This window comes from Corynebacterium kutscheri (assembly GCF_000980835.1).
GTDB lineage: Bacteria > Actinomycetota > Actinomycetes > Mycobacteriales > Mycobacteriaceae > Corynebacterium > Corynebacterium kutscheri.
In genome coordinates this window covers 1,384,120-1,845,492 of sequence record NZ_CP011312.1, presented here as the reverse complement: position 1 = coordinate 1,845,492, position 461,373 = coordinate 1,384,120, and the positions used below count along the sequence as shown (strand labels likewise).

The 461,373-nt window shown below is 45.9% G+C and carries 411 protein-coding genes, 3 tRNA genes, 4 pseudogenes and 1 riboswitch (1 of these 419 only partly in view); of the genes and pseudogenes, 257 read left to right on the top strand and 161 right to left on the bottom strand.

All coding sequences use genetic code 11. From position 1 onward, the window contains the following. Positions 1-981 precede the first annotated feature (981 nt). Positions 982-3,231: an HtaA domain-containing protein gene (locus tag UL82_RS08395; RefSeq protein WP_046440359.1), complete on the top strand. Its 2,250-nt coding sequence runs from the start codon at positions 982-984 to the stop codon at positions 3,229-3,231. Between the two features lie 248 nt (positions 3,232-3,479). On the opposite strand, the gene UL82_RS08390 is transcribed toward UL82_RS08395, so the two are convergent. After that, positions 3,480-4,439, bottom strand: a complete 960-nt coding sequence (locus UL82_RS08390; protein ID WP_046440357.1) for a DUF418 domain-containing protein — start codon at positions 4,437-4,439, stop codon at positions 3,480-3,482. A 1,159-nt stretch (positions 4,440-5,598) separates the two neighbouring features. Continuing rightward, a complete protein-coding gene (locus UL82_RS11075; RefSeq protein ID WP_052735924.1) occupies positions 5,599-7,749 on the bottom strand; it encodes a DUF5979 domain-containing protein in 2,151 nt (716 codons plus the stop codon). Positions 7,750-8,861: 1,112 nt separating this feature from the next. Here UL82_RS11075 and UL82_RS08380 point away from each other — a divergent pair. Beyond that, entirely contained in the window at positions 8,862-9,149 is a 288-nt protein-coding gene (locus UL82_RS08380; protein ID WP_046440355.1) for a hypothetical protein, read from the top strand. A gap of 94 nt (positions 9,150-9,243) precedes the next feature. Here the strand turns inward: UL82_RS08380 and UL82_RS08375 are convergent, their stop codons facing one another. Next, complete coding sequence (locus UL82_RS08375; protein ID WP_046440353.1) at positions 9,244-9,621, bottom strand: DUF1902 domain-containing protein; 378 nt, start codon at positions 9,619-9,621, stop codon at positions 9,244-9,246. Between UL82_RS08375 and UL82_RS08370 the strand changes: the two genes are divergently transcribed. Further along, the gene (locus UL82_RS08370) at positions 9,621-9,965 is read left to right on the top strand and encodes a hypothetical protein (protein WP_232009466.1); all 345 of its coding nucleotides are present in this window, start codon (positions 9,621-9,623) and stop codon (positions 9,963-9,965) included. The two genes, UL82_RS08375 and UL82_RS08370, sit on opposite strands and share 1 nt — an antisense overlap. Before the next feature lie 350 nt (positions 9,966-10,315). On the opposite strand, the gene UL82_RS08365 is transcribed toward UL82_RS08370, so the two are convergent. Then, positions 10,316-10,388: transfer RNA gene (locus tag UL82_RS08365), tRNA-Arg, on the bottom strand. Between the two features lie 268 nt (positions 10,389-10,656). On the opposite strand from UL82_RS08365, the gene UL82_RS08360 reads away from it, so the two are divergent. Both UL82_RS08360 and cobF read left to right on the top strand, forming a co-directional pair. Further along, the gene (locus UL82_RS08360) at positions 10,657-10,929 is read left to right on the top strand and encodes a hypothetical protein (protein WP_046440351.1); all 273 of its coding nucleotides are present in this window, start codon (positions 10,657-10,659) and stop codon (positions 10,927-10,929) included. Between the two features lie 4 nt (positions 10,930-10,933). After that, the gene (gene cobF / locus UL82_RS08355) at positions 10,934-11,725 is read left to right on the top strand and encodes a precorrin-6A synthase (deacetylating) (protein ID WP_052735923.1); all 792 of its coding nucleotides are present in this window, start codon (positions 10,934-10,936) and stop codon (positions 11,723-11,725) included. A 41-nt stretch (positions 11,726-11,766) separates the two neighbouring features. On the opposite strand, the gene UL82_RS08350 is transcribed toward cobF, so the two are convergent. The 5 genes from UL82_RS08350 to UL82_RS08330 all read right to left on the bottom strand — a co-directional run bounded on the left by UL82_RS08350 (position 11,767) and on the right by UL82_RS08330 (position 15,710). Continuing rightward, the gene (locus tag UL82_RS08350; RefSeq protein WP_046440346.1) at positions 11,767-13,008 is read right to left on the bottom strand and encodes a hypothetical protein; all 1,242 of its coding nucleotides are present in this window, start codon (positions 13,006-13,008) and stop codon (positions 11,767-11,769) included. A gap of 129 nt (positions 13,009-13,137) precedes the next feature. Next, positions 13,138-13,395 (bottom strand): mycoredoxin, encoded by a 258-nt coding sequence (locus tag UL82_RS08345; RefSeq protein WP_046441411.1) that lies wholly within the window; start codon positions 13,393-13,395, stop codon positions 13,138-13,140. Positions 13,396-13,413: 18 nt separating this feature from the next. Further along, positions 13,414-13,935 carry a dihydrofolate reductase gene (locus UL82_RS08340; protein ID WP_232009465.1) on the bottom strand — a complete coding sequence of 174 codons (522 nt, stop codon included), beginning with the start codon at positions 13,933-13,935 and terminating at the stop codon, positions 13,414-13,416. After that, positions 13,936-14,739, bottom strand: a complete 804-nt coding sequence (locus UL82_RS08335; RefSeq protein ID WP_046440344.1) for a thymidylate synthase — start codon at positions 14,737-14,739, stop codon at positions 13,936-13,938. It lies immediately after the preceding gene. A gap of 212 nt (positions 14,740-14,951) precedes the next feature. Then, on the bottom strand, positions 14,952-15,710 hold the full coding sequence (locus UL82_RS08330; RefSeq protein ID WP_046440342.1) for a 3'(2'),5'-bisphosphate nucleotidase CysQ: 759 nt from the start codon (positions 15,708-15,710) through the stop codon (positions 14,952-14,954). Positions 15,711-15,745: 35 nt separating this feature from the next. Here UL82_RS08330 and UL82_RS08325 point away from each other — a divergent pair, with 35 nt between their 5' ends. Further along, a complete protein-coding gene (locus UL82_RS08325; RefSeq protein ID WP_046441407.1) occupies positions 15,746-20,512 on the top strand; it encodes an ATP-dependent helicase in 4,767 nt (1,588 codons plus the stop codon). 255 nt (positions 20,513-20,767) lie between these two features. Further along, complete coding sequence (locus UL82_RS08320; protein ID WP_046440341.1) at positions 20,768-21,181, top strand: YccF domain-containing protein; 414 nt, start codon at positions 20,768-20,770, stop codon at positions 21,179-21,181. A gap of 110 nt (positions 21,182-21,291) precedes the next feature. On the opposite strand, the gene pgi is transcribed toward UL82_RS08320, so the two are convergent. Then, complete coding sequence (gene pgi, locus UL82_RS08315) at positions 21,292-22,932, bottom strand: glucose-6-phosphate isomerase (protein ID WP_046440340.1); 1,641 nt, start codon at positions 22,930-22,932, stop codon at positions 21,292-21,294. Between the two features lie 190 nt (positions 22,933-23,122). Next, the gene (locus UL82_RS08310) at positions 23,123-23,434 is read right to left on the bottom strand and encodes a chorismate mutase (RefSeq protein ID WP_395921902.1); all 312 of its coding nucleotides are present in this window, start codon (positions 23,432-23,434) and stop codon (positions 23,123-23,125) included. Positions 23,435-23,743: 309 nt separating this feature from the next. Here UL82_RS08310 and pcrA point away from each other — a divergent pair, with 309 nt between their 5' ends. Beyond that, a complete protein-coding gene (gene pcrA / locus UL82_RS08305; RefSeq protein ID WP_232009557.1) occupies positions 23,744-26,140 on the top strand; it encodes a DNA helicase PcrA in 2,397 nt (798 codons plus the stop codon). Between the two features lie 76 nt (positions 26,141-26,216). On the opposite strand, the gene UL82_RS08300 is transcribed toward pcrA, so the two are convergent. Beyond that, entirely contained in the window at positions 26,217-26,498 is a 282-nt protein-coding gene (locus UL82_RS08300) for a hypothetical protein (protein WP_046440339.1), read from the bottom strand. A 657-nt stretch (positions 26,499-27,155) separates the two neighbouring features. After that, positions 27,156-27,866 (bottom strand): M23 family metallopeptidase, encoded by a 711-nt coding sequence (locus UL82_RS08295; protein WP_046440338.1) that lies wholly within the window; start codon positions 27,864-27,866, stop codon positions 27,156-27,158. A 312-nt stretch (positions 27,867-28,178) separates the two neighbouring features. Here UL82_RS08295 and UL82_RS08290 point away from each other — a divergent pair, with 312 nt between their 5' ends. The 4 genes from UL82_RS08290 (at position 28,179) to UL82_RS08275 (ending at position 33,086) form a co-directional block, all read left to right on the top strand. After that, a complete protein-coding gene (locus UL82_RS08290; protein WP_046440337.1) occupies positions 28,179-29,891 on the top strand; it encodes a cell division protein PerM in 1,713 nt (570 codons plus the stop codon). After that, positions 29,860-30,510, top strand: a complete 651-nt coding sequence (purN, locus tag UL82_RS08285; protein WP_046440334.1) for a phosphoribosylglycinamide formyltransferase — start codon at positions 29,860-29,862, stop codon at positions 30,508-30,510. Before UL82_RS08290 ends, purN begins: the two co-directional genes overlap by 32 nt. After that, positions 30,507-32,072, top strand: coding sequence for a bifunctional phosphoribosylaminoimidazolecarboxamide formyltransferase/IMP cyclohydrolase (gene purH / locus UL82_RS08280; protein ID WP_046440332.1), 1,566 nt, complete (start codon positions 30,507-30,509; stop codon positions 32,070-32,072). Before purN ends, purH begins: the two co-directional genes overlap by 4 nt. Before the next feature lie 198 nt (positions 32,073-32,270). Beyond that, positions 32,271-33,086, top strand: coding sequence for an HpcH/HpaI aldolase/citrate lyase family protein (locus tag UL82_RS08275; protein ID WP_046440331.1), 816 nt, complete (start codon positions 32,271-32,273; stop codon positions 33,084-33,086). Here UL82_RS08275 and UL82_RS08270 read toward each other — a convergent pair. The 6 genes from UL82_RS08270 to rpmB all read right to left on the bottom strand — a co-directional run bounded on the left by UL82_RS08270 (position 33,083) and on the right by rpmB (position 36,139). Then, entirely contained in the window at positions 33,083-33,748 is a 666-nt protein-coding gene (locus tag UL82_RS08270) for a TetR/AcrR family transcriptional regulator (protein ID WP_046440330.1), read from the bottom strand. The genes UL82_RS08275 and UL82_RS08270 overlap by 4 nt on opposite strands. A gap of 172 nt (positions 33,749-33,920) precedes the next feature. After that, a complete protein-coding gene (locus UL82_RS08265) occupies positions 33,921-34,853 on the bottom strand; it encodes a putative nucleotidyltransferase substrate binding domain-containing protein (protein WP_083966524.1) in 933 nt (310 codons plus the stop codon). Positions 34,854-35,158: 305 nt separating this feature from the next. Continuing rightward, positions 35,159-35,407, bottom strand: coding sequence for a 30S ribosomal protein S18 (gene rpsR / locus UL82_RS10925; protein WP_083966452.1), 249 nt, complete (start codon positions 35,405-35,407; stop codon positions 35,159-35,161). An 18-nt stretch (positions 35,408-35,425) separates the two neighbouring features. After that, entirely contained in the window at positions 35,426-35,731 is a 306-nt protein-coding gene (gene rpsN / locus UL82_RS10920) for a 30S ribosomal protein S14 (RefSeq protein WP_083966451.1), read from the bottom strand. Between the two features lie 3 nt (positions 35,732-35,734). After that, positions 35,735-35,899, bottom strand: coding sequence for a 50S ribosomal protein L33 (rpmG, locus tag UL82_RS10915; RefSeq protein ID WP_083966450.1), 165 nt, complete (start codon positions 35,897-35,899; stop codon positions 35,735-35,737). A 3-nt stretch (positions 35,900-35,902) separates the two neighbouring features. Next, a complete protein-coding gene (gene rpmB / locus UL82_RS10910; protein WP_083966449.1) occupies positions 35,903-36,139 on the bottom strand; it encodes a 50S ribosomal protein L28 in 237 nt (78 codons plus the stop codon). Positions 36,140-36,883: 744 nt separating this feature from the next. Here rpmB and UL82_RS08255 point away from each other — a divergent pair. From UL82_RS08255 to UL82_RS08230, 6 genes are all read left to right on the top strand, one after another. After that, positions 36,884-38,158: an MFS transporter gene (locus UL82_RS08255; RefSeq protein ID WP_046440324.1), complete on the top strand. Its 1,275-nt coding sequence runs from the start codon at positions 36,884-36,886 to the stop codon at positions 38,156-38,158. Positions 38,159-38,497: 339 nt separating this feature from the next. Further along, positions 38,498-38,764: a type B 50S ribosomal protein L31 gene (locus UL82_RS08250; protein ID WP_046440322.1), complete on the top strand. Its 267-nt coding sequence runs from the start codon at positions 38,498-38,500 to the stop codon at positions 38,762-38,764. 15 nt (positions 38,765-38,779) lie between these two features. After that, on the top strand, positions 38,780-38,953 hold the full coding sequence (rpmF, locus tag UL82_RS08245) for a 50S ribosomal protein L32 (protein ID WP_046440321.1): 174 nt from the start codon (positions 38,780-38,782) through the stop codon (positions 38,951-38,953). Between the two features lie 217 nt (positions 38,954-39,170). Next, entirely contained in the window at positions 39,171-39,866 is a 696-nt protein-coding gene (locus UL82_RS08240; RefSeq protein ID WP_046440319.1) for a response regulator transcription factor, read from the top strand. Positions 39,867-39,976: 110 nt separating this feature from the next. Further along, complete coding sequence (locus UL82_RS08235; RefSeq protein WP_126316242.1) at positions 39,977-41,449, top strand: HAMP domain-containing sensor histidine kinase; 1,473 nt, start codon at positions 39,977-39,979, stop codon at positions 41,447-41,449. An 84-nt stretch (positions 41,450-41,533) separates the two neighbouring features. Further along, complete coding sequence (locus UL82_RS08230; protein ID WP_083966448.1) at positions 41,534-43,138, top strand: S1C family serine protease; 1,605 nt, start codon at positions 41,534-41,536, stop codon at positions 43,136-43,138. A 131-nt stretch (positions 43,139-43,269) separates the two neighbouring features. On the opposite strand, the gene UL82_RS08225 is transcribed toward UL82_RS08230, so the two are convergent. Next, entirely contained in the window at positions 43,270-44,082 is an 813-nt protein-coding gene (locus tag UL82_RS08225; RefSeq protein ID WP_046440317.1) for a GntR family transcriptional regulator, read from the bottom strand. Between the two features lie 194 nt (positions 44,083-44,276). Between UL82_RS08225 and UL82_RS08220 the strand changes: the two genes are divergently transcribed. The 3 genes from UL82_RS08220 (at position 44,277) to UL82_RS08210 (ending at position 50,406) form a co-directional block, all read left to right on the top strand. Then, positions 44,277-46,034: an alpha/beta hydrolase gene (locus UL82_RS08220; RefSeq protein ID WP_046440315.1), complete on the top strand. Its 1,758-nt coding sequence runs from the start codon at positions 44,277-44,279 to the stop codon at positions 46,032-46,034. Beyond that, entirely contained in the window at positions 46,024-47,430 is a 1,407-nt protein-coding gene (locus UL82_RS08215; RefSeq protein WP_046440313.1) for a sugar porter family MFS transporter, read from the top strand. Before UL82_RS08220 ends, UL82_RS08215 begins: the two co-directional genes overlap by 11 nt. Positions 47,431-47,589: 159 nt before the next feature. Further along, positions 47,590-50,406, top strand: a complete 2,817-nt coding sequence (locus tag UL82_RS08210) for a DNA methyltransferase (protein WP_046440311.1) — start codon at positions 47,590-47,592, stop codon at positions 50,404-50,406. Here UL82_RS08210 and UL82_RS11550 read toward each other — a convergent pair. Continuing rightward, a complete protein-coding gene (locus UL82_RS11550) occupies positions 50,393-50,518 on the bottom strand; it encodes a hypothetical protein (RefSeq protein ID WP_269078399.1) in 126 nt (41 codons plus the stop codon). The two genes, UL82_RS08210 and UL82_RS11550, sit on opposite strands and share 14 nt — an antisense overlap. Positions 50,519-50,535: 17 nt before the next feature. On the opposite strand from UL82_RS11550, the gene UL82_RS08205 reads away from it, so the two are divergent. Both UL82_RS08205 and UL82_RS08200 read left to right on the top strand, forming a co-directional pair. Continuing rightward, positions 50,536-51,123 (top strand): MogA/MoaB family molybdenum cofactor biosynthesis protein, encoded by a 588-nt coding sequence (locus UL82_RS08205; protein ID WP_046440309.1) that lies wholly within the window; start codon positions 50,536-50,538, stop codon positions 51,121-51,123. Next, the gene (locus UL82_RS08200; protein WP_046440308.1) at positions 51,120-51,314 is read left to right on the top strand and encodes a hypothetical protein; all 195 of its coding nucleotides are present in this window, start codon (positions 51,120-51,122) and stop codon (positions 51,312-51,314) included. The genes UL82_RS08205 and UL82_RS08200 overlap by 4 nt, the downstream gene beginning before the upstream one ends. Positions 51,315-51,380: 66 nt before the next feature. Here the strand turns inward: UL82_RS08200 and mscL are convergent, their stop codons facing one another. From mscL to UL82_RS08185, 3 genes are all read right to left on the bottom strand, one after another. Further along, the gene (gene mscL, locus UL82_RS08195) at positions 51,381-51,785 is read right to left on the bottom strand and encodes a large conductance mechanosensitive channel protein MscL (protein WP_046440306.1); all 405 of its coding nucleotides are present in this window, start codon (positions 51,783-51,785) and stop codon (positions 51,381-51,383) included. 82 nt (positions 51,786-51,867) lie between these two features. Then, complete coding sequence (locus UL82_RS08190) at positions 51,868-52,533, bottom strand: SAF domain-containing protein (RefSeq protein WP_046440305.1); 666 nt, start codon at positions 52,531-52,533, stop codon at positions 51,868-51,870. An 18-nt stretch (positions 52,534-52,551) separates the two neighbouring features. Further along, positions 52,552-53,124, bottom strand: a complete 573-nt coding sequence (locus UL82_RS08185) for a 5-formyltetrahydrofolate cyclo-ligase (RefSeq protein WP_046440303.1) — start codon at positions 53,122-53,124, stop codon at positions 52,552-52,554. Positions 53,125-53,205: 81 nt separating this feature from the next. Here UL82_RS08185 and UL82_RS08180 point away from each other — a divergent pair, with 81 nt between their 5' ends. The 6 genes from UL82_RS08180 (at position 53,206) to UL82_RS08155 (ending at position 58,513) form a co-directional block, all read left to right on the top strand. Continuing rightward, positions 53,206-54,120 (top strand): UTP--glucose-1-phosphate uridylyltransferase, encoded by a 915-nt coding sequence (locus UL82_RS08180; protein WP_046440301.1) that lies wholly within the window; start codon positions 53,206-53,208, stop codon positions 54,118-54,120. A gap of 128 nt (positions 54,121-54,248) precedes the next feature. Continuing rightward, positions 54,249-55,514, top strand: coding sequence for a molybdotransferase-like divisome protein Glp (glp, locus tag UL82_RS08175; protein ID WP_046440299.1), 1,266 nt, complete (start codon positions 54,249-54,251; stop codon positions 55,512-55,514). Positions 55,515-55,531: 17 nt separating this feature from the next. Next, positions 55,532-56,224 (top strand): GNAT family N-acetyltransferase, encoded by a 693-nt coding sequence (locus tag UL82_RS08170; protein ID WP_232009464.1) that lies wholly within the window; start codon positions 55,532-55,534, stop codon positions 56,222-56,224. A 91-nt stretch (positions 56,225-56,315) separates the two neighbouring features. Continuing rightward, positions 56,316-57,407, top strand: coding sequence for a divisome protein SepX/GlpR (gene sepX / locus UL82_RS08165; protein WP_046440297.1), 1,092 nt, complete (start codon positions 56,316-56,318; stop codon positions 57,405-57,407). A gap of 31 nt (positions 57,408-57,438) precedes the next feature. Beyond that, complete coding sequence (locus UL82_RS08160) at positions 57,439-57,852, top strand: DoxX family protein (protein WP_046441397.1); 414 nt, start codon at positions 57,439-57,441, stop codon at positions 57,850-57,852. Continuing rightward, positions 57,839-58,513 carry a zf-HC2 domain-containing protein gene (locus tag UL82_RS08155; protein ID WP_046440295.1) on the top strand — a complete coding sequence of 225 codons (675 nt, stop codon included), beginning with the start codon at positions 57,839-57,841 and terminating at the stop codon, positions 58,511-58,513. Before UL82_RS08160 ends, UL82_RS08155 begins: the two co-directional genes overlap by 14 nt. Before the next feature lie 64 nt (positions 58,514-58,577). Here UL82_RS08155 and UL82_RS08150 read toward each other — a convergent pair whose 3' ends face one another. Beyond that, positions 58,578-60,131 (bottom strand): dolichyl-phosphate-mannose--protein mannosyltransferase, encoded by a 1,554-nt coding sequence (locus UL82_RS08150; RefSeq protein WP_046440293.1) that lies wholly within the window; start codon positions 60,129-60,131, stop codon positions 58,578-58,580. 361 nt (positions 60,132-60,492) lie between these two features. Here UL82_RS08150 and UL82_RS08145 point away from each other — a divergent pair, with 361 nt between their 5' ends. From UL82_RS08145 to ppk2, 11 genes are all read left to right on the top strand, one after another. Then, positions 60,493-62,286: a BCCT family transporter gene (locus tag UL82_RS08145; RefSeq protein ID WP_232009463.1), complete on the top strand. Its 1,794-nt coding sequence runs from the start codon at positions 60,493-60,495 to the stop codon at positions 62,284-62,286. A 115-nt stretch (positions 62,287-62,401) separates the two neighbouring features. After that, complete coding sequence (gene rsmI, locus UL82_RS08140) at positions 62,402-63,262, top strand: 16S rRNA (cytidine(1402)-2'-O)-methyltransferase (protein ID WP_046440292.1); 861 nt, start codon at positions 62,402-62,404, stop codon at positions 63,260-63,262. A 14-nt stretch (positions 63,263-63,276) separates the two neighbouring features. Further along, positions 63,277-65,103 (top strand): methionine--tRNA ligase, encoded by a 1,827-nt coding sequence (gene metG / locus UL82_RS08135; RefSeq protein WP_046440290.1) that lies wholly within the window; start codon positions 63,277-63,279, stop codon positions 65,101-65,103. A gap of 7 nt (positions 65,104-65,110) precedes the next feature. Next, positions 65,111-65,938, top strand: a complete 828-nt coding sequence (locus UL82_RS08130; protein ID WP_046440289.1) for a TatD family hydrolase — start codon at positions 65,111-65,113, stop codon at positions 65,936-65,938. A gap of 68 nt (positions 65,939-66,006) precedes the next feature. Continuing rightward, positions 66,007-67,014 (top strand): iron-siderophore ABC transporter substrate-binding protein, encoded by a 1,008-nt coding sequence (locus tag UL82_RS08125; protein ID WP_046440287.1) that lies wholly within the window; start codon positions 66,007-66,009, stop codon positions 67,012-67,014. A gap of 283 nt (positions 67,015-67,297) precedes the next feature. Then, positions 67,298-68,449, top strand: a complete 1,152-nt coding sequence (locus tag UL82_RS08120; RefSeq protein WP_046440285.1) for a resuscitation-promoting factor — start codon at positions 67,298-67,300, stop codon at positions 68,447-68,449. A 149-nt stretch (positions 68,450-68,598) separates the two neighbouring features. Continuing rightward, a complete protein-coding gene (rsmA, locus tag UL82_RS08115) occupies positions 68,599-69,444 on the top strand; it encodes a 16S rRNA (adenine(1518)-N(6)/adenine(1519)-N(6))-dimethyltransferase RsmA (protein ID WP_046440283.1) in 846 nt (281 codons plus the stop codon). Continuing rightward, positions 69,445-70,338, top strand: coding sequence for a 4-(cytidine 5'-diphospho)-2-C-methyl-D-erythritol kinase (locus UL82_RS08110; RefSeq protein ID WP_046440281.1), 894 nt, complete (start codon positions 69,445-69,447; stop codon positions 70,336-70,338). 4 nt (positions 70,339-70,342) lie between these two features. Beyond that, the gene (locus UL82_RS08105; protein ID WP_046440279.1) at positions 70,343-72,145 is read left to right on the top strand and encodes an ABC-F family ATP-binding cassette domain-containing protein; all 1,803 of its coding nucleotides are present in this window, start codon (positions 70,343-70,345) and stop codon (positions 72,143-72,145) included. Between the two features lie 68 nt (positions 72,146-72,213). After that, positions 72,214-72,537 carry a putative quinol monooxygenase gene (locus UL82_RS08100; protein WP_046440277.1) on the top strand — a complete coding sequence of 108 codons (324 nt, stop codon included), beginning with the start codon at positions 72,214-72,216 and terminating at the stop codon, positions 72,535-72,537. A 46-nt stretch (positions 72,538-72,583) separates the two neighbouring features. Next, entirely contained in the window at positions 72,584-73,465 is an 882-nt protein-coding gene (ppk2, locus tag UL82_RS08095; protein WP_046440275.1) for a polyphosphate kinase 2, read from the top strand. A gap of 49 nt (positions 73,466-73,514) precedes the next feature. Here ppk2 and UL82_RS08090 read toward each other — a convergent pair whose 3' ends face one another. The 3 genes from UL82_RS08090 to UL82_RS08080 all read right to left on the bottom strand — a co-directional run bounded on the left by UL82_RS08090 (position 73,515) and on the right by UL82_RS08080 (position 77,373). Continuing rightward, entirely contained in the window at positions 73,515-74,312 is a 798-nt protein-coding gene (locus UL82_RS08090; protein WP_046440272.1) for an HAD family hydrolase, read from the bottom strand. A 297-nt stretch (positions 74,313-74,609) separates the two neighbouring features. After that, positions 74,610-75,782 carry a DUF6882 domain-containing protein gene (locus tag UL82_RS08085; protein WP_046440270.1) on the bottom strand — a complete coding sequence of 391 codons (1,173 nt, stop codon included), beginning with the start codon at positions 75,780-75,782 and terminating at the stop codon, positions 74,610-74,612. A 166-nt stretch (positions 75,783-75,948) separates the two neighbouring features. Then, positions 75,949-77,373, bottom strand: coding sequence for a glyceraldehyde-3-phosphate dehydrogenase (locus UL82_RS08080; RefSeq protein WP_046440268.1), 1,425 nt, complete (start codon positions 77,371-77,373; stop codon positions 75,949-75,951). 391 nt (positions 77,374-77,764) lie between these two features. On the opposite strand from UL82_RS08080, the gene UL82_RS08075 reads away from it, so the two are divergent. Next, the gene (locus tag UL82_RS08075; RefSeq protein WP_046440265.1) at positions 77,765-78,418 is read left to right on the top strand and encodes a membrane protein; all 654 of its coding nucleotides are present in this window, start codon (positions 77,765-77,767) and stop codon (positions 78,416-78,418) included. Between the two features lie 25 nt (positions 78,419-78,443). Here the strand turns inward: UL82_RS08075 and UL82_RS08070 are convergent, their stop codons facing one another. The 5 genes from UL82_RS08070 to UL82_RS11435 form a co-directional block, all read right to left on the bottom strand. Further along, entirely contained in the window at positions 78,444-80,078 is a 1,635-nt protein-coding gene (locus UL82_RS08070) for a peptide chain release factor 3 (RefSeq protein ID WP_046440263.1), read from the bottom strand. Positions 80,079-80,195: 117 nt separating this feature from the next. Continuing rightward, positions 80,196-80,819 (bottom strand): aminoacyl-tRNA hydrolase, encoded by a 624-nt coding sequence (pth, locus tag UL82_RS08065; protein ID WP_046440262.1) that lies wholly within the window; start codon positions 80,817-80,819, stop codon positions 80,196-80,198. A gap of 53 nt (positions 80,820-80,872) precedes the next feature. After that, positions 80,873-82,798, bottom strand: coding sequence for a solute carrier family 23 protein (locus UL82_RS08060; protein WP_046440261.1), 1,926 nt, complete (start codon positions 82,796-82,798; stop codon positions 80,873-80,875). Between the two features lie 431 nt (positions 82,799-83,229). Continuing rightward, the gene (locus tag UL82_RS11440) at positions 83,230-83,517 is read right to left on the bottom strand and encodes an NYN domain-containing protein (protein ID WP_232009545.1); all 288 of its coding nucleotides are present in this window, start codon (positions 83,515-83,517) and stop codon (positions 83,230-83,232) included. Between the two features lie 181 nt (positions 83,518-83,698). Further along, positions 83,699-83,989, bottom strand: a complete 291-nt coding sequence (locus tag UL82_RS11435; protein WP_232009544.1) for a PIN domain-containing protein — start codon at positions 83,987-83,989, stop codon at positions 83,699-83,701. A 381-nt stretch (positions 83,990-84,370) separates the two neighbouring features. On the opposite strand from UL82_RS11435, the gene UL82_RS11605 reads away from it, so the two are divergent. Next, positions 84,371-84,550: a hypothetical protein gene (locus tag UL82_RS11605; protein WP_046440259.1), complete on the top strand. Its 180-nt coding sequence runs from the start codon at positions 84,371-84,373 to the stop codon at positions 84,548-84,550. On the opposite strand, the gene pth (UL82_RS08040) is transcribed toward UL82_RS11605, so the two are convergent. The 6 genes from pth (UL82_RS08040) to glmU form a co-directional block, all read right to left on the bottom strand. Next, the gene (pth, locus tag UL82_RS08040) at positions 84,537-85,085 is read right to left on the bottom strand and encodes an aminoacyl-tRNA hydrolase (RefSeq protein ID WP_083966446.1); all 549 of its coding nucleotides are present in this window, start codon (positions 85,083-85,085) and stop codon (positions 84,537-84,539) included. The genes UL82_RS11605 and pth (UL82_RS08040) overlap by 14 nt on opposite strands. Before the next feature lie 195 nt (positions 85,086-85,280). After that, entirely contained in the window at positions 85,281-85,895 is a 615-nt protein-coding gene (locus tag UL82_RS08035) for a 50S ribosomal protein L25/general stress protein Ctc (protein WP_046440255.1), read from the bottom strand. A 158-nt stretch (positions 85,896-86,053) separates the two neighbouring features. After that, positions 86,054-86,500 carry a VOC family protein gene (locus tag UL82_RS08030; protein WP_046440253.1) on the bottom strand — a complete coding sequence of 149 codons (447 nt, stop codon included), beginning with the start codon at positions 86,498-86,500 and terminating at the stop codon, positions 86,054-86,056. 19 nt (positions 86,501-86,519) lie between these two features. Next, positions 86,520-86,951, bottom strand: coding sequence for a VOC family protein (locus tag UL82_RS08025; RefSeq protein WP_046440251.1), 432 nt, complete (start codon positions 86,949-86,951; stop codon positions 86,520-86,522). Positions 86,952-87,061: 110 nt separating this feature from the next. Further along, a complete protein-coding gene (locus UL82_RS08020; protein ID WP_046440250.1) occupies positions 87,062-88,045 on the bottom strand; it encodes a ribose-phosphate diphosphokinase in 984 nt (327 codons plus the stop codon). Between the two features lie 48 nt (positions 88,046-88,093). Continuing rightward, positions 88,094-89,548 carry a bifunctional UDP-N-acetylglucosamine diphosphorylase/glucosamine-1-phosphate N-acetyltransferase GlmU gene (glmU, locus tag UL82_RS08015; protein WP_046440248.1) on the bottom strand — a complete coding sequence of 485 codons (1,455 nt, stop codon included), beginning with the start codon at positions 89,546-89,548 and terminating at the stop codon, positions 88,094-88,096. Positions 89,549-90,009: 461 nt separating this feature from the next. Here glmU and UL82_RS08010 point away from each other — a divergent pair, with 461 nt between their 5' ends. Next, positions 90,010-91,554, top strand: coding sequence for a multicopper oxidase domain-containing protein (locus UL82_RS08010; protein ID WP_046440246.1), 1,545 nt, complete (start codon positions 90,010-90,012; stop codon positions 91,552-91,554). A gap of 224 nt (positions 91,555-91,778) precedes the next feature. Here UL82_RS08010 and UL82_RS11070 read toward each other — a convergent pair whose 3' ends face one another. After that, positions 91,779-93,269 (bottom strand): DUF5979 domain-containing protein, encoded by a 1,491-nt coding sequence (locus UL82_RS11070; protein ID WP_052735922.1) that lies wholly within the window; start codon positions 93,267-93,269, stop codon positions 91,779-91,781. A 469-nt stretch (positions 93,270-93,738) separates the two neighbouring features. Here UL82_RS11070 and UL82_RS07995 point away from each other — a divergent pair, with 469 nt between their 5' ends. The 9 genes from UL82_RS07995 to UL82_RS07955 all read left to right on the top strand — a co-directional run bounded on the left by UL82_RS07995 (position 93,739) and on the right by UL82_RS07955 (position 103,776). Then, entirely contained in the window at positions 93,739-94,401 is a 663-nt protein-coding gene (locus UL82_RS07995) for a TetR/AcrR family transcriptional regulator (protein ID WP_046440245.1), read from the top strand. A 34-nt stretch (positions 94,402-94,435) separates the two neighbouring features. Next, positions 94,436-98,209 (top strand): transcription-repair coupling factor, encoded by a 3,774-nt coding sequence (mfd, locus tag UL82_RS07990; protein ID WP_046440242.1) that lies wholly within the window; start codon positions 94,436-94,438, stop codon positions 98,207-98,209. Between the two features lie 94 nt (positions 98,210-98,303). After that, positions 98,304-98,918, top strand: coding sequence for a MazG nucleotide pyrophosphohydrolase domain-containing protein (locus UL82_RS07985; RefSeq protein ID WP_046441392.1), 615 nt, complete (start codon positions 98,304-98,306; stop codon positions 98,916-98,918). A gap of 117 nt (positions 98,919-99,035) precedes the next feature. Then, a complete protein-coding gene (locus tag UL82_RS07980; protein ID WP_046440240.1) occupies positions 99,036-99,821 on the top strand; it encodes a lytic transglycosylase domain-containing protein in 786 nt (261 codons plus the stop codon). A 297-nt stretch (positions 99,822-100,118) separates the two neighbouring features. Beyond that, positions 100,119-101,396, top strand: coding sequence for a phosphopyruvate hydratase (eno, locus tag UL82_RS07975; protein WP_046440238.1), 1,278 nt, complete (start codon positions 100,119-100,121; stop codon positions 101,394-101,396). A gap of 175 nt (positions 101,397-101,571) precedes the next feature. Then, entirely contained in the window at positions 101,572-102,081 is a 510-nt protein-coding gene (locus tag UL82_RS07970) for an FtsB family cell division protein (protein WP_046440236.1), read from the top strand. 35 nt (positions 102,082-102,116) lie between these two features. Beyond that, on the top strand, positions 102,117-102,680 hold the full coding sequence (locus UL82_RS07965) for a DUF501 domain-containing protein (RefSeq protein ID WP_046440235.1): 564 nt from the start codon (positions 102,117-102,119) through the stop codon (positions 102,678-102,680). Next, positions 102,681-103,646: a Ppx/GppA phosphatase family protein gene (locus UL82_RS07960; RefSeq protein ID WP_046440233.1), complete on the top strand. Its 966-nt coding sequence runs from the start codon at positions 102,681-102,683 to the stop codon at positions 103,644-103,646. It abuts the gene before it with no gap. Between the two features lie 53 nt (positions 103,647-103,699). Then, positions 103,700-103,776, top strand: a tRNA-Leu gene (locus tag UL82_RS07955). A gap of 425 nt (positions 103,777-104,201) precedes the next feature. Here UL82_RS07955 and UL82_RS07950 read toward each other — a convergent pair. The 4 genes from UL82_RS07950 to UL82_RS07935 all read right to left on the bottom strand — a co-directional run bounded on the left by UL82_RS07950 (position 104,202) and on the right by UL82_RS07935 (position 107,916). Next, a complete protein-coding gene (locus UL82_RS07950; protein WP_046440231.1) occupies positions 104,202-104,759 on the bottom strand; it encodes a DUF5979 domain-containing protein in 558 nt (185 codons plus the stop codon). 241 nt (positions 104,760-105,000) lie between these two features. Then, the gene (locus UL82_RS07945) at positions 105,001-105,852 is read right to left on the bottom strand and encodes an ABC transporter ATP-binding protein (protein WP_046440230.1); all 852 of its coding nucleotides are present in this window, start codon (positions 105,850-105,852) and stop codon (positions 105,001-105,003) included. Between the two features lie 10 nt (positions 105,853-105,862). Then, a complete protein-coding gene (locus UL82_RS07940; RefSeq protein ID WP_046440228.1) occupies positions 105,863-106,849 on the bottom strand; it encodes a FecCD family ABC transporter permease in 987 nt (328 codons plus the stop codon). Next, positions 106,846-107,916, bottom strand: a complete 1,071-nt coding sequence (locus UL82_RS07935; RefSeq protein ID WP_046440226.1) for a FecCD family ABC transporter permease — start codon at positions 107,914-107,916, stop codon at positions 106,846-106,848. The genes UL82_RS07940 and UL82_RS07935 overlap by 4 nt, the downstream gene beginning before the upstream one ends. A 46-nt stretch (positions 107,917-107,962) precedes the next feature. On the opposite strand from UL82_RS07935, the gene UL82_RS07930 reads away from it, so the two are divergent. The 3 genes from UL82_RS07930 (at position 107,963) to UL82_RS07920 (ending at position 111,330) form a co-directional block, all read left to right on the top strand. Beyond that, positions 107,963-109,015: an ABC transporter substrate-binding protein gene (locus UL82_RS07930; RefSeq protein ID WP_046440224.1), complete on the top strand. Its 1,053-nt coding sequence runs from the start codon at positions 107,963-107,965 to the stop codon at positions 109,013-109,015. A gap of 259 nt (positions 109,016-109,274) precedes the next feature. Next, entirely contained in the window at positions 109,275-110,273 is a 999-nt protein-coding gene (locus UL82_RS07925) for an AraC family transcriptional regulator (protein ID WP_046440222.1), read from the top strand. Positions 110,274-110,514: 241 nt separating this feature from the next. Beyond that, positions 110,515-111,330, top strand: a complete 816-nt coding sequence (locus UL82_RS07920) for a Bax inhibitor-1/YccA family protein (protein WP_046440220.1) — start codon at positions 110,515-110,517, stop codon at positions 111,328-111,330. 130 nt (positions 111,331-111,460) lie between these two features. Here UL82_RS07920 and UL82_RS07915 read toward each other — a convergent pair whose 3' ends face one another. The 4 genes from UL82_RS07915 to UL82_RS07895 all read right to left on the bottom strand — a co-directional run bounded on the left by UL82_RS07915 (position 111,461) and on the right by UL82_RS07895 (position 114,627). Next, positions 111,461-111,856 (bottom strand): hypothetical protein, encoded by a 396-nt coding sequence (locus tag UL82_RS07915; protein WP_052735920.1) that lies wholly within the window; start codon positions 111,854-111,856, stop codon positions 111,461-111,463. Between the two features lie 627 nt (positions 111,857-112,483). Then, a complete protein-coding gene (locus tag UL82_RS07910) occupies positions 112,484-113,005 on the bottom strand; it encodes a DUF5979 domain-containing protein (RefSeq protein ID WP_046440218.1) in 522 nt (173 codons plus the stop codon). A gap of 515 nt (positions 113,006-113,520) precedes the next feature. Beyond that, positions 113,521-114,039 (bottom strand): transcription elongation factor GreA, encoded by a 519-nt coding sequence (gene greA / locus UL82_RS07900; protein ID WP_046440214.1) that lies wholly within the window; start codon positions 114,037-114,039, stop codon positions 113,521-113,523. A 144-nt stretch (positions 114,040-114,183) separates the two neighbouring features. Then, the gene (locus UL82_RS07895) at positions 114,184-114,627 is read right to left on the bottom strand and encodes a DUF4307 domain-containing protein (protein ID WP_046440212.1); all 444 of its coding nucleotides are present in this window, start codon (positions 114,625-114,627) and stop codon (positions 114,184-114,186) included. Between the two features lie 188 nt (positions 114,628-114,815). Here UL82_RS07895 and mca point away from each other — a divergent pair, with 188 nt between their 5' ends. From mca to UL82_RS07875, 4 genes are all read left to right on the top strand, one after another. Next, a complete protein-coding gene (gene mca, locus UL82_RS07890) occupies positions 114,816-115,679 on the top strand; it encodes a mycothiol conjugate amidase Mca (RefSeq protein WP_046440210.1) in 864 nt (287 codons plus the stop codon). A gap of 100 nt (positions 115,680-115,779) precedes the next feature. Continuing rightward, entirely contained in the window at positions 115,780-116,058 is a 279-nt protein-coding gene (locus tag UL82_RS07885; protein ID WP_046440209.1) for a hypothetical protein, read from the top strand. A 113-nt stretch (positions 116,059-116,171) separates the two neighbouring features. Further along, a complete protein-coding gene (locus UL82_RS07880) occupies positions 116,172-116,939 on the top strand; it encodes an isoprenyl transferase (protein ID WP_046440207.1) in 768 nt (255 codons plus the stop codon). Next, positions 116,939-117,445 carry a flavodoxin domain-containing protein gene (locus UL82_RS07875; protein WP_046440205.1) on the top strand — a complete coding sequence of 169 codons (507 nt, stop codon included), beginning with the start codon at positions 116,939-116,941 and terminating at the stop codon, positions 117,443-117,445. Before UL82_RS07880 ends, UL82_RS07875 begins: the two co-directional genes overlap by 1 nt. A gap of 3 nt (positions 117,446-117,448) precedes the next feature. On the opposite strand, the gene coaA is transcribed toward UL82_RS07875, so the two are convergent. Next, positions 117,449-118,375, bottom strand: a complete 927-nt coding sequence (gene coaA / locus UL82_RS07870; protein ID WP_046440204.1) for a type I pantothenate kinase — start codon at positions 118,373-118,375, stop codon at positions 117,449-117,451. Between the two features lie 163 nt (positions 118,376-118,538). On the opposite strand from coaA, the gene glyA reads away from it, so the two are divergent. Then, positions 118,539-119,828, top strand: a complete 1,290-nt coding sequence (gene glyA / locus UL82_RS07865; protein ID WP_046440202.1) for a serine hydroxymethyltransferase — start codon at positions 118,539-118,541, stop codon at positions 119,826-119,828. Between the two features lie 124 nt (positions 119,829-119,952). On the opposite strand, the gene UL82_RS07860 is transcribed toward glyA, so the two are convergent. Both UL82_RS07860 and UL82_RS07855 read right to left on the bottom strand, forming a co-directional pair. After that, the gene (locus tag UL82_RS07860) at positions 119,953-121,623 is read right to left on the bottom strand and encodes an MDR family MFS transporter (RefSeq protein ID WP_046440200.1); all 1,671 of its coding nucleotides are present in this window, start codon (positions 121,621-121,623) and stop codon (positions 119,953-119,955) included. A 71-nt stretch (positions 121,624-121,694) separates the two neighbouring features. Continuing rightward, a complete protein-coding gene (locus tag UL82_RS07855; protein ID WP_046440198.1) occupies positions 121,695-122,318 on the bottom strand; it encodes a TetR/AcrR family transcriptional regulator in 624 nt (207 codons plus the stop codon). A gap of 229 nt (positions 122,319-122,547) precedes the next feature. On the opposite strand from UL82_RS07855, the gene UL82_RS07850 reads away from it, so the two are divergent. Then, positions 122,548-123,039: a hypothetical protein gene (locus tag UL82_RS07850; protein ID WP_046440197.1), complete on the top strand. Its 492-nt coding sequence runs from the start codon at positions 122,548-122,550 to the stop codon at positions 123,037-123,039. Positions 123,040-123,059: 20 nt separating this feature from the next. Here UL82_RS07850 and UL82_RS07845 read toward each other — a convergent pair whose 3' ends face one another. After that, positions 123,060-123,452 carry a DUF5997 family protein gene (locus UL82_RS07845; RefSeq protein ID WP_046440196.1) on the bottom strand — a complete coding sequence of 131 codons (393 nt, stop codon included), beginning with the start codon at positions 123,450-123,452 and terminating at the stop codon, positions 123,060-123,062. A gap of 18 nt (positions 123,453-123,470) precedes the next feature. Between UL82_RS07845 and UL82_RS07840 the strand changes: the two genes are divergently transcribed. Then, positions 123,471-124,142: a LysR family transcriptional regulator substrate-binding protein gene (locus UL82_RS07840; protein WP_046440195.1), complete on the top strand. Its 672-nt coding sequence runs from the start codon at positions 123,471-123,473 to the stop codon at positions 124,140-124,142. 51 nt (positions 124,143-124,193) lie between these two features. Beyond that, entirely contained in the window at positions 124,194-124,748 is a 555-nt protein-coding gene (locus tag UL82_RS07835) for a GNAT family N-acetyltransferase (RefSeq protein WP_046440194.1), read from the top strand. Between the two features lie 6 nt (positions 124,749-124,754). Here UL82_RS07835 and UL82_RS07830 read toward each other — a convergent pair whose 3' ends face one another. From UL82_RS07830 to glpX, 6 genes are all read right to left on the bottom strand, one after another. Next, on the bottom strand, positions 124,755-125,642 hold the full coding sequence (locus UL82_RS07830) for a 5-oxoprolinase subunit C family protein (protein ID WP_046440192.1): 888 nt from the start codon (positions 125,640-125,642) through the stop codon (positions 124,755-124,757). Positions 125,643-125,647: 5 nt separating this feature from the next. Further along, positions 125,648-126,274 (bottom strand): 5-oxoprolinase subunit B family protein, encoded by a 627-nt coding sequence (locus UL82_RS07825; RefSeq protein ID WP_046440190.1) that lies wholly within the window; start codon positions 126,272-126,274, stop codon positions 125,648-125,650. Then, a complete protein-coding gene (locus UL82_RS07820; RefSeq protein ID WP_046440189.1) occupies positions 126,271-127,026 on the bottom strand; it encodes a LamB/YcsF family protein in 756 nt (251 codons plus the stop codon). The genes UL82_RS07825 and UL82_RS07820 overlap by 4 nt, the downstream gene beginning before the upstream one ends. Before the next feature lie 134 nt (positions 127,027-127,160). Continuing rightward, positions 127,161-128,423, bottom strand: a complete 1,263-nt coding sequence (locus UL82_RS07815; protein WP_046440187.1) for an NRAMP family divalent metal transporter — start codon at positions 128,421-128,423, stop codon at positions 127,161-127,163. A gap of 763 nt (positions 128,424-129,186) precedes the next feature. Continuing rightward, entirely contained in the window at positions 129,187-130,584 is a 1,398-nt protein-coding gene (locus UL82_RS07810) for a class II fumarate hydratase (RefSeq protein ID WP_046440185.1), read from the bottom strand. A gap of 295 nt (positions 130,585-130,879) precedes the next feature. Continuing rightward, on the bottom strand, positions 130,880-131,893 hold the full coding sequence (glpX, locus tag UL82_RS07805) for a class II fructose-bisphosphatase (protein WP_046440184.1): 1,014 nt from the start codon (positions 131,891-131,893) through the stop codon (positions 130,880-130,882). A gap of 350 nt (positions 131,894-132,243) precedes the next feature. Between glpX and UL82_RS07800 the strand changes: the two genes are divergently transcribed. Further along, positions 132,244-132,816 (top strand): DUF4245 domain-containing protein, encoded by a 573-nt coding sequence (locus UL82_RS07800; protein WP_046440182.1) that lies wholly within the window; start codon positions 132,244-132,246, stop codon positions 132,814-132,816. 15 nt (positions 132,817-132,831) lie between these two features. Here UL82_RS07800 and UL82_RS07795 read toward each other — a convergent pair whose 3' ends face one another. Both UL82_RS07795 and xseA read right to left on the bottom strand, forming a co-directional pair. After that, a complete protein-coding gene (locus UL82_RS07795; protein WP_046440180.1) occupies positions 132,832-133,095 on the bottom strand; it encodes an exodeoxyribonuclease VII small subunit in 264 nt (87 codons plus the stop codon). Positions 133,096-133,191: 96 nt separating this feature from the next. Then, positions 133,192-134,433 (bottom strand): exodeoxyribonuclease VII large subunit, encoded by a 1,242-nt coding sequence (xseA, locus tag UL82_RS07790; RefSeq protein WP_046440178.1) that lies wholly within the window; start codon positions 134,431-134,433, stop codon positions 133,192-133,194. Positions 134,434-134,557: 124 nt separating this feature from the next. Here xseA and UL82_RS07785 point away from each other — a divergent pair, with 124 nt between their 5' ends. Next, on the top strand, positions 134,558-135,553 hold the full coding sequence (locus UL82_RS07785) for a 4-hydroxy-3-methylbut-2-enyl diphosphate reductase (protein ID WP_046440176.1): 996 nt from the start codon (positions 134,558-134,560) through the stop codon (positions 135,551-135,553). A gap of 83 nt (positions 135,554-135,636) precedes the next feature. Here the strand turns inward: UL82_RS07785 and UL82_RS07780 are convergent, their stop codons facing one another. The 4 genes from UL82_RS07780 to UL82_RS07765 all read right to left on the bottom strand — a co-directional run bounded on the left by UL82_RS07780 (position 135,637) and on the right by UL82_RS07765 (position 140,024). Continuing rightward, positions 135,637-136,533 carry a DUF6542 domain-containing protein gene (locus UL82_RS07780; RefSeq protein ID WP_046440175.1) on the bottom strand — a complete coding sequence of 299 codons (897 nt, stop codon included), beginning with the start codon at positions 136,531-136,533 and terminating at the stop codon, positions 135,637-135,639. A 63-nt stretch (positions 136,534-136,596) separates the two neighbouring features. Further along, positions 136,597-138,036 (bottom strand): AI-2E family transporter, encoded by a 1,440-nt coding sequence (locus UL82_RS07775; protein WP_052735919.1) that lies wholly within the window; start codon positions 138,034-138,036, stop codon positions 136,597-136,599. Positions 138,037-138,219: 183 nt separating this feature from the next. Then, on the bottom strand, positions 138,220-138,390 hold the full coding sequence (gene metS / locus UL82_RS07770) for a methionine/alanine import NSS transporter subunit MetS (protein WP_046440173.1): 171 nt from the start codon (positions 138,388-138,390) through the stop codon (positions 138,220-138,222). Beyond that, positions 138,387-140,024 (bottom strand): sodium-dependent transporter, encoded by a 1,638-nt coding sequence (locus UL82_RS07765; RefSeq protein WP_046440171.1) that lies wholly within the window; start codon positions 140,022-140,024, stop codon positions 138,387-138,389. Before UL82_RS07765 ends, metS begins: the two co-directional genes overlap by 4 nt. Before the next feature lie 323 nt (positions 140,025-140,347). Here UL82_RS07765 and ychF point away from each other — a divergent pair, with 323 nt between their 5' ends. Together ychF and UL82_RS07755 are read left to right on the top strand one after the other, a co-directional pair. Beyond that, positions 140,348-141,433 (top strand): redox-regulated ATPase YchF, encoded by a 1,086-nt coding sequence (gene ychF / locus UL82_RS07760; protein WP_046440169.1) that lies wholly within the window; start codon positions 140,348-140,350, stop codon positions 141,431-141,433. Then, entirely contained in the window at positions 141,405-141,791 is a 387-nt protein-coding gene (locus tag UL82_RS07755; protein ID WP_046440167.1) for a zinc ribbon domain-containing protein YjdM, read from the top strand. Before ychF ends, UL82_RS07755 begins: the two co-directional genes overlap by 29 nt. 78 nt (positions 141,792-141,869) lie before the next feature. Here UL82_RS07755 and UL82_RS07750 read toward each other — a convergent pair whose 3' ends face one another. After that, complete coding sequence (locus tag UL82_RS07750) at positions 141,870-143,510, bottom strand: amino acid ABC transporter ATP-binding/permease protein (RefSeq protein ID WP_046441386.1); 1,641 nt, start codon at positions 143,508-143,510, stop codon at positions 141,870-141,872. 14 nt (positions 143,511-143,524) lie between these two features. Continuing rightward, positions 143,525-145,201, bottom strand: a complete 1,677-nt coding sequence (locus UL82_RS07745; protein WP_046441385.1) for an ABC transporter ATP-binding protein/permease — start codon at positions 145,199-145,201, stop codon at positions 143,525-143,527. 367 nt (positions 145,202-145,568) lie between these two features. On the opposite strand from UL82_RS07745, the gene UL82_RS07740 reads away from it, so the two are divergent. Further along, positions 145,569-146,090 (top strand): hypothetical protein, encoded by a 522-nt coding sequence (locus UL82_RS07740; protein WP_046440165.1) that lies wholly within the window; start codon positions 145,569-145,571, stop codon positions 146,088-146,090. Positions 146,091-146,105: 15 nt separating this feature from the next. Here UL82_RS07740 and UL82_RS07735 read toward each other — a convergent pair whose 3' ends face one another. The 4 genes from UL82_RS07735 to UL82_RS11065 form a co-directional block, all read right to left on the bottom strand. Further along, positions 146,106-147,029, bottom strand: a complete 924-nt coding sequence (locus UL82_RS07735; RefSeq protein ID WP_046440164.1) for a DUF808 domain-containing protein — start codon at positions 147,027-147,029, stop codon at positions 146,106-146,108. 162 nt (positions 147,030-147,191) lie between these two features. After that, entirely contained in the window at positions 147,192-148,346 is a 1,155-nt protein-coding gene (locus tag UL82_RS07730; protein WP_046440162.1) for a hypothetical protein, read from the bottom strand. Continuing rightward, positions 148,347-148,667 carry a hypothetical protein gene (locus UL82_RS07725; RefSeq protein ID WP_046440160.1) on the bottom strand — a complete coding sequence of 107 codons (321 nt, stop codon included), beginning with the start codon at positions 148,665-148,667 and terminating at the stop codon, positions 148,347-148,349. Positions 148,668-149,237: 570 nt separating this feature from the next. After that, positions 149,238-149,459, bottom strand: a complete 222-nt coding sequence (locus UL82_RS11065; RefSeq protein WP_126317074.1) for a hypothetical protein — start codon at positions 149,457-149,459, stop codon at positions 149,238-149,240. Positions 149,460-149,635: 176 nt separating this feature from the next. Between UL82_RS11065 and UL82_RS07720 the strand changes: the two genes are divergently transcribed. The 10 genes from UL82_RS07720 (at position 149,636) to UL82_RS07675 (ending at position 160,057) form a co-directional block, all read left to right on the top strand. Continuing rightward, positions 149,636-150,580 (top strand): 2-dehydropantoate 2-reductase, encoded by a 945-nt coding sequence (locus UL82_RS07720; protein WP_046440158.1) that lies wholly within the window; start codon positions 149,636-149,638, stop codon positions 150,578-150,580. Between the two features lie 13 nt (positions 150,581-150,593). After that, positions 150,594-150,690, top strand: a riboswitch (TPP riboswitch). Next, positions 150,681-151,301, top strand: coding sequence for an ECF transporter S component (locus UL82_RS07715; protein WP_046440156.1), 621 nt, complete (start codon positions 150,681-150,683; stop codon positions 151,299-151,301). Its footprint overlaps the riboswitch before it by 10 nt. Positions 151,302-151,380: 79 nt before the next feature. Further along, positions 151,381-152,793: an ABC transporter ATP-binding protein gene (locus tag UL82_RS07710; protein ID WP_046440154.1), complete on the top strand. Its 1,413-nt coding sequence runs from the start codon at positions 151,381-151,383 to the stop codon at positions 152,791-152,793. Next, positions 152,790-153,545, top strand: coding sequence for an energy-coupling factor transporter transmembrane component T family protein (locus tag UL82_RS07705; RefSeq protein WP_046440152.1), 756 nt, complete (start codon positions 152,790-152,792; stop codon positions 153,543-153,545). Before UL82_RS07710 ends, UL82_RS07705 begins: the two co-directional genes overlap by 4 nt. Then, on the top strand, positions 153,542-154,060 hold the full coding sequence (locus UL82_RS07700; protein WP_046440151.1) for a nucleoside/nucleotide kinase family protein: 519 nt from the start codon (positions 153,542-153,544) through the stop codon (positions 154,058-154,060). Before UL82_RS07705 ends, UL82_RS07700 begins: the two co-directional genes overlap by 4 nt. Further along, on the top strand, positions 154,023-154,484 hold the full coding sequence (locus UL82_RS07695) for an NUDIX hydrolase (protein WP_046440149.1): 462 nt from the start codon (positions 154,023-154,025) through the stop codon (positions 154,482-154,484). Before UL82_RS07700 ends, UL82_RS07695 begins: the two co-directional genes overlap by 38 nt. A 261-nt stretch (positions 154,485-154,745) precedes the next feature. Beyond that, complete coding sequence (locus UL82_RS07690; RefSeq protein ID WP_046440147.1) at positions 154,746-156,323, top strand: peptide ABC transporter substrate-binding protein; 1,578 nt, start codon at positions 154,746-154,748, stop codon at positions 156,321-156,323. Positions 156,324-156,410: 87 nt separating this feature from the next. Next, complete coding sequence (locus UL82_RS07685) at positions 156,411-157,337, top strand: ABC transporter permease (RefSeq protein ID WP_046440145.1); 927 nt, start codon at positions 156,411-156,413, stop codon at positions 157,335-157,337. Between the two features lie 73 nt (positions 157,338-157,410). After that, the gene (locus UL82_RS07680; RefSeq protein WP_046441383.1) at positions 157,411-158,355 is read left to right on the top strand and encodes an ABC transporter permease; all 945 of its coding nucleotides are present in this window, start codon (positions 157,411-157,413) and stop codon (positions 158,353-158,355) included. A 10-nt stretch (positions 158,356-158,365) separates the two neighbouring features. Next, positions 158,366-160,057: a dipeptide ABC transporter ATP-binding protein gene (locus UL82_RS07675; RefSeq protein ID WP_046440143.1), complete on the top strand. Its 1,692-nt coding sequence runs from the start codon at positions 158,366-158,368 to the stop codon at positions 160,055-160,057. 64 nt (positions 160,058-160,121) lie between these two features. Here the strand turns inward: UL82_RS07675 and UL82_RS07670 are convergent, their stop codons facing one another. From UL82_RS07670 to UL82_RS07655, 4 genes are read right to left on the bottom strand one after another with little or no spacing between them, the layout of a single operon-like run. Beyond that, a complete protein-coding gene (locus UL82_RS07670; RefSeq protein WP_046440141.1) occupies positions 160,122-160,922 on the bottom strand; it encodes a S1 family peptidase in 801 nt (266 codons plus the stop codon). Beyond that, a complete protein-coding gene (arsC, locus tag UL82_RS07665; RefSeq protein WP_046440139.1) occupies positions 160,919-161,263 on the bottom strand; it encodes an arsenate reductase (glutaredoxin) in 345 nt (114 codons plus the stop codon). Before arsC ends, UL82_RS07670 begins: the two co-directional genes overlap by 4 nt. A 20-nt stretch (positions 161,264-161,283) precedes the next feature. Then, complete coding sequence (locus UL82_RS07660; RefSeq protein ID WP_046440137.1) at positions 161,284-161,826, bottom strand: DUF402 domain-containing protein; 543 nt, start codon at positions 161,824-161,826, stop codon at positions 161,284-161,286. 3 nt (positions 161,827-161,829) lie between these two features. Beyond that, positions 161,830-162,510: an Rv1157c family protein gene (locus UL82_RS07655; RefSeq protein ID WP_046440135.1), complete on the bottom strand. Its 681-nt coding sequence runs from the start codon at positions 162,508-162,510 to the stop codon at positions 161,830-161,832. A gap of 734 nt (positions 162,511-163,244) precedes the next feature. Between UL82_RS07655 and typA the strand changes: the two genes are divergently transcribed. The 7 genes from typA (at position 163,245) to UL82_RS07620 (ending at position 170,454) form a co-directional block, all read left to right on the top strand. Next, positions 163,245-165,155: a translational GTPase TypA gene (typA, locus tag UL82_RS07650; protein WP_046440133.1), complete on the top strand. Its 1,911-nt coding sequence runs from the start codon at positions 163,245-163,247 to the stop codon at positions 165,153-165,155. 101 nt (positions 165,156-165,256) lie between these two features. Next, positions 165,257-166,918 (top strand): ABC transporter family substrate-binding protein, encoded by a 1,662-nt coding sequence (locus UL82_RS07645; protein WP_158407831.1) that lies wholly within the window; start codon positions 165,257-165,259, stop codon positions 166,916-166,918. Beyond that, positions 166,905-167,795 (top strand): N-acetyl-1-D-myo-inositol-2-amino-2-deoxy-alpha-D-glucopyranoside deacetylase, encoded by an 891-nt coding sequence (gene mshB, locus UL82_RS07640; protein WP_046440132.1) that lies wholly within the window; start codon positions 166,905-166,907, stop codon positions 167,793-167,795. The genes UL82_RS07645 and mshB overlap by 14 nt, the downstream gene beginning before the upstream one ends. After that, positions 167,792-168,178, top strand: a complete 387-nt coding sequence (locus tag UL82_RS07635) for a hypothetical protein (RefSeq protein ID WP_046440129.1) — start codon at positions 167,792-167,794, stop codon at positions 168,176-168,178. Before mshB ends, UL82_RS07635 begins: the two co-directional genes overlap by 4 nt. 67 nt (positions 168,179-168,245) lie before the next feature. Next, positions 168,246-168,563 carry a ferredoxin gene (fdxA, locus tag UL82_RS07630; protein WP_046440128.1) on the top strand — a complete coding sequence of 106 codons (318 nt, stop codon included), beginning with the start codon at positions 168,246-168,248 and terminating at the stop codon, positions 168,561-168,563. A 103-nt stretch (positions 168,564-168,666) separates the two neighbouring features. After that, on the top strand, positions 168,667-169,743 hold the full coding sequence (gene dapC / locus UL82_RS07625) for a succinyldiaminopimelate transaminase (protein ID WP_046440126.1): 1,077 nt from the start codon (positions 168,667-168,669) through the stop codon (positions 169,741-169,743). 171 nt (positions 169,744-169,914) lie between these two features. Next, the gene (locus UL82_RS07620; protein ID WP_046441379.1) at positions 169,915-170,454 is read left to right on the top strand and encodes a GtrA family protein; all 540 of its coding nucleotides are present in this window, start codon (positions 169,915-169,917) and stop codon (positions 170,452-170,454) included. Between the two features lie 56 nt (positions 170,455-170,510). Here UL82_RS07620 and UL82_RS07615 read toward each other — a convergent pair whose 3' ends face one another. The 3 genes from UL82_RS07615 to UL82_RS07605 all read right to left on the bottom strand — a co-directional run bounded on the left by UL82_RS07615 (position 170,511) and on the right by UL82_RS07605 (position 174,344). Further along, positions 170,511-171,893: an amino acid permease gene (locus UL82_RS07615; protein WP_046440124.1), complete on the bottom strand. Its 1,383-nt coding sequence runs from the start codon at positions 171,891-171,893 to the stop codon at positions 170,511-170,513. Positions 171,894-172,005: 112 nt separating this feature from the next. Further along, a complete protein-coding gene (gene dapD / locus UL82_RS07610) occupies positions 172,006-172,983 on the bottom strand; it encodes a 2,3,4,5-tetrahydropyridine-2,6-dicarboxylate N-succinyltransferase (RefSeq protein WP_046440122.1) in 978 nt (325 codons plus the stop codon). Between the two features lie 5 nt (positions 172,984-172,988). After that, positions 172,989-174,344 (bottom strand): amino acid permease, encoded by a 1,356-nt coding sequence (locus tag UL82_RS07605; protein WP_046440121.1) that lies wholly within the window; start codon positions 174,342-174,344, stop codon positions 172,989-172,991. 133 nt (positions 174,345-174,477) lie between these two features. On the opposite strand from UL82_RS07605, the gene acpS reads away from it, so the two are divergent. After that, positions 174,478-174,870, top strand: a complete 393-nt coding sequence (gene acpS / locus UL82_RS07600) for a holo-ACP synthase AcpS (RefSeq protein ID WP_046440120.1) — start codon at positions 174,478-174,480, stop codon at positions 174,868-174,870. Between the two features lie 158 nt (positions 174,871-175,028). On the opposite strand, the gene UL82_RS07595 is transcribed toward acpS, so the two are convergent. Further along, positions 175,029-175,940 (bottom strand): DapH/DapD/GlmU-related protein, encoded by a 912-nt coding sequence (locus UL82_RS07595; protein ID WP_046440118.1) that lies wholly within the window; start codon positions 175,938-175,940, stop codon positions 175,029-175,031. A gap of 87 nt (positions 175,941-176,027) precedes the next feature. Here UL82_RS07595 and dapE point away from each other — a divergent pair, with 87 nt between their 5' ends. From dapE to UL82_RS07565, 7 genes are all read left to right on the top strand, one after another. Then, a complete protein-coding gene (gene dapE, locus UL82_RS07590; protein WP_046441377.1) occupies positions 176,028-177,119 on the top strand; it encodes a succinyl-diaminopimelate desuccinylase in 1,092 nt (363 codons plus the stop codon). Positions 177,120-177,175: 56 nt separating this feature from the next. Beyond that, entirely contained in the window at positions 177,176-177,985 is an 810-nt protein-coding gene (locus UL82_RS07585) for an LOG family protein (RefSeq protein ID WP_046440116.1), read from the top strand. Positions 177,986-178,035: 50 nt separating this feature from the next. Next, a complete protein-coding gene (gene folP / locus UL82_RS07580) occupies positions 178,036-178,848 on the top strand; it encodes a dihydropteroate synthase (protein WP_046441375.1) in 813 nt (270 codons plus the stop codon). Between the two features lie 71 nt (positions 178,849-178,919). Next, positions 178,920-179,651 (top strand): glucosyl-3-phosphoglycerate synthase, encoded by a 732-nt coding sequence (locus UL82_RS07575; RefSeq protein ID WP_046441373.1) that lies wholly within the window; start codon positions 178,920-178,922, stop codon positions 179,649-179,651. 25 nt (positions 179,652-179,676) lie between these two features. Then, positions 179,677-179,976 carry a DivIVA domain-containing protein gene (locus UL82_RS07570; protein WP_046440114.1) on the top strand — a complete coding sequence of 100 codons (300 nt, stop codon included), beginning with the start codon at positions 179,677-179,679 and terminating at the stop codon, positions 179,974-179,976. 118 nt (positions 179,977-180,094) lie between these two features. Then, positions 180,095-180,262 (top strand): DUF3117 domain-containing protein, encoded by a 168-nt coding sequence (locus UL82_RS10900; RefSeq protein ID WP_083966520.1) that lies wholly within the window; start codon positions 180,095-180,097, stop codon positions 180,260-180,262. Positions 180,263-180,288: 26 nt separating this feature from the next. Further along, positions 180,289-181,158 carry a methyltransferase domain-containing protein gene (locus tag UL82_RS07565; protein WP_046440112.1) on the top strand — a complete coding sequence of 290 codons (870 nt, stop codon included), beginning with the start codon at positions 180,289-180,291 and terminating at the stop codon, positions 181,156-181,158. Positions 181,159-181,223: 65 nt separating this feature from the next. Here the strand turns inward: UL82_RS07565 and UL82_RS07560 are convergent, their stop codons facing one another. From UL82_RS07560 to glgA, 3 genes are all read right to left on the bottom strand, one after another. Beyond that, entirely contained in the window at positions 181,224-182,681 is a 1,458-nt protein-coding gene (locus UL82_RS07560; RefSeq protein WP_046441370.1) for a glycoside hydrolase family 32 protein, read from the bottom strand. Between the two features lie 5 nt (positions 182,682-182,686). Then, on the bottom strand, positions 182,687-183,442 hold the full coding sequence (gene budA / locus UL82_RS07555) for an acetolactate decarboxylase (protein WP_046440110.1): 756 nt from the start codon (positions 183,440-183,442) through the stop codon (positions 182,687-182,689). Between the two features lie 339 nt (positions 183,443-183,781). Continuing rightward, on the bottom strand, positions 183,782-184,975 hold the full coding sequence (glgA, locus tag UL82_RS07550) for a glycogen synthase (protein ID WP_046440109.1): 1,194 nt from the start codon (positions 184,973-184,975) through the stop codon (positions 183,782-183,784). Positions 184,976-185,059: 84 nt separating this feature from the next. On the opposite strand from glgA, the gene glgC reads away from it, so the two are divergent. Further along, positions 185,060-186,301 carry a glucose-1-phosphate adenylyltransferase gene (gene glgC / locus UL82_RS07545; protein ID WP_046440108.1) on the top strand — a complete coding sequence of 414 codons (1,242 nt, stop codon included), beginning with the start codon at positions 185,060-185,062 and terminating at the stop codon, positions 186,299-186,301. 69 nt (positions 186,302-186,370) lie between these two features. On the opposite strand, the gene UL82_RS07540 is transcribed toward glgC, so the two are convergent. Then, positions 186,371-186,982: an O-methyltransferase gene (locus UL82_RS07540; protein ID WP_046441369.1), complete on the bottom strand. Its 612-nt coding sequence runs from the start codon at positions 186,980-186,982 to the stop codon at positions 186,371-186,373. Between the two features lie 303 nt (positions 186,983-187,285). On the opposite strand from UL82_RS07540, the gene sigE reads away from it, so the two are divergent. The 3 genes from sigE to tatB all read left to right on the top strand — a co-directional run bounded on the left by sigE (position 187,286) and on the right by tatB (position 189,095). Then, entirely contained in the window at positions 187,286-187,918 is a 633-nt protein-coding gene (gene sigE, locus UL82_RS07535) for an RNA polymerase sigma factor SigE (protein ID WP_046440106.1), read from the top strand. A gap of 294 nt (positions 187,919-188,212) precedes the next feature. Further along, on the top strand, positions 188,213-188,560 hold the full coding sequence (locus UL82_RS07530) for an anti-sigma factor family protein (protein ID WP_046440104.1): 348 nt from the start codon (positions 188,213-188,215) through the stop codon (positions 188,558-188,560). 37 nt (positions 188,561-188,597) lie between these two features. Next, positions 188,598-189,095 carry a Sec-independent protein translocase protein TatB gene (tatB, locus tag UL82_RS07525; protein WP_126363875.1) on the top strand — a complete coding sequence of 166 codons (498 nt, stop codon included), beginning with the start codon at positions 188,598-188,600 and terminating at the stop codon, positions 189,093-189,095. A gap of 41 nt (positions 189,096-189,136) precedes the next feature. Here the strand turns inward: tatB and UL82_RS07520 are convergent, their stop codons facing one another. Genes UL82_RS07520 through UL82_RS07510 form a run of 3 tightly spaced genes read right to left on the bottom strand, consistent with a single transcriptional unit; the run spans position 189,137 to position 192,192 of the window. Beyond that, positions 189,137-190,267 (bottom strand): Mrp/NBP35 family ATP-binding protein, encoded by a 1,131-nt coding sequence (locus UL82_RS07520; RefSeq protein WP_046440102.1) that lies wholly within the window; start codon positions 190,265-190,267, stop codon positions 189,137-189,139. A 41-nt stretch (positions 190,268-190,308) separates the two neighbouring features. Beyond that, on the bottom strand, positions 190,309-190,893 hold the full coding sequence (locus UL82_RS07515) for a DUF1003 domain-containing protein (RefSeq protein ID WP_046440100.1): 585 nt from the start codon (positions 190,891-190,893) through the stop codon (positions 190,309-190,311). Positions 190,894-190,905: 12 nt separating this feature from the next. Further along, positions 190,906-192,192, bottom strand: coding sequence for a magnesium transporter MgtE N-terminal domain-containing protein (locus UL82_RS07510; RefSeq protein WP_046441367.1), 1,287 nt, complete (start codon positions 192,190-192,192; stop codon positions 190,906-190,908). A 223-nt stretch (positions 192,193-192,415) separates the two neighbouring features. On the opposite strand from UL82_RS07510, the gene UL82_RS07505 reads away from it, so the two are divergent. The 6 genes from UL82_RS07505 to UL82_RS07480 all read left to right on the top strand — a co-directional run bounded on the left by UL82_RS07505 (position 192,416) and on the right by UL82_RS07480 (position 197,766). Beyond that, a complete protein-coding gene (locus tag UL82_RS07505; RefSeq protein ID WP_046440098.1) occupies positions 192,416-192,910 on the top strand; it encodes a general stress protein in 495 nt (164 codons plus the stop codon). Continuing rightward, positions 192,903-193,559 carry a type 2 periplasmic-binding domain-containing protein gene (locus UL82_RS07500; RefSeq protein WP_046440097.1) on the top strand — a complete coding sequence of 219 codons (657 nt, stop codon included), beginning with the start codon at positions 192,903-192,905 and terminating at the stop codon, positions 193,557-193,559. Before UL82_RS07505 ends, UL82_RS07500 begins: the two co-directional genes overlap by 8 nt. 444 nt (positions 193,560-194,003) lie before the next feature. Beyond that, a complete protein-coding gene (locus UL82_RS07495; RefSeq protein ID WP_046440094.1) occupies positions 194,004-194,543 on the top strand; it encodes a hypothetical protein in 540 nt (179 codons plus the stop codon). A gap of 211 nt (positions 194,544-194,754) precedes the next feature. Further along, positions 194,755-195,438, top strand: a complete 684-nt coding sequence (locus tag UL82_RS07490) for a hypothetical protein (RefSeq protein ID WP_046440092.1) — start codon at positions 194,755-194,757, stop codon at positions 195,436-195,438. After that, a complete protein-coding gene (locus UL82_RS07485; RefSeq protein WP_126363872.1) occupies positions 195,410-197,107 on the top strand; it encodes a coiled-coil domain-containing protein in 1,698 nt (565 codons plus the stop codon). Before UL82_RS07490 ends, UL82_RS07485 begins: the two co-directional genes overlap by 29 nt. A gap of 5 nt (positions 197,108-197,112) precedes the next feature. Further along, positions 197,113-197,766: a hypothetical protein gene (locus UL82_RS07480; protein WP_046440088.1), complete on the top strand. Its 654-nt coding sequence runs from the start codon at positions 197,113-197,115 to the stop codon at positions 197,764-197,766. Between the two features lie 68 nt (positions 197,767-197,834). Here the strand turns inward: UL82_RS07480 and UL82_RS07475 are convergent, their stop codons facing one another. The 4 genes from UL82_RS07475 to UL82_RS07460 all read right to left on the bottom strand — a co-directional run bounded on the left by UL82_RS07475 (position 197,835) and on the right by UL82_RS07460 (position 207,671). Continuing rightward, positions 197,835-201,491 carry a multifunctional oxoglutarate decarboxylase/oxoglutarate dehydrogenase thiamine pyrophosphate-binding subunit/dihydrolipoyllysine-residue succinyltransferase subunit gene (locus tag UL82_RS07475; RefSeq protein WP_046440087.1) on the bottom strand — a complete coding sequence of 1,219 codons (3,657 nt, stop codon included), beginning with the start codon at positions 201,489-201,491 and terminating at the stop codon, positions 197,835-197,837. 168 nt (positions 201,492-201,659) lie between these two features. Further along, positions 201,660-205,496 (bottom strand): ABC transporter ATP-binding protein, encoded by a 3,837-nt coding sequence (locus UL82_RS07470; RefSeq protein ID WP_046440085.1) that lies wholly within the window; start codon positions 205,494-205,496, stop codon positions 201,660-201,662. 223 nt (positions 205,497-205,719) lie between these two features. Continuing rightward, the gene (locus UL82_RS07465; RefSeq protein WP_046440084.1) at positions 205,720-206,472 is read right to left on the bottom strand and encodes a hypothetical protein; all 753 of its coding nucleotides are present in this window, start codon (positions 206,470-206,472) and stop codon (positions 205,720-205,722) included. Positions 206,473-206,861: 389 nt separating this feature from the next. Beyond that, entirely contained in the window at positions 206,862-207,671 is an 810-nt protein-coding gene (locus tag UL82_RS07460) for a shikimate 5-dehydrogenase (protein WP_046440083.1), read from the bottom strand. Positions 207,672-207,690: 19 nt separating this feature from the next. Between UL82_RS07460 and UL82_RS07455 the strand changes: the two genes are divergently transcribed. The 3 genes from UL82_RS07455 to UL82_RS07445 all read left to right on the top strand — a co-directional run bounded on the left by UL82_RS07455 (position 207,691) and on the right by UL82_RS07445 (position 211,312). After that, the gene (locus UL82_RS07455) at positions 207,691-209,610 is read left to right on the top strand and encodes a carboxylesterase/lipase family protein (RefSeq protein ID WP_083966443.1); all 1,920 of its coding nucleotides are present in this window, start codon (positions 207,691-207,693) and stop codon (positions 209,608-209,610) included. Between the two features lie 35 nt (positions 209,611-209,645). Beyond that, complete coding sequence (locus UL82_RS07450; protein WP_046440082.1) at positions 209,646-210,404, top strand: (2Fe-2S)-binding protein; 759 nt, start codon at positions 209,646-209,648, stop codon at positions 210,402-210,404. Between the two features lie 122 nt (positions 210,405-210,526). After that, positions 210,527-211,312, top strand: coding sequence for a hypothetical protein (locus tag UL82_RS07445; protein ID WP_046440080.1), 786 nt, complete (start codon positions 210,527-210,529; stop codon positions 211,310-211,312). A 48-nt stretch (positions 211,313-211,360) separates the two neighbouring features. On the opposite strand, the gene UL82_RS07440 is transcribed toward UL82_RS07445, so the two are convergent. Beyond that, on the bottom strand, positions 211,361-211,861 hold the full coding sequence (locus tag UL82_RS07440) for a hypothetical protein (protein WP_052735916.1): 501 nt from the start codon (positions 211,859-211,861) through the stop codon (positions 211,361-211,363). 163 nt (positions 211,862-212,024) lie between these two features. On the opposite strand from UL82_RS07440, the gene UL82_RS07435 reads away from it, so the two are divergent. Continuing rightward, positions 212,025-213,185: an MFS transporter gene (locus tag UL82_RS07435; protein ID WP_046441362.1), complete on the top strand. Its 1,161-nt coding sequence runs from the start codon at positions 212,025-212,027 to the stop codon at positions 213,183-213,185. 137 nt (positions 213,186-213,322) lie between these two features. Next, complete coding sequence (locus UL82_RS07430) at positions 213,323-215,521, top strand: DEAD/DEAH box helicase (RefSeq protein WP_046440077.1); 2,199 nt, start codon at positions 213,323-213,325, stop codon at positions 215,519-215,521. A gap of 90 nt (positions 215,522-215,611) precedes the next feature. Here UL82_RS07430 and UL82_RS07425 read toward each other — a convergent pair whose 3' ends face one another. The 9 genes from UL82_RS07425 to UL82_RS07390 form a co-directional block, all read right to left on the bottom strand. Next, positions 215,612-216,679 carry a lipoate--protein ligase family protein gene (locus UL82_RS07425; RefSeq protein WP_046440075.1) on the bottom strand — a complete coding sequence of 356 codons (1,068 nt, stop codon included), beginning with the start codon at positions 216,677-216,679 and terminating at the stop codon, positions 215,612-215,614. A 77-nt stretch (positions 216,680-216,756) separates the two neighbouring features. Further along, the gene (locus UL82_RS07420; RefSeq protein ID WP_046440073.1) at positions 216,757-217,950 is read right to left on the bottom strand and encodes an MFS transporter; all 1,194 of its coding nucleotides are present in this window, start codon (positions 217,948-217,950) and stop codon (positions 216,757-216,759) included. After that, on the bottom strand, positions 217,910-218,113 hold the full coding sequence (locus UL82_RS11060; RefSeq protein ID WP_126317044.1) for a hypothetical protein: 204 nt from the start codon (positions 218,111-218,113) through the stop codon (positions 217,910-217,912). Before UL82_RS11060 ends, UL82_RS07420 begins: the two co-directional genes overlap by 41 nt. 25 nt (positions 218,114-218,138) lie before the next feature. Beyond that, complete coding sequence (locus UL82_RS07415) at positions 218,139-219,131, bottom strand: ABC transporter substrate-binding protein (RefSeq protein ID WP_046440071.1); 993 nt, start codon at positions 219,129-219,131, stop codon at positions 218,139-218,141. 36 nt (positions 219,132-219,167) lie between these two features. Then, positions 219,168-219,923 carry an ABC transporter ATP-binding protein gene (locus UL82_RS07410; protein WP_046440069.1) on the bottom strand — a complete coding sequence of 252 codons (756 nt, stop codon included), beginning with the start codon at positions 219,921-219,923 and terminating at the stop codon, positions 219,168-219,170. After that, positions 219,920-220,966 (bottom strand): FecCD family ABC transporter permease, encoded by a 1,047-nt coding sequence (locus UL82_RS07405; RefSeq protein WP_046440067.1) that lies wholly within the window; start codon positions 220,964-220,966, stop codon positions 219,920-219,922. Before UL82_RS07405 ends, UL82_RS07410 begins: the two co-directional genes overlap by 4 nt. Before the next feature lie 471 nt (positions 220,967-221,437). After that, positions 221,438-223,798 (bottom strand): ATP-binding cassette domain-containing protein, encoded by a 2,361-nt coding sequence (locus UL82_RS07400; RefSeq protein WP_046440065.1) that lies wholly within the window; start codon positions 223,796-223,798, stop codon positions 221,438-221,440. 775 nt (positions 223,799-224,573) lie between these two features. Then, on the bottom strand, positions 224,574-225,044 hold the full coding sequence (locus tag UL82_RS07395; protein ID WP_046440064.1) for a membrane protein: 471 nt from the start codon (positions 225,042-225,044) through the stop codon (positions 224,574-224,576). A 70-nt stretch (positions 225,045-225,114) separates the two neighbouring features. Further along, the gene (locus UL82_RS07390) at positions 225,115-225,726 is read right to left on the bottom strand and encodes an HNH endonuclease family protein (protein WP_046441360.1); all 612 of its coding nucleotides are present in this window, start codon (positions 225,724-225,726) and stop codon (positions 225,115-225,117) included. Between the two features lie 76 nt (positions 225,727-225,802). Here UL82_RS07390 and UL82_RS07385 point away from each other — a divergent pair, with 76 nt between their 5' ends. The 4 genes from UL82_RS07385 to UL82_RS07370 are packed head-to-tail and all read left to right on the top strand — an operon-like array spanning position 225,803 to position 233,651. Continuing rightward, on the top strand, positions 225,803-228,964 hold the full coding sequence (locus tag UL82_RS07385; RefSeq protein ID WP_046440062.1) for a DEAD/DEAH box helicase: 3,162 nt from the start codon (positions 225,803-225,805) through the stop codon (positions 228,962-228,964). Continuing rightward, a complete protein-coding gene (locus UL82_RS07380; protein WP_046440060.1) occupies positions 228,957-229,838 on the top strand; it encodes a hypothetical protein in 882 nt (293 codons plus the stop codon). Before UL82_RS07385 ends, UL82_RS07380 begins: the two co-directional genes overlap by 8 nt. A gap of 39 nt (positions 229,839-229,877) precedes the next feature. Continuing rightward, positions 229,878-231,059: a metallophosphoesterase family protein gene (locus UL82_RS07375; RefSeq protein ID WP_046440058.1), complete on the top strand. Its 1,182-nt coding sequence runs from the start codon at positions 229,878-229,880 to the stop codon at positions 231,057-231,059. Positions 231,060-231,065: 6 nt separating this feature from the next. Then, on the top strand, positions 231,066-233,651 hold the full coding sequence (locus UL82_RS07370; protein ID WP_046440056.1) for an AAA family ATPase: 2,586 nt from the start codon (positions 231,066-231,068) through the stop codon (positions 233,649-233,651). Between the two features lie 58 nt (positions 233,652-233,709). Here the strand turns inward: UL82_RS07370 and UL82_RS07365 are convergent, their stop codons facing one another. Then, positions 233,710-234,243, bottom strand: a complete 534-nt coding sequence (locus UL82_RS07365; protein ID WP_046440054.1) for a YceI family protein — start codon at positions 234,241-234,243, stop codon at positions 233,710-233,712. A 165-nt stretch (positions 234,244-234,408) separates the two neighbouring features. Between UL82_RS07365 and UL82_RS07360 the strand changes: the two genes are divergently transcribed. Then, complete coding sequence (locus UL82_RS07360) at positions 234,409-234,876, top strand: MarR family winged helix-turn-helix transcriptional regulator (protein WP_046440052.1); 468 nt, start codon at positions 234,409-234,411, stop codon at positions 234,874-234,876. Positions 234,877-235,235: 359 nt separating this feature from the next. Here the strand turns inward: UL82_RS07360 and UL82_RS11430 are convergent, their stop codons facing one another. The 10 genes from UL82_RS11430 to UL82_RS07305 form a co-directional block, all read right to left on the bottom strand. Beyond that, on the bottom strand, positions 235,236-236,066 hold the full coding sequence (locus UL82_RS11430) for a DUF5979 domain-containing protein (protein WP_232009542.1): 831 nt from the start codon (positions 236,064-236,066) through the stop codon (positions 235,236-235,238). A gap of 79 nt (positions 236,067-236,145) precedes the next feature. Continuing rightward, complete coding sequence (locus tag UL82_RS07345; protein WP_046440048.1) at positions 236,146-236,481, bottom strand: DUF5979 domain-containing protein; 336 nt, start codon at positions 236,479-236,481, stop codon at positions 236,146-236,148. 56 nt (positions 236,482-236,537) lie between these two features. Next, complete coding sequence (locus UL82_RS07340) at positions 236,538-237,173, bottom strand: DUF5979 domain-containing protein (protein WP_126363869.1); 636 nt, start codon at positions 237,171-237,173, stop codon at positions 236,538-236,540. Between the two features lie 879 nt (positions 237,174-238,052). After that, on the bottom strand, positions 238,053-240,935 hold the full coding sequence (locus tag UL82_RS11425; protein ID WP_046440045.1) for a DUF5979 domain-containing protein: 2,883 nt from the start codon (positions 240,933-240,935) through the stop codon (positions 238,053-238,055). Positions 240,936-242,341: 1,406 nt separating this feature from the next. Then, the gene (locus UL82_RS07330) at positions 242,342-244,843 is read right to left on the bottom strand and encodes a DUF5979 domain-containing protein (RefSeq protein ID WP_052735914.1); all 2,502 of its coding nucleotides are present in this window, start codon (positions 244,841-244,843) and stop codon (positions 242,342-242,344) included. A gap of 414 nt (positions 244,844-245,257) precedes the next feature. Beyond that, positions 245,258-245,330, bottom strand: a tRNA-Arg gene (locus UL82_RS07325). 55 nt (positions 245,331-245,385) lie between these two features. Further along, positions 245,386-246,891: an alpha/beta hydrolase gene (locus tag UL82_RS07320; protein ID WP_052735913.1), complete on the bottom strand. Its 1,506-nt coding sequence runs from the start codon at positions 246,889-246,891 to the stop codon at positions 245,386-245,388. A 142-nt stretch (positions 246,892-247,033) separates the two neighbouring features. Next, positions 247,034-247,663, bottom strand: coding sequence for a LutC/YkgG family protein (locus UL82_RS07315; RefSeq protein ID WP_046440044.1), 630 nt, complete (start codon positions 247,661-247,663; stop codon positions 247,034-247,036). A 2-nt stretch (positions 247,664-247,665) separates the two neighbouring features. Then, positions 247,666-249,171 (bottom strand): LutB/LldF family L-lactate oxidation iron-sulfur protein, encoded by a 1,506-nt coding sequence (locus UL82_RS07310; RefSeq protein ID WP_046441354.1) that lies wholly within the window; start codon positions 249,169-249,171, stop codon positions 247,666-247,668. A 23-nt stretch (positions 249,172-249,194) separates the two neighbouring features. Then, positions 249,195-249,980: a (Fe-S)-binding protein gene (locus UL82_RS07305; protein WP_046440042.1), complete on the bottom strand. Its 786-nt coding sequence runs from the start codon at positions 249,978-249,980 to the stop codon at positions 249,195-249,197. A 486-nt stretch (positions 249,981-250,466) separates the two neighbouring features. On the opposite strand from UL82_RS07305, the gene UL82_RS07300 reads away from it, so the two are divergent. The 5 genes from UL82_RS07300 (at position 250,467) to thrB (ending at position 257,663) form a co-directional block, all read left to right on the top strand. Then, entirely contained in the window at positions 250,467-252,140 is a 1,674-nt protein-coding gene (locus tag UL82_RS07300) for an L-lactate permease (RefSeq protein WP_046440039.1), read from the top strand. 18 nt (positions 252,141-252,158) lie between these two features. Further along, the gene (gene argS / locus UL82_RS07295) at positions 252,159-253,805 is read left to right on the top strand and encodes an arginine--tRNA ligase (protein WP_046440037.1); all 1,647 of its coding nucleotides are present in this window, start codon (positions 252,159-252,161) and stop codon (positions 253,803-253,805) included. Positions 253,806-253,807: 2 nt separating this feature from the next. Beyond that, positions 253,808-255,133 (top strand): diaminopimelate decarboxylase, encoded by a 1,326-nt coding sequence (gene lysA, locus UL82_RS07290; RefSeq protein ID WP_046440035.1) that lies wholly within the window; start codon positions 253,808-253,810, stop codon positions 255,131-255,133. A 256-nt stretch (positions 255,134-255,389) separates the two neighbouring features. Further along, entirely contained in the window at positions 255,390-256,733 is a 1,344-nt protein-coding gene (locus UL82_RS07285; protein WP_046440033.1) for a homoserine dehydrogenase, read from the top strand. Positions 256,734-256,736: 3 nt separating this feature from the next. After that, complete coding sequence (gene thrB / locus UL82_RS07280) at positions 256,737-257,663, top strand: homoserine kinase (protein WP_046440031.1); 927 nt, start codon at positions 256,737-256,739, stop codon at positions 257,661-257,663. 103 nt (positions 257,664-257,766) lie between these two features. Here the strand turns inward: thrB and UL82_RS10640 are convergent, their stop codons facing one another. Both UL82_RS10640 and UL82_RS07270 read right to left on the bottom strand, forming a co-directional pair. Beyond that, complete coding sequence (locus tag UL82_RS10640) at positions 257,767-258,477, bottom strand: helix-turn-helix domain-containing protein (RefSeq protein WP_052735912.1); 711 nt, start codon at positions 258,475-258,477, stop codon at positions 257,767-257,769. A gap of 600 nt (positions 258,478-259,077) precedes the next feature. Next, positions 259,078-260,814 (bottom strand): long-chain fatty-acid--CoA ligase, encoded by a 1,737-nt coding sequence (locus UL82_RS07270; protein ID WP_046440029.1) that lies wholly within the window; start codon positions 260,812-260,814, stop codon positions 259,078-259,080. 469 nt (positions 260,815-261,283) lie between these two features. Here UL82_RS07270 and rho point away from each other — a divergent pair, with 469 nt between their 5' ends. The 21 genes from rho to UL82_RS10880 all read left to right on the top strand — a co-directional run bounded on the left by rho (position 261,284) and on the right by UL82_RS10880 (position 281,127). Continuing rightward, the gene (rho, locus tag UL82_RS07265) at positions 261,284-263,347 is read left to right on the top strand and encodes a transcription termination factor Rho (protein WP_046440028.1); all 2,064 of its coding nucleotides are present in this window, start codon (positions 261,284-261,286) and stop codon (positions 263,345-263,347) included. After that, on the top strand, positions 263,347-264,417 hold the full coding sequence (gene prfA / locus UL82_RS07260; RefSeq protein ID WP_046440026.1) for a peptide chain release factor 1: 1,071 nt from the start codon (positions 263,347-263,349) through the stop codon (positions 264,415-264,417). The genes rho and prfA overlap by 1 nt, the downstream gene beginning before the upstream one ends. After that, a complete protein-coding gene (gene prmC, locus UL82_RS07255) occupies positions 264,417-265,271 on the top strand; it encodes a peptide chain release factor N(5)-glutamine methyltransferase (protein ID WP_046440025.1) in 855 nt (284 codons plus the stop codon). The genes prfA and prmC overlap by 1 nt, the downstream gene beginning before the upstream one ends. A 72-nt stretch (positions 265,272-265,343) precedes the next feature. Beyond that, positions 265,344-265,994: an L-threonylcarbamoyladenylate synthase gene (locus UL82_RS07250; protein ID WP_046440023.1), complete on the top strand. Its 651-nt coding sequence runs from the start codon at positions 265,344-265,346 to the stop codon at positions 265,992-265,994. Continuing rightward, positions 265,995-267,179 (top strand): MraY family glycosyltransferase, encoded by a 1,185-nt coding sequence (locus UL82_RS07245; RefSeq protein ID WP_046440021.1) that lies wholly within the window; start codon positions 265,995-265,997, stop codon positions 267,177-267,179. A 36-nt stretch (positions 267,180-267,215) separates the two neighbouring features. After that, positions 267,216-267,674 (top strand): hypothetical protein, encoded by a 459-nt coding sequence (locus tag UL82_RS07240; protein WP_046440019.1) that lies wholly within the window; start codon positions 267,216-267,218, stop codon positions 267,672-267,674. A 681-nt stretch (positions 267,675-268,355) separates the two neighbouring features. Continuing rightward, positions 268,356-269,141 carry a F0F1 ATP synthase subunit A gene (gene atpB / locus UL82_RS07235; RefSeq protein WP_046440017.1) on the top strand — a complete coding sequence of 262 codons (786 nt, stop codon included), beginning with the start codon at positions 268,356-268,358 and terminating at the stop codon, positions 269,139-269,141. 106 nt (positions 269,142-269,247) lie between these two features. Beyond that, a complete protein-coding gene (locus UL82_RS07230; RefSeq protein ID WP_046440015.1) occupies positions 269,248-269,487 on the top strand; it encodes an ATP synthase F0 subunit C in 240 nt (79 codons plus the stop codon). Positions 269,488-269,517: 30 nt separating this feature from the next. Then, positions 269,518-270,087 carry a F0F1 ATP synthase subunit B gene (locus UL82_RS07225; protein WP_046440013.1) on the top strand — a complete coding sequence of 190 codons (570 nt, stop codon included), beginning with the start codon at positions 269,518-269,520 and terminating at the stop codon, positions 270,085-270,087. Between the two features lie 5 nt (positions 270,088-270,092). After that, the gene (locus tag UL82_RS07220) at positions 270,093-270,911 is read left to right on the top strand and encodes a F0F1 ATP synthase subunit delta (RefSeq protein WP_046440012.1); all 819 of its coding nucleotides are present in this window, start codon (positions 270,093-270,095) and stop codon (positions 270,909-270,911) included. 59 nt (positions 270,912-270,970) lie between these two features. After that, positions 270,971-272,599: a F0F1 ATP synthase subunit alpha gene (atpA, locus tag UL82_RS07215; RefSeq protein WP_046440010.1), complete on the top strand. Its 1,629-nt coding sequence runs from the start codon at positions 270,971-270,973 to the stop codon at positions 272,597-272,599. Between the two features lie 54 nt (positions 272,600-272,653). Then, positions 272,654-273,634, top strand: coding sequence for a F0F1 ATP synthase subunit gamma (locus UL82_RS07210; protein WP_046440008.1), 981 nt, complete (start codon positions 272,654-272,656; stop codon positions 273,632-273,634). Positions 273,635-273,637: 3 nt separating this feature from the next. Further along, positions 273,638-275,083 carry a F0F1 ATP synthase subunit beta gene (gene atpD / locus UL82_RS07205; RefSeq protein ID WP_046440006.1) on the top strand — a complete coding sequence of 482 codons (1,446 nt, stop codon included), beginning with the start codon at positions 273,638-273,640 and terminating at the stop codon, positions 275,081-275,083. A 15-nt stretch (positions 275,084-275,098) separates the two neighbouring features. Continuing rightward, complete coding sequence (locus UL82_RS07200) at positions 275,099-275,470, top strand: F0F1 ATP synthase subunit epsilon (protein ID WP_046440004.1); 372 nt, start codon at positions 275,099-275,101, stop codon at positions 275,468-275,470. A gap of 232 nt (positions 275,471-275,702) precedes the next feature. Then, on the top strand, positions 275,703-276,635 hold the full coding sequence (locus UL82_RS07195) for an ABC transporter substrate-binding protein (RefSeq protein ID WP_046440002.1): 933 nt from the start codon (positions 275,703-275,705) through the stop codon (positions 276,633-276,635). A gap of 7 nt (positions 276,636-276,642) precedes the next feature. Further along, positions 276,643-277,635 (top strand): FecCD family ABC transporter permease, encoded by a 993-nt coding sequence (locus UL82_RS07190; protein ID WP_046440000.1) that lies wholly within the window; start codon positions 276,643-276,645, stop codon positions 277,633-277,635. Beyond that, on the top strand, positions 277,636-278,673 hold the full coding sequence (locus UL82_RS07185) for a FecCD family ABC transporter permease (protein WP_197719654.1): 1,038 nt from the start codon (positions 277,636-277,638) through the stop codon (positions 278,671-278,673). Continuing rightward, a complete protein-coding gene (locus tag UL82_RS07180) occupies positions 278,663-279,454 on the top strand; it encodes an ABC transporter ATP-binding protein (protein WP_269471348.1) in 792 nt (263 codons plus the stop codon). The genes UL82_RS07185 and UL82_RS07180 overlap by 11 nt, the downstream gene beginning before the upstream one ends. Before the next feature lie 203 nt (positions 279,455-279,657). Further along, positions 279,658-280,113 carry a DUF2550 domain-containing protein gene (locus UL82_RS07175; protein WP_046439998.1) on the top strand — a complete coding sequence of 152 codons (456 nt, stop codon included), beginning with the start codon at positions 279,658-279,660 and terminating at the stop codon, positions 280,111-280,113. Positions 280,114-280,159: 46 nt separating this feature from the next. Continuing rightward, on the top strand, positions 280,160-280,843 hold the full coding sequence (gene nucS, locus UL82_RS07170; RefSeq protein ID WP_046439997.1) for an endonuclease NucS: 684 nt from the start codon (positions 280,160-280,162) through the stop codon (positions 280,841-280,843). Continuing rightward, entirely contained in the window at positions 280,843-281,127 is a 285-nt protein-coding gene (locus tag UL82_RS10880) for a hypothetical protein (protein ID WP_083966440.1), read from the top strand. The genes nucS and UL82_RS10880 overlap by 1 nt, the downstream gene beginning before the upstream one ends. Before the next feature lie 918 nt (positions 281,128-282,045). Here the strand turns inward: UL82_RS10880 and UL82_RS11055 are convergent. After that, entirely contained in the window at positions 282,046-282,495 is a 450-nt protein-coding gene (locus UL82_RS11055) for a hypothetical protein (RefSeq protein ID WP_126363865.1), read from the bottom strand. 318 nt (positions 282,496-282,813) lie between these two features. Between UL82_RS11055 and UL82_RS11655 the strand changes: the two genes are divergently transcribed. Further along, positions 282,814-282,936, top strand: coding sequence for a hypothetical protein (locus UL82_RS11655; protein ID WP_126317174.1), 123 nt, complete (start codon positions 282,814-282,816; stop codon positions 282,934-282,936). 450 nt (positions 282,937-283,386) lie between these two features. Here the strand turns inward: UL82_RS11655 and UL82_RS07155 are convergent, their stop codons facing one another. Beyond that, positions 283,387-284,310 carry a trypsin-like serine protease gene (locus UL82_RS07155; protein ID WP_052735911.1) on the bottom strand — a complete coding sequence of 308 codons (924 nt, stop codon included), beginning with the start codon at positions 284,308-284,310 and terminating at the stop codon, positions 283,387-283,389. 117 nt (positions 284,311-284,427) lie between these two features. On the opposite strand from UL82_RS07155, the gene UL82_RS07150 reads away from it, so the two are divergent. Both UL82_RS07150 and UL82_RS07145 read left to right on the top strand, forming a co-directional pair. Further along, a complete protein-coding gene (locus UL82_RS07150) occupies positions 284,428-285,705 on the top strand; it encodes an LGFP repeat-containing protein (protein WP_052735910.1) in 1,278 nt (425 codons plus the stop codon). A gap of 623 nt (positions 285,706-286,328) precedes the next feature. Next, a complete protein-coding gene (locus UL82_RS07145; protein WP_046439995.1) occupies positions 286,329-287,441 on the top strand; it encodes a hypothetical protein in 1,113 nt (370 codons plus the stop codon). Positions 287,442-287,552: 111 nt separating this feature from the next. Here UL82_RS07145 and mce read toward each other — a convergent pair whose 3' ends face one another. Further along, complete coding sequence (mce, locus tag UL82_RS07140) at positions 287,553-288,011, bottom strand: methylmalonyl-CoA epimerase (RefSeq protein WP_046439993.1); 459 nt, start codon at positions 288,009-288,011, stop codon at positions 287,553-287,555. 193 nt (positions 288,012-288,204) lie between these two features. On the opposite strand from mce, the gene UL82_RS07135 reads away from it, so the two are divergent. Together UL82_RS07135 and UL82_RS07130 are read left to right on the top strand one after the other, a co-directional pair. Then, positions 288,205-288,528 (top strand): thiamine-binding protein, encoded by a 324-nt coding sequence (locus UL82_RS07135; protein ID WP_046439991.1) that lies wholly within the window; start codon positions 288,205-288,207, stop codon positions 288,526-288,528. Continuing rightward, complete coding sequence (locus tag UL82_RS07130) at positions 288,528-289,424, top strand: tetratricopeptide repeat protein (protein WP_046439989.1); 897 nt, start codon at positions 288,528-288,530, stop codon at positions 289,422-289,424. The genes UL82_RS07135 and UL82_RS07130 overlap by 1 nt, the downstream gene beginning before the upstream one ends. A 358-nt stretch (positions 289,425-289,782) precedes the next feature. Here UL82_RS07130 and UL82_RS11420 read toward each other — a convergent pair whose 3' ends face one another. Then, positions 289,783-289,992: a hypothetical protein gene (locus UL82_RS11420; RefSeq protein ID WP_232009540.1), complete on the bottom strand. Its 210-nt coding sequence runs from the start codon at positions 289,990-289,992 to the stop codon at positions 289,783-289,785. A gap of 185 nt (positions 289,993-290,177) precedes the next feature. Between UL82_RS11420 and UL82_RS11180 the strand changes: the two genes are divergently transcribed. The 6 genes from UL82_RS11180 (at position 290,178) to UL82_RS07110 (ending at position 294,040) form a co-directional block, all read left to right on the top strand. Beyond that, positions 290,178-290,327 carry a hypothetical protein gene (locus UL82_RS11180; protein WP_158407830.1) on the top strand — a complete coding sequence of 50 codons (150 nt, stop codon included), beginning with the start codon at positions 290,178-290,180 and terminating at the stop codon, positions 290,325-290,327. 681 nt (positions 290,328-291,008) lie between these two features. Next, a complete protein-coding gene (locus UL82_RS11650; RefSeq protein ID WP_407921676.1) occupies positions 291,009-291,443 on the top strand; it encodes an IS110 family transposase in 435 nt (144 codons plus the stop codon). Positions 291,444-291,624: 181 nt separating this feature from the next. After that, positions 291,625-292,029 (top strand): transposase, encoded by a 405-nt coding sequence (locus UL82_RS11645; RefSeq protein ID WP_407921675.1) that lies wholly within the window; start codon positions 291,625-291,627, stop codon positions 292,027-292,029. A 452-nt stretch (positions 292,030-292,481) separates the two neighbouring features. Then, positions 292,482-292,883 (top strand): hypothetical protein, encoded by a 402-nt coding sequence (locus UL82_RS07115; protein ID WP_046439987.1) that lies wholly within the window; start codon positions 292,482-292,484, stop codon positions 292,881-292,883. A 489-nt stretch (positions 292,884-293,372) separates the two neighbouring features. Continuing rightward, complete coding sequence (locus tag UL82_RS11175; protein ID WP_170166113.1) at positions 293,373-293,531, top strand: hypothetical protein; 159 nt, start codon at positions 293,373-293,375, stop codon at positions 293,529-293,531. Between the two features lie 26 nt (positions 293,532-293,557). Continuing rightward, positions 293,558-294,040 carry a hypothetical protein gene (locus tag UL82_RS07110; RefSeq protein ID WP_232009539.1) on the top strand — a complete coding sequence of 161 codons (483 nt, stop codon included), beginning with the start codon at positions 293,558-293,560 and terminating at the stop codon, positions 294,038-294,040. Here the strand turns inward: UL82_RS07110 and UL82_RS07105 are convergent. Continuing rightward, positions 294,037-294,268: pseudogene (locus UL82_RS07105) on the bottom strand (hypothetical protein). The gene UL82_RS07110 and the pseudogene UL82_RS07105 sit on opposite strands and share 4 nt — an antisense overlap. Before the next feature lie 713 nt (positions 294,269-294,981). Next, complete coding sequence (glnA, locus tag UL82_RS07095; RefSeq protein WP_046439984.1) at positions 294,982-296,418, bottom strand: type I glutamate--ammonia ligase; 1,437 nt, start codon at positions 296,416-296,418, stop codon at positions 294,982-294,984. 282 nt (positions 296,419-296,700) lie between these two features. Between glnA and UL82_RS07090 the strand changes: the two genes are divergently transcribed. Continuing rightward, entirely contained in the window at positions 296,701-297,174 is a 474-nt protein-coding gene (locus UL82_RS07090; RefSeq protein ID WP_046439982.1) for an RDD family protein, read from the top strand. 85 nt (positions 297,175-297,259) lie between these two features. On the opposite strand, the gene UL82_RS07085 is transcribed toward UL82_RS07090, so the two are convergent. The 7 genes from UL82_RS07085 to sucB form a co-directional block, all read right to left on the bottom strand. After that, complete coding sequence (locus UL82_RS07085; protein WP_046439980.1) at positions 297,260-298,039, bottom strand: DUF4191 domain-containing protein; 780 nt, start codon at positions 298,037-298,039, stop codon at positions 297,260-297,262. Positions 298,040-298,237: 198 nt separating this feature from the next. After that, complete coding sequence (gene lipA / locus UL82_RS07080; RefSeq protein ID WP_046439979.1) at positions 298,238-299,290, bottom strand: lipoyl synthase; 1,053 nt, start codon at positions 299,288-299,290, stop codon at positions 298,238-298,240. Positions 299,291-299,325: 35 nt separating this feature from the next. Beyond that, positions 299,326-300,075 (bottom strand): lipoyl(octanoyl) transferase LipB, encoded by a 750-nt coding sequence (lipB, locus tag UL82_RS07075; RefSeq protein ID WP_046439977.1) that lies wholly within the window; start codon positions 300,073-300,075, stop codon positions 299,326-299,328. Between the two features lie 103 nt (positions 300,076-300,178). Next, complete coding sequence (gene gcvH / locus UL82_RS07070; RefSeq protein WP_046439976.1) at positions 300,179-300,565, bottom strand: glycine cleavage system protein GcvH; 387 nt, start codon at positions 300,563-300,565, stop codon at positions 300,179-300,181. Between the two features lie 100 nt (positions 300,566-300,665). Then, a complete protein-coding gene (gcvT, locus tag UL82_RS07065) occupies positions 300,666-301,775 on the bottom strand; it encodes a glycine cleavage system aminomethyltransferase GcvT (protein ID WP_046439973.1) in 1,110 nt (369 codons plus the stop codon). Between the two features lie 40 nt (positions 301,776-301,815). Then, entirely contained in the window at positions 301,816-304,665 is a 2,850-nt protein-coding gene (gene gcvP, locus UL82_RS07060) for an aminomethyl-transferring glycine dehydrogenase (RefSeq protein ID WP_046439971.1), read from the bottom strand. A 324-nt stretch (positions 304,666-304,989) separates the two neighbouring features. After that, on the bottom strand, positions 304,990-306,678 hold the full coding sequence (gene sucB / locus UL82_RS07050) for a 2-oxoglutarate dehydrogenase, E2 component, dihydrolipoamide succinyltransferase (protein WP_046439969.1): 1,689 nt from the start codon (positions 306,676-306,678) through the stop codon (positions 304,990-304,992). 127 nt (positions 306,679-306,805) lie between these two features. On the opposite strand from sucB, the gene UL82_RS07045 reads away from it, so the two are divergent. Further along, positions 306,806-307,198, top strand: coding sequence for a hypothetical protein (locus UL82_RS07045; protein ID WP_046439967.1), 393 nt, complete (start codon positions 306,806-306,808; stop codon positions 307,196-307,198). Positions 307,199-307,355: 157 nt separating this feature from the next. Here the strand turns inward: UL82_RS07045 and UL82_RS07040 are convergent, their stop codons facing one another. After that, positions 307,356-308,855: a leucyl aminopeptidase gene (locus UL82_RS07040; RefSeq protein WP_046441339.1), complete on the bottom strand. Its 1,500-nt coding sequence runs from the start codon at positions 308,853-308,855 to the stop codon at positions 307,356-307,358. Between the two features lie 106 nt (positions 308,856-308,961). Between UL82_RS07040 and UL82_RS07035 the strand changes: the two genes are divergently transcribed. Further along, positions 308,962-310,062 carry a branched-chain amino acid aminotransferase gene (locus UL82_RS07035; protein WP_046441337.1) on the top strand — a complete coding sequence of 367 codons (1,101 nt, stop codon included), beginning with the start codon at positions 308,962-308,964 and terminating at the stop codon, positions 310,060-310,062. 238 nt (positions 310,063-310,300) lie between these two features. Here UL82_RS07035 and UL82_RS07030 read toward each other — a convergent pair whose 3' ends face one another. The 4 genes from UL82_RS07030 to UL82_RS07015 are packed head-to-tail and all read right to left on the bottom strand — an operon-like array spanning position 310,301 to position 313,423. Continuing rightward, positions 310,301-311,119, bottom strand: coding sequence for an adenosylcobinamide-GDP ribazoletransferase (locus UL82_RS07030; RefSeq protein WP_046439965.1), 819 nt, complete (start codon positions 311,117-311,119; stop codon positions 310,301-310,303). Continuing rightward, positions 311,116-312,189, bottom strand: a complete 1,074-nt coding sequence (gene cobT / locus UL82_RS07025) for a nicotinate-nucleotide--dimethylbenzimidazole phosphoribosyltransferase (protein ID WP_046439963.1) — start codon at positions 312,187-312,189, stop codon at positions 311,116-311,118. Before cobT ends, UL82_RS07030 begins: the two co-directional genes overlap by 4 nt. Positions 312,190-312,234: 45 nt before the next feature. Beyond that, entirely contained in the window at positions 312,235-312,765 is a 531-nt protein-coding gene (gene cobU / locus UL82_RS07020; RefSeq protein ID WP_046439961.1) for a bifunctional adenosylcobinamide kinase/adenosylcobinamide-phosphate guanylyltransferase, read from the bottom strand. 1 nt (position 312,766) lies between these two features. Next, on the bottom strand, positions 312,767-313,423 hold the full coding sequence (locus UL82_RS07015; RefSeq protein WP_046439959.1) for a DUF3043 domain-containing protein: 657 nt from the start codon (positions 313,421-313,423) through the stop codon (positions 312,767-312,769). A 403-nt stretch (positions 313,424-313,826) separates the two neighbouring features. On the opposite strand from UL82_RS07015, the gene UL82_RS07010 reads away from it, so the two are divergent. Further along, positions 313,827-314,171, top strand: a complete 345-nt coding sequence (locus tag UL82_RS07010) for a HesB/IscA family protein (RefSeq protein ID WP_046439957.1) — start codon at positions 313,827-313,829, stop codon at positions 314,169-314,171. Between the two features lie 101 nt (positions 314,172-314,272). On the opposite strand, the gene asnB is transcribed toward UL82_RS07010, so the two are convergent. Next, positions 314,273-316,195 (bottom strand): asparagine synthase (glutamine-hydrolyzing), encoded by a 1,923-nt coding sequence (asnB, locus tag UL82_RS07005; RefSeq protein ID WP_046439955.1) that lies wholly within the window; start codon positions 316,193-316,195, stop codon positions 314,273-314,275. Positions 316,196-316,715: 520 nt separating this feature from the next. Between asnB and ctaC the strand changes: the two genes are divergently transcribed. The 6 genes from ctaC to qcrB all read left to right on the top strand — a co-directional run bounded on the left by ctaC (position 316,716) and on the right by qcrB (position 323,358). Next, positions 316,716-317,798, top strand: a complete 1,083-nt coding sequence (ctaC, locus tag UL82_RS07000) for an aa3-type cytochrome oxidase subunit II (protein ID WP_046439953.1) — start codon at positions 316,716-316,718, stop codon at positions 317,796-317,798. Positions 317,799-317,821: 23 nt separating this feature from the next. Then, positions 317,822-318,274, top strand: coding sequence for an aa3-type cytochrome oxidase subunit IV (ctaF, locus tag UL82_RS06995; RefSeq protein WP_046439951.1), 453 nt, complete (start codon positions 317,822-317,824; stop codon positions 318,272-318,274). 637 nt (positions 318,275-318,911) lie between these two features. Further along, positions 318,912-319,529: an aa3-type cytochrome oxidase subunit III gene (gene ctaE / locus UL82_RS06985; protein WP_046439947.1), complete on the top strand. Its 618-nt coding sequence runs from the start codon at positions 318,912-318,914 to the stop codon at positions 319,527-319,529. Between the two features lie 87 nt (positions 319,530-319,616). Beyond that, the gene (gene qcrC, locus UL82_RS06980) at positions 319,617-320,516 is read left to right on the top strand and encodes a cytochrome bc1 complex diheme cytochrome c subunit (RefSeq protein WP_172595894.1); all 900 of its coding nucleotides are present in this window, start codon (positions 319,617-319,619) and stop codon (positions 320,514-320,516) included. Beyond that, positions 320,513-321,733, top strand: a complete 1,221-nt coding sequence (qcrA, locus tag UL82_RS06975; RefSeq protein WP_046439944.1) for a cytochrome bc1 complex Rieske iron-sulfur subunit — start codon at positions 320,513-320,515, stop codon at positions 321,731-321,733. The genes qcrC and qcrA overlap by 4 nt, the downstream gene beginning before the upstream one ends. After that, complete coding sequence (gene qcrB, locus UL82_RS06970; protein WP_046439943.1) at positions 321,733-323,358, top strand: cytochrome bc1 complex cytochrome b subunit; 1,626 nt, start codon at positions 321,733-321,735, stop codon at positions 323,356-323,358. Before qcrA ends, qcrB begins: the two co-directional genes overlap by 1 nt. A 112-nt stretch (positions 323,359-323,470) precedes the next feature. On the opposite strand, the gene UL82_RS06965 is transcribed toward qcrB, so the two are convergent. Then, complete coding sequence (locus UL82_RS06965) at positions 323,471-324,703, bottom strand: alpha/beta hydrolase (RefSeq protein ID WP_046439942.1); 1,233 nt, start codon at positions 324,701-324,703, stop codon at positions 323,471-323,473. Positions 324,704-324,942: 239 nt separating this feature from the next. Here UL82_RS06965 and UL82_RS06960 point away from each other — a divergent pair, with 239 nt between their 5' ends. From UL82_RS06960 to UL82_RS06905, 13 genes are all read left to right on the top strand, one after another. After that, on the top strand, positions 324,943-325,899 hold the full coding sequence (locus UL82_RS06960) for a FecCD family ABC transporter permease (RefSeq protein ID WP_197719653.1): 957 nt from the start codon (positions 324,943-324,945) through the stop codon (positions 325,897-325,899). Further along, positions 325,896-327,014: a FecCD family ABC transporter permease gene (locus UL82_RS06955; protein ID WP_052735908.1), complete on the top strand. Its 1,119-nt coding sequence runs from the start codon at positions 325,896-325,898 to the stop codon at positions 327,012-327,014. The genes UL82_RS06960 and UL82_RS06955 overlap by 4 nt, the downstream gene beginning before the upstream one ends. Continuing rightward, positions 327,011-327,820 (top strand): ABC transporter ATP-binding protein, encoded by an 810-nt coding sequence (locus tag UL82_RS06950; protein ID WP_052735907.1) that lies wholly within the window; start codon positions 327,011-327,013, stop codon positions 327,818-327,820. The genes UL82_RS06955 and UL82_RS06950 overlap by 4 nt, the downstream gene beginning before the upstream one ends. 10 nt (positions 327,821-327,830) lie before the next feature. Further along, on the top strand, positions 327,831-328,238 hold the full coding sequence (locus UL82_RS11045) for a hypothetical protein (RefSeq protein ID WP_126316999.1): 408 nt from the start codon (positions 327,831-327,833) through the stop codon (positions 328,236-328,238). A gap of 49 nt (positions 328,239-328,287) precedes the next feature. Beyond that, positions 328,288-328,866: an ABC transporter substrate-binding protein gene (locus UL82_RS11040; RefSeq protein WP_232009538.1), complete on the top strand. Its 579-nt coding sequence runs from the start codon at positions 328,288-328,290 to the stop codon at positions 328,864-328,866. A 792-nt stretch (positions 328,867-329,658) separates the two neighbouring features. After that, positions 329,659-330,294, top strand: a complete 636-nt coding sequence (locus UL82_RS06940; protein ID WP_046439938.1) for a C40 family peptidase — start codon at positions 329,659-329,661, stop codon at positions 330,292-330,294. Positions 330,295-330,469: 175 nt separating this feature from the next. Next, positions 330,470-331,528, top strand: a complete 1,059-nt coding sequence (locus UL82_RS06935) for a C40 family peptidase (protein ID WP_052735906.1) — start codon at positions 330,470-330,472, stop codon at positions 331,526-331,528. A 27-nt stretch (positions 331,529-331,555) separates the two neighbouring features. Further along, a complete protein-coding gene (locus tag UL82_RS06930) occupies positions 331,556-332,674 on the top strand; it encodes a glycosyltransferase family 4 protein (protein ID WP_046439936.1) in 1,119 nt (372 codons plus the stop codon). Between the two features lie 55 nt (positions 332,675-332,729). After that, positions 332,730-333,701 carry an ROK family glucokinase gene (locus tag UL82_RS06925; RefSeq protein ID WP_046439934.1) on the top strand — a complete coding sequence of 324 codons (972 nt, stop codon included), beginning with the start codon at positions 332,730-332,732 and terminating at the stop codon, positions 333,699-333,701. Then, complete coding sequence (locus UL82_RS06920) at positions 333,698-334,432, top strand: lysophospholipid acyltransferase family protein (RefSeq protein ID WP_046439932.1); 735 nt, start codon at positions 333,698-333,700, stop codon at positions 334,430-334,432. Before UL82_RS06925 ends, UL82_RS06920 begins: the two co-directional genes overlap by 4 nt. A gap of 77 nt (positions 334,433-334,509) precedes the next feature. Next, the gene (locus UL82_RS06915; protein WP_052735905.1) at positions 334,510-335,613 is read left to right on the top strand and encodes an acyltransferase family protein; all 1,104 of its coding nucleotides are present in this window, start codon (positions 334,510-334,512) and stop codon (positions 335,611-335,613) included. A 71-nt stretch (positions 335,614-335,684) separates the two neighbouring features. Beyond that, positions 335,685-336,215: a polyadenylate-specific 3'-exoribonuclease AS gene (locus tag UL82_RS06910; protein WP_046439929.1), complete on the top strand. Its 531-nt coding sequence runs from the start codon at positions 335,685-335,687 to the stop codon at positions 336,213-336,215. Positions 336,216-336,248: 33 nt separating this feature from the next. Beyond that, the gene (locus UL82_RS06905; protein ID WP_046441329.1) at positions 336,249-337,637 is read left to right on the top strand and encodes a class II 3-deoxy-7-phosphoheptulonate synthase; all 1,389 of its coding nucleotides are present in this window, start codon (positions 336,249-336,251) and stop codon (positions 337,635-337,637) included. Positions 337,638-337,718: 81 nt separating this feature from the next. Here the strand turns inward: UL82_RS06905 and UL82_RS06900 are convergent, their stop codons facing one another. Together UL82_RS06900 and pknB are read right to left on the bottom strand one after the other, a co-directional pair. Continuing rightward, entirely contained in the window at positions 337,719-339,035 is a 1,317-nt protein-coding gene (locus UL82_RS06900) for an MFS transporter (RefSeq protein ID WP_046439927.1), read from the bottom strand. 68 nt (positions 339,036-339,103) lie between these two features. Next, a complete protein-coding gene (gene pknB / locus UL82_RS06895) occupies positions 339,104-341,290 on the bottom strand; it encodes a Stk1 family PASTA domain-containing Ser/Thr kinase (RefSeq protein WP_046439925.1) in 2,187 nt (728 codons plus the stop codon). A gap of 122 nt (positions 341,291-341,412) precedes the next feature. Here pknB and UL82_RS06890 point away from each other — a divergent pair, with 122 nt between their 5' ends. Next, positions 341,413-341,781 (top strand): Rv2175c family DNA-binding protein, encoded by a 369-nt coding sequence (locus tag UL82_RS06890; protein WP_046439924.1) that lies wholly within the window; start codon positions 341,413-341,415, stop codon positions 341,779-341,781. A gap of 99 nt (positions 341,782-341,880) precedes the next feature. Here UL82_RS06890 and UL82_RS06885 read toward each other — a convergent pair whose 3' ends face one another. The 3 genes from UL82_RS06885 to UL82_RS06875 form a co-directional block, all read right to left on the bottom strand. Further along, positions 341,881-343,344, bottom strand: coding sequence for an alpha-(1->6)-mannopyranosyltransferase A (locus tag UL82_RS06885; protein WP_046439922.1), 1,464 nt, complete (start codon positions 343,342-343,344; stop codon positions 341,881-341,883). Next, on the bottom strand, positions 343,341-344,459 hold the full coding sequence (locus UL82_RS06880; protein ID WP_407921674.1) for a polyprenyl synthetase family protein: 1,119 nt from the start codon (positions 344,457-344,459) through the stop codon (positions 343,341-343,343). The genes UL82_RS06885 and UL82_RS06880 overlap by 4 nt, the downstream gene beginning before the upstream one ends. Before the next feature lie 166 nt (positions 344,460-344,625). Continuing rightward, positions 344,626-345,183: a GNAT family N-acetyltransferase gene (locus UL82_RS06875; RefSeq protein ID WP_046441325.1), complete on the bottom strand. Its 558-nt coding sequence runs from the start codon at positions 345,181-345,183 to the stop codon at positions 344,626-344,628. A gap of 207 nt (positions 345,184-345,390) precedes the next feature. On the opposite strand from UL82_RS06875, the gene UL82_RS06870 reads away from it, so the two are divergent. The 22 genes from UL82_RS06870 to UL82_RS06760 all read left to right on the top strand — a co-directional run bounded on the left by UL82_RS06870 (position 345,391) and on the right by UL82_RS06760 (position 372,047). Continuing rightward, a complete protein-coding gene (locus tag UL82_RS06870) occupies positions 345,391-345,822 on the top strand; it encodes an SAV_6107 family HEPN domain-containing protein (RefSeq protein ID WP_083966439.1) in 432 nt (143 codons plus the stop codon). A 139-nt stretch (positions 345,823-345,961) separates the two neighbouring features. Further along, on the top strand, positions 345,962-346,339 hold the full coding sequence (locus tag UL82_RS06865; RefSeq protein ID WP_046439921.1) for a DUF3040 domain-containing protein: 378 nt from the start codon (positions 345,962-345,964) through the stop codon (positions 346,337-346,339). A 613-nt stretch (positions 346,340-346,952) separates the two neighbouring features. After that, on the top strand, positions 346,953-347,384 hold the full coding sequence (gene mraZ / locus UL82_RS06860; RefSeq protein ID WP_046439919.1) for a division/cell wall cluster transcriptional repressor MraZ: 432 nt from the start codon (positions 346,953-346,955) through the stop codon (positions 347,382-347,384). A 166-nt stretch (positions 347,385-347,550) separates the two neighbouring features. Beyond that, positions 347,551-348,582, top strand: coding sequence for a 16S rRNA (cytosine(1402)-N(4))-methyltransferase RsmH (gene rsmH, locus UL82_RS06855; protein WP_046439917.1), 1,032 nt, complete (start codon positions 347,551-347,553; stop codon positions 348,580-348,582). A gap of 30 nt (positions 348,583-348,612) precedes the next feature. After that, positions 348,613-349,302 (top strand): hypothetical protein, encoded by a 690-nt coding sequence (locus tag UL82_RS06850; RefSeq protein WP_046439916.1) that lies wholly within the window; start codon positions 348,613-348,615, stop codon positions 349,300-349,302. Positions 349,303-349,498: 196 nt separating this feature from the next. Next, a complete protein-coding gene (locus UL82_RS06845; protein ID WP_407921690.1) occupies positions 349,499-351,346 on the top strand; it encodes a peptidoglycan D,D-transpeptidase FtsI family protein in 1,848 nt (615 codons plus the stop codon). A gap of 92 nt (positions 351,347-351,438) precedes the next feature. Further along, the gene (locus UL82_RS06840) at positions 351,439-352,944 is read left to right on the top strand and encodes a UDP-N-acetylmuramoyl-L-alanyl-D-glutamate--2,6-diaminopimelate ligase (protein WP_046439912.1); all 1,506 of its coding nucleotides are present in this window, start codon (positions 351,439-351,441) and stop codon (positions 352,942-352,944) included. Continuing rightward, a complete protein-coding gene (locus tag UL82_RS06835) occupies positions 352,941-354,449 on the top strand; it encodes a UDP-N-acetylmuramoyl-tripeptide--D-alanyl-D-alanine ligase (RefSeq protein ID WP_046439910.1) in 1,509 nt (502 codons plus the stop codon). The genes UL82_RS06840 and UL82_RS06835 overlap by 4 nt, the downstream gene beginning before the upstream one ends. Then, entirely contained in the window at positions 354,446-355,546 is a 1,101-nt protein-coding gene (gene mraY / locus UL82_RS06830; protein ID WP_046439908.1) for a phospho-N-acetylmuramoyl-pentapeptide-transferase, read from the top strand. Before UL82_RS06835 ends, mraY begins: the two co-directional genes overlap by 4 nt. Before the next feature lie 12 nt (positions 355,547-355,558). After that, a complete protein-coding gene (gene murD / locus UL82_RS06825; RefSeq protein ID WP_046439907.1) occupies positions 355,559-356,965 on the top strand; it encodes a UDP-N-acetylmuramoyl-L-alanine--D-glutamate ligase in 1,407 nt (468 codons plus the stop codon). Positions 356,966-356,974: 9 nt separating this feature from the next. Beyond that, complete coding sequence (locus UL82_RS06820; protein ID WP_232009536.1) at positions 356,975-358,483, top strand: peptidoglycan glycosyltransferase FtsW; 1,509 nt, start codon at positions 356,975-356,977, stop codon at positions 358,481-358,483. A 3-nt stretch (positions 358,484-358,486) separates the two neighbouring features. Further along, a complete protein-coding gene (gene murG, locus UL82_RS06815) occupies positions 358,487-359,554 on the top strand; it encodes an undecaprenyldiphospho-muramoylpentapeptide beta-N-acetylglucosaminyltransferase (protein WP_046439905.1) in 1,068 nt (355 codons plus the stop codon). Between the two features lies 1 nt (position 359,555). Next, complete coding sequence (murC, locus tag UL82_RS06810) at positions 359,556-360,986, top strand: UDP-N-acetylmuramate--L-alanine ligase (protein WP_046439903.1); 1,431 nt, start codon at positions 359,556-359,558, stop codon at positions 360,984-360,986. Continuing rightward, on the top strand, positions 360,983-361,639 hold the full coding sequence (locus UL82_RS06805) for a cell division protein FtsQ/DivIB (protein WP_046439901.1): 657 nt from the start codon (positions 360,983-360,985) through the stop codon (positions 361,637-361,639). Before murC ends, UL82_RS06805 begins: the two co-directional genes overlap by 4 nt. Before the next feature lie 401 nt (positions 361,640-362,040). Beyond that, a complete protein-coding gene (gene ftsZ, locus UL82_RS06800; RefSeq protein ID WP_046439899.1) occupies positions 362,041-363,249 on the top strand; it encodes a cell division protein FtsZ in 1,209 nt (402 codons plus the stop codon). Further along, positions 363,240-363,956 carry a peptidoglycan editing factor PgeF gene (pgeF, locus tag UL82_RS06795; RefSeq protein WP_046439897.1) on the top strand — a complete coding sequence of 239 codons (717 nt, stop codon included), beginning with the start codon at positions 363,240-363,242 and terminating at the stop codon, positions 363,954-363,956. Before ftsZ ends, pgeF begins: the two co-directional genes overlap by 10 nt. Before the next feature lie 112 nt (positions 363,957-364,068). Beyond that, complete coding sequence (locus UL82_RS06790; protein WP_052735904.1) at positions 364,069-364,500, top strand: cell division protein SepF; 432 nt, start codon at positions 364,069-364,071, stop codon at positions 364,498-364,500. A gap of 227 nt (positions 364,501-364,727) precedes the next feature. Next, positions 364,728-365,024, top strand: a complete 297-nt coding sequence (locus UL82_RS06785) for a YggT family protein (RefSeq protein WP_046439896.1) — start codon at positions 364,728-364,730, stop codon at positions 365,022-365,024. Between the two features lie 350 nt (positions 365,025-365,374). Then, the gene (locus UL82_RS06775) at positions 365,375-366,361 is read left to right on the top strand and encodes a DivIVA domain-containing protein (RefSeq protein WP_046439892.1); all 987 of its coding nucleotides are present in this window, start codon (positions 365,375-365,377) and stop codon (positions 366,359-366,361) included. 90 nt (positions 366,362-366,451) lie between these two features. Then, complete coding sequence (locus UL82_RS06770) at positions 366,452-366,700, top strand: hypothetical protein (protein WP_046439891.1); 249 nt, start codon at positions 366,452-366,454, stop codon at positions 366,698-366,700. 306 nt (positions 366,701-367,006) lie between these two features. Beyond that, positions 367,007-370,147, top strand: a complete 3,141-nt coding sequence (ileS, locus tag UL82_RS06765; RefSeq protein WP_046439889.1) for an isoleucine--tRNA ligase — start codon at positions 367,007-367,009, stop codon at positions 370,145-370,147. Positions 370,148-370,625: 478 nt separating this feature from the next. Then, on the top strand, positions 370,626-372,047 hold the full coding sequence (locus tag UL82_RS06760) for a DNA polymerase IV (RefSeq protein WP_046439887.1): 1,422 nt from the start codon (positions 370,626-370,628) through the stop codon (positions 372,045-372,047). Positions 372,048-372,104: 57 nt separating this feature from the next. Here the strand turns inward: UL82_RS06760 and UL82_RS06755 are convergent, their stop codons facing one another. Then, positions 372,105-373,046 carry an asparaginase gene (locus UL82_RS06755; RefSeq protein WP_046439886.1) on the bottom strand — a complete coding sequence of 314 codons (942 nt, stop codon included), beginning with the start codon at positions 373,044-373,046 and terminating at the stop codon, positions 372,105-372,107. Positions 373,047-373,309: 263 nt separating this feature from the next. Between UL82_RS06755 and UL82_RS06750 the strand changes: the two are divergent. Further along, positions 373,310-373,804 (top strand): annotated as a pseudogene (locus tag UL82_RS06750) (hypothetical protein); the annotation flags it as partial. 91 nt (positions 373,805-373,895) lie between these two features. On the opposite strand, the gene UL82_RS06745 reads toward UL82_RS06750, so the two are convergent. Next, positions 373,896-374,801: a hypothetical protein gene (locus tag UL82_RS06745; protein ID WP_046439884.1), complete on the bottom strand. Its 906-nt coding sequence runs from the start codon at positions 374,799-374,801 to the stop codon at positions 373,896-373,898. Between the two features lie 69 nt (positions 374,802-374,870). Between UL82_RS06745 and lspA the strand changes: the two genes are divergently transcribed. From lspA to UL82_RS06730, 3 genes are read left to right on the top strand one after another with little or no spacing between them, the layout of a single operon-like run. Further along, the gene (lspA, locus tag UL82_RS06740) at positions 374,871-375,368 is read left to right on the top strand and encodes a signal peptidase II (RefSeq protein WP_395921664.1); all 498 of its coding nucleotides are present in this window, start codon (positions 374,871-374,873) and stop codon (positions 375,366-375,368) included. Between the two features lie 28 nt (positions 375,369-375,396). Next, positions 375,397-376,284, top strand: coding sequence for an RluA family pseudouridine synthase (locus UL82_RS06735; RefSeq protein WP_046441318.1), 888 nt, complete (start codon positions 375,397-375,399; stop codon positions 376,282-376,284). Continuing rightward, a complete protein-coding gene (locus tag UL82_RS06730) occupies positions 376,284-376,853 on the top strand; it encodes a hypothetical protein (protein ID WP_046439881.1) in 570 nt (189 codons plus the stop codon). Before UL82_RS06735 ends, UL82_RS06730 begins: the two co-directional genes overlap by 1 nt. Positions 376,854-376,972: 119 nt before the next feature. On the opposite strand, the gene UL82_RS06725 is transcribed toward UL82_RS06730, so the two are convergent. After that, a complete protein-coding gene (locus tag UL82_RS06725; RefSeq protein WP_046441316.1) occupies positions 376,973-377,404 on the bottom strand; it encodes a MepB family protein in 432 nt (143 codons plus the stop codon). Positions 377,405-377,640: 236 nt separating this feature from the next. Then, complete coding sequence (gene rarD, locus UL82_RS06720) at positions 377,641-378,507, bottom strand: EamA family transporter RarD (protein WP_046439879.1); 867 nt, start codon at positions 378,505-378,507, stop codon at positions 377,641-377,643. Positions 378,508-378,603: 96 nt separating this feature from the next. Here rarD and dnaE point away from each other — a divergent pair, with 96 nt between their 5' ends. Further along, positions 378,604-382,164, top strand: a complete 3,561-nt coding sequence (gene dnaE / locus UL82_RS06715; protein ID WP_046439877.1) for a DNA polymerase III subunit alpha — start codon at positions 378,604-378,606, stop codon at positions 382,162-382,164. A gap of 67 nt (positions 382,165-382,231) precedes the next feature. Here dnaE and UL82_RS06710 read toward each other — a convergent pair whose 3' ends face one another. The 4 genes and pseudogenes from UL82_RS06710 to UL82_RS11640 all read right to left on the bottom strand — a co-directional run. Beyond that, positions 382,232-382,522, bottom strand: a complete 291-nt coding sequence (locus tag UL82_RS06710; RefSeq protein ID WP_046439875.1) for a hypothetical protein — start codon at positions 382,520-382,522, stop codon at positions 382,232-382,234. 1,011 nt (positions 382,523-383,533) lie between these two features. Continuing rightward, entirely contained in the window at positions 383,534-384,106 is a 573-nt protein-coding gene (locus tag UL82_RS06705; RefSeq protein WP_046439873.1) for a hypothetical protein, read from the bottom strand. Between the two features lie 228 nt (positions 384,107-384,334). Continuing rightward, positions 384,335-384,472: a hypothetical protein gene (locus tag UL82_RS11170; RefSeq protein WP_158407828.1), complete on the bottom strand. Its 138-nt coding sequence runs from the start codon at positions 384,470-384,472 to the stop codon at positions 384,335-384,337. A 45-nt stretch (positions 384,473-384,517) separates the two neighbouring features. Then, positions 384,518-384,613, bottom strand: a pseudogene (locus tag UL82_RS11640) (ATP-binding cassette domain-containing protein); the annotation flags it as partial. Between the two features lie 242 nt (positions 384,614-384,855). Between UL82_RS11640 and ilvA the strand changes: the two are divergent. Genes ilvA through UL82_RS06685 form a run of 4 tightly spaced genes read left to right on the top strand, consistent with a single transcriptional unit; the run spans position 384,856 to position 387,455 of the window. Next, positions 384,856-386,151, top strand: a complete 1,296-nt coding sequence (gene ilvA / locus UL82_RS06700; protein ID WP_046439872.1) for a threonine ammonia-lyase IlvA — start codon at positions 384,856-384,858, stop codon at positions 386,149-386,151. Positions 386,152-386,173: 22 nt separating this feature from the next. After that, a complete protein-coding gene (locus UL82_RS06695; RefSeq protein WP_046439870.1) occupies positions 386,174-386,815 on the top strand; it encodes a YigZ family protein in 642 nt (213 codons plus the stop codon). Between the two features lie 20 nt (positions 386,816-386,835). Continuing rightward, positions 386,836-387,069, top strand: a complete 234-nt coding sequence (locus tag UL82_RS06690) for a hypothetical protein (RefSeq protein ID WP_046439867.1) — start codon at positions 386,836-386,838, stop codon at positions 387,067-387,069. Further along, positions 387,069-387,455, top strand: coding sequence for an RNA-binding S4 domain-containing protein (locus UL82_RS06685; protein ID WP_046439865.1), 387 nt, complete (start codon positions 387,069-387,071; stop codon positions 387,453-387,455). Before UL82_RS06690 ends, UL82_RS06685 begins: the two co-directional genes overlap by 1 nt. A gap of 62 nt (positions 387,456-387,517) precedes the next feature. Here UL82_RS06685 and UL82_RS11545 read toward each other — a convergent pair whose 3' ends face one another. The 6 genes from UL82_RS11545 to UL82_RS06660 form a co-directional block, all read right to left on the bottom strand. After that, entirely contained in the window at positions 387,518-387,643 is a 126-nt protein-coding gene (locus tag UL82_RS11545; RefSeq protein ID WP_269078383.1) for a hypothetical protein, read from the bottom strand. A 104-nt stretch (positions 387,644-387,747) separates the two neighbouring features. Next, complete coding sequence (locus tag UL82_RS06680; protein WP_046439864.1) at positions 387,748-388,761, bottom strand: GTP pyrophosphokinase; 1,014 nt, start codon at positions 388,759-388,761, stop codon at positions 387,748-387,750. A gap of 28 nt (positions 388,762-388,789) precedes the next feature. Next, a complete protein-coding gene (locus UL82_RS10635; RefSeq protein ID WP_052735902.1) occupies positions 388,790-389,413 on the bottom strand; it encodes a hypothetical protein in 624 nt (207 codons plus the stop codon). Between the two features lie 144 nt (positions 389,414-389,557). Further along, a complete protein-coding gene (locus UL82_RS11415; protein ID WP_046439862.1) occupies positions 389,558-390,904 on the bottom strand; it encodes an exonuclease domain-containing protein in 1,347 nt (448 codons plus the stop codon). A 99-nt stretch (positions 390,905-391,003) separates the two neighbouring features. Beyond that, entirely contained in the window at positions 391,004-393,202 is a 2,199-nt protein-coding gene (gene glgX, locus UL82_RS06665) for a glycogen debranching protein GlgX (RefSeq protein WP_046439860.1), read from the bottom strand. A 113-nt stretch (positions 393,203-393,315) separates the two neighbouring features. Then, positions 393,316-393,822 carry a TetR family transcriptional regulator gene (locus UL82_RS06660; RefSeq protein WP_046439859.1) on the bottom strand — a complete coding sequence of 169 codons (507 nt, stop codon included), beginning with the start codon at positions 393,820-393,822 and terminating at the stop codon, positions 393,316-393,318. A gap of 350 nt (positions 393,823-394,172) precedes the next feature. On the opposite strand from UL82_RS06660, the gene UL82_RS06655 reads away from it, so the two are divergent. Together UL82_RS06655 and UL82_RS06650 are read left to right on the top strand one after the other, a co-directional pair. Then, positions 394,173-394,808, top strand: coding sequence for a hypothetical protein (locus tag UL82_RS06655; protein ID WP_046439857.1), 636 nt, complete (start codon positions 394,173-394,175; stop codon positions 394,806-394,808). A gap of 65 nt (positions 394,809-394,873) precedes the next feature. Continuing rightward, complete coding sequence (locus UL82_RS06650) at positions 394,874-395,518, top strand: hypothetical protein (protein WP_126363856.1); 645 nt, start codon at positions 394,874-394,876, stop codon at positions 395,516-395,518. Between the two features lie 36 nt (positions 395,519-395,554). Here UL82_RS06650 and UL82_RS06645 read toward each other — a convergent pair whose 3' ends face one another. Next, complete coding sequence (locus UL82_RS06645; RefSeq protein WP_046439854.1) at positions 395,555-396,508, bottom strand: YbjN domain-containing protein; 954 nt, start codon at positions 396,506-396,508, stop codon at positions 395,555-395,557. 505 nt (positions 396,509-397,013) lie between these two features. On the opposite strand from UL82_RS06645, the gene hisD reads away from it, so the two are divergent. The 14 genes and pseudogenes from hisD (at position 397,014) to pyk (ending at position 408,961) form a co-directional block, all read left to right on the top strand. After that, positions 397,014-398,333: a histidinol dehydrogenase gene (gene hisD, locus UL82_RS06640; protein ID WP_046439852.1), complete on the top strand. Its 1,320-nt coding sequence runs from the start codon at positions 397,014-397,016 to the stop codon at positions 398,331-398,333. Positions 398,334-398,369: 36 nt separating this feature from the next. Further along, on the top strand, positions 398,370-399,461 hold the full coding sequence (locus tag UL82_RS06635) for a histidinol-phosphate transaminase (RefSeq protein WP_046439850.1): 1,092 nt from the start codon (positions 398,370-398,372) through the stop codon (positions 399,459-399,461). A gap of 10 nt (positions 399,462-399,471) precedes the next feature. Continuing rightward, a complete protein-coding gene (gene hisB, locus UL82_RS06630) occupies positions 399,472-400,071 on the top strand; it encodes an imidazoleglycerol-phosphate dehydratase HisB (protein ID WP_046439848.1) in 600 nt (199 codons plus the stop codon). 2 nt (positions 400,072-400,073) lie between these two features. Next, positions 400,074-400,241: a hypothetical protein gene (locus UL82_RS11160; RefSeq protein ID WP_046439846.1), complete on the top strand. Its 168-nt coding sequence runs from the start codon at positions 400,074-400,076 to the stop codon at positions 400,239-400,241. Between the two features lie 107 nt (positions 400,242-400,348). Continuing rightward, positions 400,349-401,527, top strand: coding sequence for an MFS transporter (locus tag UL82_RS06620; protein WP_046439844.1), 1,179 nt, complete (start codon positions 400,349-400,351; stop codon positions 401,525-401,527). 21 nt (positions 401,528-401,548) lie between these two features. Continuing rightward, positions 401,549-402,184, top strand: coding sequence for an imidazole glycerol phosphate synthase subunit HisH (gene hisH, locus UL82_RS06615; RefSeq protein ID WP_046441312.1), 636 nt, complete (start codon positions 401,549-401,551; stop codon positions 402,182-402,184). Between the two features lie 30 nt (positions 402,185-402,214). Then, positions 402,215-402,943: a bifunctional 1-(5-phosphoribosyl)-5-((5-phosphoribosylamino)methylideneamino)imidazole-4-carboxamide isomerase/phosphoribosylanthranilate isomerase PriA gene (gene priA, locus UL82_RS06610; protein WP_046439843.1), complete on the top strand. Its 729-nt coding sequence runs from the start codon at positions 402,215-402,217 to the stop codon at positions 402,941-402,943. Continuing rightward, positions 402,940-403,728 carry an inositol monophosphatase family protein gene (locus tag UL82_RS06605; RefSeq protein ID WP_046439841.1) on the top strand — a complete coding sequence of 263 codons (789 nt, stop codon included), beginning with the start codon at positions 402,940-402,942 and terminating at the stop codon, positions 403,726-403,728. The genes priA and UL82_RS06605 overlap by 4 nt, the downstream gene beginning before the upstream one ends. Before the next feature lie 2 nt (positions 403,729-403,730). After that, positions 403,731-404,503 (top strand): annotated as a pseudogene (gene hisF / locus UL82_RS06600) (imidazole glycerol phosphate synthase subunit HisF). Continuing rightward, positions 404,503-404,862: a phosphoribosyl-AMP cyclohydrolase gene (gene hisI / locus UL82_RS06595; protein ID WP_046439840.1), complete on the top strand. Its 360-nt coding sequence runs from the start codon at positions 404,503-404,505 to the stop codon at positions 404,860-404,862. Before hisF ends, hisI begins: the two are co-directional and overlap by 1 nt. Continuing rightward, complete coding sequence (locus tag UL82_RS06590) at positions 404,859-405,491, top strand: TIGR02234 family membrane protein (protein WP_046439838.1); 633 nt, start codon at positions 404,859-404,861, stop codon at positions 405,489-405,491. The genes hisI and UL82_RS06590 overlap by 4 nt, the downstream gene beginning before the upstream one ends. Positions 405,492-405,647: 156 nt before the next feature. After that, the gene (gene trpC, locus UL82_RS06585) at positions 405,648-406,460 is read left to right on the top strand and encodes an indole-3-glycerol phosphate synthase TrpC (protein ID WP_046439837.1); all 813 of its coding nucleotides are present in this window, start codon (positions 405,648-405,650) and stop codon (positions 406,458-406,460) included. 43 nt (positions 406,461-406,503) lie between these two features. Further along, entirely contained in the window at positions 406,504-407,361 is an 858-nt protein-coding gene (gene lgt / locus UL82_RS06580) for a prolipoprotein diacylglyceryl transferase (protein ID WP_126316979.1), read from the top strand. 181 nt (positions 407,362-407,542) lie between these two features. Beyond that, on the top strand, positions 407,543-408,961 hold the full coding sequence (pyk, locus tag UL82_RS06575; RefSeq protein ID WP_046439835.1) for a pyruvate kinase: 1,419 nt from the start codon (positions 407,543-407,545) through the stop codon (positions 408,959-408,961). Positions 408,962-409,143: 182 nt separating this feature from the next. Here the strand turns inward: pyk and UL82_RS06570 are convergent, their stop codons facing one another. From UL82_RS06570 to UL82_RS06560, 3 genes are all read right to left on the bottom strand, one after another. Beyond that, a complete protein-coding gene (locus UL82_RS06570; protein WP_046439833.1) occupies positions 409,144-411,522 on the bottom strand; it encodes a glycogen/starch/alpha-glucan phosphorylase in 2,379 nt (792 codons plus the stop codon). 290 nt (positions 411,523-411,812) lie between these two features. Beyond that, complete coding sequence (locus UL82_RS06565; RefSeq protein WP_046439832.1) at positions 411,813-413,060, bottom strand: amidohydrolase; 1,248 nt, start codon at positions 413,058-413,060, stop codon at positions 411,813-411,815. Between the two features lie 12 nt (positions 413,061-413,072). Further along, positions 413,073-414,374 (bottom strand): DUF4921 family protein, encoded by a 1,302-nt coding sequence (locus UL82_RS06560; RefSeq protein WP_172595912.1) that lies wholly within the window; start codon positions 414,372-414,374, stop codon positions 413,073-413,075. 37 nt (positions 414,375-414,411) lie between these two features. On the opposite strand from UL82_RS06560, the gene UL82_RS06555 reads away from it, so the two are divergent. Next, a complete protein-coding gene (locus tag UL82_RS06555) occupies positions 414,412-414,810 on the top strand; it encodes a hypothetical protein (RefSeq protein ID WP_046439831.1) in 399 nt (132 codons plus the stop codon). On the opposite strand, the gene UL82_RS06550 is transcribed toward UL82_RS06555, so the two are convergent. Further along, positions 414,780-415,895, bottom strand: coding sequence for a glycerate kinase (locus tag UL82_RS06550; protein WP_052735900.1), 1,116 nt, complete (start codon positions 415,893-415,895; stop codon positions 414,780-414,782). The two genes, UL82_RS06555 and UL82_RS06550, sit on opposite strands and share 31 nt — an antisense overlap. 303 nt (positions 415,896-416,198) lie before the next feature. On the opposite strand from UL82_RS06550, the gene gdhA reads away from it, so the two are divergent. The 13 genes from gdhA (at position 416,199) to ffh (ending at position 435,953) form a co-directional block, all read left to right on the top strand. Beyond that, positions 416,199-417,542 carry an NADP-specific glutamate dehydrogenase gene (gdhA, locus tag UL82_RS06545; RefSeq protein ID WP_046439829.1) on the top strand — a complete coding sequence of 448 codons (1,344 nt, stop codon included), beginning with the start codon at positions 416,199-416,201 and terminating at the stop codon, positions 417,540-417,542. Between the two features lie 141 nt (positions 417,543-417,683). Beyond that, positions 417,684-418,397 (top strand): DivIVA domain-containing protein, encoded by a 714-nt coding sequence (locus UL82_RS06540; RefSeq protein WP_046439827.1) that lies wholly within the window; start codon positions 417,684-417,686, stop codon positions 418,395-418,397. A 188-nt stretch (positions 418,398-418,585) separates the two neighbouring features. Then, positions 418,586-419,122 (top strand): YceD family protein, encoded by a 537-nt coding sequence (locus tag UL82_RS06535; protein WP_046441308.1) that lies wholly within the window; start codon positions 418,586-418,588, stop codon positions 419,120-419,122. Then, a complete protein-coding gene (gene rnc, locus UL82_RS06530; protein WP_046439826.1) occupies positions 419,119-419,868 on the top strand; it encodes a ribonuclease III in 750 nt (249 codons plus the stop codon). Before UL82_RS06535 ends, rnc begins: the two co-directional genes overlap by 4 nt. Before the next feature lie 2 nt (positions 419,869-419,870). Further along, the gene (mutM, locus tag UL82_RS06525; RefSeq protein ID WP_046439823.1) at positions 419,871-420,722 is read left to right on the top strand and encodes a bifunctional DNA-formamidopyrimidine glycosylase/DNA-(apurinic or apyrimidinic site) lyase; all 852 of its coding nucleotides are present in this window, start codon (positions 419,871-419,873) and stop codon (positions 420,720-420,722) included. Positions 420,723-420,810: 88 nt separating this feature from the next. Further along, positions 420,811-422,289: an alanine/glycine:cation symporter family protein gene (locus UL82_RS06520; protein WP_046439821.1), complete on the top strand. Its 1,479-nt coding sequence runs from the start codon at positions 420,811-420,813 to the stop codon at positions 422,287-422,289. A gap of 117 nt (positions 422,290-422,406) precedes the next feature. Further along, positions 422,407-422,682, top strand: coding sequence for an acylphosphatase (locus tag UL82_RS06515; protein WP_046439820.1), 276 nt, complete (start codon positions 422,407-422,409; stop codon positions 422,680-422,682). Positions 422,683-422,699: 17 nt separating this feature from the next. Continuing rightward, positions 422,700-426,245: a chromosome segregation protein SMC gene (gene smc, locus UL82_RS06510; protein WP_046439818.1), complete on the top strand. Its 3,546-nt coding sequence runs from the start codon at positions 422,700-422,702 to the stop codon at positions 426,243-426,245. A gap of 280 nt (positions 426,246-426,525) precedes the next feature. Then, positions 426,526-429,969, top strand: a complete 3,444-nt coding sequence (locus tag UL82_RS06505; RefSeq protein WP_046439816.1) for a hypothetical protein — start codon at positions 426,526-426,528, stop codon at positions 429,967-429,969. A 197-nt stretch (positions 429,970-430,166) separates the two neighbouring features. After that, the gene (gene ftsY, locus UL82_RS06500; protein WP_046439814.1) at positions 430,167-431,618 is read left to right on the top strand and encodes a signal recognition particle-docking protein FtsY; all 1,452 of its coding nucleotides are present in this window, start codon (positions 430,167-430,169) and stop codon (positions 431,616-431,618) included. A 224-nt stretch (positions 431,619-431,842) separates the two neighbouring features. Further along, positions 431,843-432,181, top strand: coding sequence for a P-II family nitrogen regulator (locus tag UL82_RS06495; protein ID WP_046439813.1), 339 nt, complete (start codon positions 431,843-431,845; stop codon positions 432,179-432,181). Between the two features lie 24 nt (positions 432,182-432,205). Then, a complete protein-coding gene (locus tag UL82_RS06490; protein ID WP_046439811.1) occupies positions 432,206-434,314 on the top strand; it encodes a [protein-PII] uridylyltransferase in 2,109 nt (702 codons plus the stop codon). 43 nt (positions 434,315-434,357) lie between these two features. Next, positions 434,358-435,953 carry a signal recognition particle protein gene (gene ffh / locus UL82_RS06485; protein WP_046439809.1) on the top strand — a complete coding sequence of 532 codons (1,596 nt, stop codon included), beginning with the start codon at positions 434,358-434,360 and terminating at the stop codon, positions 435,951-435,953. Between the two features lie 68 nt (positions 435,954-436,021). Here ffh and UL82_RS06480 read toward each other — a convergent pair whose 3' ends face one another. After that, on the bottom strand, positions 436,022-438,181 hold the full coding sequence (locus UL82_RS06480) for an acyltransferase family protein (protein ID WP_046439807.1): 2,160 nt from the start codon (positions 438,179-438,181) through the stop codon (positions 436,022-436,024). A 517-nt stretch (positions 438,182-438,698) separates the two neighbouring features. Between UL82_RS06480 and rpsP the strand changes: the two genes are divergently transcribed. Continuing rightward, a complete protein-coding gene (rpsP, locus tag UL82_RS06475; protein ID WP_046439805.1) occupies positions 438,699-439,166 on the top strand; it encodes a 30S ribosomal protein S16 in 468 nt (155 codons plus the stop codon). 146 nt (positions 439,167-439,312) lie between these two features. Here the strand turns inward: rpsP and UL82_RS06470 are convergent, their stop codons facing one another. Next, positions 439,313-439,642, bottom strand: coding sequence for a cupin domain-containing protein (locus tag UL82_RS06470; RefSeq protein ID WP_083966514.1), 330 nt, complete (start codon positions 439,640-439,642; stop codon positions 439,313-439,315). 188 nt (positions 439,643-439,830) lie between these two features. On the opposite strand from UL82_RS06470, the gene rimM reads away from it, so the two are divergent. The 14 genes from rimM to UL82_RS06400 all read left to right on the top strand — a co-directional run bounded on the left by rimM (position 439,831) and on the right by UL82_RS06400 (position 453,024). Further along, positions 439,831-440,355: a ribosome maturation factor RimM gene (rimM, locus tag UL82_RS11295; protein WP_046441306.1), complete on the top strand. Its 525-nt coding sequence runs from the start codon at positions 439,831-439,833 to the stop codon at positions 440,353-440,355. Positions 440,356-440,358: 3 nt separating this feature from the next. Continuing rightward, positions 440,359-441,213, top strand: a complete 855-nt coding sequence (gene trmD, locus UL82_RS11290) for a tRNA (guanosine(37)-N1)-methyltransferase TrmD (RefSeq protein ID WP_046439801.1) — start codon at positions 440,359-440,361, stop codon at positions 441,211-441,213. Further along, a complete protein-coding gene (locus UL82_RS06455; protein ID WP_046439799.1) occupies positions 441,210-441,575 on the top strand; it encodes a hypothetical protein in 366 nt (121 codons plus the stop codon). Before trmD ends, UL82_RS06455 begins: the two co-directional genes overlap by 4 nt. A gap of 40 nt (positions 441,576-441,615) precedes the next feature. Then, positions 441,616-442,746: an LLM class flavin-dependent oxidoreductase gene (locus tag UL82_RS06450; RefSeq protein ID WP_046439797.1), complete on the top strand. Its 1,131-nt coding sequence runs from the start codon at positions 441,616-441,618 to the stop codon at positions 442,744-442,746. Next, positions 442,746-443,405 carry an FMN reductase gene (locus tag UL82_RS06445; RefSeq protein ID WP_046439795.1) on the top strand — a complete coding sequence of 220 codons (660 nt, stop codon included), beginning with the start codon at positions 442,746-442,748 and terminating at the stop codon, positions 443,403-443,405. The genes UL82_RS06450 and UL82_RS06445 overlap by 1 nt, the downstream gene beginning before the upstream one ends. A 105-nt stretch (positions 443,406-443,510) precedes the next feature. Beyond that, the gene (locus UL82_RS06440) at positions 443,511-445,874 is read left to right on the top strand and encodes a Tex family protein (protein ID WP_046439793.1); all 2,364 of its coding nucleotides are present in this window, start codon (positions 443,511-443,513) and stop codon (positions 445,872-445,874) included. A 261-nt stretch (positions 445,875-446,135) separates the two neighbouring features. After that, positions 446,136-446,477, top strand: coding sequence for a 50S ribosomal protein L19 (rplS, locus tag UL82_RS06435; RefSeq protein ID WP_046439791.1), 342 nt, complete (start codon positions 446,136-446,138; stop codon positions 446,475-446,477). A gap of 218 nt (positions 446,478-446,695) precedes the next feature. Next, on the top strand, positions 446,696-447,439 hold the full coding sequence (gene lepB / locus UL82_RS06430) for a signal peptidase I (RefSeq protein ID WP_236685497.1): 744 nt from the start codon (positions 446,696-446,698) through the stop codon (positions 447,437-447,439). A gap of 18 nt (positions 447,440-447,457) precedes the next feature. Beyond that, positions 447,458-448,132 carry a ribonuclease HII gene (locus UL82_RS06425; protein ID WP_046439787.1) on the top strand — a complete coding sequence of 225 codons (675 nt, stop codon included), beginning with the start codon at positions 447,458-447,460 and terminating at the stop codon, positions 448,130-448,132. Continuing rightward, on the top strand, positions 448,129-448,434 hold the full coding sequence (locus UL82_RS06420; protein WP_046439786.1) for a DUF2469 domain-containing protein: 306 nt from the start codon (positions 448,129-448,131) through the stop codon (positions 448,432-448,434). Before UL82_RS06425 ends, UL82_RS06420 begins: the two co-directional genes overlap by 4 nt. A 357-nt stretch (positions 448,435-448,791) precedes the next feature. Next, complete coding sequence (locus tag UL82_RS06415; RefSeq protein WP_232009534.1) at positions 448,792-449,229, top strand: YraN family protein; 438 nt, start codon at positions 448,792-448,794, stop codon at positions 449,227-449,229. After that, complete coding sequence (locus UL82_RS06410) at positions 449,216-450,745, top strand: YifB family Mg chelatase-like AAA ATPase (RefSeq protein ID WP_046439784.1); 1,530 nt, start codon at positions 449,216-449,218, stop codon at positions 450,743-450,745. Before UL82_RS06415 ends, UL82_RS06410 begins: the two co-directional genes overlap by 14 nt. After that, a complete protein-coding gene (gene dprA / locus UL82_RS06405; RefSeq protein ID WP_046439782.1) occupies positions 450,742-451,911 on the top strand; it encodes a DNA-processing protein DprA in 1,170 nt (389 codons plus the stop codon). The genes UL82_RS06410 and dprA overlap by 4 nt, the downstream gene beginning before the upstream one ends. 237 nt (positions 451,912-452,148) lie before the next feature. Beyond that, on the top strand, positions 452,149-453,024 hold the full coding sequence (locus UL82_RS06400) for a tyrosine recombinase XerC (protein ID WP_046439780.1): 876 nt from the start codon (positions 452,149-452,151) through the stop codon (positions 453,022-453,024). A 31-nt stretch (positions 453,025-453,055) separates the two neighbouring features. On the opposite strand, the gene UL82_RS06395 is transcribed toward UL82_RS06400, so the two are convergent. After that, entirely contained in the window at positions 453,056-453,544 is a 489-nt protein-coding gene (locus UL82_RS06395; protein WP_046439778.1) for a M23 family metallopeptidase, read from the bottom strand. Between the two features lie 243 nt (positions 453,545-453,787). On the opposite strand from UL82_RS06395, the gene rpsB reads away from it, so the two are divergent. From rpsB to UL82_RS06370, 5 genes are all read left to right on the top strand, one after another. Beyond that, positions 453,788-454,627, top strand: coding sequence for a 30S ribosomal protein S2 (rpsB, locus tag UL82_RS06390; RefSeq protein WP_046439776.1), 840 nt, complete (start codon positions 453,788-453,790; stop codon positions 454,625-454,627). A gap of 154 nt (positions 454,628-454,781) precedes the next feature. Beyond that, positions 454,782-455,609, top strand: coding sequence for a translation elongation factor Ts (gene tsf, locus UL82_RS06385; RefSeq protein ID WP_046439774.1), 828 nt, complete (start codon positions 454,782-454,784; stop codon positions 455,607-455,609). 117 nt (positions 455,610-455,726) lie between these two features. Further along, entirely contained in the window at positions 455,727-456,452 is a 726-nt protein-coding gene (gene pyrH / locus UL82_RS06380; protein WP_046439772.1) for a UMP kinase, read from the top strand. Positions 456,453-456,498: 46 nt separating this feature from the next. Continuing rightward, entirely contained in the window at positions 456,499-457,056 is a 558-nt protein-coding gene (frr, locus tag UL82_RS06375) for a ribosome recycling factor (protein WP_046439770.1), read from the top strand. Positions 457,057-457,135: 79 nt separating this feature from the next. Next, complete coding sequence (locus UL82_RS06370) at positions 457,136-458,002, top strand: phosphatidate cytidylyltransferase (protein WP_046439769.1); 867 nt, start codon at positions 457,136-457,138, stop codon at positions 458,000-458,002. Between the two features lie 139 nt (positions 458,003-458,141). Here UL82_RS06370 and UL82_RS06365 read toward each other — a convergent pair whose 3' ends face one another. Beyond that, on the bottom strand, positions 458,142-458,519 hold the full coding sequence (locus UL82_RS06365; protein ID WP_046439767.1) for a LapA family protein: 378 nt from the start codon (positions 458,517-458,519) through the stop codon (positions 458,142-458,144). Between the two features lie 83 nt (positions 458,520-458,602). Between UL82_RS06365 and rlmN the strand changes: the two genes are divergently transcribed. Beyond that, positions 458,603-459,700: a 23S rRNA (adenine(2503)-C(2))-methyltransferase RlmN gene (gene rlmN, locus UL82_RS06360; RefSeq protein ID WP_083966438.1), complete on the top strand. Its 1,098-nt coding sequence runs from the start codon at positions 458,603-458,605 to the stop codon at positions 459,698-459,700. A gap of 167 nt (positions 459,701-459,867) precedes the next feature. Here the strand turns inward: rlmN and UL82_RS06355 are convergent, their stop codons facing one another. Further along, positions 459,868-460,299 carry a DUF2631 domain-containing protein gene (locus tag UL82_RS06355; protein WP_046439765.1) on the bottom strand — a complete coding sequence of 144 codons (432 nt, stop codon included), beginning with the start codon at positions 460,297-460,299 and terminating at the stop codon, positions 459,868-459,870. Positions 460,300-460,658: 359 nt separating this feature from the next. Between UL82_RS06355 and dxr the strand changes: the two genes are divergently transcribed. After that, positions 460,659-461,373, top strand: partial view of a 1-deoxy-D-xylulose-5-phosphate reductoisomerase gene (dxr, locus tag UL82_RS06350; RefSeq protein WP_046441302.1) — the 5' portion only. The gene runs 461 nt beyond the window's last position; the window shows 715 of its 1,176 coding nt (coding positions 1-715); the start codon lies at positions 460,659-460,661; its stop codon lies off the right edge, out of view.

Below are 461,373 nucleotides of genomic sequence, written 5' to 3'. Positions count from 1 at the left end.
TATCGTGCTCGCTAGCGAGCAGTACTTCGGTGGTCAGTTCCGGGGAAAGCGGGGAAGCGGAAACGTGCATGGAAGAAAATGCTAATGGTAGGTTTATGGGATTGACGAATAAGTAAAAATGAAAATGATTTTAAAACCCCTGGATAAAGCGTTATTTTCCGTGTGAAATAAATATTTCTTTTTATATGATTTTCAAAGTGTATTTTTCCTATTAGTGCTGGTAGTAAACATTTAATAAGTTCACAGTGAGAAATAAGAATTATTTATTGCCTTTTTTCTTAAAGGAAAAATAGCAGGTCAGAGCATATATCAATAAGGTGTTTAGTCTCACAGTTTGCACACAGCTATATTAAAAGTGCAGGTCACAGCATTTATTTAAATCATTGCTGGTTGAGATGGTGGCAGATATAGTCGTTTGTGTTGGCAGGTTAAACAACCGGCTACAGGCAAAGGCAATAATAATGAGACTCGGGAGGCCATTTGATAGGTAGTAAGAGTCGCGCAGGTAAAAGGACTGCCGCATAGAGTTGAGGGGCTTGATGATTGCGAAGTTACAGCTTGTGTGATGTATGAGAGATTCTTCTTGAGATTCATTCTTTCTTTTAAGGCAAAATAAGGGTAACGGGCGCGTTTTCCAAGTTTGATTCACTTGGGAAACGCGCCCTTCCTTTGTGATGTGCTTTCTATGTTTTTGCGTTGCCCCAGAAAATATTTGTCGACGATTGTTTCATTGATGATTGATGCAGTTTATGCACGACAATGTTGCTTACTAGGGATTGTGCGTAGCGGTGATAAGCGCATTAGGCATGTTTGGTGGCTAATGGGGGACGCTTGGTTACTGGTGCTATTTGGGTTTCAGGTAGATCATGAGGGGTATGTGGGGTTAACCAAAATATAAATAGGTTAGGTTAACCTATTTGAAGGTATATATGATATGCCATCGTCCCCTCATTAGATTCATTGTTGAAATGGAGCCATTCGGTGAAGAATCAACGTTTCCGTCACCTGCTGACCACAACGATAGCGTGCGCAACACTTATATCTTTGACTGCCCCTCATGCCTTCGCAGAGTCAGTATCTACAGACATAAGCAATGTTGACCCTATTGCTACTTCTGATATTGCGCCAAATACTGTGGTAAAAGAAGAAGAAACTGTTAATGATCTTAAAGATACCGTCGAAACGGTAACAGAGACTGATAAAACCACCAAGGATATAAACGATAACTCTGTTACTACTGGTGAAAACAATGTAACGGTTAAAGATGCTGAGCCAGGGAAAAAACCTGTTGGTACCCAAGACCGAAAAGGCCAAGAAAATACCCTTACCTGGGGTGTACGTTCCTCATTTAATAATTATTCTGGTGGGCCTACTGAAATGCTTGATGGGGCAACACAAAACGAACGTAAAAATCAATTTACTTTTGACCTAGAGTCTGTCACCTATGACAAGGAGACCGAAAAACTCGAGGCGAAGTTTAAAGGTGGTGTTCGCTACCAAAAATACTGTGACGATAATACTAAATACACCAATTGTAAGTTGGATTTAAAAATTGAGAACCCGCGTATTGTGATAAGCAAAGCTGGTTCGTATGTTTTCGCCAAAATTTCTTCAAAACAATATCCTGACGGAAACGTATATACCAACGACGGTATTACTGAAACCAAGCCAATAGCACAGCTATATACGGCTAATGCCGACTTTAAAGACGAAAACAATAAAATTACGTGGTCTGAAATACCTGCAACATTGACCACAGATGGCAATAAAACATTCTCAGATTTTTATACCGTTGGTGGTGGATTAGACCCAATTACTTTTAATTTTGATAAGTCGAAGCTAACCGGTGATCAATCAGAATATAAACGGTTATCTACCGACAATGCGAAGTATCTTGTATCACCGCAGAGCTTTAATAATGAGGTGCTCTACGAAAACCACCGTGAGCTCTTCAAATTTAAAGGCCACGTCATTGTTGCCACAGCGGATTCCACTGGATCGAAGGTCGATAAAACTGGTTTTTCCCTCTTAGACCGAGATTTAAACGAAAAGCACTTCAAAGATGTTGATTTGAACTGGTATGGTGCAGTCACTTTTGACGAAAAAAATGGCGACCTTTACTACGTTAAAAACATTGAAGGTAACTATAAGAATGTCTATAAAATACACGTACATACAAAAACTGGATTCAGTGAACCAAAACTTGTTTATACGTTCAACGATGATGTAACTACTCTTGGGTACAATCCTCACACTGGCGACGTCGTTGCGGTCTCCAAAAAGCAAACCGCTATTATCAATAGCAAGTCGATTGTTCCTCTTTCGCTTCCTAGTGATCAAGAACTAGTCAAAGAATATGGCTTTACTGATGCAGAGCATGTTTATGGAAACTCATATAGCTTCTCACCAGCAGCAACCGAACTTCTTCCCATGGAAGACGGAACGTTTATTCTTAATGCTAATGGCAGTAGTGCTAAGAAAAACAGCACAAATTTCTATGGGTTGATGGTATCTATTAACCCTCGTAATAAGGAAAAACCAGCCAGATTTTTACCTGAATCTGCTATGGCTTGGCCAAACCTTAAGTCTAATTCCGCCCGTGTTAAAGGCAACCTAATCATTCGTTTCAACGATAACTCCAGTGAAGCTCATGTTGTTGCCCAGTCTTTTAGATACGAGAACGAGAAACTAATCGATCTACAAGGCAAAAATCCAGTTCGTGGTACAGCATCAGATATAAAATCATGGGGCAATGCTTTCATCACCAATGAAGGTACTGTTATAGCTTTGGACAGCAAAGACGGCATTCTTAAACATGTTGACATAAAAACTTTCAAAAAAATTCAGGATAATACACCAGATAAATATGGCCGAGTGCTTGAAGATATAGCTATTCCTTCAGGTGCGAAAACAGCGTCACACCATCATGGTCCGTTACTTCAACTCGATGAAGGAACCTTTTATGTTTCCGCCTACGATGCTTCAAAAGGCGAGGCTGAAGAAACGTATGTGTTAAGGAAAGTCTATGATCCAAAATTTGTTCCTGAATCATTCGAAGAAAAGCCAGATATTCCTGATACCGACGAACAAAATAATTCTTCGCTTTCTAATACCTGGAAGATTATTCTTGGCGTCTTGGGTGGTCTTGCCAGCATCGTAGGGATTTTTGGAGTGGTTAATCACTTCTTTGGCGAGCAGATTCGTAACTTTCTCCAGCAGTTCCAGCGCTAAGAGTTTCAGATTTTAGCTAACTTGCTTGATATATAATCAAAATCGCCTTCTACCAGCTAGGTTTACAAAAATACCTGGCAGGTAGAAGGCGATTTTATGTCCTAATAGATTCTATTTTTGAGTGAAAAGCTAGGAAAATAATTACCGAGAGCACGCTTCGGGGTATGACGAAGATGCTAAAAAACGAACAAAACGAACAAAGAAGGTAAGAAGAATTTTTGTTGTCGTATCTTCTCAACGGAAAACTACTACTGAGCAGTAGTTTGAGCTGCGTTATGACTATTTGAACGCTTAGGTGTGAAATTCCACCAGGTTACCATTCGCCAGAGCCGCTCTAGTGGCCCTTGACCGAAAGTGCGATCCCATATCCAGCTAAATACCATTTGGAAAATAAGCATTCCAGCAACAAATAGGAACGCGATGTCCCATGCTTGAGAGGAATTAGGAAGACTAACAAATGGGGCTGTAGCCAGCATAATAAGCGTCGCACCAATGTAGTTAGTAAGTGCGAGACGACCCATAGGTGCAAAAACTGTTTGCAGCACTGACCGAGCTGGGGTATGCATTGCAAGAAGCACGAAACAAACCCACATAACAGCCATGGCAAGCCCAGCGATAGCAGATTCAGTGCTAAAACCGGCATTGATTTTGTTTTGCCATTGTATCCAGCCAGCGATAAGCGCAATAGGCGTTGAAATAATTAGCCCATATGTTGGGATACGGCGATTTTCGGCTAATACCGCAGGAATTCCAGCCTGTGCAAGGCTGCTACCTAAGAGGAATAAACCAGGGATCAGCAGCATTCCACCGAATGGAACGGCAAGAACTGTTGCTATGATCCCGAGTATTAGAACCCACGTACGGGATAAATAAGTAGAGGGAAGAAGAATAACCAAAGCGGTTATGGCATAGGGCAAAAGCGCTTCACCCGGTTGTAGCAACTGATGAAGCCCACCTAAGACACCAAGGAATAAGAATCGGCGAAGCAAGGGAAGACGATCGTAGTTCTTTGACCACATTAAGCCGAATCCGATGCCAAATAAGAAGGAAAAGACTGGGAAAAAGCGCTGCTGGACCAATAATTGCATAAGATCATGGGAAAAGCCGTACGGAGCAGTGAAATTCCATACGGATCGAATATTGGCAAATGCAATTCCGCACAGTGCGATTCCTCGAACAACGTCGAGCCATTCAATACGATTTTTCATAAATCCTGCTATTTTCTTTCTGAAGAGGGGTAAAGCTATTCATCTAGGAGATGAAGAACGTGGCTTGTACGTAGCCAGGTATATTATGGGATATTTTTTCGCAACACCAATAAAATAAGTGTAATAATAATTTTTCTTCAGCAGCCAGTAAATGACTAAAAAGCTATGGTGCAGGCATCCTACTGATTGTGATGCAACAATAAAAGAGGTTTCAAAAATCTTCTTGTTGGTTATAGAGTGAGTGAGATTTTGCGCGCTTATAGTGCTGTTACTGCGTACTTATAACTATGATCCATTACGGATAGTGCTTGAGGGTTAAGAGGTAATAGCTTGCGGGGTGCGTGGGCCGGGAAAGCAATAGAATCATTAGGTTTAATTCATATATAAGATGTTGTACGTATCTTGGGTTGTACCGCTGAGAATTCTTTAGCTATAAAACAGGTTGCTTGTTTTGCCTTAGCTTTTACTAGCGACGGATGTTAGTGAACTGAAAACGGTATGTGATAAATAGTTTTGCCCCTGGTTGAGGTTTTATAACTCAACCAGGGGAGTTCTGTGTTTTAGGTGCGAACTACCTTATGCAGAGAAAAACACTGGAACGATTGAGAACGTAACATCTGATAGATGGCTTCGCAGGACGGATACAATGAGGTCGACGAAGTTATGAGAGGTAGAGCTGAGTTGGGTGATGTTCTCCCACAGTTGCTTGGTCATTTTTATATACCTTTCTTTCTTCTATAGGGGGGCAGATTTTTTGTTTTTCTCTGCGTTTCACACAATAGGGTGATAGGACAAGGTTGCCAAATTTGAGCTGGTATGGATGCGGCGTTGCTTAGCTTGTTTGCGTTGAAACTGGAAAAGTTATTGATTCATCCTGATTTTCGCGTTCTGATTTGTGGTGTTGGAAGCAAGGTAATGAGTGTGCTTTTAACCTGATTGTGGCCTTATTGCTTAGGGTACGCGCGATGGGTACTGGGGCAGAGAACATGAGAACTAAAAGCATCTTTTTTAACGCCTAAGAACACTTTTAGATGAGTATTGAGAGGGATACAGCGAAAAATAATCCCCTTTTTCTTAATGGGTTGTAAACAACCACTAAGAAAAAGGGGATCGTATTGATGAGGTTACTTTTAAGCTCTACCTCATATTTTTGTGTAGGTTAGTTGTTCTTATTCAACCGACCACGATAGGTAATAAACCCACCGACTACAGCAAGCAGTAATGCTACAAGTGCTAACCAGATGACAGAAGCACCAGTATTAGCTAACCCTTTACCCTTATTTGTTTGGTTAGGGGTAGCAGCAGTGGTGTTCTTGCCATTGTTTTGCTGTGTTTGAGCAGTGTTGTTGCCACCGTGGTGTGGTGTGGCAGGAGTATTACTTACACCATTCGGTGCAGGAGCTGGTGCTGGGTGTGGTGCTGGTGCTGGGTGTGGTGCTGGTGCTGGGTGTGGTGCTGGTGGGAATGGTGCCGGAGGAACCGGAATAGGAATCGGGATTGGAATAATCGGCGGGAACTTACTGGTTGTTGTCGGAACAATCGGCTCAGTAGACGAAGTTGTTGTAGTTGGCTTTGCCGACGAAGTAACCGAGGTCGATGTAGCAGACGAAGTTGTTGTTGCCGACGAGGTGCTCGAAGCAGACGTTGTTGGTGTCATGCTTGACGTTGCTGAGGTTGTCGGTGCTGGACGTGTTGTCGACGACGAGGTGGTTGTTGTTGGCGCAGCAGAAGACGAGGTCGTTGTTGGTGCTGGCTTAGTATCCTTGGTGTAGGTGTTGACCGCAGTAACAACCAATTCAGCCTCAGTCGTGGAACGAGGATCAATTGCAACAATATTGTCTTTCGACTTTGGTTCACCATTAGTCAACCACTGTAGTGAATGCTTGAAACCTGCAACTGCTGCATTCTTCTCAGAGATCATACAGGTGGAATCAAGAGGAAGATCCTTAACTTTAAAGGTTGCACCATTTTTCAGCTTAATGCCACCTCGTACTGGCTGCGTTCCCTGTTCACCACGGCAAATCCAACTGAACTCGAATTCTTTGTCCTCGGTAAGTCCTTTGACTTCTTTCTTTAGGGTGAAAGTACCTTTACCTGGAACCGGAGGCTTTGGTGGAACTGGATTATCTTCTTTGACATAGGTGTTTACCGCTGTGACAACAGGTGGTTGTTTTTCTGCTTTGCGTGGGTCAACAAAAACCGTATCGGTAGGAGTAACTCTTTCTTCACCGTTAATCTCCCAGTTAAGAAGGTGGGTATACCCATCAATTTCTGGAGCTTTCTCGGATATTTGGCACGTGGAGTTAAGCGGTAAGCGAGTAACGGTAACTCGTGCACCATTTTTTAGTTTTGTTTCACCCTTGGTGGCTGTGTTTTCGTCTTCACGGCATACCCAGGTGAACTCAAATTCTTTGTCTTTATCCTTTTCTTCAAGGCCTACAACTTTTTTCTCTAAGGTGAATTGACCCGTTTCTTGTTCCACAACGGTGTACTCGTTCTGAGCAGTGAACTTGAATGGGTCGTTGGATGTAAGCGTAAAGTCAATCGAGTTGAGACCAGTTTTTTGGATATCGTTTTCATCCGGTACAGCCAGATTGTGGTAGTACCCTTCAATATATGCTGAATTTAGTTCTTCAGTAACAGTGCACTTGGAACCCACAGGAACCTCAAGCGCACTGTCTCCTTCTTCGTCAACTTTAACAAGTAAAGAGCTACTAGACACGGTCTTATCTGGCTGTTCACATTGCCAGGTGAATTTAAAAGTCTTGTTTTCTTTTTTCAGTTTTTCGACGAGTTCTTTAGTTTGTGTATCGTTTGTTTGACCCTGGCTGTTTTTAACTACAACCTTTTTATTTATTATGAACCTAGTTTGACCTTCAACTATTGGGGTAATAGTGTCCTCGTTCTCATCACTTGTGGGATCAGTTGTATCTTTATCGGTGTTGTCTTTAGAGAAACCGAAAAGGTCTTTGAAGTTTTGCCAAAGCCTTCCCCAAAAAGAAGGTTCTTGCCCAGCAGGTGTTTCCTGTGAATCTTGTGTAGACACTGCATCATCTACAGGGATCTGATCAGAAGGCTGGGTTTCAGCGTCATCAGACTGCAGATCACTAACAGCAGTAGCGTCTTCTACAACGGCAGTAGCGTCTTCTGCCGTCTCAGAAAGTGCAGTTTCTTGTGCTGCTGCAGCATGAGAGAAGTTGATAGCAAGTGGTACAAGGCTTGCTATGAGAAGAAGCGTAAATAGTATGGCAAGCCATGGGCTGCGTAGTAGCCCTGTGCTTGTTTTTCTTTTTGTAGGGGAATGATTCATGTTTTTTCCGTATCGTTTCTTTCTGAGAGTGCTCTTTTATATATAGAGCGCAAGACATTTGTTTCCTGCCTTTTATCTTTTTGAAAGATTAAAAAGAAGGAGAAGAGGGGTGACAGGCTTTGGGGTGACCTGGTGTGGTTCCACAAAAGGTTTTGTCAATGTCTTATTGATTTAAATTATCGTCAGTAGCGGACTAGATACAAGTTCTAGTGGATGCCATTACTATTTCTGAACTTAGCTGAGATTGTGATTTTTGTTTCTGTGAAGTTTTAAGTCTTACTGAAGAGATGAAAAATCCTTCTCATCTGTTTTCTTTTGATGAGAGAGGGAAGAAAAATGCTCTAGAGAGAAATTGAATCTTCTGGCACAGGTGCTCTACCAGCATAAATGTGGTTATTTTGCATCTTTGATGGAGTGAGAAGAAAGTAGCCCATCTAGAGTAGCGTTGAACAAATGCGAATTTTATCCAAGGTTATCTTCGCTGGTGCATATTTGAATTGATGCTGAATTATCAGAAATCACCAGCGCATTTGCACCTATATTGATTAGCGTCGATGTCGCAGTGCGTCGTAAAGCATAAGGCTTTATTATCGGGAAAACCTTATGATTGCTTTGATGAATTCATCCAGATAAGCGTAGCCGGTAACTTGCTCCCGTAATTCGGGAGCAAGAAGCTTTATCGTAGGCTTTGGTATATCAATGGTTTGGGTCTGTGAGGTTTTGTCTTATTTATAACAACCGACTAGATACGGTAGATGCGGATTTGTTAATAAGTGCTCTGGGTGTGTCGACATCAATATTGTCAACAGTTAAATGCAACTGCCTTGCCTAACCTAGCATCTGTGTATATAAGAAACATAACCAAATGATCTATAGTGTCTACATTTACTGATAAGTAATTCCACTTGTGTGGAGGCAAACGTGGTGTCTTTTATGACTTCGTGAAGGCAGTCGTAATAAGTTGCAAGGATTTTCGAATATCTTTCGGTCTTGCACTACAGCATGGAGAATCCTGCGGAGGATTTCCAGGAGTTCTGTTTACGACTGTGGCGCTACGTTTTGGCGAGGCATAAGAGTGAAACATTTACAAGTATTTAATTAAGGAGGAAAGTATGGAACTTCAAGAATTACCGCCCCGTGAGGCTCATGGTGCTTTTGTAGGAGTTTTTGGTGTTTGGTTCTGCTCAATAGTGGCGTTTACTTTCTCCGCATTAAAGTTCGAAGATGGAATAATCGGTGCGTTAGTGCTGCTTTCCTTATCTACTGGGATTTTATCCTCATTTCTTCTGCAGTATCTCTCAAAAAATAGAAGAGGTCGGAAGATTCCACTTCTGCTACTGATTTTCAACGCAGGGGCTACATGTGTTCTTGTTTATGTACTCATTGGACTAATGATCTAGTGGCTTGAAATAGGAAAATCTCTACATGCTTTAGCAGGTGTGTGGAGACTTTTAGTTTTTAGGGGCTATTTTCTGGGCTTTATTTTTGTATGGGCTAGGTTGTAGCTAGTACTTGTGCGCGTTGGTAGCTGACCCCTAGTATGAATCCGATATCTCTGTAGATGAGGCCTTGCCTGGCGAGTCCGCGGGCGGTTTTACGCATAAGCCGGGAGGCTTTTTCTTGGGCTTGTTTAGCTTGTTGATTAGCTTCTAGTGCTTGGTGCGCGGCTTCGGAGTAGGTGTCTGCTTCGATGTGGTATTTCAGAGTTTCGAGTTCATCGTCGGTGAATTTTTCTGATAGCTGTGCGATGTCGCGGGCGTAGTCTTCGATTTGGTCGAGGCGGCGTGCCTGGGTTACAAAACCAGGGATGTCGTCGCTGATGGCTGTCCACCACCCGTTGTTGCGGGTGGCAGTGATGTTGATGGTGGTCATTGGATTCCTATCTGTTTGTAGATTGCGTTGGACGTGTGGGTGCTTTTATTACTGCGTTAGGTGGGTTGTGGATTGGTTTGGTGAAGGCTAGGTCTGATGCACAAGCTGCCAAGGGTTCACGCATGGATGCGTTGGAGGCGCGTGTTGATAAGATGCAGGCGGATTTAGGCGATGAGCGTGAGAAGCGTCGTAGTGTGGAGGTGGATAACCACCGACTGCGTATGGCACTTGTAACCGCTGTGAAGCATTTGGAGCAGTTAATGCGCTGGGCTGATGGTGGAGCGAAACCACCTAGACCGGATGATATTGATTTGGATGAGATTAAAAGCTTGCTGAAAGCCTAAAGATAGCTCCTGGTGTAGGTTCTATAACTTGCATTAGGGGCTTTTTACGTTTGTAAAGGGTGTTTCACCCTAAGTCTTGACACGGGCCTTACTGTACCACCGAATGTTCCTAATTTTGTAAATAATTAAATAAGCCTTTATTCATTGCTGAATGGTTCACGCAGGGTTAAAAAATATTAACTTTTCAAATCTTAGGGCTGAATTTTCCGTGTAGCGACCAGGGGTTTCACGACAATTTCACGACATGTGCCACCATATTAGGCCTTATTTAGCCTTGCTTTACCCCTATGGGAAAAGGTAAAACCCCCGCTAACCTGCAAAAATACTGGTTAACGAGGGAAAAGGAAAAGTGCCCCAGAGAGGAATCGAACCTCCGACACCGGCTTTAGGAGAGCCGTGCTCTATCCACTGAGCTACTAGGGCGCTAGTGCATTAAGAATGCTGTCGTAGGCTATCAACCTATAACGCATATCTCGTATGACACGGGACTAGCGTACCGGAAACTGGTGAAGAAAATTAAAACGTGGGTAGAAGACGTATTTTTTTAAAAGTTAAGGAAGATTTTTACTGTTTTTCTTCCTAGTACACCTTGGCGGCCTATGCTGGGATAAGAGCCTTATGCCAGGGTGAAGGCGAGTTAACGACGGCGGCACCCATAACAAAAAATATTTTTTATGGAAGGATAATAAGCATGTCTGAGATTCATCCAATTTTTCATGATGTTGAGCGCCGCCCGGTGGTTGCGGTTGTTGTAGAAGAAAAAGGCAATAGTGTCTTGGTTCTTGAGCAACTGCAGGAAGATGGTACAACTACTCGTATTTTGACGTTGAATAAGTTTGATGCCAAACAATTGTCTGCGGTGTGTGATCGTTATCTGCATCAGCAAAATTCAATTGATTATTCTCGGATGAATGCGGTGTTATCAGAAAATGACGTCGCTAATCTCTACGGCGACGAAGATTAAACCCGTGCGTACCCTTTACGTTATTGGAATTGGCGCTGGTAGTCCGGACTATCTTAGTCAGCAAGCAATTTCAGCGCTTTCACGGTCAGAAGTAGTTATTTCCCTTGATAAGGGTGATGCAAAAGCTGATCTATTAGCGCTGCGGCAACAGATTGTCGATACGCACGCACCTGAAGTTCCTATTGTGGCGGTAACTGATCCACCACGTGATCGTAAGCCACAAGACTATCGGGCAGAGGTTTTGCGCTGGCATCAAGCACGGGCAACGTTGCTTGCCCAGACGATTCGGGCAAATAGTAGCGAACAGGGACAGGTAGCGTTTCTAGTTTGGGGCGATCCGAGCTTATATGATTCCACCCTGCGCATTATCGAGCATATGCGTAATCTAGAAGACCTTGATTGCGAGGTAAAGGTCATCCCTGGAATTACTGCTGTGCAGGTGCTTACTGCTGAACATGCGATTTTGATTAACCGTATCGGTGAGGCCATCCATATCACCACTGGGCGTAATTTTGCTGATACACCAGCACAACAACGTCGTAATTGCGTTGTTATGTTAGATGGCAAGGCTTCCTGGCTAGATGTCTACACTGAACATACATATATTTATTGGGGCGCATTTTTGGGTACTCCACAGCAAGTATTGCGTAAAGGATACGTTGCTGAAATCGGTGAGGAATTAGCACAGCTTAAGGCCAGGCTACGCGCTGAACACGGCTGGATTATGGATACCTATCTTATTCGAGAATTTGATGAAGAAAACCCAGCAGACCAAGTAGGCGAAGGCATTCATTAAGAGCATTCACCCGACTAAGAACTAGCATGGTGTAATGGCACTTAGTTTTGTTCACGCATAAGTTTACTGAGCTCGATATCAAAATCGAGCCCAGTTAAGGCCTGGTGAAGGGTTAAATCTAGATTATGCTCCTTTTTCATAAACCTTCGGGTATAGCCAAATGGTAAGGAGTCTAGGCTGCTGAGCTCGGTAGCGCCGGTATCGTCGTAAAGCTTTTGGCACTCGGGAAGATAGACTGAATCAAGCGAACAATCATGCTGGAAATGAAAATGCTCCAGTGTGGCATGCGGCTGTGGGCAAATATAGCGCACTGGTCGGGGCGTAATATCAAAAGCTTGTTTGGGCAGTACCATCTTGTGCACTGGGATACTGCTGTATAGCTGAGCAATCATTGTTGTAGAGGCATGATGATGCGAAGTAAGTTCGCCAGCTATGTGGGCAGATAAACATAAGTTATTGTGCTCATCTGTTCCCACATAATTGTTGATAATTAACAACTTGCGTGCGAAGCCCATAATTTCATCGGTACTACTCGCGCTGATCGGGGAATCGGTGAGGTCAGGGCAGCTAAGCTGATGCAGAATAGCATTAACCGCTGAGATAATAGGACTTTTGCTAAAAGCTGCAAAAAAGTGAATCCACGGTTGCACTTTTCCATGTTTATCTAAGGCATGATAGGCAGCCAACATAGCGTGCGCATCACTTTGGCACGGATCAATATCAAGCTGGGCATCTACCCGGTTCACGAGTGCATCCATACCTATATGGGGTGCTACTGAGTAACCAAGCGCGGCGGCGTCGGCAAGTGCTGCAATACGTGGATCAATATCTGGGTTAAAACTGCCGATAGCTTCCAATAATGCGATGGATTGGTTTTCTTGTTGCAAATAATCTTCTAATAAACCCAGCGGATCGGTATATGAGCTGATTTGAACCTCAAAATGCCAGAGCGCTTGGCCGGTAATTTCTAGGGTGAAGGTTGCCTCTTCTTCGCTGTTAAAACTATTAAATGTGTGACTAAGCTGAACTAGGTCATGCAGATTGAGCGGTTGGGCGTCGATAAGCATGGGGTGGGCGAGATGAAATTGGCGACGCCCCACGTAGTAACCTTTGCCAACACCAATACACCAATAAGGTTTAGGGGCTAATCCTAAGGAGCAAGATAAAATATCAATAAAAGTATCAGCCGGCATATTCCCTTCGGCAATAAGGCTGCGCGAAATGGGCCGGTATAGTTGATCTGCAGTATTGATATGAATAAGAAAAGCTCCATGGTGTTCCATGGAGCCTAATTAAAGCAAGGATATCCTTAATTATCTAGAGTTTGGGTGAAGTTGTCACTTCCTGCGTGAGTCTTAGTACTACGGGTGCTTATCGACGAAAGAGAAAAGCACCGTTGAGGTTAAATAAACCTATGAAGAGCTGAGCTGGGCTAATTTTTTGCGTACCTCAGACGCCGAAGGATTAGTTGCTGTTGTGCCATCGGAGTATTTCACAGTAGGCACAATGCGATTGCCCTCATTGACGGATTTTACCCACTCGGATGCTTGCTCATCTGCCTCAACATCTACTAGCGCATAAGGTGTCTCGGTGCGATCCAAAGCTTTTAACAACCGTTGGCAAAAAGGGCACCAGTCGGCTGCATAAATAGTTACATGCTGGTTGGTCATGTAGACATCTTGACGCACTTACTGCTTCCGACGCAAACTTTGAAATTTATAGCGCAGACCGGTTTGTGATACTAACCAATCAGAATCGCTGACTACCTCAAAATCAGCTATGTCAGGGGCATAAACAGCCTGTTCGCCAAGTTTATGGGCAAGCGGAAGATCAATAAGAGTGAGCTCAATATGCTGCACCAAAGCTAAAGTGGCAGCATAAACACTTCCACCGCCGATAACCCAACCGTCAAAATTACTATAATCAGTGACTACCTCAGCACCCTGAGACCATTGACCAGCTGGAGAAGAAGAAAGCACAATATTGCGTCTGCCCGGAAGTGGGCGAAAACGTGGGGGAATAGACTCCCAGGTTTTTCTGCCCATGAGCACATCATGACCACTCGTGGTTTCTTTAAAATGCTGTAAATCTTCCGGTAAATGCCAGGGCATATCTGTACCAGTACCAATAATTCCATCAATTGATTGCGCCCAGATTGCTTTTAAACCAGGGCGCTTTATCGGTGTATCGGTCATGTCCAGATGCTGCATTTACACGCTCACTTTGCCTTTGATCACTGGATGCGGATTATAACCATTGAGCGCAATATCGTCGAAAGTGTAAGAGAATATTGAATCGGCTTTTTTCAGCTCTAATTGCGGATAAGGACGTGGCTCACGTGAAAGTTGTAGCTTAACCTGTTCAATGTGGTTGTCATAGATATGGCAATCGCCGCCAGTCCAAATAAATTCGCCTACTTCAAGATCTGCTTGTTGGGCAAGCATATGGGTTAACAAAGAGTAAGAGGCAATATTAAAAGGTACGCCGAGAAACATATCGGCGCTGCGCTGATAAAGCTGGCAACTTAATTTCCCATTGGCGACATAAAGTTGGAATAACAGGTGGCAAGGAGGAAGCGCCATATTATGTAGCTCTGAGACATTCCAAGCGCTTACAATATTGCGACGCGAATCAGGATTAGTACGCAATGTGGTTAATGCGTTATGGATCTGGTCGATATGATCCCCGTCAGGGGTTGGCCAACTGCGCCATTGAACACCATAAACCGGGCCGAGATCGCCATTTTCATCCGCCCACTCATTCCAAATGCGCACTCCATTGTCTTGGAGCCACTTCACATTGGAGTCGCCGCGCAAGAACCACAGTAACTCACCTACTACCGAATGAAAGTGAACTTTTTTGGTCGTAATAAGTGGGAAAGAATCTGCTAGGTTATAGCGTATTTGGGCACCAAAAAGGCTTGTGGTTCCGGTGCCGGTGCGATCATCCTTGTGTGTGCCCTCGGCCAAAATTTTGGCGAGTAGCGCTTCATAAGGGGTATCAATGACAGACATGATCCAAGCATAAAGGTAAACGCTAAAGAACGCATGTCTGTTGTTTTTAAACTGACCTATAGTGTGGTCTTTTTAGTGCGTATAAGGCAGCTGATATGCGTTTATTTATCGGCGCTATACAAAGAAGTCGTCGCATAAAGCAAAGCTATGCGACGAACTAAAATCTTTGTTATTGCGGCGCTGACTACCGCATACGGCTTTAAATAGGAGTTCTAATAAGAGCCGTTTTCCTCCCGGAAAGCAGTAGCAAGGGCAATGATTTCCTCAGCAAGTTCTTTTCGACAAATAAGAATATCTGGCAAATAGGTGTCTTTGTTGTTGTAACGAAGTTCTGAGCCATCAAGTCGTGAACAATGCAAGCCGGCCGCTTGGCAAACTCCTACTGGCGCAGCCGAGTCCCATTCATATTGGCCACCAGCATGAATATAAGCATCATAATCACCAAGCAAGACATGCATCGCCTTTGCGCCAGCAGAACCGAGCGATTCGGTTGAAAAATTAAGCTTTTCAGCAATATGAGTAGCCACTGCTGGGGGACGGTTATGCGATAGCGCAATGCGATGTGAGAGTGGGCCAGTTACCGCGCGAGCCTCAGAGGAATTAAACACCACACCTAAGTCTGGTAACCCAACAGCAGCATGGGTAGGAATTCCATGTTCCACCAAAGCGATATGCACAGCCCAATCCTGGCGGCCGGTAGCAAATTCCTTGGTGCCATCAAGCGGGTCAATAATCCATACCCGGTCTTTGCCGAGTCGCTCAGGATTATCAGCTGCTTCTTCAGACAGGAAACCATCATGTGGTCGGTGTTGCTCTAGAACTCGTGCAATCCAGTTTTGGGCGAGGTCATCGCCGGCTTCACCGAGTTCGCGGCCGCGAAGAACGCCAACGTTTCGCACGCCTTTGAGAATTTCGCCCGTTCCCTGGGCAAGCCGATAGGTTAGTGTAGCGTCGTCAAACTGTGCAGTCATAGTTTCCTACTCTAGTTGTTTGGTTGAATAAGAACATGTCTACTAACTCTGACGAGAGTATTCTCACCCGCTTTAACCCGGTGGCACGGCAGTGGTTTGAGGAAACTTTTGGCGCCCCAACTGCGGTACAAGAAGCTACATGGAATGCTATTTCAGCAGGTAAAAACGTTTTAGTTGGTGCACCTACTGGGTCGGGTAAAACCCTTGCCGCTTTCTTCTGGGCACTGCAAGGACTTATTCAACCTGTCAGACATCCCACATTGTTTCATTCGGATTTAGCTAGTGGGATAGCTAAGAAGACCGTCGAAAAACAAACTAGCCAAGCAAAAGTGAAGGTGCTTTATATCTCACCTCTGAAAGCACTGGGGGTAGATGTAGAGAAAAATTTAAATATTCCACTTGCTGCTATGCGCGAAGTTGCTCAGCGAACCGGAGCGGGAATCGAAGAAATTAGTATCGGGGTTCGTTCTGGGGATACCACGGCAGCCCAACGAGCCCAACAGCGTCGGAATCCACCGGAAATTTTAATCACCACCCCAGAGTCAATCTATCTTTTACTCACCTCCCAAGCACGAGAAATTCTTAGTGAAGTTGAGTGTGTCATTATTGATGAAATTCATGCGGTTGCTGATTCCAAGCGCGGTGTACACCTTGCGTTAAGTCTGGAGCGTCTAGAGCATTTAGTAGGTAAACCGATACAGCGAATAGGACTTTCGGCTACAGTACGTCCACTTTCCTTAGTAGCGCAGTTTCTCGCTGGTAATCGACCAGTAGAAATTATTAATCCACCGCTAGAAAAGACGTGGCAATTAGACGTTCATGTGCCCGTCTCGGATATGAAAAATCCTGCATTACCAGTAACGGATATAGATCCAGCCTTAACCGCGACACACAAACCATTAGCGAGCGATTCCGCCTTAGCCGTAGACGCTTCGCTGTGGTCTTTTGTTGAAAAAGAGCTATTCGACGAAATTATGGCACACCGCTCTAGTCTAATTTTTGTTAACTCCCGGCGCGCTGCAGAGCGGCTTAGCTCGCGTCTTAATGAACTATATGCGCAAAAATTTTCCCCGGAAGAACTCGCCCCACCTACTCGTCGAAACCCAGCACAAGTTATGGTGAGCACCGCAGTGGCAGGAAGCGCACCAACTTTTATTGCCCGCGCCCACCATGGGTCGGTATCGAAACAAGAGCGCGAGATTACCGAACAGATGCTTAAAAATGGTGAGATCAAAGCTGTGGTGGCTACCAGTTCGCTAGAACTAGGTATTGATATGGGAGCCATAGAACTAGTTGTTCAGGTGGAATCGCCGCCGAGTGTAGCTAGTGCGATACAACGTGTTGGTCGTGCCGGCCATGCTGTAGCAGCAGTATCACAGGGCTCTTTTTACCCAATGCACCAGGCAGATTTGGTGCAAACAGCGGTCATTATGCACCAAATGGGTAAGGGCTTAATTGAAGAAATCTCGGTACCACAGAATGCATTAGATGTGCTAAGTCAACAAACCGTAGCCGCAGTTGCAGTTGATGATTGGCATAGTGACCACTGGTATGAACTGGTGCGACGAGCCTATCCCTACCGCAACCTGGCGCGTTCTGTTTTTGATTCAGTCATTGATCTAATTAGTGGAGCATATCCAGCTACTGATTTTGCTGAACTTAAACCGCGCGTGGTTTTCGACCACGAAACCTCTGTACTAAGTGCTCGTCCAGGTGCACAGCGAGTAGCTGTTACCTCAGGCGGAACCATCCCTGATCGTGGTTTATATGGGGTGTATTTACTCAGTGGTGAAAAAGGTTCGCGCCGGGTTGGGGAACTCGATGAGGAGATGGTGTACGAATCGCGCGTTGGCGATGTTTTCACCTTGGGTGCTTCTAGTTGGCGAATTGAAGCAATAACCAATGATCAAGTCCACGTTTCACCAGCTCCAGGGCACACCGGACGGCTGCCTTTTTGGCTCGGTGATGATATGAACCGTCCTGCGGAATTAGGTAAAGCAATAGGGGCTTTTCGACGTGCGATTGCTACTAATCCTACCCAGCTAGAGCAATTTTTAGATGGGGTAGAAACCAATGTACGCACCAATATTCTGCATTTTTTAAGTGAACAACAAAAAGCAACTGGTCAGATACCAGATGAAGAAACTCTTCTTCTAGAGCGGTTTACTGATGAAGTGGGTGATTGGCAGGTTGTCTTTCATTCTCCTTTTGGCCAGGCTGTGAACGCTGCTTGGGCGCTAGCTGTCAGTGCCCGGTTTGAACAGCGTACTGGTATTGATGTGCAACCGGTCAGTAATAACGACAGTATTGTTTTGCGCATACCCTATGGACAAGAATTGCCTACTGCGGAGCTTTTTATTATTCATCCGGAAGAGATTGAAGATATTGTGCGCTCACAGGTTGCTGGTTCAGCACTTTTTGCAGCACGCTTTCGTGAATGTGCGGCGCGGGCACTTCTTTTACCCAAGCGAGACCCAGGCAAACGTGCTCCTTTATGGCAACAACGCCTGCGCGCTAGCCAGCTACTTTCTGTAGCAAAGAAATATCCTCGATTTCCGATCATCTTGGAAACTGTGCGGGAATGCATACATGATGTCTATGATCTGGCGTCGTTACGCGAGGTTTTAGGCGATATTGCCCAGAAGCGGATAACTATTGTCGAAGTTACCACTGAAACTCCTTCGCCTTTTGCTGCCTCTTCGTTGTTTCATTATCGCGGTGGGTTTATTTATCAGGAAGATTCACCATTAGCAGAAAAGCGTGCGGCTGCGTTAAATCTGGATACTGAGTTGCTGACCCAGCTTCTAGGTACCGTAGAGCTACGAGAGCTACTCGACATATCGGTCATAGAAACGATTGATGCTCAACTACGACGAGTTGCTATTGGCTACCGAGCACGCACTGAGGAAGAGCTCGCTGATCTTTTGCGTATTCTTGGCCCGATCCCAGTAAAACAGTTGGCGGAAAAGTTAGATTTCGATTATCACGATGAGCTGGCAACTAGGACAATGCAGGTGGCCATTAATGGGGTTATGCATATAGCGCAGATTCAGGATGCAGTAGTACTCAGAGACGCCCTGGGTGTTGTGCTTCCTGCCCAGATAGCCTCGACAGCGCCTTCAGAAATTATGGTAGATGCGCTCAGTCAGCTGGTTGCCAGATGGTCACGACATCGGGGTCCCTTTGTGCTGACACAGTTACAAGAAGCATTTGGTTTATCTAGTTCTATTGCTCATGCTGTTGTAGAAAGCCTCTGCCAGCCTGAGCATATGAGAACGGGAAATAAACTTATCGCAGGTCATTTTAGAACTGGGGTAGAAGAAACCGAATATATTAATGCACAGGTGCTTGATCGTATTCGTCGGATAAGTCTAGCTCAAGCACGAGCACATACCCGTGCAGTAAGCCAAAGTAGCTATGCGCGTTTTCTTCCCCCATGGCAACATGTGGCCGCTGTTGGATGCACCCCTAAGCTCAGCGGTGCCGATGGGGTATATGAAGTAATCGAACAGCTTGCGGGTATACGGTTACCGGCAAGTACTTGGGAAACACTGGTATTTCCTGCCCGAATTAAAAATTATCAACCGAGCTATCTTGATGAACTTACTACCACCGGTGAAGTACTTATTATTGGTGCTGGTGTAGCTACTAGCAATGACCCATGGATTATGCTTTTACCCCGCGATGATGCTAGTGAACTACTAAGCCCACAGGAAGTAGAACTTAATCCGATCCAGCAAAAAATAGTGGAACTGCTGGCTACCGGTGGTGGATTTTATTATGCAGATATTCGTAGCCATATCAGTACCACTGTGGCATCTGATGAACAATTGCGGGAAGCATTATGGGATAGTGTTGCCAAGTCGGTGATTATGCCAGACAGTTTTGCTGCTCTTCGCGCACATTTATATAGCGGCAGCGGAGCTAAAACCACTAGCCGGGGTGGGCGTTTTAATACCGGGTCTCGGTTAACAAGACGAAGTGGCCGTTCTGGTTTACGGCGTGGTCGATTAACAACCGGGTTTGTCCGCCAGGCTAGTGCACCGGATTTAATGGGTAGATGGTCGCTTGCTCCACAAGCAAACAACCAGGTTACAAAGAATGCTCTTCTTCGGAGCGAAATCTGGCTCGATAGATATGGAGTAGTAACCAGAGGCTCAGTTGTTGCTGAAGAAGTAAGCGGTGGTTTTCAATTAGCTTATAAAACATTGAGCCAATTTGAGCATGCTGGTAAAGCTGTGCGTGGATTATTTATCGACGGATTAGGGGCGGCACAGTTTTCCACTGCCGCAGTTGTTGATCGCTTGCGAAATTATTCTGATAGTCCAACGAAGCCTTCAACTGGTCATTGGCCATCAGGAACAACTTCCCCAGAGGTATATATATTGGCTGCCTGCGATCCAGCAAATCCCTATGGTGCGGCACTCGCCTGGCCGAAGTCAGGCTGTACGCGAAAAGCTGGTGCACTGGTAGTGCTTATCGACGGTTTATTAGCAGCTTATCTCAGCCGTGGTGGGCGTAAGTTGCAGCTTTTTGAGGAAGTACTCGATTACTCGGCTGATGTGTTAACGCTTATTGTTGCCGCATTGAGCGAATATGTGCAGCGCACACAGCGGGCGTTAACAATAGAAACCATTAATGGGGATGCTGCGTTATCATCACAGTACTTACCACAGTTTCAGCAATTAGCGGCCCCGATTTCGATAACCCCACGAGGTTTACGCATAGCTGTGTTAAGAACTGAACAAACGATCAGTGTACGCAGCAGTGAATCTACAACGAGAGGGCGTACGTTAACTTAGGCACTTGAACAAACCCCAACAGATAATACTGCCCCTGAGGTAGGTGGGTTTCTCTCCGGCCGGGATCGGTGATAACAAAACCTAGGGTATGCATCGAGGTGGGGGTTTGAGCTTAGATTCTTAAAGAAAAACCAAGTAGCTACTATTAATCCTTATTGAGTCGGTTTTTAATGAGGTATCACCAGCTAGAAAGCTGGTTGCTTGTGCTTAGCGTAGAATGCGGGAAACAATTTTATTTTTATGCAAGGAGCTACAATGCGTTTGATACTGAACATGATATGGCTGATTACTGGTGGACTATGGCTAGCTCTTGGCTACCTGCTTGCCGGCATCGTAGCTTGTATTTTTATTGTGACTATCCCCATGGGGGTGGCTAGTTTTAGAATGGCCAGTTATGCGCTGTGGCCATTTGGTCGCACGGTAGTTGCTGAGATTGGCAGAACTAAACCACTTACCAGCGTTGCAAACGCTATTTGGTTTGTTATTGCTGGATTATGGTTAGCACTTGGACATGTCACTACTGCACTCGCTCAGTTTGTGACCATTATTGGTATCCCATTGGCAATCGCCAACGTGAAGATGATCCCAGTAACGTGTTTCCCCTTTGGTAAGCAGATTGTTGATTCAAACCACATTCCTTTTGGTTATGCGCCAATGCTGAAAATCTAATCCTGTAGGTATTAAGAAAAACCCTGATATAACAGCCATCTTCTGGTGTTATATCAGGGTTTTAGTGGTGTTTAAGGCCGCGATGATAATCGTCGCAAAGCCTCAAACTGTTAGCTACGGTGAGCGCGGTACCAGGTAATGAGTTCGTCAGTAGAGCTATCACCGGAATCAACGGATACTTCACCAGCGACTGCGGCAGCGAGATCATTTGCCTGTTGCTTGCCTAGCTCTACTCCCCATTGGTCGAAGGAGTTAATGTCCCAGATAATGCCCTGAACGAAAACAATGTGCTCATACAAAGCAATCAATGCACCTAGGGTTGCTGGGTCAAGTTCTTCCGCCAAAATAGTGGTAGTAGGACGATTACCAGGCATAACCTTATGTGGCACTACCGCAGGATCAACACCTTCAGCAGCAATTTCTTCAGTAGTTTTACCAAAGGCCAACACCTTGGTTTGGGCGAAGAAATTGCTCATCAGCAGATCGTGCATGCTGCCGGTACCGGCAGCGGTAGGTAAATCTTGCTTGGGGCGAGCGAAACCAATGAAATCAGCAGGAATAAGCTTAGTGCCCTGGTGTATAAGCTGATAGAAAGCGTGCTGGCCATTAGTGCCAGGCTCACCCCAGTAAATTTCGCCAGTAGAAGTAGTCACCGCAGATCCATCACGGTGTACCGACTTACCATTAGATTCCATTGTAAGCTGCTGCAAATAAGCTGGGAAGCGACCTAGATCTTGCGAATATGGCAATACAGCATGGGTCTCAGCACCGAAGAAATCGTTGTACCACACACCAAGAAGTGCCATAAGTACTGGCACATTGCGGGAGAACTCGGTGGAGCGGAAGTGCTCATCCATGGCGTGGAAGCCACTCAGGAAACGCATAAAGTCCATAGGGCCAATAACTGCCATCAGTGATAGACCAATGGAAGAATCAACGGAATAGCGTCCGCCTACCCAGTCCCAGAAACCAAACATATTCTTGGTATCAATCCCGAACTCAGCGACTTTCTCATGGTTGGTTGATACCGCCACGAAGTGCTTAGACACTGCCTCGGGAGAACCGAGCTTTTCAATGAGCCAACGCTTTGCAGCATGCGCGTTGGCTAGGGTTTCTTGGGTGGTAAAAGTCTTGGATGCAACAACGAATAAAGTGGATTCAGGATCTACTTCATCTAATACAGCTGCCATATCTGCAGGATCGACATTGGAAACAAACTTGGCATGAATACCAGCAGTGGCGTAGGTACGCAAGGCTTTTACTGCCATAGCTGGACCGAGATCAGAGCCGCCAATGCCGATATTAACAACCGTTTTAATGGTATGGCCGGTATAACCTAACCATTTACCGGAGCGCAGATCGGTGGCAAAATCACGCATCCGACCTAGTACTTCATGTACATCAGCTGCTACGTCTTGGCCGTCGATAGAAAAATCTTTATCAACCGGCAAGCGTAAAGCAGTATGCAATACAGCACGATCTTCAGTGTTGTTAATATGCACGCCGTTAAACATTTCTTCGATGTGCGTGCTAAGTTGTGCCTGCTCAGCCAGCTGAATGAGGGCAGAAAGAGCATCTTTGTCTATGAGGTTTTTCGAAAGGTCGACATGTAGGCCAGCCGCGTCGAAGCTGAAATCAGCAGCACGGTTGTTATCAGCGGCAAAAAGTTCGCGTAAGTTGGTGCGAGAAATTTTTGCGTGCTGCTCTTTGATCGCTTGCCACTGTGGGGTCGTGGTGATGTCTGTAGCCATGCGTACTCCATTTCATGTGATTTTCGTTTGGTTTATTACCGAACGGATGTTTTTTGCTTGTCCTACACAACCGTAGCCAAAAGATGCCGTTGGTGCCTGATTGGATCAGGCTACGGTGAAAAAATTCACTTCCTTTTGTTTGCCTATCTTTAGCTGATGGAGGAAAACAAGTAGTGGTAATGCTGCAGTGTTAACCAAGTTTGCCGCGTCCCATACGCAACAATAGATTGGCTAGGGCAGGACCTTCCTCGCCGATGGCTTCGCGGAATTGGTTGATAATAGCTACCTCACGGGTATGTACTAGCCGGGTGCCGCCAGAGCCCATACGAGTTTTACCAATTGCTTGAGAAATCTGTGTCCGACGTTTGATCGCGGTGAGAATTTCTTTATCTAAGCGATCAATCTCTTTACGGTAACGCTGAATTTCGGCGTCAGAAAGAGGATCGTCAGTGCCGGTGGGCATTCGAATCTCGAAGTCATCTGCGGTGGAATGCATGGACATTATTGTGCCATGAATACCAGAGTGGAAAAAGAGCGAAAAGAAGTAACAAGTATAACGAGCCATAAAAGGTACAAAAGCGGCGCATGTCCAGGCAAGGCTGTAGGTTGGTAAGCGATGAATACCAATCCTTTCTCCCAAACTCAGGCTAATTCTCAGACACCAACTGAGGGTAGCAATAATCAAGTCCAACCAAGCTTGTTTAGCCAGCATTCGCCTTTTGGCGTAACACCAGCAACACGCACAATGAATACCCATGCAGCTGCGTCGTTAAACACGCCGGTTAATGTGTCGTCGAAAAGCAATGAACAAATGAGTGCGGTTGATCTTATTGATGGACTTAACCCGCAGCAGCGGTTGGCAGTAGAACATTATGGTTCGCCGTTACTTATTGTTGCTGGTGCTGGTTCGGGGAAAACCGCAGTGCTGACTCGACGCATTGCTTATTTAATGCGGGTACATGGCGTGCATCCAGGACAGATTTTAGCGATTACCTTTACTAATAAAGCTGCTGCCGAAATGCGTGAGCGGGTTACTGGCTTAGTCGGCCCAGTAGCTCAGCGGATGTGGGTATCAACTTTTCACTCCACCTGTGTGCGTATTTTGCGGGAGCAAGCGCAGTTAGTGTCGGGGTTGAATACCAATTTCACTATTTATGATTCTGACGATTCTAAGCGCTTGATCAGTATGATCATTAAGGAATTAGGTATTGATCCTAAGAAGTATTCTGCGCGAAGTGTGTTAGCAGGTATTTCACAGTTAAAAAATGAACTCATTGATCCACTCCGCGCTGAGTCTGATGCCGAGAAAACCCATAATCCTTATCAGCGCACTATTGCACAGGTCTACGGGTTATATCAGCAGCGGTTACGCCAGGGAAATGCGGTAGATTTTGATGATCTCATTGGCGAGACGGTACGTATTTTTAAGCAATATCCTCACGTAACTGAGCATTATCGACGTCGTTTCCGTCATGTGCTTATCGACGAATATCAGGACACTAACCATGCTCAGTATGTATTAATCCATGAACTAGTGGGAGCAGGCGAGCATGCTAGCCAATTGTGCGTAGTTGGTGATTCGGATCAGTCTATTTATGCCTTCCGGGGGGCAACGATTCGTAACATTGAAGAGTTTGAGCGGGATTATCCAACTGCCACCACAATTTTATTGGAGCAGAATTATCGTTCTACACAGACTATTTTGAATGCGGCAAACGCAGTTATTGCGCGGAATGAAAAACGTCGGGAGAAAAAATTATGGACTGCGCAAGGCGATGGTGCTCCTATTGTTGGTTATGTAGCAGATAATGAACACGATGAGGCTCGATTTGTCGGTGCTGAAATTGATCAGTTAGTTGATGACGGAATTGACTATTCTGACATTGCGATTATGTATCGAACCAATAATTCTTCTCGTGCTTTAGAAGATATTTTTATTCGCTCTGGTATCCCGTATAAGGTCGTCGGTGGAACCCGTTTTTATGAGCGTAAAGAAATCCGAGACATCATCGCCTACTTACGGGTGCTTGATAATCCAGAGGATGAAGTTTCTCTGCGCCGTATTATTAATACCCCGCGTCGTGGTATTGGCGATAAAGCACTGGCAATGTTGGCCTTGCATAGCGAAAATAATCAGATCAGTTTTTATCAAGCACTTCTTGATGCAGATGCTGGGAAAGTACCTATGCTTGCTGCGCGTACCAAAAATTCTATAAGTGGATTTGTAAAGCTTATGTTTGAGTTACGCGATCTTAGCGCAACCTTTGTCAATGAGGTGACGGGTATGCCAGATATTGGTGGAGTAATTTCTGCCATTTTGGATATGACGAACTACAAAGCAGAGCTAGAAAATAGTAATGATCCACAAGATGGTGCTCGCTTAGATAACCTCAATGAACTTGTTTCAGTGGCACGGGAATTTTCTTCTGAAGCAGCTAACCAAGTGGCATATATGAACATGGATGGTGGCGAGATTGAACTTGATGAAGGCGAGCCACTTCCTGGTAGCGTACAGGCCTTTTTAGAGAAAGTTTCTTTGGTTGCCGATGCCGATCAGCTACCAGATAGCGAACAAGGTGTGGTTACCTTGATGACCTTGCATACCGCTAAGGGACTAGAATTTCCGGTTGTTTTCCTCATTGGTTGGGAAGACGGGCAATTCCCGCATTTGCGTGCGCTTGGTGATGCTAAAGAACTCAGCGAAGAACGTCGCTTAGCTTATGTAGGTATTACCCGTGCTCGAAAGAGCTTATATATTAGTCGGGCAATGGTTCGTTCTTCATGGGGAAACCCGCAGACTAATCCGCCAAGTCGTTTTCTGGGTGAGATACCGGAAGAATTGCTTGATTGGCGTAGACAAGAACCAGAATCTCACTATTCATCTTGGTCGAATTCTGACTTTGACTCTGGTTATTTTTCTGAGTCTTATGGTTCTACTTATTCAGGGCAATCAGCAAGTTCTGTTAGCTCGCATCGTAGTGGATTGGGAAGTACTGGGATGAGGCGGGCTAAACAGCCAACGACACGGTTGCGTAACTCTGATCTTCAATTAGCTGTTGGCGATCGAGTTAATCACGCAAAATATGGTTTGGGTGTTGTGCAAAGTGTAGATGGTGTTGGTGTGAGAGCAAGTGTCATGATTGATTTTGGCTCTGCCGGTATTGTGCGATTAATGCTTATTGGCGGGGTACCTATGGAAAAACTCTAATAAATAATTCAGTATGAAAGCCACCTGCTTGAAAATAGTGTTCAGCAGGTGGCTTTATGATTACTAAGAAAGTGTTTTAGTGTGGTGTATTTGGGTGGGCAGAGGAATTTTTTTCCTGTAGTTTTGCTGGGCGCGGTGCATTATCTACCGGCGATCCAGGTCGGTTGGCTTTCCAGGCAATAATATCGTCGGCGAACCAAAGCGGTGTTTTATTAAGAACAATAACCGCTGCCGGTGGTGTTCTTTTACGCGCATGATAATTTGACCAGGTGTTATATGTGATATCGCAGTAGTCGGCGCATTGTTGAGTACTCCAGAGTTCTTTTTCCGTATCTCGATCAATGAAGATGGGATTCATATATTTCTTTCTGAGGGTAAGGCGTTTAGATTTCAGACAAGCTGAGGGGCAACTTGTTGAAACTAGAGACCTGAGGGGGAGGGTCTTAATAAAGCGCTATGCAAAGAAGAGGTTTTTGTGTTAAGGGGTAACCAAAAACTTTGAGCGCACAAAACGAGGGAATCGGAAAATAAGAGGGTGCTATAACAAGAAAGTGACGTCCTTAAAAAATTGGTGTACCTGGTTTTATTACGGCGAATCCAGTTGCCATGTAATACCGTGATTGTGATTCTATGGGTTAATTTTTATTTTTTGAAGACAAGTAAAAAGCTGAGTTGTTTATAGCTTTGCCTTGTGTAAATAGGGAGCAGATACGCAAGAGTTGATACTGTTAAGGTGTGGCGATGTGGGTAAGAAATGAATAAAATCCGTCTTTTTAAGTAGCCAGCTTGTCTGGCCTTTTGCTAGCTGCTTTTCGACGGAGTCTTCTAGTGTCTCTGGGGAATTATTTTTAAACTTATAAAAATATAAGCTTAAAAATATTATTAAATATAGACTAGCTCACTCTTTTTAAAATATATGAATTATCTTGCATCTATATTGCGAGGAGCATTATTTGATTGGGATAAAAAGAAAACCGAGGCCAAATAAAAGCCTCGGTAAAAGAAAAAGAAATTTTTATAGCACAATCCCACGCTCTGCAAGCCATACTGCTGGATCGGTAGCAGTGGTGCCATCTGGGTGAATCTCAAAGTGTAGGTGAGTGCCAGTAGAAAAACCACGACTACCCATACCTGCAATGTGCTGGCCAGCAGTTACTTGTTGCCCTACAGACACATTAAGGGTCTCCATATGCCCATAAACGGATACTGATCCATCCTCATGGCGGATACGAATCCAATTGCCATAACCAGATGCTGGGCCGGAATCAATAACCACACCATCCATAACCGCCAAAATTGGAGTATTGGTGACATTGGCAATATCTACACCAGCGTGGAAAGTGCCCCAACGAGGACCAAACCCAGAGGTGAAAGCACCTTCTGCTGGCCGAGAAACAGTTACCTTTGGCTTGCGGGCGAGCTCATCGGCAAGAGCGCGCACCTCAGAATAATTAACGGCCTTAACCAACTGTTCACCCAGGTTAATATTGGGTTTGAACTCGCTAATTGCTAATACCTGTGGTGCATCTTCCGAAGAAAGCGCAGCGGTTTCATTGGAGGTAAGGTGAATTTGGGTCGAATCATCGGAAGAGGTGTATGCCAAGGCGGCACCGGTAGCGCCTGCTGTTGAAACCGCACCCGTGGCAACAGCTACGAATGCAACGCGACCTTTAACTGGGGAGGCTTTGCGGTGCTTTCCACCAGCAACTCGGTGCGCTTGCTCCATGAGTCCTTCTTCCCTTAGCGATTCTTTTCGTTATTACGACCTAAAACGTTACTGCCGTAATAAAGTTGTTATCTACCGTTAGGTAACGATACTGGTTTGTTATCTTTAGGGCAAGCTGTTTTAACAGTATTTTTCTTAAAATTCGATACACATCACACAAACCTGCTTCATGACCGTGGCATATTGTGTGATCTAGGGCAAAAATATTTTATTGCTAACCAACGACAATGTTGCTGTTGTGACAGTATTAAAGCATCAATTTTTCGTCGCGCCGTTAATAGTGAGATGAGAAAACATGGCACAGTTATATAAATGAGCAAGAACACGAGCCCCAAGCCCGGTCCTTCGCGAAGCACACGAGGACGCGCTGCGGGAGCACCCTCACCAACACGTAATACTCGCGGAACTAGTTCTGCTCGTCGAATAGGCGCAAAAAAACGTATTGACGCACCACCAACCGCACCACCAAGCGCGCGGGCACGTTTTCAGCGATTACTACCGGTTGCTCTTATTCCTAATGGAATTATGCTGGTGGTAGCGATTATTTTCGCGCTTGTGGCTTTAGTTTCCACCTCAACATCTATGGATGCCTTGCCCGCAACTATTGCGAACGCGTGGCTCATTATTAATGTAGTGCCGGTTACTGGACGAGGCGTTAGCTTTGCTACCTTGCCACTATTGCCTGCTATGTTGCTGGTGTGGTTGGTAGCTAAGCGAGTCTACGCGGCGGTAAAAGATCGTGTCAGCCTTGCTGATTTAGGGATGGTTATCGCTGTTGTTTTAGGCATTCCACTACTGCTGACCCTAACAAGTTGGGCGATGCTGTTGGACGCTGCTGAGGTCTTTGATCTTCAAGCACCTCATTTGGGTACCGCGTTTCTACGCACTGCAGGAGTGCACATAACTGGTCTCGTTATTGGCATGGGTCGTAGATTATGGGATGCTTTGGCTCGTCGATACCTGGTTCCTACCGTGCTTATCGACGCTGCCCGTACCGCAGCAACCATAATGGTTTCACTTGCTGCGTGTTCACTGAGTGTGTACTTAATTAGTCTGTTTGGACACTATCGCCAGGTTAATGAAGTACTTAGCTTATACAATCCGTTAGGCGCAGTTGGCGCAATTCTATTAAGTATTGCCTATGTACCTAATATGGTGATTTACACCGCGGCAGTACTCATGGGCTCGGAGTTTATCTTTGGAAATGGTATTTTTTCGCTCTTTAGTGTTAACGCTGTTGCCCTACCGCCATTGCCCGCGCTAGCAGCTGTTCCAATTACTGCTCCACCGTGGGCAGCACTACTTATGGCGTTAGTGCCGATTTCAGTGATTGTGGTTATTTGGCGCAAACCACCACGGATTGTGGAGGCGGTTGCCATAACCGGCTACGTGGTGGCGATGTATTTATTTGTGGTACTGATGTCTTCTGGAACTGTCGGTATCTATGGTTATGTTGGCCCACACATCTGGTTAAGTCTGGGATTACTTGCGCTATGGGTTTTTGCAGTAACCGGTATCGCTGCTGGGGTAGTCGCCTTTATCCAGCGTGGAGTAACTGAGCAGCTGAGCGAAGATTCAGCAGAGCTTAACCACGATATGGTTGAGGAAGCTGAGCAACCAGAAGCTGAAGATGCAGATCAGCAACCACACCTTGATAGTGAAGAATCGGAAACTACTGATATTGCTGAAGTAGATGCACAACCAGTAGCAGAAGCAGAAGAACCGGATATAAGTACTGCCACAGAAGATCACGATCAGGAAGATATGGCGGTTAATGAACCAGAAATAGAAGTATCTGATACAGAAACAAACGTTGATCCGGAAACTATTAATGATGTGGAAGAAACTGAACTAATAACCCAGCAAACCAATGGTGTAAATACAGAAATAGACACCGCAGCAGACTCAGAAACCCCTACCGATACAGCAGAGACAAACCCAGAAGGTACACCGAGTAGCCCCGAGATAGTAACTGATAGCAGCAATGATCCTTATGAAAGTGAGGATACGCACACATCACGCTAACATAGCTGAGGTGAGCGAAAAGAAAACTGTAAAAATAGTGGTACTTGCCTCTGGGGCAGGTACCCTTTTGCAATCTATCATTGACCAGCAAGGTGCTTACCAGGTGGTTGGTGTGGTCAGCGACATTGATTGTGCTGCCCTAGAACGGGCCCAGGTAGCTGGTATTCCCACCGAGATTATTTCTTTGGCTGAAAGCCGAGATCGCGATGATTGGAATACCCGCCTAGTGGCAGCCGTCGAAAAGCATAACCCACAACTTGTTGTTTCAGCTGGTTTTATGAAGATTGTGGGCAAAGAATTTTTAGCTCGCTACGGGGGGCGAACCATTAATACGCACCCCGCTTTGCTTCCCGCTTTTCCCGGCGCTCATGCGGTGCGCGATGCCTTGGCCTACGGGGTAAAGGTAACTGGTTCGACGGTGCACTTTATTGATGAAGGAGTAGACACCGGCGAAATTATTGCACAACAAGCCGTTGATGTGCGCAGGGGAGAGTCAGAAGCAGATCTGCATGAGCGGATCAAGCAAGTAGAGCGTAAGCTCATCGTGTCCGTATTAAACTCTGCGGTCGTGGTCATGAACGCAGAGACGAACTGTGAAGAGGTGTTTTTTCACGTATGAGTGCTGACCAAAAGAATATCAAGCGCGCGCTAATTAGCGTCTATGATAAGACCGGCCTAGCAGAGCTTGCCCGGGGCTTACATGAAGCAGGGGTAGAAATTGTTTCTACTGGCTCTACCGCAGCAAAAATCGTCGAGCTTGGCATTCCTGTTACCGCAGTTGATCAGCTCACTGGCTTCCCGGAATGCCTTGAAGGACGAGTAAAAACCTTACACCCAAAGGTACACGCCGGAATTCTGGCCGATACTCGTAAACCTGAGCACCTATCACAGCTTACTGAATTAGGCGTAGCAGCTTTCCAATTGGTGGTAGTAAACCTCTACCCATTTAGTGAAACAGTCGCTTCCGGCGCAGATTTCGATGCCTGCGTAGAACAAATCGACATCGGTGGACCATCCATGGTGCGCGCCGCAGCAAAAAACCATCCATCAGTTGCAGTCGTGGTAGATCCAACCCGCTACACCGAGGTTATTGAAGCAGTAACCAAGGGTGGTTTTACCCGTGCACAGCGCACTGAGTTAGCTCTCGACGCTTTCCGCCACACCGCTGCCTACGACATCGCGGTAGCTACCTGGATGGGACAGCAGGTTCACAAACAAGAAGCATTCCCAGAATGGATGGGCAACTCTTATCAACGCGCCGGGGTACTGCGCTATGGCGAGAACCCACACCAAAAAGCAGCTCTTTATTCCGATGGAACCGGTTTAGCTAGTGCTCAACAGCTCCACGGAAAAGAAATGAGCTATAACAACTACACTGATTCCGATGCGGCATGGCGCGCCGCATGGGATCATCAACGTCCTTGTGTAGCCATTATTAAGCATGCTAATCCCTGCGGTATCGCAGTTTCTGAGGAGTCAATTGCCAAGGCACATCAGCTAGCTCATGCATGTGACCCAATTTCTGCCTTTGGTGGCGTTATCGCCGCTAACCGCGAGGTCACAGTAGAAATGGCCAAGCAAGTAGCAGAAATCTTTACCGAAGTTATTATTGCCCCCAGCTATGAAGCAGGCGCAGTCGAGATACTTGCGCAAAAGAAGAATATCCGCATTCTGCTCGCTGATGTTCCAGAAGATAACCCACTAGAAAAACGAGAAATTTCTGGTGGTCTGTTGGTTCAACAACGTGACGCTATCGACGCAGAAGGCGATAACCCAGCGACCTGGACACTCGCTGCCGGTGAGCCTGCTTCACAGCAAACGCTAGCAGAACTCGAGTTTGCCTGGCGTGCTGTGCGGGCAGTGAAATCCAATGCTATTTTGCTAGCCAAAGATGGTGGCACTGTCGGTGTTGGCATGGGACAAGTCAACCGGGTAGACGCGGCGAAACTTGCCGTTGAACGTGCGAACACCCTCGCCGGCGAGACTCAGCGCGCTGTCGGGGCAGTGGCAGCATCAGATGCTTTCTTCCCCTTTGCTGACGGTTTCCAGGTTCTTGCCGATGCTGGAGTTACCGCTGTTGTGCAACCGGGTGGTTCAATCCGCGATGCAGAAGTAATCGAAGCCGCTAATAAAGCTGGTATTACTATGTATCTCACGGGTGCTCGACATTTCGCCCACTAATTTTTAACCAGCATAATTTTAATAATTACAGGCCTATAGAGTTTTGCTCTATAGGCCTGTTGCATTTCCATGGGTTTTATTCCGATAGGAGTTTCACCAGAAAGAGATAGTCGTCGAAAAGCACAATATAACAATATAAGGGGATAAAAACTTTAATACTCATGGATGAACAAAGAAATGAATCTAAGATAAAAAGTTATGAGCTTCGAATTATCTGGACCCGCTATTTTGTTTGCCCCTGCCGGACGCGCAGAAATTATCCCGAAAGCAGCTGCCCGTGCTGATCACGTTATTTTAGATTTAGAAGATGGCGCAGGCGATGTTGATCGCGAGGTAGCATACCGCAATATCCAACAAGCCGGCTTGGATCCTGCACGCACCTTTGTTCGCATCGTTGGCCCTACTGATCCCCATCATGCGCAAGACCTTGCTTTTGTGCGCAGCACTGAATACACCAATGTCATTGTGCCTAAAGTATTTGCAGATCTACCAGATGGCCTGGATGGATTAAATATTGTGCCAATCATCGAAACCCCACAAGCAATACTCAATATTGAGAAAATTGTTCAGCATAAAAATGTAATCGGACTTTATTGGGGCGCAGATGATTTGGTGATGTACCTAGGTGGTACGCATTCTCGATTTAAAGAGGATGAACTCAACCCCGGACACTATCGTGGTGCAATGGCCTATGCACGCTGGCAAACACTCATTTATGCAGCTGCCTACCAAAAATTTGCTATGGATGCGGTATATCAAGATTTTTCTGATGATAAAGGCCTTTACCTCGAAGCACTTGATTCTGCACGCAGTGGTTTTACGCTTTTTCCCTGTATTCATCCACGGCAGGTAGAAATTGTTCGTAAAGCTTTTACCCCTAGCGAAGAAACCTTGGCCTGGGCGCAGCGAGTTGTTGCAGAGTCGAAAAAATTCCCCGGAGCATTTAAACTCGACGGGGAAATGGTAGATGCGCCGCTTATCGCACAGGCACATCGAATACTTGAACGCGCTTAAACATCTTCTTTTAGCATCGCTAGTGTTTGCTCTACGCGGTTTTCTGGTAGTTCGGCATGAACCACGCGAAGAGCCGCGTCGGCAAGCATAATAGCAAGCTCGGGAAGACGATCCTCGGTGAGTGGTTCTGGGATAACACCGTTATTTGGACGCATCTCAATAACTGACATAGCAATATGGAAGGGGAGATCGGTACGTGGATCATCATCACCGACGATCTCGCGGGCAATATTGGCAAAAGTATGGCACAATTGATCGCGTTGCTCATGGTATTCGGAAAACTCCGGTGAACTGGCAATAGGCAATTGATAAAGCCGGCCGACATTCCACCGGGTCGATAATAACAATCGCGCCTCGGCGGCAGTCAACGCCCATAACCGCAGTGGCGGCGCAGCATCGCTCTTGCTGAGTTTTTCTGCTAATTCCATTGCTGGTTGCACAGTCGAAGTGAGCAGGGTTAAAAAGATTTCTGTTTTTGAGGGAAAGTGGTAGTACAAACTTGCTTGGCGGATGCCTACTGCATCAGCAATTTGGTGCGTGGAGGTGGTAGCAAAGCCCTGTACAGTAAAGAGTTCAGATGAAGCATCCAAAATCTCTTCCCGGGCAGTGCTGCCTCGGCGGCGGGGAGAATTCTTGCGTGGTCGTCCGACGGCTCCTGCCATAGTGCATGCACCCCTTTCAAAAGATAAGTGCGCAATAAAAGCGCACATTAACTGATAAGTATATCTAACGCATAGGCAGATAAGATACTGCCACACAAAGCCACATTGAATTTTTAACCAGGCCTACACTCTCGTCATCGACGACTGTACTCAAACTTGGTAATTACATGTGTTAATCGCCCGGTACGGTAGTAGGGATTTCCTTCGGCAATGCTACGTTATAACTGGCAGCTATACTGCGCAAAACTAAAGACACATTGCGACTTGAGGCTCCAAAAACACTACGCTGAATCGCAGGTAGATCTTCTGCTTGGGCATTTTGGGTATGTACTTTGTCTGCCCAACGACGAAATTGCAAAGTTATCCCAGCATGCCAGGCCTCGCGAAGAAGATCGGCTTGATCGCTGCTTAAAATAGCGGCTTGCTCACCAGCGTTAATACGCGCAAGAGTAGATACCGCTGTGGATTGAGCGGCAGCACCTGCCCATCGGGCAAGTGCAATGATGGGATAGAGTAAGTCGCGTCGCACATCAATGCTTACCTCTCGATCAGGTAGACCATCGAGAGTTTGTAAGGCAGGTGGTCGGTGGGTGAGTGCGTCGATAAGCAAAGGTGTATATGAATCTAAAGCAAGCACTTCCTCCAGATACCAGGTACCAGCATCGGCAAAAAGTGTGAGCTCCCATTTACTTGCCTGCTGGATCATTGAGCGCCATTGATCTTGTGTGCGTGCGCGCACTCCAAAAGCAGTTTTATCGGGAGTAAGACCCACCCTGGCAATTAACTCACTTAGCCGGGAAGTATCCGTATTTTCTCCTACCGTTAACCAGCGAATAGGTGAGGTCGGGAGTGCATCACCACGACCGACTGCCCCGGTAACAATAAGTTGAGCACCACCGGTTAATTCCTGAACACCTGGACTATGTAAAACATCCGATACTAGGGCAGAAAACCAACTGAGAAGCTCATGGGCATCAGCATTATGGTTGGTGGCATTGCGTAGCAACTCCTGACTTTCGGCAAGCACACCGCGCACAGTTGGAATATCTGCGCACAAGGGTGCTTGTTCGGCTAATTCGACAAGTGAAGAATGGAGCACGTTTATTACCGCCATCTGGGAAGTATCGCTTCGATGAACGATTTAAAATGTACCGCAGATACTCTTAGCGCAATAATTTTGCCCCTAGGTGGGCAAGTCCCTGGTGATTTTTAGTGTTCCAGAGTATTAGTAAGTATTTATAAACTGCAGTGATATGCGCGAGATATGCGAAAACACCCGCTGTCTACATAAAACCGTAGACAGCGGGTGTAATAACGCTGTTATCGCAGTCATTCTTGTTTCAGTACCACAATCTGGTGGCTATGAATCAAGCGGCCGATGAGGCCAGAGTGCGTTTTCTCCCAGTCGATTTAACGGCTGGTGAACGGAAGGAGAGCCATCTCACGAGCATTCTTCACAGCGGTAGCAACCTGACGCTGCTGCTGTGGGGTAAGACCAGTTACGCGACGGGAACGGATCTTGTGGCGATCGGAGATAAACTGACGAAGGGTCTCAATATCCTTGTAGTCGACCTTCTCGATACCTTTTGCCTTGAGAGGGTTCTTCTTGGGGCGGCGGGACTGCTCCATCCGCGCCTTCTTCATGTTAGTGCGCTTCATTATGAAAACTCCCTAGAATTACCAGCTGGACTTACGAACGCCTGGCAGCTCACCGCGGTGAGCCATCTGACGCATACGAACACGGGACAGACCGAACTTACGCAGGTAGCCGCGTGGGCGACCATCGTGGGAGTCACGGTTACGTACACGCACTGGGGAAGCGTCACGTGGCTGACGGTTCAGCTCGAACTGTGCGTCGAGACGATCCTCGTCAGAGGTTTTTGGGTTCTTGATGATTGCCTTGAGCTCGTTACGGCGCTCCGCATAGCGGGCGACGATTTCCTTGCGCTGCTCGTTCTTGGCGATCTTGGACTTCTTAGCCATAGATTATCGCTCCTCGCGGAATTCGACGTGCTTGCGTGCTACCGGATCATACTTCTTCAAGGTAATACGATCTGGGTTGTTACGGCGGTTCTTACGGGTTACATAGGTGTAACCGGTGCCGGCCGTAGACTTTAGCTTGATGATTGGACGGATATCGTTACGTGCCATTTCTTAGATCTTCTCCCCACGGGCGCGGATCTTAGCAACAACGGACTCAATGCCGTCGCGGTCGATGACCTTTAGACCCTTGGTGGATACATTCAAAGTAATGGTGCGACCCAAAGAGGGCACGTAGAACTTACGACGCTGCACGTTGGGGTTCCAACGGCGAGACGTGCGTCGGTGCGAGTGCGAGACAGACTTGCCATAAGATGGCTGGCGTCCCGTGACCTGGCAAATAGCCGACATGGGTTTCTTTCTCCTAGCCGCCCACATTCAACTACTAAAGCACCACGTTAAAGTAACTATTGGTGATGCATTACGCCAGCTGGCGGGGCGATAAACGAACAATTTCGACAACAGCAAGGGACAACTGTACCGAAAGAAGCTTAAAAATCCTAATCGTGATACAGCTGCCTACCTACAGACTTAGGGAGGACTTCGATAGAAGTTTTTCAAAAGACGCTTGCGCATGCTAACTACTGCACTAGGGAGGCAGATGTTGAATGAAGAATAGTTACCCAATCATGTTCTACTGCGATCTTAGGTCACAGTAGAAAACCTTTGAAAAGACCTTAAAAGATAAGCATTAAAAGGAAAATTTGTGTGATTCTAGTAATGCAATGTGGATATACGTATTAGCAAGGATGAGAGACTTATGCATTATTGAGTAATTTTTCTCGGCACCTGTTTAATATGGCTACCTGTTTAATATGCGATCAATATTTCAGCAATAAATGGCTGGCGGAGCTGATAGGATGAAAAACGTATTTTAAGCAGTTCATGTACTCACCAACACTCATTGGAATAGATTATGTTTTCCCTACTGCATCAGTAGTTTTCCACTCTGCAACACGAGAATGCTTTAAGGCATATCTCGTGTGATTTGTATGCACCGAAATTTTGTTTGACTGTCGTTTTGCTAATAAGCGATAAGTTGGGCTTTAACTGTGTGCAAAAACTAATCAATGTTGATACGTTGTGGAGAAAAACATGCAGGAAAACAAATATAATGAGCAACATTTTTGGAGCGAAATTCGAAAGAATCACCCTGATTATCTGCGATGGTTTATTGCTGATACGGCTAGCGCATTAGGGGCTTCATTTATTGCGATACCAATTTCACTTGCAAGCCTTTATATTACGGGCGATCTGAGTCAAGCAGGAATTGTTGGAGCTGCTAGTGCAGCTGGTTCCATGATGATGACTATTCCTGCGGGAATGATCATAGATAGATTTGATAAGAAAAAGCTTCTTTGTCTGTATGGGCTTACCCAGTTTCTGGTCTGGGGTTTATTTACTGTGCTGCTATATCAAGACAAATTTACTTTTTTCTTATTGCTGATTTTTAGTAGTTGTTCAGGAATGATAATCGGAGTTTTCGGTGGTCTTACCAATGCGATTCTAAGATTCATTATTCCGGAAAATCTGTTGGTGGCAGCACAGGGAAGAAATCAAACTCGTGATAATGCTATCTGGTTGACTGGACTTCCTTTGGGAGGATTTCTTTTTGGTCTGGCACCTGTAATCCCTTTTATGGTGCAAGCACTTTCTGGACTTGGGCCGCTGTGGGCGGCAAAAACTCTTACCACTAATCTTAAACCTACTAGTACTGGACAAAGTTATTCGGTTAAAAATTTTGTAGCGGATGCGAAATATTCTCTGAGTTGGATTTGGCGGTACCCAATTCTGCGCTTAATTTTTAGTATCGATATTTTTACTAATTTTGCTAATTTTTACCTCATTGTGGCCATTGATTTATGGTTGGCGTATTTGGGCATTGCTGGTTGGATCATTGGTTTCGTATCGGCCATGTTTACCCTGGGGATGCTGGTTGGTGGATTGCTCCAAGACAACCTGATTCAACACTTACCAGGTAAAAATATTGTTCAGGCGAGGTTGGCGTGGGAACTTTTTTGGTATCTTTTCCTGATTATTTTTTCCGGTTATTGGCCACTGATTGCAGTTGCCGCCTTCTTCATTGTTATCCCTTCAGTTGCTGGTAATTCATATTCTGGTAGTTATTTGGCTTTATCTGCGCCACCGGAAAAAATTGGTAAATGTGCTGCCGGAGCACGTTTGATAATGGGGCTGCTTCCGGTTGCTGCTTCGATTAGCGCGGGAATTCTCTTGCGTTATATCGGTTTTCAAATGAGCATGTTTTTGTGCGTACTATGCCTTACGGTTGCTTGTTTTCTTGCAGCGAGTACCACCTTGAAATCCTTACCTGAGAGCGCACAGTTTGACCAGATACCAGTGTGTGAATAAACAGTATGTGAATGAGTAACCAGATTGACCTAGCTATAACTGTTTTCTCTGTTGTCTAAATAAAAAGATTTTTAGAAGATGAGGTTGAAACTCAGATTATTGTGTAGGTAAGCCTATTGGGGGTGGGTAAAAGTGGGAAGTTAAAAAATAGAATTTCCGTTTCTGATTTTTTATCGCTAGTATTACTTGGGTTGCAATGAATCTATCGGGCATTTCTATGTTTGAAGTGAGAAATTGCATGATGTAAAGATCGTAATCACGAGCCCAACTCAGGCACGATCGTTAGCAATAGTGCTAAAGAAGCGACCTGAAGTTCAATCCTGAGGGAATCGAGAATATATGAAGAAGGATATTCACCCGGATTACCACCCGGTTGTATTCCGCGACGCAGGTACTGGCTACCAGTTCCTTACTCGCTCCACTGCTACTTCCGACCGCACCGTTGAGTGGGAAGACGGCAATGAATACCCGCTGATCGTCGTTGACGTTACCAGTGAGTCACACCCATTCTGGACCGGCGCACAGCGTGTTATGGACACCGCTGGCCGTGTTGAGAAGTTCCAGCGTCGTTTCGGTGGCATGGCCCGCCGCAAGAAGAATTCTTAAGAAGGAGGGAAAACCATGGCAGTACCAAAGCGTCGTATGTCTCGTGCTAACACGCACGCACGTCGTTCCCAGTGGAAGGCAGACAATGTTGCCCTTCAAGAGGTCAAGGTTAATGGTCAGACCGTGCGTATTCCACGCCGTCTGGTTAAAGCAGCTCAGCTGGGTCTCGTAGAAGTTGAGCAGTTCTAATTTAAATTAAGAACAACTTAAACTTAATCAAGAAGCGATCCCTCGCCTTGTCTCAAAGTATTGGGAAGGTGGGGAATCGCTTTTTATTTTATGTTAAAAAAGCATCGGCTAAGAAAAAATAAAAATGGCGCTTTATGTGAATAAAAGTACATTCTTCACAGAGCTATCACACTCTGATTTAAGTAGCGCCCTAAGTAGACAAGGCACAATGTAACTCATGAAGATTGTTGTTGTCGATGACGAGCAAGCAGTACGCGAGTCCCTTCGACGTTCCCTGACTTTTAATGGATTCGATGTACTTCTTGCCGAAAACGGTCGTGAGGCAATTGAAGTTATCAGTAGTGAGCAACCAGATTTGGTTATCCTCGATGTGATGATGCCACATGTAGACGGCTTGGAGGTTTGCCGCACACTGCGCTCTCGTGGCGATGATCGACCAATCTTGGTTCTTACTGCACGTGATGGTGTTGCAGATCGTGTGGCTGGGCTTGATGCTGGCGCTGATGATTATCTTCCTAAACCTTTTGCTCTTGAAGAACTTTTGGCACGGGTACGTTCACTACTACGTCGGGCAGCAGCAGACTCGATTAGCAGCGGTGAGCATCAGGATGAACTTGTTTTTGAGGATTTGCGGCTTAATCCAGAAACTCGTGATGTCAGCAGACGTGGCCGTCAAATTAGCTTGACTCGTACCGAATTTGCTCTTTTGCAACTGTTGATGAGTAATGCTCGTCGGGTGTTAACACGTTCAGCAATTCTAGAAGAAGTATGGGGCTATGATTTCCCAACCTCTGGCAACGCTTTGGAAGTCTATATCGGTTATCTGCGTCGTAAAACCGAACAAGAAGGGGAACCGCGTTTGATCCATACCGTCCGTGGAGTGGGCTATGTATTGCGAGATGTTGCTCCCTAGAAACAGGATGTCTGGGATATCTCTTACCTTTTAGTGAATTATCTGCCGGCGGTAGCTAATTATGTGGGTACGAGTTGAGCAAATAGAGACAAGACTGACAGTAGGGTGCAGTGATACTTGGTAAGACTTCAAGGGTTCATGAATCTTCTCATGAACCTGATACATATAGCGAAGATAATCGGTTCTGGGGACGACAAGTTTCCCTGCGTTGGCGTATTTCCATGCTTACCGCAGGGATGGTTGCTGTCGCTGTCGGCATGATGGTGATTACTGCTTATTGGACGGTTTCATCAGCATTAAAAAACTCGGTAGACCGAGAACTAGAAGTTAAAGCAGATGCGGTTCTTTCACGTACCCTAGACCCGAATTTTTTCCAACGTGCTGATAGCGAATTGCAATATTTCCGTCAGTACAACATCGGTATTCGTATTTCATTACAACTTCCTGGAACAACTTACGCGATTGGCGATACCATCCCGTTTATTTCTGCTTCCGACCAATCTGGCAAAGATTATGCCGTGAGCACTGTAGATGGGGAGCGAATTTTTACTAAAGCTAATGACAGTGGCACTGTGGTCACTTTGGCTCGGGACATGATGTATACCAATCAGCTCAACACTGCATTAGGTGCAGCCTTGTTGGTAATTGGTCTTATGGGAGCCGCATTAGCAGTCATTACTGGGCTTATGGTGCCAGCATCTGGTTTGCGTCCACTGGCTCGGTTGCAAAATGCTGTAGATCGAGTCTCGCGTACCGACGAGCTGCGCCCGATTGAAATCGTTGGCAATGATGAGTTAGCCAGCCTTACCCGTAGTTTTAATGAGATGCTTGAAGCTTTAAGTTCTTCTAGGCAGCGGCAAGCCGAGTTTGTTGCTGATGCTGGACATGAACTGAAAACTCCGTTGACTTCGATGCGGACAAACATTGAGCTGTTGATAATGATGCAGCGCAGTGGTACGGGATCAATTCCAGAAGAAGATCGTGCAGCAATTGAACACGATGTTATGGCACAGATTGAAGAACTAACCACCCTGATTGGTGATCTTGTCGATCTTGCCCGCGAAGATGCTGATGGACAGGCTTTTGAAGAAGTAGACCTGGTTGCAGTGACCGCGGAAGCAGTTGATCGAGTTCAGCGTCGTCGCCCGGATGTGCAATTCCAATTCGAGAGCACTCCATGGTGTCTAGATGGTGATACTCACGGGCTAAGCCGTGCGGTTATTAATCTTTTAGACAATGCAGCAAAATGGTCGCCTGCTGATGGGGTGGTACGAATTACCATGGTGCCTAAATACAATGGAACCGTCGAACTAACGGTATGTGATTCTGGTCCAGGTATCCCAGAAGAGGATCGAGAAAAAGTTTTTGAACGTTTCTTCCGAGGGGTCGCTACGCGTTCAACTCCTGGATCAGGTTTAGGGCTAGCTATTGTAAAGCAAACTATTTTGCGCCATGGTGGCACCATTGTCGCTGGTGAATCGAGCGATGGTGGCTGCCGGATGCGTGTGATCTTGCCTGGTTTTTCTACTTTAGAAGATCTACATCGCTCTTATATTGGTCGCAATGGGGTAACCGATGAGTAGCTATCAGCTTTTATTCAGAAAATTTTAGGCAACTTACAGTTTCAGTGCAGACGAGTACCAGAGTTTTAGTGCACACTATTTTTCATGAACGAGAACTTTGGCTCCGAGCACAACCCCGTAGAGGAGACTCCGAAGAATTATCCAGCGGAGTCTCATGATGGCGATCAGCATTATGTTGATTCCACTGATTCTTTTACTGCCGGTGCCGTTGACTACACCGAAGATAAACCATTAGAGCACGTCCCGCCGGCAGCGCCTGAGGAAACAATTCAGTTTGAGCGGGCGAATAATCCTTATAGCGTTTCGACGACTAACAATCCAGCGCCTACTGGTGAGGCTTCGTACCAGCCTTCATCTCCTGAGCACACCGCAGAAATACCGGAAGCTGCAATTACAGCTGCTGCTAGTGCTACTGAGGGTTATTCCCCGGTGTCGACACCTCAGTCCAATGTGGATACTGTTAGCACACCTCCTGCCAATTCCTACCAGGGGTACCAGCAGTCCGAACAACCTGTGCCACCAACTCAGGAATACCCATATGCTGCTGCAGCTGAAAACCTGCCTTCTGGTGGTGCACCAGCTCCAGCAAAGCGCAGTATCGGTCTTTTACCGGCGACAGCAATTGCATTAGTGTCAGCTCTTACCGCCTCTGGTATTACTGTGGCAGCGGTTCAAGGTAGCTCTATGCTTTCTCAGAGCCAATCACAATCTAATGTGGTGGAATCGCTGAATAGTCCGGTTTCTGATTCTTCATCACGAGAAGCTCCAGCAGGTTCGGTAGAAGCAGTAGCAGCCAAAGTTTTGCCGTCGGTAGTTTCGATTAAAGTGGCTACGCGAACAAGTGGAAGTGAAGGCTCAGGCTCTATTATTTCCGAAGACGGCTACATTATGACGAATAATCACGTTGTCGCCGGCGCAGCCAGTGGTGATGCACGAATTACCGCCACACTCAATGATGGAACCACCTATGAAGCAGATTTTATTGCTGGTGATGCCAATACAGATGTTGCAGTGATTAAGCTTCGCGACGCAAGTGGATTGCCAGCAATGAGTTTCGGTGATTCCGATAACCTTGCTGTGGGGCAAGAAGTTGTTGCTGTTGGCTCGCCACTGGGACTATCCGCCACGGTGACCTCCGGTATTGTTTCTGCGCTGAATCGTCCAGTGCGTGCTTCCGGTACTGATACCGGTCAGTCCTCGCTTATCGACGCTATTCAAACCGATGCTGCGATTAATCCTGGTAATTCTGGTGGTCCATTAGTGGATATGGAAGGTAACCAGATTGGTATCAATTCCGTGATTGCTTCTACTTCTACCTCTAGTGGGGAAGCAGGTTCGATTGGATTAGGTTTTGCTATTCCGGCTAATTTCGCGCGTCGTGTTGCCTCACAGTTGATTGAGACTGGACAAGCAACTCAGCCGTTGATTGGGATCCAGCTTGTTTCGAATTCTCGAGTGGTTGGTGCCGAGATTGCGCAGGTTAATGAAGGTGGACCTGGTGAGCAAGCAGGTTTAGTACCCGGTGAGGTCATCACGCGAATGAATGGTCGGCGTATTGATAGTGCAGATGCTTTGATTGCCGCGGTACGCAGTAGTGATTTTGGCGAAGTTATTACGTTGACAGTGGTTAATCCAGAAACCCAAGAAACCAGGAATGCTGAGGTTACACTTACTGGCGCTGAGCAGTAGGTAACAGTTATTGGATTAGTTTATCGGCGCTGAAGAATATGGACGTTCTTCAGCGCCGTCGGGTATTGAGGGCTTAGTATGGACTCTCGATATTTGTGAACCTAGTTTTGTTATAGCTAAGGGAGATATTTTTAAAGCTGCACTTTAGTAAAATTGCTGTCAATTATTAAAGAAACAACCGCAACCGCATGTCCGTTATCTGGACACATAATTGATTCCATAGTCAGACAAGCATAAGGCTTTTCGACGTCTAAAATTTCCGCTTCTTTATCAGATAGAAGAACAGCACCAAACTGGGTAGCTACGGTGAGCTGGTTGTTTCCTGTAGTGTCTCCGGAATACTCTGCTAACAGTAGTGTGATGAGATCACCGGAAAGATCTTTTCCTAATAAGCCAGGAAACTGTGCCGCATCGACACATGTTGTTTCTATCCCTAATATTTTGTCGCCAAACTCCGTAGCGGATTCTTCGGCATCGGTTACGTTTATTTCTTGGTGGAAACGCACTATGCGGATAACAAAGTCGCCTTCGTTCATTCCTAGTAATTCACGTTCTTTTTTATTAGCAGCTTCAATAGTTGCTGAGATAAGTCGTGCTTTGCTGGTAACAGAACTAAGCAATTTTAGCTTGTGATGCGTTAATGCATGGGTGTGTATCGGAGAAATAGAAGAATTTTGATTAGTCAAAGAGGAAGAATCTGTATCTTCTAAATTTGTAGAAAGTTCTGCTGCGGTATTAGGTTGAGCAATATACGTCCCACGACCTGGCATTCCAATGGTGCGCCCTTCTTGGCTTAACAGCATAAGTGCTCGCCGTATTGTCATAGGCGAGACATTAAAAGACGAGGCAAGCTGGACTTCGCTTTCTAAACGATCTCCTGGATTCATCTGCTCAATGCGCGCTACAAGTGCTTCATAGACTTCTGCATATTTTGCTTTCACCATTTTTCCTCCTTGTAGAAACACATTTTATTGTTTCTATAGATCGCTCACCCTAACGAAGTTGTGGTCTGCTTCTTGACGTACTTAGCGATGTATTGAGTATCACTTATTTTTCATTGACAAACACCCTTCTATAACCCTAGGGTGTTTAGAAACACACTGGGGTGATTGATGTTAAATATATCGCAAGGATAATTATGAATCGATATGACATATCCTATTCATTAAGCGGTAGAGAAGAAAAAGGCACTATCGTTGCACTTCACGGCATTACCGACAATGGGGCTTCTCTGTCAGATATAGCTGCGCAGTGGAAAAATGAATGGAAAGTAGTCCTATTAGACACCCTAGGGCACGGACTTTCTCGTTCTTTTACCAAAGAAGAACTAACCAATCCTTTCGACGCAATCGTGTATGCCATGTCGCAAGCAATCGTAGAAATTGCTCGCACAACCACTTCGCGCAAAGTAGTTCTTATAGGACACTCACTTGGTGGAGCTGTAGCAGCACATATTGCTCGTGCATACCCTGAGCTCATTGAAGCCTTGATCTTGGAGGATCCTGCTCTTCTTACTTTAGAACTCCAACAGCTTTATTACGATGATGCAGCTACCCTTGTGAAACGCCAAGAACTTGTTACTGCTCATGTCGGTGAGGCGATAGCCGAGCTGATGAAGGTATACCGTCATTGGCCTGCCTCAGAATATGGCGCGTGGGCACAAGGAAAAACTCAAGTCGATCGTCAATTTGTTGCTACTGGTGTCGTCGGCAGCTTAGGACGCAGCATTCTTAGCGAACTAAGTATTCCTACTTTGCTTATTACCGGAGATGGGGCTGATGTTCTTTTTGGCGTCGATGGTTTAACCGAGGTAGAAAACCTGGCTAATCCTTTTTTACGCTCGAGTTTGATTCCACAGGCCACCCATACTGTGCGCCGCGATCAACCGGAAGCATTCTATGACCTGGTTGAGTCATTTCTTCATCAGCACTGTAAAGGACATCGACGTGCGCCTTTATATATTGCTGAGGAACTGCGCGAGATCGTCGAAAAAACTCCGGAACAAATCACAGACAACATACCGGCCATGCGGGAACGCGCCGAAAAGCTTCTTGGACACGTTAAACCCGAACCTGGGATTGAACTGAAAATAGTCACTTTAGAAAATAACTCAGCAAAAAAACCGCGGAATTTTGAGTTACGTTGCCTTAAAGCACAAGGAAGCGAGCCAGAGGCAATTGTTTTATCCATCCATGGTGGTGGCTATGTTGCCGGAGCTGCGCGTTACGACGACGAACGAAACAGCACACTGGTACATACTTTTGGCAATGCTCTTGTTGCTTCACCCGATTATGGCTTGGCGCCAGAAAATCCTTGGCCAGCAGGTGCTTATGATTGCGTACAAGCACTCGTGTACCTGCATTTACACTATCCGGACAAACCTTTATACATCTACGGTGATTCAGCAGGAGCAGGATTAGCTCGCCAAGCAATAGAAATTCTTCACCGAGAAGGCATCGAACTTCGCATTGAACGTCTCATCCTGTTGGAACCGTGCTTGGAACCTCAGATGACCACTTCATCTTTTACAACTTATTCCCAAGGACCTATCTGGACTCGGGAGGCTTCGCAGTCTGCTTGGCACCATTACATTGGATCTACTCCACAGCGTCTTCCCTATATTCCCTCACGCGAGGTAATGAGTTGTATGCCGCCCACAATGATTGTGGTCAATCCAATTGATCCACTACGTGATGAAGGAATTCGTCTCGCCCAAGATATTGCCGATGCAGGAGTTCCCATTGCCCTACACATGTTTCCTGGCACTTTCCACGGCGCTCTCTCCGTGAAAGGAACAGCTACCTGGGAGCGAGTACGCAGAGCAATAAAAGAATTTATTAATACTTCTTTCCCCGCCACATTCACGCATAGTGCAAGGAAAACTCATGACTCATAACAAACTCTTACAAGTAGCTGGAGCCGCTGCACTAGGAGGATTTCTCTTTGGCTTCGATGTTGCAGTTATCAACGGAACGGTAGGGTCTTTTTCTCAAGCAGCAACCGGTTTCGACCTTAGCTCGGCAATGACCGGCTGGGTAGTAGCTATTGTGAGCTTAGGTGCCGCTATTGGCGCAGCCTTGGCCGGAAGTGCTGCCAATCGCTTTGGTCGGGTCAAAGTGATGGTAACTGCCGCAGTTCTTTTTGCTATCTCCGCACTGATGAGCGGGTTATCGTTTTCGGTTGGTGCCTTGCTTTTCTGGCGTTTTATAGGTGGATTGGGCGTAGGAATTTCTGCGGTGATCGCTCCTGCTTATATCGCAGAAATCGCTCCTGCAGATAAGCGAGGAAGACTGGGGACATTACAACAGTTAGCTATTGCTTTTGGTATTTTTGGAGCATTTATTAGCAACTTCCTTTTAGTAAAGATTACTGGATCAGCTGATGCTGAAGCCTGGTTTGATTTATACACCTGGCGTTGGATGTTTATCACCGAACTCTTCCCAGCTGTTTTATACGGTTTCTTTGTTCTCTTCTTACCGGAATCACCTCGTTATCTCGTACAAATTGGCAAAGAAGAAGAAGCTGAAAAAATCCTTGCTGCTGTGGGAGCTGATGCGGATCCACAGGGACGTATCACAGAGATTCATTCCTCACTTTCTGGACATAAGCCGCGTTTTTCTGATCTTTTAGGCGGCTCCTTTATCTTGCATCCCGTGGTGTGGGTGGCCTTAGCTTTTGCTTTTCTTATTCAAATGGCCGGGATTAACAATGTTCTTCTTTATGCCACCGTTTTATGGGAAAGCGTCGGATTTACTGGAAACACAGCAGTCTTTATTCCTGTTCTCACCTCAGTAATCGGCATTGTGATGACCATTATCGGCATGCTAGTTATTGACCGAGTAGGACGCAGACCGCTATTGCTCTGGGGTGCTATCGGCATGTTTATTTCTATGCTGATTGCGGCACTTACTTTTATGCAAGGTGAAGTAACCCCTGATGGCACACTTAACCTCAGTGGTATTTGGGTACCACTTGCTCTTACTAGTGTGCACATGGTGTACATCATTTTCTGCGGAACCTGGGGCGTGGTGCTGTGGGTATTTCTTGGCGAAATTTTTCCCAACCAAATCCGTACAGCTGGCCTTGGATTGGCAATTGCCGGAAACTGGATTGGCGGTACTTTGGTTACTCAACTTTTCCCAGTGCTCAAGGAACACCTAGGATTATCCGGCACCTATTTTTCCTATGCGGTAGTTGCCGCCCTACTTATTTGGCTGGTTGTGCGTTATATCCCAGAGACAAAAGGTGTAGAACTAGAAGATATGTCTTACACACTTAACAGGGATGCTTAAAGCAGTAACGTGAGGTGCACCCAAGGGTTTTGGGTGCATTTTTTATTCGTAGCAGTGATTTCGTAAACAAAAACCTAGGGCAAGAATATCTTGGTTTAGCCCTGGTTATGTAGCGTAGTGGCCTAGACTAGGCATGATATTTTGCTGAAAGGATTGTCTATGTCTGCCGTTAGCCATATTTCGCGTAGCGATATTATCCGAAACCTGAACGAATTTATTATTAACTGGTCTGACCGAATTCAAACATGGAAAGACACTAATCAAGGACACACGGAAAAATCAGCTGCACAACAGTTCTGGGGGCATTTACTGCGGTGTTTTGGTGTTATCCCAGAACGTATTGATCTTTTTGAGCGTGATGCGGTACGTGCTAGTACCAACAACACGGGATATATCGATTTGTTCTGGTCATCGGTTGTTATTGGTGAAGCTAAATCCCTTGGTAAAGACCTAGAAAAAGCAGAGAAGCAAGCACTGGACTATCTTGCTGGTGGTTCTATTGCAAGCCATGAGTGGCCTAAATTTATTATTGTCACCAACTTTGAAACAATCCAACTAACCAAACTAGGCAATGGTGGCTGGACAAAACAATTCCCACTAGAAGAACTCGCTGATCATGTTGATCAATTGATGTTTCTTGCTGGTCGAGAAGAAATCACCAAAGAAGAACAAACAGAAGCCTCTATTATTGCATCTCGGCTTATGGCTGATCTGTTTACTGCAATGACAAGTACGGAAATAGATGAAGCTGTTGGTGATCAAGCACCCACCAACCCGGAAGATGAAGACTGGCATGTGCAAAAAAGTTCGGTGTTTCTAACCCGGATATTATTTCTTCTTTACGGGGATGACTCCGGCTTGTGGGAAAACGATTTGTTTTATCGATTTATCCTGCATGATACCAATGATGAGAATCTAGGCAGCCAGTTATCTGCGCTCTTTCAAGTATTGAATACTCCAGAGAATCGTCGTCACCGGGTTCCTGATTCGATGATGAAGTTTCCCTATGTGAATGGCAGTTTGTTTGCTGAACACTGGCCACAGGAATTCTTCGATCATGATATGCGCCAGGCATTGCTTAACGCATGCCGTTTTAATTGGACACGTATTAGTCCTGCGATTTTTGGCTCCATGTTTCAACTGGTCAAATCTAAAGAAGCTAGGCGCGCTGATGGGGAGCACTATACGAGTGAAACCAATATCTTAAAAGTGATTGAACCGTTGTTTTTAGATGGGTTAAGAAAACAAGCTAGTCGTCTTATTGATAATAGGTCTACTACGGTAAAGGCGTTGCGTGAGTTTCGTGATTCTTTAGCTGAGATGGCGTTTTGTGATCCTGCGTGTGGGTGCGGCAATTTTTTGGTTGTTGCTTACCGGGAACTCCGCAAGATTGAAACTGACATCATTGTCGCCATCCGTGAACGAGAGGGGCAGTTGACTGCTGCTTTTGATGTGTCGTGGGAGCAGAAGCTTTCTATTGGTCAGTTTTATGGTTTTGAGTTGAATTGGTGGCCGGCCAAGATTGCCGAGACTGCAATGTTTTTAGTTGACCACCAGGCTAACCGTGAACTAGCACTACGTATCGGTAATGCTCCAGAGCGTTTGCCTATTTCTATTACCGCTCATATTCGCCATGGTAACGCTTTAAGGATTGCGTGGGATGTGGAGATTCCACGGGTTAAAGGACAGACGTTTATTTTTGGTAACCCACCGTTTGTAGGACACAAAGAGCGAACAAAAGAACAAGGCGTTGATCTTAGAGAAGCGTGGGGAACCAAAAACATTGGTCATGCAGATTATGTTACAGCTTGGTTTGCAAAATCTGCTGAATTCTTCAAGAAGCGTAAAGGTGATTTTGCCTTCGTCTCTACAAACTCAATCGTGCAGGGTGAAAGTGTTGATTTTGTTTTTGGTGGGTTATTCAAACTCGGATGGAAAATTAAGTTTGCTCACCAAACTTTTACTTGGGATTCTGAAGCACCAGGAAAAGCAGCTGTTCATTGTGTAATTGTGGGGCTCTGCAAGTCAATGGGACAGCAGACAACTCTCTATTCTGGTCAAGGGGAAGTTTTGGAGATTGGAAATCACATAAGCCCTTATCTATATTCAAATCTTCCTCCAATTACGATTAAGCCAACAAGAAAGATACTTAGCCCCTCATTGACAGCACTAAAAGCAGGTTCAACTCCAATCGATTGGGATGGATTCGTAGTAGAAGAACATGAACTACAAGAGGTGAAGGCTGATCCAATAGCAAGTAAGTATCTGAGACCCTACTGGGGTGGTCATGAATTGATCAACCAAACAGGCAGATGGTGTCTTTGGCTTGCTGACGACCAATTCATCCCTAGCGATCTCAATCGATCAAAGCTACTAAATGAAAGAGTTTCTCGTGTCCAAATAGCGAGAGAGAAGAGTTCACGAAAGGCAACAAAAGTTCTCGCAAATTCTCCGCACCTTTTTGGAGAAATTAGGCAGCCTGAGACTGAGTATCTAGGTATACCCCAATCGTTTACTGAACGTAGAAAGTTCGCAACGGTGCAATTGCTTCCCCCTAATGTCATTGCATCTGTGAAGTTATTCACGGTGCCAGATCCAGATGGGTTTTATTTTGGGCTAATTTCTTCTTCAATGTTTATTACGTGGCAAAAAACAGTTGGTGGAAGAATCAAGTCTGACCCAAGTTTGTCATCTTCATTAGTTTGGAACACCTTCCCAGTTCCTGAGCTGTCAGAGAAAGATCGAACAGCCATCATTAACGGCGGTAAAGCTGTCCTTGAGGCACGTGCAAAGTTTCCTCATCGCTCACTCGCAGACCACTATCAACCTTTGGCTATGGATCCAGACTTACTCAAGGCGCATGACAAGTTAGACAAGGCTGTGGATAAAGCATTCGGTGCGCCAAGGAAATTGACCAGTGAGAAGCAACGGCAAGAACTGCTTTTTAAAAATTATGCACAACTTACCCAAGAATAAGCGGTGGTACCGGTTGCGTGCGGTAAGCGTCGATAAGCTTTGGTAAATAAAGGGTGGAGTTGGAGGCAGTAGTGCGAGTAGATTGATCTTTAAAGGTATTGATATTCGACAAAGCTATAAGGACTGGCTATGACTACTTCCACCATTTCGACGACGGGCTTTGACGATGTGGCAGAACCCGATGCCGATTTCTTCCGGGCTACCGAGGCAGAACAAAGTAAAGATCCAGCTCCTCGCAGAGCGCTTAGTGTGCTGATTACTGATCATGTGATTAGCTCCGGTAAAGATACGGGGCAGCTATGCACCGAATTGCTAGTAGAAGGTGGTTTTGCTGTTGACGCGGTGGTGGAGGTAAAAAAGAGTCATTCGCAGATTCGTAAAGCGATTGAAACTGGTGTAATTGGCGGGGTAGATCTGGTACTTACTGTCGGTGCTACCGGGGTGGGACCACGCGATAAAGTTGCGGAAGCTACCCGCGAAATTCTGGATCAAAATGTTCCAGGTATTGCGCAAGCATTGCGTTCTTCTGGTCTTGCTTGTGGGGCAGTAGATGCGTGTACCTCACGAGGTATTTCGGGTGTTTCTGGCTCTACGGTGATTGTTAATCTTGCTTCTTCGCGGGCAGCAATACGTGATGGTATGGCTACGTTAACCCCGCTGGTGCATCACTTAATTGATCAGTTGCGTCGCTCTGTTATTGCGGATGCAACATCATGAGTACAGAGCATAAGCGCAGTAATCGCCGGCGAGTTATTCGCCGTGCGGAAGTAGATTATGATCGCAAAGCGGATACTCCGATCACGGAAGTATCTGCAGATGAACAGCGCGTTGTTTTACTCGATGAAGATACTGAGCAGCTGGTAGGCAAAGAGTTTTATCTTCATGAGCGACCACCGCATCATGGCTAATGTGTGCATGAAAAAACCTGCCCTGGATAAATATCAGGGCAGGTAATTTATACGCTAAGCAGGTAATTAGATCTGCTTGTTCTGCTTGAGCAAGTCGCGGATCTCGGTAAGCAGTTCTGCCTCAATGGAAGCAGGAGCTTCGTCTTCTTCAACACCCTTGCGAGCAGCTTGCATTTCGGAAAGTTTGTTCATTGGTGCAACCAGAATGAAGTACACAACAGCTGCAACAATAAGGAAGTTGATAGCAGCAGTGATCACAGCGCCAAAGTCCATGAAGGTAGCGTTGTTGCCGCTGATGATGTGGAAGCCAAGACCACTGACATCGGTGCCGCCAATGGAAGCGATTAGTGGGTTGATGAGGTTATCGGAGAATGCGGTAACAATTGCGGTGAATGCAGATCCAATAACAACGGCGACGGCCAATTCAATGACATTGCCGCGGAGAATGAAATCTCTAAATCCTTTAAGCATGAAGTTTCCTTTCGGTGAAAATCTTTGGAAAGATTAGCGAATTTTTTGCCTAATGACTAGCTTCTAGCTAGAAAACTTAGTTTTATTGATCCGGATGAGTGCGATCGCCGCTGAGAACAACGGCTAGTGGTGTAGAAAGAGAGGCAGCAGCAACTTTTTGTGCCTCTAGTTCCGGTAGGGCAATAAGCACTGTTCCTGGTTCTGCGCTAGCGAGTTGGGAATCCTGTGTGGCTGCAAAAATGATTCGTCCACCTGCGGCAATGATCTGTGGAGTTGCATTTTCTTGTAGGGAAGTAACAACTGTGACTGTGTCTCCATGGGAAAGTAGGCCGGCTAAGGTTGGATCGGCAAGGCGTAATGGAACCATGTTGATTGTCTCACCATTTGCGTTTTGTGTGAAATTTTTCACTAACGAGTTGGTGAGTTCACTTCCAATGAGATCCATTTCGGTTGCAATATGTCCTGGTGTGCGTGCGGCGACAACGATTCGACCAATAACCGCAGAACTATCGCTGAGAGCATCAATTGGAACAAGGTCGGCAGGAATTCTACGTAATTCAATATCTTCTGCAGTAATGCGTTTTCCTGCTGCAATTTTTTGTCGGTAGGTAATTACTTCTTGTCGGTTGTCGATACGTGAGCTCAGTCCAAGAATAAAGGCGGTAATAAGAAGGCAGATAGCAATGATTCGTTTTATTAAAACGGTGCGTTGCCAGCCAGGTTGTTTGAGTACATGAAAAATGTTCATGTTGATATTAGACGGATTTTAGACCCGAATAGTGCCGTACTCATCCAAGAAAAAAGTCATTGTCACATCATGGGCTTCGGTGGGTACGTCGGCGCGAATTTCGTCGTGATAAATCAATAGGGTTGTAGCAGTGCTTACTCCAGCCAGCGCGCGATCATAATAACCGGCACCTTTGCCCATGTGCTGCCCATTAGGATGAGCTGCTAATCCCGGCACAATAATCATGTCCAGAGTATGTAAAATGCTGCTATCGCTATGTGGTGGAACAGGCTCTGGGATTCCATATCGGCCGATGGTTAATGATTCGGTATTCTTGTAGTGCCCCCAATGTAATACTCCGTCATTTTTGCTCACCGGTAGCCACAGCGTATCGACGATAGCTGCTAATTCAGGTACTAGGTTTATTCCACCCGGTTCGGTTTCATCGGCAACATATGCTGCAATACGTTGAGCGTTATGCAGTCTGAGATGGTCACGTAGATGAGTGATGATCTGTTCGTCGAGACGCTTTTTTGTGTGCGTATTTCGGTTTCGACGATGGGCTAATAGCTGAGTGCGGAAAGATTTTTTATCTGGGGTAGGGGTAGCCACATTTTTACTCTAGCGATTTTTCCGATGTTTTTGCCCTGATGGTTTCCTCTAATACTGAAATAAACCGTTACTCTTATACATATGACCTTGTCCAAGAAAGAGTCCACAGCTGTAAAAACGGTAATTGTGCCAGCTGCTGGTTTAGGAACCCGTTTTCTACCGGCAACTAAAACGGTTCCTAAAGAGTTATTACCAGTTGTTGATACGCCAGGTATAGAGCTTATTGCTGAGGAAGCAGCCCAGTTAGGTGCACAGCGTCTTGCAATCATTACTGCACCGCAAAAGCAAGAAGTTCTCGACCACTTCAAAACTTTCTCCGAGTTGGAAGAAACCTTGGAAACTAGGGGCAAGGAACGTGAGCTAGAAAAAGTTCGTCGTGCAGCCACACTTATCCAGTCAGTCAGCGTGGTTCAAGAACACCCGCTGGGGTTAGGGCATGCCGTGAGTTTGGCTGAGTGGGTACTTGACGACGATGAAGATGTGGTGGCAGTTATGCTGCCGGATGATTTGGTGCTGCCAGTAGGCGTGCTTGAAAAGATGGTTGAAGTGCGTGAACAACTAGGTGGAAGCGTGTTATGCGCTTTCGATGTTCCGCGTGAGGAAGTTTATAATTACGGCGTTTTTGATATTGAGGAATCAACCTATCAGGGCGAGCATATAGTTAAAAAAGTGCGTGCAATGGTGGAAAAACCTTCTATTGAAGAAGCACCCTCAACGTTTGTAGCTACTGGTCGCTATTTGCTTGATCGGGCTATTTTTGATGCACTTGGTCGCATTACCCCAGGTAAAGGTGGTGAGCTACAGCTTACCGATGCCATTGCTTTGCTTATTGATGAAGGCCATCCAGTCCATATTGTGGTGCACGATGGTAAACGTCATGATCTAGGTAATCCCGGTGGATATATAGCAGCGGTAGTAGATTTTGGTTTGGCTAGTGACTATGGGCCATATCTGAAGAAGGCTCTTCGCGAAATTCTTGCTGAGCACGAGCAATAAAAAACTCGACGTACACCAGATTATCGTGAACACGGGTATCTGGCTTCAATAAGCCTTTTAGCTAAAGTAAGCCAACAAATAAGCATTTTTATCCTAGAAGTGCTCACCAGAGGTTAAGGAGTGCCGATATGCGACCGGTTGAGGAACAACTCGCACTCGTAATGCAAACAGCGATTGCCCCAGAGCCAGTGCGGATCGCAATAGCTGAGGCGCTGGGGTTAATGTGTGCGGAAGAAGTACAAGCCACCCGAGCATTACCGGGGTTCGACCAAGCAGCTATCGACGGTTATGCCATTCGCGCTGTCGATGTAGGTGGTGAGCGTGGTTTGGCACGAGGTGGTCAATTGCCACCTACCCCAGTGGAGGTTTCTTTGCCGGTAGTCGGTGAAGTAGCCGCTGGATCACAGCGCCCGTTGCGTTTACAACCCAAACAAGCTGTACGCGTGCATACTGGTGCGCCGCTTCCTTCCTTAGCGGATGCAGTTATTCCTTTAGAATGGACCGACCGTGGGCGTAAGCGAATGCAAGCTTTACGCCCGGTGCGCTCGGGTGAATTTGTTCGTCGCACTGGTGATGATATTCGTCCCGGTGATGTGGCGGTTAGTGAAGGCGCTATTTTAGGCCCGGCACATATTGGATTGTTAGCAGCTGTTGGCCGTGAGAAGGTTTTGGTGTATCCACAACCTCGGATGTCGGTTATTTCTGTTGGCCACGAATTAGTCGATGTTGATCGAGAGCCGGGTTTAGGTCAAGTCCTTGATGTGAATTCTTATGCGCTAGCCGCAGCTGGTAGGGAAGCTGGTGCAGATGTACACCGAGTAGGTATTGCAGCTGGTGAGCCTCGTCGATTGCGCGAAATTGTTGAGTCGCAAATGATCCGCAGTGAGATCATTGTTATTTCTGGTGCGGTGGGCGGATCAGGCAGTGAGTCAATGCGAAAAGTTCTCGAAGAACTCGGTGAGATCGATACCACTCGCGTTGCTATGCATCCTGGTTCGGTACAGGGTTTTGGTTTGATTGGCGACAAACAAATTCCGGTGTTTCTATTGCCTAGTAATCCGGTTTCCGCATTGGTTATTTTTGAAACTTTTATCCGCCCGATGGTTCGGGTCAGTGCTGGAAAGCGCAATGCGAAGCGTCGTTTGGTACGAGCCCGAGCATTAAATCACGTTCGTTCCAAGAAAGGACGGCAGGGTTTTATTCGTGCCCGGCTTATGCGTGATGCTGAAACCCAAGATTATCTGGTAGAAGGACTCGGTGGCGCAAATGGTGCCCCGGCACATTTGCTGGCTGGTTTAAGTGAAGCAAATGCTATGATTCGCATCCCAGAACAAATAACTGAGGTTCGTCCAGGCGATATTGTCGAAGTTGTCTTTTTATCCCAGAGCCGTTAAGTATTAGTTTTAATAGTGTGTTTCGTTTTTTAGAGCAGCTGCTGAAACCGCAGGCTCATTCCGCTTCTGGTGTGGTAGATCGTGTGCATCCAGGATGGCCAGAGTATACCCCGACGGTGGTTTTGCCTAACGACGAAAAACTGCGCCTTTATCCTATTCGATACACCGATGGTAAGCGCTGGTCTGCGCTAAGAATCGCTGATCAAGAAATATTGGAACCAGTTGAACCAACAGTACCGGTTAATTGGCCTAACGCTCATTCTGGTGGGGCTTGGCGTAATTATTTTTCTGGCATTCAACAAGCAGCTACCGCAGGATTAGCAATTCCATTTGTCATCGAACTAGAAGGACAGTTTGTCGGGCAAATTACCTTAGGAAATATTCAGCATGGAATTGTTTCTGATTGCTGGATCGGTTACTGGGTTACTAGCGAACACACTGGTAAAGGCGTTGCTACTGCTGCTTGCGCGCTAGGAGTCGATCATGCTTTTTCTCGCATCGGGGTGCACCGGGTTACTGCAACCTATTTGCCGGATAATCTCGCGTCGAAACGCGTTCTTGAGGCTAATGGTTTTCGTGAGGAAGGATATTTACAGCGTAATTTGCACATTAATGGCCAATGGCAGGATCATTTTTTAGTCGCTCAAACTGTGGAAGATTATCAAATAAGCTGTGTGGAGCGCCTGCGTAGACAGTCGAGGCTGCGTTAGGCTGGTTTACGGCGTGGCACGAAGAAAACGCTTATTGGCAAGATTAGTATTTCCCTGACATGGCAAAATTGTCGGCGGAAGGTAAAAATTCGTGACCAGCGCTCTGATTATCGGACTGATCATTGTGGTGTGGCTTTTTGTGCTTGCACCATGGCTGCTACGTAGCCAACGTCCAATCCGTAAAGCTGGTGATGGTTTTGATGAAACCCACGTTGTTTTTGCCGGTGGTTCAAAAACACCAGTTCATGCTCCTCGTCCGCGCTTGCGCCCCCGGTTGGAGAGACAAAATAGCGACGAAGAATTAGCTTTCGAAGATCAAGCTGACCAAGCTGAGGAAGAAATCCTGGTTGATGATGCCCCAGAGCATGACTTTGAATCAGTAATTAATGCCGCAAAAGAAAAAATTTCTCTTCGCCGTGACGAATCTGATCGTAACCAACAATTAGTCGAAGAGATTATCGACGGCGATATTGTCGAAGAATTACCGGTGGCTCACTATGATGAAGAAACCACTGAGGTAGAAAACGACTATGCGCTCGACTATGACGACTACGACGAAGTTGCTGGCTACTACCACTATGATGATGCATATGCTTCACCAGAAGATCTTATGTATTCCGATACTGAAGATACTGTAGACGAAGAACAGACCACCGCAGTTGCGGTGGATCCCGCAGTAGCAGAAGAAGCGGTAGAACTTAACGATGAACTCACCGATGAAGAGTTTGATTTTGCTCAGTCGCGCCGGGGTGCCTGGAAACCTGAAATTGAACGTGCAGCACGATTAGAGCGAAATCGTCGTAGAATGCGTACCCTCATCGGGTTAGGCGTTACCGTAGTAGCCACTATTATTACTGCTGTATTTGTTGGCGGTTGGAGCTGGTTCGCAGCTGCATTAGCACTGCTATTGACTGGTATGTATATGTATGCGCTACGTAAACAGGTAGTTGCCGAAGAGAAGTTGCATCGCCGTCGAGTGCAGATGCTTCGTCGTGCAGCTCTTGGTGTGCGTACTGCTTATGATGACGATTTGGGGATTCCTCAGCGTTTGCGCCATCCGGGCGCAGTAGTGCTAGAAGTCGATGATGAAAGCCCTGATTTTGAAGAGCTTGATATGGTGAGCTACACCGATGATGGCATAGATGATGACTATGATGAGATTGGTACTCGCCGCGTAGGCTAAAGATGCATTAATGCAAGGTGAGGCAGGACAAATGAACAAACCGATTACTCGAGACGGCGCACTACTATTTTTGCGCGCTGTATTGGGCATCGTTTTTGTTGCCCACGGTTATGATAAATTTTTTCGCACCGGGCTAACCCATACTACCGAGCAATTTATTGAAATCGGCGTGCCACAGCCAAAACTGAGCGCCTATGTAGCGGCTACTTCTGAACTAGTAGGCGGTAGTCTGCTTATCTTTGGTCTTCTTACCACTTTTGTTGCTGGTGCACTCGCTATATATATGATCGCGGCTATTTATTTTGTGCATTTAGATACCGGATTTTTTATTACAAATGATGGTTTTGAATACCCCTTGGTGCTTATTACCGCACTATTAATGATTGTTGTTTTTGGCTCGGGTCGAGCTAGTCTCGATGAGGTGTTGCTTCGTGTTGACCTGTGAGCAGGTTCAAGCCGCACTATCAGCACAACTCGACGGCGAACCGAGCCCACTTGATAGCGATCTTATTGATGTCCATGTAGCTGGATGCGCTCAGTGTCGCGCCTTTTATGATCGTGCCGCCGATGTGAATCGCCTTTTTGCATTTAACGATGTAGAAATAAACGTTCCGGATCTTTCTGATGAGATTCTCGCCGGGGTGGAATCAACGTGGCGTCGCCAAGTGACAACTCGAACCCTTAATGCTTTTTTATCCCGAATTGCCATGGTTATTGTTGGTGTGGGTTGGGTTTTATGGGCAATAGCTTTGCTTATGACAAACGCCACTGATACCAGTAGTGCGGTAGTAGTTGATCCTTACTATATGCGGGTGGCAATGGAGACGGTAAGTTTGCGTTGTGCTATTGGTTTTGGTCTTTTGTTTACTAGCTGGCAACCACGCGTAGCTGGGGGATTATTGCCAATGATGGGGGCATTATGGATGTTTAGTTTTGGTTTTGCGGTGCGTGATTTTGCTCTTGGTCAGCTTAATCAAGAAACGCTTACTTATCTTCTTCTCGTGTTATTTTCGTTGCTGGTTTTATTGTGGAACTGGTCGGTATCACATGGGTGGGTGTATGTCAGTTCATTGATTCGTTCCCTTGGGGCGGCACCACATTCTTAACTACTGATATTAAAAAAGCCTATCGACGTTGAGCTAGTGTCGATAGGCTTCTTTTGTGTAGTGATTAGCGCCAGCTAGGCAACCACATCATGTCCTCATAGAAAGAGTTCGGGATGGGATAGCCATAAAAAAGCGCAGAAAAATACACAAACATTGCTGCTACTAAGGCCAAATACCCAATGACTATCATTGAGCCAGTGGTCAGCTCTAATTTTTTGAAGCGTATTTTCTTTCCATAGGCCACTAAATTCCCTAAGGCTAGCGAGATCATCACGATGGTAAAAGGTACTAATGCAGTGGCGTAGAAGAAATACATTTGGCGATCATAAGCAGCTAACCAAGGCAAAAACCCAGCTAAGAATGTGACAACTGGTACGAGGTAGCGTAGATCTTTACGGATAATCAAAGACCACAGTGCCCAGCACATAATTGGAACCGTCAGCCACCAAATTGCTGGGGTACCAAAAAGATAAATCATGCGTCGACATTCGCCTTCGCAATCTACATCGGTAACCGAGTAGTACAAAATTGGTCGTACTGCAGCCAACCAGGCCCATGGCTTGGAATCCCACGGGTGTGAATGCCCGGAAGAACTAGTCAGCGAGGCATGGAATTCTAATACTGATGAGTGATAATACAACCAGCCAGCGATTGGTTCCGGCAACTTAGCTAAAAAACCATCCGAACTAATTGTGCCATTGCTTAAGGCATGCCGATACACTGAGGTTTCTTCAGCAAACCATGCCCGCCAGCTCCAAATATAAAGAGCAACAGGAAGCAGTACTAGGGAAGCGAAAGCAGCGAATGCATCGCGGACAAGCGTACCGATAAAAGCCTGTGGTACACCATATTTACGACGCAGTAGATAATCCATGCCTACCGCTAGGAGACCAAAAAATGTCATGTAGTATAGCCCCGACCACTTCACGGAAAGAGAGAGACCAAGAAAAACGCCGCAAGTAAATCGCCACCAACGGAACCCAAGCCGAGGGCCAAAGTGAGTGCTTATTTTTTGCTCCACCCATGCGGTATAAAGACGTTTATCCATTTGCTGATGGTCACGAATAAGCGCCCACGCGGCAGCAACAATAAAAGTGACCTGGAAGATATCGAGCATGCCGAATCGTGAGGTAACCAAGAGTACGCCGTCGAAAAGCGCTAGGATGCCAGCAAAACTAGCAACCACGGTGGAATGGCTCAGCCTGCGGGCAATAGCCATAATAAGAAGTACCGTAACCACCCCGAAGCACGCGGACATGACTCGCCAACCTAACGGGGTATAGCCGAAGATCATTTCGCCAAAAGCTTCGATTTGTTTAGCCAGGGGAGGGTGTACCACTAACCCATAACCGGGATTAGACTCAATGCCACCAGTAAGCGGATTAAGCCAAGATTCCACTATGTCCCAGGCTTGAGGAACATAGTGTTTCTCATCAAAAACCGGGGTATTGGAGGCCGTAGCTGAACTAAGACCAATAAACCGGGTAATTAGCGCGAGAATCGCGATAAGCAATGTGGATTGGGTGTCCTGCCGGGTCCAGATAAACGGCACGGGCGCGTTTGGCGCCCGGAGATGTTCAAAACGTCCGCGGGGTAGAGAGGGGGCTTGAGTACTCACGGAAGATATTCTATGTGTTGGCGTAGCAATAGTCAGTTTTGCCCGAGAGTTTGTACTTTCCAGTCCGAAGAAAACTGGTGACATGTACATCATCATTATGCTCTAGTAGAAGCCTTACTAATGAGTATGCTGGCTAGGACATGCTGTTATGCCAAAAGAATCGAATATATACAGAAATTGCTATAAAACGATCGACAATAAGGAAATGTTGTAATTTTGTTATATTGTGTCTTGGGTTACAGGTATAGCCAGCGGCTTTAGTGAAATTTAAGGCAAGAAAATGCCTGCGAAAAGCATTAATAAGTTATGTATTAGCTGCTAGCAATTTCCAATGTTCAAGCTTATAGGAACAATGGAAGGCATGACTGATCAAGAGAAACCACAAGAAGCTAACTCTGATACGAGTTTCTCGGAGACTACAGCAACCGAACAATTGGCCACTATGTTGGCAGGCCGTGAGGTGATTGAAGAACACGCGGCACAACCAGAAGAAGAAATTATCTACGAGGGAGAAGACGAAGACGCCAAAATTGATTTTAAGGTAGCGATTCCTGCGGTAGCAATTGTATTAGGAGTTGTTATTTGGGGATTGTTAGCCGGGGATAGCTTTTCGACGTTCGCCTCAACCGGATTAAGTTGGGTAGTGACTAACCTTGGCTGGGCGTTTATCCTATTTAGTAGCGTTTTCCTTTTCTTTGCTATAGCCCTTGCCGTGAGTAATTTTGGCACCATTAAACTTGGTCGCACCGATGAAGCCCCAGAATTTTCTACGGTGAGCTGGATCGCCATGATGTTTGCCGCCGGTATGGGCATTGGTTTGATGTTCTATGGTGTTGCCGAGCCACTGAATCATTATCTCAACGGTGTGCCAGGACATGACGCCAATAATGTTGGCCAGGCTATGAGCGCAACCTTGCTGCACTGGACATTGCACCCGTGGGCAATTTATGGCATTTTTGGCCTCGCAATTGCTTATTCCACTTTCCGTTTGGGGCGTCGTCAGTTACTGAGTTCTGCCTTTACTCCGCTTCTTGGTGAACGTGGGGCAAAAGGCTGGCCGGGCAGAATTATTGATATTTTGGCAATTGTGGCCACTATCTTTGGTACCGCATGTTCTTTAGGTGTTGGTGCAACCCAGATTAGTGCTGGTCTTACCGCTGCTGGCATTGTTGAAAATCCAGCTATGGGCACCATTATTGCCATCGTTGCCGTGCTTACCTTAGCCTTTTTACTTTCTGCCATGTCGGGTGTGGGCAAAGGTATTCAATACGTATCCAATGCAAATATGATCCTGGCAGCGATCCTTGCCATTTTCGTTTTCATTGTCGGACCAACTGTATCTATTCTCAATTTCATCCCTGGATCTATTGGTGCATATCTATCAAATTTCTTTGAGATGATTGGACGTACTGCTGAGTCTGCTAACGGTAGCGCAGGCGACTTCTTAAGTTCCTGGACTATTTTCTACTGGGCATGGTGGATTTCCTGGAGCCCATTTGTTGGCATGTTTCTCGCTCGTATTTCGCGCGGGCGCACCATTAGAGAATTCTTATTTGGTGTTATTTTAGTGCCCTCAGTGGTATCAGTGGTGTGGTTCGCTATTTTCGGTGGTACAGCAATCCACCTTGAACAAAAGGGACGTTCCATCTATGGTGACGGCTCTGCGGCAAACCAACTTTTTGCCTTATTGCATGAATTCCCGGGTGGCCAGGTCATGGGAGTTGTTGCGGTGATCTTATTAGGTACTTTCTTTGTTACTTCTGCAGACTCTGCATCCACTGTGATGGGTTCGATGAGTCAAGGCGGGCAAACCGATGCTAATAAATATGTTTCCGCTATGTGGGGCGCATTGGTAGCAGTTATTGGTGTGGTTATGTTGGTTTCTGGTGGCGATAATGTATTAAGTAATTTGCAAAATATTACTATTGTGGCCGCTACGCCTTTCCTCTTAGTAATTTTCTTGCTGATGTTTGCTATTTTGCAGGATTTGCGTAACGACGAAATCTACCTCGACTATCGCGAGCAACAACGCTTTGCTTCTCGTCTTGCTAGGGAACGTCGGATTCATATTGAGCACGAAAAACGAGAGCGGGCTAAAAAGCGTCGCCAACAACAACGCACTCAGAAACACCAGAAAAATAAACTTAAGGCATAACAGCTTGGCTGTGAAGTATGCGGATAGCCCTCAGTAGGAATACTGGGGGCTATTTATCTGTATAGCTAGGTGGCAAGTTGGTTTTGCTAGCAGCCTTCATGTCAGACTAGAGGCTATGACTAATTCGGCTGCCCAAGCAGTAGCACCTTTGCCGCGCGGTATTATCCTAGCGGCCACCCCACTAGGCAATATTGGTGATGCCTCGCCTAGATTAAAACAAGCATTAGCCGAAGCCGACTACATTGCAGCAGAAGATACTCGGCGCACCCGTCAGTTAGCCCTAGCACTGGGGGTTGACATTCGTGGACAGGTGCTTAGCAATTTTGACCATAATGAAGACGGTCGGGCGCAACAGTTAATTGACTATGCTCGACATGCAACAGTTGTGGTTGTTACCGATGCTGGAATGCCCTTGGTTTCTGATCCTGGATTTGCATTAGTGGAAAAAGCACACGATGCTGGTATCCCTATTACTTGTTTTCCAGGTCCTTCAGCGGTAACTACCGCGTTGGCATTATCGGGTTTGCAGGTGGGTAAATTTGCTTTCGATGGTTTTGCGCCACGTAAAAGCGGGCAAAGACGTAGCTGGTTGGAATCTTTACGCACTGAAACTCGCACGGTATGTTTTTTCGAGTCTCCGCACCGCATTGCCGATACTTTGGCACAAGCTGTTGAAGTTTTAGGTCCAGATCGCAGGGCAGCAGTTGTGCGTGAATTGACCAAAACCTTTGAAGAGGTCAAACGTGCTAGTTTGGCAGAACTAGCCCAGTGGGCAAGCGGGGGCTTGCGCGGAGAAATCACTGTTGTTATTGAAGGGGTTCGTACCGCAGTACTACGTGATGTTAGCGAGCTTGTTGACGAGGTAGAACAATTAGTAACAACAGGACAGCGGCTTAAAGATGCCTGTAGTCAAGTGGCAAAAGAATATGGCGTACGTAAGAAAGAGCTGTATGACGCAGTTTTAAAGGCTCGCTGATAAGGTAGGTAGCTATGAATAATGTGCTCGTCTCCGTCGCTTGGCCATATGCCAACGGCCCTCGCCACATTGGACACGTGGCAGGTTTTGGTGTTCCCTCAGATGTTTTTGCTCGTTATCAGCGAATGCGCGGTGCAAATGTTCTTATGGTTTCGGGCACCGATGAGCACGGTACGCCGTTGTTGGTGCAAGCCGATAAAGAAGGCGTCACAGTTAAAGAACTTGCCGATCGCTATAATCGTCAAATTGTCGAAGATCTCACTGGTTTGGGCTTAAGCTACGACCTTTTCACACGCACAACTACTCGTAACCACTATGCGATTGTGCAGCAGTTGTTTAAAGGTTTGTACCAAAACGGGTACATGATCAAAGAAACCACTATGGGAGCGATCTCACCCTCGACGGGACGCACTCTTCCTGATCGTTATATTGAAGGTACCTGTCCGATTTGTGGCACTGAAGGTGCCCGGGGAGATCAGTGTGATACCTGCGGTAATCAGCTAGATCCGGCTGACCTTATTAACCCAGTTTCTAAGATCAATGGTGAAACGCCAGAGTTTATTGAAACTGAGCATTTTTTGCTTGATCTTCCCGCACTAGCTGAAGCCTTAGGCCAGTGGTTAGCAGGTCGACAAGACTGGCGACCTAATGTACTGAAGTTCTCCTTGAATCTGCTAGAAGATCTACGTCCGCGTGCCATGAGCCGCGATATTGATTGGGGTATTCCAATTCCTGTGGAAGGTTGGGAGAATAATCCATCGAAGAAGCTTTATGTGTGGTTTGATGCGGTTGTTGGTTATCTCTCTGCTTCTATTGAATGGGCATATCGCAGTGGCCAACCAGATGCTTGGCAGCAGTGGTGGCTGAATCCTGAAGCGCGCTCATATTATTTTATGGGCAAAGATAATATTACTTTTCACTCTCAGATTTGGCCAGCAGAACTATTGGGCTATCAGGGTAAAGGTGCTAAAGGCGGCCAGGCAGGAGAACTAGGCGAGCTTAATCTTCCCACCGAGGTTGTGTCTTCAGAGTTTCTTACGATGAGTGGCTCGAAGTTTTCTTCGTCGAAAGGCGTAGTTATCTATGTGAAGGATTTCTTAAAGGAGTTCGGCCCTGATCCATTGCGCTATTTCATTGCGGTTGCTGGCCCAGAAAATAATGACACCGATTTCACCTGGGATGAATTTGTCCGTCGGATTAATAATGAGCTAGCTAATGGCTGGGGCAATCTAGTTAACCGTACTGTGTCTATGGCGCATAAGAATTTCGGTGAAGTGCCTACCCCAGGCGAGCTAACAGATAGTGATAAGCGCATTTTAGAACTCGCTGAATCTACCATGGCTGAGGTAGGTGCTGCATTAGAACAGTCTAAGTTTAAGCAGGGAATTACTGCGATTATGCATGTAGTCGGTGAGGCGAATGCGTATATTGCTGAACACGAGCCATGGAAATTAGCTAAAGATGATGCTCAGCGCGAACGTTTAGCCACTGTTTTGTGGACAGCATTACAAGTGGTAAGCGATTGTAATGTCATGCTTACCCCATATCTGCCTCACATCGCCCAACAAGTACATGAGACTTTAGGTCGAAGTGGGGTATGGGCAGCGCGTCCAGAGATTCGAGAAGTCAGTGATGATCAAGACGTAGAGCTAGTAGGGGTGAATCTGCCTGAAAAAGGACAGACCTATCCGATAATTACCGGCGACTACACCACTCAGCAAGCTCGCTGGGAGCGAATTGATATGGTGCCAGCAACGCCATTGGCTAAGCCTAAGCCACTGATTGCCAAGCTTGATCCTGAGCTTGGCCAGACTGGTCCAGAGTGGGCAGCAATCAAGTAGGGTAACTATGGCTAAGAAAAAACCTCGCCCACTACCAGTTCCGGCCGAGTTCATTCCAGAGCTTGTCGACGCTCATACACATTTGGCTTCCTGTGTGGATCCAGCAGCTGAGCTTATCGCGCGTGCTCAAGCAGCAGGTGTGGCTAAGTTATGCACAGTTGGCGATGGTTTAGCAGAGGCAGAACAGGCATTGGCTACCGCTCGGGATTTCGCCAATGTCTATGCTGCCTGTGCGATTCACCCTACCCGTGCACAAGAGCTTGATGATGCGGCCCGTCAACGCCTTACGCATATGGCTGCTGATCCCAAGTGTGTGGCTATTGGTGAAACCGGGTTAGATACTTATTGGTTGCGCCATGCCCCTGAGCAAACTGCTGATCTAGATACTCAGATCGAGGCCTTGCACTGGCATGTGCAGTTAGCACTGTCAGTAAATAAGGCGCTGATGATTCATAATCGGGAAGCTGACACAGAACTGCTGGATGTGCTTGCCGGTCTTGAAAACCCTGTGGCAACTATTTTGCATTGTTTTTCTTCGCCATTAGATATCGCTAAAAAAGCACTTGATCGTGGTTATGTGCTTAGTTTTGCTGGAAATATTACGTTTAAGCGCAATGAGGAGCTACGAGAAATTGCACGTATGGCGCCATTAGCGCAAATTCTTATCGAAACCGATGCACCATATATGACCCCCGAGCCTTTCCGCGGAGCGCGTAATGAACCTAGCCTTATTGGTCACACTGCATTATGTGTAGCTGAGATGCGAGGTATGCCAGTAGCAGATTTTGCTCATGCGGTATCAGATAATTTTGATCGCGTATATGGCTTAGGATAGACACTTCTAAGTCGCTTAAGGTAAGGTCAAAACCTGTTTGTAACTCCAAATAGGAAAGAAGACTATACGTGAAAACGTCAAAGATTGTCGCCTGCGCGATAGCAGTTACTGCCGCCTTGGGGTTGGCAAGCTGCTCCGGCGGCGAATCTACCACCACATCTGATGCTACTGCTGCAACCACCACCGTTAAGGCAGCAGAGGGCGCATTCCCAGTATCTATTGAGACCAAGTTTGGTGAAGTTACCATCACCGAACAACCACAACGCGTTGTTGCGTTAGGCTGGGGCGATGCGGAAACCGCATTATCTTTGGGTATCCAACCAGTTGGTGTATCTGATTGGTTAGGTTTCGGCGGTAATGGTGTTGGGCCATGGGTGAGTGAAGAATTTGAGCAGTCTCCAGAGATTTTGGGAACCACTGAGCTTAAGTACGAGGCTATTGCCGCATTGCAGCCAGATTTGATTTTGGATGTGCGTAGTTCAGGCGATCAGGATCGCTACAACACTTTGTCTGCTATTGCGCCAGTTGTAGGTGTACCAGCTGATGGTGATAATTGGTTGACCACTCGTGAACAGCAAGTAACCATGATTGCTGCCGCCTTGGGTAAACAAGCAGAAGGAACCCAGCAATTAGCCGATCTGGATGCACGGATTGAAAGTATTGCTAGTGCACACCCACAATGGTCGCAGCGTAGCGTATCGGTATTGGCAAAGACCTCTGAAGCATGGGGTGCGTATAAATCTGGCGATGCTCGTATGGATCTGCTGCTTGATCTTGGTTTCCAAGAGAACCCATGGGTTGCGGCTGAAGGCGAGAAAAACGATAGCTTCTATGTCACGGTTTCTGCGGAAAATCTTTCGCAAACAAATTCCGATATTGTTTTTGCCTTGCCAATTGGTGTGAGTGCGCAAGAACTTGAAGCTGATGCTGCATGGCGCGCATTGCCTGCAGTTACTGATGGTAAATATGTTGTTGTAGATGGTGAGCTTGCACAGGCATTCTCTATTGGTACGGTTGAGGCTACCAATTACGCTTTGGATATTCTAGAACCACAGTTAGCTGAGTTGGCAGGTTAAATTAATCGGTAGTTGTGGGGCGTTGCGACGCCTTTAATAAGAACTACACAGTAGGGCACATGTGACATGTGCCCTATTTTTTTGTTCTTTTTAGTTATTTTTGTGACCAATGATAAGCAAGAGGAAAAAGGGAATTGTTCTAGTGGGATGTCTTTTTAGATTGGGAAATTATTGTCTTAAAATATATCGACGAGGTGGTATTGTTACCGTATCGTTATAGGGATGGGATAGCTGCGCTGTTTATCCTTAAGGTCATGTCGTCGAGAAGAAAAGTGAACTAAAAGTGGGATTCCACCAGAAATCACGACTCAATCGAGTAAGCTCCACCCGGTCTATTCCGCTGCGCCTTGCCACTGGTGGCATGTTGGCTGTGCTAGCAGTTGGTGGGACAAGCGTAGTAGTAGCTAAAAAAGATGTCACCATTGATGTCAATGGTGAGCGTATTCAGCTAGCTACCTTAAGCTCAGACGTTAGTGGTGCTTTAAAGCAGGCCGGAATTAGTGTTAGCGACAAGGATATTGTTTCTCCAGCACTATCGACTACTTTGGCACACGGCAATCACATTATGGTGAAAACCGCCAAGCAAGTTTCAGTAGTTGTTGACGGTAAACCACGAACTATTGATACCAACGCTACTACGGTTGAGGAACTTATCACTCAGCTAGAAGATGTCTCGATAAACATTGATGCCCTGGCACTGAGTAAGTCCGCCGATACCAAAATTGGTTCCGAGGGCTTAAAAATTGATGTGGTTACTCCGAAAGTTATTACGCTTAACGACGGCGGTAAGACCGTGTACACCGCTATTGCTGCGGCTACTGTTGCCGATGTGTTAACTGCTCGCGGAATCCGCGTTGACCAGGATGATATTGTTACCCCAGCTTTAACCACGCCGGTGGTAAAGAATATGAATATCACGGTCGAGCACGTTGAGGTCACCGAGTTAAACGGTAGGGAAACCTACGAGGTAGAACCGACCTATATTGACGACCCCACGGTATACCAAGGCGAAGAAACTGTTATCACTGAGCCAGTCAGCGGTGAGCGTGATGTTACTCGAAAAATTACCACTACCAATGGTGCTGAATCCGCAAATGAAATCGTGCGGGAAAATATTCTCACTCCAGCAATAGCTGCCACTATCAAGCGTGGTACTAAAGAACCTAGCACTGCTCCAGCTGTTGCTAGCGGTTCGGTGTGGGATGAATTAGCTCAATGTGAGGCTACTGGTAACTGGGCAATTAATACTGGCAATGGTTTTTATGGTGGCCTGCAATTTACCGCCCAAACCTGGCTTGGCTTTGGTGGTGGGGAATACGCCCCTTATGCACATATGGCTACTAGAGAAGAACAAATCGCAATTGCGCAAAAAGTACAAGCAGCCCAAGGTTGGGGTGCTTGGCCAGCATGTACCTCGAAAATGGGACTTCGCTAGGTAAAAAATATCGTCGACAAGGAAAAATTAAAGAAACACACTGTATTTTTAGCTAAGTGGAGTAAATAATCAGCTAGAAAACAGTGTGTTTTCTTTTTCTTTGTAGTGAAGTCGTAGCAAACGGTGGCTTTCAGGTAAATTTTTATCTCATGAGCAAGGCACAGTTGTTAGGCCCAGTAGAGATTCGTCAGTTGGCAGAGACCTTAGATATTCAGCCGACCAAAAAACTTGGCCAAAATTTCGTTCACGACCCCAACACTGTGCGCATGATTGTATCTGCCGCAGAGCTATTACCGCAGGATCACGTTATTGAGGTCGGCCCTGGCTTGGGCTCATTGACCCTTGCCCTATTGGAAACCGTAGAAAAAGTTACTGCCGTTGAGATTGATCCGCGTCTGGCCGCCCAATTACCGATTACGGTTTCTCAGCGTGCAGCAGAACTAAGCAATCGGCTGGAGCTTATCCACCAAGATGCACTAAAAATTACCGCCACCGATATTCACCATCCCACCGCGTTAGTAGCCAATTTGCCCTATAACGTTAGTGTGCCGGTGTTACTGCATCTATTAGAGATTTTTCCGAGCATCAACCGAGTGCTAGTTATGGTGCAAGCAGAGGTTGCAGATCGGCTATCGGCACAACCTGGCTCGAAAATTTATGGGGTACCTAGTGTTAAAGCTAGCTACTATGGCAAAGTATCTAGAGCAGGTGCAATTGGAAAAAATGTCTTTTGGCCAGCACCAAAAATTGAATCCGGTTTGGTACGCATTGACCGCTACCAACCAAGCCCGTGGACACTAAGCACTAAGCAGCTCTTCCCGCTTATCGACGCCGCTTTCGCACAGCGTCGCAAAACTTTACGTGCTGCACTAAGCGGCTATTTTGGTAGTGCTCAACTCGCTGGTCAAGCTTTAGAAAAAGCAGGTATTGATCCTAGTTTGCGGGGCGAAAAATTAAGTATCAACGATTATGTGCGCTTAGCCGAGGTAGCGTAAATGACTACGGTACAAGCACGTGGCTATGCCAAGGTAAATTTGCACCTAGGAGTTGGCGCACTACGCGAAGATGGCTATCACGAGCTGTCTACTATTTTCCAAGCGCTTGATCTCTACGATGAGATTACATTGACTACTTGCGTTGGCGATGGGGTACTTAGCCTAGATTGCTCTGGCGCGCCGGGAGTACCCACTGATGCGACAAATTTGTTGTGGCAAGCAGTAGAAAAACTTTATGCTCTGCATCAAGGAGAACCCTTTGGAGTACAGATCACCTTAAAAAAAGGGATTCCAACTGCGGGAGGTATGGCCGGAGGCAGTGCTGATGCAGCTGCTGGTCTGCGCGCAATGAATAAGCTTATTAGCCCGGCAGTAAGTGAGGAAACTTTATTGGCTCTGGCTGCTGAGCTAGGCAGCGATGTGCCTTTTACTTTGGTTGGCGGCACTCAACAAGCTACTGGACGAGGAGAAATTTTAACGCCAGTACTTAGCCGAGGTAGCTATTACTGGGCACTAGCTTTTTCCCACGAGGGATTATCAACCCCGACGGTATTTAAAAAATTAGATACTTTAGAGCGAACCCCAGTATTAGCGGTAGAAGAATTGAAGGCTGCGTTGCGCAGCGGTGATCCACATGAACTAGCCGCTTATTTACATAATGATATGCAAGCAGCAGCAATTTCTTTACAACCACGGCTGCGTCGAGTGTTAGCAGCAGGTAAAAACGCAGGTGCGTTAGCCGCAATCGTTTCCGGTTCCGGGCCAACGTGTGCCTTTTTATGCGAAGATGCCCACATAGCTGAGGAGGTAGCTGCAGAATTGCGGCTGCTCGGTAAAGCAATAACAGCGTGTTCACCTGCCCCAGGAGCACGGGTAGAAGAGGTAATAGAGTAAAAACGTGGCTAATTTAATCAATTTAGAAAACGTAACCAAGTCTTTTGGCCTGATTACCCCGCTCGATTCGGTTAGTTTAGGGGTTCAAACTGGCGATCGCATTGGGGTAGTTGGCCTTAATGGTGGTGGTAAAACCACTTTGTTAGAAGTCCTCGCTGGAATTGAAGCACCTGATAGTGGTCGAGTAAGTCATAATTCGCAGTTGCGTATGGCCGTAGTTACCCAGCGCGCAGAACTTGACCCAACAGCAACCGTTGCTGAGGTAGTTATTGGTTCGCTGGATCTAGAAATATTTGAGTGGGCATCAAATGCCAAAGTCCGTGAAGTTTTAGCTGGCCTGGGCATTATAAATTTTGGCTTAGACACATTAGTTGGTGATCTTTCTGGTGGCGAACGTCGTCGAGTTAATCTTGCTGCAGCCTTAGTACACGATCTAGATTTAATTGTGCTCGACGAGCCTACCAACCATTTAGATGTGGAAGGTGTGCAGTGGTTAGCTGATCACCTATTAGCGCGCAAGATAGCAGTTGTGGTTGTTACCCACGATAGGTGGTTTTTAGATACCGTGGCCACCAAAACCTGGGAAGTCCACGATGGCCAGGTAGATGCCTATGAAGGTGGTTATAACGATTGGATTTTCGCCCGAGCAGAACGTGCCCGTCAAGCAGATGCTATGGAACAACGGCGCCAAAACCTTGCCCGTAAAGAGTTAGCCTGGCTACGACGAGGAGCCCCCGCACGAACCTCAAAACCTCGGTATCGTATTGAGGCCGCTGAAGCATTAATTGCTGATGTGCCAGAGCATCGAAACAAGATTGAACTGATGGCTTTTTCCCAACAACGCCAAGGAAAAGTTGTTGTTGAACTAGAAGATGCACGCATAGAAGCCCCGGATAAAAAGGTACTTGTTGATCGACTGACCTGGCGGCTTGCTCCTGGAGAACGTATCGGCCTAGTAGGGGTTAATGGTTCCGGAAAAACTACTTTATTGCGTACCTTAGCTGGTGAATACCCACTTGCCGCTGGCAAACGTATCGAGGGACGTACTGTACGCATGGGGTGGTTACGCCAGGAACTCGATGATCTTGATCCCACAATGCGATTGTTGGATGCAGTAGAAGATGTAGCATCGTATGTCCGGCTAGGTAAAAAAGAGCTTTCGGCTTCCCAACTTGCTGAACGCTTGGGTTTTTCACCGAAACGACAGCGCACTCCGGTAGGTGATCTTTCTGGTGGTGAACGTCGCCGTTTGCAACTAACTAGAGTGCTTATGAGCGAGCCAAACCTTTTGCTTCTCGACGAGCCAACCAACGATCTTGATATTGATACTCTCCAAGAGTTAGAAGCTTTATTAGATAGCTGGGCGGGAACACTTGTTGTGATCTCGCACGATCGTTATCTTATTGAACGTATTGCCGATAGTACCTGGGCATTATTTGGCGACGGTAGGTTAAGCAATCTACCTGGTGGAATTGATGAGTATATGCAGCGTCGAAAAGCATTAACCGCTCAAACAGCAGTCATTGATTTAGGAATACATACAAAAGAAACCCCGGTCGCAGAAACAACGCCTAAGATTAGCGCGCGTGAAGAACGTGAGTTGAATAAGCAAATGAATGCGTTAGAGCGAAAAATGGCAAAACTTGCCGAACGCATTGAGCAATTAACCGCAGATATGACTAGTGCCGCCGAAAAGCTAGAAACAGAACGCCTCCAAGAACTTAATGATCAATTAATAGCTGTAACCGGTGAACATGAAGAGTTAGAAATGCAGTGGCTGGAATTGGGAGAAAAATTAGAGCATTAGCCTAAAAGAAAGTAGGTTCTTAAAAAGAACTCGGCGTAGACAAGAGCGTCGTTGCTAAACTGGGCGCCATGATTTTGATTAATGTGCGCTATAAAGTGCGACCAGAATATGCAGAGTCTTTCCTTTCTGAGGTGGAATGGTTTACCGAAGCTACTCGTAATGAGGAAGGAAATATTTTCTTCGAGTGGTATCGCGATCCGCAGAAAACTAATGAATTCTTGCTTATCGAGGCCTTCCACGACGATGCCGATGTTGCACACGTAACAAGTCAACATTTTCAGCGTGCCCAAGAAGAGCTTCCACAGTATTTCCTAGAAACTCCCGACATTATTAACACCAAGATTCCAGGAAAGCTGACGTGGGATAAGCTCACTGAATTTGAGGTGAAATAACCAGTTTTCATACTGTGAGTCAGAAAAACTGATAAGGATACCGACCATGGTGAAAAAGGACCTTAGCGCAGCTGGGAGTAATCAAGAAAAGATTTACTCCCCAAAGCTTTCCAAGAAGGCCTACGAAAAAGAGCTCAAACGCTTGCAAGCCGAATTGGTTGATATGCAACAGTGGGTAGTAGAAACTGGTGCTCGTCTCGTAGTTATCATGGAAGGCAGAGATGCTGCTGGTAAAGGCTCCGCCATTAAGCGCATAACCCAGTATCTTAATCCGCGTACCTGCCGTATCGAAGCCCTACCAGCGCCCAATTCCAGGGAGCGGGGGCAGTGGTATTTTCAGCGTTATGTAGAAAAACTACCTACTGCCGGTGAGATAGTTATCTTTGATCGTTCATGGTACAACCGTGCTGGGGTGGAGCGGGTCATGGGTTTTGCTAGCCCATGGGAATATCGTCGCTTTTTGCAGCAAGCCCCTATCTTCGAACAATTATTAGTTGAAGATGGAATTATGCTGCGCAAATACTGGTTTTCAGTATCGGATGAAGAACAAATTGCGCGTTTTCAATCTCGTCGTAATGATCCTTTACGACGCTGGAAACTATCGCCTATGGATCTACAATCAATTACTCGCTGGGAAGAATATTCGCGTGCAAAAGATGAGATGTTTATCCATACCGATATTCCAGCAGCTCCTTGGTACACCGTGGAATCGGAAGATAAAAAACGCAGCCGAATTAATGTGATTAGCCATCTTCTATCTACTATTCCTTATGAGAAAATTGAGGTAGATATTCCAGAGATCCCTCAGCGTCCGGTATCTTATTCTTCCTATCAGCGCCCACCGCGTTCACATTTTCGCTATGTTCCCGATGTGGCGGCTGAATTGGAATCGAGAAATAAGAAGAAAAAATCTTCTGAAAACCACTAGCCAATAAGCTCTGTGGCTGAAAAATTCCAGCCACAGAGCTTAGCTTTAATTATTTTTCCTGGATAAGCGAATGCAAGGTGGTGATAACGCCTTCTTCGGCATTACTGGGGGCAATAAAATCCGCTATCTCTTTAATATGCGGGTGAGCGTTATCCATAGCGTAGCTGGTTCCCGCAGTCTGGATTAGTTCCAGATCATTAAGGAAATCACCAAAGGCTAAGGTTTGAGTTATCGGGATATCCATAGCTTGGGCAAGCTGTTGGAGAGCAATTCCTTTATTTGCTTTTGGATTCATTACATCAATCCAATGCGCACCAGAAACTGAGATATTAACCTGCTGTGCCGCCTGTGTAAACAGAGGGTACGCTGCTGTTTCGGCATCGGGAACAGAATAAATAGCAATCTTTATTACCTCGTCATTAACCATGGCGTAGAGATCTTCCACAGCAGTGAGCTTGGCATAGTAACGCGTGTATTCCGTTAAGAAATCAGAATCATTGTGTTGGATATATGCGCCATCGGCACGGCACAAAATTAATCCCCACTCCATATCTGGATACGCATAGAACGTATCTAAGAGTTTGATAACACATTCTTTATCAAGGGCAGTCAGCGAAATAATTTCGCCTTGGTGGTACACCACCGTTCCATTTTCGGCAATAAAACTTATATTTTTAGCACGGGAAAATTGCTCTTGAAGTGTGAAAAGTTGACGTCCAGAAGCCGGGGCAAAGGTGATACCGCGTAGATGAAGTTCGTCGAGAAGCGGCCAAAAGCTATCGGGGATAGCGTGGTCGTTATTGAGTAATGTGCCGTCCATATCTGAGACAACCAGGCGGTAATCCATGTGTTTTCCTCACATTGGTATAGGTGGGATTCTTATTCATGGTAGTAAGCAGAAGCGAGGAGAAAAAATTCGGTGGTATGCAACACCGATCAATACAACTGAGTCTCATTACTCGGAGGTTACTGTGTAGTGTGAATCGGTGGTGTTACAAAAACAAGTTAAAACACGTGGGTGTGCAATCAGTATTGTGATTTTAAAAAGATCCAAGCCACAGCACAGAGAGATTACACCGCACGTATTTTATTACTTTGTCTTGATCGAAACTACTACAGTATGAGTGTTATCGCCGGGGAGAAATTACCCTAAAGAAACTTCAATCGTGCCGTCGCTAAGCGAGAGCGTTGCAGTGGTATGAAATTCATCTGTTTCTAGTGGAATACCCCGGAAAAGCGCATAACTATTAATAGCAGTAGCACGATCGGTAGTGTCATTGAGAGTATTCAGAGTTGCTTGGGTGGCATAGACCGTTGGCTGTGGCAGGCGCAGCGCTGGCCCATCGAGGAGAACAAGCGCACTAGTATCGTCATCGAAATGCACAAAAGCATGTGCCCAATGCTTGATAATTGGTTTGGCTACCTCATCAAAGTGTAACAGCTGTGCTTGTGCGGAAGAGGTTTCTGTGCGTAGTAGTTCAGGGATTGCGTAATCGGTGGCAAAACGTTTGATTTCTAGGGCACCTTGAGAAATTGGCAGTTTGCTTGTACGCGGATCATCATAAGACCACCACCACACATTATCGCGTAGTGTTGCCACTAATACTGCATGGTAAATCTGATTATTTATCGTACAGGTAGATTCTTTTGCGTTTAGTGCGCACAGTGGTTGTGGGTGGCGGGCATGGAAAAGAAATTGCGATTCTTGAGACATTAATGCTGTGCGAGCATAGAGTTCATCAATATTCATCGCACCAATGAGGCTACGAGTAGTTAGATCAATGCTATGAATATGGCCATTTTCAGCAATATCAACCTGATTGTGAAGAATACGAATATCAAGGTCACGCCTACCGGCATAGGCAGTAAGAGCACGTATTACCTCAGTAGTTGAGTTTTGGGCATTAAAATGAGCCAACCCGAGCGCAAGGGTTTGTCGAATCGGGATAAGAATAGTGCAGTCGATAATAATGACATCATAACCAGTATCGGTGGGCACAAGAAAAGCCGGTCCGGGCCCAAAAATAGTACGGGCAGCATCGATAAGCTCATTGGTGGCGGGTAGCTGACCATGAAGCTCTGCTACGGCAAAAGGAGCTTCACGCTGCCACTGCCATTGATCATCTTGAACACAAGCTACTCGCTGTGCGGCAAAGCTATGATCACCTGCGTCTACTTGGTAACCATCATCGGTGCGGCGAAAGTGGTGTTCGGTGGGGATTGGAATAAGTTGTCGATAGCTTTCATCTGCTTCAATGCGAGCAAAGTGTCCATCAAGTACAACCTCGGTAAGGGTTGTGGGATCAGTAAGGTGCATAAAGGTTCCTCAAAATTAAATCCTGGCACAAAAGTTTCTTCTTATCTTATTCTTTCTTGTCTTTGTGGTGTGAAAGTCAACCTGGTGGTATACCAGCTAAGAATAAAAAATGCCTTGCATCGCAGCTAGCGATAGCAAGGCACAATAGTGGTAACCAGTAGGTTTATTAAATCTCTTGTGAAGGAATGCGCTGAGGCAGTACTTTTCGGCTTGTTTTAGCAATGTGCTCAACAACGCGAATAACTTGGTTGGAATAACCATATTCGTTGTCGTACCACACATACAGAATCAGGTGATTGCCGGTGGCGATAGTAGCAAGACCATCGACGATTCCGGCATGTGTAGAGCCAACAAAATCGCTGGAAACAACCTCTGGGGAATGAGTGTAGGCAATCTGTTGGCGTAAATCGGAGTACAAGGAGACCTTATCCATAAGGGTATTTACCTCGTCACGGGTTACCTCTTTATCTAAGGTGAGGTGAAGCACTGCCATGGATACATCTGGGGTGGGAACCCGGATAGCGTTTCCGGTAAGTTTTCCGGTTAGCTCTGGTAATGCCTTAGCAACAGCTTTGGCTGCGCCGGTTTCGGTGAGCACCATATTCAAACCAGCTGCGCGTCCGCGTCGCTCGCCCTTATGGAAGTTATCAATGAGGTTTTGGTCATTGGTAAAAGAGTGCACTGTTTCTACATGCCCGTATTGCACCCCATAGTGATCGTTGATCACTTTTAGGACTGGGGTAATGCCATTAGTAGTACATGATGCAGCGGTAATAATTTGATCGCCATTATCAATATCGAGGTGGTTGATACCGTAGACGATATTGGGCAGATCCCCCTTACCCGGTGCGGTCAGCACTACTTTCTTTACTCCGGTAGATTGTAAATGTCGGCTTAAACCCTCCCGGTCACGCCAGCGGCCAGTATTGTCGATAACGATAGCGTCATTAATGCCATAGGCAGTGTAATCAATGGTGGCTGGATCCTGAGAGTAGATGACTTGGATCTTGGTGCCATTTGCCCAAATGATGTCATTGTCTTCATCAACAGTGATGGTGCCGGTAAAAGGACCATGTACGGAATCTCGACGAAGTAACGAAGCACGCTTGATAAGATCTTGCTCGCCATTTTTGCGAACGACGATAGCTCGTAGATGTGCTCCATTGGTGGCTTCGCGATGAATAAGGATACGTGCGAGCAGTCGACCAATCCGGCCGAAACCATAAAGAACAATGTCCTGATTGGGAAGAGTATTGTTGCAGCCAATAACTTCGGCTAGTTCAGTGCGTAGAAACTCGATGAGGTTTCCGCCAACTTCGCGGTATTTTATTGCTAACCGGCCAAGATCAATGGAACTAGCTGTGAGATCAAGAGTGGTTAATGCTTGCACAATAGGCAAAGTATCTGCTGGGCTGAGCTCAGAAGTAGAGCTAAGTCGCGAGTAACGGTGTGCCTTAATAATCTCAATATCGGTGCTATTGATAAGTAATCGACCGCATATAGAAACGGTCACATTATTGTGGTGCAACTGTTTGATAAGTGGCAGCATCGCATAAGCAGTAGTGATTTTTTCATTCCAGTCTTGAGCCATAGTGCGTTCATACGTCCTTGTGGTCTTAAGGGGAGTCAAATATGTGCCATAGTCCTGGCAACGCAAGCCATGCTAACGCATAAATCCAGTTAATAAGGTGGATAAGGGGTAGATAATGCCACAAAAAGGGGGAGTGCTATTTTTGTTTTATTTGTTTTTATTACATCATTGTGGGTACTTAGCTAAAAACTCACATGAAGGAAGAAGAAACCAAATGAGCCATTATGTGTTGCGCGGTAGATGAGGCTTATCGACGAATGTCGAAACCAGCTAAGACAACTGGGAGCAAAGACTAAGAACTAGGTAGACTTTGGTACCTAGCACAATCGCTTTTATTGGTACGTACGCGGTGTACGTACCGGCCTACCTATGGTGAAGGATTCTTGTTTTTATGTTTCACGCCGTTATCTACGCCCTATTGGACTCATTAAATGTCTTACTCATCGGGCTGATCGTAGTAGTCGGTGTGATGCAACCTAAAAATGGTAAATACGGCAAAATCGTTAGTTTACTTATTGCTGGTGATTGGCTGGGAGTATTCCTGCTGGCACTAGTGACGATGTTTATTTTTGATGGCCTAGGAGAGATTGTAAAAACCCTAGTAGAATCTCCTACCTTTGGCATTATCTTGATTGTGGTGGGAGTTATTAGTTTCTTCCTAGCACTAAAAGGTGGGGATTCCACTGAGCTGATGGCCAAACTGCTACCACCACTACAGCGGCCATCAATAAAAACTTTTTTTGGTGGAATGGCACTAGGAATGATCCAATCAGTAACCTCAGCGCCCTTTTTTGCCGGCATTGCGGTACTAAGCGCAGGAGATTTTTCAGTTATGGTGCGCTATGTAGGCATGTTTTTTTATGCCAGCTTGGCATTAAGCTTGCCTTTTCTTACCGCACTGTTAGTGGCCATGGTTCGTCACTACCCAGAAAGCCCTGCCGGACGCTTTTTTATGTGGATGCGAGGACACAAAGATCAAGCTAGCCAATATTCGGGCTATTTTATCGCCATCGTCTTAATCGCGATGGGTGTCCTGCATCTATAAAAACAGTTCTTTATTGGTGTGAGAATTAATCAGCAACCATCGGGAATAGCTCGAATTCGGGATGCTCTTTTTCGATAAAAGCAAGCTTCCACTTATCACCAAAAAGTGCCACTAATTCACCATCGGTACGAGTAAAAATTTCCACACCGCGTTGTTTAGCAAGTTCAGGAGCAGTTTTATTAGTGGTGCGTCGGGCAACCGAATAAGGGATAGGATCGGCAACAGTTTCGACGTTGTATTCATTATCCATACGTGCCATCATCACTTCGAACTGCATTGGACCCACCGCAGCCATAACTGGTGCAGCATCACCTCGGGCGTCGTTACGCAAAATCTGTACCACACCTTCGGCTGCTAATTGATCCAGTGCCTTACGGAACTGCTTATACTTGCCCAAGCTTTTAGCTCGTAGGGTACGGAAGTGCTCTGGCGCGAATTGCGGCATTGGTGGATATTGAACCTTACGGCCAGCATAAATGGTATCGCCAGGAGCAAGCGAACCCGCATTGACCAAACCAACAATATCGCCAGGGAAAGCTGTTTCTACTGTCGAGCGAGTCCGACCAAAGACAGTGAGTGCGTATTTAGTAGAAAAACTACGCCCAGATTGCGCATGTGTTACCTGCATACCACGATCAAACTCACCAGAAACAATACGCATAAAAGCTAAAGAATCGCGGTGGTTTTTATCCATACCCGCCTGAACCTTGAAAATAACACCAGAGAAATCATCGGTGACTTCTCGTTGAGCATCGATAGCTGAAGTAGCTGTAGCAACGACTGACTCATCAGAGTTACGGCCAGCAGGTGCTGGAGCCAGAGCACACAAGGTATCAAGGATTTGATGCACCCCAAAATTAAGCATTGCCGAGGCAAAAATCAGTGGTGAGGTTTCGCCTTCTAAAAATAGTTCCTGATTATGCAAAGCACCATCGGCAGCAAGAAGCTCTACTTCCTCAGCAGCAGTTTCCCAAGCCTCTTCTTCTTTTTCTAAGGCAGCCTCTGGGGCGAAAAGTTCTTCAGGAGCAATAGTCGAACCACCCGCAGTACGCAGGAAGTGAATGTATTGCTCAGCTTCACCATCATCGTTAATACGCGCCAGGCCGCGGAAATCGCCCGCTTCGCCTACCGGCCAAAAAAGGGGAGTAGGTTGCAGATCAATCTCGGTAACGATCTCATCGACTAATTCTAGGGGAGTACGACCTGGACGGTCCCATTTGTTAATGACCGTGATAATAGGCAAGCCACGTGCTTTACACACTTTAAAAAGTTTTAAGGTCTGTGGCTCTAAACCTTTTGCTGCGTCGATAAGCATAACGGCGGCATCAACAGCGGTCAGCACGCGGTAGGTATCTTCGGAGAAATCTGCGTGACCTGGGGTATCGACCAAGTTAATCATATAAGGTTTGCCAGTATGGCCTTCTGGAGCATACTCAAATTGCAATGCTGAGGAAGCGATGGAAATACCGCGATCTTTTTCCATCTCCATCCAGTCCGACACAGTGGCTTTACGCCCAGCCTTGCCGTGGACAGCACCAGCCTCCGAGATCATATGCGCGTGCAATGCCAGTGCCTCGGTGAGTGTGGATTTACCAGCATCAGGGTGGGCAATAACAGCGAATGTACGACGGCGTGAAGCCTCGGCAGTGGTTGAGCTCATAAACTAACAGAATAATGCCCCCGACAAGTTGTGCCCAACTCAGTGAGCTATATGTGGCTACGATTGTTTTTACCGTAGCCACATGCACCCTAACCAGTACCGGCTAGAGCAAGCTAGTTAACTACGAGAATGAATCTTATTTTGGGCTGCGACCAAACCTTCGCTAATGATAATTTTTACGGCCTCGGCAGCAGTATGAGACATACTCATGACAGCAGCATCCTCGACGGGGCTAAGTACATAATCTGCTACCTTTACCCCTTGCGGTGGGCGAGAAATTCCCATGCGCACGCGCAAATAATCCCGGGTGCCTAAAAGCGCGGTGGCAGATTTTAAACCATTATGGCCATTTTCATTGCCGCCCTTTTTTAAACGAATTTTTCCTTGGGGCAGGTCCAGCTCATCGTGAAGAATAATCACGTTTTCTGGGCTCAACCCATTTTCAGCCATAATTGGGACGATAGCTTCCCCGGAGTTATTCATATACGTTGTGGAACGTAGTACGGATACTTCCTGATCCCCAATGCGAATCCGTGCTTCTTGTACCGGCAAACCTTTTCGTTGCACAAGGGCAGTCCCATTAAGTAGGGCATCGACACCAAGATAACCCACATTGTGCCGAGTCGATTGGTAGCGCGGACCAGGATTGCCCAAGCCAATCACAATCCAATCAGCAGCAGGTTGTTCTGTTGTGGAAGAACTAGCAGAAAAAAGAGAGCGTAAGAAATCAAAGAAACTCATAGGATTTTCACCAGGGATAGCAAGCGGATGTGACTAAGACAGTAAATGAGAGCTTACTCAACTTCAGTGAATTTACGATCCCATGCACTACGTACTGGGTTGGCATCAGCAAGGACAATATCGAAGCGATCATTAGCAATCTCCACGATTTCGCTTAATGCAACTCGATGTTCTTGTTCTGGAGAATTAGCTAAACGACGTACCCCGGAATCAATAATGCTGTGCACCGTGTCATTGGTATCAAGACAGGCAACAAAAGGCATATTGAATCGCTCGCGGTACGCATCGGCAATCTCTTTGATTTGTTCTTGTTCTACGTTATCAAGTTCATCAATACCTAGTGATCCCCGAGCTAGACTTAGCTGGGCTGCTTCAGAATCAGTTGCTAAGAGAAGTTCAGCCATATCTGGGTAGTCATGAATTAATGCTTCTCGACGGTGTTCATCGGCAGTAAGAACCGCTACTTGAATAGCCTCGCGTAAATCAGAAATATCTGTAAAAGGACGCGCTTGCCAAGCCTGTTCTAATGGCCATACTTGGTCGTTGAAAAGCGGCCGCAAGGTAGAAACAAATTCTTCAGTGTTCATGGCATTAATCTCAGCCAAGCTCACTCCTTCGCCTGCAGCGTTACGTGCTACAGAAGCGCCAGATTGTTGACCAATATGGAAGAACAAAATATTAAGAATAATTGCGGTTACTGCGCCAATAGACATACCAGAAGAAACAAAAATTTGTGCCCATTGTGGCATAGCTTGGGCGATCTCTGGCTTAAAAGTTACCAGCATAGCCAGCCCCAAAGCAGTGGTGACGATAACTGCATTACGGTTATCGTTCATATCTGTTTTAGCGATAGTTTGTAAACCTACCCAGGCGACATTGGCGAACATCGCTAGTGAGGCAGCACCAAGTACTGGAGCTGGGATGGAAGCAACAATCGCACCAGCTTTAGGCAGCAGGCCGAGTACAATCATAAACCCAGCAGCAGAAACCGCTACCCACCGTGATTTCACACCAGTGATGCGCACCAAACCAACATTTTGGGCAAAGCAAGTGTAGGGGAACGAGTTCATAATTCCGCCTAAGAAAGTAGACAATCCATCTGCCCGAATAGCACGTTTAATATCGTCTGTGCGGATACGCTTTTTTACGATCTCACCGGTGGCAAACACATCACCAGTAGTTTCCACCATGGTAATGATCATGACGATAATCATGGAGAAAATAGCAGAGAGGTTAAAAACTGGGGTACCAAAATAAAAGGGCGTGGTAATACCTAAAACGGAAGCTTCAGAAACCGCAGACATAGAAGCGTCGCCAAGCAAAATAGCTATGAGCGTGCCTAAAACCAAACCAATAAGAATAGCTAAAGTGCCTAAGAAGCCCCGGAAGAAACGCTGCACCAAAATAATGACGGTTAAGGTGCCAAAAGCATAGCCAAGATCATGCCCAGAAGGAATTCCTTCGGCATAGTTGACAAAGTCATTTGCAGAAACTGCGAGCAACGACGTGCCCATGACCAGCAAAACAGTGCCAGTAACTACTGGTGGGAAAAAACGTAGGAATTTAGCAAAAATTGGGGTTACAAAGAAAGTAAATAACCCCGCGACAATAACTGCACCATAAATGGTGGGCAAGGATTCCACTCCACCAGAACCATTAGTAACACTTAAGCCAATGGCAATAATTGGCGCAACGGCAGTAGTAGTGACACCTTGGATAATGGGTAGACGCACACCAATGTGCTTGCCAATGCCAACTGTTTGAATCAAGGTAGCAATGCCACAGGTGAGCAAGTCAGCATTGATGAGGTGGATAGTGGTTTCGGTATCGAGATTAAGGGAGCCCGCAATAAGTAATGGCACGATTACCGCGCCAGCATAAAAAGCAAGCACATGCTGTAGTCCAAGAGCAGCTAGTTTTGGTGGGGGTGGAACATGATCGACGGGATGAGAAAGCGAGGTAGTCGCTACGGTGGTCAAGAAGCTCTCCTAAAAAGACAAATAAATGCCAGAGGGATAAAATAAGCATGCAAAAGTGCAGCTCCGATTACTTTAAACCACCTTTTGTTATAGAAAGAAGTTAGCGAGGGTTTAGCATAGCTAGGAAAGAATAAAATAGCGGTATTCGAGGTTTGATCTAACACATTGATTGTGTAGTAGATACTTTGCCCATTGTTCATGAAAGCGCCTTAGAAAAATAAATCGTAAGCTACGTTTGGGCAAAGATATTCATAGATCAGATAAAGCAGATATATGAGTTGGAAAGAGACACGCAATCCGTCTATCAATTACGTATTGATTTATCATTATGATGGAAGCTTGTGTTTCAGATTTTTAGCTAGAAATAGACAGCGATGACTGTTGTGGGTTTTGGAGTGACAACATCTGACTCCATCTAAATAGCTTATTTATTAGAGTTCTTCTTCGTTTTCGTCTTCGGGGTTATGAACCCCAAGGTAAGGCACATGAAGAGGATCTTTTTCATTGTCGGGTATCTTTTTGACGCATTGTCGTATTCCGTCGATATGCTCGCTAAGGCTGTCGGTAATCGGTGCCCACATAGGATCAAGAATGAAATCAATCCCAGACCTACGGGCATGTTTTGCTGCTGGAACAAAGTCACTATCACCTGAAATCATAATGATTTGGTTGACCTGTTGTTTATCGGCGAGAGCTGCAATATCAAGATCGATTCTCATATCAACACCTTTTTGCGTGATATTAAGTGTGAAGTCTTGTTCTGTAAGGTCGTCGATAGTTATTGCACCTCTACACAGTTTTTTGAGTGGGTCTGTTTTTAAGATGTAACCACCTTGAGTTTCTAAAGGTTCTCCTCTTCTTATCGCTACTTTTCGCTTTTTTGTTAAAGAGTTGAAGAAATCATTTGTCCAGGTGAAAAGTTCGTTTTTTTCCTAGGTCTACTGATTTTTGAAGCAATGGATGGTATACAACGCGTTGTGATGGAGGACAATCATAGTAGTAGATGCGATACAAGCCGGCTCGGGATTTTTTGATATGGCGCCGACAGTAACCTACCAGTTCATCAGCTCTATCTTCAGGTGTTTTGTGACCAAAGAGCTTGGCGGCTCGTTTTTGATAGAATCCACCATCTACAAGGATGGCAGTAGTTATTTGCCGAAATGGTGTTACATTGAGTTTATTCTTACTCATTAGTTCTCCTGATACGGCATTAACCCCAGTCATCGGCGCTCTCCGTATCAGTGGAGGGTCAACGGCTGGGGTTGATAAAACGGATGTTATCTTTCTTTTTAAGGATGTCAATTTATGTTTGTCGTCAAATATAAATTGTGGGGCATCTTCCAGGAAAGAAGAGATTTTGGTACCTACTACTTTGCATTCTAGTGCATGATGATTTGAGTTTCGGGACAATATATTTGTTTCTGATGTCCTCATAGCATAGTAATTTTCCTCAGGTAGGCATACTTTGGTGGCGTAGTTCCGCTTCCACCAATGCCTGTTGATCATGCAGCTTTTATTGCTTCGGTTAAGTATTGCAAACCTTATCGTAAAAAATCTTATAGAGTTCGATATATGGGCGTGGAAAAAGTACGCAAAGCCGCAAAGAAGGGTAAATATAAAAAGAAATGTTGTCGGGATAATCCGCGTTGCAAAACCTGTCAGGTAGTTATTAAGCGTCTAGAAAAACAAGGTGCGTTTCAACTAGACGATGCTGGGCTAAAACGCGCACTAGCTAAAGCTAGGAAATGGTAGACAAATAATTCTCGATCTCATCTGCCGCATCAGTACACATAATGGGTAGTTCTGCTAGCTCTGCTTTTGCAAAAGGCTTAAGTACAAAACTAGCTACATCCTGGCGACCTGGCGGACGGCCAATACCAACCCCGGCGCGAACATAGTTTTTCCCCAATGCTTTAGTAATAGAACGCAACCCATTATGCCCATGATCGCCGCCACCAGGAGTAATTTTTATTTGCCCCAAGGCGAGTTCCAGGTCGTCGAAAAGCACAATGGTCTGGGTAGGAGAGACCTTGAAAAAATCTGCTAGTGCTTTTACTGGGCCACCGGAAAGATTCATAAACGATCGTGGTTGCGCCAGAATGACCTTATGCCCACCCAGCCTGGATTCAGCAATAGCGGCATTGGATCGTTTATGCACACTAAAAGTTGCCGGCATAGGTGTGGTGCGGGTAGCTAGTTCTTCTAAAACCATAGCGCCGAGATTATGGCGGGTAGTTGCATACGCAGAACCAGGATTACCAAGACCGACAATGAGAAAAGTGCTCATGAATAGAAATTCTTTCATGATTGTTAAGAAATGGGGATATTGATGTTAAAAGTATTCGTGTTGTGAATAACAGGTTTTTTAGGGAATAAGAATTATAAAAGCGCTGGTAGTGAAGGTTTTCACTCGCCAGCGCTGTTATTGTTTGGTTACTTTTAGCAAAAATTTTAGCTAAAGAGCATCCCAATAAAAATCTGATTACTCAGCTTCGGTAGCCTCAGCTTCGCCTTCGGTAGCTTCTGCATCATCATCAGGGGTCTCGGCAACCTCTTCATGGGTGATAGAAGCCAAAACGGTTTCTGGGTCTGCAACCAGGGTGGTGTTAGCAGGCATGGTGAGATCGCTAGCTAGAACCTTGGTATCAACCTCAGCTCCCTCGATGGAGTGGGTGATTTGTTCAGGGATGGAAAGAACGTCAGCCTCAACAAGGATAACGTCGAGATCCTGGACAAGCTGTGCACCTGGGGCAACATCGCCTTCAAGAACAACCGGAACTTCAACCTCAACCTTTTCGCCGCGCTTGATAGCAAGCAGATCGACGTGATCAGCATTAAGGGTCAAAACATTCTGGTCAACGTGCTTGACCATGGTGAGGTACTTCTCACCCTCGATATCGAGCTCAACAACAGCGTTGGAGCCATGGTTACGCAGCAAAGCGTGTAGCTCAAGACGGTCGATGGAGAAATGGACTGGGTTTTCCAACTCGATGCCGTAGATAACGCCTGGAACCTGGCCAGCAACACGAAGACGACGTGCGAAGCCCTTGCCAAAATCGCTACGTGGGGCAGCAGAAAGAGTCTCATAAGAAGCCATGATGGTTACTCCTTGATAGTGGTTATTTATATAAACATACGGGTGAATCATGACTGCAGAAATAAAAAAACTGCGATCAAACCCGAATATGTCTTGGTCGAGTCTTCGCAGGCGCATAATGCATGTGAAAAATACTATCGCGTCGATAACGGTGAGCTTCATAAAATATGAATACTTAACCCTCGCCGAGACGTACTACATCGTAATGGCTTCAACCGGATTATACCAAATTTTCTAGCCGAAAAAATCCATGTCACACCAAATTTATCGCGCACCGTGCCAAGAAAAATATTATTAGCGTGGGTGTGTAGTGGGAACAGAATGTTCCCGCCAGTTGCTAATAGTTCAAACCATGCGGTAGCAGTCGGAGTTAATTGTCCGCTGATACAAATACTAGCTGGACTGTGCTCAACCACAGTGGAATTGCTAGCAGTTATTCGCCAACCATCAGTTGTGGTTAAGGTTGCGATAAAATCTAGATCGGTTCGGTGAGCATTTTCGATTGTAATCTCGCCGCCAAAGATGCAGCGGTAGTAATGAAGTGCTTCTTGTGCATAGCTAGTAAAGCGCACATGTGGAACGGCAATAGTTTTATGCTTAGACATGGGAGAAAAAAGTAAAATACTAATTTTCGTTTTCGGTTTCTAGTTGAAAAATCCACGTAATAGTAAATTGATCGCGAACAATTCCGACATAGGCACCAGATTCTTGCATTTCTAAAGGCTGATCGATGGTTCCATTATTGGCTAATTGTTTAAACCAACGCAGTGTTGTGTCAGAGACATTGCCGGAAATACAGATATTTACTTCCGGAATGGATTGCACCAAAGGATCCCCTTCAGCAATGTCGCTAGCCAAAAACGACCAACCATCTGCGCTGATAAGTTCGGCATAGAGGATAAATTCGGGATCTTCGGCAAAAGTACCGTCGTCAAGGTAGATATGAGCTGGATTGAGGGTAAGTGTGCCGCCAAAAATTGAATGATAATATTCCATGGCAACGCGAGTTTCTCCAGCGAAATGGATATAAGGCTGAACTCGAGTAGGCGGCGGCATACCCTTATTGTACGTGCAAAAAGCACTTGTGCAGTATCGGGGTTAAAAAAGAACCAGCGAGTAGTGCATTGTATACAGAACCCGCTGGTATATCCTAACGTAACATTCCGTTATGCTAGCCCCTCAAAGAGGTCAGTCACTGAACCGTTTTCGAAAATTTCATGGATTGTTTTTGCCAGTAGTGGTGCCATCGACAAGACGGTGAGATTATCCCAACCTTCAGTAGATTGTGGCAAAGTATCCGTGGTGATTACTTCTTTGGCACCACATTGAGAAAGCCGCTCGCGTGCCGGGCCAGAGAAAACACCGTGAGTACAGGCAATAATCACATCGGTAGCACCAGCATCGCGTAGTACTCCCACCGCACCGGAGATAGTGCCACCGGTATCAATCATATCGTCGAGAAGAATAGCGGTTTTACCTGCAACATTACCCACAACTCGGTTAGCAACCACCTGGTTAGCCACATCGACGCTGCGTGTTTTGTGCACAAACGCCAATGGTGCATCGCCTAGCGTATTAGCCCATTTTTCTGCGACTTTAACCCGGCCAGCATCTGGAGAAACGACCACAATATTTTCGAGCTCGTATTTGCTCTTAATGTAGTCGGTAAGAATTGGCATGGCATGCATGTGATCAACTGGGCCATCAAAGAAGCCTTGAATCTGATCTGTATGTAGGTCAACGCTAACAATACGATCAGCACCAGCAGTAGCCAACAAATCTGCAACTAGGCGAGCAGAAATAGGCTCGCGACCACGGTGTTTTTTATCCTGACGAGCGTAAGGATAAAACGGCAAGATAGCAGTGATATGTTTGGCGGAACCACGCTTGAGAGCATCAATCATGATGAGCTGTTCCATCAACCATTTATTTAGTGGTTGAGTGTGGCTTTGAATAACGAAGGCATCGCAACCGCGCACAGATTTTTCGAAGCGAACAAAGATTTCACCATTGGCAAAATCACGGGCAGTCATAGGAGTTAAGTCAACGCCAAGCTCCTTTGCGACGGCTTCGCCGAGTTCAGGATGAGCTCGACCGGAAAAGAGCATGAGATTTTTTGGAGAGTCCGTACTATGTGGTTCGGAGGTCATGAGGTTAAAGGATACCTTCCTGGAAACATAAATGGGAGAAACGCATGATTAAGGCTGTTTCGGGGTGGCCTTTTTCGCCGCAAGTGCTGCCTGGGCTGCTGGGGTACCTGGACGTTTTTTAATCACCCAATCTTCTATATTACGTTGTTGCCCGCCAGAAACTGCGAGTGCTCCTGGTGGAACATCATCACGGATAACAGTTCCAGCACCTGAGTAAGCACCGTCGCCAACATTAACGGGGGCGATAAACATTGTGTCAGAACCCGTGCGGACATGACTGCCAATAACAGTGTGATGTTTATTGACTCCGTCATAATTAACAAACACACTAGAGGCACCAATATTGGATTCTTCGCCAACAGTTGCATCACCGATATAGGTTAAATGTGGCACCTTGGAACCCCGACCGATGTGTGCATTTTTTGCTTCGACAAAGCCACCAAGTTTTGCTTGCTCGCCAAGAACCGTACCTGGGCGGATAAAAGTAAATGGACCAACGGTTGCTTGCGCTTCAATAATGGAGTCACTGCCATGGGTGCGTACGACGGATGCGCCCTTGCCAATGATCATATTTTCTAGGGTGCTATCGGGACCAAGCTCGACATTATCGGCAATGGTGGTGGTGCCTAGAAGCTGTACCCCAGGGCGGATAATAACGTCTTGTCCTATTTCTACTGTGACATCAATCCAGGTACTTGCCGGATCAATAACCGTGGCACCATTGCACATGACCTGTTCAACAGTACGACGGTTAAGCTCTGCACCGGCTTCGGCAAGCTGGACTCGATCATTAACACCAGCAAGTTCGCGAGCATCATCAGCGCGGTGTGCCCGCACTGGGTGTCCAGCATTGCGCGCAATGCTTAGTACATCAGTTAAATACAGTTCACCCTGGGCATTATCATCAGTAAGTTGGCTGAGCGCGGTGCGTAAAATACCAGCATCAAAGGCGAATACACCGGAATTTACCTCGGTAATACGCAAAGTGTCGCTATCGCCATCTTTTTGTTCGACAATTGCTTGTACTTCGCCATCTTGGTCGCGAACAATACGCCCATAACCAGTGGGATCATCAAGATACATGCTCAGTACGGTCACTGCGGTAGGTTGCGCTTGGTGAGCGTCGATAAGCTTGGTTAAAGTTTCTGGACGAAGTAGCGGTACATCACCATTAGTAACAACGACGGTTCCAACAAACCCATCAAGTTGTTCAAGGGCACATTGCACAGCATGCCCAGTGCCTTTTTGTTCTTCTTGAACAGCTACTTTAACCGGTACTTCCAATTCAGACGCAATGTGCTCAACAGCTGGAGCAACTTGCTCTCGGCAATGGCCAATGACAGTGACAACAAAAGCAGGATGCACACCTGCGGCGGCATGAAGCGAATGGGCAAGCAAACTACGCCCGCCAATGGAATGCAAAGTTTTTTGTTTCTGCGATTTCATGCGGGTGCCAGCGCCGGCGGCTAGCACCACGACGGCGCAGGGGTCAGGGGTGCTCACGACGGAGATACTCCTTTAAATGAATGTCTAGGGATACAGCTAGCGGATCAATTCCACCACATAGTCTAAACCCTAGAAATATTTTTCGTAGCTTAAGGCCACAACAATAACTTTCAGCGGCAGTGCAGATAACAACGCAAGGCGAACAACGCAAGGCGAAAAGCAATCGTAGTGTGGTGCTGCTGAGTTGGATTTTGAATAAAAATAAGTGGTGCTGTGGGGAAGGTAAGTGGGTAAACAGTGTTGCTCATCATAGTAGGACTGGTTGAGTGCTGGTTAGGGCGAACATAGTGTCCTTCATGGAGTGCACACTATTTGCCCAGGTAAAAACGCTTGATAGTGCGGTGCTGGACAATCATTGCATCCATAATGGTTAACTGTGGCTGGTCGGGCTAAAAATAATTGTCTTGGAATTTTCGTAGACTTGTGGGTGCTTCAACTTTTTTGACTGAAGGATCATTATGTCAATTCTTTCTCGACGCCAGTTCTTAGGTGCTATGGGAGCTTCGTGTGCAGTAGGGTTAACAGCTGCATGTTCAAAAAGCGATGGTGAGATCTCGGCACCAGAAACCACACCACCAGGCTGGGATTCTGAGACGCGCGCCTTACCTATACCACCTCTTGCCGAAGCTAAGCGAGTAGGTGATCGCACTACATTTACTTTGATTGCTCAAACTGGTAAATCAGAGATTCAACCTGGGCTATCTACTCCCACCTGGGGTTTTAATGGTCCACATCTTGGTCCTACTTTGCGTGCATCACGCGGAGAAAAAGTTGATATACATGTCATTTCTAATTTGATGGAAACGACAGCAGTGCATTGGCATGGTCTTTTAGTACCAGCAATAAGTGATGGTGGGCCGCATTCTCCGATCCAGCCAGCAAGCAATTGGACGGCTTTTTTTACTGTTGAACAGCCGGCTGCAACCTTGTGGTATCACCCGCATCCACATGGGGTTACCGGGCTGCAAGCATATCGTGGACTTGCTGGCATGTTCATTATTGATGATGACGTAGAAGAAGCCCTAGATTTACCGCGTGAATATGGTGTCGATGACATTCCGGTAGTGCTTATGGATGCCAACTTCCATGCCGATGGCAGTTTGGACGAAACATTTGATGATGAAGTTGGTTTGCTTGGCGAAGTGCCCTATGTCAATGGAATTACTAATCCATATTTCCAGGCAACAACTCGCAGAGTCCGATTACGGCTACTCGACGGTTCCAATATGCGTTTCCACAATATTGGTTTCTCTGATGGGCGTACGTTCCATGTGATTGCCACCGATTCTGGTTTGCTGGCAGAACCATATGAAACACAGTCACTTATGATTGGTCCTGGCGAACGCGCTGAAATCCTAGTCGATCTAGAACCCGGTGAAGAAGTACGGCTGCGATCGCTTGGTTTTGCAGATAATCTCAGCGTTCCAGACGACGAATACACACCAAACTTTGGACTAAAAGATATTTTCGATCTGCTGCTTTTACGCGGTCCTGCTGCTAATGAGAATGTGCCAGAAACATCAGCTGTGCCGGCGGTTTTGGATCCTAGCGCGAATAATGATGTCGGAGATATCGCTACAACGCGTGAATTTGAGCTTAATACCTTCCAAATCAACGGCGAATATATGGATATGGATCGGGTAGATATAGCGATTGATCATTCTGATGCTGAGGAATGGATAGTTACTAATGGCAACTCCGATTGGATGCATAATTTCCATATTCACAATGCAGCCTTCAGAGTGCTAGAAATCAGCGGCACAGAGGTGGAAGTTCCGATTAAAGGTTGGAAAGATACTGTTTCTTTGCCACCTCATGCCACAGTTCGCCTTGGGGTTACTTTTGGTCAGTTTAGAGATAAGAGCTACCCGTATATGTATCACTGCCATATGTTATTCCACGAAGATCAAGGCATGATGGGGCAGTATGTGATGCTTAATAAAGGCGAGACCCCAGAGCTAGATACGGAATACACTCGCGGTCCAGATCCACACGGACACTAGTTTTTACTTAACGACGATCAACGCTTATTGATATTAAGGTGCACTTCTTTTCTCATAGGAGTGCACCTTGTTGATATGAGATATGAGTACTAGGAATCTCTATTATTCGCGTTCTTGGTTGGCATAAAATAATCCCCTCTTTTAGCGGTTTTCAATAACCGATAGAAAAGAGGGGATTAGCGTAGGCAGGCTATTTTTTACGCCTTATACACATGTTTTATGTGTTAGTTGTTTTTATTCAACCGGCCGCGATAAGTGATGAAACCACCGACTAGAGCAAGAAGTAGCGCTACAAGTGCTATCCAGATTACAGAAGCACCAGTATTTGCTAGCTTGCCTTGGCCCTTATTGCTTTGGCTAGGGGCAGTAGCGGTGTTCTTGTTGTTGTTCTGCTGTGGTTGAGCTGCGTTGTTGCCACCATGGTGTGGTGCAGCTGGGTTGCTGTTGTTACCAGGTGCCGGTGCTGGGGCAGGTGCCGGATGTGGCGCCGGAGCTGGGTGTGGTGCTGGTGGGAACGGTGCCGGAGGAACCGGGATAGGAATCGGGATTGGAATAATTGGTGGGAAGTTACGGGTCGTTGTTGACTCGGTTGGTTCTGTGGTTGGTTTAGAAGTAGAAGACGCGGTTGAAGTTGCTGTCGATGACGCGGAAGTGGTTGGCTTTGTTGTCGACGAAGCGGTAGGTGTTGTTGTCTTAGACGATGAAGTTGGTGGAACTGGGGCGTTTCCTAGGGTGTACTCATTGCGAACATCAATGGTGGAGACAGTTTCGGAATCAATGGTGAAGGTGAACTTATTTCCATCTTGTTTAGCATGCTTGCTATCTACAGCGAGTTTGTGGGTGTATCCATCAAACTTGGCAGATGCTGCGTCTTCGGCAACAGTACAGGTGGTTCCTAGCGGGAATTTTTTACTTGGGATAGCAGCCGTAGCTTTAACTGTAAGCTCGCCAGTTTCTTTTTTGCCCTTTGGTGGGGTGCATTCCCAGGTGAACTTGAAGTCACGCTGAGCGAATTTTGCATCGTCGTATTGGAAGCTTCCATCAGACTTGACGATTACTGCGGACTTAGAGATTCGGAAGCTGCCTTGCTTATCTTCAGGCTTAGGCTGGGGTTGTGGATCAGGCTTAGGCGCAGGATCTGGGTTGGGCTTTGGCTCTGGTTTAGCCTCTTCTCCGGGAGTGTAGCGATTGTTTGCGGTAATGCTTACCATTCGCTCTGATTCAATAGTAAAGCTGAGCGTGTTACCGTCTTGGGTTACTCCCTGATCCTCGACAACAAGTTTGTGGGTGTATCCATCAATTTTGGCAGCTGTTGCGTCCTCGGTGACGGAGCATTTGGTTCCTAGCGGGAAGTATTCGCTTATGAAAGCACCTCCTGCGGAGTTAACCGTGAAATTGCCTTTAAGGTCACTGGCCTTTTTGTTGCCTTTACCTTCAGGTGGGGTGCATTCCCAGGTGAACTTGGATTCACGATTGGTGAATTTTTGATCAAAGTCAAGAGATTTGTCGGCTTTAACACCGGCAGAGTATTTAACGATCCTGAATCGACCTTCTTTGGTCTCGGACACCGCGTTCTCCTGTGCATGTGCACTAGTTGAGAATTGCACTGCAAGTGGAATGAGGCTTGCGATAAGGACGAGGGTGAATAGCGCAGCAATCCATGGGCTATGAGGGAAACCCTTGGTTATTGCACCTTTCTTATATGAATGATTCATTATTGTTTTCCATACTTTCTTTCTGGGAAAGGGGAACTCTACATAGAGCGCAAGAAATCATTCCTGTCTTTTGGGGCAAGGTCAAGAAAGGGGGTAATACTTAATTAGGTAAGCCTCCCCTATATGTGTTTAATTTCTCTGATAGAAGGTTATTTTGGCGGGGAGAGCCGTGGTTTTATTCGTTGTGGTCTTTTGGTGCGCATTTCATAGTGACCCCAGATATATGACAACGGATAACCTGTATGTCGTCATATACAAAAAATAAAAAATCCCTACTAACCGACGAAACGCCGGTTTGTAAGGATTGAAAAAGCTTCCCCACCAGGACTCGAACCTAGAATGACGGTACCAAAAACCGTAGTGTTGCCAATTACACCATGGGGAAAAGGCTGTAATGAAGTAGCCGAAAAGAATCATAGCCTAAAAAGCGATCAATAAGAAAAGACGTGGACACGATAGTCTTATGTGCATGGCTGCAAAGAGAATGACGGGAAAACAGCGTCGGGAACAATTGATTGAGATTAGCCGTGGTGTATTCGCTGAACGCGGGTTTGATGGTGCGAGTATTGAAGAGATTGCGGCCCGCGCTGGGGTATCGAAACCAGTGATTTATGAACATTTCGGGGGTAAAGAGGGGTTATATGCGGTTGTCATTGATCGAGAGATGCTCCGATTAGAGAAAACCATTAAAGATTCTTTGGGTACTGGACGATCACGGGCTCGTATTGAGCAAGCGGTGATTGCATTGTTGAGCTATGTGGAGGAAGAAACAGATGGTTTTCAAATTTTGGTTCGCGATATGCAGCCAACTCAGGATCGCACGTATTCAACTTTGCTTGGCGACGCAACCGTTCAGGTGTCTCATATCTTAGGCAAGGCCTTTGAACGTTCCGGATTAAATCCTGATTATGCGACATTATATGGTCAGGCATTAGTCGGTATGGTAAGTATGACTGCGCAATGGTGGTTGGATGAGCGTCGTGAGGCGTCTTCTGAGGTTGTTGAATTAAGCAAAGAAAATGTTGCTGCCCACATTGTGAATCTATGCTGGAATGGTTTAGCCGGCATGGAAGCTGAACCGCACTTATCGGCGACTAATAATCTCCCATCAGTATTGGGAAATCAGAATTAGTCATCCTAAACTTTAAAAATTTTTGAGGAGAACAATGCTTGCTGGCCTGCTCAAGGTGGCTGCTACCGACCCTAAAATAAAGGGAATGCTTTCGCATAGTGGCGAATCACGACTACACCTTACGGGTATTAACCAGGTGCATCCCTGGGCAATTGGTGCGCTGGCTCATCAAGCCCCCGTATTAGTAGTAACTGCTACCGGACGTGATGCCGAAGATCTCACTGCAGAACTAAAGGCAATGTTGGGTGAGAAAGTTGCCTGGTTTCCTGCCTGGGAAACTTTGCCGCATGAACGTTTAAGCCCCGCAGCAGATATTGTTGGTCGTCGTGCGCAGATTTTAAGTAGGCTAGATAGTTTGCAGGTGGTAGTTACTGCCGCGCGAGGTGCGTGTCAGCCAATTTTAGAAACCACTCCAGGGCGTGCTCCTTTGGTTATTGAACCAGAGCAAGAATACAATTTTAATGAGCTCACTCAGCAATTAGTGTTACGTGCCTACACTCATGTCGATTTGGTGGCTAAACGAGGAGAATTTGCTACCCGGGGCGGTATTCTTGATATTTTTCCCACTACGGCTGAGCAACCCGTTCGGATAGAATTCTGGGGCGATGAGGTCACGGAACTTCGAGCGTTTTCAGTAGCAGATCAACGAGCATTTAAAGATATTGAAATTCCTCGGTTAGAAATATTTCCTGCCCGTGAATTACTTATTACCCCAGAGGTTGCTACACGTGCTGAAGAATTAGCTAAAAAACATAGTTCACATGCAACTTTACAAGAATTATTAACCAAAATTGCCGATGGTATTCCCACAGACGGCATGGAAGCACTTATTCCAGCGCTTGTAGATACCCCCATGGTTACCTTATCTCAGCTCATGCCGACTAACACGCATGTGTTGGTTCTTGACCCAGAAAAAGTACGTACTCGTGTCGCTGATTTACAAGCTACCGATGAAGAGTTTCTTCGTGCGGGTTGGGAAGCTGCTGCTATGGGTGCTGATGGGCCGATTGCTACTGAGGGACTTGATCTTGATCGTTCGAATTATCGTAGCTATGAAGCATTAGAAGCTGCAGCGCATAGTGCCGGACAACCCTGGTGGACTTTCGCGCCTCCTGGAATGATGGAAACAGCAGAAGAAGATACTTTGCCGCTAGATTTTGATCCTGCACCACGTCCTCGAGGCGATAATGAGGCGATCAATGAAATGATGTCGATGCTGCTGGCACATACACTTGCTGGTGGGCGAGCAGCTTTCATTGCTCCCGCTGAAGGTGCAATAAAGCGCATGGTAGAGCGGTTTAAAGAAAAAGGTATTGCCACCAAAGTAGCTACTGCAAAGTGGGAGCCAAGCCCTGGTGAGGTAACGCTTTATCAGGCGTTAAGTCATGCTGGTTTGATTTTTCCTAAAGTGCGTAAGCATCGTGATGCTGAGGCGTTGCCGTTGGTAGTCATTACTGAGACTGACCTAACCGGTAACCGAGTAGGCGATATTGTTGGTGCTAAACGACGCCCTGCAAAACGTCGACATAGGGTTGATCCTTTAGCCTTGAAAAAAGGCGATTATGTGGTTCATGAAACCCACGGCATAGGTCGCTTCTTGGAGATGACCGAGCGCACCCTTACCAGCGGTGATGAAACCTCACGACGTGAATACATTGTGTTGGAATATGCGCCAAGCAAACGTGGACAGCCTGCTGATCAGCTTTATGTGCCGATGGATTCGCTGGATATGCTGAGCAAATACATTGGTGGAGAAACTCCGAGTCTTTCTAAAATGGGTGGCTCGGATTGGAAGAAAACTACAACTAAAGCTCGCGCTGCGGTGCGTGAAATTGCTGGGGAATTAGTAGAACTTTATGCTAAGCGACAATCTGCACCAGGTCATGCCTTTGCCCCGGATTCTCCGTGGCAAAAAGAAATGGAAGATAATTTTCCATATGTAGAAACTGAAGACCAGATGCTTGCCATTGATGCGGTGAAATCCGATATGGAAAAGCCTTCCCCTATGGATCGAGTGGTTGTGGGGGACGTGGGATATGGCAAAACCGAAGTCGCAGTACGCGCAGCTTTTAAAGCAGTTCAAGATGGTAAACAAGTAGCTGTATTGGTACCTACTACCTTGCTTGCTCAGCAGCACCTTAGTACCTTCACAGAGCGCATGGCAGGATTCCCAGTCGAAGTTCGTGGCTTGTCACGGTTTACTGATACCAAAGAAGCTAAAGAGATTCTTCGCGGTCTTGCAGATGGAAGCGTTGATATTGTTATTGGTACTCATCGCTTATTACAAACCGGTGTTCAGTGGAAAAACCTTGGTCTGGTCGTCATTGACGAGGAACAGCGGTTTGGTGTGGAACATAAAGAACACATCAAAGCGATGCGAACCCACGTTGATGTGCTCACTATGTCTGCAACACCTATTCCGCGCACTTTGGAAATGTCGATGGCTGGCATTCGGGAAATGTCTACTATCTTGACGCCACCAGAAGATCGCCATCCGATTCTGACTTATGTGGGCGCTCAGGAAGAAAAACAGGTAGCAGCAGCAATCAGGCGAGAACTATTGCGCGATGGTCAAGTATTTTTTGTCCATAACAAGGTTGCTGATATTGAGAAGAAAGCGCGAGAATTACGTGATTTAGTTCCCGAAGCCCGCATTGTGGTTGCCCATGGTCAGATGAATGAGGAATTACTTGAGCGTACGGTACAAGGCTTTTGGAATCGAGAATATGATGTGCTTGTGTGCACAACCATTGTTGAAACAGGCCTAGATATTGCCAATGCCAACACATTAATTGTTGAAAATGCACACCACATGGGCTTGTCTCAATTGCACCAGCTGCGCGGTAGGGTAGGACGCTCGAGAGAGCGCGGTTATGCTTATTTCTTGTATCCCAAGGCAGTAATATTAAGCGAGCATTCTTATGATCGCTTGGCTACTATTGCTCAGAATAATGATCTTGGTGCGGGCATGGCTGTGGCCATGAAAGACCTGGAAATGCGTGGTGCCGGCAATGTTCTTGGGGTACAACAGTCTGGTTATATAGCTGGGGTAGGCTTTGATCTGTATATGCGCCTAGTTGGTGAAGCCGTGGAAACGTATCGTGCGCTTGCCGATGGCAAACCCATTGATGCCAGCGATAATGGGCCAAAAGAAATTCGTATTGATCTTCCGGTAGATGCGCATATTCCGGAAGAATATATTGGTTCAGAGCGACTGCGGTTAGAGGTTTATCGGAAGCTGTCAGCGTCGACAAGCGAAGAAGATTTGATAGCTGTGCGCGAAGAAATGATTGACCGTTATGGTGCGCTTCCGGAAGCGGTGTATCGATTGCTTGCAGTAGCTAGATTGCGCCATTGTGCTCGCGAAGTAAAGCTATCTGATATTGGTATGCAAGGTACTCGGATTAAAGTGCATCCAATGGAATTGAGCGATTCCGGGCAGGTACGCTTGAAACGACTATTTCCGGGAGCGACCTACCGGGCAGCAGCAAAAGCGGTACAACTTCCCATGCCTACGGCCGGGCGAAATGTCACTGATGCGCGACTACGCGATGTGGAATTATTGCAATGGGTTGCTGATTTTATTTCTGCCATGTGGTCTAAGCCTCGGGTTTCAGTTACCGGAGAAAAGCTTGACGACGCAGTGGTTTCGGTTAGTACCGCTGATATTCATTTGGCTGGTGCTAAAGGTGGATCGTCGAAAATAATTTCTGCGCGCACCGTAACGAGGAAAAGCAATAATGCGGATCACGATAGTGATTGGGAGGAAAGGCGTGAGTCGCGGCGACATAAATATCGTTTGCGTTAGTGATTAAAACTGTAGAAAAAGCATGTTAGAAAAAACCGATGAGTTACGTTGCTAATGCCAAAGCTAAGGTAGCTCTTCGGATACTATGGCAGTCATGATTGTGCTGCTTTTGGATTCTCGCTGGCCAACACTGATTCCCTTCGATGTTTTACCAACATTGAAAGGCAATGTTGAGTTCAGTGATGAAGTTCCTATTAAAGTACGCTGGCATTTCGGTGATGTGATTACCAAGGATGAAAACAGCACTATATTAGTGAGCACTAATGTAGAGGATCCGCGGGTACTTTCCGCTATTGCTGACGGGGCACAGGTGATAGAGGTGCCCAGCCGTAAAGACCCGGTATATCAATCGGTACAGGTGATGCGTCAGGCACTAAGTATTGGTGAATGGGAGCAAAGTCAAACGCATGAGTCTTTGTTGTCGTATCTGCATGAGGAAGTGCAAGAATTTGTTGAGGCAGTGCAGCTAGAAAATAGTGAGGAAGCGCTGAAAAAAGAACTTTCGGATATCTTCTTGCAGGTGCTTTTCCACTCAGAGATTGCTGATCGTCGGGGCAGTTTTGATTTTGAAGCAGTAGCGCAAAGTTTTGTCTCAAAAATGCAAACGCGTTCCCCGTATCTTTTCGACGGTACTACTGCGCTAGTTGCTATTGAAGAACAAGAACGACTGTGGGAATTAGGCAAACAAAGTGAAACAGCTTCAGAATAATTTTTAATATTGAGCTTCAATTATGTTGATTTAACTGGGATTATTATAAGTTGGCACAGGTCATATTATGACTACTTTTGTGATGCAAGATACCTATTTTAGTTACAATGCTACGTTATGGGTTTTTTGGGAAGACGTATCATAGGATGTGGGCTAGGAATAGTTTTGGCGATGATTCTCGTCATTTCTTTCGTTGGCTGGGCACTGTCTTTTATGGATGGAGCTGCACCTATTCGAACGTTGCAACCAATTCCCGATGATGTCCCACCAGCACGAGGTGAGGAAGTTTCGCTTATTGATATCAACGCAGCTGGGCGCACTTCTGATGCACTGAGCGCTTGGGCAGCTCCTATCGCTGGAGATACTAATATTCCAGAAGCAGCGCTACGTGCTTATGGCAATGCAGAGTTAATTGCTGCGCAGGCCTGGCCTCATTGCCACCTTTCTTGGACAACATTAGCTGGTATTGGGTACGTGGAAACTCGTCATGGTAGCTATTCCGGTGAACTCATTAATTCCCGCTCTATTAATGAGGACGGGTATGTGTTACCTCCGATTATTGGGGTTCCGCTAGATGGATCACCAGGTTTTGCTCATGTGTCAGATACTGATGGCGGGAATTTGGACGGTGATACTGTTTATGATCGCGCAGTCGGGCCGATGCAATTTATTCCAGAATCGTGGCGTCGTTTTGGTCGAGATGGCAATGGCGACGGGGTAGCTGACCCTAATCAGATTGATGATGCAGCATTGTCTGCGGCGCACTTATTGTGCAATGGACGTGATCTTGCCACTGCTGAGGGGTGGGCAACGGCTGTTTACTCCTATAACATGTCCAATGAGTACCTTTATAATGTGCGCGATGCAGCAGCGAATTATGCGTTGCGGCAACCCGCAGTATGAGGGGGAACTCTTTGAAAAAAGAAAATTGTGTAATACTTCACCCTTCTCGAAGCGGAAAAAGTTTGAATTTGTTGGCATAATTGACTTTGGTCGCGCTAACCGGACAAATCATTTTTGTTTAGTTGATTTTCTTGTGGCAGAGATCGTAGAACGATCCTTTAAACCATTGGTTATGCTGGTGGTTTATTCGTCGCAAAGAATAATGACTGGGCAAGGTGGATGGCTCGGACACAGCGCGTGAGGTATTGCATAAGCAAGATCATTAATTTGCACCACAATGTCATTAGGAGACCTACAGTGGCTGATATTCTGCACGTTTTTGCACGCGAGATTCTTGACTCTCGTGGTAACCCCACCGTTGAGGCGGAGGTTTTTCTTGACGACGGCGCTCATGGCGTAGCAGGCGTCCCTTCCGGTGCCTCCACCGGCGTACACGAGGCTCACGAATTGCGTGACGGCGGCGACCGTTACCTCGGAAAGGGCGTTCTTAATGCAGTAAAGAACGTTAACGAAGAAATTGTTGATGCTATTGCTGGTTTCGAAGCTGATGATCAGCGTCTGATTGATCAGACCATGATCGAACTTGATGGCACTGAGAATAAGTCTCGTCTAGGTGCAAACGCAATCTTGGGTGTATCCATGGCTGTAGCTAAGGCTGCCGCAGAATCTGCTGGCCTGCCACTATACCGCTATATTGGTGGCCCAAATGCTCACGTTCTTCCTGTTCCTATGATGAACATTGTCAATGGTGGCGCACACGCTGACTCTGGTGTGGATGTTCAGGAGTTCATGATTGCTCCTATCGGTGCTGAGTCTTTCGCTGAGGCATTGCGTATGGGTGCAGAGGTCTATCACTCATTGAAGTCTGTTATTAAGAAGCAGGGTCTATCTACTGGTCTTGGCGACGAGGGTGGCTTTGCTCCTTCGGTAGCATCCACCAAGGCTGCTTTGGACTTGATTGTTGAGGCTATTGAGAAGGCTGGTTTCAAGCCAGGTACCGATATTGCTTTGGCACTAGATGTTGCTTCCTCTGAGTTCTACAAGGACGGCAAGTACCACTTCGAAGGCGGCGAGCACACCGCTGAGGAGATGGCTAAGGTTTATGCCGGTTTGATCGAGGAATACCCAATCGTCTCCATCGAAGACCCACTGCAAGAGGACGACTGGGAGGGCTACACCGCTTTGACCGCCGCTATCGGCGATAAGGTGCAAATTGTTGGCGACGATTTCTTCGTGACTAACCCAGCTCGCCTAAAGGAAGGCATTGAGAAGAAGGCCGCTAACGCACTGCTGGTTAAGGTTAACCAGATTGGTACTCTTACCGAGACCTTCGATGCGGTAGATTTGGCTCACCGCAATGGTTACCGCACCATGATGTCTCACCGTTCTGGCGAGACCGAGGACACCACTATTGCTGATCTCGCGGTAGCTTTGGGCTGTGGTCAGATCAAGACCGGTGCACCAGCTCGTTCTGAGCGGGTAGCAAAGTACAACCAGTTGCTACGCATTGAGCAAGAGCTTGGCGACGCTGCTGTTTACGCTGGTCGTAGCGCATTCCCACGTTTTAATGGCTAATCTTTTATAGATAGTAGGTGGCTTAATAGCCTCCGCGTGAATGTTTTAAGGCTTGTTTTCTGTCTGTGATAGGAAACAAGCCTTTTATTATTTGGAAGATAGCAGTAAAAGATATTTCCTCAGGTAGTTGAGTCGCAAGTGAAAGTTGTAGCCTAAAGCGCTAAACTGCTTGGTTATGGTGATGAGGAAAAAGCGTGTGGTTCCGGTGGCAAATCGACCGGATAAAACACCAGTTAAAGTAAGTGTTCCTCATATTTCGCTCAACATTAAAGAGCTTTTTGGCTTAGTCGTTATTATTTTATTTATTGTGCTGCTGGTTCAAGCACCACTGCGTAACTATATTGACCAGCGTGCCCAGATTGCGCACACACAGTCCTCAATCGTTGAATTACAAAACCGCAAAGATACTTTGTTGGAAGAACTTGATCGTTATCAATCGGAATCCTATATCAAAGAGCAAGCACGTGCTCGCCTAGGGGTGATCGAGCGAGGAGAGTTTGCTTACCGGGTGGTTGATCCGGGAATCGAAAATAAACAGCAAACAAAACAAGGCGAACAAGACGTCGAAACGCATAACCTTTCGTGGTATGAAGTGCTGTGGGATTCAGTTACCGTTATTGAACAAGAAGAAGAAAGTGAAACGGTTATTCCAGATAACCACATACCTATCGCACCTGCGCAGTAAGGTACCTAGGGATGATTCATGGAAGAATATCATCCATGAGTGTGAACCAAGCAGATCTTGATATTATTGCTAGTCAATTGGGCCGGGAACCGCGTGGGGTAGTGGAAGTGTCCTATTATTGCCCCGATGGCACACCAGCAGTGGTCATGACAGCTCCTCGTCTTGACGACGGTACACCATTTCCTACCTTGTATTATCTCACTGAGCCACGATTAACCGCTGAGGCTTCTCGGCTAGAGGTTGCTCAGGTAATGAAATGGATGACTCAGCGCTTGGAAGAAGATGCGCAATTGCGTGCAGATTACCAGCGCGCCCATGAGCATTTCTTAGCTAAGCGCAATGCATTAGAAGATTTAGGAACTGATTTCTCCGGCGGCGGTATGCCAGATCGGGTGAAGTGTCTTCATGTGCTTATTGCTTATGCATTAGCCGAAGGACCGCAACATTTCCGCCTGGGTACTGAGGCAGTTGCTTTAGCAGCTGAGCATGCAGGTTTACGCGGTAGCGCTATTCCAGCTGATTGGCCAACGTGTGCTGAGCTAGGCATTGAACTTAGTGATTTCGATTTTTCTCGGGCTGAAGCACCAGGAGGGAAATAAATGCCTCGTTTTGCCGCGATTGATTGTGGAACTAATTCTATTCGCTTACTAATTAGCGATGTCGATATTACTCATCTGGATAGTTTTACGGATGTCATCCGTATTATGGAGATCATCCGCCTTGGGCAAGGCGTTGATGCCACTGGTGAATTAAATCCAGCAGCTATTGAGCGTGCCCGGCAGGCCTTAGAAAAGTTCGTTTCTTTGATGAAACGTGAAAATGTGGTTGACGTGCGCATGGTGGCTACCTCTGCAACTCGTGATGCCCGCAATAAAGATGAGTTCTTTGAGATGACTAAGTGCCTGCTTGGCCAGATTAAACCTGGTGCTCAAGCAGAAGTCATCAGTGGTGAACAAGAAGCGCGCTTATCTTTCCAAGGTGCGGTTGCAGATTTGCCAGTGGATAAAGCGCCGTTGTGTGTGATTGATTTGGGTGGTGGCTCGACGGAATTTATCGTCGGTAAGCAAGCATCAATTGTAGGCAGTCACTCGGCACAGATGGGGTGTGTACGCCTTAGCGAACGCATTATGCATAGCGATCCAGCAACCCCTACTGAGATAGCAAGTGCGCGCAGTTATATCGATGAGCGCCTGGCAGAAGTACTAGGAACGGTTCCCATCAATCAAGCGCAGACATTTGTTGGCTGCGCAGGAACTTTCACTACCTTGGCGGCACTTGCTTTGGGTTTGGAAGAATATGATCCACAACAGATTCATAATTCCATTTTGCATTTCGATGCTCTTCGAGTACTGACCCAGCAACTGATTGCCGAAACTGCGCAACAGCGCGCTGGGCATCCAGTTGTCCATCCTGGACGTGCTGACGTTCTTGCCAGCGGATGTCTTGTGGTGGAACAAATCATGGATCTGATCGAGACTGAGACAGGGGTCAACCAGATCCGTGTATCGGAAAAAGATATTTTAGATGGGATCATTATTGACTTAGTGAGTACCCACATAAGCTAGGGTTTTGGTATCACAGCCACCTTGCTTTAAACTGGTATCCGCGCGAAAGCGTTGCCCCCATAGCCCAATCGGCAGAGGCAATTGACTTAAAATCAATTCAGTCTGGGTTCGAGTCCCAGTGGGGGCACCACTAAAATTACTTGATCAGGCACGTATGACGTTTGAGACCTGATTTCATAAAAATATCGCAGCATGAGAACAATCTCTGTGTCGCATTGTTGGCTGCTAGTCATTACATTCTCTGCTGTTTGCAGCTAAAAATTCCTCGCTAGCGTAGTGCTGCTTCCATTGTTGTTGGAATTGCTTAGCTAAGTTACTTTTCCTGCTCAAAAGCTATTCAGGGGTGGATTAGTTGTGGGGGTATAAGTATTTATGACGTGTTAATGCTGTGAGTGCAGTGATCTTATTATCCCGGTGAGGCGTTGAGCTAGGAGATCACGGTAAAAGCGTGGTTTAAAAGAAAAACTGGAGTGCATTTGTGACAATGCATTCCAGTTAGGATGTGATTAGCCTTGAAACTATTTAAAAAGATAGCTTGGCAAAGCTGTAACTTTTTTAGTTAGTTTCATTTTTGGTGTATTCGTTATAGGCAACAAAAGAGTAGGTTCCTACTTGCTTTAATGAGAAAGCAACCTGACGATCAGTGACCTTAGTCAGATCATCGTTGCCACCAAAAGAGTAGGCAGAGAAAGTGCTGTGGGTAAAGCCATCTACCGTAGAGTTATTGAGGTCTTCGGTAACCGTGCAGCGAGTTCCTACGGGGAAAAGTGGGCTTTCAAAAGTGCCATCAACTTTTAGCGTGAAGGTGCCGGATTGTTTTCCTTTGTGTGGTGGGGCGCATTCCCAGGTAAGTGAGTATTCTTTATTATTTTGCGAGAGCTTTTGGTTGAGCTCAGTAACTGAATCAGAGGCGGTATAAGCTCGTTTGGTGAGCATAAAACGTGCGCTGTGGGCTGGGTCAAGTGGGTTATCCGCTATGGTTTTTGCCGCTGCGGTAGGGGCGTAATGAGCTGAGAAAATAAAACTTGCCGTGAGCAAGAGGGTAAAAAGCGCAGATAGTGCGGCGATAAGTAGGTTCTTGGTAATAAAAAATTGGGTATAGAAACGACTCATACTTCCCTCCATAGTGCTATTGCTGGAAAATGAAAAAATGGTTGCATTAATGCATCCTCCAAGAAAAATGCTTAGAAATACTTAACTTTCTCTTAGGATAAATTAAGTATACCGGAAGAAGTAAATATTTACTCTTTTGGGTTATCTAACAACCTCTGCACTTATTTTTATCTAGGTACTTAAGGTGTGAGGGTCATGCTGAGATAGCAATCAGTAAGTTGATATCTCAGCAAAAGAAGTTCTAACCCTGCATCATCGCAACATTAGGTACCGGCAATTCGGTGGGAATAACGATGAGTTGGTCGTCGACAAGCGTAGTACGAACTGTGATGTTAAAAACCTCTGCTATAAGTTCTGCACTGATTACGTCTTTAGGCGATCCAGTAGCTACAACTTTTCCGGCCTTCATAACAATAAGATGATCGGCGTATCGAACTGCTTGTTGGAGATCATGTAGTACTGCAACGACGGTGCGATGAAGTTGTGTTGTCAGTGATCGCGCCAATTCAAGAAGCTGGTATTGGTGGGCGATATCAAGGAAGGTTGTTGGTTCGTCGAGAAGTACCGTAGGGGTGTTCTGGGCAAGAACCATTGCTAGCCATACGCGTTGACGCTGACCGCCAGATAAATCAGTAACGCGCTTGTTGGTAAGTTCTTTAACGTTGGCAGCACTTAGTGCGGCATCGACGGCTCGGGTGTCTTCTTTGGTCCATTGATGCAACCAATTGTGATGGGGGAACCGTCCACGGCGGACGAGTTCTTCTACCGTGATATCGGCTGGGGTAATAGTACTTTGGGGCAGCAGTGCGAGCTGCTTAGCGATCTCTTTGGTATGTAATTCGGTCAGATTCTGTCCATGGAGATAAATTGAGCCAGTGTCTGGGGTGAGAATACGGGCACAGCTTTTCAGTAATGTGGATTTTCCACATCCATTAGGGCCGATAATTGCGGTGAATTTTCCTGCAGGTATATCAACGCTGAGATCAGTGCTTACTACGTGTTTATCCCAGCTAAGAGTGATATTTTCTGTGTGTAGCGCAGAGGTTTTGGAAGAAGAAGATAAACCTGTGATAGCAGTATGAGCGGTGTTCATGGCAGTCCTTCTAGGTGCGTCGAGAAGCTGAGGCGATGAGTGTGAGTAGATAAATACCACCGATAACAACGGTGACTAGTCCTACCGGAAGTTGAACCGGAGCGAAGGCTCGTTGAGCAATGATGTCTGCAATAAGGAGCAGTATTGAACCGGTGAGTGCAGCTATTAATAACGGCGTGCGAGGACTCGCGGTGATACGTTGGGCGATATGTGGGGCAGCGAGCGCGATAAAAGAAATAGGGCCGGCAACAGCAGTAGTGATCGCAACTAAGACAACCCCGACAAACAATAAAACAAACTTGCTGCGGTTTACCGCAAGACCAAGTGCGGTCGCGGTATCATCGCCGAGATTGAGGATGTCAATGCGCGAGCCTAAAAATAAGGCAAGGGTCACGATAATAGCCAGGGCTACTATTGCGGGAGTAGCTGCTGACCAACGGATACCATTAAGCGATCCAGCACCCCAACTAGCAGCAGACATAGCAGTGTTGAGATCGCTTCGGGTGATAAGCCACCGGTTAAAAGCTGAAAGCATTGCAGAAACACCGAGGCCGACCAAGATGATGCGCAGGCCATCAATACGCAAGCGCACAGAGAATGCCATCACTATAAAAGCGGTGGCTAGTCCGCCAATGAGAGCACCGAAAGCAACGGAAGTAAAACTTGTCATCCCGGATGTCATAGTGAGAATAACTCCAGTGTAAGCACCAGTATTAAAACCGATAATGTCGGGAGAACCCAGTGGATTTCGGGTTAAAGCTTGGAACAGTGAGCCGGCAATACCTAAGGCAGCACCAACAAGTAATGCGGTAGCGATTCGGGGAGCTCGCCAAGAAAAGACGATGGTGCGAGCCAGGCCAGATTCAGTGCCTTGGAAAGCAGACCACACTTTGGCGGTGGTAATGCCTGCCCCTGGTATGGATACGGCCACTACTGTGGAAATAATCAGCAACAGAGTCAGGATAAAGAAGATGTATAAGGAACGGCGGTGGATCATGATAGTTCGCCTTTCCGGCTTTGGGCATAGGCAATAAGAAAAGGTGCCCCGATAAAAGCCACGACTACTCCGGCAGGAAATTCACCAGGCACAATTAAACGACCCACAATATCTGCCATTAGTAAAATCAGTGGCCCAAGAAGAAAAGAAGTGCTCAGCACTCGCAGAAGATCTGGACCTACAATCCACCGTGCGATGTGGGGCACCATAAGGCCAAGGAAAACAATGACCCCAGCCGCAGCAGTAGCACTAGCAGCAAGGATTACTATAGCGACAAAAGAAAAGAAACGAATGCGAGTAGTGGAAGCACCAATAGAAGTAGCCATAGCATCGCCTAGCGCAAGCGCATTAAGGCCATGAGCACAAGCGATTGCAAGCACAATGCCGCACGCAAGACCACTACTTGCGATACCTAACGGAGTAAGCGTGCCGACGTCTACGCTTCCTACCATCCAGCTTTTTAATCGGTCGAAGGCCTGGGGGTTAACTAAGGAAAGTCCCTCACCGATTCCAGAAAGAATTGCGCTAAGAGCCACTCCGGATAAAACTAAGCGGACTGGGTCAGCCATGGTTGCGCGATGAGTTCCTATGGAATACACCACCGCTGCCGCAGCGCATGCGCCGATAAGTGCTAGTGCTAAGAAGGCCCAGGAAGACGATGCATTAAAGAAGGCTATGCCTATGACGATTGCAAAAGCGGCACCCGAATTAATTCCTAGCGCGCCGGTGTCTGCTAATGGGTTACGGGTCAGGGCTTGGGAAAGAGTTCCGGCAAGCCCGAGCGACATGCCAGCGATAAGGGCAAGAAGAGTACGAGGAACTCGTCTATCCCACACGATTGTGGAAGTTATATTCGTAGAATCGGGATGCACTAGGACATCAGCGATATGCGATAAGGGAATGGCTCTGGCTCCAATTGCAATACTTGCAACACTTAATATGAGAAGTAGTGTCGTTAAAAGCAATATTATGGCGACTAACGAGCGGCGCGTTTGTGGTTTATTGCGCGCGTATTTTAAAAAGAATTTTCGCTGTTCAATGGGGTCGGATGAGGTCGTTGAAACCATTGTTTTATGTTAACTAAATCAATTAGTTTAGGCTAAACTGTGCATTGTGAATGACATTCGATCTTTGAACACATGGAGCCATCGCATTGCTGTGGTGCTGGCTCTTTTTGTTTCTTTTTCCCTCGTTTTCGTACTAACAGCATGTGTATCTGAGAACAATTCCACTAATGATGCCGGACAAGGAAATACGGATGTAGCCACCGGTGGCGCACATTTTTCTACGGCAGATGAGGAAACGGCGCAGCTTGGCAGCGATGCAGCTCCCGGCGAATTTCCTCGCACCGTCAAGCATGCGCTGGGTGAAACTGAGCTTAAAGAACAACCTAAGCGCGTGGTTGTTCTAGACACCGGTGAGCTAGACAGTGTGCTTTCCCTAGGGATCACCCCGGTAGGAATGGTGACCACTAAAGGTGCCAACCCTGTTCCAAGCTATCTGGCAGATCAGGTAAAAGATGTGCAAAGTGTAGGCACAATCAATGAAATTAACGTAGAAGAAATTGCGGCTTTGCAGCCTGATCTGATTTTGGGTAGCAAGCTGCGGGCAGATAAAATTTATGCTCAGCTTTCTGAGATAGCGCCAACTGTTTTTTCCATTCGTCCTGGCTTTCCATGGAAAGAAAACTTCCTGCTTACTGGTGAAGCACTAGGTAAAGAAAAAGAAGCAGAAGCAAAGCTTAACGAGTACGCTGCAAAAGTTGACAGCATTAAAGATACTGTGCCGGAAGATATCACAGTTTCGTTGGTTCGTTTTATGCCTGAGCGTATCCGTCTTTATGCAAATAAGTCTCTTATTGGCGTAATTCTTAAGGATGCAGGAATCGCCCGTCCCGCGAACCAGGACATTGATGAGTTGGCTGCCGAGATTTCTCCTGAGACTATTGATGAAGCAGAAGGTAGTGTCATTTTCTACAGTAGCTATGGTAAACCGGATGCAACTGGTCAAGACGCTATTGTTAATGGTGCTGCCTGGAAGAACCTTAGTGCGGTAAAAAATGGTCAAGCGTATGAAGTCAATGATGACGTATGGTTCTTAGGACTTGGTCCTACTGGTGCTATGCAGATTGTGGATGATCTCGAAGAGATGTTGCCCAAGAAGTAACATTTCTTAGGAGATAACTACCTAATAAACAAGGTCACAGAGTTTTTCTCTGTGGCCTTTTATTCTAGTCCAGGAAGTGCTGTGCTTTGGGCTGAGCTGGGGGTGAAAGTATTGTCGTCGAAAAGCGAAAAAATACCAGCATGTAGTGACACAAACTTCTTTTGTGTAAGGTAACCCTATGTTATATTAAGTAACATTAACGTTATTAAATAGTGATGTTGCGCGGAGGATGCGCGAAACTTAAGAAAGGTCGAGCTGAATGAAAAACTCTTCTGCGGTTCTTTTGTGGTGTCATTCCGGAACAGCCACAATTAACGCCCCAGAGCGCGTGATACCTGTTCTTGCTGGTGACCTTGTTTTAGCACCAAAAGGTGCATTCATTACCGGTTTCGGAATGGTCATCCCGATTTCCTTCCCAGAGATGCAATTGGGGGGTCATTTACGTCGGATTCATCTAGGAAAACAATGGAATGACCGTATGATTTTTGAGTTTTCCCGCAGCATTTTAGGTGAACAACGACTTTCGCCAGAGATCGCTAAGCTTTTCGACGATAAAGCCCCCGTGCCCGGATTGCCTCGGGCTCTTAAAGCGCGAGAGGTCGCTAGGCGGTTGATTGCTAATCCGGCAGATAACACCTCGTTAAAAGAGTGGGCGGATTTTTGCCATGTGAGTACACGCACTTTGCAGCGCCAATTTGTAGCTGGCACTGGATACACTTTCAGTGAATGGCGGTCTTGTTATCGGGTTCATATTGCTTCCGGGTTGATGTCGCAAGATTTCTCTACCGCAGATGTTGCTGCTTTAGTTGGTTTTAAAGCAACGAGTTCGTTAGTGCGTGCCTTCCAACGCCATACTGGACTTAATCCTTCGGCATTTAGCTCTGGCGATAATAGTGGTACCCGGATCGGCCAGCCACCTGCTATTCCGGCAACGACTACTTTTGCGCGAGTCGATGTTGATCAGGCGTTGTGGATTTTTAAGGGCACCGCCACCGTTACTACCGCTGGGTACTGTCGTTTTGTTGCTGCTGGTGACACGGTTACTATTCCAAGCAATACTGCTACTCGGCTTGATGTTTCTGCCGGCTCGATTGCGCTTCCGATTCCTATTGTGCATGCACATGCACAGCTAAGCGTTGATGATGTACTTCGCCATGCTATTAATATGCGCGGTAATATTTTCCGAAAAATTGAGCGCGAAGAACTAATTACTCTTGAACCAGAAATTGATGCTTCACGTTTACATTTTGTCTCTTAGCTAGGGTTTAGCTATCTAACTTCTTATTTCAAACTGGCTGCGTGGTGTATAACAAAGGCTACCGTGCAGCCAGTTTTATTATGACTTGATCCGGCAAGGCAAGAATAATTTTTCAAAGAAAGTTAGCAAACTAGGGAACTATCTCGCTACTCTTACCGTTGCACCTTTTAAGAACGAAGTTTTTATAAACACCTCTAATAAGTTACCCATCGGAGGTGCGGAAAGGATAGGGGATTAGATCATGCGTAGCAGCAACCCAGTTTTAACTTCTCTTGTCAATGATCGTGGAAATGCTTATGGCGCTTACACCAATAATGTGAACAGCCCATTTGGGGCAGCCTATAGTTCACAGGTTTCTGATGATAATCGCCCTATGACAGTTGATGATGTGGTATCAAAAACTGCCATTACTGTTGGTGTGATTATTGTATTCGCTGTATTAAATTTTGGTATTGCACTATGGGTAAGCACCAGTATGGCTATGCTATTGACCATAGTTGGCGGCATTGGCGGCTTTATTACCGTTTTGGTGAGTGCTTTTTCCAAGAGCTATGGGTCTAAAGCTATTACCTTGACATATGCGGTTTTGGAAGGTTTATTCCTTGGCGGTTTCTCGTTACTTCTTACCGGTGTAACTGTCGGCGGCGCTAACGCAGGTGTAATGATTTCTCAGGCAATTCTGGGTACCATCGGCGTGTTCTTAGGCATGCTTTATGTATATAAGACCGGTGCGGTCAAAGTTACTCCTAAATTCAACCGCGTCGTTACCGCAAGTATTATCGGTGTTGCTGTGTTAGCTCTTGGTAACCTTTTGCTAGCAGTTTTTACTGGTGCAAACCCATTGCGTGATGGTGGCACGTTAGCAATCATCTTCTCGCTAGTCTGCATTGGTTTGGCTGCCATGAGCTTCCTACAGGATTTTGACCTAGCTGACCGTATGGTTCGCCAAGGGGCACCAGCGAAAAGTGCATGGGGTATTGCTCTAGGTCTTTCCGTTACCTTGGTATGGCTTTACACAGAGATTCTTCGTCTTCTTAGCTACTTCCAGCAGCGTTAGTACCCGGTACACAGTGATTCAGTAATTACTGAGACTAGTGATTACTAGAAAAACCCAAAATAAGCCCGGCTTCAGATAATCAAGGAAGCCGGGTTTTTCATGTGTGCATCGAATGCAGGTGCATGGTGTGCTATTGGATTATTTTTGTGCCGTCGATAAGTATTTGGTTAAACACCGGGGTGCCATCGACACCAATAATTGGCTCAGATAGCTCCACTGTTAACTCACGTCCAGTTATGGAACCAGTTCCAGTTCCTGTTGCATGGTGGCTGGTCCAGGATTCCCAGTGAATATGTGTCAGCGTTATTTCTGGCATTGTGCAGTTAAAAGTGATTGTGCTTGGTCGAATAGTAGGGGTACTCACACAGTCGATGAATTGCGTATCGGGGATAGCAGCGGTGTGATGCGTGCTAGTTGTTGTGCTTGGTTCTGCCATGGTGATAGGAGCTGTGGTGGCAGAATCTGTTTGGTTATTGGCACACCCACTAGTGATCATAGTGATGGAAAGTAACATGATAGCGCGCATGAACCCACTATTCGGTCGGCTGATTATCATAAGAGAACTTTCTCATACGGTTAATATTGATCGGTTTTATTATTCGGTGTGTTTGAGTCAAATATTTTTTAGGTTATGTTGGCGTCGGCTCAGTGACATTGGATCATAAGTAAAAGGAAAGCTCGACAACTAGGTGTTGTATTTATGTGTGTATGAGGCTTTTCTCGTGCATATGCTTATGCCCCCGCTATTATGGAAAGGCGAGGGCATAAGCGTATGTGCAACTGGTTTAGTACACAGTTGTGTTTATCGGTAGCGATGTTTGTTTTTCTAAGACAAGTACACCTCTATCTATAAGCAGCAGTACTGCGATGAGACCTTAAGTTTCTACAGCAGTACCAGAGAAGTTTTATCTTTGATGGGGTAAAGAAACATAGTCACATGCTATGGCTGCGATTGCGTTGGTGGTAACTATTGTGCGGTAGTTGCCACCAACGCAGAATTTTTTTACCGGTGTACTCTTAAATAGATCTGCAGAATTGGGCTAGTGGGAAAGCGTAACGACGACCCTATAATTTATGGCAGTGCTAGGGTAAGTCGCTGAGCTAGCCAGGAGTACCGGTTGAAAATCTGGGATCTTCCTAATTTAGCTCGGTGCTAGCTGGAGCTACTGGTATACGGTATTGCTTCCTCAAAACGATTCTTCTCAAAAGAACCGGCAGATAATACCTTTGTATCGCTGTTGAGAGTGAAAGAGATTTGGTTTGGTTGATCTGGCGTTTGCAGTTTAGCCTCGCCGCCAGGATTGACCCACCAACGAATAGTTTGGGTGTAGCCGTTTACGGCAGTGGCATCGGTATCTTCGGTAACTGTGCAGGAAGCGCCTTTAGGGATGGATTTAAAGCGGATCCCTTTACGAGGTGAAAGCCGTACGGTTCCGTAATCGTTATACTCTTCTCCCTTATGGCAGTGCCAGGTAAGAGGATACCTTTGATATTTAGCTGCTTCTGGAACCTGGTCGAGATCTTTGTATAGGACAAGGTCCGCAGTTTCTTCTTGTGCGAAGGCTTCTGGTTGATTAGAAACAATAGGTGCTACCACTAGGGTGGTGGCACAAGCTAGAGCGGAGAGACGCTTCCCTAAACGTCGGGTAGTTAAGGGAATCATAACTTTTCTCATGGTTTCCTTATGTTTTTCTCATTATTTCGAACAAGGTGGGCACCTTTCAAGTAGTAAAAACATGATCATAGTGAAGGTGTGGGCATGTGTATGCGAGTATTTACTACTAATAAATATTGGCAGTTATTGCGTATATTTTTTCCTGTTGAAATTAAAATTTCTACAGATGAAAGGTGCTGAGCAAGAATTTAACACGATGGGTGTTGGTTGCCGCAATGGGTTGCGGGCTGTTTTTGTGCCTGTGGAAAATAATTGCCGCATAAGAGCAGTCTGAGAAAAATATAAGAACCCCCATGTTGGTGTAATTATTAAGGGAATAACTGTTTTTAGACTCGGGAGCTTTTTATGAGGGGTTGTTAATGAGCCGGGTAGTGCTATCAAGTGTTATCACCTTCAACAGCCGTGGAAATAGATTAGGTAGGCAAAAACTGCTACGCATAAAAATATTCCCCATGCGTTGGATGCATGGGGAATAAAAGGCATGATTACTAGAAGCTAGTATCGGCCAGGTAGGTTTATGCGCGTGGTGTTGCAGCCTTAGCAGAGTCATAGGGTTCGGCGGTGATAATGGTGACCTTGATAGTACGGCCATTAGGTGCCGTGTACTCGCGTGTTTCACCTTCTTGGGCACCTAAGATAGCAGCACCTAGTGGGGATTGTTCGGAGTAGGTCTCTAGATCTTTGTTGTCGGAAGCAGCTGCCCGGGTACCAATCAGGAAAGTTTCTTTGTCGTCTTTATCGTCGTTGTAATAAACATGTACTACCGAGCCAACGTGAGCAACACCTTCGATGATGGCCTGGCGTTCAGTAGTGGAGTTGGCCAAGATTTCGGAAATCTGCTTAATACGAGCTTCTTCTTGGTCTTGCATTTCGCGAGCAGCATCATAACCGGCGTTTTCTTTAAGGTCGCCTTCTTCACGGCGTTCATTAATTTCAGCGGCAATAACCGGCCGGTTAGCAATAAGAGCATTGAGCTCTTCTTCGAGCTTCTTCTTGGTTTCTGGGGTGATGTACTGCTTTTGGGGCTCAGCCATGGGACTAAACTCTCCTTCTTCGAATTGTGGCGCGTTATGTGCAAGACACAACACGATAAGGTGACATAGATTCTGCCCCGCGGCCCTTAACTGGGCTCAGGGCGGGGCAGCGCTGTTATGGTGGCACATTCTACCACGTAAGAACTAGTTAAGCTCGACAGCCTCAGTGAGATAGAAAGGAATTATATTTGAGCAGCCATAAACATCGCCGGAAACGGCTTGCTCGGTGGTTGCAATCCTAGTAAAAACTCGCTCTAATTTATTTCCACCAGCAGGAATAAGAACTTCACGACGACCTACCTCGGCTTTATCGTAGTTTAAGGCAGTAACAATGCAATAAGTGGGTTCTGCGGTGGTTGTACGGGTGACATCGATGCCTAAAAGGAAGGTCTGGTCGTCGATAATCTCGACAGTGGCAGTTTCGGCTTGTACGGTTGCTTTACCCTGTGCCTGCATATAGCGAACAAAAGCTAGCGCAAATGCAGCAACAATAACCACCATAAAAATAGCAATTAATTTGCTCGACCAGCTGCCCTTGTCGGAGGTATTGACGTTATAACGCTGGCGAGTCGGTTGCTGCGAAGACATGTCTTATCCTTGGCATAAGTAGGGAGCCGTTATAGAGAGCTTTCACTATAGTAGCCGATTTCTTTCGCGCTAAGATGCCTAAAAGATCAACGATATAAGACAGCACTGAGATGGTTCGTACTCAACGGGGTACCATCGTGGCGTTATTGTTTAGACAAAGAGCAAATAATCGGAAGGTAAATAATACTGTGAGTGATTTACGTCTATTAGCAATTCATGCGCACCCTGATGATGAATCAAGCAAAGGTGCTGCAACCATGGCACGCTACGCTGACGAAGGTGCACGCGTTAAGGTGCTGACCTGCACTGGTGGTGAACGCGGCGATATTCTTAACCCAGCTATGGACCAGCCCGGTGTGAAAGACAATATAGCGGCTGTTCGCAAAGATGAAATGGCTGCTGCTGTAGCTGCATTAGGTGTGGAGCATGAATGGTTAGGGTATGTTGATTCCGGATTGCCCGAGGGTGATCCGCTACCACCATTACCGCCAGAAAGTTTTGCTTTAGTTGATAACGATGAAGTAGTTCGCAAGCTAGTAGCGGTGATTCGAGACTTTCGCCCGCAGGTCATTATTACCTATGACGAAAATGGCGGTTATCCACACCCAGACCATTTAAAAGTCCATGAGGTATCTATTCTGGCGTGGGAGCGTGCTGGTGATCCTAATTATCATCCAGAAGTTGGTGAAGCTTTTGAACCTCAAAAGCTGTATTACACGCATGGTTTTATCCGCCAGCGGATGCTGATGTTTCATAATCTTTTACTTGAACAAGGAAAACCAAGCCCATACGAAGAAATTCTAGAGCGCTGGTTAACTCATGACGCAGATATGATGGCGCGCGTTACTACTCAGATTTCCTGTGCAGAATATTTTTCTGCGCGTGATGAAGCACTGCGTGCACATGCTACCCAGATTGATCCAGCCGGAACATTTTTTGCTACTCCAGTAGAAGTACAACGCCAATTGTGGCCTACCGAAGAATTTGAGCTGGCTAAGACCAGGGTGTCTACATCTTTGCCAGAAGATGATCTTTTTGCCGGTCTCCGATAATTCCGTTAGTAAAAATATGCAGTTAGAAAAAATGCATACCAGTGAGTACCTTTAATTAATTACAGCAGTGGTGCGATAATGAATCGAGAAGGAGAAGTAGATGGATTCTGTTAATTCTGTTTTGATTCTTGCTCAACAAGGAGCCGGCCCTGCAGGTAGTGAATTTGGTAAAGCATCACCAGTAGGTTGGCTGGTGATTGTGGCACTTTTAATCACAGTGCTGTTCATTGGCTGGGCTTTTAGCCGACGTTATAACCGGTTGAATCGGCGTCGTCTTTTTGCTGAAGCTCATGGTCTGGATCTTTTCGACGAAGAAGCTGTGGATAAAGCTATGGCTGAAGCTGGAGTGCTAGATCAGCGTAAAAAGAGCTGGTTTTAATAAAATTTATGCAGTAACACATGCGTATCTGTCAGCACGAACAATGAGCTAGCACGTGTAATTGCCGAAAAGATGCTAGGCCAAGTAGGAGGAAGGTCATTGTGGGGTGCACAATGTGGATCCGGGATCTGATTTACCCGTTCTATGAGCGTCGTTTGCTCAAAGAAATTGAGGGAGCGAAACAACCTAGCCATGTTGCGATTATGTGTGATGGAAATCGTCGTTGGGCTAGGGAAGCAGGTTTTACGGATGTCAGCCATGGTCACCGGGTAGGAGCTAAAAAAATTGGCGAGATGGTGCGCTGGTGTGAATCTACTGATGTGGAATTAGTAACCATCTATTTGCTTTCCACCGAAAACCTTGGTCGCGCTAATGATGAGTTGCAATTACTTTTCGATATTATTGCCGATGTTGTTGATGAACTTTCTGTCCCAGAGACGAACTGTCAGATTCGTTTGGTAGGACACCTTGACCTGCTTCCGGAAGAGTTCGCCGAACGTATGCGCAAAGCAGCAGCATTAACCGCACAGAATTCTGGGATTGCAGTCAACGTTGCGGTTGGCTATGGCGGGCGTCAAGAAATTGTTGATGCAGTACGCGATGTTATTGCCGTGGCTGTTGACGAAGGCAAGCAAGGACATGATTTGGTTAATGCCATTAGCGTGGAGTCTATTTCTTCTCATCTTTATACCTCTGGTCAACCTGATCCAGATTTAGTTATTCGTACTAGTGGTGAACAGCGTCTTTCTGGTTTCTTATTATGGCAAGCTGCTTATTCGGAAATCTGGTTCACTGATACTTATTGGCCGGCGTTTCGACGCCTTGATTTTTTGCGAGCCCTGCGTGAGTATTCTCAGCGTAGTCGCCGATTTGGAAAATAATGAATATTGCAATTCGTTATCAGTCTTTTTATGGTTCTACCGAAAAATATGCTCATGAATTGGGAAGACTTTTAGACTGCGAACCACAGCCTATTGGGGTAGATGTTGCTCAGACAGATACTGTTATCGTGCTCTCACCGGTACATGGGCCAAGTATTCCAGCAGCTGCATATGCTAAAAAGTTAAGTAATCAACGGATAGCTGTAGTCGCTGTAGGTATGACCTTGCTAGAGGTAGCTAAAAAGAAAGATCAGCTCGCCAATATGGTGGATTCGCGCTGCGCTAGGTTTTATCTTCCTGGTGAGCTGAGCTATTCCACAATGAACGCAGCACACCGGGCAACAATGGCTGGTGTGTGTGCTGCACTGAAACTTAAACCTCATAAAACTGATAATGATCGCAGCATGATCGCCATGTACGATCAGGACACCTCGCGCATGGACTTTTCGCTGCTAGACGAAATAGTTTCTTGGGCGCGCACGGATTCTACTTTTACGCATCCATAAAATTTAAATTTTGCGCATCCGTACTCGCTGAACTGCGTGGTCGGATCCTTTGCGCAAAACAAGCGAGGCTTTAATTCGAGTAGGCAAGATATTTTCTACCAGGTTAGGTAGGTTAATAGATTGCCAAATATTACGCGCCGCATGGGTAGCCTCGGAATCAGACATAGTCGCGTAATGGGAAAAATGCGCGCCGGGTACCCGGAATGCAGAAGAACGCAATTTTAGAAAACGGTTAATATACCAGCGTTCGATATCCTTGGTGCAGGCATCAACGTAGACGGAAAAATCGAAAAGATCGCTGATCGCTAGTGTGGGACCAGTTTGTAAAACGTTGAGTCCTTCGAGAATAAGAATATCGGGACGGTTAACCGTAATGAATTTATCGGGCACGCGATCATATGCGGTGTGTGAATAAACAGGTGCCTGTACATTGGCTTTACCTGATTTCACGTCGGTAACAAAACGTAACAGCGCTCGTTGATCGTAGCTTTCCGGATAACCTTTTCGTTCCATGATTCCACGTTGATTAAGTTCAGCTGCGGGGTAAAGGAAACCATCGGTGGTGACAAGATCGACTCGGGGGTGTGATTCCCACCGTTGAAGCAAAACCTGTAATAGACGCGCAGTAGTAGATTTACCTACTGCCACTGATCCAGCAACCCCGATAACAAAAGGGACATGGGGTGTTTTTTCACCTAAGAAGGCTTCCGTAGCTGCCGTTAATTCCTGGCGGGCTTGTACTTGAAAATGAATCAGACGCGATAATGGCAGGTAGACATCGGTGACCTCATCGAGATCAATATTTTCACCGATGCCTCGTAATGCGATCACTTCTTCTTCGCTAAGTACCTGCGGCATAGACTGACGTAGGTGGCGCCATTGTTGACGATCGAAATCAAGGTATGGGCTGGAATCCTTGGTGCGAGCCATGAGCACCATTGTGCAACTGTCTAAGGCAGAAAAGGAAATTATGTGTACTTCCTCTCGTTGATACGTACACCTGATATAGACTAAGCGGCGAATGCTTTTAGGGTTTTACTCGTTTGGGCATTCCTCCTGTTTCGCATACTGAAAGGTTCTCAGGCTTATTGCCATGACCAACGATATTCGTAACCAATCTTTGTCCGATTTTGACCCCGAAGTTGCCGGAGCCATTGCAAATGAGTTGGCTCGTCAGCGCAATACACTAGAAATGATCGCTTCGGAAAACTTTGTTCCTCGCTCGGTATTGCAGGCGCAGGGCTCTGTTTTCACGAACAAATACGCTGAGGGTTACCCAGGGCGCCGCTATTATGGTGGCTGTGAAAATGCCGATGTTGTTGAGGACCTTGCCCGTAACCGTGCCAAGGAACTATTCGGTGCTGAGTTTGCCAATGTTCAACCCCATGCAGGTGCCCAAGCTAATGCTGCGGTATTGATGTCACTTGCTAACCCAGGGGAGAAGATCATGGGTCTTTCCTTAGCTCATGGCGGACATCTCACCCACGGTATGCATTTGAATTTCTCCGGCAAGCTTTATGAGGTTGCCGCCTATGAGGTTGAGCCTGACAATTATCGCATTGATATGGATAAGCTGCGTGAACAGGCGATCAAAGAAAAGCCTCAGGTGCTTATTGCTGGTTGGTCGGCTTATCCGCGTCATCTTGATTTTGCGGCCTTTAGGTCAATCGCTGATGAGGTTGGCGCAAAACTATGGGTAGATATGGCGCATTTCGCCGGTCTTGTCGCTGCTGATTTACACCCCAGCCCAGTTCCTTATGCAGATGTGGTTTCTACCACCGTACATAAGACCCTAGGTGGTCCACGCTCGGGCATGATTTTAGCCAAGCAGGATTATGCGAAGAAGCTTAATTCTTCTGTTTTCCCAGGCCAACAGGGTGGACCATTGATGCACGCTATTGCTGCTAAAGCCGTAGCAATGAAGATGGCTGGCACTGCAGAGTTTAAGGAACGCCAGGAACGTACCTTAGAAGGTGCCCGAATCATCGCTGAGCGGCTAACCAGTGAGGATGCTCGTAATGCAGGGGTGTCGGTGCTTACCGGGGGAACTGATGTGCATCTAGTATTGGTAGATTTGCGCAACTCTGCTCTTGATGGCCAGCAAGCAGAGGATCTTTTGCACCAAGTTGGTATCACCGTTAACCGTAACGCGGTTCCTTTCGATCCTCGTCCACCAATGGTTACCTCTGGTCTTCGTATTGGCACCCCGGCACTAGCAACACGCGGTTTTGATGCAGCCGGCTTTAGCGAGGTTGCCGATATTATTGGCATCGCATTAACCGACGGACATAATGCTGATGTTGCAACTTTGCGCGCTAGGGTAGAAGCACTTGCTGGGCAGTATCCACTTTATGAAGGCCTAGAGGAGTGGAAGCTACTTTAAGCTAGAACGGTTAGTTTTGTTTTTTCGATAAGCACTGCAGTGCTATTCACGTCGAAAAGCAAAGCTAATAATAAAAATCCGGTGTGCATTATGAGAATAGATAATGCACACCGGATTTTGGTTATCAACCATTGGTGCTACGAGCTGCTTCGCGCTGTTTATCTAACTCCATTTCTAGGGAAGTTTCACGTAGTTTTTCGTGCTTAACTAGGCTAACCAGAATCAGTGCGAGAACCACCGCTGGGATAAGGATAAGAAAGATTGGTACCAGTGCATCGTTATAGGAAATTTGGAATGCTTGCCGGATAGCATCAGGCATCTGGAGTACGAGGGTTGGCGTAATCGAGTTAGTATCAATCCCACCTTGGGCAGTAAATGCTTGTTGTTGTTCTACAGAAAGCTGAGCCATAGCAGCGGGAAGATTGACTGAGAGTTCCTCTTTGAGGTTGCCAACAAACATGCCACCAACAAGTGCTGAACCAAGAGAGGCACCGATTTGGCGGAAGAAATTATTTACTGCAGTGGCAGTTCCTACTACTTCCATTGGCATGGTGTTTTGCACAATAAGTATCAGAACCTGCATGGATAAGCCAAGACCTATACCAAAGACAAAGAGATACATCCCGATTGACCACAGGCTAGCTTCTACACTAAGAGTGTGGAAAAGAATGAGTGCGCCTAAAGTGATGATTAAACCAATAACTGGAAAGTGACGATAATGGCCAGTTGCGGAAATTCGGTTACCAGACCAGATCGAAAAGCCCATCATGCCTACCATCATTGGAATCATCATATAGCCGGCTTCAGTGGCAGAAATTTCTTGCACCATTTGAAGATAGGTTGGCAGATATCCCAAGATGCCGAACATGACGATACCGATTACTAAACCTGCGCTAGTGGTTAATGCGAAGTTACGGTTGGCAAAGAACTGCATCGGGATGAGGGGATTGTTGCTGCGCAATTCAATAATGACCAAAAGTGCACTAGAGATAATGGTGGTAATGATCAAGCCAATGATAAGCGGGTCATTCCAGCTATAGGTCGAGCCACCCCAAGTAGTAAAGAGGATAAGCGACACAGTGGCGATGAGCATAAAGATAGTGCCCAAATAATCCCAAGTAAATTGTGCGTATTCACGAGCAGGGATACGTAAAAAGGTAATAGCAATGACGATAGCAATAACCCCTAGTGGGAGGTTCATCCAGAATGCCCAGCGCCAGTCAACATGCTCAGCGAAGAAGCCACCTAGCAGTGGGCCAAGTACTGCCGATAGCCCAAAAACTCCGCCCATTACACCCATAAAACGACCACGATCGCGGGCAGGGATAATGTCGGCAACAATTGCCTGGGAAAGAATCATCATTCCGCCAGCGCCGATACCTTGAATAGCTCGGGCGGTAATTAACATCAGCATGCTAGCGGATAAGCCACCGATGATGGAACCTACTAAAAAGATCCCTAGGGCAATAAGGAAGAGCCGTTTTCGATTCATCTGGTCACCCAGCTTGCCGTAAATGGGCAAAGTGACAGTTTCGCCAACCATATAAGCGGTAATAACCCAGGTCATATGGTCAACACCGCCAAGGTCGCCAACAATTGTTGGTAGGGCGGTGGAGAAGATCATTTGATCTAAGGAAGCAAGCATCATGGCAGTCATTAAGGCGGCCATGACCCACCAGGTGCGTTTCACCTGTTCTGGGGTCATACTGCTGGTTTTTTTATTGCTGGTCTGCTGTATGTTTGCCGCTTGCGCATCCGGTTGTTCTGGATGCTTGTGTAAAACAATACGTGGCATGGTGAGTCCTTAGTTTCAGTTTTATTGGTGGTGTAAAAGGTTGTTTGGTAGCGCTGAATGAATAATGTGAATTAATGATTCAAAATAGCGCGATAGGTTTTCAGTGTATGAAAAGCAGCATCGCGAAAAGTTTGTGGTGTGGACATATCAGTATTGCTGGTATGTATGCTGGCAAATATTACGCTTAATGCTAGATTTGCAATGGTATGTGCCTCATAATGCGGATCCAAAGAAGTTGCTGATTTTTCTGGATTGGCTACCAAATATGTTTCGATAAGGGCAGTAGCCTCACATAACCAGTTCAGAGCATAGGCACGTTGGAAGCCATGTAGCTCGGGATGCTTTTCGACGATCGTATGCCGTCGTTTATATAGTTCCCACTCCCTAGTGGTATCAGTGCCTAATACATAGGTGAGCATGAGAGTTAGTACTGCTTCTGGGAGCTCTAATTCTGTGCTGAGGAAAAGATTTTTCTCTTGTTCGCCTAGTTTTTCGGGCGGTATGCCTAAGATGGCTTCTTCTTTTTCCGCAAAATAGTTAAAAAAAGTGCGTTTAGAAACCCCGACTGGTGCGCAAATGTCTTCCACGGTGACTTGGTTGAGTCCGCGCTCGAGAACAAGCTTGGTTGCAGTGTCTTCAAGAGCATACCGAGTTTGTTGTTTTTTACGTTCGCGTAGCGAAACTGTAGTAGACATGGGCGTTACCTTACTCCCATAATTTCACTAAGTGCAAGATTTCACTGAGTGAAAGGTAATTTTTTATACTTCAGTCTTAAGAGTGATTTAAGCCATTTGAGGTGTTGGGGAATGGGGCAGATAGTTAAGAAGTGATACCTAAAACCTTAGGCGAGAAAAATCTGGGATTAAGATTAGGGAAAAATCAGTTGTGCTACCCTTACATGCCGGTATCGAAAGGATGGTAGCTATGCGAGCAGTCAGTATTGTAGGTCTCGTCCTATCGGTGAGCCTAGGTGGCGGACTTATAGCGTGTACGTCAGATTCCCATGACTTTCCAGCAGCTGAAACTACCGAAGCACAGGGTATAACGAGTCTTGATGATAAACCTGATGAATACCAAGCAATAAGTCAGAGCACAGTAGGAGATTGTTTTATTTATAATATTGCTGGTCTTTTGCCTACTGAATCCACGATGGTAGAAAAAGTGCAAAAAATTGATTGCGCACAGCCACATGATGCAGTCATTATCGGCGTGCAACCAGTTGAGTTTTCCGAGTATCCCGGTGAGGAAGTGCTTTTTACTCAAGCAGAGAGAATATGTGCTGAGAGACTAGGTGAGTACCAAACCGAACCAAACCAGCAGTTTGTTCAAATGATTTATTTTGTTCCTCCCAAAGAAGCCTGGACGGATAAGACGATGCAACGTCTTATCCAATGTGCGGCGGTTTCACCTAACTAGAAATATAAAACGCTAGGCTTTTAGTTGGAACTATCTTCTTTGGTAGCAGCGTATTCAGTACGTTGTTCGGCCAGAGCAGTACGCGCTTGCCGCAACCAATCAGGCTGATTTTCTAGGAGTACTTTAATTTCGTCTGTGGTTAGTGGCTTATCCATATCATTGCGCTTGAGCGCGGCAATGGTGATGCCTAATTTTTGAGCGACTACTGGGCGAGGATGCGGGCCGGTACGGCGTAATTCTTGCAGCCACTGAGGTGGATCAGTTTGTAAAGCTACGAATTCCTCATGACTGAGTGCACTATTTTGGAACTCCTCTGGAGCGGCCGGCAGATAGATACCCAATTTCTTAGCAGCAGTCTGCGGCTTCATAGCGGTGCCAGATGGCATGCGGACAGATTCTTCATTCACGCCCATAACGGTACCATTGGATTCATGTTGCGCCTAAGTTTCATCACCGGCACCGAACCAGATAAATGGTTTGATCGCTTTAATACCCGAACCTCTTATGGTCTACAGACCCAACGCAGCGATGATCCTTTAGCCGACATCCTTAACGATTCAGCAGATCTTGTGTTAACCAGGCTTCCCGACCATCGGCTTAATGACGAACTACACAAGGTGGTTCTATACGAAGAAGCTTTAGGAGTAGCACTTCCTAAAGAACATACGCTTACACTCGTTCCCACATTAAGTGAAGAAGACATTAGTGAAGAAATCATTCATTATCGCAGTGGTGTCGAAGTAGATATTCCTGCAGTACGTAATGGACTACAACTAGTAGCCGCCAATGTCGGCATAGTAATTGCACCACGTCCTTTGTTGAAAGTACTTAGCGGAAAACTTATTGAGCATCGCGGTTTTTCTGGCCAACAGCCTAGTACTCAGATTGCATTGGTATGGAAAAAAGAAAAAGATAGCGAAGCTATTCAAGATTTTGTCGGTATTGCTAAAGGGCGGACCCCAAATTCTTCCCGGCAGACGGTAAAGAAAACTGCGAAACAAAAAACACAGGAAAAAGCGAAGCGTCGACAAGCAACAATAAGAAAAGGTGGTGTTAGTAAACGTAGTGCTACGCGTGGGAAAACCGGGCGGAAACGACGCTAGTTTGGGCAAAAATAGTTGCCGCGATCACCTATCGAAGGAACAATTGTGTCCATGTCCGATAAAGATTTTGTGATTCGTCCACTACAACGTTCTGATTTTGGCCAGGTACAACAGATCTATTTACTTGGTTTAGAAACCGGCCATGCTACCTATGAGGTAGAGGCACCCAGCTGGGAAAAATTTAGTGCCACTAAGATTCTAGAAACCTTATATGTGGCAGTAGAAACACATGACAATAATAAGGTGATCGGATGGGTAGCAGCGGCACCGATTTCTACTCGTAGTGTTTTTCATGGAGTAGTCGAAGACTCGATTTATATTCACCCCGATGCCCGCGGACGCGGAGTTGCCGGAGCGCTTTTAGACAAACTCATTGAAGTATGCCAAGGTTTAGAAAAATGGGCGATCCATTCCTGGATTTTCCCAGAAAATGACGGTTCTGCGAAGCTGCATATTTCTCGTGGCTTTGAAAAAGTTGGAACCTTTAGCCATTTAGCCAAAATGACATATGGTGAGCTTGCCGGACAGTGGCGCTCGACAGAGGTTTATGAGAAATTACTTCCCAAACCAGAAATTGACGATGAAACAGCCGCAGCTCTTGTCTAAGCGTAGTTAGGCTAATTGAAATTGAACGATATGCCCCGGTGGAAGTTGGCCAAGACGATCACAAGCCGCTGAGGTTAGTACTGCAATCACCGGATAACCACCAGTAACTGGGTGGTCTGGGCCAAAAACAACCGGGTGGCCATTTGGTGGTACTTGGATGCAACCACGCACCATACCTTCGCTAGCTAGTTCACCTGAACGTAAGTGCTCTAAAGGCGTGGTGGGGATCATACGCACACCAATTCGGTTGGAATCGGGGCTTACGCTAAATTTTTGGCTAAGGAAACTCGCTACAGTTTCTGTAGTAAACCAATCATCACGTGGTCCTAAAACAACCTCGAGAGTTTCCACCGGCAGTGGTGGTTGGGGTTGGGGAAGTTCTCGTTCTGGTGACCAATGATCTTCGACGAGGAATTGGTTACTACCACATAACATATCGCCACTACTAAGCGGAGCTGGACCAATACCGCTGAGCGCGTCATAAGATGCCGAGCCAAGTATTGGTTCAACATCAAAACCACCGCGTACCGCACAATAAGCACGCATACCGTATTGCGGCTTGTGCAGAGTAATAATATCGCCGGCTTCTACACAGAGTACGTGATTGGTGTAATACTTTTCGACGATACCCGCGAGTTTTATAACACTGATTTCTGCATGAGTTCCGCTAAAAACAACCGCACATTGCGTATGGGCTTGAATACTGAAACCACCAAATAAAATCTCTATGACTGGAGAACTAGTCCGGTTGCCAACTGCCTGATTTGCGCGACTTGCTGAAAGACGATCAAAACTACCAGCAGAACCGACACCGGTACTAGCAAAACCGTAGCGACCTTGATCTTGGAAAATCGCCTGCATACCAGGGGTTAGGACATGAAAAAGTGTGTTCATTGTGCTTATACCTCTATAAATCGAACGGTATCGCCAGGCATAATTAAACTCGGGCGAGCACGGTGAGTTTCCCACATAATCTCTTCGGTGATGCCAAGAAGCTGCCAGCCACCAGGAGATACTGCTGGATAAACAGCAGAAAAACCGCCGGCTAATGCTACTGAACCAGCAGGTATGTGGGTGCGCGGGCTAGCCAAACGCGGAATTTCAAACCATGGGGCATCGGTGACTAAATACATAAAACCTGGTGCAAAACCACCAAAAGCTGCTGTCCAGGTGATTGAGGTATGAGCGTCGATAAGCTCACGGACATTCAATCCGGTAATGCTAGCTGCCTCAGAAAGATCTGCGCCGTTATAAGCAACCGGAATACTAATTGGTTCGGTCTGCGAAGCAGCAGTGCTATCGGTAAGTACTTCTATTCGACGAGTCTTTTCGATGAATTCAGATTGAGATAATACGGTGGTATCAAGTTTGGCTAATAAAGTAGTAGCTGCCGGAACAAACTCAATAACACCTGCGAAATCTCCCTCGCGCTGGGCATGAGCAAGCGCACTAAAAAGTGCTAACACATGTGTTAGTGATTCTAGGTCAATGAGTACGGCGGTATCGCCTAAAAAGTGAAATTTCATGGACGAATAGCGATATCGTGGTGATCAAGGGTAGTAATTATATGTTGTACCAGCGTAAGTGCTGCTTCATTATCACCATGGACACAAATTGAATCAGCCTCAATGGTAATTTTCTTCCCAGTGATCGTGGTGATTTCTTCGTTACGTGCAAAAGCAAGCGCTTGGGCAGCAGCAATATTAGGATCATGGTGTACGCTGCCCGGTTGGGAACGCGGTACTAAAGTTGCTTGATCGGTATAAGCACGATCGGCAAATGCTTCTTGGATAACCGATAATCCGGCTGTGCGAGCCCAGTGAACAATGGGCGATCCGGCAAGCGCCATAAGTTTTAGCGTGGGATCTACTGCAAGTATTGCTTCGATAACTGCGTGCGCTTGGTATTCATCATGTGCAATTGTGTTGTACAACGCCCCATGGGGTTTAACATATTCTACCCGTGCATGTGCAGCTTGAGCTGCTGCTTGCAGTGCTCCTATTTGGTAGATAATTTCTGCACGTAAGGTTTCTTGATCGTAGTTCATTGCTCGACGGCCAAAACCTGCCAGATCGCGATAACCGGGGTGTGCACCAATACGAACATTATATTTGGCGGCCTGGGCAGTAGTGTGTAGCGCTACTAGCGGATCACCGGCATGAAAGCCACAGGCAATGTTTGCGCTGGAGACAAGTTCTAGCATGCGCTTATCGGAACCGATGGTGTAATGACCAAAGCTTTCGCCAAGATCTGCGTTGAGGTCAATATGTAAAGACATAACAATCCTAGAAATAACCGGAGGTAGGTTGGAAAGAATAACTGACAGGACCTAATAAAATGATTCAGACGGCTGAGCTGTTTTTGAGGGAAAAGTAAAAGAAGACAGCTTTCACATGTTATGAACTGGTACTTTTAGTTACCAAGTAACGCAAAGACCCCTTCAAAACTGCGCCAGGCTAACAACCAAGCCATAATCATTGCTAGTACACCAATAGCAATAAGCCACTTGGGATAGCGATAGCCTTTGAGCAAATCTTGACAACAGAATGCGGCAATGTAGATCATTAGGCTAAAACCAATAGGAAGCACCAGCCCATTAAATGCGCCAGCAAAGACTAATAGTTTGGTTGGTGCTGTACCTAACCATACAAAAGCAGTGCAAGAAATAAGGATAAAAGCAATGGTTATCCAGTTTTGTAGGCTAGTTTTTTCTTCTTTATTTGGAATTAAGAAGGTTGCTGAAGTATAGCTAGCGCCAATAACCGAGCTTAATGATGCTGCCCACAATACGACACCAAAAAAGCGTAGACCTAATTCGCCTGCTGCAGCGTGAAAAGCTTGTGCGGCAGGATTACCGTTAGTATCAAGCACAACACCGCCAGTAACCACACCAAGGACGGCTAAAAATAGTGCTATGCGCATAATGCCAGTAAGTAGAATGCCGGTAACTGAAGATTGGCTCACTGTTTTTATCTTGTCTACACCAGTTTGGCCAGAATCAAGCATACGGTGTGCACCGGCATAAGTGATATAGCCACCGACAGTGCCACCAACCAGCGTGGTGATAGTAACCCAATTAATGGTATCGGGGAAAACAGTTTGCCTTAGAGCCTGGCCAACTGGCGGTTTAGAAACTATTGCGACGTACACAGTAAGTAGCATCATGGCGAGACCAAGAACAACCAGGATTTTGTCTAAGCCAGTACCAAGGCGTTTAAACAAGAAGATAGTGATGGCAATTCCTGCCGTAATAACACCGCCAAGGGTCGTGTTTAACCCCATAAGTGCATCCAGTCCGAGCCCGCCGCCGGCAATATTTCCGATATTAAAAACCAATCCACCGATTGCAATGAATACGGAAAGTAGCCACCCTAATCCGGGAAGAACCGCATTGCCAAGCTCTTGTGCTCGCATTCCAGAGATACCGATAACGCGCCAAACATTAAGTTGCACAGCAATATCAATAATGATCGAGATCATAATGGCAAAGGCAAAGGCTGCACCTAGTTGGCTGGTAAAGGTTGCCGTTTGGGTAAGAAAGCCGGGTCCAATTGCCGAGGTAGCCATAAGAAAAATGGCTCCCATAAGGGCACTACGTCCGGTAGCGGTTGCAGTAGCTTGAGCAAGTGTAGGGGCGGGGGTTCTATTGGTTTGCGGCGGTTGAGAATCAGACATGCAGATCAACCTCTTTATGTATATGGGTGTGTAAAACGGATGAGCTTTAACTGGGATTAAAATTGTTGAACAATTATGTGACCCAACACCAAGATTATACATATAGTGTTGTAGTGCACAATAGATGGTAAATGTGTTGAGACATACTTATTTGAGTGAGGTAAATCATTGCTTGCGTGAGGTTAAGGTGTTCGACGGAGGTCATTTCCACTGCTTCTGTTGCTGTTGCGAAGATAAAAATCGCATTATGTGCGGTCAAATACCTACCCTCACAACAATTAAAGGAAGCCTTATCAGGGAAAAGTTAGAGATTTTGTGCAATACTTTGTGCGAGTGTTTTTCACATACCGGATCAAGCTGGGCTAGTGGTACACATTTACATCCAGAGGCTTATATACGTCATGAGGGATTAGCGTACATGCTCACATTATTATGGTGCAGACCCGGTTAGCGCTTTTAAGCGCTCCTAGTTCACGAGTAATTTATAAGCTTTATAGAACAAGCCAGGAAATACTGACTAGCTTATTTACCGGTGATATTAAAATATATTCGATTAAGCGAAGAGTATTGTGATGCTGCACAAAAGTCGCAAAAGTATTGAGAGTTAGCTTTGAGCAATTCTTTTAGTGCTTTGAATTAGGTAACACGAGGCGAAATAAAAACGTCGAAAAGCTTTTTTAGAAAATAAAACACACAACCGGGCACCTTAACAAAGGCACCCGGAAGTGGGCGAAAAATTAATCAATCGTGGTTACAGCGATGTTTATTTATCGCGGTCGGTATTAGCCATGGCAAGGACGTCAAGGCGCTTATCGAGTTCTTCTTCGGTAAGGGTTTCGCCATCAACAAAACCTAGATCGATAACAGTTTGGCGGATAGTCTTGCCTTCTTTGAGCGCTGTTTTAGCTACCTTAGCGGCATTCTCATAACCAATTGCCGAGTTAAGTGGGGTAACAATAGAAGGTGAAGATTCAGCTAAAGTGCGCATGCGCTGCTCATTTGGCTCAATTCCATCAACGAGGCGCTCAGCGAAAACGCGAGCAGTATTTGCTAGCAACCGGGAAGACTCAAGCACATTGCGTGCCATCATAGGAATGAAAACATTCAGTTCAAAGGCACCTTGCGCGCCACCAAAAGCAACGGCAGCATCATTGCCTACCACCTGAGCCGCAACCTGGGTGGCAGTTTCGCAAAGAACTGGGTTGACCTTACCTGGCATAATCGAGGAACCTGGCTGGAGATCTGGCAAGTGAATCTCACCGAGGCCAGTTAGCGGGCCAGAGCCCATCCACCGGATATCGTTAGCGATCTTGGTCAGCGATACTGCAATGGTGCGCATTGCCCCAGAGAATTCCACCAAGCCATCGCGGTTAGCCTGCGCTTCAAAATGGTTTACACATTCGCGTAGTTCGGAAACACCGGTAAGCTTGACCAGCTCAGCGGTGACTTTTTCGCCAAAGTCAGCTGGTGTGTTCAAACCGGTTCCTACCGCAGTGCCACCAATAGGTAGCTCACCAAGTCGTGGCAAGGTGGCTTCGATGCGCTCGATGCCAGCTTCGATCTGGCGGGCGTAGCCAGAAAATTCCTGGCCGAGGGTTACTGGAACAGCATCCATGAGGTGTGTTCGACCGGACTTAACCACATGCTCCCATTCTTGAGCTTTTTTGGCTAAAGCAGCCTGCAGTACTTTAAGGCCTGGGATAAGGTCTTTTACTGCGGCTTCGGTAGCAGCTACATGGGTTGCGGTAGGGAAAGTGTCGTTAGAAGACTGACCCATATTGACATGATCATTAGGGTGAACATCAACACCGTTGTTTTTAGCAATAGAGGCAATAACCTCGTTGGTGTTCATATTCGAAGAAGTTCCGGAACCAGTCTGGAAAACGTCGATAGGGAATTCAGCATCATGTTTGCCCTCGGCGACTTCCTTTGCCGCAGCAATAATCGCGTCAGCTTGCTCAGTGGTAAGCAGACCGCGATCCTTATTTACCTGTGCACATGCAGCCTTAAGGAGACCCATGGCTCGGATTTGGGCGGACTCAAGACCACGGCCAGAAATTGGGAAATTCTCGATAGCGCGTTGGGTTTGTGCACGCCATAGTGCATTTACAGGAACCTTCACTTCACCCATGGTGTCGTGTTCGATACGGTACTCAGTCATTTAAGGAATCCACCTTTTTAGTCTGTGGTGCGTAAGAAAAACTTACACGTGAATTCAAATTTAGAAGTGCTGATGCATCCGGTTAGAAAAACATAGACGCACACACTCCACCGACAACCAGTATGTACCAAAAAGTCACTTGATGTGGCCTAGGTGGAATAGCATCACAGTAGGTGGTGTGAATCACCCCCATCTGGAAGGGTGCTTTTCGACGTAAAAATTACGTGTTTGCCCAGCTAGCATCGGAAAATAGAAAGACCGCCACGGAAAATGGCGGTTAGTAAAAGTACTATATCTAGTATGTGGCGGCCTCTGAGTAATCTACAACGGAGTACTCCTGAAGCTTACTTAGTTTGTGTAGTGATTCAATATAACGCACGGTGCCTGATTTGGAACGCATAACTAATGAACGCGTGGTCGCACCATTTTTACGATACGACACTCCACGCAACATATCGCCATTGGTAACACCGGTAGCCACAAAGAAGCAGTTATCACTAGCTACTAGATCATTGGTCAACAGAACGCGGTCAAGATCATGGCCGGCAGCGCGTGCTTTTTCTGCCTCCGCCGCATCCGTAGGAGCAAGTAGTCCTTGGATTTCACCACCCATACAGCGCATGGCACAGGCTGCAATAATTCCTTCCGGGGTGCCACCAATACCCATCATCATATCCACAGAGTTGGAGTCCTGAGCAGCAGCTACTGCGCCAGCGACATCACCATCGCGGATAAAACGTACCTTTGCCCCAGCCTCTCGAATTTCTTTAATGAGATCATTATGACGCGGGCGATCAAGTACCACCACGGTTACATCATGTGTCGCGATACCTTTAGCTTTGGCTACGGCTTTAATATTATGTGCCACCGGTGCGGTGATATCTACTTTTCCGGCAGCTTCTGGGCCTACAGCAATTTTCTTCATATAGAAAACCGCAGAAGGATCATACATAGAACCACGCTCGGCGGCGGCAAGGACCGAGATGGCATTGGGGCGTCCTTCTGCCATAAGAGTGGTTCCGTCGATAGGATCAACGGCGATATCGACTTCTGCACCTTGTCCGGTTCCTACCTTTTCGCCATTAAAGAGCATAGGGGCTTCGTCTTTTTCGCCTTCACCAATAACGACCACACCGTTCATCTCTACAGAATTAATAAGCTTGCGCATTGCATTAACCGCTGCACCATCGCCCGCATTTTTTTGGCCGCGACCAACCCAACGTCCACTAGCGAGTGCGGCAGCTTCGGTCACGCGAACTAATTCAAGGGCGAGGTTACGATCGGGAGTCTCTGGATGTAGTGCGGACATAAGTGCAAGCCTCCTAGGTGGCAATAGGTAAGACACTGTAGTGATGTTTTAAGTTGCACTCCGCGTTAAAAACAATGTCAACGACAAAAAGAAACACAGTGACGGCGTATAGCTCAATGATAAGTAACCGCCACCCCGGAGCGATGACATACATTCTTGCAAAAAAATGTTTATTTCATGGGAAAACATCCACCTAAACAGGGGTAATGTGTGATCGGTGTTACGAACATGGGGTCTTTGTGGTCTATTTGGAATGAAGGCGAATGGGGGGAGGCATTTTTATCTATGGCATAAGGCCATACACTGTGGGAATACATTTGATCATTCAAGAACATGACATACTAGGTTGCGTGGCTGAAGCGAAACCAAAAATCTTCGAGGATGGTCGGGACATGATTTATTCTGTCCTGGTTATTGTGGCTGTCATGGCTGTTTCTGTGGCATTTACTGGTGTGTGTAGTTTTGATCGGGGAACACCAGAAAACGCCCAGGTACAAGAAGTTGAGGCTCAGACTTTTTTGACGTTAGAAGCGCGCACTCAGCCTTTTCCAGTTCGCTATCCACAGATGCCTACGCAGTGGTTGACCAATTCTGCGCGTCGGGCGGTAGTTGCTGGGCAGAGTGCATCAGTTGTTGGTTGGGTTATCGGTAACGATAGCTATTTACAGTTGGTGCAAACAGCTGCGCCCAGTGATGAACTTGCCGAGCGTTATGACACACATGTACGTAGCTTTGTACGCGATTACCAGCTAGCTGGAAAAACTGTTTCGGTATATGGTTCCACCGAGCGTGGGGTGCGCAGTCTTCGAATTATTGATCTTGTCGATGTGCGCCTGGTAGTTACTGGTGCAGCCACAGATGAACAATTCGATGAACTTATCCAAACGACATTAGCTACCGACGCTATTCCCAGCCGAGGTTAATGAACCGACAGAAGACTAATCAAGACTAACCTCATCATTGCTGTTATCTTGGGTCTTTAATACAGTTTCAATGCGTGTGGTTGCTCCGGCAAGATAATTCTCGCAGTGCTTAGCTAGCTCTTCACCACGTTCCCAATAGTGCAAAGATTCATCAAGACTCATTTGGCCAAGCTCTAAAATGCGCACAATCTCAACCAGTTCTGCACGGGCTTGTTCATAGCTGAGTTCCTCTAGTGGAGTGAAAACAGTAAGGGTGGGTTTATTAGCAGGAGTAGTCATTGCTGTTGTCCTTGTCTTTGGAATTTATTTATTAGCTAAATAGCGATCAAATATGCGTGGCTCTATCAGTGATTGGCAGAAACCGATACTTCAATATCAATCTGTGGCTATGGTTTGCATACCAGCAGCAACAATAGAACCATCGGCTACTCGAATACGTAACTGACTTCCAGGTGGAGCCTGATTAATACTGGTTACTATTTCGGCCGGACTATGATCACGCGGAAGTACTTGTACCACGGCATAACCTCGTGCCAAGGTTGCTGCTGGACCAAGCGCTGAGATTTGTTTACGTAAACTTTCGACCAAAGAGATTTCCGCGCTTATTGTCGTATGCATTGCCCGACGGAATTGATTACGTAAATTAGTCAGATTTTCTTGTTGGGTAGTTACTATTGAAAGCGGGGAGTGAAGAACTGGCCTAGAGCGTAATGCTGAAAGATTCATATGCTCTCGAGCTACCCAACCACGCAATGCTTGGGCGGCGCGGAGTCGTTGTTCAACAAGAAACTCTCGTTCTGCGGCCACATTGGGCACAACTCGTTTTGCTGCATCGGTGGGAGTTGCGGCTCGAAGATCGGCAACATTATCTAAAATTGGCGTATCTGGTTCATGGCCAATAGCAGAGACAACGGGCGTGTGAGCTGCCGCAACTGCACGTTGGAGAGCTTCTTCAGAAAAAGGTAAGAGATCTTCAACTGAACCACCACCACGGGCAATAATGATGACATCAACATTAGGGTGAGCATCGAGCTTTTCTAACGCAGTTATTATTTCTGGAACAGCAGTTGCGCCTTGTACTGCGGTATTTTCAACCACAAATTGTACTTCTGGCCAGCGATCTTTCGCCACACTGAGTACGTCACGTTCAGCTGCTGAGCCTCGGCCAGTAATAAGACCAATAGCGCGAGGCAAAAAGGGGAGTGGTTTTTTACGGGAGACGTCGAAAAGCCCTTCGGAAGCTAAGCTATGACGTAATTGTTCGATGCGGGCAAGTAACTCACCGATGCCAACCGGACGGATATCGGTCACCCACAAAGAAAAGGAACCACGGTTGGCATAAAAAGCTGGCTTACCGCAGACAACAACGCGATCACCATCTTTAGGGATGTGGGGCAAAGAATTAATCAGCGAGGTAGAACAGGTGATATTAACACTAGCCTCCACCTCAGGATCACGTAGTGTGAGGTAGCTCAGTTTCCAGGTGGGCTTGATATTGACTTGGGTAATTTGGCCTTCTACCCAAATAAAACCCATTCGTTCAATCCAAGATTTAATTTGCGCATTGACCTCGTGCACCGGTTGGGCGGTCTCGGGAGTATTAATTGCTTTAGTCATGCGAGTTCACCTCTTTGTTCGTATCGCTTCATAGCGTACAGGTAAGCCAGGACATGTTTGCCGTGGCACCCAGGAAGCACCTAGTATTGCCTCTTTGAAAGTGATCTAGATTAGGATTGTGAACATGACTGCACCTTCTGAAATGTCGAAAGACACTGATACCGGCGCTTCTGCCGATAGCAAAAAAGTCCTGCTCGCAGCCCCACGCGGCTATTGTGCAGGCGTAGACCGTGCAGTAGAGACGGTGGAAAAAGCTTTGGAAAAATATGGGGCACCGGTTTATGTGCGCAAAGAGATTGTGCACAATCGCTATGTTGTCGATACCTTAGCCAAAAAAGGTGCAATTTTCGTTGATGAGACATTTGAAGCTCCAGAAAATGCACATTTGGTATTTTCGGCGCATGGGGTCAGCCCCGCTGTGCATGCAGAAGCACAGCAATTGAGTTTAAAAACTTTAGATGCCACCTGTCCGCTGGTGACTAAGGTACATAATGAGGTTAAGCGTTTTGCTCGCGATGGCTATCATATTCTTCTGGTTGGTCATGAAGGCCATGAAGAAGTGGAAGGCACCGCTGGTGAAGCCCCTGAGGTTACCCATTTGGTCGATGGCGTGCACGGGGTAGATGCGTTGCCAGAATTTTTAGCTAACGAGAAACTCATTTGGTTATCTCAGACTACTTTGAGCGTCGATGAGACCATGGATATCGTAACTAAGCTGCACGAAAAGTATCCGCATCTTCAAGATCCACCTAGCGACGATATTTGTTATGCCACTCAAAATCGCCAAGTAGCCGTTAAAGCTATTGCTACCCAAGCACAGTTAGTTATTGTGGTGGGTTCGCAGAATTCCTCAAATTCTAAGCGTTTGGTAGAAGTTGCTTTACAAAGTGGTGCCGAGGCTTCTTATTTGGTGGATTATGCACACCAAATTGATCCAGCATGGTTTGATGGTGTGACTACTGTTGGTGTTACCTCTGGTGCTTCCGTCCCAGAGATTCTTGTGCGCGAAGTAGTAGCGTTGCTTGCCGAATACGGCTACACCGATGTATCTGAGGTGCTTACCGCCGCCGAAAAAATTACCTTTGCGCTTCCTCGTGATCTACGTCCCGCGCGAACCTAAATTTTTATAATGAACAACCCCAGGTAGTATGCACAAAAATGGTGTGATAATTACCTGGGGTTTTGTAATAAAACGAGTATCGATTAAGAATATAGGTCGTCGTTAAACCTATTTTTTCGGGCAGCTTTGTCTTCGGCTGCCTTTTTCGAAGCCGCATACTTTGCTGCTAGCGAAGCAGCTGGGGAAGAATTAACCGTTGCAGAGGAAGCTTCTTCTGGACTATTTTGCGCTACATCGATAGTAGTTTTTGTTGGTGCTTTTTGGGTAGGAACGCTAGTGGCTTCACTGTTGGCGATTTTTGCGGCAGCTTCTTGCGCCTTGGTGTTTGAAGAAACTGGAGCATAGGTACGTGGTCCGCGTTCGGCGCGACTTAGCGAGGTAGTGCGTGGGACATGTGGTTTTTCGGTATTTCGCCGCATGAGCTCCTGCACAGTAATGCGCCCTTGTTGAGTTTGGGCTCGCGCTTTGGATACTGCACGCCGGTTAGAAATATCGCGTGCTCGATCACGCTGGCGGCGCTGCTCATTATTTTGCAAGGCACGATATTTGTGTCGGCGCAGTAAAAAGATTCGCAAAGAAGCGATAATCGCGCAACCAATGGTCACTGATAACAACAGTGGGAAATACTGCGTCAATGGGAATAATGAGGTAATAATTTGGGTGCGACTGAGCTGTGTTGGAGCACCTTCGGGCACGGTGGACCGCACTAAAACATAGCCGGCAGCAACAATAGAAATACCATAGAACAACGGAATACTAGCAACAGAAATAAATAATCCGCGTGGTTCAGTAATAATTGCGATTACTAATGATGCAACGATAAAACAGGTAAAGAAAGGCCAACCCAGCAGCCCTGTTTGTAAGGTTAAAAGCACCCCAGTAACTAAGGCTGCGATCAGAATAGATAAAGAAGACCACGCCGGGATGCCGTAAAATTGGGAATCGGCTGTTCGTCGGTGAGGTTCAGGCTTTATGGACACAAAAGGTAATGCTACTAAAGCTGTCCGGTCTCTGCGAATATTCCAGGGGTATGTTCTTGTTTTTCATCGTTTAAAGCGCTGCACTAGCTTTGTTTGGACTCTTTTGGTTCCCGTTTTAAGCTTTGCGACGACTTTTTTAGACACAACAACGGCATTATTGTGACGCGGTAGCGTCGTTTCGGATTGTTCTGCGGTGGTGGATTTTTCTCGGTGTAGCGGTGAGGTCATCGTCCGGAATGCAGCGCGCATTTTTAACCCAGTTAATTCACCGTCGAGTCCACCTAGGGAGCCTGCTTGGGTAACAAAGACAATTTCGCTGGCTTTCTTTTCTCCGGCTCGAATAGCGATCATCTCTTGGGTGTACCTGGCGATAACTGCCACGATGGCAGAAACTGGAACTGCTAAGAAAGCTCCCATAATGCCAAAGAGACTAGATCCGACAGTGACTGCGAATAAAATAATTCCAGGGTGTAGGTTGATTGCTCGTGATTGCAGTACTGGATGTAAGACATTGCCTTCGAACTGTTGTACTGCGAGCACAATAACTAGGGTAATAATTGCTTTGGTAAGCCCTAAAGAGACCAAAGTAACTAGTACCGCGAGGCTACCAGCAACAAAGGCACCCACAATGGGGATAAAACCGGCAATAAAGGTGAGTACGGTTAGCGCAAGCGCCATTGGTACACCTAAAAGAACAAGGCCCGCTCCAATAAGAAGTGCATCAAGGAAACTCACAATAGCTTGGGCGCGAATATAGCCAGAAAGCGCAATCCAGCTCCGGGTGAGTACTTCAGTGAGGTGCCAACCGACGCGTTGACCGGTAATGCTGCGCAACCAGGGTAAAAAGCGGTCGCCATCTTTTAGGAAAAAGAACGTTAAGACAAGGACGATACCGATGGTTACCAGGATGGAAGTGGCAATGCCTAGTCCAGAGAAGATTTCTCCAGCGATGTTTCCTGATTGATTTTGTACCCACCGAGCTGCTTCATTAATGCGTTGGTTAATTTGTTCGTCGGCAAGATTAAACGGCGGACCTTGCAACCATAATTGGAGACGTTGCACACCTTCAAAAGTTTGGTAGTACAAGGTTTGAGATTGTCGACCAACGTTGGGGGCAATGAGCCAAATAAGCCCGCCAAAGCAACCAAAGGTGATAAGAATTGCAATCAGGCTAGCAAGTCCAGCTGGTACTCGTTGGGCGCGCAGCCAGGACACTATTGGCCACAATACGGTGCAGACGATAAGCGCTAAGGCAACGGGAAGTACACCGCGGGACATTTGTTTGATAATTAACCAACCGACGTAGATTGCGGCAGAAATAATAAGTAGTCGTAAGCACCAGGCAGCCAGGCTTTTAATTCCGGCGGCAATAATATGCGAACGATCAATGGGGCGATCAATTGGCTCCATCTCGCTATAAATTTCCGCAGGTGACATAGCAGTAGTTAGCTGCTTTGCCGTTGGCGAAGTTGAATTATTTGGCTCTGGGGTAGCGCTTATCACAGTTGTTTATTGTGCCCTAAAACTATTAGCTGTGTGGGCAGCAACAAGGAGAAGCTGAATAAAAAAGAGTGAGATAAAAAATCGTGGTGAGTAAAAAAGTGGTGCATATAGCTACACCCCAAAGCTGGCACAGAAAAACTAGTCCAGCGTCGGGGTGTTGACGAAAAATAATAAGAAGTCGATTTAAGAATGGATTTCTTGTTGGATCAAAACTTCATCAGTGGCGTACTCGGCGGTTCCAAGGTCACCAGATTGCTCATCCGGATGGCGTTGAAGATGAATGATGGTGACTACCAGACCACCCCAAATAACTACTATGAACAGGATCATCATAAATATTGCTGCGGTACTCATTTTTTCCATTCCTTGTTCTTGTACTGCTCGACCGCAAACCCTGCAATACGACGCTCGGGGTTATATTGTTTAGGCACTTGTGGGGTGCGGCTAAAGTCGGGATCAACACCAAAGTCGGAACCTGGCGGACCTTCTAAAGGAAGATTATCTGGCCAGGACACCAAGCTAAGCAAAAATGCTACTACCAGGATAATTGCTAACACACCCCAGCCGAACCAGCCAACTTGCGCGGTGCTATAGCCACCATAAGGTTCATTGATTAATGAAATAAGTTCTTGTACCAAGGTGACCCCAAGTACCACAGTGGTTATGTTAACTACGCAGATACGCCAGAGCGTGCCAACTCGGAAAGAGGAAACCATATTGAGGTGGTGTTGGACTTCGTCGATACGCCGAAGAATCCAATCAAGAACCACAATAACTAGTAGCGCGATGCTGACAATACCCACGTTATTAGTGAACTTATCCATGATATCGAGGGTGGCTAAACCAGAGGTGGTGGTAAATAAAGTCAGGGAAACAATCGCCATAATAATGCCGGTAGTTACTGCAGCAGCGCGGCGTTTGAGATTAAATTTATCCTTGACTGCCGAAACCACGACTTCAAAAAGTGAAAAGAGTGAGGTAAAGCCGGCAATAGTAAGGGTGCCAAAGAATAACACACCAAAAATTGGGCCAAGTGGCATATTGTTAATGACCGCTGGAAAAGCTACGAAAGCTAGGCCAATACCGGAGGTTGCTACCTCGTCAACAGCTACATTTTGCGATACTGCCATAAAACCTAGGGTGGCAAAAACACCAATTCCGGCGAGTACCTCAAAAGAGGAATTAGCAAATGCAGTAACCAGGCCGGTGCCAGTTAAATTGGTGCGTGGTTTGAGGTAGGAGGCATAGGTCATCATAATGCCAAAGCTCACTGATAAAGAGAAGAAGATCTGCCCATAAGCAGCAACCCAGACGCTAGCATCAGAAAGTGCTGACCAATCAGGGGTAAAGAAGGCATTTAAGCCTACCGAGGCACCTTCTAGGAAGAGTGCACGGATAACTACGATAAGAAAGAGCACGGTAAGAACTGGCATAAAGATCTTTGACACTCGGCCAATACCTTCATCGACACCGGTAGCAAGCACGATAATTGCTGCAATCCAGACAATTGCTAACATGATGGCGATTTGCCAGACGACGGAAGTTGAAAATTGTGTACTTGCGTCGAATTGTAGGAAGTCATTGAAGAAATAGGCGTTAGGATCTTCGCCCCAGCCTAGGTTAAAACTCTTGATTGTATACAGTGCTGCCCAAGCAATAATTACTGCATAGTAGACAGTAATAAAGAAGCAAATTCCAACCTGAATCCAACCTAGCGGTTCGGTGGCGCGTTTAAAGCGGCGGAAAATCAGTGGATCTGAGCCACGGTAACGATGCCCTAATGCATAGTCGAGAAAAAGCAGCGGAATGCCTGCGGTAAGCAGCGCAATAAGATACGGCACGAGGAAGGCGCCACCGCCATTTTCGTAGGCAACATAAGGAAAACGCCAAATATTACCAAGACCAACTGCGGAACCAATAGCTGCCAGGAGAAACACCCAGCGTGAGGAAAAAGTCTCACGGCGTTCCTGTGCAGGTGCTGAAGACATGAACACACCTTTCTTCAGGCGAAATGGTATTGGAGAAGCCCAATACGATAAAAAACAAATATTCCCGTGCTCTGTTGTGTGAGTGGGATTAGCCAGAAGATAGTGGTGGTCTTCGGCATATGTAGTTTGTGAGTTTAAACTACTACGGGCAAATTTGGGAACTCCATCCCACCATGTAGACGGTTCTTGCTTTTTGATGCCGTACTACGATAGTCAAATTGCTCGAATCTTCTAGGGCAAGTGGGTAGCTTTTTAAGATGCGGGCGCTGCGGATAATAGGAGTCAATTTAGCTTAGTGAACCTTATTGATAGTATGTTGTATCGTGAGCCTTACTCTTGGAATCGTAGGTCTGCCCAACGTTGGCAAGTCCACTTTGTTTAATGCCCTAACCCGTAACGATGTTCTGGCGGCGAATTATCCTTTTGCCACTATTGAGCCAAATATCGGCCTTGTCGAGCTTCCTGACGAACGTTTATTACGGTTAGCGGAAATTTTTGGTTCAGAACGTATTTTGCCTGCAACCGTTTCTTTCGTTGATATTGCCGGCATCGTGAAAGGTGCTTCTGAGGGTGAGGGAATGGGTAATGCCTTTTTGGCAAACATCCGGGAGGCTGACGCAATTTGTCAGGTAGTGCGTGTTTTTGCTGACGATAATGTGATTCACGTGGACGGCAAAGTTGATCCACATTCTGATATTGAGGTTATTAACACTGAGCTCATCCTGGCTGATTTGCAGACTATGGAAAAAGCTCTGCCACGCTTAGAAAAAGATGCGCGCAAAAACAAAGACCTTGCTGAGCAGGTTGCTGAGGTAAAGAAAGCGCAAACCATTTTAGAAGATGGTCGTACTCTATTTAGTGCGGCAAAAAATGGCGAAATTGATTTGATGCTTATTCGCGAGCTGCATTTGATGACAGCTAAGCCATTTCTTTATGTTTTTAACTCTGATGAGCAGGTGCTTACCGACGAAGACCGCAAGCAGAAATTGCGTGAGCTCGTTGCTCCGGCTGATTGCGTTTTCTTAGATGCTAAGACTGAAACCGAATTGCTTGAACTCGATGAAGATGAGGCTTTGGAGCTACTAGAATCTGTTGGACAAACCGAACCAGGCCTGCATTCTTTAGCTAAGGCTGGCTTTGCCACCCTAGGGTTGCAGACTTATCTCACTGCTGGGCCAAAGGAAGCTCGGGCGTGGACGATTCATCAAGGCGATACCGCGCCACAGGCGGCGGGTGTCATTCACTCTGATTTTGAGCGCGGTTTTATTAAAGCCGAGATTGTTTCTTTTACTGATCTTGATTCTGCTGGTTCTATGGCAGAAGCGAAAGCACAAGGTAAAGTACGCCAAGAAGGTAAAGAATACGTTATGTCCGATGGCGATGTCGTGGAGTTTAAGTTCAATGTTTGATCAACTTCCTCCGTGCCCTGAATGTTCAGAGCCATATACCTACGAACAGGGCACGCTTCTGGTGTGCCCAATGTGCGCTTATGAATGGACCCTTGCCTCGGACACAGATGATGAATCGTTGTCTGAAGCAAGCGAAGCTATCCGTGATGCCGTGGGCAATCCGCTTGCTGATGGCGATGCAGTCACTGTGGTTAAAGGCTTAAAAATCGCTGGCAGTGGCGGTGGAACTATCAAGGTTGGAACTAAGGTTAAAAGTATTCGATTACTCGATCAGCCAGTCAATGGTCACGATATCGAGGCCGCTGTGCCCGGCCTGGGACGAATCTATCTGAAATCTTCGGTGGTCAAAAAGGCTTAAGTTGGGTTTTGTGGAGGGATCAGAACAATCTGATCCCTCTTTTGTAGTTCTATAACATTCCAGAGCTAGGAGAATAAGCTAGGAGAATAAAGGAATAATTCTCTGTTTCTCGTTATATTCGTGCGCGCGGTGTGAAATTTCGATAATTGTGAGCTGTGGATAATACTTGGCGAGTGAACGTCTAATTGCCTGATCTAACTCAGCGTTAACGTTGGCGGTGAATTCATCGAGAACCAGCACCAATGGTTGAGTAAGTAAAGCTCGTGCCAAGCATAGTCGTTGCATCTGTCCACCTGATAGTCCGGCAACTTCGGTGCCGGTGAGTGAATCTAGGCCTTGCGGTAGGCGACGAATCTCTTGGTCTAAGTGCACCACACTGAGTACCTGCCACATGGCTTCTTCGGTGGCATCGGGACACGCGAGAAGAAGATTGGATCTAATACTTGCGGTTAATAGTTCACTACGCTGTGGTACAAGTGCAATGGCTTGGCGTAATTCGGCTAATTGATACTGAGATATGGCAATGCCGTTGAGGAAAATCTCACCGCTACTGGGGTTATCAAACCTAAGAAGGAGCTGGGCTGCCGTGGATTTTCCACTTCCTGATGGCGCAACAAAAATGACGTGCTCACCATGAGTGATGGTGTGGGTAAATCCTTCCAATACTGGTTTTTCCGGAGCATCGGGATACACGTAGCTAACGTTATCCCAGCTGATTGTGACAGGGTGTGTGCGATCAACGCGTAGCGTGCCGTCGCTTACCGTAGTTGGAAGATGACAAATATGGTGAAGTCTGCGTGCGGCAGCAAGTGAGTGATCGAGCGCGCCAGCAGCATCTTCTAACCCACGTGGAGCGTCGAAAAGCAAAAGGCAACCACCCATAATAAAAGCGATGTTGGTGGGATGTGTATTGCTAGCAATTCCTACAATGAGTACGCCGAGCACACATGTGTAGGTGAGTCCGAGGTTGATTCCGCGTCGAAGTGCCCGATAATGTGCAGCAGGTATAGCTAGCTTTGCGACGTCGCCCGCAATATCCCAATTTTGTTCGAGTCTTTCTTGCTGGCGTCCGTAGGAGACGACTTCTTCGGCACCAAAGACAGAATCCGTGACGTGCTGTGCCAGTTCACGCCGTTTTCTTAATACGTTTTGTGTGGCAGTGAAGGACTTTTTTGCTCCGATGAGCGGAACCACAAGTGCCGAGAACAAACCAAAAACCAGAGGAATCGCAGAAAGCTGCCAGCCGTAGAGTTTCCCCCACGCAATACCGAATCCTAACGGGACGGTAATCCCAGCAATCGCGGGGGCGATAGTGTGAGCATAAAGAACCTCAATCCGATCGATGTCACGGGTCAGCGAGGTGACCAGCTCCCCAGATTTAGTGGAACGCAGCACCCCAGGAGCTTTTGGCCAGAGTTGAGAAAAAGCCGCACCGCGCAGCAATTCAAGAGCCTTAAATGCAACATAATGCCCGGAAAACTGCTCTAAATAATAAACGAGTGCTTTGATAGCAGCCAGCACTGTTAACGTGATAAGGGTAGAAGTTATCTGGTTGGCTCCCATAATGACTGTTACTACGGCTTGTACCGCCAGCCCAAAGATCATAATTCCTAAGCTGAGCTGGATAATACGCATGACGATGGAAAAATAGAGTGGAGTATGAACGGGTCGGGTCAGTGAGAGTACCCAACGTACAACTTCTTTGAGCGACGGTGTCATGGTAGTTGGCATGGTCATCGCAGGTCACCTGCTTCCATTGTGTAGACGGTATCTGCTGCAGCGAGCAAAGCGGGGCGGTGAGTAACCATAATGGCGGTGATGTGGGCAGGAAGGTCTTGGATTGCCGAGACGATAAGTGCCTCGGATTCAAGATCAATGTGGCTGGTAGGTTCGTCAAAAAGCACAATGTCGCGACCAGATAATAGGGCACGGGCAAGCGATAGTCGTTGTGCTTGACCTCCAGAGAGAAAAGCTCCACGCTCGCCGACATCAGTGGCTAGACCATTAGGCATAGTGCGTACCTCAGCGGCTAAGTTGGCACGTGAAAGTGCCTCCCACATGTCGGATTCAGTAACATCGATGCGTGCGATGCGTAGGTTGTCAGCGATTGAACCGCTAAAGAGCCAGGTCTGTTGTGCTACGGTCGCGGTAGCAGTACGAATATCGTTGAGCGGTGTTGTTGCTGTGTCCTGACCTTGGATCAAAACTGTGCCGGGGGTTGCGGGCAGAAGTCCACGAATAAGATGCAGCAGTGTTGATTTGCCCGATCCGGAACGTCCGACGATAGCTATTTTTGTTCCTTGTGCAACTGTGAGACTGATGTTGTTGAGCACTGGAGTGTCTCCGTAGGAAAAACTCAGCGTATCGACGACAATCGCAGGCGAGGTTGGGTCATATTTTGTTGAAGTGGTCTCCCCGTTGGTGGTCGATTCTGCAGGCTTATGTTCGTGAAGATATTTTTTGATGGCTCGCTGTGCAGCAATTCCACCCATACCTACGTAGAAAAAACCAGCGACCTGGGACAGAGGTGCAAGTAGGAGAACCAAGAGGAAAACAGATGCTAAACCGTGACTAGGAGAAAGAGAACCATGAGTAACCCGGATAGCAATAATTGCAATGGTGGTGCAGATAAGGATAAGTGAAACTGCAAGATCCATAATAATGATCACCATTTGGTTACCTGCCAGCAATTTCATAGTAGCGCTACGGTTGCGTTCGCCTTCTGCACGCAGTTGGTGTTCTATTCGACTTCCGGCATTAATAAGGCTAATCGTGGTGAGATTCCTAATGGCATCGAGATACTTTTCGGAAAGCCCAGCTCGCTTGCGTCGTGAATGACTAGAACGGTTTCGGAATAATCTCATAAAGCCGTGTAGTAGAAGGGGGACAAGGATAAATTGACCGAGCATGCTAAGCCCCAAAACCCAGTCATAAGCGAGCGCGATGTAGCTAACCACGGCGATGGGAAATGCCACGGATGCTAAAGCTGATCCTAGGTAGGCATGTTGAAATTCTGCAGACCGTTCAACATTGTCGGTTAAGAGTGCGACAAGCTTTCCAGGATGAAATTCTTTTCGATCCCGATTAGACATGGTTGGCGCATCGTAGAGTGCGGCTAAAAGTTGGTGTCGCGTGTGGCGTTCTTGGTTGCGTGCATTGTGAGCTCCGGTGCGAATATCGAGGGCAGTGAATATGCCTGCGGTTAGGATAGCCGCTCCGATTGCCACATAGGAGCCTAGATAAGGCTCTTCGTTATGGATGTATTGGGCAAGCACAGAAGCCATAGTTGCCAGTGCAATACCTGCGGCAAGGTAGCTGAGCACCGCATATAACGGTACCAGCCAGAAAGAAAGCGAATTCATCCCCCGGCAATTGGTGGGCAATGAGTCGATATGAGGGTCAGACGACATAGTTAGCAATATTAGCATTACCTAATATTGACGTCTGTTTGTTATCTCTTTCACGCATATGGTGACAAGAGGAGATACTTCATATAGGTCGGTACATACTATGGTGATTGTGGAATAAGACTGTTTTTATACTGGCTAGCTATCCAGGACATTAATGAATAGGTGATTTCTTATCCACTACTGCATGGAAGTGGCTAGTCAAACAGCTTTTACTGGGATGAGTGTGTATAGCCTCCAAGCTGAATTATGTCGCCGGAAATTTTAAATAAACTTAATATTTCCGTGTTTTTAATTTTTCCTTGTAGCGTTAACTGCAGTGAAATTTTATTGGCTCTAAGAACATGGGAAGACAAGGTGTGATGGAATCATGATCGAATTTGGTTCGTTGGCTGATTGGATAGCCGCAATTGGTGGTGTTTTAGCGGTTATTGCAGCGGTGGTTTCGTGGCGAACAAGCGAAAAGGCACTTGAGATTGAACATAATCGGGATAAACAAATACGCTTAGCCGTAGAGCGTGAACAAGCAGAACTCGTTGTCGTTCTCGGTGTAAAACTTACTAGTCGTGGGGATGAAGAGTGCTGGGGGATTTATTTACAGAATGGCTCTACAAAGCCCATTTTTGATATTGAGATAGAAAGTCAAAAAGCTAATGGTCACACTAAGCTGCCTTTGCTTTCAATAAGTTCACTACCGCCTGGTTTTTTCGTAGTGCCGAGTCACCCTCAATATCACTGGGGATCTATTGTCAGTTTGGACCTTTCCCCCGAACCAATGGAGTTTTTGTTAAGGGGAAAAGCCGCAAAAACGATTACCAAAGTATCGTTTTCTGATGCACATCGAGTTCGATGGGAGCTTGTCGACGGCAGCAAGCTTAACCGAGTTTCTTAAAACTTTTAGCGCCAGTTAATGTTGAACACTCTTTTTCCGCGGAATAAAGTGCATTATTAGGGCAATAATGCCACCAACAATGAGACCAAAGACCATGGAAAAGAAGGTTTCAACGAGCCAGGTGATTGCCTTGCCAAGGTGCTCCACATGATGAGTCATATCATGAATAAAGTGATGTGGCCACTGCCATAAGTTGAGGTCATAAAGACCCTGAACCAGAATATGTCCACCTACCCAGAGCATGGCGAACATGCCGACAAGCGAAATAGCATGCAAGATTTTTGGCATAGCGGTTACTAATGTACGACCAAATTTCTTTGCGCCTGTGGAGTCCTTAGTTGCTAAGGACATGCCCAGATCATCCATCTTTACTAGTAGTGCTACTGCACCATAAACACCAATGGTTACCGCTAGACCCACGGCAAGAAGCACTCCGGCTTCAAACCAAATGGGTTGATCGGCAACCTCATTGAGCGAGATCACCATGATCTCAGCGCTAAGAATAAGATCAGTGGTAATTGCGCCGCGGACAATAGTTTTTTCGTCTTGTTGGCCAACTGCTTCTTCTTTTTCTTCCTGGTGGCCAGAGACTAGTTCCCATACTTTTTCTGTTCCTTCGAAACAAAGGTAAGCACCACCAAGCATAAGTATGGGGGTTAGCAGCCAGGGGGCTAGGGTATTGAGCAGTAAAATAATGGGCAAGATAATAATGAATTTATTAAAAAGCGAGCCTTTAGTGATTTTCCAAATAATAGGAAGCTCGCGAGCTGGGGTAACACCTTCAACAAAACGTGGTGTTACCGCAGCATCATCAATAACTACGCCAGCTGCCTTGGCAGTGGTTTTTGCGGTAGCTGCGGCGACATCATCTACACTTGCTGCCGCAGTACGGGCAATAAGTGCAACGTCATCAAGCAAAGCGGCAAGGCCTCCGGCCATAAGTAATTTTCCTTTCGGTGGTGCGTGAAAAACAGTGTAGTGCGAATTAACTCACGTGGTTAATAATTGTGTGAGTGTGAGAAAAAGGAAATTTTTGCTTAATACGTAGTCAAGCGTGCCAGGTTATCTAGCACGCTTGACGGAAGTGTTCTATGGGAGTTTCTAATCTAAGGCAATTATTCCGGCCATCGCTGAGCGGCCATTGATTATATTCGATACTTTCGATTTATTGTTATACGCAGAGTCTGGAATATGCGTAGTAGATATCGGAACCTTGAAATTATCTAGGGTAAAAGAAGAAATGTATGTGTCAGCGTTACGACCAGACGCAAGATGGGAAACGTTTAAAAAGCGACCATCAAAATAAACTTTTTGTACAGTATGCCCGTCTATGCCGAAAGTATCATATTCATTTTCTTCGTCTGATGTATGCGGGATTTTGGTGAAACTTCCATCGCGATTTACCACCATAAATCCGTTAGGTAACAAAACATCTCCACCCGGCATTTCAGTATAAAACGAGCGCTCTACCTCTCGCTCTGCTACTAGATCTACTGAATCTTCTGTAATAACGAATTGTGCAAGTAAATATTTTTTATTTGTATAGTGAAGCACAAAAATTGTATTGGTCGTACAGTTGAAACTTGCATCAGAAATAAACCCATAGTGGAGCGATAATTCTGCAGTGAATTTTTCTTCTGGTTTGTTCAATACCACCATAGTTTTTGCTCCGAGAGGTATCTCGGCGGTTGGACTCGCTGGTGGTTCAGCCACGTCTAACCAAAAGCTAGAACCATCGTTACATACGCTTACCCCATATGGATAAGATAAAGTTGGTTCAGTAACAAAACCTGAGGGGGAGATTATTCGTATCTCATGGCTATCACCGTAACCATAAGAGAATCCTTCATTAAAAGTAAAAATTGCATGACTACCATCAGGTGAACTGTAGGCTTCAGAGAGAACTCCCGAATTAGTTAAATTATCTACGGGAGTAATATTTCCAGATCTATCTGCTTTTAAAATCCCCTCAGGGGTAGCAAAAGCATATCCGCCATCGAAAGCCACTAGTTTGTTGTTATATACGCTGGTAAAACTTTGGATATTGGAAAGTGCGCCAGTTTTACTTATTACAAAGCTGTGACCATCGTATTCGTTATGCTGAATTGACTCAGATATAGCTATATAGCTCTTGCCTATACTTTCGACATTAAGTGAAGTTGGTTTTTGGGTAGTGGGGGATTCTTTTCCACAAGATATTATCCAGAATAGACACACAAAGGTGAGGCTAAGAGTTTTAAAATATTGAGCAGACATTTATTCAAATTCTCTGGTAGCGGTTGAATTAGCAATATCAATTGGGAAGACAGAAGATCTATAGCCGACTGCAGCAAGAAGATATTTGTTATGACCAATGTCTACTGGCTTGTCACCACCATACATATAGGCTGCCCATACTAGGGAAGCACAGTCTGTAGGGTGCCAGGCTGCGCCAGCTTGATTATTAAGCGTATTGTCATTGAATCCAGGCTCAGCAGGTTCTAAACCTTCTCTACCTGGGGCAGCAATAGTTGCATCTGGAGTTTGCTGATCGGTAATAGCTGAGAAGTCTTGTGGATCTTCTTGGCTAGTAGCCAATAGGGGGTTAAGGTAAGCGTAAGCAGAAAAGTTGTGAGTACTGCGACACTGTGGTGAAGCTGACGCATAGAATGAGCACCTTTTAAAGTAATAATGAAGTTTTCTTTATTACAGTATCAGGTTTAAATTATTTCTTTACTAGTTTTTATTTAAGCTATAACGAAGTTTCGAATAATCTTATTTGTCGATTATGTCTAGTTATGCCATGATTTTTGGTTGTTTTATTTGTTCGGCGGAGTTTTAATTATTTGTTAGTGCTGGAAATGTGAACGTATAGCAGGCCACTGCTTTGCTCTATTGCTTTTGTAAACCGGTCGGTACGCAGCAACTATGCTGTACTAAAAGACCGTGATGATGGTGTAGTAGTTTGTGGGTTTTAAGTAGTGGCTTAGGCTGGGGTGTTGACATTTTTATATAGGGCAAGTCTTTTTAATCGAGTTGGCTACTGGAGAGATTATTAAGATTTACGGTCAGGAATATCACAGAATTTTTAGTATTAAATAACATTTAAATTCCGTAGATTAAGCATATTTGCTTGGATGGGAAGTTGTTTTTAGCAAAGGGAAAAAATCAACGACGAAGCAGTAAAATCCCTATCCACACTACGCTAATTATTACTGCTACCAGGAGATACTCTAATCCGATATGGATGAAGGTACTGCTTGCTACTTCTTGATATGTGCTTTCTTTAATGAGCGGCGCAACAATAAAGCAATATGCCAAGACGCCTAATGTGATGGAGCTAAAAGCTTTAAGCACCGTGTGAATATTGCTAAAGCTGTTCTTGCTCATTTTCATCTCCGAAGTGTGCTAGTCCCAGGTGATAATTAGTAAAAATACACGCCATTATTTTAGGAATAATAAATATGCACGCAACAGAAATTTGGGGTAGAAAAGCCTTTCTGTTTTTAAGGGATGTGATTATTTACCGGTTCTAGCTGCTTTAAGTCGATAAGTAGACTAAAAATATGCATGTTGTAATTATTGGAACCGGCGCCGTTGGCGGTTACATTGGCGCAGCGCTGCAAGAACAATTAACCGCTAGTGGAATAGACGAAAAAGTTGCTAGTGTGCGCATGGTAGCACGTCCAGATACTGCTGCTCGATTGCGTAAAGAGGGGATAAGCATTAGTGATGAGCGGGGAACTCGTCAGGTGTATTTATCGGTGGTAACAAGTCTTTTTGAAATAAAAACAGCTGATGTGGTGGTATTGGCTACTAAAACTATTAATTCCACTAATTTACCGGACCAACTTCCAGCTGGTGCTGTGCTGGTAACCACGCAAAATTCAGTTGAAATGCCCACCTTGGCAGTTGAGAAGTATGGTAAAGAAAAGGTACTTCCTGGCGTGGTACGAGGATTTTTTATCCGCACCGGGATTACCTCGGTACGTTTAGCAGGCACGCTAAAACGCCTTGATATTGGTTCTTTAGCTACTGGTACTGAGAGTACGGCAGAACGTTTTGCTTCTTTACTGAATGCGGCCGGTATTGACTCGCGTGTTGATGAAAAAATTATGAGCGATATTTGGGCAAAGGCTATGTTTGTTACCACCTTTGGCGCTCTTGGTGCATTAGTTAACCAACCGCTAGGTGTCGTTCGTACTGTGTACCGAGATAATTTGCGTGATTTAATCTTAGAAATATATGCAGTAGCACAAGCCAGCGGCGTACAGCTTCCCGATGACATTGTTGAGCAAACCATCGAGCTACTTGATAAGCAGGCGGAGTCGTCGACAAGCTCTTTGCAGCGTGATCTTAGTGCTGGTTTGCCTAGCGAACTGGATGCACAAGTAGGTGCAGTTATTCGAATGGCGCAACGTGCGCAAGTATCTGTTCCATTGCACCTTTTACTAAGAAATGTGTTGGAGCCCACAAATAGGGGTAGTGGTTCTGCAAATATGCAGCAGTAGGGTAGAAAGGCAAGTGTCCACTCACGGGTGCGCTTCATTAAGCGCTGAGAATAAACCGTTTGAACCTGATCCGGGTTATGCCGGCGATAGGAAGAGAATTATGCATAATGTTTACTCGTCTGCATCTACTTCAGTAAAAAATACTCGATGGCGAGTGATTGACATCGTCATCGCCTCGGTTATTGGCGTGGCTATGGGATTGATTTTTTGGATCTGGAATTCCATTGGTTACGCTTGGTATTCCGCAGCCGATGCACTTACCCCTGGCTTGGGTGGAATGGCTAATGGAGTGTGGTTAATGGCTGGGGTTGTGGGCGGCCTTATTATTCGCAAGCCCGGTGCAGCCATCTATGTGGAACTTCTTGCCGCATGTATTTCTGCCGGTATTGGCAATCAATGGGGAATTGAAACCGTTTATTATGGTCTCATTCAAGGTTTAGGTGCCGAAGCTATTTTCGCGATATTTCTTTATCGGCGTTTCGACGCCCTAGTAGCAGGTATTGCCGGCCTTGGTGCCGGGGTAGCAGGTTTTTTACTCGAGCTTGTTACTAGTGGAAATATGGCAAAAAGCTTGGCTTTTAATCTTATCTATTTAGCTGCTTCTGCGTTGTCCGGAATTGTTATTGCCGGAATAGTCTCATTTTTACTGGTTAAAGTACTCGCTAAAACTGGTGCACTTGATCGTTTTGCCGCAGGACGTGAGCGCACCGAATTGATATAAACACTGTAGCTATACTGCGAGTTATAGTGCGCTGACGTAAAAATAACCGCAAAACAAGTGCAAGGTATAAGGGGTCTGTGTGCAGATTACTGCTAAAAACTTTGGGTATCGCCATGCGAGTAGAAAAAACCCAGCGTTAACCCAGATAAGTTTTAGCGTGGAAAAAGGCGAGCGGATCTTATTGCTCGGTGCCTCAGGTTCGGGAAAATCTACGCTTATGGCGGCTCTTGCTGGTGTTCTTGGTGCAGAAGACGGTCAAAGTAGCGGAGAATTAATAATAAACACGCGCTGTGGAATGGTGCTTCAAGATCCAGATTCGCAAGTTATTGCTTCGCGAGTAGGCGATGATGTGGCTTTTGGTTGTGAAAATTTTGCGATTGAGCCCGCAGAAATTTGGCGTCGGGTACCGCAAGCACTAGCGCTAGTGGGCTTGGATTTACCATTAGATCATCCCACGGCGGCACTATCTGGCGGACAAAAACAACGTCTTGCCCTCGCCGGGGTGATTGCTATGGGCGCTGAACTGATTTTATTGGATGAGCCCACCGCCAATATTGATAGTGAAAGCGTGCCAGAAATTGTTCATGCAGTAACTACGAGCATTAAAGAAACTGGTGCCAGCATGATTATTGTGGAGCACCGAGTAGATATTTGGCGTGATTATATCGACCGAGTGATTGTGCTCAAGCAAGGACGCATTATTGCTGATGGCACCCCAGATAATGTCTTAGCGGAGCATGGTAATCAGTTAGTTGAAGAGGGAATCTGGGTACCTGGCATAACACCAGAGCTGCCAGCGGCTAAAAATGCTTCGGATATATCGCATTCAGATAGTGCACTAACTACCCGGAAACTAGTAGTTGGTTGGGATCAACCGCATTATGGACCGGTAGAGATAGCTATTCCGCGCGGGGTATCAACAGTAATTACCGGTGTTAATGGTGTGGGTAAATCAACTTTGGCTTTAACCTTGGCTGGATTAAAAAAGCCTTATTCGGGAAGTGTTCATATATCTCAAGATATTGCTGGTTTATTAAGTAGCGATCCTTATACTTGGCGGTCAAAAGATCTAGTTGAGCGAATTGGCTATGTATTTCAAGACCCAGAACATCAATTTATGACGCGCAGTGTACGAGAAGAACTTTTAGTATCAAAAACTCGTCGACGGTGGTGGCGCAGTGAACTGCCTAGCCCAGAAGATATTGCTTATGCAGATGAAGTACTTAACCGGTTAGGACTTATAGAACTAGCTAAGGCGAATCCTTTTACATTATCGGGCGGGCAAAAACGTCGGTTATCGGTGGCTACTTGTTTGGTAGCTGCGCCGGATATTGTTTTTTTAGATGAACCCACTTTTGGCCAAGACCGCAAAACTTTTGTTGAGTTGATTAACCTGATTAGGCAGCTAAGCGATAATGGAACAACAGTGGTCTCTATTAGCCATGATCCGCTATATCTAACTGCCCTAGGTGATCTGGAGATTCGGCTATGAACCTTATTTATGATATCAACCCGGTAACCAGAATTATTGCGCTAGCCTTATACACCACCCCATTGCTTATTAGTGTTGATATTGTCTCTGCATTGGTGTCTTTGATAAGCACTCTTTTCTTTGCACCACTGTTAGGGGTAAAGTGGCCGCTGCTTTTTCGTCGTGGCGCACCTATTCTTATTGCCGCACCTATTTCTGGTTTGTCTATGGCACTTTATGGTCGTCCAGAGGGAAAGGAGTATTTTTCTTTTCTTTTTGCCCACGTCACCGATAACTCTTTAGCATTAGCTGCAGCGATTATGGTGCGAGTTTTAGCTATTGGTTTGCCAGTAATTATTTTATTAGCTGATATTGATCCCACAGAGCTTGGCGACGGACTCGCCCAAAAACTTAAACTTCCTAGCCGGTTCGTTATTGGGGCAGTAGCTGGTGCGCGATTGGTGAGTTTGTTTCGTCGCGATTGGGATTTTTTAACCCGTGCACGCAGAGCTCGTGGGTTAGCTGATGATGGACTTATCCGTAATACTATGACCATGACTTTTAGCCTTTTAGTGCTAGCGCTTCGACGTGGGACAAAATTAGCTACTGCAATGGAAGCACGTGGCTTTGGCCGTGATCAACCACGTACCTGGGCGCGAGAATCGGTATGGGGAATAAAAGATATTCTGGTACTGATTGTCTGTATAACCTGTTCAACCGTGGCGCTTATTGTGGCATTAAAAACCGGTTACTTGCGGGTGCTCGGTGCATGATTGTTCTTATTGACGGAGCTAGTGGATCAGGTAAAAGCACCTTGGCTAAACAATTGGCTAGGTATCTTCAGTGGCCAATAATTCACCTAGATGATTTCTATCCAGGCTGGTCTGGGTTGCGTGCTGGCTCAGAGATCCTTGCGCACTCAGTATTGGCAGAAAAAAATCCAGGTTATTATCAGTGGGATTGGGAAAAAGATTACCGGGGTAGATGGATTGATACTGACTATGAGGATGTCATTATTGAAGGTGTTGGTTGTTTAACTGAGGAATCGCTATTAGCCGCCCGGCGTAAGGGCACGGTGTTGTCAGTAGTGTTGCGGTTAAGCGTCGAAAAGCGAAAACAACGCGCATTGCAACGCGATCCTAGTTATGCTCCGTTTTGGCACATGTGGGCAGCTCAAGAAGAAAAGCATTGGTCGGTTATGCCCATACCGGATTTTTGCATTGAGGTAGAAACAGGAACAATAACGCGTTATGACGAAAGAAATTTCGATTGCCGCAGTAGTTTTTAACGTAGGAACTCAGGTATTAAGCGTGCGAAAACGTGGGACCACGTCGTTTATGTTGCCTGGTGGAAAACGCGAGCCAGGCGAGCGTGCAGTTGATACTGCTATCCGTGAGATTGCTGAGGAATTGCATATTGAGCTGCGCGAAGAAGATCTATGCCATCTAGGGCAATTTCGGGCACCAGCAGCTAATGAACCTGGTTATGAAGTGAGCTGCGATGTTTTTATTTTTCAGCCACTCACAGCAGGTATATCGCCAGTAAATAAAACTTCTGAACAGGTGTTTAATATGGGTAAACTGCCAGAATTTTCAGGTGTTTTTGCTGAACTGGCTGAGCTTCGTTGGGATGAATTAGATAGCACAGCTTCGGATTTAGCTCCGTTGAGCAGAGATGTTATATTTCCGTTTCTTTTGACCTTACAGAAGTAGCAATATTTTTCTTAGTGTTGCATAATATGGAATTAGTTTTGTTCTGTGTATTAATTGAATGCTAAACGTAGAGTAAAAGCGACAGTGGTTTTTATATGAATGAAGCTGACAGAACTATCGAGCTATTAAATTAAATAGCTTGTAGCTAATTGTTGTTGCGTGTTAGTACACAAGCATTATTCCGGGATGAATAATGCTTAGCACTATAAAAATGGTACGTTGTTCGCTGTATAAATTTCCGTCATCTCTTGGGAGGCTAACATGACGTTTAAGAAGACCGTCGCTCTGGGCTGTTCCGCAGTGCTTGTGTTAGGCCTAGTAGCCTGCTCTTCTGATTCTTCTAGCGGTGGTGATAATTATGTCATCGCAAATGGTTTTGAACCATCAAATCCACTTCTTCCTGCTGACACGAGTTCCGGTGGCGGCGGTCGTATTGTTGACCTTATTAACTCTGGCTTAGTGTACTACGACAATGAGGGGGTTCTTCATAATGAGCTCGCCGAGTCCATTGAATTAGAAGGCGATAAAACGTATCGCATTACTCTTAAAGATGACATTAAATTTGAAGATGGCAGCGATATCACCTCGGCCAACTTCGTAGATGCGTGGAATTATGCGGTAGCGCATGACCAATTTTCGGCGTATTTTTTTGCTCCCATTTTAGGTTACGCCGAGAGCGTGGAGTCTATGGAAGGTCTTAAAATCGTCGATGATAAGACCTTTACTATTGAGCTGACCCAACCCGAGGCAGATTTTCCACTGCGCTTGGGGTACTCTGCCTTCTTCCCACTACACGAATCAGCCTTTGACGATATTGCTGCTTTTGGCGAATCTCCCATTGCCTCTGGCCCATACAAGTTAGCTGAGTGGAACCATCAAGAGTCTGCTGTTGTCATTCCTAACGAACACTATGCAGGAGATCGTAAGGCAAATAATGATGGAGTGAAATTCGTTTTTTATCCCTCCCGCGATGCCGCCTATGCAGATCTTTTAGCTGGTAACCTCGATGTACTTGATGCCATCCCTGATTCGGCATTGGCTACCTTTGAAACAGAACTTGGCGATCGTTTTGTCAACCAACCAGCAGCGGCATTTCAATCTTTTACTATTCCACAGCGATTAGAACATTTTGGCATGGATGAAGAAGGCGCTTTGCGTCGTCAAGCTATTTCCATGGCAATTAATCGCGAAGAAATTACCAAGACTATTTTTGATAATACGCGTATCCCAGCTACTGATTTCACCTCGCCAGTTATCGACGGACACGTTGATAACTTGGCCGGAAAAGAAGTTGTGGAGTTTAACCCCACCAAGGCCAAAGAGCTATGGGAACAAGCTGATGCTATTACGCCGTATACCGGTGAATTCGTTATTTCCTATAACGCTGATGGTGGACATCAAGCATGGGTTGATGCCGTAGCTAACCAGCTGAAGAACAATCTTGGTATTCAAGCAACCGGTAATCCATATCCAGACTTTAAATCTTTGCGCGGAGACATTACCAAACGCACTATTTCCGGAGCTTTTCGCACTAGCTGGCAGGCTGTTTATCCAGGGTTATCAAGCTTTCTTGGTCCACTGTATGCTACCGGTGGTGGTTCCAACGATGGTGATTATTCCTCCGCAGAGTTTGATGCTTTGCTTGAACAAGGTGCTGCAGCTAAGTCTGTAGCTGAGAGCATTACCTACTATAACCAGGCGCAAGAGATCCTTCTGCAAGATCTACCAGCTATTCCATTATGGTATGCCAATGCTACTGGTGGTTTTTCCCAAAACGTTGATAATGTCGTTTTCTCATGGCGAGCAGTACCAGCGTATTATCAGATCACTAAAAACTAAAGCGATGGTCATTGTAGAGTTTATAACCCCGTGCTTTTATTAGGCGCGGGGTTATGCGCATGAATAATAAGTAAAAGGAATACGCATATGCTGCGCTATATTGGACGCCGCGTGCTTCACATGGTTCCGGTATTTTTCGGTGCCACGCTATTGCTCTATGCTCTTGTATTCCTCATGCCTGGCGATCCAGTCGAAGCTCTCGGTGGCGATAGCGGGATTACTGAGGCCACTCGAGCACGTATTATTGCGGAATACAATTTGGATAAACCTTTTATCATCCAATACCTGCTTTATATTAAAGGGATTCTTACCCTGGATTTTGGCACCACTTTTTCGGGACGACCGGTTGCTGAGGTGATGGCTAGTGCTTTCCCAGTAACGAGCAAATTAGCCGTGATGGCATTGGCATTTGAAACTATTTTTGGCATTCTTTTTGGTGTTATTGCCGGTAGACGTCGTGGCGGTGTTTTTGATTCTACGGTGTTAGTGCTTTCTCTTGTTGTTATCGCAGTTCCTTCTTTTGTGGTTGGTTTTGTCCTTCAATTTTTTGTTGGTGTGAAGTGGGGATTATTACCGGTGACTGTTGGCGCACAAGAGTCTTTTACTTCGTTGCTTATGCCGTCGATAGTTTTAGGTATGTTTTCTTTTGCTTATGTAGTGCGACTTACTAGGCAGTCGGTAAGTGAAAGTCTGCGTGCTGATTATGTACGCACCGCACGAGCCAAAGGACTCAAAGATATTCACGTAACGACGCGCCACGTATTGCGTAACTCTTTGATTCCGGTAGTGACTTTTCTTGGCGCAGATCTAGGATCACTGATGGCTGGTGCTATTGTTACCGAGGGAATCTTTGCGGTTAATGGGGTTGGTGGTGCGATCTACCAAGCAATTGTGAAGGGCGAGCCAACTACCGTGGTGTCTTTTACCACAGTACTAGTTATGGTCTATATTGTTGCCAATCTGCTAGTCGATTTACTTTATGCTTTGCTCGATCCGAGGATTCGCTATGACTAACAAAAAACATAATGCGCAGTTTGACACAAAAACCAACGCATCGGCTTCTGAACTTTCGGCAAGCCAAATACGAATGATAAAACCTCGACCAGGGCAAGAACACTTTATTGCGGACATTGATGTAAGTGATGCACACACAGTTGATGCCGTCATTGCTGAGATAGCTCCTCGTTCAGTATGGGGTGAAGCCTGGTGTTATTTAAGGCGGCGTCCACTATTTTGGGTATCAGCAACGTTTATTCTTTTAGCAGTTATTGTGGCTATTGCACCAGGACTATTTACTCATACTGACCCGCGATTTTGCGAATTATCCCACTCTCTTGAAGGCCCTCGTGCCGGGCACCCTTTCGGCTTTAATCGTCAAGGTTGTGATATTTATGCGCGCACGCTTTATGGCGCTCGTACCTCAGTCTTAGTAGGTGTGCTGACTACCCTATTAGTGGTTTTTATTGGTGTCACGATAGGAGCATTAGCCGGTTACTTCGGTGGGATTATTGATACTTTGCTTTCTCGTATTGTGGATATTTTTTATGCTGTGCCCTTGGTTTTGGCCGCAATTGTAGTGATGCAGGTGTTTAAAGAACACCGCACCATTATCACCGTGGTGATTGCATTGTCGATTTTTGGTTGGACACATATTGCTCGCATTACCCGTGGCGTCGTGCTTGCTACAAAGAATGAAGAATTTGTTACTGCAGCTCGTGCTGTGGGAGCTACGCATAGCAAAATTCTTCTTAGCCACATTGTGCCGAATGCGGCAGCGCCAATTATTGTTTATGCCACTGTTGTTTTGGGTACTGTGATTGTTGCTGAAGCAACACTGTCCTTTTTAGGTATCGGTTTGCCGTCGAGTGCTATTAGCTGGGGAGCGGATATTTCTGCTGCTCAGAGTTCTTTACGTAGTCAACCTATGATCCTATTTTATCCGGCAGCTTTTTTGGGATTGACTGTATTGAGCTTCATTATGATGGGAGATGTTGTCCAGGATGCATTTGATCCTCAATCTCGTCAGAAATAAGAGGTAGCTAATGACGGATAACTCTACTGCTGCTTTGCTGGAGCTGAAAAACCTTACTATTTCTTTTGAAACCACCATGGGCACCGTTGAAGCAGTACGCGGGGTCAATTTGAGCATATATCCTGGTCAATCGGTGGCAATTGTTGGTGAGTCCGGTTCCGGGAAATCAACGCTGGCGATGGCTATTATTGGTTTGTTACCGGCAACTGGCACAGTCACCTCAGGTCAGATTCTTTTCGAAGGTGAAGATCTTGCCCAGAAAAGCGCTCAAGAAATGGTCAAATACCGCGGGGTAAAAATTGGGCTTGTGCCACAAGATCCAATGAGTAATTTTAACCCAGTATGGCGTATTGGTACTCAGATTAAAGAGGCTTTGGTAGCTAACCAGGTAGTACCAATTGCTCAGTTGGATAGCCGGGTTATTGAGCTACTTGAACAGGCTGGCTTAACTGATGCTCAACGACGGGCACAGCAGTATCCGCATGAGCTTTCTGGTGGTATGCGTCAGCGCGCATTGATTGCGATGGGACTTGCTGCTCAACCAAAGTTGCTGATTGCTGATGAGCCAACCTCAGCACTCGATGTGACGGTACAAAAACGTATTCTCGATCATTTAGCAACGTTGACCAATGAGTCTGGTAGTGCGGTTTTGTTTATTACTCATGACCTTGGACTTGCTGCAGAACGTGCCGAACATGTGGTGGTTATGCATCAAGGTCGAGTGGTTGAATCCGGGCCAAGTCTAGAGATTTTGCGTCATCCACAACACCCATATACCCAGTGTTTGGTGAAAGCTGCACCGTCGTTAAAATCGACACGTATTCACGCTGCACCGGCACAACAAAGTGAGATGAAGAAGCCAAGTGATACTGCAATAGGAAATAGTGCGCCAGTAGCTCAACAAGTACCAGATATTATTAGGGTGGAAAATCTTACCAAGTCTTTTCGGGTGCGAGGACACCGTGGTAAAAATGCTGAGCTTAAGGCCGTCGATAATGTGAGCTTTTCACTAAAGCAGGGTACTACGCTTGCTGTTGTGGGTGAGTCTGGTTCTGGAAAATCAACTCTGGCCACACTGATCTTAAATTTAATAGCTTCTACCAGCGGTAAGGTGTACTACAAAGGAATAGATGTATCGACTTTAGATAAAAAAGCTCTTTTTGCTTTAAGACGTAAGATACAGGTTGTTTTCCAAAATCCTTATGGCTCACTTGATCCGCAGTATTCTATTTATCGTTGTATTGAAGAGCCGCTTGTGGTGCATAAAGTAGGATCGAAAAAACAACGCCAGCAGCGAGTTGCTGAGTTACTCGATATGGTGGCTCTGCCGCGGCCAATAATGCATCGTTTCCCGCATGAACTTTCTGGGGGACAGCGTCAGCGCGTTGCTCTTGCGCGTGCACTTGCGCTTAATCCTGAGGTAGTTGTTTTAGATGAAGCGGTTTCTTCGCTTGATGTACTAGTGCAAAACCAGATTGTGCATTTGCTGGTTACGCTACAGGCTCAATTAAATTTAAGCTATCTATTTATTACCCATGATCTTGCAGTGGTTCGCCAAGTTGCCGATCACATTGTGGTGATGGAAAAAGGAAAACTGATCGAGCAGGCACCTGCGGATGAAATCTTTGCTCATGCCCAGCAGGAATATACCCGTCAACTCATTCATTCAGTACCGGGTGCAGGACTTGACCTAGGTGGTTAGTACAACAAACCTTAAAAAACCTGCCCTACATTATATTAGGGCAGGTTTTTATGCTTATCGACGGCTAACTTGATAGTACGCGTACATCAAAACCGTAATTTAATAGCGATTCAATTTCAGAAATACCAATAGCAGGTACCTGTGGAGCAGGTAAGACGGTAGGAAATACTTCCGCGTCAACAAGTGGGGAGGGTGAGCCAATTACTGCTGGACGCGCTGTGCCAGTGTGCCGGCTGATCCAATCTAGATGCTCAGCTACTGGAACAAAGAAGGCGCCAGTACCGGTTTCACTAGCCATACTGGTTACTCCAGCAACGCTGGCTCCAACAAAAAGCGGTCCGCCACTATCACCATGTTGAGCACGTCCACCAGTAACATGTCCTTCAAGCAAGGTGGCACTGGGATCATCACTAGGTAAATGGGTTACCCGGCGGGCAATGGTGGCGTCTGCCGCATATGCCTGGCCACTGCCGATAAAGCGAGCATTAAAACCACCAAAACCACTGATAACTCCGCGAGCACCTGGCTGTAAATTTTCACCAGATAATGGAGCTGGAGTAGCAGAAGCCGAACCATTAAGACGAATGACCGCCAGGTCAGCTTCTGGGTGCAGAATTGCCTCGGTAGCGGCAAATGCTTGACCGGCGACGTCGATACGCGAACCACCTTCAGTGATGCAGTGTTTAGCAGTAAGTACCCACTCAGGAGTAATTAATGTTCCAGCGCATAAACTATTGCCGAGAATAATACGAGCAACCGAGTCGGCGGTGTTAGCGCGACCACCAATAACTGCTTCAGCTGGGCTCACATTGGTTAGGGCAATAATGCTGCTTAGTACAACAGCTATAGCTGAGCGCAGTTTCATAATATTTCCTCGATTTTTTCAGTAGGTCGGGCAATGACTACCCCGCGGGCAGTCACAACGATAGGACGTTCAATAAGCTGCGGGTGAGCAACCATGGCATGCAAGATCTCACTATCGGAGGAGGTCTCATCAAGGTTTAACTCTTTAGCTTTGGTCTCATTACTACGCAAAGCCTGGAAGGGGGTAATACCCATGCGCTGAAAAAGATCAGCAAGGGTCGCTACATCTGGAGTATCAGTGAGATAAGAAACAACCAGGGGAGTTATGTCGTGGTCTTTTAAATAATCTAGCGCTGCCCGAGATTTCGAGCAGCGCGGGTTATGAAAAATCGTTACGTCCATGAAGATAGTCTAGGCTAAGTCTAAGATTCGGCAGGTACTAGTTCGACCTCATTGGCATTTGCCCAGTCTAGGTCGATACCTATGCTACGTAACCATTCGAGTGCATTGTCGTTGTTTCGAGTAATGCCCTCAACAGCACTTAGTGTTGTTTCAATGGCGCGTTCTGCGTCCTCAGCGGTAATAAAGCCTTCGGAGGTAGCAGCCGCGAGTTCATCAATATCGAGAACTTCAATTGGCTGACCATCATTCCAAATGAGATCGACGTAGAGATCACGAGTGGTCCAGATTCCATCGGTGTGAGAAATTTCGGCAACATCGAAATAGATGTCTTGTTTAATTTCTACTCCATCGCGGAAATGGAAGATATTAGCGCGCAGACCCACCTCAGGTAGCAACCATGATTCTAGGTAGCCAAAGCGCGGGTGATTTGCCCCGCGTGCCATGTATAGGCCAAAGTCGGTTTCTTTAAAAGAATCAACACTACGAGTAAAACCTTTGGGGTCTATATTGGTTAACTCTTGGGTATCAAAGGTTTCTTGTTTGATGGGGTGTAGATCAGTCACGGGCTATTTCACCTCGAAAGAAGCTACAGTGGGGAGGAATCTACAGTGTGCATCTTGGGTATGCACAGTGCCTTCTAGCAAAGCAATGATGCGACCTTTGCCGGTTGGTGCTGTGCCCGAGATGGTTGCTGGGCCATCAGTATTAATACCGTTATGTCCGAGAGCAGTAGATCCCCACTTTAGGGTATACAGGTTAAACCAGTGCACATTCATGTTTTGTTCTTTGGCTGCAGCTGAGGTTCCTAAAGCGGTAAAAAGAAAAGCTGTTTCGCCTTCTTGGGCACCTGGTAGTGGAATTTTGGTGGGGCCTGGAACTGCGATGCCGCTACCAAGGGAATCATGGGTTCCGCCAATGCAAGAACCGGATACCGTTGGCCAGAGGAATTGCGCAAACATGGGGGCAGTTTCTGGGAGGGCAACGCCACCGCCAGTGCCTTCGAAAAATGCAACAGCACTTAGTACCGCAGTGCGGGCTTCAGCAGGCAGTGTGTCAGCAAATAAACGTGCTTGGTGAAGAATTTCTGGAGAAGGGCGACCAAGTTCGTCGACAGGCAATGCCGGTGAGCTTAAGTAGGGTAGCTCGACATCTGAGCTCAGTGGTAGGGCAGTAGCCGCAACGGTTGCTTGGGCAGCAAGCGCGGTACTGAACACTACCGATAGCACAGTGGCAATGAAGCGACGCACAAAGAAAGCCTTTCACTAAAAAATTCGGACACAACGTGCGTTGAGTCCCATAAGTAACAGAAGCATCTTTAAGTAACAGTAATTAAAGATATTCACTTCTGTCACATTATAGACGGCTACACCGGGGTAAAAAGGGAATTGTTGCGAAGGGCTTTTCGCACTTTTGCCCTTGATGTACTGCGTCCATCTGTATAGTCGGAGTCTGATAACGTTTTGTTACACATGGGTAAGAATTTTTCACCCCTGCCAGGTGAGGCAAAAGAAAATATGGGAAAGTAACTGCGATCCCAAGTGTGATATCGCGGAATAGAGAGAACTTATCTGGGAAGAGTTATTCCGGTGTGAATAAAGATGACAATGTCGCACATAGGTCTATGTGCATATAAATATTGTGCAATATTTAAGGTCATGGATTAGTGCGGATTAGCCAAAGTGGATAGCAATCGTCGCAAAGCAAGAAGATAACGCTTGGTGGTGGCAGATTTGAGAAATGCTGCTAGCTAGCTGACAATACTGGATTTTTGTGATGTAGGAAATGCTTTGTGGCTCTCAAGATGCGCGGGGGTGCCTTGGTGGAGTAACGTAAACACGCTTAAAAAATTAGTCCCCAAAATGTGAAAGTTTCTTTAAAATTCACATGGTATTCGCCCAGGGTAATAGGTGCCAGGGTGAAGGCAATAAACACCGCATGTGTTAAACCCTTGCCGGGGACGGCCAACCCACAGGAGTAACTTTTGACCCGTCCAGAATTTCGTAATGTCGCCATTGTTGCACACGTTGACCACGGTAAAACCACATTGGTTAATGGCATGTTGGAGCAATCCGGCGCCTTTGGTGATCACGGTGAGCACACAGATCGGGTCATGGACTCAAACGATCAAGAGCGTGAGCGCGGCATCACCATTTTGGCTAAAAACACCGCAATTCATCGCAAAGGCGCTGGAAAAGATGGCAATGACCTCATCATTAACGTGATTGACACCCCAGGTCACGCCGACTTCGGTGGCGAGGTTGAGCGCGGCATTTCCATGGTTGACGGGGTAGTTCTGCTTGTTGACGCTTCGGAAGGGCCATTGCCACAAACTCGTTTCGTGCTCACCAAGGCACTTGAAGCTAAACTTCCGGTGATTATTGCGGTGAACAAAACCGATCGCCCAGATGCGCGTATCGAGGAAGTCGTTGCCGAATCCCAGGATCTCTTGTTGGAGATCGCTGCAGGCCTCGATGATGAAGAAGCTGCAGCTGCTGCCGAAGAGCTACTTGATCTACCAGTGCTTTACGCCTCTGGTCGTGCTGGTGTTGCTTCGACTGAGAACCCTGGCGATGGAAATGTTCCAGCTGGTGAGGATCTACAGCCACTATTTGATGTTATCTACGATGTGTTGCCAGAACCATCAGCAAATGTGGATGCTCCTTTGCAGGCACATGTTACCAACTTAGATTCCTCGGACTTCTTAGGTCGTATTGCTTTATTGCGCATTTATGCTGGCACTATCCGTAAGGGCCAGCAGGTTGCTTGGATTCACTATGACGATGAAGGCAATCAGCACACTAAGACGGTAAAGGTCGCTGAGCTTTTGCGCACAGTTGGTTTTGAGCGTCAGCCAGCACAAGAAGCTATCGCTGGCGATATTGTCGCTATTTCTGGTATTTCTGACATTATGATCGGCGATACTATTGCCGATGTAGAAAACCCAGTTGCTTTGCCACGAATTACCGTTGATGAGCCAGCCATTTCTATGACTATTGGGGTAAACACATCTCCTATGGCTGGACAAGGTGGCGGTGACAAACTTACTGCGCGTGTGGTTAAAGCTCGACTAGAACAAGAACTTATCGGTAACGTTTCTATCCGCGTTTTGCCTACTGAACGTCCCGATGCCTGGGAAGTTCAAGGCCGTGGTGAAATGGCACTTTCGGTGCTGATCGAATCCATGCGTCGCGAAGGCTTTGAACTTACCGTTGGTAAGCCACAGGTTGTTACCCAAGAAATCGACGGCAAGATCCACGAGCCTTATGAAATGCTTACCGTAGATTCACCTTCGGAATATCAAGGCGCTATTACTCAGCTACTGGCTACCCGTAAGGGACAAATGCAGGCGATGGATGTGCGTGAAGGCGATTGGGTTCGCATGGTCTTCCGGGTTCCTGCACGTGGTCTTATTGGTTTCCGTACCCAGTTTATGACCGAAACACGCGGTGCAGGTATTGCAAACTCAATTTCTGATGGTTTGGATGTATGGGCAGGCGATATTAAGTCGCGTGCGGCTGGCTCTTTGGTTGCTGATCGTTCCGGTCAGGTTACGGCCTATGCACTAACTCAGCTAGCTGATCGCGGTAGCTTCTTCGTTGAACCAGGTGCGGAGGCCTATGAAGGCATGGTTGTGGGCTCAAACAACCGTGATGAAGATATGGATATCAACATCACTAAAGAAAAGAAGCTCACCAATATGCGCTCTGCCACTGCAGATGCCACCGTAACTTTGGCTAAGGCACGCACACTTTCCTTAGAAGAAGCATTAGAATTCTGTGGCAACGACGAATGCGTCGAAGTTGCACCAAACGCGCTACGGGTGCGAAAGGTAATCCTGAATGCCACCGAGCGTGCCCGTGCACGTAGCCGTCAGAAGAACCTTAACAAGTAAAAATAGTTTTTTACTTAACTCAACGCCGTTTTAGGAAAGCTCTTTCCTAAAACGGCGTTAGTCTTTCTTGTCTACTAAACTGTCTTTCTATGATGTGTCGTGTGCTTATACCTTTAGTGAGTTGCTCGCTGTTGGTAGCATGTTCTGCGAATCCAGGGCCAGCTCCTATAGAAGAGGCATCGACTGAGACCACGACAAGTACGCCTAAAGCAGTCGAAGAAAAAAAGCTGTCGCACATTTCCGTAGGAATTGATCCCATCGAGGCGGGCTATAACCCACATTTGCTTATCGACGATTCTCGTTTTACCCGCACCTTATCTGAACTAGTACTTCCTAGTGCCTTTATTGGTGGTGAACTTAATCGTGACCTTCTTAGCATTGCTGCCATAGAACCAGAAACAAGTAACCAGGCTAGCTCACTTATGGGCGCTCAGACGATTCGTTATGAAATAACTAATGAAGCGCAATGGAGTGATGGCACACCCATTACCGTGAGTGACTTTGAATATTTATGGCAACAAATTACTACTAATCCAGGAACACTGAATCACGCTTTATACCGCAAAATTGACGCCATCCGTTCTACCAATGGTGGTAAAACTGTTTTTGTTGATCTCACAGAACCAATTGCCAATTGGCAACAGCTGTTCACTCACCTTATACCATCACATCTAGTGCGTGGACAAAGCTTTACTCTTGCTCTTTCCGAAGGAATCCCAGCATCCGGCGCACGCTATTCAATAGGAAATATTGATCGACAACGAGGAGTTATGACCCTCAATCGAAATGACCGATTTTGGGGAAAACAACCCGCTAAAACGGAACAATTAATCTTTAGAGAACTACGCTCTACCACACAGGCAGTCGCCATGATCGAAAATGGTCAGCTTGGTTTTATTGACATAACTCCCACCCAAACCGCACAGCTTGCCTTTGAACTTATCCCCGGGGCACAGATCCGCCAAGAAACCACAGATAGGGTACTTAGCATGCATTTTAATGCTGCTTTGGATGCGGAAATACGCGAACAATTAATAAAAATGATTGATCGAGTACGAGTCGCACATATTGCTAGTGGACGAACCGAAAACCTTGGCATCCAGTACCCGGATACCGCACAGGAAGCTGAGATTTCGGTACCAACTACTTCTATTACCTTAGGCGTTGATCCAAGCAATGCTACCGCTGCGGTAGCAGCACGAACCATCCGAGATATGCTGGTTCAGAAAAATATTTTGGTTCGATTAATAGAAATGCCGATAAGCCAGTTATTTCAGCGAAAAGACTTAGCTGCTGTTATCGCCTGGATGCCGCATAATGAGCTCGGGCAATTCCAATGTCGCGAATCAGTAAACCACACAGCTACTACAAGCATCTCTACTAGCAGCCGCTATCTAGAAAACATCCTTGAAGAAGATCAGCCAAGCCACGCATCATCGGTAGTTACTGAATCAGTGCTGCCAAGTAGTTCTACAGCTGTTCCAGAAGAAGAACAATTACTTACCACCTATGGCGGAACAAACCTGACTGGTTTCTGTTCTGCCCATGTTGATCAGGCAATTAATAACTATCTTCTTGGTGAACTTGATGCAGAACAATTAGCTGTCGAACTTTCTACGCCGCGTTCATTAATCTTGCCGCTTCTAGGTGATGTACACCTAGAAGTATTAGGAGAGTCTATTATTGGCCCGACAGAAGAATTATCCTCATGGCCTTATGGCTTAACCTCAATACAAACGTGGAGTACTCGTGAACAATCGTGATTTAGTTGGCCTAAGCGTGGTCGCTGTCCATGCACACCCAGACGATGAAGCAATTTGGACCGGCGGAGCACTTGCTCAGTTGGCGCGCCGGGGTGCCGATATAACTGTGGTGACCTGTACTTTGGGTGAACAAGGCGAGGTTATTGGCAAGCCTTTTTCGCATTTAGTTGCGGATCAGGCTGACCAGCTTGGTGGTTTTCGGATTGCTGAGTTAGAAAAATCTTTAGCGACTCTTGGCGTACGGGGAGAATTTTTAGGTGGGGCTGGCTATTGGCGTGATTCTGGAATGAAGGGGGATCCAGCCAATGAACATCCACGTGCTTTTATCCATTCTGGGGGAAAAGCAGTAGCACAACTTATTGAAATTTTTCAGCGATTAAGCCCACAGTTAGTTATTACCTATGGTCCTGATGGTGGTTATGGGCATCCAGATCATATTCGTGCTCATCATATTGTTCATGAAGCAGCCCAGGTCGTTACAATCCCGCGGATATTATGGGCAGTAACCTCGCGTGAGCATCTCCAGCACGGACTACAACAATTTACTACTCCGGTTGGTTGGAAGACCGCTCGTGAGGCAGAAATAGCATGTGTTGATGAAGTAGATATAAAAGTTGAATTATCAGAGTTAGACGTTGCAGCAAAAGTAGCAGCTATGCGGGCACATCCTACCCAGTTATGGATTGCAGATGGATCAATCAGTAAGGTAAACCCGCATTCAGTAGTAGCATCGATAAGCAATCCTAGTGAAGTGCCCTATGTTTTTGCGCTCTCGAACCTTATTGCCCAACCACTATTGCGCCAAGAGTTTTATCAATACGGCGGTGGCGAAGATCCAACCGCGCAGCCAAGAGAGATCGCGGCGGGGCTTTTATGAGTCATGTAACTGAACGCCATATCAACACAGATTTTTCTCGTTTCGAGATGGTTATGGGATTGTTCTGGTTGAGCATAGGTGCCGCGGCATCGTTACTTATGGAAGTGGTTTATCTAGGCACCTGGATCGGTGGGGTAGCGGTTCCCTATACAATCGTGATTGCCCTTTTATTTAATATTGTGCTTACTAACACAGCAAAATTATGGAGTGATAACGGCTTCATTCAAGCTATTCCACTTTTAGTGTGGAGCGCAGGCTATTTGCTTCTTATAATCTTTCCTGGAGCGCTTGGTTCGCAGTTTCTTGGCTCAAATATCCGTAGTATTTTATTGTTGATCTTTGGTGTTCTCGGCGGCATGTGGCCAATAATTAAACAAAAGTGACATAATAGGACGATCGCCTAACACCCTATTTAAAGATCCTTGAAATACTTGGAGTGACTGTTTAATAATGACGTACACAATCGCACAGCCCTGCGTTGATGTCATGGATAGAGCTTGCGTCGAAGAATGCCCCGTCGATTGCATTTATGAGGGTAAACGTTCCTTATATATTCACCCTGATGAATGTGTGGATTGCGGTGCCTGCGAACCAGCTTGCCCAGTTGAAGCTATTTTTTATGAAGATGACGTTCCTGATGAATGGCTCGACTATAACGATGCTAATGCGGCTTTCTTTGATGATCTAGGATCCCCAGGTGGGGCAGCCAAACTTGGTCCACAAGATTTTGATGCCCCATTAGTTGAAGCACTTCCACCACAAGCCTAATTTTATCTAGGCGCAACTAAGCTAGGTGCCACCTGGTATATAAAGATGTATCACGCCGGTGAGGTTAAAACATCTAGGAAAAGAGCTAAAGGTAAGGTTTCTTATGCGACATAGCCTTCGTCTACCCGATTTCCCATGGGATACTTTAGAACCTGCCAAAAATAAGGCAGCTAAACATCCAAACGGTATAGTGAACCTTTCTGTTGGCTCACCAGTTGATGATGTGGCTCCTGGTATTCAGCTGGCATTAGCAGAAAATGCAGCCGCATCAGGATACCCACAAACCATTGGTACTCCGGCGCTGCGTCAGGCGATTATTGCTGCTATGCAGCGTCGATATGCGTGCACGGTAGAAAATGTCTTGCCGGTGATCGGCACTAAAGAAGCAATTGCTTTACTGCCTAGTTTGCTGGGGTGTAACGCTACAATACTTATTCCTGAGGTTGCTTATCCTACCTATGAAGTTGCTGCCTTACTTGCTGGTGCTACCCCTCAGCGTCTTGATGATCCGCGCAGCAGTAATGGTAATGAAATAGATTTAATCTTTATCAATTCACCGGCTAACCCTACTGGCAAAGTGCTCGATGTAGAGTTTTTAAAAGAGCTAATTAGCTGGGCACGCAGCAATGATGTGATTATTGCTTCTGACGAATGCTATCTCGGCCTTACCTGGGATAAAAAAGCCTATTCTATTCTTTCTGATGAAGTATCTGGCGGAGATCATCGCAATCTTATTGCTATCCACTCCTTGTCAAAAACCTCGAATCTAGCTAGTTATCGGGCAGGATTTTTAGCTGGAGATAAAGACCTCATCAACGAGCTTACTCAGTTGCGTAAGCACTCCGGATTAATGGTGCCCGGACCAGTCCAAGCTGCTATGGCTTATGCGCTTGATGATGATGAACAAGAGCTATTCCAAAAACAACGCTATCAATTACGGCGTCGGGCACTCTATGATGCTGTGCTAGGTGCTGGCTTTACAGTGCATGATTCTGAAGCAGGACTATATTTGTGGCTTACCCGGGATGAAGACTGCTGGGATACCGTGGATTGGTTTGCCGAGCGCGGCATTCTAGTAGCCCCTGGTTCTTTTTATGGCACTGCATCGCAGAAATTTGTCCGCATTGCGCTGACCGAAACTGATGAACGCATTGCAGAATTTGTTCGTCGAATAGCCTAAAAATAACCACCGAATACTTTAGATTTATTGCAGGATTGCTTATTCTTGTTGCTTTTTAGTGCGCGCACAGTAAACAACCTAATAGGAGATACCTAGAAATTCACTCAGACAGAGTATGATTTACCGGGTTGCACACCATAAGAGAGGTTCCGAGTGAGCGAAACACCTGCGATGCGGTTAAGCAGAAACTTACGACAATTCATTAAATTCGGGATTGTCGGCGGTTCTGGCGTAGTAGTTAATCTCGCGGTTATCTATGTACTGCGTAAAACTATGCTCATTGTTACGGATATGACCGAACATGATGCAGTTTTTAATCTTTTAGATACTCCTTTCCATGTGCGTTGGTTTAATGTTTTTATGACCATTGCCTTTTTAGCAGCTAATACGTGGAATTATCAGCTCAACCGCATGTGGACATTTAAATCCAAATATGCGCGCAGTTGGTGGCGAGGTTTCTTTCCCTTTTTAATTACTGGTTTGGGAGCTTTTGTAGTGAGCCAGGTTCTAGCAACTTTATTAATGAATCCGACATCGCCGATTGCACTCTCTACGACGCTTTTCGACGATTCCACTGGTTTTCGTACCAAAGTTTATTGGGCGTCGGCAATCTCAATTATTGTGGCTATGCCCATTAATTTCCTTATTAATAAAACATGGGCATTTAGGAAACCTAAAACACAAGTGATACTAGAAGCTGTACCCAGTTAAAGCAGCATAAAAATAAAAAATGCTTGTAGGGTTTTCCTACAAGCATTTTTTATTTCTTATTCTCCTGGAAGCGCTATTTTTTCTAGGGGATTTAATGAACGTAGTCGTGCGTTGATAAAGCTGGCGATAACCAAAGCTACAAACATAATTGCAGCACTATATAGTTGCACGCGTGCACCGGCATCCGAAAGCATGAGTAATGCTAACCCGGCTAGAGCAATAAGAGTTGCCCAGGTGAGATAAGGATAAGCCCACATGCGGGTCTCAAGGCGATAAATTTTTTCTAACCGTGGACGCAGATTTAATTCGGCAATGGCCACAAAAGTCCATACGATAAGCAGTGACGCTCCGGCAGAATTAAGCATAAAACCAAGCAACCAACCGGTATCCAGATAATTGAGCACAACCATAATGGTGCTTAAGAATACGCTCAAACAAATAGCTGCTACTGGTACATTGCGCTGATTAGTACGGGTAAATATTGCGGGTGCTTCACCGCGTTGCGCAAGCGAGAACATCATGCGCGAGGAAGCAAAGATCTGTGCATTAAACGCAGAAAGTAACGCTAACACAATAACTACTTCCATAAAGCCGACTACCCCAGGGATATTTGCTAGTGAAAGTACTTGCGTAAAAGGACTTTCTGCAGCAGACTGGGCAGCGCCTAAGGAAGAATAGGGTAAAAGGAAAGTAATAACTAGTACCGAACCCAGGTAAAAAATACTGATTCGAGTAATAGTTGATTTGACTGCGTTAATCAGCGATCGTTGTGGATCTTCCGATTCTGCGGCGGCGATAGCAACTACTTCAATGCCACCAAAGGCAAAGGCAACTGCAAGTAGCGCGGTGGCTACACCCCCTATGCCATGAGGCATAAACCCATTGGCAGTAAAAATATTAGTGCCAATAAAGCTATGGCCAGGAAGCAAACCAAAAATAAGTAATACACCAATAATAAGAAACCCAATAAGCACGGCTACTTTAATAAAAGCGAACCAAAACTCAAATTCTCCAAAGGCAGAAACACGCAATAAATTAATAATGCCAAAAACGACAACACAAATAGCTGCTGGAATCCATGCCGCAATATTAAACCAGGAGCCAATAAAACTTGCTGCACCGGTAATTTCTGCGCCTAAAACAGCAACGGTGGCTAGCCAATAAATCCAGCCTTGGGTAAAACCTGCCCAACGGCCAATACCATGTTCGGCGTATTCGGAAAAAGAACCTGAGGCGGGAACTACAGAACCCATTTCGCCAAGCATACGCATTACCAATACTGCAATAGTGCCTGCGATAAGATAAGCCAGCACTACTGCTGGGCCGGCGGCTTGAATGCCCACACCGGTGCCAAGAAAAAGACCGGCACCGATTGTCGAACCTAAGCCCATCATTGTTAAGTGCCGAACTTTTAGTCCGGAGCCTAAAGAATTGCTCATAACGTTTAACTTTAGGTGCTAGACCCTTAAGAAAAGAAAACTCGCCCGCCTTTTATCCAAAAGACAAGCGAGAAAAAGATTCTTTTTCGAGTTTAGGTAAGTAATATGCTGGCTAGTTTGCATGTAGCGCTGCGTTGAGGGTGATAGTAGCCGACTTCCATGCCGTTGCCTCAACAGCGCCACTAACTGAATTGCGACGGAATAAAATATTAGAGGCACCAGACAGCTCTAGGGCTTTCAGTGTATCGCCGTCATTGCACTGTTTTGCCTCAGCAACTGCGCCGCGGACGGTAACTTTGGTGCCGGCAGTAATGTACAGACCGGCTTCGACAACACAGTCATCACCGAGGGAAATTCCGCAGCCAGAATTAGCCCCTAGTAAGCAGCGCTTACCTAAGGAAATAACTTCTTTACCACCGCCAGATAGGGTGCCCATAATCGAGGCGCCACCGCCAATATCGGTGCCATCGTCAACGACAACACCAGCTGAAATTCGTCCTTCAACCATTGAGTTGCCTAGGGTACCGGCATTGAAATTGACGAAACCTTCGTGCATGACAGTAGTGCCTTCAGCTAGGTGTGCACCTAGACGTACCCGGTCGGCATCGCCAATGCGTACGCCGGTCGGCATAACATAATCAATCATGCGAGGAAACTTATCGACGGAGAATACCGTCACTGCGCCACGTGCTTGAAGTTTGGCACGGGTAAGTTCAAAACCGGCTGGTAGACAAGGACCAAAGTTTGTCCAGACCACATTGGTTAATAATCCAAAAATGCCATCTAGGTTGAGCCCATGAGGTTGTACAAGGCGATGACTGAGTAGATGCAGACGAAGGTAAGCATCGTAGGCATCAAGAGGTGCCTCAGCTAAGTTAGCGATAGTAGTGCGAATAGCAATGCGTTCTACACCACGGTCTAGATCTGGTCCAACGAGCATGGCAAGCTCGGCTGGTGCCGCAATGGTTTCGGTACCGGGGGTTAGATCGTGAGCTGAGCCGTCGAAAAGCTCTGGGTTGGGAAACCAAGCATCAAGAATAGTTCCGTCCTGGGAAACAGTGGCAAGTCCAGTTGCAAATGCGTACGTCATAATGATTAGCCTACTTGAGGTTTTTTAACAAAGAATGAAACAACGATTAAACCGACAAACATAGCGCTAACCGCAAAAATTTGCTGTCGGCTAGAAGGATCAAAGAGCATCAAAATAGTGAGCGCAACAAGACCGAGGAATGTGAGCCAGGATAACCAGGGATAACCCCACATACGAATAGTTGCTAATTCATTATTTTGCTTTAATTCAGGGCGAAGCTTGATATGCGCCAAGGTCACAATAAGCCACAATACAATTAAGCAGCCACCTACAGCATTAAGTAAGAAGGTCAATAATCCTGGTGGATTCCAATATTGGAGACCCACTGAGGCAAAAGCAAAGACCATAGATAGTAGAACCGCAAAAATTGGTACGCCAGAAACATTGGTCATGGAGAAAATCTTTGGGGCATCGCCACGCTGAGCAAAATTATGCACCATACGACTGGTCGCGTAGATCTGGGCATTAAATGCCGAGAGCAGGCTTAAGACAATAACTAATTCCATGAAACCAACTACCCCAGGAATATTTGCTTGGGATAACACCATGGTAAAAGGCGATTCAGCAGCGCTCTCGGCACCAGAAATCTGAGAGTAGGGAAGTAGGAAGCAGATAATTAAAACGCTACCAATATAGAAGAAAGAAATACGCCAAATAACTGAGCGGACAGCAGTTGCGATTGCTGTTTTAGGGTCGCGTGATTCCGCAGCAGCAATGGTAACAATTTCGATACCACCAAAAGCGAAGGCTACTGCTAAAAGTCCAGCAGCCACCCCAGCAATACCATTGGGCATAAAATCGCTGCTGGCGAAAATATCAGTGCCGATATAACTATGGCCGGGAAGTAGGCCAAAGATAAGCAGCACACCGATAATAAGGAAGCCGATAATGACCGCAACTTTGATAAAAGCAAACCAAAACTCAAATTCACCAAAACCTTCCACCTGTGCCAGATTAATAACGGCGAAAATAATGACACAGATGAGTGCGGGAATCCAGGGAGCAACATTAAACCAAGCGCCGATAATAGCAGCTGCGCCAGTCATTTCTGCACCGAGTACCATCGTGAGCATGAACCAATAAAGCCAGCCAAGAGAAAAACCAGCCCAGTGGCCAAAGGCTTGTCGAGCATATTCTGCAAAGGAACCTGAACTTGGTCTAGCGGCGGCTAGCTCACCAAGCATTTGCATCACGCAGACGATCAAGGCTCCGGCAATGATATATGCAATTAAAACGGCAGGGCCTGCTACTTGGATACCCACACCGGTGCCAAGAAATAGTCCAGCACCGATTGCCGAGCCCAAACCCATCATTGTTAGGTGACGCGTTTTGAGCCCATGGCTTAAATTGTTCTCGCTCATAGGCAATAACCTTAACCCGGCGCGCCTAAAAAACCCGCATGGAGTTTCTTTCGGTGTGGTGAGCAGAAAAATTATTAAAAATACCTAACGCATCAAGTGGGAGTCGAGAATAAAACTCTGCCAGAATAAAGACGTGATTTTTCATGGAATAGATATTGTGTATATTCCCAGCTTTGAGACACAGCTGGTGGTGCCTGGTAGCCATTTTGACAATGTTTTTAGTGCCCTGGAATTACGCCTAGCTACTACTAAAACATATCGGGCAGCCCATTTAGCAGGGCGGTGGGCAGCCAAGGAAGCTTTTATCAAAGCCTGGTCGCAGTCGTTATTTGGTATGCCACCGGTTATGTCTGAACAGGATGTGGTGTGGGCCGAGATAGAGGTCATTGCAGATCGTTGGGGTCGACCACAACTACAGATTAAAGGAAGCATGCAGGCTAAAAGCGGGATCAGTCAAGCACAGTTAAGTATTAGCCACGACGGTGATTATGCGATAGCTTCATGCTTGCTGCATACCGACGAATAAAACTTCGACTTGGATTATACGCGCAGTCATACTGAGCTAAGCGTTCTTGGTAAAAGTTTTAGCTTCAACGCTTAGTACTTGTACTGGGGCAAATAAACTGACCCAGTACGGTGTGGGGCGAGATGAAAACTGAAAATGCAAAAAGATGCACGATTTCCCTAGAGTTTACGAATCACTGGCTCTGGATGCCCGGCTTCCATACGAATTGTAATATTCGATTCAAACTCGATCTGTGCTGCTGGGATAACATCACCAGTAGCAGCTGAATATAACGGGGTTTCTCGGTCGAGAACAATATTGTGTCCGATATGGACGTTATCGCCTAAGTTAATGCATAACACCGATGTACCCACGCCGAAAGTGCAGTCTTTACCGACTTTAAGCTGACGTGATTCTTTGGGCGAAATAAGCGAAGAAGAAATTCCTAGATCAGTATTTTCCCCGATAACCACACCGGAAGAAAGACGACCCTCAATACGGCACGGGCCAAGAGAACCCGCATTATAAGAGACAAAACCTTCGCGTAATACTCGGGTACCAGGAGAAAGATATGCCCCTAGGCGAACTCGTTCAGCTTCGGTGATATTGACCCCGCTGGGTACTACATAGTCAACCATGCGTGGCAGACGATCAATACCATATACGTGGATGAGACCACGGGAGCGTAACGAAGTACGTACCTGCTCAAAATTATCGGTGAGACATGGACCTTTATTTGTCCATACCACCGTAGCGAGCAGCTCAAGACATTTATCCATATTGAGTTCATGTGGCTTCACCAAGCGGTGACTGAGTAAATGCAGCCGTAGGTATACATCGTGTGCATCAACTGGTGGCGCATTAAGATCAGTAATTGTGGTACGAACTGCAACTTGTTCGACCATGCGGTCTTCGTCGAGACGCACAAGGTTAAGCAGCTTGGGGCTGAGATCATGGGCACCAAGGCGCACAGAACCAGTGGGATGGGTGATATGAGTAGTTAACTCGGGACTAGGGTACCAAGTATCTAGTACCGTTGCGTCCATAGCGATATTAGCAATTCCGATGGCATGGGCTCCGAGCAAACTCATAATGCTGCTAGTTTACTTCTTTCAAAACTAATTGCCGAAGTGGACATAAAAACCAAGAGTGTTTTAATAACGACTATTGTGGTGAACATGCTGAATTTGTCCCAGGATCCCATTGAACTGACTCGTGCATTAGTTGATATTCCTAGTCCATCGCATGAAGAAAAGCGTATTGCTGATGAGCTTGAACAGGCGCTGCGAATTTTTGCTCAGAACACCAATCATGTGGAAGTACTCCGCCATGGAAATACTGTTATGGCGCGTACCCAACGTGGATTAGGAAGCCGGATTATTTTAGCTGGGCATATTGATACCGTTCCTATTGCCGATAATATTCCGGCACAGCGTATCGACGACATTTTGTATGGTTGCGGCACTGTGGATATGAAATCTGGTTTGGCTTGTTATATTAGCGCTTTTGTGGAGCTAGCTAATAGCGACCAACTCAGCCATGAACTTACCCTTATTTGTTATGAGGGGGAAGAAGTCGCTAGTGAATTTAATGGTTTAGGGCATATACAAACTGTTTATCCACAGTGGTTAGCAGGTGATTTAGCCTTGTTAGGCGAACCAAGTGGGGCGATTGTTGAAGCAGGGTGTCAAGGCTCAATCAGATTACGAATTACTGCAAGAGGCGTTCGAGCGCATTCGGCACGCAGCTGGTTAGGCGTGAATGCTATGCATCAACTAGCACCAGTTATTAGCCGTATTGCACAGTATCAGCCTCGGGAAGCAGTAGAAGTAGATGGGTGCACTTATCGGGAAGGATTAAATATTGTGCATATTGAATCTGGGGTTGCTACTAACACTATTCCTGATGAAGCTTGGTTATTTGTTAACTTCCGTTTCGCACCCGATCGAAGCCTAGCTGAGGCGATGCAGTACTTATTAGAAGTTCTCAATCTACCTGAGACAATAAGTTACGAAGTTGATGATGCGGTTGCCGCAGCACGACCTGGGCTTGATCAACCAGCGGCACAAGCATTAGTGAAATCAGTTGGTCAAGTACGAGCAAAATATGGCTGGACAGATGTGGCCCGTTTTAGTGAATTAGGCATACCAGCGGTTAACTTCGGTCCCGGTGATCCATCATTCGCGCATAAAAAAGAGGAACAATTACCGGTTGCGATGATTACGGAAGTAAAAAATGCTCTTATAAACTTTTTAAGCAGTCAGTTTTAGCTAAAGCTTCCTTATGTTAATGCCACAAAAATAAAAAAGTTAAAGGAATACCTTATATGTCCTCAAAAGTTAACCCTTCTGATAATAAAAAACGTATGCTGCGTGGCCCGATGCTTATCCGTACTCGGGATCAGGAACAAAGTTCTACCTATGATCAGCGACTATTAGAGCTTGGCAGTGACCATGATTGGTTACATGCTGATCCATGGCGAGTATTGCGCATTCAAGGAGAATTCGTTACCGGTTTTGATGCCCTAGCTGGTTTACCCAAGGCAGTAACGGTATTTGGTTCAGCACGTATTTCTGAAGGTCATCCTTATTATCAGCTAGGTTGTGAAGTCGGTAAGAAACTTGCTGAAGCTCATTATGCAGTTATTACCGGTGGCGGACCAGGCTTAATGGAGGCAGCTAATCGTGGTGCTTTTGAAGCCGGTGGGTTATCGGTAGGACTAGGCATTGAGTTGCCTTTTGAACAAGGTCTTAATGAATACGTTGATCTTGGGTTAAACTTCCGCTATTTCTTTGCCCGCAAGACTATGTTTTTGAAATATTCACAGGCTTTTGTTTGTATTCCTGGTGGAATGGGCACTCTCGATGAACTTTTTGAAGTGCTGTGTATGGTACAAACCAAGAAGGTAACAAATTTCCCCATTGTATTAATGGGTGTAGATTTCTGGTCTGGTCTGGTGGATTGGTTACGTGATCGTTTAGTTAGCGAGGGCGTTATTAATACTGGCGATACGGATCTTTTCTTAGTTACCGATAGTGTTGATGAAGCAGTGGAATATATCAAGAGTGAACATGCTCGAATGGTAGATAGCACACCAATTGTTCCAGAAACCCCAATTCAGCAGGTTCGCCAGTGATCTCACGCTTTATTGAGACTACTGGCGATAACGCCGGACTAGCCGTGGTGATGGCGATTATTAATCGCACTCCTGATTCTTTTTATGATCAGGGGAAAACCAATAATTTTGAGGTGGCTCTAGAACGTGCACAATTAGTAATTGACCAAGGTGCAAAGATTGTCGATATTGGCGGAGTTAAAGCAGGCCCAGGAGATTTTGTTAGTCCGGAAGAAGAAATAGATCGGGTAGTCCCACTTATTGCAGCTGTTCATGAAAAGTACCCAGACATTGTTATTTCGGTAGACACCTGGCGCAGTGAAGTAGCAGCTCTAGCTATTGAAGCCGGTGCCAGTCTTGTTAACGATACCTGGGCTGGTCATGATCCAGAGTTATCTGCGGTAGCCGGACAGTATCGAGTTGGCTATGTATGTTCGCATACCGGTGGCGTTATTCCCCGAACTCGCCCCTACCGGGTACATTTTGATGATGTGGTGCGTAGCGTTATTGAAGAGACCACCGCTCAGGCAGAACTAGCCGTGGCTCGTGGGGTACCAGAGGATATGATTTTGATTGATCCCACTCACGATTTCGGTAAAAATACTTTTCACGGACTAGAACTTTTGCGTCGTATTGACGAAATTGTTGCAACTGGTTGGCCTGTACTTATGGCCTTATCTAATAAGGACTTTGTCGGTGAAACCTTAAATCGTGAGCTTAATCAGCGAGTTGCTGGAACTTTAGCCGCAACAAGCTGGTCGGTAGCTAGAGGTGTGGCAGCGATTAGAGCACATGAAGTACAAGAAACCGTAGACACGATTCGAATGATTGCCGCTATTGAAGCAACCGTGCGACCACTGTATACAACTCGGGGACTAGCATGAAGGCTCAGACTGGGCATCTATTAGTTACTCCGGAAACACTGAAACAAAACGTGACAGATATGACAGTAGATATGTCTATGGTGTCGGTGGTTATTCCCGCATTGAATGAACAAGATACGGTAGCTGATGTCGTGGCTTCGGTAATAGCTGATCGTCCCAAAGAGGTTTTGGTTATTGATGCCGATTCCACCGACCAGACGGCGCGGAATGCTGATGCGGCTGGAGCACGAGTAATTAATTGGCGCGAAATTATTGCTCAGTCTCCTATTCCTGGTAAAGGAGAATCTTTATGGCGTGGTGTGGCTGCTGCACGTGGTGAGATAATAGTTTTTATTGACGCAGATATTCATCCTATACCTCACGCCGTCGTCCAGCTTGCACAACCTTTTGCTGATCCTAATATTTGTTTAGTCAAAGCCGATTACACTCGTGGTTATAACGGACAGCCATATGGTGGCGGTCGAGTAACAGAGTTGACTGCGAAGCCGTTATTACGCACATTTTTCCCCGAACTTGCCGCTATTGCTCAACCGCTAGGTGGCGAGTATGCGCTGCGCCGCGAAAACGCACGTAGCCTGGAATTTGTGAGTGGATATGGGGTTGAAATTGGTTTGCTTATCGACGTCTATCGTCGCTATGGCTTGGATGCAATCTGTGAAGTAGAACTAGGACATCGAGTGCATCGCAATCGTGATCTAACTGAATTATCTGCGATGGCAGATGTGGTGGCACAAACGATTCTTAGTCGCGCCGGGTTTGGGGAAGTTTCTGTTGCTTCTCGGCCTCCATTAAAGTCGTTGTAATAGCGTTAGAGAGAAAGAAACGGATATGTTTTCCTGGATTTTATTGATCATGCTGTTGATCGTTTTTGTCGGTGTGATGACATTTGTGTTTGCCGGTGTTTTTGGTCGTGGTGAGATAACACCGCCGACTACTGATTTAGCAGAAACCCAAAAAGCTAATTATCAGGCGATAGCAGTAGGCGATATTGATCAATTGCGTTTTGATGTTGTGCATAGAGGCTATCGACAAGATCAAGTTGATGCAGTAATTACGCAGCTAGTAGAACAACTTGCTGAGGTACAAGCAAAGAATACAATCGCAGATGAGGAAAATCTGCCCGCATAGTAATTTCCGTCCAAAGTGAACTTTTCTATGATGCAAATCATGTTTTACGCGTAATTGCAGCAAGAAACAGGTAGACTGGGAAGAGTTCTTGGCCAACACTAGAAAGTAAGTGATCCTCTTGGCAGCAATGAAACCACGTACCGGAAATGGTCCGATGGAAGCCGTATTCGAGTCTCGAAAAATTGTTATGCGTATCCCTACCGATGGTGGTGGGCGGCTAGTTATTGAGTTGAACAAGGAAGAAGCAGCCGAGCTTGGCGCTTTATTACTTGATGTTGCCCAATAAAAATTTTTTAAGGAGCCAGTGAATTCATGCTATCGCATGTCATTGACGTCCTCGCAGATCCCGTTGACGGTACCGCATTGCGCGGTGTCAACGGATTTTCGCGTTTGGTGTCTGAATCAGGTCATTCTTATGATGTTGCCCGTCAAGGATATGTCACCCTTGCTGGGGGTGCAGGGTTACGCCATTCTGGTGATGATACTGCAATGATTCGGGCACGTGAGACCTTTCTTTCGGGAGGAAACTTCGCTCCTTTTGTGGAAGCAGTAACTGATTCTATTGAACAGGTTATTGATGAAGCACAAGTTCCTGATGAAGCTGAACCAGTTATTGCCGAGATAGGTGCTGGAACTGGGTATTATCTCTCGCACGCGTTGGACTCTATTCATGGTTCACGCGGGGTAGGTATTGATGTTTCAGTGCCGGCGGCAAAATTATTGGCACATTGTCATCCACGAGTGGGTGCAGTTGTTGCTGACGCGTGGGCGCGTTTGCCATTTTTGGATGCATCAGTTGATGTTATTTCGGTGATCTTTGCCCCGCGTAATGCAAGCGAGTTTGCGCGCATTCTGAAACCAGGTGGACAGGTTGTGGTACTGACCGCAGATACTGGACATCTTGCTGAATTACGTGAGCCACTTGGCATTATTGATGTTGAACAGGGAAAGATCCAGCGGATGATCGATAAAGCCGCCGGTTTTTTAACCCCAGTAGGCGATAGCGAATTGGTTGAATTCACAATGACTTTGGATCAGCAATCCATTGCTACTCAAATTGGTATGAGTCCTTCTGCTCGGCATATCTCTGAAGATGTTCTTGCCGAGCGAATTAGGAGATTACCTGAGCACATGGAAGTAACTGCTCGGGCTATGATTACCCGTTTTCGCCCTAACGATTAGGCGATAATGAGAAAAATAAAAAGCTCGTCGAATATTTTTATGTTCGACGAGCTTTTTACTTACTTTTAGCGTACTGGTCCTTCGAGATCATCGAGACCACTGTATGCGTTACGACGGGGGAAGAATTTATCGAAACGTTCAACGGTTGCCGAGGAAGTGCTTAAGAAGAATTCTTCGCACTGGCCATTGAAATAGACTCGGCTAGCCATAGCTATTTGTCCACCATCGGCAAAGACTTCAACGGTAGAGGCATCGACAATAATGGTCACTGAGTCAGTGTCATCTTCATTTAAAGGAGCAATAGCTATATTGTCTCCGAGATGATGCGGATTCATGGAGCGATCGAGTTCTAGGCGATCGCCATAATGGGTAATGGTGCAGGCAACTTGGCCGGTAGTGTCATAAAGTGCGATAGTGACATCGCCATCAGCAGGAATATCAAATATTCCCGTGCACATGCTGGCATAATCGGAATGCTCAATAGCGGTAGGCAAACCGGAAAAAGGCGTGGTGTATAAAAGACCACCTTGTAGGGTGATTCGGCGAGGAAGGCTAAGACAATTCGCCCATCCTTCAGTATTCATTGAAAGGTGGGTACTGGCATCATCGAGGCGGCCAACGCCATTCATAAGTCCAAAAAGTACCGCTGATTGGTAGCGCTGTTCGGCGTTAATAATGCTAGAAGGACGATTTGTATTGCGTGGACGAACAAAATCATGACCGTAGTCGAGACGCTTAAACGGGGCAGTAATAGTAAAAGTAGTTCCGGATAAAGTGCCAACTAAGTAGCCGGAAATATCGATGCCATTATGCTCAATAGTTACGATTAAAACATCATAAATCTGGTTATCTATTTCATCGCGTAGGCGGATAATTCGGGGAGCTACGATATTAACGTCGGAAAGCCCGGAATCACCTGCTAATTTAAGTGGACCGCGCAGCTGCCAGACTTTACCATCTTGGCTTTCTAAAATTGCTAACCCTGGACAGGTTATATCACCGGTGACAGTGAGCATAAGCCAACCTTCGTGGCCGGCCTCTCTGTTGGCTTCATTAAACCAATTAGGTACCACACATGGGGAGCGAAAATTAGTTAATCCCGCTTGATCAGTAATAGCTACCCCATGGCGAATAACATGGAAATCTAGGGTACTCGCCTCATCGGAAACGGTTTCCCAGGTTGCCTCGATATTGGGGATCTCTGCTATACCGATATGGGTTTCTTGCTGTTGTGCATCATGAACAATAGCTCCGGTGTAATACAAGGTGACATCATCACCGACGGCAGTAACCGAGCCGGCTCGTAGGGTGGTTTCTGGTGCTTGTGGGGCAAGCACGTCATCGCAAATTTCCCAGTTAAACGGTGAACCATAGGAGACTTGGTGTGCCCAACGCGAACCTTCAGACTCACGTGGTGCAAACTGGGTAAACATATGCCAGGTGTAGCCGTCGAAAAGTACTCCTGCGGGAGCATTAAGGATGCCTGTTTCAGGGGTAACGTGGAGTTCTGGGCGATGTGTCAAAGGGATCACTTACTTTCCGTCGAAGACTTCACTTCGGTGTGATGAATTTGATGGTCAAGATCATTGGAGGCAAGATTTGCTCGACTGAACTCGGGGGTGAGTGGTAAATGTAGCTGTAGATCAGTTCCTGGGCAGACTTCTACTTGTCCGTGCTCAATAATGAAATCGAGAATATGCCCACCGTGAGTGCGTTCATCATCAATAAAATGTGAATGGCAGCCCGGCACCCCAATTCCTTTTTCGTAAATAGGGGTACGAAACCCTACGATTGTGCCAGCAATATTGTTAAAGATTACTTCTGCATCATCATTTATTGCTTGCATCATGGGCGGGTAAGGACGTGACTGCTTTGTTACGGTACGTACTGTAACTTGCCGATAAAAACCATGAATTTTTACTGCATACATGTAGTTTTGGCTAGGCAAAATACTAGAGACGAACTCACTGAGTTCATTGCGTCGCAGTCCAGCCGGTGCTGCATGAACAATTCGTGGCACAAAGTTGGTGGCTAGAGCAAACGGGCTACGTTGATGAAGCTGTGCTCGCTGTGCACAGCCATCGCTACGGACTTGATAGCAGATGCCATCAAGAATAATCATTTCGCCGTCGAGGGCGTCGAAAGTACCTAGGCCGAAGTTGCCGTGGCCGAGCAGCTCGCCAACAGAAATTTCACCGTCATAAATGCCGTCTAAGAGTGCAGTCATTAATGAGGATTGAAAAATCGTATGACGAAACTGCACTACTGCCGATTCATCACTCATGTGCGTCTAGAGTAGTCCGAAAAAAGTATTTATGCTGAAGAAAAGAATTGACCTAGCTAGCTTATTGTCTCTGAGCTGCAGTTATGTGTCAGATAAGAAATTAATAAGATAAGATATTTTTGTTAGGCCACGCTTATTTGTGTCGTTTAGTTGATGAGCACGTAGCAAAGAGCATAGTTGCACTAGCCATAGAACTACCCGAGATAGGTATAACCCGGCTGATATCCAAGGGATAGCTGGGTTATACCTTCACTGAGCTGCTCAGGTTATCGTGGGACGAATGCTGGCTCTATGATTCGGTGAGCTAGTTCCGTATGGGTGTGGTTCACCTAGTGCTCATCACTGGGGGCGAGTAGTAGGTTCAATGAGTGAGCGATAAATATTTACAGTTTGCTCAGCTATTGTTGACCAAGCAAAATCATTGACAACACGCTTGCGTCCGGCAAGACCAAATTTCTTAGCCAGTTCACGATCGCGAGCTAGTGCATTAACTTGCTCGGCAATACCATGTTCGAATGCTTCGGCATCAGCAGGATCATAGGGCACTAATAAGCCGGTTTCACCATCGAGAACAACCTCTGGGATACCGCCAACATCAGAAGCAACAACTGCAGTAGTACAGGCCATTGCCTCCAGATTAACGATTCCTAGTGGCTCATAAATACTTGGGCAGACAAAGACATCGGCTGCAGTAAGAATTTCTTGAATCTTGTGCCTTGGTAGCATTTCTTGAACCCAAATAACCCCATCGCGCTCTGCTTGGAGCTTTTCGACGAGGTCCTTAGTGCGTGCGGCTATTTCTGGGGTATCAGGAGCACCAGCACACAGAACAAGCTGGATGTCTTTATCAAAGTAACGAGCCGCTTTAACAAGATGCTCCACACCTTTTTGCCGGGTGATTCGACCAACGAAAGCCACAATCGGGCGATCTGGATCAACCCCAAGTTCTAATAAAATGGAGTTTTCTGCTTCATCGAAGATCGGGCGAGGCTGCCACAGTTCAGTATCAATGCCATTGAGTACAACATGAATTTTGTCTTCGTGAACCCGTGGGTAAGCCTTGAGTACGGCCTCTTTCATTTTGGCACTAACCGCAATAATGGCATCAGCATATTCGAAGGCATTACGTTCGCTCCAGCTGGAAATATCATAGCCTCCACCAAGCTGTTCTCGTTTCCATGGGCGATCTGGTTCTAGAGAGTGTGCAGTAGTTATATGAGGTATTCCATGCAGCTGGCCGGCAAGATGTCCGCCTAATCCGGCATACCATGTGTGCGAGTGAGCAACGTTGGCGCGCCCGGCGGCCTCAGCCATACGTAGGCCAGTAGATAGGGTTTTAATTGCTGGATTGGCTTCTGCTAGTGCCTTATCGACGCCGTGTACGTAGACGTCTTGTTCATCTCTCGGCTGCCCCATGCAATGAACATCGACGGGCACAATTTTACGCATATAACGGGTTAGTTCTGTGACGTGGACACCGGCGCCACCGTATATCTCGGGTGGATACTCTTTGGTCATCATTGCAACTCTCATACCTTCGAGGGTAATAAAGCTTTCACTAGTTGAGGGGGAGTCGTGTCTTATGTCGCATTTGATGTGAAAACAAAGCGAACATAAATGTTCTCGATTAGATTGGGACAGGTGCGGAGTAACAAAAATGTATTAGCTATTGTCCTTGCTGGTGGTGAAGGTAAACGACTCTTTCCACTGACAGAAGATCGTGCCAAGCCAGCAGTTCCTTTCGGTGGCACATATCGTCTTATTGATTTCGTTTTAAGTAACTTGGTTAACGCCGGGTATTTAAAGATTTGTGTGCTTACCCAGTACAAGTCTCATTCGCTTGACCGTCATATTTCTCAGGCATGGCAGTTTAGTGGTCCAACCAGCCAGTATATTGCTTCGGTTCCGGCACAACAGCGGTTAGGTAAACGGTGGTATCAGGGATCGGCAGATGCCATTTTACAATCGTTGAACCTGATCTACGATGAAAAACCAGATTATGTCATCGTCTTTGGCGCCGATCACGTTTATCGGATGGATCCATCGCAGATGGTCGAGGAACATATTAAATCCGGTGCTTCGGTATCAGTGGCAGGCATTCGTGTTCCGCGCTCAGAAGCTTCGGCTTTTGGTTGTATCCAGTCTGATGAGCATGGCAATATTACCGAATTTATTGAAAAGCCGGCAGATCCTCCAGGTACTCCAGATGATCCAGAGATGACCTATGCGTCAATGGGAAATTATGTATTTAGCACTAAAGCACTTATTGACGCATTAAAAGCAGACGAAGTTAATGAAGCATCCGCACATGATATGGGCGGTGATATCATTCCGTACTTTGTATCTAAAGGCGAAGCTCATGTCTATGACTTCAATAACAATGTAGTTCCTGGTTCCACTGACCGGGATGCTGGTTATTGGCGCGATGTCGGCACAATTGATGCCTTCTATGAAGCACATATGGATCTTATTTCCGTGCATCCGATCTTCAACCTTTATAACCAGCAATGGCCAATTCGCTCCACTGACCTTGGTCTACTGCCACCGGCTAAGTTTGTTCAGGGCGGTATTGCACAATCATCCATGGTTGCTCAAGGATCAATTATTTCTGCTGCTACCGTGCGTAATTCTGTTCTTTCAACGGATGTTGTAGTCGAAGAAGGCGCAACGGTGGAAGGTTCAGTGCTGATGCCGGGTGTTCGCATTGGAAAAGGTGCGGTTGTTCGCCATGCGATCTTAGATAAAAACGTGGTGGTTTCTGATGGAACATTAATCGGTGTGGATCGTGAGCGTGATTCACAACGGTTCTCGGTAAGCCCCGGCGGAGTTGTCGTAGTAGGTAAAAACGTTGTTATCTAAGCACTAGCGCACAAGTGAAGGCATTGTCATAATAAACTGGCAGTGCCTTCACTTATACACTTTTATGTTTTAGCGTTTTGTTATGAGCGTTATCCCAGCACCGAGTGGTAATCGGGTGACGATAGCAGAATCAAGGGTGTGAAGATATTCATCGGTATCGCGTGCAGCAACAGTGTCGCGATCTTTACGAGAGGCATCGGCAAGCGTGCCGTCGAGAAGCGAATCGGACAGTACCAATACTCCACCGCTTGTCAGCAGCGGTAGGGCGGCGTCGATAAAAGCTCGGAATTCAACTGGCGCAATATCGGCATAAATAACCTGGTAAGCATTGTTGGCAAGACGACCTAGTACATCGAGTGGGCGCGAAGGTAGTGAACGAATCTGGGAGAATGAGTATCCTGCCTGATGTAAGGTAGTTTTGGCGCGTTTGTGGTGTTCGGGTTCTGGGTCAATGCAACTAAGAACAGCATTATCTGCTGCGCCATCAAGCAGATATAAACCGATGACATCTGCGGCCGGGCTAGCAGCAACAAGATTGGTTGCGCGAGTGGCACAAGCTAGCGTGGATAAGAGCTGTCCGGTTGCTCCATCGGGAATCGCAAGGCCAAACTCCTGTGCTGCTTCACGTGCAGAGCTAAGTGCTTCAGAGGTAGTTGAGGTTTCCTCGATGTAGGAATGCATGAGTCCAAGAGCTGTTTCGTTCACGTGCTTGAGTTTATGGGCTGAGAAAGCAAAAGCAGGGTGATACACGTGGAAAAAACTATGTTGTGACTAATGTGAATATTGTGTTTTAACGGGTGAGGAAAAATAAGCAATGAGGCAGCATTGCCGTGATGAAATTAAGAAAACACTGCCGAATAAAATGCGCCTTTAGGTGATAAAAGGCTAAGAAAAGTAACAGTTTTAAAACAGTATGGGTGCTAACAGCAAACTTTCAGCTTTTTGAATGGAAAAAGAGATTTTTCTTAGGCAGAATCTCTTGACATGAACACGTCATTGGAATCCTCCGCTCAAGGTCTTACTACTGGGGAGGCTGGTGTAGAAAACCTGTCCGGTACTGCTGCCTTTGATGCTGGATTGGGAGCCATGCCATCGTGGTCGGAACTCGTTTCAGAACATGCTGATTCGGTATATCGTTTGGCATATCGTCTTTCCGGTAACCCACACGATGCCGAAGATCTTACTCAAGAAACCTTTATGCGTGTTTTTCGTTCCCTCAAGAATTATCAACCAGGTACTTTTGAGGGGTGGTTACATCGTATTACCACCAATCTATTTCTCGATATGGTTCGTCACCGGGCGAAAATTCGCATGGAGGCGTTACCTGAAGATTATGAGCGGGTTCCTGGAACTGAAATGACTCCAGAGCAAGCCTATACCGTGGCTAATCTTGATCCGGTGTTGCAGCGTGCATTAGATAAGTTGAGCCCGGATTTTCGTGTTGCTGTTGTGTTGTGTGATGTCGTTGGTATGAGCTATGACGAGATTGCCGATACTCTTGGCGTGAAAATGGGTACGGTTCGTTCTCGTATTCACCGCGGACGTAGCCAATTACGCGCCAGCATTGAACAAGAAGCACAAGAATCTCTTGATGCGCAGCTTCTTATCCGTTCTTAGCTAATAAGCAGTGTTTTGGTATCTGCTTGATACTGCTTTGGTGGAGTGAGATCCGTAGTAATGCTAAAAGATTTGCACCATAATTACGGTCAAAATGATTTAAGTAAAAAGTTATGTGTGAAATTTTCAGCAGCAGTTTTATCAAGCGTATTCATTAATTTAGGTGTATCCTGGTCACTACCGTAGGCGAAAAAGCTAAGGCTTGTGTGCAGGGTAAGTGTTGATATAGCAACGAAGGAGGTCACGCTGTGTGGATGCAGTATCTTTCAGCGGTGATAGGGAAGGTAGGCAAAAATGAAACATTTTAGTTCTATCGACCACCTTAACCCGGAGGCAGTGGCCGCCTTTGTTGACTATGAGTTAACTCCACTTGCCGAACATCGTGCCAAAGTTCATCTAGTGCACTGTTTAGAGTGCCGCAAAGAAGTCGAAGCGCAGCGTCATGCTTCTTCTGTATTACGCGCGGATGTCGCTGGGGCGGTCACTGCTCCTACCGATCTACTAGCTAAGCTGCATAAAATTGCTCAGTCCTGTCCAGCAGGGCCAAGCGCCGATGACATTCCATGTCAGATGCCCGAAACTTTATTAGACCGGATTGATTTTGTTGCTCGTGCTTTTAAACGAGTTAATCGGGGTCAGTAGAGTTTCCTGGATATAGAATATCGCTTAAGGTTGAAGAGTGTTTTCTTCTATTGGTTGGGGCGAAATCTTTGTTGTTTTCGTCGTTGCGCTCATTGTGATTGGCCCCGAGCGGTTGCCGCGGGTTATTGAAGATTTTCGTGCAGCTGTTTTTGCTGCTCGTAAAGCAATCAATAATGCGAAAAAAGAGCTCAATGGTGAGTTTGGTGGCCTTAGTGAGGAATTCTCTGATTTTAAGGAACCGATAGCACAGATTGCGCGTTTTCAACGTTTAGGACCTCGAGGCGTTATTACTAAAGCGCTTTTCGACGATGATGAAGAGTTTATGGGCTCTTTTGATCCTAAAAAAATTATGTCTGGGCCAACCCAAGGCTCTCAACACCGTAATTATGCTGGTGCTAACCGGGTTGAGTGCCCAGATTCTGGTGAACCATCAGTAGCTAAACAACCAAAAGAAACCGAGACAGAATCGATCAAGGACACGACAGATAACCCGGCAGTCGAGTTACCCAAAAATAAATTTGATGATGTGATCTAAAAAAGCTCACCGCAGTAACACGGTGAGCACAGCGAATATAGCTAATGCCGGGTAACACCAAGGTTGAGTGATTTACCTGCTAAGCTTTCGCGGCGAATAATAAGTTGATCAGCAATAGCGTAAATAGCCTTGCCAGTAGGAGAATCAGGATCAGAAAGGGCAATGGGTAGCCCATTGTCTCCACCAGCTCGAAGTTTAGGATCAAGAGGTACTGAGCCGAGCAATTTTACTGGGGTACCAGTAAGGGTTGCTAGACGCTCGCGTACTGCTTCACCACCGCCAGAGCCAAAGACATCGATGACGCTGCCGTCGTCAAGCACCATAGCAGACATATTTTCAATTACTCCAGCAATTTTTTGTTGGGTTTGAATCGAAATTGAGCCAGCGCGTTCGGCTACTTCGGCGGCTGCACTTTGCGGAGTAGTAACTACAAGTAACTCGGCATTAGGAACAAGTTGTGCCACTGAGATTGCGATATCACCAGTTCCGGGTGGAAGATCGAGTAAGAGAATATCTAGGTCACCCCAGAAGACATCGCCTAAGAATTGCTGGATAGCGCGGTGGAGCATAGGCCCGCGCCATACTACTGGCGCATTGCCTTCTACAAAGTGGGCAATAGAAATGAGCTTCACGCCATGTGCTTGTGGGGGCATAATCATGTCGTCAACAGCATGCGGACGATCCGTGCTATTGAGCATTCCGGGTACGGAATGACCATAAATATCAGCATCGAGGACACCAACTTTAAGACCTTTTGATGCTAAAGCAGTAGCAAGGTTGACCGTCATGGAGGATTTTCCTACGCCGCCTTTGCCCGAGGCAACGGCATAGACGCGAGTCGTGGAATCAGGTTGCGCAAAAGGAATTACTGGTTCAGCAGCACCACCACGTAATTTTTGGCGTAGCTCTCGACGCTGTTCGTCACTCATTGTATCAGTGGTGACACGAATATTGCCGATACCTTCAATATCTTTGAGCGCAGCAATGCTGTTATCTACCAAGGTATTTTTCATTGGACAACCAGCGATTGTGAGATAAATCTGCACATCAACATCATTGCCATTGATCTCGATAGACTTCACCATGCCTAATTCAGTCAATGGTTTGCCGATCTCAGGGTCTTCAACCCGAGAGAGTGCCTGGCGGACGGTGGATTCTGTAATAGGGTTCATCGATTATCTACCATACGCCAGTGCGAAGAGGAATGAGAAAGCTATTTTTCTTTCTCAATATCGCCTTGAATAGGATCCGAGAGGTCATCATTTCCACCTTCGGAAATACCATGCTGAAAGGCGATACGTGCAGCAGCCTCATCATCAAGCTTGGCTTCAATACGTTCTAATAAACTATGTAGATCTTCAAGCTCGTGGCGTAAATAGTCTCGGGAAACCATTTCGCCAACTGCTAGCCGAAGGCCAGCGAGTTCTCGGGTGATAAATTCGGTGTCAGCTTTGGTTTCAAAAGCACGACGACGATCCTCATTGAGCGAGACACGATCTCGATCCTCTTGGCGATTCTGCGCTAGCAGGATAAGCGGTGCAGCATAAGCTGCCTGAGTAGAAAAGGCTAGATTAAGCAGGATGAATGGATATTCGTCCCAAGAAAACCACCAGCCACCCACATTGAGCAGAATCCATACCAGCACAAAGACGGTTTGCCACATAAGGTAGCTACCGGTGCCAAAGAATCGAGCGACTTTTTCTGCATAAGCACCGACGGTATCGTCGTCAAGCTTAAGAAAGGAGCGTCGCTGTTTAATATACGGTGTATCAAGCTCTGTTTTGGTGTAATCAGCCATAGGTGTCCTTTCTTAAGCGCGGGGATCAGTATCTGGTCGGATACCAGTATCACGCCAATCGTCGGGAAGCAGGTGATCGAGCAAATCATCGACGGCTACCGCCCCAAGCAGGTGGTTTTCATCGTCGATAACCGGTCCACACACAAGGTTATAAGTGGCGAAATAGCGTGCCGCAGTCTCTTGAGTGTCATCTGCATAAAGTGGTGGAAGATCTGGATCCAAGATACCTGAAACCAAAGAACTGGGGGGTTCACGTAATAGTTTTTGCAGGTGCACGCAACCTAAATACTTTCCAGTAGGCGTAGCGGTAGGGGGGCGCACCACGAACACCATAGAGGCCAAAGAAGTAGGCAAATCTGGGTTACGTGCTAAGGCAAGGGCTTCTGCAACAGTGGTTTGCGGGACAAGCACAATTGGCTCGGGAGTCATAAGCGCACCTACGGTATCAGGGCTAAAACTCATCAAACGACGCACTGGAGCAGATTCTTCTGGATCCATGAGTTCAAGGAGCACATCGGCTTTGGCATCATCGAGCTCACCGAGCAAGTCGGCAGCATCATCGGGATCCATTTCTTCCAACACGTCTGCAGCACGTTCAATATCAAGGGTTTCAAGAAGTTCAGCTTGACGGTCTTCGCTCATTTCTTGGAGCACGTCGGCAAGGCGTTCGTCATCTAGCTCTTTGGCTACAGAAATACGTTGAGTTTCTGGCAGATCATATAAGGCGCTGGCTACGTCGGCTGGGCGCATATCTTCGAATTCAGCGATGAGTTCGGCAGCAGGATCGGGAACAGTAGTTCCTGAGGCATACAGACCATGAACGTGGTTCCACGGAACAATGGTTAAAGTAGGGCGTCGGCCAAAGGTGGGACGCTCAGAGATCACCGCAGCTCGTGAGATCGCCCAGTCGCGGGTACGGGTGCGTTCGATTTCTAAGTCGGCTATTTCCATGGCTCGACCATGTAGGTGGTCAAGTTCAGGATCATCAACGTGTACTTTGGCACCGATCAGATCACCAAGTACTGCTACCTCACCGGTACGAGCTTTAAAAGCGCGGAGAGATACTGATCCAGAAACTAGAGTGATTTCCTGCGGATCAATGGAGGCAATACGCAACATTGGTAGGAAAATGCGGCGTTTATTGGTCATTTCTACGACTAATCCGAGTACTCGGGAAGTATGTTGGCTGGAACGCAGATTGATAATGACATCTCGGACACGACCGATAACATCAGTATCTGGTCCACGAACGACCATACCTGCGAGCCTACCTGCATATACGCGTGTCACTTCGTTCATAAAAAACCAGTGTACGGGGCAAAAGAAATATTCGATACCCAAGAACACCAGGAGTAGGGGATTAGTTTGTTCTTTTATTCGTAGTCATTGCCGTTATTACAGTAGTTAGCTTTAGTTCTTGTTGGTGTCAGCTAAAAAATATAAAAGCCCGGTAAGAATGTTAAAGTGAGGTGTAGGAAAAAGATATCTGTCTGAGATGGCTAAAAATATATAAGGAGAAGAGGTGCCAGAACGCTTGTTGGTTAATCCAGGGGAACTGCAACGCCCTACTGGGCTTCCCGTGGGTAGTTTTGGTACCTATGCCGAGGCTCAAGCAACCGTCGATATGCTCAGTGAAGAAGGTTTTCCAGTTAATGAGATCACCATTGTTGGCGTGGATCTCATTGCGGTGGAGCGAGTACTAGGTCGATTAAGTTGGCCACGAGTTATCATTAGCGGCTTGCTATCAGGGCTTTGGATTGGTGTTTTCTTTGGTTTTATCCTTGGCATGGTCTTTGATTCTTGGCCAAATGCTCTAGGTGTAGGCATTTTTATGGGACTTATTTTTGGCGTAGTATCCAGTGCCATTCCTTATGCTTTACGACGTGGGAAACGTGATTTTGAGTCCCGTACTCAAATCGTTGCTGGGCGTTATGATGTCCTCTGTAATCCAGAAAATGCGATTATTGCTAGGGATAAAGTTGTTGAATATTTGCGGAGCAAAGCAAAAAATGCCTAAAACCTATGTGGCAACAGCGTTATTAGTAAGCACATTCGTACTAGGCGGCTGCGCTGAATATGAACCTGCCCGAGATATTATTCACGATCAACATTCTGTAGTAACAGTACTTGTTTCCTCTGATAGTTCTGAACAACTAGTACTTGGTGAGCTATATAGCCAAGCTCTAAACCGCAGGGGAAGAGAATCGCAAATTCGGATGATGGCTGCCGAACATAACCCGGTTTCAATATTACGTTCAAAAGCTGGTGATCTTTATATAGCCTGTTCTGGTGATATTTTATCTCTCGTGTATCCGGAAAAAGCACAAGAGATTGAAAAAGAGATGCGATCTGATAGTCAATCAAATCCTAATGATCCTACTTGGCGGGAAGAAACCTATGCCGCAGTAATGGGGGCATTAGGGGAAACATTAGACGCTACTGACCCCTCGAATGCTTTAGGATGCGCAGATAGCAGTAGCGCACTACCGCAGAATATTTTGCCTATTTACCGTATTCCAGTTCTTTCCCGTGAGGAACGACTGGTACTTAATGAAATCAGTGGCACAATTTCCACGTCTGATCTCAGCGAATTGGTTGTTGAAACTAAAGAGAGAAATAGTGCGCGTAAGGTCGTTGCAGAATATTTAGATAGCAAAGGAATCTAATTTTTCTTGCTTAAAATATAAGTGAATTCTACCCCTGTTCATGATTGTGAACAGAGGTTTTATTGTGTTGAGGGGAGATGGAAATCTACTTTTCCTATCGGAAGGGTAAATAGGTCTAATTCTTATAAGAGAACGTGTATATGAGTGTTTTTAACGAAAGGTAGAAAAATGCTTACCCCCGTCTCGCTTAATAATCTGGCTTAGTGTACTAGCGTTGAGTGGTTTGTTAGCTGGGTGCGGGAGCGTGTCTACTCTTATTTCCGTATTGGATGCTTCTTCTACAACTTTGACAATAACCACTACCCAAACGGAGATTCCGCAAACAGAAATTACTTCGTCGAAAAGTGACCCAAGCGAAAGCACTTCTGTAGATGGTTATGTGCTTCAAGGCGGCAGTGGACCGGTGGTTTTTAATCGTAAAACTCTTCATTCCAAGTTTTTGATGTGTGTGAGAAGGTAATTTATCCGAATGCTCAAGAGTTGCAGTTAATAGAAGAGCCATTTTTTGCGGAGCATCCTTTTTCTTTCCCGGAATTATATTTTGTTGCCTGTGTATTCGAGGACATAGGTTCTTTCGATAAATCGGGATCCGTAATTTTTAGGTTTGATGCAGATTCTTATGAAGAGAGTGTGCGAGAAGCATTGTGGGTTAAACATAAGGTCAGCAAACGACTTCCTCATGCATATGCCTACCAAGATGAGACAGCTAGTGACTATTGTTCAGCAGCTGTTTCTACTGAATACGGCAGGCTAGAAGCATGCTATAGCGGAACAGATTTGTCTCCAGAGGGTACGAGAGTCTCCTGTTCAAAAGCAGTACGGCTTTTAGAAAAAGTTTATGAGATTGGTTTTTGGAAGAAGTCTCCAGATAAATATCTAGACAGATATGACGATGAGTATGGGAAAGAATTTCCGGATAAATATCGCAGAAGAACTGATATCGATGACTTTGATACTGGTTATTTAGCTTCAGTAGATAGCTAATTTGCTGAGAAAATACTGAGTAATTTCTACCCCTATGGGGGAATTTGAACAGGGATTTTTCGGTGATAAGGGGAGATAAAAATCAATTTTCCTTAAGAATGTAAGAATCTCGATTAAAAATACGTCTAACTCTTGTAAGCGGACGTGTTCGACCTACGCGAGGACATGTGCGCTGATTGTGTACATCATGTTTTTGACGAAAGGTGGATGAATGCTTACACCATTTCGCTTACTAGCCTGGCCTGTTGTACTGGTTTTGAGTGTCGTATTAGTGGGATGTGGGAGTGTGTCTGTTCTTGTTTCTGAGTTAGCTACTTCATCTAACAGTATGCCGACAACAAGTGTGCGACCGGAGAACACACAAACGGTAAGCGCTTCATCAGAAAGCGCTCAGACGGAAAACTATGTGCTTCAGGGCGGTAGTGAGCCTGCGGTTTTCGATCCTGAAAATATTGGTTCCAAGTTCTTTAATGCGTGTGAAGAGGTGATTTATCCGAATTTAGAAAAATTGGGTTTGGTTGAAAATCCATATGATGAAGAACGCTTTGATTTTACCCCTGAAGAGAATTTCAATTCTTGTTCTTTTATTGAAGTCAATGCTGCCGAGGATGATCGATGGGTAACTTTCTTTTGGGATCGACTTCCATATGAATTTATTTCAGATAATGCGTTATGGATAAAACACGGGGTGAGTAAGCGGCTTCCTCATGCTTATACATATCAGTTACCTGATTCGGATGCTTTATGTTGGGCAGCTGTTTCTACTGGACACGGCAGGATCAGTATCGCTCGTCTGGGGAGCGATTTACTTCATCCAGAACTTGAAGTTTCGTGCCCCAAAGCGGTGCAATTGTTAGAAAAAATTTATGAGATTGGATTTCCTTATGATTTCTGAGTTAATAATGGATAGAGAAAATATCCAGAACAATATAATAGATATTGGCGAACAGGTTAATCACGTATATGTTGCTGTGCAAAACGTATCGCATAAATCTATCAGTGGTTCCTACTCTTCGGCCTCTGGTTTTGATCAAATAGGCGAAGCTCACGGGTTGGTTTTTTCTGGATCACCAGGTTCTGCAGATGCGGTTTTAAAATCTTATCTTGAGCAGGCTTCGTGGTTACAACAAGCTCTTAAAGCAACCTTTGAGGCTATTCAAACACAAGATAAGTTATTCGCACATAGTCTTGACAATGCAGAGCAAAATGGAGCAACTGGTACTGAAAGTATCCAGTTCCCCGCACGACCTGAACTACGGTTTTCCGATTTCCATTTCCGTACACCTGTAGTTCTACCGGCATTAACCTTGTCGGAATTATCTATGCAATTACAAACTACCCGGGTAGATGCACCGGTACGTGCTGCTAAAAAATGGCAAGTAGTAGGCGAAAAGATAGCTCGAATTGCTACCAAATTGGGTGAAGTAGCTGAGCAGATACGTCAAAATAATAAAGGTGATGTCTTTGATGCTGCTGTTCAACGCATTAATGATGTTGCTAATTATGGTCGCACTTTTGCCTCAAATACTCAGATCATGGGTGCTTATGTATCTCGGCTTAGTACTATCCATGCGCAGATATCGACCCAAGTTGCATTAGCTAATCTGGCGGTTAGTGCGATAACTGATCCAGCAGCTCGTTTAATAGCAGAAAAAGAAGAGCTAGCACGCATTCAAACACAATTACAGGCACAGCTACACACTGCAGTTCCTCCGATAAGAAACCTCATGTCTCAGCAAGCTAGCGTTGCTAGTGCTGGTTCTGAGCTACGTGCTGCTGCGGAAACAAGTGTTAATAAAATTGCGAAATCAGATCTAGCTTTGGCCGGTAACCAGGCTTTTACTAATAGCGCTAGCATTGGCCAATTAGGCGGGGCACCAGGTGGAGCAGGTGGAATGAATCCAGCTCCCATGCATACAGGCAGTGCTGGTCAGATACCACCTTCTGGATTAGGTACTGGTAGCAGTGGTGGACTTGGTGGATCAAATATGCCGGTACCAGGAGGAACTGGTATGGCGGTTCCGGGATTAGGCGGACGACAAAACGGTGGGTATGCCAATGGCACACATGGTGTTGGGGTGGCACCTTCTTCCACAAATACTTTGTCAGGTTCTAAGACTCCTATGAATCATATGGGACCTGCGCCATTAACCGGTCGATCAAGCCGACGAGTATCGCCTTTTGACTCCACTGTGAAAGGAATTGGACGTGGTGGAAGTTCACACTTTGGTTCTGGTGGTGGTGCTTCTAGTGGTGGATTAACTGGTTCACCCGGTGGTGTGCATGGTGGTACACCAGGTGGGCTCAATGGTGTTGGTAGCACGAATCACCCAGGTAATGGGTTAGCTAATAGTAATGGTTCGGCTGGTCGATCAGGTGCTCCAGTAGCAGGCGGTATGCCCATGGGTGCAGGTGGTGCAGCCGGTGCTGGTAGTAATCGAACAGGTAAAGCAAAGCGTGTGATGAGTGCTGTTGAACGTGAAGGCGATTTGCGGGCAATCCTTGGCGAACGACCTAAAGTGGTTCCCGGCGTTATTGGTGCCTGGGTACGAGACGAGGTGTAAACATTATGGATTTACCTGATGTTGCTGGAAAATATGGTCTAATAGGTACCCGCTCTTTATGCATGCATGATCCCATTCATGAGCGAGTAGCAAAAGGGCTACATATGAAAATTACTTCAGAAGTAGCTATGAATACCGCCGTATATGAAAGGCTCTTGCCTTGGCAAAAACGGCAAGCTTTTGCGATTGCTGTAGGCATGCAATTAGACAAAGCAACGTTGTGTCTTCGTGCCGCAGCTCATGCCTGGGATATTGCTTGTTTAGGAAAAGAACCTCTTGCTGAGGTCAATTATATTTTGTCTTCGTATACCCTCACCAAAAAGAAGTCTCCTCCTGGGGTGAAATATAGAAGCCTACACGTTCATTACGATGAGGTTGTTGAAGGCGTTTACCTACGTGCCACATCACTAGAACGCACAATTTTTGATATTGCCACGATATATAGTGTCCGTGAGGGAGTACTTTGCCTTATAGATGCATTGCATAAGTATCCCGATTTGGATATGGGTATCTTTGAGAAGCTATCCCATGATCGTCGGATGTATAGGCGCAAAGGCAAACGGAATATGCGCACGGTATTAGAGATTATTAAACACGTCCCTAAAGAAAACCAGATACCAATGTATCTTCGTGATGCGATCATATTAGGTACGGGCTGATAGTAACAGCATAAAGCTCAGGGCGTTCCAATTGAGTGGAACGCCCTGATACCAGAGATAATTACGTGTTAATCAGCAAAGGCTTCGTCGAGAAGCGCAGCTTGTTCTACATTGTGTACTTTCGATAAACCAGTGGCAGTGGAAGCCTGGGCTCGTCGGGAAATACGTTTCATTGGTAGCAAATCTGGGATTAGTTCGCGCAGATGCTCATTAAGGAATGGCCATGGACCTTGGTTGGCTGGTTCATCCTGGCAGAAACGGATTTCTTCGGCATTGGGGTAAGAAGCGAATGTTTCACGCAGACGGTTAAACGGGATCGGATGTAGCATTTCAATACGCACGATGGCGACATCTTCCCGGTTTTCTTTTTCGGCACGCTTAGCTAACTCGTAGTAAAGCTTGCCTGAAACTAGCATGATCTTTTTGACCTTGCTCTTATCTATACCATTAGCACTGAAACGGGGATCGTCGATAACTGACCGGAACTTTTCTACTTCGGTGAAATCTTCTACGGCGGAGGTAGCTGCTTTCATACGCAGCATCGACTTTGGCGTAAACACAACAAGTGGTCGCTTGAGATCGCCAAGTGCGTGACGACGCAGTAAATGGAAGTAGTTAGCAGGTGTGGAAGGCTGGGCAACAGTCATTGTTCCCTCGGCACATAGTTGCAGATAACGTTCGATACGAGCCGAAGAGTGATCCGGGCCTTGTCCCTCGTAGCCGTGCGGTAGTAAAAGGATAACTGAAGAAGTCTGTCCCCACTTGGCTTCCCCAGAGGAAACATATTCATCAATAATGGTCTGGGCACCATTGGCAAAATCACCGAATTGTGCTTCCCAGGCTACGACTGCATCTTGGTTGCCAACTGAGTAACCATATTCAAAGCCCATGCCAGCGTATTCGGTAAGAGCAGAGTTATAGACCAAGAATTTACCGCCATGACCCTTGCGTTCTGCCAGTTCATGCAGACCATTAAACTCATTACCCGTATTTGGGTCATAAACTACGGCGTGACGCTGGGTGAAAGTTCCGCGCCGGGAATCTTCACCAGCAAGTCGCACTAGCTTACCGCCATTAGCTAATGAGGAGAATGCGATGAGCTCTGCCCAGCCCCAATCAATTTCACCATCGGCGGCAGATTCAACGCGTTTCTTTGCAATCGGTGCCACACGTGGGTGGAATTCAAAGCCTTCTGGTGGAGTCGCATATGCTTGAGCAATTTCATGCAGCTCTTCTTTGGTGATATTAGTTTTAAGACCATGCGGTAGTTGCTGAGAACTGGTGATGCCTTCTTGGAGGCTAATTTCTTTATGCGCCGATCCCTTGACCTCGTTAAATACTCCTTCCATTTGGTCACGGAAGTCGCGTTCTACAGCCGCAGCATCTTCTGGGCTTAGCTCACCTCGGCCAAGTAGATCCTCAGCATATTGACTACGTACTGTCTTGCGGCCGTCGATAAGCTCATACATCTTAGGCTGGGTCATCGATGGATCATCGGCTTCATTATGTCCCCGGCGACGATAGGTTATGAGGTCAATAAAGACATCCTTGCCATAGCGACGGCGGTACTCGGTGGCTAATTGACCAACCCAGACCACAGCTTCTGGATCATCACCATTGACATGAAAGACGGGGCAGCCATACGCCTTGGCGAGATCAGTTGCATAGTGACCAGACCTGCCAGAATCTGGGGTAGTAGTAAAACCGATTTGGTTGTTCACCACAATGTGTACTGTGCCACCGACGGTATAACCGCGTAGTTGAGCAAGGTTAATGGTTTCTGGCACAATCCCTAGACCGGCAAAAGCTGCGTCACCATGAAGCAATAATGGCATGACGGTAAAGCCGTCGCCACCTTTATCGAGCAGGTCTTGTTTAGCGCGGGCAATACCTTCCATAACGGGATTGACCGCTTCGAGATGCGATGGATTTGCCGTGAGCGTGACCTTGATTTCACCATCACCGAACATTTGTAGGTGTTGTCCCTCGGCGCCAAGATGATATTTCACATCGCCAGAACCACCAGCAGATTTAGCTTCGATATGACCTTCGAATTCGGTGAAAATCGTTGCTAGTGGTTTGCCAACAATATTGAACAAAACATTGAGGCGACCACGGTGTGGCATACCGATAACCACTTCATCAAGACCTTGACCAGCAGCGGTATCAATAGCAGAATCCATTAATGGAATAAGTGATTCCGCACCTTCTAATGAGAAACGCTTTTGGCCAACATATTTGGTTTGTAAGAAATTTTCAAAGGCTTCGGCTGCGTTTAACTGCTGCAAAATATATTTTTGCTCGGCAATAGTAGGTTTTGGCATACCTGCTTCAATACGATCTTGTAGCCAGGTACGCTCATCGCGGTCAAGAATATGGGTGTATTCGGTACCGACCTTGAAAGTGTAGGCAGCTTGAAGTCGAGAAAGAACCTCGCGCAGGGTCATGGTTTCTTTGCCACCAAAACCACCAACGTGGAACGTGCGATCAAGATCCCACAAGGTTAGACCATGCGTTTCAATATCGAGATCTCGGTGATCAGGAACTGGCATACCGGGTTGAATCCAGCGCAGTGGATTCGTATCAGCGATGAGGTGACCACGCGAACGATATGCTTCGATAAGTTGCATGACCCGGGTATTTTTATCTAATCCCGTATTGGGCAAGTCCTGTGCCCAACGCATTGGTGTAATCGGAATATCAAGCGAATTGAAAATGGAATCCCAGAAAGCATTGTCGATAAAAAGCTGGCTCATGGTACGCAGGAATTCGCCCGACTCAGCACCCTGAATAATCCGGTGATCATAGGTGGAGGTAATAGTAACTAGCTTGCCAACGCCAAGCTGCGCTAGTCGATCCTCAGAAGCTCCAGCGAATTCTGCTGGGTAATCCATAGAACCAACGCCAATGATTGTGCCTTGACCCTTAGTTAAACGTGGTACCGAATGGCGGGTACCAATACCACCAGGATTAGTTAAAGAAATGGTTACACCGGAGAAATCATCCATGGTGAGCTTGCCGGTGCGGCCGCGGGCAACAATATCTTCATACTTTTCGACGAAGTGAGCAAAGTCGAGAGTTTCTGCTTCTTTAATCGCGGCGACAACCAGCGCGCGACTGCCGTCTTTTTGTGGCAAGTCGATTGCTAACCCGAGGTTGATATGTTCAGGGGTAATAACAGTAGGTTTGCCGTTGATCACCGCATAGTTATTGTTCATATCTGGGTGCGCCATAATGGCTTTTACCAGTGCATAACCGATGATGTGGGTAAAAGAAACCTTGCCACCATGGGTGCGCTTGAGATGATCATTAATAATGGCGCGATTTTCAAACATAAGCTTGACTGGCATATCGCGCACAGAAGTAGCAGTAGGTATTTCTAAGGATTCATCCATATTCTTTGCGATGGCCTTAAAAATACCTTTAAGTGCCTTTTCACCAGCGTCAGGGAGGTCTTTTGCTTTGGTTAATGGAGAAACTTTGGGTTTCGGCTTAGGTGTCTTTTTTTCTTCTTTCTTTACCGGCTCAGTAGTTGCTGTAATAGGTGTTTTCTGAGCAACTGGGGCAGTAGATGTAGAAGAAGTGTTTGCTTGACTAGATGGGGCGCCCTGCTTTTCAAAAAGATCGCGCCATTCTTGATCGACAGAATTTGGATCTTGAAGAAATTGCTGGTGCATCTCTTCTACCAGCCAAGCATTTTGTCCGAAAGTACTAGCGCTACTCACGGCAGGTACTCGCCTCTTTTCTTTGTGAGATTTTAACTTCTATACACAGTTATACACATTTGTATAGGTGCATTAGCTCACTACAGGCTATCGGTTTCTTGGACACGATGAAAGACGAATCAGTCTATTTTGGTTTTCTTGGCATTATGTGGGGCAATGTCTGCTCTCTTAACTCTCTGAACTGGAAATATTGGTATTTGCATATCCCCACATGTCTGCATATATACCCCCAAAAGTGCAGAGACTATGATGGTCGCCGTCCTCAATAATTTTTCCATCCGCAACAACAATAATCCGATCTGCACGCGCTGCGGTAGCTAGACGGTGGGCAATAATGACCGATGTTCTCGCATTAGTTAAGCGTTTTGACGCACTGAGAATAGTTTTTTCTGTTGCGGGATCCAAGGTGGCAGTAGCTTCGTCGAGAAGTAAAAGCTGTGGCTGCATCATTTCGGCTCGGGCAAGTGCAATAAGTTGCCGCTGCCCGGAGGATAGCCCTTTGCCGTGCTCACCGATACGAGCATGAAAACCACGCGGAATACGAGATATTGCAGTAAGCGCGCCGACTCTTCGCGCAGCATCGGTAATTTCTTCTTGGCTGGCATCGGGACGGCCAAAAGCAATATTTTCAGCGATAGTACCAGCAAAAAGATAGGCTTCTTGAGGAACAAAACCTATCTGGGTACGCCAAGAAGGCGGCTGATACTGGCGAAGATCATGACCACTAGCTTTAACCTGGCCAGTTAATGGATCATAAAAACGTTCCAGCAATTTAATAATTGTGGATTTACCCGCCCCGGTAGCTCCGACAATAGCTAAGGTTGTGCCCCTGTCGATGCTAAGAGAGAAATTTTCCAACACTAAATCATCATGATTGGGGTAGCCAAAATCCACTTGATCTAGCTCAATATCCCCATTGGCAATCTGTGGCGCAGGTTGAGTACCAGTCACATTAGCTTTGGTACGCAATAATGCAGTAATACGGCGAAGACCAACCTGAGCTTGCTGGTAGGCATCGAAAATTTGGGAAAGGTGTTGGATAGGAGAATATAGGCGATCAAGATAAAGCAAAAAAGCAACCAATACGCCAGCTTGAATTGTTGAATTATGTACTAAAGAAACTCCTACTAATAACACCACAGCACTAATAATTTCTGCGACAGCATTAATACCTGGGAAATACAATGCCACCGCGGTTTGAGTGCGAATGCGCGTGCGTCGATAAGCATCTGATTGACTAGCAAAATGATTAAGGCGAGCCTGGGACATACCGAAGACTTGCTCTGTTTTTAACCCCGCAATGGATTCATGGAATAGCCCATTGACCTGTGAAATCTCCTCGCGTGCTTGGGTGTAAAGACGGCTAGAAATTCGTTTAAAAATAACTGTTGCTGCCGTGATAATCGGAACCCCTAGAGCAGCAATAAGGAAAAGCTGCCAACTTGTAACGGCCAAGAGAAGCAAAATTCCACCAATAGTAGTAGTTGCTACTACTGCTTGAGCAAGCCCAGATTGCAAAAAACTGCTCAAGGCATCTATATCGGTAGTCATTCGGGTAAGAATGGTGCCGGTGCGCGTGTTTTCAAAATAATGCATATCTAAGCGCATAAGGTGCGCGTAACTGCGTATTCGTAACTGATAAAGCAGACGCTCACCAGCAAGCATGGTCACAATAGTGGTACCTACTGCGCTTGCCCAAGCAACCACTATGAGCACTAAACCGGCTAATAAAATCCACCATAGAACAGTTAATTCACCAGGAGTAATTGCTTGGTCAATAGTGATTCGAACCAAACTTGGCATACCCAGGCTTGCGGCAACACCAACCATATAGAGGACAATCATTATCAGAATAAGCCTACGTACCTCAGTGAAAAGCCCCTGTGCAGTTACTGATGGTTGAACGTGAGTGGTTGTTTCTGCCTGCTTGAGTGGAAACTCTGGGGGTAAATCACGCGCAGCTGGTAAAGCGTCCACACGAGCAAGTAATTCTGGTGTTGCGGGCATAGCAGCAGCACTTGCAGCCCCACCGCGGCTAGTACCTTTACCACCATTAAGAGGATTGGCTCCCGCGGCTTTGTTAGCAGTACGCATGGTATGAGTATTCATGCGTAGGCGAGTGTCACCTTCTTGAGGAAGTTCTGGCCACAGTAAGTCGTATGCTGGTTCAATACCATTATCGAAAGGAAGATTTTCTGCTGCAATCCGAGAACGTTCATACATATCCATAAGGTGCACAAACTCGGGATTTTTTAGCATTTGTGCCAAGCTGCCACAGCTATGAGTGCGACCATCTTCAATAAAAGCAATTTGATCGGCAAGTTCAAGGGTGGATTGACGATGTGCGATAGCAATAATGGTGGTGTGCGGAAAAGCCGTGGTGATGCTGGCATAAATATGTCGTTCGGTGATCGCATCAATAGCTGAGGTGGCATCGTCGAGAAGCAAAATGTGTGGATTACCAGCTAACGCACGAGCAAGCGCAATACGCTGACGCTGACCACCAGAAAGAATAAGCCCGCGCTCACCAACCTGAGTATCAAAACCTGCACTGAGCTGATCGACAAATTCAGTTACCTGGGCAACCTCAACCGCAGCCTGGAAATCTGCCTCGGAGATGCTACGCCCCATCACAATATTTTCGCGTATGGAGGCGGAATAAAGAAAAGGATCATCGAAAACAACACCCATGTGCTGGCGAAGTTGCTTCCTTGATATGGCAGTAATATCGCTACCACCGATAAGAATACGACCGGAATCTGGGGCATAAAAACCACTCAATAATTGAAGTAACATGGTTTTCCCAGCACCAGGTGGACCAACTAACGCTAAGATTTTTCCAGCCGCTACCGTTAGCTGTAACCCTTGCAATACCGGTTGTAATACCGTCGGGGAAGCTGTGCCCGTACCATTAGCTGCTTGAGGTTGTTGGTTGACTGAACTAGCGCCAGCACTAGTAGCAGTGCGAATGTTTGCATAATGGACATTCTCGACCCGGATATCAACTAAGCCATCTGGAAAAGGAATCGGATCTGTAGGATCTGCTACCACTGGGTGCATATCAAGTATGGTGAACACACGATCCGCACTAGAAAGTCCTAATTGTATTTGCACCACCATGCCTGCCAACATGGACACTACAGCGGTCAAAGAAGTGAGATACACACTATAGGCTAAAAAGATGCCGATAGAGATAGTCCCAGTTAATGCTGCGTATCCACCCATACCAATACCAAGTACTAAGGCAATAGTGGGAAGCTGTTGTAATAATGGTTGATAGCGTGCAGAAAGCCGAGCAGAACGTAGCATTTGGCCATAAATTGCTCGCGATAATTTTTCTAGGTTAGCTATCTCGTAGTCTTGTCGGCCAAAGGCTTTTACAATACGAATTCCAGTGATGGTTTCTTCGACATGGGTGGCTAGATTCGCCAAACTTTGTTGTGCCGACCAGGTAGCGGCATATAAAACCTTGCGGGAGGTAAACGCCAACCAAAGCATAAAAGGGATAATTGCAATGGCCACAAGAGAAAGATAAGGCGAAATCCAGACTAGAACACCTAAGGTTATTACAACTTTAAGAATATGTCCGCTAATAAGCGGCAGCATGGCAACCATGGCTTGAACCATGTTGAGATCAGAAATAGAGCGAGAAATAATTTGGCCGGTGCGGATTTCATCAATGCGTAAACCGTCGAAACGCTGAACTGTGCGCAATATTTCGACACGGAGATTGTGCTGCACGGTATTAGAAAGACGACCAGCGGTATAACGTCGGCCAAATTGAAAAATATAGCGCAGTAGTGCGACCAGGATAAGACTCAGCGTAATTGTGCGAATATTGCCCTGCGACTGATCAGTAGCCACATTAACTGCAGAGGCAGTAATGAGCGGAATAACGATGTCAAACAGGGTCACTGCGATAGTAGAAATTAAGGCAGCCGCACTTACTAAGGGGGTCATCCGTAACCACGTGCCAAGCTGATAAATAGTATGTTGTTTTCTCATCCCGAGACCCCTTTTAGCTACGCATATATCGGCTTATCGCTTATATATTGATCTATATATTGATCCGATGTAACACCTTACAACCCCATTTGCTAATAAAACGGGTTATATCATATTAAGCCGCACTATCAGCAGAAGAATGTGGCTAGTTAATACTAGTTAGTACAGATAGTGCGGCTATGTATGAATCGGTGGGAAATGCGGCTTAGCCGCTAGAGGTATCTCATGCGGATTCATGAAGCTCGTGAGCAAAGTTTTCTGGTAAGGCTCCTAAAGATTCTCGTACATGTTCCATGACGCGGTGTGCGAGTTTTCGGTTAGCAACCGTACCAATTACTGCCCCAATACCTAGCGGTAAGATTTTTCCTAACCATGCTTTACGCATTGATTTATTGATCTTTTTCACCGCTAATTTCATCATCATATTATTGGTGGATTTTAGATTTGCCATGTGCGAGCGAGCAGCAAGTGAGGTGACACTATCAGAGGTCATCACGATATTAGCTAGGGCAGATTCAGAAGCACCCACAATAGATAATAAAACAATTGCTTTACGACGCTCAGCATCGCGGATGTCTATTCCGCGCAGATGCGCAGAAACGATGGCATAACTAGCTGCTAGGTCGAGAAAAACTAGAGATTCCGCGCCGACTGCTAGCGCACCAGTAATAAAACCAATCCCAGGAATTGCTGCTGCCGCGCCAGCGCCAGCGCCAGAACCAATTGCTAGGCTGAGAAAGTTTTTATCCAATTTTGCTTGGATTTCTTGCGGAGTAGCTGTCGGATTTTTGGTGCGTAGCCACTGTACATAAGAAAAAAGTGGTTTGGTTTGAATATTCACTGCAGTGCTTAGTGCTTGCGCTAGTACTTTGCCAGCAATTCCGTATTCGTCGATAAGATGTTGCGGCTGGGAGGATTGAACATCGGTAATGGTTTCCGAAGAATCGTGGGTAAAAAGATTATGTTGTTTTGCCATGATTTTCCTAACTGTTACTCAACGTAGTTTTCTCGTGATTCTTAAAGCACCCTATGCTGCCAGCTAACCGTTTTAAGTCAGTTATGTAGCCAGATATTGCCATCAGATGATACAAATCGGCGTAGTGAAGAATTCTTAATAACTGATATTTCCTCACCACATCTATAAAACGTCAAAATTTTATCCAGTGTTTCCACTAGGTAATTGTCCTAGGGAAATCAAGGCTTAACAAGGATGGTTAGAAGAGGTATTTTCGCAGCATAGCGGACTAGATAGGGCAGGAATAACAAAGTGGTTAAGATTTTTGTGTTAGCTGAAAAGCACATAATTAAAGCCGATACGGATGCTTATGAAAAAGCAATTGTATCGGCTTGAGTGAAGATCAGATTTTAGCTATTGGCGTATTCCTCGGCTGCAGAAATAAGCTCGTCGCTAGGACGAATACCGGTGTAAAGCTCAAATTGTTCGGCGGCCTGAAGCGCAACAACCTCACCGCCAGTAATAGTTGGAATACCTTGTGCACGAGCAGCTTTAATTAACGGCGTTTCGACCGGGAAAGCTACCACGTCAAAAATCACTGAAGCGCGAGCGATTTCTTCGTCGCTAAAGGCCTGGGCATCTTGATCTGTCCCATTCATTCCTAATGGAGTGACATTGACAAGCATGTGTGCATCCTCGGGAACAGCAGTGCAGTACTGCCAACCATAGCGCTGAGCTAGTTCTTCTCCGGTTACATTATTTCGGGCTACAACGTAGCCGGTTAAACCATGGTCAGCAAGAGCTGCCACGACAGCATTAGCCATTCCTCCAGAACCACGCACTGCAACCGTTAAGGAAGGATCGATGTGGTAGCTGTTAAGTAGGCTAGCTACGGCCACATAGTCAGTGTTGTAGCCTTTGAGTACACCATCGGTATTAACGATGGTGTTTACTGCGCCGATGCGAGCAGCACTGTCGTCGAGTTCGTCGATAAGCGGGATGACATCTTGCTTATAAGGCATAGATACTCCGGCTCCGCGAATATCAAGCCCCCGCATACCAACAATGGCAGCAGTAATATCGGTTGGGGCGATAGCCTTGTAGAGGTAATTCAAATTGAGCTGATCATAAAGCCAATTATGAAAACGCACACCATGATTAGATGGGCGCGCTGCAAGTGAAATACACAAGACTGTTTCGCGGTCGACGTAATTAACCATAACTATTAGTCTAGAGCAGATGAGCGCAAAAAAGCAGGTGACATCTGAAAGCGCCAAATTGGTGCAGTTGAAAAAACAAGTAAAAGATAACGTGCTGCGCACTAATAGAAAGTCTGTGTTAAAGAAAAATTCCACGACAAGGAAAACGAAAAAACAAACTAAAGAACTTGATCGACGGGTAAAAAAGTTACTCAAAACCAGCGATAAAATTTTGGTTGCTGGCGAAGAAATAGTAGCTTATGGCGAAAATTTGACTGTTGCAGACAGTAGGGTAAACCTGGCGCAGAAACTTAAAACCGAACTTAAAAATGTGCGGTCGCACTCTGTGAAAAAAGCACATCCTGGGCTAGTAATAAAAACTACTGCAGGTTATGTGCAAGGACTATTTCTTGATGCGCCACAGCCAGTTCGTACGTGGCGCGGTGTGCCCTATGGTGCAGATACTGGCGGAGATAATCGTTTCCGGGCACCGCAACCCGTACCACCATGGCAAGGGGTAAAAGTATGCGATAGTTATGGCAGTGTGGCTTTACAACCTACTTATCGCCCTAGCGATAAACTTCGTGGCAGCGAAGATTGCCTCAACCTTGATATCGTGCGTCCAGACACGGATGAAACCTTACCGGTAGTGGTGTATTTGCACGGTGGTTCCTTTATTTATGGTTCCTCACATGAACAGCTGTTGCGCGGACATTTTCTAGCACCCGCAATGAATGTGGTGTATGTGTCAGTGAACTTCCGCTTAGGTGCACTGGGATTTCTTGATATGCGCGCTCTCGGAGATGATTGCGTTGCTAATCCAGCCTTAATGGATCAACTACTCGCTTTACGCTGGGTGAAAGAAAATATTGCTGCTTTTGGCGGTAATCCTTCCAATGTCACATTAATGGGGGAGTCAGCCGGAGCGAATAATGTGCTTACCCTTATGTGTGTACCAGCAGCACAAGGATTGTTCCATAAAGCTATTGCACAATCACCACCAATTGCTGCTATCCATTCCCGCGCGCAGTCAGTGTTGTGGGCGTTAGAACTTGCCCGCCGGTCAGGTTTAGCTCGGTCAGCAACACTTGCTGATGTTCGTGCCCTTGATGCTGAGGTGCTGGTGAAAGCCGGGCAAACAATGATGTGGCGTAGCCGGGAAATTTTATTAAATCTCAATGTGTGCTATTCGCCTACCGTCGATAACAATATTCTTTTCGACCACCCGATTAACGTATTTACCCAAGGAAACCAACATAAAATTCCGCTTTTGATTGGCACGAATATTGATGAAGCAAGTTTTAGCAAGGGGCTGTATGTACGTAGTGCGGCACGCTCAAAGGCGGCACTGCGTATGCTGACTGCTTTTGACCCGGTTGGTGCTCCGACGGTATTTGAGGCATATAACGGTGCAGAAATACGTAAAGATTTCGCAGATTTTCTTTCCGATGCTGTGTTTTGGGCACCGAGTGTGCAAATAGCGACGGCACATTCATCTGTTGCTGATACCTGGATGTATCGTTTTGATTTCGCCTCCATGTTATTGAAAATGATTGGTTTGGGTGCGATGCATGCAACCGAATTAACTCCGGTATTTGGCGATCTTAATGGATCACGGATGGCAGCATTAAATAAACTTGGTGGTAGGGCAGCGTTATATGAATTAACGCAGCATATGCAAAAAGAGTGGGCAGAGTTTATTCACCATAGTGCCACTAGTACTGATTGGCCACGCTATGCTTTGGCTAGCGATACTACTCCTGGGCGTGCCACGCGCATATTTGATCGGGAGGTACATACGATTTATGATCCGCGTTCAGCTTATCGGCAGGCGTGGCAAAATTATGATGTGCGCATGTGGGGGATGGGCAGACCAGAGTTATTGGAAGAACTAGGAGTCGAATTGGTCGACGAAAAAGAAACGAAAGCTTTACCAGCGCCGGATCTAAAGCATAGTTAAACTAGTGCTAGTAGCTGCTACGAAAGGATCTGCTTATGGGGGAACTAGATACGGCATTGCTGGGTTTAATTACCCAACACCCACGTTTTCAACCTTGTGTTGAAGTAGATCAACCGTTGAGTTTTGCAGAACTTATTAGCCCAGAAACCTTGGCGCGAGCTGATGTAGAGTGCGCAAATATTTTTCATATTGAGCAAGCTAAACATCGTTTGCAATTATGGTTTTATACCTTATTGGGTGATATTTTAAATCCCAGTATTTATCTCATGGTAAACGATAATATTGTGCCATTATTAGATCTTGAGCAGGGGCTTTTCTCGCGTGATCCAAAAGGTTACTGGTTTGGATATCGTCCTCACACCACAGCATCTCTTGCCCAATCTGGGGCTGTTTTTGGGCAGAACATAGCTAAGCTTATCGACGCGATATGTACGTATACAGATATTCGTCCCGCTCCATTATGGGCGGTGGTTGCTGATGGTATTGTGCAACCGGCGTTGGCTGCGGGCAATTACGATTTTGAACAGCTACGGGCAATAGAAATAGCACAGCAATTAAGTCAGGCAGTAGCAACTGGTGCCGGAGTGCGCTTGCCTGCGGCAAGAATTGAGCAGATCAGCGATGGTGAGATGATAGCTTATCAGCCGGAAGTGGAACCAGATTTTGTGGTTTCACATCGGGTGAGCTGTTGCATGATTTATCATTCTCCCGATATTGGAAAATGTACTTCTTGTCCGCATAAGCCTCGAGAGGACAGAATTAAAGATCTCATTGCTGCTAGTGAAATGATGTAGTGGCACGTTTTCTACCGGGGGTAATGGAAAAGTGTGCTACTAACTGACTAGGCGACAGAAGCATATGCGTTTGACTAATCTAAAAGGCGCCACATTATTAGAAAAAGGTTGGAGTAACGAAAATGAGCTTCTTTGAAGAATTAGCTTATGCGCTTGATGCAGATGGTATTGAGTCTAGGGTTAATGATGACGTCATGTTCGTTCCGATCACCTCGGAGTTGGAAATCCAATTTGTTGAAATTGACCCACACCTTCCCGCGGCCAATGTGTATATTGCTGCTAGTAATGAGGATGATGGTTTCGAGGAAGATTTTGAGGCAGTGTTAGTCTCAGTGGTGTTCTCGGCTGAAGATGGTGTCCGCGCAGTACAAGAACATGTGGCTACCGACCAAGTAGTAACAGTCTTAAGAGATCTGTTAGAAGGTAGCGATGAGCGAATTAATGATTTGGAATTCTTCCAAGATCCAGTAGATGCCAATATTGTGCACGCTGAACTTGCTGATCGCAGTGCGCTTAAAGTTCATTTCCAAGTATTTGAAGGCGTCCCCTTGGCAAAAGTTAGCTTTATTACTTTTGTTGAAGGAATTGACGAGATTATTGCACAGGTTATTGATGATCTGCTTCCCGATAATGATCTTGACGAGGAAGAGACAGCGATTTTGATCGATGAGGCTGTTGCTGAAATTCGCGAAGCTAATGAAGAGACTCTAGAGCTTGGTTCCTTTACTGATTTTGATCGACTTTTCGATGTTCTTTCTTTGGCTGCTGATCAAGCTGAGGAGTGGGAAGCGCAACTTGCTCCACTGGATGAAGATGAACCAGAGGTCTACGACATTTTTGTTGATGATCTCGAAGATGGTGATTTTGATGAGATTAATCTTGATGAAGATGAAGATAATCAAGAGTAGGCAGATTAAGAATTTCCTACAGTATTAGCTGGATGCTTCCTGCTGTATTCAAGCCGCGGCTATACCATTATTAAAAAGCATGGCTGGTGAATGCAGTGGGAAGTAATTTTTATCTGTGATCCATACGTAAGTATGCGTGTTATTAGTAGTGATATCGTGTGCGCACTCAACAGCCGATGATCCAAGAAGAGCATGAATCCAACCTTCAGAAATAGCCGTAGAAACATGATTGCCTTTGGGTGAAGTGATGCGAAGGCTAATTAAGAAAACAGCAGGTGCAGAGTTATCGAAACTATGCATTGTTGTTTGCACCTTTGCTCCAACGCGGTGGCGAGTAATGGTAGCTACAAGTTCCTCTCCACCAGGTAATTTAGGTAACTTCTTTGCTGGGGACCGCCAGGTAGCGTGATTTCGAGCAAGTGAACGAGGATGACGCAGTATTGAATGCAAAGCGTCTAGATCGCGTGTGAAATGCCGATCAATATAGCGCGCGATATTTATTGGTGATTGCTCATGTGATGAAACGTAAAGGTGGCTGAGTTTTTTCATATTCCTTAGATTAGTGATCGAGGTAGACATAAATACTTAAAAAATAGAAACTTTGTTCGAATATTGAGTGTAATGAATATTTACCTAAAGGTCTAGTCTTAATAGTGTGCAGGTAAAAAAACTGGTTCATACTCGACCTAAAATTCCACATGAAATACAAATCATGGTGGTAGCGGCATTTGTTATTGCGTTAGGGTATGGCATTGTTGCGCCAGTTATTCCTCAATTTGCTACCAGTTTCGGCGTGGGGGTTGCTGTAGCGGGATTAGTTATTTCCGTATTTGCTGGTACACGATTTATTTTTGCGCCGGTAGCTGGTGTGCTTATTGACTCTCTTGGCGCACGAAAAATGTATCTTTTGGGGCTTATTACTGTTGCTATTTCTACTGGTTTATGCGGTTTTGCTCAAGAATATTGGCAGTTAGTAGCTTTACGCGGGCTAGCAGGTTTTGGGTCAACAACTTTTACGGTCTCAGCAATGGGGCTTATTGTGCGTCTATCTCCACCGGAGATACGAGGACATACTTCTAGTGTGTATGCGACCGGTTTTGTTTTTGGCAATATTTTGGGTCCACTTTTAGGGGCAGTACTTTCAGTTTTGGGATTACGCTGGCCATTTTTTATTTACGCAATGATGGTTGCCTTAGCTGCCCTTTTAGTGTGGTGGCGAATGCCGCGCACTATTGGTGTTCGGCTTGATAAGAATACTGAACTACCTGTCATGAGTTTTAATTATGCGTTAAAAAGTCGTGCTTATAGGGCGGCCTTGCTATCTAATTTTATTAATGGCTGGGTAAATTTCGGTGTTCGTATTGCTACCGTGCCACTTTTTGTAGCGGCTGTTTTTACTCATGGTTCAGCAGTGGTGGGCTTTGCGATGACCGCTTTTGCTGCTGGTAATGCATTAGCATTACTTTTTTCTGGCGATGCGGCAGATAGATATGGTCGTAAGCCTTTGGCTGTTAGTGGTTTGTTTATGTGCGGTATTTTTACTGCTCTAGTGGGTTTTACTAGTCAAATTATTCCTTTATTAGTTATTTCTGGCTTGGCTGGGTTTGGTACTGGTTTGTATAACCCAGCTGTACAAGCGGTGGTGGCAGATGTTATTGGTAACAAACGTAGTGGCGGTAAGGTGCTAGCTAATTATCAAATGGTTTCTGATCTAGGTACTATCGTGGGACCAATTTTTATTGGAGTAGTGGCACAGACGCTAGGCTTTGATAAAGCTTTTGTTATGTGTGGTGGCCTGTTTTTACTTGCTGCACTACTGTGGTTGTTCGCTGAGGAAACCCTACTTCGGCTGATGCAGCAACATATGCTTTAGTTTGCTACTAGCTCACTAAAAAAGAGATATGTGGGTGTAAGCACCTAGCACTTTTCTTGTGCATTTAAGCACCTTTAGGTATATAAACTGCAAAAAGTGGCCAAAATGACTCCTGATAGCGTACCGTTGTGTAGGCAATGAGCATTACCGATAACGCCACCGGCGGCGAGAATGAGCCGGACGTAAAGATTTTGTCGGAATCTCAGGAAAATTCGCAGGTAGACTATGACTCACTTCATGCTGATGTCGTGAGTGACGTAGACGACTCCAGGGTTGCGAACACTTCTGAGGACACCGACTCCGTAAAGAGTACGGACAATGTAGACAGTGAGAGTGAAACCGTGAGTGTTTCGGATATAGCGAGTGACTCAGTAAGTGACTCCGCAAATGAGGCGGAGACCGTGGAGACTCAGAGCGGTGCAGATAATGTGCCAACCGGACCAACTTTTGAAGACCTAAATCTGCCTGAGCAGATTTTGAAAGCTGTGCGTAAGGTGGGCTTTGAAACCCCATCGCCAATTCAGGCACAGACAATTCCCGTTCTTATGGAAGGACACGATGTACTCGGTCTTGCCCAGACCGGTACTGGTAAGACTGCCGCCTTCGCGCTGCCGATTCTTTCGCGCATTGATCGCAAGGTGCGTCATCCACAAGCGCTTATTCTAGCGCCAACCCGCGAATTGGCTTTGCAGGTTGCCGATAGTTTCCAGTCTTTTGCAGATTACTTAGGTGATATTCATATCCTGCCGATTTATGGTGGTCAGGCGTATGGTATTCAGCTTTCTGGTTTGCGTCGTGGTGCCCAAATTATTGTTGGCACCCCAGGTCGGGTTATTGACCACTTGCAAAAGGGTTCCTTGGATATTTCTGAGCTACGCTTTTTGGTCCTCGATGAAGCCGATGAAATGTTGAACATGGGCTTCCAAGAAGATGTGGAACGCATCTTGGAGGATACTCCAGAGGATAAGCAGGTAGCGTTGTTCTCAGCGACGATGCCTAATGGTATTCGTCGTTTATCAAAGAATTATATGAACGACCCGCGTGAAATTCAGGTGAAGTCTGAAACTCGCACTAATACCAATATTACGCAGCGCTATTTAAATGTTGCTCACCGCAACAAGCTCGATGCATTGACTCGAATCCTTGAAGTCACCGAGTTTGAAGCAATGATCATGTTTGTGCGCACTAAGCATGAAACTGAAGAACTCGCTGAGAAATTGCGTGCACGTGGTTTTTCTGCAGCTGCAATTAACGGTGATATTGTTCAGGCGCAGCGTGAGCGCACCGTCGATCAGCTTAAAGATGGTCGACTCGATATTTTGGTTGCTACCGACGTGGCAGCTCGTGGTCTTGATGTTGATCGCATTACACATGTATTTAACTACGACATTCCAAGCGATACGGAGTCTTATGTGCACCGTATTGGTCGTACCGGTCGTGCTGGTCGTTCGGGCGAGGCAATTTTGTTTGTCACCCCACGTGAGCGTCGCATGTTGCGTTCCATTGAGCGAGCAACCAATGCCACACTGGTGGAAATGGAACTTCCTACTGTTGATGAGGTTAATGATTCGCGCAAGGCTAAATTTGCTGATTCCATTACCGAATCTTTGGAAAATAAGCAGGTAGAGATCTTCCGTGCTTTAGTAAAGAATTATTCTGAAGAACACGATGTTCCACTAGAAGATATTGCTGCTGCGCTAGCTACCCAGGCACGTGCCGGTGATGAGTTCCTTATGAAGGAACCACCTGCTGATCGCCGCCGTGATCGTGACCGTCGTCGGGATCGCTTTGATGATTATGATCGCGGGGGTCGTCGAGATCGTTTCGACGATGATCGTCGTGGTGATCGAGGTTCACGTTTCGAGCGTCCGAACAAGGACATGGTTGTGTACCGCTTAGCGGTGGGCAAACGTCAGCATGTTCGCCCAGGATCTATCGTGGGTGCGCTAGCTAATGAGGGCGGTTTGAACAATAAGGACTTTGGTCGTATTTCTATTGCGGTAGATCACACCCTGGTGGAGCTACCACGCGATATGAAGCCAAGCGTATTGGATAACCTGAGCGATACTCGCATTTCTGGTCAGCTTATTAATATTGAGCGCGATGATAACGCTCAGATTCCAGCTGGCGGTGGACGTGGGGGCCGTCGAGATCGTTTCGACGATGATCGTCGTGGCGGACGCTACCGGGATCGTGATGACCGTGGCGGACGACGTGGCGGCTGGAATAACGATCGCGATGACCGTGGCGGACGACGCTATAATGATGATCGTCGTGGCGGACGCTACCGGGATCGTGATGATCGCGGTGGACGACGCGGTGGCTGGCGCGACTAAAGCTCAAAATTAAAATCCTGGGAAACTAAGACCATAGGAGGTATTAGTTTCCCAGGATTTTTCCTATTAAACTATTAAAGCCCTGCCGGGTTATGGAACTCGTTTAGTCCACGCTTCAGTGCCATATTTTTCTGCCACAAGCGCAGCCGCAGCATGGATATCAGTCTCGCTGAGCTCTGCATGTGTACCGTGGTATCGGTTAATAAAGGTCTTAATAAGGGTTTGGATAACTTCTGTTCGTGGGATACCAGTTTGCCGACGCAAGGGATCAACGCGGCGATTTGCGCTGCGAATTCCCTTATCGACGATTTTTACTTTGCCAATACGCAACACTTCCATCATTTTATTAGCGTCGATGTCATAGCTCATTGTGGTGTGATGTAGTACTGCTCCTTGAATGCGCTTTTGCGCTGCACCACCAATTTTTCCCCCACTGGAAGTAATGTCATTAATGGGAACATACCAAGCATGAACACCAAGTGATTTCAAACCGGCGAGTACCCATTGGTCAAGATACTCATAGGAATCGACATAACTGAGGCCAGCAACAGCAGATTCTGGTACGTAGAGCGAATAAGTAATGCAGTTACCACCTTCCATAAACATTGCGCCACCGCCGGAGATTCTGCGCACAACCTGTATATTGTGTTTTTCTACTCCTTCGGGATATAACTCATTGGTATAGCTTTGGAAAGAACCAATAACTGTTGCTTTATCTTCCCACTCCCAAAGACGCAGGGTGGCCGGGCGCTGACCGGTGGCAACTTGTTTAAGTAAGTGCTCATCTAAGGCCACATTCATGGTGGTAGGTAACACACCAGGGGTCAGTATTTCCCAATCAAAGTCAGTAAGATCGACTGCACCGGCAATTGCCCGACGAGCAGTAATAGCAACATCTTGGGTGGAAAAACCATGTAATGATAGCTGTGGAATAGTACTGAGTGCTTGATCGAGACGCTTTTTTAAAGCTTGAGCATCTTCAGACACCGATGCTCCCACAAGAGCCTGGTTAAGAAGTGGGTAGGCTTCATCGGGATCGAGAAAGAAATCACCGGAGATCTGTGCAGCGGTAATAGTCGTGCCATCGTGGGTAATATCGGCCACCACTAATTTTCCGTCGGGAACCTTGCGTTCAAAGTGAAAATCTTGTGTGTTCATAAACCTCAGAATACGCCCGGAGCATAGAGCTGAAGAAGGGGTAAGCAATAGCGCTTACCCCTTCTTATAAGTATCAACTAAGTGTTATTTTTCTTGGTTCTAGGTTCACTATAATAGCGTGCGCCAGGAACTAACATGGCCAAAAGTGGACTAAAGAAGCAAGCAATAAAGGCAAAAATGAGTACGTGTGTTTGGCCAAATGTTTCGATCGCTAGCGGGTAAAGCGCTAACCCTAAGGGGCTTAACCCATAAGACACCACGAAATCTACTGAAGAAACACGCCCTAGTTTTTCTGGCGGAATCTCACGCTGTGTAGCGGTAAACCAAGGAACGTTAAAGAGTTCGATACCAATACCAGCAGTGGCATAAGCAATGATGATAACCCATAGTGGGGGAGTTAATGCTAGCACAAGTGGTGCCAGTGCAGTACAGCTAAGACCGATAAGTGATACCCAGCCTTCATTGACAAAGGTTCGTTTAGTTAAGAAAAACGCACCGACAAGAGCACCAAGTGTGTAAGCAGTCAGTGCTGCAGTAAGCGCGAGGGAACTGCCATAAACATTGTCACTAATGCCAGGTAAAACAACTGAGGTAGCTGCATAGCCTAAGCCGATAACTGGTATGAGCGCACCGAGACCAGCGATAAACCAGCGATGTTTTTTTGCTTCGGCCAAACCGTCGATAAGCTCTAAGAAATAAGAACGTGTGGTTTCTGGACGTGGGCTAGATACCCACGTAGGAAGCAGAGCGCACAGTGCCCAAGCAATCGCCATAATCAGAATCAACCAGCGGGTAGAAAACACCTGTGCTAAGCCAGCAGTAATAGCAGGACCTAATAAGGTGGTAGCGCGCACAGCGATAGTCATATAAGCATTTGCTTGTTGGCGTTGATCTTCTTGAACAATAAGCGGAATGAGTGCTTGGAAAGCTGGTCGGCATGCACCTTGGCCAATGCCCATAATCGTGGCCGCAATAAGTGATATCCAAGCTACATTGCCGATGCTTAAGGTGAGTACCACACCAGCAATTGCTGCTGCTAATGCTGAGGAAAACACGGTGATGCGGTGGCCATAACGATCAGAAGCAGTGCCACCATAGATAACGCCAAGCAAGAAGCCAACGGTACGAGCGCCCAAAAGAATACCGAGTTCTTGGGAACTGATAAGTTTTTCAATAACAGCTAGGCCCAGGATAAAAGGCAGACCCCAGGTAGCAAGCCCAGAGGCAGCATTAGCGAGCCAAAGACGAAGAAAAGCAGGTTGTCGAAGCATAAGTATAAGAGGGAGTTGTTGAAGATATGCTAATAAAACGTAGATAGTTACCGGTGATAAGGTCTATTAATTGCTGATATACCTGGAAAGTAAGCAAGAAAGAAGCGGTAGTAAAGACAATGGCAACGAACATGATGCAGGTAGCACAAGCGCTCGTTGCCATAGAGCTTCCATAAAGAAGTTATGTCCTAGCTCAGCTCATCGTGAAGGTATTGCAAACCCTCGATGGATAGTGATGATGGTGGGTCAGTCAAGGGGAATGGCATTGGGATAATCTTATTGTTCTTTACTGCTTGGAGTTCACTAGCACCATGAGCCTGAGTGAAGGTCTCAATTGCTCCTTCGGCATCGCCTTGGTGCAAAATAACGATATTTTCAGGGTTCTTTTCTAATAGGCTTTCCATGGAAATCTTGAATACGCGCTTGCTCTCAGAATCGTAGACATTGTCCCAGCCGATAGCCTCGAACTGTGCCTGAACCATAGAAGAGTTGCCATAAACATAGAAGGTAGAGTCACCTGGGGTAACGAAGACAGCTGTTGCCGTACCGGAGGAAACCTTTGCGGTTGTTGCAGCACTGACTTTTTCTTTGAGCTTTTTGACGACTTCATCAGCCTTATCATTGGCCTCAAATACTGCAGCTAGAGTTTTGATCTCTTTATAAGACTGCTCGAAGGTAGCATGAGGCGCATCATCTCGGCTGCAATATGCTTCTGGAATATATACTGCCACGCCGGCTTCATAGAGTTTTTCTACGTCTAAGTCACCAGGAGTGGAAGCAATAAGTAGATCTGGCTTCTTTTCCAAAATAGCTTCGGTGGACACAATATAGTGACCGCCGCCCTTTTTAACCGAATCCAATACTTCGATGTTGTCGAACTTGGCTTGGGTTTCTGCATCATAGGTGGAGGTTTCTACCACACCAAAGCGAGCAACTACCCGGTCGAGTAGACCGAGGTCTACCAGTGTAGAGGCGCCAGTAGAATTATGGAACATAATACGTTCCGGAGCTTTGTCGATCTCGAAGGTAGTGTCACATGCAGTGACTGTTTGTGGATAATAAGAGCTAGCTTTGGTTTCGCTGGTAGCAGAATCAACCTTGGCTGATTCCGTGTTGCCACAGGCGATAGCACTAAGCGCAATAATGCTTAGCGCGGGGGCGAGTAAAGAGCGAAGTTTCATGGGATTCTCCTTGAACGAATAAATGAGCAGAAGGATCTACATAGGATTGTAGATAAGGTGTCGACGACCGTTGTATTCGATGATCTCAGCATTTACCTGATATACCGAGCTGACCCGTTCAGCGGTTAACACTTCATTTGGTGCACCGGAAGCGACAATATGTCCGTTTTGAAGTAGTGCAATATCATCGCAGAACTGTGCCGCAAGATTTAAGTCATGTAACACAACGACGGTGGTGGTAGACAATCCTCGCATCATTTCCAAAATGGCATATTGGTGATGGATATCGAGGTGATTTGTGGGTTCGTCGAGAAGCAAATGGCTTGCTTGCTGAACGATTGCTCGGGCGATAAGCACACGTTGCCATTCACCACCGGAAAGTTCTGTACTTAGTCGGTCACGATATCCGCTGAGGTCGACTTGCTCGATAGCGTTAAGCACACAGTCGTGATTAGTATCGCTGCTGTAGCGTAAAATACTTCCTTTAGCGATACGTCCTAGCGCAACGCAATCATAGACAGTAAGCGGTAGTGTTGCTTCATTGTGCTGGGCTACAACTGCCATACGGTTGGCAATATCGCCGCGTCGCAGATCATGAATATTTTCACCATCGACGATAATATTTCCCGTTTGGGGTGAGATAAGCCGGTAAATGAGGCTAAGTAGAGTAGATTTTCCAGCACCGTTTGGCCCGACAAGACCTAAAACACGACCTGAATGAGCGGTAATGTCGACATTATCGACGGTTAATCGGTCGCCACGAGAAAAGCTTAAAGAATTAATCTCGATCATGACATTGCCTTTGAACGTTTGGTCAAAAGAATAAGGAATGGTGCACCAATAAGGGCGGTGATAATACCGATAGGAATTTCTACTGGGGATAAAACAGTGCGCGCCAAGGTATCAGTAAAAAGCAGGAATAAAGCTGATAGTAAGGCGGTACAGATAATAAGTGGTCGGTGTTTAAAAGAAACCAATGGACGCATAAGGTGTGGAATAACTAAGCCAATAAAGCCAATGCCACCTGAGGTAGCCACAGCTACGCCTACGCCGAGTGAAATAGGTACTAGTAGTAGTAGACGTAAAAGCATCGGATTGAGGCCGACTGCTATGCAGGCTTGATCACCGCTAGCAAGAGCGTCCAGATACGGTGAGAGCAGCCATAATCCGAGTGTTAGTACAATGGCGATACCAAGAACAAAAAGGGCTTGTGCGGAGTCCGCGCGAGTAAGTGAGCCGAGTGTCCAAAAAACTACTGATTGTGCAGATTCAGCGGTGTTTGCGCTGATAATAAGCAGGTTAGTGATCGCCTGGAAAATAAAGCCAATGGCGATACCAGCAAGGATTAATCTTAATGATGATCCAGTACGGCCAGCACCAATCCAGATCACTAATAATGTTGCGATCAGGGCACCGACAAAAGCAGATGATGTCACTACTACTGCAGCAGAAGTGCCGAGGATAATAATAGCGGTAGCAGCTCCTGCAGATGCGCCAGAGCTAATACCTAATACATAGGGTTCGGCTAGCGGATTGCGGATAATTGCCTGCATAGCTACACCAGATATACCGAGGACAATCCCGACTCCGTACGCTGCGATAATTCGTGGCAAGCGGTTATTCCAGATAATAGCTACCGTAGTAGGTTCCCATCCGGAAAGATCTTGGTGGGTAAGTTTTAACCAGGTGATCTGGATGGCTTCGCTTAAAGGAACTGCCGCAGCGCCAAAACCTAGACTAATAAATGGCCCGAAAATAACGGCAATAACTAGTGCAAGAAAAAATACTTTTCGGTATGTACTACGTGGACGGGGAAGTTTTATAAGGGACTGCATTGATTTTCTTTAGACAATAATGGAGACAATATATTCATTACGGTATTTCAAAAGTGTTGTGACAATAGTTCGGCTACTTTTCTTATGGAGATAATATTGACCTATATATGGATATAAAACTGATCGGGATAAGAATTTTCAATTATCGACCTACATGTAGGGTAGCTAAACCACATTTTTATGCAGAAAACATGAAAATATGTCCGTCTGGTTTTAATGATTTTCGTTACGGATGTATAGCCCGTTGAAAACTAAAAGTCCACCCATAGGATGATGAAAGTTCATTCCAATGTATTTGAGAGTGTATCAGAATTATATCTTTATTTATCCTTAATTATTTTTTACGTTTGGAGTATTAGTTTCTTTAAGGATTGGCTAATGAAAATGTGATGCTAAGGAAAACGGGAGCAGTATGGTACTGCTCCCGTTAAGTATAAGAGAAAATTTATTAAGTTTTTTATTATTAACAACCTAGGTAGTTGCAGCTTGGGCAAGATAATGTCCAGTTAGCGTGTCTGATGTGAGGAGCTTTTCGGGGCTGCCTTCAAAGACAACAGTTCCACCCTGGCTGCCAGCACCAGGACCCATATCAATAATGTGATCAGCGTGAGCAATCACACTTAAGTTATGCTCTACTACGATGACGGTTTTGCCCTCTTCAACTAATTGATCGAAGACTTTATTCAGTTTTGCTACATCGGCTAAGTGCAAGCCACGAGTTGGTTCGTCGAGAATAAAAGTGGTGGCTTTTTCTGCCATATGGGTAGCTAGTTTTAGTCGTTGGCGCTCACCGCCAGAAAGTTCACTTAGTGGTTGGCCGAGAGTGAGATAACCAATTCCTACATCGGTCATACGCTGACTTGTTTTTTGTGCTGCTGGTACTTTCGATTCGCTGCGAGCAAAAAATTCGGCAGCTTGGTTAGCTGGCATTGCTAACACGTCGGCAATGGTTTTTCCACCAAATAAATGCTGGAGGACATGTTCCTCGAATCGACGACCTTCGCATATTTCGCATACAGCGGCCGGACCTTGAATAAAACCCATATCCACATAGGTCACACCGGAACCTTTACAATGCTGACATGCGCCTTCAGAGTTAGGGCTAAAAAGTGCTGGTTTTTCCCCACTGGCTTTGGCAAAAGCAGAACGAATAGCAGTAAGTATACCGGTATAGGTTGCCGGATTGGAACGACGGGAACCACGAATAACTGATTGATCAATAAGCACAGTGGTTTCATCTTTGGGAATCTCATGAATCAGTGAAGATTTACCCGAGCCAGCTACACCGGTAATCGCAGTAAGCACCCCAGTGGGAATAGACACCGAGACATTTTTTAAGGTATTGCGCTGTGCATTAACAATCTCAATAAAACCAGTGCCCGTTCGTGGGGTGTGGTTAATAATTGCCTTATGTTTGAGATGCTCAGCGGTGAGGGTATCTGTTTGGGCTAATTGTTTTGGAGTACCGGCGAATATAATTTCGCCACCAGCTTTACCTGCTCCAGGACCCATATCGACGATATAGTCTGCAGCTTCAATAGTTGCTGGTTGATGTTCAACTACTAGCACTGTATTAGAAGCATCTGCTAATCGACGAAGAAGATCATTCATGCGGGTTATATCATGAGGGTGCAATCCGGCAGTGGGTTCATCAAAAACATAAGAAACATCAGTTAACGCCGATCCTAGATGACGCACCATTTTTGAGCGTTGTGCTTCACCACCAGATAGGGTGGCAGCAGGCCGGTCAAGTGTGAGATAACCAAGACCTACGGCTTCAAAATTCTTTAGGGTAGCGATAAGAGCGTCGATAAGTAGCTGTACTTCAGGATGATTAAGTTTTTCCAACCAGATTGTGAGATCGGAAATCTCCATGGCACACAGCTCAGCAATATTTTTATTATTAATGCGAGACTCTAAAGCATGTGGGGCCAGACGGGTGCCTTGGCAACTGGGGCAGGTAACAAAGGTGATAGCGCGATCAACAAATTCGCGGATATATGGTTGCATAGCTTCGCGATCTTTGGTGAGCATAGATTTTTGGAGGCGCGGCAATAAACCTTCATAGGTCATATTGATACCCGCGATTTTCATTTTTGTGGGCTCTTTATAAAGAAAATCCTCACGCTGTTGAGTGGTGAAATCTTTGATTGGCTTATCAGCCGGGAAAAGATTGGATTCCGCATACATGCGGTAGCTCCAGCCACCAGTTTTAAACCCAGGAATATCGAGGGCACCGTCGTTAAGGGAAAGCTCTTCATTAATAAAAGCCGAAATAGCGAACTTACTGGTTCGGCCAGTTCCTTCGCATTCGGGACACATTCCGCCAGTACGACTAAAACTAGCCCTTTTCTTAGTGGTTTTAGTGCCCTTCTTAACCTCAATTGCGCCCGCAGCCTCCACAGAAGGAACATTAAAAGAATAAGCGCCAGGACCACCGGCATGAGGAACAGCGAGACGAGAGAAAAGTACTCGTAGCATGGACGTTGCATCAGTTGCGGTGCCGACAGTAGAACGTGGGTTAGTTCCTAAAGGTTCTTGATTAACGACGATCGCTGTAGTGAGCCCTTGTAAAATATCGACATGGGGTCGGGGCAATGTTGGCATAAAACCTTGTACAAAGGATGTGTACGTTTCGTTAATAAGCCGTTGTGATTCCGCCGCCAGCGTGGAGAAGACTAAGGAAGATTTACCAGAACCGGATACGCCGGTAAAAACAATAAATTGACGCTTGGGCAAGCGTAAAGAGATATTTTTGAGGTTATTTTCCTTAGCACCGACGATCACAATTTCATCGTGGAGTCCGTGTTCTGCGGTGGGGGAGCTAGACATAAAAAGCTGGTTTTCCTTTTGTTTGGTGATAGTAGATAAAAATGATCAGATACATTTAAAAATAAGCTGTGTATGAGCAAGAAATATCGGTGAGCTCGGCTTTTTTAATCTAGTTGGTGGTGGGTGGAAAGACAATCCACATTTAAGGGCTAGAGGTTAATAAAAATCAAGTGTGGAGCTTAGCTGTTTGGACTATGAAAGCATCGTGGTAATAACGGAGTGAGGAAAAGCAAACGAGCGAAGATAAAAGTTATGGCATCGCAGGGAACCACCCACTGCGATGCCATAACCACCAAACCATGCACGCCTTAGCAAAGGCGTACATTCAACCAACTGGATTAGTGCCCACCACAGACACTAATCCACACACCATTTGCAGGAGTACTCCTGCAAGGAAAGGAAACTGGGTGACTCACCACAAGTTCACCCACCAAGCATTTAAGCATATTTTTATTAATTTGGTTTCTTTTTCACTTGCTGTTCTATCCCCGTCTAAGTGTTTGGGATGGATAAATCCATAAAATTGCTGGTAGATACTATTTTATTGACATATCATACGGGGTGGTACGGGGGTGATTTTATATTAAAAAAATCTGTTAATCCTGTGGATATTGACATGGTGCGCGTTGAGCTTAGGGGGTTTCACTGGGGTGATGTATATCTCTGAAATGAAAATGAGCCGCCATAAACACATAAAGATGCATCCTGAAAGTTAGGACACATCTATATAAGTGGTGGTGCGTGATTATGATGCAGCTTTGCCAGTTTTTAGGAATTAGATCAGCATGAGAACAGCGATGACCACCCATAGCAGGGAGAAGATGCCACCAAACATGGAAAGTTGAGCTTTGGCTTTATTCCAATCGGTAATTTCTTCACTGTAGGAGGCTTGTTCATCGGCGTCGAGAAGCCCAAGGGAACCAAGCATTTTCTTTTGACGAGGAACAATAACAAAAAGCAAGATGATCCAAGCAACTAGGCTCAGTGCGATAGAAGCATGGAAGCGTCCATCTGACCAGTAATTATTTGCTGTGAACATAATGCCAAAGCCAAGAATTGGAACTAGAACAGATAGGTTTCCGTATGTTTGGGCGATTTTGTGTAGGGTTACTGCGGAACCACGTGCGGTCTCATCGCCATTGTGGGCGGCAAGGGCGCGCACGTGGAATGTGGAGACAGCGACAGTTACTGGGCCAAGAAACAGGATTGCTGCGATAACATGCAGCGTAATCAAAATAGTATTCATAGTAGTAAGTGTCCTTGCATAACGGGTGGGCTGATAAGAAGATGGGCAAGCGCCCATGTGCTGTGTCACTCTACCTTATGAAACGCGGAATATGACATTGGCGATTCATGATCTTTTTATCCTCTTTAGGCAGGCTAAGACCATATTTCGCAGCAACTTCGGCTAATTGAGTGACATACCAACATCTTATTGAACGGTTCTTGGGCAACCATAAGGCGGGAAGCTGATCCGACTTTTGTTGATTTGCGCTCCTACTCACGGCTACTAAATTAAGGGGATCGTTGGCAAAATTTTGCCGCTGCTGTTGTGTCCAGGCGTATGCGCCCATATCCCAGGCAGCAGATAATGGGAAAATATGGTCTATTTCAATAGCATCTGTTGTTCGCAATGGTTGACCAGTATATGGATCAACTCCGGTGCTATCAATAATCTGACAGTCAGAACCAGGTGGCTCATTGGTAAGTTGCGTGGCAATAATAATGATTCGAATAGAACATAACTGCCCAGCAGGAGTTGACCAACCAGTGCCAAATTCAGTGCGCTTATAACCTAAAACATGTGCACGCTGAGAAATTGTAGGCACTGTGTTCAGTGCGGGGAGGGTACCTATGGGGGTGTAGTGGTACATGCAGATAATCAGTGTTGCACACACTAGCCCAAAGAAAATGCGAGGTTGTTTCATATAGAAATTAGACGGAAAAATAAGTGAAATAGTGACACCGATCAGCAAATTTTTTATCTCCGGTATAATCGCGCGAATGACCTCGTTTCTTGTTCATGGTTTATGGTTGAAGTCCTCTGGGCTTCATTTATGGATTGAACAGGTTGAAGGACATAAAGTAGTGCTTTTCGACGCACTTCCACCTGATGTTTTACCACCTGCATTAGAAACAATTTTGCGGGATAAGGTGTTTCGTCATCGAGTGAAAACAACCCTGATGACGCCTAAAGGGCGAGTAGTAAGTTTATCTGTTCCTACCGCAAGTTTTACTCCGGAACAAGCAGTGCGTGTTCTCGCACAATTAGCCACTATTAATTCAACTACTGCGACGCAAGAACAGCTTATGACTATTGGTGCTGACTTACAGTGGTTGGTGCATATGTATCAAGGCTTGTTGAGGATGGTGCGTGCTGGTCGGGTGCTATTAAAAATGAGTTTTGCTGATGGCCAGTGGTGGCCTAATTGGCAACTGTCCACCGGACTTGGCGAACGCGGTTGGATTGCTCAGATGACTGCTGCTGCCCCAGGGATTTTGATAAAAAATGGGGGGCAAACAGTTGCAGAAGATATTGCTGATGAATTAACCCATTGGATTGCAAATAGTTTGTTGAGTGGTCTTCGAAATAGTCCACGTGCTACGAAGTGGCATGATTTTTCGCGGGCACTATTAGATTCCACTCCGCTGCGCCGGGGCAGCGCCCAGCTGGTTGGGGCATTAAACGACTGGAAAAATTCGATAACTACCATTGATATCCAGTTGGTATTGATTGTAGAAGAACCCCCAACTGATCATAAGCAAACGCATAGTGGGCATAATGCAGACGACGAAGTGGTTTTTTCCACTGATCCGGCAGATGCAATATGGCCGATACGGGTGCAGGTACGCAGTGGGGTTGATTCCCCGTTACCAATTAAAAAAACCATGATTGATCGTGCTACGTGGATGCGTTTAGAAGCACTATTAAAAGAAGCAATTCTAGTAGCCCCAGAGATTGATCCACAGCGTAGCGTACCTAGTAACCATCCAGCGGCACATACCATGGCGCGCTATAGCCTAGAGCAGATGGATTCTGCCGGTGAATGGGATGCTTATGTATCTACTGCCGAATTGATAGATTTTGTCGCAAAAACTGATGCATTAGCCCGGCGAGGAATTATGGTGATGCTGCCTAAAACCTGGGGTAAACCACCTACTACGGCTCGCCTCGTTGTTGATGAACCCAGCGATAACGTTACTGGTGCGCGCATTGGTCTTGATCAGATTGTGGAATACAACTGGCGAGTATCCATTGGCGATGTTGAACTTAACGACGAAGAAATGCGTCAGCTAGTCCAAAGCAAATCAGGATTAATTCAACTGCGCGGCCAATGGGTTATGGCAGATGCTGCTACCGCAAAACGCGTGGGCGAGTATATGACTGAACTGGCAGCAACATCACGCAAAAAACGTCGTAAAGAACTTGATCAAGCGATGATGCAAGCTGCCTTGGCTAAAGCAAATAATCAACCTGATTGGCAAGAATTAGCAGCATATGCAGATGAATTAGCAGAACGCTTTAATAATGAATATGCCAGTTTTGGTGAAGTTTCTTTGGCTGATTTGCGAGAAATTGCCTTAAAAGCACTAGAAGAAGAGCCAATAGAATTTACTGGTTCTAGTTGGCAAGCTTCCATGATGGGCGGAATACATGATTTACCAGCACCAGAACCGGTAGAAATTCCTGATAGTGTGCATGCCGAGTTACGTGATTATCAGCGTCGAGGTGTGGATTGGTTAGCGTGGATGTCGGCTCAGAATCTTGGTGCTGTGCTTGCCGACGATATGGGGTTAGGAAAAACTCTGCAATTGCTTACCTTAGAAGCTGTCGAGCGCACAGCTAAAATATCGGCTGATAAGCATACCCACAGTAAACCAACATTAGTGGTTGCTCCTACTTCTGTGGTAGGAAATTGGGCACGAGAAGCCGGAAAATTTGTTCCTGATCTGCGCATACTTGTCCACCATGGGGGAAATAGAAATCATGGTGAAAAGTTAATGCAACAGATAGAAAACCACGATATTGTGATTACAAGTTATGGCACGATTCAGCGAGATCATAAACAATTAGCTGCTATCGAGTGGGAACGAGTTGTACTTGATGAGGCACAACAAATTAAAAACTCCTCGACGAAGGTATCTAAAGCTGTGCGTTCTGTGCCGTCACGTCATCGTATTGCTCTTACTGGTACGCCGGTGGAAAACCGGTTATCAGAAATGCGTTCAATTCTTGATTTCTGTAACCCTGGTGTTCTTGGTTCCGCAACGTTTTTCCGACATCATTTCGCTAAGGCCATTGAACGTGAGCATGATGAGGTGATGACCGAGCGTTTGCGCCGTTTTACCGCACCATTTATTTTGCGCCGGTTAAAATCTGATCCGACTATTACGGTTAATCTGCCGGATAAAACAGAAACAATCCTTACTGTGGATATGACTCCAGAACAAGCAGCACTTTATACCGCGTATGTTGAGGGAGTAAAACAGCAGCTTGAACAAGCACAAGGAATAGCTAAACGGGGTGTGGTGCTTGCTGCTTTAACAAAGATTAAACAGATTTGTAACCATCCCGCTCATTTTCTTGGCGACGGTAGTGCATTAACCATTAAAGGAAAGCATCGTTCCGGTAAGGTCGAAGAACTTATGCGACTGATCAATGATGCGCAGGAAGTTGATGATCGGATTTTAGTTTTTACTCAGTACCGAGCTTTTGGTGACTTATTAGCGCAGTATTTAAGTGAATACTTTGGTCAGAAAATTCCATTCTTGCATGGTGGTGTTTCTAAAACTGGTCGAGACCGGATGGTGGAGAAATTCCAAAATGAAGCAGATTCACCAGTGATGGTACTTTCGCTGAAAGCTGGAGGTACCGGCTTGAACCTCACCGCGGCAAATATCGTGGTACATATGGATAGATGGTGGAATCCGGCGGTAGAAAACCAAGCTACCGATCGTGCTTATCGCATCGGACAAAATCGTAATGTGCAGGTATATAAAATGATTACTGCGGGCACTATGGAAGAGTCAATTCAAGACATTTTAGATGGGAAAACAGAACTTGCTAGTGCCATTGTCGGCGAAGGTGAAGGTTGGATTACTGAGCTAAGCACCCAAGAGTTGGCAATGCTTATGAGCTATAAAGGCAGAGATGCTCATGACTAAAAGAGAATCTGAAAACCTAGATAATGTCATTTACGCGCATTTTGGACGTAAGATCACAGTCAATTCCATGGCAGAAACTATGGATGCAGGATCTGAATCGGGTGCACCATGTGCTCGTGAGTTAACGCAGCCGTCGTTAAGCAAGGAAAAGTTATCTGCGCATTCAGTGGTAGCAGTCAGTGATTTTATCGTGTCCATGATGGCAGAAATTACTGATGTGGGACGTTTTCACCGGGGCGAAGAATATTATGAAAATGACCGGGTACTGAATGTTCGTATTGGGCAGGCGCACATAGATGCACAAGTAAGTGGATCACAGCCAGATCCGTTTGATGTTCGCTTGATTTTTTCTTATCGCTCAACAGATGAGCTGGCAGCGTTGAGTCAGCGGTTAGCTGAGCAACCATATTCGATTTCAGAAATACGACGCGGTCAGTTACAGCTAGAAAATATCCAAACATTGTTGGTTTCTGAACCTGAGGACATTCGAGTGATGTGTAGTTGTCCTGATCCCGCACAGGTATGTAAACATGCGGTGGCGGTAGCTATGCGTTATGCGGATATGGTTCGATCAAATCCGGCACAATTATTTGCATTACGTGGGCTTAATCTGGCTGACATCGAACAGTCAATGTTGGCGGCGGCACAGGATAATTCCCAGTACAACGGTGTAAATAGCCGGGAAAGTTTTTGGCAAGGCCACCTTTTACCTGAACTGCCTGAGCTAAAACGCGCGCCTGCAATTGAGGATTCAAACCTGCTTTTATTGCATCGGGCGATGCGGTTGGCAAGCTATACAACAGTAGATGAGCTGCGCGCGGTTGCGGATATCGAAGATATGTATGATTATCTGACAAATCCAGAATCATATTAGCGTAGTCATCATGTCCGGGGTGCATGCTATGAATAAAGAATGACTGTCACTTTTGTTCATTCTTCTGATCTTCAGTTGGGCATGCGTCGTTGGTTTTTAGATTCTGATGCCCAAGCGCGTTTCGACGATGCTCGTAAACGCAGTTTAACCAAATTAGGAGAAGTTGCTGTCGCTCATGGGGCAGAGTTTATTGTTCTTTCTGGTGACATTTTTGAACATAATAGTTTGGCAGATGCTACCTTATCGCGGGCATTCGATGCGATAAAAGCACTTCCTGTACCGGTATATCTGATTTCAGGTAATCACGACCCATTAACCAGTGATTCTTTAGTGCTCAAAGCAGACAATCTTGATGCGGTATATGCGTTAACCGATGACACAATGAGAGAGATTCGTCCTGGGGTAGAAATTATTGGCGCGGCATGGAAAAACAAACATGTTCATTATGATGTACTTGGTCAAACAGTACAGTCTTGTACCCCAACAAGTGCTATTCGAATAGTACTTGGGCATGGTCAATTTTCTAGCTACCACAGTGGTTATGATCCAAGCGTAATTGATTTAGCGGCAGTGGAAAACGTTGTTAGATCAGGTGGTGTGGACTATGTGGCAATGGGAGATACACATTCTGCGCTGGAAGTCGGTACAACCGGAAAGATATGGTATTCCGGAGCGCCAGAAACTACTGATTTTATTGAATTACCAGCTGGTGGTGGGGAAATAAATTCCGGTAAAGCACTGGTGGTTACTATTGAAAAAACTGGTTTTTCATCGCAGGTGTCAGTAACAGAAGTACCAATTGGCGAGTGGGATTTTATTGCCCTTACCCAAGAGATTAATTCTCAACAGGAAGCTGAGCAGTTTGTTTCTTGGCTAGAAGGGCTAGCGCATAAGGATCGTCATGTAATTAAGTATGCTTTACGCGGGGGAGTGCAATTGCACACCATGACTTATCTAGCTGCGGAAATCTCTCGTTTACGACCAAGTTTTGCTGCATTATATGAGCGTAAGTCTCACCATGATCTTAGTATTAACCCCACAGCAGAAGAGATCGCTGATTTAGGTTTAAAAGGCTACCTTAATACCGCGTTAACCGAATTGATTGAACAAAACCTCGCTGGCAATGAGGTAGCAACTGACTCCATTAATTTGTTGTATCGGCTGCATAACAAAGTTAGTCAAGAAAATCAGAATCTCTCAGCGGTAACAAAGGGTCGGTAATAAAACATGTATATTCGTGCACTAACAATCGAGAATTTTCGAAGCATTGACTTTTTAGAACTTACTAACCTACCTGTTCATGGAATTATTCTTATTGAAGGCGATAATGAAACAGGTAAGTCTACACTTCTAGAAGCTCTGAGTTTTCTTTTCGATCAACGGTATTCTTTTAGCTCTAAAGGCAAAGCAATAAAAAGTATTCAGCCCCGAGGTAAAGACGTAGCTCCAGTTGTGAGCATGCATGCTCAGGTAGGTGAGTATGAGCTCATTATGAAAAAGCAGTGGCTTAAGCAAACCAAAGCAGAGTTAAAGATTCTTCAGCCTGCAGTTGAGGCGCTAACTGGTAAAGACGCTGAGGCGCGTTTTGAAGAAATTATTAGCGCACACATTGATTCAGATTTACGTGATGCTCTTTTTGTTGCTCAAGGTGGACTTAGCCCAGAATTAGCCCTAGGCGGAATTACCTCTTTAGACCATAATCTCAAACTGCTTAGCGGTGAGGAACAATTAATAGATGATAACGCAGTACAGCGTTTAGTTAATGAAGAATATGAGCGCTTTTATTCTGCTAAAACAGCGAAACCGGCTCGTGAGCTAGCAAGCGCAGAAAAATCTCGAAAAGATGCACATGCAGCATTAGAAGAAATTACTCAGCGCTATAAGCACTATGTTGATGCGGTAGAAGAGGTTGAGCGGTTCAATGAGAAAATTATTGATCTTGAGCAGCGAAAAGTGGAGCTAGCAAAAGATCACGCTCAGTGGGAAGAAAAATATCAGGTTATTGAAAAAACTCAACGCAGACACAAAGAACAAGAAAACCGTGTCCAATCGCTGAGATATATAGCAGAACGTGACCAAGAAAAACTTGATCGTCGTAAGCAACTTATTCGGTCGGTTTCAGACGCAGCACAAGAAGTAAATACAGCACAAGAGAGTTTGGCTTTAGCTAGTGATAAAATTGCAGCAGAAGAAAAAGAATTAGCTGCTGTTTTGGAGCATAGAAATGCAGCTAAAAAAATAGTTGAACACAGTGAAAAAGAAACTGATAACCTCAACGCTTTAGTTCTTGCTGCTCAAAAATGGCAACAGCGAGTAGAACTGGGTGATATTTACAACCAGGTTATGCGTATCGACGAAGAGAAAACTCGTCTTAAAAAACCAGTACTTATACGTAGAGAAGATGTTACTGCTATCCAAGATGCGGTCATGGCAGTACAGCAAGCAGAGAAAATTGCTGAGCTGGTAGCTGTGGGCATTGATATGCGGGCGGATACCCCGACCTTGATCCGAGTAGATGATAAAGAAATTCTGCTTGATCAACACAGCATGGCATTAACTCAAATGACAACAGTAGTAATAGATAAGGTAGAGATAAAAGTTACTCCACCGGCTACCGATGCCGTAGTAGAACTAGAAGATGCGAGAGTTAAACTTGCTGAACTGTATAAAAAACATGATGTAACAAGCCTTAACGAAGCACGTAATAGACTCGACCAATATGAGCAGGTCAGTGCGCAGGAAAAAGAGCTCACTTATACTCAACAGCAATTACTTGGACCCTATTCGAAGACAGAACTAAGCGATATTATTGCTGAGCTAGCAGAGATTACTCAGCCCGAGAAATCTCTGGCAGAGCTTATGGAACTAGTTAAGCTTAATGAAGAAAAACTAAAACAAGCGCGACAAGATGAACGTGACGCTAATGACCTTTATATCCAGCTTGCTAAGCGGCCAGCTGCTGAGCACAAGGCTAAGCAAGAAGCTCGTGTAGTGGTGCTTCAAGAACAATATGAACATTACGTTCAACAATTACGCGAACAGGAAGAAGCTGATTCTACTAAAGAATTAGAAGAAACTGTTACGCAGGATCAACAAGCACTTATGCAAGCAGAAGAAGAATTAGCGGTAGTAACTAAGAAATTAGCTGAACTTGATGCAGACAATACTGAGCGTCGTTTTGCACACGTGAGACAGCTTATTGAACGAACAAAAGAAGAACATAATCAAGTACTATCGAATATCCGTGCCCATGAGCTATTTATTGCAAAAGCTGCTGGTATCGCTGAGGAAAAGGATCGTCGTGCAGAAGAATATGAAGCTGCTCAACGAAATTATGCTGGTGTTGAGCGTCGGGCGCAAGCAGTTGCATTGCTCAAAGAAACCTTGGATAGACACAGGCAAGCAATGCATCAGCGTTATGCACAACCTTTTAAAGAGGAACTTGAAGGACTTGCCGAAATGATTTTTGGTAAGGGGGTTTCTTTTAATTTACAAGAAGATCTTTCGGTATTAGAGCGAAGTCAAACAGATATAGCTTTGACTACCCAGGAATTATCTGGTGGGGCACAAGAACAACTTGGTTTGATTATGCGTTTAGCACTAGCACGGTTGGCGGCTGGAGAACCAGTACCGGTCTTTTTAGATGATGCGCTTGGAGCAAGTGATGAACAACGACTAAAAGCAATGGGCTATTTGCTTAATGGACTCGGAGATGCACAGCAGATTTTTATCACTACCTGTATGCCTAGTAGATATGCACATGTGTATCCGGCTGTAAAAGTACAGATGAAAGAGCTTCATACTTCTGAATAGCACAATAGGTGCACAGTAGTAATTACTGTGCACCTATTGTGCTAGTTAAATTGCTAGGTTACTGCTTGATCGCAGAAACATCGAGGACAATTTTGATTTCCTCAGAGAGCAAAACACCACCAGTAGCTAGTGGAGCGTTGAAGTCAATATTAAAGTCTTTGCGGTTAATCTTGGTAGTTGCTTCAAAACCTAGTCGAGTGTTGCCAAAAGGATCTTCGGCAATGCCGCCAATTTCTACTTTCAGAGTTACTGGTTTGGTAACGTCTTTGATTGTTAGATCACCGGTTACCGTGCCTTCGTCGTTGTTAAGAGAAAACTCGGTGGCCGTAAAGGTCATGGTTGGGTAATTCTCGACGTCGAAAAAGTCCGCATTGCGAACATGCGCATCGCGGTCGGCAACGCCTGTGCTAATAGAAGCAGTTTGGATGGTCACTGCTGCCGTGGATGCGGTTTGGTTTTCAGCATCGAAGGTGAAAGTTCCTTCGAATTCCGCAAAATTGCCGCGCACTTTGGAGATCATTGCGTGACGAGCAACAAACCCAATAGCGGTGTGAGTGGGGTCGATGATATAGGTACCGTTAAGAGTGCTCATGAAAATTCCTTGAAATAGTAATGATTTTTTTGATAGCGCTAAGGCCTAAGGCACACTATACACCAATTTGGTGATATGTCAACAAATTAATGATTGATTGTTCATAACTAGGTATGAGCAGGGATAATTTTTATTTTTTCAGAAAATAAGGTTACTGTGTTTGCTATGACGACAGCACGCTGGTTAAGCGAAGAAGAACAAAGCTTATGGCGCATGATCCTTGGTGTTATGCGTAAAATTGAGCGTGATCTTGATGAGACTTTGCAACAACAAAGTGGCATTACGTCGTCGGAATACGCAGTCCTGGTTACTCTTAGTGAGAGTGAAAATGATACGGCGCGGCTACGAGAATTGTGTGATTCTTTAGATTGGGATCGTAGCCGGGTATCCCATCAGGTTACACGTATGGAACGGCGCGGGTATGTAACAAAAAATAAGTGTGATGGTGATGCTCGTGGGGTTAATGTGCAAATGACAGAAGAAGGCCGTAAGCGTCTTATGTCAGCTGCTCCAGAACATGTAGAAACTGTACGACAGCTTATTTTTGATCACATTACCGAAGATCAAATTGAACAGCTTAAACCCTTTTTTGAATCAATTTTGAAGGTGAAGTTAGAAAACCGTCCAGGATAGATACCGTGAGGTAGAAAATAAAGGTAGCGACGTTATTGTAAAAGACGAGCTGTTAGAAATTTATTATTAGTGTTTGCAGATCTACTAGTTAAAAGCTGGTAGATCTTTTTAATAAGTGCTTAATTTTTTATTGTTGGCCAAATAAGTGTTAACCTGAATATGTTTTTATACAAGACGCTTACCGTACCGTTTTCTCATATCTGTTATGAAGTAAATATGACGGTGTTTTATCTGCCGGCTTGTTAGATTGTTTGTGCTGAGATGCTTATAAAAATATTCGAGTTCTACTTTTACACGTGAAGTAGAACTCGAATATTTTTTATTGGTTAGCCTAAGGGCTTAGTAAACAGGGTTAGCTGTTAGCTTTCTTTTTTCAAGCGTGCACGGCAGATGATGATAGCGCCGACGCTAGCGAATAGAAGAGCTGCAAGTATCATCCAGGTGACCGATGCGCCCGTTCTTGCTAACATACCGCCATTATTATTGCCGGAATGTGAGTTAGCCGATGCCGACGGAGCTATAGATGAAGGGGCAGATACAGAAGCTGTAGCAGGTGTTGTATTTGCTGCTGGAGGATTCACCGTAGGTGCCGGTTTAGGCGGGAATGGAATAGGAATCGGGATCGGGATGATTGGCGGAAACGTTTGCGAAGACGAGGATGTTGTTGCCAGTGTCGACGAAGAAGTCGTTGTCGTAGGCGTTGCTGAAGAACTTGTTGTCACTGGTGCTGACGAGGAAGTTGTTGCCGCCGTGGTGGAAGAGGAAGTTGTCGGAGGTACTGGCGCAGGGATCGGGGTGTATTCGTTTGTAGCTACAAGGTCGAACTCTCCATTTTCTTTTAGCGTGAATTTAGCTGTATCAGCTGAAATTCGCTCTAAATCACCAATGTTGTCAGAAGCCTCAAAAGTTAGCTTATGAATAAAGCCATCCACGTGTGCAGTTTCTGCATCTTCGGTGATGCTACATTGGGTCCCGATAGGAAAGGAACCCCTTGGGGCGCCGCTAGCACCGTTGATTATTTGGAAATTGCCAGTTTCTTTTTCGTTATTTGGCTTAATGCATTCCCAACGGAATCTAAATTCTTCTTCATAGGGGTTTACCGGACCATCGTCATCTTTGTCAGCTATAAGATTTACCGGTTCTGACTTAGCTGCACCCTTAACTGGTTCCGGATCTTTATCTCCGTGCACAATAACCTTTTTGGATACCTTGAAGGTGGCTGATTCTTGTGCGATAGGAGTGTAGGTATTTTCTGCTGTGATAACTAGTTCATGTTGATTTTGTCCACGTGGGTGAATGCTCAGGATATTTTCGGGGTGTTTTTTCTTCGTTGGTGGGCCAGGTGAGCGAATGTTTATAGCCAGGAATAGAGGCAGTCTTTTCAGCAATTTGGCATGTTGATTCTAGAGGCAAGTTATCTACGAGAATTTTCTGCCCATTTTTTAACTTGGCTGTATTTCTGACAATAGAATTATCTTCATTTCGGCATACCCAGGTGAATTCAAATTCTTTATCAGTTTGTGTGCCCGTAACTTTTTTCTCTAGCGCAAAACTACCAGTTTTGGGAGCTGGTTTAACAGCTTCTTTGGTGTATTTGTTATACACGTGAGCCGAGACTTCTTTATTAGCTTCGATAGAAAGTTGGACTGCTGCATTTGGCGTTACAGCAGGTTTTTTGTAGAAATGAAAACCTCATGAGAATATCCAGGTACTTGCGCGCTCTGTAGATCTTCAGTGATTGTGCATTGGGTACCAGCAGGGAATTTCTTACTGGTGAAAGTCTCAGTGTCTCGTAGGGTAAAAGAGCCAGATTCGGTTTGTGCATTGGTAGGTAGAGTGCACATCCAATCAAAGGTGAAATCTTTCTCAGCAAGTTCAGGAATAGATATTAAAGATCCATCTTCTTCGAATACAGCGTTTTGCTTTCGGACAATGAAAGTACCTTTATCGTTATCTTTTGCTTTATGTGCTACGGAAAGAATACTTTCTATAGTTTCGATAAAAGAAGCAATAAGTGATTTCTTTTCGCTGGGAACTATTGTATCGGTATCCTCTAGGCTTTCCATATTATCGGTTAGCTCTTCTGATTCATCAGAAGTTTGAGTGGTAGCTTCATCGGAAGTTTTCCTGGTAGTGCATGAAGAATCCCCAGCGCATGCTTCTTGTGCTGTGGCATAAGGGGTGTACGGGGTTATAAGGGTAATAGTGCTTGTTATTAGTAAAAGCGTAAGTAATACAGCGAACCAAGGACTTTTTATTAATCGTTTGGTTGCCATGATTCTTTGTGAGAGATTCATGCTGGTTTATATCGTTTTCTAAAATTGAGAGAATATGACTTATCGAGTGTTTGCGTTCCTTTCAGATGAGGGGGCTTGTAAAAGGGAACTTAAACCTTAAATTAGATTCTTAATCTAAGGTTTGACTAACACATCAGCATCATCTTAATGATGTCGATTTTTACATGCAATTTTAAGTTTTATTTTTTGCTTATTTATCGTTTTTATTTTTCCTAATTTTAGTTAAGTCAACTTCAAAGCATGTTTTTATGTGTCGTGGGCGAAAAGGTCTAAAAATTTTTATGCTTTTTCTTACTGTGAAAATTATAAAAACACTTACATAGATATATAAATATTTGATTTATGCCGATATTTATAGTGGCAAGAAGGAGATCACGACAAACTGATATGTGACGTTTGTTTGGTGAGATGAGAAGTGGGATCGGAAAAACTTTATGCAGTAGCTGTTGGTGTCACGATGATTGAGTGTGGCGTAGATGCTGGTTAAAACCAAGTCGCTTGAGTTCTATGGACATGCGGCTTTTAGCCCTAATTATTTTTAAAGAATTTATTAATAATGAAGCGGAGATAAAAAATCGTCGTAAAGTAAAAATGGTGTTTTTACTTTACGACGATATACGTCAACTATGTTTTAACTGCTCAGGTATCACTGGGATGATTCGAACCTGTGACACTTATAAAACTATTTACTCTTAAGCCGCATCCTAGAATATCTAGAAACTGCCATCAACGCAGATAGTTGAATGGCTGGGAAGATGTACTTCTCGGTTTTTCCTTTATGAAGCAGGCTAATCGCAGTATCGCCATAATATAAAAGACCAGGTTGCTACCCTAAAACATAAGGTAGGAGCCTGGTCTTTGTTGGCTTTTAGTTAGTTGTTATCGCCTCTTTTTATTGTTTGCAAAATATACGATTACTCCACCAGCACCAGCAAGAAGAACTGCTGCTAAGAGCATCCAGATCACAGAAGCACCGGTTCTAGCTAGCTCTCGCTGCTGTGTATCCGGTTTCTGCGGTGTGGACAACTGGGTTGTCGGTGTTGCCACAGGTGGGGTAGTTACCGATGGAGTTGGATGTGGTACCGGTGGGACAGGTTGTGGTGCCGGTGGGATCGGAATTGGGATTGGGATGATCGGCGGAATCTTAGGCGTCGTTGTGCTTGTCGACGGGGAAGTTGTCGTGCTTGGTGGTACTGACGACGAGGTGGTTGTTGATTCCGTGGTTGTGGTTGTCGGTACCGTTGTTGGCTCTGAGGTTGTAGTAGTTGGTGGTACCGACGAAGAGGTAGTTGGTTCTGTGGTGGTAGTCGACGAAGAAGTGGTTGGCTCAGTCGTCGTAGTGGTTGTCGACGAGGAAGTCGTCGGTTCCGTGGTCGCCTCCGTTGTTGTGGTGGTAGTTGACGAGGAAGTCGTCGGCTCTGTTGTAGTCGTCGTAGAAGTTGTTGACTCCGTTGTAGTTTCTGTTGTCGTAGTCGTGGTTGTGGTTTCCGTTGTTGTTGGAGGTGCTGGTGGAACAACAGGGGTATAGCTGTTTACAGCAGTAACAACCAACTCTGCCTTATCTTTGCTACGAGGATTAACCATGACAATGGTGCCTCCTGCTACAGGAGTCGCCGGCTTATCATCGATAAACCACTTCAAAGTATGGTCATAGCCAGAAACGGAAGCATTTGTTTCAGAGACACGACAGGTGGACTCTAGCGGTAGTCCATCTACCTTGTGCTCTTCACCATTCTTAAGCGTAGTTTCGCCTCGTGTTGGTGTTGTACCATGATCACCATTACAAATCCAGGAGAACTTGAAGGTTTTATCATCCTCTAGACCCTTGACTTCCTTCTTCAAAGTGAAGCCTCTAGTCTCAGGCTTAGGCTTTTCCTTAGGATCATAGATGTTGACAGCAGTGTATTGGGCTATGCTATCCGGTTTGCCGGTGATAGTGAACGTGTAGCCTGTGGCACCGTTTTGCGTTCCATCTCTTCCAAGCCAGCTTACTTCCTTATGCTGGTAATCGTCGATGTCGAGGCCATCTGTATTCTCAGTGACCGTGCATTCTGTGCCAATAGGCAAGTCAGTGACATCAGAGCTAGTCTGGCCGTTTTTGAGCTTGATTGTGCCTTGGCGTTTTTCTCCTTCTTTCCCGTTTACCTCAGGAAGGGTACAAATGTATGGGAAAGAGAAGGTTTTGTCTTTGATTGCGGTTTGGAATTTGCTTTCTTGATCGATGAGGTTTCCTGCTTCATCGCTTGAATGAGCCATCTTGCGAAGCCTGAAGCCGCCGGTTTCCCGCTCATATTTGTTGGTTACAAGAATCTGGGTAGCTTCTTTGAATAGTTCATCAACGGTGAACTCGAACATGGAGGCAGCGCTGACGATCTTAACGTTTTTATCGGCATCGAAAACAACCCATGATGTGGTTAGCTTCTTACCTTTTTCGGATGGGGGAGTTATTTCTGTAATGGTGCACTTAAGGTTTTTCTCAAGGCCCATGACGTGTACGACGCTGCCGTTTCTTACCGTGACTTGACCATTTTTATCCCGTTCGCCCTTGGGATAACTAGGGTGGGTGCACTTGTAGTCGAAGGTGAATTCTCTAGCTTTATCTTCTTCTGTGCCTACAACGTTTTTCTCAACGGTGAAGCCACCTCGTTTACCGCGACCTAGACCACCGGCGCTAGGGAAGCGAACAGAACCTTCCACCCCAACGTTATCAATCATGGCCTTGTTGATTACGTTGCTACCTGGTTGAGGTGCCTCTTTTGTTACAGCTGTAATCGTTAGTACAGGGGCAGACTGCTCGTATAAGCCGTAAGGGAATTCAACGGTTACTTGTTCTGGCGAACACTTGATTGTGTAGTGATGACCCTCGCTAAATCCGTCAATTCGGTCGTTTTCTGAATTTATATTTTTAAATCCTTCCCGACGCCCTCCTTGAGGATGACCGCTGGCATTATAGATGATGTGGCGTTTAGATTGTGGTTGTTCTTTAGATCCAATAAAAGAGGAAACATAGACAGGAGCGTAACCGTTATTGTCGTTAAAGTCGCAAGTGAATTGCCATCCTTTAGGGGCCTTATCTGTAACGCGAACCAGATGAGTATTGTTTTGGTGCTGCCTAGGGTCGATTCCTACCGACCATTGGATCTTGTGGTTACGGGTTTTTTCGTCAAAGCCAATGTATTCACCGATTTTAGAGTCATCGTGGAATAGTCCACCCTCACGATGTTTGTATTCTCCAGGTAGTTTCCCAGTGCCACAACCGTTGAAAACTAAGTCCCCGGTGAAGTCCTTATTTGTGTTCCATGCAACAGAGACATATGCGCTGCCATTGACATCGAAGTTAATGTCTTGGAAACCAGTAAGCGTAATAATGAATTTATTTCCGTTCCATTTACCGGTAGCAACAATGTTGCCGTTTTCGTCTTGAAGGGTAATAGGGCCGGTATCAACACTACGTAGCTGCGCTGGTAGGTCAAGCTCAAAGCTATCTCCGCCTTTGGCACCTTTGGGGGCGGTCCACTTAAACTCAACCTCGGCATGTCCACCAGGGCCTATATATTTGCCGTTTTTGACGTTTGGGCTATCGGACTTCCAGTGGAGATCTGACCAACCGCCACCTGTACAAGTTGCTGCTGCAGCACGAGGAGCATTGCCAATTATTAAGGGGGTAAAGCTTGCTATAAGGACTAGGGTCAGTAGCACAGCGAGCCAAGGGCTTCTTATATGTTTCTTGGCCGTGATTATTTTATTACATGAAAGATGCATGTTTCCACATCGTTGATTAGAGGGGATACGAATCCTTAAGAGATGTAAGAATCCGTTTCATCATGAGGAATTGGACAATTTTTTGATGCATCACCATATTTTGAAAAATGGTGATGCATCAATGTTTTAAAAATATTCTGTTCGGATGAATTAAACAAAAAAACTTTTGGATGTTGAATTATTTCTTAAGTTCATCGGTTGGGATTTTCGCTGGCGCATATTCCGTGGTTGAGGTGGGTAGTTAGGCAGCATATTGGTTTGTCTATGACCATTATGAGCGTGTTGCATTTTTTATATGGATGCCCTGGGAATTGTAGAAGTTGTTCTATGGTGATTGGTGGCGTTTTAGGAATGCTTGAAAAATCTGAAAAACAGTCCTTCTGCTTATTGTCGATAATTGTGTCGGAGTTCACTTTTAAGTCCCTATTAGACTCTTCTCAGAAAAATTTTAGTTCCGTGGGAAGCATTGTATTATTGGAAATTGTTCCTACTGGAGCGGTTATTCATTCATTTATCTTATTTTTCGGTTTAAAAAGGGAATTTTCTTATAAAGATTCGTAAAATCAGCCTTGCTATAGCTAGTGCTGTCATAATGGCAGGCTCTACATTTGCAATTGCTCCAGTACACGCAGCACGCACTCCCCAAGAATTCGGTCGGGAGGTTCAACTGAATTTCTCAAAATACTGGAATGAGGGCGTTCAAGAGTGCGTTGAAGCAGCGTTCTTTGTGTGAGTATCACACTACAATGGATTTGAATTATTTGATTCACCTACAAGATGGTTTTAATCCGGCTACAGCTGAGTATTTTAAAAAGTTGTCCGATGAGGCTTCGTACAGGCTTCATGTATCAAAGTACGGTGACGATAACCGAACCCCATTTGATTAAAATAATGCCGGTGTGTGGTTGTTTTGACCACTGACTCTGGTTTGTGATTCTTTATGCTCTTACGATTCCTTGTACTTGGGATCGTAAGAGTTTTTTGTTTCTATGGGCTAAAAAGTATGTGGGATCTTATGCTTTATCCTGGGGCTGTGGTGGTTGGAAACCTGGATGGGATTATTAAGAACTCGAGTTAGAAGCATGGTGGGGTAATGACTGCTGGTAGCACACAGATTACTGCCCAACTGATGATAGTGGCTTCAATAAGATCAAAGCACTGTTAAAAAACATAAAAGACATCCTTCTTAGTTGGTTTTTACTTCAACTAAGAAGGATGTCTTTTGTTGAGCGTAGTACGTAGTAGTTTTTACTACGCACATGTTTTGTGCAGGCTAGTTGAAACTTATCGTCGCAGTATTAAATGGTGTATCTAAAAAGATGAAGCCCTCTTCACTTTTGTTTTATAACAAGTGAAAAGGGCTTAAAAAACTGTAACTAGCTTACGCTATGTGGGCGTTAAAAGGATTAGTCCTTCTTATTCGCACGACCACGATAGGTAATAAACCCACCGACTACAGCAAGCAGTAATGCTACAAGTGCTAACCAGATGACAGAAGCACCAGTATTAGCTAACCCTTTACCCTTATTTGTTTGGTTAGGGGTAGCAGCAGTGGTGTTCTTGCCATTGTTTTGCTGTGTTTGAGCAGTGTTGTTGCCACCGTGGTGTGGTGTGGCAGGAGTATTACTTACACCATTCGGTGCAGGAGCTGGTGCTGGGTGTGGTGCTGGTGCTGGGTGTGGTGCTGGTGGGAATGGTGCCGGAGGAACCGGAATAGGAATCGGGATTGGAATAATCGGCGGGAACTTACTGGTTGTTGTCGGAACAATCGGCTCAGTAGACGAAGTTGTTGTAGTTGGCTTTGCCGACGAAGTAACCGAGGTCGATGTAGCAGACGAAGTTGTTGTTGCCGACGAGGTGCTCGAAGCAGACGTTGTTGGTGTCATGCTTGACGTTGCTGAGGTTGTCGGTGCTGGACGTGTTGTCGACGACGAGGTGGTTGTTGTTGGCGCAGCAGAAGACGAGGTCGTTGTTGGTGCTGGCTTAGTATCCTTGGTGTAGGTGTTGACCGCAGTAACAACCAATTCAGCCTCAGTCGTGGAACGAGGATCAATTGCAACAATATTGTCTTTCGACTTTGGTTCACCATTAGTCAACCACTGTAGTGAATGCTTGAAACCTGCAACTGCTGCATTCTTCTCAGAGATCATACAGGTGGAATCAAGAGGAAGATCCTTAACTTTAAAGGTTGCACCATTTTTCAGCTTAATGCCACCTCGTACTGGCTGCGTTCCCTGTTCACCACGGCAAATCCAACTGAACTCGAATTCTTTGTCCTCGGTAAGTCCTTTGACTTCTTTCTTTAGGGTGAAAGTACCTTTACCTGGAACCGGAGGCTTTGGTGGAACTGGATTATCTTCTTTGACATAGGTGTTTACCGCTGTGACAACAGGTGGTTGTTTTTCTGCTTTGCGTGGGTCAACAAAAACCGTATCGGTAGGAGTAACTCTTTCTTCACCGTTAATCTCCCAGTTAAGAAGGTGGGTATACCCATCAATTTCTGGAGCTTTCTCGGATATTTGGCACGTGGAGTTAAGCGGTAAGCGAGTAACGGTAACTCGTGCACCATTTTTTAGTTTTGTTTCACCCTTGGTGGCTGTGTTTTCGTCTTCACGGCATACCCAGGTGAACTCAAATTCTTTGTCTTTATCCTTTTCTTCAAGGCCTACAACTTTTTTCTCTAAGGTGAATTGACCCGTTTCCTGTTTATCTTCCACAGGGGTGTAGGTGTTTACTGCTTGAACAACAAGTTGTCCTTTTTCTTTCTCGCGTGGGCTGATAACTACTGCACCGTTTTCTTCCGCTTTTTTCTCGTCGTTGGTAAACCATTGAAGAGAATGGGTAAAGCCTTTAACCTCTGTGTCTTTTTCTTTGATTCGGCACTGAGAATTCGATGGAAGATTAGAAACCGTGAAAGTTTTACCGTCTTTAAGTAGGGTACTGCCACCAGAGATTAACTTGTCATTGCTGTTGTAGCATTGCCAGGTGAATTCAAATTCTTTGTCCTTGCTCTTTTCATCAAGGCCTTTGACTTCCTTTTTTAAAGTGAACTCACTATTTGCAGGCCCAGGAGTGTATTCATTTTGAATAATAAAATTGAATGGCGCTTTTTCACTTAATGTGAACTTAATTTGGTTCTTTCCAACAAGCTGAATATTTTCGGAATTGCCCGTGTAGAGAAAAGCAAGTTGATGCGTGAATCCGGGAACGTGTGTGGTGCTTTCATCCTCAGTTACGGTACATTCAGAGCCAACAGGAAATTCAATTGGGCTTTTTTCGAGTTTATTAGCTTCAATGTTGAAAGAGCTATGGCTAACTACCTTTTTGGCTATGTGCTTGCATTCCCAGTTGAATTTGAACGTCTGGTCTTTTTTCTTTAGGTCTTCGATAAGTTTTTGGGTCTGTTCATAGTCTTGGGCACCTTCGGCGTCTTTAACTACAACACTTTTATATACCGAGAATTTCGTCATCTCGTCAGATACGGGAGCGATAGCGTTATCTTGTTCATCACTTGAGGGATCAGTTGTATCTTTATCGGTGTTGTCTTTAGAGAAACCGAAAAGGTCTTTGAAGCTTTGCCAAAGCCTTCCCCAAAAAGAAGGTTCTTGCCCAGCAGGTGTTTCCTGTGAATCTTGTGTAGACACTGCATCATCTACAGGGATCTGATCAGAAGGCTGGGTTTCAGCGTCATCAGACTGCAGATCACTAACAGCAGTAGCGTCTTCTACAACGGCAGTAGCGTCTTCTGCCGTCTCAGAAAGTGCAGTTTCTTGTGCTGCTGCAGCATGAGAGAAGTTGATAGCAAGTGGTACAAGGCTTGCTATGAGAAGAAGCGTAAATAGTATGGCAAGCCATGGGCTGCGTAGTAGCCCTGTGCTTGTTTTTCTTTTTGTAGGGGAATGATTCATGTTTTTTCCGTATCGTTTCTTTCTGAGAGTGCTCTTTTATATATAGAGCGCAAGACATTTGTTTCCTGCCTTTTATCTTTTTGAAAGATTAAAAAGAAGGAGAAGAGGGGTGACAGGCTTTGGGGTGACCTGGTGTGGTTCCACAAAAGGTTTTGTCAATGTCTTATTGATTTAAATTATCGTCAGTAGAGGGGTGCATACAAGTTTTAGTAGATACTGTTGGGTATTTATTTTGGTTGGGGTTGTTGGCTTGTTTTTAGTTTTTATGAGGTGGCAGAAGTGCTGGGTGTCGAGGTAAAAACCCTAAGATAAAAGACCCAAAAACACCGAAAAATCTAAAAGATAACAAAAGAAAAAAATAAGAAAACCCCCTCCTACCTGCGTTTATGCTGGTAGGAGAGGGTAAAGAAAAAGTGTCCCCGACAGGATTCGAACCTGCGACCTTTGGTACCGGAAACCAATGCTCTATCCACTGAGCTACGGAGACAATGTGTTCTCACTGATGTGAATTACACCAGTGAGAGTGTAGCACTTGCTAGGAGTTAGAAGGAAACTTCTGTTACTTCGGTGGTGCCGGTACGTAGATAATCAGCCACAATGTTATCAATATGGGGGAACCCTAGACCCACTGTACCATGTCCAGAACCATGGACGGTGACTACATGTGAACCCATTTTTTCAGCCATTGAACCCCAATGCGCATATGGAGTTTGGGGATCGCCAGTAGCTTGTAATTGCAATGGACGAGTGGCAAGACCAGCACCAGAAATCTCTACTGAAGTAATTGGTGCGGCACCGGCGCAGGATGCACCAGAGCTAACGGCAGCCGAAGGTGCAGAAAATACATCACCGGTAATGAAATTAAGCCAAACATAACGAGGATATTCCATCGGATTAGTCGGTGAGACTGCCTCATTACAAATAATGACTGACTGCATAATCTGATGTTGGCTTGCTGTAACAATTTGTTCTTCAGTTGGTTGTACCTGAGGAATTTCCTTAGTGCCAGCAATAATTTCCGCTAAGCCATTCCAAGAAGCACGCATGGGCAATAGCTGACGGGTGAGCAACAGAGTAGGTGAGTTTACTTGGTTTGCTTGACCACCACTAAGTATTTGCGATCCTAATCCCTTTGCTTGAACAAGAGTAGGGTTAATTACGGTCAGTGCATCCGCACCGAATTGCCTCAGAGCAGGTGGTACATCACCAATTTGAGCTGGTGGTGGAGCAACTGTGGGATTGGTTCCAGTTTCGGCAACTACTTTATTTGACCACGATTGATAGACCGCTAGGGGAGTGGTTCCTAGGTGGTAGATTTCATCACGGGCGGCAACATAGCTGAAAAATTCATGAAGGGAATTGATATAGCCTTGTTCTTGCGCAGCCATAATGCCTGCCCACATAAGTTGTGGATCTACACCTGAGTCGAGTACTAATTTATCAGTGTGATCAGGGAAAAGTGTGGCATACGTCGAACCCAGGATAGTGCCGTAGCTTAACCCTAAGATTGAGATATTCTTATAACCTAGGGCTTTGCGAACCTCTTCCCAATCACGAGCGGTATTTTCAGTGGTGATATTGTTTGCGTAGGGTTGCGCGCAGTTGTTACGGATAAAAGCGCCAGGTTGAACCATATCGCTGGAGCTTGCTGCTCCTACATTGCATTGTATGGGAGTTGAACCTGGTAAACCTCGTGGTTGTACGCCAATGAAGTCCCATTCGCCGGTAATGGATTCGGGCCAATTAAATGTGTTGGTGTTTCCTACATAGGTATAGGCATCGCCACTAGGGCCACCTGGGTTACCGAAAAGTGCGCCACGAGCAGAGCCGGTAGCACTGCGCTTTACAAAACCAATGGTTATTTTTTCACCAGTGGGTTGAGTGTAATCCATGGGTACTTCTATTTCGCCGCATTGGCTGCCCGGTGCAGTAACCTGTTCGGGGCAGGTAACCCATTTAATAGATGTAGCAGCAGATACATGAGGAATACTGCTTAAACAAGTAGTGCTAAGAACAATAGTGGATAGGGCTGCGATCAGTTTTCGCATACAGTGGTCTTTCTTATAGCTAATGGACAATGTGATGTGTCCAGCTTAACAAAAGCAATGTGTCATTGATGGGAAAGGAAAAAATAAAGTGCCTAGATCATATGATCTAGGCACTTTTAGTTATATTGCTGGTTATCGAGAATTAATCAACAACTACGCAGATAAGGGTACGTGGTCCGTGCACACCTTCCACACGGTTGAGCTCGATATCTGAAGTAGCCGATGGGCCAGAAATCATGGTGTTGGGGCGCTTAAAAGTAAGACGAGAAACCATTTCTGGCACACCATAAACAACATTTTCCATCCGTACAATGCAGACGTGGCAGTCTGGCACGAGGGTCAGTGCACGACGTCCGCACACATCACCTGATTCAAGACAGATGGTGCCAGTTTGAGCAGAGGAGACATGTGAATCTGTGACCACAGCATCCACATCGTTGAGCGTACGAGGATCCACTGATACATCATCTGGGGTGGCTACGCCATCAAAAGCGTCGAAAAGCGATGCCTCTAAACCGGGAGCATAGCGAACGTCTTTTGCCTGGCGATCATTAAGAATCTTGGCAATGGTTGCGGATAGATCTTCTTTCGAAGACTCTACGACCTGAGCCTTGTAATCTACCAGTCGATCAATGAGCAATTCTTTAAGCTCATCATGTGGTAGATCGGTGTGGCGGATGTAGTCACGCTGGACTGGGTAAGCGCCCTCAGGCACCTTAGCCAGCTTATTGGCGTTGCGAATGCGCTGTAAAATCTCAGTTTTTGCATCCATGATTAAGCATCCTTTTCAAGGCGATTAGGGGTGATACCCTGTGTGCGAGCGTCGGCAAGCAGTGCTTGTGCTTCATCAGACTCAAACCACTGGCGGAAAGACTTCTTAGGTGGTACCGCGGTGTCACGAACATCAGTCCAGCCAGCGAGGAAGCTAGGCAGGTGCGTAATCTTGCCCTGCGAGCCACCCAAAATACGGCCCATAAAGACCATGCGGGTGACTGTGTTCCACAGTAGTGGGAACCGCCAAGCCATACCCATTGCGCTCATAAGGGTCTTTTCGATCTTTGGAGCATCTGTCTTGATCTTCTCATGGCGAAGCTCAAGAAGAATATCGGTGAATGGGATCTTTACTGGGCAGACCTCGTTGCAGCGGCCACACAAACTAGAAGCATAAGGTAGATAAGCATTGGGATCATGCTTGTCTTTAATGCCGGTCATTTGTGGGGTCAAAATGGCGCCGATTGGACCGGGATAAGTAGAACCATAAGCATGCCCACCAGCGCGTTCGTAGACCGGGCATACGTTAAGGCAGGCCGAGCAACGGATGCATTTGAGGGCTTCGCGGCCAAGCTCATTAGCAAGTACAGCGGTGCGGCCATTATCTACTAGCACGATGTGGAAGTTTTGTGGACCATCACCTTCGGTAACACCTGTCCAGGTAGATACATAAGGAGCCTGGCGCTCACCTGTGGAAGAACGAGGCAGCAACTGCAAGAAGACCTCAAGATCTTGGAAGGTAGGCAATAGCTTTTCGATGCCCATGACCGAGATCAAAGTTTCTGGCAGGGTAAGGCACATACGGCCATTACCTTCTGACTCCATAATGGTGACAGTTCCAGTTTCAGCGATACCGAAGTTTGCGCCCGAAATCGCAACCTTTGCACGCATAAACTGCTCACGCAGGAAGGTACGAGATGCTTCAGCAAGATCGGCAGGCTCAGTAGATAGCGATTCATCGGTATGCGGCATCTCTTTAATAAAGATGTCACGGATTTCGGCACGGTTACGGTGAATAGCTGGCACAAGAATATGCGATGGTTTATCGTGGCCCAGCTGAACGATAAGCTCAGCAAGGTCGGTTTCCCGAGCTTCGATACCAGCTTCGCGTAAGCGATTGTTCAGATTAATCTCCATGGTAGCCATGGACTTAATCTTGACGACGTTCTTCTCACCGGTGGCTTCGACTAATCCAGTGATAATATCGCCGGCTTCTTTGGCATCACGTGCCCAGTGAACGTGTCCGCCACGAGCAGTAACGGCTGCTTCAAACTGTAGTAGAAGCTCATCCATACGTTGTCCAACATCACGCTTGATATCAGAACCAGCCTGGCGAATTTCCTCCCAGTCAGGCATTTCAGCGGTCACATTAAGGCGTTTACCTCGAATAGTGGTTGTTGCCTTGGTGAGGTTACGTCGCTGAGTAGCGTTGTAGAGATCTTTGTGAGCATTGTGGACGAAGTTGTCATCGCCGCGAAGTTGGCTATTTTCGCTTGCCCGTGGCGGCATGACGGGCATTCCGAGTGCGACGTTCACAGCATTGCCTCCCTAGAGTAAGCAGCGGTGGTAGGCGTCCATGGGTGTTCCTTGGTGGACGCCAGGATTTCAGCAATATGGATAGCGCGAACACCGACGTGGCTGCGCGACAAAGAACCTGCGATATTCATCAGGCAGGAAGAGTCGCCGCCGGTGACATATTCGGCGTTGGTGAGTGTGATATTACGGCTCTTATCACTGACCATGGCGGCAGAAGTTTCTGCATTCTTCAATGAGAAGGTACCGCCGAAGCCACAGCATTCTTCAGCATTAGGCAAGGTGACAAGGTCAATGCCTTCAACATTAGAGAGCAGGCGGTAAGGGCGATCACCAAGTTTGATAAAACGGAGACCGTGGCATGACGGGTGGTAGGTGACTCGGTGAGGGAAAAATGCGCCGAGATCTTCGGTTTGGGCTACGTCGATCAGGAACTCTGGTAGATCGAGAGATTTCTTGGCAGTGGTACGTGCGCCGTCGACAAGTGCTTTATCGCCATAACGGTCAGCAATACGCTCATGTTGTTCACGTACAGCACCAATGCAGGAACCGGATGGGGAAACAACGTAATCTATGGAAGGATCACTGAACGCATCAACATAGTTGCGGATCTGTGGAATAGCTTCCTTTTGGTATCCGGTATTAACGTGCATCTGGCCACAACAGGTTTGTTCTTTAGGGAAAACGACCTCGTAACCAAGCCGAGATAGGATCAACGCGGTTGCCTTGGACGCATCAGGAAACATTGCGTTGCCGATGCAGGTACTAAAGAGCGCAACTCTCATGTTTTTGCTCCTATAACTATTACTAATGAATTGATTAAAGTTTAAAAGGCTTCACGACGCATAGCGCGTACTTGCTATCCGTGGTTACTCCTGTAAGCCGGTATAAAATGAGCGCAATGTGACATGATGACACATCCAATAATAGCGAGGTAATACCTATTTTTCTCGTAAAAAAAGAGAGTAATTACAACATACTAATGTCTCTAAAATAGTGTCTGGTCAGGGTTTTTGCAGGTGTAGCGCTCAGGGGATTTGATATAGCACGCGTATATCTCAAATGAAATGTGATATTAACCATTCACTGATGTGAGTTATATCTAATTTAATGCATCTTGGTATGATGGGACACGTCTAACGGTCACAATATAGACAGGAAAATAACCCTGTTATAGCTACTATTTGTGGAAGTGGATTGTTTTAGTTGCTTTCTTCTTCCATATATTTAGATAACAGAATATGTCTAAAATCATTCTCTGAAGGAGTCGCGTGTTTACGTCATCGACTACCGCTGTTGCTGGCAGCCTTGGCTTGTCTGCACTGTGCGCTATTTTGCCCTTGGTCGGGTTCTTTATCTTCCTTATGGTGTTGAAGATGAAGGCACACTGGGCAGCTCTGTCTAGTGTTGTTGTTGCCCTTATTACCGGTATTTTCTTGTTCCACATGCCCTTTCAATATGCTGTTTTGGCATTTACGCAGGGCGCAGCTTTTGGGTTGTTCCCAATCGTCTACGTAATTCTGATGGCGGTTTGGCTTTACGACATCACTGTTGCATCTGGGCGCTTTGAAGATCTCCGCGCAATTTTCTCCAAGCTTGGACGCGGTGATATGCGTGTGCAAGCTATGCTTATCAGCTTTGCTTTTGGTGGCCTTTTGGAGGCTTTAGCAGGCTTCGGAGCGCCAATTGCTATTGTGGCAGCGATGCTTTTGGCTATTGGTTTACCGCCGATGAAAGCCGTATTGGTTACCTTTGTTGCTAACTGTGCCCCAGTGGCTTTTGGTGCTATGGGTATTCCAGTAACCACCGCTGGTGTGCTAACTCAAATCCCAGCAGAAAATGTTGCGTCAATGGTTGGACGTCAGCTATCGATTATTGCATTGATCGTACCTTTCCTTCTTGCACTAATTATGGATGGTATGCGCGGCGTTAAGCAGACCTGGCCCATGGCACTTGTATTGGGCATCGCCTTCGGGGGTGGCCAGTTCTTAGCATCGAATTACTTTACTTATGTGCTTACTGACGTGGTTGCTTGCTTGCTATCGCTGGTTGCCGGTGTTCTTTTCTTGCAGGTATGGAAGCCAAAAACTCCAGGAGATCAGGCTTCTAATATCGATCCTGATACCGTTCAATTAACCGGTGGCCGAGTGGGGTTGGCATTATTTCCGTATCTCTTGGTTGTGGTGGTCTTCTCCATCACCAGCCTGTGGCGTATCGGGGTCGATATCCCAGCGGCATTGAAGTCCACCAACATAGTTATTGGTTGGCCAGGTTTGCATGGGCATATCCTTACCCCGGCTGGCGAACCAGTAACCAATACACTCTTTAACTTCAACTGGCTATCGACGCCGGGTACCATCTTGTTCTTCTGTGCTGTGATTATTGCTCTGGTATACAGCCTGACATCTAGCCCAGGTGGTGCAAACGGGGATAAGGAATTCCCTATGACCATGGGTAAGGCCTTTAAGATTCTTGCTGAAGGTGTTGTAAAGCTACGCTGGGCAGCATTGACCATTGCTGCAGTGATGGGCCTGGCCTATGTGATGAACATGAGTGGTCAGACTGCTGCGATTGGTGCGTTCTTGGCTGCTACTGGTGCTGTGTTCCCACTTCTTTCACCAATCCTAGGTTGGTTGGGTACCTGGGTAACTGGCTCTGCAACTAGTGGTAATGCACTCTTTAGTCAGATGCAGTCGGCAACGGCATCGCAAGTTGGTGTGGAGCCAACCTTGCTGGTTGCTGCAAATACTTCTGGTGCCGCGCTTGGTAAGATGGTCAGCCCACAGACTCTAACTATTGCAGCCAATGCGGTAAGCATGGAAAATGGCGAATCGAAGATTATGGCCCAGGCCTGGAAGTACTCTATTGGTTTGCTGGCAGTTCTGTGTATTTTGGTTTATCTCCAGTCCACCCCAGTTCTTGGCTGGATGGTAGTAGGTGGCTAGGTGATAAAGTAATGCACCATGACACCAACGGATCTTTCTGAGTTAATTAAATCTTCCGCTACCCGTGCTCTTGTTGATCGCCAGCTTGATGTTAGTGTCTTGCCGGAGCAGGTCGTTGTTGAGCGCCCTCGTAATCCAGAGCACGGTGACTATTCCACAAATCTTGCTTTACAAGTGGCTAAGAAAGTTGGAATGAATCCGCGTGAGTTGGCTCAGGCACTCGCAGACGAATTGGCAACAAATAATGCCATTGACGTCTGCGAGATTGCAGGTCCAGGTTTTATTAATATTCGTCTTGCTGCGGCAGCCCAAGGGCAGATCGTAGCAACGGTATTGTCCGAACAAAACACTTTTGGCCACTCTTCACTCTATGATGGCCTAAAAGTCAATCTAGAATTCGTTTCGGCAAACCCTACTGGCCCCATTCATTTAGGTGGTACTCGGTGGGCGGCAGTAGGTGATTCCTTAGGGCGCATACTTGAAGCAAGTGGTGCGTGTGTTACGCGGGAATACTATTTTAATGATCATGGTCGCCAAATTGACCGTTTTTCTGGTTCTTTGTTAGCCGCTGCGAAAGGGCAGCCTACGCCAGAAGATGGCTACGGTGGCGAATATATTCAAGATATTGCGGCAAAAGTCGTCGAAAAGCGTCCTGACGTTCTTGAGCAACCTGATGCCCAGGAAATTTTCCGTGAACTCGGCGTCGAGATGATGTTTGAGCACATTAAGAAATCATTGCATGAATTTGGAACTGATTTTGATGTCTATTTCCACGAGAATTCCTTATTCGAGTCTGGCGCAGTAGAACGTGCAGTAGAAAAACTAAAAACCAATGGAAATCTGTATGAAGCGGATGGCGCGTGGTGGCTACGTAGCTCAAATTATGGCGATGACAAAGATCGCGTAGTGATTAAATCTGATGGGGATGCTGCATATATTGCCGGCGATATTGCCTATATAGCCGATAAATTTGATCGTGGGCATAACTTGGCTATTTACATGTTAGGTGCTGATCACCACGGCTATATTTCTCGGTTGCGTGCAGCTGCTGCGGCAATGGGCTATGAAGCAAATAATGTGGAAGTTCTTATTGGCCAGCTAGTTAATTTGGTTCGCAATGGTCAAGCGGTGCGTATGTCTAAGCGTGCTGGCACTGTTATTACCTTGGATGATTTGGTGGAGGCCATTGGCATTGATGCCGCGAGGTATTCAATGATTCGTAGTTCAGTAGATTCTTCTTTGGATATTGACCTTGAACTATGGGCGTCTCAGTCTAGCGATAATCCTGTTTATTATGTGCAATATGGTCATGCACGCCTATGCTCGATTGCTCGTAAAGCCACCGAAATAGGTGTCGATGTTGATGGTGCAGATTATGCATTGTTAACCCATGAGCGCGAAGGGGAGCTTATCCGCACCTTGGGCGAGTTTCCGGCTGTAGTGAAAGCCGCTGCTGAACTACGTGAACCACATCGAGTCGCCCGTTATGCAGAAACTCTGGCTGGTACTTTTCACCGTTTCTACGACACCTGCCAGATTCTTCCCCGCGGTGATGAAAAGACACAGCCAATACATAAAGCGCGTTTGGCACTCGCAGCTGCTACGCGGCAAGTACTAGCAAATGCGTTGGATCTACTAGGTGTTCATGCACCAGAACGTATGTAGTGATGACTTTTAATTCGTTACCAGAACAAGTATGGCCGCGTACAACTGAGCGTATCGACGGTGAAATCTACGTTGGCGGAGTCTGTGTACCGACACTAGTGCAGCGTTATGGTAGCCCGCTTTTTATTGTGGACGAACAAGACTTCCGCTCACGGTGTCGCGATATGGCCGATGCCTTTGGCGCGCACAATGTTCACTATGCTTCTAAAGCCTTTCTTACCCCGGCTATTGTCCAATGGGTGCATGAAGAAGGCTTGCATATGGATGTTGCTAGTGAAGGTGAATTTCGAGTCGCTCGGCATGGAGGTTTTCCGGCATCGGATATTACCGCCCATGGTAACAACAAGTCGTTAGAGTTTTTAAAACTGCTTGTTGAAGAGCACGTCGGTTGCATCGTGGTGGATTCACACCAAGAACTTGATCGGTTAGCTGAACTTACTAAGTCGCTAGGGATAGTTCAAGATGTGCTGATAAGAGTTAAACCCGGTATTGAAGCTCATACCCATGAGTTCATTGCAACAAGCCATGAAGATCAAAAATTCGGTTTTTCTTTAGCTTCTGGTTCGGCATATCAAGCAGCAAAAAGAGCAATTGCGGCATCACATTTACGTTTGGTTGGGTTGCATTGCCACGTTGGCTCGCAGGTTTTTGATGCCGAGGGCTTTTCATTGGCCGCAGAACGTGTTTTAGGCCTATGGAGACGTATTCTTTCTGATGAACCGGTAGGAGAAGAATTTCATATTCTTGATCTTGGTGGTGGTTATGGCATTGCCTATATGGCTGATGAACGCCCACTAGATGTGCAGTTGGTGGCCAAAGATCTGCTCACGCGAGTTCAGCGTAGTGCTGAAGAACTAGGTGTTGCTACACCCCGAGTAACGGTAGAGCCTGGTCGTGCGATAGCCGGACCATCAACGATTACTGCATATACCGCTGGAACCATTAAAGATGTGCACGTAACTGATGACCACTTACGTCGGTATGTAGCAGTAGATGGTGGTATGAGCGATAACATTCGACCAGCGCTTTATCAAGCAGAATATGATATTCGCTTGGCTAACCGAGAAACAACCGCATCAGCAGTATCAACTCGAGTTGTTGGTTCACATTGTGAATCAGGTGATATTCTTATTGATTCTCGCGAACTACCAGCAGACATTGTGGCCGGAGATATCCTTGCTGTGGCTGCTACCGGCGCATATTGTTATGCCATGTCTAGTCGATACAACATGATGATGCGCCCGGCTGTGGTATCGGTCAAAGACGGTCAAGCCCGAGTTATGATGCGTGCAGAAACAATTGAGGATTTTTTAAACTTGGCTAGATAATTTTTGACGCAACTATTTAGTGCAACTCATAGTAAGCCCGCTAATAAAGGCGGGCTTACTGCGTTATCGACTGTTATATGTAAAACGTAGTATTGCTGCTAGATCGGTTTTTATTCATTTGATGTTCATTTTTGGGGTAAGAAATAACAGTCTGGGTAGGTGTTCGATACAATTTCTTTAATCCTATAGGTGGGTTGAGCTAAATCCCACGTATAGTGCGCAAACGTCAGATATACGGTTTCACACAAGGAGCATAATGAGCGCACAGCATTCTTCTACCTTTAATCCCGGTAAAGGTGAGGGGGCAGCAGTCGGTGTTGCCATCCTAGGTTATGGCACTGTTGGTAGCCAAGTATTGCGCTTATTGCACGAAAACGCGGATGCATTTACTCACCGATCTGGTGGTCCACTGATAATTCGGGGAGTAGCTGTATCAAACGTCGAAAAGCATAGCGGAACCCTTGCCGATGAGCTAGGGGTTCTTACTAATGATGCCCGTGCGCTGATTCGTCGTGAAGATGTAGATATTGTTGTCGAAGTTATCGGTGGTATTGATTATCCGCGCGAATTAGTGCTGGAATCTTTACGTGCAGGTAAATCTGTGGTTACTGCGAATAAGGCTTTGGTGGCAGCACATTCGGCAGAACTTGCTGCGGCAGCCGATCAAGCTGAGGTGGATCTTTATTTTGAAGCTGCAGTAGCTGCGGCAATTCCAGTGCTTGGTCCGTTGCGTCGATCATTAGCTGGCGATCAAATTGAGTCTGTGGCTGGCATTGTTAATGGCACAACTAATTTCATTCTTGATGCCATGGATACCACCGGTGCTTCCTATGATGAGATGCTTGCTGAGGCGACTCGGTTAGGTTACGCAGAAGCAGATCCTACCGCCGATGTGGAAGGTTATGATGCGGCAAGTAAAGCAGCAATTTTGGCCTCGTTGGCTTTCCATACGCGAGTCACTGCTGATGACGTATATCGAGAAGGTATATCAAAGATCACCTCAGCTGATATCGAGGCAGCAAAAGAAGCTGGCTACACGATTAAATTATTGGCAGTGTGTGAGCGGTTAACTGATAAGAATGGCAACCATAGTGTTTCTGCGCGAGTTCATCCAACGTTAATACCTCGTAGTCACCCACTTGCTACAGTAAGTAAGTCTTTTAATGCAATTTTTGTTGAGGCTGAGGCTGCTGGTCAGCTGATGTTTTATGGCAATGGCGCTGGTGGAAATCCTACTGCTTCTGCAGTATTGGGCGATATTGTTGGTGCGGCGCGGAATAAGATTTTTGGTGGTCGGGCACCGGGTGAATCAACGTATGCGAATTTAGCGATTGCTGATTTTTCTGAGGTACTGACGCGTTATCACATTGATTTAGAAGTAGAAGATCGGGTGGGTGTGCTTGCTGAACTCACGCAAATTTTTGCTGAACATGGTATTTCGATGAGTACCGTGCGCCAGCAAGAAAAAGACCAGCATGCACGTCTTATTATTGTGACGCACACAGCTAAGGAAGCCGATTTAGCTAATACAGTCAAAAGAATTGCCACCATGGAGCCGGTAAAGAAAATCAGCAGTGTTATCCGAGTGCAGGGGGAGTAACTGATGCCAAATAAATTAGCAGTAGGTAAAAAAGTTCGGGTGATGGTACCTGCCTCCTCAGCAAACCTTGGCTCAGGCTTTGATACTTTGGGCTTAGCACTTAACCTGTGCGACACCGTTGAGGTTGAGATTATTGATTCTGGTCTGGTAATAGAGGTTTTTGGCGAAGGCCAAGGCGAACTTCCACTCGATGATTCACATTTAGTAGTTAAAGCAATTCACGCCGGTCTAGATGCAGCAGGTGTTGAGGTTCCTGGTTTACACGTAGTCTGCCATAACAATATTCCACAGTCGCGAGGGTTGGGTTCTTCTGCGGCAGCGGCCGTGGCTGGAGTTGCTGCGGCTAATGGTTTAGCTGGTTTTTTATTGAGCGAAGAACAATTAGTGCAGCTTGCTAGTTCTTTTGAAGGACACCCGGACAATGCAGCTGCGTCTGTATTGGGAAATTATGTGGTGTCTTGGGTTGAAGAACCAGCTGATGATCATGGTCAACCTCAGTACAAAGCGGTGAGTATGCCGGTACATAAAGATATTCAAGCGGTAGCTTTTGTGCCTGATTTTCGTGCGTCTACTCAAGCTGTTCGAGAAGTTCTGCCTAGCGATGTTACTCATTTAGCTGCGCGGTTTAATCTTTCGCGAGTAGCAGTAATGGCTGTTGCTTTACAGCAGCGCCCAGAATTACTGTGGGAAGGTACCCGCGACCGCTTACATCAGCCTTATCGTGCAGATGTGCTTCCACTTAGCGCACAGTGGATTAATCGTTTACGAAATAGTGGTTATGCAGCTTATCTTTCTGGTGCTGGACCAACAGTTATGGTTTTAGGAACCCAAAGTATCGACGAAAAAATCTTAGCTGATGCACAGGCTGATGGTTTCCAAGTATTGCCATTAGATATTGCGGGTTCGGTGCAGGTAACCGTAGTTAATTAAGTATTAAGAGGGCATGCACAAGGCGTAATAACCAACTGTTGTGATAAATCAGGTTGGTTATTACGCCAATTTTTATGATTAGCAGAAGCTTCTTTTTAGCGAATTATTCTTTGACGGTTTCCTCATCGTCTTCGCAGTCTTCTTTGCTAGCGGGATCTTCTAACATTTGGCAAGTGTTGTCTCCGTGATAGGACGGTAGTGCGAATTCCAGAGAGACATCATGGAAAAATTCTTGCAACATACCCCGATGGATATAACAGATAAAAGAGCTGGGGTTATTTTTATCATCTGATGATGGGCAGCTAGAGACGTCGAGCATGCGATCATGAGTATCGGGTAGGAAGCCTAAACGTCGGAAAAGCTCATCGATTTGGTCAATGATTTCTTCTGGTGCTGGTTCGAAGCCGTTGATACGTAATTGCTTTGCCCAATTAACACCAACTCTTTGTGCAATGGTAACGGCTTCTTCTGAATTAGTATCTTCAATTTCTTTAATGAGTAGCTGGATAAGATTGATGAGCTCAGCGGCTAACATTCGATTATTCAGTATTCGGGGCTTAAATAAAAGTGTGGGACGACCACGTCTGTTAGCCGGTAGCGGGGTAGCATCAATTGCTTTTAGATGACTGAGTTCTTCTAGATGTCCCCGTGCGGTATTGATATGGATGCCCATTTTTTTGGCTACCTCAGCGGCAGTTATACCGCTTGGGTGATTAGTAATGACGTCAAGTACATGGCGTTTTTGGGTACTGAGGTTGAACGATTCCACAAAGAAATCAGTTGCTGGTCGAGGGATGTGGTCTGAGTCGCTCACGTTTCTCCTTTTGGCGTGGGAGTGGGATTGTAGAGGGATTTATTTCCGATAAGCGAAAGTTAGGTTTGAAGTATAACCCTATGAATTCCATTGTGTTATCCAAAGGGGTGGGAATATATTTATAAATTATGTATAGAACTTAGTGCTTCCAGCGTAGAGACAATAATTATGATCACCCCATAAAAGCGGCTTAACCTTTATGTTAGGTTACACTAAGGGGTGCAGTTTTCATTTTTACACAATCTTCCATCTTTTTTCGAATGCATATTTTTAAAAGATTTTTTCGTTTTTATTAAGCTTTTATTAGTGGAAACATGCAAAATGGTGGAAATATTTTAAGAAAATTCGGTGGGAACATTTACTGATTCCGCTGATGGATCAGGTGAATTGGTGAAAAAATCGACAATCGGAAAGAATCAGGTGTCAAGCCATCTATTAGATGAATTGTGAACGGTATCGCGCCTGGTTTGTAATCTATATTACAAACGATTGCAGGAAGTAATACATAGCTAATCAAAATGCTTAGTAGGACAAATATTGTATAAATGCCTACCGACGCATATATGCATCAATGTGCATGAAAAATAGGAAAAGGAATTGTCAACGAGTTTGATCGCGGCCCGGGCCTTGTAGCACGATGACATCGTAGTCGCCCTGAGCTAAATGCTGGCGAAGATTAATTTTGTCGAATTTTCCGACGGATGTTTTATCAATATGGGATACGAAAGTCCAGTATTCAGGCAGCATCCATTTAGGGAAGCTATCGTGTAGCCTGGCACGCAGTGCCTCGGCCGTTGCGCGTCCTGGTTCCACATCCTGGGTAAGTACGGTAACTGCAAGAGGACGCTCACCCCATTGTTTATCTGGGTAGCCGATTACTGCACACTCAACGACATTGGTGGCAGCCATAATTTCATTTTCTAGCAGTGCTGAATAAATCCATTCGCCACCGGAGCGGATAACATCGCGTTCCCGGTCGTGAATAGTGAGAAACCCATCAGAAGTAACTGAGCCGACATCGCCGGTATGTAACCACCCATCAGAGGTGAACTGATCGGAAGAGTTGTTGATGGCATCAATTTTTTCTCCGCGGAACGTGGAGGCTATGCCATTATTTTGTTCTGTTGGTGATTGATAATAGTGAGCAGTAACCCAATTGCCGCGCACTTGAATTTCACCTTGATTGCGGTCGGTTGCACTTTGAATTTCACCATTGTTGACCACGCGATACTCTAAGGAAGCTGGAAAACGTCCTTGAGAAATACGGTAGGCTTCTCGTGCTTCACCAGAAACGCCCTGAGGTGGGCGGGCAACTGTGCCGACGGTAGAGGTTTCAGTCATTCCCCATACTTGGATGACGTCAACACCATATCGTTCTTCCCACATGCGAATAAGAATTGATGGTGCGGCAGAACCGCCAACAAAAATTTCTTGCAAACTCATCCGTTCCGGTGTGTTACGCATGTAATAAACAAATAACTGAATCCATAAACTCGGTACTCCATGGGAAACCCGGGGGTGGGTTTCAGCGATAATGCGAGCTAACGCAGCTGGGGAAAGATCGGCACCGGGCAAAACCATTGAGGTGCCAGACATAAAAGCAGCAATAGGGACACCCCAGCTAAGTACGTGATAGATAGGTACACAGCACAAGAAAGTCTCACCATGGGTAATTGCCATGGAATTTGTGGTTTGTAAGGATAATGACTGTAAGTATAAAGAGCGTTGTGAATATGCAACGCCTTTAGGTGCGCCGGTGGTTCCCGTGGAATAACAAATGGCAGCGGCGGCGTTTTCAGGCAAAATTGGCCAATCAAAAATGGTGGGACGCCCGTCGAGAAGTGCCTCGTAGGAATATGTCTTGATATTGTCAGGTAATTTTTGGGAAAGTTCAGTCAGATTTGGGGAACCGATAAAAATAACGGCACGTACCGTAGGACATCCTAGGCTTAGGATAAAGCTAAGTTGGTCGGCAAGGAGGGGATCGGCAATGATGATTTCATCTTCTGCGTGATTAATAATGTGCTGAATTTGATCATTCATTAATTGTCGGTTGAGTGGATTAAACACTGCTCCCATACACATAACTGCAAAGAGGGTTTCTAAATGCTCAACTGTGTTATGCATGAAGCTGCCAACACGCTGGTCACCGGTAATGCCTAGTTCGTCGTACAGTGCATGTGCGAGTGCAGAAGCGCGAGCACCGACTTCGCGGTAACTAGTTTCTTGTAAATTGTTGCCATAAGCTGTGGTGATAATGGAATTGCCATGTACTTGAGAGCCATATTGAAGGATCCGGGATAGGTTGAGCGGCAGTTCCTGCATAGTTGACAACATGGCATAAAACTATACCCGGTGAAAGGGGCTTTTGCCGACGTTATTACGTGTTACATACCGAGTTTATCGCTGGTTGTAAGCGCAGTGTTATTACTGGCTTAGCGTTATAAAGAAAAGTGGTCTACACTTATCAGGTAGAACTTCTGTATAAGGCGGGTGAATCGTTTTTCACCGCCGGAAACTCCCGCTGAGCTTCCTCATTGTTTGAGGTTTTTAGGTACAAGACATTGAAGTTCCCCACTTCTTTTTGCGTAATGTCTTTCGAACCTGCTGGCAAGGGTAGTAGAGGCTTCTTATCTTTCCCGAGACAATTGGGGACGCTCCGATTGTGCGTGGGTGGTCATTGAAAACGCAGACGGAGTATTTTGTCTGTGTGTGGTGTTTAAAAGATACATAATCTTCATATTAAGCTCGCCGAAACCTCCTAAAATATTTTGTTTTTATCCGGCGAAGCAACGAAAGGAAATCTGTGGCTGATACAGATAATGGCGCACAAGTAAATCTTGCTGCATTGCGTCTGCCTGAACTGCGTAAAATCGCGGCTGATTTAGGCCTTAAAGGCACATCCGCCCTCCGTAAGGGTGATCTTATTACGGCAATTTCCGGTGCTCAGACCGGCGGTGTATCTGGTGGGGAGCCACGCCGTCGCCGTGCTACAAAAACAATGCAATCGGATAACACCCAGGGCGCTTCTGCTACGGAGGCACCTGCCGAGAACACTATCGAATCTGTTCCAGAAAACAGCGAAAAAACTGGTGCATCGGCACCGAAAAATACCAATTCGCGCCGTCGTCGAGTAACTAGAACTTCTGTTAACACTGCAGAAGATGTTGAGAAACAAACAACAACAGACGTTTTAGGTGACACCACTACAGAAAATACTCAGACAACCGAAGAATCAACTGAATCTGATCACATTCGCGTCAATGAATCTCGTTCCGCTGCACGCCGAGCACGTCGCAATCGAGTTCGTCGGGAATACCGGGAAAATAACGGTGACGCGCGTACTGAAGGTGATGCTACCGAGACCGTCACTGAGTCAGTGGATAAAAATGGTTCCTCTGGTGAAGCTGCTGAATTTATTTCAGAACAGCCTCGTGAGCGTCGCGGACGTCGTCGTTCTGAGCGATTAGATCGCAACAACGAAGGTTCACAGGATGCAAACACTGATGAGTCTGTAGAAAAATCTGAGCAGAGCAGAGAAGAAAAAGATACTTCTCGAACTGAGCGGGACAATGATTCACGCAATGACCGTGGTAATCGCCGGGATTATAACGATCGTGGTAACCGCCGTAATCGACGCAACCGTCGTGGTCGTGAAGAGCGTGATAATAATGACGGGCGTGAATATGAAGCACGCGAGGATGAGGTATTGCAAGATGTTGCTGGCATCCTAGATATCGTCGATAAGAACGTTGCCTTTGTGCGTACCACCGGTTACCACTCCTCGCAGCAGGATGTACATGTTAACCCACAGATGGTGCGTCGATTAGGTTTGCGTTCTGGTGATGCGATTATCGGTAAGGCACGCGTTAACGATAATTCGAACCAGCGTGGTCGTGGACGTAATCATCATCGTTTTAACCCATTGGTGAAAGTGGAAAAAGTCAATGGCATTCCAGTCGAAGAGGCAAAGGAACGGCCACATTTTTCTAAGCTCACTCCGTTGTATCCAAACCAGCGTTTGCGCTTAGAAACTGATCCAAAGATCTTGACCACTCGTGTGATTGATCTGATAATGCCAATTGGTAAGGGTCAACGTGCCTTAATTGTGTCACCACCTAAGGCTGGTAAGACGACAATTTTGCAAAATATTGCTAATGCGATCGCTATTAATAATCCTGAGTGCTATCTCATGGTTGTGCTTGTCGACGAACGCCCTGAAGAAGTTACCGACATGCAACGCAGCGTAAAAGGTGAGGTTATCGCTTCTACTTTTGACCGACCACCATCAGAGCACACTACGGTAGCGGAATTAGCTATTGAGCGGGCAAAGCGTTTGGTAGAACAAGGCCAAGACGTTGTTGTTTTGTTGGACTCGATCACTCGTTTGGGTCGTGCGTACAATAACTCTTCACCTGCCTCGGGACGCATTTTGTCTGGTGGTGTGGATTCTAACGCTCTATATCCACCAAAGCGTTTCTTAGGTGCTGCTCGTAATATCGAAAATGGCGGTTCTTTGACAATTATTGCTACTGCAATGGTTGAAACTGGTTCTGCTGGCGATACCGTTATTTTCGAAGAATTCAAGGGCACCGGTAATGCGGAGCTGAAATTGGATCGTCGTATTTCTGAGCGCCGAGTATTCCCAGCTGTGGATGTTAATCCTTCTGGTACTCGTAAAGATGAGCTTTTGCTAGCACCTGAGGAAGCACGGGTTATGCACAAGCTACGTCGTATTCTTTCCGCGTTGGATTCCCAAGCTGCTATCGACTTGTTGATTAAGCAGTTGAAGAAAACTAAGAATAATGGCGAATTTTTGATGCAGGTGATGAGCTCAGCACCGATGGCGGAAGAAGCCGAGGAGGATTAATGGCGCAGGTTTCTGCTGTTGACGATATTGTCTCTGAATACCAGGGCATTGAAGCCCAAATGTCAGATCCAGAGACAATGGGCGATCAGCAGTTATTTCGAAAGCTTTCCAAGCGGTATTCGGAATTACAGCCGATCATAAATGTTAATACCGCGCTTGTTCAGGCTCGTGATGATCTAGAAGTCGCGCAGGAAATGGCTCATGAAGATCACGATTTCCAGGCGGAAGCAGAGCGCTTAGCTGGTGAAGTCGTGGAACTAGAAGAGAAACTAGCCGATTTATTAGCACCGCGTGATCCTCATGATGGTGACGATATCGTTATGGAAGTCAAAGCTGGTGCCGGTGGTGAAGAAGCTGCATTATTTGCTGGCGAATTGGTACGTATGTATCAGCGTTATGCGGATAAGAATGGCTTTAGCACTGAAGTTCTAGGGCTTAGCGAGTCTGATCTTGGTGGAGTGAAAGATATCACCTTGTCGATTCGTTCTAAGCAGCCTTCGCGTGATGGTGCTTGGAGCCTCTTCAAATTTGAAGGTGGCGTGCACCGAGTGCAGCGTGTGCCTGTAACTGAATCTCAAGGTCGTATTCAGACTTCTGCTGCAGGTGTTTTGGTTTACCCAGAACCAGATGAAGTAAGTGAAGTGGAAATCGATGATAAAGATATTCGCGTCGATGTTTACCGTTCTTCTGGTAAAGGTGGTCAGGGTGTGAACACCACTGACTCGGCGGTGCGTATTACTCATCTCCCTACTGGTTTGGTTGTGACCTGTCAGAAGGAACGCTCGCAGATTCAGAATAAGGCGCGCGCTATGCAAGTGCTGGCCGCACGATTGCAAGCATTAGCAGAAGAACAAGCAGATCAAGAAGCTGCGGAAGGCCGTGCTGCACAGGTGCGCACAATGGATCGTTCAGAACGAATTCGTACCTATAATTGGCCAGAAAACCGTATTTCGGATCACCGAATTGGTTTTAAAGCTAATAATCTAGATACCGTTCTTGATGGTGAACTCGGTGATCTTTTTAATGCCCTTAAGGCTGCCGAGCGTGCGGAAAGGCTTGAGGCAGAGTAATGCTTTTTCACGCCTTGCGTGAGGCGGAGGCCACCCTAGCTCAGGCCGGGGTGGCCTCTCCGCGTTACGATACTCATGCAATAGCAGCTCATGTATTAGGGGTAGCACCATTAGAAATTACATTTCATATGCGTGACGAGGTTCCTGCTGAGTTTTTTGAATACATCAAACTACGCGCACAACGGGTTCCATTGCAGCACATTTTAGAAGAAGCTTATTTTGGCCCGCTTCGATTTAGCGTTGGTCCCGGAGTTTTTATTCCACGCCCAGAAACCGAAGTATTAGCTCAGTGGGCAGAAAAAGAATTAGAAAAAAAGTTTTCTGAAGGTGAAAATGATCTTATCTGCGTGGATTTATGCACTGGCTCAGGCGCATTAGCCGCATATATTAAAAATGCTCACCCAAAGACGAGGGTATATGCGGTAGAACTTAGCAATATAGCTGCTGAATATGCTCGTAAAAATTTTGCTGCTGCTGGGTTAAATATTTCTTTAACCAGGCAAGATGCTAGCCTTGCGACGACATTAGCAGAACTAAATGGCACAGTAGATCTATTGGTTACCAATCCACCTTATGTGCCAGAACGAAGTGAAAAAGAACTTGAACCTGAAGTATCTTTTGACCCACATATGGCGGTTTTTTCTGGGGGGGATGGGATGCAGCTTATTCCGAAACTAATAACTCGGTCAGCTGCACTATTAAAACCAGGCGGACAAATAGGTATCGAACACGATGACACAACAAGTGCTGCGGTGATTGCAGCCTTTGAAGACACTGGATTGTTTAGGGATATAAGAACTATGGCGGACCTGACTGGACGTAATCGATTTGTGCTTGCCACGAGGCGATCATAGGAAAGCCGTAAATGCCAGGTAAACTGTCGGAAGAAAAATTTGAAAAGTTTTTAAAGGCGATGTGATCTTAAAATGAGCCGAATTTATAATTGTAGTGATCCAGCTATGCGTACAACCGGGCTTAAAGCAGCAGTGAGTGCTGTTCAGGCGGGTCGGCTCGTCGTAATGCCTACCGATACTTTGTATGGTTTAGGTTGCGATGCGTTTAACAATGATGCAGTTGCTAAATTGCTTGACACTAAACGTCGTGGGCCAGATATGCCAGTTCCAGTGTTAGTAGGCAGTTGGGATACTGCGAGAGGCCTAGTGGCTAATTACACCGAGCAAATGCGCACTCTTATTGAGGCTTTTTGGCCGGGTGCTTTGTCTATGGTGGTGCCACAAGCTCCTAGTTTGCCCTGGAACTTAGGTGATACCCGAGGCACTGTTATGTTACGTATGCCATTGCACCCTGTCGCTATTGAGTTATTACGGGAAACCGGCCCGATGGCTGTATCGAGTGCAAATATTTCTGGAAATCCACCGGCGGCAACCGTTGCGGAGGCAAAAGAACAATTAGGTACTCATATTTCTGTTTATCTTGACGGTGGACAATGCCAACTAGGACAAGCTTCAACAATTATTGATCTTTCGAGTAGTCAACCAAAGATTTTGCGGGAGGGCGCTATTAGTGCTGAGCGCGTGGCTCAAGTGCTTGATCTAGACGTAGAGACGCTGCGTTAAATGGGTGCGGGTGTCGCAGGCGTGCCGTTGCGTGAACTAGGACTTATCCTACTCGTAGCGGCAGCTTTGACGTACCTAAGTACCGGAATAGTTCGATATCTCATGGTGAAAACCGGACAGATTAGTGAGATTCGAGAACGCGATGTTCACGCAGTACCTACGCCACGGTTAGGCGGGGTAGCGATGTTTACTGGTTTTTTGGGGGCGGTGCTGCTTGCAAGTCAACTACCAGCGTTAACACGTGGTTTTCAACCGGTCACTCCGGAAATGTCAGCAGTTTTATGGGGCGCTTTTATTATTGTCATTGTTGGTGTGGTTGATGATCTAGTAGAACTAGATGCTTTAACCAAGCTTATAGGGCAATTTCTAGCCGCAGTGGTGATGAGTCTATTAGGTTTGACCTGGACATTATTGTTTGTGCCATTCGGTGGTGGCACAACACTGGTGTTAGACCAATTTTCCTCAACGCTGGTAACAACTTTGTTTACTGTTACTTTAATTAATGCCATTAACTTTGTTGACGGCCTTGATGGCTTAGCTGCTGGCTTAGGAATGATTGCCGGGTTGGCAATTCTAGTTTTTTCGTTGACTATTTTGCATGACCAAGGTGGTATGGTTTCTGCCTATCCACCAGCTATTATTGCTGCTGCATTAGTGGGGATATGTGTCGGATTTTTGCCACACAATTTTGAGCCTGCTCGGATTTTTATGGGTGATTCCGGTTCCATGCTTATTGGGATTTTACTTGCAGCGGCCTCAACATCGGCAAGTGGAAAAATCAATATGAGTCTGTATGGCACAGTGGACATGATCGCATTGCTTAGCCCTATTTTGGTGGTCATTGCTGCTGTTTTTATTCCATTGCTGGATTTATTTATGGCGGTGGTGCGTCGAATGAGTAAAGGAATGCATCCTTTTAGTGCCGATAAGATGCATTTACATCATCGACTTTTATCTTTAGGACACACTCATCGACGAGTAGTTCTTATTCTTTATTTATGGGTGTCGGTTATTGCTTTTGGAGCAGTGAGTTTTTCAGTTGTCCCGACGCTTGTTGCAGTTATTGGTATTGTGATCGCTGCAATTATTGCTCTTATTGCGACCTGGGGTCCAGTGCGTCGGGCACGGGTAGTAACAAATGACGCACGGCGATTAAAGATTCTTAAAGAGACAGAGCCTCGATGAGGTAGAAGCATCGTCGATACGCTAAAATCCGATTTCGTGACTGACAACGCTGCTAACACTACATCGAATTCGAGTACTAGCACACAGGACACCGATTTCACTGATCATCGACGTCCACTTATTCGTGCCTTACGGATCGGTGCGAGGAGCCTGCTTGTCTTTACTATTTTGTCGTTGATGGGGTGGGGCGCAGTTTCTGGGTTACCGGGAATTTGGGGAGTTCTTATTGGTGCCGCAATTGGTGGTGGATTTGTACTTCTTACTGCGTTGAGCGTACTTGTTGCTGCAGATACTTCGGCAGCAACGACTGGGATCATCGTGCTTGGCGGTTGGTTGATTAAAATCGTTGTTTTTATTGCTATTTTGGCGCTTATCAGAGATCTGACTTTTTATGACAACATTGCGATGTTTGTTACCGTCGTTACGGCATTGGTGATCACTTTAGCTGCAGAGACCTGGGCAGTTATTACTACACGAGTAACCTATGTTGGTTAATTATGTGATTATGTGACACACAGTGCTGTGAAATAAGAAAAATACAACACCGCCACTATCTTGGGATATGTCTGAGGGAGATGTGGCGGTGTTTTATTATTGAAATAGTAAATAAAAGGGGTGTTCGGGGGGATTTCTCCTTAAAGTGGCCGGTGTTTTGTGGAGCATTGCACTGGTGATTAGTAATATGCATCTCACTATATGACTATGTGTTGCTTTGTGTTTTATTGACGTTCCATATATTTGGCGTATTGATTACTGAGGATGGAAAAGCACTGTTAATAGGCTATATTGCGCCTATTGAGTCAGTGATCAGTTGATGCGATTTAACCGGTATTGAAAAAGGTATCACTAATAGGGTACCCCCGTCGTTAATAATGTGATTGACCTTACATTTTCTATTTGTGCTGTTTATGCGGCATAAATCACGAAGGTAATTCCAACGGGTGCCATTGCCCCTATTTTGAGTGGGTTTAGATAAGTTGTCCCTGATAGTCTATTCAGCGGGTTACCTGCGCTTGTCGTTATCGGCCAGTGCATTTGGGTAAGAGCCCCTGGAGTTGCCAAAGATGTGCGAAGGAGTCTGAGGTAACTGCAGTGAGTTTTTAAGACGTCCATCGCACCGTGAATCTTTTCGCGGCCCGAACACGGGAGAGAACGCTGAGCGTTACAACACTGTCGATGAAGGGCACCTTTCATGCGCCCGACATTGCACACGAATTTTTCCCGGATCCGTTGTGGCTCGCCGATGTGGCGGGTGGCTGGTTCACCATCGACCGTCTGATGTTCGTCCGTCTTTTGATGGCAGTAGTATTGGCTGTATTTTTTCTTATCGCTTTGCGTAACCCCAAGCTGGTTCCTAGCGGTTTGCAAAATGTTGCCGAGTATATGCTGGATTTTGTTCGTATTCATATCGCAGAAGATATTCTGGGCAAAAAAGAAGGGCGACGTTTCCTTCCTGTTATTGCCACCATTTTCTTCGTTGTGTTTGCAATGAACTTGCCCTCGGTTATTCCATTTTTGAACGTGTCCCCAAATGCACGTGTTGGTATGCCGTTGGTACTAGCTGTTTTTGGTTACATTGCCTTCATCTATGCAGGTGCAAAAAGGTACGGGTTCTTTAAGTACATGCGTTCCTCTCTGGTTATTCCGAACCTACCGCGAGCATTGCATTTACTTGTGGTACCGCTAGAGTTTCTCTCTACCTTTATTTTGCGTCCGGTAACTCTAACCATTCGTTTGATGGCCAATATGCTTGTTGGTCACATCATTTTGGTTTTGATCTTCTCTGCAACGAATTTCTTCTTCTGGCAGATGAACGGTTGGACGGCACTATCGGCAGTGACGATCATTGTTGGTGTTGCATTTACTTTGTTTGAGCTATTGGTCATTTTCTTGCAGGCATATATCTTCGCCCTGCTGGTGGCTGTGTATATCGAACTATCGCTACATGCAGATGAACACTGATGAATATTTGACCAGCGATTTACTTTGCGGATCGTAGTCACTACAACACTCATATTTTTTTCTTACTCAGATCATTCTGAGTAACTAGAAAGGGAACGACATTCTCATGAAAGAAACCATTTTGTCGCAGGGTGCTGAAGGCATCACTGGTTCTATCTCTGCTCTTGGCTATGGTGTTGCCACCATCGGCCCAGGTCTAGGTATTGGCATCCTTGTTGGTAAGGCTCTTGAAGGTATGGCTCGCCAACCAGAGATGGCCGGACAGCTGCGTACTACCATGTTCCTTGGCATTGCGTTCGTTGAGGCTCTTGCACTTATTGGTCTTGCAGCTGGTTTTATCCTCTAATAATCAACGATTCACGAAGGAACAAAACACATGACGAACGTCATTACTTACTTAGCCGCAGAGGGGGAGAAGCTTCCTCTTGAGGATCCACCGAACATCCTCTTGCCGGCGGGTTACGATATCGTCTGGTCGCTCGTCGTGTTCGTTGTCATTGGAATTCTCTTTTGGAAGTTTTTTCTTCCAAAGTTTATAGAAGTCCTTTCCGAGCGTGAGGATCGGATCAAGGGCGGCATTCAGCGTGCAGAAGCTGTACAAGCTGAAGCAAAGGCTGCACTTGAAAAGTACAACTCTCAGCTTGCCGAAGCTCGTGCAGAAGCTGCTGAAATCCGTGAAGAAGCCCGTAATCGAGGCAAGCAGATTGAAGCAGAAGCTGTTGCTGCAGCTAATGAGCAGAGTGCCCGCATCATCGAGTCTGGCGAGAAGCAGCTAGCCGCTCAACGTGAGCAAGTTATTGCCGAACTTCGCCGTGAGATGGGACAGAACTCTATTACTTTGGCCGAGCGTCTGTTAGGAGATCACCTCTCTGACGAAGCGAAGCGCTCTGGCACCATTGATAAGTTCTTGGCTGATCTCGACTCTATTACTCCCGCAGGAAAGTGAGCACTATGCACGCAGCAAGCCGCGATGCACTCGCATTCGTCATTTCCCAGCTAGATAGCATCTTATGGGAGAACGAGAGTGGTGTTGCCGTAGCCTCACAAGTTGGCGCTGAGCTTTTCGACGTTGTTGAAGTATTAGACAATGAGCGCACTTTGCGCATTGCTATTGCCGATACTTCGAATAGCGCTGATCAGCGAGTAGACCTTGTATCTGCTGTGTTCACCGGAAAAGTATCCCAATCCACTTTGGAGTTGCTATTAGCTGCAGCTCGCCAAGAATGGTCTACCCCACGGGAATTCCGTACCGGATTGGTTAAGCTAGGGCGTCACGCATTGCTTCGGTCCGCTGAACGACAGGGACAACTAAAGAAAGTTGAAGACGAACTTTTCGGACTTTCTCGAGTGCTACTTAAGCAGTCAGAGTTAACCCTTTTACTTGATGATCGCAGCACAAATGCAACGCGTAAGCGGGAATTATTAGCGCAGGTACTTTATGGGAAAGTAACTGCCGTAACCGAAGCCCTTGCATTGCAGGTGATCGGGCGACGCGAAAATAACGCTATCGACGATATGCTCAACCTCGCCAAGGAGGTTGCTGCCCTGCAAGGACGCGATATCGCTTATGTTGTCTCCGCTGCGCCTTTAAGCGACACACAGAGTCAGGCACTGGCAACCAAGTTAGAGCGCATTTATGGTCGTGAGATAAACATCCACTCTGAGGTTGAACCCAGCCTCCTCGGTGGCATGGTTATCCGAGTTGGCAATGAAGTTATTGACGGATCTACCTCAGGCAAACTTGAGAAGCTCCGAACACAATTTGTTTAAACCAACACGACAAGAAAAAGAAAACATTGCTGGAAGAAACTACCGAGAGCAGGAAGAACATGGCGGAGCTTACGATCTCCTCCGATGAGATTCGTAGCGCGATTGCGAACTACACCGCGAGCTACTCCGCGGAGGCCTCCCGTGAGGAGGTCGGCGTGGTCATTTCAGCCGCTGATGGTATTGCACAGGTTTCTGGCCTACCATCAGTTATGGCGAATGAGCTCCTTGAGTTCCCAGGTGGCGTCATCGGCGTCGCACAAAACCTTGATACTGATCGTATTGGTGTTGTGGTCCTGGGTAACTACGAAACCCTAAAAGAAGGCGACGAAGTTAAACGAACTGGCGACGTTTTGTCGATTCCAGTTGGCGATAACTTCCTTGGGCGCGTTATTAACCCATTAGGTCAGCCAATCGACGGCTTGGGCGCTATTGAAGCAGAAGAAGACCGCGTGCTAGAACTTCAGGCACCATCTGTGCTTCAGCGTCAGCCAGTTTCCGAGCCAATGCAAACCGGCATCAAGGCTATTGATGCGATGACCCCCATTGGTCGTGGTCAGCGTCAGTTGATCATTGGTGACCGCAAGACTGGTAAGACTGCTGTTTGTATTGACACTATCTTGAACCAGAAAGCCAACTGGGAATCTGGCGATAAGACGAAGCAAGTTCGTTGTATTTATGTCGCTATTGGCCAGAAAGGCTCCACTATTGCTGCCGTGCGTAGAACCCTTGAGGAGCATGGCGCATTAGAATACACCACTATCGTCGCTGCCCCGGCATCTGATTCTGCCGGTTTTAAGTGGCTGGCACCTTTTGCTGGTGCTGCCCTTGGCCAGCACTGGATGTATCAAGGCAATCACGTATTGGTTATTTATGATGATTTGACCAAGCAAGCCGAGGCTTACCGTGCAATTTCCTTGCTGTTGCGTCGTCCACCAGGACGTGAAGCATATCCAGGCGATGTTTTCTATTTGCACTCTCGTTTGCTAGAACGCGCCGCTAAGTTATCTGATGATATGGGTGCAGGTTCGATGACGGCATTGCCGATTATCGAGACTAAGGCAAATGACGTTTCTGCTTTCATCCCCACCAACGTTATTTCGATTACTGACGGTCAGGTCTTCCTAGAGTCTGATTTGTTTAACAAGGGTGTTCGTCCTGCTATTAACGTCGGTGTGTCCGTGTCTCGTGTGGGTGGTGCTGCACAGACTAAGGGTATGAAGAAGGTTTCTGGTTCGCTTCGTTTAGACCTAGCTGCTTTCCGTGACCTGGAAGCGTTCGCTGCATTCGCCTCTGATTTGGATGCAGCATCCAAGGCACAACTTAACCGCGGAGCTCGTCTGGTTGAGCTATTGAAACAGGCGGAGAATACGCCACAGACTGTTGAACACCAGATTGTCTCAATTTGGTTGGCTGGTGAAGGCTACTTCGATAATGTTCCCGTTGAAGATATCCGTCGCTTTGAAGCTGAACTCATTGATAGTTTGATGGCTAACCATAGCGAGGTCTTTGAACAAATTGCTGGTGGAAACCAGCTTTCAGAAGAATCTCAAGAAACTCTGGTGGCAGCAACTGAGGAGTTTAAGCTCACCTTCCAAACCACTGATGGCACCCCAGTTATCAATGAGGCAGAAGTTGAAGCTCTTCCTGAGGAACAAGTAAAGAAGAACACGCTGTCGGTCAAGAAATAAGCATGAGCTTATTTTCCATGACCCATCAAGGAAAAGAAGGGAGGCGAAAGACTCATGGCTAATCTTCGGGAATTACGCGACCGCATTAAATCGGTCAATTCGACGAAGAAGATTACCAAGGCTCAGGAGCTGATCGCGACATCGCGTATTACTAAAGCTCAAGCCAGGGTCGAGGCTGCACAGCCTTATGCCACCGAGCTCCACAATGTGATGGAACGTCTGGCTGCGGCTTGTTCTCTTGATCACCCGATGCTTCAAGAACGTGAAAATGCTAAGCGTGCTGCTGTTCTGGTGGTATCGAGTGATCGCGGTATGGCCGGCGGGTATAACTATAACGTCTTCAAGAAAGCAGCTGAGTTACAAAAGCTTCTTGAAGAATCTGGTTATGAGGTCGTGCGATACGTAACAGGTAATAAGGGAGTCGGCTACTATAAGTTCCGCGGTGAAGATGTCGCCGGAGCTTGGTCTGGTTTCTCTCAGGATCCAACATGGAAACAAACCCATGATGTGCGTCGTCACCTCATTGATGGCTTCCTTGCTGGTTCTGAGGGCACGGCTAAATACCGTCAAGGGCTTAATACAGATGAACACACTCCAGTAGTTGGTTTTGATTCTGTGCACGTGGTGTACACAGAATTCGAGTCGATGTTGACTCAGACCGCTCGTGCTCACCAACTATTGCCGATTGTTCCGGTTATTGAAAGCCCAGATTATCCTCCGATGGAAGAAGGAATCTTAACTGATTCTGGTCAACCGGAACCAGACTTTGAGTTTGAGCCGAGTGCTGAAGTTCTATTAGAGGCCTTGTTACCACAATATGTTTCGCGCACCTTGTTCTCCTACTTCTTGGAGGCTGCGGCTGCCGAGTCGGCATCGCGTCGAAACGCTATGAAGTCTGCAACTGATAATGCCACCGAGCTTGTGAAGGATCTTTCACGAGTAGCAAACCAGGCACGTCAGGCGCAGATTACCCAGGAAATTACAGAGATTGTCGGTGGCGCTGGCGCGCTCGCCGAAAGCGCAGAAAGTGACTAGATTATGACCACAGCTCTTACTGAGCAAAACGCAGCGCAGTCTACTACTGCTGGCCGCGTTGTGCGCGTCATCGGTCCGGTCGTTGACGTGGAGTTTCCACGTGGCGAGCTGCCGGCACTGTTTAACGCGTTGACTGTCGAGGTTACTCTCGAAGCAGTCGCAAAAACCATTACGCTTGAGGTTGCCCAGCATTTAGGCGATAACCTTGTGCGTACCATTTCCATGGCGCCTACCGACGGACTTGTTCGCGGTGCTGTGGTAACTGATACCCAGCGACCAATTTCTGTTCCGGTGGGCGATGTTGTAAAGGGCCATGTTTTCAATGCTTTAGGCGATTGCCTTGACGAGCCAGGCCTTGGACGTGATGGTGAGCAGTGGGGTATCCACCGTGATCCACCACCATTCGATCAGTTGGAAGGCAAGACTGAGATTCTTGAAACCGGCATTAAGGTTATCGATCTGTTGACCCCTTATGTTAAGGGCGGAAAGATTGGTCTCTTCGGTGGTGCTGGTGTGGGTAAGACAGTTCTTATTCAGGAAATGATTACCCGTATTGCCCGTGAGTTTTCTGGTACTTCCGTGTTTGCCGGTGTTGGTGAGCGTACTCGTGAGGGTACCGACTTGCACTTGGAAATGGAAGAAATGGGCGTGTTGCAAGACACCGCCTTGGTATTCGGCCAAATGGATGAGCCACCAGGAGTTCGTATGCGGGTGGCTTTGTCCGGTTTGACCATGGCGGAGTATTTCCGCGATGTTCAGCATCAGGACGTGCTGCTATTCATCGATAATATTTTCCGTTTTACTCAGGCTGGTTCCGAGGTGTCAACCTTGTTGGGTCGTATGCCTTCGGCTGTGGGCTATCAGCCAACCTTGGCTGATGAGATGGGTATTCTTCAGGAGCGTATTACCTCGACAAAAGGTAAGTCGATTACTTCGCTGCAGGCTGTTTATGTGCCTGCCGACGACTATACCGATCCAGCTCCAGCAACAACCTTCGCACACTTGGATGCTACGACCGAGTTGGATCGTGGTATTGCTTCGAAGGGTATTTACCCAGCAGTGAATCCGCTGACCTCAACCTCTCGTATCCTTGAGCCAGGTATTGTTGGTGAGCGTCACTACTCTGTCGCGCAGCGGGTAATCAATATTTTGCAGAAGAATAAAGAGCTTCAGGATATTATTGCCATCCTTGGTATGGATGAGCTTTCTGAAGAGGACAAGATTACTGTTCAGCGTGCTCGTCGCCTGGAACGATTCCTTGGCCAGAATTTCTTCGTTGCAGAAAAGTTCACTGGTATTCCAGGTTCTTATGTTCCATTGTCTGAGACCATTGATGCTTTCGAGCGTATTTGCAATGGCGACTTCGACCACTACCCAGAGCAGGCCTTTAATGGTTTGGGCGGTTTGGACGATGTTGAGGCAGCCTATAAGAAGCTGACCGAGAAGTAGGGAAAGGGGGAGCACATGGCTGACATCACCGTTGAGTTGGTGGCTGTAGAGCGCAAGCTATGGTCGGGTAAAGCCACCATTGTTACTGCTCAAACTACCGAGGGTGAGATCGGTGTGCTGCCTGGTCATGAACCCATGCTTGGCCAATTGGTCGATAATGGTGTTGTGACAATCCGTCCTGTTGAAGGCAGCAAGCTAACTGCTGCTGTCCAGGGTGGTTTCCTATCTATCTCTAAAGATAAGGTCACCATTCTTGCTGACTATGCGGTATGGGCTGATGAGGTTGATTCTTCGGCAGCACAATCGCAATTAAGTGCAGACAATAAGGTATCGAAGGCACGTGCTGAGGCTGAGCTAAAAGCTGTGCGTCGTAGCGCAGAGGCTTAAAGTTTTGCCATTAAACATCCGGTGAGTTCTAGTAGCTCACCGGATGTTTTATTTGTGCAACTCTGAGTAGGGGAACCATTATATTTTTGCTATTGATGTAGAAATACAATTATTTAGTTCGGGGTCGATAAAAAGATGCGGGCTAAAGACATCAAAATATTGATATTTAAGGTTAGGCTACGTATGGTTTTATCCGTAATTATTCCCTCCCTCCCTCAAGGAAAGGAAAATCATGTCTGTACTCAGGACTTTATTGGTAACTTCGGTATGCGCCGCTTTGGGGCTAGCTGCTTGTTCTACAGATAGTAGCCAGACTGCAACCAATGACACCGCAACAAAGCAAACTGTTACTGTGAGCCACGATAAGGGAGAAACCACCCTTAACGGACCGATTGAGTCTGTTGTTGCCTTGGAATTTTCCTTTGTTGATGCATTGCTTACCTTAGATACAGTTCCAGTAGGTATTGCTGACGACGATGATGAAAGCCGTATTACTCAACTAGCTGGTGACCAACTAAACTACACCTCGGTAGGTACTCGTTCAGAGCCAAACCAGGAGATTATTGCTAGCTTGCAGCCAGATCTGATTATCGCTGATACGGATCGGCACTCAGATATCTATGAACAGCTTTCGGCGATTGCCCCAACAATTGTTCTTAATAGTCGTGAAGGCTCTTATGAAGATATGAAGAAAAACACCGTTGTTATCGCCGAAAGCTTAGGTGATAAAAAACAGGGTGAGCAGGTAGTAAGTGAACATGAGCAGCGTATGGAAGAAATTAAAGCAACTGCTGCCACACTTGATCCACGTACCGTGCAATTGGTTACTGCACGCGAGGATTCACTACGTATCGCTACCTCCGATTCTTTCGTAGGATCAGTGATTGAAGAGATCGGCATTGAAGTACCAGTCAAAAGCGATAAGGCTTATGAAGATGCCAGCCTAGAGCGTATTGCTGAGGTCAATCCTGATGTGCTGTTGGTTGCTAGCGACGTAAAAAATCCGGTTACCAGCTCGTGGGAAGGTAACCCAGTGTGGGACAATATGACAGCTAATTCCACGCCAAATTCACGTTTCGATGTTGACCGAAACCTTTACACCCGCTTCCGTGGTCTTACCACGGCTGAGCATATTGCATCGGATGTAGTTTCTAAGTTGCAATAACAGCTAGATGAGTAAAAAATCCACTGCTTATCGGTGGACATTGACTATTGCGTTATCTGTGTTACTTATTGTGGCCTTGGTAGTAAGCCTTTTTATTGGCGCAAGTACCCATAGCCCGCAGAGCATCATCCAAGCATTTCATGACCGAAATTGGGATGCTCCCGCATTAACAACCGTGACCTATATTCGGTTACCTCGCGGTATATTGGCACTGGTTATTGGTGCTGCTTTGGCAGTATCTGGTGCCATTATGCAATTGGTAACACGCAACCCATTAGCCTCCCCCCAAACTTTGGGCATTAATGCCACCGCTGCTTTAGCAATGGTGGCATATATTGTGCTTGGTTGGAATATTGGTAGCGGGGTATGGCCAGCGTTTTTTGGTGCTTGTTTGGGCGGCTTTGCAGTCATGCTTTTTAGTCTGGGATCCCGGCGTGGTCCAGTTGTATTGGCATTAGCTGGTATGGCAGTGCATTTATTATGTACGGCGCTTATTCAGGCTCTTGCTGTACTTAATGAACGTGCCGTCGATGTCGTATTTTGGATGAATGGATCTTTAGCTGGTGCACAGTGGGACAAGGTACGTCTTGCTGTTCCATTAGTTACGGCTATGTTGTTATTGGCTATTGCGTGCTCTCGTTCTATTCAAGCATTAGGTTTAGGACGCGAAATTGCCACTGGATTAGGAATCCCTTATCTACGAACCATTAGTGGTGCGACGATCCTGGTGATTATTCTCGCTGGCACATCAGTAGCTGTCGCTGGTCCTATTGGTTTTGTGGGCTTGATTGTTCCCCATGTGGTTCGAGCGCTTATTGGCCGAGCTCCGATGTGGGAGTTCCCACTATGCGCACTGGTTGGGGCGATACTGCTTGTGCTAGCAGATATTGGAGCACGCATTATTATGTGGCCTTCAGAAACCCCAGTTGGCGTACTTACGGCGCTTATTGGTGCGCCAGTATTTTTGTTTCTTGCTCGTGCAGTAGGAAGGAAGAAATAAATGGTTTCGATGAACTATTTTTGCCTACTGTTGAAAGCAAAAATAAGGCGGTTACATACGCTGCGCTATACGCTGGTTATGTTGGCGATAATTTTTAGTGTGCTTGTCTTTGGAGTGGGCATCGCAGTATCGGTAGGAGCTGTTCAGGTTCCTCTTGCTCAGGTATGGACTGCGATTATTGATCCTCACGCAGAGGCAGCTTTTATTGTGCGTAATTATCGCTTGCCACGTGCCTTAGGCGCAGTTTTAGCTGGCGCATCTTTGGCTGTTGCAGGTGTGTTATTGCAAACTGCATTGTCTAATTCTCTTGCTTCACCTGATGTAGTTGGTATTACAAAAGGTGCTGGGTTTGGTGCGGTACTAGGAATTTTAGTACTGCCAGCAACCTTTTCTTGGCTGATGCCAGTAATGGTTATAGGTGGGGCGATACTCGCCGCTGTTGTTCTTATGCTCACCGCTAGTACTCAACGTGGCGATGCTGGTATTGCTTTAACCGGTTTGGCAGTTGGCGCATTGTTTCATGCCGCGACAGCTTTCTTATTGGTAAAAACCCCTGGCGATACTAATCAAGCAATGGTCTGGCTAGCTGGTTCTATGTATGGAACTACTATGAGTGAAGTCATTGGATTGAGTATCGGAATGCTTTTTCTTTTTCCCACAATAATTTATTGTGGAGCTTTACTCGATATTATGCGGTTAAACGAGCAAAGCATATTGGGTTTAGGCAGACAGCCACGAAAAATAAGAACGTTTATGATTTCAGTGGCCGTATTACTTTCTGCCGGGGCAGTAGCAGTTGCTGGTGGTATTAGCTTTTTAGGTTTATTAGCACCGCATATTGCCTCTGGTATGGTCGGCCAACGACCCGGGCGATTATTACCTGCTGCTGGTTTAGTCGGTGCCTTGCTTTTATTGAGCGCGGATGTTGTTGGTCGAGTGTTTACTGTGCCTAGTGAGATTCCTGCTGGTATTGTTACCGCAGTTTTAGGTGCACCTTATTTGCTCTATTTGCTTTGGAGAAAACAACGTGTCAGCTAAACAGCATCGGATTAGGGTGCAGCAACTTCATGCTGGCTACCTAGAAAATAAGATTCTAAGTGATATCACTATTGATATTCCAGATGGTTCTATTACGGCATTAATTGGGGCCAATGGTTGTGGAAAGTCGACGTTATTAAAAACAATTGCGCGGTTTCTTGATCCTACAGAAGGCACAGTGGTTCTTGATGGTAAAGAAATTACCGATTATTCGCGTCGGGGTTTAGCACAGCTTTTAGCAGTGCTGCCGCAGTCACCCGTTGCGCCAGAAGGCTTGAGCGTGCGAGAATTGGTGCGCTTTGGCCGGCATCCGCATCGTCGGTTGCTATCACGAACTGACGACGATGATGAGCGCATTATTGATGCCGCACTTAATGAAGCTGGGATGCGAGAGCTTGCCGATCGTGATGTGGAGCAACTATCTGGTGGACAACGCCAACGTGCCTGGATCGCAATGGCACTGGCACAAGATACCGGAATTTTGCTTCTCGACGAACCCACAACCTATCTCGATATCACTCATCAGCATGAGGTGCTTCGTTTATTGCGGAGTTTAAACCGAAGTCAGGGACGAACAATTATTATGGTGTTGCATGATTTAAATCAGGCTGCACGTTTTGCCGATCATATTATTGCGCTTGCCGACGGTGGGGTAGTAGCAGTGGGCAGCCCAGAAGAAGTAATCACTGTGGAAACCATTCGAGAAGTCTTTGACCTTGAGTGTGCAATTATTGATAATCCGCTAGATGGCACACCGTTATGTTTGACAATAGACGATTGATATAAGAGCAAACTTTTTTTTAAAAAAAGCATGGCGTTATGCGGTAACAGATTATCGAATAACACCATGCTTTTCTTGATTAAAAACACAAAAAGATAGCATATAAGCTGTACTTTTTGTTCTGGAAAAATCATGACTACAATCCTTAGAAAATATATAGATTTCGTGGTGGCTAGCCTAGTAAGCGAGGGAGTGTAAAAGTCATGATGTATTTTTTTAACGCCATTGTCTTAATTTTAAGCATCCTCGCCTTATTGGCTTTATGGCGTTTGGCGACGTTGCGTTCTAAGGGAACTTCGGTAATCTTGCGTCGACTTCCTGCCTCTGGCCTACATAGGTGGCGTCATGGTATTTTCCGATATCGGGGCAGCGATCTTGAGTATTTTATGGTGCGATCTTTGGCTGTCAAAGCAGACACTGTTTTGCATCGTGGCGCTGTGGAACTACGAGGCTACCGCGATACAACTGCGGAAGAGGCCTCGTTTTTGTCTACCTCACGAGTTATTCTTTTTCGCCACGAGGGAATCGATTATGAATTAGCTGGCAATAATCATATGGAGATGGCATTTACCGCGTGGGTAGAAGCTGCCCCGGATGTCCGTATGGATAAGATGAGTCCGAAAGTTTTGCGTCGTAAATTTAAGCCTTCGCAAGGCTAAACATTGATTCTTTGTTCCGCGTAGTTACTCAGTTAGTCTTGAGGGCATGCGTTTAGTCATCGCCCGATGTTCAGTTGATTATATTGGCCGCCTTGAAGCCCACCTCCCGCTTGCTGATCGCCTTTTAATGGTCAAAGCGGATGGTTCGGTATCGATTCATGCTGATGATCGTGCTTATAAACCGTTGAATTGGATGACTCCACCGTGTACCTTGACCGAGAAACACATGACTGACGATGGAAAAACTACCACCTTGTGGGTTGTAGAAAATAAAAAGGGCGAAAAACTTAATATCACCATTGAGGCTTTCCACTCAGATATTTCTTATGATTTAGGCGAAGACCCAGGCCTTATTAAAGACGGTGTAGAAGCACATCTACAGCAGCTGCTAGCCGAGCATATTGATACCCTTGGCGAAGGACACCAACTTATTCGTCGCGAGTACCCAACGGCAATTGGCCCGGTTGATATTTTATGTCGCGATAAAAATGGCACGACGATCGCAGTAGAAATTAAGCGTCGCGGTGGTATTGATGGTGTGGAACAATTAAGCCGCTATTTGGAATTATTAAACCGAGATGATCTCTTAGCACCTGTTAAAGGTGTTTTTGCTGCGCAAGAAATTAAACCACAAGCACGAACACTCGCAGAAGACCGTGGAATTCGTTGTGTGACACTTGATTATCAGTCGTTACGCGGAATTGAATCGGATGAATTGCGCTTATTCTAATGGCTCGAAGAAATAGACGCATCGTCAATAGTGCGCGAGCATTGCCTAAAGATGGGGCAACGTTTTATGGCACCCAGGAAATGGAAGGCCCTGGTTGGACGCATGGCGAAATTTATTTAGTTCGTCAGATGGGCTCCCATGCGGCAGTGAAGCACTATATTTGTCCTGGATGTAATCAGACGATCCCACCAGGAATTGCACATGTTGTAGCGTGGCCACGCGATTATGGTCGAGGACTTGATGATCGCCGGCATTGGCATAGAGCGTGTTGGCAGCGTCGATAACGTGTAACTAAAGGGGCACAACGTAGCTATCGCAGAGATAACTTATGGAATAAAGGGTTTATTTGAACGAATTTACTAGCATTGAGCCTCGGCAATTATAGCGGCTCTTTTTGATGGCAGACGGAATGGTTCTAGTAAGTGCTTGTTCTATCTAGACGGAGAACTTCCGGCGATGCTGGCTCCGGGGGATAAGAAGCCGTTGGCTGAATATGTTTACCTTAAAACTACGGAGGAACCTCCATTGCATGATGATTACGTTGTTAGTCCCTAGAATTAGGCAGTCAGTATCTATAATGTAAAGACCATGGGTGTATCCAGCTATCAAGCAGCTGGGCGCTTGTGTCAGGTAATATGTCGGCACAATTAGACGACACTGTAGAGCAACACTGTGTGTTCAAAATGTCAGGGCGTGCAAGCGCAAACGAGCACCAGGATAGGACTCTCAAAAGAGGCACGGAAGTTGCGCATGCGACTTCCGCGGCAGCAAGAATCCTTCACTATTGCGGTAGGATGAACTAAACACTTAGGCTATGTGAGCTTGTAGCACAGAACATGTGAATGCTGCCCAACCTCCACGATAGTTGGGCAGCATTCACATCGACAGCATTAAGATAACTGTCACTTAAAAGGCTTCTGAGTAATATGCCATGGCTATGAGCAAAAAAGTACTCGTGAAAATTCCCAGCACTGCAAAAGAAAACATCTTTCTTTTATGAACGAGTCCTGCATATAAAACAGAAAAACCGAAACCTAAACCAACAGAAGCTAATACCAGGTTCCCCCATTCACCTGTAATTGACTTCACGTTAAATCGGTAAAAGACTACTGCGGTCCAAGTGACACCCATTGCCAATAGGATCGAACTAATAGAAATGATCTGAGCTTTGCTAAGCGGCTCTCGTTTCTGGCTTACCATTTCTAACATTCCGCACCAGCAGCACCGATAATTCCCGATGTCACTACGCCAGCAACACCAGCAACAGCAGCGGCAGGGAGGTTTCCTGTACCAGCGGTCAATCCTGCTGCGACCCAGAGTAAACCATTAGCAGCTGCTAAACCATTTAGAATGTGCCCGCAAGCGCTACGGGGCTGGATGTCTCCTGATTGAGCGGATTCAGCTGTTTTGGCAGCCACTGCTAGTTCTTCCAGAGAAGCCGTTTTAACGTATTCTCCATTTAGGTATAGCTGCACATTCTGTCCATCTTCAGTCATAACGGCAGTCACAGTAGTTCCGTCGGAATACGTAATTGTTTGTTTTTTCTCTGCTGCTTGATTATGGGAAAGCTTCGAATTAGGAATTTCTGTGGCCTGAGCTGGTGCAGCGGAAGCAAATGCGACGCTTAATCCCACCAGTATCGTACCTGTCATTTTCCAAAAGTTCGCTCAGTGATCATTGTTTCCTTCAATCTTCGGGTAAATATGTGGACAGTTTCGATGTTGAATGTAAAGTAGATATTTTTCAACCCCTCATTATCATTTAGTTATAGATTTGTTATGTCTAAAAGGAGTATCATGGAGAGTCCGAATAAACCCCGCGAAGTGCTTTTTTACTTCTTCTGTACCTGATAGCCGTCAGCGTCTTGCGTTTATCTCTGTGTAAGCCTGGCTCTTGAACTCAACGGTGTACCCACGCACGGTGTGTCATAGTCTGATGGAAAACGTTAATGGGTCGTACAAGATGAGTTCATCTATATTCGGACGTGGAGAGACGTTGTCGATGTTGAAATCGTGACCTTTGAATGGGTGAATTGGTGCAATAATTCCAGGCTTCACCAAAGTCTCGGCTACCGTATGCGGGTCGACCGTTGAGTCAAAATTTTGGAGCCATCACCTGGCCGAAGAAATAATAGAAATTAAGGCAAATGCTTAGGAACAAAAAACTGAACTGCTCCCTGTTAATTGGATTGAGAAAATCAAACACCAACTAACAGGGAGCAGTTCAGATTTTTCCGAGGAGGATCCTTTTTATATTAGATATATCCTTTTACATTTAGTTATTGCACAAACACTTGAAATACAGCGCACACAGTTTCCTCCTTATGACGAATATAAAGAGAATCAGGGTATCCATGCACAAGTCTAAGTACTTCTTCTAAATCAGTTTCAAAATTAGACGTGGTAAAAGGATTCTTTCTGTTGTTTTCTTGAAAAGATTTTCTTCCTAATACCTAGTGGTGGGGAACCGTATATTGCTTACGGCATTTCCCACCTATCAGGATTCCAGCAGACTTAGTTCTCATAGGGTTTTTAGATGAAGATTTACTGTCTGCTTAGCGACTGGGAAGGTTGTGTGCTTGATAGAGAAAAGAGATTAGATGAGCTCTTATTTGGGGAGGAATTATCGTGCGAACCTTGGGGCTTGTCTACATTTGGAAATAAGATAGCAGCATGTTTTAGACCAGTGGTTGCTTTGGATTTTTCCTGGTATGTGAGACCCGAATTATTTTCTATCGTTTCTTTAATCCAGGGAAGCCTTGGAACAAGGTTCGTGTGCCACATCAGCCGATTCTGGCCACCACTGCATTCTGGATTGAAACCGCCGGCAGTGTGTACTGCATAAAGAGTTTCGGCTTTGTAGACAGGTGCGCCTGAATCTCCACCACAAGAACGAGAATCAGTTGATGCTGTTCCTTTGAAAAGGTCTGTATAAGTGACGTTTCCAAAGCTTAGTGAGTCTACTTTTTCAGAAATAACTGTCAACGCTGAAGATGCATAGTCATGAGGTTGGCCGTATCCGGTAAGCACAGCTTCATCACCGATTTTTAGAGATTCGTTGGTAAGAGCGAAGACATCGGCGTTAATTCCTTCACCGACCTTGATGAGGGCAACGTCATCGGCTAAAGATTTAGTGTAGATTGCGGCGATGCCTGCTATTTCACCGTCTGACTGACGAAGGAATCCATCCATAAATGGTGAATTAGAAACACAGTGATGCGCAGTCAACCAGAAATTATCCCCCAGATAGCTTGCGGTGCAATCACGTCGAATGCGACTTTCCTGTATGTCGTCTAAGCCCGGAATCACCGACCATAAAGCAGCAATTCGATTATCGTTCACCGGCACGGTACTACTTGCCCGCAGAGAGACAAAGTCGTTATCTATTTCTTTAGCCGCAGCAGGAAAAGACCATAGTGCTACAAATACGCAGGCTAGAGAAATAAGGCTGGTTTTAGCTATTTCCATGATTGCTCCGAGACTTTAGAGATGAGAAGTTTTTCACTTAGTCGGTACAAGCGTTCCTTAGCCTATAGGGTAACTCAATAAACAGCCTTCTACTCAACTTTTTTCTCAGGGATCACCATGAAAGTTCTCTCGCACAAATTAATCGTCACTATTTCGATAAGCTTACTAATAAGTACCACTCCTGGTGCTGCAGTAGCTCAATCTTCTTTTTCTGGTTCATCTCATCGTGACCAGATACAGTCGACGCCTGAAACATCTCGAGCTTCAGTCGCTGATAACGATGCAGTTTCGACACAGGTGGTCGACGGACCATTTGCTCAGTGGGGCATTCCAACCCCTCCAGGTGCTGAAGATTATAAGGTTAACCAGGTCACAGAGGAAGAGCTTAATCCTCAGGGCCTAGTAGAATGGCATCCAACTGCTAATCCGAACGCTGAAATTATTCCTGGTAAGATGCGCTCTGACCGAGAAGAGATTCCTGCCGGTGTAGACAAAGCCGAAGCCGATAAAACAGAAACCCGGGAAGCACAACTTGTAGACCCAGATACTCCGACCTTGAATGCCCATCCAGGATGTGGAGTGTACTGGCCAACTAGTTTTGAAGTATGCGGTTTAATCAAGGAAAAATACGACAGCATCGGTGGCCCCACCAGCTTCCTTCTTTTTCCAAAAACCAATGAATTAACTAACCCCGATGGGATCGGAAAGCGCTCTGAATTCGTCAACGGGTATATCTACTGGCATCCAAAGACAGGAGCTCATACTGTCAGCCTGCCAACATCAAAAGTTTGGCAACGACATGGCTGGGAAAAAGGTTTCCTTGGATATCCTACAACCAGTGACATTGCTCAAGGAAACGCTTGGTATAAGCAAGATTTTCAAGGCGGACACATCTACACCCACAATGCATTACCTGCGACTCAAGCTAGTATTCAAGGCGCTATCTATGACAAGTGGCAATCCATGGGCGCCCAAAACAGTGAACTCGGGTATCCCATCCGTGATGAGCTAACCACTCCTGATGGAATCGGACGATTCAATGTCTTCGAAGGCGGCATGATCTACTGGACACCACAATACGGAGCACATGCTGTATCGGGCTCTATTCTCATAGAGTGGGGCAAAGCTGGTTTTGAGAAAAGTACTTACGGGTACCCCATAGATGATGCCAATGAAGTCTTTAATGATGTAAAAATTAGTCAAAAATTTGAGCATGGAAGCTTGACCGGGTTTAACAACATAGTCCAGAAAATCGTAGATTCCATGCCTGGAAATCAATACGGTCATCTTGATGCTTGGCAAGTGTATGTGGATGGCATGTACTACGTGAAGTCCACAAGGCAGGATGACGTAAGGAAGACTTTCGCCATTGCTTTTAATGAACTAGTTGAGTAGTTCAACCGATATGAATTAGAAACTGTAGCTTTACAGTCCGGAGGATTACCAGAAGGTACGGATGAAGATCCTATTAATCCGAAAAATCGTGGTGATATATTTTATTCCGACGCAACAACCGCTAGAGTAAACCATGGTCACAATGGAATTTTTGTTGGAAACCCTAATGCTAACAATAATTCGAAAAATGATACCGTCGAAGCATCAGGCGTAATAGGTAGTGGTTCTCTGTCTGGAGAAGATGATACAACATCTGGAGTGAAACGACGCCAAAACTTTGAAAAGGGAGATCCCCGAAGAACTAATCCTCCCCGTCTACGGAACCTACGTAAGCAAACCGTTAATACCAGCCAGGCTACGAGAAATGCTGCAGCAAACTGGGCTCTTAGCAAGACTGGAGTAGGTTACAATTCTCCAGGGGCAGGCTATCGATATAATTTCGCTTTCAACAAAAATGTCGACGGTGACTCTTTCAATTGTTCTTCTTTAGTCTGGTCTGCTTACATGGTTGCTTCTAGAAATGCTATTGACCTGGATAAAAATGGAGGACCAGGAGTCTATCCTGATGATATCAGGGATAGCCCATTTGTAAGAGACTATTAAATCATCGGAGTTTTCAGGTAATGAAGATTTTTTCAAGACCACAACGTGTCTTGTGGATAATCGTGTCTATTGCATGCATGGTTTTTGTAGGATGCTCAGATGCTCAGCAATATTCTGAAAGTGAGAAGTTGTGGACTTCCCCTGGAAATTTCATAGTCTCTTATGGGCCTATTATGGAGCCATATTCTTCTAAGATTGATAATTCCTACTACCTTTATTCTCCTTCTGGCCAGCAGCTTGGATGGTTACAAGGACAGGGGAGCTGGGCTCCGGTTGCTCTTGCTACGCGAAAGGGTAGTTACGGTTATTTTGCAGGTTCAATAAATAACCTTGGAGATGGGACACAAAAAGTGTCTTTCCTGAAAGAGAGTCCGGTCTCATTTTATGGAAGCTCCCCCAACGGAAATCTGGCCATAGCCATTATCAATGATTCTAATTCAGCTGAATTTCATCATTCTTTTGTTGCATTTTACGAAGAATCTACTTCCAAAGGCACAGTCCCAACTGTTCCTCATTCTCTTGCAGTAGGGGAGGAAGCGGCACTTGTCGTTGGCGACTCCTACGAAGGAGAGCGTTATGAAAAAGATTTAGTCTTGATTCGTAACGACGGATCAATCAAGAAAATCAACTTCCCGCTTGGATATGACGAAAATATCCCCGATTTTAAATATCCACATGTTAATTATTTAGGCAATGGAGTATTTGAAGTATTGGAGGGAATAACTAAAGGAGAGAGAACGGACTTTAAGTCATTTGAGGTTCGGATCGGTGATGATGATGAATTAACGATTCAAAAAGTTACCCATTTTTCGATGAACCTTCATGAAGACTTTGCGATAACACAAAGCTTGCCTTTCGGTGAAAATGGCTTTATCGACATTAATGGCAACGTATTTATCAACCACAGAGATACGCATCTGCCAGAAAAAACTGGGAACATTCGATCTTTTAACGCAAAGGCCTACATACCAGTTAACTTTTCGACCGAGGCACTATTAGGAATTCGACAAAAAGATTGTATTGAAATAAGTCGATGGGATAAGCCAGAGTTGGTCGTAGCTCGCTTGAAATATGAAAAAAAGGCCTGCTCAGACGATGCTTGTGGAATTTCATCGATATCGCGAACACTATAACTAGTCAAAAGTAGTGTCTTTAAAAATCAATCGCTCTAACGCTAATAGTGTGAAATCCTGGCCATAAAAAATGGCCTCTCGAATAATGAGAGGCCGGATATATTAGCCGTATTAGGAAGCTGGCTCGGTGATCTCTAGTAATACGCCACCGGCATCTTTAGGATGAACGAAGTTAATACGAGCTCCACCGGTGCCACGCTTTGGCTCTGGGTAAAGCAGGCGTACACCCTGTTTGGTGAGGTGCTTGCTTAGTGCATCAATGTCGGAGGTACGCAGGCACATCTGCTGAAGGCCAGGACCTTTCTTTTCAATGAACTTTGCAATGGTGGAATCCTCATTGAGTGGAGCAAGAAGCTGGATCATACCGTCAGTTTCTTTGAGGTTCTTTGGACCAACCATGGCTTCGGTAACGCCTTGTTCTTCGTTGGTTTCCTGGTGGTGGTTAACCCAGCCAAAAGCACTGCGGTAGAACTCAACTGCCTGATCTAGATCGGGCACAGCAATGCCTACGTGATCGAGGCAAATAACAAGCTCGTGGGGGATATCAATGGAGGAAATATCGTTACTCATGGTTGTCGAGTGTAGCGAGATCCTCACAATGCTGTCTTGAAAAAGTAGCTATTTGTTTAATTATTCACAGATTAAGTAATAGTTTTATGGGTTGGTTAAAGAAATAAAGAAGAACGTTGGCTAGATTAGCCTAGCTATCTAGATGAAAAGCAAAAGTATTCGCGGCAAGAGAAACAACAGTAGACTTGGCGCCATGATTGTTGCTTTTTCGGTAGCGCCTACCGTGGTGGATAATACTAGTGCTGATATGGCAGCGGCTGTTTCTGCTGCGGTACGAGTAGTACGTGAATCTGGATTACCTAACGAGACCAATGCCATGTTTACTTTGATTGAAGGGCAGTGGGATGAGGTAATGGCGGTTATCAAGCAGGCAACTGATGCCGTGCTTGCAGTATCACCACGAGCGAGTTTAGTTATAAAAGCCGATATTAGACCTGGCCATAGTAATCAGATTAAAACCAAAGTGGATAGTGTAGAGCGTCATTTAGCGCAGGCAGAAAACGAAGGAGAAAAATAATGACCACACCGAATCGTTTTGTAGCTGGTGCCATTGATTTAGGTGAGGTAAAAGCTCGTGCCGATGCTAGGGCTAATGCTGCTCACACCACTATGGCTGGCGGTGTAGCGGGTGTGTTGACTTTGAGCATGGACAATGTCGAGGAGGAATTAATCAAGCGCTCGACGCAAGTTCCAGTTATTGTGCTCATTGGTACTTCACGCAGTCCAGAATCGGAACAGTTAAGAGCAGATTTTAGCCAGCTTGTAACTGCAACGCAGAATGCTACGCCAAGCTTTGTATTCCGGTATGTTGATGCAGATCAAACCCCACAGGTCGCGCAAATGTTTGGCATCCAAGGCCTTCCTACTGTGGTAGCGATTGCTTCTGGACAGCCAATTGCTAATTTTGAAGGCGGACAGCCTAAGGAAGCATTAGAAAAGTGGAGTGCAGCAGTTGTAGAGGCGGTTGCTGGACAACTAACTGGTCTACCAGAAGATGAGGATACCGAGCCAGCAGAAGATCCTCGTTTTGCACCAGCAACCCAAGCATTAAACAATGGTGATTTTGACGCTGCCATTGCAGTTTATGATGCAATTTTGGTGCAAGAACCGAAAAACGCTATGGCATTAAAAGCACGAGACAATGCCCGCCTATTAGCTAGATTACAGCAGGCAGATCACAGTACTGATCCAGTTGTGGCTGCTGATGCTAATCCAGATGATATCGAGCTAGCCTGTGCAGCTGCCGATCACCATATTGCTGCTGGCCTTCCAGAATTGGCTTTCGAACGGCTAATAACTTTCTTACCTAACGACGCAGCGCGTACACGATTATTAGAGTTGTTTGCTCTGTTTGAGCCAACCGATCCTAGAGTGATTTCCGCACGTGCTGCTATGGCAAATAAGTTATTTTAATTTCGCGCTTATCGACGCTGACCTGAGTGCATAAGTAAGCTAAATCCGTAAGGGCTGGGTAGTGGGAGTATCCAGCGCTTACGGGTTATTTATGATGCTTGCCTTTGTAAGATGGGTAAGTTTTTGCCGTACTAGATGTACTGAAGTAGGAAAGAGCATGTAGCACTAGATGAGTAAGCAGCTGTTTAGAGTAAGAATGTCTGTCCTAATGGTTGGGCTTGAGTGCGTCTAGAAATCGTCGTTTGGGTCTATTTGTTTCCAGCGTTCTTTTGCTGTGTCGCGGACTTTGAATCCTGAAATAAGCCTTGTAGCACCAAGCGCATACCCTACAATTGCTTCAACGCTTGTATGAAGTTCATTAATGTCTGTCTTGTCTGATTCGAGAAAAATCTACGATGGTTTGTCGAACTTGTGTTTCTTGTTCGAAAGTTAAATTAGCTTCATAGCAGGCTCTATCGAAGGCTTTATGTCTTTCTGGGGCATCACTAAGCAGTATGATGAGTCTTGCTTGGTTAAGTTCAAGCTGCTCAATGCGCTGGGTAAGTGCATCTATTTCTGATTGGTTCATACTGCCCGTCACGCTATCCTGTCAGCAATTATCGGGGCAGTAGACAGTAACCCTGTAAATAGGCGTAATGGCTTTGCGTAATTATTCCTTTCACTTGTTTGCAATAGCGTTATCTTTGCGAAGTAAAAGAATTGGTCGGTGTTACTTATCGATATATGTGTTAATAAAACAAGTAAGCGGCGTATATGACTATTAATGCTGCAAAAATCCCAGAAATTATAAAAGTATATGGACGTACGTTGTTGATTTTAAGGGATGAAGAGGCAGGGTTCTGGGGGAAGATATTTAACCAAAACAGTAGTGAAAGTAATAATAAAACTAGTGATAATGGGTAGAACCACCAAGGTATACCTAGGTATAGGTAAAGCGGAACTGAAGTAATCCAAACAATGAGGGTGTTTTGGAGCGGTTTGGAAAATGTTTTCATGATAGTAGCATCATAACAGTGCCGTGGTAGTCAGAGCTTGCTCAAAGCGGCTGGTTGGTCTCATAGGGTGACTTTCGCACAATACGTGTGCGCGGTAGGGTTTATTTCCTCGGCGTGTTCAAAGTAGCAAAAGAACCAAGTCAGATTTTTCCGGGGGTTTCCTGAATAAAGTCTTTCTAGTGCAAGCGAAGTGAGCTTCTCTAACTGGCGTGCCCAGATAGCCTGCTAAGCCTCCTAAGTGTCCCACTTCTTCCCATTACGTTGTTAGCAGTTCCGTTTGAGGGCACCGTAGCTTCATAGGCTATTCCCTGTTTCAGGGGTGGGTTATGTTTGTTTCGTTCCCTCTTTCCTCTCGGGGAGATGAAACTAGTCACTGGCTTTGGTATGGCTTATTTCTATCCCTGTCTGAAAATGATCCGGGGGGGGTGATGCCGCCAAAGGCAGTAACATACTCCCAACTGCTAATAGGAACCTGACCCGCTCAATTATGTGCGAGGTCTCAAAGTAATGTGGATGCCAGCGTGAAGTATGTCCGACCACCAGCGATGAAATGTCCCAAATTCGCTTTCTATCACTAGGAGGTTCAAAGATGACATACGACTATGTCATCGGCATGGATGTCGGTACGTATTTCCACTACGCTTGCGTTCTCGATTCCAGTGGCCACCAGGTCCTATCCAAACGCATTAACCAACACGAGCAGTCGCTTCGGAAGATCCTCGCTGAGTATGCAGCCACTACTGGAGTGGTAATGCGTCAGCTATCGCGTATTCACGCTGGTAACTTAAAGACAGACGTCAGAGATGCTTATATCATCGCCTACGCTGGTAAAAATCTTCCAGAATCACTGAGAAAGGTCGACCGAGTCGAAGAAGCCTTCCTACAGTTGAAGGTGCTCAACGGTATCGACGAAGACCTGGTCAGATCTTATACACGGCTGATCAACCAGATCCGTTCAGCATTGGTCGGCACATATCTAGCGTTTGAGCATGTATTACGTGGACAGATGATTCACCGGAAATAGATCTTGCACCTGCTAGCCAAGTATGGAGGGCAAACAAAAATAAAACGTCTAGGTAAAACCCGTGTTATTACCTTTGTTTATAAACATTGGTCTCGTAATCCTGAAACTGTCACCGACGCGATATTTGCTACTATCAGTGGTCAATCTGTTCAGATTGCGGGTGCACGATACGCTGAGTTAGGTGCGACCATGTCGGCAAAAGATGCGCTACTTAAAACTTGAGCATCGTAAAGAAGTCGAAGCGCAAGTCATCGAGCTCATCCAGGGGATCCCGCAAACCCAGCTCCTTTTGTCGATACCAGGTATTGGCCCTAGGTTGGCTGCGCAAATATTGATGACGGTTGGCGATATCTCTGATTGTCCCACCGCTGGCCATCTGGCTTCCTATGCTGGGCTATCACCGAGGACCAATCAGTCTGGAACGTCAATTATGTCCAATTCGCTCAATCGGTCTGGAAACAAGAAATTAAAAACGCCCTATGGCAATCGTTTTTTGCATCGATCAGATTCTACGAGCGTTCACGGCAATCCTACGAACGAAAACGCAGCGAAGGCAAAAGGCATAACGCAGCCGTTGTCGCCTTAGCGTGTCGACGACTCAACGTGCTGTTCGCCATGATGAAAAATCACGAGTACTACAGAGATCCCTAACCCTAAACGGAGACCACCGCCGCATAGGTTCACAAACGATCAACAGAGCCGACTGGGAAACCCCAGTCGGTTAAGACCCCTGCCTGAAAACAAACAACCAGAACCAGATTCAAAAACCTACAACACCCCTGCAGAAACTACCCGAAAGATTGACAAACTATATAGGAACACCCCCATCGTGTCATCACACCGTTATCGTCCTAAGTCCCTACACACCCTTAGTCCCCGGCCCGGGTAGGTGGCTATGTTGCTACGCACTCTAGATTGGGACGTCATAGCTTTTACTTGAAATTTTCACCGATACCAAGAGGTAGTCACGGATGCAGCTATGGTGAACAGTGATAAGAACCTTTGCATCTTCTATTTTGCACACAGGAGAATTTTCAGATGGTAGTACTGTCTACTACATATTTTTTGGCTAGAGAAGAGTCTATTAATGATGCTTATGAAATATATAAATCTAGAATAACTCGAGCCAATCAAGAGGAATTTATATCGATATTGTTTTTTTCACAAGAGGTAAGCCCCTCAGAGGAAGGAACAATACTTGAAATTTTGCTAGATCAGTTTAAAGAAGAAAACAAGGGGGAAAATATTGAGGGATTGTTACTCTTCCGTGTCGACTGCATAGCGAACCTTATGCAGATAAACAAGGAATTTCATATTGACACACCAGACTTGGAAAAATTAGCTAGTTATCTTTTCATGGATGAAGAATATTCTGTAAAAGATAAGTATCCTAGTTTTGTATTTTCGCAGAAGCTTCGCACATTAGAGCATGTTGATTAAAGACCACTCCTAGTCGTGATACGTAACTGATAGTGAATTTGTATTCGTTGGGTCTGACCTTCGTTTGGTGAATGGCTAACATCCAACCTAGTCGGGTTGGGCGAAAAGGTAAGTTGCACAGCGTGGCTTTGACCACACGGTGAAATCGATACATCCAAACCAACACAGGGAGATCTCCGTGAAATTTTTTCGGCGCAACCCCCTGGTCCTACTTTTGCTTGCTGTCATTGGTGCTTAGGTGCTTATCTTGGTCGATCTGGATTCCATCGTTGACACGACCAGCACTCTGCTTGGATTCGTTCCGCTTTTCGCGTCTAATCCTGAACTGCATGATCAATGTCGTTAGACCGACATCACGCCGATTGGTATACCTATTGCTGATAATTAGACTTTCGGTTTCCGGCTTCGTTCAAAAGATCTACACACCTCATGCACTAAAGTGATGCGGCGCAGGTAGATGCGAAATAAACCTAACTAGTTGTGCAGGATATGCGTCAGAATCTGAGTCGCGAGGTGACCCGCGAGGACACAAATCCAGCTACTGTTGCGGCGCAAGCTCACCTGGCAGCAGAAATAGTGCTGATTTTTAATTCGGATAAGAATGCTGCTATCGAAGATGCAAGAGAAACTAATGTTTATTGGTTTTGATAAGGCAGGTTAAATATTTTCCTAAAGTGTTGCAAGATTCTTCTTTGGCTTCGGCCACCTCACCTGTAATACCGGATGAATCATCTTTTCGGGTTGAGCTAGAACCTGGAGAAAGTTTTACTTTTACCCTTGAAGATGAAACGTTGAATGATGAGGTATTGACTCGTTCTATAGGGGCAGGTGCGTGTACTGGAATATGTGCAAATCCTCAAGTAGAAGCTGGTGGGATTGTCTCGTATGGCTTACATGTTAGGTGTTCAGGAACTGGTTTTTTGCTCCTGAGTGCAAGAATTAGGTTTCAAGAAGAGCATCTTGGTTTGGTCTACGAAACTGTAGGTGAGATTTACAAACAGTTTACTGAGGGTGGGTACGCAACGGTTCGTGGAGAAACAATATGTAATCCAACGACTTCAGGGCATGACTACCGTATTGCTGGGGAAATCTTTGCAGGAAGCCATCACGGGTTTGGTATCTCAAAAGAAGTTCATCTGCCCTGTAATGTTCATTAGCTACTTTGCATAATCCAATTTTTTAACTCTTTTTCCGCACGCTCACGTCCACCTGGGTAGTTTTCGTTTAGTTCTTCGGCGACGGAGTCAAATACTTTTTTGGTTAGAGCGTCAGCATGATCAAGATTGAGCTTCCCTTGCAGTTCATTTAATGGAACAGAAAGGGTGATATCTGGGCTGGGACGCACGGAATAAGATCGCATATATTCGAATTTCTGTGCCTAAAATGTGTGACTCAAGAACGACATTTCCGAAAAATAATGATGATAGCTTTTTTCTTCCATGTCGATAGCTTACAGAATGGACATTATGTTGCCTGTTGGCTTATTTGGTTTGGCTCATGCGTTTTCCGTCTCTTGATCTTCTTTCACATAGCGGTGAACCGTGCCCACAGAACAACCGATTTCTGCTGTAATCTTGTGCATGGAAAGATCTTTGGTGCGCAGGTTCTGGAAGCGCTCGCGCTTTGCATCAGCTTGGGCGAGATAGTTCTCATGTGGCTCGGAAGTCCAGTTCCGAATGGCCTGTGGAGTGCAGCCAACGCGCGCTGCTCATTCATTGGTGGTGAGTCCATTACGCGGAAGTCGTTCACGCATGAATTTCCTCCTGAATTCTTCAACGAATTGAGCTAGCTTTCACAGAAACAGATGTGCGGCCACGTGCAGATTGCATGGCGGAGAATGTGGCTGAGTAGCTTCTGGACGTTGCGTATGTTTCCCATCGGGTTGCGTCCAGTCTTTCTACTTGTGGTGGTAAAGATCCCCACCGTTGGTTGAGCGTTTGTTTTAACGGTGGGGTTTTATGCCGTTGGTCCCACACAATTTCATAAAAATCCCGTATGCGCTCCCAGGGACATTGGAATCAGCAGAATCATCGGAATTCTCATGAAGTTGCGACCAGCTGAAATAAGGCTTGTTCTGGTCATTAAAAAGTGCTAAAAATTAGCAGTCATAGTACATTTCAAATTCTTGTGGGGTGGGGCGCAGTCGTACAGGAGTAATTTCGTGATCGTACTTGAGCTTGATATAAGTCTCGATGAGATCCTCAGTAAAGACACCGGTATCGGTAAGAAAGTCGCTGTCCTTTTCTAGCTCAGCTAATGAAGTCTCTAAAGATGTAGGAGCCTGAGGGATGGAAGCGGCCTCTTCCGGTGGAAGTTCATAGAGATCCTTATCGACGGGTGCATGAGGCTCAATACGATTCTTAATACCATCAAGACCAGCGAGCATCATGGCCGCAAAGCCGAAATACGGGTTACCAGAAGGATCTGGAGCACGGAATTCAATGCGCTTTGCTTTAGGGTTAGCACCAGTAATTGGGATTCGAATTGCCGCAGAGCGGTTGCGTTGAGAATAAACCAGATTGATAGGAGCTTCGAAACCAGGAACTAACCGGTGGTAGGAGTTCAAAGTGGGATTAGTAAAAGCAAGAACTGCCCCGGCGTGGTGCAAGATACCACCAATGTAGTAGCGAGCAATATCAGAAAGTCCAGCATAACCAGACTCATCGTGGAACAGTGGTTTACCGTCTTTCCACAAGGATTGGTGGGCGTGCATACCTGAGCCATTATCGCCGGCTAATGGCTTGGGCATAAAGGTTGCGGATTTTCCATAAGCTTGAGCAGTATTTTTAATGATGTACTTAAAGTTTTGCAGATCATCAGCTGCATGCAACAAAGTATTGAACTTGTAGTTAATTTCTTGCTGACCACCAGTTCCCACCTCGTGGTGGAAACGCTCAATTTCGAAGCCTGCGTCGATAAGCTTATGAGTCATTGCATCGCGGACTTCTTGAGTTTGATCATAAGGCGCTACCGGGAAGTACCCACCTTTTAGCCGGGTTTTAGAACCCAAGTTTAACGAGCCATCCAGGTTGGTTTCTGCACCACGGTTCCACCAGCCCTCATCCGAATCTAGCTCATAGAAACCAGCATTAACCTCAGTTGAGTAGCGCACCGAGTCGAATAGATAGAACTCAGCCTCAGCACCAAAGAAACAAGTATCGGCAATACCAGTAGAACTAAGGTATTCCTCTGCTTTGAGCGCAACAGTGCGTGGATCGCGGCTAAAAGGCTCCTTGGTAAAAGGATCAACCACAAAGAATTTGAGGTTTAAGGTTTTAGTCTTTCGGAAAGGATCCACCATAGCGGTAGCCAGGTCAGGCATTAACGTCATATCGGATTCGTCGATAGAGGTAAAACCGCGAATAGAAGAACCATCAAAAGCAAGCCCTTCATGAATGGCTTCCTCATCGAAGATCCGTGCTGGGATGGTGAAATGTTGCTCGATACCGGGAACATCAGTGAATCGAATATCAACAAACTCGATTCCCTCGTCTTTGATGAACTTCTGTATATCTTCGGCGGTGTTAAAAGCCACGGTTACTCCTACTTAGCGTCGGAAACTTTGCTATCTAGCGATTATTGATAGGACGCAATGAAATAAAATTCTTGTCCTAGTTATTAACGATGCCAGATATAAAGTGAGTGTGCATCTGGTAGCGCAAACTAGATACCACTTTAGTGCAATTTCTATAGGGTAACCAAAAAATCCTTTTAGTTTGGTTTTCTAAGAATGAGAAGAATCAAAAAGCTAGATAATATTATTCGCACCAGGACGCATACTTAGAATTATTGCGATGTAAATACTAGATTATTGGGCATGAACAATCCCAAGCGATCATGGCTCGATGGCCCACAAATTCCTGGCGAATACGATGGCATCCAAGAATCCCGCTGGCCTGGTGAGTTGCTTGGCCTTCCAGAATTTGGCTCAGGTGCTTTAGCTTCAGTGCGTCGTCGCGCCGGGGGAGTAGCTATTGATTGGGCAATCTGTGTGATTGTGGCCAGCTTTATTAATATTTTTACTCATCAGCTTGGTGGTACCTCAACATTGGCCATGTTGCTTTTTATTTTACTCGGAACACTGAGTGTTACTTTCTTTGCTCGAACACCTGGACAGATGTTGTTGGGTATGGGAGTAGGACGTATTGATGTCCGCGATGCCCATGTAGGGTTTGTTCGTGCATGTGCGCGTAGTTTATTAACTTGCTTTGTTTTACCTGCGGCAATGGTCGATTCTGATGGTCGTGGTATGCATGATCGGGCTACCGGTACCGCAGTTATTCTTTCTTAAAAAATATTTACGGTTAATAAAAAATCCTTGGGGATAAACTTCACTGTGTTTACCACCAAGGATTTATTTTTTATAACGGTTTGTTTTAGCTCTCCCCGCGACGAGCTGCCTGACGACGTGCGCGTCGATTCATACCAGATACTTTTGCTCCCTTAGGAATCGGGCCTTTAGGCAGTCCAGTTTGCTGTGCAGTGATATTATCCATTGCTTCTACACGAGCTGCAATCTGATAAACCTCATCCTTTTTATAATGGCGGGGTAGTTTCATCAGAGTGGATTGCAATTTTTTAAGTGGTACGTCATCTTCGCCTTCACCAACAAAGATTTCGGTGACCGGAACCCCTGGAGCTAAGCGATTAATTCGCTTTTTTTGTTGTTCCATAAGGGGCTTAAGGCGGTGACGCTCGCCTTCACCAACAAGCACAAAACCGCATACACCGGCAACGCGGTGCACAATATCCATGTGCCCGGTTACTGCTACTGCAGTTTTAGTACGCCACACCACGGCAAAATTGCTGCGCATATTTTCTAACGCCCAACCAGCAGCGCCGCGTTCGCCCTGTGCACGCTCATACACCGAAGATTGCAGACGTCGGCTAAATAGGAACATAGCCAAGGTAATCCCAAGGAGGAGACCAATAATAAGCATGAACCACTGACCGCCCCAGAGGGTACCAATTAGGAAGAAAACTAACGCGGTACCTAATATCGAGGCAAGCATAATTGGGATAAGTGCTTTATCCTGTTTGCGCTGGATATTAAAGGCCTGCCAAATTTGCGACCAATTGTTCCTACGCTGTGCACGTTTTTCTGCGCGCGCTTGTTTCTTTGCAGCTTTATCAGCTTGCTTTTTTGCGTCTGCCATTATCGTCCTTGGATTTCGATGATCAAAATCAACAGTTTACCAGTGTAGCCAGTTCACAGGCGTGCCCCAAATAGAAAACGCCTCGTAGGTTTTACGAGGCGAAAAGCATTCCTAGCATCTGCAAAGAAAACCTTTGTTTGCGGCTAGTTGTAGCTACCGTTTACTACTATCCTGGGTCATTGTGCTCTATGAGAGCATTTAGCGCTGAATAGAAGACACAACCGGAGTTTCTTTGCTAGGACCGTACTTATCCAAGAGTGTGGAAGCTTCTTGAGCAGTTGATCCTTCGGCAGTTTCTGCGAGATGAGCCAGGTTTTCCGGTAGTTCTTCACCACGTGCGGCAAGCGCCTGAGCATAAAGCCGGCCGGCACGGTAAGAAGAACGCACCAATGGGCCAGACATTACTGCTCCAAAGCCAAGCTCACGCGCAAAATCAGCATGCTCAAGGAATTCTTCTGGCTTTACCCATCTATCGATCGGATGATACATCGGACCGGGGCGTAGATATTGCGTAATAGTAATGATATCGGTGCCAGCAGAATGTAGATCAACTAAAGCAGAACGGATTTCTTCGACGGTTTCACCCATGCCCAAAATAAGATTGGACTTAGTAATCAAGCCAAAGTCGCGTGCCTGTCGGATAACATCGAGGGAACGTTCATAACGGAAAGCGGGGCGGATGCGTTTGAAAATACGCGGTACGGTTTCTAAGTTATGGGCGAAAACCTCTGGTCTAGCCTCAAAAACCTCTTGGAGTAGTTCTGGGTTACCAGAAAAATCAGGCACCAGGTTTTCTACGCCAGTATTGGGGTTAATCTCGTGGATTTTACGCACCACCTCGGCATAGAGCCAAGCACCTTCGTCGTCGAGATCATCACGAGTTACCCCAGTAATGGTGGAGTAATTCAGTTGCATCTCTTTAACAGATTCAGCAACGCGGCGAGGTTCATCACGATCTAGCGGTTCTGGTTTTGCCGAGTTGATCTGGCAGAAATCGCAACGGCGGGAGCAATTAGCACCACCGATAAGGAAGGTAGCCTCACGAGACTCCCAACATTCATGAATATTGGGACAGCCGGCTTCCTGGCAGACAGTATGCAGGCTAGAACCAGAGACACGTTTCTTAATGTCTTGATATTCCGGACCTGTTTTGACTGCGGTGCGGATCCAACGGGGTTTTGCTTCGATGGGAGTCTGCGAGTTACGCGCCTCCACGCGAAGCATTCTGCGTCCTTCGGGTGCAATAGTCACAAGCGGTTACCTTAGTCTGTTGTTCTCTTTGGGTGTTAGTTGGTGCGTCGAGTTGAGGAAGACGGATCTGGCAGCGCATCAAAAGAATGATCTGCTACTACTAATTCGCCATGAAAAGCGCGGGTCAAAGCGTCGATAAGCGGTTCGATCATTTCTTCTACCGTGACCGTTCGATCTAATTCTGCGCTGAGGGTTGTTACCCCCGCATCGGTGATACCACAGGGAATAATGTGTTCGTAATACTCTAATGTATTTGAGCAATTAAGGGATAAGCCATGCATGGTGACCCCTTTTGTGATCCGAATACCTAATGCTGCTACCTTACGGTGTTCTGGATCACCTGGTAACCATACCCCGGATCGTCCATCGACACGACCAGCTTTAGGTAGACCAATATTACGAATAACCTGAATAAGAGCTTCTTCTATGCGACGCACATAGTCGACTACATCAATGGGATCAGCGAGTTTAATAATTGGGTAGACCACCAATTGACCTGGCCCATGCCAAGTAATTCGTCCCCCGCGATCAACGTCGATAACGGGTAGACCATTGGTAGGTCGATCGGAATCTTCAGTGCGTTTTCCAGCGGTATAAATCGGAGGATGCTCTAAAACGAGGATAGTGTCATTAATTTCTCCCTGGCTTCGCTGCACAGCTAAGTCTGCCTGCAGGTGCCAAGCATCTAGATAATCGATGGTTTTTAAATAACGAACATCAATCGGGTGATTATCAGCGCGGATGGACTGGTCAGCGGGAAAGAAAGGGGCACGCGGGGCGGTCATTATTCTCCTTGAATGGGCGCTATAGTACAACCACTTATTTATCAACTAATAGAGGCGATAAAAAATTTCACCCCAGCCATGGCCGGGGTGAAAAATTGTGCTTTTATACGCCGTTAGCCTTGCCATATTCTTCGGCAGTAAGTAATTCACCGATGGATTCTACTTCGACTTCGAATAACCATCCTTGACCGAAAGGATCATTATTAATAATGGCATAATCATCATGAACCGCATCATTGACTGCAATAACAGTGCCGGTTACTGGGGCATAAAGATCTGAAACACTCTTGGTGGATTCTACCTCGCCGCAGGTTTCACCAGCTTCAATGCTATCGCCGACTTGAGGTAACTCGGCGAAAACAACCTCACCGAGACGATCAGCGGCAATAGAAGTAATACCCACTTTTACGGTAGTGCCAACAGCAGCATCTGCGGTGCTATTGATCCACTCATGTTCCTCAGAATAAGAAAAGTTTTCAGGTAAAGACATTGTTCCTCATCTCAAATAGATAGTATGTAGCCTAAATTTTAGTGGCTGCTTTATGCGCTTACAGGCGATTGCACCAGATTATTGTGGTTTTCCTTTTTGATCAGGAGTTGCGTTTATAAAACGGTAATTCAACCACCTTAAATGGGTAACGCTTGCCACGAATATCTGCATGCACATGAGTACCTGGAGTAGCCCAATCACGGCGTATATAGGCAAGCGCAATGGGATGACCTAGCGTAGGTGAGGGCTGGCCAGAAGTAACAATGCCTACCTCGGTGCCTTCGGCGTCGAAAAGCAATGCCCCGCTACGAGCAGCTCGACGATCATCAGAGACTATGCCAACGAGAACCTTTTTTGGGGCTTGAGCATTAAGCAGTACATCTTTGGCTACAAAATCTGCTTCCTTCTTCTTGCCGATCAACACTCCCAGGCCAGCATCATGTGGGGTTAACTCACGACTAAGCTCATTGCCATAAAGCGGCATTCCAGCTTCTAGACGCAAAGAATCGCGCGCAGCTAACCCAGCTGGAATCAACCCAAGATCTTGTCCTGCTTCACTGATCGCATGCCATAAAGCCAGAGCGTGTTCATTATTAATATATAGTTCGAAGCCATCCTCACCGGTATAGCCAGTACGGGCAAGCAATACCTCAAAACCAGCAACAACCGCTGGGGCACAGGCATAGTATTTCATCGTTGTCAGAGTTTTCGCATTGTGCGTATCGACGATCTTAAGCAGGATCTCCTCAGCTTTTGGCCCTTGAATAGCGATTAATGCAGTTTCTTGTGATTCATTAACTACCGCTACATCAAAGCCGTGTGCGCGGCGTTCTAATTCGTCAAAAACCACTTGCGCATTACCCGCATTGGGCACCACCAAGAATTCTTCTTCGCCTAAGCGGTAGCTAATGAGATCGTCGATAATGCCACCATCTTCGGCAACAATCATGGAATATTTTGCTCTATGCACTGCAATATTTGATAGTTGAGAGATTAAAGCGTAATCCAAAAACGCACCGGCATCATTTCCGCTCACGCGAATTTCACCCATATGGGAAAGATCAAATAACCCCGCTGTAGTGCGAACTGCGTGGTGTTCTTCAAGCTCTCTGCCATATTTCAGCGGCATGTTCCAATCACCGAAAGCAGTAAAAGAGGCTCCGAGCTTTTCATGTACTTCATGTAGTGGAGAAAGACGTAGATCGGTCATATGAATGTCCTTATATTTGACTGTGATCTGTGAATAAGTGTTAGTCCTCGATATCGAAAACCTCTGGCGGCGGGCAGGAACAGGCAAAGTTTCGATCACCATAAGCCTCATCAAGACGGCGCACCGGTGGGAAATATTTTGTTCGTCGCAAGCTGGAAACTGGATACACAGCCTGAGTACGGGTAAAGGAATAATCCCATTGATCTGAGGCAATAGTCTCAGCAGTAAAAGGTGCGTGGTGGAGAACTGATTCCTCATAGCTCACCACGCCAGTGGCAATGTCATCGATTTCTGCGCGAATAGATCGCATAGCAGTGATAAAACGATCAAGTTCAGCACGGTCTTCGCTCTCGGTGGGCTCAACCATCAACGTGCCGGAAACTGGGAACGAAAGTGTTGGTGCATGGAATCCATAGTCAATGAGGCGTTTGGCTACATCGGCAGCAGTGACACCAGTAGTAGCGGTAATTTCACGCAGATCGAGAATGCATTCATGTGCTACTAGACCGTTGGCACCGGTATAAAGCACGGGGAAGTAGTCAGTGAGATTCTTGGCTAGATAATTAGCATTAAGAATGGCTTGCGCGGTAGCTTCAGCTAAACCAGCGCCACCCATCATCGCGATATAAGCCCAAGTGATGGGTAATACACCAGCAGAACCAAAACGTGCCGAGCTAATCGGAACACCGGTAGAGGTAGGTAGGGGATTAGTAGCATCACTTGCTACTGGATCAGCAGGCAAAAATGGAACAAGGTGTTGGGCAACTGCTACTGGTCCTACACCTGGACCACCACCACCGTGAGGAATAGCGAAAGTTTTATGCAGGTTAAGGTGTGAAACATCGCCGCCAAAATGACCTGGTCGAGCAATACCAGCCAGCGCATTAAGATTTGCACCATCAATGTACACTTGGCCACCAACCGCATGGACTTTATCGCAAACCGTACGCACAGTATCTTCATACACACCGTGGGTGGAAGGATAAGTAATCATGATGCCAGCAACATGTGCAGCGTATTTTTCTAGCTTCGCGTCGAGATCATCAAGGTCAATGGAACCGTCGCTAGCTGTAGCAACAACGACAACACGCAATTTTGCTAAAGTCGCTGAGGCGGCATTAGTTCCATGAGCAGACTGTGGGATAAGAACAATATCGCGTTGATTATCGCCACGGGAAAGATGATAACGACGAATAGCGAGCAAACCAGCTAATTCACCCTGGGAGCCAGCATTAGGCTGCAGCGAGACCTGAGCATAGCCGGTAATATCAACCAGCCAACCTTCTAACTCTTTGATTAATTCACGCCACCCAACGGTGTGAGAATCTGGTGCATAGGGGTGAATATTGGCAAATTCTGGCCAGGTAATTGGCTCCATACCCGCTGTTGGGTTGAGCTTCATTGTGCATGAACCCAACGGAATCATACTGCGATCCAAAGCTAGATCTTTATCTTTAAGCAAACGCAGATAGCGCAGCATCTGGGTCTCAGAATGCACAGAGCTAAAAATTGGGTGATGTAAAGCTGCAGTAGTGCGAAGAAGTTCGTCGAAAAGCACTTCTTTTATGTGTGCTGGCTGTGCGTCAAAAGCTTGCGCAAGGGTTGCAACATCTTCTTCAGTGGTGCTTTCACCAAAAGAAACACTGACTTTATCGGTACCAATAGCACGCACTAGGTACCCAGTTTTAGCTAGCTTATCGACGATTTCTTCTGCCTGACTAGGAACAACCACAGTGACAGTATCAAAGAAGACCTGGTGGGCAATAGTGCCACCAGCTGATTGAATACCTTCGGCAAAGCTGATTGCGTGATGGTGGATACGCTCAGCAATAGCGCGTAGCCCAGCTGGACCATGCCAGATGGCATACATAGAAGCACACACTGCCAATAGAGCCTGAGCAGTACAAATATTACTGGTGGCCTTTTCTCTACGAATATGTTGTTCGCGAGTTTGTAATGCAAGACGATAAGCCGGATTACCGGCAGCATCTTTAGAAACGCCGACAATACGCCCCGGTAATTGACGCTTTAATGCCTCGGTCACCGACATAAAAGCTGCGTGTGGGCCGCCAAAAAATAATGGAACACCAAAACGTTGAGAAGAACCGACCGCAATATCTGCCCCCAACTCACCAGGGGATTTAAGCAGCTGAAGGGCAAGCAGATCAGTAGCGATCGTGGCTAATCCACCGCGCGCATGAATATCATTGATAACACCTTGGAGATCAATAACATCACCTTCGGTTCCCGGATATGCCAGCACCACACCGATAAGGTCTTCACCGACAAGACCGGAGCTAATATCTGCGATTTCCACCTCAACATCAATAGCTCGTGCGCGTTCACTAGCAACATTAAGTACTTGCGGGTGCAGACGGGTATCGAGAATGACCCGGCGACCTTTTTTATTTGTCCGACTCATAAGCCCAATTGCTTCAGCGACAGCGGAGGCTTCATCAAGAAGTGACGCATTAGCAATGGGTAAACCAGTGATTTCACTCACCATGGTTTGGAAATTCAACAGTGCCTCAAGGCGCCCTTGGGAAATCTCTGGTTGATAGGGAGTATATGCGGTGTACCAGCCGGGATCTTCCACCACATTACGACGGATAACCGGTGGGGTGATTGTGTCATAGAAACCTTGACCATAAAAGGCTTTCAACACAATATTTTTATCGGCATAATGGCGTAGTTGTGCATGTGCTTGTTCTTCGGAAAGCGCGGGAGCAATAGTAGGAAGATCCTTGGCGCGAATTGCGTCTGGAACAGCGGCATCAACAAGCGCGGCAATGTTTGGATAACCAATACTAGTACACATCGCCTCCCGTTCATTCTGGTTAGGACCGATATGGCGATGAACATATGGCGTGGATACAGACGATGGCGACATGTGGTTCTCCTACTCGTGGTAAAGCAGATAAGGAACTTTTTCAACGTATGTGTGTATAAAACGCATTTACCTAGCGGTGATAAATGCACACCCCCGAATATATCTTGCTTTGTTCTTGCAATGTTGGTTAATGATGTATTTTCCTAAAAACTACCCCCTAAGGGAGAATGACCGGAGAAAAGAGTTTAAGCACAGAGAGTGTGCGGATTGTGAAGACAAAAATAAGGACAGCAAAAACCGCCTGGTATTCACAGGAATACCAGGCGGTTTTTATTCCTAGCGGATTCGCAGCTACTTGGCGAGTATGGCTAGAAAATATACGGTTTAGAGGCCGAGATCAGACTCGAAGTTACCAGTTTCTAGACGATCCTTGATAGTTGCGGTGAAACGACCAGCATCTGCACCATCAACAATCTGGTGATCATAAGAGAATGGCAGATAGCACATTTGTCGGATAGCAATAGCGTCCGTTCCGCCATCGGAAATGACCACTGGGCGTTTTTGGATTGCAGCTGTGCCCAAGATGCCAGCCTGTGGTGGAACCAGGATTGGAGTATCAGACAAAGCTCCCTCAGAACCAATATTGGTGATGGTAAAGGTTGCACCAGAGAGATCCTGTGGCTTGAGCTTATTGTTGCGTGCGCGATCAGCAAGCTCAGTAATAGCCTGAGCCAATTCTGGCAAAGTCATTTCCTGTGCTTTGTGAATAACCGGGGTAAGCAAGCCACGCTCGGTATCAACGGCAATAGCAACATTGACGTCTGCGTGGTAGGTCATTTCCTTGGTCTCAGCATTATAAGATGCGTTGACATTTGGATGGGAGACCAGCGCTTCGACGGCAGCCTTAACAAAGAAAGGCAAGAAAGTAAGGTTGACACCATACTTCTGCTGGAAGGCAGGCTTGTTAGCCTTGCGCAGCTCAGCAATCTTAGTCATATCAACCTCTTGGAGGTGGGTGAGCTGCGCAGAGATCTGCAATGCTTCAACCATCTTCTTAGCTGTGATCTCACGGATACGGTTAACCTTCTTTGTGGTACCGATTAATTCTGCCTTAGCAGGATCAACACGCTTGGTCGACCAGTTTGCACGTGCACCCTGTGCAACAGGAGCCTGTGCAGCAGGAGCTGGGGTGGCTGGGGCAGCGCTAGCAGCGGCAGAACCCTGCTCGGCAGCAGCAAGCACATCTTGTTTACGGATACGCCCACCAACGCCGGTACCTGTTACCGTGGAAAGGTCAACGCCGTGCTTATTGGCTAGCTTGCGTACTAGTGGAGTGACATAAGGAACATTACCAGTGTTAATGGCAGGCTTCTTTTCTTCTTGAGCAGCTGTAGCAGCCTGGGCAGAACCGGAAGTTTGGGAAGCAGCAGGTGCCGTTTGTGGTGCTTCTTCTTTTTCTGGTTCAGGAGCACTAGCAGCAGCGGAAGAAGAAGATTCCTCGCCTGGCTCACCGATGATAGCGATAACTGCGCCGACATCGACGGTGTCATCTTCTTGGGCGAGGATTTCAAGGATGGTTCCGGCTACTGGTGATGGAACCTCGGTGTCGACCTTGTCGGTGGAAACCTCAAGCAGGGATTCATCAACTTCGACGGTGTCGCCGACGGACTTGAGCCACTGAGTAATTGTGCCTTCAGTTACGGATTCGCCTAGTTCTGGCATCACGACGTCGGTAGCAGAACCGGAAGTTTGGGAAGCAGCAGGTGCCGTTTGTGGTGCTTCTTCTTTTTCTGGTTCAGGAGCACTAGCAGCAGCGGAAGAAGAAGATTCCTCGCCTGGCTCACCGATGATAGCGATAACTGCGCCGACATCGACGGTGTCATCTTCTTCAAATTTAATTTCTAGTAAGACACCGGCTACTGGTGATGGAACCTCGGTGTCGACCTTGTCGGTGGAAACCTCAAGCAGGGATTCATCAACTTCGACGGTGTCGCCGACGGACTTGAGCCACTGAGTAATTGTGCCTTCAGTTACGGATTCGCCCAGCTCGGGCATGACAACGGAGTGTGCCATATTTAAATTAGACTCCTCGAAGTAGTATCCATGAAACGTTAATACCTAACCAGACTACTGCTTTCGAGTACTTTATGTGACTTTCTGGGGGCATATAAAAGAATTTTTCCCCCTACAATGTCTTATTGTGTTCAATCTTTTCGGTCGAAATACTAGAAAATCAAACCTGGCACCCGCACGTGGCCCAGGAGAAACTGTGCGCCCGGATGATCTCGCATATCTTGAGTCTTGGGTGGCTGAACATGCCTTGGTAGAGGCTTTTGTTGAGCCAGAGACCTTAGTGAATGAAATGTCTGTTGTACTAGTTGATATCAGCGGTGAATTTACTCGTCGTCGAATCGGCGGTCCCAAAGGTATTGATGTTATTGCCAAACGGTTGGGAGTTCCTATCTACGATGTGGAAGAAACCGGGTACCCCCAACGGATGCGTGAACGTATTGAACGGGAGCGTTTATTGCGGAAACGAGAAGAACAACGGCAGCGACGGGAACGTTTTGACCGGGGTGAATTACCGGATTAATTCTTAACAGCTTTTCGACGATCGTCGTTAGTGCACTTCAATGTGAAAATACTGGGTACTAGTAGCTGGTCAAGAAAAATAATGCTCCTCGGTATAGACAGTAAACATATATCGAGGAGCATGCTGTATAGCTGATTAAGCCATACAGGTAGCTGAGTTAAGCTTTTTCTTGAATAGTAAGGGCTTCTAGCACCTTAATAAAGGTACGTACTGGCACACCAGTAGCACGCTTAGGAGTAAAACCATAAGGGCTAGCGGTGTTATAAGAAGGACCGGCAATATCGACATGTGCCCACTGGATATCGTCACCAACAAATTCACGTAAATAGGCCGCAGCAGCTAGCATTCCACCGGAGCGGGAGTGAGAAACATTGCGCAGATCAGCAACCGGGGATTTCATAGCCTCAGCAATATCTTCGGGGATTGGCATCGCCCAGGCTGGTTCGCCTACTTCCATGCCGGTGCGGGCAACTATATCGCGGAAATCATCGGATCCCATAGCCCCTGAGGTGCGATCTCCTAGCGCCACAATCTGAGCGCCAGTTAGGGTAGCTACCTCTAGTAGATAATCCGGTTCATCTTCACTTGCACGAGCAATAGCATCAGAAAGAATAATGCGTCCCTCAGCATCTGTGTTAAGGATCTCTGAGGTGATACCACCATAGTGAGTAATAACATCGCCAGGACGGTATGAACTGCCATCGGGCATATTTTCCGCTAGCGGGATGGTAGCAGTGATCTGTATTGGCAGATTGAGCTTAGCAGCTGCAACTACGGTCGCTACTACCGCGGCCGAACCACCCATATCGGAGATCATATTATCCATATTCGCCCCTGGCTTTAGTGAAATACCGCCGGTATCGAAAGTAATTCCTTTACCTACTAAAGCCACATGCTGGGTGGCATTGTCTGGCTGCCAGCTCATACGTACCAAACGTGGTTTACGAGCTGAGCCCATTCCCACAGCAAGGATGCCCCCAAAACCTTGTTCTTTAAGTGCATGTTCATCAAGAACATCAACCTGCACGCCTACAGCTTCGCCGAGACCACGCATAATTTCAGCATAAGATTCAGGGTAGAGGTGAGAAGAAGGAGCATTAACTAGATCACGAGCGGTTACTACTGCCTCAACGACGGTTTGTGCATGAGCGAACTCTTTTTCCGCGGTTTCACCTTCAGCAAAGAAAATAACCTTCTTTACTGGCTGAGAACCAGGCTTTGTTTTGAGCCCGGTGTAATTATAGGCACCCAGACCGAAACCTTCGACAGCAGCAGTAAGGTCAAAGGTGTTTAAAGTGGTAACAACTGTGTCGATATCTGTTAATGAACGGGCAGCACAGCCAGTGGCATTGCGCAATACATCTGAGTCAAGGTTTTCGTTGTCTCCTAGCCCTACGCCCACCACAAAATCACAATTTAATCCTTCGACAGCTGGAACCCGGGTGATCTCATTGGCTTTACCTTGGGCACCGACAGAATTAAGAAGTTCCCAAATTGCTAGGGCAGTGGGTTCGTCGAAAAGCTCAGGAACAGCGAACTCAAGACCCTCTTCGCCTTCGAATACCGGGACTACGAGAGCGGCATATTCTTCAGGCAGTTGCGTGGACAGCACAAGTTGGGTTGTGGCACCAGTGGCCGGTAGCGAAAAAGAACTCATAGGTAGTTGAAAACCTTTCATGAATAAAATTAATTTTGGTCCTTTATACACAGTAATCCAAACTTTTATTCCTTGTGTGAAAAGTTTTGAGGTGTATTTTTGGTTTATGGCTTCCCTAGAATTTGTTGTGGAAAAAACCACAACCCCCACTGATCCTGAAAAGCTTGCGCATATCTTGGCTAATCCTGGTTTCGGCAAGTACCACACCGACCATATGGTCACGATTGATTGGACCCTAGAAAAAGGTTGGCATGACGCCAAACTTATTCCGCGACAAGATCTACTACTTGATCCCGCGACCTCTGTTTTGCATTATGGTCAGGCAATTTTCGAAGGTATTAAGGCATACCGTCACGCCGATGGAACTATCAAGACATTCCGTCCGCAGGCTAATGCTCAGCGGTTTCAGCGTTCCGCACAACGGTTAGCAATGCCAGAATTGCCTACCGAACTCTTTATTGAGTCACTGCGTCAGCTTGTCGATGCTGACCAAGATTTTGTACCAGCAGCAGGAGGCGAAGCAGCGCTATATTTGCGCCCCTTTATGATCGCTACTGAGGCAACCCTGGGGGTACATCCGTCCAATGCCTACAAATATGTAGTTATTGCTTCGCCCGCTGGCGCATATTTCTCTGATGGCGTTAAACCAGTATCAGTGTGGCTTAGTGAAGACTATGTCCGTGCCGCTCCTGGTGGTACTGGTGCAGCTAAGTTTGCTGGCAACTATGCAGCTTCCTTGCTTGCTCAAGCACAAGCCGCCGAGAAGGGCTGTGATCAAGTGGTGTGGTTGGATGCTATTGAACACAGCTACATTGAAGAAATGGGCGGAATGAACTTATTTTTCGTCTTTGGATCTGGTCGTGATGCCCATATTGTTACCCCAAAGCTATCAGGATCTTTACTTCCCGGAATCACCCGTGATTCGTTACTGCAAGTAGCACAAGACCTAGGCTATACCGTGGCGGAACGGTTGATTAGCACTAGTGAGTGGGAAAAAGCCGCTACGGAAAAAACAATGACTGAATCCTTTGCCTGTGGCACGGCAGCGGTAATTACTCCAGTTGGATTGGTGAAATCAACACGAGGTGAATTCACTGTTAATGATAATGAAGCAGGAGAAATCACCTTGCAATTACGCGAAAGATTAACTGGTATCCAGCGCGGCAGTATCGAAGATACCCATGGCTGGATGACACAGTTGGTATAGGAATTTAGGAGTGCTTTATCTGTTGTAGATAAGCGCAAATAAGAGAGTTATTAATTCTTAAAAGAAGCCATACCCTGGGCAATCTAATCTAGCGCTAAACTTTTAACCCGCAAAAGTTTAGCGCTAGATTTGTATGAAAACAGTTATAGGAATCTTCGTCGATAAGCGAAGAAACTACTAATAGAAATTAGTGGTTGAAAAGAGCCAACCTGGTTGTAGAACCAAAGGTTGGTTATTTTTAAACTGCTATGGTGACAGCGCTGGCACAACAGGCTAAGAAAAATAGTATGACTGATTCAGTCAGCATGATTAAAAAACCATTGGTATCGCCGTTTAGCCCACCAAAACGACGAGCACAATGCCGGGCAGCACATACAGTAATAACTAGTGCACCAATAATAGAAAATATAAGCCAGATAAAAACAGCTGGAAGAAGCACATACCCTAAGGCGATACTTAGTAATATCCAGGTTATTATCCACCAAGAGCGCACCGTGCCAACCATAAGAGCTGCAAAACCGGTGGGTTTCATAGGGGAGAATTTCTGGTGGCAACCAATTAAGGCACCGATTCGACTGGCAATAGCAGCTGGCACAATAAGCAGATACCACTGAGATTCGATGAGTGTGCTCAGGGAAAAAATTTGGATAAAAAGAACCAGTACTGCACTAGCTCCACCGATTAGTCCAAGGTGCGGGTCGGCTAGTATTTCTTGCGCCTTTTTTGCTGGGGCATATGAGCCTAAAGCATCTGCGACATCGGAGAGCCCATCAAGGTGCATAAAACGATTAAAAAGCTGCCAGCATACAACCACGGTAACTGCAATAAGTGTTGCTGATAAATGTAGTAAAAGTCCAGTGCTAATCAGGGCAAGGCCAAGTAAACCTACGATGGCGCCAACAAAAGGTAGGCTCGCAAGAATACGTCCACCGGTTATTCGATCAAAGGTGGTATTAGTTCGAACTGGGATAATAGTAACCAGGCTCAATGCAGTTAATGGGCCTTCGATAAGTGCTAGTTGATGTTCGCCTTCAACTAGGTGTGCTTTTCCACTCACCGGATACTCGGTTTTTCTTCTACAAAGAAGGAGTCGTAATCTGATACCCCCGCAGATTCAAAGGTCTGCATATCGTTCATAATCGCAGTAGCCATGTGAACTAGTGGTACTGCTGCAGCTGCCCCAGAGCCTTCACCAAGGCGCATTCCTAACGAAAGCAGTGGTTTAAGACCCAGGTAGCTTAATGCATAGCTGTGTGCGGTCTCTGCTGATTGATGACCAGCACAGAACCACTTTCGTGCACCGGGGGCAAGTTTATCGGCAAGCATTGCAGTAGAGGTAACGGGTACTCCATCAAGAATCACCGGGGTACGCCGTAGGGCGGCTTGCGCTAAAAAGGCTGCCATGGCGGCTAATTCTGGTGACGTAACCTTGCGCATAAGAGTGAGAACATCGTTTTTATCTTTGCGTGCCCGAAACATTGCATCGCGTACCGCAGCGACTTTTCGACACCAGCCAGCATCATTAACACCAGAGCCACGACCAGTAATAACTACCGGTTCATTTCCGGTAAGCAAACCAATTACTACTGCTGCTGGGGTTGTATTACCGATTCCGAGATCACCTGCCATTAATAAATCTGCGCCAGAATCGATTTCTTCATCGGCGATACATTTGCCAATAGTGATTGCCCGTTCTAATTGGCTTTCGGTCATAGCATCTTCGACATCAATTGATCCACAGCTACGGGAAACTCGATATTTACTATCGATGTCGTGGTCAAGCGATATATCGACTACCCGCACACCCGTACCAGATTGATGGGCAATAACATTGACCCCAGCACCACCGGCAGCGATATTTTTAGTCATCTGAATAGATACTTCTTGTGGTGAAGCAGAGACATTTTTGGTGGCAATTCCGTGATCGCCGGCAAAAACAACCAAACGAGGACGTTTAATATGAGCTGGTGGAACCTGATTTTGGCAGGCGCTAAGCCAAATTCCAAGTTCCTCCAAACGAGCAAGCGAGCCTTCTGGTTTTGTTAAGCGTCGTTGAAAAATTTCTGCTTGCTTAGCTGCTTCTGCGTTAGGGGCAGCAACTTTGGGAAAAAAGTCAGATGGCTGCATAATGCTGTCCTCCAGTGAGGGTTAAAAATTGCGATGGGAAATGGGCTAGGAACCCTTTAACTGTAGCGCTTGTCCTGCTACGACAAAGAAGACCGAATCACAAATATCGGCTATTTGCTCATTAAGACGACCGATTTCATCACGAAAGCGCCGACCAGAACGATGCTCAGGAATAATGCCCATACCAACTTCTGGTGTGACCACAATGAGATTTTTATCATGAGGGAAATGAGTAATAGCCTCGCAGAGAGCTGCAATGTCGTCTTTTACTACCGAGTGTGAGCTATCCCAACCATTGCGACGGTCAATAATGTGAGTAAGCCAGGTTCCAAGGTCGTCGACAAGTACATACTCCGGTAGTGAATTATCGTTAAGAATATCAACGAGTTCGTGTGACTCATCGAGTAACCAATGGTCTGGTCGGCGCTGACGATGAAGACTGATGCGACGCTCAAAATCTGTATCACCAGAGAATTTCCTGGCGGTAGCAACATATAAACACGGTTGCGATCTAATGAGTGATTCCGCAAAAGCTGATTTACCAGATCGAGCTCCGCCAAGGATAAGGCTGCGCATATTATGCGACCTTGTCTCCGATTTCTACCCGAGGTTTGGGGGTACGCCATCGACGAGGCTGCGTAGCGCGACCATAGGCATAGAAACCGATACTAAATCCTCGTTCGGTGGTTGTTGGGAATTTCTCTCGCACAGCTTTACTGCAAGCACGCCCAAGTATGATGGCTTCGAGGAAGAACACAAGCATAACCACCATGGCGATGAGGGAAACAATGTTGCCGAATGCGGTATTGGCTTGACCGATAAGCAGAAGAATCAAGAGCACGATGGCAAAGGGCATAACCCAGTTATTGAGATAACGCTTGGAGTCAACTAAATCGCGGACAAAACGACGTTCGACACCCTTATCACGAGGAAGCAGGTATTGTTCTTCCCCGCGATCCATGGCCGCCTGGGTTTGGCGTTGGCGTTGGCGGCGAGCTTCCTTTTCCTTATTCTTATATTCTTTCCATTCCTCAGCAGACATAGAAGCCTTAAGCTCTTTACGGCGCTTACGAGCTTCACTATAAGACTCAGCAGGAGCGAAACGAGACTCAAAAGAACCGATCGAGTTATGTGCCTCTTTGCGTTTAGGTGTAGCTTTTCCCTTCTTAGGGGTATAAGCCTTACCCTGTCCCGTGTGGTTATTGTGGGAGTTGTTCTGCTCAGATGTATTCACAAAGAAACAGCGTACAGGGTTTATAAAAGCAATTAAAGATGACTCGGTTGCACGTAGATACTTATTAGTTTATGGGGAACGCGGATGAGATAGACAAAAAGTTTTAAGAAGTTGTATCTAGTGGGAATAGTATAGAAAAATATAGGGTTGAAGCATTCGTAATATTTACCGCGATATATCGCTTAGGTACTACCTAGCTAGCTTTTTACCGGATGTAATTACTGATTCTCTGCCAGCGAGTAGGACACATTTTTTATCGTGTAGCCGATACAACGCAGGGGAGAGCGGTTTTTATAAAAACGAAAAACAGACCAGAAAAAGATTCTGTATTCTTTATTTTGAAGCCGTGTAAACTGGACAACTAGCTTTTATAGACCTTCTACGAAGGAGTTTGATAAAGACCATGACCGCACCAACTTCAAACACAGGTGTTATTTTGACCGATGCCGCTGCTGCTAAGGCAAAGGCTCTGCTAGACCAGGAAGGGCGCGATGATCTCGCCCTACGCATCGCTGTTCAACCAGGTGGTTGCTCTGGTTTACGCTATCAACTTTATTTTGATGACCGTAGCCTTGATGGCGATAAACAAGATGAAGTCGATGGCGTGCGTTTGGTTGTCGATAAGATGAGTATTCCTTATCTTACCGGTGCTCGTATTGATTTTGCTGACACCATTGAATCCCAGGGATTTACCATTGATAACCCCAATGCTGGTGGTTCTTGCGCATGCGGTGACTCTTTCAACTAAGTTATAGCCTTAGCTGCAGGTTTATCGAATTTAACCACTAATAAAAAGGGCAAAGCGATGAGAATGATCGCTTTGCCCTTAGTTTTAATTAAAACCATATATTAGAGACGAACCGGATAGTCGCGTTCCTCAATTCCTGGATCAATGCTCTTTTCGACGAAAACTCCATGCCAGATCATAAATGCCAGCACTGTCCAGAGACGACGAGAATGATCTGAGACTCCGTCTTTATGCTCAATGAGCATTTCTTGTAAGGCTTTTTTATTAAAGATATCTTCAGTCTGAGAATTATTGATGGTATCTTGTGCCCAGCCAAAGAGTTCATCACCAGCTAGCCAGTGACGCATTGGCACTGGGAAACCGAGTTTTTTACGATGTAGCACATGCCCAGGAACGATTTGTTCCATAGCTTTGCGTAGCGCGTACTTAGTGGTGTTATGCGAGATTTTTAAATCATAAGGAATACTTTCTGCTACAGCAAAGACTTCTCGGTCAAGGAATGGAACTCGCAATTCTAGGGAATTTGCCATAGTCATTTTGTCGGCTTTGACCAAAATATCGCCGCGCATCCAGGTAAAAAGATCAAGGTGTTGCATTCGTGCGACTGGATCCATGTGCGTGGAGTGTGCGTAGATAGCCGCGGTGACATCTTCATGGTTCCATTCTTTTTTAGCCCATGGGATAACACGTTGAAGTTGCTCAAAATTAAAGGAACGGGCATTACCGTAGTAGCGCTCTTCCATAGTCATCGAACCACGTTCAAGTAAGGATTTACCCTTGACTCCTGCCGGCAAAATCTTTGATAGCTGGCCTAGGCCTTTACGTAGTGGGGTAGGGATTTTCTCAAATGGGGCAAGCGATAGTGGCTCTTTATAAATGGTGTAGCCGCCAAATAGTTCATCTGCGCCTTCACCGGAGAGTACAACTTTGACATGTTTACGTGCTTCTTGGGCAACAAAATAAAGTGGAACTAGTGAAGGATCGGCTACTGGATCATCGAGGTACCACATAATCTTAGGAATAGCTTGGGCATATTCTTCTGGGGAAACAATTTTAACGATATGTTCCACGCCAATGGCTGCCGCAGATTCTGCTGCCACATCGACTTCGGAATATCCTTCGCGCTCAAAACCAGTAGTGAAGGTCAATAAATTAGGGTTATGGCGCTTCGCTAGGGTAGCGATCGCTGTTGAGTCGATACCGCCAGAAAGGAAAGAACCAACAGTTACATCGGCACGCATATGCTTTTCGACGCTATCTTCTAAAGCACGGGCAATTCGGTTGAAAAGCTCGGTTTCTTTACCTTGTGCCACCTTGTGGCTGTGGAATTTCGGACGGAAATACCGGTGCTGCTGTACTGATTCACCAGGAGTAACTGTGGCATAACAGCCTGATTCTAGGCGGCGAATATTAGTATGCAGACTTTCTGGCTCGGGAACATACTGTAAGTCGACGTAATGCTCAATAGCACGACGATCAAGATGAAGTGGTAGCTCCATTTGTTCGGACAACGAGAGAATACATTTCTTTTCCGAAGAGAAGGCAGTTCCGTGATCTGTGGTTGCATAATATAACGGTTTAATGCCAAAAGGATCCCGGGCTAAAAACAGTTTTTGTTTTTTAGAGTCCCAAATAGCAATGCCGAACATGCCACGCAGATGTGTAACAACCTCAGTACCCCAGTGATGAAAGCCGACAACAATAGGTTCGCCGTCGCCAGAAGTATTAAAGGTATAACCTAAATTTTGAAGTTCTTCGCGAAGCTCAATGTAGTTATAAATCTCGCCATTAAAAGTCATGGCATAACGCTCAGGGTCTTCCGCAGGTCCCCAGCGTAAGGGCTGATGAGAATGTTCTAGATCAATGATGGAAAGGCGATTAAAGCCGAAGATTGCATTGTCATCATGCCAGGATCCTGCCTCATCTGGGCCACGATGGCGCATACACGGCAGCGCGGTCTCGATGGCTGATACGAAAGAACCCGCATCAGAGCTGCTGCTTAAAAATCCAAGAAGCCCGCACATAGTTTGCTAGCTCCCCTTTCATAAAAGATTGTATGAGAAATGGAACTGGACAATCAGAATACCCGTCTTCGTCAAATGAACCTATATTGAACGCCAGTATGCGATAAGTATTAGTAGTAAATAGATAACAACGTAAAACGGGCTTAGTTGCGATAGGAAACTTTAGTTTTCTTTTTGGTGATAGAAGATCACTTTCTAAGCAAAGAAAACCATGGTTGTAGAGGGGGTAAGAGTCTTTAAAAAATATGGGTAGCCAAAAGGTTGATAGCCGCAAGTGTCAAAGTGATATAGATTACATATAGATGAGTGTGAAAATGCACTCTCTACTAGTGTTTTCGCATATAACTCATAAAACCGATAAAAATGGCCGGTAAAACAGTAGAAATACGGTTGGGAAAAGGTTAAGGAAACACTGTCTTTATACGCTATTCTCCAAAGATAGACGTGGACTGTCAGATAAAGACGAAATCTTTATGGGGCGGTTTCAAAGAGAACTAGTGTTAAAGGAAGGCAGACGCACGTGGAACAGCAGCAGAAGCGTGGCTTTGGCCGCAAGATGCTACTTGGTAGCGTACTTGGGTTCGCTGGCCTCGCCCTTGCCGGATGTGACGTGGATGCGCCAGGAGGGCTCTTAGGTAAGGCTCTGGCGTTTGGCTGGCCAGAAGGTGTGACACCTGAGGCAACCGCCATGTATAACTTCTGGGTGTGGGTTTGGGTAACCGCATGGACAATCGGCTTCATTATGTGGGGTCTATTTATTTATGGCATTTTTGCTTGGAGCGGCAAGAAGGCTGCTAAGCAAGGCAAAGATGAGTTCCCACGCCAAACTCAGTACAACATTCCTTTGGAACTTGTGCTCACGATTATTCCTATCGTTATCGTGATGGTTCTGTTCTTCTTTACTGTGCAGACCCAAGATAAGGTTACTGCGCTAGATAAAGACCCTAAGGTAACAGTTGATGTGACTGCTTACCAGTGGAATTGGAAGTTTGGTTATCAGCACGTTGATGGTCAATTTATGGCTGACGGCCAAGACTACGCAGGTGTTGATGAGCAGCGTCAGGCTCAAGCTGAGGCTTCAAAGTACAATGAGAACGGCGATAATCCTATTAATGGCCGCTCTAAGTCGGATATGTCTTATCTGCGTTTCAATCAGATTGAAACGCTAGGAACTTCGGAAGAAATTCCAGTTCTGGTTCTACCAAGTGACACCCCAATCCAGTTTGATTTGGCATCTGCGGATGTTTCCCACGCTTTCTGGGTACCGGAGTTCTTGTTTAAGCGCGATGTGTATTCGCAACCAGAAGCAAATAAGCAAGAGCGTCGATTCCAGATTGAAAAGATTGAGGAGACCGGTGCGTTTGTAGGACGCTGTGCTGAAATGTGCGGTACCTACCATGCAATGATGAACTTTGAGGTTCGGGTGGTAACTCCAGAGAAGTTTGCTGAGTACATTCAGTTCCGTCACGACAACCCGGAGGCGCCGAACTCAGTTGCTTTGGAAGCAATTGGCGAAGCACCGTATGCAACCTCGACCGCTCCTTTTAACTCTGAGCGGGCAACTGCAAATGGCGATAATGCCATTGCTTATGGTGCGGCATAACGCTGAGGAAGGATTAGATCATAATGAATGCAACTTCTAAGATCATGTATTCCATGGCGGTCTTCCTCGCCTTGGTTTCGGCAATGTATTTCTTTGCCACCATGTATGTTCAAGATGCGGGAAATCTTTTTGCCCCAGATGGCGGCAGCTTTAATTTTGAGTGGGCTGGCGGTGTGTCTTTGATACTGGCAACTGTGCTTACTTTGATGCTGGGCGGCTACCTGCAATTTACCGAAAAGCGTATTGATATTCTTCCTGAGGATTGGGAGGAAGCAGAAATCCAAGATGGTGCAGGAACACTAGGATTTTTTAGTCCAAGTTCTATTTGGCCAGCTGCAATGGCCGGTTCCATCGCGGTTCTTGGATTCGGAATTATCTTCTTGCATTATTGGCTGATTGCAGTGGGTGCAGTTCTGCTTATTTGGACTACCACTATGCTTAACCTTCAATATGGACTTCCAAAGGAAAAGCACTAATTCTCTTTATCTTTTCACGGTGACGTGAATGCCTTAAGGCTTCTATACGAATGTGTAGAAGCCTTTTTGTATTTTCGAAAGAAAAATTGAATACAGTCAAGAGACAGGTAACAAAAATATCATTTGTTAACGGGCAGTTTAACGGGGGGGGGTAGTGCAAGGGGATAAGTGGTGGTTTTGGTGCTGGAAATTGCAGAGTCGTTAAAAGCTGTTAGAAAGTTCCCGGAAGATTTAAAAATTTTTTAAAAGATGGTGAAACTTTAGACGTCAATGATCCTGAATGAGATAAAAGTGCAGGTTATCAAGGGGCATACTAAAGTTGTAAAGTTGGTCATGCATCTAATGACATATTGTGAAATAAATCTCACCAGTGATTTGGCGTGCGGTGATGATCTTTTTATTTTTGTAATGAGCTTTAAAGGCAGTTTTTTATACCTCTGCCGAGTTTAACTTTTGCTTATGCTATGACCTGCATAAATGGCGCGTCGTAAAGTAGGGTAAAAAAGTTCCAGTCGATTATGGAAATTTTTGATTTTTTTTAGAAAACCCAAGATCAACCGAAAGTTTGACACCTGACGCTTAGTAAGCCGGGGGCAAGAAAGTGACTTGAGCTTGAGGAACTACCATACTTGTTACTGTGACGAGCGCAATTGGAAATACAGAAAAGGCAGCACCACAACGTGTTGCGGCACTGAACCGTCCCAACATGGTCAGTGTCGGCACTGTTGTGTTCCTGTCTCAGGAATTGATGTTTTTCGCAGGTCTGTTCGCGATGTATTTCACCTCGCGAGCAAATGGCGTTGGAAATGGATCATGGCAAGAAGGAACTCATCACCTTAATGTTCCTTATGCATTGGTGATTACCGTCATCCTGGTCTCTTCCTCGTTTACAGCTCAAATGGGCGTGTTTGCGGCAGAGCGTGGTGATGTCTTTGGCCTGCGTAAGTGGTTTGGTTTAACCATTGTGATGGGTGCTGTCTTCCTTGTTGGCCAGGCGTACGAGTACTACCACTTAGTAGTTCATGGCTTGACCATTCAAAGCAGTGTCTACGGATCGGTATTCTTTATTACTACTGGTTTCCACGCGGCGCACGTACTTGCAGGTGTGCTGGCTTTCGTAGTGGTGCTGCTTCGTGTTGCGAAGGCAAAATTCACTCCGGCTCAGGCAACTGCCGCCATGGTGGTGTCGTATTACTGGCACTTCGTGGATGTCGTCTGGATCGGCTTGTTTATCACCGTTTACTTCATTCAATAAGGCTGTACGGGCTATCGGCATTGACGGCTCACCCGTAATGCGTAGTTTCCTTACACCCCTCACTTTCCGCAACGAGATATAAGGGAAATGATGGATACCAACCCACATAACACCGAAAAGGTTACTGAGGTAACTGCTTCGGCTAAAAAGGCAAAGAAGGTTAAGGCTAGCCGCAAAGCTCGCCGCAGCTTTGCCAGTGCGATGGCACTTGCAGTCGGACTAACCGGCGCTGGCATCCTCGTCAACGCTGTGACCCCAGAAGCACAAGTTGCTGTTGCTCAGCAAGATGAGCAGGCTTTGATTCAAGAAGGCAAGGATCTTTATGATGTTGCCTGCATTACGTGTCATGGCGCTAACTTGCAAGGTGTACCAGACCGTGGTCCCTCTTTGATTGGCGTCGGTTCCGGTGCAGTGTACTTCCAAGTTCATTCTGGACGTATGCCAATGCTGCGCAATGAAGCACAGGCAGCACGTAAAACCCCACGATATTCCGAAGCGCAAACTCTCGCTTTGGCAGCATATGTAAATGCTAATGGTGGTGGCCCAAGCATTGTGTATAACGAAGATGGTTCCATTGCTATGGAAGAACTTCGTGGTGAACACTATAACGGACAAATTCAGGCAGCCGATGTCGCTCGCGGCTCCGATTTGTTCCGCCTGAATTGTGCTTCCTGCCATAACTTTACCGGCCGTGGTGGTGCACTTTCTTCTGGTAAGTATGCGCCTATCTTGGATCCGGCAAATGAGCAAGAAATTTACCAGGCCATGCTGACTGGCCCGCAGAATATGCCAAAGTTCTCTGATCGTCAGCTGACTGCCGACGAAAAGAAAGACATTATTGCCTTCATTAAGTCTGCAAAAGAAACACCATCACCTTCTGGATGGAGCCTTTATGGTCTAGGCCCAGTATCTGAAGGCATGTTTATGTGGATGGTTGGCATCGTAGTAGTTATGGCTGCTGCACTGTGGATTGGATCGCGTTCATGAGTAACAATAAAAAGAAGATCTCAGACAAAGAGTTAAACTCCATGTCTAATGACGACTTGGCTCGTCTGGGCACCGAGCTTGACGACGTTACCGTTGCCTACCGCAAACAACGTTTTCCAATTGACAACGACCCAGCCGAGAAGCGTGCTGTAACCACAGTTAGCGTGTGGTTGGCTATAGCAATACTTGCTGGTCTTGGATTTGTCGGTGTCTATTTGTTCTGGCCTTGGAATTACCGCGCTCTAGGTGATGAAGGCCTATGGCTTTACACCCTGTACACGCCACTATTGGGTCTAACATCTGGTCTAGCAATTTTGGCGCTGGGTGCAGCAGTAGTGCTGTATATCAAGACCATCATGCCAGAAGAAATTGCTGTTCAGCGTCGTCATGATGGACCTTCTGAAGAAGTTGATCGCCGTACCTTAGTTGCGCTACTTAATGATTCCTGGGAAACCTCGACGTTGGGACGTCGTAAAGTTCTTCAAGGACTGCTTGGCGCTGGCGGTGTTCTTGCCGGATTATCTATTGTTTTGCCACTAGGCGGCATGGTTAAAAATCCATGGAAATCTGGTCCACTTGGGATCCAAGGTGATGGAACCTTATGGACTTCCGGTTGGTCGTTAAGCGATCGTAAAGGCGTGAAACTTTATCTTGGTCGTGACACTGGTGTTATCGCTGAAGAACATACCGGCGAATCCGGTTCGCACTACACCACCCAAGGGCTTACCCGCTTAGTACGTATGCGTCCAGAAGACTTGGCCGCCGCAGCAATGGAAACTGTTTTCCCATTGCCAGCTGACTTGGTCAATGATGGCGATCTATACAATGCCACTGCGGATGTATATACCGAGCAGATGCACTCCATCCATGGCCCACGTAACGCTGTGATGTTGATTCGCTTGCGTTCTGAAGACGCTGAACGAGTTATCGAGCGGGAAGGTCAGGAGTCATTCCACTACGGCAACTACTATGCCTATTCCAAGATCTGCACGCACATCGGTTGCCCAACCTCGCTTTATGAGACACAAACCAACCGCATCCTGTGCCCGTGCCACCAATCGCAGTTCGATGCATTGCACTACGGTAAGCCAGTATTCGGTCCTGCCGCTCGTGCACTGCCACAGCTGCCGATCACCGTTGACGAAGAGGGTTACCTCATAGCCGCAGGCGATTTTATTGAGCCAGTCGGCCCGGCATTCTGGGAGCGTCAGTCATAATGAGCACCAAATTAGCACATATCGGGGACAACATTGATTCCCGTTACACCGCAGCGAGCGGTATCCGTCGCCAGATCAACAAGGTTTTCCCGACGCACTGGTCATTCATGCTCGGTGAGATCTCGCTGTATAGCTTTATTATCTTGCTATTGACCGGCGTGTACTTAACCTTGTTCTTCGATCCATCGATTACCAAAGTTATTTATGACGGTGATTATTTACCGCTTAATGGTGTCGAGATGTCTCGCGCTTATGAGACAGCATTGAACCTTTCTTTCGAAGTACGTGGTGGTTTGTTTATCCGCCAGATGCACCACTGGGCCGCACTTATGTTCATGGTTTCGATGACCGTGCACATGCTGCGTATTTTCTTCACCGGCGCTTTTAGACGGCCACGCGAAGCGAACTGGATTATTGGTTGCTTCCTCTTATTCTTGGGCATGGCTGAAGGATTTATGGGCTACTCCCTGCCAGACGATCTGCTTTCTGGTGTTGGTCTACGCATTATGTCCGCCATTATCTTGGCTATTCCATTGATTGGAACCTGGATTCATTGGTTGATGTTCGGTGGCGACTTCCCATCTGAGATCATGCTTGATCGCTTCTATATCGCTCACGTTCTGATTCTTCCTGGCATTATTCTTGCGTTGATTGCTGCCCACCTGGCACTGGTTTGGTACCAGAAGCATACCCAGTTCCCAGGTGCAGGTCGTACCGAAAACAACGTTGTTGGCGTACGTATCTTGCCACTATTTGGTCTTAAAGCAGCTGCATTTGGCTTGGTCACCGCAGGCGTTCTAGCTTTGATGGCTGGCCTAACCACTATTAATGCAATTTGGAGTCTTGGTCCATATAACCCAGCACAGGTTTCAGCAGGATCTCAGCCAGACATTTATATGCTCTGGACTGATGGTCTGGCTCGTGTCATGCCAGCCTGGGAACTTTATCTCGGGCACTACACCATCCCTGGTGCATTCTGGGTGGTAGTCGTCGCCATGATTATGGTGGTATTACTGGTTGCGTATCCATTCATCGAAAAGAAGATTACTGGCGATGATGCACACCATAACTTATTGCAGCGTCCTCGCGATGTACCAGTGCGTACCTCATTGGGTGTTATGGGCATTGTGTTCTTCTTCTTGATCACACTATCTGGTGGTAATGACATTTTTGCTTACCACTTCCAGGTATCGCTGAATGCAATGACCTGGGTTGGCCGTATTGGTTTAATCATCTTGCCACCACTGGCATACTTTGTTACTTACCGCATTTGCCTTGGTCTACAGCGCTCTGACCGTGAGGTTCTAGAGCATGGTATCGAGACTGGTGTTATTAAGATGATGCCAAATGGTGCCTTTATTGAAATGCACCAACCACTAGGTCCAGTTGATGAAGAAGGACATCCAATTCCACTACGTTATCAAGGAGCAGCAGTACCTAAGCAGATGAACCAACTAGGTTTTGCTGGTCATCCTGGTCGTGGCGGTTTCCTCAAACCAGATGATCCAGATATCGCTGCTAAGGCAGCTCAGATTGAGCACGAGAACCATGTAGAAGAGGCTGAGATGCTAGAAAATCTCAACCGCACTAATCGTGAAAACGATGAAAAGCAGGGTCTTCACTAAAACCTTACAATCTCGTATTGTGCTTAAAAATAAGCCCACAACCATTACAGTTGTGGGCTTATTTGTATGTCTAGCCCAATAGAATAGGACACAATAAAACTTTTGGTAGCAACTAGCTAAAGAAATAACGTAATCCGTCGATAATTCCGGCACGCCAGCAAGCAAAATCATGTCCACCGCTATATTCGCGGTAAGTATGTGCGATATTTTTTTCTATCAACAGCTTCTTAAAACCACGATTCCAAGGCAATAGATAACCTTCATAGGTACCTACTTCCAAGAAAATATCCAGGCTTACTGCAGGATTATGCTTTGACCATTGAACTAGTGCAGAACCTTCTGTTGCCGGATCAGTTTCGTACCACCAAAAAGATGCTGACTGGATGATTGCTTTTTGAGCTATGTGCGCAGCAACCCGAAGTAGTTGGGCGGCGGCAAGCCCACCAAGAGAAGCACCGGCGATAATACAGCGATCTGGCTGTGGAATGGACATAAAAGTAGAAACCCAAGCTAGTCCAGTATCAAGTAACCAATTTGATAGTGCTTTTTCTTTTCCCAAGAGCAAAAAGCGTTTTTCCTCTTGGGTCGGAGTAATAAAAAGAACGGCAGTAGTAGCAGTTAGCTTATCGCTTTGTAGTTCTTCGAGTAACGGATAATCAGTTAGATAGGTTGCACCATCACTAAGAATGAGTAGTGAATCAACTGTTTCCGGTACAAAAAGTGCGGCATCAATTTCGCCATCAATATCTGCGGAATACGCGCGCATATGGTGTAGTGGTTGTGTATTAGGTGAGAAACAAAGTAGCGATCTCGTACGAAAAGAAAGCACACTACGAGTTTGAGAGGTTTTAGATACTGGTACTTTTTCCGGTAAGGATCCAGCAATATCTAATGGTAGTGCCTGGTTAAAGAGTTCTTTCCATTCATAACGGGTGCGCTTAAGAGCCAACTCAGATTCATCAATACGCAAAATTTCGGTAGTGGCTAAAAGATCTGCGGGAAAAAGATAACTAGCACAATGAAAGTCTTTGCCCTCAATACTTACTATCGGCAAGATGAAGTCAGTGAGATCAAACTTATGCGCATGCGTTAGAGAAGAAATAATAAGTACCATGTGTTCACTAGCATCAAAGCATGGATATAACAGCGTTAATATTTCGTAATCGTGATCTTGTGCAGGACTAATTTTAAAACCACCAGTATGTGGTTTTAGCTGAGCTAGTAATTGCGTAGCAATAATGCGCGTTTGTTCAGTTTCAAGTCGTGGCGGTGCCGGTGCGGTAAAAGTTGATTCCTGGATACTACGAATCCAGTTTGAAATATCAGTGTCAGGTTTTTGGGTCACTGCGTACGTCCTTAGAGCGGAAATTCCTGTGCAGGTAGCAACTAAGAATAAATATTCTGTGGAATTGCTAAGAAATAGAAAGTTATATAGTTGAGCCTACCCTTTGATGGTTATAATTTTTCAGTGGATAATGGGTTTTATAGATATTCTCGCATTGTAAGGTCGCATTAATAGCGAAAACTAGTCAAGCATCAGGGAGGGTATTACTAAAAAGGCGGTTACTAGTTCTTGGAATAAGTGTGATTGTGCTTTGTGGGTGCATCATTGGTTCTTTTATTTTTGGTTCTTCAAATATTTCCTTTGCTGATGTTGTCCATAACTTACGCTACCCAGATGATTCGCATGATAGTTACATCATTAATGAGCTAAGGAAAACACGTACCATTATTGGTCTACTAGTGGGGTTTTCGTTGGCCACTGCAGGTGCAGTTATGCAGGCTATTACCCGAAATCCACTCGCTGATCCAGGTCTTTTAGGTGTTAACTCTGGTGCATCGCTGGCGATTGTCATTGGGATGCTGATGGGAGTAGGAACTAGCATCACAAGCCAAGTGTTTTTGGCTTTCATCGGTGCATTATGTGCCAGCATAATGGTGTATGTCATTGGCACACTTGGATATACAGATGCATCACCGGTGCGTTTGATACTAGCTGGAATTGCTTTTTCTACCACTAGTGGTGGCATTATTGGTGCAGTTCTTATTATGAACCCACATGTTTTTGATGCATTTCGTTTTTGGGATGTAGGCGCATTAACCCGGGTAGATATTTCATTATCTGCACTTTCCATTCCAATAATTATTGGCACTGTAATTATTGCTTTTATTTTTCCAGCATTGTCTACGCTAGCGCTTGGCGACGATATTGCAGCAAGTTTAGGAACCCGAGTTGTGTTAACTCGCACGTTAGCTTTAATTGCTTTGACATTATTGTGTGCTACTGCAACTGCGGCTGCCGGGCCGATTAGTTTTGTTGGATTAATGATCCCTTATTGTGCACGAGTGCTTATGGGGGAAAGTTATGGTTGGATCATTATTTCCTGCGCCTTACTGGGTCCGATTCTTGTATTAAGTGCGGATATTTTGGGCAGAGTTATTATCCGTCCCGCTGAAATGCAGGTGGGTCTATTGACTGCTTTTGTTGGCGCGCCAGTGCTTTTATATCTAGTTATCACAATGAAGAGGGAGACAAAATGACCTCGTTTGATGCTGTAGATACTACTGATATTGGTAATACTGTGCATGCTGTGCAAGATAGAGCACTTTCATTAGAAAAAGAGCGTGCACCAACGTATATGCTTTGGTTAAAAAGAGGTTCATTAAGCATAATTTTAGATCGTAGAACGACCAAAATCACGATAACGATGGCATTGATAACTATTGCTGTTGGTATTTGGGTCATTGGTATCGGCGCGGCATCTGTTTCTTACCAGGAAGTTGTGGATGTTTTATTAGGTGGTGGCAGTACAAGTCACCGATTAATCGTAATACAGTGGCGTATTCCTCGAATCGTAGCGGCTATAGTCGTAGGAATTGCTCTTGGAATTGCAGGTAGTATTTTTCAAACCATTACGTATAATCCCTTGGCCAGTCCAGACCTTATTGGGTTTACTATGGGCGCGCAGACCGGCATTTTATTAGCAGTGATCATGTTTGGTAACTCTTTGGCCGGGATAACAATTTTTTCATTAACCGGTGGGTTGATTACCGGAGCAGTTATTTATGCATTAGCCGCTCGTGGTGGTTTTTCTGGACTGCAACTTATTCTTGGCGGTATTGCGATTAGCGCTATGCTGAGTTCTTTTAACCGGTGGCTTATTGTGCATGCTGATGCAGATACTGCTTTTGGTGCAATGAAGGCGATAACGGGCACTTCAGCTAGGGCAAATTGGGAGATAGTGCTGCCATGTGCAATTGGTATTGGATTGATTGTTGGTGCAACGTTATTTCTCCAACCATCGCTTGAAGTACTTTCTTTGGGATCCGAGTTAAGCACAACCTTGGGTGTGCATCGTAATCTTGTGCAAGGTTTATTAGTGCTATTGGCAGTAGGCTTGGTTGCCTTTGCGACGATTATTGCTGGCCCAATTTCTTTTATTGGTCTGCTCGCTCCACATATTGCTAGGAAAATATGCCGGAGGTCTGATGCCTCATTATGGGTTTCTGGATTATGCGGTGCATTATTGCTGCTTTTTGCAGACTTATTAAGCCAAACACTCGTAGATAACCTGCCGGTAGGTATTGTGACTGCAATAATTGGCGGTTTGTATTTTATGGGGCTGCTCATTACGGAAGTAAGGAGAAAATTATGAGCCCGCGTTTTGTACTTAACGACGTTAGCTTTGGGTACTCACAACGAATGATTTTTAACCAGCTTAATTTAGAAATTCCTGGTGGAGAGTTCACCGTTATTGTTGGACCAAATGCTTGTGGTAAATCAACTTTATTAAAGTCACTGGCACGAATTTTAAAACCTGAGGCGGGAAATATTTTACTTAATGGCAGTGATGTTTTGTCATTGGGTACTAAAGAATTTGCACGTCAAGTTGGTTTTCTTTCTCAGAGTGCTGTTGTTCCAGAGAAAATGTTGGTTCGTGATTTAGTCGCACGAGGAAGATTTCCACATCAAAGTGTTTTTCGGCAGTGGAGTAGAGCTGATTATGAAGCTGTTGAAAAAGCTATGTTTTTGACTAAGGTGTCCGATCTACAAAACCAATATGTTGCTGAGCTTTCCGGTGGACAACGCCAACGGGTATGGATTGCAATGGTGTTGGCACAGGATACCGAGACAATTCTGCTTGATGAGCCAACAACTTTCTTAGATCTTAGACACCAGATTGAGATTTTAGAGTTATGTCGCATACTGCATCAGCAGCAGAAACGAACCATTGTTGCGGTGCTGCATGATCTTAATCAAGCAGCACGTTATGCGACACATTTAATTGCTATGAACCAAGGTGCAGTAGTAGCGCAAGGAAATGCTAGAGAGGTAGTTACCGAAGATGCTGTTGAAGAAATTTTTGGGTTACCGGCAAAGGTTGTACCTGATCCTGTTGTAGGTACCCCATTAGTTGTTCCCTTGGAATTCACGACTGAATTGGATTCCAAGTTATCTTAAGGAGTTAAAAATGAAAGTACAGGTACTACCCAAAAAGGGCGCTTATGTTGTATTAGCATTCGTGTTGGTTTTTGGTTTATTTCTTAGTGCGTGTTCAGTATCAACGAGTCAATCTGGCTCAGATAGTTCTAATAGTGTTACTAGTACTGGCAGTGGACAGTGGCCTCGTACTATTGATACTGATGATGGTGAACTGACCTTAGTTGATCAACCCACTACAATCGTCTCTACTTCAACAACACTAACCGGTAGCTTATTAGCTGTTGGAGCACCAGTAGTAGCTACTGCGGCAACAACTCCTAATATTGATGAACTAAGCGATGATCAAGGTTTTTTACTCAGTGGAGTCAAGTTGCTAAGCAAGCAAACGTCGAAAAGCTCTATGAGAATAGTTCGCCAAATCTGGAAAAGTTATTGAGTATTCTCCCGATCTTATTGTTGTTTCCAAAAACAGCGGCGATTCTGTAATGGATAGCGTTGATCAGCTACGTAAGATTGCCCCGGTACTAGTTATTGATTATTCGGGTGCTTCTTGGCAAGACGTAACCATGAAGATTGGTGAGGCAACTGGTTATGAAGAAAACGCTAAGAAGGTTATTGCTGATTTTGATCAGCGTTTAGCAGAAGTAAAAGATAAGATTACGGTGTCAGAAGGTACTACCTCTGCATTTATTATTTTTGGGGATGGCAGTGGAGCAGCAGCATTAACTATGCAGGCTCCGCAGGTACAGATTCTTCGTGATCTTGGATTTAGCATGGCAGAGATTCCAGATTCCGTGAAAGGCGATACCTCTATGGGCGCTAATCGACAAGATATCGTTAGTCTTTCTTTAGAAAATGTACAAAAAGGTTTGGTAGGCGATACGTGGATCGCAATTGCTGCAGATGAAAAAGCGCGACGTGCTTTAGTAGAAGAAAAATCCTTTAGCACTGCCCCTGCTGTGATGACTGGTCAAATTTATACAACTCCCGGTGAAACTTTCCGATTGGATAGTTACTCGGCCAATATTTTGTTGGATTCATTAGCTGAATCTTTTACCCAGTAGATTTGTATAGCTTTAAGTTAAAGTATTTCGCCTAGGGCATATATTTTCGTTATACGGATAGGAAACACAATTGTGTACCTATCCATTTTCGTGTTAATAAAGCTAGCTTTTTAGCCGGTTGGTGACTCTTAGATGGGTACTTTGGCTATTAACCCACTTTGGCTTTTCGTTAAAATTTAGACAGTGCTTTGTAGACTTTTTATACAGTTCATCCTTTAAATAAGTAATGATTTTCTATCACTAAAATATATTACTATCGGGGCTTTTGTGCTGGATGTGGTTATTGTGAATAGTGCTTGCGTGTGCAAGAAAGATCATTTTTCCGACTTAAAATCCGACCGTTTCACAAAAGTGGCATGGATCACTAAAAAATTTTTCTTTGAAAAATAGGCACCATAATTGCATTACTAACTATACGTCCGTAGTTTAATTTTTTCTTTAAAAAATAGTCTTTTACCTGCCATTTTTGTAATGTTAGCGGGTGAGTTGGTGAGGGTGGGTGGGTACTGTTTTTGTTTTCGACAAGGATGGGTTTCGCTTTGGTAACGGTTCAATAACGGCCGAAATTTTACACATGGGTGGACAAGCTTTGTTGTAGTTTCGTAACCTAATCGAGACATTGAAAACGCGGCCAAGGAGTCGCAGCCGTCGATAAGTGAAGAAAATTGTAGATCCGTTCTTAACTAGATCGCTCCCAATCCAAGTGAGTGTGAAGTTGAAGAGCCCGGAAGTAGCGAGAGACTAGTGCCACGTCACTTCATGGGTAGGGAAGTAAAAGATTTGGAGAAATTCGTGGCTAAGCACCGTCGTCGCTCTCAAAGCACCGTACGTAATACAGCGGCAGCATCCGCTGTTGCACTCAGCACTACTGCAGTACTGGCAAATCCTGCACAGGCAGTTGAAGTTGCTATCCCTGGCACCGATCTGTCGGTTGATATTGCTGGTATAGACAGTGTGCAGGCTTTGGCTAATGCTTCAGGTATTGAGCAGTGGATTCCAGCGCTTAATGGACAGGGTTCATCTGCCGATTACTCTGCTGTGGTCAATGCACCATCTTCTGCAACTGCACAGGTTCAAACTCAGGCGGTTGGTGAGCAAATCGTTGCAGCTGCTCGCACTAAGATTGGTGCTCCATATGTTTGGGGTGCTGCTGGCCCTAGCGCTTTTGATTGCTCTGGTTTAACCTCTTGGGCTTATTCTCAGGTTGGTAAGAGCATTCCACGTACTTCTTATGCGCAAGCTGCTGGTGGCATGCAAGTTTCTCGTGATCAGCTCCAGCCGGGCGATATTATTGCCTTTTACTCGGGTGCCTCACATGTAGGTATTTATACTGGCAATGGAACTGTTATCCATGCTCTCACTCAGGGAACTCCGCTATCGGAAACCTCCATTGATTACATGCCATTCCATTCGGCTGTACGTTTTTAAAAACTGTTGCTAGAAGTTTTTACTGCCTCACTTCGGTGAGGCATTTTTGTATTTCTTATTTTTGCTTCACATCTAGTGCAGTCACAGAAATATTCATTAATCACTTGCGTTTCTCTTTTGTCGTGGAATGCATAGTTTTTGCTTTTGAAAGGCTATAGTAAGAACTTGATTTTTGATGCTGGAAATAAGATGTAGGGGCAAGTTCAACGTGAAGCTTTCTTTCCGCAAGCAGGTTATTGGCGTAAGTCTTATCGCTGCGATAAGTATTGCTACCGGGGGATACTCACTAGTTAATGCCCAGGATGTGGAAAATCTTATTGTTAGTATGGATGAGATTTCGCATCTAGTTGGTGCAAAAAATGAAGAGGTCAAGCAATTAGAAATTGATCTCGAAGAAGCGCAAAAAGAACTCGATGCATTGCGTGGTCAAGTTGATATTGTGACAAGCCAAGCGGATGCTGCTAAAGCACAAGAAGAAGCATATCGCGGTGAAGTTAATCGTATCGCCGGTGCGCTATACCGTGGGCATCACATTGATCCACTAAGCAATGCATTGGGTGCAGATAGCCCACAAAATGCCATTGATCGGGCTGCATATTTGACTATTTTGAGTAAATCAACCGAGGAAGCTGCGACGGTATTATCTGCTGCAACCAAAGAGGCAGCAGATGCTCGTAGTGAGGTAACCCGTGCCGTGGCTGCACTGACTTTTCAACAAAAAGCAATGGCAACTCAGCGGATTCACTTAGATAAGGAACAGGAAGCCCTTAAAGCACGTACTGAAGAAATTATGCAGCAGGTACGTGGGTTGAGTCCGGCTGATAGACAGCGTTGGATTGATAAAAATGGCCCTATTGAGTATTCCATTGCTGGGCTAAGCAGCACTAATGAAGCCGGTTTAATCGCCTTGCAGGCCGCTATGACAAAATTGGGCTCGCCTTATGGTTGGGGCAGCATTGGACCAGATGCTTTTGACTGTTCTGGTTTAGTGTATTGGGCGTATCAGCAACAAGGTAAAACAGTGCCACGTACTTCGCAAGCACAGATGGCTGGTGGGCAGGCAGTGTCTCGGGAAGAGCTACAACCTGGCGATATTGTTGGTTATTATCCAGGGGCTACACACGTGGGTATTTATGCCGGAAATGGCATGCTTGTTCATGCCTCTGATTACGGAATCCCGGTGCAGGTAGTTTCGGTGGATTCGATGCCTTTTTATGGCGCACGCCGTTATTAGTGCCTAAAAAAGAACGTGAATAAGTACATGGCACGGGTGTTATTAGTAAGCAACGATTTTCCGCCTACTATCGGTGGCATTCAATCATATTTACGTGATTTTGTTGCCGCGTTAGATCCGCATGATGTCGTTGTTTTTGCTTCGACACAAGATAGGGTTGCAGCCGAGCTTTTCGATGCTCACGTTCCATATCGTGTTTATCGGCAACATCGAAAAGTTATGCTGCCTACCTGGTCGACAATTCGCACCATGCAGGAAATCATTCGTAGAGAAAAGATCGATACAGTATGGTTTGGAGCTAGTGCACCATTAGCGCTTATGGCAAGGTGGGCAAAAGCTGCCGGTGCGAAGAAAATAATTGCGACTACTCACGGCCATGAAGTGGGCTGGTCGATGATTCCAGGGGCTCGTCAAGTTTTGGGTGTTATTGGTCGCAATTGTGATGTTGTGACCTACATTGCCGACTACACTTTGCGTCGATTTAAAAAGGCTTTTGGCCAAGTTTCTTTTGAGCATCTTCCCTCAGGCGTTGATATTGATCGATTCCACGTTCCCGATGCGGTAACTAAGCAGCAATTGCGTGAACAGTTTTGTTGGCAAGAGTCCCTGGTGGTGCTTTGTAGTTCTAGGCTAACTTCGCGCAAGGGGCAGGACATGTTGATTAAAGCCTGGCCAGCAGTAGCAAAACAGCATCCTCATGCGCGATTAGTTATTATCGGTGCTGGTTCATATGAGGCGAAACTACGTGCACTTGCTGCTGGACAAAACAGTATTGAATTTGCTGGCCGGGTTAGTGAAGATACATTAGTAAAATCCTTGCAAGCTGCAGATATCTTTGCAATGCCAGTACGCACTCGCGGTGGAGGGCTAGATGTTGAGGGCTTAGGGATTGTTTATCTTGAAGCTCAGGCCTGCGGTTTACCTATTATTGCTGGCAACTCTGGTGGGGCTCCAGAAACAGTAAATGCAGAAAGCGGCATTGTTGTTGACGGCAGGAGTCTTTCTGAGCTCATTACTGCATTGCATCGGTTGTTATCAGATACAGAATTACGGGCAAATATGGGTAAAGCCGGTCGGGAAAACGTCGAAAAGCACTGGCAATGGGCAATTATGCAGCAGCGACTACGCAGATTGATTGAGCCTTAGAATGACAACCGTTATACTTGGAAAGTTACGCTAAACGATCGAAAAGGCAGAGTACATGTCCGAGAATGGGTCAATGACGACCATAGGCTTCGATATTGGCGGCACAAATATGCGGGCAGCAGCTATTGATCCTAGGGGCAACATTGTAGAGTCCCACAGTATTGCTTCTCCTCAAACCGAAGAGGGAATGCAGCAGGGGATTGTCTCGCTTGTCGACGAATTAAGCAAAAAGCATGATATTGCTGCAGTTGGTCTAGCTGTGGCCGGTTTTCTTGATCCAGAATGCGAAACAGTACGTTTTGCCCCGCATTTGCCTTGGCGCGATCGTCCGGTGCGTCGAGAACTAGAAGAACTTCTGGGTATGCCAGTTGTTTTAGAACATGATGCGAATTCAGCTGCCTGGGGTGAATATCGTTTTGGCGGGGCACGCGGTAATGATAATTGGGTGCTCTTCGCCCTTGGCACTGGAATTGGTGCGACTTTGCTTAACGATGGTGCTATTTACCGGGGTGCTTTTGGTACTGCACCAGAATTTGGTCACCTTACAGTTGTTCCCAATGGACGAGCCTGTGCCTGTGGTAAAAGTGGTTGTCTAGAACGGTATTGTTCTGGTACAGCCTTAGTAGATACTGCGCGAGAAATGCTTGCTGAGCTTCCTGGAAAAACCTACTCACCGTTGGCAGCGCTTGCTGCACGTGGAGAGCTCAAAGGTAAGCACATTACGCAATTTGCTCGTGAGAATGATGAACTTTCTTTGGCTGTACTTGCAGAGTTTTCGCGTTGGTTAGGAATCGCTTTGTCGATGGTGGCAGATGTGCTTGATCCAGGGCTTATTCTGATTGGCGGTGGGGTTTCTCGTGATGCTGACTTGTATTTACCAACTGCGGTAGAGCACATGGCCAGTTCGATTGTTGGCGCTGGATACCGTCCTTTGGCAACTGTTTCCTGCGCAGAATTAGGATCTGATGCCGGTATGATTGGAGTAGCAGATTTAGCTCGGCAGCGTGTAAGTAGGGTAGTGCAATGAATAATAGGTGGTATTCGTTTTTTAAATATGTCCTTCTAGGTCCGGTACTACGTCTTTATAATCGTCCGACTATTGAAGGCAGTGAACGTATCCCAGCTACTGGTCCTGCTATTTTGGCATCGAACCACCAAGCGGTTATGGATTCTTTTTATCTACCGCTTTTGTGCCCCCGCCAAATAACCTTTCCCGCCAAAAGTGAGTATTTTACTTCCACTGGTTTTGTTGGACGGATGCAAAAATGGTTTTTTAGTGCAGTCGGCCAGATCCCACTTGATCGCACTGCCACTAATGCCGGTGAAGCTTTAATGAATGCCGCCAAAGAAGTTTTAGAACGCGGCGATCTTTTTGGGATCTATCCAGAGGGAACTCGTTCTCCAGATGGGCGAGTATATAAAGGTAAAACTGGAATGGCGCGAGTGGCTTTAGAAACCGATGAGCTGCTTATCCCAGTAGCTATGATTGGGACTCGAAATGCCAATCCAATTGGTTCTTGGTGGCTTCGCCCGGCAAAAGTTGCAGTGCGTATCGGTGAACCTATTTCTCCGCGTTCTTTCGTTAAAGAACTAGGTATGCAGCACACTGATCCAGTGGTGATTCGCGCGCTTACCGATCACGTTATGCGTGAATTAGCGCGTCTTACCGGCGAAGAATATGTTGATATTTATGCTTCCGAAGTAAAGAAGCAACTTACAGAAAACAAAGGTCACCCTGATACAACAACTTCAAAGTAGAACTAGGTATTCAGATTCTTCGTGGGGTAATCTTGATTGTTGCCCTAATGAAGAAAAATGAAGATGAGATACCTTAGATGAATCAGCGTATGGCATGGCCCGATATTGCCCGTGGCATTTCTATTGTTGGCGTTGTTATTCTTCATGTTGGGCTTGTTGTCCCCTTTGGCTGGGAAACAAATATTGCATTAGCTAATGAATACCTCATTCCGTTGCGTATGCCGATCTTCTTTATGGTCTCGGGATTTTTCTCAGCCAAAATATTGCAGTATCGCTTCGCAGAGTTAGTAACTCGTCGACTGTGGTTCTTATTGGTTCCATATCTTTTTTGGACACCATTTGAATTGTGGTTTAAAAGCCTAGAGCGTTGGTATGGTAATGGTTCCCCAATGCCGGGGCGCGATTTTTACTATAACAATGTGCTTTTAGGCGGAAGCATGTATTGGTTTTTGCATGCGCTTATCCTTTTTAATCTCATATTATGGGCGAGCCAGTTCTTAGCGGAATGGTTACGGTATGTGCTGGTATTAGCAATTATTGTATGTGCGCCAGTTATCGTGCCGGTGGTAAGCGAATATACCGGGTTGACCTTTTTAGGTAAGTACTCGATTTATGTGCCGGTTTTCTTATTAGGGGCATATTTTAAACCGATGATTATCTGGTTTGCCGATCGAGCATTATCGCCAGGTGCTTTAGTTTTTACTTTACTAAGCTTTTTAACTGCTAGAGATATTACTTCGTGGGTATGGCCACAGATTCACGATATTCGTTTTGATATTTTGCAGCGGTGTTTATCAGCATTACTGCATCTGCCACTAGCGATTACCTTGGCAGTTTATGTTTCTCGGCTACCAATAGTAAGTCAGTTTTTACAAAAAATCGGCCAAAACACCTTAGGTATTTATATCGGACATCAATTAGTAGTTACCGCTACTTTTGGTTTTTTTATTTTGCATCGCGATCAAGAAATTTCTTGGGATGCTACTTCCATGCTGTATCGACCAACGTTTTGGGTGATAAGCTGCATTATTCTTGGCCTTGGTGGGGGATATTTGTTCGGTAAATTAGCTACCGTACCGGTAATTGGGTGGACATTGCATCCACCGGCGATTAATAGATTGACTTCTTCGGAAACTAGCCAGCAGCTAACCGAGGCATCGTACCGACTTAAGCAGACATAATCGGCAATTTTTGCTACTGGCTACTTGGTTTTGGTCACAGAAAAAACAACACTAGAAAGGAAAAACGACGAGTGCGGTTTTTCTATGACACTGAATTTATTGAAGATGGCACGACTATTGATCTAGTGTCTATCGGCATTGTGGCAGAAGATGGGCGCGAATATTATGGCGTTTCGACGGATGCGGATCATAGTCGTGCTAATAAATGGGTGCGTGAGAACGTTTTAAATAAGCTACCTAATCCAGCTAGTGATGCGTGGCGCGATAAAGAAAGAATCCGCGCCGAGGTATATGATTTTTTGACTCGTGATAAAACTACGCCGGAGTTATGGGCTTGGGTAGGTGCATATGATCATGTTGTATTAGCTCAGTTATGGGGTGATATGACAAAGCTTCCTAAAGAGCTACCACGATATACAAAAGAGTTACGCCAGTATTGGGAAATGGCTGGTAAACCACAGTTGCCAAAACTTCCAGTTGGCAATCACGATGCTCTTGTTGATGCGCGGCACAACTTAGAAAAGTTTCGGGTATGCGCTAATGTGTTGCCGCTGGATCAGCGCAATAAGATTATTGTGAATAAAACCATTGCTAAAAAATAGGTGATAGGGGTATTGCATGATAAACATAAAGATGTGAGTTGGACAGTAGATATCCCTAAAGAAGCCTTGCCAGATTTACCGCCACTTCCTGGCGAAATGCAGAAGGTATTCGAAGACGTCGTTTCCCGCGATGCTAAACAACAACCAAATTGGGATAAAGATCAGGCAGCCAACGTGCGTAAGATTCTTGAATCGGTACCCCCTATTGTAGTTGCTCCGGAAATTCGTAAGTTGAAGAAACAGCTTGCTGACGTTGCTAATGGTAAAGCTTTTCTTTTGCAAGGTGGTGACTGTGCGGAAACATTTGAGTCCAACACTGAGCCACACATTCGTGCCAATATTAAAACACTTTTGCAAATGGCCGTTGTGCTTACCTATGGTGCCTCGACACCAGTGGTAAAAATGGCTCGTATTGCTGGTCAGTATGCTAAGCCACGTTCCTCTGATCTTGATGAGAGCGGATTGCCTAATTATCGAGGCGACATTGTCAATGGTGTGGAGGCAACCGAGCAGGCTCGACGCCATGATCCAGCACGAATGATTCGTGCTTATGCTAATTCTTCAGCTGCGATGAACCTGGTGCGTGCTTTGACTACCTCGGGTACTGCTGATCTGACTCGACTGACCGAATGGAACCGTGAGTTTGTTGCACAGTCACCTGCTGGGGCTCGTTATGAGGCATTATCGCAAGAAATCGAGCGTGGGCTACAATTTATGAATGCCTGTGGGGTTAAAGATGATACTCTGCAAGCGGCAGATATTTTTGCCTCTCATGAGGCTTTGGTGGTTGATTATGAACGTGCCATGTTGCGTTTAGCTAAAAATGATGCCGGCGAGTTAGAACTTTATGATCTTTCTGCACACCAGGTGTGGGTGGGCGAGCGCACACGAGACATTAATGACTTCCACGTTAATTTCGCGGCCTTGATCGCTAACCCAGTAGGAATTAAGCTTGGTCCAACCTGCACTCCAGAAGAAGCGGTAGCCTATGCCGATAAACTCGATCCTCATTATGAGCCAGGTCGACTGACCATCGTCGTTCGTATGGGACATGATAAGGTGCGTAGCGTATTGCCAGGAATTGTTCAGGCTGTTGAGGCATCTGGACACAAAGTAATTTGGCAGTCAGACCCAATGCATGGCAATACTTTTACCGCATCTAATGGTTATAAGACCCGTCATTTCGATAAAGTTATCGACGAAGTACAAGGATTTTTTGAAGTACATCGTGCATTGGGAACCCATCCAGGTGGGGTTCATATTGAGCTTACTGGTGAAAACGTCACAGAATGCTTAGGTGGTGCAGAAGATATTACCGACGTTGATCTGCCAGGTCGTTATGAATCTGCTTGTGATCCACGCTTGAATACTCAGCAGTCGTTAGAACTAGCCTTCCTTGTTGCAGAGATGCTACGTAATTAGAATTTTTTAAAGATAATAAAAACCGGGCTTTCCTTATCCACCACAAAGGAAAACCCGGTTTTTGCGTTAATATTTTAGGATTTAGACATGTAAATCGCGATCTTGAATGTTGTTAGCTACCTTAAGTACTGCGATGAGCGAAATAATGCACACAATAATGGAATAGGTGGCAATAGCTGTAGAAGTGCCTGTAGCGTCGAGAAGCATAGCAGCGATCATTGGTGCAAAAGCACCACCAAGAATCGATCCTAAAGCGTATCCGATGGAAACACCGGAAAGACGAACCTGTACTGGGAACATTTCGGCATATAACGCTGGTTGCTGAGCATAAGTAGATCCTTGTAAAAAGGCTACGGTAGTAACCCCTAAACCAAAAAGCCAAACGTTACCGGAATCGACCATCTGCCAGCTTGGGTAAGCCCACAAAATAGTAGCGATATAGCCAAAAATAAATAGTTTCTTACGCCCAATAATATCGGAAAGTGCACCAAAAAGTGGTGTGCTTAGCAACCAAACGATAGCACCAGTAAGGGTTACTGCTAATGCCTCGGAACGGCTATATCCAACTTGTTTAGTGCCGTAGGCGACAAAATAAGCGATGACAAAGTAACCGATGGCATTATTACCGGCAAAGATGAGCGCACAGTGGACGACCGTTTTCCAATACGAGCGTAATAAAGTACTTAGGGGAGCGGATTCTTTTTTCTTTAATTGCTCCATTTCTACGAAAGCAGGGGATTCTTCAATGAGCCGGCGAACCAGATAGCCAAGCACAATGAGAAACACCGAAGAAAGGAAAGGAATACGCCAACCCCAAGATTCAAACTGTTCGGGAGTAAGTGCAGTGCTTAACATCAACATGAACACAGTAGCCAATGCCATCCCCGCTGGCGCACCAACTTGTGGGAAAGAACCAAAGAAACCACGGCGACCAAGTGGTGCGTGTTCAACTGATAACATAGCGGCGCTGCCCCATTCGCCACCAGCAGAAAGCCCTTGGATAATGCGTAACATAATTAAAAATAGGGGCGCGGTAATGCCAATGGTTGCATAGGTAGGCAAAATGCCCATAGCCATGGTTGCAGTACCCATACCAACAAGGGTGAGGGTAAGGACCGGCTTGCGGCCAATTCGATCGCCTAGATGACCAGCGATAATTGCACCAAGTGGTCGGAAAAGAAAAGAAATACCCAAGGTTGCCCAGGAGATAATTTCTGCTAGTGAGGCATTTTCGCGTCCGAGCGGTTCAAAGTACTGCTGGGCAAAAATTAATCCAGCTGCTTGGGCATAAATAAAGAAGTCGAACCATTCGATAGTGGTGCCAACCATTGAGCCAGTAAGCACTTTTTTATGCTCCCGGTTGAGGTCGGTGGGAGTAGCGGTGGCAGTGACTGTCATATAGCTTCTTTCTTTACACGAAAAAGTAAAACACTAACGTGGATTTATCGGTGCATGATTGCAATATGTTACGAACCGAGCAGTCGTAGTGTTACTGTTTCGCCTATTTCTAAGCTGCCGGAGGTTGGTGATTGCCAGTACACTCTGGCACTACTGCGGGCAGTACCAGTAACACTTACTTTAAAACCAGCATCACGTAGTATTTGACGGGCTTCAGAATAGGTTTTGCCGATGACATTAGGAACATCAATTTTTCCTGGCAAAATAAGTGTTACGGTATCTGTTCCAGCATCGACTAGTTCACCTGCTCGGGGATTAGTATCGACAACTTCGGTAGGGCTAGAACCAGCGTGTTCCTGAGATTTTTCAGTGCCGCTGACCCTCAAACCTAGTTTTTGTAATGCAGCACTAGCTTCAGCTTGGCTCATACCCGTAACGTCTGGAATTGTGACCGCAGTAGAGACAACGAGGGTAACGCTAGTACCAGAAGCAACAGTATTACCGGCAGCTGGTTCAGTAGTAATTGCATGATCGCCTTGGATAAAAGCATCGAAACGCTCGCTGACGGTTACTTTAAGTCCAGCGCTTTCCAACCGATCAATAGCCTCATCTCGCGGTATACCAGAAATATCAGGAATTTTTACCGGCGCAGGGCCTTTCGACGTATGTATAGTCACCGTTGAATTAACCAGCACCGTTGTTCCTGGATCTGGTTCGATACGAGTGATATCACCGAGCGGAATATTATCAGAGTATTCTTGCTCACCGAGTTGCATAACTAGGGTACGTTTTTCTAATTCTTGGCTTAGCTGTGCCTCTGAAAGGCCAGTAAAGTCGGGAACTACTGGACGTCCTAAAGAAACTAGGACTGCTACCTGATCTCCTTTGACTGCTCTTTGGCCGAAAGCCGGCTCAGTACCTACCACCTCATCTTTAGCAACCTCATTGGAGTAGATGTTTTTGGTAGTAGAAACAAAGCCGGCTTCCTCAACCTGAGTTACAGCTTGAATTTGAGCTAAGCCGAGAACTTGCGGTATTTCTCCATAGCGACCAGAACCAAACCACCATGCACCTATAGCAACCGCAGTAGTAAGTGCAATGACAGCAATCAACCAGACAATGAACCCAGTTTTACCGCGGTTGCTTACTGCTGGCGGATAATTTTGGGTAGCCAGTTGCTGATGTGTGTCTTGGGTTCTTAGTTCTGGTGAGCCAGACTGAGTGGCTGGTAGCACTGAGGTCTCTGGTGCTACTGGTATAGGTTCTGGTGAAATGGCTGGGATGATTGAAGTTTCTTGGTGCGGTGATTCTGCCGGAATATAGGTAGTTACCAAGTCGGTCGGGGCAAGAACTGGGGCATCTAATGCATCAGAGGCTCGGTGCGCCGCAGAATTTTTCGGAGCAGGTACTAAGAATTCAGGCAAGTGAAGTTCATTAGCAACATCGTCAAGTGCACTAAGGAACTCACTAGCATTTGCAAAGCGTTCTTCGGGGTCGCGATTACACGCGGTAGCAACCAGTTCGTCGAAAAGCTTGGGTACTCCTTGAATAAAACTACTTGGTGCCGGAACATCTTTATCAATGCGGGCATAGGCATGAGCAATTTGATTGTCACCAGAAAAAGGAGTGGCGCCAGTTAACAGTTCGAAAAGTAAAATACCGCAGGAATAAACATCGGAAGGAAAAGAGATTTCTTCGCCAGTGACTTGCTCTGGAGAAAGATAAGACACCGTACCGACGATTTGATTGCTCGTGGAATGGCTTACTGCTACTGCGCGTACTAAACCAAAATCTGTGACCTTTACTTGGTTATTGGTGTTAATAAGTACGTTATCGGGTTTGATATCACGATGAACCATGCCTTGAGCATGGGCAACTGATAAGCCGGTTAATACGGCACGCATAACTGCAGTGGCCGCATGTGGTGGCATAGGGCCGCGTTCAGCAAGTAGCTCACGCAGAGTGCCGCCGTCGATAAGCTCCATAATTAAAAAGACAGCGGAACCTTCCGAGGCGAAATCATACACACCAACTAAATTGGGGTGGGTGAGTTGGGCCATGCTGCGTGCTTCGCGGCGAAAACGTTGCCGGAATATCGGATCATCGATGTATTGCTCGTCCATGACCTTCGCAGCAACTAGACGGCCTAAGCGAGTATCGACGCAGCGATAGACGGTAGACATGCCGCCTTTAGCGATTGCCGCTTCGATACGGTATCGCTCATCGAGAAAATCTCCGACACTCAAGTTTGCCATGGGTTATAGTATGGACGATAAAGGACTAGTTTCGCTAACTTAGTTTGGGTTTTTGCTGATAGGACTAGATAAATAAGTTTGGAAATGACCTTCAGTTACCTGCATTTGCTAGATTAAAACGTGTGAGTAGACAAGCAGTATCCGCAGACCTGGTTCCTGAGGGAGAAGTTCTTTTATCTGTTCCCGATTATGCTGAGCGCCTAGGAGTACCCGTGACTCGGGTTTTTGACCTACTAGGAGATCATAAACTTATTGCTGTCGTCCGAGACGGAATAAAAATGATTCCTGAAGCATTCTTAAGCAAAAAGGGAACTACCAATAAATTTGTTCCGGGCACAATTGCTGTGCTTTCTGATGGCGGTTATTCCGATTCCGAGATTATTTCCTACCTTTTTACGGAGGACGATTCTTTACCAGGGCGTCCCATTGATGCATTACATGGTCATTTAGCACGAGAAGTAATGCGCCGAGCACAGGCTTTGGCTTTCTAAACACATTAGAGCTGTGCGGATTAATAAACGCACTAAGAAAGAAAATCCCCAAGCCTTGCTGAGTAAGTTTTGCTGAGCGTAAAAGGCTTAGGGGATTTTTTAGTTGTGTGCAATAGCAGATGAAGCAGGTGTTGATACATTATTTTTTAAGCTAAGACGACCTGGTTCGGTAAAGATATAATGAACCGCTAAGAATGCAAAGAAGGTAGCAGGAATCATCCACAATGGGTTATAGAGTTGATGGTTACCACTGCCGGTAAAAGCACTAGCAATAATGATACTGGCGGCAACTGATAATTTTAGTAGCCATAATGGTGGTTTTATCAGTCCTAATAGGCAGATAATACTGGCGTAGTACCAGGGCAAAGTTACCGAATTAAAAACAAAGGCAAACCCATATGCGCCAGTTGCGCCACGAAGCGCAGAAATCTGTGTTCTCCGGGACAACCACCAACAGGATATAAAACCAATTGCCATAATGACTATGGAGAATCGTCGGGTTATATCGAGCACTTGGTTGTAGGGGAAATTATCGACAAATACACTGCCTACTGCAGAAATAATCCCAGCAATCAGCGAAGGAAACGCTAATGGGTTGATTACCTTCGTATTTCCAGTAAGTTGAGTAACCCAGCCCCAAGACGCACCAGAAATAAAAGTAATCAGTGCTAAAACTGCAATTGTGAGAACTCCGCCGCCAAAAGCATAGATAAAAAACCAACGTAGTTTTTTGGTTTTTGTAGTTAGTGCAATCCAGACTACAAAAGGCAAAATAAAAGCGGCTGTTGCTTTTAGTGCCACACCTAGTGAAATAAGAGCAATGGCACAAAAGACTCTCGCTGGTGTGGAACTGCTGACAATAAGCCACAAGCCGATTCCAACAAGACCAATCATAAGTGATTCGTTATGCATTCCGCCGATGAGATGAATAATCATCAACGGATTCATTACCCCGAGCCAAAGCGCTAAGGTGGGGCTTTGGTTGGCCAAGATGGCAAGACGTGGAATTGACCAAGCAATAAGCGCAAAGCCAGCGATCGAGAGCAGCTTAAACAAAACAACACCAACAGAGACCCTATCGCCACTGATTATGGTTATTAGTTCACCTAACCACAGATGTAGCGGCCCGTAGGGGGTGGTAGTGGTACGCCAGTCATGAGAAACCTCGGTGAGGTATGAGTTTGGGTTTAGCGCAACGCCTTGAGTATAAGGATCGAAGCCATCGCGCAGCATGGCACCTTGAGCAAGATAAGAATAAATATCGCGACTCATTATCGGTGCAGCGCAGATAAGTGGTAGCACCCACATCCATAATGATTTATTGAGCTGAGGTAATGAAAGTTGCTGATTGTATACTGCTTTGCCAACCAACACCCAGGCCACAATAAGCAAGATAGTTCCCGACCACAGGACAAGATTAGATAAGGTAGCACCGTGACCGTAACGTAAAGCTTCCAAATTAAAAGTTGCTAAAAGTCCACCTCGTACGCGGGTGGCACCGCCGCCAAAAGAACCAAGCGTTACTAAAATTGCGGCAAGAATACCTAGTCGGATTCCATTCATGATGTGCGTGCGAGAGCCTTATTCGCAAGTGCGCTGAGTATATTTTGCGCTGGGGTAGGTAGATCAATATTTCTTAGATGTGCTAAACCTGAGTCGGCCAGATCATTAATACGCTTTTCGATATCCCCAACTACACCAGTCGATTCGATGAGATAAGAGAGTTCCGCGATCTCTTCTGGGGTAGAAACTTTTCCTACCTGGTTTTTAATTTTTTCTGCGAGTTCAGGGCATCCAGCATTGGTGGCGTTAAGAATGGATTGCGCGATGAGTACGGTACGTTTTCCTTCCCGTAAATCATCACCAGCGGGTTTTCCAGTTACTGTCGGATCGCCAAAAACTCCGAGAAGATCATCACGAAGCTGAAAGGCAACACCAATATCTCGACCAAAAGCACGTAAAGCGGCTATTTCTTTTTCTTCTGCCCCGGCAAGCGCTGCTCCAAGATGAACTGGGCGCTCAATAGTATAAGCGGCAGTTTTGAAAAGATTGACCTGGTAAGCACGCGCTAGAGAATCTGTTGCTTCAGCTTCATTAGCAATATCAAGTAGCTGTCCACCGATAACCTCAGTGCGCATTCCTCGCCAAGAATCAAAAGCGCGGATAAGCGCTTGGGCAGGTAGGCCGGAACCATAAAACATATCATCTGCCCACACTAAAGCCAGGTCACCAACAAGGATAGAAACAGAAGCACCAAAATGTTTAGCGTTACGCTGCCAATTATGGCTACGATGCAAGGTTTCGGCACGCCGGTGCACAGTTGGTTGTCCGCGCCGGGTATCAGAAGAATCGATAAAATCATCGTGGATAAGAGCACAGGCTTGAACAAGTTCTAAAGAACTGATGGCAGTAAAAAGCGCGGTGTGACTATATTCAGGATTTTTTTCAAAGCCGCCGCCGGCGAGAAAACCAGCCCAGGCAAAGAGCGGACGGATACGTTTTCCACCAGTGAGCACAAAGTCTTCGAGAAAACTTACTGCATTCATTGCTGGGTCTCCGATGCGTTCGATATGCAGACGATTTTCATCGAAAAATACCTTTAAACTGGCTTCAATGTGGTCAATAATGTCTGGTATATCGGTGGGAAAATTTGGATTCGGAAGGCCTTGCAAACTCACGTCGGGGCAGTCCTTTACTGTTGATCTCAATAAATGAGTTTGAGTCTAGTTGGAATTAGATTTTTGCAAGATTTCTACACACATATGTCATAAGAAGGAGGAATTTTTTCAGACAGCATTGAGATTGAGTTATCTCATATTTTTAGTGAGTTTCAATTAACCACCGTTAGCGTGAAGTGAGATCTTTGCCTAAAATGGCGAAGGGACGATGATCTCCTTGGAAGTGAAAATTGCGCAATACATCTACAAAACCGTTGCGACGGTAGAGCCGAAAAGCATTGTTGTCTTCCTCAGGTACTTCTGGTGTGGATAATAAAACATAAGGGCTTGTGATATGCGAGAAGAGCTCTACTAACAGTGCCTCACCAATACCGTTTCCCTGTGCAGCTGGGATAACGTGAATTTCTACTAGTTCAAAATAATCATCGCAGAGGGATTTTTGTTTGCCACCAGGAAGGTGGTTTTCTCGTAAACCACGGCGAATTTGTTGATTCCACCAATGATCGCGATGGCCCCGGAAGCCATAGGCAATGCCAAGAATATGTTGGTCATTATGAGCGCACACGCTAATAAAATCTTTTTCAGTTACTGCTCGTCGCCATATACCGATACGAGAAAGTCGAATAGTTGGCTCGTAGTGCATTGCAGCGAGATAAATATCGACAAATTGCGGAACCAAATGGGAAAATTCCGCGGGAGTGAGTCGAAGTATTTTTAATGTCACGGTATCTAAATATTCCACTTCTGTTGTTCTTATGGGTAGATAATGGCGAAAAAAGAGCCGAAAAAGTTATTCCAATATTCGAACATTAGTGCTAAAATTATGTCTGGAAGCGCACTACATGTCCCGGTGGTTTCCTATCATGATCGAATAAATAAGCGCCTATGGTTGTTGACCAATATGTAGGCACATAAAGAAAGGAGAACAGCAATGGTGGCTCAAGTAGTCTCGGCAACAACGCGGTTTGCTCGCGGTGGAGTTGCCAAACAAACAACGTTTTTAGCTAAGGCAAGTGTTCTTCTTTCAGATGCCATTGGTCAATATCAACGAGGCGAGTTTGAAGATTCTTTGGAGTCGGCATATCGCGCCGGTTTGCGTACCGCGGGCGCTCGGGTTGCCGCATCGCCTGTGGCAAAAAAAGTGCGTAAACCTAATAGTGTATGGGAACAACTTATGCTTGTTGATGAACAATCAGCGCAATGGGCACGCCAATTTTTGACTTATTCGCGCATTCGCTCTCGAGTGGCTAGCGGATTAACGGATAACCTTGATACTGGAGTTGTTCAGGAACTTATTTCTTTGGTGGAGAGTTTCCTTGATGAGGTTGAGCAGCAGCTCGAAGGCCTAGCGCATGCGGCGTAGGTAACTAGTAGGGGTATTTGGCATCATTCTTTAATATGCGGGTTAAAATGGATTATGTCTCGCCGTGGGAACTAAAAGATCTTGGTAAGCGTTATGCGGTGTAGAAGAATTTTAATCATTCATATTCAAGGAGGATGACGTGGCTCTTTCCGAACAGGAGCAACGTGCACTGCGTGAAATTGAGCGCTCGCTTATGGCGGAGGATCCTAAATTTGGAACCTCGGTTAGTGGTGGCGGTGCAGGTACTACGGGCACGCTTACTCTCCGCGGTATTGCGGTGATCGTCATCGGTTTGCTCCTATTAGTGGGTGGGGTAGCTCTTAGTCAGCAGTCGTTATGGTTTGTGTCCTTGAGTATTATTGGCTTCTTGGTCATGCTCGGTGGCGCTGTGTGGATGCTGCGGTCGCAATCTAGCTTCGATAAGGAAATCTCTAGGTCTGTGAAAAAGAGTAAAAAAGGCTCGTCAGGGTTTGGCGGAAAAATGGAAGAAAGTTTCCGCCGTCGTTTTGAGCAATAATGTGTTAAGCGTAACGCAGGTAACTGAGATTTTTCTTTAGATTACTGTTTTGATCCCGGTCATTGATGACCGGGATTTTTTACGTTTATATGTTCTTTTCCTGACGTTTTCCTTGTGTTGGCAGTAGCTTGTTGAAGGAATAAGTCCGCGGTAGGGCAAGGTAACAGCTATTTGCTGGGTTGATGTGGGTAGGCTTGGCATTTTTTAAATTCCCCACTTTTCCCCACTTTGTTAATTTTAGGTTCCTTTTCTTTTCTCTTTTATTGGGTTTACTCTCGGAGAATATTCTAAAACGCCAGTAATTAGTGATCAAAGTTGTAATTGTTATTAAAAGTGGTGAATGTTTTTAATGCGAAAAAAGTGGAGAAAGGGGGTATTTAGGCATTTTTTGTCATGAGAATTGGGAAAATCCACCACCAATTTTTTGCTGGTTAAAGGTATTTTTTTAAAAAAATTACGGAAGAATGATCAAGTGTGGGTGGGAGAGTGGGGGAAAGTGGGGTATTGTGGGCGATGGTGACGAGGTGCATGGCTTTGCGCTAGCTATGGATCGCGGAACAACAAGGAAGCGGCAATAGTCGCAAAAGTTAAGTAGCGGGAAGGTAGGTGCTCAATGTTTCTAGGCACATACACCCCAAAACTTGACGACAAAGGCAGGTTGACCTTGCCAGCGAAATTCAGGGATGAATTAGCAGGTGGCTTAATGGTTACAAAAGGCCAAGATCATTCTTTGGCTGTGTATCCACGGGAAGAGTTTGCAGCTCGTGCGCGTAAAGCGGCAGCAGTATCGCGAACAAACCCGGAGGCACGTGCGTTCATCCGTAATTTTGCGGCAAGTGCTGACGAGCAGCGTCCAGATGGCCAGGGACGTATTACTTTGTCTCCAGCGCACCGTGAGTATGCAGGCCTTAGCAAAGAATGCGTAGTTATCGGTTCGGTGGACTTCCTTGAGATCTGGGATGCGCAGTCCTGGAACGCCTATCAGCAAGAAACTGAAGCTGCTTTTGCAGAAGCAAGCGGTGAATTGCTCGGTGATTTGCTTTAACGCAAATCAATGTGAGGGAGTGTGCGTAAGAACTCCACTCCAAGAACTGCTCTGGTGTACTTCCCCGATATCAGAGTCGGACTTGGAGCGGGGCTCTATGCATACTTAGCTCAGCTCATAACAAATAAGTGACTTTTTAAGGCGACCAAGGGGGTGAACTCAAGGCATGACACAGGGTTACACTTTTTCGATAGACGATAATCACGGGCATGTACCTGTGCTTCGCGAGCGTATGGCTGCCTTGATTGCACCAGGTATTAAGGCAGCGGGAGAAAACGCAGTTATTCTCGATGGAACCTTGGGAGCAGGTGGGCATACGCAGTGGTTTCTTAACGTATTTCCCACTGCCCGAGTTATTGGGCTGGATCGAGACACAACATCACTTGCTGCGGCGAGTCAACGGCTAGCTTCTTTTGGTGATCGTTTCTTAGCAGTGCATTGTCGCTTCGATGAGTTTTTGGAGCCGCTAGAGCAGGCTGCTCAACAAGGAAACCATATTGCGCAGCACGTATTTGAGTATGGTTTCGCTGGAAGCCTTTTCGATCTTGGGGTTAGCTCTATGCAATTAGACCAGGTTGAACGAGGTTTTGCTTATAAAGTTGATGCGCCACTAGATATGCGTATGGATCCTACGCTCGGATTAACTGCGGCAGATGTACTCAATACCTATTCGCATGGCGATCTAGCACGCATTCTAAAAGTTTATGGTGATGAGCGTTTCGCCGGAAAGATTGCTTCGGCAGTACTACATGAGCGGGAGATAAAGCCTTTTGATACTTCAGCTCGTTTGGTCGAATTGCTTTATAAAACTATTCCAGCTGCTACTCGACGTACCGGTGGACATCCCGCTAAGCGGACTTTCCAAGCGTTACGCATTGAAGTTAATCGAGAGCTTGAAGCAATTGAGAATGTTATCCCTCAGGTATGCGAGCTACTTTCACCAGGTGCCCGCGCAGTATTTATGTCTTATCAGTCTTTGGAAGACCGGATTGTAAAGCGCTGGTTTAAAGAGCTTTCCACTTCGAAGACGCCTCCAGGATTACCAGTTGATTTACCTGAATTTGCGGCAAAGTACACGCTGGTTACTAAAGGGGCAGAGAAAGCATCAGAAAAAGAGATTAGTGAAAATCCTCGATCAGCTTCGGTACGGGTACGTGCTATTGAGGCTATCGATGGCTACCAACCACACGAAAAATAAACCACACCACCTATATCGGAAGCACTGATTATGACTTTGACTGACAATTATAGCCAGAAGTCCACATACCGCTCCCGTGATTTAAGTATCGACGGAGCCGGATCACCAACGCAGACTCGCACTGTTGAGCCAACGCGTACTCGTCGGGTACCATTTCGTCAGCCACGTCGGAAATTCCAGCGTACACCTGGTTCACAGCAGGTTTTTTCTTATCGTGGACGTCGGGTCACTCAGGAAAAAGCAGATCCGCGTACGGTTCGATTGGTTATTTTGGCGACATTGGCACTTGTGGGTGGTATTTTTGCGTCGATGTGGATTTCGGGTATCACCACTACCCAGACTTTTGAATTACAAAATTTACAGCGGCAAGAAACTACGTTACGAAATCAAGTAGAAACACTTAATCGTGATGTAGAAAGCGTATCTAGTTCTGCTGAATTAGCGCGTCGTGCTACAGAATTAGGCATGGTGATTCCAGATCAGCCCGGTATTTTAGCTACCGATGAACTTGGTAACACATTTGAACAACGTGCTACTAGTGATATCACCCGTCCTATAGTTGATATTAATGGGCAGCAAGTAAAGGCAACTTCAGCGTCGAGCGATCCGGTAAAGACAAATGAAGTAACCGATACTTTAAATGCTGTTCCGAACACTTCATTTAATTCTTCGACTGGCGCTGTTACTGCACCTTATGCGGTGAGCGACTCTAATGAGTAAAAGTCGAGTGTAAGGCGGAATTTTACTTGTGACTCGACCTCAATCTCATGGACGTGACCCTTACGCTGCTAGGCGACGTCGTCAAGATAGTTTACGCACTCAGCGTGCAGATGAACTTGGCTTGAAAAAACGTGTTAATGCAGGGCCTCAGAAGAGTAAAGAAGGACAAAAGGCGCTTAATAATCGACGGCTAAAAATTGCTGGAACTTTAATAATTGCAATAGTGACAGTGCTTATTGGGCGATTAGCCTTGGTGCAATTATGGTGGGGGCCAAGCCTTTCCGATCTAGCTGCTCAACAGCGCACTCGGGTCTATGTTGATGCTGCCCGTCGCGGTGAGATTCTTGATCGTAATGGTCAGCAGTTGGCATACACTATGCAGTCGCGTTCGCTGACCGTGTCACCGACTTTATTGCGCAGCGAGTTACGTCATGTAGCTGAAATTGAGATGCGCAACTCAGGTGAGTTTTATCAGGTGTCAGGGCAGGCACGAGAATCTCGGATTACGGATTTAGTTTCGGATTATCTTAAAGATTATTCTGAAGAGATTCCTAAGATTATTGACGATGCTTCGGCGTCGACAAGCGAAGTTAATTCTGAGGATATTTTAAAGAAGCTGGAATCTGATTCCAGCTATGAGGTATTAGTTCGAAATGTTGATCCAGATATTGCTCAACAAATTGCGCAGGAATATCATGGCGTAGCTGCTGACCTGCAAAATATTCGACAATATCCTAATGGAGCGATTGCTGAGAATGTACTTGGCAAAATTAGTTATGATGGTCAAGGTCAGTTCGGTTTTGAAGCTAGTAATGATGCTTTACTCTCGGGAATTGATGGCCGATCAACGGTAGACGTTTCTACTAATGGTCAGGTAATTCCGGGTACTACTCGGGATACGGTACCGGCAACTAATGGGGCGACTGCAAGGCTTACCCTGGATCTAGATTTACAAACTTATGTGCAACAACAAATCGAGCAAGCCGTTGCCAATTCTGGTGCACAAAGCGGTGAAGCGGTGGTACTAGACGTAGAAACCGGGGAAGTTCTCGCTATGGCCAATAGTGACACTATTGATCCTATGGGCGATATTCAACGTCAGATTGATCAAGGTAAAGACTTCAGTAATACTTCTATTTCTGCACCCTTTGAACCGGGTTCGGTAGCCAAGATTATTACTGCTGCTGGTGTTATTGAAGATGGTTTATCTACTCCTGATGAAGTTATTCAGGTACCTGGAAGTATTAACATGTCCGGGGTAACAGTCAAAGACGCATGGGATCACGGTGTGGTTGGCTATACTACTACGGGTATTTTTGGTAAATCGTCTAACGTTGGCACACTATTGTTAGCACAGCGGTTAGGCGAGCAACGTTTTAATGATTTACTGAATAAGTTCGGTATCGGGCAGACAACCGGCATTGAATTACCGAGTGAATCTCAAGGGTTGGTACCAGATATTTCGCAATGGTCGGGTGGTACTTTCGCTAACCTACCTATTGGGCAAGGTATGAGTTGGACAACCTTGCAAATGGCGAGTGTGTATCAAGCAATCGCTAATGAAGGTGTGCGGATCCAGCCACGCATTATTGATCGTATTGTTGATGCCAGCGGAAGCGTCATTGAGCAACCCGAGCCTACGGAAACTAAGGTAGTGTCTGCTCAAACTGCGCGCACGATCATTGATATGTTCCGTGCAGTGGCACAAAACGATCCCACCGGGGTGCAATCTGGAACCGGTCCTGGAGCGGCTATTGATGGTTATCAAGTATCTGGAAAAACTGGTACCGCTCAGCAAGTAGATCCTGCCACTGGTGCCTATTCCAACTCTAACTATTGGATTACTTTTGCCGGTATCGCACCAGCTGATGATCCTCGGTATGTAGTGGCAATCCAACTTGATCGTCCAGTACGCGGAGTACACGGCGAAGGTGGACAATCTGCTGCGCCACTATTCCACGACATTGCAACCTGGTTGCTTAATAGAGATAACGTACCGCTATCACCACCGATGGAGGGAACCTTGGTGCTACAGGCACAATAGTTTTTGTGGTGACACTCTTAGCGCTGATAAACCGTAGATGAAAAATATTCACGGGTAATAAATGACAAGATGCTTTACTAGAAGGAGGCTTTATGTCCACTACTGTTGGGCAGATCAGCACACTTATTCAGGCAACGCTTCACGCCGCTGAGGTGCGCTTGGCCGAGGAGATACCAATTAGCGCTATTGGTTTAGACTCTAGACAGCTTCCTGAAGGTGGACTTTTTGCAGCGCTTCCTGGTACCCGAAACCATGGTGCGCATTATGCTGGTTCGACAGCCGCAGCAGCCATTCTTAGTGATGCGGAAGGCACAAAAATTCTGCGCGAATTAGGAGAAACCCGGCCGATTCTTGAAGTAGCCGATATTCGAGCGGTACTAGGTTATGTAGCAGCAGAAGTCTATGACCATCCGTCAGAAAAAATGACCATTATTGGTATTACAGGAACAAGCGGAAAAACTACTACCAGCTATTTGCTCGAAACTGGTCTTATAGCTGCCGGTTATAGTGTGGGTTTGATCGGAACCACCGGTACTCGAATTAATGGAAAACCCGTTCCTACTCAACTGACTACCCCAGAAGCACCTACACTACAAGCTCTTTTTGCTCGTATGCTTAACGACGGAGTAACCCACGTGGTCATGGAAGTATCTAGTCATGCACTGAGCTTGGGACGTACCGTAGGAACCCACTTTAAGGTTGCTGGGTTTACCAACCTTAGCCAAGATCATCTTGATTTTCATTCCACAATGGAAGAATACTTTGCAGCTAAGGCATTATTTTTCGAACCCACATCAGATAAACGAGCACAGACTTCGGTTATTTGTGTTGATGATCCTTGGGGCGAGAAAATGGCGCAGCGTGCCATTAACCCGATTCGCGTTTCTACAACTAACAACCATGGTGATGTTATTGCTCATGCGATCGAAAGCGATCCCACTGGGGCACAGAGTTTTCAGTTACGTGCCGGCAATAAGGATTACCACGTTGTATTGCCACTTCCTGGGATTTTTAACGTGGCTAATGCCAGTTTGGCACTGGCCATTGCCGAAAATATTGGTGTTGATATGTCGGCTGTCATTGATGGTATGAGTCAGGTTTCAGTGCCTGGTCGTATGCAGCGCATTGATGCTGGTCAGGAATTTTTAGCTGTGGTTGATTATGCCCACAAGCCGGCGGCGATTGCAGCAGTGCTTGAGACTATTCGTAATCAAATATCAGGTCGTATTGGCATAGTTATAGGTGCTGGTGGCGATCGAGACGCAGCAAAACGCCCCATTATGGGAGCGGAATCTGTGCGTCGTGCAGATCTGGTTATTGTTACTGATGATAATCCGCGTAGCGAAGACCCTGCGGTTATTCGACAAGCAGTACTTGCTGGTGCATACGCTATTCAGCAGGAAAGACCCGAAGTAGAGATTGCAGAGATAGGGGATCGTCGAAAAGCAATTGCGGCGGCGATTTCTTGGGCACAACCTGGTGATGCAGTAATTGTTGCGGGTAAAGGACATGAGGTTGGCCAATTGATTGCTGGTGTCAATCACCATTTTGATGACCGTGAAGAGGTACAGGCAGCGCTGCAAAGGATAAGCCAATGATTCCTATGACTCTTGGCCACATAGCTGCAGTCACTGGTGGGGAAGTAGTTCCAGCACATGCCGCGGATAAATATGTGACCGCTGGCGTTGAATTTGATTCTCGCCGCGTTGAACCTGACGGACTTTTTGTCGCGATTGCTGGTAATCGGGTTGATGGTCATGATTTTGCCGCGAGTACTCCCGCAGCGGGTACCTTGGCTTTTAAAGATGTTGGTGCACCATGCGTTGTAGTTCCTAAAACACAGCTTGTTGATAGCGAAAATAGTTATTTAATCGCAGGTGATAATTCTGGGGCAGTAGCTAGTGTTGTCTATGCCTTGGGTCTTTTAGCTAGATATGTTGTTGATGAGCTTAAAAGCACTGGTCTTCGAGTTATTGGGGTAACCGGTTCGGCAGGTAAAACCTCCACTAAAGACATGATGGCTAGCGTATTTGCTGCTGCTGGTGAAACTATCGCTCCGCCAGGTTCAATGAATAATGAAATTGGCCATCCATATACCGCTTTAAAATGTACTCGGGATACCCAGTTTTTAGTGGCCGAGATGTCCGCACGTGGCATTGGCCATGTGGCACATTTAGCAGAGATTGCTCCACCAGAAATTGCAGTGGTGCTTAACGTCGGCAGTGCGCACCTTAGCGAATTTGGCTCCCGTGAGATTATTGCCCAAGCTAAGGCAGAATTAGTAGAAGCGCTTCCACCACAAGGAGTGGCAGTATTAAATGCCGATGATGAATATGTTCGCGCTATGAGCAGCCGCACTAGTGCACAGGTATTGAGCTTTTCGACGCAGCAAGACAACCCATATGGAGCAGAAATTACTGCGAAAAATATTGTTCTTGACTCGCGCGCGCGAGCATCGTTTACTGTGCACTACGGTGCACAAGAAGCCAAGATATGCCTACAAGTTGCTGGGCTGCATCAAGTTTCTAATGCTTTAGCTGCGGTGGGTGCTGGATTAGCGGCCGGGTTGAAACTAGAAAATATTGCTCCTGCTTTATCTAGTTATCAGATAGTTTCTGCACACCGTATGGATACTCATGAGCTTTCCACTGGGGCAATTATTATCGATGACGCCTATAACGCCAATATGGAATCAATGACGGCAGGTTTTCATGCGCTTCGTGATATGACTTCGACGGGTAAAACTAGTTGGGCAGTATTAGGGCCAATGGCCGAAGCTGGCATAAATGAGATACATGAGCACGAAATATTAATTGATCGTTTAGTAGACACCGGTATTAATCACCTTATTGTGGTTGGCAACCATGACAATGCCATGGCGATGTATCGGCAGGCTCAGAAGTTAAAAATTACCGTGCATAAGGTTGCGGATGCAACGACGGCAACTGCAATTTTGCGACCGATGATGCAATCGGGCGATGCGGTGCTAGTGAAAGCGTCGAATTCCTATAAATTATGGGAAGTAGCAACACAACTTATTGAAGCAGATGAGTTGGAAAACGGTACGCAAAGTACTACAGAACAAAAGGTGAATAAGTCATGACCCAGATTATTCTTGCCGGTGCAATCGGGCTATTGGTGTCGATTTTTACCACACCAGTGCTCATTCGTCTGTTTAGTAGACAAGGCATTGGCCAAGAAATCCGTGAGGAAGGACCTAAATCGCACTTGCGTAAGCGAGGCACACCAACGATGGGTGGATTAGCTATCCTCTCAGGTATAACTGTGGCTTATATCGTGGTAGGGATCTACGGTGAAATTAGTGATAACCAGGGATTTACTGCTTCTGGCGTATTAGTGCTTAGCCTTATGCTATCCCTAGGTGGATTAGGCTTTGCCGACGACTTTATTAAACTGTACAAGGGACGAAACCTTGGGTTGAATAAGCGGGCAAAACTTATTGGTCAGCTAGCTATTGCGCTTCTCTTTGGTTTTCTTATTCTGCAATTTCCCGATGAAGAAGGTTTAACCCCCGGCTCCACCTCGTTAAGCTTTTTACGTGATATTGACACCATCGATATTGCCGTCGGCGGCGGGATTATTGGCATTATTGTCTTCTTGTTTTTTATGTATATCCTTATCTCCGCATGGTCGAACGCGGTGAACCTTACCGACGGACTTGACGGGTTAGCCGCTGGTACTACAGCCATTGTTATGGGTGCCTATGCGTTAATCACTTTTTGGCAGTTTCGAAACTCTTGTTCTGAAGGTGCTGCACCAGGTTGTTATAACGTCCGCGATCCACTAGATCTAGCAGTGCTTGCCGCTGCTGGTTTGGGTGCTTGTTTAGGATTTTTATGGTGGAATGCAGCTCCAGCTAAGATTTTTATGGGTGATACCGGTTCGCTTGCATTAGGCGGTTTAGTAGCAGGACTTTCTGTTTCCTCGCGTACCGAATTATTGATGATCATTATTGGTGCTCTGTTTGTGCTAGAAGCAGCCAGTGTTGTTATTCAGGTCATTGGTTTCCGCACAAAAGGGATTCGTGTTTTCCGTATGGCACCTATTCACCATCATTTTGAAAATGGTGGCTGGGCAGAAACAACTGTGGTTATTCGCTTCTGGCTTACCGCAGCAGTAGCGGCGCTCATTGGTGCGTCAATTTTTTATGCTGACTGGCTTTCTGCAGTAGGTGCATAAAGGAGTGGCTTTATGACTGTGCCTATAAAAGATATTTCTTGTCCAGTGTTGGTTACCGGTGCCGGAGTAACCGGACGAGGAATTGTCGGGTTACTTAAGCAGATCGGTATTCCGGTAACACTAGCTGATGCCAACCGGGAGGCGTTGGCACAGATTGAAGCTGAACTTGGCATCATCACGGTGTGTGAAGAAGATTTATTAACTAACCGTGCCCTTTTTAATTCTTATGGGCTTGTGGTTACTTCACCAGGTTGGCGCCCCGATGCGCCACTACTTCGTGCTGCTTTGGAAGCGGGGTTAGAAGTTATTGGTGATGTGGAACTATGTTGGCGACTCGATCAGGATGAGGTATTTGGCAATAAACGTAGATGGATAGTAGTTACTGGTACTAATGGTAAAACCACAACTACCGCCATGTTGGCGGCCATGCTTAATGAAGCTGGTTATGCTGCTGCAGCAGTAGGAAATATTGGGGTAGCTATTGCTGATGCACTGATTGGTACTCATCGAGTAGACATTTTGGTAGCCGAGTTATCTAGTTTCCAACTGCACTGGACAACAACATTGCGCCCTGAAATCGGTGTATTTCTTAATTTGGCCGAAGATCATATTGATTGGCACGGCAGTTTTAACGAGTATGCGGCAGCAAAAGCAAAGGTATTTTCGGCAGCAACTGCGATTGCTAGTAAAGACGATGACCTAGTAAAAGAGTTAGCTAAAGATCATGAGGTTATTTTTTATACCTTAGGTGAGCCGGATGCTGGTGAAGTTGGTGTTAGTAAGCAGTGGATCGTCGATAAGCGAAATAAAGCAGTACGTATTGCCCCAGCAACAAATATTCAACCGCACGGACCCGCTGGAATTGCTGATGCAACTGCAGCTGCTGCAGCAGCACTAGTTGCCGGGGTAAGCCCAGAAGCAATTCAACGTGCCTTGGCTACGTTTAGCGTTGCTGGGCATCGCGGGCAAGTAGTAGCAACGTACCGTGGGATCGTTGCGGTAGATAACTCGAAGGCAACTAATCCGCATGCAGCTGATTCTGCGCTAGGTGGGTTTAAGTCGATTGTGTGGATTGCTGGTGGTCAGCTTAAAGGCGCTGATGTCAGCGAGGTAATACGTCGTCATGCTCAGCACATAAAAGCTGCAGCATTGCTAGGTGTAGATGCGTTAAAGATTGCACAAGCGCTTGCTGATAATGCACCGCATGTGAAAATACAGGTAACGCAGGAAACTGATCCGGTATTAGCGATGAATGAGGTCGTAGAATTTGCTGTCTCACAAGCGAGTGCTGGAGATGCAATTGTGCTTGCGCCTGCAGCAGCTAGTCTGGATATGTATACCGGTATGGCTCAACGCGGTGATCTTTTTGCTGACGCTATTAAAAAATATCTTTGCTTCGAGAGCACAAGAGAGGACTGATCAGTTATCATGTCGAACTCCACTGCATCGCGGATGCAACAGCCGGCTCAACCGCGTATAGCTAAACCCAATACGGTGACGTTTGCCCAACTACGTAAAGTTATTTCTGAGCGGCTAAAAGATTTTTTCTCACGTCCGCTGAGTAATTACTACATGATCCTGATTTGCGTGGTATCGCTGACGCTTATTGGTGTAGTTATGGTAATGAGCGCATCAATGACCTGGTCTGTTGCTGATGGTGCAACAGTGTGGAGCACTGCGTTACGCCAAACCATTATGGTTGTTTTAGGTCTTTTCACCATGTGGATGGCTATGCGGATGAGTCCGCGTACCATACGTCGATTAGCACCGTGGTTATTAATTATCTCGATTATTTTGCTTATCGCTGTGCTTATTCCCGGTATTGGTACCGGTAAGCAAGAAGTTGGTTCCCAGTCGTGGATTGACGTAGGTGCTGTGCGATTCCAACCTTCAGAAATTGCTCGTGTGGCTATTGCTATTTGGGGAGCTCAATATCTTTCAGACGGTCGTCCTGGTGAAACACGACGATTAGTGCATTTTGGTGTGGTTGCTCTTGGTTTAGCATTGCTTATTTTTATGGAAGGCGATGCCGGTATGGCCATGAGCTTTATGCTGGTTGCTGCCGTCATGCTTTTCTTTGCCGGGCTTAACTGGTTCTTCGTTGTAATGAGTGTTGTTTTAGGCATGATCGGTATCCTCTTCGTATTCTTTGTACGAGGCGGTTTCCGCTCAGATCGCATCACAGTGTATTTCGATGCCTTGCGTGGGCATTTTTCTGATGTTCATAATTCTGCTTATCAGTCTTACCAAGGGTTTTTATCGCTTGCCGATGGCTCTATGTTTGGGGTTGGCCTTGGCCAATCGCGGGCTAAATGGTTTTATCTACCTGAGAGTAAAAATGATTTTATTTATGCCATTATCGGTGAAGAACTAGGATTTTTTGGTGCTAGTACGGTAGTAGTGCTATTCGGAATTCTTGGTTGGGTGGGAATTAATACCGCGCGTAAATCAGCTACCCAATTTCTCATGCTTATGTCGGCTACCTTAACCGCAGGTGTGGTTGTTCAAGCATTTATCAATATTGGTTATGTTGTTGGTGCATTACCCGTTACTGGCATCCAATTACCGATGATTTCTGCTGGTGGTACTTCTGCGGTAATTACTTTGGGTGCGATGGGTATTTTGGCAAACTGCGCACGCCATCAACCTGATGCAATTTCGCATATGGCAGCACATGGTCGTCCGGCAATTGATCGTTTCCTATTTCTTCCCGAACCACGTATTTATAACGTGGAGGAAAGACGACGCGGCCCTCGTAGTGGTATCAGAGCTGCCTCATCAGATCAGTCGCGTTCATTGCCGCAACGTCCAGCACCGCAGCGCGCCGGTGCGCCACGGGTAAATAATAAGAATAGAGGAAGTTACCAAAGGGTTGATCGCCAGCGTCGAACTGGTGCTGCATATACTGATTCGCGCAATCAACGAGGAAGGCGTTAGTACATGACCAAGGTAATTGTGGCCGGTGGCGGCACCGCAGGACATATTGAGCCGGCACTTGCTGTTGCTGAAGCACTGAAAGAACATGGCGTGGAAGTAGCTGCTTTGGGAACCGTTAAGGGACTAGAATCACGTATCGTTCCTGAGCGCGGTGTTGAGTTAAAACTTATTAATCCGGTTCCCGTGCCGCGAAAAATTGGTGCTGATCTTTTTGCTTTGCCAGTGAATTTATTTAAAACCGTTGCTCAAACGCGACGTACTTTTAAAGAGTTTGGTTGTGATGCTGTTATTGGCTTTGGCGGTTATGTTTCCGCACCAGCATATTTAGCAGCTAAATCTTTGCGATTGCCTTTTTTTGTTCATGAATCCAATGCGCGTGCAGGCATGGCTAATAAGCTCGGTGTTGGCTTAGGCGGGATTGGCCTCAACGCCACCCAAGATTCCGGAATGAAAGGTGAAGTAGTCGGTATTCCTATTCGCGATAGCTTGCGTGCTGATGTTGCAGCTGCACGCGAACGCGGCAAAAAGCTTTTTGGCTTAACAGGTGATAAGACCACCATTTTGGTTACTGGCGGTAGCCAAGGCGCACAGTCGATTAACACTGCCATTGTTGAAGCCGTGCCAGAATTGCTTCAACAAGGGTTTCAAATTGTGCATGCCTATGGGCGTAAAAATGAAGCTCCTCAAGCACAACCAGGATATGTGCCTGTGCCATATATAGATGATATGGCTGCCGGATATGCCATCGCAGACTTAATTATTTGTCGCTCTGGCGCAATGACAGTTGCTGAGGTTTCCGCTTTGGGCATTCCTGCTGTGTATATCCCTCTTCCACATGGTAATGGCGAACAAGGGCTTAATGCTGCTGCTGTTGTTGAAGCTGGAGCAGCAGTACTGGTAGCAGATGCATCGCTAAATTCAGCCACAATTATTGACTTGGTAAGTCAGCTAGCTGGTGATCCGCAGAGATTAGCGGTGATGCGTGATGCATTATCGCATACTGGTTTTAATAATGTTGCTGGAGTTATCGCTGAGAAAATTATGGCTGCTATCAAAAATGAAGGAAAATAATATGACGGAAAATATTGATCTCAGCCGAGTTCACCTTATCGGTATTGGCGGTGCCGGTATGTCAGGTGTAGCACGCATTCTGCTTTCTCGTGGTTTTGTGGTTTCTGGCTCTGATGTGAAAGATTCTCGTGCCATACTTGCTCTTCGAGCTATGGGAGCAACAATTGCTATTGGGCATGCGCGTGAGAACTTGAGCATAACCGGTGAGTTGCCAAGTGTAGTTGTGACCTCTTTTGCGGCGATACCTAAGGATAATCCTGAGTTGGTATATGCAGCTGAGTGTGGGATTCCAATTATTCGTCGCTCTGATCTTCTTGGTGAGCTTATGCAGGGCTTTACTCAGGTATTGATTGCAGGTACACACGGTAAAACTTCAACCACCTCGATGGCCGTGGTAGCGCTACAAGAAGCAGGTTTAGATCCTAGTTTCGCGATTGGCGGCCAGCTGAATAAAGCTGGAACTAATGCGCACCAAGGAAGTGGGCAATGTTTTGTTGCGGAAGCAGATGAATCTGATGCTTCATTACTGCGTTATCAGCCAGATATTGCAGTAATCACTAATATTGAGCCAGATCACCTAGATTTTTTCAAAACTCCACAGGCCTATATGCAGGTCTTTGAGGATTTTGCAGAGCGCATTTCTACTACCGGTTCATTGGTGGTGTGTTTGGACGATCCCCACGCTGCTGAATTAGGTCAGCGAATGAAAGATCGGGTTCGGGTTTGTGGTTATGGCACTGCTGTAGCAGCACAAGCATATCCAGATATTGCGTATACAGTGATTACTGATATCACTGCGGGGGTTAAGACAACCACTGCGACAATTCTGCTTGATCAGCAACGTGAGGTAACACTAAGCCTAAAAATCCCAGGGGAGCATATGGTGCTCAATGCTGCGGCTGCATTAACCGCAGGCGTACTCGTCGGCGCAGATACAGATAAGCTGATTCAAGGTGTGAATTCTTTTAGTGGCGTGCGTCGTCGTTTTGAATCTCATGGGCGTATTGATACCGGTAATTACGCTGGGGTTGAGATATTCGATGATTATGCACATCACCCTACCGAGGTGGAGGCGGTTATAACTGCAGCTCAGGAGAAGATTCGTGCTCGAGGTATGGGAAGAGTAGTGGTAGCTTTTCAACCACACTTATACTCGCGAACAATGGAGTTTGCCGAAGAATTTGCTCGCGCATTATCGCTTGCCGACGAAGTAATCGTGCTAGACATTTTTGGTGCGCGCGAACAGCCTGTTCCCGGAGTAGATTCTCGAATTATTACCCAGCACATAACTAAGCCGGTTATTTTCGAACCTGATTTTTCCGCGGTGCCGGAACGAATAGCAGCTATTGCTCAACCTGGTGATCTTATTATGACCATGGGAGCTGGATCAGTGACAATACTTGCACCAGAAATATTTGAGCGTTTGCGATGAAAAAACGCATTTTCTTAGGTCTTGGTGCCACGATGATAGTGGCGTTGATTTTCTTTGTCACGGCGTGGTTTTACCCGTTGTGGAAGATGTCTGCCTTTGAAATAAGTGGACAAAACCATACTCTTGTTGAGGAAGTAGAAACTGCTAGTGGAGTATCTATTGGAGAGAATTTTTTCCATGTTGATTCCATTGCGGTAGCAAAATCTATTTCTGCGTTGCCATGGGTCAGTAGTGTCAATGTGAATAAACACATAGACGGGGTGTTGAGTATTGAACTCACAGAGCATACAGTTCGGCTGTACACGGAAACTGCTGATGGGGATGTGCTTATCGACGAACAAGGACGACCCTTTTTAACAGCTGCGCGAGAATCGGGCATGGTTAAAGTAAGCGGTAATGAGCAGGATACGCCAGAGATTTACCGGGTTGTTCTTGCCGCTCTTGAGGCGATGGATCCTATGGTTTCTGCGCGAATTGTTGAAGTAGCTGCTCCGAGTAGTTATGAGCTAACTATGATTCTTGATGATGGACGACGGGTTTATTGGGGTTCGGAAGAAAATCTTAATGATAAAGCCATCGCACTTCGAGTGGCGTTAACCCGAGGTGAACAATCTTTAGATGTTAGTGCAGCACCGGTGATTGCGGTGCGTTAGATGTATGAGTGAAGCAAAAAATTTTTATATATATATACGTGTCTGGGAAATTTTCTCGGCACGTATTTTTTTAAAAAAATACGTGGGCATGATGGTGCAAAATTATAGCTATGGATAAAGAAACTATAGCGGTAGCTTTAAGTAAATATGAGGTGAAAACTCAGTGGACATATAGTGTCTACCTATAGGGCTATCAAATTTTGAGCAGGTATGTTTGTGCACGTTAAAACCCTAAAGTTGAGGTTGAGGGTAGAGACACGCCGCAAAGAAAATACGAAAAATTTTCCCAACTTCATTGAAGATAGAAAGCAGTGCAGCACTTTAAAGGCTTATCGAAGAAGTTATAAGAAGGTGCTGAAGGTAACGACAAATTGTTTTAAAGCGAAAGGCGAGTCCAACTTATGACTTCCCCTGATAACCACCTCGCCATTATTAAGGTTGTAGGCGTTGGTGGCGGCGGTGTGAACGCCGTTAACCGGATGATTGAAGAGGGTTTGAAGGGTGTTGAGTTTATTGCGATCAACACCGACTCGCAGGCACTCATGTTTTGTGACGCCGATGTAAAACTTGAGATTGGTCGTGCAGAGACACGTGGTCTAGGCGCTGGGGCGAATCCCGAGGTGGGGCGTAAGTCAGCTGAGGAACATAAATCAGATATTGAAGAATCGCTTCAAGGCGCAGATATGGTGTTTGTGACTGCTGGTGAAGGTGGCGGTACTGGTACCGGTGCTGCACCAGTTGTTGCTGGTATTGCTAAGAAAATGGGCGCGCTGACCGTTGGGGTGGTTACTCGGCCATTCCGATTTGAAGGCAAAAAACGGATTAATCGTGCTTTAGAAGGAATCGAAGCCTTGCGTGAGGTCTGCGATACCTTGATTGTTATCCCTAACGATCGGTTGCTTCAGCTTGGTGATGCAAACTTATCCATGGCCGAAGCTTTCCATGCTGCCGATCAGGTGCTGCATAATGGTGTGCAAGGAATTACCGATCTTATTACTATCCCAGGTCTTATCAATGTGGACTTTGCCGACGTGCGTTCAGTAATGAGCGATGCTGGTTCTGCATTGATGGGTATTGGTTCCGCGCGCGGAGATAATCGCGTTATTACGGCCGCTAAAGAGGCAATTAACTCACCATTGTTGGAAAACACAATGGAAGGCGCAAAGGGAGTATTGCTTTCTTTTGCTGGTGGTTCAGATCTTGGCCTCATGGAAGTTAATGAAGCTGCGACCATGATTGAGGATCTTGCTCATGAGGATGTCAACCTGATTTTCGGTACCATTTTCGACGATAATTTAGGTGATGAAGTTCGGGTTACTGTTATTGCTACTGGTTTTGATGGACAGCAGCAGGCAAGTGCACCTAGCACGCCAGCTACGACTGAGTCGGTTGATAGTGTTACTCCAGAGCCTGCTCCTACCCGTAGCCTTTTTGGTGGACACGAGCAGGAAACAAGTAACTGGTCAGCGGATCGACCGAGTCGTTCTAGCTACAGTGATTCGCATTCGGGAATGTTTACTACCCGTGAAGAAAATCGTGGGACTTCATCGAGGCAGGCACAAAGTCAGCCAATCGACGACGATGATGTAGGACTTGAAGGGTGGATGTAACAGTACGTCCAGTTCGGAAGGTATTTACCACCCGTGCAGGTGGTTTTTCTCAGCCACCGTTTGAAAGCTTTAACCTAGGCGATCATGTAGGAGATGACCCTTATGCAGTAGCAGCTAATCGACGTCGATTAGCCGAGGTTCTGAAACTACCGACAGAGGCATTTGTTTGGATGGAACAAATTCATTCGGCGCATGTCACTGTGGTTGATCGCCCTCAGCAGCAAGCAGTTGAGGCAACTGATTGTTTGGTTACAACTACAAAGGGTTTAGCACTTGTGGTACTGGTCGCTGATTGCGTTCCAGTGCTGCTCAGCGATACCGATGCTGGGGTTATTGCTGCCTGTCATGCAGGACGTATGGGAGCACGCAATGGAATTGTGCGTAAAACTGTAGAAACAATGGTTTCTTTGGGTGCTCGGCCACATCAGATTCATGCTCTTTTAGGTCCTGCTGCTTCTGGTTTGCGCTATGAGGTTCCCCGTGAGATGGCATTAGATGTCGAAAAACGGTTGCCTGGAGCGCATATGTGCACTCAACAGGGAACAGATGGGCTCGATATCCGTCGTGGAATCATCCGGCAGCTATTGGGTTTGGGTGTGCGTGCTATTGATTCTGATCCACGATGCACAATTGAAAGTCCAGAGTTTTTCTCTTATCGACGAGAACAGAAAACGGGTCGGCAAGCTGGAGTTATTTGGCTCCAGTAGCAGAATTTTTTAACCGACACGCCGAAGAATTACACCTATGCGATTATCCAGCTAGTAGGTTGATCTTCATTCCACAAACATACCAATCACTACAAAGAGAGCTTTTCGAAAAATGTCCGCAGTAAACAGCATTAAAAACTTTTTCGGATTAGGCGATGAGCACGTAGTCGCCGACTACATCGAAGACGATGAGTACTATCGTGAAGAGCCAGTGCACAGCGACTATCTCAGCGAGCGGGATTACGGACACCGCTATGAATCGGAGCGTCGTATTACTGCTCGTCCACGTTTAGAAACTATTGCTTTGACACATTACCGAGAGGCACGCCGTGTTGGTGAAAGTTTCCGCGAGGGCAATATCGTGGTTATGGACATTACTCGTTTAGAACGCCAGGATATGACTCGTATGGTTGATTTTGCTGCTGGTTTGAAATTTGCTCTTGAAGGCCAACTTGAAAAATTAGCTAAAGGTTTCTTTGTTTTGGCACCTAAAGGCGCTGTTCTTGATACTGAAGAAATCAAAGCTCGTATTGGTATTGCCTAAAATCATCATCACATTAATTGTTCCTGATAACAGTAAATGCTTAAGAAGTATGTTTCACATCTAGTTGTGATGGATTGTTCTTTGCATTGGTATGACGGTATGACGATGTAACACGTACACTGTGGAACAAAAGCACCGTCTCACCCGTTTAGAGCAGTGAACTGCTTTAATAGGTGAGGCGGTTTTATCTATTCCTGCTTTAAATCACAAACAACAGAAAGAAAACAGTGGCAAATTTCGTTATTCTGCTTTTGCTGATTATTCAGATTTATACGTTTATTTTGTTTGGTCGCGTTCTGATTGAAATGATTCAGTCTTTTTCGCGTAACTTCACACCACCTCGGTGGTTTATCATTTTTGCAGAGGCTCTTTTTGTAGTCACTGATCCGCCAGTGAAGGCTTTGCGGAGAGTAATTCCACCGTTGCGGGTAGGAAATGTAGCTTTAGATGTCTCGGTTTTGGTTCTGTTTCTTATTCTGTATGTAGCTCAGCTGGTTATTGCTCAGGTGTTTTATAATAGTTAGTGCATATAGGGTCAGAACCGGGTAGTTGGCGAGTGCTAGGAATTTTTGAAAGTTCCGATAAAGACCAACCAGAACTGGTGGTGCCATATAGATGTGGTATGCGTCATAGGAAAAGTTTTTCTTTAGACTTGAGTAATCAAAAAGATGCTAAAAATTTACCCTTATTACGGTTTATGCTGCTAGATTTGTTCCTAGAGCGTCGTGTGGGCGTAAAAAATCACGAGGCTTTCATGCAAAACACGGTGTGGGAAATGACCTACCAGTGCTAGTGCGTTATTGTGATTAGTTGAACTGGCATATGACGGATCGCATGATCCATATGTAGATGAATCTTGAAGGGAAGAAGCCCCATGGCGCAATTGACCCAGGCTGATGTCCGAAACATCGCTTTTAATAAGCCACCTATCGGTAAGCGTGGTTACGCTGAGGACGAGGTGGATCAGTTTTTGGACATGGTCGAAGAGACCATTGCTGAGCTACGTGAAGAAAACGATGATCTTGCGCAGCAGGTTGAAGAGCTTCAGGCCGAGCTCAAGCAGGCTGGTTCTGGCGCACCGGCGGTAACTACACCAAACGTTGACAACAAGGTTGATGAGCAAGCACTGCGTAAGCAGATCGAAGAGTCGCTTAAATCTCAGTATGAGTCACAGCTTAATGAAGCTCGTAGGGCTGTTGAAAAAGCTGAAAATGAGCGTCGCGCTGCTCGCGTAGAAGCAGATACCGCAAAGCGCGAGGCGGCAGCGGCGAAGGCACAATCGACGAATGCTGCTAATGCACAACCAGCTGCAGTTGCTGCAACTGATTCATCTGCTAATGCGGATACTCATCTGTCTGCGGCCAAGGTTTTGGGCATGGCACAAGAGATGGCTGATCGGATTACTAGCGAGGCACAAGCCGAGTCTCAGGCTATGCTTACCGAGGCGCGTACTGCTGCCGAGAAGCAGGTTAATGAAGCTGAACTTAATGCTCGTTTGACCTTGGAAGATGCTCGCGCTAAGAGTCAAAAGCAGCTTGCTGATGCTGATGCGCGTGCTAAGTCTTTGATTGCTGATGCTGAGAAACGTTCTGAGCAGACCCTGAGTGAGGCTAACTCACGCGCTACTGCTCAGGTTAAGATGGCAGAAGATAAAGCCAACGCTTTGCAGGCAGACGCTGAGAAGAAGCACACCGAGATTATGGCTACTGTTAAACAGCAGCAGAATGCGTTGGAGGCTCGTATTAGCGAGTTACGTACCTTTGAACGTGAGTACCGTACTCGTTTGAAGACCCTCTTGCAATCGCAGTTAGAAGAGTTGGAATCGCGTAGTCTTGCTTCACCTAGCGAAGGCAATAAGTAATCAACTTCGTTGAAGAAGGAGGTCCCTTGGGCAGGAATATGCCCTAGGGGCCTTATCTTTTTCATTAAGGTGTCAGGAGATCTTCGTACAGTGTTAATTGCAGCACTTTGTTTAGCGGCACTGGGTTTTGTTTTTCTTGTGTTAGCTGTCACTTCTACACATGATATTTGGCAGTGGTTGTTATTGATCTCGGTGTTTGCTGGAGCAGTGATACTGGTTATTGATGTTATTGATAAGTATTGCTTGCGTCGTCCAGATGCTAAGGAAACAAAAGGTGAAGTATTAGAATCTGAGGTTAGTGAGTCGGTAATAAACAATTCGAGTGAAGTAGAAAACTAAGCTATACTCACTGAAGGTGAAGTAAACTTCATCTGGGCTATGATCCGGCAATCACTGGGGAGCTCTTCGGAAGAACAAGAATTTTTCATATTTCTTTAGTAGAACCGAACGGGTAAGACCGATATCTCCTTATAAAGACGAGTGGAGCTTTAGTGGAAGGTAATTTTTTTACCAACCATTTAAAGTTCAAGCAGGGTGGTACCGCGCCTACTTTTTTATGGTGGCGTCCCTGCGTTATGGCTGCTTAAACACTTGAGTAGCTAGTTAAATGAAAGCTAAAACTCGCAGGTATAAGGAGATTTTTTCATGTCTGTTGGTAGTTTTTATCCACAGGTGGATATGACTGGCGGTTCCACGCGGTTCCCAGATATGGAACAGCAGGTGCTTGACTATTGGGAGCAGGATAATACCTTCCAAGCTAGTATTGACCAGCGAAATGGTACTAAAGACTATGTCTTTTATGATGGCCCACCTTTTGCTAATGGGTTGCCTCACTACGGTCATCTTCTTACTGGCTATGTCAAAGATATTGTGCCGCGTTTTCAAACAATGCGTGGCTACCGGGTACCACGTGTTTTCGGTTGGGATACTCACGGTCTGCCTGCCGAATTAGAAGCGGAAAAACAACTAGGTATTCGCGATAAAGGCGAGATTGAGGCCATGGGATTGGCCAAATTCAATGAGTACTGTGCCAGCTCGGTGTTGAAATACACCAAGGAGTGGGAAGAGTATGTTACTCGTCAAGCTCGGTGGGTTGATTTTGAAAATGGTTACAAGACCATGGATATCACCTACATGGAATCAGTCATTTGGGCATTTAAAGAGCTTTACAATAAGGGATTGATCTACCAAGGTTTCCGAGTATTGCCATATTCTTGGGCAGAACATACTCCTTTGTCTAACCAAGAAACTCGCCTGGACGATTCCTATAAGATGCGCCAGGATCCTACGCTCACTGTCACTTTCCCGATTATTGACGGAAACCCGGAGTTGGTCGGTGCGCTAGCTTTGGCATGGACAACTACACCATGGACATTGCCATCGAATTTAGCACTTGCTGTCAACCCTACTGTTAGCTACGCATTGGTTCGTACTGGTGAAGGCGCTGCAGAATCAATCGTCGATAAGAAAGTATTGCTAGCTGAGGCATTGGTTGCCACCTATGCCAAGGAACTTGGTGATTATGAGATCGTACGTACCTTTAGTGGTCAAGAGTTAGCTGGTGCTACCTACAAGCCGATTTTTGATTATTTTGCGGATACAGAGAATGCTTTCCAAATTGTAGAAGCAGAGTATGTCACCACAGAAGATGGTACCGGTATTGTCCACCAAGCACCTGCTTTTGGTGAAGACGATATGAACACCTGTCAGAAGTATGACATTCCTACCATTATCCCAGTTGATATGGACGGAAAATTTACTTCTTTGGTGCCAGAATATGAAGGACAACTAGTCTTTGATGCTAACAAGGACATTATTAAGGATCTAAAGGCTGCTGGTCGAGTAGTTCGTCATCAGACTATTGAACACTCTTATCCACATTCCTGGCGTTCTGGTGAGCCACTTATCTATATGGCATTGCCATCGTGGTTCGTAAATGTTACTGCGATCCGTGATCGAATGGTGGAACTTAATCAGGATATTGAGTGGATGCCAGAGCATATCCGGGATGGACAGTTTGGCAAATGGCTAGAAGGCGCTCGCGATTGGAATATCTCGCGTTCACGTTATTGGGGTTCTCCTATTCCAGTATGGGTCTCTGATGATGAAAACTATCCGCGCGTTGATGTTTATGGCTCACTTGATGAGCTGGAACGAGATTTTGGAGTACGCCCAACCAGCCTGCACCGGCCATATATTGATGAACTCACCCGGCCGAACCCAGATGATCCAACCGGTCAATCTACTATGCGCCGTGTGCCTGATGTTCTAGACGTGTGGTTTGATTCTGGTTCTATGCCGTTTGCACAGGTGCACTATCCTTTTGAGAATAAGGATTGGTTTGATACCCATGCACCAGCAGACTTTATTGTGGAATATATCGGTCAGACTCGTGGTTGGTTCTATCTTTTGCATGTGCTTTCGGTAGCACTTTTTGACCGCCCAGCATTTAAGAAAGTTGTTGCTCATGGTATTGTGTTAGGCAATGACGGACTGAAGATGAGTAAATCTAAGGGAAATTATCCGAATGTGAACGAGGTCTTTGATCGTGATGGTTCGGATGCTATGCGCTGGTTCTTGATGAGCTCACCAATTTTACGTGGTGGCAACTTGATTGTTACCGAACGTGGTATTCGTGAAGGTGTGCGTCAAGCGTTATTGCCAATGTGGAATGCATATAGCTTCCTACAACTGTACTCAGCAAAGAAAGCCACTTGGTCAGTTGATTCAACCGACGTACTAGATCGTTATATTCTGGCTAAGCTACATGATTTGGTGGCACGGGTTCGCAACTATTTAGATGATACCGATGTAGCACGTGCCTGCGATGAAGTGCGCTGGTTCTGTGAAGCTTTGACCAACTGGTATGTTCGTCGTTCGCGCGAGCGTTTCTGGGCAGGCGATGAGCAATATCCAGAGGCATTTAACACTTTGTATACCGTTTTGGAAACCCTTACTCGGGTTACCGCACCTTTATTGCCAATGATCTCGGAAGTAATTTGGCGTGGTCTTACCGGTGAGCGTTCTGTTCATTTGACTGATTTCCCTGATCCAGAAGATTTCCCAGCCGACGCTGAATTAGTGCGCACTATGGATGAGATTCGCGGTGTATGTTCGGCAGCTAGCTCGGTACGTAAAGCTCATAAACTGCGTAACCGTTTGCCTTTGCCTCGTTTGACGGTGGCTGTGCCAGAATCTGAGCGCTTAGCGCAATTTGTGGGCATTATCGCAGATGAGGTCAATGTCAAAGATGTTGTTCTTACCTCTGATGTTGATAGTGTGGGCAAATTTGAGGTGGTGGTTAATGCTAAAGTAGCAGGACCTCGACTGGGTAAAGATGTGCAACGGGTTATCAAAGCAGTGAAAGCTGGCAACTATGAGCGGATTGGTGAAACCGTGATTGTTGATGGCATTGAACTTAAGCCAGAAGAATATACTGAGCGCCTTGTTGCAGCTAACCCGGAATCTACCCAACAGATTGATGGGGTAGAAGGCATTGTGGTTCTTGATATGACTTTAACTGAAGAGCTTGAGGCTGAGGGCTGGGCAGCAGATGTGATTCGTGGCCTGCAGGATGCTCGTAAGGCGGAAGGCTTTGCTGTGAGCGATCGCATCAGCGTTAAGCTTTATGTTCCGGAAGAAAAGCTTGCCTGGGCAGATACCCATAAGGACGCTATTGCGACCGAGGTTCTAGCAACTGTTTTTGAGTTATATACTGACATGCCAGCAGAAGATCTTCATGATGTTCTTCATGATGTGAAGGCTAGCTTGGTTAAAAACACTTAGTAGCATTTCGACGTTGTATGCCGAGGTAGGCTGAGATAAATTTTTCACTGATATGCCCGCTTGATTTATCAAGCGAGCATATCAGTTATACATGTTTTGCGACGTGAGCGGATTGAACTTAGTAGAAAACTCACGAGCTTATGATCTGATATTTGAAAGTGAGATAACCGTCGAAAAGCATTATAAAAATCTAACCGAACTAGGCTCAATAGGTCTATGTTTTTAGGTACTGGGGACAGGGACGTTGTGCTGTTAGTAGGTTTAAAATTAAAAAATTGCGCAGGTTAAGAGCTTTTCTGGCGGGGAAACGGCGGCTTGTGTGGTTTAAGGAAAAATTTTTTTGGTGTGAAATAAGCCCTCATGAATTGATATAAAACGCAATATTGAGGTAAAAACCCTAGCTTAAACGGGCGATCTGTTATGAAAATTGTTGATAGCGCCATTCTTAATTTTCACACAGGTGTTCTATAATTGTGGCATGCAGCGCTGGGTTATACACATTGATATGGATGCATTTTTTACATCCGTAGAGCAGCTCACCCGGCCAACCTTACGCGGTCGCCCGGTATTGGTATGCGGCATGAATGGACGCGGTGTTGTTGCCGGAGCTAGTTATGAGGCACGCGTCTACGGGGTGAAGTCGGCCATGCCAAGCTATCAAGCGTTAGCATTAGTTGGTTTTAAAGCAGTGCCGGTACTACCTCGGCATGCGGTGTATGCCGCAGCAAGTAAACGCATTTTTAAAATCCTTGAGCGTTATAGTGAGGTTGTAGAAAAAATATCAATTGATGAGGGCTTTCTTGAACCAGAGGTACTCGTAGGTGCTTCTGAAGAAGAGGTACGTACTTGGGCAGAGGAGTTGCGTGCCGTTATTTATCAGGAAGCTGGGTTGCCTGCTTCAATAGGGGCAGGTTCTGGAAAACAATTTGCAAAAATCGGTTCAGAGTTAGCGAAACCCAACGGGGTATTTGTTTGTTCACCAGATAAACATGAAGAACTTATTTACCCATTGCCGGTAGGGCAATTATGGGGTGTGGGGGCAGTGACTAAGAAAAAGCTCAATCAGCTTGGGGTGGAAACTATCGGTGATCTTGCGAAAATGAGCGAGAAGGAAGTCGAAATTAGTTTAGGGGTGACAATCGGCAAACCTCTTTGGCTTATGGCACGAGGAATAGATGATCGGGTAGTAGAACCTCGCGCAATCGCTAAACAAATTAGCTCAGAACGCACCTATCCTAAAGATCTTATTGTGCGTTCCCAGGTCGATATAGCTATTCAACGTGAAGCGGAAAAAGCCCATCGACGTTTATTAAAAGATGGTCGCGGTGCGCGAACTGTAACTGTGAAACTGAAAACAGCAGACTTTCGTATCCAGTCCCGTTCGATGACCTTGCCTTACGCCACCGATGATGTAACAGTTTTGTCGCTTATTGCTAAACAGTTAGTGCGCTATCCCGGTGAGGTCGGTCCTATTCGCTTGGTGGGGGTAAGCTACTCAGGTTTGGAAATAGCACGTCAAGGCATGTTATTTTCCGATATTGAGTGGTTAGCATCGGTTAAAGAAAAGACCAATGATTCTTCTGATTTTGAAGTAGGTGTGCAATCACAGGTACAGCTTTCTGTTCTGCCAACGACTATTGATACTCAAGCGGAACTGCCTGAAGTACTCAGTGGGTGGTATCCCACTCAAGATGTGCACCATGAAGATTATGGACATGGTTGGATTCAAGGTGTGGGACACGGCAAAATAACGGTTCGATTTGAAACACGTAGTACCACGCAAAGCATTGTTCGTACCTTTGATGCTAACGATCCTCAGCTTAGCCAGGCTGACCCACTTATCAGCCTGGATTGGGATTTAAGTTCGGATAACTATTTAGAGGAGAACGAAGACTTTTAAAATACCTCGTAGTACAGAGCTTACTCAGATTAACTAAGGCAGCAGCGTAGCTAAAAACTAAAATAACGTCATAGGGTGCACACCACTTGCTACTGCAATAGCAAGCAAGACACGTGCCTGCCCGGCGCGGAAATATGTTGTGCCAACCGCGCCTTTTGCGGCAAGTGTTGCTCCGCCACCAGCGCCACCATAGGTGCCACTGATCTCCCCACGGGGGACGCGAGTAGAGATAACGACCGGAATGCCTTGATCAAGCGCTTGGCCTAGGGCAATGCCGAGCTCAGTGCCTACATTTCCTGATCCCATAGCCTCAACGACAATTCCTTGTGTGTGAGCCGCTATAGCAGCGTCGATAAAAGTTCGTGGTGCGCCAGGGAATCCGGGAATAATATCAATTCGAGTATTAGCTAGGGAAGTAACTGCTACTGGATCGGCACGTAGTGGCTCTTCGGGAGCATTAGTGCCAAAGGCCAGTTCATCAGTGGTATGCCATTTGGTTACACCACGAGCCGGTAATACTGCCCGGCCAAAGACAATAAGTACGCCAATATCACGAGCAGAGCTATCAGCAGCAACAACTATGGCCTCAAAAAGGTTGGTGGGTCCATCTGCTTGTGGGTGATCATGTGGTTTTTGTGCGCCGGTAAGCACAATTGGTCGGGAATCCGTGTGGAAGGTGTCTAGTGCAATGGCGGTTTCCTCCATGCTGTCGGTGCCATGGGTTACTACCACCCCGAGTACCTCTGGGTCTTGAAGGGCTTGATGAGCTGCCTTAACTATTTCGTCAATATCGGAAAAAGTCATTGAAGAAGAATCAAGACGGTGAAGTTCGATAACTTCAATAGTTAGCTGATCTTTAAAACGCTCTTGGATCGGTGCAAGTAATTCTGCCCCGGAAACTGTGGGGATGAGTGCGCCATGAGGGCCAACGGTGCATGAAATAGTGCCACCGGTAGTTAGTACGATAATTTTTCCTGCTGGTGCAGTAGGCGTAGTCATGTAACTAACCATAGTCGGTGGTTGGCTAATAGGCGCAGAACTTAAATACTTAAGCAGTTGCAAAATTTGCTAATAAGTGTGCGATATATAAATAATTGAGTAATTCAAAGTATCAGTGAAAAAGGGATGTGAGAATAGTCTGAATTAGTCATACAGACAGAGCATCCTTATGTCTTTATGGCTAGGCTGGTACAGTCAGAACCGCCCTAATTTGGATTATTTGAATTAGTGGACGTGTTCACAGATATGAAGGAGACAAAATCGTGAAGCTTCACCGCCTTGTTGCAGCTGCCGCAGCCGTCTTTGCTTTAGCTGCGTGCTCTAGCGATGGTGCTACTGAGAATACGACCTCAAGCGCAGCAACAACCTCCGTCGCAGAGAATTCACCAGCACCATCAAATCTTCCTACTGCGGAAGAATTAAATGCAGTTCTTGCTACTGCGGCAGATCCTAATATTCCAGTTGAACAAAAAGTTACTACAGTTCAAGGTGGTGAAACTGCACCAGAGCTTTTTGACGTTATGACCCAGGCGAAAATTGATTCTGGTGCCGAGTTCCAGGTGGTTCCTCCTATTCTGCCGGGGTACACACCAGATTCGGTACTAGCAACTGTGAATGTGACCCTGCCAGACAGTGAGCCAAGCCCAGCAGAAAATGTTGAGTTTGTGTTTGAAGATGGTACGTGGAAGCTATCGCAATCATGGGCATGTACTTTGATTGAAAATACTGTGACCCCAGAACAAGTTCCAGCGATGTGCCAGGGGTAAAACCTAGACCATATATCGCATTTTAATATTGCACCGTACCGGGATAATTGTTTCGCTGCGGTGCAGTTTTTATGGCTGAGGGCTAATAAGAAATGCGGGTGGTTGTGTCTTGCAGTACCCGAATATTGCTCGCCTCATCGCCGTAGATAACACGAGTGGTGTAGTTAAGCATTCCAGAAACTGGTAGTGGCTGATTGATATCCACCACTAAAGAACTATTGCTTGTGGTTTGAGCATTAAGCACTTTAAGAGTAGTGCCATCTTCTGCAGTAAGTGCCCCTAGTGCTGGTCGCTGAGCAATATCGACGTCAAGGGAAACCTGATCTCCGTCGATAGCAGTAATTGTATAAGTAGTGTTTTGTAATAGAGTGCTATCGCCGGCAACACGAGCAGCTACTGTCCACGATCCACCAAGACCAACTGCTTCGGTAGGAAAGACTACTTGGGCAGGTATTAATTTCGTAAGAAATTGTTCGCTTAAACTCCGCCCATAATCGCTGGCATTAGTTGGAGCAGCCAAGTTGACCGAAGAAATTTTTCCTGAGTGATCAGCAAACCAACCGAAATGAAAACCAGTAATAGTGGCAATATCATTGGCAAAACGAGGATCGTCATATTCTGCTTCGCCTAAAGATAATGTAACGGATCGAGTACCAGAATCTGACTCAATAGTTTTGGCTTCGATGGGTACGCTTAAGGTATATACCTCGGCAGGGGTAGGTGTGCTATCTGCGGAGTCCGATTGACGAGTTTCTTGGTTAAGACCTTCGGCAATATCCAGGTTTAGCTTCTGGGCGTTATTGCTAGTGTTACCGATGTCGTTATATTCCCATACACGAGGATTATTACCTGCTTCAATGAGGGTTACACGTGGAGCATCGACTTCTGCGCCAACGGTTTGTTCTACCTGAGTAGGCGCATCGGTTTCTATGCAGGCAGATAACACTATAGTGGTGGAAAATATAAGGGCGAGAAGTGATTTTTTCACATCGCCTACCTTAACTAATTTTTTCCGCCAGTTGGAAGTTTGGTGGGGGATTTTGGAAAGATAGTCATCGTGGTAGTTACTGATAGGAGTATAAACAAGAGTTTCGTAGGTATTATGGCGGCGATTATTGTTATAGTCGCGGCTCTTGATCAACTAGTGAAAGCTCTTATGCTGAATATTTTGGCAGATGAGCCGATCTATCTCATTGGTCACTGGTTTCGATTGCGTCTTTTGTTTAATCCTGGCGCAGCATTTTCTTTGGGTGAAAATTCCACCTGGCTATTTACAACAATTCAGATTGGTTTTGTGCTGGCCGTTATTGTGTATGCACGCAAAGTAACAGATATGTGGTCGGCGGTAGCCCTGGCGCTTATTGCTGGCGGTGCCCTGGGTAATCTTATTGATCGACTTTTTAGACAACCCGGTTTCTTTTTTGGACATGTTGTTGATTACATCTCAGTAGGATCTTTTGCTGTGTTTAATATTGCAGATGCCGCAATTACTTGTGGAGTAATTGTGTTTATCATTGCGATTGTTAAGGAGGAACGTCGTGCGCGAGCAGCGTAGTTTTCCGGTACCAGAAGGTCTAGCCGGCATGCGCGTTGATGCAGGTCTATCTAAATTGCTAGGTATCTCGCGTACTGTTGCTGCTGACTTAGCACACAAAGGAGATGTACTTGTTAATGCACATCCGGTAAGCAAATCTGATCGACTTATCGCTGATAGTTGGCTAGAAGTAACCCTACCGGAATCAGAAGAAATGCTTCTTGCAGCCAAGGAAGAGCTTGTAGAGGGCATGGATATTCTTTACGCTGACGAAGATGTCATTGCGATTAACAAGCCAGTGGGGGTTGCTGCTCACCCCACCGTTGGTTGGACAGGGCCAACCGTCGTAGGTGGTTTAGCTGCAGCGGGTTTTCGTATCTCTACCTCTGGGCCACCAGAGCGTAAAGGCATTGTGCAACGCTTAGATGTAGGTACTTCTGGTGTGATGGTGGTAGCAGCAAGCGAGCGAGGTTATTCGGTACTAAAACGAGCCTTTAAAGAGCGTACTGTTACTAAGAACTACCACGCTTTGGTACAAGGACATATGGATCCGTTGCAGGGAACAATTGAGTCTCCCATTGGTCGGCACCCATCATCAGGATGGAGGTTTGCGGTTACCCAGGATGGAAAGCATGCGGTTACCCATTATGAAACTTTAGAAGCCTTTGTAGAAGCTTCCTTGCTGAACATCCATTTAGAGACCGGACGTACACATCAAATCCGGGTACATATGTCGGCATTACATCACCCATGCTGTGGTGATCCGATGTATGGTTCAGATCCAGCATTATCTCAGCGATTAGGTCTTGATCGCCAATGGCTACATGCAGTAAACCTAGGGTTCCACCATCCAGCTGATGGACGATGGATGGAGATTACTTCACCGTATCCGCCAGACCTACAACACGCGCTTGATGTTTTGCGGATGGGTAATTGATGCGCAGCTTTGATGGGGTAGATAGAGCGCGTATTGTTATCGCGCTTATGTGTACCCTTGGCTTGCTAGTGGCAGTGGTGTTGGCTAGAAATTCCGATATCCGTTCGCAGCCTATGAGTATTAATGGGGATACTTTGGGCCGTGATACCTCTGAAACTCAGGCTGAATATTTACAGCGAGCGTCGAAAAGTTTAGTAGAGGCTGAAGAAAAAGCTTTTGCTTTGGTCATCTTTAACCACGCAATTACTCCTTCGGTAGCAGGAAGAATTCTAGAAACTATTTCGCTTGAGCGTGTCGACGCTGCGCTACCGGTAGCAACAACAGCGATCGCATTACCGGAACCAACAGTTGGTACATCACGAGCTGATGTACTAGCAACCCAACTAGCAATGGTGAATGCACCTGAGTTTATTGAGGCAGTTATTGTTTATGATACCGGAGATAATCTGCGGGAATTGGCAGTAGTACCAGGGGTTGAATCTATCGAAGTGCTACCTAGTAATGCCGTATGGGGTGCGTTTGGTATTCGGCAGGTAATTCGCGATGAAATTCACTCACTCAACAATTGAAATTGATCATTATCGAAAATATTTTTTACTAGCTGAGGCGCTATAAAAATCTATACCTAACGACGTTTATAGGACACGGAATTTATGGCTTAGGATGATCGGCAGAGCAAAAGAAATGCTCAATAAAGGCTAAAAGCAGGTGCCTGAGCGCGCTGAGTAGCGCTAGCCTGGGGATTTAAATCAGTACACCAACTTGGATAAACCCGAAAACCGCGTTTACCGGGGTGTTTCCCTGAGATAATGGCTAAGCGATCAAGGTATTGAGTAGTAAAAGTGAACACTCCTCGATGGTTTTCCTGCTCCACGAATACCAACAAGCCTCCTAGCGCGTTGTGCATATCAAAAGGAACAGTTTTCTTAGCTTTATCCCTGGTCCAAAAAGCGACAAAAGCACCTTTTTTATTCAAAGTGGTACGTGCGCTACGTATATGCCACTGAGTGCTATCAATTTCGGCAATCCCAGATTGGTAGTCACTATTTTGTTCCTCGGGCGTGACAAGGAAATCTAGACCTTTTATGGCTGCATAGCGTGCGAAACTTGGGAAATTCAGGTGGAGTTTCTTGTTGTTAGCTTGCTCTGGCTGATTTCGTTTTTCATTCATAATATGTGTTTTTCTAGCGGTCTTTCTATCTGGAACAAGCAGAGAAGTTTATTTACCTGTGATACTTATGACGGTTATTCTCGCTGCTAAGAGGGGTAGTGGTTTAATATTTTTGATTCCAATAGTAGGGGAAAATAAAATAGCTGAATACCTTTTTGGTTGAGGTGTTACTAGTAGCGCTAGAACTAAGCAGGAATAGACTTTTTCGTGGTTCGGCTGCGCAGAAGATCAGTAATATAAATTGCTACCGAAATCCAAATGATAATAAAACCGATCCAATTTTCCTTCGCAAGATGTTCATGGGTAATAAGAAGCGCCCAGGCCATTTGCATGGTTGGCGTGCTATATTGCAGCATGCCAATCGTCGATAAGGAAAGGAACTTGGTTGCCATACCAAAAAGAAGTAGTGGGATAGCAGTGACGAGACCAGCACTAATGAGCAATACTATATGGCTAGTTCCATTGTTGAAGAAGGTTCCTGAGCCAGATCGTTCCAATACTATGAGGTAAAGCAAAGCCAGTGGCGAAAGCACAAGGGTTTCTGCAGTTAATGAAGCCTCGGCAGAAATAGTGACCTGTTTTTTCATCAAACCGTAGAGTCCAAAGCTAAGTGCTAATCCGAGACCAATATATGGTGGTTGTCCGCCAATAATGGTGAGATATAAAACAGCACCAGCAGCAATAAACACTGAAACCTTTTGTAATGGGCGCAGACGTTCATGAAGGAAGATAACACCTAATAAAACGTTGATAAGCGGATTAATAAAATAACCTAGGGCAGCATCAGTGATATGTGCAGAGTTAACTGCTGCGACATAGAGTAACCAGTTAGCCGCAATGAAAGCGCTGGCAATGCCTAGCCGAACCCATTGTTGGATACCTATTGCGCGTAATTCTGGCCATTTTTTACGCAAGCTCAGTACGACGGACATGAAAACGGCAGTCCATATGATGCGATGCGCAATAATTTCCAGGGGGCTGGCTGGTTCAAGTAGCGGGAAGAAAGCGGGAAAAATCCCCCATAAAAGATAAGCGGCAACGCCATAAAACATGATTACTAATGCTACTCGTACTCTGCTTAGAGCTCTAACCAGAGCAGATACACAGGGGGTTAGCTAAGTGGGACACTCTTAATTAGAGTGTGTCACATGGCGAAAAAATCTTCCTTTGTCCATCTGCATAATCATACTGAGTACTCCATGCTTGATGGGATGGCGAAAGTAGATATGTTGGCAGAGGAAGTGGTCAGACAAGGCATGCCCGCTGTGGGGGTTACTGATCACGGAAATATGTATGGTTCTGATGCCTTCTATCGGGCAATGAAAGATGCCGGAGTAAAACCAATTATCGGTATCGAAGCCTATTTAGCCCCGGAATCACGCTTTAATAAACAGCGTGTGCGTTGGGGAGATCCTTCGCAAAAAAGCGACGATGTGTCGGCTTCTGGTGCTTATTTACATCAGACCATGTTGGCTGAAAATGTTGAAGGACTGCATAATCTTTTCTATTTATCCTCCATGGCAAGCTATGAGGGACAATTAGGTAAGTGGCCGCGCATGGACGCTGAGCTTATTGCTGAACATGCGACTGGAATTATCGCTACTACTGGTTGCCCTTCGGGTGATGTGCAGACTCGTCTCCGCTTAGGGCAATTTGATCAAGCTTTAGAAGCAGCTGCTATGTGGCAAGACATCTACGGCAAGGATAATTATTTCCTTGAGTTGATGGATCATGGTCTCGATATTGAGACCAGGGTACGCAGTGAATTATTAGAGATTGGTCGCAAACTTGATTTGCCGCCACTGGTTACCAATGACTGCCACTATGTGCTGGAGTCGCAGGCACAATCACATGAGGCTATGTTGTGTGTGCAAACCGGAAAAACCATGAGCGATCCTGATCGCTTTAAATTTGACGGTTCGGGATACTACGTTAAAACTGCCGCGCAGATGCGCGAGCTATGGGACGATCTAGTGCCTGACGGTTGTGATAACACTTTGTGGGTTGCCGAGCGAGTGCAGGATTATTCTGAAGTATGGGCAGAACATACTCATGATCGAATGCCAATTGCTGATGTTCCAGAAGGCTATACCCCAACTACTTGGCTACACCATGAGGTGATGGCAGGTTTACAAGAGCGCTTTCCTGGCAAAGAAGTGCCTAGAGAGTACATTGAGCGTGCTGAGTTTGAGATCAATGTGATTGATCTTAAAGGCTATCCGTCCTATTTCTTGATCGTCGCAGAGTTGATTAAACATGCCCGTTCCATTGGTATTCGAGTAGGCCCTGGTCGTGGTTCTGCTGCCGGTGCATTAGTGGCCTATGCGTTAACCATTACTAATATTGATCCTATTGAGCACGGTCTACTTTTTGAGAGGTTTTTGAACCCAGAACGTCCTTCGGCACCGGATATTGATATTGACTTTGACGATCGTCGTCGTTCAGAAATGATTCGATATGCAGCTCAGCGGTGGGGTGAAGACAAGATCGCCCAGGTAATTACGTTCGGTACGGTGAAAACAAAGCAGGCACTTAAAGATTCTGCCCGTGTGCAATATGGCCAGCCCGGCTATCAGATTGCTGACCGAATTACCAAGGCATTACCGCCAGCGATTATGGCAAAGGATATTCCATTATCGGGTATCACTAATCCAGAACACCCTCGTTATGGTGAAGCAGGCGAAGTACGGTCTTTGATTGAGACTGATCCTGATGTGCGCAAGATTTATGACACCGCCCGTGGTTTAGAAGGCGTGGTGCGTCAAGCCGGGGTGCATGCATGCGCTGTGATTATGGCACGGGTACCTCTTTTAGAGTGTATTCCGATGTGGAAGCGTGCCCAAGATGGGGCGTTGATTACCGGTTGGCCTTATCCTGCGTGTGAGGCAATTGGTCTATTGAAAATGGACTTTTTGGGCTTGCGCAACCTCACCGTGATTGGTGATTGTTTAGAAAATATTAAGATTAACCGAGGCGAAGAACTAGATTTAGAAAGCTTAACGACGGATAATCCAAAGGTATATGAGCTGCTTTCTCGTGGCGATACTCTTGGCGTTTTCCAGTTGGACTCCGGTGGTATGCAGGAGCTACTAAAACGTATGCAGCCAACTGGGTTTAACGATATTGTTGCGTCTTTGGCTTTATACCGTCCAGGACCAATGGGTGTGAACGCACACTGGGACTATGCCGATCGTAAAAATGGACGTAAAGCAATTGAGCCGATCCACCCAGAGTTAGAAGAACCATTGAAGGAGATTCTGGCTGAAACCTATGGTTTGATCGTGTACCAAGAGCAGATCATGGAGATCTCTCGAAAATTAGCTAATTATACAGCTGGTGAGGCCGATGGCTTCCGTAAAGCTATGGGTAAGAAAAAACCCGAAGTACTTGCGAAAGAATATAAAAAGTTCTCGGAAGGCATGTTTGCTAACGGGTATTCTAAAGAAGCCGTTGATGCATTGTGGGGCACCATTGAGCCATTCGCATCGTATGCGTTTAACAAATCTCATGCTGCTGGTTATGGTTTGGTTAGTTATTGGACGGCGTTTCTTAAAGCTAACTACACCGCAGAATACTTAGCTGCGCTACTTACTTCAGTAGCAGATAGGAAGGATAAATCAGCTATTTATCTTGCTGATTGCCGTCATTTAGGTATTTCGGTGCTTTCTCCAGATGTTAACGAGTCAGCCTATAACTTCTTGCCAGTAGGAACCGATATTCGTTTTGGTCTAGGTGCGGTGCGCAATGTTGGCGAAGATGTGGTTGCTTCGATTGTGAAAACCCGGGAGGAAAAAGGCTTATTTAAAGACTTCTCGGACTACTTGGACAAGATTGATACTGTGGCCTGCAATAAGCGAGTTACTGAATCTTTGATTAAAGCAGGCGCATTTGATTCACTGCACCATCCGCGCAAAGCATTAATGCTTATCCATGAGGAAGCAATAGATGCGGTCATTATGACTAAAAAGGCAGCTGATAAGGGACAATTCGATTTATTTGCAGCCCTAGGCGGACAAGACGATGCGGCTACTCATGCTTTTGCAATTGCTATTCCTGAGGATGAGTGGGATAAAAAACATAAGCTTGCTCTAGAACGGGAAATGTTGGGATTATATGTTTCCGGTCATCCACTTGATGGGTTCGAGGAAGCCATTGATGCTCAAACAGATACTCAATTAACGACGATTCTTAGCGGTGAGCTCAAACATGGAACTGAGGTACAAATCGGTGGAATTATCTCTGGCGTTGATCGTCGTTTCTCTAAAAAAGATGGCTCGCCATGGGCAATTGTTACTATCGAAGACCACCATGGTGCTTCGGTGGAATTATTAGTCTTTAATAAGATTTATGCCATTGTTGGCTCACAGATTGTAGAAGACAACATTATTTTAGCTAAGGCACATGTTTCGATCCGTGATGATCGGATGAGTCTGTTTTGCGATGACCTAAAAGTACCTGATTTAGGGCCAGGAAATGGTGCTGGGCTACCATTACGTTTGACCATGCGTACTGAACAATGCACTATGTCAAATTTGGCAAAGCTAAAACAAGTTTTGCTGGATAATAAAGGCGAGTCAGATGTATACCTGAATTTGGTCAATGGCGATGAGTCCACAATGATGATCCTCGGGGAACACTTGCGAGTTAATCGCACTGCTAGTTTAATGGGGGATCTTAAAGCAACCATGGGTATGGGAATTTTAGGTTAACCCATCAATGAAAGCGGGTCTTTTACCTTCTTGATAAAAGACCCGCTTATGTCAGACTAAAAATAAGTTAGCTAAAGAGGCCTAATGCATTTTCGATGCTGACTCTAACACCTGGTACGTATTTAATAAGAGCCAAAATTAAGCTAACAATAGCTGCTGCAACGCCCATAATTGCACCGAACATTTGTAGATTATCGCTAGTTAATAGCTCGCTAAGGGAGCTGCCTTTTTCTTCAGTGGTGGTTGTGACTTGGTTTACTACAGAATTATTGACAGCTAGTGCAGGGGAAACGGTTGTAAACCCGCTTGCTAGTGCTGTACTAGCGGCAATTGCTACAAGAGATGTAGAGAGTTTCATGGTGTGATATTTCTAAAATTATTGGTGGTGGGTACAAGCTTTAAAGACATACAACGCGGTATGAGCTAATGGCTTGGCATCTATTTGATGAGGAATGGAAATAGCTTTACCATTTCGCAGACGTTATATTACAGCACACCAGGTTTAAAATCACAGACCACAGATTTTAGTGATCTAGCACATATTTTACATGCAGTGACGAATGGATAGATGCGCGTTACGATCTGTACTGTGTTGAGGGGAAACACCAGTGTGTTAAGTGCGCTGAAGCTAAGTTGTTAGCAACTATATTAGCTGCTGCATATCGTAAAGAAATATGAGTTAGTCGATGACCTTTTTGCAAGGTAGTTCATGTTTCCTGGCATATATCCAATACGCGAGAAATTATTTTATTCTTCAAAAATATTGAAGAATAAAAGTCACATTAAGTATATGAAATTATGATTCCGGTTCTTGTAGAAAGATCATTGACATTTCCATTGCTAGTGGCAGGATATTTTCATGTAGGAAGAGCTGATCTAATACACAACGATCGTGCGTGTGCCCGTCTTAGTTAGCTATTTATCAGCTAAGAAATAAGCTGGTGGCTGCAAGACAGATAAAAGTTATTGACTACCATAAGAACAAAAGTCCAATTTGAACTAGAAAATCCAGCAGAATAGTCGGTGTAGAACCCGGTGTTTTAAACCTTGAAACCGTGTGCGCCGCAGGAACAATGCGTAGTTTTTTGCCACATGTATAGCAGGCGCCGATGGTGAAGAGATAGGGAATTAAAAAGAGAATTGATTTTTCTAGGATAATACTGACAATTATGCAGATAAGCGATGGAAGCAGGAAATACAAATATCCGGAAATTTCTGGCAGGCCTGTTATTTTTCGTAGAAAGAAGCTCGGTATGTCTTCTCGTTCTTGATAAATTAAGAAAATAACTTGTCCGAATGATAACCCAGCAAAAACCAGGCACTAGGACTCAAGAAATAAGCCAAGCTTGTTTTTAAAAGAAAACTAGCGCTAAGAAATAATATTGCCATAGGCAATACTGTGTAAGAGCACATGGTTTCGTAGTGTCTTTAATTCAATGAGAGCACCCATTCCTGATAGACGGGGAGTTCTATGTCGAATACGAGATTTTCTATGAAAATTAAATTGTGAATAAATGATTGGCAGTAAAACCACAATTATTAGTGTGGGCAGAAGAACGATAAAATTCTTGGAAAAAATTGCGTATAGCGTGGTCAATAGGCCAGGTCCGCTAATGAGACAGGCAAGACTAAAATCTCGGTAGAGCATCCACCGGGGAGTTGCAATCGGCGGACTAGCCCATACCTGCCAGTGCGAGACTAATGTTTGTACGGTGATAGCTATCATGGCTGTCCCGGAGGCTAGCGTATATGGCCATAAAATGGTTGAAATATTTGGAGCGCCAATAATCACCAGCATTGTGATTAAGAAACCAAATTCTGCAATCCGCTCTAGACGGTCTGCATGACGCCCGTATCTTGCTCGGAGTAACACCGGTAACACTATATAAGCCATGGTAATAGGTTTGGTTGTAGTGTTACCTTGGATAATTCGAGAAATCATTCCATGGGATTTTTACCGAGCACTTTTCCGGGGTTCCTTCCATAACAATGTTAAGGTGAGAAAATACTTTTATATGATCAAAGCGCATACTGAGTAAGATATCTTGGGTAGATATTGATATATGTGTACCTGACTTACTCATAGATTGAAATATATCCATAAGAATTTCCCGTGAAATAACATAAACAGTTTCTAAGGGTTCATCGAGATATAAACGCTCAGGACGTTCTAATAATAAGGTTGCAATTGCGGCTTTTTATAGTTTCCTGCTGAATAGGTGGAAATGGGGCGGTCAAAACCACCATCGATCATCAAGGTTGAGCACAATTGCTTGGCGCGTTGTTCAGCGTTATCAATACGCTTCATTTTTCCTACTCGTCACAGTAATTCGAATGCAGTTAAATCGGTAGGAATAGTAGGATAGTCGGGCAAAAAACTACCTGGCTTGATTCGATGAAGCTCTAGTAGATGTGTTGTTTTTCCAGAGCCATTGACTCCAAGTAAGCCACTTATCATGCGTACCTAATTTTAGTTAGTTATAAAAATAAAGAGAGCATAGAGAAGAAGGTTATTTCTCATATGCTTTACACCTTAAAACTTACCAAGTTTTCGGGGCAATAAATTGTTTCGCTGTATGCCCTCTTAGCATGAGACCGCCAATGATTCAGGGTATAGATTCTTCTTTTGGTGATTAACGGTAGAACAATAACTTGTAGTCAACTGCTCTTAAAGTATTAAACTTAAACGTCATGACTACCATGGCAGACAGTGTTTCTTCTTCCTTTGTTGTCCGAGCAGCTGATATTCAAGCGGCTCAGGCACGAATTTCTGCCTATATTGAGCCAACTCCACTTCAGTTTTGTCCCCGGCTATCAGAGCTTAGCGGCGCACAGGTTTACCTTAAGCGCGAGGATTTACAAGGGGTACGTTCTTATAAAATTCGCGGTGCAGTCAATGCTATTGCTCAACTAAAAGATGCCGATCGAGCAGCGGGTATTGTTGCTGCTAGCGCTGGAAACCATGCTCAAGGTGTTGCATTTGCTTGTCGTACCATGGGTATCGACGGGCGGATATATGTTCCTGCGGCAACCCCGAAACAAAAACGTGATCGTATTAAAGTTCATGGTGGCGATCGAGTTGAACTAGTAGTAACTGGCGCAAATTTTGATGAGGCTGCTGCCGCAGCACGCACATATGCACAAGAAACTGGTGCCACTATGGTGGAACCGTTTAATGATCTCAATACGATCACTGGACAAGGCACCATTGCAGCAGAGGTTTTGTCGCAGTTAACTACCATGGGTAAATCACTTGATCGTATTGTTGTTCCTGTCGGCGGCGGCGGATTGATTTCCGGCATCGTTAGCTACCTTGCGGATATGACCCCAGCAACTGCTGTTGTCGGGGTAGAACCAGCCGGTGCTCCTAGTTTGCGTGAAGCATTAACGGCTAAGCAACCAGTTACGCTTGCCAGTGTGGATCCTTTTGTCGATGGGGCAGCAGTAGCGCGTTTGGGTGATATTAACTACGCAATTGTTGAAGCTAATCTAGGCAGAATACATCCCATGGTGGTTTCTGAGGGATCTGTGTGTACCGAGATGCTAGATCTGTATCAAAATGAGGGAATTATTACTGAGCCGGCCGGAGCACTAAGCGTTGCTGGGCTTCGTGAGTTGAATTTCGCAGATAATGAAGTTGTTGTGTGTGTGATTTCTGGCGGTAATAATGACGTACTACGTTATTCCGAGATTATGGAACGGTCTTTAGTTCACCGTGGATTAAAACATTATTTTTTGGTGAATTTTCCCCAGGAACCCGGCCAGCTGCGTACTTTCCTTACTGAGATTCTAGGCCCAGATGATGACATCACCTTATTCGAGTATCTCAAGCGTAATAATCGAGAAATAGGAACAGCATTAGTCGGGCTGCAATTAGGACGAGCACAGGATTTATCTGGGTTGTTAGAGCGTATGGCATCATCGCGCATTGATTGCCGTCGATTAGAGCCAGAAAGCGCTGAATATAGCTATTTGGTACGCAACTAGGTGCTAACTCGGAGGCAGGTTCATGGATCACTGGTATTGTCGTCCGATTGCCGATGTGGAATTTTTTGCCGAGTTGGAGATAAAGCGGTCAAAGTTTTTATGTTTTATCCGTCGGGCAGAAACTGAAGAACAAGCACGGGCCTTTATTTCCGAGCTTAAGCGGAGTTATCCGGATGCCAGACATCATTGCAGTGCCTATATTTACCATGTTGATGGAGCGCAAGCTGTACACCGCTCGAATGATGATGGGGAACCCTCTGGTACTGCAGGGATTCCAATGCTTGATATGCTGCGCGGCAGTGGTTACCAGGACATTGTTGCTGTGACAGTGCGTTATTTTGGTGGTACTAAACTTGGTGCTGGTGGTTTGGTGCATGCCTATTCAGAATCGGTGGGTAGCTGTTTAGCACAGGTAAAAACAGTAGAACGGCATAAAAAAGAGCTTTATATTGTTTCTTTTACTCACGCAGATGCTGGAAGAATTGAAGCTGACCTGCGTGCGCATAAGGTAGCGATCGTCGATACGCAATATTTAGAGCGGGTTTATTTTACGTTGGCAGTTGATCCAGGTGGCAAAACTGAGCTTGCGGCGCTGGTTGCCTCCTTGACTAGAGCAGAGCCTAGACTGGTTGCAGCAGGAATTGATTGGGTGGAGCTTTCATAAAGTAGCTATGATTTACAACTATGAGTATGCAAAGATCACCTATCAACGCTATTGAAAAACGTAAACAAGATGTTCGAGTTTATAGTCGCAATGCCACAATATCGGTTATTGGTGGAGTAGTTGGTGGCATTACTCTAGGGTTGCTTGCTAGTAGCTGGGGATTGTTTATTTTAGGTTTGGTTATCGCTGTTGCCGGTGGGCTTCACTATTCCAATAAGGTTAAAAAGATTATCAACCATCGCGACCAGTATTAATGCAGGAATCACTTTTTACGGAACCAGTGCGTATCGACGCTTGGGTATGGGCAATTCGTCTTACCAAGACCCGTACCCAGGCTGCTGCTGCGTGTAAGGCTGGGCACATTAAACTTAATAATAATGCGGTCAAGCCTTCGCAAAGAATAGCTCCTGGAGATCGGGTTCGAGTATGGGTGGATCACCGGGAATATGATGTTGAGGTGGTTTCTACTATCTCTAAACGAGTCGGAGCCGCTATTGCGCGTAGCTGCTATATTGATCATTCGCCACCACCGCCACCAAAAGAAATTTTGGCTTCGATGCCACGTAGAGATCGAGGAACCGGGCGACCAACAAAAAAGGAACGCCGAGAACTCGATCGATTACAAGGAAAAAGAAAATAAGTAAACATCAAGAAGTTGGTCTTTTCAGCAAGTAATAGAAAAGACCAACTTCTTTTATAGTTTTAGGAATGAAGCCCCCAATGAGCTGGTGGAAAATTAATACCAAATGGACGGAAGAAGTCTGCGATGCTTAGCGCCCAGACATGGATAAAATCAGCAAGGGCTGGAAAGTCAGAAATCGAAGACATGGCGTGTATTCCTTCTGTGTAGAGTAGTTAACCCAATCAAGGCTACCTGCTTAAGTAGTGCGTGTACACCTTAACAACAGAAAATGACGTAATTTTTTCTCAAGCTATGCGCTATCGAGGATATCGGCATTTTTCATAAGAGCGAGGCGTTGTTGCAAACGGGGAGTACGCTGAACGGGATATTTTCCAGTTGCTCCAGTTAAATCAATATGCTTTTGCCCAAACTTTCTTAAAAGTAAATCGTCGATAATTCGAATATGTCCAGGCTGGAATTGGTAATTTAGTGCTCGTTTACATGCTTGTACATCGTGTTCATCTAGAAGTTCGCGTAAAGCGGCAACTGTGGTTATCTTATGCGCAAGAAGAAGTTCTTCAAGCCAACGATAATTTTCAGTGCGTGACTGTGGGATACTCGGTCCGGTGATCATAGCAATGATCCCTGGTAAAGTTTCTGCACTTAAATGGACATTGTCAACGGTATCTTTGGTTAAAGAAGTATTTTGGATTGCCGCGATGGTATCAAATTGCTGATCTGCAAGTTCGATTAATCCTGCTGCAAGGGTAAAAGCACGATCAACTCTAGGATCAAGTGAATCATGTTGACGTTTATAGCGAATATCGTGTTCAAACTCTGCCCAGGCATGTTGAAGTACGGTACGGATTTGTACTTCAAAAATACGACCTTGATAGGTAGCTAATGAGGAAAGTTGATCGGATATTTCCAAAATGAGGTGGTGCGAACCATAACCAAATGCACCCGCAATTTGTGTTTGGGCAGTTTTATCCATACTGCGGCGTAGGATAAACATATCCGTGAGCGCGGAGATAATATGTGGAATCTCTGTGGAATGAAAAGTAGTAATTCTTACCCCGATAATATCGTGGATATCGTTCCATGGATCGGGGTAGATTAACTCGCCTGCGGGACGTCGTTTTCGGGCTTTTATTTTTAACGACGGCCATTCTTTTACTCGAGCAGTAACTCGATCGTAGGTTAAACCGGCATCACCGAGTACATCTTCGATGGCATCGACAAAGTCATCGGAGCAGTGCGGATGAGCGCTGAGAAAGCGTGTATAGCGCGCATGCAATGAAGCGATAGCATTTTTATCGGGCATGAATATAGTTGTACCGTACTAGTTCGTGCTAAGCGATTTTCCGATTATTAAGAGCTATAGGGTTAAGCTCTTCACCATAACCGAATGGTGCGTTATGCACTGGAAAACCACAGGAGTAATACACGAGTTCTGGACATAATAAATTGCGGTATTCATTATGTCCCCAGTGAATAAGTGAGGTGGCGTTATCTTCTACGCGTAGGGCAATAAGAATATTTTCACGTGGTAAAAAGAATTTTGGGGCCGAACCAAGCAAAGAATGTAGATGCTGGTATAACAGATGAAATGTTTGGGGATGTGCCAGCCAAGCAGAAATAGGTGCGCCTGGAACCGCAACCTGTAAACCAGGGGTAGCTAAGCGGGTGAGATAGAAAGAATCACGAATATCAACTGCGATACCACCTGGAATATAGGCCCGACGAAGCATCGTTTGCGCCGCCTGATCCCACAGAGTGCGAGGTAAATAACCTAATCGAGCAACATCGCTATTGCTCAGCGGAGTGCTATCGCAAACAATAGCAGCATCGAGTTGTTCCGAAAGACCAATCGTGCAATAACCAGAGCCAGATTCATCTCGGTATCTAGGTGGCAGAGTTTTATGCAGACGTAGCGTGAATTCTTTATCGACTGAGCGAAGAACTGGATATGTCATAGTATTTTCTTTCTGTGTGGTGAAAAGAGCCGTCACAGAGTACTAGACGTATTTTTGACCCTAATCTTGCCGCTGCTCGACAAAATATTATGAAATTACCCCCTTACAGGGTTAGTAAGGGGGCTTTGGTAAAAAGATGATTGTTTAAAACGGCGGGGTCAGTTCAACCTCGAGGCCAAGAACCTCATAAAGTTTTTCTTGTGACCACATATCAATGGATTGTCCCTTGGCGATGTATTCTTCTGCTTTCTTTTGTTTAGAAGTGATTGAGTCCCATTGGCCGAGTATTAAGATAGTGGTCTTTTTAGTGACATTTTTGCCGATCGTAGCACCGTGGTTGGCAATTTTTTCCCAAATCTCGCCTTTATCAAAGGGGGCGAAGTCACCAGTGAGAGTGACATTGTGCCCAAAAAGTTCATTAGTAGGATCGGCATTAAGATTGGGTTCGGGAATAACCTCTGGTACAGCAGCTTTAGCCCAACGTGCAGTACGGGCTTTTTTGTTTGATTGCTTTTCTGTTGTTGCTTCTTGTGTGTTACCGATTGTGGCTGCAGCAGAATCCTTGACAAAGCTTAACGTTGTTGTGCGTTTTAATACTGGGTAGACCGTGGTGCCATTGATTGTACCCATGGAAAAACCTAGTGTTTTAGTGATTTCTTCAAGTGAACCAGATATAGCAGCTGATGATGCCAAAGCTACCATAATTTCTCCGCATGCCCGAGCATCGGCAAGTGCATCATGGTGCTGAGCAAGCTTAACTTTAAAGTGCCCAGCAACAGTAGGCAGTTTATGGTTGGCTATGGGTAGTTTCATACTGCGCGCTAGTGTGAGCGTGCAGCTAAAAGTTAATGCTGGGGCAGCTATATTACTAAACATCGTTGCCCGCGAAAGCGCAGTCATATCAAATTGAGCATTATGTGCAATTACTGGTAGTAAACCAATGAATTCTGTTACCTCAGCAAAAATTTCCTGAAATTCTGGTGCCTGGCTAACATCTTCAGCCTGAATCCCATGAATACCGATATTGAACTCATCAAAAGTATTGACTTTTGCTGGTGGTTTACATAGCCACTGTTGAGCAGCTACTTCTGTACCACCAATAAAGCGCACGACACCAATTTGGCAAATGGAACCCCAATCGGAATTGGTTGTCTCAACATCAATAGCAACAAAGTCAAGATGCTCAATAGATTGTTCTCTGACTAGCTCACCGCGTAAAACAGCACTGAGCGTTTCGACGAACTTTCTTTGCTCGTTATCGAAGTTAGGTGCAAAACTTACGGTGATATCAGTGCCGTGTAGAAGAACCTGCCCAGATAGATAAGCGGTAGGTTCTTGAAGAACGCTTACCCTAGTGATCTGTGTGGTAGGAAGTGATAGGGGAAACTGCGAAAAAGTCCCAAGCGCAGCACTAAGTTCCGTGGGATGGAAATCAATTGATTGTGCAGTAATGCTCACATCACCGCCATTAATTGGGATTATTGCAGCCATGGTGTCCTTTTCAAACAAAAGGAGGCGATGCAAGGACCGCCTCCTTAAAACGTGCTCATCGAACTCTACTGTAGCGAAGAGTTTATCTTGGCACGTACCTTACTTTTTTGCTGCATACTCATCGCTATCAATAAGTGGGGTAGCAATTTGGCGCAAAATCAGCACACTACGTGCTGGAACGGTTGTTGTTTCAGTTGCTTTAATCGCTTGTGCTTTATCTGGATAACCAGTTGGTTGGGTAGTATCTACCACCACTTTCCATGCCGCACCGAATTCTAATGAGGGCATGGTGAAGTCAATATCTTCATGATGAGCATTAAACATCAATAGGAAAGAATCATCGGTGATTTCTTGGCCACGACTATCTGGTTCAGCAATAGCATTACCATTGAGATACACCATGAGGGATTTACCGAAGGCAAAATTCCAATCGCTTTGGGTCATCAGCTGGCCATTAGGAACGAGCCAAGCAATATCACGATTACGGGCTTCAACACCAAGTGGACCACCGGCAAGGAAACGACGCCGTCTAAATACCGGGTGGTCAGCACGAATACGGATAAGCCGACGGGTGAATTCTAATAATTCTTTATTGTCTTCAACCTGATTCCAGTCCATCCATGCGATTTCGTTATCTTGGCAATAAACATTGTTATTACCACCTTGGGTACGAGCGATCTCGTCACCATGGGCAATCATGGGTGTGCCTTGGCTTAACAGCAAAGTAGATAAGAAGTTACGGCGTTGACGCGCACGTAATTCCAGGATCTCTGGATCATTGGTAGGTCCTTCCACACCACAGTTCCAGGAACGATTATGGCTTTCGCCATCGCGGCCATCTTCGCCATTGGCTATATTGTGTTTTTCGTTATAGCTGACTAGGTCATTAAGAGTAAAACCATCGTGAGCGGTAACAAAGTTAATTGATGCTGTTGGACGACGACCATTATTGGCATAGAGGTCAGAAGAACCTGTGAGCCGAGAAGCAAATTCACCTAAAGTTGATGGCTCGCCACGCCAGAAATCACGAACAGTATCGCGGTATTTACCATTCCATTCTGTCCACAGTGGGGGGAAGTTGCCTACCTGATAACCACCTTCGCCGACATCCCATGGCTCAGCAATGAGTTTGACTTGGCTTACGATGGGATCTTGTTGGACTAGGTCAAAGAAGGTTGCAAGCTTATCGACGTCGTGTAGTTCACGTGCCAAGGTAGAGGCTAAGTCGAAACGGAACCCATCGACATGCATCTCTTTAACCCAGTAGCGTAGGGAATCCATAATGAGTTGGAGCGGGTGCGGATCGCGTACGTTTAAAGAATTACCCGTACCTGTGTAATCCATATAGTGATATTTGTCATTATCGACAAGGCGGTAATAAGCCTCATTGTCGATGCCGCGGAAGCAAATGGTTGGACCCATATGGTTTCCTTCTGCAGTGTGGTTGTACACCACATCAAGAATTACTTCGATACCAGCCTCATGGAAAGTACGCACCATAGATTTGAATTCGCTTACTGCTCCGCCTGGGTTTTTTGCCGCGGCATAGTCATTTTGCGGGGCAAAAAAGCCAAAAGTATTGTATCCCCAGTAGTTGCGCAATCCTAGATCACGTAAGCGATCATCTTGGAGGAATTGGTGTACTGGCATGAGCTCAATAGCGGTAATACCAAGGTCTTTAAGGTATTTAATGATCGCGGGGTGAGCAAGACCAGCATAGGTGCCACGTAGTTCTTCGGGAACGTCGGGGTGCGTCATGGTCATACCTTTGACATGCGCCTCGTAGATCACCGTCTCATGATAAGGAGTTTTTGGTGATCGATCTGAACCCCAATCGAAAAACGGGTTAACCACCACTGATTTCATGGTGTGGTCGATACTGTCTTCAGTATTGCGAGCAGTTGGGTTATAGGGATCAGTAATGTCGTAGCTAAAAAGCGAAGGGTGGCCGTCGAAATCTCCGTCGAAAGCACGTGCATAAGGATCAACGAGTAATTTCGAGGGATCACAACGTTTACCGTTGTGGGGATCATAAGGGCCATGAACACGAAAACCGTAGCGCTGGCCAGGAATGACACCAGGTAGGTAGCAATGCCAGATGTGGGCATCAACTTCTTCGAGATTGATGCGTTCTTCGATGTTATTTTCGTCGATAAGACAAAGCTCTACTTTTTCTGCCACATCGGAAAAGATTGCAAAATTTGTGCCAGCACCGTCGTAGGTTGAGCCTAACGGATAGGACTCACCTGGCCAGATCATACGTCCAGGATTCGAAGGAGACGGTGAAGTTTCAGTCATAGAGATAAATAATAACCCTTACCTTGGCTTCATTTGTGCAGGAAAGCCGATTTTGCGAGAAGTCACACGTTTTAATTGAAGTGTAATTTAGTTTCTCCACTAGATAATTGGTGCTATACCGGTGGGCTGAGTAACATATCAACGCCTTGAGCAAAAAGTGCATCCCAGCTATGGGTAGGAGTATCGCCAATATACTCAGCGCGTTGTTGTTGGGTTTGTTCCATGACTGTGGAGCCTAATGTGAGATGAATAAGGTTAGCGGATTGGGCGTAACTAAGCGTGTCATCAAGAGATATGAGCGTTTCAATGACTTCTTCATGCAAAACTGAGTCTGCAAGGGCTGCGCTGATCAGCTCTCCACCATCGCGGTAGCTGAGCAAGATATTTCGGAAGGTGAAGATAGCTTCTTTAATGCTGATATCAGAAAGTTGGAAGAAATCATCAAGAAGTGCGCGGGCAGTAGCATCGATAAGTGCTTGTTTATTTTTGAAGTGCCAATACAAAGCACCTGGAGCCACTCCCAGTGATAAAGCGAGGCGACGCATGCTCATATCTGCTAGCCCATACTTATTAAGGATCTCAAGGCTGGCTGCGATAATGGATTCTTGAGATAGCTGCACAGGTAATAGATTAGCCGATTGGAGAGGGTTTTAAGATTTAACTGATTATCAATTTCGGTTTCTCGGGTAGATCAAAATTGGTCAAATAAGTAAGGTAGTGGTTTTAGTTGGGCTAGGATCGAGATCTACCATAAGTTAAACTGTGTGATCGATGTGAATATTATTTGTATTATTTGTTGATTATTGCCCAAAGATAATCGCTTAGTTTATTTTTGCTAAGGTGGTGTCATTATTGAGGTGACGTTAAAAAGTAATATATACAATGCACATTCAGCTTGGTAGGGGCGCTAGTTTAGCTAACGTTTACTGCTGAGGGGCACAATATAACCTATATATGAGGAGATTTTCCTGTGCGTAGTTTTAATCGTTGTGGAAATATAACTAAGGTACTGACCGCCACTGTAGCTACTTCCGCTCTATTTTTATCTGCCTGTGGTTCTGATGATAAAGCGAGCGTAGAAACCACAACATCAGCAACTAGCACAAAAGCTTCAACTACAGTGGAGACAACCGCTACTACCGTAGTTGAAACAACTCCTACTGAGGCTGCTCCTGAGCCTGAGGTGAGTGAGACCATTGATATTGAGGCGCTCCAGCAAACCATTAATAGCGCCCCGGTAGAACCTGTTACTGGTGGACAGCTTGCTTCGCCAGAAGATGCTGCAGCAATTGAAGGCTTAGTGCGCGGTATCGGAAATGCGACCACATTGCGGTCATATATTTCGTATATTCCAGAAAATGCTTGTTCGGCAGTAGTCCAAGAATATGGTGGACAAACAGTATTAGATTATTCTCAGATTCCGGATGTGCCGCTTAACGATATTCCAGAGTATCGTAACGCACAGGCATCTATTGGTGAGATTACCAATATTATGGTCGATGGTGATTGGGCGTCGGCTTCGGTAACAGCTACTGCTGGTGGTGAAACTACTACGGAAACTCAGCGTTTCTTCCGTGAGGATGGACGCTGGAAATTCTGTCGATAGAACTTAATTGAGCTAAAGAGGAGAAATGCCCCCACGCTATGAGTTATAAGTGTGGGGGTATCGCCATGAAGATGAAAAATATTGATCCTCAAACTAGAGGCCTTGATTACTTAGAGACTAAACTTGCTAACAAACGCCTATATATTTCTCCTAAGGCGGGCGGTTATGCCAGTGTGGTGGTTTTTGCTGTCCTAAGTTTTTTGATTATGGGTGCAGTATGGGGATTTTTGCGTCCGAGCTATAGCGCTACTGTGATCGAAGGATCGCAAATAGCGGTTGGTAATGAAGAAAATGTAGAGTTTATCGCTTTTTTCTTATATGTTGTGATGACTGCACTTATTGCAGGCTGCTGTGGGATAGGCGCTTTCCTCAAATTAGAAAAGCTTCGTGGTTTGGGGATGCTATTTTGGGTGACCCTGTGGAGCTTTTTGGGTGGGCAGATTTTCCTTGATACGGGTGAATTAGTTGCCGGTCTAGTACATACCGTGGGGGAAAATCTTATGATCGGTGAGGTAGTCCGCTACGTACCTAGATTACAGTTAGGAATTGCAGCTCAAGCAGTAGCTCCTTTTTGGGCAGTACTTTTGTACTGGTGTGCTTATGTATCTACTCCTGAGGGTGAACCGACTATAAGCGTTAGTAGTAAAAACCCTACTGGTGTAGCTAGTGAAGCTGAATTGATGCACGAAGGTATTAGCGAAAAAGAGTGATGTAAAAAACGTCGAAAAAGCACAATGAATGCACAATTAGTGCTGCTCATTTGGCCACTCTACTGCGGTGGAACCACTAATTTCTTTGCTGAGATGGTCAATGGTTTTTAGCAGATGGTGAATCGCTAAAGAAATCTGGTGGGAAAGCTGATTATCGTTGAGTCCTGCCCCAATATCGGTGACGTATTCTGCCCGAATCTGAAGGCCGTCTTCATCAGTATTGCAAAAAGCTTTGGTTGCATAGTTGTATGCATTCCACTGATTGCACACCAAAAAGGCTCGGATAAAATCATTTTGTGGATCTAAGTTAGGTTCCCAATGTGCTTTCGCTAATAAAGATGGTCCAGATTCAATAAAAAAAGCAATAAGAACAGAATTAATCCACGTCATGATAACTATGGAATCGCCTTGAGTTTTTTCAATACCAAGGTCAGCTAGGCAGGCTCGAACGCGTGTTAGAACGACCTCTTCAGGAACTTCATTGGCCAGATGATCCGTGAAATCAAGATCGGTGTCATTGATAGCATTGACAATTAATAGTTCAGGGTGGAGTTCCATGAAATGATTCACTGCAGTATTGATAGAGCCAGCAGCGGTATTAAGAAAAGATTTGATTTGTGCGGTATTCGCCCCAAGATCAACATTGAGTAAGCAGTGGAAACTCACGCGAATATAGCCGGAATTGTCAATAGTTAAATGAGCATTAGGTCCAACACGTTCAGCATTCCACTGTGAAATAGTTTGAGCTATTTCATTAACTCGGCTTAAATTGGCGCGCCCAGGCATGGTTGCCTCTACATGAAGCACCTTGCCGAAGTCTTCGTCAAAACTGATAATAAGATCATGGTGTGGCCAAGGGATCTCCACCTGGTCGCCGTTGCGATGAGTAATAACGACATGGTGAAAACCCAAATCTTTAACACATTCAACAATACGGTCAATAGTTACGTTGAATGGTAATTCATTATGATGCGAAGTTGACTGTTCCATGTCCCTCCTTCACTGGCGAAAATATAAGCGGAAAATATATAAACAGTAGGGTCAAGGAAAAGTGCGACAAGACGATACAAAACCTTCAGTTTCCACATTAGACTTAAACACTCATCTTGCGGGGAATAAGTTTGAAATAATCAGTGATATTGGGATTTTTATATATGTATTTAAGTAAAAAATCGGGTTTCAGTATGTCTTTTTGTCGGAAGTAATTTCTAGCTATCAATTCCATTTGCGCTGGCACAACCTAGTAGAAATGGAGAATTAGCCTAGTATGGGAGAAAATATTTTAATCTAGTAAGAACAAGATTTTCTTTGCTATATACCTAAGGTTTATTTCGCGCCTGGAAAGATATTGCCCTTGTTTGGGGGTACGGTTATGGGGTTTGTTGTGGGGGAGTGGAATTCTTAACACCTGGTAGTCTCGTTATAATCAAGATCATAAAAAGTGTGAGATTATTGTTGACCTCACTAGGGTAAGGCGAACTATAAGGACGCAAAGATGCTGAACGTTATTGATCTGCGCGGGCAAAAACCCTCAACGAGTGCATTGCGTCGAGTTATGCCACGCGGTAACACTGATATTAGTGCGGTATTGCCAACAGTAGAACCATTGGTAGAAGAAGTACGTTTAAAAGGCGCTGTAGCTGCGCTGGATTATGGCGAAAAATTTGATGGCGTTCGGCCTAATTCGATACAAGTATCTCAAGAAGTTATTGCTAGTGCGCTAGCAACCATTGATCCGAAGGTACGAAGTGCATTAGAAGAAGCTATTAGTCGGGTACGTAAAGTTCATCGGGATCAACGTCCGGTGGAACACACTAGTTCGCTAGCACCAGGGGCGCATGTTACCGAAATCTTCCAACCTGTAGTCCGTGTTGGACTATATGTTCCAGGTGGCCAAGCCGTATATCCATCTAGTGTCATTATGAATGTTGTTCCTGCTCAAGAAGCAGGAGTAACAACGTTGGTAGTGGCATCCCCGCCGCAAGCAGAAAACGGTGGCTGGCCGCACCCAACAATCCTAGCGGCATGTGCCCTATTAGGAGTTGACGAAGTGTGGGCAGTTGGTGGAGCTCAAGCTATCGCACTTCTTGCTTATGGGGATGACACCTATCAGCTTGAGCCTGTTGATATGATTACTGGCCCCGGCAATATTTATGTCACCGCAGCAAAACGCTGTGTGCGGTCAATAGTCGGTATTGATTCCGAGGCTGGTCCTACCGAAATCGCTGTGTTAGCTGATCACACCGCACATCCGTTATGGATAGCTTATGATTTAATAAGCCAGGCGGAACATGATGTGATGGCCGCCAGTGTATTGATTACAGATTCTGAAGAACTAGCCCAAGCTGTTGATAAAGAAATAGAACAACGCTTTAAAATAACACTTAATTCTGATCGGGTTGCCCAAGCATTACGTGGTGAGCAATCTGGCATTATTTTAGTTGATAATCTAGAAATGGGCATTGCTGTTGCTGATGCCTATGCAGCTGAACACTTAGAAATTCATACGGAAAATGCCCCTGAGGTAGCTCGTCGTATAAGCCATGCAGGTGCCATCTTTGTCGGCGGGTTCTCGCCAGTGCCGTTGGGGGATTATTCAGCTGGCTCTAATCACGTTTTACCTACCTCTGGTTCTGCACGTTATAGCTCGGGTTTATCTACACATACTTTTTTACGTTCGGTAAACCTTATTGAATACGACGAGGTAGCACTAAAAGAAATCGCTGAAACGGTAGTGCGGCTTGCCGACGCTGAGCGATTGCCAGCACATGGTGAAGCTATCCGAGCACGCTTTGAAGAAATTATCAGTGATTAATCGGTTAAAACTTAACCCTAAAAGAAGAGCTTATCTATGTCTGAGATTACCTTTGACGATCTGCCATTGCGCGAAAAACTACTCAGTGAAACTGCCTATGGTGCACCGCAACTTGATAGTGCAGTTCGACTTAACACTAATGAAAATCCGTATTCTCCCTCTGATGCACTTATTGAAGAGCTGGCTCATCGTATCGCTGAAGAAGCCCATGATCTTAACCGCTATCCCGATCGAGATGCGGTGGCATTGCGCACTGCCTTAGCACAATACCTCAGCAAACAGGTTGGGGTGGCGGTGAGCAAAGATAATGTGTGGGCAGCCAATGGTTCCAATGAGGTATTACAGCAATTACTACAGGCCTTTGGTGGACCAGGTCGACGTGCCTTGGGCTTTACCCCGAGCTATTCTATGCACCCTATTTTAAGTGCTGGAACCGATACCGAGTTTATTGAGTGTCCTCGGGATGAGCAGTTCCGCATTGATATAGACCGTGCCTTAGCTGCAATTGCGCAGTACCAACCAGAAATTATTTTTATTACCACTCCCAATAACCCTACCGGTGTTGTTACCTCATTAGCTGATATACGCAGCATTATTGAGTCAGCACCAGGAATAGTTATTGTCGACGAGGCTTATGCAGAGTTTTCTGACTCGCCATCGGCGATAAATCTTATTCAAGAATATCCCAATAAAGTGGTGGTTTCTCGGACGATGAGCAAGGCATTCGATTTTGCTGGCGGTCGATTAGGCTATTTTGTGGCACATCCAGCATTTATCGAGGCTATTTTATTAGTGCGGTTGCCTTATCACCTTTCTACTTTGACTCAGGTAGCAGCCTTGGTTGCTCTGCGTCACAGTGAAGATACGCTTGCCACGGTAGATAACCTGGTGCAGGAAAGAATCCGAGTAGAAACACGACTCCAGGAGTTAGGTTATTGCGTATTTCCTAGCGAATCGAATTTCTTATTTTTTGGAAAATTTGATGATCAAGCAGTGCAATGGCGGCAATTCCTTGAACACGGGGTGCTGATTCGTGATGTAGGAGTCACCGGATACTTACGCGTTACTATCGGCTTGCCGACGGAAAATGATGCCTTTTTATTGGCTGCAGAAAAGATTCTAGGTTAAGGAGTAAAAGATGCAACGCATCGGTGCAGTGCAACGGGTAACCAGTGAATCAAATATCGAGGTAGAAATTAACCTTGATGGCAGCGGCATTGTTGATATTAAAACAGAAGTACCTTTTTTCGATCACATGCTTACTGCTTTTGGTGTGCATGGTGCCTTTGACCTGAAGGTGCATGCGCAAGGAGATAAACATATTGATGTCCACCACACAGTAGAAGACACTGCCATTGTTTTAGGGCAAGCCATTGATAAAGCTGTGGGAGATAAAAAAGGCATTCGTCGTTTTGGCTCTTTTCAACTACCGATGGATGAAACCTTAGTAGAGGCAATTGTTGATTTTTCTGGGCGACCTTATTTTGTGATGAATGGTGAACCTGACTATATGGTTCATTCAATTATTGGTGGGCATTATGCCACTGTGATTAATCAGCATTTCTTCGAGACTTTAGCCTACAATTCTCGAACAACATTGCACGTTCGCTGCCATTATGGGCGAGACCCACATCATATTACAGAAGCAGAATTTAAAGCCGTCGCTAGAGCTATGCGTCAGGCAGTAAGTGCTGATGATCGTCTGGCAGGTATCCCGTCAACTAAAGGCGTGCTCTAAAAGTGAATAATTATTGGTTGGTTTACCTGCTTTTTATGATTGCTGGATTCCTCGTAGGTGGGGTGTGGACAGCATATAAAAACGGTTCCACCATTGCCATGATAGTGCTAGGAGTTCTAGCTTTTATTGCAGGTGCGACAGGTATTTTCTGGGCTATGGGGATGAGCTAACTGTGGCTAATAACAGCTTATAGTTGTTAAGGCGAACAAAACCTGATTCCTAGCGTAGTCTGTATGCGATGATAACGCGACGGTATAGGGATAAGGACGTTTAATGTATGGATAACCAGTTTCCTAGACTATGGGATATACCTGGCATTGTTGTGGTTTATTGTGCTATCGCGGCTGGTTTTGCTACTTATTCGCTGCTTTTTCCGGTTATCCCTTTAGCTGTTATCCAAGCTGGTGGTTCAGAGATACTTGCTGGAGCTAGCACTGCGTTATTTATGGCAGTTACGGTGCTTACCCAATTAGCAACCTCAGCTTTATTACAACGCTATGGTTATCTGCAGGTTATGATTGCTTCGGCACTGTTATTGGGTCTGCCTGGATTATGGCACATGGTGAGTATGGCTGACATAAGTGTGCTGTTTGTAGCAATGATTCGCGGTATGGGGTTCGGTATTTTATGCGTGGCTCAATTTGCGCTTATCGGTAGAGTGGTCGATCAACGTATTTTAGGTCGCGCCACTGGAATGGTAGGTGTTTTTGTTGGCGGTGCTCAAATGGTTTCCTTTCCACTTGGGCTAGCTATGTTGAATTCTCGTTTTGGTTTAAATTCAGTGCTGTTGTTAGCAGCTATTCTTGCTCTTGTTACTGTGGCGTTAAGTTTAAAGATGCCCACAGTTTCCATGCTTGAAGAGCCACAATCTGGTGAAACAATCATATTTTCTTGGCGACGGATAGTTGTGCTTACCGTGGTACCAGCGCTGAGTTTAATGTGCGTTTCTATGGGGTATGGGGCAGTATCGAATTTCTTGCCGGCATCGGTACGAGAAGCAGGTTTATCGACGCTGGCTGGCATTGTGTTATCAATTATTGGTGGTGCTCAAATGGTTGCACGCTATCAGGCCGGACGAATAGCAGATACTAAAGGTTCCGGTTCACTGATGCTGCCGGGGCTAGGAATTGTTGCGCTTGGCTTGGGCCTTATGATGCTAGTAGTTAGTTACGCACAACCTATGTGGTTATTAATTGTAGCTGCATTATTTTTCGGTATTGGTTTTGGTTGGGTACAAAATGAAGCCTTGGTAGACATGTTTTTGCGTACCCCACGATCACAAGTAGATAAGGCATCGACAATATGGAATGTTGCTTTTGATGCGGGAACCGGTGTGGGATCTTTTGTTCTTGGGGTGGTAGCTAGCGCAGCCGGCTATGGAGCAATTTTTGTTTCCGCGATGGCCATTGTTAGCTGTGCATTAGTAATGCAGCTGATAAACATCCAACGTCGATAAGCATGGATTAGAATGACACGCATGGCGAAAAAAGTAGCGTTGCTTGATTATGGTGCCGGAAATATTCGTTCAGCTCAGCGTGCACTAGAACGTGTTGGCGCCGAAGTGATAGTAACTGCTGATCCCCAGATTGTCTTGGCTGCTGATGGACTTTTAGTACCAGGGGTAGGTGCTTATGCAAGTTGTATGGCAGGGCTAAATAAAGTTTATGGGGCAAGAATGATTGGGCAACGCCTTGCCGGCGGACGACCAGTGATGGGTATCTGTGTTGGCATGCAAATCATGTTTGAAAAAGGAACCGAACATGGTGTTACCACTACTGGTTGCGATCAATGGCCAGGTGTGGTGGAGAAATTAGACGCGCAAGTACTACCACACATGGGTTGGAATACTGTTGAGGTAGCACCGGGTTCAGAACTTTTTGCTGGACTAAGTTCGACAGAACGGTACTATTTTGTGCACTCATATGCAGCACGCACCTGGGAGTTTGTTGGTGATGAACTTACTAGCGCCCCATTGGTGTCGTGGAGTGACCATGACGGCGATCGTTTTATTGCAGCAGTAGAAAATGGGGCCTTATGGGCAACGCAATTTCACCCCGAAAAATCAGGTGATGCAGGGGCTGTTCTATTAAAAAATTGGCTGAATACTCTTTAGCGGGAGTTTGTGCTTTAGACTCTACAGACTATGACCTTTACGCTTCTTCCGGCCGTCGATGTCGTTGACGGTCATGCAGTGCGCCTAGATCAAGGCGAAGCTGGTACCGAGAAATCTTATGGTGATCCCTTGGCGGCAGCGTTAAATTGGCAAGAACAAGGTGCTCAATGGTTACATTTTGTTGATCTTGATGCCGCTTTTAACCGTGGTTCTAATTACCAACTCATGGCAAAAATCACTAATGAACTTGATATTAATATTGAGTTAACCGGTGGTATCCGCGACGATGTTTCTTTAGAACGTGCTTTAGCAACTGGAGCTAAACGGGTAAATATTGGTACTGCAGCATTAGAAAAGCCAGGGTGGATCAAAAAAGTATTAGCACAGCATGGTGAAAAAATTGCTGTTGATATTGCGGTACGAGAAATTGGTGGTGAGTGGCGAACTCGCGGCAATGGTTGGGTTTCCGATGGTGGCGATCTATGGGAAGTATTAGAACGTCTCGATGCTGCTGGCTGCCAGCGTTTTGTGGTCACTGATGTTTCTAAAGACGGCACACTCACTGGGCCTAATATTGAATTATTACGTGATGTTTCTGCAGCAACTGATGCCCAGATCGTTGCTTCTGGCGGAATTTCGTGTTTAGAAGATCTTCTTGAAATTGCGAAATATGCTGAGGAAGGAATCGACTCAGCAATTGTGGGTAAAGCCTTATATGAGGGTCGTTTTACTTTAGCCGAGGCACTTGCAGCACTATGAGTGATATCCGGGAGCTCTATCATGTTGCAGAAGCCGTGCTTGATAGTGCAGAAGCAACTTTTTTAGCTGGATTGGGCGCAGATCCTGCTCATATGAAAAGCCCCGGCGATTTTGCCACAGAAGTAGATCTAGCAATAGAAAAACAACTGCGTGAAAATCTACAAAGGCTTACCGGCATACCTGTCTACGGTGAAGAATGTGGTGGCGATCCAGGTTCGCCACAGTGGGTTATTGATCCTATCGATGGCACTGCTAATTTTGCTGCTGGAAACCCCATGTCTGCCATTGTGCTGAGCCTAGTAATAGATAATAAGCCAGTCATTGGAATAACAAGTGTGCCGGTTACCCGGCAACGTTTTGGTGCTTTTAGCTACTCACCGCTGTTTATTAATGGGCAACCGCAAGCACCACTAGTAGAACGGCCACTACTTGTTTCCCATATGGGATTTTCTTCGGTAAGTTCACCGGCAGATTCTGTTGCTGGCACTCTGCTAAGGCAAGGACTTTTAGCCCGATTAACCAGCACTCATTTACGTCCACGAATTACTGGCAGCGTAGGTATTGATCTTGCTTATACCGCCGCAGGAATTTTTGCCGGTGCGATTTCTTTTAGCCCACATATATGGGACAACGCTGCCGGTGTTTTACTTGCTCAATCAGCAGGAGCAATCATTACCGATTTAGCTGGTAATAAATGGACCCCAGCTGCTACTGGGGTCATTGTTGGAACACCACGAGCACACGAAACAATACTGACTACATTGACAAAGATGAGAGAAGATTAATAGTGGCTGTGACAATACGCGTTATTCCTTGTCTAGACGTCGACCAAGGAAGAGTAGTTAAAGGAGTCAATTTTACTGGGCTTATCGACGCAGGTGACCCGGTAGAACTCGCTCAACGCTACGACAGTGAAGGCGCAGATGAACTAACTTTTCTTGATGTCAGTGCGTCGAAAACTGGTCGAGGTACAATGCTTGATGTGGTGCGGCGCACCGCTGATCAAGTATTTATCCCGCTTACTGTAGGCGGCGGGGTACGCAGTGTTGCCGATGTGCGAGAACTTTTACATGCGGGCGCAGATAAAGTAAGCGTCAATACGGCTGCTATCGCACGTCCAGAGTTATTGCGCGAACTTTCCGAACAATTTGGTTCCCAATGCATAGTATTAAGTGTTGATGCGCGCCGGGTACCTCCCGGTAACCCGAGGCAACCAAGTGGTTTTGAAGTAACCACCCATGGAGGAAGCCGGTCGGCTAATCTTGATGCCGTTGAATGGGCGTGCCGGGGTGAAGAATTAGGAGTCGGGGAGATTTTGCTTAATTCTATGGATGGTGATGGCACAAAAACTGGTTTTGATTTAGAACTTATTGAAAAGGTACGCGCTAAGGTAACTGTGCCTATCATTGCTTCTGGTGGAGCAGGAACTGCCCAACATTTTCCCCAGCAGTTAATGCAGGAGCTCAAGCAGTACTAGCAGCTAGTATTTTCCACTTTGGTGAGGTCAAAATTAGCGAAGTTAAACAAGCAATGGCACAAGCAAACATTGAGGTACGTTAGTGAACCCCGCAGAGTATGTACTTTCTTCCGAGATTGCGCGCAGAGTTCAGTTTAATGAACTCGGATTAGTTCCAGCAATTACTCAATCAACTAGTGGGGAAGTGCTTATGATGGCGTGGATGGATAGCCATGCTCTTGCTTGCACTTTGGCCACCCAACGCGGTACCTACTATTCTCGCTCACGCAGTGAGTATTGGATTAAAGGACTTACTAGTGGCTGCGTACAAGAAGTGAAAAAAGTGCAGTTAGATTGTGATGGCGACACAATTTTGCTTACCGTAGAACAAACCGGCGGCGCATGCCATACCGGTGATCGCACCTGCTTTGATGCCGATATTCTTTTGGGGGAAGACTCATGAGCAAAACCCATATATGGGCAAGCCTTGGTCTAGGAGTAAGTGCCGGTGTACTGTGGGCAGCTGCGCGCATGCCGTGGCTTATTGTTAGCGCAACCGATGATCTTGCTGGGCAACAAGTTGCTCCATTAACTGGTGTTCAGTGGGCTGCCGAAATACAAGCTGTGGTTTTCGTATTATTAGCTGGATCAATAGCATGTGTCGCACTGCGTCGTTTAGGGCGAAGAATTGTTGGCGGATTAGTAGCTTTGGTCGCTGCTTTGGCAGCGTTAAGCCCAGTTGCTTTGTTTAGCTCTGCACCAGATGCGACCCGGGTACAAAACATTTTAAGTTCAGCGAGTGCAAGTGGCCATCTAACTGACACCGCAGCATTAAATTCTTGGGCACAGATTAGCCATATTGAAGTACAAGCTTTCCCCTTAGCGCTTGCACTTATTTCTTGTGCCTTCGCAGTGTTTTTCGGGTCTATAATCGCTATTCGTCCAGGTAATGATAGTGTTCACAGAAACCAATATGAGCGTGTGACACAGCGAGTAGAAAAAATTCATCACGATCTAGCTCAAGAACCAGATTCTGGACGTGTTTTATGGGATGCCCTTGATAATGACATTGACCCAACGCAAGACCATTAGTTGAGCTTGTCGACGTTTAAGAAAACGTTACTACTGGTTATCTAAACAGTAGCGCATAGGGGTGGTATTAGCTGGCGATTATCGGATAACCGCCTTGGCACAGTAGCGTGGGAGAGAAGGAACCATTACCTGGTTGTGCAGGACAAGGTAGTACAGATGATGACGACAACGATCTTTGATCAAATAATTGCGGGCGTCATTGAGGACGTGGCCGCGCGTGAAGCAGTCGTGCCGTTTCAAGAAATTAAAGCTCGTTCGCGTGATATGCCTGCACCACGAGATGCTATGGCATCGTTATTGATGCCTGGATGTAGCATTATCGCGGAACTAAAACGTAGCGCACCAGATATTGGTCATATTGCTGATATCGATGAACCTACTATTTTGGCAACAGCCTATGAAACTGGCGGCGCACATATGATTGCCTGTCACACTGAGCGACGTCGTTTTGCTGGCTCATTAGAAGAAATGGCACAGGTAAGTGCCGCAACAACGGTACCTATTATGTGCCGAGATTTTATCGTGGATCCTTATCAAATCCATGAGGCACGTTGTTTTGGTGCTGATGTTATTCCACTTCGAGTAGCCGCTCTTGAACAACCAAGACTTGAAGCGCTGATCGATCGGGTAGAAAGTTTAGGGATGACCGCTTTAGTGGAAGTGCGTAATGTCGCTGAAGCCTATCGGGCGATGGCTGCGCGAGCCCAAGTAATCGGGATTAATGCGCGGGATTTTTCCACTATGACACTGAACAAAGAAGTTTTTGGTGAGATCGCACCGGGGTTGCCAAGTGAAACGATTAAAGTGGCGCTTTCTGGTGTACGTACTGCTCGAGAGCTTATTGAGTATGCTTCTTCAGGAGCAGATGCAGTAGTTATTGGTGAGCAATTGGTTCGAGCGCAGTCGCCAAGAGAATTTACTGCGGCTTTAGTTGCTGCCGGGCAACACCCTTCGTGCCCCCGTCGATAAGCTCGTCTAGCTAAAATGAAAGTGATTAGGCACACTAGATGAGGTGAACGTATCTTCTTTTGCTTCCTTTCCTTCACCTCCCCAAGGTGTTTGGCAGGTAGGACCTATCCCGCTTCGAGCTTATGCGCTGTGCATTATTGTTGGCATTATTGTTGCTTTATGGATCGGCAGCTATCGGTATGCTGCGAGAGGCGGCAATAAAGATGTTGTTATGGATGCGGCGATTGTTGCTATCCCAGCCGGAATAATCGGTGGGCGGTTGTATCATGTGCTCACAGATCATCAGAAATATTTTTGTACTGAGTGCAGTCTATTGGATATTTTTGCCATTACTAAAGGTGGCCTAGGTATTTGGGGTGCGGTAATACTAGGAACAATTTCAGTATGGGGTTATTTACGCTACAAGAGAATTCCTTTTGCACCTTTTGCCGATTCTTTGGCTCCCGCAGTAGTGTTAGCGCAGGCCATAGGGCGGTTAGGAAACTGGTTTAACCAAGAATTATATGGTGCTGAGACCTCAGTGCCATGGGCATTAGAGATTTACTATCGAGTTGATGAAGCTGGTAATTATGCACCATTGACTGGCCATTCTACCGGCGAGGTAATTGCTCAGGTGCATCCGACTTTTCTTTATGAAATGATTGCCAATATTCTTATTTTCTTCATTTTGATTTATGTGGATCGAGTGAAGAACTTAGGTCATGGACGAGTATTTTCTTTATATGTTGCCCTGTATTGTGCAGGTCGCTTTATTGTAGAGAATTTACGTACCGACGAAGCGACAATGGTATTCGGTATGCGGATTAATGTCATTGTTTCTGCTGTTGTGTGTATTACCGCTTTTGTGGTGTTTTTCAGTTTAAAAAAAGGGACGCGAAACTTCAGAGGAAGTAGCCGGTAAATTTGTAGCTCGACAAAAAGAGTGAGTCTAAAATTTATACTGTGAGAAAGAACGCATAAACAGTTAAATTGTTCGAACATGCCCGTTTATGTCCGTATTTGTCGGTTTTGGTAGCGGAACCACTAACGGAAGCGGTTTTTCTGTCTAGCAAGATAACCAGAACGCTACTAGTGTTGAGGATATGGAACGTCGCACAAAGATTGTTTGTACCCTAGGCCCGGCTGTTGCTAGCCAGGACGCTATTCTTCGCTTAGTCCAAGATGGTATGGATGTTGCTCGCCTCAATATGAGTCACGGTGATCATTCTGATCATGAGCAGAACTATCAGTGGGTTCGTGAAGCAACCGATAAGACCGGTCGTGCTGTTGGTATCCTTGCTGACTTGCAGGGACCAAAGATTCGCCTTGGTCGTTTTATTGATGGTGCCACAGTGTGGGAGAACGGAGAAGAAGTCCGTATCACCGTCGATGATATTGAAGGCACTCATGATCGTGTCTCTACTACATATAAGAACTTGGCAAAGGATGCTCAGCCAGGCGATCGTCTTTTGATTGACGACGGTAAAGTGGCAGTTGTTTGTAAGTACGTCGAGGGTAATGACGTAGTATGTGAGGTCGTTGAGGGTGGCCCAGTATCAAACAACAAAGGCGTATCCCTGCCTGGCATGGATATTTCGGTTCCAGCACTGAGTGAAAAAGATATTGCAGATCTTCGCTTTGCTTTAAAGCTAGGCGTTGATTTTATTGCGTTGTCTTTCGTTCGTTCACCACAAGATGTTGAACTCGTTCATGCCATTATGGATGAAGAAGGTCGTCGCGTACCTGTTATTGCCAAGCTGGAGAAACCAGAGGCGGTTGACGCTCTAGAATCTATTATTCTAGCTTTCGACGCTATCATGGTCGCTCGTGGTGACCTCGGCGTTGAGCTAGCTTTGGAGCAGGTGCCTTTGGTACAAAAGCGTGCTATCCAGATTGCTCGGGAAAATGCTAAGCCAGTGATTGTCGCTACCCAGATGTTGGACTCAATGATTGAGAATTCTCGCCCAACTCGTGCTGAGGCATCTGACGTGGCTAACGCTGTGCTAGACGGTGCAGATGCAGTTATGCTTTCCGGTGAGACTTCAGTTGGTGTTGATCCACACAACGTTGTCCGTACGATGAGCCGTATTGTTACCTTTGCTGAGTCTGATGGTCGGGTTCCTGGACTGGCACACATTCCACGAACCAAGCGCGGCGTGATTTCCTATTCTGCTCGCGATATTGCTGAGCGTCTTAATGCTAAAGCACTTGTTGCCTTTACTTCTTCTGGTGATACTGCAAAGCGCGTGTCTCGTTTGCACTCGCAGCTGCCACTGTTGGTGTTCACTCCTGATCCGGCAGTACGCAGTCAGTTAGCATTAAGCTGGGGCACAGAGACTTTCTTGACACCTGTGGTCAAGGATACTGATGAGATGCTTGCTCAGATTGACGACCAGCTGTTAGCTATGGATAAGTATAATAAAGACGATATGATGGTTGTCGTAGCTGGTACGCCACCAGGAATTTCCGGTAACACTAATATGATCCACGTTCACCTTTTGGGCGAAGAGACTAAAGCCTAAAAACTGTGAGAAGAAAGCCCCGTAGCCACTTGGCTACGGGGCTTGGTGTTTTCCTAAAAACAAAGAAAACCAACAGTAGTGGTTTCGGCTTTAACTAATTGCGTATTTCTTGCTGCTTGAGTAATAAAAAATCTCCCACCACATATCAAGCGGTAGGAGATTAAAGCTAGCTTAAACAAGCACTAGCGAATAGGAGTTGGCTCTAGTTTCCATACTTCTTGCGCATAATCATTAATGGTTCGATCAGAAGAGAAACGACCTGATTCACAGATATTAACCCAGCACATACGAGCCCAATGCAATGGGTCAGCATAATAGTCAGCTGCCATGCGGTCGCGGGTTTCCCGGTAGGAAGCGAAGTCGCCGAGGACATAGTAGACATCGGGGGTTTCCCAGCCTCCGCCGTCGAGAAGCGAAGCACGTAGATCATGGAACCAACCGGAACCGTTGTCATCGAGCAACCCATTGGAAAGCGCATCAAGAACACGCTTAAGCCCTGGAACGGTTTCGTAAAGAGCATAAGGGTTGTAGTGTGCCTTAAGCTCAGGAAGTTCTTCATTGCGCGCGCCAAAAATATAGGCATTATCCATGCCTACCGAATCAACGATTTCCACGTTAGCGCCATCCATAGTACCTAGGGTTAGCGCACCATTCATCATGAATTTCATGTTGGAGGTACCGGAGGCCTCTTTGCCAGCGGTAGAGATCTGCTCGGAAATATCCGAGGCAGGAATAATATGCTCGGCAGGGGAGACATTGTAATTTTCTACGAAAACCACGCGTAGTGTCTGAGAAACAACCGGATCATTATTGATGAGATCAGCAATAACATTAATGAGTTTAATGATTGCCTTGGCACGGATATACCCTGGAGCCGCTTTAGCACCGAAGATAAAAGTGCGTGGCGGAATATTTTGTTCGCCATCTTCTTTAATGCGGAAGTACAAGTCAAGAACATAAAGCGCATTCATGAGTTGACGCTTGTATTCGTGCAGACGCTTGATTTGGGTATCAAAGATTGAGTTAGGATCAATATCAATATCTTGGCGATCCTTAATCCAGGCTGCAAAATCTTTCTTATTGTTAGCCTTGATCTGCATGAGTTCACGCATAATGTCATCATTGTTGGCATAATCGCGCAGACGCTTGAGATCATCGAGATCCGTTACCCAAGTATTAGAACCAGACAGGCGAGTAAGCAGATCAGCAAGACGTGGGTTACACATTTTTAACCAGCGACGTGGGGTTACACCATTGGTCTTGTTATTGAATTTTTCTGGCCATACATCATGCCAGTCTTTTAAAGTTTCTGCTTTAATAATGTCGGTGTGTAAAGCAGCTACGCCATTGATTGAATACGCCGCATAACAAGCAATCCAGGCCATATGTACATTGCCGTCTTGAACCGGTGCCATGTAGTTGATCTTGGCTTGATCAAAACCTGCTGCCGCCATTTCTTCTCGGAAACGACGATCAATTTCTTGAGTGATCTCCCATACGCGGTAGAACAGCTGTTGGAAAATAGAAACATTCCACTGCTCTAATGCTTCAGCCAACACAGTATGGTTGGTATAAGCAAAAGTCTGGGAGGTAACTTTCCATGCGTCATCCCACGATAGATTGTGCTCGTCAAGAAGCAAACGCATGAGTTCTGGAATCGCTAGCACTGGGTGGGTGTCATTGAGCTGAATACAATTGTATTGAGCAAAGTTACGCAGATCAGAACCATGATGAGCAATGTAATTATCAATCATCTGCTGCAAGGATGCAGAAACAAAGAAATACTGCTGACGTACACGCAGTACCTTACCTGCATAAGTAGTGTCATTGGGATAAAGCACACGACAAATATCCATGACTCGTTCACGCTCAACAATGGCATCGGTAAAGCGTTGCGAGTTAAAAGCGTCGTAGTCGAATTCTTCTAGCGGCTCGGAATTCCACAGACGTAGTGTTCCTACATTGGCGGTGCCATAGCCGGTAATAGGCATATCGTATGGGGTAGCACGCACGGTCATATCGTCGAAACGCACAATACGCTGCTCATTGTCGCGACGAATAGTAAAAGGATAGCCATCTTCGCGCCATGCATCTGGTTCCTCATGTTGGAATCCATCACGGAAACTTTGTTTGAACAAACCATAGCGATAGAGCAAACCATATCCGGTGACCGGCAGATCTTGGGTTGCGCAAGAATCAAGGAAGCATGCGGCCAGACGGCCAAGGCCGCCATTACCAAGAGCCGCATCATTTTCTGCTTCGAGAATATCGGAGAGTTCATGGCCATTATCGCGTACGGCGTTGGCAACCTCAGCCTCAATTTCGAGGTTGGTGAGGTTATTAAGTAGCGCACGACCCATAAGAAACTCGGCGGAGAAATAGTGCTGTTGGCGGGTGGCGTTATATGCCTTTGTCGTTTCAGCCCAGGGATCAGCAAGTTTTTCCATAATGGCGGCAGACAAGCCGAACCAGAACTTGCGATCAGTTGCTTCCGCTGGGGTGGTGCCGGAAGCACTGCGGACATAACCGCCAACGTTTGCTGACAACGTAGTGTCACTCATATGGTGCAAACTCCTATAAGGAATGTTGTTGGCGTGCTTGTAAGGAGCACGTTGTGTTCGGATTTGTAACACAATACAGATGCAAAGTTTATCCGGCATAGCGGCAGAAAGCAGTATAGCTACGCCTAATCCCAACGTGGGAAGATTCATAGTTTTTAGAAAATCTACTACTTTTTACTTTTTCACCAGTTCAATACGTAATAAAGAAGAAAATATTTTATGGTGTTTTGAAAATAAAACGTGCTCATATCTAACAAAGATATGAGCATGGGTTGTTGATTCGGGGTATTTTACGGGGCGAGATACGTTAGCACTGCCGCTAATGCTGCTTGGGTACAGGCAGTAACCGTCGGTTGATAATCGGGGAGGAAATCTCCGGAGTGATTAGTAGGAATATTACTATCAATTGTGTCGGCAGCCAGCGCAGCTGCCCATTGTTTGCGTGGCGTGCAACCAACCAACCAGAAAAGATACGGTGCATTAAAAGCGTTAGGAATATGCGAGAAATCTTCAGAAGCAGTCCAGCGGTGAGCATCGGTAGAATCTTCGTGAAAAACATCATCGAAGGTTGTGCGTACCCGGTTAAAAACTTCTAGCGAGTTATTGGTAAGCGGGGCATGACCAAAATAACGAAAGACCGGTTTCACCGTCATTCCAGAAGCCACACATTCTGCTTCACATACTCGTTCAATGGCTGTGTAAAGCTTAGTTTTTACCTCTTGAGAGTAGTGCCGGCAATTAATAACTATGCGTGCCTTTCCCGGGATAGTGTTATTAGAATTGCCAGATTCTAGGGTACCAACACTAGCTACAGCGAAATCATGAGGACTGATTTCGCGTCCGACGATTCCTTGTAATCGCACAACAATCATCGCTGCGGCATAAGTCGGGTCAAGAGCATTTTGCGGCATAGAACCATGTGCAGATTGGCCAGTGATGGTGACCTCAATGGAATCGCATGCGGCTAGGATTGGGCCCGGCAAAGTCATTACCTTTCCAGCCGGACCTGGAACAATATGCTGACCGAAACATACGTCTGGGACAGGAATTTTTTCCTGGAGTCCATCGGCAACCATTGCGGCGGCGCCTTCACCATTTTCTTCACTGGGCTGGAAGAGCGCAATAAAAGTTCCCCGCCACATACTGCGATGAGCATCGAGAAGAGCACAAGCTCCCAGCAAACTGGTGGTATGCATATCATGCCCACAAGCATGCATACAAGCAGTGAGGTTATTATCAACTGTCATTGTGTGTGTTGAGGCATAAGCTACGCCAGTGGTTTCTTTTACCGGTAAACCGTCGAAATCTGCTCGCATTAATACACACGGGCCATCACCATTACGAAAAATTGCGACCATACCGAAGCCACCAATAGGGCTAATGACTTCACAATCAAAACGGTTAAGTTCTGCACGGATCAGGGCAGCAGTTTTTTCTTCTCTACCAGATAGCTCTGGTATTTGGTGAAGTTTTTGATAGAGACTTTCCTGCCAAGAAAGGTCAGTTGTGTGCGAATTAAGCAGATCTGAAATAGTCATAATAGTTGTAGTCTAATCAAGCCACGGGTTGTATCGTAGAGAATTTCTTTCCACAGAAGTTTCCGTAGCAATGCGAATACTAGGATCAATGCGGCCTTCTTTACGTAGGCTAAACAATCTATCGACAACCCGGTCACGAATGTCCCATGGAGATAAAGTATTTAGGTAGATCTTGGTGCCACCTTCAAAACCGGCAAGGTTAGATACGCGCCATTTGACCATGATTCGCCAGGGCATTGGCATATCAACATCAATTGGTTTGTGATGCCATTCTTCATTGGAAGGAACATCTGATCCGGTAGCAGCATGTGCAGCATGTAGAAGATCACTCATACTATTGCGCTCAGCATCGCTGTGTAGCCATGGTTCGCTCGTTGCCGATTTAGAAAAGACTTCTAAAGTGGGGTAGCGATGCCCAAAACCGGCAAAACACACGGCATGTTCATTTTCGGCGATAATCAAATTGCGACGAGCTGCATAATCAACTGCCCATTCGTTATACATATTAGGGTTGCGGCGTAACTTAGATAGTTCCTGCTGGATATGCGTTCCTCGGTCATCGATGGTGACTAATTGTTTATGCAGGTGGTCAAAACTAGCACCAGCTGGACGTAACCAGTTTTGAAATACTGCTACATACAGTGCATAACGGTTATGCTGGTAAAGATCACGGAGACTATCGACGGTAAATTTCATGAAATGCCGATGCTCAGCGATACTTAGATCACCAGATCCAGCACGTTGTTCATTGGTTAGTGCACCATCACGGAAATGTCGGTGGGCAATAATAACATCATGGCCGCCACCGAAGAAGGCTTCGCCTAACTCTAATAACTCAGCATCGCTACGATTAGTAGGTTGTTGGGCAGCAGCAAGCTTTGCCCGTACTCGATCAAGAACGTGTTGCCGGCCACTATCAGTTGCTAAATAAGCACGCATCCAGTCAATAGTGGACTGGCTCATAATAAAATCGTAATTTTTTTGCCAATAATCAAAGGTGACAATTTCAAAAAGATTTCCTACGCGTCGAAAAGCATAATTATCGTCCTGCTCCTCGCACAGAAGGTGGTATTTAATATCACCGTTAGTAGTAATACGAGATTTTTCTGGAGTGGTCTCGGCTAGCCTATGATCACAAAAAGCACAGGTTTCGTGAAAATCAATCTCACTGAGTTGATACACATTTTCCACTGGAGTATTAAGTGGGCGATTACCACGCCCAGGAACAGTCCACACTTCGGTGCCAGAAAAAGGATTGACCTGTTTAATTGTTCCGTCGGCCATGGTTTGAAGCGGGGTAGGGCGAGAATACATCATAATTCCTCCTAGTTTACAAGTAAACTATCTGCTCATGCCTAGCATTTGTTTTGATGTCTTGATTCATCCAGCACATGTTCTACTACTACAGAAGCGTTTCGACGCTTTAAGCTCTTTATTGATTCGAGATCATAAAGTTATTGATGTGCGCCTTAATGATGAAGAGAACCCACCGGTGCCACTAGTCGTAGAAGAACAACTGCGGGAATTATATCGTCGCGATCATGGCGATAATGCGGTGAATGTATTGGGTATGCATCGTTTTTTACTTACCCTTGTTCAACCTAATGTTTCCGTTAATGAGTTGGCTATGACTTATTCTCGGCTGCTTACCCCGCAAGCAGTAATACCTAATGATGTAGTTGCTTTAATGCAAGAAGAGGCCTTTGAAATCCCAGCTACTTATCCCTGGGTGGTTGAAATCTGGCGGTAGGTGTTATAAACGCGTTTTCCGGCATCGATAAGTTGGGTGCGTACATCGGCCTCAATAAGTTCTACTCCAATAACCTCATCTGGGCAGGAACTAGCAAATTGTCCGGCAACAATCGCTAATTTTTTTGGCACAAGATCCATAATGGTTCCCACTACCTTTCCGGTAGTAGATTGGGAATCAAATTTTCCTTCGCCGGTAATAACAAGATCTGCAGTGGCAATAAGTTCGACAAGTCCGGTTGCTTCCGCAACAACTTGTGCTCCTGGTGCAATATGAACATGATCGGCATTGCCATGAATAAGTGTGCTTAACCAGGTAATTCCTACTGGAATAGCCCCCGCTGCTCCCATACCAGCAATCTGTGGATCAACCCCAGTAATTGCGCATAGCTGAGTAATGCCGGCATCAAGAGTAGCAATATCGTGCTCACTAGCACCTTTTTGAGGGCCAAATACTGCGGCCGCACCATGGGCACCGGTGGCAGGACAGCGAACGTCGCTAAGTAAAACCCAGTCGAGGCCAGCAGCGGGAATATTAAGTTGGGCCGTGTCAATGTGCGCAGCATCGATAAGCCCGGCACCGCCTTGTCGACAAGTAAAGCCAGATTCGGTAAGTGGTTGAGCACCTAAGGCAACAAGGATGCCGGTACCGCCATCAGTGGTAGCAGACCCACCAAGACAGAGTACAATGCGTTGAGCTCCGCGAGTCTGTGCATCGGCAATAAGTACGCCGGTGCCATAAGTATCTGCGGTCAGTGGTCGTAATTGATCGGAAACCAATGGGAGTCCGCTGGCGGCAGCAATATCAATATAGGCTACGGTGTCATCGAGAACATAGGAAGCTTCGATAAGTCTGCCATTAGCATCTGTAGTGGGCAGGGTAATAGTTGTTCCCTGAAAACAAGAGGCAGTGCCTTCACCACCATCGGCCATGGGGACAATCGTGATATTAAGCTCTTGACTTGGGGCACCAGATGGATCCTCGTTGGCTGCGGCACGAATGCCTTCGGCAAGCCAAGCGCCTGCTTCGTGGGTGGTGGCTGTTCCTTTAAAAGAATCTGGAGCAATAACAATGTGGGGGTTCATTTTTTCAACTTTCATATATTTTCAGTATGTGTCAAATATTACTGCGGGTAGATAAAGATTTGCTTTAAAAAGAAGGAGTCTCTTAAAAGAGATATGCGCCTTATGATAATTGTTTTTCCCGATGATTTTAATATTGTGTGACTATAGCTAGCTGTAGCCTAGTATGAGTTTTATTTTTAAAAAGTAGAGAATTTTAGCCGGTGGGAAGTTGTTGTCAGCGATATTTCATGAAAAGATCTATCTGTCGATAGATAGATATCTATCATTTGGGAATGGCCATCTGACAATGTGGAGAGGTACATCATGAATGCTGATAGCACGGTAAAGGAATTCTACGATTTAGTTGTTGAGCGTAATATTGCAGAACCCGAATTCCATCAGGCCGTTGCTGAGGTCCTGGATTCGCTGAAAATTGTGTTGGACAAGGATTCACACTACGCCGATTATGGTTTGATTCAGCGATTGTGTGAGCCAGAACGTCAGCTGATTTTCCGTGTGCCTTGGCTTGATGATGAAGGAAAAGTCCAGGTTAACCGCGGTTTTCGGGTACAGTTCAATTCCGCACTTGGTCCGTATAAAGGTGGATTACGTTTTCATCCATCAGTAAACCTAGGAATCATTAAGTTTTTAGGTTTTGAACAGATTTTCAAAAATTCTTTAACTGGATTGCCTATCGGTGGTGCCAAGGGCGGTTCAGATTTTGATCCCAAAGGTAAGTCTGACAATGAGATTATGCGTTTTTGTCAGTCTTTTATGACAGAGCTTTATCGTCACATTGGCGAATATCGCGACGTTCCTGCCGGTGATATTGGTGTTGGTGGTCGTGAAATCGGCTACCTTTTTGGTCAATATCGTCGATTAGCTAATCAACATGAATCCGGTGTTCTCACTGGCAAAGGTCTTACCTGGGGCGGTTCCTTGGTGCGTACTGAAGCTACTGGGTATGGATTGGCTTATTTTACAGCTGAGATGCTTAACGCTCACGGGGAATCTTTCGACAATAAGAAGGTTATTGTTTCCGGTTCTGGCAATGTGGCTATCTATGCCATCGAAAAAGTACAAGAACTCGGTGCCACCGTGATTGCATTTTCTGATTCTGAAGGTTGGGTGCACACACCAGATGGAGTGGACGTCGAAAAGCTTAAAGATATCAAGGAAAACCGTCGTGGACGAGTATCTGATTACGCCGATGAGGTAGCCGGAGCTACCTATCACGTAGCAGGCTCACTGTGGGAACTGCCTTGTGATGTTGCGCTACCATGTGCTACCCAAAATGAGCTTAATGGTGAACATGCTCGAATTCTGGCTGAGAATGGTTGTACGTTTGTTGCCGAAGGAGCAAATATGCCTTCAACAGCAGATGCTATTGAGGTGTATCGCGAAAAAGGTATTCATTTTGGCCCAGGTAAAGCTGCAAATGCCGGTGGTGTGGCAACTTCTGCGCTAGAGATGCAGCAAAATGCTTCACGAGATTCATGGACTTTTGAATATACTGATGATCGTTTGAAGACCATTATGAGCAATATTTTCCGAAACTGTGCGCAGACAGCAAAAGAATATGGGCATGAAGGTGATTATGTTATTGGTGCCAATATCGCTGGTTTCAAGAAAGTTGCCGATGCCATGCTAGCTCAGGGAATTATTTAGGCTAGAAAGTTTTAGGCGTAGTTTTTATGCTCAGATACTGCTCGCGTCCTTAAGAAGTAGACCATACTTCTTAAGGAAACGCGAGCAGTTTTTGTGTGTCTGCATATACCCTTGGCGTAGGAATTAGGTACGCTAAACACCATGTACCGCGTTTTTGAGTGTCTTGACGAATTAGTCCAAACCATCGAGCAAGCACATGGGGTACCTATGACCTCTAATTGCATGGTTCCACGCGGCGAGATGCTTGCGTTGCTTGATGATCTTCGTAATGCCTTGCCCGTAGAAATAGATGATGCACAAGATGTGCTCGATAGTCGCGATGATATTATTCGTAGTGCTGAAGATCGTGCTCATGAGCTTGTCGACGGCGCTCAAAAAGAAGCTGATTCATTACTGAGCAGGGCACAGGAAGATTCTTCCGCTATGGTTGTGGACGCAGAAAATCGTGCGGATGCTACCTTAAGCAAAGCCCGAGAAGACGCGCATCACATTGTTGATTCCGCACACCGGGAAGCTGATGATACTGTCAGCCGAGCTAATGCTGAAGCGGAACGTTTGATTGCTAGCGGAAATGAGCAGTACCAACGAAGCATTGAAGAAGGGCTTGCCGAACAACAGCGGTTAGTTAGCGAGGCAGAAGTAGTACGCCGCGCTAATGAAGAAGCGCACCGGGTGGTTGGCATTGCTCATGAAGATTCAAATCGACTTCGCGCTGAGTGTGATGAGTTTGTCGATCAGAAATTAGCTAGTTTTGAGGAATCGCTTTCTACCACCCTTCGTGCGGTAAGCCGGGATCGTCAAGCATTACGTCGTGGAGCAGGCGTTGCTGGTAAAGGTTATAAAACAGAAATGTAGGCGTAGGAAATAAGTATGATACGCGTGCATAGCGTTGATATTTATCAATAACAGTTGTAGAAAACTCGTCGAGTAACAAAGGCTGTCTGTCACAGTTACTCGACGATTTTTATTGCTGGATTGATGTTACCGGGGGTCCTAAGGCTAAGAAATGAAGACTGCATAAGGAACCAGGTATGATAAAACGCATGTCGAAAGCGACGATTGATAAGAATTCTCCATTTGTTTTTGATGTCCGCACCGTTATTCGGGAGGGGATGACCCCTGAATACAAAACCAATAGGGGTGCTAGTCCTACTCGTATTGGCCCAGCCATGATTGCCATTAAGGAAGGCGATGAGGTGGAAGTCGATGCAGTACTTACCCCACTTGGTGACGCAGTGATGGTTGATGCTACATTACGCGCACAATTAAGCGGTGAATGCGTACGCTGTTTGACTGCCTTGCGCCCTGATACTGAGCTTAGGGTGAATGTTGTTTTTGCCGCACATGACCACTTGATTCAGGGAGAGTCTGGTGATGATGAAGAAGAAGCCCTACCACTGGTTGTCGATGAGCACGTAGATCTACTACAAGCTTTCCTAGATGAAGCAGGTATGAACTTACCCTTTAATCCGGTATGCCCAGACGGTTGCGCAGAAAATGATGTGCCAGAACCAGACGGAATTAGCGGTGAAGAAGAACGTATTGATGCTAGGTGGGCAGGGTTGGAGAAATTTCTATGAGTGCAAAAAAGAAAATCACTGGTGAGCAAGCTTTAGCGGCAGCCTTTCACACAGTCGATCATAAGTCGCTATTGGAACACTTTGGGGTAGAAATTCCTGATGATTTGCTTACCTTGGCGCTTACCCACAGGTCTTTTGCCAATGAGCATGGACATTTGCCCAATAATGAACGCCTAGAGTTTTTAGGTGATGCAGTTTTGGGGTTAAGTATCGCTGGCGTGCTCTATAATAATTTTCCTTCGCGGCCGGAAAGCGATATTTCCAAAATGCGTGCCTCCATTGTTTCGCGATTTGGTTTAAGTGAGGTTGCCCGAGAGATTGGGTTAGGCGCATATATTATTTTGGGTAAAGGCGAATCAGCTAGTGGTGGGCGAGATAAAGATTCATTGCTTGCCGATACAATGGAAGCACTCATTGGTGCGGTGTATCTGACCTTTGGCTTTGATATCGCTAGGGATGCGGTACTTCGACTCTTTGCTGACAAGATCAAAAATGCTACGGCAACTGGACATCATCATGATTGGAAAACTACCCTCCAAGAACGTGTTGCGGAGCGGGGGCTGCCAATGCCTGTGTATGGGTCAAGTTCTGTCGGTCCTGATCATGCACAAGTTTTTACCGCTACGGTACGCATTAATGATGAACTTGCTGGTACTGGACAAGGCCATAATAAGAAACTTGCTGAACAACAAGCAGCACATCAAGCAGTGCTAGCACTTAACGACAATCTTCTTTTGGGTAAATAAAAATGCCTGAATTGCCGGAAGTAGAAGTAGTCCGTCGCGGACTTACCGAGCATCTTGTGCATCGTCGTATCGAAGAAGTAACGGTGCACCATCCGCGAGCGGTGCGCTCGATTATCGGTGGGGAAGCTGAGCTACAAGCTCGGCTTGTTGGTCGAAAAATAAGTGCGATGGATCGACGCGGCAAATTCTTGTGGGCGGTGCTAGACGACGATACATGTTTACTTGTTCATTTAGGTATGAGTGGACAGATGTTGATAAAACAGCCAGATAGTAAGGATGCTCGTACTCATTTACGCATTCAAGCACAACTTTCAGATGGCAATCAGCTTTGGTTCGTTGATCAGCGTACTTTTGGCTATTGGTGGATTGGCGAGCTTAGCGACACCCTTGATGGGGTAGTGCCAGAAAACATTACCCATATTGCACGGGATTTAATGGACCCGCAGTTAAATATTCGTCGATTGGCAATACAACTAAAAAATCGACGTACAACCATTAAATCCCTATTACTTAATCAGGAAATAGTTGCCGGGATTGGCAATATTTATGCAGATGAAATGCTTTGGGCGGCGCAAGTACACCCGCGTAATAAGGCTAATCAGCTCAGCCTAAAAAGAATTGAGGAACTTTTAGTTGCGGGTCGATTGGTAATGGCTAAAGCCCTTGAACAAGGTGGCACTAGTTTTGACGCTTTGTATGTAGACGTTAATGGAAATTCTGGTTATTTTGATCTGTCTTTAAAAGCTTATGGGCAAACTGATAAGCCATGTTCTCGCTGTGGTGGCTTAATAATTCGGGAAAAATTTCACAATCGTTCCAGTCATTTATGTCTCAGATGCCAGCGGTTACACTAGGTAAAGACAGTTTTAGGGTGTAGCAGAAGACATTCTTTACATCTTGCAAGGTGCATCACACGCTTATGACAGCGTAAGATATGCCTCCATGGAAAACCTTGAGTCGTTCATTACGAACGTAGTCAATGACAATCTGTGGAAGGTCATTCCCTTCCTTTTGATTGCAGCCGGAGTTTACTTCGCCATACGTACCGTATTGGTACAAGTGCGGATGATTCCGGAAATGTTTCGTTCCGTGGTGGAAAAAAGCGAATCAACCGATGATGCGCATACCGATGTAGCAGGTGTTTCTGCTTTTAAAGCATTTACGATCTCGGCAGCATCACGAGTAGGAACCGGCAACGTTGCTGGTGTAGCTGTAGCAATTACTCTTGGTGGCCCCGGTGCCGTGTTCTGGATGTGGATGATTGCACTTTTAGGTGGCGCAACTGCTTTTGTTGAATCAACACTCGCACAGCTATGGAAAACAAAGGATGCTGATGGCTCCTATGTAGGCGGTCCAGCATATTATATGACCCGTGGTCTTAACGCTCGGTGGTTAGCAGTTATCTTTGGCATAGCCATTACCATTACCTATGGTTTTGTGTATAACGCTATCCAGGCTAACTCTATTGTTGAAGCCATCGGCACTTCAGTGGAAAGTACTTCGGTTAGTTTTAAATTCACCATTGGTGTTGTACTAGCCGCGCTGACTGGTCTGATTATTTTTGGTGGCATTAAGCGTATTGCTAATTTCACCCAGGTTATTGTGCCGGTTATGGCCGGGCTTTATCTCATCGTGGGCATTTTAGTGCTCATACTTAATATCAGTGCTATACCAGGGATGTTCCTAGAGATTTTTGAACATGCCCTAGGTATCAAGGAAGTTGTTGGGGCAACAGTAGGCGCAGCGTTTATGAATGGTATGCGTCGTGGTTTGTTTTCTAATGAAGCCGGCCAAGGATCTGCACCTAATGCAGCTGCTACTGCGGCAGTATCTCACCCAGTTAAACAAGGACTTGTGCAAACCTTGGGCGTATACTTTGACACCATCTTGGTGTGCTCGATTACTGCGTTCATTATTTTGCTCGGCTCTCCAGAATATGGGGTTAAAGCCCAGGGCGCATCGCTTACCCAACATGCGCTCGCCGGAGAAGTAGGTGAGTGGGGCATTCACTTTGTCACCCTTATTCTGTTCTTCCTTGCCTTTAGTTCTGTAATCGGCAATTACTATTTGGCACAAGCCAACATTGAATATTTCACTCAAAACAAGACGGTAATGACTATTTTCCGGATTTTTGTCATGTTCTGTGTTGTCGGTGGCTCTATTGGATCAGTGCCATTGGTATGGGCATTAGGTGATACCTTTGCCGCCATTATGGTGCTGATTAACCTTATCGCTATCGTTCCACTAGCCGGGGTAGCAGTGAAATTACTCAAGAATTATGTGCAGCAGTCTGCTCAGGGCTTAGACCCGGTTTTCCACCGAGATATGTTGCCAGAAATCCCTAATGTTGAATGCTGGGATGGTACAGATCCGGTTACTCGTCGAGGCGGCAAGGTGATTACCTCCGTCGATACGCACTAAAGCGTGCTACGTTGCGCTTAGCTTGCTTAAAAATCCGCATGGTACAGAAATGGCATGCGGATTTTTATTTATTCTAGCTAGAAACACGATTAACCAGGGTTTAAGAAAGGCAACGAGATGCATCGACTTACTATTTGGGTTCATGGACAGGTACAAGGTGTGGGATTTAGATGGTGGTGCTATGCCCAAGCCAAAGAACTCGGTATTAGCGGAAGTGCAACAAATCTAAGCGACGGCAGAGTATGTATTGTGGCAGAAGGAACTCAAGAACAACTTGATGAGATTCTGCATCGGTTACGCCAACCACACTATAGTGGCCGACCTGGTGTTGTTGAAACAGCTATTGAACGTTGGACTGAGCCTAAAGGCGTGAGCGGCTTTGAAACTCGCTAATTTGCTATAGTGCTCATGTGTATTTGAAGTCGCTGACGCTTAAAGGATTTAAGTCTTTTGCGTCTGCGACGACCCTGAAATTCGAACCTGGTATCTGTGCCGTAGTAGGCCCGAATGGTTCTGGTAAATCGAATGTTGTTGATGCTCTCGCCTGGGTTATGGGTGAGCAAGGGGCAAAAACCCTGCGTGGCGGAAAGATGGATGATGTTATTTTCGCTGGAGCAGGTCAACGCAAACCATTAGGCCGTGCGGAAGTCACCCTGACTATTGATAATTCCGACAATGTATTGCCTATCGAATATAAAGAAGTTTCTATCACGAGAAGAATGTTTCGTGATGGGGCAAGTGAATATGAGATTAATGGCAATAAAGCTAGATTGATGGATATTCAGGAATTGCTTAGTGATTCCGGAATTGGCCGTGAAATGCACGTCATTGTTGGCCAGGGACGCCTTGCTCAAATACTTGAATCTCGTCCAGAAGATCGTCGTGCTTTTATTGAAGAAGCGGCAGGGGTGCTAAAACATCGCCGTCGTAAAGAAAAAGCACAGCGAAAACTTGTTAATATGCAGGCTAATCTTGATCGGCTACAGGATTTAACTGCTGAATTAGCACGACAGTTAAAACCCTTGGCGCGCCAGGCTGATGCTGCACGACGTGCTGCTAGCGTGCAAGCTGATGTCCGTGATGCCCGATTACAATTGGGTGGTTACCAGATCGTTCAATTACAAGAAAAGCTAGCTGCAGCACAATCACGAACTCAGATAGTAAAAGAACACGTTGAAGAAGTCAGTGAACAGCTTGAAGAAGCTACCGAAATTACTCTTGAGCTAGAAGACCAACTAGCTACTATAACTCCTGCCGCCGAACAAGCACAGCAATTATGGTTTTCGCTCTCTTCACTTGCCGAAAGAGTATCTGCTACGCAGCGTATTGCTGCCGATCGTGCGATCAACGTGCAGCTTACTGCATATTCTGGTACAGATCCTGAGGAACTATTTGCTAGAGCAGAACGCGCCGATAAAGAATATGCGGAATTAGAAGAAAACGTCGCTCTTTTAACAGCACGCTTGGAATCAATCCAGGAACAAGTAGCAGAATACGAACATATTGCCCAAGAAGCTGATCGAGAACATTTAGCCCAGGTTCGAGCAATTGCTGATCGACGAGAAGGCGTTGTTCGTTTACTTGCGGCAGAGGAAGCACAACAAGCGCACGTTTTAGCCTTAGAAGCGGAGCTTGCCCGGATGCAAGAAACACTTGCAGAAGCAAGACAAAGAATCGAGATAACTCGTACGCATTTGCGAGAAGTTGAAGCTAAAATATCGGTGGCAGAACCAGATAAAGAAGAATATATTCGGGCCACCGCTGAGGCGGAAGCTGCTGAACAACGTTTAGAAGATTTACGCATGCAACAGCATCACCGCGAACGGAACGTATCTCGTTTGGAATCACGGATTGAAACTTTATCTGCGCAGCAAGGTCTTTCTGATGGAGCGGCACTCTTTGATAATTCAGTCGCTATGGCTACGCTTGTTCGCGCAAAAAAAGGGTGTGAGAAAGCTTTAGCAGCGGTCTTAGCTCAGGTTGCCGATGGTTTAGCTGCACCATTACCGGTAAATATGTCGGAATTAGTAGTAGCGCATAGTGCTGATATTGCCACCACAATGGTTTTTGCTATGGAAGATACTGCGCAGCGGGAAAAAACTCAGGCAAATAGGTGGCGCCTTGATGCCTATTTACCGCAGTCAGTGACTTGGTTACTTGATGAACTCAGTATTGATGATCGGGTAGCACAAGCGATAAATCGTTTGCTTATCGACGTAGTAGTAGCTCCTTCGCTTGCTGTTGCTGAGACCGTCGTTCGTGATGATCCCAGATTACGTGCAGTGACCTATGAAGGGGTCATTGTTGGTGATGGCTGGTATAGCTTTGGACAAGGTGCCGGGAAAGCAGTTGAGATAACAGCATATATTGAGCAAGCAGAATTAGAATTAGCACAAGAAATTGTCCATGTGGAAGAACTTTTAGGTACTCTTTCTGGGGCAAAACAAGCAGCTGATCAAGCACGTGTGCGTGCCGCAAGTGCCACTGCAAGCCTTCAAGAGCAAGAAGCTGTTTTTATTGGACTGAAAAAAGATGTAGAGCGTTTACGTGCTCAGGAGCAGGCTCATGTTACTGAATATCAACGTAGTGCTCAGCGTGTTGGCGAGATGGAACAGCGATTAAATAAGGCACGTCAACAATGGAACATCACGAAAGACCGACTTGCCCGAGTAGATCGCGATATTGATGATCAGGATCCGTCCACACACGAGCGCGATCAAGCGCAGGAAAACTTGGCGCAAATCAAGGCCATGGAGTTGGAAGCAAAACTTAGTTTACGCAGTGCCCAAGATCGGGCAGAACAAGCCAGTGGGCGTGGAGCTAGCTTGCGTCGACAAGCAGACCATGAGCGCATGAATAAACAGCGCCACGAGCAGATGATGCATAAGCGGGTACGGCAAGCAGAGCTTGCGCGCACTGTAGATACTTATGCCCGAGAGATTAATGCACGAGTTGAGAAAGCAGTTGCCCAAGCAACGCGCCGTCGTGATGAGCTTATGACACAGCGACAAGCCATAGTCGCGCGACTTTCCCAAGCGAAAGATAAAGCGCAGGCGTTAAATACTCAGCTTTTACGATTAAGCGACCAAGCGCACCAAGTAGATGTACAACGCAGTCAGGCGCAAGTAAGACTAGAAGAGGCACAGAAAAAACTGCAAGAGCAGTTAGGCATCGCAATTCCTGACCTCATTCGTGATTATACGCCGGGGGCAGATTTTGATCTTGGTTTTCAACAAGATCGGCTCAAAAAAGCCGAGAAAGCTCTCAGTTCTTTAGGCAAGGTCAATCCGTTGGCTTTGGAAGAATACAAGGCACTTGAAGAACGCTATGAGTTTTTATCTACTCAATTAAGTGATGTGCAACAAGCACGCACAGATCTATTGGGAGTAGTAGAAGATGTCGATGCAAAAATTCTGCAACTATTTAGTGATGCTTGGCATGATGTAGAAGAAGAATTTCCGAAAGTATTCCGCACACTTTTCCCAGGTGGTGAAGGCAGACTTGTACTTACCGAGCCAGAGGATATGTTGCGTACGGGCATTGAAGTAGAAGCACGACCACCAGGAAAGAAAGTCAAGCGGTTATCGTTGCTTTCTGGTGGGGAAAAATCTTTAACAGCGCTAGCTATGTTGGTGGCTATTTTCCGGGCACGACCAAGTCCGTTTTATGTCATGGATGAAGTAGAAGCGGCTCTTGATGATGTGAATTTACGCCGACTTATTGCCCTTTTTGAGGAATTGCGGTTAGATTCGCAGCTGATTGTTATTACTCACCAAAAACCGACAATGGATATCGCTAATGTTTTATATGGCGTGACAATGCGTGGCGACGGTGTTACCAAGGTAATCTCGCAGCGTATGAGTACAGCACTGATGCCTGAAAGTGCAAGCGGTGTGGTTAATCAAGCTAGAGATCGTCAAGCTACGGATCCTGGGAGTAAAGAAGTTGCTGATTGAAAAGTAAAAATTTGCTGACTAATAGCTGGTAAGCGGTTGCAGAAGACGATTCATTTCCGGTTAAACAAGTATGTGACCAGTGATAATGCGTCTTAAGATTTTTAGCTTATAATCGCACATACGTTTATTCCACACGCCTTTTAATATTTGAACACAAGCCTATGAGGTAGGCGATTGGATCGGTATTATTCGGTGTTAATTATGTACCAATAAAAAAACTTTGAGCAGAGTGAAATTTTAATTTGCTCAGAATATAACTGCTAAAAAGGAACCCTCACAGATGACAGATCAAGTTCAGCCGATTGCAGATCTGAACGATTCCCTACTTGGATGGGCATCGCAGACGGAATTGGAACTTGCTCAGAAGCTTGCCAAAGTTAATTATGTTTATGAACTTGGTTTAGCTACAGATCAATTAGAGCGAATTGAGCGCCTCTACGGGATTTTCCTCACTCGTCAGCTTGCTGCTGGGGCAGATATGACTGCGTTGCTGAAGATAAGCCCAGCGCTTACTTTGACTGCTGCTAGCGCACGTGCATTTAAACTTGTTGATTCTGTTACCTTTTTTAGCGAATTAGCTGCAGGATTTGGCCTAGAACTTACTCAAGCGCAAGAACTTGGGGCAGCATTAGCATCGACTATAGAGCTAAGCGCTGGGTTAGATATCGTGAATACCTTGTGCACACACGCGGGTATTATCTCGACAGAAATCCCTTATCTTTTGGAGCTTCTGGATCAAGGCGTGGATGTCTATGATCAAGCTCCGACACATTTTAAGGCTATGGCTGAAGCTCAACCGGCTACAGCACAGGTGCTGCTTAATGGTCTGATAGAACTACGTGATTTTGCTATTGAACATCCAAAGAGTTGGTTCGATAGAAATCGTTCTCATTTGACGCTACCGACGCATATCCATGAAGAAGCAGCAGCAGAACTTCGAGAACGCCCGGTAGGTACGTTAGATCGCACTGTAGCGGTAGGTGTTGCTGGCCGGGAAATGCGACCACGTGTTGTTTTTGATGTGCGTCGTTCCAAAATATGTTTGCGCCTTCCGGAACAACCTTTAACCGAACCTGAGGGGTTTGTTACCTGGCGTATTAGCATTGATGGCACGACTAAGGTGTATCGAACAACACGCGCCTGGGGTGATGTTTCCGGTTTTAGCGAGGCGCTTGATATTGCTATTGATCGGCCAGTGCGAGAGATTACTGTTCAAGATCTTTCCCATAATTTATTGTGGACGGTACCAGTGGTACGTGCTGAAGATCCGATTTTGATTTTCAGCCTTTCTGGTAGTGAAATTACCGAGAAAGCTTCCCTACATCACCAACAAGTGCGGGTGGTAGTACCTAATGATTACAAGCTTATCGACGTTGTGACCGGGGTGGATTTCTTCCCAGAAAGTGAACAACAGGTTGAAGGCTGGGCTGGTTGGTCGGCACAGCACATTGATACTTCTACAGCATGTTCTATGGCCGCAATACAAAACGGTATGCAGCCTAGTATGGATAAGGTTCGTTCTATTGAACCACGTCAACGCGTTCGGTTTAGAGTTCCTGGTGATGCTATTGATTGTTTACACTCCATATCTGGTTTACCAGTTCATTCGCATTCTTTATTAGCAGAATTTCCGCCGACGCTTTCTGGGCAAACTGAAACCTGGCATTTAGCGATTTCCTCTTATGGGGGTGTAGCAGTAGCTGGTGAAGAAATTACCCAACCTGAGCCGTTAGAGGTTCCTGCTGAAGGCGGTATTTTCCACGTCTTTGACCCAGATTTATATGATAGCCCCTGGGTCGGTGAATATTTGGTGCGCATGCGTGGCCCGCGTAATGAAAGTTTCCGCCACGAATTTGCCATTGTTGAAGGTGCGCATGCGGTGCTCGATATTTCTGGTGCATGCCGCAGCTTCCGCATTCCTTCTGCCGGTGGTTTAAGCGAAGCATCTTTAGTGCTTAAGCCCACCGCAAAGGCATTTGTCGCTGACCCACAGGTAGTTTCAGTTGCACCAATGGAAGCCGGTGCAGATTTGATTGTGCACACCGAAGAAGGCGATCAACTGCCGTTGCGTTTTAATCCACCACGACTTACTTTTGAATTGCCGTTGATTACTGAGCCCGCAATGTGGCGGGCATCTCGGTTAAAGCTTCGTCCTCGTGAGTTGAATGCAGTAGGAGAGTTGCGAGTACGTGGTGCTGGACGACTTATTGATCCAAAAGTCAGCGTGCGAAACCATCACGGTGCGCCGGTAAAAACGTCTAAATTAACCAGTTGTGATAGCGGTATTACCTATAGCGTGGATATGGCAGGTATTGCTAGCTCTGCGGCAGTAATGCCCCAAGGGCGTATCGACGTGGAATGGACAGATCCTCATTCTGATCGACGTGTCTCAGTGGCGTTGGCAGATATTTATTCCAGTCCAGAGCCAGAGATTACCCTTGTTGATGATTCGATTCTTGTCGAAGGCGTAGAACTTGCCGGTATGTGGGTGTGGCCAATTACTGCTCCGTGGACAAGCCCAATAACGCTGATAGTTGAAGATGGTCGTGCGGCGCTTCCGGAGAATTTAATTGGTGCGGGGCCGCTTAAAGTACAGCTGCATAGTCTTGATCCGTTTATGACCTTGCATACACCGTCAATGCCGGGTAAAACAGCGCTACGCTTAGAACAAGCTGGTTATTTTGTTGATGCAGATGAACACCTTACTCAGTTATCTGCCTTTTTAGCTGGGGAAAGTGAAGAAATTCCAGAATCTCAGCGCGTTATTCCGTTGTTATGGGACATGATTGTTTCTGGTCGTGCTTTTGGTGAGGCAAGAAAAGCTATTCAGCAGGTACTTCGTGCACATCCAGCTACTGCGCTTTATGGATTGAGTGATTCTTTAGTACCAGCAGAAAAACAACCTGGACGCATTGTTGAATCAGGTTTGGTGCGATGCATTTTTGGTACCGAGAAGCAGGTAGGCGAAGAGACTACTTATCACCGTGCCCCATGGCTTGGTGCATTAGAGCTGTTAGGTGAGTTTGATGCGATTGCCACCCAAGAATCTGTAACCGGGGAGCCATTAGATAAGATTGCTTCCAGTTTCGCTTTGATGAACCAGTCGGAGAAAGTATCGGAGGTCGTCGATAAGCTAGGTGAGCTTGCTGGCGATAATATGATCAATATTTTGCGTACCGGTAGGGATACCACTTTAGATACTGCGTGCATTGATCATTCCACAGTTGCGATTGCCAGCATGGATGCTAGCCAACAAGAAGCATTATTGGATATGTTCTTTTCGCGATCGAATATTGTGCCGGGCGCGATTATGGATGATGGATCCCGACTTTTGGCTGTTTTTGAGACATTCACAAACCGCGACAAAATTAATGATTTGTTAAGTTCTGAGGGATTGATTAGCTCAGCAGTGACGTTATTGCGTACTTTGCGTAGTACTAACAAGTCTTTATACGCAATGGCTCGTATCCGGTTCGATAAGTTAGATGGAGTAGATACTGATTCCAAGGATAATATGTGGTCGCTTGCACCGGTAGTTTCTTTTGTTTTAGCAATGGCTGCACGTATGAACGCCCACGGATTAATTACCTCAAATAAGGCACTTGATGCAGTAACCGATGGGTGGGCTGCTCTTGCCGATGTAGTTCCTGATTTAGTAACCAGCGATCTGGTTGCTGCCGATGCCATTGTTTTGGCAATCAAACACCCCGGAGTAGTGGTATAAGAAACTAGTAGGATAAAAAGCCACGTTCGTGATTTCAGTCTGATAAAAAATCACGAACGTGGCTTTGATAATGAGGTAGTTAAGAAGACAATTTAAAAGATACGGATAAGCCAAAAACGGGGTAAGGTTACCGGTTTTTCGTGGTGTTTTAGATAGCAAAGATGTAAAATCTTAAAAACTTTGCCACTATTAAACCCATGAATACTATTTCGTGGATTATTCTTGCTGTCGTTGTTCTTGTATTGCTACTTACTATTGCCATCGTTGTTGGCCTTAAACGCAAACAAGCTAAAACAGTAAGCTTTCACACTGAAGAAGAGCCTAAAGAGCTAACCCAGCAAGAAAAGTCCGGAAATTACCAGGTAACAGGTGGATTTAACTTTACGACGAATAAACAACCTGAACCAGTACCAGTTATTCCCAACGATGTTAAGACAGCACATGATGAGCATGTGCCTATGACAGACAATGAAAAAACCATCGAGGAGCAGGTTAATACTGCCTCAGTAGAATCAGACTTACCGGTAGTAGAAGAACCTCTTTCTGCGGAACCTCTAGCCGAATCATCAGAACAAGAAGCCATCCAAGCAGCAGCTTCTGCAGAAAGTATTATAGCAGCCGCTGAACAGGCGGTAGAAGAAACACCAGTACCAGCTGAGCCAGAAGTAGTCCAAGACGTAAGTGATAATCAAGAACCTCTGGTAACAAATGATGCGGTAGCTGATATCGATCCAGCAGCCGGACGTATCGGCCGTTTGCGTGGCCGGTTATCGCGTTCGCAGAATGTATTCGGTAAGTCAGTTTTGGGAATGCTTTCTGCCGGTGAGCTTGATGAGGACGCATGGGAAGATATTGAAGCCTTGCTTATTCAAGCCGATCTTGGCACCGATATCACTATGAAAGTGGTTGATCAATTACGCGAAATGATTGCTACTCGTGGAGTTAATAGTGAACAAGAAGCACGCGCTATGTTGCGTGAATGTTTAATTACGGCATGTAAGCCAGAACTTGATCGTTCTATTAAAGCTATGCCTTATGACAATAAACCTGCGGTTATTCTTGTCGTCGGCGTCAATGGTACGGGCAAAACAACAACCACTGGTAAATTAGCCCGGGTACTTGTTTCCATGGGGCATAAAGTATTACTTGGTGCTGCTGATACTTTCCGTGCAGCTGCTGCCGATCAGCTTGAAACATGGGGACGTCGAGTAGGCGCGCATACGGTACGCGGGGAAGAAGGTGCCGATCCTGCGTCGGTAGCTTTTGAATCAGTGGCCGAAGGCATTAATCAACATGCCGATGTAGTACTTATTGATACTGCAGGTCGTCTGCACAATTCCTCAAACCTTATGGATCAGCTTGGCAAGGTCAAGCGGGTGGTAGAAAAGAAAGCCGTTGTCGATGAGGTATTGCTGGTACTCGATGCAACAACTGGACAAAACGGTATGATGCAGGCAAAGACTTTTAGTGATGTTGTCGATATTACTGGTGTAGTACTTACAAAATTGGATGGTACGGCCAAAGGCGGCATTGTATTGAGAGTCCAAGAAGAACTAGGGGTACCAGTTAAATTGGTTGGTCTCGGCGAAGGTGCTGATGATCTTGCACCATTTGAAGTTGAAGGTTTTGTTGATGCCCTACTCGGATAGTTCTTATTAAAACGAGAATAAACGCACTTATACAGTAAAAAAGAAAACTTCTTGTTGGATCAAAAGAGACAACAAGAAGTTTTCTATTACTCCGATGGGAGCTAGCTGGGGTGGTGTTTTTAGAATTTATGCAGGTATTTATGTAATCGGTGTTTATAACTAGAAAAATGACGCTACACTTTTCAACGTTGATATAACTTAAACTGCCCTAGGGGAGCGGACTTATGAAACTTGTGACTGCCATTGTGAAGCCTTTTACTCTTACCGATGTTAAAGATGCCCTCGAACAAGTAGGCGTGCGAGGAATGACGGTCACCGAGATCCAAGGTTTTGGTCAACAAAAAGGCCATACCGAGGTTTATAGTGGGGCAGAGTACGCAACCGATTTTGTTCCTAAGGTCAAAATTGAAGTCGTCGTTGACGATGCACTAGTTGATGATGTCACCACCGCGATTTTAGAAGCGGCTCGTACTGGAAAAATTGGTGATGGAAAAATTTGGGTTACCACAGTAGAAGAACTGATTCGAGTACGTACCGGTGAACGTGGCGAGAGTGCTATTTAGGGTAAAAATTTTGCTGATAAGTTGATGCCTGCATCTCCTGCGCAGCTGCGCGAACAAACGTGTACTAGAGCACTAAAACTTTTAGAAACTCTCGATTTGCCAGCCGGCACTGCCCTTGTTGCTACTGGCAGCCTGAGCTGCCAAGAAATGGCACCATACTCAGATCTTGATTTGATCTTGATTTATGAGCTACCAGTTGCCACTGAACAGATAGAAAAATTGTGGTACCCGATTTGGGATGCCGCACTGCGCCTTGATTATGCGGTGCGTACTCCTAGTGAATGCGTGGACATGATTACCGCTGACCCCACAGCAGCATTAGCCATGCTAGATATGTCCTATATTCGAGGAGATAAAGACCTAGCAGAAAAAACTCGCAAGATGGTTCTGCATACGTGGCGCACTGAGGTAAAGAAAAACTTTAATTCCCTAGTTGATACCGCGATTGTCAGGTGGCGACGTTCTGGATCGCTGGTAACTATGACCCGACCAGATTTAAAACACGGGCGTGGGGGATTACGCGATATTGACCTTATTCAAGCACTCGCACTAGCAAATTTATGTGATCGGCCAAAGCTACATGTACAACGACAATTACTTCTCGATACCCGCACATTATTACATCTGCATGCACGAAGAGCCAGAGATATATTAGATCCAGAATTTGCTGCTGATATTGCGCTCGATTTGGGCTACCACGATCGATATGCGCTTGCACAAGCATTAGTTACTGCTGCACGAACTATTGATCAAGAGCTCACTCAGGCATTATCGATCGCGCGTAATGTGTTACCGCGCCGGGAATCCCGATTGCGTCAAATAAGACGACCAATCGATGTTGATGTGGTTGAGGTAAATGGAAAAATTAGTCTGAGCAAGAAACCAGATTTAACTGATCCGATGTTATTCTTGCGAGTTGGTGCAGCAAGCGCGCGCACGGGTTTGCCTATTGATGAAGCAATTTGGCATCGACTTGAACGGTTACCAGAATTACCCGAGATTTTACCTGCCGCAGCTACTGCAGATGTATTAGGTATTTTAAGCTCCGCTGAACATGGTGGGCGGGTGATTAGCCACTTAGATAACCATGGATTATGGACTCGGGTGGTTCCTGAATGGGCACATATTCGTGGTCGGATGCCTTTCGAACCTACCCATATCCACACTATTGACCAACACAGCTTGGTAGTTGTAGCAGGTTGTGCCGCCCAATCGGTCACCGTTGCCAGACCAGATTTGTTATATCTTGCTGCTCTTTTTCATGACATAGGAAAAGGCTATGCTCGTCCGCATGAAGAAGTAGGCGCGGAGATTGTCGATCAAGCGTGTCGACGTTGTGGTCTTCGTGAACAGGATCGACGCATTGTAGTTCGGTTAGTTGCCCAGCACACTTTGGCATCAAAGATTATTGCGCGCATGGACTACACCAGTGATAAAGCACTTAATTATTATTTAGATGCATTAGGTTATGATCTCACCACGATTAATTTGATGGAAGTTCTCGTGGAAGCTGATGCTCAAGCAACAGGACCAGGGGTGTTTTCACACTCGTTGCGGGTAGGAATACGTAGTTTAAGTAGGCGAGCACGTCAGCGATTAACTGCTGTGAAGCCAGAGCCACCACTATTAGAATGGCCGCATACTACCAATGATGTGGTGATACTACACTCAGATGACGTCGATAAGCATAAAGGTCACGTATATTGGCGCGGAAACTACTTGCGAGAAATTGTACGGGTGTTGGCAGTAATCGGTGCAAAATCGTGGAATGTTGAATCTGCAGAGATAGTTACTACTCCTGCTGGCGTTATGACACACTTAACCGCTTCGAATGCGCTGGGTTCGGAGTTTGATCAGATGGAATTTGTGCAAACATATAAATCTGGCACTTTTTCTACTTTGCCAATAATAACTGGAGCCACAACAGCAACTTTTTGGCAAGACGATATTATCGAGGTTCGCACTGCAGATCGACCAGGAGCACTAGGGGTCTTGCTTAGCGTGTTACCAGATATTTATTGGTTGCGGATGAGCAACCCAGGGGCAACTATGATTGTGCAGTGTCGCTTGCAACCGGGTTTTGTTCGCGCACAGGTGGAACGTGACGTGACCAAAAAGCTGGCGAGCGGCTAATATGGAGTAGTTCATTACAGACATTAAAAGGAGACCTCCACTCGTGTTTGAATCACTGTCAGATCGTCTAGGCTCAGTTCTTTCTGGTCTCAGTTCTAAAGGTAAGGTCACCGAGGCTGACGTTAATGCCGTTACCCGTGAAATTCGCCTGGCACTTTTAGAAGCAGACGTTTCTTTGCCAGTGGTTCGTACCTTTGTCGCGCGAATCAAAGAGCGTGCATTAGGCACGTTAGTTTCTAAAGCGCTTAATCCTTCGCAACAGGTTATTAAAATCGTTGATGAAGAACTCACCAATATTTTGGGTGGGCAGACCCGTCGGCTAAATCTAGCGAAAAACCCACCGACAGTTATTATGTTGGCTGGTTTACAAGGTGCAGGTAAAACCACTTTGGCGGGTAAATTAGCTAAATACCTTGCCGAAAAAGGGCATACTCCCATGTTGGTTGCCTGTGATCTTCAACGCCCAGGGGCTGTGTCACAATTACAAATTGTTGGTGAACGCGCCGGTGTGGTTACTTTCGCACCGGATCCCGGAACCAGCATTGATTCACTAGAACATGAGATGGGAACTTCTCATGGTGATCCAGTAGATGTAGCACGCCGTGGTATTGAAGAAGCCAAGCGTACCCACCATGATGTGGTTATTGTTGATACCGCAGGTCGTCTAGGCATTGACGAAGAATTAATGAATCAGGCACGTAGCATTCGCGATGCTATTAACCCGGATGAAGTTCTTTTTGTTATTGATGCGATGATCGGCCAAGATGCGGTCAATACTGCGGAAGCTTTTCGCGACGGGGTAGATTTCACCGGCGTTGTACTGACAAAACTTGATGGTGACGCCCGTGGTGGTGCAGCATTATCTATTCGCGAAGTAACCGGCAAGCCAATTATGTTTGCCTCTACTGGTGAAAAGCTAGAAGATTTTGATGCCTTCCATCCAGATCGTATGGCTAGCCGTATTTTGGGTATGGGCGATGTGCTTAGCCTTATCGAGCAAGCAGAGAAGTCTCTTGATCAGGAACAAGCTATGGAGACTGCGGCTAAGTTGCAGTCAGGCGAGCTTACCTTAGAAGACTTCTTAAATCAGATGTTGATGATCCGACGTATGGGGCCGATCGGCAACCTTCTAAAAATGTTGCCTGGTGGTAAACAAATGTCGCAGATGGCAGACATGGTTGATGAGAAACAACTCGACCGTATTCAGGCGATTATTCGTGGCATGACCCCACAAGAGCGACAAAATCCAAAGATTCTTAATGCTTCGAGACGCAAGCGCATTGCCAACGGTTCTGGTGTTTCGGTAGCTGAGGTCAATCAACTTATTGAGCGTTTTAATGATGCTAAGAAGATGATGGGGCAAATGGCTGGCCAATTTGGTATGGGTGGTAGCGGATCAGCGACTAAGAAGAAACCAAAAGGGCGAAAAGGTAAAAACGGTAAACGTAAGCCAGTTAAGCAGCGCCGCGGTGGTATGCCAGGTGCCATGCCGGGTATGCCCAACATGGCAGAGCTACAAAAACTGCAACAACAGATGGAAAATCAGGGTGGAATGCCTGGGCTTGGCGGCATGAAGATGCCAAAAGGTTTTGAAAATATTGACCTTAATAACCTTGACTTTGGTCAAGGCAAGAAATAACTGCTGAACAGATAAAAACCGGTTTTCTTTCCAGGTGAACTTAGCTAGGAAGAAAACTGGTTTTTTAATTAGTATTTGTCCATATTGCTCACTGTGTTAGCGGTAGTAATAAAAGGACGAAGATGACGCCAAATAAGAGGTGCTGTAGAGGCAGCAAATGCATTAGAAATATGGTTTTGATCCCGATAAACTACTATATTTCCAATAATCGCAGGACAGGATTCTTTGGTACAGAACCAATCTGCGGTATCCACAAAGGTCATATTCAGATATAGAGCAGCGTATTTCTGCGCTGGATCATATGTGGAATAGAAAGAATCACGCGGGATAGAACAGGATTCGGAAGGACTAGAAGATATCAAACATAAGCTGAGGTTGAAAGGATCTCCATCAGAATTAAAAGTCCATGGATTATCACGTAAGCCTAAAAATGGAATTTCGTTCCAAAACAACCGTTGCCAAAATTGAGCGTATCCCTCTGGTACGGTATCGAGACCTAATCCATGGGCACCGCTAGGACGAGTCGACGTGGAGATAACTACCGCCGGTTGCAATTCGACGATTTTGTGGATGGCTAATTCACTCCAACGCAGGCACGTAGTGCTGAGCGTTCCAGGAATTCCACTGATAATGGGACATTCTTGGCGCAGCAAAGGAATGATTTTGAAATTATGTTTTAGCCCTAACTCATGTAGTGGTTCAAGCCACTGCTCCGCATGTGAACCACCAGCAAGTATTACTACAGTTTCGGAACTAGTATCGCCATAGGAACAGTCTTTACCATGGTGACCGGTTGTGCGGAATACATCATAATTTTCATTGCGTCCTACTATGCAGCCATCGGCACCAGCTTTAGGATATACGCTACCGATAAGGCTAGGATCAGGTTGCGGCGCAACATTTATAGTTGCTGGCTGCCCATACCATGCCATGACCCCTGGATAATGTGTATCGTCGTTAAGATTGATTTCATTGGCGGCTTGTACGCGCGCAGAAAATTGGGGTAGTTGGGTATATAAGGAATAACCAATAAGGGTGATGAATACACCGGCGATACTGGCGGCTTTGGCAGAATAAGTAGTGGCAAAATTAGCTACTCCTTCTCTAAAACCAGATTCATAGCGACTAGGTCGATGACCTTTTTGCATCAGTGGTTGCTCGATGAGCTTATAGGTTGCATAAGCTAAAATGACCGAGACTGCTATGACGATGGTACCCAGTACCGTTTGAGATAAAGTATCACCGAAGTAACTGGTAGCAATAATAAGTAGCGGCCAATGCCATAAATAGAGGCTATAAGCAATAGTGCCCATAAATTGGCAGGAACCTGATGACAATATAGAACTAATTTGGTTAGCAGTAGTACCGCCGATGATAACTAATAGCGCGCCAGTAATAGGCAGTAGGGTTAGTGGTCCCGGAAAAGCTGCGGTGTCGAGAATAAGCAAACCGGTGCTCATAATCATTATGAGGCCGATACAGCTAAGAAGGGCTGCAATCGTTTTATTTTTTATAAACAACTGGTTGGCATAGATTGCAGCAAGTGCTCCTAGTCCAAATTCCCAGAGCCGGGATAATAGATTGTAATAGTTTTCGGGCGGTGACCAGATTCCATAACGCGCTGCATAAAAGAAGCTGCCAAAGCTAACTAGGGCAATAATTGAACCAGATACTGTTGAGTTGAGTTTTTTATGTGTTAATCGGTGTAGCAGGGTAATAACGGTGGTAAAAACAATAGCGCAAAGATAAAACTGCCCTTGTACCGACATCGACCATAAATGTTGCAGGGCGCTAGTGGTGGCATCTGCTACTGCATAATCGGCATTTTGCCAGGTGAGTTCCAAATTTTGGTAGTAAAGCAGACTAGCTTGAATTTGGCGGAAAAACTCTATGCTTTTTAGCTCAGGGGTGAAGTAATGAATCAATACGGTAGTGCCACCGAGAGTAATGATCAGTGCTGGTACTAGTCGGCGAATAGTACGCCATAATGGCCACCAAGGGTTAAGATTCGCCTTTTGTTTTGCTGCGTAGCGAAGTTGTGAGCCTAAGAAAAAATATCCAGATAGTAAAAGAAATACGTCAACACCACCAGAGACTCGTCCTACATAAACATGGAAGATAACAACTAATGCGATTGCTAAACCACGTAACCCATCTAAATCGAAGCGATAGTGTGGGATAGAAGATGGTACGCACGAAGAAACAGAACGATCGTTAAGGGTAGTCATAGAAAGAGTTGGTAAGTCAATAAAACTGAAGTGATGCGTTTATATTAAGCCAGTGTTGATTAACGTAGCAGGTTTAAAAAGTTTATTACCTAGCAACCTAAGATAAAGTTCATTTTAATAGGGTTAATGCCTGGAACAGATTGTGAAAGCGGTGGCGTGAGAAAGATCGTCGATAATTAATCTAAGAAGCAGATTATGGGGTAACTGTTTTTGTTTTAAGCGAGTCATAGTGTGTGTAGTGGTTAAAAGAAAACCAGAGTTTTTTGCTTACGGTCATGGTTATCGCTATAGTTTTTTAGGTTGTTTCTCTTTATTTTTAAGGCAAGTAAAAGTGAGTAGTTTTTGTTTACGCACTTATTTTGTTGTTAATTGTAGAAATAGCAGGTATTAACTGTGAACTGCCGTAACCGACTCCGGTCGAGCGGTGATCAGTCACCACAGTTTTATTAAAGGGCTGAACCGGCTGTTGCAACCGTGACAGTGGCTGAACTGCCCAGTGACCGAAAAGGAACATATTATGGCTGTAAAGATCAAGCTCCAGCGTTTGGGTAAGATCCGTACCCCGCACTATCGCATCGTTGTTGCTGACGCTCGTACTCGTCGCGATGGCAAGGTTATTGAAAACATTGGCATTTATGAGCCAAAGCAGGATCCTTCTGTTATCAAGATTGATTCTGAGCGTGCTCAGTACTGGCTAGGTGTTGGTGCACAGCCAACCGAGCCTGTTCTTGCTTTGCTGAAGGTAACTGGTGATTGGCAGAAGTTCAAGGGGCTTGAAGGCGCTGAGGGTACGTTGAAGGTTGCTGAGCCTAAGCCAAGCAAACTTGAGCTATTCAACCAGGCTCTTGCTGAGGCTAATGAAGGTCCTACCGCTGAAGCTGTAACTGAGAAGAAGCGCAAGGCTAAGGCAGATGCTGCCGCTAAGGCTGCTGCCGAGGCAGAGAAGACTGCTGAAGAGGCTCCTGCTGAGGAATCTGCAGAGTAATCTTTGCCGAATATAGCTAAAATTCCGCTCTTTCAATGAAGGAAGAGCGGATTTTTGTATTTCTACCTAAGAGAATTGTGTTGTAATACAGGTTGTGAAAATTACTTCATGTAATCCAGAAAACTAGGTTATAGAACGGTTAGTTTTCACTCATTAGTGAGCATTGTTAGTAACAAAATATTGTTTTCTGCTGCATCATTAGGGCAATCAACTCGGTGCACCACAAGCTTTTCAAGGTGAATGATCATCCCTGGATGAAGCCGGATGGTTTCTTCGGCTACGCTGAAATCTAGGGTACCAGTAAGACACTGCACAGTAATTGGATGTGCTGCTTTATGATCAGCTAACCGCTGGCCAGGAGCAAAATTGAAGGCAATGAGATTTGCACCTTTGCCAGAAAGTAGGCGGGTAACTGCAGGAACTTTTCGTTCGGGATTGGCTGCTGGTGCATTGCTAAGAACGTCGATAATTGCCATAGAATCAATAGTGGTTACAGCATCTCCGAAAGTGCTGGGTTGATTGGTGGGGATATCACTCATGAGGTTCCTTATATATTTGAATAGGGTCTACTACAGCGATTGTAGTGAGATGAAAAGAATCGTGGGGAGAATTCTTTTGTTGCCTGAGCATGCGGGGGATTAGCTACCTGCTACCCTTAGTCGCTATGGAGTTAATGATTGGTCGGGTAATTAAATCCCATGGGATAAAAGGCGAAGTATCGGTAGAGGTTACTACCGACGAGCCAGAAATTCGTTTTGCACTTGGTGAAGTACTCACCGGAAAGCAAGGGACAAAACAACATAGTCTTACTATTGCTTCGACGCGCTATCACCAGAATCGGATGTTGATTAAGTTCGAGGAAGTCTCAGATCGAACCACCGCCGATACCTTGCGCGGCACCCAATTTTTTGCTGCTCCACTAGAAAAAGCTGAGGATGAAGAAGGCTTTTATGATCATGAGCTAGAAGGTCTCAAAGTGATCAATTTACATGATCACAACCAAGAAATTGGTGTGGTTACTGGAGTTATCCATGGGCCAGCAGGTGAGATTTTAGAGGTTGAACTCTATGATCGTGGACAAGGTAGTAAAGACGTACTCATTCCTTTTGTTCATGCGATTGTGCCTGAAGTAGACCTTGAGACTGGTACCTGCATGATTACTCCGCCTGATGGTTTATTGGAGCTTTAATTTATGCGCATTGATGTAGTAACTATTTTTCCTGAGTATTTGGATCCTTTGCGTTATGCGCTACTAGGAAAAGCGATTGAGAAAAATATTCTTTCGATCGGTGTTCACGACCTGCGGTTATGGGCAACAGATGTGCATAAATCTGTTGATGATACTCCTTTTGGTGGTGGGCCGGGAATGGTGATGAAGCCTACTGTATGGGGTCCAGCGCTTGATGATGTGGCTGCTGGTGGTGGAGTAGTAGCGCAGTCACACCAGTTAGGTAGTGCACAAGAACATCGTAATCAATTGCGTCATGACGAACTGAATGGTGCTGAGTTTTCCGGTTATGAAGTAGCTCTTGATGTTCAGGAACAAGAAGATGCAGAGCTGCCTTTATTGATTGTTCCTACCCCTGCTGGAACACCATTTAGTCAAGTGGATGCGCAGGCATGGAGTAGAGAAAAACATATTGTTTTTGCGTGCGGACGATATGAAGGTATTGATCAGCGGGTTATTGAGGATGCGAAAAATCGGTATCGGGTTCGTGAGGTTTCTATTGGCGATTATGTGCTTATCGGTGGCGAAGTTGCAGTGCTGGTCATTGCTGAGGCTGTGGTGCGATTAATTCCTGGGGTATTAGGCAATAAATGTTCGCATGAACAAGATAGTTTTTCTGATGGTCTGTTGGAAGGGCCTAGTTATACCAAGCCGCGTCAGTGGCGGGGGTTATTGGTGCCTGATGTTTTAACAAGCGGTAATCATGGCTTGGTTGAAAAATGGCGTCGTGAGCAGTCACTACTGCGTACAAAACAGCGTCGCCCGGAATTGTTGGATGCTCTTGATCTTAGTGAAGAAGATAAAAAGGTAGTGCAATGATAAAAATGCGAGACGTATCGACAGACATTAATGTGTTGTTAACCAAAAAGGAGTGGCAAAAATTTTTGGAAAGTATCCCTAGCATATCTGACCTTGAGGTATCTGCAGTCTATGGCGATAGTGTGAATCTGACCTGTGAGCCTGACAATATGCTGGTTAATCAATTTGAACAGTATGAACAGCGTCCACCAATAGCGGAACAACTTTATCGCGTTATTGTTCATTCACGTAGCGATCTAGCATTGACCGAGGTAACTAAAAAGATTATTTCTGTTCTTGGTGAAGGAAGTTACTGGTATGGGACTTCGGTGGAAGGGCATCTTGACCAGGAGATAAGTGCTGCGTGTGCTTGGACACCCTAAAGTTGTTGACATGTCAACAACTTTAGGTTATGGTTAACCCATGCAATTCGGAATATTTACTATCGGTGACCTTACCCCAGACCCTACGACCGGTCGCGTTCTTAGTGAACATGAGCGTATTAAAAACACGGTAGAGCTGGCCAAGAAGGCAGAAGAAGTTGGACTAGATGTCTTTGCTACGGGTCAGCATCACAACCCACCATTTATTGCTCCGGCAAACCCACCCATCCTATTAGCGCACTTAGCTGCACAAACCGAGAATATCTTGTTCTCGACAGCTACGACGCTTATTACCACCACTGACCCAGTGCGGATAGCCGAAGATTATGCCTATGCACAGCACTTAGCAGATGGCCGTCTGGATCTTATGATGGGGCGCGGTAATACTGGTGCCGTATATCCGTGGTTCGGTGCAGATATTCGTAATGGATTATCGTTAGCCATTGAGAATTATCATTTATTACGTACTTTATGGCGTGAGAAGAATGTGAATTGGAAAGGAGAGTTTCGTACTCCACTACAGCAATTTACTGCTACTCCGCGTCCACTTGATGATATTCCTCCGTTTGTTTGGCATGGATCAATTCGTTCACCAGAAATTGCCGAGCAGGCTGCCTTTTATGGCGATGGTTTCTTCCATAACCATATCTTCTGGAATATTGAGCACACTCAGCAAATGGTACAGCTTTATCGTGAACGCTTTGAGCACTATGGCCATGGCAGCGCAGATCAAGCGATTGTCGGTTTAGGCGGTCAAGTTTTTGTTGCTGAAACAGAGAAAAAGGCGAAGGACTTCTTTAGGCCATATTTCGATAACGCGCCGGTATATGGACATGGGCCGTCATTAGAAGAGTTTGAACGTATGACTCCATTAACTGTCGGTACCCCGGAACAAGTTATTGAGCGTTATCTTAGCTACGCAGATGCAGTCGGTGACTACCAGCGTCAGCTATTTCTGGTTGATCATGCTGGTTTGCCGCAGGAAGTGGTCCTAGAACAGATCGAAATTTTAGGTAAAGAAATCGTTCCAGTTTTACGCAAGGAGTTTGAGGCTCGTCGTCCAGCGCATGTACCAAGCGATCCACCAACTCACGGTAGTCTGAAAGCCGCTGGACCGGATTCGTTACATCATAAGATTCGTCCTGCTGAAGAAATTGTGAAGGAAGACTAATGAAGCGCTTGGTTGTTATTGCCGTCGGGTTATCGGTGCCTTCAACGACACTTATGCTTGCCGAGCGAATTGCTGGCAGCGTGGAGGCACAGGTTTCAAAACGTGGTGAAGGGTTAGAAACACAGATTATTAATATCCGTGACCTAGCCATGGATCTTGCTCAGCTTATGACTACCGGTATTCCTAGTGAAAAACTACGCACAATTCAAGATGCGGTTAGTGCTGCTGATGCTTTAGTTGCGGTTACTCCGGTATTTAGTGCCAGTTTCTCTGGTTTATTTAAGATGTTTGTAGATTCGCTTGGTACCAATGCTCTTAATGGAATGCCAATGATTATTGCGGCAACTGCTGGTACTCCACGACATTCATTGGTGCTTGATCATGCTCTACGGCCACTTTTTACCTATCTGCGTGCTGTGATTATGCCTTCTGGAGTATTTGCAGCAACCGAAGATTTTGGTGGTAATAATCAACTACAAGATCGGATTACTCGTGCTGCACGCGAATTAGCAAGTTATATTGTTCGTACTGAAGTCTCGGTGGCTGGTTTTGGACCAGATTTTTCCGATACGGCACAACCACGTACCTCCGGTACTACAGTGCCAACAACTATTACCAACTTTGCTGATCTACTTAAAGGTCATGATGGTTGCTCATAGATAACGGATAAACCTAGGTTGAAAGGTTGCGTTAGCGTATATGCTAACGCAACCTTTTGTTGTGATCATTCAGCTTTGATGGGGTAATGCGCTAGAATCAGCCAAATGATTTCAGCGACGATTGCGAAAGAATTATCTGTTGATAAGTACCAAGTAGCTAAAGCATTGGAACTTTTGGCAGAAGGAAATACAGTCCCTTTCATTGCTCGCTATCGTAAAGAAGCTACTGGCGGCTTGGATGATTCTCAACTGCGAATTATCGAGGAACGCTCGCATTATCTTAGTGAATTAGCTGATCGGAAAGAAACAATTCTGGCAGCCATTGAAGAACAAGGGAAACTCACCGATACATTACGAGTACTTATTAATGAGTGTGATTCTAAAGCACGGTTAGAAGATCTATATCTGCCTTATAAAAAGAGGCGTAAAACTAAAGCAGATATTGCTCGGGAAGCAGGTTTAGAGCCGTTATTAGACACGATTATTTCCCATCCAGAAAAAGACGTCGAAAAGCTTGCCCAAGGATATGAAACAGAAAACTTTGCTGACACCAAGAAGGTATTGGAGGGAGCTCGTTCGATTTTGATCGATCGGTGTGCCCTTGATGCCGATTTGGTGGGTCAAGTACGCGAAAAAATGTTCAATACCGGCATTATGCTGGCACATGTTGTGGAAGGAAAACAGATCGAAGGAGCAAAGTATAAAGATTATTTTGACTTTGCAGAGCCTTTTACTACTTTGCCTTCACACCGAATTCTGGCATTACTTCGAGCAGAAAAAGAAGAAATTATCCATCTCGATCTTGATGCAGGTGATGAACAAGCCTATATTCAGGCCATCGCTTCTCGACTGGGCCTCGACCTTTCCTCACAATGGCTATACGATGCGGCACGCTGGGGTTGGAAAACAAAGCTATATATTTCTACTAGTCTTGATGTACGCATGCGCTTAAAAGAGCGTGCTGAAGAAGGCGCGCTAGAGGTGTTTGCACGTAATCTACGCGATGTATTATTAGCAGCTCCTGCTGGTCAGCGAGCAACCTTAGGACTTGATCCTGGTTATCGTAATGGTGTGAAATGCGCGGTCGTTGATGGTACCGGCAAAGTGTTAGACACATTAATTGTCTACCCGCATCAGCCTCAAAACCAGTGGAATCAAGCAGTGCAACAATTAGCTACCGTAGTGGCTACCCATGGTGTTGATTTATTAGCAATCGGAAATGGTACTGCAAGTAGGGAAACTGAAAAGCTTGCTGGTGAAATAGCGAAAATAATTGCTCAAGCTGGTGGGAAAAAGCCTATACCAGTAGTAGTCAGCGAAGCTGGTGCGTCAGTATATTCGGCCTCTGCTCTTGCTGCAGCAGAGTTTCCTGATATGGATGTTTCTTTACGTGGTGCTGTTTCTATTGCGCGGCGCTTACAAGATCCGCTAGCTGAGTTAGTAAAAATTGATCCTAAAGCAATTGGGGTTGGACAATATCAGCATGATGTTAACCAAACTGCGCTAGCGCGAACTTTGGATGCAGTAGTAGAAGATGCCGTGAATGCAGTCGGTGTCGATGTTAATACTGCCAGTGTGCCGTTATTAACCCGTGTTTCTGGAATAACAGAAACACTAGCTAAAAATATTGTGGCTTATCGCGATGAGCATGGTTCTTTCCGATCGCGCTCGGCATTGCACAAAGTGCCACGCTTAGGCCCGAAGGCCTTTGAACAATGCGCTGGATTCTTGCGTATTCACGGTGCTAACGATCCACTTGATGGTTCAGCTGTACACCCAGAAGCCTACCCAGTAGTGCATAAGATCGCACAGGCTACCGGTTTGGAAGTTACTGATCTGATTGGAAATTCGCGGGTACTTGCCACGATACGTCCTGGTGATTACGCCGATGATACTTTTGGTATTCCAACCATCACCGATATTCTTGGCGAACTTGATAAACCAGGACGTGATCCACGCCCAGAGTTTAAAACTGCCACTTTCAAAGAAGGTATAGAAAAAATTTCCGATCTTAGTCCTGGAATGATTTTAGAAGGCAGTGTTACCAATGTGGCTGCTTTTGGTGCCTTTGTTGATATTGGGGTACACCAAGACGGGCTGGTTCATGTTTCGGCATTAGCAAATAAATTTGTCTCTGATCCTAGTGAAATTGTTCGTTCTGGTGATGTAGTTAAAGTAAAAGTAATTGAGGTTGACGTAGAGCGTAAACGCATTAGTTTAAGCATGCGCCTTGATGATGAAGTGGGTATGTCGCGTTCTATTCCACGTGCACAGGACCAAAAAACTGGTGTAGTAAACCGGAAACAGAACGCTCAAACACCTCAACTACCAGGGCGTAATAATCGATCTGCTCATCGTAATACATCGCGAAATTTACGAGATACTAAATTAAGTACCCATAGCAGACAGAGTGAGTCACCGGGAGGATCAATGGCAGATGCATTAAAACGAGCTGGTTTTGGTCGTTAGATTTTTTGCTTTGCTCAGGTAGTGAACCTTACTTGGTCTGTGATAACGCATGAGCATTTTTGCTGGATAAACTCCATTATTTATTTGGTGTAAGCGCTCTTTTTGTGGCATAATGCTCAAGTTGTCTTTTGTTTACTGCTTTAAAAAGTGGTGGCTGATAAAAGCAGCTGTACTTGTAATAGGCATGAACCAGCCGAGCACCGTAATATCGGAAGCGCCGCTAGGGTCCTCTGTCTGAAAAGAAAATAAAGGATTGTTTTAATGAACATTCTCGACAAGGTTGATGCAGCATCCCTGCGCAACGATATTCCTGATTTCCGTCCAGGTGACACCCTTGATGTGCACGTAAAGGTTATCGAGGGTAGTAAGTCTCGTATCCAGGTATTCAAAGGTGTTGTTATTCGCCGTCAGGGCGATGGTATCCGTGAGACCTTCACCGTTCGTAAGGTGTCTTTCGGTATTGGTGTAGAGCGTACTTTCCCAGTACACACCCCTAATATTGAGAAGATTGAGGTTATTACTCGCGGTGATGTTCGTCGCGCTAAGCTGTACTACCTGCGTGAGCTACGTGGTAAGGCTGCCAAGATTAAGGAGAAGCGCTAAAAATTAATGCCTTGATTTAAGGCATAGTTTTTATAGCGATTTTTTCGTCCGCCCCTGTATCTTTTCTTATGAAAGACACAGGGGTTTTTCTTCTTTTTATGCTTGGCAAAGAATTACAAAGTAACCGTTCGAATGAGCCGTACGAATGGAAAGAAACAAAACTATAGTTTGCTCTGTGCGCCAGGGATAAATAGATTTCACAAATGCTGCTAAAGTCGATGGACGTGAACGTAGGACGTAGACGAGACGCAGCTGCCAGCGAAGAGAAAAAACAAACCCCGTGGTATATCGAAATTCCCGTGGTTATTGTGATTACGCTGGTGTTCATTATGGTGATCCAGACTTTCATCGGCAGGATTTATATGATTCCTTCGCAATCAATGGAGCCAACTTTGCATGGTTGTACTGGTTGCACTGGGGATCGCATTTATGTCGATAAACTTGCCTACCGTTTTGGTGATCCAGAACCTGGTGATGTGGCAGTTTTTAAAGGCACTGACTCGTGGAATGTTGGCTATGTTTCACAGCGAAGTGATAATTCTTTGATCCGGGGACTACAAAATCTTGGTGCCATCGTAGGATTAATTGCACCAGATGAAAATGACTTGGTTAAGCGTATTATTGCTACCGGTGGACAAACTGTTCAATGTCAAGAAGGCGATCCCGGCATTATGGTCGATGGTAAGAAAGTCGAGGATTTCTATACGCTCTCCCCAGCGCAGTATCCTATTGACTCGACCACTGGTTCGCAGGAATGCGGCGGATTCTATTTTGGTCCTATTACCGTGCCAACCGATCATTACTTCATGATGGGTGATAATCGGACTAATTCTGCTGATTCTCGGTACCATCTTGGTGATGAATATCAAGGCACCATTCCACGGGAAAATATCAAAGGTAAGGTGCAAGCGATTGTCTTCCCCTTTAACCGTATTGGTAGCGTTGAGGATTACGATCTCTAATTTATTATTGGTCACAGGATGTCAGAACGGATTAAGGTGCGTCAGCTTAAACAGCTGCGCACCTTTGAGGTGGCACTAGAAAAACATGGTCTTGGTCCGGTTGCTGGTGTTGATGAGGCTGGTAGGGGAGCGTGTTGCGGGCCTATTACGATTGCTTCTTGCATTTTGCCGCCGCAGCCGATTAAAGAGCTAGAGATTCTTACTGATTCTAAAAAACTTAGTGAGCGCCAGCGAGCTGCACTTTTCCCGCGCATTATCGACAACGCACTAGATTATCGAATTTTGCATATTCCAGCGTATGAGATTGATGCGTTAGGTATCCAGCACGCCAATATTTCTGGAATGCGAAGAGTCGTCGAAACGCTTAATGTACGCCCTGGTTTTGTGCTTATCGACGCAATGAAAGTGCCTGGTTTAACGAGCCCAAGTTTGTCGGTGATCGGTGGTGATGGGCAAGTACGCTGTATCGCTGCAGCTAGTGTGTTGGCAAAATATTCCCGTGATGAAGTGATGAAAGAACTTAGCCAGCGTTATCCTGAGTATGGTTTAGAAAAGCACAAAGGCTATGGAACAAAAGCACATATGGCTGCGGTGAGCCGCCACGGAAAAATTGCTGAGCATCGTTATAGTTATGCCAATGTTAAATACGCCCAGGCGCAGTGGGAGCGTAACTCAAGGAGGCTAGAAGGATGAGCGCTGAGGAGCTAGACAACTATGAAGCAGAAGTAGAGCTGTCCTTATACCGTGAGTACCGCGATGTTGTCAGCCAGTTCTCTTATGTAGTAGAAACTGAACGGCGTTTTTATCTCGCCAATGCAGTTGAATTAATCCCACATACTCAAGGAAATGAGGTGTACTACGAGGTACGCATGTCTGATGCTTGGGTATGGGATATGTATCGATCTGCGCGCTTTGTGCGTTATGTGCGGGTCATTACATATAAGGATGTCAATATTGAAGAACTAGATAAGCCTGATCTCATTATTCCAGAGTAAAACGCAATAATTACTGTTTAAGAACATTTATTCTGTGCTCTTAACCCCGTGCTCATTTTTTTAGATGAGCACGGGATTTTTTAGTTTGGGATCATGAATAAAAAATGAAACGATATGAAAGAGGAAGCCGAGCGAATATAACGTATGTACACAATAAAAGCAATAGTTTGTGATCATGAAAGTATTGTCTGGGGATAACAGAAAGTTTAAAACCAGTAGTTATCCACAGATTTTGCTTATTTTTCTATTTTCTCTTGTGTCCTAGCTGTAAACACGCAACACTAAGGGTAATCACGGTTGTATTCGTGATGGGGATCTTAGCGGTATGGGGATGTTTACCTGTTAAGGAAGACATCCATGTCCAATAATTTAGACGGGGTACGTCAAAGAAAAATAGCGACACTAACTAGTGCTCTTATGTCCTATGCAACCCTGGGCGCGTATGGGGAGCAGCTTATTGCGGAAGAATATCGGTGTCGTGGATACCTTATCGTAGAGAAAAATCGGCGCTATAAAGAAGGCGAAATTGACCTCATTGTGATGAGCCCAGATAAACAAGTGGTCTTCATCGAGGTGAAAACCAGAACCACGCCAGATTTTGGTAGTGCGGAAGCTGTTACACCGGCAAAACTACGTCGTCTTCGTAAAGTTGCCCGCAACTGGTTAGCTGATAAGCATAAAGAAGGTAACCGTTTTGTTGGAGTCCGTTTCGATGTTGCCACAGTGATTATTCATGGCGAAAGCAATGAGCCTGAAATCGAGATTTTTCAAGGAATCGATCATGGCGCTCGCTAGAACATTATCGGCAGCATTCATTGGGGTAAGCGCATATTTGGTCGAAGTAGAAGCCAATGTTGGGCCAGGCTTACCCGGAACATATATTGTTGGTCTAGCAGATACTGCTATTGCAGAATCACGCGATCGAATGAAAACAGCAGTACAAAATACCCGCCTACAGTGGCCGAAAACCAAAATTATTGTCAGTTTATCACCGGCACATCTACCTAAATCCGGTTCACATATGGACCTGGCCATGTGCATGGCAATTGTGTATGCAACAGAATCACGAACCCAAGTACGAGCACGACTAGCAAACACACTACTGATTGGTGAAGTTGGTCTAGATGGACGAATCAGACCGGCACTAGGAGTTCTCCCAGCTTTAGTGGTGGCAAAAGAAAATGGAATACGCAAAGCAGTTATTCCTATTGATAATGCTAAAGAAGCAACCCTAATAAGCGGAATAGAGGTATATGCTGCCGCAACTTTAAGTGGCGTCGTAGATTGGTTAGCTGGTAATGGGCAATTAACGTTAATTCATGCTATGTCGCATATGTCGGATAACGAAAAAACCGATAAAGATTTTTGCGACGTTATTGGCCAATCTGAGGCCAAACACGCTTTAGAAATTGCTGCTGCAGGTGGTCATCATGTACTAATGATTGGCCCGCCTGGATCAGGGAAATCCATGCTTGCTGAACGCTTACCGACGATTCTTCCACCATTAAAGATTGAGCAAGCGCTTGAGGTGCTTTCTATACATTCAATAGCTGGACGCAGTCTTTATCAAACAGTGCATCGTCCACCGTTTATTGCTCCGCATCATTCGATAACTCGCGCAGCATTGTTAGGCGGTGGTAGTGGAAATCCGCAACCAGGAGCCGTAAGTTTCGCTCACCATGGGGTGCTGTTTTTAGATGAAGTCAGCGAAATTTCTGGTGCAGTTCTTGATTCTTTACGTACCCCTTTAGAAGAAGGCGAGGTTCGACTATTACGTTCGCGTCGAGAAATAGTATTCCCGTCACAGTTTCAGCTCGTTTTGGCAGCAAACCCTTGTCGGTGTGCTGCTGAGGATCCTTCGCAATGCCGATGTAATGTGCATGCGCGGCTAACATATTTGGATAATTTATCTGGTCCATTGCGAGACCGTTGTGATATGTTTGTGCACACAAAAGCTAAAGGATCACAGGTACGCTCAAATGCAGAGGAGTCTTCGGCAACAATTGCCGAGCGGGTGGCATTAGCGCGGGAACGCAGTCAACATAGATGGCAGGCTTTAGAACTACCAGTACATACGAATGCGGCAATAAATCCAGCTTTATTGCGACGAGATTTTCCTGCTAGTGAGGATGCTATGGCTTTATTAGAGGCATACCTTAGTACCGGGGAGATTAGTCAACGACGGGTCGATAAAACCTTAAAAGTGGCCTGGACACTGTGTGATCTGGAAGGTACAAGCAAACCCAGTTTAGATCAGGTGGCCCGTGCGCTAGAGCTTCGAACAACAACTGTACTACGTGATGCCTCATGAATGATCGAGATAAAGCATGGGCATATTTATCGCGGGTGGTAGAAGGGCCTAGCGCACATATTTATCGTCTTCTTGAGCAAGGTTATTCGGTAGAAGAAATTGCGCATGGGGTTTCTCATAGAAGCGATTGGATTGGTGGATTATTAAAAGAAACCCAAGCACGCTGGGATTGGCGCCGCTATGAAGAAGACTTAAAAATTATTTCGGATTTAGGTGGACGATTAGTTACCCCGGATTCTTTAGAATGGCCGCGAGAAGAATGTGAACAGGCATTTGGTTTTGCAGCTTCTGGGGTAAGTGAACATGTGCGCAGCTATCAAGCAGATGCATTACCACCCCATGCCCTATGGGTTCGAGGAGCGGATTTAAACACCACCATAGTTTTTAGTGTGGGCGTAGTTGGTACTCGAGCAGTAAGCAGATATGGGAAGTTAGCAACAAGACAACTTGTCCAAGGGTTAGTAGATAAACATGTAGGGATTATTTCTGGGGGAGCTATTGGAATTGATAGTATTGCCCACACTCAAGCACTTCATCGTGGTGGGCGTACTACTGTAGTTACTGCATGTGGACTGGATCGAACCTATCCAGCACGAAATGCCGATCTTTTTGAGCAGATTGTTAATAATGGTGGGTGCATTATAAGTGAGTACCCACCAGGAACTACCCCGCAGCGGCATCGGTTTCTTACTAGGAATCGACTAGTAGCAGCATTAAGTTTAGGTACGGTCGTAGTTGAGGCTGCCTGGCGTTCTGGAGCATTAAACACCTTAAGTTGGGCTGCAGGTTTTGGTCGAGTAGCAATGGCCGTTCCGGGTCCAATTACTGGGGTATCTTCACTAGGATGTCATGAGCGTATTCGTAGGGGAGAAGCAGAATTAGTATGTTCTGCCGATGAGATCCGTGCACTCATTAGCAAAATTGGTCAGGTTGATATAGATGGTCACTATGAGGATGAGTTCGCTGCGAATGCAGTGCAAAAATTAAGCCGCAATGAGCTGCGAGTATATGATGCATTGCCTATGTTTAACAATTTTGGTTTGGATGCCTCGTCAATAGCGAAAAATACTGGTTTGCCGCTGGGATTAACAATGCACCTTCTTATTGATCTAGAAAATAAGTCAATTGTGCGTAGAGACAAAAATCAATGGTGCAGGCAGGAATAGATAAATCTACAACTTTTGGAGGGTAACTACGAAAAAAGTTTGAGTTTAGGCTTGCATACTTTCTTCTTCATGAATTAATGTAGATGAGGCAAGCCTAAGTGATTGACCGAGGGTTCGGGCTGGTTCCCTCACAGGTTTCTCGCGAGTTGGGTTTCGCATTATGGGTGAGTCTAAAAGTGAGGCCGGAGTATTATTGTGCTTCGGCCTCACTTGTTTTATCTTGCTAGGCTAGACGACGTGAGCCAGCTGCATGAGCTTATTAATGACTACGCCGACCATCTAGAATTAGTGGTCGGAAGATCACCTGCAACTGTTAAAGGTTATGTTTCAGATCTCAATGATTTTGCTGCCGAAAATCCAACATTGGCAGATTTCCAACTTGCCCATTTGCGTAATTGGTTAGGTCAAGCTGTTGAAGCAGGAAAAAGCCGTGCGACCTTGGCCAGACGGACAGCTGCAGTAAGAGGATTTTCTACCTGGTTGGTGCGCAATGGATATTGCGCAAGTGATCAAGCACGCCGATTGGTTGCCCCTAAAGCACAGCGATCGCTACCAAAAATACTTAGCCCAGATAAAGCTGCCGAGCTTATGGAGGTATCGGCAGCAACTAGTGAGGAAGAATATCTTCGCGATACCGCTATTCTAGAGCTGCTCTACGCCACTGGTATGCGTGTTGCCGAGCTAAGTGGAATTAATCTTGGCGATATTAACCCACAGCGTCGTACCGTGATTGTTACTGGTAAAGGTAATAAACAAAGAGTCGTTCCCTATGGTGATAAAGCTGCTGTGGCTTTAGAAAAGTGGAATGAAGTGCGTGGACAATTAGCCCATAGCGATGAATTAGCACTTTTTGTAGGAGTTCGTGGTGCGCGGATCAATACTCGACAAGTACGTCGTATCGTTGAGCGTGCCGGGGGCCAGGCGCGCGTTGAGCGGCTAAGTCCACACGCTTTAAGACACAGTGCAGCAACACACATGCTTGATGGGGGAGCAGATTTGCGTGTGGTACAGGAACTTTTAGGACATTCCTCTTTACAAACCACACAAATATATACCCACGTGAGTTCCAATAGGCTTATCGACGCTTACCAAAAAGCACATCCGCGTGCGTGAAAAGCAATCGTCGTAACGCAAAGTTGAGTTTTTAAGGTTTGAGTCGAATAATCGGAAAATCAAGCAAACTCAGCGGATTAAGGTATTCGTCTTTTCCGGTTCGAGCGCCCCAATGTAAACCTGGATACCCATCAGTAGGATGACTAAGTGTGCCAATGACCTGCCCTTCAGATACTTTATCGCCTGCAGTAACTAGGGCGTGTACTGGTTGGTAGGTAGTGCGAATCCCGTCGGCATGATCAATAGAAACAACCGGTATTCCCGCAACCATACCGGCAAAGGCAACTGTGCCATCTTCTGCTGCAAATACTTGACTACCGATAGCTAAAGCAAGATCAACGCCTCTATGCCCTGGGAGCCAATTACGTTCAGGCTTATTAAAACCACGCAGCACTGTTCCAGGTTTATGAGAGCCAGTAGTTGGACTTATATATGCCTGTGCTGGAAAAGCAGTGATGAATAATATGGCAATACTAAAAATTGAACTTAGAAGTAAACGGTAGGGGCTAGTAATTTTCATATTTATTAGTTGAACACATGTTGGTGTATTTGGGTAGGGCTAAATTTGAGAATCACATCAAAGTAGGACTAAGATTTTCCGCTAGCAGTGTGTCTTGTGGCGCATTGACTTTCGCGCGGTCATCATAAGCAAAGTAAACGTGGTCCACTGTGGTGGTGTTTACTTAAGCGATGGCAGCCAGGACGCAGGGAGAACCTGCGCAATGTATAAACCAAAACTTCGAAACATAGAAAGAGGGCAACCATGGCAGTCGTAACCATGCGCGAGCTTCTCGATGCTGGTGTTCATTTTGGCCACCAGACCCGTCGTTGGAACCCGAAGATGCGTCGTTTTATCTTCACCGATCGCAACGGCATCTATATCATTGATCTTCAGCAGACCCTGACCTACATCAATGAGGCATACGAGTTCGTTAAAGAAACCGTTGCTCACGGTGGCACCATCTTGTACGTAGGCACCAAGAAGCAGGCTCAGGAATCAGTTGCTACCGAAGCAGCTCGTGTTGGTATGCCTTATGTTAACCACCGCTGGTTGGGTGGTATGCTCACCAACTTCCAGACCGTTTCTAAGCGTTTGCACCGCATGAAGGAACTCCAGAACATGGAGAACACCGAGGGTGGTTATGAGGGTCGCACCAAGAAGGAAATTCTTATGCTTACCCGTGAGCGCACCAAGCTAGAGCGCGTTCTTGGCGGCATTGCAGAAATGCACAAGATTCCTTCGGCAATGTGGGTTGTTGACACCAACAAGGAGCACATTGCGGTTGCTGAAGCACACAAGCTCAATATCCCAGTTGTCGCTATCCTTGACACCAACTGCGATCCAGACGTTGTGAACTACCCAGTTCCAGGTAACGACGATGCAATTCGTTCTATTGACGTTTTGACTCGCGTTATTTCCGCAGCAGTTATTGAGGGCAAGAAGGCTCGTGAAGAGCGCAACCTAGCTGCCGCAAAGGAAGCTGCTGGCGATGGCAATAAGACCGAAGTAGCTGCCAAGGTAGAGGCCACTGAAGAAGTAGCTGCCAAAGTAGAAGCTACCGAAGAGGTTGCAGCTAAGGTTGAGGCTCCTGCCGAGTCTTAATTAAGCATGCTTGCATAACGCCTTTTAAGACAGCTTCAGGTGCTGCCTTTAAAAGGCGTTTTTGCCTTGAACTGCAAAGTTTCAAGTTTTTAAGTACTCTGTTGAATGAAAAATTCACAGATTTCCACTATGAACGAGGAGGATCGCCCCCACAATGGCGAACTACACCGCTGCGGATGTTAAGAAGCTCCGCGAGATCACCGGCGCCGGCATGCTTGACTGCAAGAAGGCACTAGAGGAAACCGACGGCGACTTCGAGAAGGCCATTGAGCTGCTTCGCATTAAGGGTGCGAAGGACGTCGGAAAGCGCGCTGAGCGCAATGCTACCGAGGGACTTATTGCTGTTTCTGGCAACACCATGGTTGAGATCAACTCTGAGACCGACTTTGTTGCTAAGAATGCTGAATTCAAGGAATTCGCACAGAAGGTTGCCGAGGCTGCTGCTGCAGTAAAGGCAAATAGCCCTGAGGAGCTTGCTGCTGCTGATCTTGATGGAAAGACTGCTGCTGAGGCTATCCAGGAGCTTTCTGCCAAGATTGGTGAGAAACTAGAGCTTCGTCGTGCCGTTACTTTAGAGGGTGAGAACCTTTCTGTGTACCTGCATCACCGTTCCGCTGATCTACCACCAGCAGTGGGCGTTTTGGTTACCTACACCGGTGCTGGCGACGAGGCTAAGGCAGCTGCACATGCTGCTGCTATGCAGGTTGCTGCTTTGAAAGCCGCTTACCTTTCCCGCGAGGATGTTCCAGCAGAGGTTGTCGAAAAAGAACGCTCTATCGCTGAGCAGATTACTCGCGAAGAGGGTAAGCCAGAGCAGGCTATTCCTAAGATTGTTGAAGGCCGTCTTAATGGCTTCTACAAGGATGTTACCTTGCTAGAGCAGGCTTCTGTTGCTGATAGTAAGAAGTCTGTTAAGCAGGTCATGGATGATGCTGGCGTTACCTTGACTGGTTTCGTACGTTATGAGGTTGGTCAGCATTAATTGCTGAACGAGTAAGATGCCCACACGCTGTGTGGGCATTTTTCGTAGTCCTTGGTTGATCCAGGTATGCTATTTGTTTGAGTTGTGTAAAGTTGCCACAGGAAAGGGTGCACCTTAATGGCTAATGAAAGCCGTCGTCTCGGTTATAAGCGAGTAATGCTCAAACTTGGCGGAGAGATGTTCGGTGGTGGTTCCGTCGGCATTGATCCAGATGTGGTTCAGAATGTAGCTCGTCAGATCGCCAGTGTGGCACGAACAGGTGCAGAAATTGCTGTAGTTATCGGCGGTGGTAACTTCTTCCGTGGCGCGCAGCTGCAACAACGTGGCCTTGATCGCAATCGCTCTGACTATATGGGCATGCTGGGAACAGTCATGAATTGCCTTGCATTACAGGATTTTTTGGAGCAAGAAGGTATTGATTGTCGTGTGCAAACAGCTATCAATATGGCACAGGTAGCAGAGCCTTATTTGCCGCTTCGGGCTAAGCGTCATCTAGAAAAAGGACGGGTTGTTATTTTTGGTGCCGGTATGGGAATGCCATATTTTTCTACCGATACTACTGCGGCACAACGCGCACTTGAAATCGACTGTGAAGTATTGCTTATGGCTAAAGCAGTTGATGGGGTTTATGACGATGACCCACGCACCAACCCGGCAGCAGAGCTGCTTGGAAAAATCACACCACGAGAAGTCATTGAGCGTGGTTTAAAGGTCGCTGATGCTACTGCCTTCAGCTTGTGCATGGATAACGATATGCCGATTCTTGTTTTTAATCTTTTGGTAGAAGGCAATATTGCGCGTGCAGTTGCCGGCGAACAAATAGGTACATTGGTTCAGTCTTAGACTCGACTAAACTAATTATGATTACCGAGGTTTAAGGAGAAAACCAATGATTGACGATATTTTGTTAGAGTCTGAAGACCACATGTCTACTTCTGTGGATCGTGTGCGAGAAGAATTGACCAATATTCGTACTGGTCGTGCAAACCCAGCCATGTTTAATGGTGTGATTGTAGATTATTACGGCGCACCTACCCCAATTACTCAGATGGCAACCATTTCGGTTCCTGAAGCTCGCATGTTGCTTATCAAGCCTTATGAGATGTCGATGATGGGCGAGATTGAAAATGCTATCCGTAATTCGGATTTAGGTGTTAATCCTACTAACGACGGTCAGGTTTTACGTGTGACTATTCCACAGCTGACTGAGGAGCGTCGTAAAGATCTTACTAAGGTTGCTAAAACCAAAGGTGAAGATGGCAAGATTGCTATTCGCAATGTTCGTCGTAAAGGCATGGATCAACTGAAAAAAATCCAGAAAGATGGCGACGCTGGTGAAGATGAAGTTCAAGCCGCTGAAAAAGAACTAGACAAGGTCACGGCCAAGTATGTAGCGCAGGTCGATGAGGTTGTTTCCAAGAAAGAAGCAGAGTTAATGGAGGTTTAGCACCTTCAGATAATTCTTACGGGCGAGGTATAGCAACCTTGCCCTTTTCTCACGACCATCCTGGAAGAAAGTACTCGTAATGAATAAGCTGGAGCATCTTCCCAAACCGAAGAATTCCGCTGGCCGTAATCTTAAAGCCGCTATTAGCGTCGGCATTGGGCTGGGTTTGATCTGCTTGGTAGCAATTTTTGTTATTCCTTTTGGTTGGTACCCACTAGTAGCACTTGCAATTGCTAGCGCTACCTGGGAAGTGCTCGATCGGCTTAAAGAAAACGGTTATGTTATTCATCGTTGGCTTTGTCTTGCGGCTGGGCAAGCAATGGTGTGGTCGAGCTGGCCGTTTGGCCCGAAAGGGCTAGTTTCTGCGTATGTAGCTTCCGTGTTGGTACTTATGTTCAGCCGGATTTTTCATCATGGTAGAAATACCCCACCGAAAAATTACTTACGTGATACCGCGGTGGGTATTTTCGTGCTTACCTGGATTCCTTTATTTGGCAGTTTTGCCGCCATGCTGAGCTTATTAAACACTGCACAAGGCAATGGTGCGTTGTTTATTGTTACGTTTATTGTTTGCGTTGTTGCTTCTGATACCGGCGGATATATTGCGGGTGTGATGTTTGGTTCCCATCCAATGGCTCCAGCAGTAAGCCCTAAAAAGAGTTGGGAAGGTTTTGCCGGTTCCATTATTTTAGGTGCTGCTGCTGGCATTGCATGTGTGACTTTATTGTTAGGACATCAATGGTGGCTAGGGCTTTTTATGGGATTAGGCTTGGTAGTGTGTGCTACTTTGGGTGATCTTGTGGAATCACAGTTTAAACGTGAACTTGGCATTAAAGATATGTCGAATTTCTTACCCGGACATGGTGGCCTGATGGATCGATTAGACGGTCTTTTGCCCTCAGCGATGGTGACCTGGCTACTACTTAGTGTTATTTCCGTGGTCTAACCTGGCTGCTAACCAGAAACTGTAGTACGAAAATAATTAAAAGACACTGATCAAGTTAAGCCTTGATACAGTGTCTTGTTAATAATATGAATAAAAATATGTGGAGCACTCAGCGCGATTGTCTGTTCGATTGAACAGCTTAGGCTTTGCGGATCTGACGCCGTAATTGAATTATTCGCACTCCGCCAACAAGTGCCATAATAAGTGCACCAGTAATCGCCGCTAGTAATGTACCCACACCAGCTGGAACACTAAACTGCCAGGTGAAGAACTCCAAAGTGACAGATTGCTGATTTTGCATAATGAAGATCAACAAAAGAATCAACAGTAGCGCACCCACAATAAGCGCAGTCCAGGTACCACCAGCAAAGGTCTTTTTCACTTGTGGTTTAGCTGGGGCAGGGGCTGATTCTGGAACAAGTGGTGTTTCGGTGGTTGGTGAAATATGACCCGTAGGCGTTTCCGAGTAGTATTCCACCGGTAGTTTGTTTTCTGGATTCACATTCTTCTCAGACATACCTCTATTGAACGCGATAAACCAGTATTGGTGCAAGCAGAAATTCTTCGTTTTGCTTATGCACATGAAAAGATAAAAGCATTATGGCTACACCCATTCCATTAAATTTTTCTTCTCCTCGACGTACGATGCCACCGAAGCATTTTGCGGATTTAACTATCGACGAACGTATTGCAGCGCTCGGCGAGATTGGTTTGCCTAAATTCCGGGCTAACCAAATTGCGAAGCAATACTATGGTCATTACATTGCCGACCCACAATCGATGACTGATCTTCCGGCCGCAGCTCGTGAAAGCATTCATCATGCTCTTTTCCCAGAGCTTATGCATAAGGTACGAGCAGTAGAAACTGATGGGGGAGAAACCCAGAAAACCTTGTGGCGTCTTCATGACGGCACCCTTTTAGAATCTGTGCTTATGCGTTACCCAGATCGGGCTACCTTGTGTATTTCTTCGCAGGCAGGTTGTGGAATGGCATGTCCTTTTTGCGCAACTGGGCAAGGTGGATTGGATCGTAATTTATCAACAGCTGAAATTGTTGATCAAGTACGAGCAGCAGCGGCGACTATGCATGCAGAAGGTGGCCGGTTATCTAACATTGTGTTTATGGGCATGGGCGAGCCGCTAGCAAACTATAAGCGGGTCATTTCTGCTGTAAAACAGATTACTGCACCAGTTCCCGAAGGTTTTGGTATTTCGCAACGCAATATAACAGTTTCCACAGTGGGATTAGCACCAGCAATCCGTAAGCTTGCCGATGAGAACCTGTCGGTTACTTTAGCGGTGAGTTTACATACACCTGATGATGAACTTCGCGATACTTTGGTGCCAGTTAATAATCGGTGGTCAGTTGCTGAGGTACTTGATGCTGCACGTTATTATGCGGATACTTCAGGTAGGCGTGTTTCCATTGAGTATGCGCTTATTCGCGATATTAATGATCAAGGCTGGCGTGCAGATATGTTGGGTAAAAAATTGCATAAGGCTCTTGGCTCTAAAGTGCACGTAAACCTTATTCCTTTGAATCCCACGCCAGGATCGAAGTGGGATGCTTCCCCGAAACCTCAACAAGATGAATTCGTACGACGAGTTATTGCACAAGGTGTTACCTGTACGGTGCGCAATACTCGTGGTCAAGAAATAGCTGCTGCCTGTGGGCAGCTAGCCGCTGAAGAACGCTAGGGGATTGTTGAGCTTAGCTATGAAGATACTAAAGTAGTAAAATTTAGTGCGCCTGTTTATTTATTCAAGATAAGCAGGCGCTATTTTTGTCGGTAACGCTTTAAACGCTTTAAGTACACAAAAAATCACCGTGTATATCCTTTTTATACACGGTGATAAAACTTGGCTTAATCTTGCTGTGGTAAAGAGCGAAGATGCGCAACCCGGCTTGGCTCAATATTGAGCGCACGCAACTGGGAATCACTGAGCTTCGCATACGGTCCGGTGCAGGTTGCTTGTTCATACACCCAGTCGTTTTCTTGGTGTCCGACTGGTTTATTGCGGGCAGTAACCGTATGAACTTGCTTGAGACGAGGTTGGAAGAGCTGCAACAATAGACCTAAGGCAATAACAGCAGCAAAAACAAAGAGGTAGATGGTTTCCACGTGACCTTTATGGTTACCAAAGTTATAGGCCAAAAGGATAAACACCGAACACCAACCAGCAATCTGGGTGGCATTACGTCCGATATTGTGCCAACCCCACGCTGCCGATGGCTCATCGAGGGTGGACACACCATTGTGTACCTCTGGGGCGATCTCGTGGTGAGCAGTTGCCACGGTTATCTCCTTTAATCGTTTCTTTCCGTATTTATTCTTCAACAGGGTGTTTTTTAATATGACACGGGAAAAACATACTTCTTGATCTGTTCGCTATTTTGTCATATTTACCCAGCATTAGTGACATTTTCTGCGCTAGGTTCATTCACGTTTATTACACCACTTTCTTTTACCAGGGTCTTCTATGCACTGTGTACTAGGCTTTTAGATTTGAGATGTGGGTATCTCAATCAAAAGTACATACTCTTAAGGGGGTATGTATTGTGTGATCACACCATAATGAAGAGGTGAATGAACCAGTGAACTCTCAAACAAGCAGCTCTATCCTTTCGCAGCATGGAGCAACTTTTAGCTTTGATATGTTAGGGCAAAAAAATAGTCGTCCTACTAAAGTGCTGATTTTAGGTAGCACCGGATCGATTGGTACCCAAGCACTCGAAGTGATTAGCGAAAATCCAGATAGCTTTGAGGTAGTAGGTATTGCTGCTGGTGGTAAAAACCCACGCTTAGTTATTGAGCAGGCACAGAAATATGGCTTAGCAGCACACCAAGTTGCTGTTGCAGACAAGGAAGCTGCTGCTGAGGTTTCTCGTGCTTTAGCAGCACCAGTTATCTCTGGTCAAGATTCTGCTGCAGAGCTTACCCGACATGTCGAAGCCGATACGGTACTTAACGCCTTAGTTGGCTCAATGGGCTTGGGTGCAACCCTGGCAGCTATTTCCAAGGGAAGCATCCTAGCTCTAGCAAATAAAGAATCACTTGTTGCCGGTGGTAGTTTAGTTATGGCAATGGCTGAGCCTGGTCAAATTATTCCCGTTGATTCAGAGCACTCTGCTATGGCACAGTGTTTGCGCTCTGGACGAGCTAGTGAGGTAGATCGGTTTGTTCTTACTGCCTCAGGTGGTCCTTTTAGGGGCTGGACGCGAGAAGAAATGTGGCATGTTTCGCCTAGCCAAGCCGCAGCACATCCCACATGGTCGATGGGGCAGATGAATACTTTAAATTCAGCAACGCTAGTTAACAAAGGTTTGGAACTTATTGAAGCAAGCTTGCTATTTGGTATTGACCCAGAGC

Excerpts from the sequence above, each read along its gene's own strand:
- UL82_RS08390 (WP_046440357.1), bottom strand. The coding sequence starts at position 4,439 with ATGAAAAATCGTATTGAATGGCTCGACGTTGTTCGAGGAATCGCACTG.
- UL82_RS11075 (WP_052735924.1), bottom strand. The coding sequence starts at position 7,749 with ATGAATCATTCCCCTACAAAAAGAAAAACAAGCACAGGGCTACTACGC.
- UL82_RS08380 (WP_046440355.1), top strand. The coding sequence starts at position 8,862 with ATGGAACTTCAAGAATTACCGCCCCGTGAGGCTCATGGTGCTTTTGTA.
- UL82_RS08375 (WP_046440353.1), bottom strand. The coding sequence starts at position 9,621 with ATGACCACCATCAACATCACTGCCACCCGCAACAACGGGTGGTGGACA.
- UL82_RS08360 (WP_046440351.1), top strand. The coding sequence starts at position 10,657 with ATGTCTGAGATTCATCCAATTTTTCATGATGTTGAGCGCCGCCCGGTG.
- UL82_RS08350 (WP_046440346.1), bottom strand. The coding sequence starts at position 13,008 with ATGGAACACCATGGAGCTTTTCTTATTCATATCAATACTGCAGATCAA.
- UL82_RS08345 (WP_046441411.1), bottom strand. The coding sequence starts at position 13,395 with ATGACCAACCAGCATGTAACTATTTATGCAGCCGACTGGTGCCCTTTT.
- UL82_RS08340 (WP_232009465.1), bottom strand. The coding sequence starts at position 13,935 with ATGCAGCATCTGGACATGACCGATACACCGATAAAGCGCCCTGGTTTA.
- UL82_RS08335 (WP_046440344.1), bottom strand. The coding sequence starts at position 14,739 with ATGTCTGTCATTGATACCCCTTATGAAGCGCTACTCGCCAAAATTTTG.
- UL82_RS08330 (WP_046440342.1), bottom strand. The coding sequence starts at position 15,710 with ATGACTGCACAGTTTGACGACGCTACACTAACCTATCGGCTTGCCCAG.
- UL82_RS08325 (WP_046441407.1), top strand. The coding sequence starts at position 15,746 with ATGTCTACTAACTCTGACGAGAGTATTCTCACCCGCTTTAACCCGGTG.
- UL82_RS08320 (WP_046440341.1), top strand. The coding sequence starts at position 20,768 with ATGCGTTTGATACTGAACATGATATGGCTGATTACTGGTGGACTATGG.
- pgi (WP_046440340.1), bottom strand. The coding sequence starts at position 22,932 with ATGGCTACAGACATCACCACGACCCCACAGTGGCAAGCGATCAAAGAG.
- UL82_RS08310 (WP_395921902.1), bottom strand. The coding sequence starts at position 23,434 with ATGTCCATGCATTCCACCGCAGATGACTTCGAGATTCGAATGCCCACC.
- pcrA (WP_232009557.1), top strand. The coding sequence starts at position 23,744 with ATGAGTGCGGTTGATCTTATTGATGGACTTAACCCGCAGCAGCGGTTG.
- UL82_RS08300 (WP_046440339.1), bottom strand. The coding sequence starts at position 26,498 with ATGAATCCCATCTTCATTGATCGAGATACGGAAAAAGAACTCTGGAGT.
- UL82_RS08295 (WP_046440338.1), bottom strand. The coding sequence starts at position 27,866 with ATGGAGCAAGCGCACCGAGTTGCTGGTGGAAAGCACCGCAAAGCCTCC.
- UL82_RS08290 (WP_046440337.1), top strand. The coding sequence starts at position 28,179 with ATGAGCAAGAACACGAGCCCCAAGCCCGGTCCTTCGCGAAGCACACGA.
- purN (WP_046440334.1), top strand. The coding sequence starts at position 29,860 with ATGAAAGTGAGGATACGCACACATCACGCTAACATAGCTGAGGTGAGC.
- purH (WP_046440332.1), top strand. The coding sequence starts at position 30,507 with ATGAGTGCTGACCAAAAGAATATCAAGCGCGCGCTAATTAGCGTCTAT.
- UL82_RS08275 (WP_046440331.1), top strand. The coding sequence starts at position 32,271 with ATGAGCTTCGAATTATCTGGACCCGCTATTTTGTTTGCCCCTGCCGGA.
- UL82_RS08270 (WP_046440330.1), bottom strand. The coding sequence starts at position 33,748 with ATGGCAGGAGCCGTCGGACGACCACGCAAGAATTCTCCCCGCCGCCGA.
- rpsR (WP_083966452.1), bottom strand. The coding sequence starts at position 35,407 with ATGAAGCGCACTAACATGAAGAAGGCGCGGATGGAGCAGTCCCGCCGC.
- rpsN (WP_083966451.1), bottom strand. The coding sequence starts at position 35,731 with ATGGCTAAGAAGTCCAAGATCGCCAAGAACGAGCAGCGCAAGGAAATC.
- rpmG (WP_083966450.1), bottom strand. The coding sequence starts at position 35,899 with ATGGCACGTAACGATATCCGTCCAATCATCAAGCTAAAGTCTACGGCC.
- rpmB (WP_083966449.1), bottom strand. The coding sequence starts at position 36,139 with ATGTCGGCTATTTGCCAGGTCACGGGACGCCAGCCATCTTATGGCAAG.
- UL82_RS08255 (WP_046440324.1), top strand. The coding sequence starts at position 36,884 with ATGCAGGAAAACAAATATAATGAGCAACATTTTTGGAGCGAAATTCGA.
- UL82_RS08250 (WP_046440322.1), top strand. The coding sequence starts at position 38,498 with ATGAAGAAGGATATTCACCCGGATTACCACCCGGTTGTATTCCGCGAC.
- rpmF (WP_046440321.1), top strand. The coding sequence starts at position 38,780 with ATGGCAGTACCAAAGCGTCGTATGTCTCGTGCTAACACGCACGCACGT.
- UL82_RS08240 (WP_046440319.1), top strand. The coding sequence starts at position 39,171 with ATGAAGATTGTTGTTGTCGATGACGAGCAAGCAGTACGCGAGTCCCTT.
- UL82_RS08230 (WP_083966448.1), top strand. The coding sequence starts at position 41,534 with ATGAACGAGAACTTTGGCTCCGAGCACAACCCCGTAGAGGAGACTCCG.
- UL82_RS08225 (WP_046440317.1), bottom strand. The coding sequence starts at position 44,082 with ATGGTGAAAGCAAAATATGCAGAAGTCTATGAAGCACTTGTAGCGCGC.
- UL82_RS08220 (WP_046440315.1), top strand. The coding sequence starts at position 44,277 with ATGAATCGATATGACATATCCTATTCATTAAGCGGTAGAGAAGAAAAA.
- UL82_RS08215 (WP_046440313.1), top strand. The coding sequence starts at position 46,024 with ATGACTCATAACAAACTCTTACAAGTAGCTGGAGCCGCTGCACTAGGA.
- UL82_RS08210 (WP_046440311.1), top strand. The coding sequence starts at position 47,590 with ATGTCTGCCGTTAGCCATATTTCGCGTAGCGATATTATCCGAAACCTG.
- UL82_RS08205 (WP_046440309.1), top strand. The coding sequence starts at position 50,536 with ATGACTACTTCCACCATTTCGACGACGGGCTTTGACGATGTGGCAGAA.
- UL82_RS08200 (WP_046440308.1), top strand. The coding sequence starts at position 51,120 with ATGAGTACAGAGCATAAGCGCAGTAATCGCCGGCGAGTTATTCGCCGT.
- mscL (WP_046440306.1), bottom strand. The coding sequence starts at position 51,785 with ATGCTTAAAGGATTTAGAGATTTCATTCTCCGCGGCAATGTCATTGAA.
- UL82_RS08190 (WP_046440305.1), bottom strand. The coding sequence starts at position 52,533 with ATGAACATTTTTCATGTACTCAAACAACCTGGCTGGCAACGCACCGTT.
- UL82_RS08180 (WP_046440301.1), top strand. The coding sequence starts at position 53,206 with ATGACCTTGTCCAAGAAAGAGTCCACAGCTGTAAAAACGGTAATTGTG.
- glp (WP_046440299.1), top strand. The coding sequence starts at position 54,249 with ATGCGACCGGTTGAGGAACAACTCGCACTCGTAATGCAAACAGCGATT.
- UL82_RS08160 (WP_046441397.1), top strand. The coding sequence starts at position 57,439 with ATGAACAAACCGATTACTCGAGACGGCGCACTACTATTTTTGCGCGCT.
- UL82_RS08145 (WP_232009463.1), top strand. The coding sequence starts at position 60,493 with ATGACTGATCAAGAGAAACCACAAGAAGCTAACTCTGATACGAGTTTC.
- rsmI (WP_046440292.1), top strand. The coding sequence starts at position 62,402 with ATGACTAATTCGGCTGCCCAAGCAGTAGCACCTTTGCCGCGCGGTATT.
- metG (WP_046440290.1), top strand. The coding sequence starts at position 63,277 with ATGAATAATGTGCTCGTCTCCGTCGCTTGGCCATATGCCAACGGCCCT.
- UL82_RS08130 (WP_046440289.1), top strand. The coding sequence starts at position 65,111 with ATGGCTAAGAAAAAACCTCGCCCACTACCAGTTCCGGCCGAGTTCATT.
- rsmA (WP_046440283.1), top strand. The coding sequence starts at position 68,599 with ATGAGCAAGGCACAGTTGTTAGGCCCAGTAGAGATTCGTCAGTTGGCA.
- UL82_RS08110 (WP_046440281.1), top strand. The coding sequence starts at position 69,445 with ATGACTACGGTACAAGCACGTGGCTATGCCAAGGTAAATTTGCACCTA.
- UL82_RS08100 (WP_046440277.1), top strand. The coding sequence starts at position 72,214 with ATGATTTTGATTAATGTGCGCTATAAAGTGCGACCAGAATATGCAGAG.
- ppk2 (WP_046440275.1), top strand. The coding sequence starts at position 72,584 with ATGGTGAAAAAGGACCTTAGCGCAGCTGGGAGTAATCAAGAAAAGATT.
- UL82_RS08090 (WP_046440272.1), bottom strand. The coding sequence starts at position 74,312 with ATGGATTACCGCCTGGTTGTCTCAGATATGGACGGCACATTACTCAAT.
- UL82_RS08085 (WP_046440270.1), bottom strand. The coding sequence starts at position 75,782 with ATGCACCTTACTGATCCCACAACCCTTACCGAGGTTGTACTTGATGGA.
- UL82_RS08080 (WP_046440268.1), bottom strand. The coding sequence starts at position 77,373 with ATGGCTCAAGACTGGAATGAAAAAATCACTACTGCTTATGCGATGCTG.
- UL82_RS08075 (WP_046440265.1), top strand. The coding sequence starts at position 77,765 with ATGTTTCACGCCGTTATCTACGCCCTATTGGACTCATTAAATGTCTTA.
- UL82_RS08070 (WP_046440263.1), bottom strand. The coding sequence starts at position 80,078 with ATGAGCTCAACCACTGCCGAGGCTTCACGCCGTCGTACATTCGCTGTT.
- pth (WP_046440262.1), bottom strand. The coding sequence starts at position 80,819 with ATGAGTTTCTTTGATTTCTTACGCTCTCTTTTTTCTGCTAGTTCTTCC.
- UL82_RS11440 (WP_232009545.1), bottom strand. The coding sequence starts at position 83,517 with ATGAGAATCGATCTTGATATTGCAGCTCTCGCCGATAAACAACAGGTC.
- UL82_RS11435 (WP_232009544.1), bottom strand. The coding sequence starts at position 83,989 with ATGAGTAAGAATAAACTCAATGTAACACCATTTCGGCAAATAACTACT.
- UL82_RS11605 (WP_046440259.1), top strand. The coding sequence starts at position 84,371 with ATGGGCGTGGAAAAAGTACGCAAAGCCGCAAAGAAGGGTAAATATAAA.
- pth (WP_083966446.1), bottom strand. The coding sequence starts at position 85,085 with ATGAGCACTTTTCTCATTGTCGGTCTTGGTAATCCTGGTTCTGCGTAT.
- UL82_RS08035 (WP_046440255.1), bottom strand. The coding sequence starts at position 85,895 with ATGGCTTCTTATGAGACTCTTTCTGCTGCCCCACGTAGCGATTTTGGC.
- UL82_RS08030 (WP_046440253.1), bottom strand. The coding sequence starts at position 86,500 with ATGTCTAAGCATAAAACTATTGCCGTTCCACATGTGCGCTTTACTAGC.
- UL82_RS08025 (WP_046440251.1), bottom strand. The coding sequence starts at position 86,951 with ATGCCGCCGCCTACTCGAGTTCAGCCTTATATCCATTTCGCTGGAGAA.
- UL82_RS08020 (WP_046440250.1), bottom strand. The coding sequence starts at position 88,045 with ATGACCTCCGAACCACATAGTACGGACTCTCCAAAAAATCTCATGCTC.
- UL82_RS08010 (WP_046440246.1), top strand. The coding sequence starts at position 90,010 with ATGTCAATTCTTTCTCGACGCCAGTTCTTAGGTGCTATGGGAGCTTCG.
- UL82_RS11070 (WP_052735922.1), bottom strand. The coding sequence starts at position 93,269 with ATGAATCATTCATATAAGAAAGGTGCAATAACCAAGGGTTTCCCTCAT.
- UL82_RS07995 (WP_046440245.1), top strand. The coding sequence starts at position 93,739 with ATGGCTGCAAAGAGAATGACGGGAAAACAGCGTCGGGAACAATTGATT.
- mfd (WP_046440242.1), top strand. The coding sequence starts at position 94,436 with ATGCTTGCTGGCCTGCTCAAGGTGGCTGCTACCGACCCTAAAATAAAG.
- UL82_RS07985 (WP_046441392.1), top strand. The coding sequence starts at position 98,304 with ATGATTGTGCTGCTTTTGGATTCTCGCTGGCCAACACTGATTCCCTTC.
- UL82_RS07980 (WP_046440240.1), top strand. The coding sequence starts at position 99,036 with ATGGGTTTTTTGGGAAGACGTATCATAGGATGTGGGCTAGGAATAGTT.
- UL82_RS07970 (WP_046440236.1), top strand. The coding sequence starts at position 101,572 with ATGGTGATGAGGAAAAAGCGTGTGGTTCCGGTGGCAAATCGACCGGAT.
- UL82_RS07965 (WP_046440235.1), top strand. The coding sequence starts at position 102,117 with ATGAGTGTGAACCAAGCAGATCTTGATATTATTGCTAGTCAATTGGGC.
- UL82_RS07960 (WP_046440233.1), top strand. The coding sequence starts at position 102,681 with ATGCCTCGTTTTGCCGCGATTGATTGTGGAACTAATTCTATTCGCTTA.
- UL82_RS07950 (WP_046440231.1), bottom strand. The coding sequence starts at position 104,759 with ATGAGTCGTTTCTATACCCAATTTTTTATTACCAAGAACCTACTTATC.
- UL82_RS07945 (WP_046440230.1), bottom strand. The coding sequence starts at position 105,852 with ATGAACACCGCTCATACTGCTATCACAGGTTTATCTTCTTCTTCCAAA.
- UL82_RS07940 (WP_046440228.1), bottom strand. The coding sequence starts at position 106,849 with ATGATCCACCGCCGTTCCTTATACATCTTCTTTATCCTGACTCTGTTG.
- UL82_RS07935 (WP_046440226.1), bottom strand. The coding sequence starts at position 107,916 with ATGGTTTCAACGACCTCATCCGACCCCATTGAACAGCGAAAATTCTTT.
- UL82_RS07925 (WP_046440222.1), top strand. The coding sequence starts at position 109,275 with ATGAAAAACTCTTCTGCGGTTCTTTTGTGGTGTCATTCCGGAACAGCC.
- UL82_RS07920 (WP_046440220.1), top strand. The coding sequence starts at position 110,515 with ATGCGTAGCAGCAACCCAGTTTTAACTTCTCTTGTCAATGATCGTGGA.
- UL82_RS07915 (WP_052735920.1), bottom strand. The coding sequence starts at position 111,856 with ATGCGCGCTATCATGTTACTTTCCATCACTATGATCACTAGTGGGTGT.
- UL82_RS07910 (WP_046440218.1), bottom strand. The coding sequence starts at position 113,005 with ATGAGAAAAGTTATGATTCCCTTAACTACCCGACGTTTAGGGAAGCGT.
- greA (WP_046440214.1), bottom strand. The coding sequence starts at position 114,039 with ATGGCTGAGCCCCAAAAGCAGTACATCACCCCAGAAACCAAGAAGAAG.
- UL82_RS07895 (WP_046440212.1), bottom strand. The coding sequence starts at position 114,627 with ATGTCTTCGCAGCAACCGACTCGCCAGCGTTATAACGTCAATACCTCC.
- UL82_RS07885 (WP_046440209.1), top strand. The coding sequence starts at position 115,780 with ATGGATTCTGTTAATTCTGTTTTGATTCTTGCTCAACAAGGAGCCGGC.
- UL82_RS07880 (WP_046440207.1), top strand. The coding sequence starts at position 116,172 with ATGTGGATCCGGGATCTGATTTACCCGTTCTATGAGCGTCGTTTGCTC.
- UL82_RS07875 (WP_046440205.1), top strand. The coding sequence starts at position 116,939 with ATGAATATTGCAATTCGTTATCAGTCTTTTTATGGTTCTACCGAAAAA.
- coaA (WP_046440204.1), bottom strand. The coding sequence starts at position 118,375 with ATGGCTCGCACCAAGGATTCCAGCCCATACCTTGATTTCGATCGTCAA.
- glyA (WP_046440202.1), top strand. The coding sequence starts at position 118,539 with ATGACCAACGATATTCGTAACCAATCTTTGTCCGATTTTGACCCCGAA.
- UL82_RS07860 (WP_046440200.1), bottom strand. The coding sequence starts at position 121,623 with ATGCCACGTATTGTTTTACACAAGCATCCAGAACAACCGGATGCGCAA.
- UL82_RS07855 (WP_046440198.1), bottom strand. The coding sequence starts at position 122,318 with ATGTCTACTACAGTTTCGCTACGCGAACGTAAAAAACAACAAACTCGG.
- UL82_RS07850 (WP_046440197.1), top strand. The coding sequence starts at position 122,548 with ATGCGAGCAGTCAGTATTGTAGGTCTCGTCCTATCGGTGAGCCTAGGT.
- UL82_RS07845 (WP_046440196.1), bottom strand. The coding sequence starts at position 123,452 with ATGGGCGTGAATGAAGAATCTGTCCGCATGCCATCTGGCACCGCTATG.
- UL82_RS07840 (WP_046440195.1), top strand. The coding sequence starts at position 123,471 with ATGTTGCGCCTAAGTTTCATCACCGGCACCGAACCAGATAAATGGTTT.
- UL82_RS07835 (WP_046440194.1), top strand. The coding sequence starts at position 124,194 with ATGTCCGATAAAGATTTTGTGATTCGTCCACTACAACGTTCTGATTTT.
- UL82_RS07830 (WP_046440192.1), bottom strand. The coding sequence starts at position 125,642 with ATGAACACACTTTTTCATGTCCTAACCCCTGGTATGCAGGCGATTTTC.
- UL82_RS07825 (WP_046440190.1), bottom strand. The coding sequence starts at position 126,274 with ATGAAATTTCACTTTTTAGGCGATACCGCCGTACTCATTGACCTAGAA.
- UL82_RS07820 (WP_046440189.1), bottom strand. The coding sequence starts at position 127,026 with ATGTCTTTACATATTGACCTCAACGCAGATCTTGGCGAAAGCTTTGGT.
- UL82_RS07815 (WP_046440187.1), bottom strand. The coding sequence starts at position 128,423 with ATGTCTGATTCTCAACCGCCGCAAACCAATAGAACCCCCGCCCCTACA.
- UL82_RS07810 (WP_046440185.1), bottom strand. The coding sequence starts at position 130,584 with ATGACTGAGTACCGTATCGAACACGACACCATGGGTGAAGTGAAGGTT.
- glpX (WP_046440184.1), bottom strand. The coding sequence starts at position 131,893 with ATGTCCGCACTACATCCAGAGACTCCCGATCGTAACCTCGCCCTTGAA.
- UL82_RS07795 (WP_046440180.1), bottom strand. The coding sequence starts at position 133,095 with ATGACTACTCCTGCTAATAAACCCACCCTTACTGTTTTCACTCCACTA.
- xseA (WP_046440178.1), bottom strand. The coding sequence starts at position 134,433 with ATGACTAAAGCAATTAATACTCCCGAGACCGCCCAACCGGTGCACGAG.
- UL82_RS07785 (WP_046440176.1), top strand. The coding sequence starts at position 134,558 with ATGACTGCACCTTCTGAAATGTCGAAAGACACTGATACCGGCGCTTCT.
- metS (WP_046440173.1), bottom strand. The coding sequence starts at position 138,390 with ATGAGTACCGCAGCAATATTTATGATGATCCTGTTCATAGTAGTTATT.
- UL82_RS07765 (WP_046440171.1), bottom strand. The coding sequence starts at position 140,024 with ATGTCTTCAGCACCTGCACAGGAACGCCGTGAGACTTTTTCCTCACGC.
- UL82_RS07755 (WP_046440167.1), top strand. The coding sequence starts at position 141,405 with ATGTCGTGGAGTTTAAGTTCAATGTTTGATCAACTTCCTCCGTGCCCT.
- UL82_RS07750 (WP_046441386.1), bottom strand. The coding sequence starts at position 143,510 with ATGACACCGTCGCTCAAAGAAGTTGTACGTTGGGTACTCTCACTGACC.
- UL82_RS07745 (WP_046441385.1), bottom strand. The coding sequence starts at position 145,201 with ATGTCGTCTGACCCTCATATCGACTCATTGCCCACCAATTGCCGGGGG.
- UL82_RS07740 (WP_046440165.1), top strand. The coding sequence starts at position 145,569 with ATGATCGAATTTGGTTCGTTGGCTGATTGGATAGCCGCAATTGGTGGT.
- UL82_RS07735 (WP_046440164.1), bottom strand. The coding sequence starts at position 147,029 with ATGGCCGGAGGCCTTGCCGCTTTGCTTGATGACGTTGCACTTATTGCC.
- UL82_RS07730 (WP_046440162.1), bottom strand. The coding sequence starts at position 148,346 with ATGTCTGCTCAATATTTTAAAACTCTTAGCCTCACCTTTGTGTGTCTA.
- UL82_RS11065 (WP_126317074.1), bottom strand. The coding sequence starts at position 149,459 with ATGAGCAAGAACAGCTTTAGCAATATTCACACGGTGCTTAAAGCTTTT.
- UL82_RS07720 (WP_046440158.1), top strand. The coding sequence starts at position 149,636 with ATGCATGTTGTAATTATTGGAACCGGCGCCGTTGGCGGTTACATTGGC.
- UL82_RS07715 (WP_046440156.1), top strand. The coding sequence starts at position 150,681 with ATGCATAATGTTTACTCGTCTGCATCTACTTCAGTAAAAAATACTCGA.
- UL82_RS07705 (WP_046440152.1), top strand. The coding sequence starts at position 152,790 with ATGAACCTTATTTATGATATCAACCCGGTAACCAGAATTATTGCGCTA.
- UL82_RS07700 (WP_046440151.1), top strand. The coding sequence starts at position 153,542 with ATGATTGTTCTTATTGACGGAGCTAGTGGATCAGGTAAAAGCACCTTG.
- UL82_RS07695 (WP_046440149.1), top strand. The coding sequence starts at position 154,023 with ATGACGAAAGAAATTTCGATTGCCGCAGTAGTTTTTAACGTAGGAACT.
- UL82_RS07690 (WP_046440147.1), top strand. The coding sequence starts at position 154,746 with ATGACGTTTAAGAAGACCGTCGCTCTGGGCTGTTCCGCAGTGCTTGTG.
- UL82_RS07685 (WP_046440145.1), top strand. The coding sequence starts at position 156,411 with ATGCTGCGCTATATTGGACGCCGCGTGCTTCACATGGTTCCGGTATTT.
- UL82_RS07680 (WP_046441383.1), top strand. The coding sequence starts at position 157,411 with ATGATAAAACCTCGACCAGGGCAAGAACACTTTATTGCGGACATTGAT.
- UL82_RS07675 (WP_046440143.1), top strand. The coding sequence starts at position 158,366 with ATGACGGATAACTCTACTGCTGCTTTGCTGGAGCTGAAAAACCTTACT.
- UL82_RS07670 (WP_046440141.1), bottom strand. The coding sequence starts at position 160,922 with ATGAAACTGCGCTCAGCTATAGCTGTTGTACTAAGCAGCATTATTGCC.
- arsC (WP_046440139.1), bottom strand. The coding sequence starts at position 161,263 with ATGGACGTAACGATTTTTCATAACCCGCGCTGCTCGAAATCTCGGGCA.
- UL82_RS07635 (WP_046440129.1), top strand. The coding sequence starts at position 167,792 with ATGAGTCATGTAACTGAACGCCATATCAACACAGATTTTTCTCGTTTC.
- fdxA (WP_046440128.1), top strand. The coding sequence starts at position 168,246 with ATGACGTACACAATCGCACAGCCCTGCGTTGATGTCATGGATAGAGCT.
- dapC (WP_046440126.1), top strand. The coding sequence starts at position 168,667 with ATGCGACATAGCCTTCGTCTACCCGATTTCCCATGGGATACTTTAGAA.
- UL82_RS07620 (WP_046441379.1), top strand. The coding sequence starts at position 169,915 with ATGCGGTTAAGCAGAAACTTACGACAATTCATTAAATTCGGGATTGTC.
- UL82_RS07615 (WP_046440124.1), bottom strand. The coding sequence starts at position 171,893 with ATGAGCAATTCTTTAGGCTCCGGACTAAAAGTTCGGCACTTAACAATG.
- dapD (WP_046440122.1), bottom strand. The coding sequence starts at position 172,983 with ATGACGTACGCATTTGCAACTGGACTTGCCACTGTTTCCCAGGACGGA.
- UL82_RS07605 (WP_046440121.1), bottom strand. The coding sequence starts at position 174,344 with ATGAGCGAGAACAATTTAAGCCATGGGCTCAAAACGCGTCACCTAACA.
- UL82_RS07595 (WP_046440118.1), bottom strand. The coding sequence starts at position 175,940 with ATGAGTTTGCTCGGAGCCCATGCCATCGGAATTGCTAATATCGCTATG.
- dapE (WP_046441377.1), top strand. The coding sequence starts at position 176,028 with ATGCTGAATTTGTCCCAGGATCCCATTGAACTGACTCGTGCATTAGTT.
- UL82_RS07585 (WP_046440116.1), top strand. The coding sequence starts at position 177,176 with ATGTCCTCAAAAGTTAACCCTTCTGATAATAAAAAACGTATGCTGCGT.
- folP (WP_046441375.1), top strand. The coding sequence starts at position 178,036 with ATGGCGATTATTAATCGCACTCCTGATTCTTTTTATGATCAGGGGAAA.
- UL82_RS07575 (WP_046441373.1), top strand. The coding sequence starts at position 178,920 with ATGTCTATGGTGTCGGTGGTTATTCCCGCATTGAATGAACAAGATACG.
- UL82_RS07570 (WP_046440114.1), top strand. The coding sequence starts at position 179,677 with ATGTTTTCCTGGATTTTATTGATCATGCTGTTGATCGTTTTTGTCGGT.
- UL82_RS07565 (WP_046440112.1), top strand. The coding sequence starts at position 180,289 with ATGCTATCGCATGTCATTGACGTCCTCGCAGATCCCGTTGACGGTACC.
- budA (WP_046440110.1), bottom strand. The coding sequence starts at position 183,442 with ATGAGTGATGAATCGGCAGTAGTGCAGTTTCGTCATACGATTTTTCAA.
- glgA (WP_046440109.1), bottom strand. The coding sequence starts at position 184,975 with ATGAGAGTTGCAATGATGACCAAAGAGTATCCACCCGAGATATACGGT.
- glgC (WP_046440108.1), top strand. The coding sequence starts at position 185,060 with ATGTTCTCGATTAGATTGGGACAGGTGCGGAGTAACAAAAATGTATTA.
- UL82_RS07540 (WP_046441369.1), bottom strand. The coding sequence starts at position 186,982 with ATGCATTCCTACATCGAGGAAACCTCAACTACCTCTGAAGCACTTAGC.
- sigE (WP_046440106.1), top strand. The coding sequence starts at position 187,286 with ATGAACACGTCATTGGAATCCTCCGCTCAAGGTCTTACTACTGGGGAG.
- UL82_RS07530 (WP_046440104.1), top strand. The coding sequence starts at position 188,213 with ATGAAACATTTTAGTTCTATCGACCACCTTAACCCGGAGGCAGTGGCC.
- UL82_RS07520 (WP_046440102.1), bottom strand. The coding sequence starts at position 190,267 with ATGAACCCTATTACAGAATCCACCGTCCGCCAGGCACTCTCTCGGGTT.
- UL82_RS07515 (WP_046440100.1), bottom strand. The coding sequence starts at position 190,893 with ATGGCTGATTACACCAAAACAGAGCTTGATACACCGTATATTAAACAG.
- UL82_RS07510 (WP_046441367.1), bottom strand. The coding sequence starts at position 192,192 with ATGAACGAAGTGACACGCGTATATGCAGGTAGGCTCGCAGGTATGGTC.
- UL82_RS07500 (WP_046440097.1), top strand. The coding sequence starts at position 192,903 with ATGCCTAAAACCTATGTGGCAACAGCGTTATTAGTAAGCACATTCGTA.
- UL82_RS07490 (WP_046440092.1), top strand. The coding sequence starts at position 194,755 with ATGCTTACACCATTTCGCTTACTAGCCTGGCCTGTTGTACTGGTTTTG.
- UL82_RS07485 (WP_126363872.1), top strand. The coding sequence starts at position 195,410 with ATGAGATTGGATTTCCTTATGATTTCTGAGTTAATAATGGATAGAGAA.
- UL82_RS07480 (WP_046440088.1), top strand. The coding sequence starts at position 197,113 with ATGGATTTACCTGATGTTGCTGGAAAATATGGTCTAATAGGTACCCGC.
- UL82_RS07470 (WP_046440085.1), bottom strand. The coding sequence starts at position 205,496 with ATGAGAAAACAACATACTATTTATCAGCTTGGCACGTGGTTACGGATG.
- UL82_RS07465 (WP_046440084.1), bottom strand. The coding sequence starts at position 206,472 with ATGGCAAAACAACATAATCTTTTTACCCACGATTCTTCGGAAACCATT.
- UL82_RS07460 (WP_046440083.1), bottom strand. The coding sequence starts at position 207,671 with ATGGTTAATTACGTCGACCGCGAAACAGTCTTGTGTATTTCACTTGCA.
- UL82_RS07455 (WP_083966443.1), top strand. The coding sequence starts at position 207,691 with ATGAGCGCAAAAAAGCAGGTGACATCTGAAAGCGCCAAATTGGTGCAG.
- UL82_RS07450 (WP_046440082.1), top strand. The coding sequence starts at position 209,646 with ATGGGGGAACTAGATACGGCATTGCTGGGTTTAATTACCCAACACCCA.
- UL82_RS07445 (WP_046440080.1), top strand. The coding sequence starts at position 210,527 with ATGAGCTTCTTTGAAGAATTAGCTTATGCGCTTGATGCAGATGGTATT.
- UL82_RS07440 (WP_052735916.1), bottom strand. The coding sequence starts at position 211,861 with ATGAAAAAACTCAGCCACCTTTACGTTTCATCACATGAGCAATCACCA.
- UL82_RS07435 (WP_046441362.1), top strand. The coding sequence starts at position 212,025 with ATGGTGGTAGCGGCATTTGTTATTGCGTTAGGGTATGGCATTGTTGCG.
- UL82_RS07430 (WP_046440077.1), top strand. The coding sequence starts at position 213,323 with ATGAGCATTACCGATAACGCCACCGGCGGCGAGAATGAGCCGGACGTA.
- UL82_RS07425 (WP_046440075.1), bottom strand. The coding sequence starts at position 216,679 with ATGAACACACAAGATTTTCACTTTGAACGCAAGGTTCCCGACGGAAAA.
- UL82_RS07420 (WP_046440073.1), bottom strand. The coding sequence starts at position 217,950 with ATGCTTCGACAACCTGCTTTTCTTCGTCTTTGGCTCGCTAATGCTGCC.
- UL82_RS11060 (WP_126317044.1), bottom strand. The coding sequence starts at position 218,113 with ATGGCAACGAGCGCTTGTGCTACCTGCATCATGTTCGTTGCCATTGTC.
- UL82_RS07415 (WP_046440071.1), bottom strand. The coding sequence starts at position 219,131 with ATGAAACTTCGCTCTTTACTCGCCCCCGCGCTAAGCATTATTGCGCTT.
- UL82_RS07410 (WP_046440069.1), bottom strand. The coding sequence starts at position 219,923 with ATGATCGAGATTAATTCTTTAAGCTTTTCTCGTGGCGACCGATTAACC.
- UL82_RS07405 (WP_046440067.1), bottom strand. The coding sequence starts at position 220,966 with ATGCAGTCCCTTATAAAACTTCCCCGTCCACGTAGTACATACCGAAAA.
- UL82_RS07400 (WP_046440065.1), bottom strand. The coding sequence starts at position 223,798 with ATGTCTAGCTCCCCCACCGCAGAACACGGACTCCACGATGAAATTGTG.
- UL82_RS07395 (WP_046440064.1), bottom strand. The coding sequence starts at position 225,044 with ATGAATACTATTTTGATTACGCTGCATGTTATCGCAGCAATCCTGTTT.
- UL82_RS07390 (WP_046441360.1), bottom strand. The coding sequence starts at position 225,726 with ATGAAACAACCTCGCATTTTCTTTGGGCTAGTGTGTGCAACACTGATT.
- UL82_RS07385 (WP_046440062.1), top strand. The coding sequence starts at position 225,803 with ATGACCTCGTTTCTTGTTCATGGTTTATGGTTGAAGTCCTCTGGGCTT.
- UL82_RS07380 (WP_046440060.1), top strand. The coding sequence starts at position 228,957 with ATGACTAAAAGAGAATCTGAAAACCTAGATAATGTCATTTACGCGCAT.
- UL82_RS07375 (WP_046440058.1), top strand. The coding sequence starts at position 229,878 with ATGACTGTCACTTTTGTTCATTCTTCTGATCTTCAGTTGGGCATGCGT.
- UL82_RS07370 (WP_046440056.1), top strand. The coding sequence starts at position 231,066 with ATGTATATTCGTGCACTAACAATCGAGAATTTTCGAAGCATTGACTTT.
- UL82_RS07365 (WP_046440054.1), bottom strand. The coding sequence starts at position 234,243 with ATGAGCACTCTTAACGGTACCTATATCATCGACCCCACTCACACCGCT.
- UL82_RS07360 (WP_046440052.1), top strand. The coding sequence starts at position 234,409 with ATGACGACAGCACGCTGGTTAAGCGAAGAAGAACAAAGCTTATGGCGC.
- UL82_RS07340 (WP_126363869.1), bottom strand. The coding sequence starts at position 237,173 with ATGAATCTCTCACAAAGAATCATGGCAACCAAACGATTAATAAAAAGT.
- UL82_RS11425 (WP_046440045.1), bottom strand. The coding sequence starts at position 240,935 with ATGCATCTTTCATGTAATAAAATAATCACGGCCAAGAAACATATAAGA.
- UL82_RS07330 (WP_052735914.1), bottom strand. The coding sequence starts at position 244,843 with ATGAATCATTCCCCTACAAAAAGAAAAACAAGCACAGGGCTACTACGC.
- UL82_RS07320 (WP_052735913.1), bottom strand. The coding sequence starts at position 246,891 with ATGCGAAAACTGATCGCAGCCCTATCCACTATTGTTCTTAGCACTACT.
- UL82_RS07315 (WP_046440044.1), bottom strand. The coding sequence starts at position 247,663 with ATGGATGCAAAAACTGAGATTTTACAGCGCATTCGCAACGCCAATAAG.
- UL82_RS07310 (WP_046441354.1), bottom strand. The coding sequence starts at position 249,171 with ATGCCGCCACGGGCAAGCGAAAATAGCCAACTTCGCGGCGATGACAAC.
- UL82_RS07305 (WP_046440042.1), bottom strand. The coding sequence starts at position 249,980 with ATGAGAGTTGCGCTCTTTAGTACCTGCATCGGCAACGCAATGTTTCCT.
- argS (WP_046440037.1), top strand. The coding sequence starts at position 252,159 with ATGACACCAACGGATCTTTCTGAGTTAATTAAATCTTCCGCTACCCGT.
- lysA (WP_046440035.1), top strand. The coding sequence starts at position 253,808 with ATGACTTTTAATTCGTTACCAGAACAAGTATGGCCGCGTACAACTGAG.
- UL82_RS07285 (WP_046440033.1), top strand. The coding sequence starts at position 255,390 with ATGAGCGCACAGCATTCTTCTACCTTTAATCCCGGTAAAGGTGAGGGG.
- thrB (WP_046440031.1), top strand. The coding sequence starts at position 256,737 with ATGCCAAATAAATTAGCAGTAGGTAAAAAAGTTCGGGTGATGGTACCT.
- UL82_RS07270 (WP_046440029.1), bottom strand. The coding sequence starts at position 260,814 with ATGTTGTCAACTATGCAGGAACTGCCGCTCAACCTATCCCGGATCCTT.
- prfA (WP_046440026.1), top strand. The coding sequence starts at position 263,347 with ATGGCGCAGGTTTCTGCTGTTGACGATATTGTCTCTGAATACCAGGGC.
- prmC (WP_046440025.1), top strand. The coding sequence starts at position 264,417 with ATGCTTTTTCACGCCTTGCGTGAGGCGGAGGCCACCCTAGCTCAGGCC.
- UL82_RS07250 (WP_046440023.1), top strand. The coding sequence starts at position 265,344 with ATGAGCCGAATTTATAATTGTAGTGATCCAGCTATGCGTACAACCGGG.
- UL82_RS07245 (WP_046440021.1), top strand. The coding sequence starts at position 265,995 with ATGGGTGCGGGTGTCGCAGGCGTGCCGTTGCGTGAACTAGGACTTATC.
- atpB (WP_046440017.1), top strand. The coding sequence starts at position 268,356 with ATGAAGGGCACCTTTCATGCGCCCGACATTGCACACGAATTTTTCCCG.
- UL82_RS07230 (WP_046440015.1), top strand. The coding sequence starts at position 269,248 with ATGAAAGAAACCATTTTGTCGCAGGGTGCTGAAGGCATCACTGGTTCT.
- UL82_RS07225 (WP_046440013.1), top strand. The coding sequence starts at position 269,518 with ATGACGAACGTCATTACTTACTTAGCCGCAGAGGGGGAGAAGCTTCCT.
- UL82_RS07220 (WP_046440012.1), top strand. The coding sequence starts at position 270,093 with ATGCACGCAGCAAGCCGCGATGCACTCGCATTCGTCATTTCCCAGCTA.
- atpA (WP_046440010.1), top strand. The coding sequence starts at position 270,971 with ATGGCGGAGCTTACGATCTCCTCCGATGAGATTCGTAGCGCGATTGCG.
- UL82_RS07210 (WP_046440008.1), top strand. The coding sequence starts at position 272,654 with ATGGCTAATCTTCGGGAATTACGCGACCGCATTAAATCGGTCAATTCG.
- atpD (WP_046440006.1), top strand. The coding sequence starts at position 273,638 with ATGACCACAGCTCTTACTGAGCAAAACGCAGCGCAGTCTACTACTGCT.
- UL82_RS07200 (WP_046440004.1), top strand. The coding sequence starts at position 275,099 with ATGGCTGACATCACCGTTGAGTTGGTGGCTGTAGAGCGCAAGCTATGG.
- UL82_RS07195 (WP_046440002.1), top strand. The coding sequence starts at position 275,703 with ATGTCTGTACTCAGGACTTTATTGGTAACTTCGGTATGCGCCGCTTTG.
- UL82_RS07190 (WP_046440000.1), top strand. The coding sequence starts at position 276,643 with ATGAGTAAAAAATCCACTGCTTATCGGTGGACATTGACTATTGCGTTA.
- UL82_RS07185 (WP_197719654.1), top strand. The coding sequence starts at position 277,636 with ATGGTTTCGATGAACTATTTTTGCCTACTGTTGAAAGCAAAAATAAGG.
- UL82_RS07175 (WP_046439998.1), top strand. The coding sequence starts at position 279,658 with ATGATGTATTTTTTTAACGCCATTGTCTTAATTTTAAGCATCCTCGCC.
- nucS (WP_046439997.1), top strand. The coding sequence starts at position 280,160 with ATGCGTTTAGTCATCGCCCGATGTTCAGTTGATTATATTGGCCGCCTT.
- UL82_RS10880 (WP_083966440.1), top strand. The coding sequence starts at position 280,843 with ATGGCTCGAAGAAATAGACGCATCGTCAATAGTGCGCGAGCATTGCCT.
- UL82_RS11055 (WP_126363865.1), bottom strand. The coding sequence starts at position 282,495 with ATGACAGGTACGATACTGGTGGGATTAAGCGTCGCATTTGCTTCCGCT.
- UL82_RS07155 (WP_052735911.1), bottom strand. The coding sequence starts at position 284,310 with ATGGAAATAGCTAAAACCAGCCTTATTTCTCTAGCCTGCGTATTTGTA.
- UL82_RS07150 (WP_052735910.1), top strand. The coding sequence starts at position 284,428 with ATGAAAGTTCTCTCGCACAAATTAATCGTCACTATTTCGATAAGCTTA.
- UL82_RS07145 (WP_046439995.1), top strand. The coding sequence starts at position 286,329 with ATGAAGATTTTTTCAAGACCACAACGTGTCTTGTGGATAATCGTGTCT.
- mce (WP_046439993.1), bottom strand. The coding sequence starts at position 288,011 with ATGAGTAACGATATTTCCTCCATTGATATCCCCCACGAGCTTGTTATT.
- UL82_RS07135 (WP_046439991.1), top strand. The coding sequence starts at position 288,205 with ATGATTGTTGCTTTTTCGGTAGCGCCTACCGTGGTGGATAATACTAGT.
- UL82_RS07130 (WP_046439989.1), top strand. The coding sequence starts at position 288,528 with ATGACCACACCGAATCGTTTTGTAGCTGGTGCCATTGATTTAGGTGAG.
- UL82_RS11420 (WP_232009540.1), bottom strand. The coding sequence starts at position 289,992 with ATGAACCAATCAGAAATAGATGCACTTACCCAGCGCATTGAGCAGCTT.
- UL82_RS11180 (WP_158407830.1), top strand. The coding sequence starts at position 290,178 with ATGACTATTAATGCTGCAAAAATCCCAGAAATTATAAAAGTATATGGA.
- UL82_RS11650 (WP_407921676.1), top strand. The coding sequence starts at position 291,009 with ATGACATACGACTATGTCATCGGCATGGATGTCGGTACGTATTTCCAC.
- UL82_RS07115 (WP_046439987.1), top strand. The coding sequence starts at position 292,482 with ATGGTAGTACTGTCTACTACATATTTTTTGGCTAGAGAAGAGTCTATT.
- UL82_RS11175 (WP_170166113.1), top strand. The coding sequence starts at position 293,373 with ATGCGTCAGAATCTGAGTCGCGAGGTGACCCGCGAGGACACAAATCCA.
- UL82_RS07090 (WP_046439982.1), top strand. The coding sequence starts at position 296,701 with ATGAACAATCCCAAGCGATCATGGCTCGATGGCCCACAAATTCCTGGC.
- UL82_RS07085 (WP_046439980.1), bottom strand. The coding sequence starts at position 298,039 with ATGGCAGACGCAAAAAAGCAAGCTGATAAAGCTGCAAAGAAACAAGCG.
- lipB (WP_046439977.1), bottom strand. The coding sequence starts at position 300,075 with ATGACCGCCCCGCGTGCCCCTTTCTTTCCCGCTGACCAGTCCATCCGC.
- gcvH (WP_046439976.1), bottom strand. The coding sequence starts at position 300,565 with ATGTCTTTACCTGAAAACTTTTCTTATTCTGAGGAACATGAGTGGATC.
- gcvT (WP_046439973.1), bottom strand. The coding sequence starts at position 301,775 with ATGACCGATCTACGTCTTTCTCCACTACATGAAGTACATGAAAAGCTC.
- gcvP (WP_046439971.1), bottom strand. The coding sequence starts at position 304,665 with ATGTCGCCATCGTCTGTATCCACGCCATATGTTCATCGCCATATCGGT.
- sucB (WP_046439969.1), bottom strand. The coding sequence starts at position 306,678 with ATGGCACACTCCGTTGTCATGCCCGAGCTGGGCGAATCCGTAACTGAA.
- UL82_RS07040 (WP_046441339.1), bottom strand. The coding sequence starts at position 308,855 with ATGAGTTCTTTTTCGCTACCGGCCACTGGTGCCACAACCCAACTTGTG.
- UL82_RS07035 (WP_046441337.1), top strand. The coding sequence starts at position 308,962 with ATGGCTTCCCTAGAATTTGTTGTGGAAAAAACCACAACCCCCACTGAT.
- cobT (WP_046439963.1), bottom strand. The coding sequence starts at position 312,189 with ATGCAGCCATCTGACTTTTTTCCCAAAGTTGCTGCCCCTAACGCAGAA.
- cobU (WP_046439961.1), bottom strand. The coding sequence starts at position 312,765 with ATGCGCAGCCTTATCCTTGGCGGAGCTCGATCTGGTAAATCAGCTTTT.
- UL82_RS07010 (WP_046439957.1), top strand. The coding sequence starts at position 313,827 with ATGACCGCACCAACTTCAAACACAGGTGTTATTTTGACCGATGCCGCT.
- asnB (WP_046439955.1), bottom strand. The coding sequence starts at position 316,195 with ATGTGCGGGCTTCTTGGATTTTTAAGCAGCAGCTCTGATGCGGGTTCT.
- ctaF (WP_046439951.1), top strand. The coding sequence starts at position 317,822 with ATGAATGCAACTTCTAAGATCATGTATTCCATGGCGGTCTTCCTCGCC.
- qcrC (WP_172595894.1), top strand. The coding sequence starts at position 319,617 with ATGATGGATACCAACCCACATAACACCGAAAAGGTTACTGAGGTAACT.
- qcrA (WP_046439944.1), top strand. The coding sequence starts at position 320,513 with ATGAGTAACAATAAAAAGAAGATCTCAGACAAAGAGTTAAACTCCATG.
- qcrB (WP_046439943.1), top strand. The coding sequence starts at position 321,733 with ATGAGCACCAAATTAGCACATATCGGGGACAACATTGATTCCCGTTAC.
- UL82_RS06955 (WP_052735908.1), top strand. The coding sequence starts at position 325,896 with ATGACCTCGTTTGATGCTGTAGATACTACTGATATTGGTAATACTGTG.
- UL82_RS06950 (WP_052735907.1), top strand. The coding sequence starts at position 327,011 with ATGAGCCCGCGTTTTGTACTTAACGACGTTAGCTTTGGGTACTCACAA.
- UL82_RS11045 (WP_126316999.1), top strand. The coding sequence starts at position 327,831 with ATGAAAGTACAGGTACTACCCAAAAAGGGCGCTTATGTTGTATTAGCA.
- UL82_RS11040 (WP_232009538.1), top strand. The coding sequence starts at position 328,288 with ATGGATAGCGTTGATCAGCTACGTAAGATTGCCCCGGTACTAGTTATT.
- UL82_RS06935 (WP_052735906.1), top strand. The coding sequence starts at position 330,470 with ATGCTGGAAATAAGATGTAGGGGCAAGTTCAACGTGAAGCTTTCTTTC.
- UL82_RS06930 (WP_046439936.1), top strand. The coding sequence starts at position 331,556 with ATGGCACGGGTGTTATTAGTAAGCAACGATTTTCCGCCTACTATCGGT.
- UL82_RS06925 (WP_046439934.1), top strand. The coding sequence starts at position 332,730 with ATGTCCGAGAATGGGTCAATGACGACCATAGGCTTCGATATTGGCGGC.
- UL82_RS06920 (WP_046439932.1), top strand. The coding sequence starts at position 333,698 with ATGAATAATAGGTGGTATTCGTTTTTTAAATATGTCCTTCTAGGTCCG.
- UL82_RS06915 (WP_052735905.1), top strand. The coding sequence starts at position 334,510 with ATGAATCAGCGTATGGCATGGCCCGATATTGCCCGTGGCATTTCTATT.
- UL82_RS06900 (WP_046439927.1), bottom strand. The coding sequence starts at position 339,035 with ATGACAGTCACTGCCACCGCTACTCCCACCGACCTCAACCGGGAGCAT.
- pknB (WP_046439925.1), bottom strand. The coding sequence starts at position 341,290 with ATGGCAAACTTGAGTGTCGGAGATTTTCTCGATGAGCGATACCGTATC.
- UL82_RS06885 (WP_046439922.1), bottom strand. The coding sequence starts at position 343,344 with ATGAATGGAATCCGACTAGGTATTCTTGCCGCAATTTTAGTAACGCTT.
- UL82_RS06870 (WP_083966439.1), top strand. The coding sequence starts at position 345,391 with ATGGTGGCTCAAGTAGTCTCGGCAACAACGCGGTTTGCTCGCGGTGGA.
- mraZ (WP_046439919.1), top strand. The coding sequence starts at position 346,953 with ATGTTTCTAGGCACATACACCCCAAAACTTGACGACAAAGGCAGGTTG.
- rsmH (WP_046439917.1), top strand. The coding sequence starts at position 347,551 with ATGACACAGGGTTACACTTTTTCGATAGACGATAATCACGGGCATGTA.
- UL82_RS06850 (WP_046439916.1), top strand. The coding sequence starts at position 348,613 with ATGACTTTGACTGACAATTATAGCCAGAAGTCCACATACCGCTCCCGT.
- UL82_RS06840 (WP_046439912.1), top strand. The coding sequence starts at position 351,439 with ATGTCCACTACTGTTGGGCAGATCAGCACACTTATTCAGGCAACGCTT.
- UL82_RS06835 (WP_046439910.1), top strand. The coding sequence starts at position 352,941 with ATGATTCCTATGACTCTTGGCCACATAGCTGCAGTCACTGGTGGGGAA.
- mraY (WP_046439908.1), top strand. The coding sequence starts at position 354,446 with ATGACCCAGATTATTCTTGCCGGTGCAATCGGGCTATTGGTGTCGATT.
- murD (WP_046439907.1), top strand. The coding sequence starts at position 355,559 with ATGACTGTGCCTATAAAAGATATTTCTTGTCCAGTGTTGGTTACCGGT.
- UL82_RS06820 (WP_232009536.1), top strand. The coding sequence starts at position 356,975 with ATGTCGAACTCCACTGCATCGCGGATGCAACAGCCGGCTCAACCGCGT.
- murG (WP_046439905.1), top strand. The coding sequence starts at position 358,487 with ATGACCAAGGTAATTGTGGCCGGTGGCGGCACCGCAGGACATATTGAG.
- murC (WP_046439903.1), top strand. The coding sequence starts at position 359,556 with ATGACGGAAAATATTGATCTCAGCCGAGTTCACCTTATCGGTATTGGC.
- UL82_RS06805 (WP_046439901.1), top strand. The coding sequence starts at position 360,983 with ATGAAAAAACGCATTTTCTTAGGTCTTGGTGCCACGATGATAGTGGCG.
- ftsZ (WP_046439899.1), top strand. The coding sequence starts at position 362,041 with ATGACTTCCCCTGATAACCACCTCGCCATTATTAAGGTTGTAGGCGTT.
- UL82_RS06790 (WP_052735904.1), top strand. The coding sequence starts at position 364,069 with ATGTCCGCAGTAAACAGCATTAAAAACTTTTTCGGATTAGGCGATGAG.
- UL82_RS06775 (WP_046439892.1), top strand. The coding sequence starts at position 365,375 with ATGGCGCAATTGACCCAGGCTGATGTCCGAAACATCGCTTTTAATAAG.
- ileS (WP_046439889.1), top strand. The coding sequence starts at position 367,007 with ATGTCTGTTGGTAGTTTTTATCCACAGGTGGATATGACTGGCGGTTCC.
- UL82_RS06760 (WP_046439887.1), top strand. The coding sequence starts at position 370,626 with ATGCAGCGCTGGGTTATACACATTGATATGGATGCATTTTTTACATCC.
- UL82_RS06755 (WP_046439886.1), bottom strand. The coding sequence starts at position 373,046 with ATGACTACGCCTACTGCACCAGCAGGAAAAATTATCGTACTAACTACC.
- UL82_RS06735 (WP_046441318.1), top strand. The coding sequence starts at position 375,397 with ATGCGCGTTGATGCAGGTCTATCTAAATTGCTAGGTATCTCGCGTACT.
- UL82_RS06730 (WP_046439881.1), top strand. The coding sequence starts at position 376,284 with ATGCGCAGCTTTGATGGGGTAGATAGAGCGCGTATTGTTATCGCGCTT.
- rarD (WP_046439879.1), bottom strand. The coding sequence starts at position 378,507 with ATGTTTTATGGCGTTGCCGCTTATCTTTTATGGGGGATTTTTCCCGCT.
- dnaE (WP_046439877.1), top strand. The coding sequence starts at position 378,604 with ATGGCGAAAAAATCTTCCTTTGTCCATCTGCATAATCATACTGAGTAC.
- UL82_RS06710 (WP_046439875.1), bottom strand. The coding sequence starts at position 382,522 with ATGAAACTCTCTACATCTCTTGTAGCAATTGCCGCTAGTACAGCACTA.
- UL82_RS06705 (WP_046439873.1), bottom strand. The coding sequence starts at position 384,106 with ATGATTTCTCGAATTATCCAAGGTAACACTACAACCAAACCTATTACC.
- UL82_RS11170 (WP_158407828.1), bottom strand. The coding sequence starts at position 384,472 with ATGAAGCGTATTGATAACGCTGAACAACGCGCCAAGCAATTGTGCTCA.
- ilvA (WP_046439872.1), top strand. The coding sequence starts at position 384,856 with ATGACTACCATGGCAGACAGTGTTTCTTCTTCCTTTGTTGTCCGAGCA.
- UL82_RS06695 (WP_046439870.1), top strand. The coding sequence starts at position 386,174 with ATGGATCACTGGTATTGTCGTCCGATTGCCGATGTGGAATTTTTTGCC.
- UL82_RS06690 (WP_046439867.1), top strand. The coding sequence starts at position 386,836 with ATGAGTATGCAAAGATCACCTATCAACGCTATTGAAAAACGTAAACAA.
- UL82_RS06685 (WP_046439865.1), top strand. The coding sequence starts at position 387,069 with ATGCAGGAATCACTTTTTACGGAACCAGTGCGTATCGACGCTTGGGTA.
- UL82_RS11545 (WP_269078383.1), bottom strand. The coding sequence starts at position 387,643 with ATGTCTTCGATTTCTGACTTTCCAGCCCTTGCTGATTTTATCCATGTC.
- UL82_RS06680 (WP_046439864.1), bottom strand. The coding sequence starts at position 388,761 with ATGCCCGATAAAAATGCTATCGCTTCATTGCATGCGCGCTATACACGC.
- UL82_RS10635 (WP_052735902.1), bottom strand. The coding sequence starts at position 389,413 with ATGACATATCCAGTTCTTCGCTCAGTCGATAAAGAATTCACGCTACGT.
- UL82_RS11415 (WP_046439862.1), bottom strand. The coding sequence starts at position 390,904 with ATGGCTGCAATAATCCCAATTAATGGCGGTGATGTGAGCATTACTGCA.
- glgX (WP_046439860.1), bottom strand. The coding sequence starts at position 393,202 with ATGACTGAAACTTCACCGTCTCCTTCGAATCCTGGACGTATGATCTGG.
- UL82_RS06650 (WP_126363856.1), top strand. The coding sequence starts at position 394,874 with ATGAAGATGAAAAATATTGATCCTCAAACTAGAGGCCTTGATTACTTA.
- UL82_RS06645 (WP_046439854.1), bottom strand. The coding sequence starts at position 396,508 with ATGGAACAGTCAACTTCGCATCATAATGAATTACCATTCAACGTAACT.
- hisD (WP_046439852.1), top strand. The coding sequence starts at position 397,014 with ATGCTGAACGTTATTGATCTGCGCGGGCAAAAACCCTCAACGAGTGCA.
- UL82_RS06635 (WP_046439850.1), top strand. The coding sequence starts at position 398,370 with ATGTCTGAGATTACCTTTGACGATCTGCCATTGCGCGAAAAACTACTC.
- hisB (WP_046439848.1), top strand. The coding sequence starts at position 399,472 with ATGCAACGCATCGGTGCAGTGCAACGGGTAACCAGTGAATCAAATATC.
- UL82_RS06620 (WP_046439844.1), top strand. The coding sequence starts at position 400,349 with ATGGATAACCAGTTTCCTAGACTATGGGATATACCTGGCATTGTTGTG.
- hisH (WP_046441312.1), top strand. The coding sequence starts at position 401,549 with ATGGCGAAAAAAGTAGCGTTGCTTGATTATGGTGCCGGAAATATTCGT.
- priA (WP_046439843.1), top strand. The coding sequence starts at position 402,215 with ATGACCTTTACGCTTCTTCCGGCCGTCGATGTCGTTGACGGTCATGCA.
- UL82_RS06605 (WP_046439841.1), top strand. The coding sequence starts at position 402,940 with ATGAGTGATATCCGGGAGCTCTATCATGTTGCAGAAGCCGTGCTTGAT.
- UL82_RS06590 (WP_046439838.1), top strand. The coding sequence starts at position 404,859 with ATGAGCAAAACCCATATATGGGCAAGCCTTGGTCTAGGAGTAAGTGCC.
- trpC (WP_046439837.1), top strand. The coding sequence starts at position 405,648 with ATGATGACGACAACGATCTTTGATCAAATAATTGCGGGCGTCATTGAG.
- pyk (WP_046439835.1), top strand. The coding sequence starts at position 407,543 with ATGGAACGTCGCACAAAGATTGTTTGTACCCTAGGCCCGGCTGTTGCT.
- UL82_RS06570 (WP_046439833.1), bottom strand. The coding sequence starts at position 411,522 with ATGAGTGACACTACGTTGTCAGCAAACGTTGGCGGTTATGTCCGCAGT.
- UL82_RS06565 (WP_046439832.1), bottom strand. The coding sequence starts at position 413,060 with ATGACTATTTCAGATCTGCTTAATTCGCACACAACTGACCTTTCTTGG.
- UL82_RS06560 (WP_172595912.1), bottom strand. The coding sequence starts at position 414,374 with ATGTATTCTCGCCCTACCCCGCTTCAAACCATGGCCGACGGAACAATT.
- UL82_RS06555 (WP_046439831.1), top strand. The coding sequence starts at position 414,412 with ATGCCTAGCATTTGTTTTGATGTCTTGATTCATCCAGCACATGTTCTA.
- UL82_RS06550 (WP_052735900.1), bottom strand. The coding sequence starts at position 415,895 with ATGAACCCCCACATTGTTATTGCTCCAGATTCTTTTAAAGGAACAGCC.
- gdhA (WP_046439829.1), top strand. The coding sequence starts at position 416,199 with ATGAATGCTGATAGCACGGTAAAGGAATTCTACGATTTAGTTGTTGAG.
- UL82_RS06540 (WP_046439827.1), top strand. The coding sequence starts at position 417,684 with ATGTACCGCGTTTTTGAGTGTCTTGACGAATTAGTCCAAACCATCGAG.
- UL82_RS06535 (WP_046441308.1), top strand. The coding sequence starts at position 418,586 with ATGTCGAAAGCGACGATTGATAAGAATTCTCCATTTGTTTTTGATGTC.
- rnc (WP_046439826.1), top strand. The coding sequence starts at position 419,119 with ATGAGTGCAAAAAAGAAAATCACTGGTGAGCAAGCTTTAGCGGCAGCC.
- mutM (WP_046439823.1), top strand. The coding sequence starts at position 419,871 with ATGCCTGAATTGCCGGAAGTAGAAGTAGTCCGTCGCGGACTTACCGAG.
- UL82_RS06520 (WP_046439821.1), top strand. The coding sequence starts at position 420,811 with ATGGAAAACCTTGAGTCGTTCATTACGAACGTAGTCAATGACAATCTG.
- UL82_RS06515 (WP_046439820.1), top strand. The coding sequence starts at position 422,407 with ATGCATCGACTTACTATTTGGGTTCATGGACAGGTACAAGGTGTGGGA.
- UL82_RS06505 (WP_046439816.1), top strand. The coding sequence starts at position 426,526 with ATGACAGATCAAGTTCAGCCGATTGCAGATCTGAACGATTCCCTACTT.
- ftsY (WP_046439814.1), top strand. The coding sequence starts at position 430,167 with ATGAATACTATTTCGTGGATTATTCTTGCTGTCGTTGTTCTTGTATTG.
- UL82_RS06495 (WP_046439813.1), top strand. The coding sequence starts at position 431,843 with ATGAAACTTGTGACTGCCATTGTGAAGCCTTTTACTCTTACCGATGTT.
- UL82_RS06490 (WP_046439811.1), top strand. The coding sequence starts at position 432,206 with ATGCCTGCATCTCCTGCGCAGCTGCGCGAACAAACGTGTACTAGAGCA.
- UL82_RS06480 (WP_046439807.1), bottom strand. The coding sequence starts at position 438,181 with ATGACTACCCTTAACGATCGTTCTGTTTCTTCGTGCGTACCATCTTCT.
- rpsP (WP_046439805.1), top strand. The coding sequence starts at position 438,699 with ATGGCTGTAAAGATCAAGCTCCAGCGTTTGGGTAAGATCCGTACCCCG.
- UL82_RS06470 (WP_083966514.1), bottom strand. The coding sequence starts at position 439,642 with ATGGCAATTATCGACGTTCTTAGCAATGCACCAGCAGCCAATCCCGAA.
- rimM (WP_046441306.1), top strand. The coding sequence starts at position 439,831 with ATGGAGTTAATGATTGGTCGGGTAATTAAATCCCATGGGATAAAAGGC.
- trmD (WP_046439801.1), top strand. The coding sequence starts at position 440,359 with ATGCGCATTGATGTAGTAACTATTTTTCCTGAGTATTTGGATCCTTTG.
- UL82_RS06455 (WP_046439799.1), top strand. The coding sequence starts at position 441,210 with ATGATAAAAATGCGAGACGTATCGACAGACATTAATGTGTTGTTAACC.
- UL82_RS06450 (WP_046439797.1), top strand. The coding sequence starts at position 441,616 with ATGCAATTCGGAATATTTACTATCGGTGACCTTACCCCAGACCCTACG.
- UL82_RS06445 (WP_046439795.1), top strand. The coding sequence starts at position 442,746 with ATGAAGCGCTTGGTTGTTATTGCCGTCGGGTTATCGGTGCCTTCAACG.
- UL82_RS06440 (WP_046439793.1), top strand. The coding sequence starts at position 443,511 with ATGATTTCAGCGACGATTGCGAAAGAATTATCTGTTGATAAGTACCAA.
- rplS (WP_046439791.1), top strand. The coding sequence starts at position 446,136 with ATGAACATTCTCGACAAGGTTGATGCAGCATCCCTGCGCAACGATATT.
- lepB (WP_236685497.1), top strand. The coding sequence starts at position 446,696 with ATGGACGTGAACGTAGGACGTAGACGAGACGCAGCTGCCAGCGAAGAG.
- UL82_RS06425 (WP_046439787.1), top strand. The coding sequence starts at position 447,458 with ATGTCAGAACGGATTAAGGTGCGTCAGCTTAAACAGCTGCGCACCTTT.
- UL82_RS06420 (WP_046439786.1), top strand. The coding sequence starts at position 448,129 with ATGAGCGCTGAGGAGCTAGACAACTATGAAGCAGAAGTAGAGCTGTCC.
- UL82_RS06415 (WP_232009534.1), top strand. The coding sequence starts at position 448,792 with ATGTCCAATAATTTAGACGGGGTACGTCAAAGAAAAATAGCGACACTA.
- UL82_RS06410 (WP_046439784.1), top strand. The coding sequence starts at position 449,216 with ATGGCGCTCGCTAGAACATTATCGGCAGCATTCATTGGGGTAAGCGCA.
- dprA (WP_046439782.1), top strand. The coding sequence starts at position 450,742 with ATGAATGATCGAGATAAAGCATGGGCATATTTATCGCGGGTGGTAGAA.
- UL82_RS06395 (WP_046439778.1), bottom strand. The coding sequence starts at position 453,544 with ATGAAAATTACTAGCCCCTACCGTTTACTTCTAAGTTCAATTTTTAGT.
- rpsB (WP_046439776.1), top strand. The coding sequence starts at position 453,788 with ATGGCAGTCGTAACCATGCGCGAGCTTCTCGATGCTGGTGTTCATTTT.
- tsf (WP_046439774.1), top strand. The coding sequence starts at position 454,782 with ATGGCGAACTACACCGCTGCGGATGTTAAGAAGCTCCGCGAGATCACC.
- pyrH (WP_046439772.1), top strand. The coding sequence starts at position 455,727 with ATGGCTAATGAAAGCCGTCGTCTCGGTTATAAGCGAGTAATGCTCAAA.
- frr (WP_046439770.1), top strand. The coding sequence starts at position 456,499 with ATGATTGACGATATTTTGTTAGAGTCTGAAGACCACATGTCTACTTCT.
- UL82_RS06370 (WP_046439769.1), top strand. The coding sequence starts at position 457,136 with ATGAATAAGCTGGAGCATCTTCCCAAACCGAAGAATTCCGCTGGCCGT.
- UL82_RS06365 (WP_046439767.1), bottom strand. The coding sequence starts at position 458,519 with ATGTCTGAGAAGAATGTGAATCCAGAAAACAAACTACCGGTGGAATAC.
- rlmN (WP_083966438.1), top strand. The coding sequence starts at position 458,603 with ATGGCTACACCCATTCCATTAAATTTTTCTTCTCCTCGACGTACGATG.